The organism is Nonomuraea sp. NPDC050663 (genome assembly GCF_044456985.1).
In the GTDB taxonomy this organism is placed as follows: Bacteria; Actinomycetota; Actinomycetes; order Streptosporangiales; family Streptosporangiaceae; genus Nonomuraea.
This window is the reverse complement of record NZ_JBITGL010000006.1, coordinates 166316-525043: the sequence shown is the minus strand read 5'-3', so window position 1 is coordinate 525043 and position 358728 is coordinate 166316. Positions and strand designations below refer to the sequence as shown.

The 358728-nt window shown below is 71.8% G+C and carries 310 protein-coding genes, 5 tRNA genes, 3 pseudogenes and 1 riboswitch (1 of these 319 running past the window's edge); of the genes and pseudogenes, 180 read left to right on the top strand and 138 right to left on the bottom strand.

Translation table 11 applies throughout. The annotated features are described in order from the left end of the window. The first annotated feature begins 171 nt into the window (after positions 1–171). The 3 genes from ACIBH1_RS22635 to ACIBH1_RS22625 all read left to right on the top strand — a co-directional run bounded on the left by ACIBH1_RS22635 (position 172) and on the right by ACIBH1_RS22625 (position 3525). A complete protein-coding gene (locus ACIBH1_RS22635) occupies positions 172–1263 on the top strand; it encodes a calcium:proton antiporter (protein WP_397315822.1) in 1092 nt (363 codons plus the stop codon). A 110-nt stretch (positions 1264–1373) separates the two neighbouring features. Continuing rightward, positions 1374–2393 carry a glutamine synthetase gene (glnII, locus tag ACIBH1_RS22630; protein WP_397315821.1) on the top strand — a complete coding sequence of 340 codons (1020 nt, stop codon included), beginning with the start codon at positions 1374–1376 and terminating at the stop codon, positions 2391–2393. Between the two features lie 64 nt (positions 2394–2457). Further along, a complete protein-coding gene (locus tag ACIBH1_RS22625; RefSeq protein ID WP_397315820.1) occupies positions 2458–3525 on the top strand; it encodes a J domain-containing protein in 1068 nt (355 codons plus the stop codon). On the opposite strand, the gene ACIBH1_RS22620 is transcribed toward ACIBH1_RS22625, so the two are convergent. From ACIBH1_RS22620 to ACIBH1_RS22610, 3 genes are all read right to left on the bottom strand, one after another. Further along, entirely contained in the window at positions 3522–4814 is a 1293-nt protein-coding gene (locus ACIBH1_RS22620; protein WP_397315819.1) for a CehA/McbA family metallohydrolase, read from the bottom strand. The two genes, ACIBH1_RS22625 and ACIBH1_RS22620, sit on opposite strands and share 4 nt — an antisense overlap. Before the next feature lie 111 nt (positions 4815–4925). Next, positions 4926–6458, bottom strand: coding sequence for an aldehyde dehydrogenase family protein (locus ACIBH1_RS22615; protein WP_397315818.1), 1533 nt, complete (start codon positions 6456–6458; stop codon positions 4926–4928). A 12-nt stretch (positions 6459–6470) separates the two neighbouring features. After that, positions 6471–6869 (bottom strand): cupin domain-containing protein, encoded by a 399-nt coding sequence (locus ACIBH1_RS22610; protein ID WP_397315817.1) that lies wholly within the window; start codon positions 6867–6869, stop codon positions 6471–6473. A gap of 85 nt (positions 6870–6954) precedes the next feature. Between ACIBH1_RS22610 and ACIBH1_RS22605 the strand changes: the two genes are divergently transcribed. Genes ACIBH1_RS22605 through ACIBH1_RS22585 form a run of 5 tightly spaced genes read left to right on the top strand, consistent with a single transcriptional unit; the run spans position 6955 to position 14563 of the window. Then, complete coding sequence (locus tag ACIBH1_RS22605; RefSeq protein ID WP_397315816.1) at positions 6955–8310, top strand: SWIM zinc finger family protein; 1356 nt, start codon at positions 6955–6957, stop codon at positions 8308–8310. Continuing rightward, positions 8307–9629, top strand: coding sequence for a DUF5691 domain-containing protein (locus ACIBH1_RS22600; RefSeq protein ID WP_397315815.1), 1323 nt, complete (start codon positions 8307–8309; stop codon positions 9627–9629). The genes ACIBH1_RS22605 and ACIBH1_RS22600 overlap by 4 nt, the downstream gene beginning before the upstream one ends. Next, a complete protein-coding gene (locus tag ACIBH1_RS22595) occupies positions 9626–10693 on the top strand; it encodes an AAA family ATPase (RefSeq protein WP_397315814.1) in 1068 nt (355 codons plus the stop codon). The genes ACIBH1_RS22600 and ACIBH1_RS22595 overlap by 4 nt, the downstream gene beginning before the upstream one ends. Positions 10694–10718: 25 nt before the next feature. Then, positions 10719–13436 carry a DUF5682 family protein gene (locus ACIBH1_RS22590; RefSeq protein WP_397315813.1) on the top strand — a complete coding sequence of 906 codons (2718 nt, stop codon included), beginning with the start codon at positions 10719–10721 and terminating at the stop codon, positions 13434–13436. Beyond that, complete coding sequence (locus tag ACIBH1_RS22585) at positions 13436–14563, top strand: VWA domain-containing protein (RefSeq protein ID WP_397315812.1); 1128 nt, start codon at positions 13436–13438, stop codon at positions 14561–14563. Before ACIBH1_RS22590 ends, ACIBH1_RS22585 begins: the two co-directional genes overlap by 1 nt. On the opposite strand, the gene ACIBH1_RS22580 is transcribed toward ACIBH1_RS22585, so the two are convergent. Beyond that, a complete protein-coding gene (locus ACIBH1_RS22580; RefSeq protein ID WP_397315811.1) occupies positions 14545–15675 on the bottom strand; it encodes a class I SAM-dependent methyltransferase in 1131 nt (376 codons plus the stop codon). The two genes, ACIBH1_RS22585 and ACIBH1_RS22580, sit on opposite strands and share 19 nt — an antisense overlap. 122 nt (positions 15676–15797) lie before the next feature. After that, the gene (locus ACIBH1_RS22575) at positions 15798–17219 is read right to left on the bottom strand and encodes an MFS transporter (RefSeq protein WP_397315809.1); all 1422 of its coding nucleotides are present in this window, start codon (positions 17217–17219) and stop codon (positions 15798–15800) included. A gap of 99 nt (positions 17220–17318) precedes the next feature. Here ACIBH1_RS22575 and ACIBH1_RS22570 point away from each other — a divergent pair, with 99 nt between their 5' ends. Genes ACIBH1_RS22570 through ACIBH1_RS22555 form a run of 4 tightly spaced genes read left to right on the top strand, consistent with a single transcriptional unit; the run spans position 17319 to position 21696 of the window. Then, positions 17319–18026, top strand: coding sequence for a TetR/AcrR family transcriptional regulator (locus ACIBH1_RS22570; protein ID WP_397315808.1), 708 nt, complete (start codon positions 17319–17321; stop codon positions 18024–18026). A gap of 48 nt (positions 18027–18074) precedes the next feature. Next, on the top strand, positions 18075–19424 hold the full coding sequence (locus tag ACIBH1_RS22565) for an MFS transporter (protein ID WP_397315807.1): 1350 nt from the start codon (positions 18075–18077) through the stop codon (positions 19422–19424). 13 nt (positions 19425–19437) lie between these two features. Beyond that, complete coding sequence (locus ACIBH1_RS22560) at positions 19438–20418, top strand: enolase C-terminal domain-like protein (RefSeq protein ID WP_397315806.1); 981 nt, start codon at positions 19438–19440, stop codon at positions 20416–20418. 24 nt (positions 20419–20442) lie between these two features. Further along, the gene (locus tag ACIBH1_RS22555; protein ID WP_397315805.1) at positions 20443–21696 is read left to right on the top strand and encodes a hypothetical protein; all 1254 of its coding nucleotides are present in this window, start codon (positions 20443–20445) and stop codon (positions 21694–21696) included. Here the strand turns inward: ACIBH1_RS22555 and ACIBH1_RS22550 are convergent. Continuing rightward, positions 21693–23132 (bottom strand): LCP family protein, encoded by a 1440-nt coding sequence (locus tag ACIBH1_RS22550; protein ID WP_397315804.1) that lies wholly within the window; start codon positions 23130–23132, stop codon positions 21693–21695. The genes ACIBH1_RS22555 and ACIBH1_RS22550 overlap by 4 nt on opposite strands. 183 nt (positions 23133–23315) lie before the next feature. Between ACIBH1_RS22550 and ACIBH1_RS22545 the strand changes: the two genes are divergently transcribed. Beyond that, positions 23316–24242, top strand: coding sequence for an alpha/beta hydrolase (locus ACIBH1_RS22545; protein WP_397315803.1), 927 nt, complete (start codon positions 23316–23318; stop codon positions 24240–24242). Here ACIBH1_RS22545 and ACIBH1_RS22540 read toward each other — a convergent pair. Then, positions 24215–25705: an alpha/beta hydrolase family protein gene (locus ACIBH1_RS22540; protein WP_397315802.1), complete on the bottom strand. Its 1491-nt coding sequence runs from the start codon at positions 25703–25705 to the stop codon at positions 24215–24217. The genes ACIBH1_RS22545 and ACIBH1_RS22540 overlap by 28 nt on opposite strands. Positions 25706–25811: 106 nt before the next feature. On the opposite strand from ACIBH1_RS22540, the gene ACIBH1_RS22535 reads away from it, so the two are divergent. The 4 genes from ACIBH1_RS22535 to ACIBH1_RS22520 are packed head-to-tail and all read left to right on the top strand — an operon-like array spanning position 25812 to position 33510. Beyond that, entirely contained in the window at positions 25812–26936 is a 1125-nt protein-coding gene (locus tag ACIBH1_RS22535; protein ID WP_397315801.1) for an exonuclease SbcCD subunit D, read from the top strand. Next, positions 26936–30859 carry an AAA family ATPase gene (locus ACIBH1_RS22530; RefSeq protein WP_397315800.1) on the top strand — a complete coding sequence of 1308 codons (3924 nt, stop codon included), beginning with the start codon at positions 26936–26938 and terminating at the stop codon, positions 30857–30859. Before ACIBH1_RS22535 ends, ACIBH1_RS22530 begins: the two co-directional genes overlap by 1 nt. Before the next feature lie 42 nt (positions 30860–30901). Then, positions 30902–32161 (top strand): MFS transporter, encoded by a 1260-nt coding sequence (locus ACIBH1_RS22525; RefSeq protein ID WP_397315799.1) that lies wholly within the window; start codon positions 30902–30904, stop codon positions 32159–32161. Between the two features lie 35 nt (positions 32162–32196). Beyond that, complete coding sequence (locus ACIBH1_RS22520; protein WP_397315798.1) at positions 32197–33510, top strand: NAD(P)/FAD-dependent oxidoreductase; 1314 nt, start codon at positions 32197–32199, stop codon at positions 33508–33510. On the opposite strand, the gene ACIBH1_RS22515 is transcribed toward ACIBH1_RS22520, so the two are convergent. Continuing rightward, positions 33458–34675 (bottom strand): LeuA family protein, encoded by a 1218-nt coding sequence (locus ACIBH1_RS22515; protein ID WP_397315797.1) that lies wholly within the window; start codon positions 34673–34675, stop codon positions 33458–33460. The two genes, ACIBH1_RS22520 and ACIBH1_RS22515, sit on opposite strands and share 53 nt — an antisense overlap. A gap of 59 nt (positions 34676–34734) precedes the next feature. On the opposite strand from ACIBH1_RS22515, the gene ACIBH1_RS22510 reads away from it, so the two are divergent. Continuing rightward, positions 34735–36051: a citrate synthase gene (locus ACIBH1_RS22510; protein WP_397315796.1), complete on the top strand. Its 1317-nt coding sequence runs from the start codon at positions 34735–34737 to the stop codon at positions 36049–36051. Positions 36052–36100: 49 nt separating this feature from the next. On the opposite strand, the gene ACIBH1_RS22505 is transcribed toward ACIBH1_RS22510, so the two are convergent. The 4 genes from ACIBH1_RS22505 to ACIBH1_RS22490 form a co-directional block, all read right to left on the bottom strand. Beyond that, positions 36101–37393, bottom strand: coding sequence for a threonine/serine exporter ThrE family protein (locus tag ACIBH1_RS22505; protein WP_397315795.1), 1293 nt, complete (start codon positions 37391–37393; stop codon positions 36101–36103). 79 nt (positions 37394–37472) lie between these two features. Next, positions 37473–40649, bottom strand: a complete 3177-nt coding sequence (locus tag ACIBH1_RS22500; protein ID WP_397315794.1) for a chromosome partitioning protein ParA — start codon at positions 40647–40649, stop codon at positions 37473–37475. Between the two features lie 310 nt (positions 40650–40959). Continuing rightward, a complete protein-coding gene (locus tag ACIBH1_RS22495; protein WP_397315793.1) occupies positions 40960–42672 on the bottom strand; it encodes a PT domain-containing protein in 1713 nt (570 codons plus the stop codon). Continuing rightward, positions 42669–43865 (bottom strand): hypothetical protein, encoded by a 1197-nt coding sequence (locus ACIBH1_RS22490; RefSeq protein WP_397315792.1) that lies wholly within the window; start codon positions 43863–43865, stop codon positions 42669–42671. Before ACIBH1_RS22490 ends, ACIBH1_RS22495 begins: the two co-directional genes overlap by 4 nt. Positions 43866–44010: 145 nt before the next feature. On the opposite strand from ACIBH1_RS22490, the gene ACIBH1_RS22485 reads away from it, so the two are divergent. Genes ACIBH1_RS22485 through ACIBH1_RS22465 form a run of 5 tightly spaced genes read left to right on the top strand, consistent with a single transcriptional unit; the run spans position 44011 to position 51244 of the window. Next, on the top strand, positions 44011–46191 hold the full coding sequence (locus ACIBH1_RS22485) for a hypothetical protein (protein ID WP_397315791.1): 2181 nt from the start codon (positions 44011–44013) through the stop codon (positions 46189–46191). Between the two features lie 7 nt (positions 46192–46198). Then, positions 46199–47194, top strand: a complete 996-nt coding sequence (locus tag ACIBH1_RS22480; RefSeq protein ID WP_397315790.1) for an AAA family ATPase — start codon at positions 46199–46201, stop codon at positions 47192–47194. Next, the gene (locus ACIBH1_RS22475) at positions 47195–48274 is read left to right on the top strand and encodes a DUF58 domain-containing protein (RefSeq protein WP_397315789.1); all 1080 of its coding nucleotides are present in this window, start codon (positions 47195–47197) and stop codon (positions 48272–48274) included. After that, on the top strand, positions 48271–50286 hold the full coding sequence (locus ACIBH1_RS22470; protein WP_397315787.1) for a DUF3488 and transglutaminase-like domain-containing protein: 2016 nt from the start codon (positions 48271–48273) through the stop codon (positions 50284–50286). The genes ACIBH1_RS22475 and ACIBH1_RS22470 overlap by 4 nt, the downstream gene beginning before the upstream one ends. A gap of 7 nt (positions 50287–50293) precedes the next feature. Further along, positions 50294–51244, top strand: coding sequence for a winged helix DNA-binding domain-containing protein (locus ACIBH1_RS22465; protein WP_397315786.1), 951 nt, complete (start codon positions 50294–50296; stop codon positions 51242–51244). Here the strand turns inward: ACIBH1_RS22465 and ACIBH1_RS22460 are convergent. Next, complete coding sequence (locus ACIBH1_RS22460; protein WP_397315785.1) at positions 51216–52589, bottom strand: aldehyde dehydrogenase family protein; 1374 nt, start codon at positions 52587–52589, stop codon at positions 51216–51218. The genes ACIBH1_RS22465 and ACIBH1_RS22460 overlap by 29 nt on opposite strands. 78 nt (positions 52590–52667) lie before the next feature. On the opposite strand from ACIBH1_RS22460, the gene ACIBH1_RS22455 reads away from it, so the two are divergent. Next, positions 52668–54056: an MFS transporter gene (locus ACIBH1_RS22455; protein WP_397315784.1), complete on the top strand. Its 1389-nt coding sequence runs from the start codon at positions 52668–52670 to the stop codon at positions 54054–54056. A 4-nt stretch (positions 54057–54060) separates the two neighbouring features. Here the strand turns inward: ACIBH1_RS22455 and ACIBH1_RS22450 are convergent, their stop codons facing one another. Next, entirely contained in the window at positions 54061–55773 is a 1713-nt protein-coding gene (locus ACIBH1_RS22450; RefSeq protein ID WP_397315783.1) for a serine/threonine-protein kinase, read from the bottom strand. 106 nt (positions 55774–55879) lie between these two features. Here ACIBH1_RS22450 and ACIBH1_RS22445 point away from each other — a divergent pair, with 106 nt between their 5' ends. Beyond that, complete coding sequence (locus ACIBH1_RS22445; protein WP_397315782.1) at positions 55880–56341, top strand: hypothetical protein; 462 nt, start codon at positions 55880–55882, stop codon at positions 56339–56341. Here ACIBH1_RS22445 and ACIBH1_RS22440 read toward each other — a convergent pair. After that, on the bottom strand, positions 56304–57023 hold the full coding sequence (locus ACIBH1_RS22440; protein WP_397315781.1) for a M50 family metallopeptidase: 720 nt from the start codon (positions 57021–57023) through the stop codon (positions 56304–56306). The two genes, ACIBH1_RS22445 and ACIBH1_RS22440, sit on opposite strands and share 38 nt — an antisense overlap. Positions 57024–57081: 58 nt before the next feature. Between ACIBH1_RS22440 and ACIBH1_RS22435 the strand changes: the two genes are divergently transcribed. From ACIBH1_RS22435 to ACIBH1_RS22425, 3 genes are read left to right on the top strand one after another with little or no spacing between them, the layout of a single operon-like run. Beyond that, a complete protein-coding gene (locus ACIBH1_RS22435) occupies positions 57082–57936 on the top strand; it encodes an amidohydrolase family protein (RefSeq protein ID WP_397315780.1) in 855 nt (284 codons plus the stop codon). 7 nt (positions 57937–57943) lie between these two features. After that, positions 57944–58420 (top strand): nuclear transport factor 2 family protein, encoded by a 477-nt coding sequence (locus ACIBH1_RS22430; RefSeq protein WP_397315779.1) that lies wholly within the window; start codon positions 57944–57946, stop codon positions 58418–58420. Next, on the top strand, positions 58408–59526 hold the full coding sequence (locus ACIBH1_RS22425; RefSeq protein WP_397315778.1) for a magnesium and cobalt transport protein CorA: 1119 nt from the start codon (positions 58408–58410) through the stop codon (positions 59524–59526). The genes ACIBH1_RS22430 and ACIBH1_RS22425 overlap by 13 nt, the downstream gene beginning before the upstream one ends. Here ACIBH1_RS22425 and ACIBH1_RS22420 read toward each other — a convergent pair. Further along, positions 59493–61220, bottom strand: a complete 1728-nt coding sequence (locus ACIBH1_RS22420) for an ABC transporter ATP-binding protein (RefSeq protein ID WP_397315777.1) — start codon at positions 61218–61220, stop codon at positions 59493–59495. The two genes, ACIBH1_RS22425 and ACIBH1_RS22420, sit on opposite strands and share 34 nt — an antisense overlap. After that, a complete protein-coding gene (locus ACIBH1_RS22415; RefSeq protein ID WP_397315776.1) occupies positions 61217–62842 on the bottom strand; it encodes an ABC transporter transmembrane domain-containing protein in 1626 nt (541 codons plus the stop codon). The genes ACIBH1_RS22420 and ACIBH1_RS22415 overlap by 4 nt, the downstream gene beginning before the upstream one ends. Positions 62843–62910: 68 nt before the next feature. Between ACIBH1_RS22415 and ACIBH1_RS22410 the strand changes: the two genes are divergently transcribed. Together ACIBH1_RS22410 and ACIBH1_RS22405 are read left to right on the top strand one after the other, a co-directional pair. Then, complete coding sequence (locus ACIBH1_RS22410; protein ID WP_397315775.1) at positions 62911–63567, top strand: hypothetical protein; 657 nt, start codon at positions 62911–62913, stop codon at positions 63565–63567. Beyond that, positions 63567–64124 (top strand): helix-turn-helix domain-containing protein, encoded by a 558-nt coding sequence (locus ACIBH1_RS22405; RefSeq protein ID WP_397315774.1) that lies wholly within the window; start codon positions 63567–63569, stop codon positions 64122–64124. The genes ACIBH1_RS22410 and ACIBH1_RS22405 overlap by 1 nt, the downstream gene beginning before the upstream one ends. Before the next feature lie 20 nt (positions 64125–64144). On the opposite strand, the gene ACIBH1_RS22400 is transcribed toward ACIBH1_RS22405, so the two are convergent. Further along, positions 64145–65362, bottom strand: coding sequence for an MFS transporter (locus ACIBH1_RS22400; protein WP_397315773.1), 1218 nt, complete (start codon positions 65360–65362; stop codon positions 64145–64147). A 155-nt stretch (positions 65363–65517) separates the two neighbouring features. Here ACIBH1_RS22400 and ACIBH1_RS22395 point away from each other — a divergent pair, with 155 nt between their 5' ends. Continuing rightward, positions 65518–67179, top strand: a complete 1662-nt coding sequence (locus ACIBH1_RS22395) for an LLM class flavin-dependent oxidoreductase (protein WP_397315772.1) — start codon at positions 65518–65520, stop codon at positions 67177–67179. A gap of 3 nt (positions 67180–67182) precedes the next feature. Here ACIBH1_RS22395 and ACIBH1_RS22390 read toward each other — a convergent pair whose 3' ends face one another. Further along, on the bottom strand, positions 67183–69402 hold the full coding sequence (locus ACIBH1_RS22390; protein WP_397315771.1) for a thiamine pyrophosphate-dependent enzyme: 2220 nt from the start codon (positions 69400–69402) through the stop codon (positions 67183–67185). A 194-nt stretch (positions 69403–69596) separates the two neighbouring features. On the opposite strand from ACIBH1_RS22390, the gene ACIBH1_RS22385 reads away from it, so the two are divergent. After that, positions 69597–70967, top strand: a complete 1371-nt coding sequence (locus tag ACIBH1_RS22385) for a hypothetical protein (RefSeq protein WP_397315770.1) — start codon at positions 69597–69599, stop codon at positions 70965–70967. Positions 70968–71283: 316 nt separating this feature from the next. On the opposite strand, the gene ACIBH1_RS22380 is transcribed toward ACIBH1_RS22385, so the two are convergent. The 9 genes from ACIBH1_RS22380 to ACIBH1_RS22340 all read right to left on the bottom strand — a co-directional run bounded on the left by ACIBH1_RS22380 (position 71284) and on the right by ACIBH1_RS22340 (position 78447). Next, positions 71284–71877, bottom strand: a complete 594-nt coding sequence (locus tag ACIBH1_RS22380) for a response regulator (protein ID WP_397315836.1) — start codon at positions 71875–71877, stop codon at positions 71284–71286. A gap of 121 nt (positions 71878–71998) precedes the next feature. Continuing rightward, on the bottom strand, positions 71999–73300 hold the full coding sequence (locus ACIBH1_RS22375; RefSeq protein ID WP_397315769.1) for a sensor histidine kinase: 1302 nt from the start codon (positions 73298–73300) through the stop codon (positions 71999–72001). Next, positions 73291–73989 carry an ABC transporter permease gene (locus ACIBH1_RS22370; protein WP_397315768.1) on the bottom strand — a complete coding sequence of 233 codons (699 nt, stop codon included), beginning with the start codon at positions 73987–73989 and terminating at the stop codon, positions 73291–73293. The genes ACIBH1_RS22375 and ACIBH1_RS22370 overlap by 10 nt, the downstream gene beginning before the upstream one ends. Beyond that, entirely contained in the window at positions 73986–74693 is a 708-nt protein-coding gene (locus ACIBH1_RS22365) for an ABC transporter ATP-binding protein (RefSeq protein WP_397315767.1), read from the bottom strand. Before ACIBH1_RS22365 ends, ACIBH1_RS22370 begins: the two co-directional genes overlap by 4 nt. Positions 74694–74836: 143 nt before the next feature. Continuing rightward, a complete protein-coding gene (locus ACIBH1_RS22360) occupies positions 74837–75316 on the bottom strand; it encodes a hypothetical protein (RefSeq protein WP_397315765.1) in 480 nt (159 codons plus the stop codon). Between the two features lie 114 nt (positions 75317–75430). After that, on the bottom strand, positions 75431–76285 hold the full coding sequence (locus tag ACIBH1_RS22355; protein ID WP_397315764.1) for an ABC transporter permease: 855 nt from the start codon (positions 76283–76285) through the stop codon (positions 75431–75433). A 61-nt stretch (positions 76286–76346) separates the two neighbouring features. Next, on the bottom strand, positions 76347–77321 hold the full coding sequence (locus tag ACIBH1_RS22350) for an ATP-binding cassette domain-containing protein (RefSeq protein WP_397315763.1): 975 nt from the start codon (positions 77319–77321) through the stop codon (positions 76347–76349). Next, entirely contained in the window at positions 77322–77774 is a 453-nt protein-coding gene (locus tag ACIBH1_RS22345; protein ID WP_397315762.1) for a PadR family transcriptional regulator, read from the bottom strand. Positions 77775–77850: 76 nt separating this feature from the next. After that, positions 77851–78447, bottom strand: a complete 597-nt coding sequence (locus ACIBH1_RS22340) for a TetR/AcrR family transcriptional regulator (RefSeq protein ID WP_397315761.1) — start codon at positions 78445–78447, stop codon at positions 77851–77853. Positions 78448–78494: 47 nt separating this feature from the next. Here ACIBH1_RS22340 and ACIBH1_RS22335 point away from each other — a divergent pair, with 47 nt between their 5' ends. The 6 genes from ACIBH1_RS22335 to ACIBH1_RS22310 all read left to right on the top strand — a co-directional run bounded on the left by ACIBH1_RS22335 (position 78495) and on the right by ACIBH1_RS22310 (position 87681). Next, a complete protein-coding gene (locus ACIBH1_RS22335; protein ID WP_397315760.1) occupies positions 78495–80048 on the top strand; it encodes a carboxyl transferase domain-containing protein in 1554 nt (517 codons plus the stop codon). After that, a complete protein-coding gene (locus tag ACIBH1_RS22330) occupies positions 80048–81958 on the top strand; it encodes an acetyl/propionyl/methylcrotonyl-CoA carboxylase subunit alpha (RefSeq protein WP_397315835.1) in 1911 nt (636 codons plus the stop codon). The genes ACIBH1_RS22335 and ACIBH1_RS22330 overlap by 1 nt, the downstream gene beginning before the upstream one ends. Then, the gene (locus ACIBH1_RS22325; RefSeq protein ID WP_397315759.1) at positions 81955–82866 is read left to right on the top strand and encodes a hydroxymethylglutaryl-CoA lyase; all 912 of its coding nucleotides are present in this window, start codon (positions 81955–81957) and stop codon (positions 82864–82866) included. Before ACIBH1_RS22330 ends, ACIBH1_RS22325 begins: the two co-directional genes overlap by 4 nt. Further along, the gene (locus ACIBH1_RS22320) at positions 82853–83989 is read left to right on the top strand and encodes an acyl-CoA dehydrogenase family protein (RefSeq protein WP_397315758.1); all 1137 of its coding nucleotides are present in this window, start codon (positions 82853–82855) and stop codon (positions 83987–83989) included. The genes ACIBH1_RS22325 and ACIBH1_RS22320 overlap by 14 nt, the downstream gene beginning before the upstream one ends. Before the next feature lie 22 nt (positions 83990–84011). After that, positions 84012–84446 carry a GNAT family N-acetyltransferase gene (locus ACIBH1_RS22315; protein ID WP_397315757.1) on the top strand — a complete coding sequence of 145 codons (435 nt, stop codon included), beginning with the start codon at positions 84012–84014 and terminating at the stop codon, positions 84444–84446. A gap of 61 nt (positions 84447–84507) precedes the next feature. Next, positions 84508–87681, top strand: a complete 3174-nt coding sequence (locus ACIBH1_RS22310) for an AAA family ATPase (RefSeq protein ID WP_397315756.1) — start codon at positions 84508–84510, stop codon at positions 87679–87681. Between the two features lie 115 nt (positions 87682–87796). Here ACIBH1_RS22310 and ACIBH1_RS22305 read toward each other — a convergent pair whose 3' ends face one another. The 4 genes from ACIBH1_RS22305 to ACIBH1_RS22290 all read right to left on the bottom strand — a co-directional run bounded on the left by ACIBH1_RS22305 (position 87797) and on the right by ACIBH1_RS22290 (position 92803). Next, entirely contained in the window at positions 87797–89671 is a 1875-nt protein-coding gene (locus ACIBH1_RS22305; protein ID WP_397315754.1) for a hypothetical protein, read from the bottom strand. 63 nt (positions 89672–89734) lie between these two features. Continuing rightward, on the bottom strand, positions 89735–90661 hold the full coding sequence (locus ACIBH1_RS22300; protein WP_397315753.1) for a carbohydrate kinase family protein: 927 nt from the start codon (positions 90659–90661) through the stop codon (positions 89735–89737). A 133-nt stretch (positions 90662–90794) separates the two neighbouring features. Next, entirely contained in the window at positions 90795–91715 is a 921-nt protein-coding gene (locus ACIBH1_RS22295) for a pseudouridine-5'-phosphate glycosidase (protein ID WP_397315752.1), read from the bottom strand. Positions 91716–91789: 74 nt separating this feature from the next. Beyond that, on the bottom strand, positions 91790–92803 hold the full coding sequence (locus ACIBH1_RS22290; RefSeq protein ID WP_397315751.1) for a YeiH family protein: 1014 nt from the start codon (positions 92801–92803) through the stop codon (positions 91790–91792). Positions 92804–92873: 70 nt separating this feature from the next. Here ACIBH1_RS22290 and ACIBH1_RS22285 point away from each other — a divergent pair, with 70 nt between their 5' ends. The 6 genes from ACIBH1_RS22285 to ACIBH1_RS22260 all read left to right on the top strand — a co-directional run bounded on the left by ACIBH1_RS22285 (position 92874) and on the right by ACIBH1_RS22260 (position 99351). Then, the gene (locus ACIBH1_RS22285) at positions 92874–93764 is read left to right on the top strand and encodes a LysR family transcriptional regulator (protein ID WP_397315750.1); all 891 of its coding nucleotides are present in this window, start codon (positions 92874–92876) and stop codon (positions 93762–93764) included. 55 nt (positions 93765–93819) lie between these two features. After that, a complete protein-coding gene (locus ACIBH1_RS22280) occupies positions 93820–95301 on the top strand; it encodes a phytoene desaturase family protein (RefSeq protein WP_397315749.1) in 1482 nt (493 codons plus the stop codon). Between the two features lie 41 nt (positions 95302–95342). Continuing rightward, on the top strand, positions 95343–96038 hold the full coding sequence (locus ACIBH1_RS22275; protein ID WP_397315748.1) for a response regulator transcription factor: 696 nt from the start codon (positions 95343–95345) through the stop codon (positions 96036–96038). Further along, a complete protein-coding gene (locus ACIBH1_RS22270) occupies positions 96035–97408 on the top strand; it encodes an ATP-binding protein (protein WP_397315747.1) in 1374 nt (457 codons plus the stop codon). The genes ACIBH1_RS22275 and ACIBH1_RS22270 overlap by 4 nt, the downstream gene beginning before the upstream one ends. 91 nt (positions 97409–97499) lie before the next feature. Further along, the gene (locus ACIBH1_RS22265) at positions 97500–98684 is read left to right on the top strand and encodes a glycosyltransferase (RefSeq protein ID WP_397315746.1); all 1185 of its coding nucleotides are present in this window, start codon (positions 97500–97502) and stop codon (positions 98682–98684) included. A 28-nt stretch (positions 98685–98712) separates the two neighbouring features. After that, the gene (locus tag ACIBH1_RS22260) at positions 98713–99351 is read left to right on the top strand and encodes a TetR/AcrR family transcriptional regulator (RefSeq protein ID WP_397315745.1); all 639 of its coding nucleotides are present in this window, start codon (positions 98713–98715) and stop codon (positions 99349–99351) included. Here the strand turns inward: ACIBH1_RS22260 and ACIBH1_RS22255 are convergent. From ACIBH1_RS22255 to ACIBH1_RS22230, 6 genes are all read right to left on the bottom strand, one after another. After that, entirely contained in the window at positions 99324–99587 is a 264-nt protein-coding gene (locus ACIBH1_RS22255; RefSeq protein ID WP_397315744.1) for a hypothetical protein, read from the bottom strand. The genes ACIBH1_RS22260 and ACIBH1_RS22255 overlap by 28 nt on opposite strands. A 77-nt stretch (positions 99588–99664) precedes the next feature. Beyond that, entirely contained in the window at positions 99665–100516 is an 852-nt protein-coding gene (locus ACIBH1_RS22250; RefSeq protein WP_397315743.1) for a helix-turn-helix domain-containing protein, read from the bottom strand. Positions 100517–100578: 62 nt separating this feature from the next. Further along, the gene (locus tag ACIBH1_RS22245) at positions 100579–100782 is read right to left on the bottom strand and encodes a hypothetical protein (RefSeq protein ID WP_181613542.1); all 204 of its coding nucleotides are present in this window, start codon (positions 100780–100782) and stop codon (positions 100579–100581) included. Between the two features lie 54 nt (positions 100783–100836). Beyond that, complete coding sequence (locus ACIBH1_RS22240) at positions 100837–101838, bottom strand: phosphotransferase family protein (protein ID WP_397315742.1); 1002 nt, start codon at positions 101836–101838, stop codon at positions 100837–100839. 68 nt (positions 101839–101906) lie between these two features. After that, positions 101907–102704 (bottom strand): GNAT family N-acetyltransferase, encoded by a 798-nt coding sequence (locus ACIBH1_RS22235; RefSeq protein ID WP_397315741.1) that lies wholly within the window; start codon positions 102702–102704, stop codon positions 101907–101909. A gap of 42 nt (positions 102705–102746) precedes the next feature. Beyond that, the gene (locus ACIBH1_RS22230) at positions 102747–103625 is read right to left on the bottom strand and encodes a S41 family peptidase (RefSeq protein WP_397315740.1); all 879 of its coding nucleotides are present in this window, start codon (positions 103623–103625) and stop codon (positions 102747–102749) included. Between the two features lie 56 nt (positions 103626–103681). Between ACIBH1_RS22230 and ACIBH1_RS22225 the strand changes: the two genes are divergently transcribed. The 3 genes from ACIBH1_RS22225 to ACIBH1_RS22215 all read left to right on the top strand — a co-directional run bounded on the left by ACIBH1_RS22225 (position 103682) and on the right by ACIBH1_RS22215 (position 105776). After that, the gene (locus ACIBH1_RS22225) at positions 103682–104176 is read left to right on the top strand and encodes an ArsR/SmtB family transcription factor (protein WP_397315739.1); all 495 of its coding nucleotides are present in this window, start codon (positions 103682–103684) and stop codon (positions 104174–104176) included. Continuing rightward, complete coding sequence (locus tag ACIBH1_RS22220) at positions 104173–105048, top strand: ROK family protein (RefSeq protein ID WP_397315737.1); 876 nt, start codon at positions 104173–104175, stop codon at positions 105046–105048. The genes ACIBH1_RS22225 and ACIBH1_RS22220 overlap by 4 nt, the downstream gene beginning before the upstream one ends. 74 nt (positions 105049–105122) lie before the next feature. Next, positions 105123–105776, top strand: a complete 654-nt coding sequence (locus ACIBH1_RS22215; RefSeq protein ID WP_397315736.1) for a lamin tail domain-containing protein — start codon at positions 105123–105125, stop codon at positions 105774–105776. A gap of 11 nt (positions 105777–105787) precedes the next feature. On the opposite strand, the gene ACIBH1_RS22210 is transcribed toward ACIBH1_RS22215, so the two are convergent. The 7 genes from ACIBH1_RS22210 to ACIBH1_RS22180 form a co-directional block, all read right to left on the bottom strand. After that, the gene (locus ACIBH1_RS22210; protein ID WP_397315735.1) at positions 105788–107443 is read right to left on the bottom strand and encodes an acyclic terpene utilization AtuA family protein; all 1656 of its coding nucleotides are present in this window, start codon (positions 107441–107443) and stop codon (positions 105788–105790) included. Then, positions 107431–108207 carry an enoyl-CoA hydratase-related protein gene (locus tag ACIBH1_RS22205; RefSeq protein WP_397315734.1) on the bottom strand — a complete coding sequence of 259 codons (777 nt, stop codon included), beginning with the start codon at positions 108205–108207 and terminating at the stop codon, positions 107431–107433. Before ACIBH1_RS22205 ends, ACIBH1_RS22210 begins: the two co-directional genes overlap by 13 nt. Continuing rightward, a complete protein-coding gene (locus ACIBH1_RS22200; RefSeq protein WP_397315733.1) occupies positions 108204–110054 on the bottom strand; it encodes a biotin carboxylase N-terminal domain-containing protein in 1851 nt (616 codons plus the stop codon). The genes ACIBH1_RS22205 and ACIBH1_RS22200 overlap by 4 nt, the downstream gene beginning before the upstream one ends. Continuing rightward, positions 110051–111583: an acyl-CoA carboxylase subunit beta gene (locus ACIBH1_RS22195; RefSeq protein WP_397315834.1), complete on the bottom strand. Its 1533-nt coding sequence runs from the start codon at positions 111581–111583 to the stop codon at positions 110051–110053. The genes ACIBH1_RS22200 and ACIBH1_RS22195 overlap by 4 nt, the downstream gene beginning before the upstream one ends. 14 nt (positions 111584–111597) lie before the next feature. Beyond that, the gene (locus tag ACIBH1_RS22190) at positions 111598–112233 is read right to left on the bottom strand and encodes a TetR/AcrR family transcriptional regulator (protein ID WP_397315732.1); all 636 of its coding nucleotides are present in this window, start codon (positions 112231–112233) and stop codon (positions 111598–111600) included. A gap of 36 nt (positions 112234–112269) precedes the next feature. Next, complete coding sequence (locus ACIBH1_RS22185; RefSeq protein WP_397315731.1) at positions 112270–114108, bottom strand: serine/threonine-protein kinase; 1839 nt, start codon at positions 114106–114108, stop codon at positions 112270–112272. A gap of 77 nt (positions 114109–114185) precedes the next feature. Next, positions 114186–114422, bottom strand: coding sequence for a DUF6343 family protein (locus tag ACIBH1_RS22180; protein ID WP_397315730.1), 237 nt, complete (start codon positions 114420–114422; stop codon positions 114186–114188). Between the two features lie 155 nt (positions 114423–114577). On the opposite strand from ACIBH1_RS22180, the gene ACIBH1_RS22175 reads away from it, so the two are divergent. Further along, a complete protein-coding gene (locus ACIBH1_RS22175) occupies positions 114578–114844 on the top strand; it encodes a hypothetical protein (protein WP_397315728.1) in 267 nt (88 codons plus the stop codon). Here ACIBH1_RS22175 and ACIBH1_RS22170 read toward each other — a convergent pair. Further along, positions 114816–116966 carry a protein kinase gene (locus ACIBH1_RS22170; protein ID WP_397315727.1) on the bottom strand — a complete coding sequence of 717 codons (2151 nt, stop codon included), beginning with the start codon at positions 116964–116966 and terminating at the stop codon, positions 114816–114818. The two genes, ACIBH1_RS22175 and ACIBH1_RS22170, sit on opposite strands and share 29 nt — an antisense overlap. Positions 116967–117014: 48 nt before the next feature. Continuing rightward, positions 117015–118376, bottom strand: coding sequence for an FAD-binding oxidoreductase (locus ACIBH1_RS22165; protein WP_397315726.1), 1362 nt, complete (start codon positions 118374–118376; stop codon positions 117015–117017). A 101-nt stretch (positions 118377–118477) separates the two neighbouring features. Here ACIBH1_RS22165 and ACIBH1_RS22160 point away from each other — a divergent pair, with 101 nt between their 5' ends. Together ACIBH1_RS22160 and ACIBH1_RS22155 are read left to right on the top strand one after the other, a co-directional pair. Continuing rightward, the gene (locus ACIBH1_RS22160) at positions 118478–118987 is read left to right on the top strand and encodes a hypothetical protein (protein ID WP_397315725.1); all 510 of its coding nucleotides are present in this window, start codon (positions 118478–118480) and stop codon (positions 118985–118987) included. 80 nt (positions 118988–119067) lie between these two features. After that, positions 119068–119484: a hypothetical protein gene (locus ACIBH1_RS22155; RefSeq protein ID WP_181613557.1), complete on the top strand. Its 417-nt coding sequence runs from the start codon at positions 119068–119070 to the stop codon at positions 119482–119484. A gap of 35 nt (positions 119485–119519) precedes the next feature. Here the strand turns inward: ACIBH1_RS22155 and ACIBH1_RS22150 are convergent, their stop codons facing one another. Further along, complete coding sequence (locus ACIBH1_RS22150; protein WP_397315724.1) at positions 119520–120713, bottom strand: aminotransferase class I/II-fold pyridoxal phosphate-dependent enzyme; 1194 nt, start codon at positions 120711–120713, stop codon at positions 119520–119522. A 132-nt stretch (positions 120714–120845) separates the two neighbouring features. On the opposite strand from ACIBH1_RS22150, the gene ACIBH1_RS22145 reads away from it, so the two are divergent. The 3 genes from ACIBH1_RS22145 to ACIBH1_RS22135 are packed head-to-tail and all read left to right on the top strand — an operon-like array spanning position 120846 to position 123201. Beyond that, the gene (locus ACIBH1_RS22145) at positions 120846–121469 is read left to right on the top strand and encodes a LuxR C-terminal-related transcriptional regulator (RefSeq protein WP_397315723.1); all 624 of its coding nucleotides are present in this window, start codon (positions 120846–120848) and stop codon (positions 121467–121469) included. Positions 121470–121498: 29 nt separating this feature from the next. Beyond that, entirely contained in the window at positions 121499–122662 is a 1164-nt protein-coding gene (locus ACIBH1_RS22140; RefSeq protein ID WP_397315722.1) for a sensor histidine kinase, read from the top strand. 56 nt (positions 122663–122718) lie between these two features. Beyond that, positions 122719–123201 (top strand): hypothetical protein, encoded by a 483-nt coding sequence (locus ACIBH1_RS22135; protein WP_397315721.1) that lies wholly within the window; start codon positions 122719–122721, stop codon positions 123199–123201. A 23-nt stretch (positions 123202–123224) separates the two neighbouring features. Here ACIBH1_RS22135 and ACIBH1_RS22130 read toward each other — a convergent pair whose 3' ends face one another. Then, positions 123225–124085 (bottom strand): alpha/beta fold hydrolase, encoded by an 861-nt coding sequence (locus tag ACIBH1_RS22130; RefSeq protein WP_397315720.1) that lies wholly within the window; start codon positions 124083–124085, stop codon positions 123225–123227. Positions 124086–124134: 49 nt separating this feature from the next. Here ACIBH1_RS22130 and ACIBH1_RS22125 point away from each other — a divergent pair, with 49 nt between their 5' ends. After that, positions 124135–125022, top strand: a complete 888-nt coding sequence (locus tag ACIBH1_RS22125; RefSeq protein ID WP_397315719.1) for a TIGR01777 family oxidoreductase — start codon at positions 124135–124137, stop codon at positions 125020–125022. Here ACIBH1_RS22125 and ACIBH1_RS22120 read toward each other — a convergent pair. Next, positions 125009–125836 carry a hypothetical protein gene (locus ACIBH1_RS22120; protein ID WP_397315718.1) on the bottom strand — a complete coding sequence of 276 codons (828 nt, stop codon included), beginning with the start codon at positions 125834–125836 and terminating at the stop codon, positions 125009–125011. The genes ACIBH1_RS22125 and ACIBH1_RS22120 overlap by 14 nt on opposite strands. A 170-nt stretch (positions 125837–126006) precedes the next feature. Between ACIBH1_RS22120 and ctaD the strand changes: the two genes are divergently transcribed. From ctaD to frdD, 6 genes are read left to right on the top strand one after another with little or no spacing between them, the layout of a single operon-like run. Continuing rightward, on the top strand, positions 126007–127713 hold the full coding sequence (ctaD, locus tag ACIBH1_RS22115) for a cytochrome c oxidase subunit I (RefSeq protein WP_397315717.1): 1707 nt from the start codon (positions 126007–126009) through the stop codon (positions 127711–127713). Between the two features lie 12 nt (positions 127714–127725). Then, complete coding sequence (locus tag ACIBH1_RS22110) at positions 127726–127962, top strand: hypothetical protein (protein ID WP_397315715.1); 237 nt, start codon at positions 127726–127728, stop codon at positions 127960–127962. A gap of 3 nt (positions 127963–127965) precedes the next feature. After that, entirely contained in the window at positions 127966–129696 is a 1731-nt protein-coding gene (gene frdA, locus ACIBH1_RS22105; protein ID WP_397315714.1) for a fumarate reductase (quinol) flavoprotein subunit, read from the top strand. Then, the gene (gene sdhB, locus ACIBH1_RS22100) at positions 129693–130454 is read left to right on the top strand and encodes a succinate dehydrogenase iron-sulfur subunit (RefSeq protein ID WP_397315712.1); all 762 of its coding nucleotides are present in this window, start codon (positions 129693–129695) and stop codon (positions 130452–130454) included. The genes frdA and sdhB overlap by 4 nt, the downstream gene beginning before the upstream one ends. After that, complete coding sequence (locus ACIBH1_RS22095) at positions 130451–130813, top strand: hypothetical protein (RefSeq protein WP_397315711.1); 363 nt, start codon at positions 130451–130453, stop codon at positions 130811–130813. The genes sdhB and ACIBH1_RS22095 overlap by 4 nt, the downstream gene beginning before the upstream one ends. Further along, positions 130813–131151 carry a fumarate reductase subunit FrdD gene (gene frdD, locus ACIBH1_RS22090; RefSeq protein ID WP_397315710.1) on the top strand — a complete coding sequence of 113 codons (339 nt, stop codon included), beginning with the start codon at positions 130813–130815 and terminating at the stop codon, positions 131149–131151. Before ACIBH1_RS22095 ends, frdD begins: the two co-directional genes overlap by 1 nt. Positions 131152–131161: 10 nt before the next feature. Here the strand turns inward: frdD and ACIBH1_RS22085 are convergent. Beyond that, positions 131162–132126 (bottom strand): annotated as a pseudogene (locus tag ACIBH1_RS22085) (IS481 family transposase). A gap of 265 nt (positions 132127–132391) precedes the next feature. Between ACIBH1_RS22085 and ACIBH1_RS22080 the strand changes: the two are divergent. From ACIBH1_RS22080 to ACIBH1_RS22070, 3 genes are all read left to right on the top strand, one after another. Beyond that, positions 132392–134770 carry an immune inhibitor A domain-containing protein gene (locus ACIBH1_RS22080; protein ID WP_397315709.1) on the top strand — a complete coding sequence of 793 codons (2379 nt, stop codon included), beginning with the start codon at positions 132392–132394 and terminating at the stop codon, positions 134768–134770. An 87-nt stretch (positions 134771–134857) separates the two neighbouring features. Continuing rightward, entirely contained in the window at positions 134858–137602 is a 2745-nt protein-coding gene (locus tag ACIBH1_RS22075; RefSeq protein WP_397315707.1) for an immune inhibitor A domain-containing protein, read from the top strand. Positions 137603–137661: 59 nt separating this feature from the next. Beyond that, positions 137662–138591, top strand: a complete 930-nt coding sequence (locus ACIBH1_RS22070) for a diacylglycerol/lipid kinase family protein (RefSeq protein WP_397315706.1) — start codon at positions 137662–137664, stop codon at positions 138589–138591. Positions 138592–138633: 42 nt separating this feature from the next. On the opposite strand, the gene ACIBH1_RS22065 is transcribed toward ACIBH1_RS22070, so the two are convergent. Then, the gene (locus ACIBH1_RS22065; RefSeq protein ID WP_397315705.1) at positions 138634–139074 is read right to left on the bottom strand and encodes a DUF2690 domain-containing protein; all 441 of its coding nucleotides are present in this window, start codon (positions 139072–139074) and stop codon (positions 138634–138636) included. Positions 139075–139180: 106 nt separating this feature from the next. Here ACIBH1_RS22065 and ACIBH1_RS22060 point away from each other — a divergent pair, with 106 nt between their 5' ends. The 3 genes from ACIBH1_RS22060 to ACIBH1_RS22050 are packed head-to-tail and all read left to right on the top strand — an operon-like array spanning position 139181 to position 143945. After that, complete coding sequence (locus ACIBH1_RS22060) at positions 139181–142027, top strand: BTAD domain-containing putative transcriptional regulator (RefSeq protein ID WP_397315704.1); 2847 nt, start codon at positions 139181–139183, stop codon at positions 142025–142027. Further along, positions 141997–143550 carry a hypothetical protein gene (locus ACIBH1_RS22055; protein ID WP_397315703.1) on the top strand — a complete coding sequence of 518 codons (1554 nt, stop codon included), beginning with the start codon at positions 141997–141999 and terminating at the stop codon, positions 143548–143550. The genes ACIBH1_RS22060 and ACIBH1_RS22055 overlap by 31 nt, the downstream gene beginning before the upstream one ends. After that, a complete protein-coding gene (locus ACIBH1_RS22050) occupies positions 143547–143945 on the top strand; it encodes a VOC family protein (protein ID WP_397315702.1) in 399 nt (132 codons plus the stop codon). The genes ACIBH1_RS22055 and ACIBH1_RS22050 overlap by 4 nt, the downstream gene beginning before the upstream one ends. Before the next feature lie 4 nt (positions 143946–143949). On the opposite strand, the gene ACIBH1_RS22045 is transcribed toward ACIBH1_RS22050, so the two are convergent. From ACIBH1_RS22045 to ACIBH1_RS22035, 3 genes are all read right to left on the bottom strand, one after another. Continuing rightward, positions 143950–144828: a phosphotransferase enzyme family protein gene (locus tag ACIBH1_RS22045; RefSeq protein WP_397315701.1), complete on the bottom strand. Its 879-nt coding sequence runs from the start codon at positions 144826–144828 to the stop codon at positions 143950–143952. 69 nt (positions 144829–144897) lie between these two features. Further along, positions 144898–145695: an SWIM zinc finger family protein gene (locus ACIBH1_RS22040; RefSeq protein ID WP_397315700.1), complete on the bottom strand. Its 798-nt coding sequence runs from the start codon at positions 145693–145695 to the stop codon at positions 144898–144900. Between the two features lie 108 nt (positions 145696–145803). Next, on the bottom strand, positions 145804–149004 hold the full coding sequence (locus tag ACIBH1_RS22035) for an SNF2-related protein (protein WP_397315699.1): 3201 nt from the start codon (positions 149002–149004) through the stop codon (positions 145804–145806). Positions 149005–149123: 119 nt separating this feature from the next. On the opposite strand from ACIBH1_RS22035, the gene ACIBH1_RS22030 reads away from it, so the two are divergent. The 12 genes from ACIBH1_RS22030 to ACIBH1_RS21975 all read left to right on the top strand — a co-directional run bounded on the left by ACIBH1_RS22030 (position 149124) and on the right by ACIBH1_RS21975 (position 158258). Next, positions 149124–149870 (top strand): class I SAM-dependent methyltransferase, encoded by a 747-nt coding sequence (locus ACIBH1_RS22030; RefSeq protein ID WP_397315698.1) that lies wholly within the window; start codon positions 149124–149126, stop codon positions 149868–149870. Positions 149871–150157: 287 nt separating this feature from the next. After that, the gene (locus ACIBH1_RS22025) at positions 150158–150487 is read left to right on the top strand and encodes a hypothetical protein (RefSeq protein ID WP_397315697.1); all 330 of its coding nucleotides are present in this window, start codon (positions 150158–150160) and stop codon (positions 150485–150487) included. Positions 150488–150531: 44 nt separating this feature from the next. Next, entirely contained in the window at positions 150532–150924 is a 393-nt protein-coding gene (locus tag ACIBH1_RS22020) for a phage holin family protein (protein WP_181613577.1), read from the top strand. Beyond that, on the top strand, positions 150921–151523 hold the full coding sequence (locus tag ACIBH1_RS22015) for a hypothetical protein (RefSeq protein ID WP_397315696.1): 603 nt from the start codon (positions 150921–150923) through the stop codon (positions 151521–151523). Before ACIBH1_RS22020 ends, ACIBH1_RS22015 begins: the two co-directional genes overlap by 4 nt. 5 nt (positions 151524–151528) lie before the next feature. After that, positions 151529–152464, top strand: coding sequence for a YihY/virulence factor BrkB family protein (locus ACIBH1_RS22010; protein WP_397315695.1), 936 nt, complete (start codon positions 151529–151531; stop codon positions 152462–152464). After that, entirely contained in the window at positions 152461–152871 is a 411-nt protein-coding gene (locus ACIBH1_RS22005; protein WP_397315694.1) for a protease inhibitor I42 family protein, read from the top strand. Before ACIBH1_RS22010 ends, ACIBH1_RS22005 begins: the two co-directional genes overlap by 4 nt. A gap of 9 nt (positions 152872–152880) precedes the next feature. Continuing rightward, complete coding sequence (locus tag ACIBH1_RS22000) at positions 152881–154041, top strand: acyl-CoA dehydrogenase family protein (RefSeq protein ID WP_397315693.1); 1161 nt, start codon at positions 152881–152883, stop codon at positions 154039–154041. Next, positions 154038–154439, top strand: a complete 402-nt coding sequence (locus tag ACIBH1_RS21995; protein ID WP_397315692.1) for an HIT family protein — start codon at positions 154038–154040, stop codon at positions 154437–154439. The genes ACIBH1_RS22000 and ACIBH1_RS21995 overlap by 4 nt, the downstream gene beginning before the upstream one ends. Continuing rightward, on the top strand, positions 154439–155611 hold the full coding sequence (locus ACIBH1_RS21990; protein ID WP_397315691.1) for a sensor histidine kinase: 1173 nt from the start codon (positions 154439–154441) through the stop codon (positions 155609–155611). The genes ACIBH1_RS21995 and ACIBH1_RS21990 overlap by 1 nt, the downstream gene beginning before the upstream one ends. A gap of 33 nt (positions 155612–155644) precedes the next feature. After that, on the top strand, positions 155645–156382 hold the full coding sequence (locus ACIBH1_RS21985; protein ID WP_181613582.1) for a LytTR family DNA-binding domain-containing protein: 738 nt from the start codon (positions 155645–155647) through the stop codon (positions 156380–156382). Then, positions 156379–156786, top strand: coding sequence for a hypothetical protein (locus tag ACIBH1_RS21980; protein WP_397315690.1), 408 nt, complete (start codon positions 156379–156381; stop codon positions 156784–156786). The genes ACIBH1_RS21985 and ACIBH1_RS21980 overlap by 4 nt, the downstream gene beginning before the upstream one ends. Continuing rightward, positions 156783–158258, top strand: coding sequence for a cation acetate symporter (locus tag ACIBH1_RS21975; protein WP_397315689.1), 1476 nt, complete (start codon positions 156783–156785; stop codon positions 158256–158258). The genes ACIBH1_RS21980 and ACIBH1_RS21975 overlap by 4 nt, the downstream gene beginning before the upstream one ends. Here ACIBH1_RS21975 and ACIBH1_RS21970 read toward each other — a convergent pair. Then, the gene (locus ACIBH1_RS21970; RefSeq protein WP_397315688.1) at positions 158221–159228 is read right to left on the bottom strand and encodes a LacI family DNA-binding transcriptional regulator; all 1008 of its coding nucleotides are present in this window, start codon (positions 159226–159228) and stop codon (positions 158221–158223) included. The genes ACIBH1_RS21975 and ACIBH1_RS21970 overlap by 38 nt on opposite strands. A gap of 11 nt (positions 159229–159239) precedes the next feature. On the opposite strand from ACIBH1_RS21970, the gene ACIBH1_RS21965 reads away from it, so the two are divergent. From ACIBH1_RS21965 to ACIBH1_RS21955, 3 genes are all read left to right on the top strand, one after another. Next, positions 159240–160397 (top strand): trans-sulfuration enzyme family protein, encoded by a 1158-nt coding sequence (locus ACIBH1_RS21965; protein WP_397315687.1) that lies wholly within the window; start codon positions 159240–159242, stop codon positions 160395–160397. 251 nt (positions 160398–160648) lie between these two features. After that, entirely contained in the window at positions 160649–160978 is a 330-nt protein-coding gene (locus tag ACIBH1_RS21960) for a DUF485 domain-containing protein (RefSeq protein ID WP_397315686.1), read from the top strand. After that, on the top strand, positions 160975–162576 hold the full coding sequence (locus ACIBH1_RS21955; protein WP_397315685.1) for a cation acetate symporter: 1602 nt from the start codon (positions 160975–160977) through the stop codon (positions 162574–162576). Before ACIBH1_RS21960 ends, ACIBH1_RS21955 begins: the two co-directional genes overlap by 4 nt. A gap of 237 nt (positions 162577–162813) precedes the next feature. Here the strand turns inward: ACIBH1_RS21955 and ACIBH1_RS21950 are convergent, their stop codons facing one another. Beyond that, positions 162814–163734, bottom strand: a complete 921-nt coding sequence (locus tag ACIBH1_RS21950; RefSeq protein ID WP_397315684.1) for an aldo/keto reductase — start codon at positions 163732–163734, stop codon at positions 162814–162816. A 92-nt stretch (positions 163735–163826) separates the two neighbouring features. Between ACIBH1_RS21950 and ACIBH1_RS21945 the strand changes: the two genes are divergently transcribed. Together ACIBH1_RS21945 and ACIBH1_RS21940 are read left to right on the top strand one after the other, a co-directional pair. Beyond that, a complete protein-coding gene (locus ACIBH1_RS21945; RefSeq protein WP_397315683.1) occupies positions 163827–165914 on the top strand; it encodes an alpha-galactosidase in 2088 nt (695 codons plus the stop codon). 9 nt (positions 165915–165923) lie between these two features. Next, positions 165924–166871, top strand: coding sequence for an alpha/beta hydrolase (locus tag ACIBH1_RS21940; protein ID WP_397315682.1), 948 nt, complete (start codon positions 165924–165926; stop codon positions 166869–166871). Here the strand turns inward: ACIBH1_RS21940 and ACIBH1_RS21935 are convergent. Both ACIBH1_RS21935 and ACIBH1_RS21930 read right to left on the bottom strand, forming a co-directional pair. Further along, positions 166868–168364: an MFS transporter gene (locus ACIBH1_RS21935; RefSeq protein WP_397315681.1), complete on the bottom strand. Its 1497-nt coding sequence runs from the start codon at positions 168362–168364 to the stop codon at positions 166868–166870. The two genes, ACIBH1_RS21940 and ACIBH1_RS21935, sit on opposite strands and share 4 nt — an antisense overlap. Beyond that, the gene (locus ACIBH1_RS21930) at positions 168361–168924 is read right to left on the bottom strand and encodes a TetR/AcrR family transcriptional regulator (protein ID WP_397315679.1); all 564 of its coding nucleotides are present in this window, start codon (positions 168922–168924) and stop codon (positions 168361–168363) included. Before ACIBH1_RS21930 ends, ACIBH1_RS21935 begins: the two co-directional genes overlap by 4 nt. An 87-nt stretch (positions 168925–169011) precedes the next feature. On the opposite strand from ACIBH1_RS21930, the gene ACIBH1_RS21925 reads away from it, so the two are divergent. Next, complete coding sequence (locus tag ACIBH1_RS21925; protein WP_397315677.1) at positions 169012–169557, top strand: TetR/AcrR family transcriptional regulator; 546 nt, start codon at positions 169012–169014, stop codon at positions 169555–169557. Here the strand turns inward: ACIBH1_RS21925 and ACIBH1_RS21920 are convergent. From ACIBH1_RS21920 to polX, 3 genes are all read right to left on the bottom strand, one after another. Then, positions 169495–170976 (bottom strand): wax ester/triacylglycerol synthase family O-acyltransferase, encoded by a 1482-nt coding sequence (locus tag ACIBH1_RS21920; RefSeq protein WP_397315675.1) that lies wholly within the window; start codon positions 170974–170976, stop codon positions 169495–169497. The two genes, ACIBH1_RS21925 and ACIBH1_RS21920, sit on opposite strands and share 63 nt — an antisense overlap. 130 nt (positions 170977–171106) lie before the next feature. Continuing rightward, the gene (locus ACIBH1_RS21915; RefSeq protein WP_397315674.1) at positions 171107–172153 is read right to left on the bottom strand and encodes a sulfite oxidase; all 1047 of its coding nucleotides are present in this window, start codon (positions 172151–172153) and stop codon (positions 171107–171109) included. A 37-nt stretch (positions 172154–172190) separates the two neighbouring features. Further along, the gene (polX, locus tag ACIBH1_RS21910; RefSeq protein WP_397315673.1) at positions 172191–173876 is read right to left on the bottom strand and encodes a DNA polymerase/3'-5' exonuclease PolX; all 1686 of its coding nucleotides are present in this window, start codon (positions 173874–173876) and stop codon (positions 172191–172193) included. 66 nt (positions 173877–173942) lie between these two features. Here polX and ACIBH1_RS21905 point away from each other — a divergent pair, with 66 nt between their 5' ends. Continuing rightward, a complete protein-coding gene (locus ACIBH1_RS21905; RefSeq protein ID WP_397315672.1) occupies positions 173943–174929 on the top strand; it encodes a sulfotransferase family protein in 987 nt (328 codons plus the stop codon). A 41-nt stretch (positions 174930–174970) separates the two neighbouring features. Here ACIBH1_RS21905 and ACIBH1_RS21900 read toward each other — a convergent pair whose 3' ends face one another. Beyond that, positions 174971–175864 carry a hypothetical protein gene (locus tag ACIBH1_RS21900; RefSeq protein WP_397315670.1) on the bottom strand — a complete coding sequence of 298 codons (894 nt, stop codon included), beginning with the start codon at positions 175862–175864 and terminating at the stop codon, positions 174971–174973. 117 nt (positions 175865–175981) lie between these two features. Between ACIBH1_RS21900 and ACIBH1_RS21895 the strand changes: the two genes are divergently transcribed. Further along, complete coding sequence (locus tag ACIBH1_RS21895; protein WP_397315669.1) at positions 175982–178477, top strand: M14 family zinc carboxypeptidase; 2496 nt, start codon at positions 175982–175984, stop codon at positions 178475–178477. Between the two features lie 80 nt (positions 178478–178557). Continuing rightward, entirely contained in the window at positions 178558–179790 is a 1233-nt protein-coding gene (locus tag ACIBH1_RS21890) for a hypothetical protein (protein WP_397315668.1), read from the top strand. Here ACIBH1_RS21890 and ACIBH1_RS21885 read toward each other — a convergent pair. Beyond that, positions 179787–180764, bottom strand: coding sequence for an aldo/keto reductase (locus ACIBH1_RS21885; protein WP_397315666.1), 978 nt, complete (start codon positions 180762–180764; stop codon positions 179787–179789). The genes ACIBH1_RS21890 and ACIBH1_RS21885 overlap by 4 nt on opposite strands. Before the next feature lie 92 nt (positions 180765–180856). On the opposite strand from ACIBH1_RS21885, the gene ACIBH1_RS21880 reads away from it, so the two are divergent. The 6 genes from ACIBH1_RS21880 to ACIBH1_RS21855 all read left to right on the top strand — a co-directional run bounded on the left by ACIBH1_RS21880 (position 180857) and on the right by ACIBH1_RS21855 (position 190189). Further along, on the top strand, positions 180857–182002 hold the full coding sequence (locus ACIBH1_RS21880) for a sensor histidine kinase (RefSeq protein ID WP_397315664.1): 1146 nt from the start codon (positions 180857–180859) through the stop codon (positions 182000–182002). Positions 182003–182070: 68 nt separating this feature from the next. Beyond that, on the top strand, positions 182071–184581 hold the full coding sequence (gene lanKC / locus ACIBH1_RS21875; RefSeq protein ID WP_397315662.1) for a class III lanthionine synthetase LanKC: 2511 nt from the start codon (positions 182071–182073) through the stop codon (positions 184579–184581). Then, the gene (locus tag ACIBH1_RS21870) at positions 184553–184684 is read left to right on the top strand and encodes a SapB/AmfS family lanthipeptide (protein WP_181613605.1); all 132 of its coding nucleotides are present in this window, start codon (positions 184553–184555) and stop codon (positions 184682–184684) included. Before lanKC ends, ACIBH1_RS21870 begins: the two co-directional genes overlap by 29 nt. A 107-nt stretch (positions 184685–184791) precedes the next feature. After that, on the top strand, positions 184792–186408 hold the full coding sequence (locus tag ACIBH1_RS21865; RefSeq protein ID WP_397315659.1) for an ABC transporter ATP-binding protein: 1617 nt from the start codon (positions 184792–184794) through the stop codon (positions 186406–186408). Continuing rightward, positions 186405–188180: an ATP-binding cassette domain-containing protein gene (locus ACIBH1_RS21860; RefSeq protein ID WP_397315658.1), complete on the top strand. Its 1776-nt coding sequence runs from the start codon at positions 186405–186407 to the stop codon at positions 188178–188180. Before ACIBH1_RS21865 ends, ACIBH1_RS21860 begins: the two co-directional genes overlap by 4 nt. Further along, positions 188177–190189: a prolyl oligopeptidase family protein gene (locus tag ACIBH1_RS21855; protein ID WP_397315657.1), complete on the top strand. Its 2013-nt coding sequence runs from the start codon at positions 188177–188179 to the stop codon at positions 190187–190189. The genes ACIBH1_RS21860 and ACIBH1_RS21855 overlap by 4 nt, the downstream gene beginning before the upstream one ends. On the opposite strand, the gene ACIBH1_RS21850 is transcribed toward ACIBH1_RS21855, so the two are convergent. Beyond that, positions 190130–190735 (bottom strand): DNA-binding response regulator, encoded by a 606-nt coding sequence (locus ACIBH1_RS21850; RefSeq protein ID WP_397315656.1) that lies wholly within the window; start codon positions 190733–190735, stop codon positions 190130–190132. The genes ACIBH1_RS21855 and ACIBH1_RS21850 overlap by 60 nt on opposite strands. A 267-nt stretch (positions 190736–191002) precedes the next feature. On the opposite strand from ACIBH1_RS21850, the gene ACIBH1_RS21845 reads away from it, so the two are divergent. Further along, a complete protein-coding gene (locus ACIBH1_RS21845) occupies positions 191003–192073 on the top strand; it encodes a class I SAM-dependent methyltransferase (protein ID WP_397315655.1) in 1071 nt (356 codons plus the stop codon). On the opposite strand, the gene ACIBH1_RS21840 is transcribed toward ACIBH1_RS21845, so the two are convergent. Next, on the bottom strand, positions 192070–192831 hold the full coding sequence (locus tag ACIBH1_RS21840) for an SDR family NAD(P)-dependent oxidoreductase (RefSeq protein ID WP_397315654.1): 762 nt from the start codon (positions 192829–192831) through the stop codon (positions 192070–192072). The two genes, ACIBH1_RS21845 and ACIBH1_RS21840, sit on opposite strands and share 4 nt — an antisense overlap. Before the next feature lie 19 nt (positions 192832–192850). Between ACIBH1_RS21840 and ACIBH1_RS21835 the strand changes: the two genes are divergently transcribed. Both ACIBH1_RS21835 and ACIBH1_RS21830 read left to right on the top strand, forming a co-directional pair. Further along, complete coding sequence (locus ACIBH1_RS21835; RefSeq protein WP_397315653.1) at positions 192851–193339, top strand: carboxymuconolactone decarboxylase family protein; 489 nt, start codon at positions 192851–192853, stop codon at positions 193337–193339. Positions 193340–193498: 159 nt separating this feature from the next. Beyond that, complete coding sequence (locus tag ACIBH1_RS21830) at positions 193499–196366, top strand: AfsR/SARP family transcriptional regulator (RefSeq protein ID WP_397315652.1); 2868 nt, start codon at positions 193499–193501, stop codon at positions 196364–196366. Positions 196367–196374: 8 nt separating this feature from the next. Here ACIBH1_RS21830 and ACIBH1_RS21825 read toward each other — a convergent pair whose 3' ends face one another. Both ACIBH1_RS21825 and ACIBH1_RS21820 read right to left on the bottom strand, forming a co-directional pair. Continuing rightward, positions 196375–197394, bottom strand: a complete 1020-nt coding sequence (locus tag ACIBH1_RS21825; RefSeq protein ID WP_397315651.1) for a zinc-dependent alcohol dehydrogenase family protein — start codon at positions 197392–197394, stop codon at positions 196375–196377. Further along, positions 197375–198223, bottom strand: a complete 849-nt coding sequence (locus tag ACIBH1_RS21820) for a helix-turn-helix transcriptional regulator (protein ID WP_397315650.1) — start codon at positions 198221–198223, stop codon at positions 197375–197377. Before ACIBH1_RS21820 ends, ACIBH1_RS21825 begins: the two co-directional genes overlap by 20 nt. A 102-nt stretch (positions 198224–198325) precedes the next feature. Between ACIBH1_RS21820 and ACIBH1_RS21815 the strand changes: the two genes are divergently transcribed. From ACIBH1_RS21815 to ACIBH1_RS21805, 3 genes are read left to right on the top strand one after another with little or no spacing between them, the layout of a single operon-like run. Continuing rightward, positions 198326–199033, top strand: a complete 708-nt coding sequence (locus ACIBH1_RS21815) for an SDR family oxidoreductase (protein ID WP_397315649.1) — start codon at positions 198326–198328, stop codon at positions 199031–199033. A 35-nt stretch (positions 199034–199068) separates the two neighbouring features. Then, on the top strand, positions 199069–200457 hold the full coding sequence (locus tag ACIBH1_RS21810; RefSeq protein ID WP_397315648.1) for a glutamate--cysteine ligase: 1389 nt from the start codon (positions 199069–199071) through the stop codon (positions 200455–200457). Between the two features lie 54 nt (positions 200458–200511). Continuing rightward, positions 200512–201558, top strand: a complete 1047-nt coding sequence (locus ACIBH1_RS21805) for a hypothetical protein (protein ID WP_397315647.1) — start codon at positions 200512–200514, stop codon at positions 201556–201558. Here ACIBH1_RS21805 and ACIBH1_RS21800 read toward each other — a convergent pair. After that, a complete protein-coding gene (locus ACIBH1_RS21800) occupies positions 201548–202336 on the bottom strand; it encodes a PaaX domain-containing protein, C- domain protein (RefSeq protein WP_397315646.1) in 789 nt (262 codons plus the stop codon). The two genes, ACIBH1_RS21805 and ACIBH1_RS21800, sit on opposite strands and share 11 nt — an antisense overlap. Positions 202337–202366: 30 nt before the next feature. Between ACIBH1_RS21800 and ACIBH1_RS21795 the strand changes: the two genes are divergently transcribed. Next, positions 202367–204037, top strand: a complete 1671-nt coding sequence (locus ACIBH1_RS21795; RefSeq protein WP_397315645.1) for an acyl-CoA dehydrogenase family protein — start codon at positions 202367–202369, stop codon at positions 204035–204037. Between the two features lie 120 nt (positions 204038–204157). After that, a complete protein-coding gene (locus ACIBH1_RS21790; RefSeq protein ID WP_397315644.1) occupies positions 204158–205378 on the top strand; it encodes an NADP-dependent malic enzyme in 1221 nt (406 codons plus the stop codon). 58 nt (positions 205379–205436) lie between these two features. Here ACIBH1_RS21790 and ACIBH1_RS21785 read toward each other — a convergent pair whose 3' ends face one another. The 7 genes from ACIBH1_RS21785 to ACIBH1_RS21755 form a co-directional block, all read right to left on the bottom strand. Continuing rightward, positions 205437–206663 carry an alpha-amylase family glycosyl hydrolase gene (locus ACIBH1_RS21785; protein WP_397315643.1) on the bottom strand — a complete coding sequence of 409 codons (1227 nt, stop codon included), beginning with the start codon at positions 206661–206663 and terminating at the stop codon, positions 205437–205439. Positions 206664–206681: 18 nt separating this feature from the next. After that, the gene (locus ACIBH1_RS21780; protein WP_397315642.1) at positions 206682–207506 is read right to left on the bottom strand and encodes an alpha-amylase family glycosyl hydrolase; all 825 of its coding nucleotides are present in this window, start codon (positions 207504–207506) and stop codon (positions 206682–206684) included. Between the two features lie 69 nt (positions 207507–207575). Continuing rightward, the gene (locus tag ACIBH1_RS21775; protein WP_397315641.1) at positions 207576–208592 is read right to left on the bottom strand and encodes a LacI family DNA-binding transcriptional regulator; all 1017 of its coding nucleotides are present in this window, start codon (positions 208590–208592) and stop codon (positions 207576–207578) included. A 7-nt stretch (positions 208593–208599) separates the two neighbouring features. Continuing rightward, on the bottom strand, positions 208600–209916 hold the full coding sequence (locus ACIBH1_RS21770; protein WP_397315640.1) for a glycoside hydrolase family 13 protein: 1317 nt from the start codon (positions 209914–209916) through the stop codon (positions 208600–208602). A 5-nt stretch (positions 209917–209921) separates the two neighbouring features. Continuing rightward, positions 209922–210716, bottom strand: coding sequence for a carbohydrate ABC transporter permease (locus ACIBH1_RS21765; protein ID WP_397315639.1), 795 nt, complete (start codon positions 210714–210716; stop codon positions 209922–209924). Continuing rightward, positions 210707–211612, bottom strand: a complete 906-nt coding sequence (locus tag ACIBH1_RS21760; protein ID WP_397315638.1) for a carbohydrate ABC transporter permease — start codon at positions 211610–211612, stop codon at positions 210707–210709. Before ACIBH1_RS21760 ends, ACIBH1_RS21765 begins: the two co-directional genes overlap by 10 nt. Further along, positions 211609–212859 carry an ABC transporter substrate-binding protein gene (locus ACIBH1_RS21755; protein ID WP_397315637.1) on the bottom strand — a complete coding sequence of 417 codons (1251 nt, stop codon included), beginning with the start codon at positions 212857–212859 and terminating at the stop codon, positions 211609–211611. Before ACIBH1_RS21755 ends, ACIBH1_RS21760 begins: the two co-directional genes overlap by 4 nt. A 125-nt stretch (positions 212860–212984) precedes the next feature. Here ACIBH1_RS21755 and ACIBH1_RS21750 point away from each other — a divergent pair, with 125 nt between their 5' ends. Genes ACIBH1_RS21750 through ACIBH1_RS21740 form a run of 3 tightly spaced genes read left to right on the top strand, consistent with a single transcriptional unit; the run spans position 212985 to position 217238 of the window. After that, entirely contained in the window at positions 212985–214046 is a 1062-nt protein-coding gene (locus ACIBH1_RS21750; protein ID WP_397315636.1) for an AAA family ATPase, read from the top strand. Continuing rightward, a complete protein-coding gene (locus ACIBH1_RS21745; RefSeq protein ID WP_397315635.1) occupies positions 214046–215821 on the top strand; it encodes a hypothetical protein in 1776 nt (591 codons plus the stop codon). Before ACIBH1_RS21750 ends, ACIBH1_RS21745 begins: the two co-directional genes overlap by 1 nt. Positions 215822–215837: 16 nt before the next feature. After that, the gene (locus ACIBH1_RS21740; RefSeq protein WP_397315634.1) at positions 215838–217238 is read left to right on the top strand and encodes a chlorohydrolase family protein; all 1401 of its coding nucleotides are present in this window, start codon (positions 215838–215840) and stop codon (positions 217236–217238) included. On the opposite strand, the gene ACIBH1_RS21735 is transcribed toward ACIBH1_RS21740, so the two are convergent. Together ACIBH1_RS21735 and ACIBH1_RS21730 are read right to left on the bottom strand one after the other, a co-directional pair. Next, entirely contained in the window at positions 217219–218091 is an 873-nt protein-coding gene (locus tag ACIBH1_RS21735; RefSeq protein ID WP_397315633.1) for an SRPBCC family protein, read from the bottom strand. The two genes, ACIBH1_RS21740 and ACIBH1_RS21735, sit on opposite strands and share 20 nt — an antisense overlap. Before the next feature lie 2 nt (positions 218092–218093). Continuing rightward, positions 218094–218396: an ArsR/SmtB family transcription factor gene (locus ACIBH1_RS21730; RefSeq protein ID WP_397315632.1), complete on the bottom strand. Its 303-nt coding sequence runs from the start codon at positions 218394–218396 to the stop codon at positions 218094–218096. A 226-nt stretch (positions 218397–218622) separates the two neighbouring features. Between ACIBH1_RS21730 and ACIBH1_RS21725 the strand changes: the two genes are divergently transcribed. After that, on the top strand, positions 218623–219777 hold the full coding sequence (locus tag ACIBH1_RS21725; protein ID WP_397315630.1) for a hypothetical protein: 1155 nt from the start codon (positions 218623–218625) through the stop codon (positions 219775–219777). 26 nt (positions 219778–219803) lie between these two features. On the opposite strand, the gene ACIBH1_RS21720 is transcribed toward ACIBH1_RS21725, so the two are convergent. Genes ACIBH1_RS21720 through ACIBH1_RS21710 form a run of 3 tightly spaced genes read right to left on the bottom strand, consistent with a single transcriptional unit; the run spans position 219804 to position 222696 of the window. Next, the gene (locus ACIBH1_RS21720) at positions 219804–221441 is read right to left on the bottom strand and encodes an FAD-binding dehydrogenase (protein WP_397315629.1); all 1638 of its coding nucleotides are present in this window, start codon (positions 221439–221441) and stop codon (positions 219804–219806) included. 11 nt (positions 221442–221452) lie between these two features. Then, entirely contained in the window at positions 221453–221677 is a 225-nt protein-coding gene (locus tag ACIBH1_RS21715) for a LuxR C-terminal-related transcriptional regulator (RefSeq protein WP_181613628.1), read from the bottom strand. An 8-nt stretch (positions 221678–221685) separates the two neighbouring features. Next, on the bottom strand, positions 221686–222696 hold the full coding sequence (locus ACIBH1_RS21710; protein ID WP_397315628.1) for a RimK family alpha-L-glutamate ligase: 1011 nt from the start codon (positions 222694–222696) through the stop codon (positions 221686–221688). A gap of 170 nt (positions 222697–222866) precedes the next feature. Here ACIBH1_RS21710 and ACIBH1_RS21705 point away from each other — a divergent pair, with 170 nt between their 5' ends. From ACIBH1_RS21705 to ACIBH1_RS21675, 7 genes are all read left to right on the top strand, one after another. Then, positions 222867–223793: an ABC transporter ATP-binding protein gene (locus tag ACIBH1_RS21705; protein ID WP_397315627.1), complete on the top strand. Its 927-nt coding sequence runs from the start codon at positions 222867–222869 to the stop codon at positions 223791–223793. A gap of 1 nt (position 223794) precedes the next feature. Next, positions 223795–224607, top strand: coding sequence for an ABC transporter permease (locus tag ACIBH1_RS21700; RefSeq protein WP_397315626.1), 813 nt, complete (start codon positions 223795–223797; stop codon positions 224605–224607). Continuing rightward, positions 224607–225737 (top strand): YcaO-like family protein, encoded by a 1131-nt coding sequence (locus ACIBH1_RS21695; protein ID WP_397315625.1) that lies wholly within the window; start codon positions 224607–224609, stop codon positions 225735–225737. Before ACIBH1_RS21700 ends, ACIBH1_RS21695 begins: the two co-directional genes overlap by 1 nt. Continuing rightward, the gene (locus tag ACIBH1_RS21690; RefSeq protein WP_397315624.1) at positions 225737–227014 is read left to right on the top strand and encodes a TfuA-like protein; all 1278 of its coding nucleotides are present in this window, start codon (positions 225737–225739) and stop codon (positions 227012–227014) included. Before ACIBH1_RS21695 ends, ACIBH1_RS21690 begins: the two co-directional genes overlap by 1 nt. Next, entirely contained in the window at positions 227011–228159 is a 1149-nt protein-coding gene (locus ACIBH1_RS21685) for a cytochrome P450 (RefSeq protein WP_397315623.1), read from the top strand. The genes ACIBH1_RS21690 and ACIBH1_RS21685 overlap by 4 nt, the downstream gene beginning before the upstream one ends. Further along, positions 228156–229142: a methyltransferase gene (locus ACIBH1_RS21680; RefSeq protein WP_397315622.1), complete on the top strand. Its 987-nt coding sequence runs from the start codon at positions 228156–228158 to the stop codon at positions 229140–229142. The genes ACIBH1_RS21685 and ACIBH1_RS21680 overlap by 4 nt, the downstream gene beginning before the upstream one ends. A gap of 102 nt (positions 229143–229244) precedes the next feature. Beyond that, entirely contained in the window at positions 229245–229955 is a 711-nt protein-coding gene (locus tag ACIBH1_RS21675; RefSeq protein ID WP_397315621.1) for a LuxR C-terminal-related transcriptional regulator, read from the top strand. Here the strand turns inward: ACIBH1_RS21675 and ACIBH1_RS21670 are convergent. The 4 genes from ACIBH1_RS21670 to ACIBH1_RS21655 all read right to left on the bottom strand — a co-directional run bounded on the left by ACIBH1_RS21670 (position 229912) and on the right by ACIBH1_RS21655 (position 233458). Beyond that, positions 229912–231279, bottom strand: coding sequence for an NAD(P)/FAD-dependent oxidoreductase (locus ACIBH1_RS21670; RefSeq protein ID WP_397315619.1), 1368 nt, complete (start codon positions 231277–231279; stop codon positions 229912–229914). The genes ACIBH1_RS21675 and ACIBH1_RS21670 overlap by 44 nt on opposite strands. Positions 231280–231304: 25 nt before the next feature. Beyond that, positions 231305–231586 (bottom strand): PqqD family protein, encoded by a 282-nt coding sequence (locus tag ACIBH1_RS21665; RefSeq protein ID WP_397315618.1) that lies wholly within the window; start codon positions 231584–231586, stop codon positions 231305–231307. Between the two features lie 18 nt (positions 231587–231604). Then, on the bottom strand, positions 231605–233047 hold the full coding sequence (stsB, locus tag ACIBH1_RS21660) for a StsB family radical SAM/SPASM domain sactipeptide maturase (protein ID WP_397315617.1): 1443 nt from the start codon (positions 233045–233047) through the stop codon (positions 231605–231607). Positions 233048–233200: 153 nt separating this feature from the next. Next, positions 233201–233458, bottom strand: a complete 258-nt coding sequence (locus ACIBH1_RS21655; protein ID WP_181613640.1) for a StsA-related sactipeptide RiPP — start codon at positions 233456–233458, stop codon at positions 233201–233203. A gap of 154 nt (positions 233459–233612) precedes the next feature. On the opposite strand from ACIBH1_RS21655, the gene ACIBH1_RS21650 reads away from it, so the two are divergent. The 7 genes from ACIBH1_RS21650 to ACIBH1_RS21620 all read left to right on the top strand — a co-directional run bounded on the left by ACIBH1_RS21650 (position 233613) and on the right by ACIBH1_RS21620 (position 244097). Then, positions 233613–233807 carry an aroma-sacti cluster domain-containing protein gene (locus ACIBH1_RS21650; RefSeq protein ID WP_397315616.1) on the top strand — a complete coding sequence of 65 codons (195 nt, stop codon included), beginning with the start codon at positions 233613–233615 and terminating at the stop codon, positions 233805–233807. A 35-nt stretch (positions 233808–233842) separates the two neighbouring features. Beyond that, positions 233843–236701: an AAA family ATPase gene (locus tag ACIBH1_RS21645; RefSeq protein ID WP_397315615.1), complete on the top strand. Its 2859-nt coding sequence runs from the start codon at positions 233843–233845 to the stop codon at positions 236699–236701. After that, on the top strand, positions 236698–237549 hold the full coding sequence (locus ACIBH1_RS21640) for a S8 family serine peptidase (protein ID WP_397315613.1): 852 nt from the start codon (positions 236698–236700) through the stop codon (positions 237547–237549). Before ACIBH1_RS21645 ends, ACIBH1_RS21640 begins: the two co-directional genes overlap by 4 nt. Continuing rightward, positions 237539–238129 (top strand): GAF domain-containing protein, encoded by a 591-nt coding sequence (locus ACIBH1_RS21635; protein ID WP_397315612.1) that lies wholly within the window; start codon positions 237539–237541, stop codon positions 238127–238129. The genes ACIBH1_RS21640 and ACIBH1_RS21635 overlap by 11 nt, the downstream gene beginning before the upstream one ends. Positions 238130–238167: 38 nt before the next feature. Beyond that, on the top strand, positions 238168–241272 hold the full coding sequence (locus ACIBH1_RS21630) for a LuxR C-terminal-related transcriptional regulator (protein WP_397315611.1): 3105 nt from the start codon (positions 238168–238170) through the stop codon (positions 241270–241272). Positions 241273–241335: 63 nt separating this feature from the next. Beyond that, on the top strand, positions 241336–242085 hold the full coding sequence (locus tag ACIBH1_RS21625; RefSeq protein ID WP_397315610.1) for a crotonase/enoyl-CoA hydratase family protein: 750 nt from the start codon (positions 241336–241338) through the stop codon (positions 242083–242085). A 38-nt stretch (positions 242086–242123) separates the two neighbouring features. After that, complete coding sequence (locus ACIBH1_RS21620; protein ID WP_397315609.1) at positions 242124–244097, top strand: histidine kinase; 1974 nt, start codon at positions 242124–242126, stop codon at positions 244095–244097. Here ACIBH1_RS21620 and ACIBH1_RS21615 read toward each other — a convergent pair. Continuing rightward, the gene (locus ACIBH1_RS21615) at positions 244075–245478 is read right to left on the bottom strand and encodes an LVIVD repeat-containing protein (RefSeq protein WP_397315608.1); all 1404 of its coding nucleotides are present in this window, start codon (positions 245476–245478) and stop codon (positions 244075–244077) included. The genes ACIBH1_RS21620 and ACIBH1_RS21615 overlap by 23 nt on opposite strands. Positions 245479–245510: 32 nt before the next feature. Here ACIBH1_RS21615 and ACIBH1_RS21610 point away from each other — a divergent pair, with 32 nt between their 5' ends. Then, positions 245511–246155, top strand: coding sequence for a DUF305 domain-containing protein (locus ACIBH1_RS21610; protein WP_397315607.1), 645 nt, complete (start codon positions 245511–245513; stop codon positions 246153–246155). Here the strand turns inward: ACIBH1_RS21610 and ACIBH1_RS21605 are convergent. Beyond that, the gene (locus ACIBH1_RS21605) at positions 246103–247266 is read right to left on the bottom strand and encodes an esterase-like activity of phytase family protein (RefSeq protein ID WP_397315606.1); all 1164 of its coding nucleotides are present in this window, start codon (positions 247264–247266) and stop codon (positions 246103–246105) included. The genes ACIBH1_RS21610 and ACIBH1_RS21605 overlap by 53 nt on opposite strands. A 92-nt stretch (positions 247267–247358) precedes the next feature. On the opposite strand from ACIBH1_RS21605, the gene ACIBH1_RS21600 reads away from it, so the two are divergent. After that, positions 247359–248177: an SAM-dependent methyltransferase gene (locus ACIBH1_RS21600; protein WP_397315605.1), complete on the top strand. Its 819-nt coding sequence runs from the start codon at positions 247359–247361 to the stop codon at positions 248175–248177. Between the two features lie 40 nt (positions 248178–248217). On the opposite strand, the gene ACIBH1_RS21595 is transcribed toward ACIBH1_RS21600, so the two are convergent. Further along, positions 248218–249387 (bottom strand): cytochrome P450, encoded by a 1170-nt coding sequence (locus ACIBH1_RS21595; RefSeq protein WP_397315604.1) that lies wholly within the window; start codon positions 249385–249387, stop codon positions 248218–248220. A gap of 23 nt (positions 249388–249410) precedes the next feature. Between ACIBH1_RS21595 and ligD the strand changes: the two genes are divergently transcribed. Beyond that, a complete protein-coding gene (ligD, locus tag ACIBH1_RS21590; protein WP_397315603.1) occupies positions 249411–250613 on the top strand; it encodes a non-homologous end-joining DNA ligase in 1203 nt (400 codons plus the stop codon). A 42-nt stretch (positions 250614–250655) separates the two neighbouring features. Then, positions 250656–251426, top strand: coding sequence for an SAM-dependent methyltransferase (locus ACIBH1_RS21585; RefSeq protein ID WP_397315602.1), 771 nt, complete (start codon positions 250656–250658; stop codon positions 251424–251426). Between the two features lie 239 nt (positions 251427–251665). Here ACIBH1_RS21585 and ACIBH1_RS21580 read toward each other — a convergent pair whose 3' ends face one another. Then, positions 251666–252277: an SDR family oxidoreductase gene (locus tag ACIBH1_RS21580; RefSeq protein WP_397315601.1), complete on the bottom strand. Its 612-nt coding sequence runs from the start codon at positions 252275–252277 to the stop codon at positions 251666–251668. After that, a complete protein-coding gene (locus ACIBH1_RS21575) occupies positions 252274–252750 on the bottom strand; it encodes a GbsR/MarR family transcriptional regulator (RefSeq protein WP_397315600.1) in 477 nt (158 codons plus the stop codon). Before ACIBH1_RS21575 ends, ACIBH1_RS21580 begins: the two co-directional genes overlap by 4 nt. Before the next feature lie 82 nt (positions 252751–252832). Here ACIBH1_RS21575 and ACIBH1_RS21570 point away from each other — a divergent pair, with 82 nt between their 5' ends. Together ACIBH1_RS21570 and ACIBH1_RS21565 are read left to right on the top strand one after the other, a co-directional pair. Further along, a complete protein-coding gene (locus ACIBH1_RS21570) occupies positions 252833–253714 on the top strand; it encodes an ATP-binding cassette domain-containing protein (RefSeq protein WP_397315599.1) in 882 nt (293 codons plus the stop codon). Beyond that, positions 253711–255288, top strand: coding sequence for an ABC transporter permease (locus ACIBH1_RS21565; protein ID WP_397315598.1), 1578 nt, complete (start codon positions 253711–253713; stop codon positions 255286–255288). Before ACIBH1_RS21570 ends, ACIBH1_RS21565 begins: the two co-directional genes overlap by 4 nt. On the opposite strand, the gene ACIBH1_RS21560 is transcribed toward ACIBH1_RS21565, so the two are convergent. Genes ACIBH1_RS21560 through ACIBH1_RS21530 form a run of 7 tightly spaced genes read right to left on the bottom strand, consistent with a single transcriptional unit; the run spans position 255285 to position 262860 of the window. Next, positions 255285–256700: a pyridoxal phosphate-dependent decarboxylase family protein gene (locus ACIBH1_RS21560; protein WP_397315597.1), complete on the bottom strand. Its 1416-nt coding sequence runs from the start codon at positions 256698–256700 to the stop codon at positions 255285–255287. The two genes, ACIBH1_RS21565 and ACIBH1_RS21560, sit on opposite strands and share 4 nt — an antisense overlap. Further along, positions 256697–257995: an MFS transporter gene (locus ACIBH1_RS21555; RefSeq protein ID WP_397315596.1), complete on the bottom strand. Its 1299-nt coding sequence runs from the start codon at positions 257993–257995 to the stop codon at positions 256697–256699. The genes ACIBH1_RS21560 and ACIBH1_RS21555 overlap by 4 nt, the downstream gene beginning before the upstream one ends. Beyond that, positions 257983–258588 (bottom strand): TetR/AcrR family transcriptional regulator, encoded by a 606-nt coding sequence (locus tag ACIBH1_RS21550; protein ID WP_397315595.1) that lies wholly within the window; start codon positions 258586–258588, stop codon positions 257983–257985. The genes ACIBH1_RS21555 and ACIBH1_RS21550 overlap by 13 nt, the downstream gene beginning before the upstream one ends. A 30-nt stretch (positions 258589–258618) precedes the next feature. Further along, positions 258619–259380 (bottom strand): DNA polymerase beta superfamily protein, encoded by a 762-nt coding sequence (locus tag ACIBH1_RS21545; protein WP_397315594.1) that lies wholly within the window; start codon positions 259378–259380, stop codon positions 258619–258621. Then, positions 259377–260021 (bottom strand): DNA polymerase beta superfamily protein, encoded by a 645-nt coding sequence (locus ACIBH1_RS21540; protein WP_397315593.1) that lies wholly within the window; start codon positions 260019–260021, stop codon positions 259377–259379. The genes ACIBH1_RS21545 and ACIBH1_RS21540 overlap by 4 nt, the downstream gene beginning before the upstream one ends. Before the next feature lie 19 nt (positions 260022–260040). Next, positions 260041–261456 carry an FGGY-family carbohydrate kinase gene (locus ACIBH1_RS21535; RefSeq protein WP_397315592.1) on the bottom strand — a complete coding sequence of 472 codons (1416 nt, stop codon included), beginning with the start codon at positions 261454–261456 and terminating at the stop codon, positions 260041–260043. After that, positions 261457–262860 carry an L-fucose/L-arabinose isomerase family protein gene (locus tag ACIBH1_RS21530; RefSeq protein ID WP_397315591.1) on the bottom strand — a complete coding sequence of 468 codons (1404 nt, stop codon included), beginning with the start codon at positions 262858–262860 and terminating at the stop codon, positions 261457–261459. It lies immediately after the preceding gene. 88 nt (positions 262861–262948) lie between these two features. On the opposite strand from ACIBH1_RS21530, the gene ACIBH1_RS21525 reads away from it, so the two are divergent. From ACIBH1_RS21525 to ACIBH1_RS21490, 8 genes are all read left to right on the top strand, one after another. Then, positions 262949–263932: a LacI family DNA-binding transcriptional regulator gene (locus ACIBH1_RS21525; RefSeq protein WP_397315590.1), complete on the top strand. Its 984-nt coding sequence runs from the start codon at positions 262949–262951 to the stop codon at positions 263930–263932. A gap of 113 nt (positions 263933–264045) precedes the next feature. Next, positions 264046–265503 carry a DUF4185 domain-containing protein gene (locus ACIBH1_RS21520; protein ID WP_397315589.1) on the top strand — a complete coding sequence of 486 codons (1458 nt, stop codon included), beginning with the start codon at positions 264046–264048 and terminating at the stop codon, positions 265501–265503. Positions 265504–265565: 62 nt separating this feature from the next. Beyond that, entirely contained in the window at positions 265566–266639 is a 1074-nt protein-coding gene (locus ACIBH1_RS21515; RefSeq protein ID WP_397315588.1) for a glycoside hydrolase family 172 protein, read from the top strand. A 10-nt stretch (positions 266640–266649) separates the two neighbouring features. Further along, positions 266650–267948, top strand: coding sequence for an ABC transporter substrate-binding protein (locus tag ACIBH1_RS21510; RefSeq protein ID WP_397315587.1), 1299 nt, complete (start codon positions 266650–266652; stop codon positions 267946–267948). Further along, a complete protein-coding gene (locus tag ACIBH1_RS21505; protein ID WP_397315586.1) occupies positions 267945–268826 on the top strand; it encodes a carbohydrate ABC transporter permease in 882 nt (293 codons plus the stop codon). Before ACIBH1_RS21510 ends, ACIBH1_RS21505 begins: the two co-directional genes overlap by 4 nt. Next, positions 268826–269623 (top strand): carbohydrate ABC transporter permease, encoded by a 798-nt coding sequence (locus tag ACIBH1_RS21500; protein WP_397315585.1) that lies wholly within the window; start codon positions 268826–268828, stop codon positions 269621–269623. Before ACIBH1_RS21505 ends, ACIBH1_RS21500 begins: the two co-directional genes overlap by 1 nt. Beyond that, on the top strand, positions 269620–271689 hold the full coding sequence (locus ACIBH1_RS21495; RefSeq protein ID WP_397315584.1) for a GH116 family glycosyl-hydrolase: 2070 nt from the start codon (positions 269620–269622) through the stop codon (positions 271687–271689). The genes ACIBH1_RS21500 and ACIBH1_RS21495 overlap by 4 nt, the downstream gene beginning before the upstream one ends. A gap of 69 nt (positions 271690–271758) precedes the next feature. After that, positions 271759–272007, top strand: a complete 249-nt coding sequence (locus tag ACIBH1_RS21490; RefSeq protein ID WP_397315583.1) for a hypothetical protein — start codon at positions 271759–271761, stop codon at positions 272005–272007. On the opposite strand, the gene ACIBH1_RS21485 is transcribed toward ACIBH1_RS21490, so the two are convergent. Continuing rightward, the gene (locus ACIBH1_RS21485; RefSeq protein WP_397315582.1) at positions 271988–272590 is read right to left on the bottom strand and encodes a TetR/AcrR family transcriptional regulator; all 603 of its coding nucleotides are present in this window, start codon (positions 272588–272590) and stop codon (positions 271988–271990) included. The two genes, ACIBH1_RS21490 and ACIBH1_RS21485, sit on opposite strands and share 20 nt — an antisense overlap. A 47-nt stretch (positions 272591–272637) precedes the next feature. Here ACIBH1_RS21485 and ACIBH1_RS21480 point away from each other — a divergent pair, with 47 nt between their 5' ends. Then, a complete protein-coding gene (locus tag ACIBH1_RS21480) occupies positions 272638–273846 on the top strand; it encodes a cytochrome P450 (RefSeq protein ID WP_397315580.1) in 1209 nt (402 codons plus the stop codon). Here ACIBH1_RS21480 and ACIBH1_RS21475 read toward each other — a convergent pair. The 4 genes and pseudogenes from ACIBH1_RS21475 to ACIBH1_RS21460 all read right to left on the bottom strand — a co-directional run. Further along, the gene (locus ACIBH1_RS21475; protein ID WP_397315579.1) at positions 273806–274660 is read right to left on the bottom strand and encodes a protein kinase family protein; all 855 of its coding nucleotides are present in this window, start codon (positions 274658–274660) and stop codon (positions 273806–273808) included. The genes ACIBH1_RS21480 and ACIBH1_RS21475 overlap by 41 nt on opposite strands. Positions 274661–274728: 68 nt before the next feature. Further along, complete coding sequence (locus ACIBH1_RS21470; protein WP_397315578.1) at positions 274729–275625, bottom strand: RNA polymerase sigma-70 factor; 897 nt, start codon at positions 275623–275625, stop codon at positions 274729–274731. Continuing rightward, complete coding sequence (locus ACIBH1_RS21465) at positions 275618–276253, bottom strand: BBE domain-containing protein (protein WP_397315577.1); 636 nt, start codon at positions 276251–276253, stop codon at positions 275618–275620. The genes ACIBH1_RS21470 and ACIBH1_RS21465 overlap by 8 nt, the downstream gene beginning before the upstream one ends. Positions 276254–276518: 265 nt before the next feature. Beyond that, positions 276519–276878, bottom strand: a pseudogene (locus ACIBH1_RS21460) (FAD-binding oxidoreductase); the annotation flags it as partial. Between the two features lie 361 nt (positions 276879–277239). Here ACIBH1_RS21460 and ACIBH1_RS21455 point away from each other — a divergent pair. The 3 genes from ACIBH1_RS21455 to ACIBH1_RS21445 are packed head-to-tail and all read left to right on the top strand — an operon-like array spanning position 277240 to position 279404. Next, positions 277240–277962, top strand: a complete 723-nt coding sequence (locus ACIBH1_RS21455) for a helix-turn-helix domain-containing protein (protein WP_397315576.1) — start codon at positions 277240–277242, stop codon at positions 277960–277962. Between the two features lie 52 nt (positions 277963–278014). After that, positions 278015–278830 carry an alpha/beta fold hydrolase gene (locus ACIBH1_RS21450; protein ID WP_397315575.1) on the top strand — a complete coding sequence of 272 codons (816 nt, stop codon included), beginning with the start codon at positions 278015–278017 and terminating at the stop codon, positions 278828–278830. A 1-nt stretch (position 278831) separates the two neighbouring features. Then, positions 278832–279404 carry a dihydrofolate reductase family protein gene (locus ACIBH1_RS21445; RefSeq protein WP_397315574.1) on the top strand — a complete coding sequence of 191 codons (573 nt, stop codon included), beginning with the start codon at positions 278832–278834 and terminating at the stop codon, positions 279402–279404. A 147-nt stretch (positions 279405–279551) separates the two neighbouring features. On the opposite strand, the gene ACIBH1_RS21440 is transcribed toward ACIBH1_RS21445, so the two are convergent. From ACIBH1_RS21440 to ACIBH1_RS21410, 7 genes are all read right to left on the bottom strand, one after another. Continuing rightward, a complete protein-coding gene (locus ACIBH1_RS21440; RefSeq protein WP_397315573.1) occupies positions 279552–279995 on the bottom strand; it encodes a hypothetical protein in 444 nt (147 codons plus the stop codon). A gap of 322 nt (positions 279996–280317) precedes the next feature. Continuing rightward, positions 280318–280392: transfer RNA gene (locus tag ACIBH1_RS21435), tRNA-Val, on the bottom strand. Between the two features lie 22 nt (positions 280393–280414). Then, positions 280415–280486: transfer RNA gene (locus tag ACIBH1_RS21430), tRNA-Gly, on the bottom strand. 52 nt (positions 280487–280538) lie between these two features. Next, positions 280539–280609: transfer RNA gene (locus ACIBH1_RS21425), tRNA-Cys, on the bottom strand. Between the two features lie 19 nt (positions 280610–280628). Then, positions 280629–280700, bottom strand: a tRNA-Gly gene (locus tag ACIBH1_RS21420). Between the two features lie 104 nt (positions 280701–280804). Then, the gene (locus tag ACIBH1_RS21415; RefSeq protein ID WP_397315572.1) at positions 280805–282712 is read right to left on the bottom strand and encodes an N-acetylmuramoyl-L-alanine amidase; all 1908 of its coding nucleotides are present in this window, start codon (positions 282710–282712) and stop codon (positions 280805–280807) included. A 58-nt stretch (positions 282713–282770) separates the two neighbouring features. Further along, positions 282771–283376 (bottom strand): TetR/AcrR family transcriptional regulator, encoded by a 606-nt coding sequence (locus ACIBH1_RS21410; protein ID WP_397315571.1) that lies wholly within the window; start codon positions 283374–283376, stop codon positions 282771–282773. A 56-nt stretch (positions 283377–283432) separates the two neighbouring features. Between ACIBH1_RS21410 and ACIBH1_RS21405 the strand changes: the two genes are divergently transcribed. The 4 genes from ACIBH1_RS21405 (at position 283433) to glmS (ending at position 287096) form a co-directional block, all read left to right on the top strand. Beyond that, positions 283433–284254: an ABC transporter ATP-binding protein gene (locus ACIBH1_RS21405; protein WP_397315570.1), complete on the top strand. Its 822-nt coding sequence runs from the start codon at positions 283433–283435 to the stop codon at positions 284252–284254. Continuing rightward, positions 284229–284933: an ABC transporter permease gene (locus ACIBH1_RS21400; RefSeq protein WP_397315569.1), complete on the top strand. Its 705-nt coding sequence runs from the start codon at positions 284229–284231 to the stop codon at positions 284931–284933. Before ACIBH1_RS21405 ends, ACIBH1_RS21400 begins: the two co-directional genes overlap by 26 nt. A 62-nt stretch (positions 284934–284995) precedes the next feature. Further along, on the top strand, positions 284996–285259 hold the full coding sequence (locus ACIBH1_RS21395) for a hypothetical protein (RefSeq protein ID WP_397315568.1): 264 nt from the start codon (positions 284996–284998) through the stop codon (positions 285257–285259). 16 nt (positions 285260–285275) lie between these two features. Beyond that, positions 285276–287096, top strand: a complete 1821-nt coding sequence (glmS, locus tag ACIBH1_RS21390) for a glutamine--fructose-6-phosphate transaminase (isomerizing) (protein WP_397315567.1) — start codon at positions 285276–285278, stop codon at positions 287094–287096. On the opposite strand, the gene ACIBH1_RS21385 is transcribed toward glmS, so the two are convergent. Continuing rightward, entirely contained in the window at positions 287083–288465 is a 1383-nt protein-coding gene (locus tag ACIBH1_RS21385) for an alpha/beta hydrolase (RefSeq protein WP_397315566.1), read from the bottom strand. The two genes, glmS and ACIBH1_RS21385, sit on opposite strands and share 14 nt — an antisense overlap. A gap of 82 nt (positions 288466–288547) precedes the next feature. Between ACIBH1_RS21385 and ACIBH1_RS21380 the strand changes: the two genes are divergently transcribed. After that, complete coding sequence (locus ACIBH1_RS21380) at positions 288548–289090, top strand: ArsR/SmtB family transcription factor (RefSeq protein WP_397315565.1); 543 nt, start codon at positions 288548–288550, stop codon at positions 289088–289090. Here ACIBH1_RS21380 and ACIBH1_RS21375 read toward each other — a convergent pair whose 3' ends face one another. Then, a complete protein-coding gene (locus ACIBH1_RS21375) occupies positions 289091–289786 on the bottom strand; it encodes a hemerythrin domain-containing protein (protein WP_397315564.1) in 696 nt (231 codons plus the stop codon). 131 nt (positions 289787–289917) lie between these two features. Between ACIBH1_RS21375 and ACIBH1_RS21370 the strand changes: the two genes are divergently transcribed. The 4 genes from ACIBH1_RS21370 (at position 289918) to ACIBH1_RS21355 (ending at position 295429) form a co-directional block, all read left to right on the top strand. After that, positions 289918–290862 (top strand): tripartite tricarboxylate transporter substrate-binding protein, encoded by a 945-nt coding sequence (locus ACIBH1_RS21370; protein WP_397315563.1) that lies wholly within the window; start codon positions 289918–289920, stop codon positions 290860–290862. A gap of 23 nt (positions 290863–290885) precedes the next feature. Beyond that, a riboswitch (cobalamin riboswitch) is annotated at positions 290886–291095 on the top strand. Positions 291096–291173: 78 nt separating this feature from the next. Then, positions 291174–293327, top strand: a complete 2154-nt coding sequence (locus ACIBH1_RS21365) for a ribonucleoside-diphosphate reductase subunit alpha (protein ID WP_397315562.1) — start codon at positions 291174–291176, stop codon at positions 293325–293327. Further along, positions 293327–294322 carry a ribonucleotide-diphosphate reductase subunit beta gene (locus ACIBH1_RS21360; protein WP_397315832.1) on the top strand — a complete coding sequence of 332 codons (996 nt, stop codon included), beginning with the start codon at positions 293327–293329 and terminating at the stop codon, positions 294320–294322. Before ACIBH1_RS21365 ends, ACIBH1_RS21360 begins: the two co-directional genes overlap by 1 nt. Before the next feature lie 12 nt (positions 294323–294334). Beyond that, the gene (locus tag ACIBH1_RS21355; RefSeq protein ID WP_397315561.1) at positions 294335–295429 is read left to right on the top strand and encodes a mechanosensitive ion channel family protein; all 1095 of its coding nucleotides are present in this window, start codon (positions 294335–294337) and stop codon (positions 295427–295429) included. Here the strand turns inward: ACIBH1_RS21355 and ACIBH1_RS21350 are convergent. Beyond that, positions 295364–296905 carry a hypothetical protein gene (locus ACIBH1_RS21350; RefSeq protein WP_397315560.1) on the bottom strand — a complete coding sequence of 514 codons (1542 nt, stop codon included), beginning with the start codon at positions 296903–296905 and terminating at the stop codon, positions 295364–295366. The two genes, ACIBH1_RS21355 and ACIBH1_RS21350, sit on opposite strands and share 66 nt — an antisense overlap. Positions 296906–297072: 167 nt before the next feature. Here ACIBH1_RS21350 and ACIBH1_RS21345 point away from each other — a divergent pair, with 167 nt between their 5' ends. Next, complete coding sequence (locus tag ACIBH1_RS21345; RefSeq protein ID WP_397315558.1) at positions 297073–298764, top strand: thiamine pyrophosphate-dependent enzyme; 1692 nt, start codon at positions 297073–297075, stop codon at positions 298762–298764. 46 nt (positions 298765–298810) lie between these two features. Continuing rightward, entirely contained in the window at positions 298811–299587 is a 777-nt protein-coding gene (locus ACIBH1_RS21340; protein ID WP_397315556.1) for an acetoacetate decarboxylase family protein, read from the top strand. On the opposite strand, the gene ACIBH1_RS21335 is transcribed toward ACIBH1_RS21340, so the two are convergent. Then, positions 299582–301024: an aldehyde dehydrogenase family protein gene (locus tag ACIBH1_RS21335; RefSeq protein ID WP_397315555.1), complete on the bottom strand. Its 1443-nt coding sequence runs from the start codon at positions 301022–301024 to the stop codon at positions 299582–299584. The genes ACIBH1_RS21340 and ACIBH1_RS21335 overlap by 6 nt on opposite strands. Positions 301025–301123: 99 nt before the next feature. Between ACIBH1_RS21335 and ACIBH1_RS21330 the strand changes: the two genes are divergently transcribed. From ACIBH1_RS21330 to ACIBH1_RS21315, 4 genes are read left to right on the top strand one after another with little or no spacing between them, the layout of a single operon-like run. Next, positions 301124–302572 (top strand): aldehyde dehydrogenase, encoded by a 1449-nt coding sequence (locus ACIBH1_RS21330; RefSeq protein WP_397315554.1) that lies wholly within the window; start codon positions 301124–301126, stop codon positions 302570–302572. Then, a complete protein-coding gene (locus ACIBH1_RS21325; RefSeq protein WP_397315553.1) occupies positions 302560–303462 on the top strand; it encodes a catechol 1,2-dioxygenase in 903 nt (300 codons plus the stop codon). The genes ACIBH1_RS21330 and ACIBH1_RS21325 overlap by 13 nt, the downstream gene beginning before the upstream one ends. Next, complete coding sequence (locus tag ACIBH1_RS21320) at positions 303455–304303, top strand: fumarylacetoacetate hydrolase family protein (RefSeq protein ID WP_397315552.1); 849 nt, start codon at positions 303455–303457, stop codon at positions 304301–304303. Before ACIBH1_RS21325 ends, ACIBH1_RS21320 begins: the two co-directional genes overlap by 8 nt. Positions 304304–304306: 3 nt before the next feature. Further along, the gene (locus ACIBH1_RS21315) at positions 304307–305650 is read left to right on the top strand and encodes a pyridoxal phosphate-dependent decarboxylase family protein (RefSeq protein WP_397315551.1); all 1344 of its coding nucleotides are present in this window, start codon (positions 304307–304309) and stop codon (positions 305648–305650) included. On the opposite strand, the gene ACIBH1_RS21310 is transcribed toward ACIBH1_RS21315, so the two are convergent. Beyond that, positions 305632–307374 (bottom strand): gamma-glutamyltransferase family protein, encoded by a 1743-nt coding sequence (locus ACIBH1_RS21310; protein WP_397315549.1) that lies wholly within the window; start codon positions 307372–307374, stop codon positions 305632–305634. The two genes, ACIBH1_RS21315 and ACIBH1_RS21310, sit on opposite strands and share 19 nt — an antisense overlap. 101 nt (positions 307375–307475) lie before the next feature. On the opposite strand from ACIBH1_RS21310, the gene ACIBH1_RS21305 reads away from it, so the two are divergent. Both ACIBH1_RS21305 and ACIBH1_RS21300 read left to right on the top strand, forming a co-directional pair. Further along, positions 307476–308207, top strand: a complete 732-nt coding sequence (locus ACIBH1_RS21305) for an enoyl-CoA hydratase/isomerase family protein (RefSeq protein ID WP_397315548.1) — start codon at positions 307476–307478, stop codon at positions 308205–308207. 145 nt (positions 308208–308352) lie between these two features. Beyond that, a tRNA-Pro gene (locus tag ACIBH1_RS21300) sits at positions 308353–308427 on the top strand. Positions 308428–308830: 403 nt separating this feature from the next. Here ACIBH1_RS21300 and ACIBH1_RS21295 read toward each other — a convergent pair. Beyond that, complete coding sequence (locus tag ACIBH1_RS21295; RefSeq protein WP_397315547.1) at positions 308831–309910, bottom strand: GNAT family N-acetyltransferase; 1080 nt, start codon at positions 309908–309910, stop codon at positions 308831–308833. A 14-nt stretch (positions 309911–309924) separates the two neighbouring features. Beyond that, positions 309925–311196: a lipopolysaccharide biosynthesis protein gene (locus tag ACIBH1_RS21290; RefSeq protein WP_397315545.1), complete on the bottom strand. Its 1272-nt coding sequence runs from the start codon at positions 311194–311196 to the stop codon at positions 309925–309927. Between the two features lie 60 nt (positions 311197–311256). Here ACIBH1_RS21290 and ACIBH1_RS21285 point away from each other — a divergent pair, with 60 nt between their 5' ends. Then, positions 311257–312210, top strand: a complete 954-nt coding sequence (locus tag ACIBH1_RS21285; RefSeq protein ID WP_397315544.1) for a Gfo/Idh/MocA family protein — start codon at positions 311257–311259, stop codon at positions 312208–312210. Between the two features lies 1 nt (position 312211). Here ACIBH1_RS21285 and glgC read toward each other — a convergent pair whose 3' ends face one another. Next, entirely contained in the window at positions 312212–313447 is a 1236-nt protein-coding gene (gene glgC / locus ACIBH1_RS21280) for a glucose-1-phosphate adenylyltransferase (protein WP_397315543.1), read from the bottom strand. Positions 313448–313504: 57 nt separating this feature from the next. Here glgC and ACIBH1_RS21275 point away from each other — a divergent pair, with 57 nt between their 5' ends. Then, positions 313505–314026, top strand: a complete 522-nt coding sequence (locus tag ACIBH1_RS21275; RefSeq protein ID WP_397315542.1) for an isochorismatase family protein — start codon at positions 313505–313507, stop codon at positions 314024–314026. 9 nt (positions 314027–314035) lie between these two features. Next, on the top strand, positions 314036–315205 hold the full coding sequence (gene glgA / locus ACIBH1_RS21270; RefSeq protein ID WP_397315541.1) for a glycogen synthase: 1170 nt from the start codon (positions 314036–314038) through the stop codon (positions 315203–315205). Here the strand turns inward: glgA and ACIBH1_RS21265 are convergent. Beyond that, positions 315187–315555, bottom strand: a complete 369-nt coding sequence (locus ACIBH1_RS21265) for a PH domain-containing protein (protein WP_181613701.1) — start codon at positions 315553–315555, stop codon at positions 315187–315189. The two genes, glgA and ACIBH1_RS21265, sit on opposite strands and share 19 nt — an antisense overlap. 107 nt (positions 315556–315662) lie before the next feature. Here ACIBH1_RS21265 and ACIBH1_RS21260 point away from each other — a divergent pair, with 107 nt between their 5' ends. Continuing rightward, entirely contained in the window at positions 315663–317141 is a 1479-nt protein-coding gene (locus tag ACIBH1_RS21260; protein WP_397315540.1) for an Nramp family divalent metal transporter, read from the top strand. Here ACIBH1_RS21260 and ACIBH1_RS21255 read toward each other — a convergent pair. Beyond that, the gene (locus ACIBH1_RS21255; protein ID WP_397315539.1) at positions 317131–317535 is read right to left on the bottom strand and encodes a nitroreductase family deazaflavin-dependent oxidoreductase; all 405 of its coding nucleotides are present in this window, start codon (positions 317533–317535) and stop codon (positions 317131–317133) included. The genes ACIBH1_RS21260 and ACIBH1_RS21255 overlap by 11 nt on opposite strands. Positions 317536–317595: 60 nt before the next feature. Here ACIBH1_RS21255 and ACIBH1_RS21250 point away from each other — a divergent pair, with 60 nt between their 5' ends. Next, positions 317596–318054: a hypothetical protein gene (locus ACIBH1_RS21250; protein WP_397315538.1), complete on the top strand. Its 459-nt coding sequence runs from the start codon at positions 317596–317598 to the stop codon at positions 318052–318054. Between the two features lie 234 nt (positions 318055–318288). Here ACIBH1_RS21250 and ACIBH1_RS21245 read toward each other — a convergent pair whose 3' ends face one another. Both ACIBH1_RS21245 and ACIBH1_RS21240 read right to left on the bottom strand, forming a co-directional pair. After that, entirely contained in the window at positions 318289–318849 is a 561-nt protein-coding gene (locus tag ACIBH1_RS21245; RefSeq protein WP_397315537.1) for a GNAT family N-acetyltransferase, read from the bottom strand. A 42-nt stretch (positions 318850–318891) separates the two neighbouring features. Continuing rightward, positions 318892–319698 (bottom strand): sirohydrochlorin chelatase, encoded by an 807-nt coding sequence (locus ACIBH1_RS21240; RefSeq protein ID WP_397315536.1) that lies wholly within the window; start codon positions 319696–319698, stop codon positions 318892–318894. Positions 319699–319856: 158 nt separating this feature from the next. Here ACIBH1_RS21240 and ACIBH1_RS21235 point away from each other — a divergent pair, with 158 nt between their 5' ends. Further along, on the top strand, positions 319857–321143 hold the full coding sequence (locus ACIBH1_RS21235) for an MFS transporter (RefSeq protein ID WP_397315535.1): 1287 nt from the start codon (positions 319857–319859) through the stop codon (positions 321141–321143). 62 nt (positions 321144–321205) lie between these two features. Here the strand turns inward: ACIBH1_RS21235 and ACIBH1_RS21230 are convergent, their stop codons facing one another. Next, the gene (locus ACIBH1_RS21230) at positions 321206–322498 is read right to left on the bottom strand and encodes an MFS transporter (protein WP_397315534.1); all 1293 of its coding nucleotides are present in this window, start codon (positions 322496–322498) and stop codon (positions 321206–321208) included. An 85-nt stretch (positions 322499–322583) separates the two neighbouring features. Here ACIBH1_RS21230 and ACIBH1_RS21225 point away from each other — a divergent pair, with 85 nt between their 5' ends. The 5 genes from ACIBH1_RS21225 to ACIBH1_RS21205 all read left to right on the top strand — a co-directional run bounded on the left by ACIBH1_RS21225 (position 322584) and on the right by ACIBH1_RS21205 (position 326264). Next, positions 322584–323279 carry a GntR family transcriptional regulator gene (locus ACIBH1_RS21225; RefSeq protein ID WP_397315533.1) on the top strand — a complete coding sequence of 232 codons (696 nt, stop codon included), beginning with the start codon at positions 322584–322586 and terminating at the stop codon, positions 323277–323279. A gap of 10 nt (positions 323280–323289) precedes the next feature. After that, the gene (locus ACIBH1_RS21220) at positions 323290–323649 is read left to right on the top strand and encodes a DUF2203 domain-containing protein (RefSeq protein ID WP_397315532.1); all 360 of its coding nucleotides are present in this window, start codon (positions 323290–323292) and stop codon (positions 323647–323649) included. A gap of 88 nt (positions 323650–323737) precedes the next feature. Further along, a complete protein-coding gene (locus ACIBH1_RS21215) occupies positions 323738–324730 on the top strand; it encodes a TolB family protein (protein WP_397315531.1) in 993 nt (330 codons plus the stop codon). Between the two features lies 1 nt (position 324731). Then, positions 324732–325721, top strand: coding sequence for a hypothetical protein (locus ACIBH1_RS21210; protein ID WP_397315530.1), 990 nt, complete (start codon positions 324732–324734; stop codon positions 325719–325721). 39 nt (positions 325722–325760) lie between these two features. Further along, positions 325761–326264, top strand: coding sequence for a CGNR zinc finger domain-containing protein (locus ACIBH1_RS21205; protein WP_397315529.1), 504 nt, complete (start codon positions 325761–325763; stop codon positions 326262–326264). On the opposite strand, the gene ACIBH1_RS21200 is transcribed toward ACIBH1_RS21205, so the two are convergent. Together ACIBH1_RS21200 and ACIBH1_RS21195 are read right to left on the bottom strand one after the other, a co-directional pair. Then, a complete protein-coding gene (locus ACIBH1_RS21200; protein ID WP_397315528.1) occupies positions 326253–327515 on the bottom strand; it encodes an MFS transporter in 1263 nt (420 codons plus the stop codon). The genes ACIBH1_RS21205 and ACIBH1_RS21200 overlap by 12 nt on opposite strands. A 30-nt stretch (positions 327516–327545) precedes the next feature. Then, positions 327546–328310, bottom strand: a complete 765-nt coding sequence (locus ACIBH1_RS21195; RefSeq protein ID WP_397315527.1) for a VOC family protein — start codon at positions 328308–328310, stop codon at positions 327546–327548. 114 nt (positions 328311–328424) lie between these two features. On the opposite strand from ACIBH1_RS21195, the gene ACIBH1_RS21190 reads away from it, so the two are divergent. The 5 genes from ACIBH1_RS21190 to ACIBH1_RS21170 all read left to right on the top strand — a co-directional run bounded on the left by ACIBH1_RS21190 (position 328425) and on the right by ACIBH1_RS21170 (position 333278). Beyond that, on the top strand, positions 328425–329045 hold the full coding sequence (locus tag ACIBH1_RS21190) for an alpha-ketoglutarate-dependent dioxygenase AlkB (protein WP_397315526.1): 621 nt from the start codon (positions 328425–328427) through the stop codon (positions 329043–329045). Positions 329046–329085: 40 nt separating this feature from the next. Then, positions 329086–329823: a class I SAM-dependent methyltransferase gene (locus tag ACIBH1_RS21185; RefSeq protein WP_397315525.1), complete on the top strand. Its 738-nt coding sequence runs from the start codon at positions 329086–329088 to the stop codon at positions 329821–329823. A gap of 46 nt (positions 329824–329869) precedes the next feature. Beyond that, positions 329870–330292 carry a Fur family transcriptional regulator gene (locus ACIBH1_RS21180; RefSeq protein WP_397315524.1) on the top strand — a complete coding sequence of 141 codons (423 nt, stop codon included), beginning with the start codon at positions 329870–329872 and terminating at the stop codon, positions 330290–330292. 21 nt (positions 330293–330313) lie between these two features. Then, the gene (gene katG, locus ACIBH1_RS21175; protein ID WP_397315523.1) at positions 330314–332503 is read left to right on the top strand and encodes a catalase/peroxidase HPI; all 2190 of its coding nucleotides are present in this window, start codon (positions 330314–330316) and stop codon (positions 332501–332503) included. A 445-nt stretch (positions 332504–332948) separates the two neighbouring features. Beyond that, complete coding sequence (locus ACIBH1_RS21170; RefSeq protein WP_397315522.1) at positions 332949–333278, top strand: nucleoside triphosphate pyrophosphohydrolase family protein; 330 nt, start codon at positions 332949–332951, stop codon at positions 333276–333278. A gap of 143 nt (positions 333279–333421) precedes the next feature. Here the strand turns inward: ACIBH1_RS21170 and ACIBH1_RS21165 are convergent, their stop codons facing one another. The 8 genes from ACIBH1_RS21165 to ACIBH1_RS21130 form a co-directional block, all read right to left on the bottom strand. Then, the gene (locus ACIBH1_RS21165) at positions 333422–333679 is read right to left on the bottom strand and encodes an acyl carrier protein (protein WP_397315521.1); all 258 of its coding nucleotides are present in this window, start codon (positions 333677–333679) and stop codon (positions 333422–333424) included. After that, entirely contained in the window at positions 333676–335556 is a 1881-nt protein-coding gene (locus ACIBH1_RS21160) for an HAD-IIIC family phosphatase (RefSeq protein ID WP_397315520.1), read from the bottom strand. The genes ACIBH1_RS21165 and ACIBH1_RS21160 overlap by 4 nt, the downstream gene beginning before the upstream one ends. 17 nt (positions 335557–335573) lie before the next feature. After that, positions 335574–336590: a 3-oxoacyl-ACP synthase III family protein gene (locus ACIBH1_RS21155; RefSeq protein ID WP_397315519.1), complete on the bottom strand. Its 1017-nt coding sequence runs from the start codon at positions 336588–336590 to the stop codon at positions 335574–335576. A gap of 215 nt (positions 336591–336805) precedes the next feature. Then, positions 336806–337771: a hypothetical protein gene (locus ACIBH1_RS21150; protein WP_397315518.1), complete on the bottom strand. Its 966-nt coding sequence runs from the start codon at positions 337769–337771 to the stop codon at positions 336806–336808. A 47-nt stretch (positions 337772–337818) separates the two neighbouring features. Next, on the bottom strand, positions 337819–338448 hold the full coding sequence (locus ACIBH1_RS21145) for a response regulator (RefSeq protein ID WP_397315517.1): 630 nt from the start codon (positions 338446–338448) through the stop codon (positions 337819–337821). Continuing rightward, a complete protein-coding gene (locus tag ACIBH1_RS21140) occupies positions 338445–339503 on the bottom strand; it encodes a sensor histidine kinase (protein ID WP_397315516.1) in 1059 nt (352 codons plus the stop codon). Before ACIBH1_RS21140 ends, ACIBH1_RS21145 begins: the two co-directional genes overlap by 4 nt. 45 nt (positions 339504–339548) lie before the next feature. Next, on the bottom strand, positions 339549–340943 hold the full coding sequence (locus ACIBH1_RS21135; RefSeq protein WP_397315515.1) for an MFS transporter: 1395 nt from the start codon (positions 340941–340943) through the stop codon (positions 339549–339551). A gap of 94 nt (positions 340944–341037) precedes the next feature. After that, positions 341038–342627 carry a beta-1,3-glucanase family protein gene (locus tag ACIBH1_RS21130; RefSeq protein WP_397315514.1) on the bottom strand — a complete coding sequence of 530 codons (1590 nt, stop codon included), beginning with the start codon at positions 342625–342627 and terminating at the stop codon, positions 341038–341040. Between the two features lie 307 nt (positions 342628–342934). Here ACIBH1_RS21130 and ACIBH1_RS21125 point away from each other — a divergent pair, with 307 nt between their 5' ends. The 3 genes from ACIBH1_RS21125 to ACIBH1_RS21115 all read left to right on the top strand — a co-directional run bounded on the left by ACIBH1_RS21125 (position 342935) and on the right by ACIBH1_RS21115 (position 344888). Beyond that, the gene (locus ACIBH1_RS21125; protein WP_397315512.1) at positions 342935–343342 is read left to right on the top strand and encodes a hypothetical protein; all 408 of its coding nucleotides are present in this window, start codon (positions 342935–342937) and stop codon (positions 343340–343342) included. A 113-nt stretch (positions 343343–343455) separates the two neighbouring features. Continuing rightward, the gene (locus ACIBH1_RS21120; RefSeq protein WP_397315511.1) at positions 343456–344313 is read left to right on the top strand and encodes an SDR family oxidoreductase; all 858 of its coding nucleotides are present in this window, start codon (positions 343456–343458) and stop codon (positions 344311–344313) included. Between the two features lie 29 nt (positions 344314–344342). After that, positions 344343–344888, top strand: a complete 546-nt coding sequence (locus tag ACIBH1_RS21115) for a dihydrofolate reductase family protein (RefSeq protein WP_397315509.1) — start codon at positions 344343–344345, stop codon at positions 344886–344888. Here the strand turns inward: ACIBH1_RS21115 and ACIBH1_RS21110 are convergent. Continuing rightward, positions 344885–346300: a rhamnulokinase family protein gene (locus ACIBH1_RS21110; RefSeq protein WP_397315508.1), complete on the bottom strand. Its 1416-nt coding sequence runs from the start codon at positions 346298–346300 to the stop codon at positions 344885–344887. The genes ACIBH1_RS21115 and ACIBH1_RS21110 overlap by 4 nt on opposite strands. Then, positions 346297–347280: a LacI family DNA-binding transcriptional regulator gene (locus ACIBH1_RS21105; RefSeq protein ID WP_397315507.1), complete on the bottom strand. Its 984-nt coding sequence runs from the start codon at positions 347278–347280 to the stop codon at positions 346297–346299. The genes ACIBH1_RS21110 and ACIBH1_RS21105 overlap by 4 nt, the downstream gene beginning before the upstream one ends. A gap of 105 nt (positions 347281–347385) precedes the next feature. Here ACIBH1_RS21105 and ACIBH1_RS21100 point away from each other — a divergent pair, with 105 nt between their 5' ends. Genes ACIBH1_RS21100 through ACIBH1_RS21085 form a run of 4 tightly spaced genes read left to right on the top strand, consistent with a single transcriptional unit; the run spans position 347386 to position 352041 of the window. Continuing rightward, complete coding sequence (locus ACIBH1_RS21100) at positions 347386–347697, top strand: L-rhamnose mutarotase (RefSeq protein WP_397315506.1); 312 nt, start codon at positions 347386–347388, stop codon at positions 347695–347697. 13 nt (positions 347698–347710) lie between these two features. Further along, positions 347711–348859: an L-rhamnose isomerase gene (gene rhaI, locus ACIBH1_RS21095; protein WP_397315505.1), complete on the top strand. Its 1149-nt coding sequence runs from the start codon at positions 347711–347713 to the stop codon at positions 348857–348859. A gap of 8 nt (positions 348860–348867) precedes the next feature. Beyond that, positions 348868–350874: a bifunctional aldolase/short-chain dehydrogenase gene (locus ACIBH1_RS21090; protein ID WP_397315504.1), complete on the top strand. Its 2007-nt coding sequence runs from the start codon at positions 348868–348870 to the stop codon at positions 350872–350874. A gap of 12 nt (positions 350875–350886) precedes the next feature. Further along, positions 350887–352041: a cytochrome P450 gene (locus tag ACIBH1_RS21085; protein ID WP_397315503.1), complete on the top strand. Its 1155-nt coding sequence runs from the start codon at positions 350887–350889 to the stop codon at positions 352039–352041. Here the strand turns inward: ACIBH1_RS21085 and ACIBH1_RS21080 are convergent. Continuing rightward, positions 352031–354376, bottom strand: a complete 2346-nt coding sequence (locus tag ACIBH1_RS21080) for an FAD-dependent oxidoreductase (RefSeq protein ID WP_397315502.1) — start codon at positions 354374–354376, stop codon at positions 352031–352033. The genes ACIBH1_RS21085 and ACIBH1_RS21080 overlap by 11 nt on opposite strands. A 43-nt stretch (positions 354377–354419) precedes the next feature. On the opposite strand from ACIBH1_RS21080, the gene ACIBH1_RS21075 reads away from it, so the two are divergent. Continuing rightward, the gene (locus tag ACIBH1_RS21075; protein WP_397315501.1) at positions 354420–355334 is read left to right on the top strand and encodes a carbohydrate kinase; all 915 of its coding nucleotides are present in this window, start codon (positions 354420–354422) and stop codon (positions 355332–355334) included. On the opposite strand, the pseudogene ACIBH1_RS21070 reads toward ACIBH1_RS21075, so the two are convergent. The 3 genes and pseudogenes from ACIBH1_RS21070 to ACIBH1_RS21060 all read right to left on the bottom strand — a co-directional run bounded on the left by ACIBH1_RS21070 (position 355267) and on the right by ACIBH1_RS21060 (position 357566). Further along, positions 355267–355883, bottom strand: a pseudogene (locus ACIBH1_RS21070) (DUF4291 domain-containing protein). The gene ACIBH1_RS21075 and the pseudogene ACIBH1_RS21070 sit on opposite strands and share 68 nt — an antisense overlap. Positions 355884–356126: 243 nt before the next feature. Continuing rightward, on the bottom strand, positions 356127–356273 hold the full coding sequence (locus ACIBH1_RS21065) for a hypothetical protein (protein ID WP_397315500.1): 147 nt from the start codon (positions 356271–356273) through the stop codon (positions 356127–356129). A 57-nt stretch (positions 356274–356330) separates the two neighbouring features. Further along, complete coding sequence (locus ACIBH1_RS21060; protein WP_397315499.1) at positions 356331–357566, bottom strand: MFS transporter; 1236 nt, start codon at positions 357564–357566, stop codon at positions 356331–356333. 611 nt (positions 357567–358177) lie between these two features. On the opposite strand from ACIBH1_RS21060, the gene ACIBH1_RS21055 reads away from it, so the two are divergent. Both ACIBH1_RS21055 and ACIBH1_RS21050 read left to right on the top strand, forming a co-directional pair. After that, positions 358178–358636, top strand: coding sequence for an excisionase family DNA-binding protein (locus tag ACIBH1_RS21055; protein WP_397315498.1), 459 nt, complete (start codon positions 358178–358180; stop codon positions 358634–358636). After that, on the top strand, positions 358636–358728 hold the beginning of the coding sequence (locus ACIBH1_RS21050) for a PIN domain-containing protein (RefSeq protein ID WP_397315497.1). The gene runs 459 nt beyond the window's last position; 93 of the gene's 552 nt are visible here — the first part of the coding sequence; it begins with the start codon at positions 358636–358638; its stop codon lies beyond the right edge, outside the window. The genes ACIBH1_RS21055 and ACIBH1_RS21050 overlap by 1 nt, the downstream gene beginning before the upstream one ends.

The following is a 358728-nucleotide window of genomic DNA, read 5'->3' as shown; positions in this document are numbered from 1 at the left end:
GGCCCGGGGGGGGGGCGGGGGCGTGGGCGGGGGGGGGGGGGGGGCGCCCCCCCGGCCCGGGGGGGGCCCCCCCCCCCGACGCCCCCCCCCGCCCCCCCCCCCCCCCCGCGGGGGGGCGCCCCCCGTCCGTCTTGCCAGGGCTCGTTCAGGTCACACCGATAAGGTGGCGGCATGATCGATACGCTCCGTAGCCGCTGGTTGCGCTGGGAAGTCATCGTTCCTCCACTGGCTCTGCTGGTGCTGGCCCTGACATACGGCGCCGAGCAGAACGGAGTGCTGACGACGATCGACGCGGTGGCGCTCATCGCCGCCGTGGTGGTGGCCGTGCACCACGCCGAGGTGGTGGCGCACCGGGTGGGCGAGCCGTTCGGCACGCTGATCCTGGCCATCGCGGTGACGGTCATCGAGGTCGGGCTGATCCTGATGCTGATGACCAGCGGCGGCGGCGACACCAGCGCGCTGGCGCGCGACACGGTCTTCGCCGCCTTCATGATCGTCTGCAACGGCGTGGTCGGCCTGTGCCTGCTGGTCGGCGGATTGCGCCACCGGGTGGTCGAGTTCAAGGTCGAGGGCGTGACCGCGACGCTGGCCACCCTGTCGGCGGTGGCCACGCTGTCCCTGGTGCTGCCCGCCTTCACCACCAGCTCGCCCGGCCCCACCTTCTCCGGGCCGCAGCTCGCCTTCGCCGGCGTCGCCTCGCTGGTGTTGTACGGCGTGTTCGTGGTCATGCAGACCGTACGGCACCGCGACTACTTCTTGCCGCCCGGCCACGGGGAGGCGGAGGAGGACCACGCCGAGCCCCCGTCGGCGCGGCGCGCCTGGGGCAGCCTGGCGCTGCTGCTGGTCAGCCTCGTCTGCGTGGTCGGCCTGGCCAAGACCGTCTCCCCGGCGATCGAGGGCGCGGTGGCCGCCATCGGCGCGCCCGCCTCGGTGGTCGGCGTGGTGATCGCCCTCCTGGTGTTGTCGCCCGAGACCGTGGCGGCCGTGCGCGCCGCCAAGCGCAACCGCGTGCAGACCAGCTTCAACCTGGCGCTCGGCTCGGCGCTGGCCAGCATCGGGCTGACCATCCCGGCGATCGCGGTGGCCTCGATCTGGCTGGACGGGCCGCTCACCCTGGGCCTGGGCGGCAAGGAGATGGTGATGCTCGCGCTGACGGTCGTGGTGACCACGCTGACCGTGGCTCCCGGCCGGGCCACGCTCATGCAGGGAACGGTCCATCTGACCATTTTCGGAGCGTTCCTGTTCCTCGCCCTCACACCGTGAGGTCGGTCACACAGGTCACGATTAACACCGCGTTCACATTCGGGCAAAACCCGGGAAACGGCACGCTGGTTGTCTTCGGCGTGGCACGTAACACGCTGAAGGAGAGCTCCGTGAGCTACAAGGCTGAATACATCTGGATTGACGGCACCGAGCCCACGGCGCTGCTCCGGTCGAAGACGAAGATCGTGGCCGACGGCGAGCAGCCGCCGGTGTGGGGCTTCGACGGTTCCAGCACCAACCAGGCCGAGGGCCACGCCTCCGACCGCGTGCTCCGCCCCGCCTTCGTCTGCCCCGACCCGATCCGCGGCGGCGACAACGTGCTGGTGCTGTGCGAGGTCGAGGAGATCGACGGCAACCCGCACCCCAGCAACACCCGCGCCCTGGCCCGCGAGGTCGCCGAGCGCTACGCCGAGCAGGAGTCCTGGTTCGGCATCGAGCAGGAGTACACCTTCTTCAAGGGCTCGCGCCCGCTGGGCTTCCCCGAGGGCGGCTTCCCCGCCCCGCAGGGCCCGTACTACTGCGGCGTCGGCGCCGACGTCATCTTCGGCCGTGAGATCGTCGAGCTGCACATGGACCGCTGCCTGGCCGCCGGCCTGAAGCTGTCCGGCATCAACGCCGAGGTCATGCCCGGCCAGTGGGAGTTCCAGATCGGCCCGGCCACCACCCTCGAGGTCGCCGACCACCTGTGGGTGGCCCGCTGGCTCCTCTACCGCACCGCCGAGGAGTTCGGCGTGGAGGCCACCCTCGACGCCAAGCCCGCCCGTGGCGACTGGAACGGCGCCGGCGCGCACACCAACTTCTCCACCAAGGCGATGCGCGAGAACTACGACGCCATCATCGTGGCCTGCGAGTCGCTGGGCGAGAACGACAAGCCGATCGAGCACGTCACGCAGTACGGCGCCGGCATCGAGTCCCGCCTCACCGGCCACCACGAGACCGCCCCGTGGAACAAGTACTCCTACGGCGTCTCCAACCGCGGCGCCTCGGTCCGCATCCCGTGGCAGGTCGAGGTCGACCGCAAGGGCTACATCGAGGACCGTCGCCCGAACGCCAACGTCGACCCGTACGTGGTGACCCGCCTCCTGGTCGACACCTGCTGCGCGGCCCTGGAGAAGGCCGGCCTGGTCTAGAACCGTTCTCGGTCTGAAACGCCCTCACCTTCCGGTGGGGGCGTTTTCTGCGTTAGCGTGCCTCATGGCGAACCCTCTGTTCCGTGACTTACAGGGGCAGGACGCCTATGCGGTCCTCGACGTCGCGACCGACAGCGACGTCGCCGCCATCAAGCAGGCGCACCGCCGCCTCATCCTGGCCTGGCATCCCGACAAGCACCGCGACAGCGAGCGGCTGGAGCAGGCCGAGCAGATCACCCGGCTGGCCAATCTGGCCCTGCGGATCCTGCTGAACTTCCGCGACGACTACAACCGCCACCTCGGCCTCGAACGCCGCCCTCACATCCCGCCCGAGTGGCGCTCGCCCTGGGACAACCCGCCCCCTCCCCGCTCCGGGCCCTCCAAGCCGCCGCCTCCCGCCGACCCGCCGCAACCTCCGCCGCAGCCCCGGCAAGAACCCCGGCCGGAGCCGGAGACGTGGTGGCAGCAGCCCCCGCCGGCCCGGCGGCGTTACAGCGACCTGGTGCGCGGCCTGCGCGTGCTGGCCGCCTTCGGCTTCGTGGCCGCCCTGATCTTCCTGGCCCCGCATGCCGGCCGGCTGATCCTGCGCATCACCACCCAGGTCGGCGCGCCCATCCCCGAGTCCATGGGCGGCCAGTGGATCGGCGCCGGCGTGACCTCCTCGGGCGAGCAGTACGTGGTGCGCCTGTCGCTGACCCCGGGCTACTCCAGCGGGAGCGCCACCTACCCGCTGCGGTCGTGCACCGCCGTCCTGACCCCGGTCTCGGCCGAGGGGCAGACCGTGACCGTCGAACAGCAGGCGCCCAGCGGATGCACCACCGCGACCGCCCTGCTGCGCCCCGGCGCCGGCGGTCTCGACCTCGTCACCGGCGACCAGGTCACCGCGTTGCGCCCCGACCGGCCCGTCACCGCGCGCGGCTGGTGGGTCGGTCACACGCTCGACATCCACGTCGACAACCGCGTCGTACGGCGGGGCGGAACGGTCTGCCCGATGACGCCCATCGGGCCCGACACCTTCGCCGTGGGCGGCACCACCTGCCCCGACAACGGCGTCTGGCAGGTCGGCTCCGACCGCGCCACCTTCCGCGACACCCGCGGCCAGACCCTCAGCGAACCGTTGTGGCCCGCCTAGACCAGCCGTGACTCGTACACCCGCCTGGCCTCCGACAACGTCGCCAGCCTGCCAGGGGCGACGCGGTCCCTGATCAGCTCCTCCAGCAGGTCCAGCCACTGCAGGCAGAAGGTGACGTCCTCCTCGCGCGCCACCCGGCGGTGCTCCACGTCGAGGTAGACCGGGCTGGTGTGGGCGCGCACGAGGCCCTCGCCCTCCGCCACCGCCACCACGTAGGTGGGCCAGACGACCGGCATGTCGGCGCTCACCTCGTGGCCGGAGCCCGAGACCAGCTCGCCGTCGGCCGTCAGGACGCGGATGCGCTCGGCCTGCGGGCCGATCAGGCGGGCGGTCACCCGCACGGGTTCGCCGGGTGTCAGGTCGAGCGTGGAGCCCGGTCCGCGGCCGTTGACCTCCAGCTCCAGGAAGGGGCCGGTGGTGGCGAACGTGCGGCCGCGCCGTACCGCCTCCGCGTACGACTCGGCGGTCAGCGGCCCGTCGACGTGCGCGTAGGTGCGCTCGCGGCCGATCGGACCCAGCCGGTGGGCGGTGCCCGCGACCGCGGCGATGCGGTTGCCCGCGCCCACCAGCCGCCGGTAGGCCCGCGCCGAGGCGATCACCGAGGAGAAGCTGTCGACCAGGCCGAGCGCGGCGTCGACGACAGCCATGCGCGAATCGTGGCCGGGATCGCCCGACCTGAGCAGCTGCTGCGGCGTCTCGACCGGACCGCCGAAGGCGTTGGCGTAGCCGATCAGGGCGCCGCGCTCGCGCAGCCGCCGCAGGGCGTCGGTCGTCGGCGGCCAGTCGTCGAACTCCTGCGTGCTGGTCGCCAGGCCCACCCGCGCCACATGCGTCTCGTCGGACCAGGGCAGGTTGCGTCCCGCCCAGTCGCCGCTCTCGGCGTCCTGCGGGAGCAGGTTGACGACGTGCAGGTCCTCGCCGTGCTGTGAGGCGGCCACCCACTGGGTGGGCCGGTTGAAGCAGACGTTCAGGTCACCGCCGTACCAGCCCATGGCCGCGGCGTCGTAGAGCCTCGCGGGGGAGAGCTCCACCAGCGTCTCCCCGTCGCCGGGGACGAGCGTGGTCTGCGCGAAGCCGTACTCCATGCCCCGCGCCGCCCGCACGGTCAGCCGCCGCGCCGGGACCCGCAGGACGACGTCGTCGCCGTGGAAGTACGGCAGGCCGTCGAGATCGCGCGCCGGTGACGCGCCCGATGGATACCAGCCCTTGCCGTCGTCGGTCCACACACTCCAGCGGCAGGGGAAGCCGGCCCTGAGACGGATGGTCGCTAACGAGACATCAGTGCGCATCGGTATCTCCCCGTAGTCGACGGTGCGCACATAGTGACACGCGCGTCACCCGCCGGGAAGCCCCGTGCTTCCCGGCGGGGTGGAGATTCTTACCATCCGGGTGTCGTTTTGTTAGATCCGGAACTCCAGATCGGGCGTGATGTCGGCGACGTCCATCTGCGCCTTCTGCAGGCGGCCCGAATGATCCCAGTTCATCGCCTGCCAGCGGGTGAACTGGTCGAGCACCCAGATGCCCGACTGGCGGCTGCCGTTGCCCGACTTGCCGTTGCCGCCGAACGGCAGGTGCGCCTCGGCGCCGCTGGTGGAGTTGTTGACGCTGACCATGCCCGCCGAGACACCCTCGCGGAAGCGGAAGGCGGCCTGCGGGTCGGTGGTGTAGATGGAGCTGGACAGGCCGTAACCGGGCCGGTTGGCCAGCTCGATCGCCTCGTCGAGCGTGGTGAACGTCGTCACACCGACGATCGGGCCGAACGTCTCCTCCAGGAAGATGCGGTCGTCGGGCCTGACGTTGTCGACCACGACCGGGTGGTAGTACAGGCCGTGCGCGCCGTCGAACTCGTGGCGCGGGTTGTCGGCCGTGATCCGCCCCGTCGGCCCCGAGACCTCGTGGTGGGGCTGGATCCAGGTGAGGAACTCCTCGTAGCGGTCGGCGAACTTCTGGTCGAGCAGCGGGCCCGCCAGCACGTCCTTGGCCGGGTCGCCGATCTTGGCGTTCTGCACGGCACGCGAGAACCGCTCGGCGAACTCCTCGTGCACGTCCTTGTGCACGATCAGCGTGCCCAGGCTCGTGCAGCGCTGCCCGGCCGTACCGAAGCCGGAGAACAGCGCGCCCTCCACCGCCAGGTCCAGATCGGCGTCCGGCATGATCACCATCGGGTTCTTGCCGCCGAGCTCCAGGCACGGCGACTGCAGGTGACGCCCGCACAGCTCGCCGATCTTGCGCCCCACCTCGGAGGAACCCGTGAACCCGACCTTCTGCACGGTGCCCTCGGTCAGGGCCCTCTCGAGCCCCTCGAAGGTCTCCTTGCCGTCGGCAAAGACGATGTTGAGCACGCCCTCGGGCAGCCCCGCCTTCACGAACAGCTGGTACATCGCGAACGCGCTGGCCGCGGAGTACTCGGCGGGCTTCCACACGATCGCGTTGCCGGTGACCAGCGCCGGGACCAGGTACCAGCTCGGCACCGCCACGGGGAAGTTGCCCGCCGTGATGACCGCCGCCACGCCGACCGGGTTGCGGAAGGTGAACAGGTTCTTGTCGGGCATCTCGCTCGGCACCGTCTGGCCGTAGAGCCTGCGGCCCTCGCCCAGGAAGAAGTCGCAGGTGTCGACGATCTCGCGCACCTCGCCCAGCGCCTCGGCGTACGGCTTGCCGATCTCCTTGGTGACGAGCCTGGCCAGGGCCTCGGCGTTCGCCTCGACCAGCCGGCCGATGCTCGCGATCACCCGGCCCCTGACCGGTGCGGGAACCCTGGCCCACTCCCGCTGGGCCTCCTTCGCCGTACGGCAGGCGGCGGCGAAGGTGTCGGCGTCGGCCAGGCCCACCTGGGCGACGGTCTCGCTGAGCTGGGCCGGATTGGTCGAGGCGTAGGTGCCTGTGCTGGGGGCGTCCTTGCCCCCGACGACGGAGACGATGTGCCGAGTCATGGACCTATGACATCACTCCAACGAAAAGTCTGCGAAGTCGAATCCCGGTGAGACGACACAACTCGCGAGAACCTCCTGGTTCGCCGCAGGTTTTGCGGATTGGGTGACTCCGGCGGGGACGAGCGCCTGGGGGCTGTTCCCGTCCAGGGTGACGGTCCGGTCGCCGATGGTCAGGTGCAGGGGGCCGCCCCTGTGCCAGAGCCAGAGCTCGTCGGAGCGCACGGTGTGGGGGGCCGACCGTTCGCCGGGCATGAGGAGGAAGTAGATGGCGGTGGCGCTCGACCGCTTGCCGCCGTGGGCCTCGACGGTGTGGCTGGAGCGGTAGGTCTCGCGGTACCAGCCGCCTTCGGGATGGGGGAGCAGGTCGAGGGCTTCGGCGAGGGGTGGACGAGTCGTCCCGATATCCGACATATCAGGAATGATCCCATTCGGATTCGCCGATCTGGGCGGCGTTCGCGGGGGTCAGGTTGTCGGTCGGCGTGGATAGTGTTTCCCAGTGATCCAACGGTGGAGCCGTGATCAGGTCCTCGCTCTCGCCCCCGACGCCTCGTCCCGCACGGCCGCCCAGGGGGTGGCCTCGCCTGCCAAGTGGATGTTGCGTGGCGTCAGCGACGACATCGTCTTCGGCACCTGCCGGGGGAGCGGCGCGCGGCCTTACCACACGTGCGTCGATCTCGACGAGCCCGCCTACCTGTGCAGCTGCCCCAGCAGGAAGGTGCCGTGCAAGCACGTGCTCGGGCTGTTGCTGCTGTGGTCGGGCGAGGGGCTGCCCGAGGTGCCGTTACCCGCGTGGGCGGCCGAGTGGGTGGGGCAGCGCTTCGCGCGTGCCGAGGCCCGTGCGGCGCGCCTCGACTTCGGATCCGGCGTGGAGGTCTCCGGCTCCGGGGGCGCCGACGTCGTGGCGCCCGTCGCTTCCGGGGGCCGGGGTCCCGGCCCGGCGGGCGTCGTCGAGAGCGCGCGGCAGGCGCGGGTGGCCATCGGGCTCACCGACCTGGAGCGGTGGCTGGCCGACCAGGTGCGCCAGGGGCTGGCGGCCGCCGATCCCGACGACTGGCACGGGCTGTCCAAGCGCCTCGTCGACGCCCAGGCGCCCGGAGCGGCCGGCATCGCGGGGCGGCTCGCCCACGTGCTCGGCCGCGACGGCTGGCCCTCGCGGCTGCTGGCCGAATACGCCCTGCTCCACCTGCTCGTCGTGGCCTACCGGCGCCGCGACGAGCTGCCCGCCGACCTGGCCAGGACCGTCATGCAGCGAGTGGGCTTCACCGTCAACCGCGACGTGGTGCTGGCAGGTCCGAGGGTGCGCGACGTGTGGGACGTGCTCGGGCGGCGCGACGAGGAGCTCGACCGGGTGTCGGCGCGCCGGGTGTGGCTGCGCGGGCGCGACACCGGGCGTGCGGCGATGGTCCTGACCTTCGCGCCGCCCGGGCAGGCGCCCGACGCGTCGTTCGTGCCGGGCACGGCCATCGACGCCGAGCTGGCCTTCTACCCCGGCGCCTCCCCGGTGCGCGCCATCCTCGCCCACCGGCACAGCCCGCTGGGAGGCCTGCCCGTGGAGGTGGGCCAGGCGCTGTCAGCCGTGCCTCCCGCCCTCACCGCTGACGAGGCGCTGGCCGAGGTGGCAGGGGCGCTGGCGGGCGATCCGTGGATCGACTCCTGGCCGCTGGTGCTCGCCGGCGTCGTCCCGGAGGCCGGCCACGTCTCCGGGCTGCCGTGGCATCCGGCCGAGCCGGTCCCCTGGCGGCTGATCGCCGTCTCGGGCGGCCATCCGGTGACCGTGGCCGTGGAATGGACTCCCGACGGGCTGCGGCCCCTGTCGGCCTGGGACGACGACGGGCGGGTGGTGTTGCTGTGACCCCATGGGAGGAGCTCGTGTCGGCCGCGCTCGTCGGCACCGACCGCCGGCCGTACTCCGGAGACCTGCTGGCCGACGCGGCCGTCGAGGTCGTACGGCAACGCGCGGGCCGCAGACCCGGCCCACGTCCGGAAGGCCGGGCGGCGCCGCAGGAGAGCCAGGAGAAGGTCGGCCGGGCGGCGGCCGACCGGCTGGCGGCGATCCTGGCGGGCGAGCACCCCAGGCTGCTGCCCGAGTGGCTGGAGCTGGCCGCGGCCGGCGGCCGGCGGGTCCCGCCGCACCAGCTGCCCGAGCTGCTCGACAAGGGCCAGCGCGACCGCTCGATCCGCGAGCACCTCGGCGTCCTGGCCGGACAGCGCGGCCGGTGGCTGGCCGGGCGCAACCCCGCCTGGGCCTACCTGCTCGAAGAGCCCACCGGGGAGGCCTGGGAGCTGGGCGGCAGCGCCGACCGCCGGGCCCATCTGAAGGCGCTGCGCGCGGCCGACCCCGGCGAGGCCAGGCGACTCCTGGAGAGCACCTGGGAGCAGGAGACGCCCGACGACAGGGCGGCCTTCCTTGAGCTGTTCGACACCGGGCTGTCGCTCGCCGACGAGCCGTTCCTGGAGGCGGCGCTCGACGACCGCAGGCGCGAGGTGCGCCAGCAGGCCGCCAACCTCCTGGCGAAGCTGCCCGGCTCGGCGCTGGCCGCCCGCATGGCCGAGCGGGTGCGGCAGTGCGTGACCGTGGGCCGCAGCGAGATCGTCGTGATCCCGCCGCTGGAGTGCGACCGGGTGATGGAGCGCGACGGCGTGCGCGCCAAGCCGCCCGCGGGCACCGGCGAGCGGGCGTGGTGGATGCAGCAGCTCATCGCCAGGGCGCCGCTGTCGATCTGGACCCACCCGCCCGAGGAGATCGTCGCCAAGAGGATCTCCGACTGGGAGACGGAGGTGCGGCTCGGCTGGGTGCGCGCGGCGATCCTGCAGCGCGACCCGGCCTGGGCGCGGGCGATGTTCGCGTGGGACCCGATCGCCGACCTGCTCGTCGCGCTGCCGCCGCTGGAGCAGCAGGCCCTGGCGGCCGCCTTCGCCGAGCGCCACGATCTCGACAACCAGCTGATCATGGTTCTGGGCGGGGTCGCGCCGCCCTGGCAGGCCGGGCTGGCGGTAGCCGTACTGAACAAGATCGTCAAAACCGCGACGCTGCAACCGTGGAACCTGGGCGAGCTGTCCAGGATCGCCGCCGAGCGCATCGACCCCGCCCTGCACGAGGTGGCGGCGGGAGTCCCCGAGGTCGCGGGCGTGCTGCGCTTCCGCGCGAAGATGAGGGAGGAGCTGTCATGAGCACCGTGTTGCGTCCGCACGCGGAGGATCTGTACTCCGAGGAGCTGGCGCTGCTGGCCAAGGACGACGACCGGGTGCGGCCTCCCGGATGGCGCCTGTCGCCGTGGGCCGTCACGACCTACCTCCTGGGCGACGGTGAGCGCATCACGCCGAAGTACGTGGGCGCGCGCCGCATCGTGGAGGTGGCCGTCGCCACGCTGGCCACCGACCGGGCGCTGCTGCTGCTCGGCGTGCCCGGCACGGCCAAGACGTGGTTGTCGGAGCACCTGGCCGCCGCGATCAGCGGCGACTCGACGCTGCTGGTGCAGGGCACGGCGGGCACCCCTGAGGAGGCGATCCGCTACGGCTGGAACTACGCCCGCCTGCTGGCCGAGGGGCCCTCGCGCGAGGCGATGACGCCGAGTCCGGTCATGCGCGCCATGGCCGAGGGGCGCATCGCGCGCGTGGAGGAGCTGACGCGCATGCCCTCCGACGTGCAGGACGCGCTCATCACCGTGCTGTCGGAGAAGACGCTGCCCGTGCCCGAGCTCGGGCTGGAGGTGCAGGCGCAGCGCGGCTTCAACCTCATCGCCACGGCCAACGACCGCGACCGCGGCGTCAACGAGCTGTCGTCCGCGCTGCGGCGGCGGTTCAACACCGTCGTGCTGCCCGTGCCCGCGAGCGCCGAGGAGGAGGTCGCCATCGTCGCGCGGCGCGTGGGCGAGCTCGGCGCCGCCCTGCAGCTGCCCGAGACCTCCACCGGGCTGGCCGAGATCCGGCGCGTGGTGACGGTCTTCCGCGAGCTGCGCAACGGGCTGACCGAAGACGGGCGCACCAAGCTCAAGTCGCCCAGCGCCACCCTGTCGACGGCCGAGGCGATCTCCGTGGTGACCAGCGGCATCGCGCTCGCCGCGCACTTCGGCGACGGCGTGCTGCGGGCCTCCGACGTGGCCGCCGGGATCGTGGGCGCGGTCGTGCAGGAGCCGGTCTCCGACCGGGTGGCGTGGAGGGAGTACGTGGAGACGGTCGTGCGCGAGCGGGCCGAATGGCGCGACTTCTACCGGGCGTGCCGGGAGATCTCGTGAACCACCGGGCGCCGGGGGAGGCGCCATGAGCGTGCACGTGCTCGGGGTGCGCCACCACGGGCCCGGCTCGGCGCGTGCCGTACGAACCGAGCTGGAGCGGCTGCGGCCCGACGTGATCCTCATCGAGGGCCCGCCGGAGGCCGACCCGCTCGTCCCCCTGCTGCCCGCGCTGGAACCGCCCGTGGCCCTGCTGGCGCACGTGCCGGGCGACGCGGCCCGCGCCGCCTTCTGGCCGTTCGCGGCGTTCTCGCCGGAGTGGCAGGCCATGGCGTACGGCACGGCGAACGGCGTCCCCGTGCGCTTCTGCGACCTGCCCGCCGCCCACACGCTGGCGGCCCCCGCCGAACGCGCCGACGAGCTCAGCGTCGACCCGATCGGCACCCTGGCGGCCGCGGCGGGCTACGACGACCCGGAACGATGGTGGGAGGACGTCGTCGAGCACCGGGGCGACACCCCCTTCGCCGTGGTCGCCGAGGCGATGGCCGCCGTGCGCGAAGGCCACGAACCCGGCGAGCGGGAAGCGCGGCGCGAGGCGTACATGCGGCGTACCCTGCGCGCCGCCACGAAGGAGGGCCACGAGCGGATCGCCGTCGTGTGCGGCGCCTGGCACGTGCCCGCGCTGACCGGGCCGCTGCCCTCCGCCCAGTCCGACAACGCCCTCCTGCGCGGCATGGCCAAGGTCAAGGTCGAGCTGACCTGGGTGCCGTGGACCTACGGGCGCCTGGCGTCGTGGAGCGGCTACGGGGCCGGGATCACCTCGCCCGGCTGGTACCACCACCTGTTCACCGTCCCCGACCGGCCCGTCGAACGCTGGCTCGCCGGGGTCGCCGAGCTCCTGCGCGCCGAAGGGCTGGGAGTCTCCTCCGCCCACGTCATCGAGGGCGTACGGCTCGCCCACGGCCTCGCCGCCCTGCGCGGACGGCCGCTGGCGGGGCTCGGAGAGGTGACCGAGGCGGCGCGCGCCGTGTTGTGCGAGGGCGACGAGCTGCCGCTGGAACTCGTCCGCGAACGGCTCGTGGTGGGCGACAGGATCGGGGTCGTGGGCGACGGGGTGCCCATGGTTCCGCTCCAGCGCGACCTGCGCGAGCAGCAGCGGCGGCTGCGGTTGCGGGCCGAGGCCGGCGAACGCGAGATCGACCTGGATCTGCGGAAGGCGCTCGATCTGGGACGCAGCCGGTTGCTGCACCGGCTGGGGCTGCTCGAGGTGGAGTGGGGGGTGCAGCGGGAGGCCCGGGGGAGGGGGACCTTCCGCGAGACGTGGGCGCTGGCGTGGCGGCCGGAGTTCGACCTGCGGCTGATCGAGGCGGCGGCGCTCGGGGTGACCGTGGAGGCGGCGGCCACCCAGCGCGTGCGCGACCTCGCCTCGGGCGCGCGGGGGCTCGACGGACGGCCAGGCGGGTCTCCAGCGGGGCCTGCCGTGGGGTCTCCAGGGGGGTCTCCAACAGGGCCGGGTGCGGGGCCGGGTGCGGGGCCGGGTGCGGGGCCGGGTGTGGGGCCGGGTGCGGGGCCGGGTGCGGGGCCGGGTGTGGGGCCGGGTGTGGGGCCGGGTGTGGGGCCGGGTGTGGGGCCGGGAGTCGGGCCGGGAGTCGGGCCGGTCGCCGGGGTCGTCCCGGCCGGTGGGCCGTCGCTGGCCGAGCTCGCCGGGCTGGTCGAGGCGTGCCTGGTGGCCGAGCTGCCGGGCGCGCTGCCCGAGGTGCTCGCGGCGCTGTCGGCCAGATCGGCGCTCGACACCGACGTCACGCACCTGATGGCGGCACTGCCGGCCATGGTCAGGGCCCAGCGCTACGGCGACGTGCGCGGCACCTCGGCCGAAGGGCTCGCGGGCATCGTGCGGTCGATGCTGGAGCGGATCTGCGTGGGGCTGCCGGTGGCGGCGGGCGGGCTCGACGACGACGCGGCGACGGCGTTGCTGCGGCACGTCGACCGCGTCCACGCCGCCGTCGCCCTCCTCACCGACACCACCCGCCCCCCGACGCCCTCCCCAGCCGCGACACCGGACGGCGCGCCGGACGCTGCTTCCGACGCTGCTCCGTGCCCCGCTCCGGACGTGATGCCGGAATTGGTGCCGGACGCCGCTCCCGACGCCGCTCCCGACGCCGCTCCCGACGCCGCGCCCGACGTGCCGCTCGACGCCGCGCTCGACGTGCCGCCCGACGTGCCGCTCGACGTGCCGCCCGACGTGCCGTCTGAGGGGGCGTCCGAGGGGGCGCCAGCCGAGGCCCTGGACGCTGGGCCCAGCCCCGTGCATGGCGACCCGTCCGACCGCGGGCGCGTGGTGACGCCCGGGAGCCGGTGGCTGGTGACGTTGCGCGGCATGTGCGACCGTCGCGACCTCCACGGCCTGATCGAAGGCCGCCTCACCCGCATCCTCCTCGACGCCGGCGAGCTCGACGACGTCGAGGCCCGGATGGCGCGGGCGACCTCCCAGGGCCACGCCCCCGCCAGGGTGGCGGCCTGGGTGGAGGGCTTCCTCGCCGGCGGCGGCCTGCTGCTGGTGCACGACCCCAAGCTCCTGGCCCTGCTCGACGCCTGGCTGGCCGCCCTCGGCGCCGACCAGTTCGTCGAGGTCCTGCCGCTGCTGCGCCGTACCTTCGGCACGTTCGCCGCCCCCGAGCGCCGGGCGATCGGCGAGCGGGTCAAGGGCGAGCGCCACCAGGGCGCCGACGCCGAGGAGCTCGACGACGACCGGGCCGCGCCGGCCGTACGGACGGTCCGGATGATCCTGGGAAGGGGCGAGGCCTGATGGACGAGCGTGTACGGCGATGGCGGCTGGTCCTGGGCGGCGGCGAGGCCGACGGCACCGGGATGTCGCTGCGCGGCGACGACGCCCAGATGGACGGCGCCCTGAGCGCGGTCTACGAGGGCAGGGGAGGCCTGGGGTCGTCGGCGCCGAAGGTGGCGCGGTGGCTGGGCGACATCAGGGGCTATTTCCCGGCGAGCGTCGTCCAGGTGATGCAGAAGGACGCGATCGAGCGGCTCGAGCTGACCCGCCTGCTGCTGGAGCCGGAGATGCTCGACGCGGTGGAGCCCGACGTGCACCTGGTCGGCACCCTCCTGGCGCTCAACGCCGTCATGCCCGACGAGGCCCGCGAGTCGGCCAGGCGGGTGGTGCGCCAGGTGGTGGGCGAGCTGGAGCGCCGCCTGGAGCAGCGCACCAGGGCGGCGGTCGGAGGCGCGCTCGATCGCGCGGCCAGGACGCACCGGCCCAGGCGCCACGCCGACATCGACTGGGACCGCACGATCCGCGCCAACCTGCGCAACTACCTGCCCGAGCACCGGACCGTCGTCCCGGCGAGGCTGACCGGGTACGCCAGGCGGCAGCGCGGGGTGCAGCGCGAGGTGGTGCTCTGCCTCGACCAGAGCGGTTCGATGGCCGCCTCGGTGGTCTACTCCGGGGTGTTCGGTGCGGTGCTGGCGTCGATGCGGTCGCTGAAGACGTCGCTCGTGGTGTTCGACACGGCGGTCGTCGACCTCACCGATCAGCTGCACGACCCGGTCGAGCTGCTGTTCGGCACGCAGCTGGGCGGCGGCACCGACATCAACCGGGCGATCGCGTACGGCCAGGGGCTGATCACCAGGCCGGCGGATTCGATCTTCATCCTGGTGAGCGACCTGTTCGAGGGCGGGATCCGGGAGGAGATGCTGCGCAGGGTGGCGGCGATGACGCAGGCGGGGGTGCAGGTCGTCGTGCTGCTGGCGCTGTCCGACGAGGGTGCGCCCGCCTACGACCACGAGAACGCCGCGGCCCTGGCGGCCTTGGGGGTGCCGGCCTTCGCCTGCACCCCTGACGCGTTCCCCGACCTGATGGCGGCGGCCATCGAGCGGCGTGACCTGAACCGGTGGGCCGAGCTTCAGGCGAGCAGGCGGTAGAAGCGCCAGAAGCCGAAATTCTCGATCGGGAGGACCTCGATGTCGCCGAAGCCCGCCTCCTGGGCGTACTCCCGCAGCCGGGAGGGGCGCATGACGGTGCCGGTGCCCGCTGACGGCTGGTGGGCCAGGCCGTCGGGCAGGCAGATGAGGAGGCTGAAGCCGTACATCAGCCTGTCGACCTCGTCGGCGGGGCCGGTGAAGGCGTCGGCGACGGCCTCGTCCATGATGATGAGCTGCCCGCCGGGCGCGAGCGCGCGCCGCGCGGCGGCCAGGGTCTCGACGGGGCGTGACAGGTCGTGCAGGCACTCGAAGGCGAAGACCGCGTCGTAGCGGCCGGATTCGAGGGTGGTGGCGTCGGCCAGGCGGAAGGAGAGCCCGCCGGTGGGGGAGGAAACGGCTCGCGCGGCCGGGCGGCGCGGTTCGACGGTCGCGGCCTCGTCGCGGCGGGCGGTGTTGCTAAGGGCGGCGTTGCTCCGGGCGGCGTTGCTCCGGGCCAGGTCGATCGAGGGCGCGTCCACGTCGAACCCGGTCACCTGCGCCTCCGGGTAGGCCCCGGACAGCGCGATGGTCGACCATCCGGCCCCGCATCCCACGTCGGCGATCCGCGCCCCCGGCCGGCTGAGCAGAGCGTGCAGGTCGGCGACGCCCGCCAGCGCCGCGGGCAGCGCGTGCTCGAACCACGGCCGGTTCATGTCGGCCTGCGACTCCCGCATGTCGGTCCCGTAGGCCGACCACGGCACCCCGCCACCCGTGCGATAGGCCTCCAGCAGGGCGGGCATCTGGACGGCGGCGGCAGCGATCATGCGTGCCAGCGGGGCGAGATAGGCGAGGCTCGAAGGATCCGTGAGCACCTCGGCCGCCCCCTCGGGCAGCACGAACCTGCCGTCGGGCCGCACGACCAGGATTCCGGTGGCGGCCTGCTGCTCCAGCCACTCCGTGGCGTACCTCCCGGCCCCGCCCGCCCTGGCCACGAGCTCGGCCGGGGTCGCGGGCCCGTCCTCGGCGAGGGCGCGGTACCAGCCCATGCGGTCGCCCAGGTGGACGGAGAGCACGTCGATGGCGCCGAGCGCGGCCGTGAACAGCCGGTCGGCGAATGCCTGTGAGTTCGTCATCCGGCTCACAGTAAGACGCTCCGGAGACGGTGACTGTGCAGAAACACTCGCCTTGCATTAATGCACACAAACCCCGGCCCGCGAGGGGACCGGGGCCGTGCGCGCGGGGCTCAGCGCGGGGCTCAGTGGCCGATCTCGGCGCGGGCCTTGCGCGGGAGCAGGAAGGAGACCAGGCCGGTCAGCACGAGCAGCCCGATCTCGACGCCGATGACCACCTGGAGGGCGTCGGTGAAGTTCCAGGAGTCCTTCAGCAGGTTGAACAGGATCGTCAGCAGCACCGCGGCGCCCAGGGCGCTGCCGAGCTGCTGGACCGCGGTGAGTGTGCCCGAGGCGGAACCCGACTCGTGCTCGTCGACCCCGGCCAGGATGATGTCGAAGAAGGGCGCCATGGTGATGCCCATGCCGATGCCGACGAGGGCCAGGGCGGGGGCCAGCTGCCAGGGGCTGACGTCGAGGCCGGCCAGGTGCACGGTGAGGCCGAGGGTGACGGCGCCGAGGGCGGAGACGACGGTGCCGATCTGCAGGAGCGTACGGCCAAGCCGGGCCTGCAGCGACATGGCGATGCCGAAGCCGGCCAGCGAGCCGATGGCCTGCGGCAGTCCGGTGAGGCCGGCCTTGAAGGCGCTGTAGCCGAGGCCTTCCTGCATGTAGAGCATGAAGACGAGGCTGAGGCCGATCATGCCGGTGAAGAAGGCCAGCCCGGCGATCAGGCCGCCGGTGAAGGCACGCTTGCGGAACAGGCTGGGGGTGATGAGCGGGTCGCTCTTCTTGCGGGAGACGTAGCGGCCGAAGATCCAGAAGACGAGCGCGGAGGCGGCCAGCGAGACCCAGGTCCAGGCGGGCCAGCCATGCTCGCGGCCCTGGATGAGCGGGAAGATCAGCAGGAAGGCGGCGGCGGAGACCAGGAGCATGCCGAGGACGTCCAGCTTGGAGGCGTCGTCGGCGCGGTGCTCGGGCAGGTACTTGATCGCGGCGACGACGGCGGCGAGGCCTAGCGGCAGGTTGATCAGGAAGATCATGCGCCAGCCGAGGCCGAACACGTCGGCGGTGACGAGCCAGCCGGCCAGGATGGGGCCGCCGACGCTGGAGATCATCATGACCGGGCCGAAGGCGCCGAAGGCCTTGCCGACCTCGTCAGGCGGGAACATGGCCTTGATCATGCCCAGGCCCTGCGGCAACATCGCGGCGCCGAACAGGCCCTGCATGACGCGGGCGGCGACGAGCATCTCGGGGCCGACGGCGATGCCGCACAGCAGCGAGCCGATCGTGAAGCCGGCGGCGCCGATGACGAACATGCGCTTGCGGCCGTACAGGTCGCCGAGGCGGCCACCGGTGATCAGGCCGACGGCCATGGCCAGCGTGTATCCGGCGACCAGCCACTGCAGCATGCCCGCGTCGCCGCCGAGGTCCTTCTGGATGGCGGGGCCGGCGATCTGGGTGATCAGCGCGTCGAGCAGGTCCATGACCTCGCCGGCGAGGATCACGAAGAGGGCGACCCAGCGCCAGCGGTAGGCCGGTGGTGAGGAGGTGTCGAGAAGAGTCACGGGGGGCTCCTTGTGGAACGATGTTCTTTAGGCGAACGGTGTTCGTTACGAACACTGTTTTATTAGCGAACAGTGTTCGTGTCAAGTACAGTGTTCGCCATGGAGACGCCCACCCCGCCCTGGCGCACCACCCGCAAGCCCAGGCGCCGTCAGCTCACCCAGGACGCGATCGTGGGCGCCGGCCTGCGCATCGTCGTCGAGGAAGGCCTCGACCAGGTGAGCATGCGAGCCGTCGCCCAGGCGCTCGACACCGGGCCCGCCTCGCTCTACGCCCACGTGGCCAACAAGGACGAGCTGCTGGAGCTGATGCTGGAGCGGGTCCTGGGGGAGCTGGAGCTGCCCGAGCTCGACGCCTCACGCTGGCAGGAGCAGATCAGGCAGGTGATGCGGGAGTCGCGGCGCGTGATGACGAAGTACTCCGACATCGCCAAGGTGGCGCTCATCAACATCCCGACCGGGCCCAACGGGCTGCGCATCGCCGAGTTCATGTTCCGGTTGCTGCTCGAGGCGGGGTTCTCGCCGCAGGAGGCCTCGCTCGGGCTGGACAGGTTCTCCCTCTACGTGGCCGGAGACGCCTACGAGGGCTCGCTCCACCACGGGCGGCAGCGGGCCGGCGGGCTGAGTCAGGAGGAGTACTTCCAGCAGTTCTTCGGCATGATCCAGGCCTACTACCGCCAGCTGTCGCCCGAGCAGTACCCCGCCATGACGGCGCACATCGACACCCTCATGTCCGACGGCGACGAGGAACGCTTCGAGTTCGGCCTGGATCTGCTCATCGCCGGGATGGAGGCCCGCCTGAGGTCCTAGGACCACGGCCCGATGTGCCGGCCGGTGCCCGTGCGTAGGTTCTTGCGCATGACAGCAGTGATGGAAACGCCGGTTGAAGCCCAGGACAGCGTGATAGGCCGGAAATACCGGGCGGTGAGCGTCGCGCTCGTCGCCCTCGTGACCCTCGTCGCCTTCGAGGCCATGGCGGTCGCCGCCGCCATGCCGAAGATCGGCGAGGACCTGGGCGGCATGCACCTGTACAACCTCGCCTTCAGCGGCGCCCTGGCCGCCGGAGTGATCGCCACCGTGCTCGGCGGACGATGGAGCGACACACGCGGCCCGCTCGCCCCCATGTGGACCGGACTGGCCGCCTTCGTCGCCGGATTGCTGATCGCGGGCTTCGCGCCCACGATGGAGTTGTTCGTCGCGGGCCGTTTCGTGCAGGGCTTCGGCGGAGGCCTGTTCAACGTCGCCATCTACGTTCTTGTCGCCAGGGTCTACCCGGGCGCGCTGCATCCCAAGGTGTTCTCCCTGTTCTCCACCGCCTGGGTGGTGCCCTCGCTGGTCGGCCCGGCCATCGCCGGAGTGGTCGCCGCCGAGCTCGACTGGCGCTACATCTTCCTCGGCGTCCCGGTGCTGGCCGCGCCCGCGGCGCTGGCCCTGTGGCGCGGCACCGCCGACCCCGCCCTGCGCGGCGGCATGGCCGAGCCCTCGCCCGGCCTCGGCCGCCAGCTCGTGTGGGCCGTCGTGGCCGCCGTCGCCGCCGCGGTCATCCAGTACGGCGCGGCGGCCAACCTGATCGTGCTGCTCGGCGGTCTGGTCCTGCTCGCCGTCGCGCTGCCCCGCCTGCTGCCGCCCGGCACCCTGCGCGCCGCGCGAGGCCTGCCCACCGCGGTCATCCTGCGCGGCCTGGCCGCCGGATCCATGTTCGCCGCCGAGGTCCTCGTCCCCCTGATGCTGCGCGACCAGCGCGGCATGAGCCTGGCGGGCGCCGGCGTCGTGCTCACCGTCGGCGCGCTCGGCTGGGCCGCCGGCTCCTGGATCAAGGGCAAGGGCTGGATCAGCCACGCCATGGCGCTGCGCGGCGGCATCGCGATGATCGGCGTCGGCATCGCCCTCATGTCGCTCGTCCTGATCTCCCAGATCCCGATCGCCGTGGCCTACCTCGCCTGGATCGTCACCGGCCTCGGCATCGGCGCCCTGTACCCGACCGTCTCCATCCTCGTCCTCGAACTGTCGAAGCCCGGCGAGGAAGGCAAGAACAGCGGCGCGCTCGGCGTCGGCGAATCGGTGTTCGTCGTGGTCGCCGTCGCCCTCACCGGAGCGCTGTTCACCGCCAGCGGCGGCCTCTACATCGTCGGCTACGCCCTCGCCTTCGCGATGACCGTCGTGGGCTTCCTCGTCGCGCCACGCTTTACCCTGGACAGGAGCCAGTGACCTAGGGGGATGCATGCCGCGAGTCCGGGAGCTTGAGCTGTTCCGTGTCGTCCTGCCGTACGGCAGGCGGGTGGAGAGCCTGCTCGTCAAGCTCACCGAGCACGGGGGGATGACCGGCTGGGGCGAGCTGGTCGACGCGCCCGACGAACCGATCGACGACGCCAAGGCCCTGCTCGACGTGGACTGGGAACACCCCGACTCCGCGCCGAGCGGGCACCCGGCGATCGACATGGCCTGCTGGGACCTGTGGACCCGCATGCGCGGCGTCCCCCTCGCCCACGCGCTGGGCGGCAGCCGCACCTCCCTCACCGCCACCGTCCGCCTCGGGCTCAACCCCACGCCCGAACACCTGGTCACCCAGGTCAACCAGCAGGTCTGCGGCGGCTACACGCACGTGACGCTCGACATCCGGCCCGGCTGGGACATCGAACCCGTCCGAGCCGTACGGCACGCCTTCCCCGCCCTCACCCTGGCCGTCGACTGCAACTCCAGCTACACCACCGACGAGCAGCTGGTCGCCCTCGACTCCTACGGCATCGAGGTCATCGAGCGGCCCTTCCCCCTGGAGGACGTCGGCTCCCACGCCGCCCTCCAGGACCAGGTGGCCGCCAAGGTCGCGGTCGAGGGGCCGCTCCTGGAGGACTACCTCACCCTGCGCGCCGCCCGAGCCCTCATCCTGCGCCCGGCCGCCTACCCCACCCTCAGCGACGCCCGCCGCGCCCACGACAGGGCGGCGGCCAACGGCTGGGACATCGTCTGCGCCGGCGGCCGCGGCACCGGCCTCGCCCGCGCCGCCGCCGTCGCCATCGGCAGCCTGCCGGGGTGCACCCTGCCGTGCGACGTGACACAACCGCCCAAGCAGGCGCAGATCGTGGACCCCGCGGTGGGCGCCGCGGGCGGCGTGGTCGCGGTGCCGTTCACGCAGCCGGGGCTGGGACATGACATCGACGAGGTGAAGGCCCGGAAACTGGCCCGGGAGGCTTTCCGGGTTTGATCTGTTTGTGCCATGGTGTGCCGCGTGTCGCGATGGCAGATATTGAAGATCATCCTGCGGGTCAAGCCCAGCGTGTTGTTGCCGGATTGGCTGCTCCGGTCGGCAGCGTTGCTGGTGATCGTCCCGGTCGGGGCCGCGGGTTTGCTGGTCGTGGAGCCGGTCGGCGGCGTTCTCATGGGGCTGATGGGCCTGGCCGCTCTCGGCCTGATCGCGAACGTGTGGCGAACCGGGTATCGGTGGCGCTACCCGGTCCTGATTCCCGCCGAGCACCCCGAACTGGCTGCCGTGGTCTCGGAGGCCGCAGCGCTGGCCGGAGTGAGCGCGGTGCGGGAGATGAGGTTGTCCGGCCTGTCGATGCTGAGCGCGTCGAGGGGGTGGGTCATCCTCGGGATGCCCCTCCTGGTGGGGCTGTCGCGCGACGATCTCCGCACGCTGCTCGTCATGGAGTTCTTGTGGGGGCGGCGTGGCTGGCTCGACATGTGCCTGACGCACGTATGGCTGGTCACACAGGACGAGCGGGCCGCTCACGCCGTCCAGCGCCTGCGGCGGCCGCACTGGCAGGCCGCGGCGGAGATCGTCGGCGGTGACAATCTCGGTGTGAGCCTGCGACGGCGCTGGCAGGTCGAGGCGGCGTTCGTATGGTGCCTGTCGCGATTCGGCGCCCATGATTCCTATCCGACGGATCTGTTCAGGCTCTTTCGCTGGAAGGTCGAGCATGACCGGTTGCTGGACCGGGTCGGGGAGCCGAGCCGCTCACCGGCCGCCTATGGCCTGATGCGCGAGCTGGGATGGCCGGAGGGTCCGATTGTGAGCACACCGGGTCCGACGGTGTTCTTCCGGCTCACTGAGAAGGTCGAGAACCGGGTGATCCGATCCGCCGTCCACTGGGCGCAAGATCCGGATCTGAAGGGCCGGCCGCCGTCGTATGCCTATCGCCTCGATGAGGAGGGGCAGCCCGACGCGAGTCATATGGCCGCCCAGGTGACCCAGGCCGCCACCGAATTGCTCGGTAGAGAGGCCACCCCCCAGGACGTGCTCGACCTCGTCGCCGCTGGGCGGGGCGGCGACCTGGCCTGGCCGTACCGCGATGTCGTCTGCCCTCATCCGACCCCCGGCGTCTGCGTCCTGGTCCCCCTCCTGGACCACTCCCTCCGTAAGCGCGGCTACACCTCACCCCACCCCTACAGGCTCCGCGAGCTCGTCGGCCCCGGCGGCGACACGATCGACCTCCACGAGCTGGCCGTCAAGATCGAGAACGGCCTGCCGTACGAGCTCTAGATCCCCCCGCACCCCTCGGTCAGGTCCGTGGCCGGGTTCGTCCGTGTGGGCGTGGCCGTCGGGCTCGGCTTGCCGGTGCTCTTCGACGGGGACGCGGAAGGGGTCGGCGACGGGCTGCCCATGGCGGCGACCGGGCGTGGCGTGGCGGACTCCTTGAGGGCCTTCGCCGCGATCGTCCGGATCTTCTCCCAGTCGGGCGAGTACGTCTTGATCAGCGGCGGCACGAACTGCACGCTGCGCACCTTCGCTCCCTTGACCTTCAATGCCAGCGGCACCAGGTGCTCCAGCCAGGCGCGCGGGATGTCGGTCCTGATGAGCTGCTTGGTGGCCTTGGCGACGGCGGTGAAGCGGGACAGGACGGTGGCGGGGTCGGCCTGGCCGAGGAGGGCGCCGATGACGCAGCGCTGGCGGCGCATGCGGGTGTAGTCGTCGCTGTTGGTGCGCGAGCGGGCGTACCACATGGCGTCGGCGCCCTTGAGCTTGCGCGTGCCGGCCTTGACCAGGCCCTCGTTGTAGCGGCCGAACACGACGTCGGTCTCGACGGTGAGGGTGACGCCGCCGATGGCGTCGATGAGGCGGGCGAAGCCCCACATGTTGGCCAGGACGTACCAGTCGATGTCGACGCCGAGGATGTGGCCGATGGTCTCCTTGAGGACCTGCGGGCCCATGTGCTTGCGCCCGCCGAAGATCTCGGGGTGGGCGTCGGAGTACTCCCACACGCTGTTGAGCAGGTCGTCGGTGGCGCGGCTGGCGCCGGGGAGCTGGAAGCCGTCGGGGAACTGCTCGGCCATGGGGGTGCCGGGCTTGAAGGGCACGAACTCGAGGTTGCGCGGCAGGCTGAACAGCACCGTGTTGCCGGTCTTCACGTCGATGCTGGCCAGGTGCATGCTGTCGGTGCGCACGCCGGAGCGGTGGTCGTCGGCGTCGCCGCCGAGGACGAGGATGTTGACGCGGGTGCGGCCCGCCCACGGGTCCTCGCGTCTGACAGGGGCGGCCTCCTGGCCGCTGGAGGAGCCGGGGCCGGTGAAGATGTCGTTCAGCGTGTCGTTGCCCACCCACAACGACTGGGCGGTCAGCCCGAAGGGGGCGATGACGAGGACGGCCATCAGCCCGGCGACGGTTCCGGCGAGGATCTGGCCGTTCTGGGGCAGCTTGCTGGGCTTCAGGACGATGAAGGAGTGCACGACGAGCGCGAACCAGGCCATGCCGAGGATGGCGGCGCCCACCGTGACGGCGATGAGCAGCGAGCTGCTGGCGGCGATGCTCCCGGCGAGGTCGACGCCCTGGAAGAGGGCGAGGGCCAGCAGGGCGAGGATTCCGGCGAAGTAGATGGAGAGCAGGGTGAGCCCGGTCTTGCGCCATCCCGCCCGCAGGTGCGCGGCTCCGGGCGCGACGATCGAGAGCAGTGTCCACCCCAGAACTGCCCCAGAGGTCATCATCACGCCTTCCCTGCTGCCCCGTACGTTTTACCGTAGGCCCGTTTTCCGTCCAGGAGCATACGGAAATACCCTCAAATGTGAGCTAAGGGGAGAGTTAACATCCGGCGAACGCCGGTCCCCAGTATTGAAGCGCCTCCCCCTCCATCATGCGCCCAGCTTCCGTGGAATAGCGTGTGTCCCATGTACGAGATCACCGTTTTGCGCATGCCCGCGGATTTCGAGGGTGAGGTCGTCGCCACCCTCATCTCCCGGCGGACCGGGTCGCGGCGGGCGGTTCTGTACATCCACGGCTTCACCGACTACTTCTTCCAAGACCACCTGGCCGAGCACTATCTCGCCCAAGGTATCGACTTCTACGCGCTCGACCTGCGCAAGTACGGCCGCTCGCTGCTGCCGCACCAGACCCGCGGGCTGATCAAGAGCATCACGGACTACTTCCCGGAGATCGACGAGGCGGTCCGGATCATCCGGCAGGACCACGACGAGCTGACCGTCAACGCCCACTCCACCGGCGGCCTGACCGCCGCCCTGTGGGCCGACCGGGTGCGCGGCAGGGGGCTCGTCGACGGCCTGGTGCTCAACAGCCCCTTCTTCGACCTCAACGTGCCCGTGCCGCTGCGGCTGGCCGCCGACGTGCTCAGGGGGCCGCTGTCGTACTCCGTCAGGGCGCTGCCCCTCGGCGTCAGCATGGCGTACGGCTACAGCCTGCACCGCGACCACGGCGGCGAATGGGACTACGACCTGGAGATGAAGCCCCACGGCGGCTTCGCCGTGCACGCCATGTGGCTGGCGGCGATCCGACGGGCGCAGCGGCGGCTGCACGGCGGCCTGGCGATCGACGTGCCGGTCCTGGTGCTCAGCTCCTCGACGGGGCTGCGGGTGCGCGACTTCGTGCCCGAGGCGCGCAGCGCCGACATCGTGCTCGACCCGCGCCAGATCGCCCGCTGGGCGCCCTGCCTCGGCCCGCACGTGACGTGCGTGCGCGTCCAGGACGGCGTGCACGACCTGGTCCTGTCGGCCGAGCCGGTGCGCAAGCAGGTCTTCGCCGAGGTCGACCGCTGGATGTCGGCCTACATCTCCTACCAGGGGAACGAGAACAGCCCGTAGTAGGCGGCCGCGACCAGCAGCAGGCCGGTGCCGCCCAGCACGCCGGCGATCGCGACGTGCTGGCCGCGCGTGGGCCGCATGCCGTCACGCAGGGCCGACACGACCGTCGCCACCGCCGTGACCTCCTGCAGGAGCATCAGTACGGCGAGCACGCGCACGATCAGCCACCCCGACAGCACCGCCGGCCAGGCGCCCGCCTGGTTGACCGAGAACATCACCAGCAGCGTGATGAACGCGATGACCGAGGCGAGCAGCCCCAGCCCGGTCCAGGCCATGCGGCGCAGCCTGCGCCGGATCGGCGCCCACAACTCCGCGTTGTGCACCGCCGCCGTCAGGGGGCGGCCGCGCAGCCGTACGACCAGCTCGGCGAACGGCCCCGCTACGTAGCCGACGGCGGCCAGGCAGATCGTCAGCCCCAGCATGGTGCCGCCGGCGTACCAGGGGGCGGCGGGCACGTCGCTGGCCTGGAAACGTTGCGTGGGGGTGGCCCCGGCGATGGGCAGCGTGGGCTTGGCGGCGCCGGGCAGGGCCTTGATCCAGTTGGCGAGCGTCTCCAGGTAGCCCGGGGCGAACGGGCCTCCGGCGATGCGCATGGCGTGGTCGGCCTGGTCGAGGAAGCGGATGGTGAACTTGTCGTTGCCCGTCTCGGTGAGGGCCTTGGTGAGCGCCTGGGTGCTCTCGACGAAGGGGATCGACGGGTCCGTCGTGCCGTACAGGGCCAGGACCGGCTGGCGCATCTGCCGCAGCGCGGGCACCGCGTCGTGGCGCAGGAAGTCGAAGCCGAAGTTGCCCATCGCCCTGGTCAGCAGGTCGCGCACGCCCGCAGGCGCCCGCAGGCGCAGCAGCTGCTCGTTGAGCGCCCAGGCGACCTGGCTCAGCGGCGAGACGTTGGGCGAGGAGATCAGGACCACGAAGCCCACGTCGGGGTCGGCGGCGGCGATCGGGGCCACCCAGCCGCCTTCACTGACGGCCCAGATCCCGGCCAGGTTCGGGTCGACGTCGGGACGGCTGCGCAGATACTTGATCATGCGCAGGGCGTCGTCGGCGAGGAGCGAGAAGTCGCGGTCGCGGAAGTTGTAGCCGACCGTGCGCTTGTCGAAGGCCAGCGTCACCACCCCGGCGGCGGCGAGGAACTCGGCCTGCGGCACGAACTCCTCCTGCGAGCCGTTGCCCGAGCCGGAGATGAAGACCATGGCCGGATGGCGTCCCGGCGTCGCGGGCGCGCGCACGGTCGCCTGGAGCTGCTGGCCGACGGCCGGTATCGTGATCTTCTCGGTGCGGTAGGGATCGGCCGCCACCACCGGCCTGCGTTCGTACTCCGGCTGCGCGGGCAGAGACTGGAAAGCCGCGTCCACCTGGAGGGGAGGCGGGTCGAAGGCAGGAGGCAAGGCGTAACCCAGAGTCGCCAGAGCCAGGAGTACCAGTCCGGCGGCCACGCCCAAGGTGCCACGACCGGCGCCCATCGGCCTCCCCATGTGTATTGTTTTGCCCGCTGATCTTCAAGGCTACTCCCGCGTGGCGTGTCGCTGGGACCACCTTTGTCAGTGGGACCTGTTAGCTTCCTGGGACATGCGCGTGCTGCATACCTCCGACTGGCACCTCGGACGCTCCTTCCATCGGGAGAGCCTCCTCGAGGCGCAGGCCGCCTTCGTCGACCACCTGGTCGAGACGGTAAGGGCCGAGCGGGTCGAGGTGGTGGCGATCTCCGGAGACGTCTACGACCGGGCCCTGCCGCCCGTCGACGCGGTCGCCCTGTGCAACGAGGCCCTGCGGCGCCTGGTCGCCGAGCGCGTCCGCGTCGTGATCATCAGCGGCAACCACGACTCCGCCCGTCGCCTCGGCTTCGGCTCCGACCTGATCGACGCGGCAGGGGTGCACCTGCGCACCGACCCGTCACGCTCCTGGGAGCCGATCGACATCGACGGCGTCGCCTTCTACGGCATCCCCTACCTCGAACCCGAGCTGGTGCGCGGCCCGTGGGAGCTCGAGTCACGCACCCACACCGCCGCGCTCGGCCACGCCATGGACAAGGTCAGGGCCGACCTCGTACGGCACGGCGGACCCTCCGTGGTGCTCGCCCACGCCTTCGTCACCGGGGGCGAGGCCAGCGACAGCGAACGCGACATCAGCGTCGGCGGCGTCGCCCACGTGCCGCTGACGGCCTTCGACGGCGTCTCCTACGTGGCGCTGGGCCACCTGCACGGGCGGCAGCAGATGTCGACGTCCGTGCGCTACTCCGGCTCGCCCCTGGCCTACTCCTTCTCGGAGGCCAACCAGGTCAAGGGCTGCTGGCTGGTCGACATCGACTCCTCCGGATTCGCCTCGGCCGGCTTCGTCGCCGCGCCCGTGCCCCGCCCCGTCGGGCGGCTGCGCGGCATGCTCGACGACCTGCTCACCTCGTCCCGCTATTCCGACCACGAAAGCCACTGGCTGCAGGTGACCCTCACCGACCCGGTCCGCCCCAAGGCGGCGATGGACCGCCTGCGCGCTCGCTTCCCGCACACCCTCGCGCTCTCCTTCGACCCGGTCGGGGCCTCCCCGGCCGTCCCGCTGCCCCGCCTCGCCGGGCGGCCGGAGAGCGAGGTCGCCCTCGACTTCGTGCGAGAGGTGCGCGGCGAGGCCGCCTCGCCCGACGAGGAGGCGCTGCTGCGTGCGGCCATCGAGGCTTCCCGGCTCAAGGAGGCAAACTCCTAGTGCGGCCCCACCTGCTCACCCTGACCGCCTTCGGCTCCTTCCCCGGCACCGAGCGGGTCGACTTCGACGCCCTGGCCGAAGCCGGGCTCTTCCTCGTCCACGGACCCACCGGGGCGGGCAAGACCACCATCCTCGACGCCCTGTGCTACGCCCTCTACGGGCAGGTGCCGGGGCAGCGCAACAGCGCCCGCTCGCTGCGCTGCGACCACGCGCCCGCCGGCGTCGGACCCTCGGTCGTGCTCGACGTCACCATCAGGGGACGCCGCCTGCGCATCGAGCGCTCACCCGCCTGGCAGCGCCCCAAACTGCGGGGGAGCGGATTCACCGAGGAGAAAGCCAAGGTCGTCGTCTCCGAGCGGGCGGGGGAGACCTCGTGGAACGGCCTCACCACCCGGGCCGACGAGGCCGGCGACCTGGTCGGCGGGCTGCTCGGGATGAACTGCGACCAGTTCTGCCAGGTCGCCATGCTGCCGCAGGGCGACTTCGCGCGGTTCCTGCGGGCCGACGGCGACGAACGGCGGCGGCTGCTGGAGCGGCTGTTCACGGTGAAGGTGTTCACGCAGGCGGAGGCGTGGCTGGCGGAGCAGCGCAAGCTCACCTGGCGGGGGCAGCAGGAGCTGCGGCAGCAGGTCGACTTCGCGGTGCACCGGATCGAGGAGGCAGCGGGGGAGGCTCTTCTCACGGCGGTGTCTTCGGCTGCTGCGGTGTCCTCTGCTGCGGTGTCCTCTGCGTCGGTCTCCTCTGCGTCGGTCTCCTCTGCGTCGGCCTCCTCTGCGTCGGCCCTCTCCGCTTCGGCCTCCGCCGTCCCCGGTTCCGCGCCCGCCGGACCGCGTGCCTCCGCCGGTACGGCAGGCGCGCCCGGTGAAGAGCTGCCCTGGTCCCGAGCCGTCCACGCCGAGGCCGGAGCCGCCGCCACCCGAGCGACCGAGGCCGCCACCGCCGCCGAGGGCGCCCTGCGCGCCGCCAGGCTCTCCTTCGACCAAGCCACCACCCTCGCCGACCGCCAGCGCAGGCACGCCGAGGCGCTCACCCTGCGCCGCACCCTCGACGAGCGCGCCGACGAACGCGCCGACCTGGTCGCCATCCTCGACGACGCGGCCAGAGCCGACCGGGTGCTCCCGTTGATCGCCGGAGCCCGCCAGCGCGCGGAGGCGGTGCGCAAGACCCGCACCCTCGCCGCCGACGCCGTCGCCAGAGCCCGCCAACTCCTGCCACGCCACCCGGACGGCCAGGCCCCCCAGCCGCGCCCCGACTCCGGGCACCACGCCGACCACGGAGCCGCCCATCCGGCCGGGCATCAAACCGAGCACGCCGCCGAGGATCTCGCACAGCAGCTGGCCCAGCTCGAGCGTGAACGGCAGCGCGAGATGGCCAGGCTCTCCGAGCTCCTCACCGAGGAAGCCAGACTCCTCGTGGTCCGCCGCGACCTGGGCCGCACCGAAGCCGAGCTCGCCGAGCTCACCACCGCCGACGAGACCATCGCCACCCGCCTGGCAGCCCTCCCGCAACGCCTGCGCGAGGTCGAGACCGCCCTCGCCGAGGCCAGGCTCGACGCCGCCCGCATCCCCGCCGTCGAAGCCGTCGTCGCCGCCGCCCGCGACCTGATCGCCGTCGAGCGAGACCTGCTCCACCTGGCCGCCGAACTGGAAACCCTCTCCGAGCGCGAGGCCGAGGTGTCCGCGCTCGACGCCGAACTGCCCGACCGGATGGCAGACATCACCGCCCGCCTGGCCGAGGTCCGCGCCCAGGCCGCCGCCGTACCCTCCGCCCGCGCCGCAGTGGACTCGGCGACGTCCGCCCTCGAGTCGGCCAGGCGCAGAGAGATCCTGACCGCCGAACTGGAGTCGGCGTCCGGCGCGCTGCAGGAGCTGGTCGACCGCGCCCAGGAGTCGCGCGAACGCTGGCTCGACATCCGCCAGGCCCGCATCGAGGGCATGGCCGCCGAGCTGGCCCGCGACCTGGCCGAGGGCGACCCGTGCGCGGTGTGCGGCTCGGAGGACCACCCGAGCCCCGCCGCCCCCGCCCCCAGCGCGCCGTCGGCCGACGACGAGCACGCGGCCGAGTCGGCCCACGAGGAGGCGCACGCCGAACGCGAGGCCGCCGAGGTGGCGGTGGCCGCCCTGCGCTCACGCCTGGCCGAGGCGGCGGGCGACCTCGACCCGGAGGAGGCCGAGCAGGCGCTCATCCTGGCGCAGGAGGAGCTCGACCGGCTGGAGTCCGTGGCCGACCAGGAGCCGTCGCTGCTCGGGGAGCTGGATCGGGTGGAGGCGGAGCGGGAGCGCGTGCGCGAGCAGGCCCGCGCCGTCGGCGAGGCCCTGGCCGCCCATCGCACCCACCGCACCCAGCTCCAGGCCGAACGCTCCCGCCTCCTGACCCGCCTCACGACTCCACCACCCGCCACGACGCAGCCGCCGCACGTCGTGGAGCCGCCCCACGGCACGGACTCGCTGAACGGCACGGACTCGTCGCACTGCACGGACTCGCCGAACGGCATCGCGTCGTCGCCCGTCGCGTCGTCGCGCGTCGCGCCGTCCGCTGAGCCGTCCCCCGACGCTGAGCCTGGTGAGTCCAGCGCGCCGTCGCCCGACCCGGCTCGCGGAAAGGAGACGCCCGACCCGGCCCGGACGACGACCGTCGAGGGGCCGCACCAAGCCGATGGCGAAGGGCGCCGGTTGCTGGCCGATGCCGAGCAGGACCTGGCGCGTCTCCGCCACTCGGCCGCGCGCCTCGACGCCCTGGCCGCCGAGGCCGAGCGGCTGCGCACGCAGCAGCTCCACCTCGACGACGACTCCAAGCGCGTCACCGCCCGCCTGGCCGCCTGCCGTACCCGCCGTGAAGAGCTGAGCGCCGACGCCGGGCGCCTGACGGCCCGTCTCGACAGCGCCAGGGGCGACGACCCCACGCTGACCGCGCGCCTGTCCCGGCTGGGCGACGAGGCCGAGCTGCTTCGCGAGGCGCTCGACGCGATCCAGGACGCGAGCGCGGCCGTGGCCGAGCACCTCAAGGCCGTCGAGGAGGCCGAGACCGCAGCCACCGAGGCGGGCTTCGACAGCGCGGCCGACGCGCAGGACGCCGCGCGTACCCCGGCCGAGCGGGAGGCGAGGGCCGGGCGGCTGCGCGAGCTCGACGCCCAGCACGCCGCGGTCACCAGCACGCTGGCCGACCCCCAGCTGGTGGCGGCCGCCGCGCAGCCGGTGCCCGACCTGCGGGCGCTGCACGCCGAGCTGGAGGAGCGCGAGCGCGACCACACCGCCCGCGCCTCGGCCCGCGACCGCGCGGTGAGCCGGGAGCGCCGCCTGGCGACGCTGCACGACGAGCTGGCCGCCTGCCTGGCCGCCTGGGCTCCGGCGGCCGAGCGCCACCGGCTGGCCGAGCGGCTGGCGGCGCTGGCGAGCGGCACCAGCGGCGACAACCAGTGGAGCATGAGCCTGTCGTCGTTCGTGCTGGGCGAGCGCCTGCGGCAGGTGGTCGAGGCGGCCAACGAGCGGCTCGACCACATGTCGGGCAGCCGCTACCAGCTGCAGCACGACCTGCGGAAGACGGCGGGGGCCCGCGGCAGGGCGGGCGGCGGCCTGGGGTTGCGGGTGGCCGACGGCTGGACGGGCGTCGACCGTGACCCGGCGACGTTGTCGGGCGGCGAGAGCTTCATCACCTCTCTCGCCCTGGCGCTCGGACTGGCCGACGTGGTCGCCGCCGAGTCGGGCGGCGCCGAGATCGGCACCCTGTTCGTCGACGAGGGTTTCGGCACGCTCGACGAAGACACGCTCGACGGGGTGCTCGACATCCTCGACGGCCTGCGTGACGGCGGCAGGGCGGTGGGGATCGTCAGCCACGTGGCCGAGCTGCGCACGCGCATCCCGGCCCAGTTGAGGGTCTCCAAGACCCGCAGCGGCTCGACGGTGTCGGTGACCACTCCGGGGTGAACAGAGGGTGCCTGGGCGAATGCATAGGGTAATGATGGGGGCATGATCCAAGCCCCCGCCGCAGCCCGCCCCAGCACCGCCAGGATCGCGATCGCCAGCCTGGCCGGCACGGCGATCGAGTTCTACGACTTCTTCATCTACGGCACCGCCGCTGCCCTGGTGTTCAACGAGGCCTTCTTCCCCCAGTTGGACCCGCTGACCGGCACGCTGGCCGCGTTCTCGACGTTCGCGGTGGCCTTCGTCGCCCGCCCCCTCGGCTCGGCGATCTTCGGCCACTGGGGCGACCGGGTCGGCCGCACCTCGGTGCTGGTCGTCTCGCTGCTGCTGATGGGGCTGTCGACGGTGGCGATCGGCCTGCTGCCCGACTACGCGGCGATCGGGGTGGCCGCGCCGGCGCTGCTGGTGGCGCTGCGGTTCCTGCAGGGCATCGGCCTGGGCGGCGAGTGGGGCGGGGCGGCGCTGCTGGCCACCGAGCACGCGCCGCCCGGCGAGCGCGGCCGCTATGCGATCTTCCCGCAGCTCGGCCCGTCGGTGGGTTTCGTCGGCGCGACCGTGGCGTTCATGCTGGCGGGCACCGAGCACTGGCGCGTGCCGTTCGTCGCGAGCCTGCTGCTGGTGGTCGTCGGCCTCTACATCCGGGTGCGGATCGCCGAGACGCCGGTCTTCCGCGAGGCCGTCGAGCAGGGCCGCATCGCGAGGGTGCCGGTCGCCGCGCTGCTGCGCGCCCAGGGCGGGCGGGTGCTGCTCGGCGCGGGCGCGATGGTGATCGGCTACACCCTGTTCTACACCTCCACGACGTACGGCCTGGCCTACGGCACCAGGACGCTGGGCATCGAGCGCGACACCATGCTGGCGGTCTTGTTGTTCGGCGTGGTGTTCATGGGTGCGGGCACCGTCATGTCCGCCCTGATCTCCGACAGGATCGGGCGTCGCCGTACGCTCATCGCCGGCTCGCTGGCCGCGGTGGTGTGGGGGCCGGTGATGTTCCCGCTGATGGACACCAGGTCGACGGCGGCGGTCGCGATGGCGATGGCGGGCGCGCTGTTCGTCATGGGACTGGTGTACGGCCCGATGGGCGCCTACCTGCCCGAGTTGTTCCGCACGGAGTACCGCTACAGCGGCGCCTCCCTCGCCTACAGCCTCGGCGGCGTGGTCGGCGGGGCGGTGCCGCCGCTGGTGGCCACCCAGATGCAGGCGAGCGGTCTCGGCTCGCTCGCGATCGGCGGTTACGTGTCGGCGATGGCGGCGTTGAGCCTGGGTAGCGTGCTGATGCTGCCGGAGACGAGAAAAGTGCGCCTGTGATGTCACAAAGCCGGACGCTGCCCCGTCTACCTGGCATGAAGAACATTTTGATCGTCGGTGGCGGATACGTCGGCATGTACACGGCACTCGGACTGCGCCGGCTGGTGCGCAGGGGCGAGGCCACGGTCACGGTGATCGACCCCCGTGGCTACATGACCTACCAGCCCTTCCTCGCGGAGGCGGCGGGCGGCGCGATCGAGCCGCGCCACGTCGCCGCCCCGCTGGAGCGGGTGCTCAAGCACGCCAGGGTGCTGACCGGCCGGGTGACCCGCGTCGACCACTTCACCCGCAGCGTGGAGTTCCAGCCCGCGCAGGGCCCGGCCAGGGTGGTCGGCTACGACATCCTGGTGATGGCGGCCGGTTCGGTCAGCCGGCCGATGCCGATCCCCGGACTGGCCGAGCACGCGGTGGCCTTCAAGACCCTGGGCGAGGCGGTGCACCTGCGCAACCACGTGCTGGAGCGGATCGCGCTGGCCGCCTCGACCGACGACCCGGCCGTGCGCGACGAGGCGCTCTCGTTCGTCGTGGTCGGCGGCGGGTTCGCCGGGGTGGAGGCGCTCGCCGAGCTGCAGGCCATGGCCGACGACGCGGTGCGCCGTCACCCGGAGCTGAAGCCGCGCTGGCTGCTCGTCGAGGCGACCGGCAGGATCCTGCCCGAGCTCGACGGCACGCTGGGCGAGTGGACCGTCGAGGCGCTCACCAGGCGCGGCGTCGAGGTGCACCTCAACACCACGCTCACCTCGGCGGAGGGCGGCCTGGTCGTCCTGGCCGACGGCACCCGCCTGCAGGCCGGGACCCTGGTGTGGGCGGCGGGCGTCAAGCCCAACCCCCTCGCCCAGGCCAGCGACCTGCCTCTCGACCGCGCGGGGCGCATCAAGGCCACGGAGTACCTGACCGTCGAGGGCGTGCCCGACGCGTTCACCGCCGGTGACGGGGCCGCCGTGCCCGACCTGACCAAGCCCGGCCAGTTCACCGCCCCCAACGCCCAGCATGCCGTACGGCAGGCCAAGCACCTGGCCAGGAACCTGGCCGCCTACGTCAGGGGCAGGGAGCTCAAGCCGTACCGGCACGCCTACCTCGGCTCGGTCGCCGGCCTCGGCCACCACCAGGGCGTCGCCCAGGTCTACGGCGTCAAGCTCACCGGCTTCCTCGGCTGGCTGGCGCACCGCGCCTACCACCTCGGCTGGGTGCCCACCTTCAGCCACAAGGCCAAGGTGCTGGGCAACTGGACCCTGGCGATGCTCTTCCGCCGCGAGGCCGTCCAGCTGAGCGGCATCGAGCACGCGGGCGACGACTTCAGAGCTGCCCTGGAAACAGCAGCGCCAGCTCCCGCGGGTACGCCGCGATGAGGCGCAGCTCGTCGTCGGTGAGGGGCCGGCCGGTCATCGCATTGCACAGCTGCACCAGCTGGAAGGCCAGTTCCTCGTCGGCGACCTCGGCACCGAGCCCCTCCATGACGTGCCGGAACCCGGCCTTGCCGCCGTACTCCCCGGTCAGCACCACCCGCCCCTCCCGGCCGTGCCAGTCGGCCGGGAACGGCCCGAGCGCCGCCTCGTCGAACAGCTCGTAGTTGCCGTGATCCTTCAGCGCCCCGTCGGCGTGGATGCCCGACTCGTGGGCGAAGGCGTTGCGCCCCACCCCGACCTGGTTGTACGGCAGAGGCTGGCCGAAGGCGTAGCTCGCCCACAACGCGAACCTGCGCGCCCACGACAGGTCGAGCGCGTCGCCGATCTCGGTCTTCTCCAGGCCGAAGCCGTGCTGGAAGGCCAGGATCGTCGAGAGCAGGTCGGCGTTGCCCGCCCGTTCGCCGATCCCGTTGACACAGGTGTTGATCCACGCGTCCTGACCCGCCTCGAGATCGCCCAGCGCGCCGGCGACGGAGTTGGCCACGGCCATGCCCAGGTCGTTGTGGCAGTGCGTCTCGATGGGCAGGCCGGTGGCGCTGGCCAGCCTGGCGAACCGCTCGCGGATGTGGCCGGGGCTCTCGCCGCCGATGGTGTCGCAGTAGCGCACCCGGTCGGCGCCCGCCTCCCTGGCGGCCAGCGCGAACTCCAGCAGGAATCCCTCGTCGGTGCGTGAGCCGTCCTCGGCGTTGACACCCACCGTCTCGGCGCCGCCGTCCTTGGCCGCGCGGACCGCCGCGGTCATCTCGGCGATGATCGCCTTGCGGTCGAGCCTGCCCTTGAACTTGTTCTGGATCATGTAATCGGACGTCGAGATGGACAGGTTGTAGTGCTTCAGGCCCAAGGGGAGGGCCTTGCCGACGTCCTCCCGCACCCCCCGGCACCACCCGGACAACCGCAGATCGCCCAGCGCGCCCGCCTGCGCCAGCGCCACCTGGGCGCGCACGTAGGGCTGCTCGTGGAACAGGAAGGGAAAGCCGATCTCCGACTGGGCGACGCCGAGCCTGGCCAGGTAGACGTTGACCATCGTCTTGCCGAACTTGGACAGGCCCGTCCTGGCGGTCTGCACGCCGTCGCGGTTGGTGACGTCAAGGAAATGGATACGTGGCATGCCTTCCACGTTGACAGCACTTCTCAATGTGGATCAATGTTGATTATAATCAATGTCTTGTGGAGTGGATCGATGCCGCCGCGGCGGCGGAGCGGCTCGGGGTGAAGCAGGCGACCCTGTACGCCTATGTCAGCCGGGGAGTGCTCAGGCGGCGGCGCGACGACGACGGCAAGCGGAGCCTGTTCGATCCCGCCGAGGTCGAGGAGCTGGCCAGGAAGGGGCGTCCCCGGCGGCCGCCCAGCCCGTCGGAGCTGGTCATCGAGTCGTCGATCACGCTGCTGGGGGAGGACCGGCCCTACTATCGCGGTCGCGACGCCCTGGAGCTGGCCCGGGAGTGCACCTTCGAGGAGGTTGCCGGCTGGTTGTGGGGGGCGCCGGGGACGTGGGAGAGCGTGCCGGAGGCGGTCGCGGCCGCGCGGCAGGCGGTGCCCGAGCATCTGCTGCCGATCGAGCGGCTCCAGGTGATCACCACCGTGCTGGGGGCCACCGACTCGCTGCGCTTCCACCTCGACCCGGCCTCGGTCGCCGCCACCGGCCACCGCCTCATCGCCGGCCTCGTCGACGCCCTCGGCCCAGCACACGCCGCCGGCCCGTCATCCGCTCCCGCCGACGTCCCGCCCAGGTCCGAGGGCGGCGATCCGCCGGGGTTCGAGGGCGGCGATTCGCCTGGGTTCGAAGACAGCGTCCCGCCCGGGTTCGAGGATGGCGATTCGCCCGGGTGTGCCGGGACGGCGTCCGTCGCCGGGCGGCTCTGGCGGGGCCTGGGCCCGTGGCCCGCCGAGCCCCGCCTGCTGACCGCCCTCCAGGCGGCCCTCGTCCTGCTCGCCGATCACGAACTGGCCGCCTCCACCCTCGCCGCCCGCGTGGCCGCCTCCGCCAGGGCCGATCCCTACGCCGTCGTCCTCACCGGCCTCGGCGTGCTCAGCGGCCCCCTGCACGGCGGCGCCTCCTACGCCGCCGAACGCCTGCTCGCCGAGGTCGACCACCCCGGCCGCGCCGCCCGCGTGATCGCCGAGCGGGTACGGCGGGGCGAGCGCATCCCCGGCTTCGGCCACACCGTCTACAAGCACGGCGACGCCCGCGCGAGCGTGCTCATGGAACTCATCGAGCAGGCCGCCCCCGGCCACGAGCGCCTGCTGTGCGCCCGGGCCGTGATGGACGAGCTGCGCCGCAGGCGCCTGCCCGCTCCCAACGTCGACTTCGCCCTGGCGACGCTGGTCGCGGTCGGCGGCATGACACCGGGATCCGGTGAAGCGATCTTCGCCGTCGCCAGGACCGCGGGCTGGCTGGCTCACGCCATGGAGGAGTACGCCGGCCGTACGCTCCTGAGACCGCGCGCCGTCTACACCGGCCGGCACCCGGGCGCGGCTCAGTAACCGCGGCTCACCAACCGCAGCTCAGTAGCCGCAGCTCACCAACCGCGGTTCAGTAACCGCGGGTGCGGCGCGATGCGGGCCGGATGCGCCTGGCCAGGTCGCGCCCGCGGAAGGCCCGCAGGATCTCCGCGCCCAGGATCACCCCCGCGCCGAGCGACAACGCGATCGACAGCGCCTCGATCAGGTGCAGCGTGCCGTTCGACAGCTCGCCCAGGCTCATCTCCAGCATGCCCCGGTACAACATGCTTCCCGGCAGCAGCGGGCCGATGGCCGGGATCACGAACACCATCGACGGCACGTTCACCCGCCGCGCGTAGGCGGTGCCGATCACGCCGACCAGCGCCGACGAGATCGTCGTGGACACCAGCGACGGGAATCCGTGGTGGGACAGAAAGACGAAACCCACCCAGATCAGGAGCCCGCCCAGCGCGCCGCCCAGCAGGTGGCGCGGCGGCACCAGCAACGCGACCGCGAACGTCAGGCTCACCCCGAGCGCACCCGCCAGCTGCGGGAAGGCCGCCGAGAGCGGCGCCGTGGGCACGTTGTCGATCGTGATCGGCACGCCCAGCTTCACCGCCACCACGAGCGTCGTGCTGATCCCGGAGATCACCGCCGCCACGATGAACACGATCTCGGACAGCCGCGCCGTCGCGGTCACGTACTCGCCCGCGATGCCGTCCTGCACGCACGCCACCAGCGGACGGCCCGGCAGCAGGGCGATCACCGCGCCGACCACGACAGCCGAGGCCTGCACGTTGACCTCCTGCCAGATCAGCAGCACCGCGACCAGCGCGCCGAGCGCGGCCGCGGTCGCCAGGCCGAAGAACTCGGCCACGCCGCGGCGCGACAGCCACGCACTCGCCCGGTCGCCCAGCACGGTCGCGACGAACGCCGCCATCGCCACCACCACGCCGCCGCCGATCAGCACCGCCGCCGAGGCCGAGATGAGCGCCAGGGAGACGGTGACCGCCCAGCCCGGGTAGACCGGCGTGCGGCGGGTGATCTCCCTGAGCCGCTCGTGGGTCTCGGCCAGCGTCAGCTGCCTCGAGACGATCTCGCCGACCAGGTCGTGGACCGCGATCAGGCGGTCGTAGTCGGGCTGGCGCCGCCTGACCCGCCGCTCGGCCGTCGTGGCAGCGCGCCCGTCCTCCGGGACCTGCGACAGCGTGAGCGCCGAGAGGTTGACGTCGACCTCGACGTTGCGCAGGCCGTACGTCTCGGTGATGCGGCGCATCGCGTCGCCCACCCGCTCCGTCGCCTCGCCGCTGCCCAGCAGCAGCTCGCCGACCTTCAGCGCCAGGGCCATGGCGCGATGCCCCTCGGCTTCCGAAGCGGCGTACACGCGTCCAGCCTCGCGGCAACATCCCGGTCGCTATGGGTGCAACGCGGGCGTTTGGCGAAGAATTGGAGCTTCGGCCCGGCTACGCGCTCCTGTCCACGTACGCCGCCAGCGCCTTCACCCGCTCGGCGTGCTGATCGTGCCCGACGATGATCGGCGGCTCGTTGTACGGCATGGCGTCGCTGGAACGGCGCAGCTTGATGTACTGCCCGCACGCGTCGATCGCGTACGGCTCCATGTCGTCCTGCAGCGCCCCGATCACGGTGATGCCGTAAGTCTCGCCGATGCGCCTGAACAGCGCCACCGCCTCCCGCCGGTGCTCCTTGCCGAGGTTGCGGCCGAGCTCGTCGAGGACCAGGCACAGATGCCCGCCGCCCGACGAGGCGATCGCCGCCGCGCACACCAGCTTGACCGCCTTCTCGTCCATGAGAGCCGTGTTGGCGCGCCGGTTGTACGGCACGAAGCCCTGGCCCTCGCCGCGCTTCCACTTCGGCGTGACCCGCCACTGCCAGCGCTGCTCGGGATCGGCGGGCGCGGGCGGCACCGGGAACTCCAGGGTCGCGCCGTAGCCGCCGTACGAGGTGTCGAGCTTCTCGAACTCCTCCGCCACCCGCACCAGCCTGGCCTTGATCGCCGCCGTCAGCGCCGCCCGGTGCACGGCCGTCGACTGCGCCGCCTCCTCCGCGCCCTTCGTCGCCGCCGCCAGGTCACGCTGCCTGGTCGACAGCTGCGTCTCGATCTGGCGGCGCTGATGCTTTTCGTACTCCTCCTGACCGCGAAGGTACGACGCCAGCGCCCCGCAGACCGCCGCGAACGTCGCCTGCTCGCGCGAGGTGCGCCCGGCCCGCTCCGACATCAGGAACGCCAGCTCCTCCGGCACCTCGTCGTCGCCGCCGAACGTGTCGCGGAAGGCCTGGTCGAAGTGCCGTTCGGCGATGCGCCACCACTCGTCGGAGGTGCGCGGGCGCTCCTCCTCCGGCAGCGCCGCGATCCACTCCCTGGCGCCCTCGACGGAGCCGTTCCAGTCGTGGACCAGCTCCTCCAGCTTCAGCCCCTCGCGCTCCCTGCCCACCTGCGCGGCCTGGTCGCGGGCCTGGTTGCGCTCGCCCTCGTGACGGTGGCGGCGGCCCTCCAGGCGCTCGATCTCCATGTCGCGGGTGCGGGCGCGGAAGTCGAGCGTGCTCGTCTCCTGCTCGGCCGTCGCCACCTGTGGGACCAGCTCGTTGAGCGCCTCGGTCAGCTCGGCCAGCTTGGCGCGCCGCTCGGCCAGCCTGCCCTCGAGCTCCGCCAGCCGCACCCCGGCCTTGGCGCCCTCCAGCCGCTGCTGGCCCTCCGCGACCGACTCCTCCGCCTGCCGTACGGCTTGCGCGGCCTCCTCCTGGGTGTCCTTGGCGCGGTGGAGGCGGAGCTCGGCCGCCTTGATGCGCGCCTCCCGGCCGGTGGCCACGCCGTCGAACGCCCCGACGACGCTCACCCCGGCCGAGCTCACCAGGACGGAACCGGGCAACCCGGCCAGAGCCTTGGCCGCCCCCTCGAGATCGGAGGCGTCGACGATGACGGCATGCTCGGTCGGCCAGCCGCGCAGCCCCTTGAGATCAAGGCCCGCGAAGCCGTCACCGACGATCGTGCCTGAGGTGCCGGTGGCGCCACCAGCCGCGGTCGCACCTGACTCGCCGGCCCCATCACCGGCGGCGGTCCTGCCACCGCCTGCGCCTGACTCGCGGGCGTCGTCGCGGGCATGCTCGGCCACGTCCAGCGCGTCGAGCAGCCCCGTCGCGGAGAGCCCCGCCGCCACCAAAGCGTTGAGCTGGGCCGCCGCCGGACCACCCTCGGCGTCGTCGAGCGCCGCCTGAGCCGAGGCCACCTCACGATCGGCGACCCCCAGCGCCTTCAACGCGTCGTTCAGCCGCCGCCGCGCCTCACCCAGCTCACGCTCGGCCGCCGGCACATCGCGGCCGTCGGCCAGCCGCCGCGTCTCCTCCAGCCCGGGGATCAGGCCGCGCAGCTCGTCGGCGGAGTTCTCCGCCACCGCCCGATCCGACTCCATCTTCGCCACCCGCGCCTGCGACGCCGCCAGCTCCCGGCGCGCGTCGACCAGCCGCCGGTCCATGGTGTCGTCCTTCAGCGTCGCGATCTCCGCCTTGACCAGGGCGATCGCCTCGACCGCCCGCTCCTCGGCGGCACGATGCCCCTCCAGCTGCGCGGCCAGGTGCTCGTCACGGTCGGCCGCGTCGGCCAGCCGCCGCGTCTGACGGCCCCGCCAGCACCGCAACGCCTCCGCCAGCCGTACGCGCGCCTGGTCACGCCGGTCGAACGTCGCCACCAGCGCCCGCGACTCCGCCTCGAACTCCGCCAGCCGATCGCCCGCCTCCGCGGCCTTGACCCGCCTGGCATGCTCGTCGCGCCGGGCCTCGCGCTCCAGCTCCAGCTCCGAGTCGAGCCCCGTCAGCGCCGCGATCGCCTCGAACACCCGCTCGGGGGAGATCTCGTTGAGCGGCTGCGACAGCAGGTTCGTGGCCACCTTGCTGCGCACCGACGTCGACAGGAACGACACGCAGCGCACGCGGTCGCCGTACAGGACCTTCGTCAGATCGCGCGCCACCACGTCGCGCCGCCCCGCCGAGCGCGGCAACGACGCCCACAACTCGTCGGCCCGCGCCACCCGCTCCGCCTCGGAATGCGCCGCGGCCAGGTGCACCCCGTCCCTCCACCGGATCTCCAGGTGCGGCGCCTCCTGGCTGACCTTCAACCACACCGTGACCGCCTCGGCGGACTCCTGCTCGAACAGCACCCCACCCTCGCCGGTCGCCTCGCCCTCGTCCGGCACCGCCCCGGCCACCCGCTCGACCCCCTGCGGCACCGGCCCAGCCACCTGCTCGGCCCCCTGCGGCACCGGCCCAGCCTCCTGAGACACCGGGACGCCGTGCTGCGGATGGCCGAACACGCCGACGATGTAGCCGTGGTTCGCGCTCGCCCACTGCCTGCCGCCCGCGCCGCTCGCCAGCTCGGCGTTGAACAGCAGCTCCGACACCGCCTTCGCACCCGACGCGAACCGCCACTGCTCGTCGCCCAGCAGCGCCGTGATCGACGCGATGAAGGACGACTTGCCCGCGCCGTTGGAGTCCTTCGGCCCGGCCCCGGCGACCACGATGAGAGTGCCGGGCACGGTGGGGACGGGGTGCGTGGACAGACGCGAGATGTTGACCGCCTGCACGGCGATCAGCACCCTGTCACCGACGATGTTCTCCGTCTGCGTCACCGCTTACCCCCGTTGCCTTTCCACCCGTCACACCGGCGTCTCGCAGCCGGCCAAGTCGTCATCGCCCGGCCACACCGGACCACCGCCGTCTGCCCGGCCACCTGGTCGTGCCGGGAGCCCGTCGTGTGTCCGGTCACCTGGTCGTGCCGGGAGGCCGCTGGCTGTCCGGTCACCTGGCCGCGCAAGGCCGCCATCTCCGCCCATGCACTCGGCAGCACCGGGCCGCCGCCATGTGCCCGGTCGCCCGGCCGCGCCGGGAGGCCGTCGCCGGTCTGGTCGCCTGGCCGCGCCGGGCCGACGTGGTGTCCGGTCACCTGGCCGCCGCCCGTCTCGCCCGTACTGCCGCGGCCAGCGGGGTCTGCGGTCCCGCGGCCAGGATCAGCTCCTCCTGCAGCCGCCGCCGCGCGGCCGGGGTGAGGCGGTGGAACTGCGGTCCTGGCACGTAACCGCCCGCCTCCTCGCCGGACTTCACCGTGGCGAGCAGACCGGCATGCCGCAGCGTGCGCAGGGCCGACTCCAGCTCGCCGATCGGGACCTGCGTGTGGCGGCGCAGTTCCTCGGCCGGGGTGGGGTGAGGGGAGAGCCAGGTGTCCTCCGGCAGCACCCCTTCGGCACGCGGGATGGCCACCGAGTGCACGAGCACCAGCGTCAGGACGGCACGCTCGCTCTCGCCCAGCGTGGTCGCGCTCCAGCGGTCGTCGTAGCCGGTGGTCCAGCGTTCGCGCTGCGGGATGAGGACGCGGCCCCGGCGGGCGAGCATGTCGGAGAGCGCCTTACGGAGCGCCGGGTCGCGCAGGGCGGCGAAGCGGGCTTCCTGGACGGGTTCCGCGGCGTTCTCGACGGCCATGAAGGCGGCGACGAGTTCGGCGCGGCTGCGCTCGTCGTAGGAGTCGAGGATGTCGTCGAAGGCCGCCGACTCGCCACCCTCGACTCGGCCGCCGATGAAGGAAGTGGGGGGCGGGGAGGGGGCTGCCTCGGCGGGCTCAGCGGTGGGTTCAGCGGTGGGTTCAGCGGTGGGTTCAGCGGTGGGTTCAGCGGTGGGTTCAGCGGTGGGTTCAGCGGTGGGTTGGGCGGCGTTATGGGCGCCGGGCTCCGCCGTGTCACGACTCGCCGACGCGGCGCCAGGTGGGGGCGAAGGCAGGTGGGTGGGCTCCCCCGAGGGCTCAGCGACGATGGTGGGCTCGGCGGCAGGCCCAGTGGGGGCGGCGGGCCCGGTGACGATGGTGGGCTCGGTGGCGGGCCCGGTGACGATGGTGGGTTCGGTGGGCCCGGTGGGCCCGGTGGCCCCGGTGACGGTGGCGGGCTCGGTGGGCTCGGTGACGGTGGCGGGCTCGGTGGGCTCGGTGGGCTCGGTGGCGGTAGGGAGTGCGGGATCGGCCGTGCCCGTCGGTTCGGTGGCCGGCGCGGCGGTGGCCGCCGGGGGTTCCGTCGCCGGCGGCGGCTCCTCGGCCGCGGAGTACGGCAGGGCGCCCGCCAGAGGCTGGGGTTCCGGTAGGCGGCGGACGAGTTCCTTCAGCTGCGCATGCGACTCCACCGGCCACGTCGCGCAGCGCGGCCCCAGCATGACCACCCCGTCCGCGAACACCACCCACGCCGAATCGTGCAATCGCCGCAGCGCGCCGATCGCCCAGTTGCGCATCAGGTCGTCGGATCGCCCGATCAGGGCCCGGTAGGTGTCGAGCACGAGCTCGGCCGGTGCGGGCAGGCCCGGCCACGGGTCGACGGACAGGTCGCCCCAGCAGCACTTGAGGCAGGCCGCCAGCACCCGCCGGGTCTCGCCCGAGCGTTCGACGGGCATGGCGGGGATCTGGTGCTCCTCCAGCACGGAGGGGGTCGCGCCGTCGGGCCACACGCTGAGGGCCAGGCCCGTGGAGTCGGGGTGCGACAGCCGCAGGGTGCCCGCGGGGGCGGGGGTGCCGGCGGCGAGGCGCAGGGGGCCGCCGGAGCGGATCAGGACGTGCGCGTGCGTGACGTCATCGGCACCTGAGGGGCGGCGGCCCGGCGGGGGAACGTCGGTGGTCATGAGGCCTCCCTCTCGAGGAAGCCGTGCGACAACCACGTGGGTTCGCCTTCGGGCCGCACCGACAGCGTGTCGGTCCACACCAGCCGGTAGGGCAGCTCGGGCCGCAGGTCGATCGTGGTCAGGTCGGCGAGCAGCCGTCGGACAGACGGCCAGTCGGCGCCGATGACGTCGGCCAGCGCCACCTTCGGCGACGATCCCAGCAGCGTCTCGGCCAGGGTGATGAGCCGTTCGTTGCCCGGCGGATCGGCCAGGTCCGAGGAGGGGCCCGGGTCGGGCAGGGCGGAGCGCGGGGGAGTGGGCTGGGCGGGTGCGGGGCGCGGGGCCTCGTCGACGGCGCGGGCGATGGCCGCTGGATCGTGCCAAGGCGCCGGGGCGTCGAACACGAACCCGTCGAGCACGCCCGCGAGCGCGGAACGGGACGCGGTCTGGGCGAAGGTGCGCCAGGTCTCGGTGGGCAGCAGCGTGAGGTTGCGGGTGGTGCCCGCGGAGTCAGCCAGGCGTCCGGCGGCGCGGCGGGAGGCGTCGCTGTAGGAGTAGATCGCGGCGCGCAGTTCGGTGCAGACGCGGTCGAGCGCGGGCCATCGGGTGAGGATGGTGCCGTGGAGCCCCTGGGCGCGCTGGGCGATCTCTTCGGTGCCCCAGAGCTTGGGCGCCTGCTCGCGCAGCTCCTCGATGGTGCCCGTGGTCAGGGTGATGAGCTCCAGCGCCCACAGCCGGAAGGCGCGGGTGAGGTTGGCGGCCGACTGCCGCGCTTCCTCCATGGTGGTGCGGGGATCGGCAACGTTGAGGTCTTCGAGGGCCAGCAGCCGGTGCATCTCGGACTGGCCGCCGTCGTCCATCATGCGCCTGATGAACATCAGCCCGACGACGCTGGTGAAGGAGGCGCGGTAGCGCAGCTGGTTGGGCTTGGGGAAGACCTCGCGGATGGCGCCGAGCGAGCGCAGCACGCGCAGGCGGTTCTCGAACTGCTCGGAGGGGTAGGCGCGGCACACGGCGCGCATCTGCTCGTGGGTCAGCCACTCCTCGCCGGCCTCGGCGAACGCCGCGAACAGGGTCTCGGCGATGTCGACCAGGGCGGGGTCGTCGACGACGGCGCCGCTGTCGCGGGCCAGCGCGGCGAACATGCGGCGATAGGTCGACAGGACCGCCTCGTCGGACAGGGCGGCGTCGAGGGTCAGCAGCTCCTCAGGCACGGGCTCTAAGGTACGGCCTGCGTCCGACAATCTCAGACGCCGTTGACCCGATAGGGAAAACATAGCGGCCTGCACTACAACTGACCGCTATCGTTTCCTCCGTTGTTTGGGGGACAAATCGGCATATTGACGGGGTGGGTGACGGATGGGGATCCGTGCGCTCCGCGGGGACAGAGCGACGGCCACGATCGCCGCCGTAGTCGTCGCGGGCTTGGTCGTCGCAGCAGCGATCTTCGGTGTGGGCGTCTCCAGCGCCAACCCCAAGCTCGCCGACGTGGGCGCCTGGTTATGGACGCAGCTGCGCGGCAAGGTCGTGCACGTCAACGGCCTGTCCGGTGAGGTCGACGGCTACATCGACCACAAGGCGGGCAAACAGCTCAAGGTCGTCCAGGACGGCGGCAACGTGCTGCTCGTCGACGAGTCCACCGGGTTCGTCAGCCGCATCGAGCCCAGCCAGCTCAACGTCGCCCAGACCCGCAACTTCGGCGCGGCGGGACTGCAGCTCGTGCTGTCAGGGCCGAGCGCCTACGCGGTCAACCCGTCGGGCACGGTCCAGCAGATCGACCCGCTGACGCTCAACTCCGTCGGCACGCCGGTCGCGTTGCCGGGGCCGCTGGGAGCCGCCCGCATCGACGGCGGCGGACGCCTGTGGGTGCCCGTCACGGCCAAGGGCGAGGCCGTACCGGTGAGCGCGGGCGTGGCCGAGCGCCCGGTCAAGGTCGGCGAGCCGGGCGAGGAGCTGTCGATCACGATCGCCGGCGGCCTGCCCGTGATCGTCAACACCCGCGCCGCGACGGCGGTCGTCATCGGCGCCGACGGCGGAGCGGGCGAAATCGCCCTGCCCAAGGAAGTCGCCCAGGCGGCCAAGGGCGGCGTGCTGGCCCCCGCCACCACCGAGGGCAGCCTGGTGCCGCTCCTGTCGCCAGGGCCCGACGGCCTGCTGGTCGTCATCGACACCATGTCGAACGCGGTGCTGACCACCAAGCTCCCCGCCGCGGACCCGCTGGAGCTGGGCGTGCCGCAGGTGCTCGGCAGCCGCATCTACGTGCCCGACTCCAGCACCGGCGGGCTCATCGTGTGGGACAGCGCCGCCAAGGGCGCGCCCACCACGCTGCAGGTGGCCGACCAGCCGGGTCCCCTGGACGTCTTCGTCAAGGACGGCCTGTTGTGGGCCAACGACCAGGGCGGCGACCGGGCCGTCGTGATCGACCCCGAGGGGCGCAAGCACGCCATCGACAAGGATGACACCGACGTCCCGGGGCCCACGAACACCCCCAAGCCGACGCCGACGCCCAAGCCGGAACCGACGCGCGACAACCACGACCAGAACCCGACCGGCCGCCCCGACCCGATCAAGAAGGCCGAGGACGACGAGGGCGAGCCGTCGAAGAAGCCCAAGAAGCCGACGCCCACGGCCACGCCGACCCCGACGGAGTCGCCGACCCCCACTCCCACGCCCACCGAGTCGCCCACCCCGACGCAGAGCCCGTCACCGAGCCCCAGCCCCACACCCACGCCGCCGGGGAAACCGGGTTCGGTGAGCGCCAGGTCGGGACCGGGCAGGATCGATGTGAACTTCAGCCCGTCGACCGGCGGCAAGGTCACCAAGTACACGCTCAAGGGAGCGGGCGGCGACGTCACGCCCTCGTCGGTCGACGCCGACGGGCCGTTCCAGTTCGAGGTCAAGGGCGGCGACTGCGCCAAGGAGTACACGTTCGTCGTGGTCGCCCACTGGGAGGGCGGCGAGATCGAGTCCGACCCGAGCGCGGGCGCGCGTCCCTGCGTCGCGCCCGGCGCGCCGTCGGGCTTCAAGGCGACGGCCAAGAACCGGGGGGCGGACCTGAGCTGGTCGGCTCCGGCGAACGCGGGCAACGACGTGACCTACGTGCTGTCGGGGGCGGCGTCCAAGGAGCTGAAGGAGACCTCGTTCAGCGTGGGGGAGCTGGCCAACAACAAGCAGTACGAGTTCAAGCTGAAGGCCAGGAACGAGGCGGGGGAGAGCCCCGAGGCGGCCACGGCGACAGCCGACCTCGCCTATCCACGCAACGCCTACTCCAACGCGTACAACGACCAGACGAACTCGCTGATCAGGTGCAGCCCGTCGGGATCGGGCGACTGCGGCAGCATCCCCGTGGGCACCTACCTGTCGATCACCGTCATCTGCCAGGCCCGGGGCAAGTCCGTGAGCGAGAGCCAGTCCGGTGAGACCAGCGACATCTGGGACCGCATCGAGTGGAACGGCGGCACGGCGTACATCAGCGACACCCTGATGCGCACGCCCAGAGGCGGCTTCCCCGCCGCCCCGCTGTTCGAGTGCACCGACTAGGAGAGCCTTGTCCATCCAGTACGGCGAGCAGACCAGCCATGCCTACCAGCAGCAGGAGCTGGCGGCCCATTTCGCCCAGCGTTTCCAGCACCTGGCGCAGAACATCGAGCGTGTCATCCGAGGCAAGCACGAGGCCGTCGAACTCGCCCTGACCTGCCTGTTCGCCGAGGGGCACCTGCTCATCGAGGACGTGCCGGGCACCGGCAAGACGACGCTCGCCAGGAGCCTGGCCGCCAGTGTGGACGCCCTCTACCGCCGCATCCAGTTCACTCCCGACCTGCTGCCCAGCGACATCACCGGAGTGTCGATCTTCAACCAGGCGCACCAGAAGTTCGAGTTCCACCAGGGCCCGGTCTTCGCCAACATCGTGCTCGGCGACGAGATCAACCGGGCCTCGCCGAAGACGCAGGCGGCGCTGCTGGAGGTCATGGAGGAGCGCCGGGTGACGGTCGACGCCGAGCCGCATGCCGTACCCCGGCCGTTCCTGGTGGTCGCGACGCAGAACCCGGTCGACATGGACGGCACCTATCCGCTGCCCGAGGCGCAGCTCGACCGGTTCCTGATGAAGATCTCGGTCGGTTACCCCGATCACCAGCACGAGGTCGAGGTGCTCAAGGGCATGCCGTCGGGGCCGCCCGTGGAGCAGTTGCCGGTGGTGGCCAGGGCGGCCGACGTGGCCGGGATGATCGACTTCGCGACCCGGATCTTCGTGGCCGACCCGGTCTACGACTACATCGTGGCGATCGTGGCCGCGACCCGGCACAGCCCGCACACCAAGCTCGGCGCGAGCCCTCGCGCCAGCCTGGCGCTGCTGCGGGCGGCCAGGGTGAAGGCGGCCGCGGCGGGGCGCCACTTCGTCATCCCCGAGGACATCAAGGCGCTGGCGGTCCCGGTGATCGCCCATCGCCTCCTGCTGACCCCCGACGCGGAGCTGAACGACCGCACGGCTCCTGACGTGCTGGGGGAGATCCTCGCCGGGGTGCCGGTGCCGCAGGCGGCCTAGATGCTGACCCCGCTCGGCTGGGGCACGCTGGCCGCCTCCGCCCTCCTCTACACGCTGGCCGCGGCGCTCGGCTACCCCGAGTTGTCGGTCCTGGCCACCGGCGGCCTGCTCGCGCTGGCCGGGGCGCTGGTCTGGAGCGCGCCCAGGCCCCGGCTGGAGGTGCGCCGCGAGGTCACCCCGCTGAAGGTGCCGCGCGGGGAGGCGGCGGTGGCGGTGCTGCACGTGCGCAACGTGGGCAGGTTCGCGCTGAGCGGCCTGCGCGCCCACGACCGTTTCGGCGACGTCGAGCACGGCGTGGACCTGCCGCGCCTGCCGCGCAACACGCCCAAGGTGATCACTTATCCGCTGCCCACCGACCGGCGCGGCGAGATCCCGGTCGGGCCGCTGCGCCTGGTGCGCGCCGACCCGTTCGGCCTGACCAGGCGGGTGCGTGAGTACGGCACGGCGGCCACGCTGCTGGTGCGCCCCCGCACGGTCGCCCTGCCCGTCGCCCCCTCGGGCCGCGCCCACCACCTGGAGGGCCCGACCAGTGACAACGCCCCTGCGGGCACGGTCACCTTCCACACGCTGCGTGAATACGTCGTAGGCGACGACCTGCGGCACATCCACTGGCGGTCGAGCGCCCGCACCGGCACGCTGATGGTCCGCCAGCTCATCGACGCGAGCCTGCCGACGACCACCGTCGTGCTCGACACCCGCTCCCTGCAGGAGACGGCCGTCGACGTGGCGGCCTCGGTCGCGCTGGCGGCGGCGCGCGCGGGTTTCCCCGTGCGCCTGCTGACGGGCGAGGGACCGCTCGCCGAGACCAAGACCGACGCCGACCTGGTGCTGGACCGGCTCGCGCTGGTGACGGCGGGGGACAAGGCGGTGGCCGAGACCGTACGGCTGGCGCGCGGCGGAGGCTCGCTCGTGCTCGTCACCGCCGATCCCGCCGAGGCCGCGCGCCTGGCCGGGGTGCGCCGCCGTTTCGACCGGGTGATCTGCGTCGTCCTCGGCGCGGAGCGGGTGAGCGCGCCAGGCGTGACGACGATGCCGCTGACCTCCCTTGAGGAGCTGCCCGGCCTGTGGAGGCAGCGATGAGGACACCGCTGGGCCTGCTGGTCGTCACCCTGCTGTCGGCGGCGGCGGGATGGGCCTTCCATCGGGTCTTCCCCGCCCCCGACCTGCTCCTCGTGGTCGCGCCCGCCGCCGTGGTGCCGCCGCTCCTGGCGTTGCTGCTCAGGAGCCGCCCGCTGTGGTTGTCGCTGCTCGGCGGCGTGGTCCTGTGGTTCGCCGCGACGGTCCCGCTCTATCGCGCCCTGCCGCTCGGCCTGCCGGGCGACCTGGCCGACTCCTGGCAGGCGCTGCTGACCACGCTGCTGCCCGCCCAGCCGGAGCCCCGGCTGCTGGTGCTGGTGCACACCCTGGTCTGGGTAGCCTCCACGATCGCGGCCGAGATCCTCGTCCGCACCCGCGCCAGGCTCGTCCCGGCCGTCCCCGCTGTCGTCGTGTACGGCGTCGCGGTGCTGCTGGGCGTCGACGGCGAGGGCGAGAACCTGACGACGGGCGCGGCCCTGCTGGTGCTCTGCGCGCTGCTGGCCACGATCCGCGACGAGCGCCCGGTGAGCTGGCTCCTGGCCCTCATCCCGGTGATCGCGCTGGCCGCCTACGCGACCGGCCCGCTGCTGCCCATCGCCGCCGAGCCGTACAACCCCAGGACGCACGCCGAGTTGCCGCCGCCGAAACGCGTCGACGGCGTCAGCCCGCTCGACCGCGTCTCGGCCTGGCTCCAGGTGCCCACCAGGCCGCTGTTCACCGTCAAGGCCGACCGGCCGCAGAACTGGCGCCTGGCCGTGCTCGACAGGTACGACGGCGTGCGCTGGACCTCGGGCGCCCGCTTCCAGCCGACCGGTGGCAGGGTGCCGCAGGGCGAGTGGGGCGGGGCGACGGAGACGGTGCGCCAGGAGATCGTCTTCGACGGGCTGCCCGGCGCCTGGCTGCCCGCCGTGGAACGCCCCAGCGAGGTCGACGGGGTGCCCGGCCTGATCGTGGACCCGGACAGCGGGGCCCTGCTGGCCTCGGAGCAGCCCGCCAGGGGCTTCACCTACCGCGTCACCTCGCGCCTGGCCAAGCCGGGCAGGCAGGACCTGCTCGACGCCCGCCCGGCCGCCGAGCCCGAGCTGCTGCTGTTCCCGCCGGGGCCGCAGGAGCAGCTCTTCCGCCGGCTGGCCCAGCGCGCCACCGAGGGCGCCGACGCGCCCATCAAGCAGGCCTACCGGCTGCAGAAGTACCTCAGGGAGAACGCCAAGAACGACCTGACCGCGCCGCCGGGACACTCGCTCAAGGGCCTGGAGTTCTTCCTGGAGACCACCCATCGCGGCACCTCCGAGCAGTTCGCGTCGGTGTTCGCGCTGATGGCCAGGACGCTGGGACTGCCTTCGCGGGTGGTGGTCGGCTTCCGCCCCGGCGAGCTGCGCGACGGCAGGTTTCACGTGATGTCGGGAGACGTCGTCGCCTGGGCGGAGATCAAGTTCGAGGGCCTGGGCTGGCGCCCGTTCTACCCCACACCCGGCAAGAGCGGCGCCAAGGACGACCACGACGTGGTCTCCCAGGCGATCGAGGAGAGCCAGCAACTGGAGGGGGAGTTCACTCAGGGCACGACAGACAAGCCCAAGCAGAGCAAGGGCGGCGCCGACAGCACCGAGACCACGCCGGGAGACGGCGGCCCGTGGTGGGTGCCGGTCCCGGTCGCCCTGGCGGCGCTCTACGGGCTGGTCGCGCTGGCGCTGCCCCGGTGGCGCAGGCGGCGGCGCAGGGCCGCCGCCGACGCCGAGGGCAGGGTGCTCGGCGCCTGGCAGCAGACCTGCGACGACCTGGGCGTACGGCAGCAGCGCGCGCTGACGGCCGAGGAGGTCGTCGCCCGGCAGCCCGGCCAGATCTCCCGCCACCTCAAGCCGCTGGCGGACCTGTCGAACGTGGCGCGCTACGCTCCCGACGACATGGCGGGCGCGGCGGCCGACGAGGCCTGGCGTCACAGCGACGCGGTGCGCCGTGCCGTACGCAGGAGCACCCCGCTCAAGGCCCGGCTGAAACGTCGGCTGCTCCTGAAATGATGGCCGCGTGAGACAACGCACGGCAGCGCAGCTCCTGCATCGCCCCGACGGCCTGGGCGCCGGCGAGATCGTGCGCCACCTGCTGGCCGTCCAGGCGCAGGACCTCCCCTCGGCCCACCTGGCCTTCCGCGCCCGCTCGGCCACGGTGACGGTCGCCGACGTCGATCGGGCGGTGGAGCGCCGCGAGATCGTGCGCGCCTGGGGCCCGCGCGGCACCCTCCACTACATTCACCGTGACGACCTGCCCTGGCTGCTGTCCCTGACCACGACCCGCCGCGCCTCCACGATGCGGCGGCTGGGCCAGGAGGGCGTCACCGGCGACGACCTGCTGCCGCTCATCGAGCGCGCGCTCGAAGGCCAGGGCCCGCTGACCAAGGCCGAGCTGGAGACGCGGCTCGGCGGGCGGGCCACCGGTCAGGGCATCGTGCACCTCGTGGGCCTGGCCGCCTCCCACGGCCTGGCCGTGCACGGGCCGCCGCGCGACGGCAAGCCCACCTATGTGCACGCCGCCGACTGGCTGGGCGCGCCCATCGCCTTCGAGCCCGACCGCGACCGCGCGCTGGCCGAGCTGGGCGTGCGCTACCGCCGCGCCCACGTGCCCGCCGAGCCGCACGACCTGGCGGCCTGGGCGGGCCTGCCGCTGGGCCAGGCGCGCAAGGCGTGGCCGCCCTCCGGCGAGCCGGCGGAAGGCCCCGAGGTCCCCGTGCGCCTCGCGCCCGCCTTCGACGAATACCTGATGGGCTGGCGCGACCGCGACAGCATCCTGGCCCCGCAGCACGTCAAGCAGGTCTTCCCCGGCGGCGGCATGCTCCGCGCGGTGATCCTCGTCGGCGGCGTCATCCAGGGCACCTGGACCAGGTCGGGCGAGGTCAACGCCTTCACCGAGCTGCCGCCGCTCGACGACGAGCTGGCCGACGTGCGGCGCTTCCTCACAGGAAGCGCAGCATCCGCTCCTTGAGGTGACCCATGGGCGGGTAGGCCAGCCGCCAGGTGTCGGGGCTGAGCGGCTTGTCGAGCACGGCCTTGGCGTGGGTGAAGGTGTCGATCGAGTACTTCCCGTGGTAGGCGCCCTGCCCGCTGGCGCCGACCCCGCCGAACGGCAGGCCCGGCACGGCCAGGTGCGCGGCGGGCAGGCCGAAGCCCACCGAGCCCGACGAGGTCTCGGCCAGCAGCCTGCGGCGCGACTGCTCGGAATCGGTGAAGGCGTACAACGACAGCGGCTTGTCGCGCTCGTTGACGAACGCGATGGCCGAGCTCAGGTCGGGCACCGCGACGATCGGCAGCACCGGCCCGAAGATCTCCTCCCGCATGACCGGCGCGCCGGGATCGACCTCGGCCAGCACGGTCGGCGCGATGTAGCGGCTCCCCCTGTCGGCCTGGCCCCCGGTGACCACGCGGCCGTCGCGCAGGAAAGCGGCGACGCGGTCGAAGTGACGCTCGTTGACGATCCTGCCGTAGTCGGGGCTGGCCGCCGGGTCGGGACCGTACATCTCCCTGATGGCGCCCGCCAGGTGGGATTCCAGTCCGGTGGCGGCCTCGCCGACGGCCAGCAGGTAGTCGGGCGCGACGCAGGTCTGGCCGGCGTTGAGGAACTTGCCCCACACGATGCGCCGGGCCGCGACGGCCAGGTCGACGCCGGGCTCGACGATGCACGGGTTCTTGCCGCCCAGCTCCAGCGTCACCGGCGTCAGGTGCTTGGCGGCGGCGGTCATCACGATCACGCCGACGGGCGCGCTCCCGGTGAAGAAGATGTGGTCGAAACGCTGCTCCAGCAGCGCGGTGGTCTCCGGCACGCCGCCCTCGACGACCTTGACCGCCTCGGGGTCCAGGTACTTCGGCAGCAGGCGGGCCAGCGCCGCCGAGGTCTGCTCCGACAACTCGCTCGGCTTGACGACCGCGCAGTTGCCGCCCGCCAGCGCGCCGACCAGCGGCGCGAGCGTCAGCTGGACCGGGTAGTTCCACGCGCCGATGATCAGCGTCACGCCCAGCGGCTCGCGGACCACGCGGGCCTTGGCGGGCAGCATGAAGGCCGGCACGCCCGAGCGCTCGGGCCTGAGCCACGTGTTGAGGTTCCTGAGCGCGTGGCCGATCTCGTTGGCCACGAAGCCGGTCTCGGTCGTGGAGATCTCGGCGGCACTCTTGCCCAGATCGGCCCTGAGGGCGCGCTCCAGCGCCGCCGATTCCTGTTTGAGCAGCCGGTTCAGCGCCCTGAGCTGCTCCACGCGCCAGGTCACCGGCTTGGTGCGCCCGCGGTTGAAGGTGGTGCGCAGATCGGCGACCAGCACGTCGGCATTCACGACCAAGCCGTACCCGATGTCATGAAACGGGCGGCTTCGGATATGAGATCTTGGTGGTGTCGCGGGAAGGAATTGACGATACGGATGACCACCAGGCGGGGGCCGGTCGCGGCCGGGCTCATGCTGTCCATGGCGCTGGCCGCCATCGACGGCACGATCGTGGCCACCGCGGTGCCCTCGATCGTCCGCGACCTCGGCCAGTTCTCCCTCTTCCCGTGGGTCATCGCCGGCTACATGCTCGCCCAGGCCGTCTGCACGCCGATCTACGGCGGGCTCGCCGACCAGTTCGGGCGCAAACCCATGATCGCCACCGGGATGGTCATCTTCCTCGTCGGCTCCCTGCTGGCCGGCCTCGCCTGGAGCATGCCCGTCCTGATCGTCGCCCGGGTGGTCCAGGGCGTGGGCGCCGGAGCCATCCAGTCGATCGTCCAGACCATCGCCGCCGACCTCTACCCCCTGGAGGAGCGCGGCAAGATCAGCGGGCTGCTCTCCTCGGTGTGGGGCGTCAGCGCCCTCGTCGGCCCCGCCGTCGGGGGCGTGCTGGCCGAACTGGCCTCCTGGCGCTGGATCTTCCTGGCCAACCTGCCCGTCGGCGCCGCCGCCATCGCCGCGATCGTCGTCTTCCTCACCGAGGACTTCGAACGCCGCCCCGCCCGCATCGACGTCACCGGAGCCCTGCTGCTGGCCGCCGGGGTGGTCGCGCTCATGCTCGGGCTGCAGGACGGCGCCTGGTGGCTGGTCGCGGCGGGCGTGGCCGTCCTGGCCGGGTTCGGCTGGTGGGAACGGCACGCCAAGGAACCGCTCATCCCGCTCTGGGTCTGGCGCGACAGGGGCCTGCTCGGCTCCTTCCTCGGCAGCGCCGTCGTCGGCATGGTGCTCGTCGGGCCCACCATCTACCTGCCGACCTACGCGCAGGGCGTGCTCGGCGCCGGCGTCATCGCCGCCGGCTTCGCGCTGGCCGTGCAGTCGATCGGCTGGCCGATCTCGGTGGCCCTGTCGAGCAGGCTCTACATGCGCATCGGCTTCCGCGACACCGCCTTGTGCGGGCTGGCGCTGATCCTCATCTCCGCGATCATGTTCGTCTTCATGCGGCCCAGCGTGCTCTACGCCGGCGTGTGCTCCTTCGTCAACGGCGCGGGGCTCGGCCTGCTGTCGGTCTCGATGCTGCTCGGCGCGCAGAACCAGGTCGGCTGGGAACGGCGCGGCGTCGTCACCGGCAGCGTGATCTTCTTCCGCATCGGCGGCGGCGCGCTCGGCACCGCCGTCCTGGCCGGCGTCGCCAACTCCACCCTGGCCGGCCACGGCTCGGTCGACGAGGCCGCCCGCGCGCTGCAACGCGGCGGCGAGGGCCTGGAGCAGGTACGGCAGGCGCTGGCCGAGGCGGTGCACAACGTCTTCTTGGGCATGCTCGTGATCGTGCTGCTCGGCGTGATGGCGGTGCTCGTCCTGCCCAGGCGGGTGCCCGGGCGGTGAGGCGTCACTGCGGGATGGCGCCCCTGATGCAGGCCGGCTTGGACCAGGCGACCTTGCTCTCCTCGGAGATCTGCAGCGCCACGCCCACCTGGAAGCAGTAGCCCACGTCCTTGGTCAGGCCCGACAGCCGGGTGCTCGTGGCGCCCTGCTCCAGCGCGGTCAGCGCGGGACCGTCCTCGGCGGGAGCGCGCTGCACCACGACGGGGTAGGAGCGGGCGTTGGCCGGCAGCGTCCACCTGAGCTGGACCGCCACGCCGTTGTCGGCGACGACCGCCACCCGGCGGGGGCGCAGGGCGTCGAGGGCCTTGGCGTCGACCGTCGGGTCCGGCTTCGTGGTCGCGGCGGGCGTGGTGGGGGCGGTCTGGTGCTGCCTGGGCGGGGCCTCGGGGTCTCGGGTGAGGAGGAAGGCCAGGGCCGCGCCGCCGACGACCGTGACGGTCAGGGTGGCGCCGATGATCACCTTCAGTCTGGAGCCGGGAGCGCTCGGGCTGCCGGCGGCCGCCCTGCTCAGGGAGGAACGCGGGGGCACGGTCGGCGGGACCGGGGCGTGCGGCAGGGGAGCACGGATGGGATCGAGGACCGGGGCAGGAGCGGGCGCGGGACCCTGGGCCGCCGGGCTCGCCGACACCGGAGGGCTCACCGGGGCCGGGAAGGGCGCGGGGGCGGCGGGCGCTGCGGGGGGCGGGCTGGACGTGCCGCGTGCCTGGGACGCCTCCGGGGACCACGCCGAGGCCGCCCCGAAGGAACGCGGCGGCGCGCCCGGCACCGGACCGCCCAACGGTTCGGGCGCCGGTTCGGGCGCCGGTTCGGGCGCCGGGGCAGGGGCGGCCGGGCGGGGGACGGTGGCGCTGCCCGGCATGGGCTCGGACCCGATGAGGTCCGTCACCGGCAGCCCCAGCTCCGCCTGGACCTCCTGCAGCCGCCGCGCGAACGCGCGCGCCGTGCCGTACCTCTCGTGCGGCTTCTTGGCCATCGCCCGCACCACCGCCTGCACGGCCGCCGCGGGCACGTCGGCCCTGGCGATCGGCGGCGGCTCGTTGCTGAGCACCCTGAACATCAGCGGCGCGATCGACCCGTCCGTCGGGTTGTGGAAGGCGGGCTGCCCGGCGAGCAGGTGGTAGAGGGTCGAGCCGAGGGAGTACAGGTCGGTGGAGGCGGTGTGCGGCTGCCCGCTGAGCACCTCGGGCGCGGCGTGCAGCGGCGTGAAGGCGTTGCCCGACGCGGTGACCTCGGAGGAGTCGACGACCCTGGCGACGCCGAAGTCCGCGATCGCCGGCTCGCCGTAGCGCGAGATGAGGATGTTCTGCGGCTTGATGTCGCCGTGGAGCACGCCCGCCTCGTGCACGGCGGCCAGCGCCCCGGCCAGCTTCACCCCGGCCCGCAGCACGTCGGCGACCGGTAACGCGCCCTCGCGTGAGACCCGGTCGCGCAGCGAGCCGTTCTCGAAGTAGTCCATCGCGATGTACGGCTTGCCCGAGCGGGTCATGCCGGTGTCGAAGACCGTGACGACGTTCGGGTGGCCGGTCAGCCGTCCCGTGAGCTGCAGCTCGCGCTGGAACCTGCGCATGGTGCGCTGGTCGACCCGGTCGACCGACAGCACTTTGAGCGCGACGACCCGGTCGAGGCTCTCCTGGTAGGCCCGGTAGACGACGGCGAATCCGCCGCGCCCGGCCTCGTCGAGCACCCGGTATCCGGGCGCGTGGTCGACTGGCTGCACTCGATGTTCCCCCTGTGCTCCCCCTGCCCCTGGGGGATTTTAGTGGGAAACGAGGGGGCATAGGTGTTTTTGGGATCTGACCAGCGGTTATTCGGGGGGATAACTCATGCGCAAGACGTTCGTGCTGTCGCTGGCCGTCGCCGGGCTCCTGTCCGCGGCGTGCACGGCCGGGCAGCAGCAGGGGATCGAGGCCAGGGCCAGTCAGGGGGCCAGCGCTCTGCCGTCGGCCCTCGACAGCCTCACCGCCAGGGCCTCCGAGCTCAGGTCGCAGGGCGCCGACGTGGCCGCCTCCGCGTCGGCCCGTGCCTCCGAACTGCGCGCGTCGGCCACCGCCGCGGCCAGTCAGGCGGTCGAGAACCTGAAGATCAAGCTCACCGAGAGCCGCGACCAGGCCCAGCAGGAGCTGCAGCGCCTGCGCCAGTCAGGCGTCTACGACCCGGACAAGGTGGAGTACTCCGACGACCCGGTCACCGCGCTCAAGCAGCTCAAGGAGCGCCTGGAGCAGGGTCTGGTCGACCTTCAGGGCAACCTCACGGAGAAGGGACGCCAAGTGCTGGGAGGATCATGAGCCAGGCGCCCGCCGCGACGGAGGCGGTGGAGACCAGCAGGAAGAAGAAGACGTAGAAGGCGCCCGGCAGGATCGTCAGCCGGGCGAGCTGGTCGGCGTCGGAGTCGGGCGCCTGCCTGCGGCGTCGTTTGCGCTGCAGCTCGATGATCGGCCGCACCCCGCCGAACAGCAGGAACCAGACGGCCAGGTGCGCCGCGAACTGCTGGCCGTTCTCGGGGAGGTAGGTCGCCAGGGCGAAGACCGCGCCCCCGGTCACCAGCAGGATCAGCCCGCCGTACAGGTTCCTGATCAGCAGCAGCATGCAGAACAGGAACAGCAGGATCGCCCAGAACAGCAGGGTGATCCTGCCGTCGGCGACGAGCCAGGCGGCGGCCAGGCCGAGCAGCGACGGTGCGACGTAGCCGGCCAGGGCGGTCAGGACCATGCCGGGGCCGTTGGGCCTGCCCCTGGTCAGGGTGACGCCCGAGGTGTCGGAGTGCAGCCTGATGCCCTGCAGCTTGCGCCGCGTCAGAAGGGCCGCCAGGGCGTGACCGCCCTCGTGGGCGATCGTGATCAGCCCGCGCGACAGCGGCCAGGTGATCCGCAGGCCCACGATCAGCAGCGCGGCCAGGGCCGCGACGAGCCCGACCCAGGCGGCGGGCGGGTCTTGTGTCGCGGTGAGGTGGCCCCAGAGCTCGTCCATCGAGAAATGACCTTATCCCGGTAAAGTCCGTGTCGTGGCCCTAGAACATGATTCTGATGTGCCGGCCTGGTGGCGTTCGCTCGGCCTGCCGGGACTGATCGACCTGCACACCCATTTCCTCCCCGAGCGGATGGAACGCCGCGTCTGGCATCACTTCCACCATGGCGGACCGCTCATGGGGAACGGCTGGAAGGTGACATACCAGTGGCCGGTCGAGGAGCGGGTCGCGCTGCTGCGCTCGATGGGGGTGCGCCACTTCACCGCCCTGCCGTACGCCCACAAGCCCGGCATGGCCGCCGACCTCAACGCCTGGAGCCTCGCCTTCGCCCGTGAGGTGCCGGAGTGCCTGCCGTCGGCGACTTTCTATCCCGAGCCGGGCGTGCTGTCCTATGTACGGCAGGCGCTCGACGAGGGCGCGCGCGTCTGGAAGATCCATCTGCAGGTGGGCGCCTTCGACCCCGCCCTGCCCGAGCTCGACCCCGTCTGGGGGCTCCTGTCCGACCTCGGCCATCCGGTGGTCGTGCACGCCAGCTCGGTGCCGGTGCCGGGGGGATTCGTCGGCCTGTCGCCCATCGCCGCCGTCCTGGAGCGGCACCCCCGCCTGCGCGTGGTCATCGCCCATCTCGGCATGCCCGAGTACGCCGAGTTCTTCGACCTCGCCGGGCGCTTCGACCGGGTCGCCCTCGACACGACCATGGCCTTCACCGACTTCGCCCAGCTCGGCATGCCCTTCCCGGCCGCGCTCCGCCCGCGACTGCTTGAGCTCGGCCTGGCGGGGAAGGTGGTGCTCGGCAGCGATTTCCCGAACATTCCTCACCCGTATGCCCACCAGTTGCACGCCCTTGACCGGCTCGACCTCGGAGAGGCTTGGGTGAGGGCCGTGTGCTGGGACAATGGTGCGGACATGATCTGATAGGAACGTGAACGACCGGCATGTGGCGCTCGTACGCGCTTTCTTCGACGCACTCAGCCGTGGCGACCTCGACGCCATGGCAGCCCTGTACCACCCCGAGGTCAGCTTCGGCGACCCGATCTTCCAGGAGGTCGAGGGGCGCGACAAGGTGATGGCGATGTGGCGGCTCCAGCTCGGGGGCCGCGGCGGGCTGCGCGCCGAGTTCGACGACGTGACGGCCGACGACCGCTCCGCCACCGCGCGCTGGCGTGCCCACTACACCTTCACCGGCACCGGCCGCGAGGTCGACAACCCCATCGAGACCTTCTTCCGCTTCGAGGACGAGCAGATCATCCGCCACCACGACGACTTCGACTTCAAGCACTGGTCGCGCAGCGCCCTGGGCAAGCCGGCGGGGCTGATCCTCGGCTGGACCCCCGGCTTCCGCAAGACCATCCGTGACAGGGCCAGGCAGGCTCTGGAGGAGGTGGCATGGCAAGGGTGAGCCGCTTCCTCCGTGGCAGCCAGCGCGAGCAGGCCCCCGAGGAGTCGATGGACCCCCGCGGCGAGGAGGACGAGCTCCCGTACCGCCCCAGCGTGATCGACAACGCCCTCTACGTCGACGGCTACCGCATCGACACGCCCGGCTCCCTCGCCGACGCCTTCGCCGCGCTCAAGAACACCCCCGGCAGCATGGCCTGGATCGGCCTCTACCGCCCCAAGGACTGGGAGCTGGCCAAGGTCGCCGAGGAGTTCGACCTGCACGAGCTGGCGCTCGAAGACGCCATCGTGGGCCACCAGCGGCCCAAGGCCGACCGCTACGGCGACACCCTCTTCGTCGTGCTGCGCGCCGCCCGCTACATCGACGAGGAGGAGGAGGTCGCGTTCGGCGAGGTCCACGCCTTCGTCGGCCCCAACTACGTGATCACCGTACGGCACGCCGAGTCGCCCGACCTCGGCGTGGTCCGCCGCCGCATGGAGTCCGACCCCGAGCTGCTGCGACAGGGCGCCCAGGCGGTGCTGTACGCCATCCTCGACGCCGTCGTCGACGGCTACGCGCCCGTCGTCGCCGGTCTGCAGAAGGACATCGACGAGATCGAGGTCCAGGTGTTCGGCGGCGACCCCGCGGTCTCCCGGCGCGTGTACGAGCTGTCGCAGGAGGTCATCGAGTTCCAGCGGGCCACCCGCCCCCTGGTCCCCATGATCGAGGGACTCATCGCGGGCGCGGGCAAGTACGGCGCGGAAGAAGACCTGCGCTCCTACCTGCGCGACGTGAGCGACCACGCGATCACCGTCTCCGAGCGCGTGGCCGACTTCCGCCAGAACCTCAACGACATCCTCACCGTCAACGCCACCCTCGTCACCCAGGCGCAGAACGCCGAGATGGCCAAGATGACCGAGGCCAGCATCTCGCAGGGCGAGGAGGTCAAGAAGATCTCCGCCTGGGCGGCCATCCTCTTCGCGCCGACCCTCGTCGGCACCATCTACGGCATGAACTTCGACTTCATGCCCGAGACCCACTGGGTCCTGGGCTATCCCTTCGCGGTCATGCTCATGGGGGCCGTCTGCGTGATCCTCTACTTCGTCTTCAAACGCCGCGACTGGCTCTGACCACCCTCCCAGGAGGTCCACAACCGCTCGTAGACGCCGCCCGCCGTGACCAGTTCGTCGTGGGTGCCCACCTCCACCAGGCGGCCCGCGTCCATCACCGCGACCCGGTCGGCGTCGCGGGCGGTGTGCAGGCGGTGGGCGATGGCGATGACGGTCCTGCCCTCCAGCACCGCGGCGAGCGCCTGCTCGGCGCGCCGTGCCGTACCGGGGTCGAGCAGGGCGGTCGCCTCGTCGAGGATCACCGTGTGCGGGTCGGCCAGCACGACGCGGGCCAGCGCCAGCTGCTGCAGCCTGGCCCCCTCCAGCGGGCCCGCCTGCGCGTCGAGCGACTCCACCCAGTCGGCCCCGACGGTCGCCAGCGCCTTGTCCAGGCGGGCGTCGTCGGCCGCCGGGTCGGCCAGCAGCAGGTTGTCGCGGATGCTGCCCAGGAACAGGTGCTGCTCCTGAGTGACCAGGACGACCTGCTCGCGCAGCACGTCGGGCGGCAGGTCCGCCACCGGCACCGAGCCGACCGTGACCGTGCCCAGGCGGGGGCGGTCGATACCCGCCAGGAGCTTGCCCAGCGTGGTCTTGCCCGCGCCTGAAGGGCCCACGATCGCCAGGTGCTCGCCCGGCCGTACCGTCAGGTCCACCCCGGCCACCACGTCGTCGCCGTCGTAGGCGTAGTGCGCGTCGCGCACGACGATCCGGTCGTCCTGCGGCAGCCGCGCGCCGACCGTCGCGGGTGAGCGTACGGCCACGCCCTCGACGCGGGCGAACGCGGCGCCGCTGCTCTGCAGCTGCTCCATCCAGATGAGGATCGTCTCCAGCGGCTGGCTGAGCTGGAGCAGGTAGAGCGCGCACGACACGACCGCGCCCAGGCTCACCTGCCCGCCCGACAGCAGCAGCCCGCCCAGGAGCAGGACCAGCACCACCGGGAGCACCTGCGACACGTCCACCGCGGGGAAGAGCACGTTGCGCAGGAACAGCGTGCGGTGCTGGGTACGCCTGCTGTGCTCCACCGCCTGCGCGGCGCCGGCGGCCCGCCGCTCCTGCAGGCCGAGCGCCTCGATCGTGCGGGCGCCCGCGGCGTTGGCCGCCAGCTGCTCGGCCAGGGCCGATCGGGCGGCGCCCTCCTCCAGATAGGCGGCTCTGGCCCGGCGCAGATACCAGCGCGAGGCCAGCACCATCCCGGCCATCCCCGCCAGGCCGCAGGCGCCCAGCAGGGGGTTGACGAGGAAGACCGCCGCCACCAGGAAGAGCGCCTGCAACGACGAGACGAGCACGGCCGGGGCGGCGTCGCGCAGCGTCCGTCCGACCAGGGCCACGTCGGCGGTGCCGCGGGCCGCCAGGTCGCCGGTGCGCACGTGCTCCACGGTCGCGTACGGCAGGGCGAGCACGCGGTCGAGGAACTGCCCGCGCACCCGCTCCTGCACCCGCTCGCTGAAGCGGGTGCCCGCCAGCTCGGCCCAGCGCGACAGCAGCAGCCGGGCCAGCGCCGCCGCCACGATGCAGGCCGCCAGCGCGTCGACAGGCTGCCCGGCGCGCACGTGGTCGACGATCCGGCCCAGCAGCCACGGGCTGACCAGCGCCGCCCCGGCCGCCAGGGCGTTGAGCACCAGCGTGGTGAGGAAGCCGCGCAGGTCCTGCCTGACCAGGCGCACCGCTGCGCGCCTGACCTGCTCGCGCCCGGCGACGGGCAGGCTCTCGCTCATGCCAGCACCGCCCGGTAGGCGGGGCTGGAGCCGAGCAGGTCGTCGTGGGTGCCGGTCTCGGCCACACGCCCGTCGCGCAGCAGGCACACGGTGTCGGCCTGGGCGAGCAGGAGCCGGGAGGTGGTGGCGACGACCGTGGTGCGTCCGGCGCGTGCCGTACGGAGCCTTTCTGCCACCAGGGCCTCGGTGGTGGCGTCCAGCGCGGAGGTGGGCTCGGCGGCCAGCAGGACGTCGGGGCCGGACAGCAGCGCCCGCGCCAGCCGTACACGCTGGCGCTGGCCTCCCGACAGGTTGCGCCCGCCCGCCTCGATCACCGAGTCGAGCCCGTGGTGGGCGACGTCCTGCGCGGCGGCGGCGTGCAGGGCCGCGCGCAGGCTCTCGTCGTCGTGATCGTCACGGCCGCTGAGCACCTCGCGCAACGTTCCCGTGAAGATGGCGGCGTCGTGGTCGGCGACCAGGACGCGGGCGCGCACCCCGGCGATGTCGCCGACCGGCGTGCCGTCCCAGGTGGCGGCGGGCTCGAACCCGCCGAGGCGTTCCAGCACCGCGGCCGACTCCTCGGGACGGGCGCTGACCAGGCCGGTCAACCGTCCCGGCGCGACCCGCAGGCCCGAGAGCGGGTCGTGCAGGGAGGCGGGCTGCGCCGGGGCGGGCGCGGTGCCCGGCGCGGCCGGTTCGAGGGCGAGGAAACGGGTCACCTGGCGGGCGGACACCAGGCCGTGGGAGATCTGGTAGCCGCCCTCGATGAAGAACGACAGCGGGACGATCAGCATGGCGATGTAGCCGTAGACGGCGACCAGCTCGCCGACGGTGATCGTGCCCTCGGCGGCGAGCCTGGCCGCCATCCAGGTGACCGCCGCCAGGAACAGCGCGGGGAGCCCGGTGCCCAGCGCGCTGATCCAGCTGGTCAGCGCCGCCACTCGGTAGCCCTGCTCGCGCAGCCCAGCCGAGTCGTGACGGAAACGTTCCGCGTAGGCCTGCTTGCCGCCGAAGGCGTTGAGCACGCGCAGCCCCTCGATCACGTCGACCAGGCGGCCGGCCAGCGCGCCCTGGCTGTCGCGGTAGTCGCCCTGCACCCGCAGGTGCCCCCTGAGCAGCGGGCCGACGGTGACGACCAGCACCGGCACCCCGACCAGCACCACCACGGCCAGCGGCACCGAGACCTGCAGGAGCAGGATCGCCACGACCACGCAGCTGATCACCGCGCCGACGCCGGGACCGGTGACGGTCAGCGACGCCGCGATGGTGATGACGTCGCCGATCCCGATCGTCACGACCTCCCCGGCCGACAGCCGTCCCGGCAACGTGGCCCCCAGGCGGTTCACCTGCTCGACCAGGCGGCCGACGGTGCGGAAGTTGGCGTCCATCCGGATCTTCGTCATCGTGCGGTGCCGCATGCCCGCCAGCCAGGCGGTGGCCACGCCGGTGGCCAGCAGCGCCCCGGTCCACGCGGTCAGCGCGCTCGCGTCGCCCGCGGCCAGGCCGTCGTCGATGGCCCGCGAGAGGAGGTACGGAGGGAGGGTCAGCCCGACCATCCAGAGCGAGCCCAGTGTCGCCCCGAGCGCGACACGGCCCTTCTGGGACCAGGCCAGCCAGCACAGATACCGGAAGGCCGCCTTCATGCGGATCACGCTAGGCCATGGCATGACCCGCTCTTGGGCGAGGGGTGACCGTTCGTTATAGTGAACGTATGGTTCAGCACAATCTGTATCTCGATGACACCTACCTCACGGAGCTGGACACCGAGATCGTCGCCTCCGACGGCCGCACCTGGGCGGCCACGCGCGACAACATCTTCCACCCCCAGGGCGGCGGCCAGCCCGCAGACCGCGCCTGGCTGGGCGAGCAGGAGGTGCGACCCGTCAAAGACCACGACAGCGGCCTGGTCGTCGTCGACGGGGCCTTCGCCGTCGGACGGCGGGTGCGCGCCCGCGTCGACCGCGACCTGCGCCTCCTGCACGCCGCCCTGCACACCGCCGGTCACCTCGTCGAGGCGGCGGGCCGCGCCGAAGGCTGGACCATGGCCGCAAGCAACCACTTCCCCGGCCAGGCCAAGGTCGAGTTCGCCCTCGTCGAAGCCGCCGCCCCCGAGAGCCTGCAGGAGTTCGTCGACCGGGCGATCGCCGACGACCTCAAGGTCGCGGCCGACCTGTCCGGCGACGGGCACCGCATCGTACGGCTCGGCGACCTGCACGCCGCGCCCTGCGGCGGCACCCACGTCGGCAGCCTGGGCGACTTGGCCGGGGTGCGCATCACCGCCGTCAAGGCCAGGAAGGGCCGCACCCGGGTCTCCTACACCGCCGCGCACGCCTACACCGCCGCGCACGCCTCGCCCGAGACGTCGTGATGACGAACCGCAGCAGCGCCGCCGCCGCGGCCGGGGCCCAGGTACGGCAGCGCAGGCAGCAGCGCGGCATGAGCCAGGCCGAACTGGCCAGGCGCACCGGGCTGAGCAAGGCCACCCTCTCCCAGCTCGAAGCGGGCACGGCCAACCCCACGATCGACACGCTCGACTCGATCGCCGTCGCCCTCGCCATCCCCCTGGCCGACCTGCTCACCCGCGACGGCCCGCCGGGCACCGTCCACCTGCGCGCCACCCCCGCCGCGCCCGACGAGCCGACGCGCGAGCTGCTGCGGCGCATCAGCGGCGGCCACAGCCTCGAACTGTGGCGCCTGCGCCTGCCCGCGGATACGACCGTCGAAGGCGTGCCCCACGCGCCGGGGACGGTCGAGCACCTGCTGGTCGCCTCGGGCACGCTGCGGGCCGGACCGGCGCAGGATCTGCGAGACCTGGAGGCGGGGGACATGCTGGCGTTCGCGGGCGACGCACCCCACGCCTACCGCACCGCCGCCTGGGCCGCCGACGTGACGGTGGTAATCGCCTCTCCGGCCGACCTCGGCTGACGGGCCTGTCGTCGCCGTGCCTAACCCGTGGCGGCGTCGTCCACCCGCTGCCCGAGACTGCGCAGGCCCCTGCCGAGACTCGCGACGGCGGAGAGCGCCACCACCCATCCGGCGAACACGAGCGAGGTCGTCATCGGGGTGAGCCGATCGAGCAGCCAGCCCGCCAGGACGGTGCCGATCGGCGTGGCGCCCCAGATCAGCATGCTGAAGGCGGTGCCCACCCGCCCGAGGAGATGGTCGGGGGTGACCTCGAGCCGGTAACTGAGGACGGCGATGCCGAACAGCGGCATGGAGACCGTGAAGAGCCCGAGAATCACCGCGATCACCACGAGATGGGTGGAGAAGGCCATGAGGACCCACAACGCGGCCTGCGCCCACAGAACCGACAGCAACATCCCGCCGAGGCCCAGGCGCTTCTTCACCCAGGGTGCGACGACGGCGCCGGCCACGCCGCCGACGCCGATGGCGGTGAACATCACCCCGATCGCCGCCGGAGAGGCCCCGGCCTGCCGGGCCGAGACGATCACCACGAGGCCGATGCCGGAGATGGCGACCTGCAGGCCCGCGCCCGTGACCGCGATCAGGCGCAGCGCGGAGTGGTTCCACAACCAGCGCAGGCCGTCGAGGATCTCCGCGCGCAGGTCGCCGCCCGCGGCCGGGGGCGCGTCGTCGCGCCGGAACGGGGCGCGCACGAACGACAGGCACAGGGCCGAGGCCAGGTAGGACAGCGCGTCGGCGACGAACGGCAACCCGCGCCCGAGCGCGAACAAGGCGCCCCCGAGCGTGGGCGCGACCACGTTCACCGTGGAGGAGGCGGTCTCGCGAGCGGAGACCGCCGCGGTGAGCTGCTCCTTGCCGACGACGTTCGGCAGGCAGCTCTCCTCGGCCGCGCTGAAGAACACGTAGAAGACGCCGCCCAGGAAGGCCGTGAGCACCAGGTGCGCGACCCCCAGCTCGCCCAGCCACAACGCCAGCGGGATCGTGGCGATGTTGACCGCGCGGCACAGGTCGCAGACGATCATCACCCGCTTGCGGTCCCAGCGATCCACGAGCGCACCCGCGATCAGCCCCAGGAGCAGGTACGGCATTGCACGCGCGGCCCCCACCAGGCCCGCGACGACGGGGGAGCCGGTCAGTGCCAGCGCAAGAAGCGGGAAGGCCAGCTGGGAGACGCCGCTGCCGAAGTCGGAGAGCGTGTGCCCGACCCAGACCAGCCGGAAGTCGCGGTTACGCCACACGGGTGCCTCTTTTGCGATTGGATGTCAGGGGATGCCTGACGAGACTAGCGGCGTAAGGTGCCGCCTGACAACCCTCTGGTGGCGGTCTATTGACGTCGAATCCAGTTCGGGAGACGGTCGAGCCGTGGACCTTGACCTAGTCCGGGAGGCCTGAGGTGCGGTTCGGAATCTTCTACGAGCACCAGTTACCGCGCCCCTGGGATGGCGGCACCGAGCAGCGGCTCTACGCCGACGCGCTCGACCAGGTCGAGCTGGCCGACCGGATGGGGTTCGACTACGTCTGGGAGGTCGAGCACCACTTCCTGGAGGAGTACTCCCACTCCTCGGCGCCCGAGGTCTTCCTGGCCGCCGCCTCCCAGCGCACCAGCAACATCCGCCTCGGCCACGGCATCGTGCAGATCCCGCCGCCGGTCAACCATCCCGCGAGGGTGGCCGAGCGGGTGGCGACGCTCGATCTGGTCTCCGGTGGGCGCGTCGACTTCGGGACGGGGGAGGGCAGCGCCGCGGCCGAGCTGGGCGGGTTCGGGGTGCCTCGTGACCGCAAGCGGGAGATGTGGCACGACGCGCTCGACGCGATCACCCGCATGTTCGTGGAGGAGCCCTTCGCGGGCTGGGACTCGCCGCATCTGAAGATGCCGCCGCGCAACGTGATCCCGAAGACGGTGCAGAAGCCGCACCCTCCGCTCTGGGTGGCGTGTTCGCGGCGCGAGACCATCCTGCTGGCCGCCCGCAACGGGATCGGGGCGTTGTCGTTCGCCTTCGTGCACCCCGAGGAGGCGCGGCAGTGGTCGCAGGAGTACTACCGGCTGCTCGAATCCGAGGAGTGCGTGCCCGCGGGCTTCGCGGTCAACCCCAATCTGGCCTGCGTGCTGCCGATGATGTGCCACGAGGACCCCGCGGTCGCCCGCGAGCGAGGCGGGCTCGGCGCCGGGTTCTTCGCCTACGCCCTGGCCCACTACTACGGGCAGGGTGAGCACGCGCCCGGACACGGGAGCATCTGGGACGACTTCTCCCGGGACCGGCCCCATCTCGGGGCGCGCGGCACCGACCCCCTCGCCGGGGCGCTCGGCAGCCCCGCCCAGCTCGTGGAGCTGATCAGGCGCTACGAGGAAGCCGGCGTCGACCAGATGATCTTCGTGCTGCAGGCGGGACCCAACCGGCACGAGCACATCTGCGAGAGCCTGGAGCTGTTCGGCAAGAAGGTGCTGCCCGTCTTCGCCGAGGAGCGTGAGGCGAAGGAGCGGGCCAAGGCCGAGCGGCTCGCCCCGGCGATCGAGGCGGCCATGGCCAGGCGCTCACCGGCCAGGACGCTCGCCTCGCCGTACCTGATCGACGAGACGGCCGAGACGGCGCGCATCCGACACCGGGGGGCGCCGCATCCGCGCGAGGTGTGGTCGGGCGCCCGCAAGCGGGCCAGGCGCGGCGGGCAGAACGCGCTGGCCAGGCTCGTGTCGGGGCGGGAGGACACCGACCTGGAGCGGTGGTTCGGGCCGCGCCAGCAGCGGGTGATGTTCGCGCTGATGGCCAGGTCCTTCGACGAGTCGAGGTCGGCGGGCTTCCAGGGGGCGATCGAGTTCGCGCTGCAGCCCGCCGAGACGTGGACCCTGATGGTCAGGGGCTCGCGGGCGCGGGCCTTCCGCGGCGCCACCCGGTCGCCGGCCTTGCGGTTGGAGTTGCGGGCCGCTGACTTCCTGCGGATCATCGCCGGGACGACGAACCCCGCCGGCCTCCTCATGTCGGGAAAAATCAGGATCAAGGGGGACATGACGCTGGCGTCCCGCGTCACCGAGATGTTCGGCGCGGCCAGCCCCTACTGATCCCTACGTCAACAGCTTGCGCGCGGCCCGCTCGATCTCCTCCTCCGACAGCAGCACGTGCGCGGCGGCGTCGCCCAGCGGGATGAAGCTGTCGGACGAGGTCACCCGCGCGATCGCACCCGTGAAGCCGGCGTCGAGCATCTCGGCCACGATGCCCTCGGCCACGCCGCCGCTGCGCCGCGTCTCGTCGGCGATGAGCACCTTGCCGGTGAGCTCGGCCGAACGCATCAGGTCCTCGATCGGGAGCGGCGCCAGCCAGCGCAGGTCGAGCACGCGGCAGCTGTAACCCTCCTGCGTCAGCCGTACGGCAGCGCGCAGGCTCATGCGCAGCCCGTTGCCGTAGGTCACGATGGTCAGGTCGCGCCCGTCGCCGTAGGAGCGCGCCCGCCCGATCGGCACGTGGGTCTCGGCCCACCGGTTCGGCGGCACGTACGGCGCGAGCCAGCCGCCGTCGCCCTCGTCGAAGAGATCGCGGGTGTGGTAGAGCGCGATCGGCTCCAGGAAGACGCAGACCGAGCCCGCGGTGCGCGCGGCGGCCAGGCAGGTGCGCAGCATGGCCGCGGCGTCGTCGGGACGGGCGGGCGCCGCGATCACGACGCCCGGGATGTCGCGCAGTGCCCCGATGGCGTTGTCGTTGTGGAAGTGCCCGCCGAATCCCTTCTGGTAGGCGAGCCCGGCCACCCGGACGACCATCGGGTTGACGTACGCGCCGTTCGAGAAGAACGACAACGTGGCCGCCTCGCCGCGGATCTGGTCGAGCGCGTTGTGCAGGTAGGCCAGGTACTGGATCTCCGGGACCGGCAGCAGCCCCGCCACCCCGGCGCCGAGCCCCAGGCCGAGGATGGCCTGCTCGTCGAGGTGGGTGTCGAAGACCCGGCCGGGGCCGAAACGTTTCTGCAGCCCGCGGGTGATGCCGTAGACGCCGCCCTTCTTGGCGACGTCCTCCCCGAAGATCATCATCTCGGGATAGACCGACAGGGTGTCGGCCAGCGTGTGGTTGATCGCCTGCGCGAGCGTCACGGACTTGCCGCGCTCGGGCAGCGCCCCGCCGAACGTGCGCTCGCGCGCCGCCGGCTCCGCCGACACCGGCGCGATCTTGGCGATGAGATCGGCCTTGCGCGGCGCGAGCGGCTCCATCACCTCGCGGGCCGAACCCAGCCGCGGGCTGCGAGCGGCCTCGAGCGCCATGCGCAGCACCAGCTCGCGCTCCGACTCGTACAACTTGACCAGCTCGTCGGCGGTCGCCTGCCCCGACTCGACGAGGAGCCTGGCCGTCGCCACCAGCGGGTCGCGCTCCAGATCGGAACGGATCTCGCGAGCCGTACGGTAGGCCGACTCCACGTCCGAGCCCGCGTGACCCATCAGCCGGACCGTCGACAAGTGCAGGAAGACCGGCGCGCGCTGCTCACGCACGTGTCGTACGGCACGCCGGGCGGCGTCGTAGGCGGCGGCCAGATCGCAGCCGTCGGCCTGGATGTAGGTGATCCCCGGCCGTTGGGCGGCGGCCTCCACCCAGCCCCTGGGCGTCTTGACGCTGATGCCGATGCCGTTGTCCTCGCAGACGAACAGGATCGGCACCGCCTGACCCTGATAGGTCGCGTAGGAAGCGGTGTTCAGCCCCGTCTGGGCGGTCGCGTGGTTGAGCGAGGCGTCGCCGAAGCTGCACGCCGCGATGGCGTCGGCCGGCCACGGCGACTGCAGGCCGAGCGCGCGGGCCCGCTCGATGGCGAAGGCGACACCCACCGCCCGGGGCAGATGGCTGGCGATGGTCGAGGTCTGCGGGATGACCGCCAGATCGGGATGCCCGAAAACCTTGTGCCTGCCGCCGGAGACAGGCTCCTTGGACGAGGCCACCATTCCCAGCAGCACATCGCGCAACCCCTGCTCGGGCAGGCGGTCGGCCATCGCCGAACGGGTCAGGTAGAAGGCCCCCGACCGGTAGTGCAGCAGGGCGGGATCGCTCACCCGCAGGGCCGCGGCCACCGCCGCGTTGCCCTCGTGCCCGGAGGAGCCGATGGTGTAGAAGCCCTCGTTCTGCTCGCGCAACCACCGCGCCGCCACATCGAGCAGCCGGCTGCCGAGCTGGAACTGGAAGAGTCTGCGGGCCTCCTCGCCGGTGAGCGTCGTGCCTTCGCGGACCGGCTCACGGGCGCCACGGGACACGCCCGCGCTCAGCGCCTCAACCGCCTGGATGAACTGAGTCTCAACAGTGTCGCGCGCCACATGCCCGATTATGCATGCCCTGAGGGTACTTGCGAGGTGACATGTTGTGCCCGGCTTGGTTTGACAGGAATTAATAACAGGTTGTCAGACCTTTCAACCAATCCGGCTTCTCAGGCGTCTACTGAAGATAAGCGTGGCACCCTCAATGCCGCGTTCAACCCACGGGATCATCCCTAGGGAAGGACGGAACCCGAATGTTTCACCGCATCCGGGCCGTAGTTGTGGCAGCCGCCATGGCCGCCGGGGCCTTAGCCCTGGCACCAGCCGCGAACGCCACCACCACGGCACCACCCGACATGTCCAAGCTGGCCGTCAGCCCCGCCTCACCGATCGACGTCACGGCGGCGCCGGTCAAGGTCACGGTCAACTTCGACACGACCGGAGCGAAGGGCACCCCCTCACTCAAGCTCACCGGACCCGGCAGCCCGTCCGACGTGCGCGGGCCGTACAAGGTCAACGAGAGCGGCGGCAAGGAGTTCTGGCGCGCCACCGCGGTCTTCGACGCCGACAACGCCGGCAACTGGACCGTCGCGGCCACCGCCGCCAACTCCGACGGCAACAACACCAACACCGCGACCTTCACGATCGCGCTGAAGTCGAAGCTCGACACGAAGATCGTCGACTTCGACGCCGACCCCGACGTGGTCGCCAAGGGCGCCACCCTCACCGTGACCGGCCAGTTGCTGCGCGAGCGCAGCGGCTGGAAGGGCTACGAGGGCCAGCCCGTGAAGATCCAGTTCCGCGCCAAGGGCACCGACGCCTACGCCGACGTGACCACGGCCACCACCGGCGGCAACGGCCACTTCAAGGCCGCCGTCAAGGCCGAGGCCACCGGCTACTGGCGTGCCCACTTCGCGGGCAACTCCGGCGCCAACGCCTCGACCAGCGACAGCGACGGCGTGGCCGTCAAGGAAGCCGACGCCCCGAGCCGGCTGAGCTTCGACGCCTACCCCGAGCCTGTCGACAAGGGTGACCGGCTCAACTTCAAGGGCGCCCTGCAGATCTTCGGCAAGGGCGGCTGGGACGGCGACTCCGGCCACCGCGTCGCCATCCAGTTCAAGCGCTCGGGCTCCGACCGCTGGGAGCACGTGACCACCGCGGTCACCGGCCGTGACGGGCGCTACTGGGCCCGCGCGACCGCCGTGGCCTCCGGCTGGTGGCGTGCCGTCTTCGCCGGCGCCTCCGGTGTCGAGGGCTCGGCCAGCGCACCCGACTGGGTGACGGTCAAGCGCCCGACGCCTCCGCCGCCTCCCTCGAAGATGAGCAGCTCGATCGTCAGCTTCAACGCCTACCCCGAGCCCGTCAAGAAGGGCAAGTGGCTGCACTTCAAGGGCCGCCTGCTCGTCCACGACGGTCGCTGGGAGGGCTACGAGGCCCAGGTCGGCCTGTACTACTGGTCGAAGGGCAAGTGGCGCTTCGTCAAGACCACCTGGTCCAACGACAACGGCTACCTGCACACCAAGGTCAAGGCCGTGAAGTCGGGTTACTGGAAGTTCTACTTCCGCGGTGACGCGGAGGCCAAGAGCGACAGCAGCCGCAAGGACTACGTGAAGGTCAAGCGGTAACTCCTGCTCGACCGAGGGCCCTCTCCCGTTCGCGGGGGAGGGCCCTTCCGCGTGGTATTCGCCCCGTGCGCGGTCAGGCGTGCGTGGTCGGGCGTGCGTGGTCGGGCGTGCGTGGTCGGGCGTGCGTGGTCGGGCGTGCGTGGTCGGGCGTGCGTGGTCGGGCGTGCGTGGTCGGGCGTGTGCGGTCGGGCGTGTGCGGTCGGACGAGCCTCCGCTGCCGTGGGCGGCCTCGCACGTCTGCCTCCTGCGCGCGAGACCCTGGGCCGGGCTCACGCGTCAGGCCCTGACGGCGCCTGGAGTCAGACCGCCGAGTCGACTACAGCAGCCCACGCTCCAGTGCCACTGCCACGGCCGCCGCTCTCGTGTCGACGCCCAGCTTGGCGAAGACATGCTTCAGATGCGTCTTCACAGTCGTCTCGCTGATCAGCAGACAGCGGGCGATCTCCTTGTTGGCCAGCCCCTTGGCGACCAGCCGCAGCACCTCCATCTCCCGTCCGCTCGGGCCCGCCCGCTCGAGGTTGATCAACGCCGCCGCCACCGACGGGGCCAGCACCGCCCCGCCCTGCGCCGCCGTACGGACCGCGCGGTGCAGCTCCTCTCGCGGGGCGTCCTTAAGCAGGTAGCCCGAGACCCCGGCAGCCATTGCCCGGGCGATGTGGCTGTCGGTGTCGTACGTGGTCAGCACGATCACCCGGATGTCGGGGTGATGCTCGCGCAGCCGGACGATGGCGCCCACCCCGTCGAGGTTGGGCATGCGCAGATCCATCAGCACCACGTCAGGTCGGCATGCCCGCGCCTGCGCGAGTGCTTCCAGGCCGTCGCCCGCCTCGGCGACCACCTCGATGTCGCTCACGCCGGCGAACATCCCACGCAGGCCGTCGCGAACCACTGGATGATCGTCGACGATCATCAGTCTCAGGCGCGCGGATTGCTCAGACACTCTGTCCTCCCGGTGACACAGTCCTTCTCGAGCGTGGACCATGACCAGGCACCAGCCCGTCTCCTCATCCGCGTCATCCGCGTCATCCGCGTCATCCGCGCGGGATGCTCAGGCACAACGCCGTCCCCTCGCCTGGGGCCGACTCCACCGTCACGCTGCCACCGACCGCCGCCGCTCGCTCCCGCATCCCGGCCAGCCCGACGCCCTGCCTGCTGGCCTGATCGAAGCCGCGGCCGTCGTCCACCACGTCCAAGGTCACCCCCTCGCCCATGTACGACAGCGTGACCACCGCCCGCCCCGCTCGCGCATGCCGGGCCACGTTGGCCAGGCCCTCCTGTACGGCCCGCAGCACGGTCATCTCGACGTCGGGGCTCAGCGGTCGCGGTGGCCCGTTGACCATTGCGGTGACCGGCACCCCGCTCCGTCGTGACCATCGCTCGGCTTCGGCTCGCACCGCCTCGTCGAGACGATCGGAGTCGAGAGGGCCCGGGCGCAGCGCGTGCACGGAACGGCGTGCTTCAGCCAGGCTTGCTCTGGCCAGGGACTTGGCCGTCGTTATGCGCTCGCGGACGTCGCGTTCGGTCCGCTCGTGCGCATCGCCTTTTGCGCGTTTGCTCGCGACGCTACCGGTGGGCTCGTGCACATTGACGACGGCGTGTTGGCTCACGACGGCTTCGGGGGTCTGACGTGTCGGGTCTTCGTCGGTGGGGTGGGCGCTACCCCGCGCCTCGCCACCGCCGGTGCCGGTGCTCCTAACACCGCTGTCGTCACTCGTGGCGAGCGCGTCCAGGGCCTGTTCGGCCGCCTCCAGTTGGGTGATGACGCCGCTGAAGCCCTGGGCGAGGGTGTCGTGGATCTCCCTGGCCAGGCGCGCACGCTCCTCCAGCACGCCCAGCGCCCGGTTCTGTTCGCCCATTCTGACCAGGTAGTTCACGAAGAGCCCGACGAGCACCAACATGCCGAGGTTGGCCACGGCGGCGCCCAGGAGGCGCGGTTCGGTGCCGATCTGCTGGAGCCATCCGGCGCCGGCGAACAGGCTGAGGCCCATCGTGACCGCCATGCCGTACGCCCACTTGCCCGGAAGCATGAGGTAAGGCAGGGGGCACATGCCGAACATCACCGTCTGGTAGGAGATGTCGCGGCTCATGAGCACGACGGCCAGTGAGCACAGCACGATGAAGTGCCAGAGCATCGGGTGCACCCGCTCCAGCAGGTCGGGGCGGCGGTAGACGAAGGCGTAGTGCCAGGCCGCCGCCGCGCCCGCCGTGGCCAGCGCCAGGGGGTCGAAGCCCCCGAGGACGTCGATGGTCACGCCGAGCGCCAGGCATCCGTAGTAGAGGCCGTGGAAGGCGACGATCCAGCGGTCGGGGGAGGGGCGCGGGGTCAGTCCCATCGGAACAGCGCGCCCGCGATCGCCATGCACACTGCGATTATCCCGGCCATCACGAGGAGCGGGAACGCTTCGGGTGTGCCGAACCAGCCATCGCGTAGTGCCTGGACTCCCTGGGTGAGGGGGAGCCAGTCGCCGATGCGGCGCAGGGTGGAGTTGAGGGCTTCGGGTGGGACGGCGGCGCCGCTCAGGAAGATCATGGGGAACATGACGACCATGCCGATCAGGTTGGCTGCCCGGTCGTTCGGGGCGAATGAGGCGATGACGAAGCCGATCGAGCAGGTCATGAGGGAGCAGGCGACGAAGGCCAGGGCGAGCGGCAGGGGGTGGGCGGGAAGGTCGACGTCGAAGGCGACCAGGCCGACGGTGAACAGGAGGACCGATCCGATCAGGCCCATCAGGACCTGGGCGCCGACCTGGGCCAGCAGCAGGGTGACGGGGGAGACCGGGGTGATCGCCAGCCTGCGCAGCACCTTGCGCTCGCGGTAGGAGGCCAGGATGCCGGGCAGGGCGGCGATGCCGCCGATGGCCAGGATCATCGCCAGGTAGCTGGGGAAGAGGATCTCCAGGCTGTCGTTGCCGCTGTTGAGGACCAGGAGCATGATCGGGAAGGCGAGCATGAAGAAGAGGCTGCCGGGGTCGCGCGCCAGGAGCACGATCTCGCTGGCCGACAGTCTGGCCAGGGCCTTCATCGTTCGACCTCGCTCAGGTAGGCCTCCTCCAGGGACGCGGCGCCCGCGCGGGAGATCAGTTCGGTGGGGGTCCCCATCGCGGCGATGCGGCCTCCGCGGAGCATCGCCACCCGATCGCACAGGTGCTCGGCCTCGTCCATGAAGTGGCTGACCAGGACCGCGGTCACGCCTGACGCCTTGAGCTCTCCGATCAGTGCCCACGTCTCCCGTCTGGCCAGAGGGTCGAGGCCGGTGGTCAGTTCGTCGAGCACGACCACCTCCGGGTCGCCCACCAGGGCCAGTGCCAGGAGCAGGCGCTGGCGTTGGCCGCCCGACAGATCGCCGAACGCCTTGCCTCGCAGTGGCTCCAGGCCCCAGCGCTGGAGCACCTGCCGCCAGTCGGCCGGGCGGGAGTAGAAGGCGGCGAACAGGCGCATCGCCTCGCCCACCTTCATACGGTCGGGCAGGGCGCTCTCCTGCAGCTGCGCCCCCACGCGTTGGGCGAGCGCGCGGCGTTTGCGGCTCGGGTCGAGGCCGAGCACGCGCACGGAGCCGCCGCTGGGGGAGCGCAGGCCGAGGATGCACTCCACGGTTGTCGTCTTGCCGGCGCCGTTGGGGCCTATCAGGCCGAAGATCTCGCCGGGGGTCACGGTGAACGTGACTCCGTCTACGGCGACCATCTCGCCGTAGGACTTGGTGAGGTCGTTGACCTCGATTGCTGCCATGCCCCAAGGGTGGCGGTGCGGCTTGCCGTACGGCATCGCCCGTTGCGGCCGATGGGCATCCTCCATTTGGAGGATCGGGGGACGGGTTGGGCATTGGGCGTAGGGAAAGAGGCCCTCCCAGGGAGGGCCTCTTCAGGGTTGGGTCACCGCTTGCCGGCGACCAGGGCGACGAGGAGGGATTTGATCTCCGTCAGGTCGCCGTCGATCTTCTCGAATCGGGCATCGATCTTCTCAAATCGCGCGTCGACCTGCGCGAATCGGGCGTCGATTCCGTCGAACCGCTCGTCGATCTGCGCGAACCGCTCGTCGATCTGCGCGAAGCGGGCATCGATTTGCGCGAAGCGGGCATCGATCTGCGCGAACTGCGCGTCGATCCCCTCGAATCGCGCGTCGACCGTGGTGCGCCACGCATCGATCTGGCCGAAGCGACGATCCATCGCCGCCTCGAGTCGGTTCACCTCGGACGTGACATGGTCGCGCAGGTTCTGCGCGACGTTGTCGACCCGCAGGTGGACGAGATCGAATCGCTCCGCAAGGCTCACTCCCGGCACACCACTGATGGTAACTGCTTCGAGCACGGTCACCCGGCCCTTCAGGTTGTCGATCTCCGCTTTCACATTCATGAGCGCTCCTCGGAGGGAAGGAACTGGGAACGATCAGGAAAGTTACCCTCCGCGAACGCTCTGCGTCGGAGAATCACCAAAGATCCACCCCTGCCCGGCGAAAGCCGATAAGCCTCAGTCGGCTCTCCTGAACTGCGCGATCGCCACCCCCAGCAGCGCCGCCCCGATCGCCGCCACCAGTCCGAGCTCGACCGGGATCGGCACCTGCCAGCCGAACCACTGCACGCCCGGGTTGAGCATCGCGTCCACCTCCGGTGGCACGGACACGGAGGCGAAGACCGCCTGCCGCATCGGGTCCACCGCGTATGTCAGCGGGTTGACCGTGGTCAGCGCGTGCAGCCATGACGGCAGGTTGGCCAGGGGGAACATGGCGCCCGACAGGAAGATCATCGGCATGATCGCCATCTGCATGAGCCCGAAGAACGTCTGCATGTTCTTCATGCGCGCCGCGAGGGTGACGCCGAAGGCGGTGATCGTGAAGGCGGCGAGGAACATCTCGAACAGGAGGGTGAGCATCAGCGACGGGGAGTACGGCACGCCGACGAGGCCGGCCATGGCGAGGATGACGATGCCCTGGCCGACGGCGACGACGGCGCCGCCGAGGCATTTGCCGATGACGATGGCGCCGCGTGACACGGGGGCGACGAGCATCTCGCGCAGGAAGCCGAACTCGCGGTCCCAGACGATGGAACCGGCGGAGAACATGCCCGTCATGATCACGGTCATGGAGATCATGCCGGGGTACATGAAGGTGCGGTAGTCGATGCCGGGGATGGCGCCCTGGACCAGGCTTCCCAGGCCGGTGCCCATGACGAAGAGCCACAGCACGGGCTGCAGGAGCATCGACAGCATGCGGGTGCGGTCGTTGACGAACCGCAGCAGCTCGCGGTGCAGCACCACCTTGACGGCGCGCAGGTCGTGGCCGAAGGAGCGGCCGGGCACGCGTACGGCGATCGCTTCTGCGGTCATCGGCTGGCCTCCGCTTCCGTGAGGGTGGCCGCCGCGTGGCGGTCTTCGGCGCATCGGGCAGTCATCGGCGGGCCATCGCTTTCATCCACTGGTTCCCCGCCCCGGACTCCTCGGCGTCGCGGATGGTCGACCCGGTGTAGCTCATGAACACGTCGTCCAGCGAGGGCCGTGACACGCTGACCGACTGGATCGGCAGCCCGAGCTCGGCGAACAGCCGTGGAACGAACTCCTCCCCGGAGGCGACCGCGAAGGTCACCGCTCCCTCGTGCACGGCCGCCTCGAGCCCGAAGCGCTCGCGCAGGGCGAGGATGGCCGCCCCTTCGTCGGGCGTGTGGATCTGCACCCGGTCCTTGCCCACGCTGGCCTTGAGTGCCTCGGGCGAGTCGACCACCACGATCTCGCCGTGGTCCATGATGGCGATGCGGTCGCAGTACTCGGCCTCGTCCATGTAGTGCGTCGTCATGAAGATCGTGATGTCCTCGCGGTGACGCAGTTTGTTGATGTATCCCCAGATGGCCGAGCGGGTCTGCGGGTCGAGCCCGACGGTGGGCTCGTCGAGGAAGAGCACGCGTGGGGAGTGCAGCAGCCCTCGCGCGATCTCCAGGCGCCGTTTCATGCCGCCGGAGAAGGTCATCACCTTGGCGTCCTTGCGGTCCCACAGCGCGACCATCTCCATGACCTGGCGCAGGCGCTCGCCGACGAGGCTCTTGGGCACACCGTACAGCTCGGCGTGGAAGCGCAGGTTCTGCTCGGCGGTCAGGTAGCTGTCGAGTGTCGGGTCCTGGAAGACTAAGCCGATGTTGGCGCGGACCTGGTCGCGCTCTCCGACGATGTCGTGGCCGGCCACCCGGGCCTGGCCGCCGGTGGGGTGGACCAGCGTGCACAGCATGCTGATCGTGGTGGTCTTGCCGGCGCCGTTGGGCCCGAGGAAGCCGAAGACCTCGCCGGGCGCCACCTCGAAACTGACGCCTTTGACCGCTTCGACCTTGCCGTAGGTCTTCTTCAGACCCTGTACGGCCACAGCTGGGGTCGTCATCTAGTCCTCCGCCAGAATCTTGAACATCGATCGGCGCGTCGACCTGAGGAGTTCCTTGGCCTCGGCGACCTGCCGGTCGTTGGCCGAGCGGGTCAGGTGCAGGAACGCCTCGCCGAGCTGGCCCCACAGCAGCCGTAGCTCGTGCCGGTCTTCTGGCACGGTGCTGGCCACTTCGTCCCAGGGGGCGCTCTGGCCGGCGCGGCGCTGGTGCTCGGCCCGGCCCTTGTCGGTGAGCCGGTAGGTACGGCTGCCACCGTACTCCTCGGCGACGACGAGTTCCTCGTCCTCCAGCTGCTGGAGCGCCGGGTAAACGGATCCGGGGCTGGGGCGCCAGATCCCGCGGCTGCGTGCGGCGATGTCCTGGATCATCTGGTAGCCGTTCTTCGGCTCCTCGGCCAGGAGGGACAGCAGTGCGGCGCGCACGTCGCCGCGCCGCACATTCGGTGCGTGCATGGCATGCTCTCCTCAACTATCGAGATATCGCAAAGATATATCTAGAAGTGTCGGACAACAACGGCCGTTCAGAAAGTTAAGCGATATTAACCAGCGCCGACAGCGCCATCCCGCGCAGCAGCCCCCGCATGGCCTCGGGCTCCAGCTCGCCCGCGCTGTGCGGTGTGGAGTTGAGCAGCCCGAACAGGGCGTGCGTCGCCGCTCGCAGCCGGGGCGGCGGGCATCCGGGATGCAGCTCGGCGAGCACCGTCACCCACTCCTCGACGTAGAGCCGCTGCAGGCGCCTGATCTGCCGCCGCGCCGGCTCCGGCACGTTGTCGAGCTCCCTGTCGTGCACGGTGATCAGCGCCGGTTGTTCGAGCGCGAAGGTGATCTGGGTGTCGAGCAGCCGGTCGAGGGCGTCCTGCGGCCCTGAGGCGGCGGTGACGACGGTGACCGCGGCTTCACGCAGGTCGGAGCTGATGGCCAGCAGCATCTCGGCCAGCAGCGCCTCCTTGCCGGGAAAGTGCCGGTAGATCGCCGGGCCCGAGACGCCGACGGCGCCGCCGATGTCCTCGAGGGAGGCTCCGTGGAAGCCGCGTGCCGCGAACAGCTCCGCGGCGGCGTGCAGGATCTCCATCCGCCGATTGCGGGTAGGGGTGCTCACGCGGGTGGTGTCCGGCTGCTCGCGCATGTCTCACATAGTAGACGCCCGAGTTAATGATGACTAACATCTCGAACATGAGTGACTGGCCCGTCCTGAAAGCCGGCGGGGGTTCGGACAGCTACGCCGAGGTCAACGAGCGCCTGGCGCGGGAGCTGCGCGAGAAGCTGACCGCCGCGGCGCTCGGCGGTCCCGAGCGTTCCCGCCAGCGGCACGTCGAGCGCGGCAAGCTGCTGCCCCGCGAGCGCGTCGACAGCCTCCTCGACCCCGGCTCGCCCTTCCTGGAGCTCTCGCCGCTCGCGGCCACCGGCCTGTACGACGACCAGGCGCCCGCCGCCGGCATCATCACCGGCGTCGGCCGCGTGTCGGGCAGGGAGTGCGTGATCGTCGCCAACGACGCGACGGTCAAGGGCGGCACGTACTACCCGATGACGGTCAAGAAGCACCTGCGCGCCCAGGAGGTGGCGCTGCACAACCGCCTGCCGTGCATCTACCTCGTCGACTCGGGCGGGGCGTTCCTGCCCAAGCAGGACGAGGTCTTCCCCGACCGCGAGCACTTCGGGCGCATCTTCTACAACCAGGCCACCATGTCCGCGCGCGGCATCCCGCAGATCGCGGCGGTCCTGGGCTCCTGCACGGCGGGCGGCGCCTACGTGCCGGCGATGAGCGACGAGGCCGTGATCGTGCGCGGCCAGGGCACGATCTTCCTCGGCGGGCCGCCCCTGGTGAAGGCGGCCACCGGCGAGGAGGTCACCGCGGAGGAGCTCGGCGGCGGCGACCTGCACTCGCGCGTCAGCGGGGTGACCGACCACCTGGCCGAGGACGACGCCCACGCGCTGGCCATCGTGCGCGACATCGTCTCCACCCTCGCGCCGCGCCCGGACAGCCCGTGGACGCGTGCCGTACCGCAAGAGCCCCTGCACGACCCGCGCGACCTGTACGGCATCGTGCCGCCCGACACGCGCACCCCCTACGACGTGCGGCAGGTCATCGCGCACGTCGTCGACGGCTCGCGCTTCCTGGAGTTCAAGGCGGAGTACGGCATGACACTCGTGACCGGATTCGCCCACATCCACGGGCACCCGGTCGGGATCATCGCCAACAACGGCATCCTGTTCAGCGAGTCGGCGCTCAAGGGCGCCCACTTCATCGAGCTGTGCGACCGCCGCCAGATCCCGCTGGTGTTCCTGCAGAACATCTCCGGCTTCATGGTCGGCAAGGCCTACGAGGCGGGCGGCATCGCCAAGCACGGCGCGAAGATGGTCACCGCGGTGTCGTGCGCCAGGGTCCCCAAGTTCACCGTCGTGATCGGCGGCTCGTTCGGCGCGGGCAACTACGCCATGGCCGGGCGCGCGTATTCGCCGCGTTTCCTGTGGATGTGGCCCAACGCCCGCATCTCGGTCATGGGCGGTGAGCAGGCGGCCAACGTGCTCACCACGGTCGGCAACGCCGACGCCGACGCGATCCGGGCGCAGTACGAACACCAGGGCAACCCGTACTACTCCACCGCCAGGCTCTGGGACGACGGCGTGATCGACCCGATCGACACGCGCAAGGTCCTGGGTCTGGCGCTCTCGGCGGCCGCCAACGCGCCGCTCGACCCCATCGGCTACGGCGTCTTCCGGATGTGATGATCGTGTTCCGCACTGTTCTGGTCGCCAACCGGGGTGAGATCGCCATCCGCGTGATGGAGACCCTCGACGAGCTCGGCATCGCCGCCGTCGCCGTGTACACCCAGGGTGACCTCGCGCACGTCGCGGGGGCCGACCGCGCCTACCAGATACCGAAATATCTGGACATGGATGCGATCTTGGCCGCCGCCCGCGACTCCGGCGCCCAGGCCGTCCACCCCGGCTACGGCTTCCTCGCCGAGAACGCCGAGTTCGCCCGGCGCTGCGCCGACGAGGGCATCGTCTTCATCGGCCCGCCCCCCGCCGCCATCGAGGCGATGGGCGACAAGATCCGCGCCAAGGCCACCGTCGCCGCCGCGGGCGTCCCCGTCGTGCCGGGGGCCGCCGAACCCGGCGACGACCTGCTCACGTGGTCGGAGTTCCCCGCGCTCATCAAGCCGTCCGCCGGTGGCGGCGGCAAGGGCATGGTCGTGGTGCGCTCCGCCGGCGAGCTGCCCGCCGCCCTGGAGTCCGCCCGCCGTACGGCGCAGGCGGCCTTCGGCGACGGCACCCTGCTGATCGAGCGCTACATCGACAGCCCCCGGCACATCGAGATCCAGGTCATGGCCGACACCCACGGCGACGTCGTGCACCTGGGCGAACGCGAGTGCAGCCTGCAGCGCCGCCACCAGAAGATCATCGAAGAGGCCCCCTCGCCCTTCGTCACGCCCGAGATGCGCGAGGAGATGGGCAGAGCGGCCGTCGAGGCCGCCAGGTCGGTCGGCTACGTGGGCGCGGGCACCATCGAGTTCATCGTCGACGGCCGCACCGGCTCCTTCCACTTCATGGAGATGAACACCCGCCTGCAGGTCGAGCACCCGGTCACCGAGGAGGTCACCCGCCTCGACCTGGTCAAGCTCCAGCTCCTGGCGGCGGCGGGCGAGCCGCTCGGCCTCACCCAGGACTCCGTGCGGCTGAAGGGGCACTCCGTCGAGGCCCGCGTGTACGCCGAGGATCCCGCGCGCGGTTTCCTGCCCACCGGTGGCCGGGTCCTGCTGCTGCGCGAGCCCTTCGAGGCCCGGGTCGACTCGGGCATCGAGGAGGGCGTCGTGGTCGGCAGCAGCTTCGACCCGATGTTGTCGAAGGTGATCGTGTGGGACGAGACGCGTGAGGGCGCGCTCCAGGCACTCGACAGGGCGCTGGCCGAGACGACGATCCTCGGCCTGACGACGAACATCCCCTTCCTGCGCGCCCTGACCACGCACCCGCAGGTGCGGGCGGGCGAGCTCGACACGGGACTGGTCGAGCGCCTGCTGCCGGAGCTCACCGAGTCAGAGGGCGCCCAGGAGGCGCTCGTAGCGGCCGCCCTGTACTTCCAGGCGGAGGCGGTCGGCGACGGGGATCCCTGGGCGTCGGGCGACGGCTGGCGGCTGGGCGAGGCGGCCTGGACGACCTGGCGGCTGGAGTCGCGTCAGGGCGTGCACCGGGTCCTGGTGCGCGGCTCTGTCGTGACGGTCGACGGCGGCGCCGAACTGACCGCGTCCGCCCGCCGTACCGGCACCGAGCTCGTCCTCACCGTCGACGGCCGCGCCACGCGCTTCGAGACGGCCCGCGACGGCGACACCCTGTGGCTGGGCAGGAAGGGCGCCGCCTGGCAGGTCAGGCGCCACCGCATCGGCGACCCGGGCGACCGGCCGGGCGCGGGCCAGGCCGCCGACGGCGTGGTCCGCAGCCCCATGCCCGGCACGGTGCTGCTGGTGAAGGCGCAGCCGGGTGACGAGGTCGACGCGGGCCAGGCGCTCGTGATCGTGGAGGCGATGAAGATGGAGCACACCGTGACCGCCCCGCACGCGGGAACGGTCAAGGACATCCCGGTCAAGGCGGGCCAGTCGGTCGACATGGACGCCGTGCTGGCGGTGGTCGAGCCGTGAAGCTGCCGGAGCGCGTGACGGTCTACGAGGTGGGACCCAGGGACGGCCTGCAGAACGAGAAGGCGATCGTCCCGGTCGAGGTCAAGGCGGAGTTCATCGAGCGGCTGGAGGACGCCGGCCACCGGGTGATCGAGGCGACGAGCTTCGTGCACCCGAAGTGGGTGCCGCAGCTCGCCGACGCCGAGCAGCTCCTGACGGCGATCACCAGGAAGCCGGGCATCCGCTACCCGGTGCTCGTCCCGAACGATCGCGGGCTCGACCGCGCCCTGGCCAACGGGGTCGACGAGATCGCGATCTTCGCGAGCGCCACCGAGACGTTCGCGAACAGGAACCTCAACCGCACCCTGGACGGCCAGTTCGAGATGTTCGAGCCGGTCGTGGCCAGGGCGCTGGAGCACGACGTCAAGGTCAGGGCCTATGTCTCGATGATCTTCGGCGACCCCTGGGAGGGCCGCACGCCGGTCGAGCAGGTGGTGCGCGTCGGCACGAGGCTGCTCGACCTGGGCTGCCACGAGCTGTCGCTCGGCGACACGATCGGCGTGGGCACGCCAGGACAGGCCGCCGACCTGATAGGCGCCTTCCCCGACCCGGCCCGGCTGGCCGTGCACTTCCACGACACCTACGGCCAGGCGCTGGCCAACACCCTGGCCGCGCTCCAGGCGGGTGTCACCGTGATCGACGCCTCGACAGGAGGCATCGGAGGCTGCCCCTACGCCGAGTCGGCCACGGGCAACCTCGCCACCGAGGACCTGGTCTGGATGCTCCACGGCTTGGGCATCGAGACCGGCCTCGACCTGGACAAGCTGGTCGCCACGAGCGTCTGGCTGGCCGAGCGGCTGGGCCGACCGAGCCCGTCGCGCGTCGTGCAAGCTCTCGCAGACAAGGACATCCCCGATGCTGAACGATGAGTACGAGGAGCTGCGCAAGACCGTCGAGGCCTTCGCCCGCGAGGTGGTGGCGCCAGTGATCGGCGACTACTACGAGCGCGAGGAGTTCCCCTACGACATCGTGCGCCAGATGGCCGCCATGGGCCTGTTCGGCCTGCCCATCCCCGAGGAGCACGGCGGCATGGGCGGCGACTACTTCGCCCTGTGCCTGGCCCTGGAGGAGCTCGCGCGGGTCGACTCGAGCGTGTCGATCACGCTGGAGGCCGCCGTCTCCCTGGGCGCCATGCCGATCTACCGTTTCGGTACGGCGGAGCAGAAGGCCCACTGGCTGCCGAAGCTCGCCGCCGGGGAGATGCTGGGCGCCTTCGGCCTGACCGAGCCCGGCGGCGGCACGGACGTGCCGGGCGGCATGCGCACCACGGCCGTGCTCGACGGCGACGAGTGGGTGATCAACGGCACCAAGGCGTTCATCACCAACTCCGGCACCGACATCACCGGCGTGGTGGGCGTGGCGGCCCTGACGGGCGAGCGGGAGATCTCGACCATCCTGGTGCCCAGCGGCACGCCGGGCTTCACCGTGTCGAAGAAGTACTCCAAGGTCGGGTGGAACGCCTCCGACACCCGCGAGCTGTCCTTCGCGGACGTGCGGGTGCCGAGGGAGAACCTCCTGGGCGAGCGCGGTCGCGGCTACGCGCAGTTCCTGCAGACGCTCGACGAGGGCCGCGTGGCGATCGCGGCGCTGAGCGTCGGCCTGGCGCAGGGCTGCGTCGACGAGTGCCTGAAGTACGTGCGCGAGCGCCGGGCCTTCGGCCACCCCATCGGCCACTACCAGGCGATGCAGTTCAAGATCGCCGACATGGAGGTCAGGGCGCACACCGCCCGCCTGGCCTACTACCACGCCGCCGAGCGCCTGCTCAAGGGCATGCCGTTCAAGAAGGAGGCGGCCATCGCCAAGCTGGTGGCCTCCAACGCCGCGATGGACAACGCGCGTGACGCCACGCAGATCTTCGGCGGCTACGGCTTCATGAACGAGTTCCCCGTGGGGCGTTTCTACCGCGACGCGAAGATTCTGGAGATCGGCGAGGGCACGAGCGAGGTGCAGCGCATGCTCATCGCCCGCCAGCTGGGGCTCGGTGACCTCTGAAACACCGGTTAAGGTCGTCTCCATGACCACCGAGACCCTGCACATCAGGAGGGCCGTCAAGGGCGACGCCGACGAGATCTTCGCTCTGGCGCGCGAGTTCGGGCTGACCTTCCGTCCCGAACGGGAGGCGTTCGACGTCGCGCTGCCCCAGCTGCTCGACAATCCCGACGCCCTCCTGCTGGCGGCCGTGGTCGACGGCAGGGTGCACGGATACCTGCTCGGGTTCGTGCACCTGACGTTGTTCGCCAACGGCCCGGTGGCCTGGGTGGAGGAGGCCATGGTGCAGTCGGGCGCGCGCCGCCAGGGCATCGGGCGGTCGTTGCTGGTGGACTTCGAGGAGTGGGCACGCTCGCGTCAGGCCGGCTACGTGGCCATGGCGACCCGTCGTGCGCCCGAGTTCTACCGGGCGCTCGGCTATGAGGATTCGGCGACGTTCTACCGAAAAGTGCTTCGGTAGGAAATGTCCGCCATGTGAACGGTGCGCAAGGCTGTCGGTGGGCGATGGCATGCTGTGAGGCGTGAGCGTGCATACAGTGAGCCCCCGCTTCGTGGGGCGCGTGAAAGAGCTGGCCGCCCTGGAGCGGGCGCTCGCTGACGCACGCGCGGGGGCTGCTGCCACGGTTTTGGTGGGCGGTGAGGCGGGAGTCGGCAAGACCCGGCTGATCAAGGAGTTCACCCGGCGGGCCGAGCCCGCGCGCGTGCTAATCGGCGGCTGCCTCGAGCTCGGCACCGAAGGCCTGCCGTACGCCCCCTTCACCGCGGTCGTGCGCAGCCTGGTCAGGGAGATGGGCCGCGACGCGGTGGCGGCGCTGGTCCCCGGCGGCGACACCGGCGGGCTGGCCCGGCTGCTGCCCGAGTTCGGCGAGCCTGACTCCGGCGGCGCGGAGGCCAGGGCCCGGCTGTTCGAGCAGGTCCTCGGCGTGCTCGAGCGGCTGGCCGACCGCGGGCCCGTCGTCCTGATCATCGAGGACGCCCACTGGGCCGACCGCTCCACCCGCGACCTGCTGTCGTTCCTGGTGCGCTACCAGCGTTCCGACGTGCCGCTGCTGATCGTGGTGACCTACCGCTCCGACGAGCTGCACCGCACCCACCCCCTGCGGCCCCTGCTGGCCGAGCTGGGCAGGGTCGCCTGGGTGCGACGCGTGGAGCTGCACCGCCTCAGCCGCCGCGAGGTGGTCGAGCAGGCCACCGGCATCCTGGAGCGCCGGCCGTCGGCGGCCGACCTGGAGCTGATCTACACCCGCAGCGAGGGCAACCCGCTGTTCGTCGAGGCGCTCATCAGCGAGGCAGGCGAGGGGGAGGCGATCCCCGAATCCCTGCGCGACCTGCTCCTGGCCTCCGTGCAGCGGCTGCCGGAGGAGACCCAGGAGCTGCTGCGGGTGGCCTGCGCGGGCGGCGCGCGCATCGAGCACGACCTGTTCTCCGCGGTCGCCGGGCTCGACGACACCACCTTCTCCGGCGCGCTGCGCCCGGCCGTCGCTGGCAACGTCCTCGTCGTCGACGGCGAGGAGTACGCCTTCCGCCACGCCCTCATCCGCGAGGCGCTCCACGAAGACCTGCTGCCCGGCGAGCGCTCGCGCCTGCACACCCGCTTCGCCGAGGCGCTGGAGGCCGACCTGACGATCCTGCCCGCCCCGCGCGGCGCGATCGAGCTCGCCCACCACTGGCACGCCGCCCACAACAGCACCTGGGCGCTGATCAGCGCCTGGCGCGCCGCTGCCGTGGCCCGCACCGCCGTCGCCTACGACGAGCAGCTCGGCATGCTCTCCCGCGTCCTGGAGTTGTGGGACCAGGTGCCCGACGCCGCCGAGCGCATCGGCGCCGACCAGATCGACGTGCTCCAGCAGGCCGTCATCGTGGCGCGCATCGTCGGCGAGAACGACCGGGGCATCGCCTTCGCCACCGAGGCGCTCTCCCTCGACCCCGACCCCGAGCGGGCCGCCCGCCTGCTGATGTATCGCGGCATGCTGCGCTACAGCCAGGGCAGGAACGGCGCCACGGAAGACATGCGCCGCGCCGCCGCGCTGGTGCCGCCCGACGGCTCGCTGTCGCTGCGCGCCCAGGTCCACCACAACCTCGCCTCGGCGCTCAACAGCCGCGACGTGTGGCAGGAGAAGGTCGCCGTGGCCCGCGAGGCCCTGGAGCTGGCCAGGAAGGCCGGAGACAAGCGCACCGAGGCGCACGCCCTGGCCACCCTCACCTGGTCGACCGCCTTCTACACCGACGTCGAGCGCCACCTCGACGGCTTCCAGCAGGCCAGCGAGCTGGCCGCGGAGGTCGGCGCGTTCTACGCCATGATGCGCAGCGCCATCTCCGAGTCCGACGTCCTGGAGGGCGCCGGACGCCACGAGCAGGCCGCCAAGGTCGCGCGCCGCAACATGTCGGCCGCCGAGGCCCACGGCCTGGCCCGCGCCACCGGCACCTTCCTGGCGATGAACCTCGCCGAGCCGCTCGTCTCGCTGGGCCGCTGGGACGAAGCGTCCGAAGTGATCGAGCACGCCCTCGACCTCATGCCGCCCGCGCTCACCCGCTCCAGCCTGCAGGGCTGGCTGGGCGACATCGCCCTGGCCCGCGGCGACGTCGCGCAGGCCGAGGCACAGGTGAAGGCCTCCACCCGGGCGCTGTCCAACGGCAGCTTCCGCGACCAGATCGTGCTGCCGCACGCCCGCAGGGAGGTGGCGCTGCTCACCGCCCAGGGACGCACCGACCTGGCCAGGGCGCGCGCCGTGTGGGCGCTGCGCGAGCTGGCCCCCGAGGACAGCCCGCGATACGCCTGGCCGCTGCTGGTGGCCGTCGCGCGCATCGGCGGCGAGCCGCCGCCCGAGGCGCTGGAAGTGGCCAGGCGCATGCCGGTCGACGGTGATCTGCAGGAGGCGCTCCGGCTCACCTTCGTGGCGATCACGGGGGAGCGGGCGGCGGGCTCCGGGGTCGGCTCCGGCGTGTGGGGCGTCGTGCCCGACGGCCCGTCGGGGTCGTCGGAGGCCCCGCGGAACCCGGAGGGCGCGGGCCTGTTCAGGTGGCGGGTCCTCGGCGACGAGCCGTCGGCCTTCGAGCCGTCCTCCCGCGGCGTGACAGACGGGGCCGCGGGTAGGGCAGGCGGGCCCGGTACGGCACGCGGCTCCGGCACGGGCGGCTCCGGTTCCGCGGGCGCGACCAGCTCGGCAGGCGCCCCTGGCGTCTCCGGCCGACCTGCTGAAGCCGGTGGCCCCCCGATCGGCCTGGACGACTGGGATGCCGCCGCGGAGGCCTGGAAGGCTCTGGGCCAGCCGTACGGTGAGGCGCGCTGCCGGGTCGGCGGCGCGCACGTGGCGGTCGGCGTGGGAGCCCGTCAGGAGGCGGCCGAGCGCCTGAGCCGCGCCCGCGAGCTGGCCGAGCGCCTGGGCGCCGCCCCGCTGCTCGCGGAGATCGACACCTTGGCCAGGAGGGCCAGGCTGGCGGTCGGCGGCCAGGAGCAGGTGACGGCGTCCGCCCACGACCCGCGGGCAGGCCTGACCGCACGCGAGCTGGAGGTGCTGCAGCTCCTGACGACCGGCCGCAGCAACCGCGAGATCGGCGCCGAGCTGTTCATCTCGGTGAAGACGGTCAGCGTGCACGTCTCGAACATCCTGGCCAAGCTGGGCGCCGCCTCACGCGGCGAGGCGGCGGCGACGGCCCACCGCCTGGGTCTGTTCGAGGAGAGCGACGCCCGCTGAAGGCCCCAAGCGGCCGCACGCGGAGCCTGGGTAGCGGCTGGGCCGGTATCCGCTGAGCCGAGCAGTGCTGAGCTGGGCAGCGGGTGAGCTGGGCAGCGGATGAGCCAGTACTACCTCAGCCGGTGAGCTGGGCCTCCAGGCGGTAGCCGTCGACCGTGACGTACACCTGGTCGCCGGGGCGCGCGTTGAGCTTCATCAGCACCGGCTGCAGCGAGTCGAACACCGGCTGCCGGTCGCCCGGCCACACGAGCACGACCGCGTTGTTGCCCGGCCCGGTCACCGACAGCAGGGTGCCGGGACGCATGCCGAGCTGGGCGGCGTAGCCCTCGGGCACGGTCACGGGGCCGCCGCGCAGGTGCTCGGTGGTGACGTCGATGCGCTGCCAGCGGCGCGGGTCGGAGGTCGGGCTGGGCGGCGGGGTGCTGGGCCCGCCCGACATGCCGGGCAGACCCGCGAGCGCGCTCGACATGCCGCCGAACCCGCCGAGTCCGCCGCCGTTCGAGGCCCCGTTGGACGCACCGCTGGGCATGCCGTTGGGGACACCATTGGGCGCGCCGTTGGCGGGGCCGCCGTAGCCGTTGTAGCCGTTCCCGTTGGCGCCGGGCCGACGCTCGGGCAGGCCGTTGGCAGGCATCCCGTTGGCGGGCATGCCGTTCTCGCCCGAGCCGTTGCGTCCGCCGCCGGACAGGGCCGACAGCGCGGCCAGCGCGGCCGACGGGTCGATCGCGGGCGCCTGCGGGATGGGCTGGCCGCCGCGGTGGTGGTGACCGTTGGCCCCGGGAGTACGGCGGGGCAGCGAGCCGAGGGCTTCGGCGGAGGGAGCCTGGGCGAAGCCGGAGCCGGACGAGCTTTCGGGCGGCAGCGCCTCGAGCCAGGCCTTGGCGGAGTGGAGCCGGACGCCGAGTTCGCCGAGGAGCTCGGCGTAGTCGGCGTCACGCGGCGCGGAGGCGAGCAGCTGGCGGGTGCGCTGCTGCAGCCCGCGCAGGTCGCCGACGACGAGCCAGCCGTCCTGCAGCCGCCGGTCGGGCATGAGGGTGACCAGGACACGCCAGAGCGGGGTGCGCAGCGAGGGCACCATCACCGGGTGTTCGGGGTCGGCGCCGACGAGCTGTTCTTCGGTGGCGGCCGCGCCGAGCCATTCGGTCAGGCGGAACATGTGGCCGGTGACGGGGGCGGACTCCGAGGAGCGCAGCCAGAGCAGCACGCGCTCTTCGGCGGTGCGCTGGGCGATGGAGAGGGCGTCGCGGTCGACGAGCAGCCGGTGGGCCAGCTCGCGAAGACTCACGGGGTCCTCGGCGAAGAGGCGGTGGACCGCGACGGCCAGCTCCAGGCGGTCGAACGACTGGAAGAGCCCGTCGACGACGCGCGTCATGATGTGCTCGGGTCCGAGGACGACGGGCTCGTCGGCGGCCGGCTGGGCAGCGGGCTGCTGGGCAGCGGCCGACTGGGCAGCGGGCTGCTGGGAGGTGGGGTGCGGCGTCCCCTGCGGGGCGGGCACCGAGGCCGCGGCGGGCGCGGCGGCGGACGAAGCGACTTGCGGCTGGGCCTGCGCGTGCGGCTGGGCCTGGGCGGCCGGGGAGGCCGCGGGCACCCGGTTGAGCACCTCGCGGAACAGCGAGCCGATGACCTGCTCGGATCCGGCCAGGTCGGCGGCGCTGAGGCGTTTGAGCCGGTTCCAGCCGCCGAGCCCGGTGATGGCCGTGCGCACCGGTTCCGGCCATCCGGTCAGCGCCGGGTCCACGTGGTGGACCTGCAGCGCGGGCAGGACGTCAGCGAGCGGCAGGTGGTCCCAGCGCGAGGCGGCCAGCCTGGCCAGCCGCTCGCAGATCCAGTCCATGCCGGTCGTGCCCAGCGCGCGGGACAACGCCAGTGAGCTCCACCAGCCGGCGGGCAGTCGTGGGTCGGTGAGGGCCTCGGCCACCTGTTGCGGGCGGCTCCAGCGCAGGGCCGGAACCAGATCGCTCAGGCAGATCGATGACTCGACGTCCATTGCGGACCGTACCCTCCCCAGTGGTGCACGTGTGGCTAGTGGTGCAACTTATGACGCAAGCTATCAATCGGTGTGAATAGGGTAAAGGTGCTTGGTGGTCAAACCGTACCGTGGCCGGCCACCAACCAGCGCCACGCACTCGGCTCCCGCGGCCACTCCTGACTCGACCGCCCGCTGGTCGCCGGCACCTTTCAGGCGCGCGGTGAGGTATCCGGCGGCGAACGCGTCACCCGCGCCCGTGGAATCCACGACTTCGCCTGCCATACCCGCGGCTCGCGCGACTACACGCCCGGCCGACGCCACGAGGGCGCCGCGGGCGCCGAGCTTGACCACCGCCGTGCCGTACCTCTCGCTCAGCTCCAGGGCCGCGTGCTCGGGGTCGTCGGAACCGGTCAGGAGCCGCGCCTCGTCCTGATTGGGGATGATCAGGCCCGCGGGCGAACTCTCCGACAGGAACCGGTCGATGCCGAAGCTCTCCAGGGGTCCGGTCGAGGCAGGGTCGACGCTGACGGTGATGCCGCGCTCGACGGCGTCGGCCATCGCGCGCCTGGCCAGCATCAGGCCGGGCTCGGCGAAGAAGGTGTAGGCCGACAGGTGCAGGTGGGCGACGCCGTCGAGGATCTCGGGCGACCAGTCGTCGGGCGACAGGCGCCCGCCCGCGCCGCGGTTGGTGAGCATGGAGCGCTCGCCGGTCAGGTCGACCATCGCGATCACCACGGCGGTGGGATGGTCGGCGTCGACCGTGACCAGCGGGTGCACGCCCGTCTTGACCAGCTCGGAGATGTGCCAGCCGCTGCTGTCGTAGCCGGCCCGCGCCAGCAGCCGCACGTCGGCGCCGAAGTGGGCGGCCCACGCGGCCGTGTTGGCCCCCGACCCGCCAGGACGCAGCGAGATGTCGGCGTCGGTGTCGGTGCCGGAGGCGACCGGCCCGCTGTGCAGGGCGACGACGTCGGTGACGATGTCGCCGACCACCAGCAGACCGGCGCTCATCGCCGCGCCCCCGCGACCGAGGACGGACGGCTCAGCACAAGGCCCCGGCCACGGCTGCCCGCGCGGCTCATGACCTGGCCCGGGCGACGGCGGTCCGCGCCGACCCGGCCCGGGCGACGGCTGCCCGCGCGGCTCACGACTTGGCCCAGGCGACGGCGATCTGGGCGGCCAGCGCGGTGTTGCCCCGGACGGCGGCCAGGTTGGCCTCCAGGGACGCGCCGCCGGTGCCGTTGACCAGGTAACCGAGCAGGAACGGCGTGATGGCCTGTCCCTTGACGCCGTCGCGGTCGGCGGCGGCCAGCGCCTCGGCCAGCACCCGGTCGTGCAGGGCGGGGTCGAGCTGCTGGTCGACGGGGACCGGGTTGGCGACCACCAGCGCGGTCTCGGGTCCGCCGAGCGCGTCCTGGCCGCGCATGATCGTGGCGATCTCCTCGGGCGTCTCCACCCGCCAGTCGATCGGCAGGCCGGAGGAGTTCAGGTAGAAGCCCGGGAAGGTGTCGGTGCGGTAGCCGGCCACGGTGACCTCGCGGGTCTCCAGGCGCTGCAGGGTGGCGGGCACGTCGAGGATCGACTTGACGCCGGCGCAGACGATGGTCAGCCGGGTGTTGGCCAGCGTGTCGAGGTCGGCGGACTCGTCCTGGTCGACGGTCCAGCCGCGGTGCACGCCGCCCAGGCCGCCGGTGGCGAAGACGCGCACGCCCGCACGGGCGGCCAGGAAGCTCGTCGCGCTGACCGTGGTGGCGCCGCTGGCCTTGAGGGCGGCGGCGACCGGCAGATCGCGCTGGCCGAGCTTGCGCAGCCCGTCCTCCATCGCGATGCGCTCCAGCTCGGTCTCGGTGAGGCCGACCTTGGCGACGCCGTCGAGGACCGCGATCGTGGCCGGTACGGCTCCCGCGGCGCGGACGACGCCCTCCAACTCCCGTGCGACTTCGAGGTTGCGCGGCCGGGGCAGGCCGTGCGAGATGATCGTGGACTCCAGGGCCACGACCGGCTCGCCCGCGGCCAGTGCGGCGGCAACCTCGTCAGACGGCTGGAGAATGCTGTGGTGCGTCACGTATGTCTCGTTTCTCGCTAGCTGGTCTCGCACTTCGAGAACGAGCATTTTGACATGATTTGTTCCCTGTTTGTCTACGCGGCCAGGGTCACCCCGACCAGGGATATCGCCATGATGAGCGCCGTGGAGATCGCGCCCAGCAGGAGCAGTGGCCGGCCGCCGGTGGCCAGGCGGCGCAGGTCGATGCCCGCGCCCAGGCCGAACAACGACGCCGCCAGCAGCAGTGCGGTGACCTGCGGGGCCGCCTCGACCACCGGGGCGGGCACCCAGCCGAGGCTGCGCAGCGCCACCATCGCCAGGAACCCCACCACGAACAGGGGCATGACCGGCGGCGCCTGGCGCGTGCCCCCCGGGCCTTCCTGGGCCGCCTGACGGCCCAGGGCGAGCCGGAACGAGGTGATCGCGACCATCGGCGCCAGCAGCACCACCCGCGCGAGCTTGACCGTCACCGCGATCGTCAGCACGGAGGCCCCCGAGGCCGCCCCGATCGCGGCCACTTGCGCCACCTCGTGGACCGACGCCCCCGTCCACACGCCGAGCTGCTGCGCCGACAACCCCAGCCAGCCCGCCAGCAGCGGGACGACGACGATCGCCGCGCTGCCGTACAGGACCACCACGCTGAGCGCCCCCGCCGCCTCGTCGTCGTCGGTGTCGGTCGCCGACCGCATGGCCGCGATCGCGGCGGCCCCGCAGATCGACACGCCGGTCCCGACGAGCAGACCGGTGCCGGGCGACAGGCCCAGGCGGCGGGCGATCAGCGGGGTGAGCACGAACGTCGTCCCGGTCGCCGCCGCGACGATCCCCAGCGTGCCCGCTCCCAGGCGGAGCACCTCCGGCAGCGCGATCTGTAGCCCGAGCAGCACGATCGCGATCCGCAAAACCCGCTTGGCGACGAACTGCAGACCCGGGCGCACCGCGCCGGGCAGCCATCCCAGGTTGGACAGCGTGGCCCCCGCGGTCACCGCGATCACCGCCGGGCTGAGCGCGGGCACCAGCCGGCTGAGCGCCGTCGCCAGGATCACCGCCGCACCCGCCGCCACGATTCCTGGCAGGTGGATGCGGGTACGGCTGAGCGCGATGGAGGCCATGATCCGAGTCTCGGGCGGAAAGTGACCGGTCAGTAGCCATGCACTGCCTGGCAGGTCATAGCCTCTGGCTATGAGTGAATGGCCGGACCTCGACTCTCTGAAGCTCCTGGTCGACGTCGGCGAGCTCGGCAGCCTGGGCCAGGCGGCGCGGGCCGCGGGCATCGCCCAGCCGTCGGCGAGCAAGCGCCTGGCCCGGCTGGAACGGCGGCTCGGCCTGCCCCTGCTGGAGCGCACCCCGCGCGGCTCCACGCTGACCGCCGAAGGGCGCATGGTCGCGGGCTGGGCCTCCTCGGTGCTGGCGGCGGCCCGCGAGCTCATGCGCGGCGCGGCGGCCGTACGGCACGGCGAGGCCGCCCACCTGCGGGTGGCGGCCAGCATGACGGTCGCGGAGTATCTGGTGCCCCGGTGGCTGGCCGAGTTCCAGGAGCGGGAACCCGACGTGCAGGTCGGGCTCGACGTGGCCAACTCGGCCGAGGTGATCGCCAGGGTGCTGGCCGGCGAGGTCGAGCTGGGCTTCGTGGAGGGTCCGAGCGTGCCCGAGGGGCTGACCAGCCGGGTCGTGGGCACCGACCGGCTGGCGGTGGTCGTGGCCGAGGGGCATCCGTGGACGCGCCGCCGTACGGCGCTGCGCGGCGTCGAGCTGGCGGCCACGCCGCTGGTCGTGCGCGAGCGGGGCTCCGGCACGAGGGACACCCTGGACCGGGCGTTCAATGGCTTCCACCAGGCCAGCCCGCGGCTCGAACTGGGCTCCAACTCGGCGGTCAAGGGCGCCGCCCAGGCGGGGGCGGCCCCCGCGGTGCTGAGCACCTACGCGGTGGAGGCGGAGCTGGCGACAGGGCGGCTGGTGGAGGTGCCGCTGACGGGGGTGAACCTGGTGCGCGCCCTGCGGGCCGTGTGGCGGCGCGGACGCGCGCTCACCGGCCCGGCGGCGACCCTCCTGGCCATCGCCTCCCGCCCCTGACGACCTTGTCTCCCCCTCCTCGCACATCTCAACCAGTTCGGGGTATTTTTCCGTAATGTCATATGACGCCGTCATCGCCGGAGCCGGTCACAACGGTCTCGTCGCCGCCGCCTACCTGGCCGGCGCGGGCCGCCGGGTGCTCGTCCTGGAGCGCCAGGACCACGTCGGCGGCCTGGCCATCTCGGCCCAGGCCTTCCCCGGCGTCGACGCCCGCCTCTCGCGCTACTCCTACCTGGTCAGCCTCCTCCCCACGAAGATCGTCGACGACCTGGGCCTGGACATCACCCTGCGCCGCCGCCGCTACGCCTCCTACACCCCGGTCGGCGACACCGGCCTCCTCGTCGACAACGACGACGAGGAGCGCACCGCCGCCTCCTTCCGCGAGGTCACCGGCGGCGATCACGACCACCGCGCCTGGCGCGAGTTCTACGCCATGACCGCCCACGTCGCCGAGAAGGTCGCGCCGACCCTGCTGGAGCCGCTGCCCGGCCGCGAGGAGCTGCGCGCGCTGGTGGGCGGGCAGGCCTGGCGCGAGCTGTTCGAGACCCCCATCGGCGAGGTCGTCGCCGCCCGGTTCGCCGACGACACGGTCCGCGGCGTCGTGCTCACCGACGCGCTCATCGGCACCTTCGCCGACCCCGACACCGACCTGCTGGCCAACCGCTGCTTCCTCTACCACGTGATCGGCAACGGCACCGGCGAGTGGAACGTGCCGGTGGGCGGCATGGGAGCCGTCTCCGGAGCCCTGGAGCGGGCCGCCAGGCGGGCGGGCGCCGAGATCAGGACAGGCGCCGAGATCGTCGCCATCGACCCCTCGGGCGAGGTCACCTTCCGCGACGAGTCGGGCGAGCACGCGGTCACCGGGAGGCACGTCCTGGTGAACCTGCCGCCCGCCGTACTGGACCGGCTCACCGGCCGCGAGCCGCAGCGGCCGGAAGGCGCCCAGCTCAAGGTCAACATGGTCCTGTCGAGGCTGCCCAGGCTCAAGGACCCCCGCGTCGACCCGCGCGCGGCCTTCAGCGGGACCTTCCACATCAACGAGGGACGCGACCAGCTGGCCAAGGCATACGGCGAGGCGGCCCGGGGGCGCATCCCCGAGCTGCCGCCCGCGGAGGTGTACTGCCACTCGCTCACCGACCGCTCCATCCTCGGCGTCGAGGGCGAGACGATGACGCTCTTCGGCCTGCACATGCCCGCCAGGCTCTTCAGGGACGATCCGGTCAAGGCCAGGCAGGCCGCGCTGGAGGCGACGCTGCGTTCGGTCGACTCGGTGCTGGCGGAACCGATCGAGGACTGCCTGCTGCGGGGCCCCGAGGGACGGTGCGTCGAGGCGAAGTCCCCGGTCGACCTGGAGAACGAGGCGGGACTGCCCGGCGGGCACATCTTCCACCGCGACCTGGCCTGGCCGTACGGCGCCGGATGGGGCGTGGAGACCGAGCACGAGCGCATCCTGCTGTGCGGCGCCGGGGCGCCGCGCGGAGGCGGCGTGAGCGGCATCCCGGGCCACAACGCCGCCATGAAGCTTCTCAGAGGCTAGGTTCATGGCCTTCTCATGAAGTGCGCCTAACGTGTGATGTCATGAGCGCACGTTTGCTGGTGGTGGACGACGAGCCCGCACTCCGCGAGGCCCTGCAGTCCAGCCTGGAGTTCGAGGGGTACCAGGTCACGACCGCGAGCGACGGCCAGGCGGCGCTCGACGAGCTGGGCCGGCAAAGTTACGACGCGGTGCTGCTCGACGTGATGATGCCGCGTCTCGACGGGCTCACCGCCTGCCGCAGGCTGCGGGCGGGCGGCAACCACGTGCCGGTCCTCATGCTCACCGCGCGCGACGCGGTCGGCGACCGCGTCTCCGGCCTCGACGCGGGCGCCGACGACTACCTGGTCAAGCCGTTCGAGCTCGACGAGCTGCTGGCCAGGGTGCGGGCGCTGCTGCGGCGCAGCGCGCTCGGCTCCGGCCCCGGCGCCGACACCGACGCGCTCACCTTCGACAACCTCCGCATGGACCCGGTCACCCGCGAGGTCACCCGCGCCGACCAGGTGCTCGACCTGACGCGCACCGAGTATCTCCTGCTGGAGCTGTTCCTCATGCACCCGCGCCAGGTGCTCACCCGCGAGCAGATCCTCGGGCACGTGTGGGGCTTCGACTTCGAGCCCACCTCCAACTCGCTCGACGTCTACGTCATGTACCTGCGGCGCAAGACCGAGATCGACGGCCAGCCGCGCCTCATCCACACCGTGCGAGGCGTCGGGTACGCCCTGAAGGCGCCCCGGTGAAACGCCGCAGTCTGCGTTCGCGGCTGACGCTGCTGGTGGCGGCGGCGGTCGCCCTGGCCATCGCGGCGAGCGCCGCGGCGGCCTGGCTGCTGGTGCGACGCGAGCTCAACGAGCAGCTCGACCGCCAGCTCGACGGCTTCATGCCGCGCAAGTACGAGATCAACGCCGTCGGCGAGCACTGCCAGGCCGACCCGGTGCCCTACACGGGCGGCGAGAAGCCCGGCCCGCACTCCGTGCCCGTCGTCTGGGAACTGGTCCTCGACAACGGCACCCGCTGCGTGGCCGGCGGGCAGGCCATCAAGGCGGACCCGGCCGACGTCGCCGTGGCCAAGCAGCCCATGGGCGCGCAGGGGCCCTACCGCGACGGCAGGACCGACAACGGCATGCCGCTCAAGGTGATGGCCACCAGCATCGGCAAGAGCGAGCAGGGCGTGGGCGCGGCGGTGGTCGTGGGCATGCCCACCGGCGAGATCTACGGCACCCTGCGCCAGCTGGCCCTGATCCTCGGGCTGGTGGCCCTGGTCGGCGTGGGCGGCGCCACCACCGTGGGCCTGCTCATCTCCCGTACGGCCCTGCGTCCGGTCGGCCGCCTCACGGAGGCGGTCGAGCACATCGCCGAGACGCAGGACCTCGACACCACCATCCCCGTCCAGGGCGACGACGAGATCGCCCGCCTGAGCCGTTCCTTCAACGCCATGACCGCCGCCCTGGCGGGCTCGCGCGACCGCCAGCGCCAGCTGGTCGCCGACGCGGGCCACGAGCTGCGCACTCCGCTGACGACCCTGCGCACCAACATCGACCTGCTGCTGCGCAGCGAGCAGACCGGCAGGGCGCTGGATCCCGGAGCCAAGCAGCGCCTGCTCGTCAACGTCAAGGCGCAGTTCGCCGAGCTGTCCACGCTCGTCGGCGACCTGCTGATGCTCTCTCGCGGTGAGACCGACCACGAGCCGCACGTCAAGCTGGCCTTCCACGACGTGGTCGAGGCGGCCATCGAGCGGGCCAGGCTGCGTGGCGCCGAGATCGAGGCTGACCTGCGGCCGTGGCAGGTCGTGGGCAACGCGGCGTCGTTGGAGCGAGCGGTGGTCAACCTGCTCGACAACGCCGCCAAGTTCAGCCCCGGCGGCCGGGTCGAGGTGGCCCTGCGCGACGGGGTGCTGACCGTTCGCGATCACGGTCCCGGCATCCCCGAGGAGGACCTGCCGCACGTCTTCGAGCGGTTCTGGCGCTCGCCCGCCGCTCGCGGCCTGCCCGGCTCGGGCCTCGGCCTGGCGATCGTGGCCCAGGCGGTGGAGGAGGCAGGGGGGCAGGTGAGCCTCGGAAACGCCGACGGCGGCGGGGCCATCGCGACGATCAAGTTGCCAGGGTCCTAAACACCGGTCAGGATCGGGCAAAATGGCCCACAGAGCCCGCCCGAATGTGGTTGAACTCTGTTCTGCCGCTGTTCACGACCGGGGAGCACCGTTGGATCCCACGCAGACCGTCACCACGACGCGGCTGGTCGAGGTGGTCGTCCCGGTCTACAACGAGGAACGGGCGCTGCCCGGCAGCATCCGGCGCCTGCACGCCTACCTGTCCGATCGTTTCCCGTACGGCTTCCGCATCACGATCGCCGACAACGCCAGCACCGACGGCACCTGGGAGCTGGCCACCCAGCTCTCGCGCGAGCTGCCGCACGTGCACGCCGTCCACCTCGACGAGAAGGGCCGCGGCCGGGCCCTGCGGCGCGTCTGGGCGGCCAGCGACGCCGACGTCGTCAGCTACATGGACGTCGACCTGTCGACCGACCTCGACGCCTTCCTGCCTCTCGTGGCCCCGCTGCTGTCGGGCCACAGCGACCTGGCGATCGGCACCCGGCTGGCCAGGAGCTCGCGGGTGGTGCGCGGCCCCAAGCGCGAGTTCGTCTCCCGCTCCTACAACCTGCTGCTGCACCTGCTCGGCGCCGGCTTCTCCGACGCGCAGTGCGGCTTCAAGGCGGTGCGCACCGAGGTCGCCAAGGCGCTGCTGCCCGCGGTCGAGGACGAGGAGTGGTTCTTCGACACCGAGTTGCTCCTGCTGGCCGAGCGCAACGGCCTGCGCATCCACGAGGTGCCGGTCGACTGGATCGACGACCCCGACAGCCGGGTCGACATCGTCAGAACCGCCCGCGACGACCTGCGCGGCCTGCTGCGGGTGATCCGCAGGACCTTCTCCGACGCGACCGGCCTGCCCATCCCGGCCTCCGTACGGCAGGCGCAACTGCCCGAGGGCATGGCCTACCAGCTGCCCCGCTTCGCCCTGGTGGGGATCTGCAGCGCCCTGAGCTACTCCCTGCTCTACTGGGTGCTGCGCGGCGCGATGACGCCGTTCGCGGCCAACGCCCTGTGCCTGGTGATCACGGCGATCGGCAACACCGCCGCCAACCGGCGCTTCACCTTCCGCGTGACCGGCTCGGCGGGCGCCCTGCGCCACCAGCTGGAGGGCGCCATCGCCTTCCTGGTGGGGCTGACGCTGAGCACGGTCAGCCTGGCGCTCATCCCCGCGGGCACGTCGCTGGCGGTCGAGCTGGCCGCGGTGGTGGGCGCGAACGCGACCGCGACGGCGGTCCGATTCATGTTGCTTCGGGTATGGGTTTTCAACCCCAAGCGGAACCGCCGCCCGAAAGCTTGATGAGGTTCGTCCGAGATAGTCTTTGCCCGTGCGAAACAGCCGGGCCGATCAGGCCGACAACCGCCGGGCAGAGCTTCTGGAGGCCACCCGTCGTATCGTCCTCGAACGGGGACTGGCCAACACCCGTGTGGCCGACATCGCCAAAGCCGTCAACGTGAGCGGTGGGCTGATCCACTACCATTTCGCCACCAAGGACGAGCTGATCACCGCCATGCTGCGGGCGACGCTCGACATCGAGAACGCCGCCCTCGACGATGTGGTCAACGCCCCCACCGCCGCGGTCGCGCGGCTCGACCGGGTGCTCCACTACTACATCCCCGAGTCACGCTCCGACCAGAGCTGGCTGCTCTGGCTCGACGTGTGGAACACCGCCCTGCGCGAGCCCGCCGTGCGGGAGATCGCCTCGCAGGTGGAGCAGACCTGGCTGTACGCCCTGGAACGTGTCATTCGCGACGGGGTGGCGGCCGAGGAGTTCGTCTGCCCCGATCCCGCCGGGGCGGCCGAGCGGATCGACGCGATGCTCGACGGCCTGGTGATCCGCTACACGTTGCACCCGAACGTGTTGTCGCAGGAGCGGTTGCTGGAGCACGCGCGTATGGCGGCGGCCCGTGAGGTGGGGGTCGACCCCGAGGCGCTGAGTCAGGCGGGCAGCGCGGCGAGCAGGTAGGCCAGGCGGGCGGCGGCGGACTCGACGTCGCCCGTGTCGCCCAGCCGGTATCCCCACGAGGTGACGAAGTTGCCCTCGGGCGAGCAGGTCACCGTCTCGGCGAGGGTCGTCGAGAAGCGGTTGCGCACCGACACGTAGGCGGGCTCGCTCGCCAGGGCAAGGCTCTGAATCCGCAGGTCGGCGTGCCGGCTAGCGTGCCACGCGAACCGCTCGAGGCAGATCGTGGTGTCCAGCATCGTGCGTCACCTCCGCAACATCTCGCGGTTCAGAGAATTGCACGATCTTGCTGGGTAGGGCAAGCAATTGCGGGGCGTTAATTTGTGGATTGTTTGGCGTAGGCGTGATTCACGCGCATGATGACAGAACGTGCTTCTTCTCCGAAGACGGCGGCCTTGTGGTACTCCTCGAAGACCTTGCCGTAGAAGTCCAGGTCGGCGCGCTCGGTGGAGCTGATCTCCTTGGAGCGGGTGGGCACCATGATCATGCGCTCGTCGAAGATCCAGAACCCGGTCAGCGGCACCGAGGGAAGCTGGTTCTCGAACGGGATGATGCCCAGCTCCATGGTCGGCAGCGTGCTGACGGCCAGCAGCCGGTCCATCTGGGCCTGCATCACGTCGGCGGGGGCGAGCTTGGTGCGCAGCGCCGCCTCCGGCATGACGAAGCGGAAGGAGCGCGAGCGGTCGTAGAGGATCTCCTGCCGTTGCATACGCACCCTCACCGCGGCGTCGATCTCGCCGGTGGCGCCGAACTCCCGCTTGACGCTCATGAAGATGTGGCGGGCGTATTCGGCCGCCTGGAGCAGGCCGATGACCACGCCGGGCTCGAAGACGCGGAAGACCTGGGTCCTGGCCTCGCGTTCGCGCACGTCCTCCTGGGTCGCGGCCATGCCGCCGGTGGACCAGTGGCGCCAGTCGGCCCGTTTCGACTCGACCTCGCCCGCCCGGCGGCGCAGTTCGGTCAGCGTCTCGGGCGCGGCGCCCACGGCGCCGGTCCACGCGAGCACGTCGACCTCGGTCGCGCTCTGGCGGCCGTTCTCGAGTCTGGAGATCTTCGAGGGTTGCCAGCCGAGCCTCTCGGCGAGCTCCTTGCCGGACATTCCGGCAGCCTCGCGCAATTGCCGCAACTGGGCGCCCAGCTCGAGCCGGGCCTGCTGGAAGGAGCTCACGAGCCAAGAGGCTAAACCCCCTGGCGACGATCATGCCAGGGGTGTTCGCGCAATTGTGATCCTTACAGCACCCTGCGTGCTATATCCACGAGGAGTTCGCGGGGGACTTCGACGGCGACCTCGCCCTCAAGCACGTCACGCAGGTCCGCGAGCGCCTCGGGATCGGTGACGTGCAAGCCCTGCACGACGATCGTCCCGCGGTCGGTCTCATAGAGGGTGGGACAGGCTCCGGCTTCGGAAGTGGAGCCGAGAAATTTCATACGCATGGGGGACCTCCCCGACAAGTGTCCGCAATTGCTCGCAATTGTAGGGAGGGATGATCAGTTTTGCCATGCTTTCGCCCGGGCGAACAGGTCGAGGGTGGTCTGATGGAGCAGGTCGCCGATGTCCTTGGGCGCCTTGCCCGCGAACGCTCGGGCGTGGGTGCCCTCCAGGACGATCCCGAGCTTGAAGCAGGCCATCACGACGTACCAGGCGATGCTCGAGTGGTCGCGGTCGGACAGGGAGGTGTAGCAGGCGATCAGCTCCTCCGCCTCCGGCAGGCCGGGGATCTGCAGCTGCGAGGAGGGCCAGGTGGCCACCAGCCAGCCCAGGTCGAGCAGGGGGTCGCCGATGGTGCACATCTCCCAGTCGACGATCGCCGCCACCCTCGGGCCGTCGTGGGCGAACATCAGGTTCGCCAGGTGGTAGTCGCCGTGCATGATCCCGGGAGTGAAGCTCCTGGGCCGGTTGGCCTCCAGCCATCGTGCGGTCTCGTGCAGGTGCGGGATGTCGGGGCCCGGATAGCCGTCGAGCCTGCCGTACGACTCCAGCTCGCCCATCCACCGCGGCACCTGCCGCTCGAGGAACCCTTCAGGCCGGCCGAAGCCGGGCAGTCGCTCGGGATCGACCCGCCCCAGGCTCGCCAGCGCCGAGGTGGCCTCCAGGCCCATGCGGTAGCGGATGGCCGGATCGTCGCGGTGGCGCTCGGGCAGGCCGGTCGAGGCGTTGAAGCCGTCGACCGGTTCCATGAGGTAGAAGACCGGTTCCGTATCGGTCTGCGCGGCGATCAGCCGGGGCGCGGGCACCCCGGTGCCCTCCAGGGCGGCCAGGATCCGCGTCTCGCGGCGCAGCACCTCGTTGCTCTTGGCCCGCACGTGCAGCGGCGGCCGCCGGAGAATGTACGGCACGCCGGCCCGTTCGAAGCGCACCATGACGTTCTGGGTGCCGCCGAGCACGGGCTCGGCCTTCTCGATGGGGCCTCTGGGCAGGCCCTGCCCGTCCATCCAGGTGCCCAGGGCGGCGAGGTCGATCGCCTCGACGTCGATGTGCTGCGCGGTCATGGCCTGCTCTCGCGTTCCAGAACGATGTTCTGTTCGGGACAGAATCTAGGGCGACGCCGGGCTTCCGGTCAACCCAGCGCCACGTTGGCGGAGGTCACCAGCCGGCCGCGGTCGCCGGGCAGCGGACCGCCGCGCACCATCAGCTTGGTCGCGAAGAACGGCGTGACCCCGTGGGCCGCCGCCCACCGCGACATCTCCTCCTGCCGGGTGTCGAGGTCGAGCCGCACCCGTTTGCCCTGGGCCAGATCGGCGATCAGCGTCTGGGCGTGCCCGGGGGAGTGGGCGACGATCGGCCCGCCGACCCAGCTGTCGCCGGTGTCCCACGCGGTGCCGTAGGCGGCGATCTCCCCGTCGTCCTCGATCACGCGCATGCCCGGCAGCTTCGCGAGCAGGACGGAGCGGTCGGCCTCGAAGAGCTTGGCGTCGAGCGCCAGGACACGCTCCAGATCGCGCGGGGTGGCCGGACGCGACCGGCCGCTGGGCTCACCGGTGAACTCGCCGGCGTGGGAACCCACCTCGCCGACGGTCTCGAAGCCCAGCTGTTCGTAGAGCGGCCTGCCGTTGGGCGTGGCCGTGAGCGACAGCACCCGCTCGCCCGCCTGCTCCAGCACGTGCTGGGTCAGGGCTCTGGCCAGGCCCTTTCTGGCCTGGTCCGGGGCGGTCAGTACCATGCTGATCACCCCGTAGCGGTCGCCGTAGTTCGTCAGGACCACCGTGGAGACCAGGCGCCCGCCGATGCGCAGGCCGTACACCTCGCCCACCTCGAACAGCAACTCCCACTTGAGCCGCTCGGGCGACCAGTCGCGGCTCTTGGCCAGGCTCACGCACTCGTCGAGGTCGGAGGAGGTCAGGCGGTCCATCTGCATGGGTCCCATGGTGGTTGCTCGCGGCGGCGAAAGCCAAATCGTTTATGCACGTCGCAGTGCTTCGAGCGCGACCTGCAGCGCCTGGCCGGCGGGGGCGGCGACGTGCGGCTCGACGCCGGTGCCCTCCCAGTTGCCGCCGGTGACCGGGTTTACCGAGGCGCCGACGGGGATGGTCGCCTCCAGGTGGTCGCCGACCCTGAAGGAGTCGCGCGGGTTGGCGCCGCCGCGCGTCGTCTCGCCCACCAGGGTCGCCCTCCCCGAGTGCTTGAGGTCGTAGGCGGTCGCCTCGCCGCCGGAGAAGGTCTTGGAACTGGTCAGCACGTAGACCGGGACGCCGGGGGCGATCTTGCGGCCGGCGACGTGGGACAGCGTCCACGCCTGCCTGATCCTGTCGGTCTTGCGCTCGTAGATGCCGCTGACCTCGACGGGCTCGTCGCCGAACAGGTAGCTCAGGAACAACGTCACCATCCCCGGCTCGCCGCCCAGGCACTCGCGCAGGTCGATGATCAGGGAGTCGGCATCGGAGAGCAGCGTCATCGCGGCGGCGTAGGCGTCGCCCGCGATGAAGGCGGGGAAGATCACCGGCTTGATCGCGAGCAGGCCGATGTTGCCGTCGAGGCGCTCGACCGTGGCGATGCCGTTGGCGGTGGTGCGGGCCCAGGCCCGCATCTGTGCGGCCTGGACGTCCTCGTCGTCGTGCCTGTCCTCCAGCGGCTCGGCGTGGTGCACGAGCCGCAGGTGCTTGTCGCCGTTGACCGATTGCAGGTCGAGGGTGACCAGGCCGGCCAGTTCCTCGTCGTCCAACCCGGCGTAGGCGCCCTCGGCCTCGCGCTTGGCGAGCGTGGCGCAGATCTGGGAGGCGATCTCGGGGAAGACGTAGTGCTCGGTGAGGAGCTCGCTCAGGCGCGTGATCGGTGTCATGGGAGCAGTAGAGCATCAGGCTGGATTAAGCGTCAAGAGTCGTTTACTCTTTACTCATGGATGAGGAGCTGGAGATCGCCGACGCGGTGCAGTACCACGCCTTCGGGCACCCACTCAGGCAGAAGATCCTGTTCGCGCTCGGGCAGGACCCGGCGACCATCAGCCAGCTGGCCGGCGCCCTGGACTGCCAGAAGGGCAGCGTCGCCCACCACCTGAAGGTCCTGCGGGAAGCCGGGCTGGTGCGCCCGGGCCAGACCCGGCGCGTGCGCGGCGGCACCGAGCAGTACTTCGAGCGCGCCGCCCGGCGTTTCCACTTCACCGGCCCCGCGGCCACCGGCCAGATCGTCAAGACCCTGCAGGTCCTGGCCGACGGGGCGGCCGCCTCCCCGTCCGACCCCTTCGTCGTGATGAGGCACGTGCGGCTGAGCGCCGCCCAGCTGGAGCGGCTGACCGAGACGATCAAGGAGGTGGTCGCCCTGGAGGAGACCGAGCCCTCCGCCCCCCGCCACGCGATCGTCGTCGGCGTCTACGAGCTACCCTCGACCGGATGAAGAGCGTGATCGCCATCGACGTGGGTGGCACGACGATGAAGGGCGGCCTCGTCGCCGAGGACGGGCGGCTCCTGCACGAGGAACGACGGCCCACCCCGCGCGCCGACGGCCCGGAGCGGGTCGTCGCCGAGATCTCCCGGTTCGCCGCCGACCTCCAGGCGCTCGCCGCCTCACCCGTCGCCGTCGGCCTGGCCGTGCCCGGCCTGGTCACCGCCACGCACGCGGTCTACTCCGCGGCCATCGGCTGGCGCGACGTGCCGAAGGCCGCCTTCACCGACACGGAGCTGCCCGTGGCGCTGGGCCACGACGTGCGCGCGGCGGGGGACGCGGAGCTGACCTTCGGCGGCGGCGACGGCGAGGTGCTGTACCTTCCGATCGGCACGGGCATCGCGGGCGCGGTGGTCCTGGGCGGCGTGCCGTACGGCGGAGCGGGCGGCTGGGCGGGGCAGATCGGCCACATCCCGGTCTGGCCGGACGGGCTGCCCTGCTCCTGCGGCCAGCGGGGATGCCTGGGCGCCTACGCCTCCGCGTCGGCCGTCGCGCGGGCCTACGGGGTGGAGTCGGCCGCACAGGTCGTCGATGCGGCGGCGCAGGGCGAGCCGCGTGCCGTACGCGTCTGGGAACAGGCCGTCGAGGCGCTGGCCGTCGCCCTGGCCACCTACACGCTGATGCTCGACCCGCGCAGGATCGTGATCGGCGGCGGCCTGTCGCTGGCCGGCGAACACCTGCTCGCCCCGCTGCGCGAGCGGCTCGCCGCGCGCCTGGCCTTCCGCGCCGCGCCCGAGCTGGCGGCCTCCGCCCTCGGCACCCGCGCGGGGCTGCTCGGCGCCGGGCTCCTGGGCTGGCGTTACACCTCCGCCGTGACCACATGAGGACACCCCGTCACCGTTGACACCACCTGCCCCAGGGCGCGACGTTGGGCCATTCCCCATCGAAAGGAACCCCCGTGCGCGTCATCTTGATGTCCCTGGTCGTGGCCGCCGGCCTGTTATGCGTCCCCGCGGCCTCCAGCGCCGCGGCGGCGCCCACGGTGATCTTCACCAAGGTCTTCTACGACAGCCCCGGCCCCGACCGGCGCGACAACAAGACGCTCAACGCCGAGTACGCCGTCATCAAGAACGTCTCCAAGGAGCCGTTGGAGCTGACGGGCTGGATCCTGCGCGACAAGGCGGGCTACAAGTACCGCTTCGCCGACGGCACAGTCCTGCGCGCCGGCGCCAGCCTGCGGATCAACAGCGGGCAGGGCACCGACAAGGGCACCACCCGCTACTGGGGACGCAAGTGGTACGTCTGGAACAACGACACCGACGTCGCCTCGCTGCGCGACGCCGCGGGCAGAACGGTCGCCGGTTGCTCGTGGTCGGTCAGGCCCGACGGGCGCAGCCCGTGGACCGACTGCAAGGCCAAGCCGAAGCCCACCCCGACGCCGACGCAGGACCCGGGTGCGGCGCCCCTGGGCAGCATCGACAACCCCTACTCCGACGTGCACCCCGGCGCGTTCTGCAAGCCGGAGGGCGCGTACGGCAAGACGGCCAAGGGCACGCTGATGCGCTGCACGCTCAAGGCCGGTGAGGACCAGCCGCGGTGGCGGGCCGTCTGAAACCGGCGCCGTCAGGGGGCCGGCACGTCGGCGACCTGGGCGCGCAGTTCCTCGCCCAGGGCCTTGGCCTGCGGATCGAGGCGCGGGCTGGCGGCCACGCCGCGGCCGAGCAGGCCGTGGACGACGAAGTTGACGGCAAGCAGGTTGGGCAGCTCGTAGCGGTCGATGCGGTACGGCTCCAGGTGGGGGAGCAGCCGCTTGAGGCCCTCCACGGTGAGGGCCTGCGCCAGCCAGCCGTAATGGGCGGGCCGCCGCACCCACACGCCGAGGTTGGCGTTGCCGCCCTTGTCGCCGGAGCGGGCGCCGATCACGGTGCCGAGCGCGGCCCTGACCGTCGGCGGAGCGCCGCCGGGCACGGGCGCGGGCACGGGGCCCCGCGCTTCGCCGGAGGGCGGCCGCGCGGGCTGCTCGTAGGGGACCGCGACGCCGTCGAGGTGGATCACCGGCCGCACCTCGGCGGCCGGGACCAGCACCGGCCAGTAGATCCCGTACGGCGAGGCGTCGCCCGGCGGCGTGAGGCCGTAGAAGCCCGGGAAGGAGGCCAGGCCGGTCTCGACGACCGCGCTGGAGAAGCGCCGCCCCGCCACCGCCTTGTCCGGCGACATCACCGTGATGCGCAGCAGCGGCGGATCGAACGAGACGTCCACCCGCTCGAACGACTCGCGCGGCACCCGCGCCCAGATCGCCTCCTCGGCCAGCCGGGCCTTGGCCTCCTGATCGAGCCCGGTGACCATGAGCGTCATGGTGTTGCGGTAGCCGCCCAGGTGGTTGACGGCGACCTTCAGCGTGTCGGGCGGGGCCTCGCCGCGCACGCCGGAGACGCGCACCCGGTCGGGCCCCTCCTCGGCGAGCTCGATGGTGTCGAAGCGGGCGACCACGTCGGGGCCGAGGTAGCGGGGCGAGCCGATCTCGTACAGGAGCTGGGCGGTGACGGTGCCGACGGAGACGCGGCCCCCGGTGCCGGGGTGCTTGGTGATCACGCTCGACCCGTCGGCGTGCAGCTCGGCGATGGGGAAGCCGCAGTGCGCCAGGTCGGGGACCTCGGTGAAGAACGAGTAGTTGCCGCCGGTCGCCTGGCAGCCGCACTCGAGGATGTGCCCGGCGACCACCGATCCGGCCAGCGCGTCGAGATCGCCGGGCTGCCAGCCGTACCGCCAGATGCCCGGCCCGGTGACCAGGGCGGCGTCGGTGACGCGGCCGGTGATGACGACGTCGGCGCCCGCCTCCAGCGCCGCCGCGATGGGACGGCCGCTGAGGTAGGCGTTGGCGGTCAGGGGGGCGGCGTCGAGCGGCTCGCCGGTGTCGGCGTTGGTGAGGTCGAGGTCGCGCCCCGTCAGGTCGTCGCCCGTGACGCAGGCGATCCTGGCGCCGAGGCCCAGCTTGGCGACCGCCTCGGCGCAGCCCGCCGGGTCGAGGCCGCCCGCGTTGGAGACGACCTTGATGCCGCGCTCCAGGCAGGTGCCGAGCACCTGCTCCATCTGCTTGACGAACGTGGGCGCGTAGCCGGGACGGCCCTTCAGCCGGTTGCCCGCCAGGATCAGCATGGTCAGCTCGGCCAGCCAGTCGCCGGTCAGCACGTCGATGGGGCCGCCCTCGACCATCTCGCGGGCGGCCGACAGGCGGTCGCCGTAGAAGCCGCTGCAGTTGGCGATGATCAGAGGGTCCATTTCGGCGGCCTCTTCTCCATGAAGGCGGCGATGCCCTCCTGGCCTTCGTCGGAGGTGAACCGCTGCGCCGACAACGCGGCCATCTGCCTCATGCCCTCGTCGAAGGAGACCGACGGGAGCTCGCGCAGCAGCCGCTTGGTGATCGCCAGCGCCTCGGGACCGCCCTTGACCAGCATCTCGGCGTAGTGCTGCACGGTGGCGTCGAGCTCCTCCTCGGGGACGGCCCGGTTGATCAGCCCGATCTCCTGGGCGCGCGAGGCGTCGAAGACCTCGCCGGTCATCAGGTATTCGGAGGCGGACCTGGCGTCCAGGCGGCGCAGCACGGGGACGGAGATCATCGCGGGCACGACGCCGAGCCGTACCTCGGAGAAGGCGAACGAGGCGGTCAGCGGGGCGATCGCGAAGTCGCAGGAGGCCACCAGCCCCAGGCCGCCCGCGCGGGCGGTGCCGTTCATCCGGCAGATGACCGGCTTGGGCGACTCCCAGATCAGCGACATGATCTCCGGGAAGGACGCGGTGACCGGCGCGTCCGCGGCGCCGCGCGCCGGCTCGACCCGCTGCTCCTTCAGGTCGGCGCCTGAGCAGAACACCCGGCCCGTGCCGGTCAGGATGATCACGCGGACGGCGGGCTCGGCCAGCGCCCAGTTCAGCCGGTCCTCGAGGTCGGTGAGCAGCCGCACCGACAGCGCGTTGCGGTTGGGGGGCGAGTCGAGGGTGATCGTGGCGATCCCGCCGTCGAGCTGCTTGTGAACCAGGCGTGTCATGCCCTCTCCCCTTCGGAGACGCTTGGGGAGATGACGGCCAGCACGGCTCCCGCCTCGACCTGCCGGCCCTTCTCCACCGCTACCTCGGACACCACGCCGGAGGCGGGGGCCACGATCTGATGCTCCATCTTCATCGCCTCGAGCACGACCACCACCTGACCCGCGTTCACGTGATCGCCCGGCCCGACGTCGACGCGCAGCACGCTACCGGGCATCGGGGCCAGCAGGGAGCCGGGGGCCACCTCGACGACCGGCCGCGGCAGCCGGGGCAGGGCGGTGAGCCGCACGGATCCCAGCGACGAGTCGACGTGCACGGTGTCGCCGTAGGTGGCCACGTGGAAAGTGTGCCGCAGGCTCCCGCTTTCCAAGGTCACCCGGGTCGGCGTGGCGCTGATCACCGTGACGCCCTCGGGCAGCGGGTCGTAGACCGCCTCCGCCTCGGCGAAGCGGGCCGTGCGCGGCTGGGAGCGCACGTTGCGCCAGCCCGCCGGGACGCTCCGCAGGACCGTCGCCCCCGCGCGGTTGGCCGCCGCCCCCGCCAGCGCCGCGGCCAGGGCGGACAGCTCGGTGGGCGGGTCCTTCGGAGGCAGGTGCTGATCGAGGAAGCCGGTGTGGGTGTCGCCCGCGAGGAACGCCTCGCTCTCCAGGACATCGACCAGGAGGTCGCGGTTCGTCGTGATCCCGTGCAGCCTGGCGTCCCTGAGGGCCCTGGCGAGCCTTCTCACGGCCGCCGTACGGCTGGAGCCGTGGGCGATGACCTTGGCGAGCATCGGGTCGTAGAACGTCGTCACCACCGAGCCAGACTCGACGCCCGCGTCGACCCGCACGTCACCCGGGATCTCGAAACGGTGCAGCGGCCCGCTCTGCGGCAGGAAGTCGCGGTCCTCGGCGTACAGGCGCACCTCGACGGCGTGCCCGGAGGGGGACGGCGCGGCCTCCGGCAGGTGCGCGCCCTCGGCGATCTCGAGCTGGAGCGCGACCAGGTCCACCCCGTAGACCAGCTCGGTCACCGGGTGCTCCACCTGCAGGCGGGTGTTCATCTCCAGGAAGGCGATCGTGTCGTCCTTCACCAGGAACTCCACCGTGCCCGCGCCCACGTAGCCGATCTTCCTCGCGGCCCGGTCCGCCGCCTCGAACAACCGCTCCCTGACGGCGTCGGTGATGCCGGGGGAGGGCGCCTCCTCGACGACCTTCTGGTGGCGGCGCTGGATCGAGCACTCCCGCTCGCCCAGGGTCCACACCGTGCCGTGCCCGTCGGCCAGGACCTGCACCTCGATGTGCCTGGCGCGCTCCAGGAGCGGCTCGGCGAAGACCGCGCCGTCGCCGAAGGCCGCCTGCGCCTCCCGCGACGCGGCGGCCATCGCCTCGTCGAGCTCCCGCGCCTCGCGCACGATCCGCATGCCCCGGCCGCCGCCGCCCTTGGCCGCCTTGACCAGCAGGGGGAAGGTCCGCCCGTCGGCGGTCAGCACCGGGACGCCCGCCTCCTGCATGAGCCGCTTGGCCGCCACCTTGTCGCCCATCGCGGCGATGGCCTCGGGCGACGGCCCGACCCAGGTGAGCCCGGCGTCGATGACCGCCTGCGCGAAGGCCGCGTTCTCCGACAGGAACCCGTATCCCGGGTGCACGGCGTCGCATCCGGAATCGCGGCAGGCCCGCAGGATCTCCTCGATCGACAGGTAGGGGGAGGGGCCGCCGAGCCGTACGGCATGGCCGGCCTCGGCCACGTGCGGCGCGTCCGCGTCGGCGTCGGAGAAGACCGCCACCGTCTCGACGCCGAGCGAACGGCAGGTGCGGAAGACACGCCGGGCGATCTCGCCCCGGTTGGCGACCAGCAAACGGGTGATCATGGCCGGAACACTCCAAACCCGGAAGGCGCGGGAAGCGGGGCGCTGTTGACCGCCGACAGGCAGATCCCGAGCACGGTCCGCGTGTCGCGCGGGTCGATGACGCCATCGTCGTAGAGGCGTCCCGACAGGAAGAACGGCAGCGACTCGGCCTCGATCTGCGCCTCGACCATGGCCCGCATCGCCGCGTCGGCCTCCTCGTCGTAGACCTGCCCGCGCGCCTCGGCGGCGGCGCGGCCCACGATCGACAACACCCCGGCCAGCTGGGCGGGCCCCATGACCGCCGACTTGGCGCTGGGCCACGAGAACAGGAAACGCGGATCGTAGGCGCGCCCGCACATGCCGTAGTTGCCCGCGCCGTACGACGCCCCCATCACCACGGTCAGATGCGGCACGGTCGAGTTCGACACCGCGTTGATCATCATCGCGCCGTGCTTGATGATGCCGCGCTGCTCGTAGTCCTTGCCGACCATGTAGCCGGTGGTGTTCTGCAGGAACAGCAGCGGGGTGCGGGTCTGGTTGGCCAGCTGGATGAACTGGGTGGCCTTCTGCGACTCCTCGCTGAACAGCACGCCGCGCGCGTTGGCCAGGATGCCGACCGGGAAACCGTGGATCGACGCCCACCCGGTCACCAGGCTGCTGCCGTACAGCGGCTTGAACTCCTCGAACTCGCTGCCGTCGGTGATGCACAGGATCACCTCGCGCGGGTCGAACGGCCGTCGCAGGTCCTCGGGCACGATGTCGAGCAGGTCGTCGACGGGCAGTACCGGCTCGCGTACGGCACGCGGCCGCGAGCCCAGCTTGCGCCAGTTGAGCGACCTGACGATGGAGCGCCCGATGCGCAGCGCGTCGTGCTCGTCGGCGGCCAGGTGGTCGGCCAGGCCGCTCACCCGCGCGTGCATCTCCGCCCCGCCCAGCGACTCGTCGTCGGACTCCTCGCCCGTGGCCATCTTGACCAGCGGCGGCCCGCCGAGGAACACCTTCGCGCGCTCCTTGACCATCACGACGTGATCGCTCATGCCGGGCACGTAGGCGCCGCCCGCCGTCGAGTTGCCGAAGACGAGGGCGATCGTCGGGATGCCCGCCGCGCTGAGCCTGGTCAGATCGCGGAAGATCCGGCCGCCCGGGATGAAGATCTCCTTCTGGGTGGGCAGGTCCGCGCCGCCCGACTCGACCAGGTTCACGTACGGCAGGCGGTTCTGCAGGGCGATGTCGGCGGCGCGCAGGGTCTTCTTGAGCGTCCACGGATTCGACGCGCCGCCGCGCACGGTCGGGTCGTTGGCGGTGATGAGGCACTCGACGCCCTCGATCACGCCGATGCCCGTCACGACGCTGGCTCCCACCGGGAAGTCACTGCCCCAGGCCGCCAGCGGCGACAACTCCAGGAACGGGGAGTCGGGGTCGATCAGCAGCTCGATGCGCTCGCGCGCGAGCAGCTTGCCGCGCTTGCGGTGCCGTTCGACGTACTTCGGCCCGCCGCCCTGCGTGGCCTTGGCCAGCTCGTCCGAGAGCTCGGCCAGCTTGGCGAGCATCGCCTCCCGATTGCTCACGGCGTCACCTCCGTACTTGACGTGGGCGTCAACCCGATGGCCCGCGCCCAGAGCTTCGTCAGCAACGCCACCGCGGTCTCCTCATCGGCCTGCTCGCCCAGATCCAGCCAGACATGAGCGAAATGCTCCACCATGCCGCCCAGCATGATCGCGGTCAGCCTCGGGTCCAGCGACGGATCGGCCAGACCCTGCTCCTGCAGCCGCCGCAGCCCGTCCGCGCCGCGCCGCACGAACACCTCGCGCACCTCCAGCAGCAGCGCACGAAACCTGTCGTCGCCCGCGGCCGCCTGCTCCAGCATCCGCACCATGCGCGAATTGGCCGCCCAGGCGCGCAGATAGAGGCGGTTGGCCGCCTCGATGCGCGCCTGCGGATCACCCGGCGCCAGCGAACCGACGACGTTCGCGGCGAACATCTCCCCCATCACGGCGCTCGTCACCTCGGTGAACAGCGCCTCCTTGCCGGAGAAGTAGGTGTAGAACGTGCCATGCGACACCCCCGCCCGCGCGCACACGTCATCGACGCGCACGGCGTCGAAACCCTGCTCCTCGAAGGCCGCCCGGCCCGCCTGGATGAGCGCCGACCTGGTCCGCCTGCCGCGGGCGGTCAGCGCCTCCTCCGATCTGACGATCACGTCAACAATCTAGCCCCGGGGCGGCGCCCGGGGAAGTCACCTCTTGGTGGTGCTCGGGCTGGGACTCGGGCTCGGACTCGGCGACCCCGTCGGGCCGGAATCCGGGTCGATCATGTCCTTCTTTTTCTTCTTCGTCGGCGTGGGCGACGGCTTGGCCGTGGTCGGCTTCTGCGTCGGCCGGGGGCGGTAGGTGGGCGCCACCGTGACCGTCGGCGTCTTCGTCGGCTTCTTGGTCTTGGTCGGGCGGATGACGATCGTCTTGGTGGGCGTCGGCGTGGGCGTCGGCTCCTCCTCGGCCACCGGCTCGGCCGACGCCGTGTTCTGCGAGGCCACCAGGCGGGCCGTGGTGTCGGGGGCGTTCAGGCGGAGGAACACCAGCGTGCCCGCCGTCGCCAGGACCACGGTGGCGGCCACGGCGGACAGCGTCAGGACGAGGGTGCGGCGGGGTTTCCCGGCCCGCGAGCGGGCGGTTGCGGCCCGCGTCAGGCCCCGGCTCGGCACGGGCGGCGGGACGGGGGCGGCGTCCTGGGGGTTCAGGGGGGTGGGGCGGGAGGCTTCGGGGGAGAAGGGATTGGCCGCCTGCGGCCCACCGCCGTGGGGTCCGCCGCCGTGCGGTCCGGCGCCGTGGGGGCCCGTCATCGGCTGGGGCGCGGAGAACGGCTGCGGCCCAGCCCACGGCGACGGGCCCGAACCCTGGCCGTGCCCTTGCGCTGGCCCGCCTCCCTGCCCGTGTCCCTGGCCGTGTCCCTGCCCCGGCCCTGGCCCGTACCCATGCCCTGGCATCTGCCCGAACCCCGGCATCTGCCCATGCTCCGGCCCGTGCGAGGGGCCCTGCCCGTGCCCCGGCATCTGCCCGTGCCCCGGCCCCTGGGCAGCTCCCTGGCCGTGTCCCTGTCCCTGGCCAGGGCCCTGGGCCGCGGTGGGCGGCGGCGGTGTGGCCGAGGACGCCACGGGCGGGACCGGGCGCAACACCGGCGCCGGGTCGCTGAGCCTGAACGGCGCCGGCGCGCCGCTCCCCAGCCCCGACGACGGCGGCGCCACCGGCTCGATGGCGGCGGCCGGGATCGGCTGCCCCGTCAACCTCAACACCAGCTGATCAGCCGTAGGCCGCTGCGACGGGTCCTTCGACAGGCACACCGCCACGAGCTCCCGCAGCGCCCCCTCCATCCCCTCCAGCGCGGGCTCCTGATGCAGGATCCGGTTCATCACCGCAGGAATGCTGTCCGATCCGAACGCCGCCTGCCCCGTGGCGGCGAACGTCATCGTCACGCCCCACGCGAACACGTCGGCGACCTCGGAGACCGGCGCCCCGGTGAGCTGCTCGGGGGCGAGGTAGGCGGGCGTGCCCATGGCCAGCCCGGTGGCGGTGCCGCCCGGCGAGTCGAGCTGCCGCGCCACCCCGAAGTCGATCACGACGGGCCCTTCGGGGCCCATGAGCACGTTGGCGGGCTTGAAGTCGCGGTGCAGGATTCCGGCCCGGTGGATGGCGGCCAGCGCAGTAGCCGTACTGATCGCGATCCGTTCGAGTGCCGCGCCACGGCGCGGCCCCTCGTTCTGCACCAGCTCCCGCAGCGAGGGCCCTGGCACGTATTCGCTCACGATGTACGGCCGCGAGCCGTCGAGGTCGGCGTGCAGCACCGGGGCCGTGGAGAATCGCGCCACCCGCTGGGCGACGGCGACCTCGCGCAGGAAGCGTGTACGGGCCTCGGGGTCGGCGACGAGCGCCTGGTGGAGGAGCTTGATCGCCACCTGCTCACCGGAGACGCCGCGGCCGAGGTAGACGACACCCTGCCCGCCCTCGCCCAACCGGGCGACCACGTCGTAGGCGCCCAGGCGCCGCGGATCGCCGGCCGACAACGGCTGGAACTGACTCACCGGTACCCCCTGACCCCGCACACAGTTGGGGCAAAACGGTACCAGTGTGACTGTTGACCCGTCTCAGGCTTGTCGTGTCAAAGCCGTTCTGATCGCCTACGGCGGAGCACGACGACCAGGTCAACCGCCGCCACCAGCGCCAGCACCACGGAAAGAATCGCCGCCGCCACCCAGCCGTTGCTCGCCGCGATCACCGCGCACACGCCGGTGATCACCAGGCCGAACGCCGCCAGCACCAGGCGCAACCCCAGCGCGCTACGCGGGCGCTCCCCGGTCGGGGACAGCCACCCCCACATCCGGTCGGATCGGTTCACGGTCGCTCACCTCTCCGGATTCCTACCCGGCCTCCACCGGGCAAACGGCCACTCGGTCTGCTGCCCGCAGCCCCGGGTAGGCGGCCCCGATCGCGGACCAGGACCAGAAGGAGGCGCTCAGGCCGCTGGTCGACCGCGAGTGTGTACGGCGGCTGATGGAATCGTCCGACCCCGACGCGACCCTGGTGTTCGTACGCGGAGAGTGCCTGGTCCTCCCGGCGGGCGAGATCGACGAGGCCCATCGCGGCCTGATCGTGGGAAGCCGGGAGGAGCTCGCCCGCCTGATGCCCGCGGGCGACCTCACCGACGAGCGCCTGGACCTCCTGGCCCACCGCCTCGACAACGTGGTGCGCGACCTCGGGGCTGAGCCGGGCCCGCCACGGCCTCGGCCGGTCAGCCGCAGTGGCTCCAGCCGCTCTTGAAGCTCTTGCCTGCCCAGGAGCCGCCCCAGATGACGCACGTCTTGGCCGCCGCGAGCCGTACCGGGCCCGCGTAGACCGTGAACGAGCCCGAGTCGGTGGCGGTGGCGCCGCCCTTGACCTGCAGCGTGGCGCTGGCCGACACCTTGGTCGTCGAGACGTACTTCGACAGCGTCACCACGCAGTTCTTGGTGCCGTTGTACAGCAGGTAGACGGTCGCGACGGTGCCCAGAGCGCGTGAGTCGACCACCCGGAATCCGGAGCCGCACACCCCCGTCGCCGTGTGGGGGTTCGGCTTGGGGGCGGCCGTGGTCTTGGTGGGGGTGGGAGTCGGCTTGACCGTCGGCGTCTTGGACGGCGTGGGCGTAGAGCTCTTGGTCGGCGACTTGGAGGGCGTCGGGCTGGGGGACTTGGAGGGGGACTTCGAGGGCGTCTTGGAAGGTGTCCTGGACGGCGTCGGCTTGCGGGTCGGCGTCGGCTTGGTACTCGGCTTGGCGGTCGGGCGGGCGGTGGGCCTGGCGCTGGGCGGGGTGACGGCTCGCTTGGTGGGCTTCGGCGGGGCCAGGGTGATGGTTCCCGACGGCTCGGGGGAGACCGCGGCGGAGTTCGGGTCCGTGGGGTCGGCGGAGCCGTTGGGGCCGCTGGGGTCGGTGCCGTTGGGGTCGCCGGGGTGCTGGCCGCCGGGGTTGCCTCCGGCGGCGCCGCCCTCCGCAGTGGGGCCTCCGGCGGCGACGAGGCCCGCCGCCTGGGAGGTCTGGCCCGCCTGGGTGATCACGATCCCGGCCCCGACGGCGATGGCCAGAGCCGCCGCGCTGGACAGAGCGACCATGAGGCCCCGGCGCTGGGGCTGGGCCTGGCGCCGGCGGGAGGACGCGCGGGTGAGCCCGCCGCGCACCTGGTCACGGTCGGGAACCGCGGGAGGGACGGGGCTGGACGGGGGGACGGGGCCCGGTGCCTGGGGGCCGGGTGATGGGACACCCGATGCCTGGACGCCCGGTGCCTCGGCGCCCGGTGATGGGACGCCGGGCGGGGGGACGTGGCCGTGTTGCGCGCCGTGACGGGCGCCGGGCTCCGTGGCGCCGCTTCCCACCGACCCGGCGCCACGGGAGGCGGGCGCCGAGGGCCCCTGCCGACCGGCCGACGGCGCGGAGGTTGGTTGCGCGGAGGCTGGTTGCGCGGAGGCTGGTTGCGCGGAGGCTGGTTGCGCCGGGGAGTCCGATGGCAAGGGGAACGGCGGCGCGGGGGACGCCGGCGGCACAGACGACGCCGCGGGGGCCGATGGCGCCGCCACCGGCTCGATGGCCGAGGCTGGGATGGGCTGGCCCGTGAGCCGCAGTACCAGCCGGTCCGCCGTGGGTCGCTGGGCGGGATCCTTGGACAGGCACTCGGCCACCAGCCCCAGCAGCGCCCCGTCGAGCCCCTCCAGCGCGGGCTCCTGGTGCAGGATCCGGTTCATCACCGCCGGAATGGTGTCCGACCCGAACGCGGGTTTCCCCGTCGCCGCGAACACCATCGTGATGCCCCACGCGAACACGTCCGCCGCCTCGGAGACGGGGTGCCCGCTGAGCTGCTCGGGGGCGAGGTAGGCGGGGGTGCCGACGCTCATCCCGGTGGCGGTCGTCCCCGGCGAGTCCAGGGCCCGCGCGACCCCGAAGTCGATGACGACGGGTCCTTCGGGGCCCATGAGCACGTTGGCGGGCTTGAAGTCGCGGTGCAGGATCCCGGCCCGGTGGATGGCGGCGAGCGCGGTGGCGGTGCTGATCGCGATGCGCTCCAGGGAGGCGCCGCGCCGTGGCCCCTCGTTCTGCACCAGCTCCCGCAGGGAGGGTCCTGGCACGTATTCGCTCACGATGTACGGCCGGGAGCCGTCGAGGTCGGCGTGCAGCACCGGGGCCGTGGAGAAGCGTGCCACCCGCTGGGCGACGGCGACCTCGCGCAGGAATCGCCCGCGTGCCTCGGGGTCGGCGACCAGGGCCCGGTGCAGCAGCTTGATCGCCACCTGTTCGCCGGTGGCTCCCCGGCCGAGGTAGACGACGCCCTGTCCGCCCTCGCCCAGGCGGGCGACGACGTCGTAGGCGCCCAGCCGCCGTGGATCGTCCGCCGACAGCGGCTGGTACTGCGTCACCCCTGACCCCTCTCGTAAAAGTGGGGCAAAACGCTACCAGAGTGACGATCAGATGGCTTTGCCCGGATTGAGAATGCCGAGCGGATCGAACACCGCCTTGATGCCTTGCTGCACGTCAGCGGCCACGGGACCGGATTCAAGAGAAAGCCAGCGACGCTTCAGCACGCCCACCCCGTGCTCGCCGGTGAGGGTGCCGCCGAATTCGAGCGCCTTGGTGAACACCTCGTCAGCCGCCGCCCACACCTGGGCGGGCGGCTCGGCCGTACCGTGGTCGAAGACGAAGACGGGGTGCAGGTTGCCGTCGCCGGCGTGCGCGACGGTGCAGATCATCACGCCGTGGCGGGCGGCGGCGGCCTCGATGGCCGAGATCATGTCGGGCAGCGCCGAGCGCGGCACGCAGACGTCCTCGACGAGGCAGGCGCCCAGGCGCTCCTTGGCCTGGTAGGCCATGCGGCGCACGGCGATGAGCTCCTCGGCCTCGGCGGGCGTCGACGACACGGCGACGAAGGAGGCGCCGCCGGCCCCGCACAGCTGCCCCATCCTGGTGATCGCCGCCTGGCTGTCGGCGGCGTCGGACTGGCCGATCAGCATCGCCTGGGTGGAGTCCTCCAGGCCGATGTTGCGCCAGTCGTCGATGGCCTTCAGCGTGGCACGGTCCAGCATCTCCATCAGCGACGGCTGGCATCCGGCCGCCATGATCGCCGAGACGGCGGCGGCGGCGTCGCGCAGGGAGCCGAACTCGGCCGCGAACGTCGCGGGAGGCGCCGCGGGCGCGCGGCGCAGCCGTACGGTCGCCGACGTGATCACGCCGAGCGTGCCTTCCGAGCCGACGAACAGGCCGGTCAGGTCGTAGCCGGTCACGCCCTTCATGGTGCGGCGCCCGGTGTTGAGCACCCGCCCGTCGGCCAGGACGACCTCCAGGCCGAGCGCGGAGTCGCGGGTCACGCCGTACTTCACGCAGCGCAGGCCCCCGGCGTTGGTCGCCAGATTTCCGCCGATGGTGGAAATCTCATAGGAGGAGGGATCCGGGGCATACATCAGCCCATGCTCACGCGCGGCCCTGTCCAGATCAGCGGTGATCACTCCGGGTTCCACGACGGCGATCTCGTCGGCGGGCGACAGTTCCGTGATCGCGGTCATCCGGGCCAGCGACAGGATGACCGAGCCCTCGGAGGCCGTCGCGCCCCCGGCCAGCCCGGTGCCCGCGCCGCGCGGCACCACCGGCACCCGGTGCTCGCTCGCCCACCGCATCGTGGTCACCACGTCGTCGCGGGTGCGAGCCAGCACGACGGCCAGAGCCTTGCCGGGTTCCAGGAACGTCCTGTCACGGGCGTAGGAATCGATCACATCGGGATCGGTCAGCAACCGTCCCTCTGGAAGATTTTCGGCAAGTGCGTCAAGTGAGCTCACGGGAGCAACTTTACGGTTTGCGTGGACAGTCCGATCAGACCAGACTTGCCCGGGTGGATACGAGCTGCCCGGTGTGTAAGGGGGACGACCAGGTAGCAGCCGTGCCTGGCGTCGTCGCCGCGGGGACCACGTTCAAGATCGGTCGTGTCCGCATGCCACGCGACCGCGAGGTCGCCGACCTGCCCGCCGTACCCGTCACGCGCAAACACGTGATGAGCCGCACGCAGCTGGCGATCTGGCTGTCGTTCCCGCAACGCCACTACACGCCGTGGGCGCGCAACCAGGGCTACATCATGCTCGGCGTCGCCGCCCTCGTGCACCTGGTCACCTCGCTGGTGCTGGCCATGGCGCGCGAGTCGAGCTGGGGCGAGGTGCTCCTGGCCCCCTTCTGCCTGACCGGCGTCTTCTGGGGCCTCGGGCTGCTGTTCGTGATCGGCTCGTACGGCGCGCAAAAGCGTGACCTGGCCGAGGCGCCCGCCCGCGAGAGGGCCATCGAGGTCTGGGAGAGCCTGCACTACTGCCGCCGCGACAACCTCGTCTACGAACCGGGCGTGGGGGTGACCTTCCACCCCAGCGAGACGCGGCAGTACATCTTCGGCTTCCGCCGGTGAATTGAGCACCCACCTACTCATGCGCACGCCCGGGACGCGACTCATCGTGAGGACGCAGGCGCAATCCCGGAGGAGTGAGCATGAGACAGTCGATCAAGCGCTACGTCCTGGCCCCGGCGGCCGCCGCGGCCCTGCTGACCGTGGCCGTCCCCTCGGCGACAGCGGGCGCGGGCTCGGAGTCGGTGGCCAAGCCCGGCGCGGCGGTGACCACCTTCAACGACCCCAGCTGCTGGAAGAACGTCGTCAACGACGTCAAGGGCGCGGCGACCAAGGCGGGACTGAACGAGTGGTGGCGCACGAAGTACACCTTCGCCGCCTCCAACAGCAGCGTCCAGGTGTTCGTCACCTTCTTCCCGACGGGTGACACCAGCAGCCTGGGCTTCCGCCCGACCGCCTACGCCGTGTACGCCAGCGCGGACACCTCGGACTCGGCCAAGTACTACCGCGACCGGGTCAAGGCCAACATCCTGGCCATTCAGTACATCGACTACTGCTGACGGCGCCGGTGGCCCGGCGCCGCACAGCCGGGCCGTCAGGCGTTGGCCGCCCGCACGCACACGGTCAGTCCGTAGATCGCCTGCTCCAGCTCCTCCAGGTCGGGGAAGGTGGGGGCGATGCGGATGAACCGGTCGTCGGGGTCCTGGCCGTAGGGGTGGGTCGCCCCCGCCGGGGTCAGCGCGATGCCCGCCGCCTTGGCCCTGGCCACCACGTCGGCGGCGTTGGGCACCTCCAGCGTGATGAAGTAGCCGCCGTTGGGCGCGGTCCAGGTGGCCAGGTCGCCCAGCTCCTTGCGCAGGATCTGGTCGACCAGCTCGAACTTGGGCGCCACGATCGCGGCGTGGCCGCGCATGTGGGCCGCGATGCCGTCGGCGTCGCGCAGGAACTCCACGTGGCGCAGCTGGTTGAGCTTGTCGGGCCCGATGGACTGCTTGACCGTGTGCGACAGGAACCACTCCACGTTGGCGGGCGAGGAGCCGAAGAAGGAGATGCCGCTGCCGGCGAGCGTCACCTTCGAGGTGGAGCCGAAGACGAAGGCACGGTCGGCGTTGCCGTACTCCTCGCAGAGCGCGAGCAGGTCGGCGAGCTGGTCGTGCTGGTCGCTCAGGTGGTGGACGGCGTAGGCGTTGTCCCAGAAGACGCGGAAGTCGGCCGCGGCGGCCGGCATGGCGGCCAGGCGGCGCACCACGTCGTCGCTGTAGGTGATGCCCGACGGGTTGCTGTACTTCGGCACGCACCAGATGCCCTTGACGGCCGGGTCGTCGGCGGCCAGGCGCTCGACCACGTCCATGTCGGGGCCCTCGGCGGTCATCGGGACGGCGACCATCTTGATGCCGTAGCGCTCGCAGATGGCGAAGTGCCGGTCGTAGCCGGGCACCGGGCACAGGAACGTGACCTCCTGCTCGGCCCACCGCCTCTCGGCGCCGGGCACCGTGCCGAGCAGCGCGAAGACGATCGTGTCGTGCATGACGGCCAGGCTGGAGTTGCCGCCCACGACCAGCTGGCCGGCGGGCACCTGCAGCGCCGCGGAGAACAGCTCCCTGGTCTCCTTCAGTCCCTGGAGGTCGCCGTAGTTGCGGGCGTCGATCCCGGCGCCCGTCGTGGTGGTCGTGGGGAGTTCGAGCATCGCGTTCGACAGGTCGAGCTGCTGGGCCGAGGGCTTGCCACGGGTCAGGTCGAGCTTCAGGCCACGCTGGACGAGGGCCTCGTAGTCACGCGATGCAGTCATGCAGCAGAGGATAGGAGATTAAGCGCATCGCCTCAGACCATTCCGGAGTGTGGACACCAGCTGTGTCCCCATAAAAGGGGACTAGTCATGAGATCATCTAGCGGGTCAGGCTGGCTCATGCGGGAGTGGGACATGATCAAGATCGCGGTCGTCGACGATCACGATCTCATCCGGCACGGCCTGGAGCACATCCTGCGCGGCACCGGCGAGTTCGAGGTGGTCGCCAGCGGGCGCGACGTGAGCGTGCTGGACGGCAGGGCCGAGCCCGACGTGCTCATCCTCGATCTCTACCTCGGCGTCGACGAGCCGTGCCTGACCGCCATCGCCGAACTGTCGCCGTTGTGCAACGTGCTGGTGATCTCCGCCTCCGCCAAGCCCGACGACCTGGTCAGGGCGATTAGGGCGGGGGCGCGCGGCTACGTGACCAAGAGCGACCCCGCCGAGCTCATGGCCACCGCGCTGCGCACGGTGGCCGCGCGTGGCTTCTACCTGTCGGCGGGACTGGCCGACATCCTGCACGCCCGGCTGGCCGTCCCGGCGCCGGACCCCGGCCCAGAGGTACGGCTCGCGCCCCGCGAGGAGGAGACGCTCGCCTACATCGCGCAGGGTTTCACCTACGACCAGATCGCGCGTCGGATGGGGATCAAGAAGTCGACCGTCGACACCCACATCGAGCGCATCCGGCGCAAGCTCCAGGTCGACAACAAGGCCCAGCTGATCGCCGCCGCCCTGCGGCGGATCGAGCGCGGCAGGTGAACCAGGCGGGCCCAAGCGGACACCGGCAGGTGAACCAGGGGGCCGCGCTGACGAACCGGCAGGACGGTGAGGCGCGCGGGCGCATCGAAACGGCGCTCGCCTGGACCGTCATCCTCTTCCGCGCCGGCGCCTTCGCCGAGGTCATCGCCCTGAACTACGTCGGCGACAGCGGCCTGCGACGGCAGGTGCCCGGCTTCGCTCCGGCTCTGGCCGTGCTCGGCGTCGAGAGCGCGATCGTGGTCGCGCTCGCGTGGCGCCGCAGGAGGGTCCCACCGGCCTGGCTGATCACCGCCGACGCGCTGCTGACCGCGGCGACGGCGATGGCCATGACGCTGATCGCGGGCACGGCGATCAAGGACTCCGGCCCCGACTTCATGCTGCCCTACATGCTGCTGGTCTCCATCGGCATCGGCATGGCCTTCCGCACCCTGCCCGCCGCCCTGGTGGCCACTCTCCCGCTCGTCGTCGCCTACCTGTACATGCAGGCCTGGAGCGGCTTCTCCTGGCTGGGCGCCGTGCCGCACAGCATCGGCTTCTGGGTCGACTCGGGCATCGCCTGGTTCATCGCCGCGCTGCTGCGCCGCAACGCCACCGAGCTCGACGAGACCCGCGAGCAGGTCGCCCGCCTGGCCGCCGAGCAGGAGCGCACCCGCAACGGGCGCATCCTGCACGACCGGGTGCTGCAGACGATGGAGGCGCTGGTCCGCGACGGCTGGCTGGCCGACGAGCGGGTGCGCGGCCACGTCGCCGCGGAGGCGCGGTGGTTGCGCGGCTACGTGCGCGGTGACCACGACAGCTCGGGCAGCAACCTCACGGCCGCGCTGGAGGAGGTCGTCGAGCAGGCCATCCGCGCGGGCCTGACGGTCGACCTCAACGCGGCGGGGCTGCGCGCCGCCGGAGCCGTGCTGCCGGTGGAGACGGTCGAGGCGGTGTCGGGGGCGGTGCGCGAGGCGCTGACGAACGTGCGTAAGCACGCGGGCACCGGGCACGCGGTCGTCAGGGCGCGGGTGCACGACGGTCACGCGGTGGTCGGGGTGCTGGATCACGGCGTCGGGTTCGACCCGGCGGGCCTGAGGCGGGGGGTGGGGCTGAGCGGCTCCATCGAGGGCCGCGTCGCCGACGCGGGCGGCAGCGCCTGCGTCGAGTCGGGTCCCGGCGAGGGCACGCTGGTGGAGCTCCGTGTCCCGCTTTGAATCCCCCTCTATTTCCCGACTGTCACCCGCCTGGCCGTCCGCCGACACTGATCGGCATGAAACGATCTCTCGCTCGCACCGCGGCGATCCTGGTGGCCGCCGCCGGGCTCACGTCCATCGCCCCGTCGTCCGCCGCGGCGGCCTCCGCCCTCTGCTCCGGGTACTCCTGCGACGGCACCTACGCTTCGAGGACCGGCTGCTACGCCGGCTCCTACACCCCCACCAAGTCCGGCACCGCCGTCGTGCGGACCTCGCGCGGCACGCTGCGCATGTTCTACGGCCCCGCGTGCAAGACCAACTGGGCCAGATTCACCCCCAGCAGGCCCGGCGGCTATCGGGTGACGATCGTCCGCGAGCCGGTCGACGACTACGAGGAGACCGGTTACGTCGAGGAGCGCACCGTGAGCGAGGAGGCGATCCCGGCCCTGCGCATCCGCACCCCGCAGGTCTACGCGCCCGTCGCCGAGGCGCTTGCCTGTGTCGAGCATCAGACGGTCAAGGGCAACTGGGTCAGGCTGGGCTGCACGGACTGGATCTGACCTCCGGCGGCACGGGCGGGGGCTCACGACACGTTCCTGTCGAGGAAGTCGCGGGTCAGCCCGACGATCTCGGTGAGGTTCGTCTCCAGGGCCCAGTGGCCTCCGTCCAGCAGGTGCAGTTCGGCCTTGGGCAGGTCGCGCAGGTAGGCGCGGGCGGCGCCCTCGGGCATGTAGCCGTCCTGCGGCCCCCACACGATCAGCGCCGGCGGCTGGTGTTCGCGCAGGTAGGCCTGGTAGCGGGGGAACCACTCCAGGTTCTCCTTCAGCCCTTCCATCAGGCCCACCATCACCTGCCTGCGCACGGGCCGGTCGATCAGCGGCCACGACAGCTTCCACAGGTCGGGGCTGATCAGTTCCACCAGGCGCTCGTCGACCTCGCCCACGAACTCGTGGCGGAAGCCCTCCTCGCTGACCGCGTCGGCCAGCGCCCGCCTGCTGTCGGGTGTGGGGTGCTTCCAGTGTTCGCGCAGCGTGCCGTACTTGGGTCCGAGCTGGTCCTCGTAGATGTCGCCGTTCTGGATGATCAGGGCCGTGATGCGCCCCGGGTCCTTCATGGCCAGCCGCAATCCGATCTGGGAGCCGTAGTCGTGCAGGTAGAGGGCGAACGACGAAAGGCCGAGCCGGGCGGCGAAACGGTCGAGGAAGTCGGCGTATCCCGCGAAGGAGTAGGCGAAGTCGTCCGGGTCCGGAGTGCCGCTGTAGCCGAATCCCGGCAGGTCGGGCGCGATCGTGCGCCAGCGGTCGGCCAGGGCGGGCATGAAGTGGCGGAACTGGAAGGACGAGCTCGGGTAGCCGTGGGGGAGCAGCAGGACGGGCGCGTCGGCCGGCCCTTCCTCGCGGTAGAAGGTGTCGATGCCGTCGATGTCGATGGTGTGGTGCCTCATCCCGCCCGCCTGCCCAGCCTGGAACGCGTGTCACCTAGACTTGACCGATGTGAAGATCGTTCTCGCCGGGGGCTCGGGGGCGCTCGGGCGCAGTCTCGCGGCGGACCTGACCGCGCACGGCCACGAGATCGTGGTGTTGTCGAGGCGCCCGTCGGCGGGCGCCCTACTGTGGGACGGCCGCACGGCCGGAGACTGGGCGCCGGAGCTGCGGGGATCTGTGCTGGTCAACCTCGCGGGCGAGATCGTCGACCGGCCGCCCACCCCGGCCAACGTGGAGCTGCTGACCCGCTCGCGGGTCGAGCCGACCCGCGCGCTGGCCGAGGCCGCCGCCGCGCATCCGCCCGCGTTGTGGCTGCAGCTCAGCACCCTGGCCCTGTACGGCGACGCGGGCGAGCCGGTGCTCGACGAGAGCGCGAAGCCCGCCGACGGGCCGCCTCAGATGGCGGGAGTGGCCGGTGCGTGGGAGCGGGCGGCCCGGGGCGCGCCCTGCGAGAGGCAGGTGATCCTGCGCACGGCGGTCGTGTTCGAGCCCGGCACGCCCGCTCTGCAGCGGCTGGTGAGCCTGACCCGCTGGGGTCTCGGCGGCCGGGTGGGTTCCGGGCGGCAGTGGGTGAGCTGGCTGCACGTCGCCGACTTCCTGGCCGCGGTGCGCTTCCTCATCGACGCGCAGGACCTGTCGGGCGTCGTCCATCTCACCAGCCCGCACCCGGTGCGCAACGCCGAGCTGATGGCGACGTTCCGGCGGGTGCTCGGCAGGCCGCCGTCGCCGCCGACCCCGGAGTTCCTGGTGAAGCTGGGCGCCCGGGTGCTGCGCACCGATCCGGCTCTCGGGCTGACCGGGCGCCGCTGCGTGCCGGGCAGGCTGCTGGAGGCGGGCTTCGAGTTCCGGCACCCGCGGCTGGAGGAGGCCCTGCGCGACCTGCTCACTCGAGGCTGAGCGTGCGTCCCGCCTCGACGGCCTCCTTGACGCTGGCCGCCAGCACGTCCGCGGCGGAGGCGGCCTGGAGGCGGAGCGCGGCCAGGCCGTCGGCGTCGTCGGTCTGGGCCAGCAACGCCAGGTACTTGTCGTTGTTGCGCAGGGCGTCGCGAGCCCGCAGCGCCGCGTCGGCCTCCTCGACCTTGCGCGCGTAGCCCTCCATCGCCCGCACCCGCTCCGCCACGCTGCCGATCGAGCGCTGGAGCGCCTCCTGCTGCGGTCCGAGCACGGCTTCGAGCTCCTGCGTCACCACGCCGCGCCTGGCCTGCCGCTGCTCGGCCTCCAGCTCCGCCTGCGTGCGCACGAGCCTGGCGATCTCCCAGATCTGCTGGGGCAGGACGAGTTCGTTGGCCAGCGGGTCGAGCAGCCCCATCCCGTTGACGCGGGACCCGGTCACGGTCTCGCAGGCCGCGCGGGCCCGCGTCACGTAGGCGCGCGACTCCGTCGGCAGCTTCGCGGCCAGGACGAACCGGTGGGCCGCGGGTGACCTGCCGCGGCCGAGCGCGTCGAGGATCCGCGTCCGGTCGCGCTCGGGAAGCGCGGGGTCGAAGACGACGTCGAGCGCCTCCATGACCAGCGCCCTGGCGCGCGCGAGCCGTTCGTGGTGCTCGCGGTGCACCTTCCCGGCCTTGAAAGCGAACAACGGCGCGCCGACCGCTATGGAAAGGAGCGCGAACATCGGGGACCCGAACGCCGCCGCGATGTTGCCGATGACCACGAGAACCACAAGAAGGGCGACCAGCTGAGCACAGCCGCCTGCTGTGGTCCTGGCCATGGGCGCCCCCGTGCTCGCTCGGCGAAACGGTCAAAGCCTAGTAAACAGCTCCTAGGGGTGGGCAGATCCAGAGATTTCCCGCGATACGGGTTTTCAGCGCGAACCGGTTGGCGTCAAATGGGGAGATCGGGGCGTACTCCAGCACATCGGCGAGCATGGAGGGAGCAGCCGTGACGACGGTTCGTGACACCTCGTTCGACCAGCTCAGGCGGCGGCGCACGGGCACGGTGATCGCCTCCTGGCTGTCGACCACGGATCACAAGGTCATCGGCTACCTCTACCTGATCACGAGCTTCGGCTTCTTCCTCGTGGCAGGGCTGATGGCGATGTTCATCAGGCTCGAACTGGCCCAGCCGGGCATGCAGGTGGTCAGCCAGCAGCAGTACAACGCGCTGTTCACCATGCACGGCACGATCATGCTGCTGCTGTTCGCGACGCCGCTGTTCGCCGGCTTCGCCAACGTCGTGATGCCGCTGCAGATCGGCGCGCCCGACGTGGCCTTCCCCCGGCTCAACGCGGTGGCCTACTGGCTGTTCCTGTTCGGCGGCCTGATGGTGCTGGCGGGCTTCATCACGCCGGGAGGCGCCGCCGACTTCGGCTGGTTCGCCTACACGCCCCTGTCGTCGCAGGTCTACTCGCCCGGCGTCGGCGGCGATCTATGGATCATGGGCCTGGCCATGAGCGGACTGGGCACGATCCTGGGCGCCGTCAACTTCATCACCACGATCATCGGCATGCGCTGCCCGGGCATGACGATGTTCCGCATGCCGCTGTTCACCTGGAACGTCCTGCTCACCAGCATGCTGGTGCTGATGGCCTTCCCGGTGCTGGCCGCCGCGCTGCTGGTGCTGGAGTCGGACCGCAAGCTCGGCACGCAGGTGTTCGCCTCGGAGAACGGCGGGGCGATGCTCTGGCAGCACCTGTTCTGGTTCTTCGGCCATCCCGAGGTCTACATCATCGCTCTGCCGTTCTTCGGCATCATCACCGAGGTCATCCCCGTCTTCAGCCGGAAGCCCATCTTCGGCTACATCGGCCTGGTCGGCGCGACCATCGCGATCGCGGGCCTGTCGATGACGGTGTGGGCGCACCACATGTTCGCCACCGGCCAGGTGCTGCTGCCGTTCTTCGCGTTCATGACGTTCCTCATCGCGGTGCCGACGGGGGTGAAGTTCTTCAACTGGATCGGCACGATGTGGCGAGGCCATCTGAGCTTCGAGACGCCGATGCTGTTCTGCGTCGGCTTCCTCATCACCTTCCTGCTCGGCGGCCTGACCGGCATCATCCTGGCCAGCCCCCCGCTCGACTTCCACCTCAGCGACACCTACTTCGTCGTCGCCCACTTCCACTACGTGGTGTTCGGCACCGTGGTCTTCGCGATGTTCGCCGGCTTCTACTTCTGGTGGCCCAAGATGACCGGCCGCATGCTCGACGACCGGCTCGGCAAGGTGCACTTCTGGACGCTGTTCATCGGCTTCCACACCACCTTCCTCGTGCAGCACTGGCTGGGCAACGCCGGCTTCCCGCGGCGCTACGCCGACTTCAGCGCCGCCGACGGCTTCTCCACGCTCAACCTGGTCTCCTCGATCGGGGCCTTCCTGCTCGGCGCCTCGACGCTGCCCTTCCTCTACAACGTCTGGAGGACGGCCAAGCGCGCGCCCAAGGTGACCCTCGACGACCCGTGGGGCTACGCCAACTCGCTGGAGTGGGCGACCTCCTGCCCGCCGCCGCGCCACAACTTCACCAGCATCCCGCCGATCCGCTCGGAGCGTCCCGCCTTCGACCTGCACTATCCGCGGGAGGCGAGCCAGGCGCAGCCCCGCCAGGTCGACGCGCCCGACGACGACACCAAGGGCCCGGTACCCGACAAAAGCACGTAGTGGAGGCGGTACATGACAGGCACAAAAACGCCCTTCAGCCCGGAGACCGCCCCCTGCGGCAAGAAGTTCGGCGGTGAACGCCTGCTCGACGACGACGGGTACGGCCTGCTGATCCGCGACCAGTTCTTCGAGTGCGGCTGCCGCCGCATCCGCCACGAGTACCACGACGGCAGCATCCACATCGCCGCGATCCGGCACGACGGCAAACGGGTCAAGGACAGCCACTCCGAAGCCGACCACGGGAGCTGACACATGATCGACGTGCTCATCGTCGGGGGCGGTGGCGCCGGGCTGCGTGCCGCCATCGCCGTCGCCGAGTGCGATCCCACCCTGGAGGTGGCGGTCGTCTCGAAGGTCTACCCCATGCGCAGCCACACCGTCTCGGCGGAAGGCGGAGCGGCCGGCGTGATCGGCATCGACGACACCCTCGACGAGCACTGCTACGACACCATCTCCGGCGGCGACTGGCTGTGCGACCAGGACGCGGTGGAGATGTTCATCGCCGAGGCGCCCAAGGAGCTCATCCAGCTGGAGCACTGGGGCTGCCCGTGGTCGCGCGAGCCGGACGGCCGGGTGGCGGTGCGCCCGTTCGGCGGCATGAAGAAGGAACGCACCTGGTACGCGGCCGACAAGACCGGCTTCCACCTGCTGCACACGCTCTTCCAGACGACGCTGAAGTACGGCGAGATCAAGCGGTACGACGAGTGGTACGTCACCCAGCTCGTCGTGGACGACGGCCGGGTGTACGGCGCGGTCGCCGTCGAGATCAGGACCGGCCGCATCGAGACCATCCCCGCCCGCACGGTCATCCTGGCCACCGGCGGCTGCGGCAAGGTCTTCCCCTTCACGACCAACGCCTCGATCAAGACCGGCGACGGCATGGCGCTGGCCTACCGGGCGGGCGCGCCGCTGAAGGACATGGAGTTCGTGCAGTACCACCCCACGGGCCTGCCGTTCACCGGCATCCTGATCACCGAGGCCGCCAGGGCCGAGGGCGGCTGGCTGATCAACAAGGACGGCTACCGCTACCTGCAGGACTACGACCTCGGCACGCCCACTCCGACGCCGCAGCTGCGCAGCATGGAGCTCGGCCCGCGCGACCGCCTCTCGCAGGCGTTCGTGCACGAGCAGCGGCGGGGCCGCACCGTCGAGACCCCGTACGGCCCGGTCGTCTACCTCGATCTGCGGCACCTGGGCGAGGCCAGGATCGACGCCAGGATCCCGTTCGTGCGCGAGCTGTGCCGCAGCTACCAGAACCTCGATCCGGCCACCGACCTCATCCCGGTCCGGCCGGTGGTGCACTACATGATGGGCGGCATCCACACCGACCTCGACGGCGCGACGCCGATCGCCGGGCTGTACGCGGCGGGGGAGACCGCCTGCGTCAGCATCAACGGCGCCAACCGGCTGGGCTCCAACTCGCTGCCGGAGATCCTCGTCTTCGGCAGGCGGGCGGGCGCGGCGGCCGCCGAGTTCGCCAGGAGCCACCGGGAGGCCGAGGCGCCTGCCGTACGGGCGCAGGGCCGTGACGAGGAGCGGCGGCTGACCCACCTGCGCGGCGGCACGAAGAAGGGCGAGCGGATCGCCGACCTGCGCGAGGAGATGCAGCACACCCTGGAGGGCGCGGCCGGGATCTACCGCACCGGCGACGTGCTGGCCAAGGCCGTCGACAGCCTCGCCGAGCTCAGGCAGCGCGCGTCGGAGGCCAGGCTCGACGACTCCAGCACCGCCTTCAACACCGAGTTGCTGAACTGGCTGGAGCTCGGCTGCATGCTCGACATCGCCGAGACCGTCGTGGCCTGCGCGCTCAACCGCACCGAGTCGCGCGGCGCCCACCAGCGCACCGACTTCGAGCAGCGCGACGACTCCGGGTTCCTGGCCCACTCCCTGGTGCACCGCGCGCCCGACGGCTCGCCATCGGTCGGCCTGCTCCCCGTGACGATCACCCGCTGGCCTCCTGGCGAAAGGGTTTACGGACGATGACGGACACCGCGGAGACGATACGGCAGCAGGCCGCCGCCAGGACGATCAGGCTGGAGGTGGCCAGGTACCGGCCGGAGCAGGACGGCGAGCCGGTCTTCCAGAGCTACGACGTGCCCCTCATGGACGACTGGGCGGTACTCGACGGGCTCAACTACGTCAAGGACCGCCTCGACGGCACGCTGTCGTTCCGGTGGTCGTGCCGGATGGGCATCTGCGGCTCGTGCGGCATGAACGTCAACGGCGAGCCGAGGCTGACCTGCGGCACGTTCTTCACGGAGTACGGCGAGGGCCCGATCAGGATCGAGCCGCTGAAGGGCTTCCCCGTCATCCGCGACCTGGTGGTCGACATCGACGACTTCCTGGTCAAGCTCCAGCACGTCAAGCCATGGCTGATCCGCGAGGGCGAGGAGCTGCCGCTGACCGCGGAGTACGCCCAGACGCCTGAGCAGCTGGAGGCCTACAAGCAGTACTCCATGTGCATCAACTGCCTGCTGTGCTATTCGGCCTGCCCGGTCTACGTGCTGGATCCCGACTTCCTCGGCCCGGCGGCGATCGCGCTGGCCCAGCGCTACAACCTCGACTCGCGTGACCAGGGCGACCGCTTCGACCTGCTCAACCTGGACGAGGCGGTGTGGGGCTGCACGTTCGTGGGGGAGTGCACCAAGGTCTGCCCCAAGCACGTCGATCCGGCCGAGGCGATCCAGCGGTACAAGCTGACCGCGGCCATCCGCTCCATCCTGCCGTGGAGCAGGGGATGACGACCTACCACGCCAAGCGCGACCACCTGTGGTTCCTGCGCAACCGCAACTACACCGTCTTCGTCGCCCGCGAGCTGACGAGCGTCTTCGTGGCCTGGACGATCGTCTACCTGATGCTCGTGATCGACGCGGGAGGCCCGCCGTCGTTCGCCGGCGAGCCCTGGATGATCGCGATCAACGTCGTCGCCTTCGCCGCGACCGCCTTCCACGCGATCACCTTCCTCAACCTCGCGCCCAAGGCCACGGTCGTCCGGCTGGACGGCTGGCGGGTGCCCGCCTTCATGATCCAGGGCGGCAACCACTCGGCGTGGCTGGTGGTCTCGGGGATCATCGCCTTCCTCGTCCTCAAGGGGGTGTGATGCAGCGCAAGCGCACCGCCGAGCCGTACCTGTGGCTGTTGTTCAGCGGGGGAGGGGTCGCCGCCGCGTTCTTCCTGCCGGTGCTGATCCTGCTGTTCGGGGTGCTCATGCCCCTGGGCGTGGTCGGCCGGCCCGACGTGGCGGCGCTGACGGGGAACGTGGTCGTACGGCTCGCCATCGTGGTGATCTTCACCCTGTGCCTCTTCCACGCCGCGCACCGCATCCGTTTCACCAGCGAGGAACTGCTCAACCTCGCCAGGATCGACCTGCTGCTCGCGGTCGTCTGTTACGGCGGAGCGCTGGCGGGAGGGGTGTTGACGGCCGTGCTGCTCTTCTAGGTGTACTTGGTCATGGACTTGGTGTCAGTCGGCTGATGGGTGGCTGGCCGGCGAGGGCTGAGTGGGGTCGCTGGGTGTTGTAGTAGGTCACCAGGGGCCGAGGGCGTCGGTGCGGTGCTGGTTGCTGTCATACGGCTGGCGGTAGGCCCATTCGGTGGTCAGGGTGCGGTTGAGGCGTTCGGCTTTGCCGTTGGTCCATGGGCAGTGTGGGCGGGTGAACTTCTGGCGGGCGCCGAGGGCGGCGCAGGCTTGCTGGAAGGCGTGGCTGATGCGGTAGTTCTTGGCGTTGTCGGTCAGGATCCGTTCGATCCGGGTGATGCCGTGGGCGTGGAAGAAGGCGGCGGCGCGGGTGAGGAAGGCGGCGCAGGTCTGGCCTTTCTCGTCGGTCAGAATCTCGATGTAGGCCAGGCGGGTGTGGTCGTCGATGGCGGTGTGCAGGTAGTCGTAGCCGATGCCGCGGCCGCGGGCGGCTTGGTCGCGGCCGTGCGCGCGGTGGCCGCCGCCGTCGGGGATGCGGCCGAGTTTCTTGACGTCCAGGTGGATCAGGTCGCCTGGTGCGGGGTGTTCGTAGCGGTTGGCGCTGTGGCGTACGGCGCGGATCGGGGTGCCGGTCAGCGGGTCGCAGGCGGCCAGCACGGGCACGCCGTGGCGGCGCAGGATGCGGGTGATGGTGCGGGCCGGCACGCCGGTCACGGCTGCGAGCCGGTCAGGTCCGGCGCGCAGGTCGGCGCGGGCGGCCAGCACCCGCTGCTCGGTTTCGGGTGGGGTACGGCGGGGCGAGGAGCGCGGGCCGCTGCGCCGTTCTCGCAGGCCTTCCCAGCCTTCCTGGCGAAATCGAGCGACCCAGCGGTGTCCGCACTGTCGTGATACGCCCAGCTCGGCGGCGACATGGGCGACGGGGCGGCCTTCCTGCACGACACGGCGGACCAGCAGGCATCGGCCGTGGAACGTCAGTCGGGCGTTAGCGTGTGCCATGAAGACCTCCGTGTGTTTGGTGAAGCGGCTAACTCCACTAAGCCCGGAGGTCTTCTATGTGATCAGCTAGCTGCGGCCATGTGTCACCAAGACCTCGGCCAAATACATCTAGGCCACGACGCCTAACCCACCGCTCAGGTGCGCACAAGAGCGGGCTTCATAGCGAACGGGTCTTATACCGGCACGGCATGGGATCAGCCGCTTAGTGTCCGATCTTGTGCGCCTTTTTCTACTCTTATCCCTCATTGCGGCATTTGTCGTTCCGGTGCAGCAGGCGGCCGCCGCGGACTACCGGCCCGCCGCCTCGGACCACTACCTGAACTACTCGCCGCCGCGAGACGAGCCGAAGACGACGGACAAACCCGTGCCCCAGCGGGAGGACTCCTCCCCGTCGACCGGGAGCCCGGCGGCGGCCAGGGTGCTCGCCGCGCACGAGCAGGAGGCGCTGCGCACCGGGCGCGACCCCGCCCAGCTCAAGGTGAAGCGCCCCCAACGCGGCAAGCTGCTCACGATCCTGGTCGAGTTCAATCAGAGCGCCCAGGACGACTTCTCGGGGTTCGAGCGACCGCGCTCCGCCGGCTCCGAGCCCTGGGACTGCGTCACCGAGCCCGCGGGCACCGTCAAGAACGGCCCCCTGCACAACCGCATCCCCGACCCGGCCGCCACCGGCAGGGACAACAACTCCTTCTGGGTGAAGGACTTCAGCCCCCAGCACTACCGCCAGCAGCTGTTCAGCACCACGGGACTGACCCAGCGCGTGCGCCCCGACCTGCGCGACCCGCGCGACGGGCGCAAGGGCATCGACGTGCGCGGCAGCCTGCGGCGCTACTACGAGGACGTGTCGGGCGGCGCCTACTCCATCACCGGCGACGTGGCCGGCTGGGTCAGGGCCCCGCACTCGGAGGCCTGGTACGGCGCCGGCGCCTGCGGCCGCCCCGCCCAGGACAACGCCGGCCACCCCGACAACCCGCGCGGCCCCGCCCAGCTCGTCATCGACGCCATCACCGCGCTCGGCCCGACCTTCCCCTGGAAGAACTACGACCTGGAGGACGTCACCGACGCCGACGGCGACCAGAACTTCGCCGAGCCCGACGGCGTGATCGACCACCTGACGATCGTGCACGCGGGCCGCGACAAGTCCACCGGCGGGGGAGCCGAGGGCACCTACGCGCTGTGGGCGCACTCCAGCACCGTCGCGGGCGGCTTCGAGATCCCCGGCGCGGGCAAGCGCGTCTCGACCTACATGATGGTGCCCGAGGACGCCGGAGTCGGCCTGTTCGCCCATGAGTACGGCCACGACCTCGGGCTGCCCGACCTGTACGACACCACCAACACCACCACCGCGTCCGTGGAGTTCTGGGACCTGATGGCCAGCGGCTCCCACACCGGGCCGCTCTACCAGTCGATGCCCACCCGGCTCAGCCTGTGGTGCCGGTGGGTGCTGGGCTGGGCCAGGCCCAAGACCTTCGAGCCGGGCGTCAGGCAGGGCCTGCACGTGCTCGGCCGCCAGGGCATGCGGATCGACCTGCCCGCCGAGAAGCAGGCCATGGTCACCCCGCACAGCGGCAAGAGGACCTGGTGGTCAGGGCAGGGCCAGGACTGGGCCGAGGCCACGCTCACCCGCCAGATCTCGGTGCCCGCCCAGGCGCCGCGATTGTGGATGTGGAACAACTACGAGATCGACTTCGGGCGCGACCACGGCTACGTCGAGGTCTCCACCGACGGCGGGGCGAGCTGGACCCGCCAGCGCGTGTTCGACTCCGAGGGCGAGGAGGTCACCTACGACCTGGCGCTGACCGGGCAGAGCTTCGACTGGCAGCACCACTACGTCGACCTGGCCCCCTACGCCGGCCGTACGGTCAAGGTCCGCCTGGTCTACGTCACCGACGGCGCCGACACCCAGCGCGGCTGGCACGTCGACGACTTCAGCGTCACCTCCGGCCAGAGCACGGTCTGGAGCGACGACGTCGAGTCCGGCTCCACCTGGACCCCCGCGGGCCGTGGCCGATGGAGCCTCAACGACGGCACCCGCGAGATCCAGCGCATGTACCTGGCCGAATGGCGCACCGACCCCGGCCTGCGCTACGCCTACACCACCAAGGACTCCGCCGGCTGGCAGGTGGAGCGCTTCCGCTACAACGCCCCCGGCCTGCTGGTGTGGCTGCGCGACTCCGCCCACACCGGCAACGTGCTCATCCCCACGCTCGACCGCCTGCCCAGCATCGGGCCCAAGGGCGCGCTGCTGCTGGTCGACTCCCACTTCGAGCCCCTGCGCGGCGCCGACGGCGCCAACCTGCCGGGGCGCGTGCAGGTCGGCAACGCGGCCTTCACCACCGGCAAGAACGGCGTCACCACCTTCACCGACGCCAAGACCTGGTATCCCGGCTTCGAGGCCCGCGACGGGCTGCTCCACTACCGCGACCTCGACGCCTCGGTCGTGCTCCCCGCCCGCGGGCAGTACGGCACGCGGGTGGTCAAGCCCGACGGCAGCCCCGCCAAGGAGTTCTACGGCACCGACCTGGGCAACGGTCACAAGCTCGGCACGGGCGATCCCGGCTCGCTCGCCTTCGGGGTGCGGGTTCAGCTGCTGGGGCCGCTCCTGGCGAACACGGCCCTGGTGAGAATCACCCCATCGGGGAAATAGTCACAGTTTCGTACCGTGCTTCTCTTTTATAACGAGTTTAACTTACGGTCTCTCCTGACTCATGTCACATGCTGAAAGAGAGGCGCTTTGTCCAGGAGAGGAACGCTCCTCCTCGCGATCGGGTTAACCGCCGCCGGGCTGACCGTGCCAGGCACCGGTGCGCACGCCGACACCACCGTCGCGCGCTACATCCCGTCGGCGGATGACCACTACATCAACTACGTCGAGCCGAAGGTCGCGGCCGAGGACGACAAGTCGGCACTGGCCAACCCCCAGGCCCGCCTGCGTGCCGAACAGGTGGACAACAAGCACCGCGACGGCAACCCCGTCGCGGCCCGCATCCTGGCCGCGCGCGAGGCCGAGGCGCTGCGCACCGGCAAGAACCCCTTCGAGTTCATCTACAAGAAGCGTCCCCAGAAGCAGGAAGCCCGCCTGCTGACGCTGCTGGTGGAGTTCAGCGACACGGCCAACGACGACTTCTCCGGCGTGCAGCGCCAGGACTTCCTCGACCCGGCCACGTGCGTCACCGAGCCGGCCGGCACGCTGCTCAACGGTCCGCTGCACAACCAGCTGCCCAACCCGGCGGCCAGCGGCAAGGACAACTTCTCGATGTGGGTGCCGGACTTCTCGCCCAAGCACTACAACGACATGTTGTACTCGGACAAGGGCATCACCACCCGCGTGCGCCCCGACCTGAAGGACCCGCGCGACGGCAAGCCGGGCGTGGACATCTCCGGCCACTCCATGAAGAAGATGTACGAGGAGATGTCCAAGGGCGCCTACACCGTCACCGGCGAGGCCGTCGGCTGGATCAAGGTCCCGCACTCCGAGGGCTACTACGGCGCCGCCCGCTGCGGCGAGCGCGTGCAGGACATGTCGGGACACCCGAGCAACCCGCGCTTCCCCAACGGCAACGAGCAGCTGCCCATCGACGCGGTCGCCACCCTCGCCCAGCAGCAGCCGGACTTCCCGTGGGCCGACTACGACGTCGAGGACATCACCGACGCCGACGGCGACGGCAACTACAACGAGCCCGACGGCGTCATCGACCACCTCGTGCTGGTCCACGCCGGCGCCGACAAGTCGGGCGGCGGCGGCGCGCAGGGCAGCTACGCCCTGTGGGCGCACTCCTCCGACGTCGCCGGCGGCTCGACCATCCCCGGCAGCGACAAGCGCATCTCCAACTACATCCTCCAGGGCGAGGACGCGGGCGTGGGCGTGTTCGCCCATGAGTACGGCCACGACCTCGGGCTGCCCGACCTCTACGACAACTCGGGCTCCGGCGGCGACTCCGACATCGCCTTCTGGGACCTCATGGCCAACGGCTCGCACAGCGGCCCGATCTTCCAGTCCATGCCCACCCACATGGGCCTGTGGGACAAGTGGATCCTCGGCTGGGCCAACCCCAAGGTGATCGACCCCGGCGACCGCAGGCAACTGGTCACCGTCGGCCAGGCCTCGCGCACCCCGAGGCTGACCGAGGACGGCATCCGGGTCAACCTGCCCGGCCTCAGCCGCCCCCAGACCACCCCGCACAGCGGCGCCAAGGTCTGGCAGTCGGGCAACGACCAGCCCAACGCCGACGTGCGCATCACCCGCACGATCCAGGTGCCCGCCGAGGCGAAATTCTGGATGTGGAACAGCTACGCGATCGAGGCCGAGTGGGACTTCGGCTTCGTCGAGGTCTCCACGGACAACGGCGCCACCTGGGCCGAGCAGAAGATCTACACCGAGGGCGGCGCGCTCGTCTCCACCGACGACGGCTACGCCGACCCCAACGGCTCGCTGGCCCGCCTCGGCGGCAAGAAGTACGGCCTGACCGGCTCCCAGCAGGCCTGGCGTCACGACTACGTCGACCTGGCCGCCTTCGCAGGCAAGACCGTCCAGCTGCGCCTGCGCTACATGACCGACGAGCTGTTCATGGAGAACGGCTGGTTCGTCGACGACCTCTCGCTCACCTCCGGCGCCACGACCGTGTGGAGCGACGACGTCGAGCAGGGGCTCAACGGCTGGACCCCGCTGGTCACCAGCCACAGCGAGCGCACCACCGGCAAGGGCTGGCAGCAGGGTGACGGCGTCGCCCACGTCCAGCAGTACTACCTGGCCGAGTGGCGCACCGCCGACGGCTTCGACAAGGGCCTGCACTGGGCCTACGACACCAACTGGTTCACCGACAACGCCTGGAACGTCGAGCGGGTGCGCTACAACGCCCCCGGCCTGCTGATCACGCTGCGCAACCACGTCTACGACGTCAACGACGTCGACGCCTCGCAGTTCGATCAGCCCTCGATCGGCTCCAAGGGCTCGCTGCTGGCCGTCGACTCGCACTTCGAGCCGCTGCGCTACTCCGGCGAGGCCGCCGACCACCACCCGACGTTGCAGAAGAACCTCAACGCGTGGCTGCAGCCGTCGAACGCCGCCTTCGGGTTCGCCAAGACGCTGCCGCTGAAGTCGTGCACCAACGGCGCCGACGTCTTCACGCTCTACTGCAACACCTTCGCGGCCCAGCGCGGCGTCCAGCAGTTCACCGACGCCAAGACCTGGTACCCGGGCATCGAGGTGCGCGACGGCTCGCTGTACTTCCGCGACCGCGACGCCTCGGTGGCCGTGCCCTCGCGCGACCACCTGCCCTACACCACCCGCGTGGTCAACGCCGACGGCAGCCCGGCCACCGAGCAGTACGGCAGGCAGCTGTCCGGCGGTCACGTCCTGGGCACCGGCAACCCCGGTGACGCGGGCGTGCAGAACGGCGTCCAGATCAAGCTCGTGGCGCCGCTCCCCGGCAACCTCGGCGTGATCGTCGACGTCACCCCGGCCGCCGCCCCGCAGTAAGGATCTTCGGCCGCCGCCGCTCGATGTGCAGGGCGGCGGCGGCCCTACGATGGGTTTTCATGAGAACCAAGGCCGAGCACACCGAGGCCATCCACCGCGACCGCCGGGTCGCGGTGGTCATCAACACGCGCTCGCGCCGCGGTCGAAAGCACTACTTCGAGGTGCTCGACCAGATCCACGGCCTGGGCTTCGAACCACTGGCCGAATACTCGGTCGTCAACCCCAAACGACTGCGCGCCCACCTCGACAAGGCTCTCGACCTCCAGCCCGACCTGCTGATCGTCGGCGGCGGCGACGGCACCCTGTCGTCGGCCGTGCGCCACGTCGCCCACCGCGACGTCGCCCTCGGCGTGCTGCCCCTCGGCACCACCAACAACTTCGCCCGCAGCCTGGGCCTGCCCCTCGACCTCGCCGGAGCCATCAAGGTCTTCGCCGAGGGCAAGGTCGCCGACATCGACCTGGGCATGGCGGGCGACCGGCCCTTCGCCAACCTCGCCTCCTTCGGCGTCTCCGTCGAGGTCGCCGGCAAGGTCAAGCCGTGGCTCAAGCGCATCATCGGCCGCCCCGCCTACCCCCTGACCGCGCTGACGATCCTGCCGGGCCACACACCCTTCCGCGCCTACATCACCGTCGACGGCAAGCGCCACGAGCTGCTCACCCACCAGCTCAACATCGCCAACGGGCGCTTCCACGGCGGCTGGCAGGTGGCCAAGGACATCAGTATCGACAACGGCAAGCTGGTGGCCTACCAGCTCGGCTCGGGCAAGAAGCTGCGGCTGCTGGGCGAGACCCTGGCCCGCGCCACCACCGGGCGCTGGCGCAGCCTCGCCGGCGGGCCGTTCGTGACGGGGCGCGAGATGCTGCTGGAGACCGACCCGCCGATGGCGGCCGACGTCGACGGCGAGGTACGGCTGCGCACCCCGCTGACCCTGCGCGTGGTGCCCAACGGGGTGCGGGTCATGGTGCCGTCGACGTTCGAGGACAACTGAGAAGGGGGTCCACCGGTGACGGTGAACCCCCTTCTCGTGGTGCTAGCCGCAGGCCTTGCTCGTGGTGCCCGTGCCCTGGTTGGCGGAGCCCGAGCCCTGGTTGACCGTGGCCTGTCCCCAGGCGCAGACGCTCGGTGCGTAGATCATGTTGCCCCAGTGGTAGCCGTTGTTGCCGGCGCTGTAGCTGAAGGAGTCGTCCGCGCCGTCGGTGTAGAGACGGATCGTGCCATGGGCACGCGTCGACACCTTGATCTGCGTCCAGTTGGTCTTGCACTTCGACGACCAGTACAGGTAGATCGTCCCCAGCACATCGCCGCCGGAGTTCTTGATGGAGGCCGTGCGGGACACGGTCGCTCCCTCGTCGCAGTTCGTCGCGTAGGGGTCCTTGTGATCGTAAGCGTGCGCGTGGGCCGGACCGGCCAGCAGGGCGAGGACTCCCAGAGCCGCGCCCGCCGTCAACGTCGCACGTGAGAACTTCCGCATGTGAACCTCCCGAGTCAGGTGACAGCCAGGAGGCTAGGCAGACCCGGCCATACAGACGCCATATTTCGATCACTCTGACGCCCGGCTTGCCCTAGAGTCAGAACAGATGCGCCATACGTTTGGAGTGCTGGGCCCTGTCCTGGTGCGCCTGGACGACGGGGGATACGCGCGGCTCAGCGGCAGGCAGCGAGCCGTGCTCGCGATGTTGTCGCTCCAGGCGGGCGCCGTCGTTCCCCGCGACCGACTGGAAGCCGCCGTGTGGGACGATCCTCCGCCCTCGGCCGTGGCCAACCTGCAGACCTACATCGCGCAGCTGCGCAGGATCGCCCCGGTGGCCGCACGCCTGGTCACCGTGGGATCGGGCTACCAGCTGAAGGCCGGAGCCGACGAGGTCGACCTGCTGGCCTTCCGCGAGCGGATCGGCCAGGCACGCGACGAGGCCGACCCGGCCGCCAGGGCCGAGCGATTACGTCAGGCGATCGACCTGTGGCGCGGCCGCCCCGCCGAGGACGCCCCGCTGTCCGCAACGATGACGGCGCACCTGGCCGAGCTTGAGGAGCAGCTGGCCGAGGCCCGGTTCGACTGGGCCCAGGCCAGGCTCGCCCTGGGCCTGCACGCCGAGGTGGTCGGCGAGTTACGCGCGTTCGTCGCCGAGCACCCGATGCGGGAGCGGGCGTGGGAGCTGCTCATCATGGCGCTCTCGCAGGCGGGCCGCCGGGCCGAGGCCCTGGCCGCCTACCGCGAGGCCCGCACCACGCTCGTCGCGGAGCTGGGCGTCGAGCCGGGTCCGGCGCTGCGGGCGCTGCACTCGGCCGTGCTCTCCGGAGGCCTGGAGCCGCCGCCGTCCCGCCGCCCGATCCGCCAGCTCCCCGCGGCGATCGCCGACTTCATCGGCCGCGAGAACGAGCTGGAGCGGATCGTCGCCCTGTGCTCCACGGGCGAGCACGCGCCGCCCGTCGTCATCCTGACCGGGCCTCCGGGGGTGGGCAAGAGCACCCTGGCCGTCACCGCGGCGCACCGGCAGCACGACGCCTTCCCCGACGGCCAGCTCTACCTGCAGCTCGGCGGCGCGACTCCACGGGATCCCGCAGCGCTCCTGGCCGAACTGCTGCGGGCGCTCGGCGCCCCCTCCATTCCCGACTCCGCCGGGGAGCGTGCCACGCTCTACCGCTCGCTCGTGGCCGACCGGGCGATGCTGGTCGTGCTCGACGACGCCGCCGACGAGCGCCAGGTCATCCCGCTCGTGCCGGGCACTCCGCGCTGCGCCGTCCTGGTGACCAGCCGCGGGCCGCTGCCCGCCCTGCCGGGCGCCCGGGTCGTACGGCTGGCCGTACCCTCGCCCGACGAGGCGATGGCCCTGCTGGAGCGCATCGCGGGCCCGGAACGGGTCCGCGCCGAGCCCGGGGCCGCGGCGGAGATCGTGGGCTCGTGCGGCGCGCTCCCGCTGGCGATCAGGGTCGCGGGGGCGCGCCTGGCCACGCGGCCCGCCTGGCCGCTGGCCACCCTGGCCGACCGCCTGACCTCGACCCGCACCCTCGACGAGCTCGCCCTGGGCGGCCACGACGTCAGGGCGCACTTCGCCGTCAGCTACGAGGCGCTGCCCGAGAACGCGCGCCGGGCCTTCAGGCTGCTGGGCCTCAGCGGGCTGCGCGGCACCGCCGAGTGGGCGGTCGCGGCGCTGATGGACTGCCCCGACACGGAGGCCGAGCAGGCGCTGGAGACCCTCACCCTGGCCGGCCTGGTCTCCGCCGAGGACAACGGCCGCTACCGCGTGCACGACCTGCTCCTGGCCTACGCCCGCGAACGCGCCCACGCCGAGGAAGACCGGGCACGGCAGGCCGAGGCGGTGGAGCGTTTCGTCCGCACGAGCCTGTCCAGGCTGCGCGACGCCGCCCAGGACCACCCGCCCGCCATGATCCCGCCCGCCTCCTCGACCCCCACCGGAAGGGCCGACGCCGCCTGGCTGCACGCGGAGCGGGAGACCCTGATGGTCGCGGCCACGGTCGCCCGGCCCCCGGTCGCCGCCGAGCTCGCGCACCACCTGTCGCCGTTCCTGGTCGTGAGCGGCTTCGCCGACGAGGCCGTCGCCCTGCTCGACGACGTGGCCCGCCGCGCCCCCGCCCAGCGGCAGTCGACCGGGCTGCTGCTGGCCGACATCGCCCTGGAGCACCGCCGGACCGACGAGGCCAGGACGATCGCCCAGGCGATCCTCACCGATCCCGGCAGCACGCACCACGCCCTCTACGCCATGACCGTGCTGGCCGGCTGCCACCTCATCGACGGCGACCTGGAGCACACCCGCCCCCTGCTCGGCCGGGCCATCGCGGGCTTCGAGGCGGCCGGCGACATCCACGGGCTGGTCAACGCCCTCAACACCGCCGCGAGCGTGCACGTCGCCGCGGCCGAGCACCGCCAGGCCATCGCCACCTGCCGGCGCGGCCTGGCCGCCGCCACCACGCGCGGCCTCGGCGACTACGCCGCCCGCCTCCACCGCAACCTCGGCATCTCCCTCTACACGATGGGGCAGGTCGAAGAGGCGATCGGCCACTACGAGGACAGCATCGCCCTCAGCCGGGAACTGGGCTGGGGACCCGGCGTGCAGATCACCATGCGCAGGCTCGGCGAGGCCTACGCCGTCCTCGGGCGGCACGAGGAGGCCTGGGTGATGCTGGACCACTGCCAGGACCTGTTCGCCAGGGCGGGCGACGGCTACGGCCAGGCGCTGACCGCCTGCACGCTCGGCGACCTGTGCCTGGCGCAGGGCCGGGTCGAGGAGGCGCGGGAACACTTCATGCGCAGCCGGCAGCTGACCTCCGACACCGAGCTGCGCGCCCGCGCCCTGCGGCGCGCGCAGGAGTGCCTCGCCCATCACCAGGAGAAGTCTTGGGCTAACGATCACCGTTTGGCGGGCAGCCCCAGCATGTGCCGATCCGCCTGGCCGTACTGGCCCTGATGCTCACCCTGACCCCCGTGCCCGGCCAGGACACGCCGGTCCGCACGGCCGTCACCGCCGGCGCCGCCCAGGCCGTACCCGGCACGAGCACCACCTTCTCCATCGAGGTCTCCACCGGCGACGGCGCGACCGGCGTGGTGGCCGCCGGGGCCCTGCCCGACGGCACCCACTTCGCCGGTAGCGACATCTGCCAGGAGCAGAGCCCCGGCCTGGTCTGCGATTTCGGCGACCTCGACCCAGGCCAGAACGCCGCCGCGGTCGTCGAGCTGGACCTCGCACCCTCCTTCTCCGCCGACGGGCTCTCCCTGACCATGATCACGAGCTGTGACGAGTGCGGCTCGCCGCTGCCCGCCACCGGGCAGCTGCCGGTCGCCCCGCGGGCCGACCTCGCCCTCGACCTCGACGGACCCGCCGTCATCGACGCCGGCGGGCGGGCGACCTACACGCTGACCGTCGCCAACAACGGGCCCTCCGACAGCCGCGACGTGCGCGTCCAGGAACGCATCCCCGCGCCGCTGCGGGCGCTCTCTCCGTGCGCATGCCGCCTTCCGGTGCTCGCGGCGGGCGGGCAGCACACCTTCCAGCTGGTCGTCACCGCGCCCGACGACGTCGGCGCCACCCGCGAGGTGACGGTCTCCGCCACCGCCGTGGCCGCCACGCCCGACCCCGACCCGGCGGGCGCCTCCACCTTCGTCGAGTCCGAGATCCGCGACGACGCCCGGCTGTCGCTCCAGGTCACCACCGGAGCCGCCACGATCACGCCGGGCGAGCCGTTCCACTACGTCATCGAGGTGAGCAACCAGGGGCCCTCGCCCGCGCGCGAGGTGTGGGTGCGCGACCTGCTGCCGCGCGGGCTCCGCGGCGACGACGCCGAGGACCGCCGACTCGGCACCCTCCAAGCGGGCGAGAGCAGGACACTCCGGCTCACCGCCTCCGCCGACCCCGCCCTGCCCGCCGGGAGCGTCGCCGACACCGTCCACGCCGGCTGCGCCGACTGCGGCAAGCCCGTGCGCGTCACCTCACGCACCCGTGTACGACCCGAGGCCCACGTGGTCGTCGCGGTCTCCGCCCGGCCCGCCCGGCTGGGTCCAGGCCAGCAGGTCATCCGCACCATCACCGTCACCAACCACGGGCCCTCCGCCGCCACCGGGCTCACCCTCACCGATCTCGCGCCCGCCCAGCTCGTCCTCACGCCCGCCAACGGCTGCGAGCTCGCGGCCCACCTGCTCACCTGCCCCATCCACAACCTGTCCGTACGGCAGAGCCGCACCTGGACACTCGCCGCCACCGCGCCCGCGAGAATCGACCACCCGGCGACGCTCGTCGAACACGTCAGGGTCATCCTGCCGGCGACGCTGTTCGACCCCGACCCGGGCACCGAGTCGGCCACCGCCACCACCCTGCTCCAGCCCGCCCCGAGCCGCTGGCCGTGGATCCTGGGCGGGATCGCGGCGCTGCTGGTCGCGGGAACCGCGGTAATGATCGTCATGCGGAGGCGGAGATCGGGGAGAATGCGGGCATGATCGACGAAGACGCGGAAGCCGTGGGCCGCTTGCAGACCATCGTCCTCGACGGCCCCGACCCCCTGGCCCTGGCCCGCTTCTACCGCGCACTGCTCGGCGGCGAGGTCAACCGCCCCGACCGTCGCTGGTCGCTCAGCGACGGCTGGGCCACCCTGCACACCGGCACCGGCCTCGTCCTGTGCTTCCAGGGTGTGCCCGACCACCGCCCGCCCCAGTGGGGCGACCCCGGCCGCCCCCAGCAACTGCACCTCGACATCGGGGTCACCGACCTGGACCACGCCCACGAACGAGCCCTGGCCGCCGGCGCCGCCCTCCTCGACGACGGCGACGGCGAGCGGAGCTGGCGCATCTACGCCGACCCCGCGGGACACCCCTTCTGCCTCGTGCGCGACTGACCGCTCAGAGGATCTCGCGCAGGATGCCCATCGCCTGGTCGGCGTCGTGGCCGCGCATCACCTGGCGGGCGAAGAGCAGGATGTCCTCCAGATGGCGCACGATCCGGTAGTAGGCCATCCGCTCCAGATCGAGCTCGACCTCGGCCGCGTAACCGTCGAGGAACCAGGCACGCTCCCGCTCGGTGACGCCGAAGAAGCCCAGGTCCAGGACCAGCATCAGATCCCACTCGCGCGGCGCGCGCATGGCGTCGTCCCAGTCGATGAGCCAGACGCCCTCCGCGTCGTCGAGCAGGACGTTGCCCAGGTGAGGGTCGCCATGGGAGACGACCAGCGGAGCGGGCGGCAGCACCGCGGCCAGTCTGCCCGCCTCGCCCAGCAACTCGCCGACCTTCGCGGCGGCGTCGCGCCGCCGCCAGAGGTCGAGCAGCGGCCCGTCGACGGGCCGCACCTCACCGGCCAGCTCCGTCACCACGGCCAGACCGTCACCGATGCACGGCAGCTCGACGGCCACCGGCTCCTGCGCGGCATGCACGGCGGCGAGCAGGCGCCCATAAGCCCGCCACCGCCCGGCCGTCATCAGCCCCGACCGGAAAGCCGGCCGGTCGGACACCCACGGCACCACCGACAGCCGCCGCCCCTCCCGCACACTCCACGGCCGGCCGTCACGCGCGAGCAGCGGCCGCGGCACACCGGGCACCCCCAACCGGCTGGTGAGCACCAGCCCAGCGATGCCCTCCGCCCGCGACAGCTTGACGGCATGAACCCGCCCATCACCCGCCACAACGCGCCACAACAGGGCGTTCTCATCGGCGCCCGTTTCGACGGGAACGGCATCCTCGACCTCGACCCCGAAGTCGTCCAGGAGCCACTCGGAGTCCACCACGATCTCAGCAACTCCTCGCTCGGTCCACGAGCGGCAGCGGCGCCCCCGCGGCCGCCGCCACGTCAAGCATTAGACCAGCTCCGCCGCCTCGTCCTCACCTGCTTTTCCACCCAGCGCCTCGTACGCGGGCCGCAGCCGGTGCGCCAGATCACCGGGCGGCGGATGCACCCGCAACAGCAGGCCGGCCGGCGGCGCGGGCCGGAGCTCGGGCCGGGGCACCCCCGCACCCGGCGAGAAGAAGTCGGCCAGCCGGTCGCCGAACGGCACGTCCTCGACCACGGGCGCGCCCGGCTCCTCCAGCGACCCCAGCAACTCCTCCCTGCTGCGGCCCCGCCACGCCAGCACCAGGAACGGATCGTCGTCGAACGACTCCGCCAGGAGGTACAGCACCGCCGACACGTGCTTGCACGGCCTGCTCCAGTCGGGGCACGAGCAGTCGAGGTCGAGATCGCGGGGGAACAGGTCGATGCCGTGAGCGGCGAACAGCTCCTCGATCTCGGTGGGCATCTCTCCCGCCAGCAGCCGCGCCCGGTGCACCGCCTGCTCGGCGATCACCCGCTCCAGCATGCTCCAGACCGCCTCGCCGTACACCTCGACCCTGATCTCGACCAGGTACGGCTCACGCCGCGAACCCTGCACCCTCGCGGTCACCAGACCGGGGGCGAGATCGAGGTCGAGCACCTGCCCGGCGCGGGCGTAGGCGCGCCCGCGCGACAGGCGGCCCTTGTCGCAGACCCGCTCCAGGATGTCGATGAAGCGCCGCGACCACCAGGTGGAGCCGATGCTGCCGCGCTGCGTGCGAGCCCTCAGCCCGTCGGCCTTCAGCGGCTTGCCCGCCTCGAACCACCCGTCCTTACCGACCGGCACCCCGACCACCCCCACCCGCCATCACGCCACCGCCTGCCATCAGGCCACCGCCTGCCACCGCGGCACCGCCTCGGCTCACTGCCACGACAACAGCGCGCCCGCCTTTCATCACGTCACCGCCCCGGCGCCCAGGCGGAACACTTCGCGCAGTTCCGCCGTCGACAGGTCGGTCAGCCAGTCTTCCCCGGTGCCGACCACGCGCTCCGCCAGGGCCTTCTTCCGCTCGATCATCTCGTCGATCCGCTCCTCCAGCGTGCCGGCGCAGATCAGCTTGCGCACCTGGACGTTCTTGCGCTGCCCGATGCGGAAGGCCCGGTCGGTGGCCTGGTCCTCCACGGCGGGATTCCACCACCGGTCGAGGTGGATCACATGGTTGGCCGCCGTCAGGTTGAGCCCCACGCCCGCCGCCTTCAACGACAGCAGGAACAACATCGGCTCGTCGTCACGCTGGAAGCGCTCGACCAGCCGGTCACGCGTCTTCTTCGGCAGCCCGCCGTGCAGCCACAACACCGGCCGGTCCAGGCGCTGCGCCAGGTACGGCTGGAGCATGGAGCCGTACTCGGAGTACTGCGTGAACAGCAGCCCCTTCTCCCCTTCCGCGAGGATCTCGGCGGCCAGCTCCTCGGTTCGCGCCAGCTTGCCCGAGCGGCCCGCCAGCCGCGAGCCGTCCTTCAGCAGGTGCGCCGGATGGTTGCAGACCTGCTTCAGCTTGGCCATCGCCGCCAGCACCAGCCCGCGCCGTTCGATGCCCTCGCTGCCGTCGATCTTCCCCATCATGTCGTCGACCACCGCCTGGTAGAGCGAGGCCTGCTCGGGCGTGAGCGTGCACCACTCCTTGACCTCCAGCTTCTCCGGCAGATCCGAGATGATCGACTTGTCGGTCTTCAGCCGCCGCAGCACGAACGGCCCCGTCGCCCGCTTCAACGCCTGCTCCGCCTGCGCGTCCTGCCGTGCCTCGATCGGCTCCTGGAACCGGGTGCGGAACCGCTGCTTCGAGCCCAGCAGGCCGGGATTGCAGAACTCCATGATCGACCACAGCTCGGCCAGGTGGTTCTCCACCGGGGTGCCGGTCAGCGCCAGGCGCGTCTCGGCGGTGATGCTCCTGACCGCCTGGGCCTGGAGCGTGCCCGAGTTCTTGATCGCCTGCGCCTCGTCGCACACCACCCGCCGCCACGCCACCTGCTTCAGCGTGTCGAGATCACGCTGCGCCGTGCCGTACGTGGTGATCACCAGATCGGCACCGGTCAGCTTGGCCGGGTCGCGGGAGGCGCCGTGGTGCACGTGGACCCGCAACCCTGGGGCGAACCTGGCGGCTTCTCGCTGCCAGTTGCCGATCAACGACATCGGGCACACCAGCAGCGTCGGCCTGCCGGACTTCTCGTGAACAAGGAGCGAAAGGGTGGATATCGTCTTGCCAAGGCCCATATCGTCGGCGAGTACGCCGCCCAGGCCCAGCTCCGACAGGAAGCTGAGCCAGGCCAGGCCGCGCTCCTGGTAGGGGCGCAGGACGGCGTCGATGCCCGGCGGGGTGGGGATCGGGGTCAGGCGGCGGTCGGCGGTGCCGGAGAGCAGGTCGCCGAGGACGCCGTCGGCGTCGACCTCGACCAGCGGGAGCTCGCCCTCGTCGCCCTGGATGACGTGCTGGAGGATCTCGGCTGCGGTCAGCTCGCCCTCGCGGCGGGTCTCGACGGCGCGCAGGGCCGCCTTGAGCTGGCGTTCGTCGAGCTCGACCCACTGGCCGCGCACGCGCACCAGGGGGACCTTGAGGCGGGCCAGCTCGGTGAGCTCGGCCTCGGTGATGGTGGCGTCGCCGACGGCCAGTTCGACCTTGAAGTCGACGAGTTGCTGGAGGCCGAAGCCCTGGCTGGTGGCGGCCTGCTGCTTCTTGGTGCGGGTGGTGAGCTTGAGCCCGAGCTTGGTGCGGCCCGCCCAGCGGGGGAGCTGGACGACGAAACCGGCGGCGTGGAGCAAGGGGGCCGCCTGGCGCAGGAAGGTGAAGGCACCCGCGGTGTCGAGGAGCAGCTCGGTGGGGTGGGCGGTGCGGAGGGCCGGGTCGAGGGCGGGGTAGAGCCTCAGGGCCCGGCCCAGGCCGGCGAGGAGCTCGTGGTCGGCACGCGGGGGGAGGCCGGGGATGGGGGAGCCCGACCAGATCTGGTCGGCGGGGACGCGGAGGCTGGGGTCGTCGAGCGGCTGGAGAGCCAGCTCGACACGCCACCAGGGCTCCGGGCCGGCGTCCGCGTGCGAGGTGGGATCCGAGGCGGCGCCCGTGGTGGTGGCCGCTTGTGGGGTGGGATCCGGGGCGGCGCCCGTGGTGGTGTCGGCGTGTAGGGCGGGATCCGGGGTGGCAGGCTGGGTGGGTGTCGGGGGTTCGCTGAGGCGGAAGCAGACCTGGGTGGCGCCCTCGGCGCCCGCGGCCTCGCGCCAGGCGGTCAGCGATCGGCGGAGCTCGGGGATGTCGGGGCAGGCGGCGTCGGGGCCCGTGAGGGCGGCCAGCCAGCGGTCTTCCAGGGTCCTGGGGCGCGCGACCAGCGGTTCGGTGAGGCGGGCGCGGACGGCGGCGTCGGTGAGGGCGGCCAGGGCGGCGGTGAGGACCGTGGACGAGGGGTGCTCCTCGGCTCCGGTACGGCAGGCGGGGGGCATGGCCGTGGCCAGGTCGCGGAAGTGGGTCGCGTCGGCGCCGGTCAGCACGGGGAACCAGCGGGCCTCGGCGGTGGGCTCGGGGATGGACCACATGTCTGGCTGCTGGGCGGGCTCGCCGGTGAGCTGGGGGATCACGCGGCCGCGCCGTACGAGGTCGTGGGCGAAGGCGGCGACGGCCCGCCAGTGGCGCAGGGTGGCCGTGGAGGCGGGCGGGTGGAGTGTCTCGGTGAGGAGGCGGAGCGTCTCGGCGGGGTGAGGGAGGAGCGCGGGCACCTGCCACCGGCGCAGGGTGGGGCGGGAGGTGGTGGGCAGCAGGCCGGTCTCGGGGGAGGGCGACGGGCCGCGCGCGGTGCCGGGCAGGAGGAGCGTGAGGTGCTCGGCGGTGGAGCTGGCGGAGTCGGCGAGGCCGAGGGCGAGGCGGAGGTCCTCGGAGGAGGCGGCGAACGGGTGGGCGGGAGCGGCGTCGAGGCCGGAGAGGGAGCGGGTGGGGATGGCGTCAGGACTGGCGAAGGGGTGGGCGGCCGGGACGGTGACGGGGTGGGTGGAGATGGCGTCGGTGCCCGTGACGGGGTGGGTCGGGGTGGTGGTGGGTGCCTGGGGTGCGGTGGTGGGGGATTCGCCCCAGAAGGCGAGCCCCGTCGTGGTCCAGACCCCATGCACAACCAGCACCCCGGCAGGCTACCGGGCTCGACCGACAGCCTCCGACCGCTCCGCCACCCCGCTGACCTGATCGTTCGCCCGCCCCGGCAGGATGGCCCGGACACCGGATCGGGCGGAGGGCGGGCGCGGTGGGTTTCGCGGCGGGCGAGGAGCAGTGGATCGGCAAGCTGGGCAGGCTGCGCGACGTGGTCAGGCAGGAGCTGGTGACCAGGCAGCTGGCGGCGCATCTGCCGCCGGGTCCGGCGCGGGTGCTGGACGTCGGTTGCGGCCAGGGCACCCAGGCGCTCAGGGTGGCGCGGGCGGGGCACGACGTCACGGCGTTCGACTCGTCGAGGAGGCTGCTCGACCTGTTGGAGGCGGCGGTGGAGCCGGGGATGAGGGTGACCACGGTCCAAGGGGACGCGGGGGAGCTGGCCGGGCTGGTGGAGGCGGGTGGATTCGATGTGGTGCTGTGTCATGGGGTGCTCATGTACTTCGACGACCCCGGCCCGCTGATCGAGGCCATGGCGGGGGCGCTCAGGCCGGGCGGGCTGCTGTCGTTGCTGGTGCGCAACGGTGACGCGCTGGCCATGCGTCCTGGGCTCCTGCACGACTGGGGTGCGGCGAGGCGGGGCTTCTCCGGTGAGGGCTATCTCAACCGCCTGGGTGTGACCGCCAGGGCGGACCGGCGTGAGGAGCTCACCGAGCGCCTTGCCGTACGGGGTCTGAAGGTGGGGCAGTGGTACGGGGTGCGGGTGTTCACGGATGTGACGGACGCGGCGGAGCCGCCCGAGGATTTCGATGAGCTCCTGGCCTGCGAAGAGCTGGCCGGACGGACAGATCCTTACAGATCGGTCGCCGCGTTGACGCATCTGCTGGCTACATTGGAGGTATGAGCAGCCGACCGACAGACGGATGGTGCAGCCAGCGGCCGTTGCCGACGCAGCCGTCGTGTGAGCTGCCCTCGCCGTTCAAGAGTCCGAAGAAGCCTGACGAGTGGTGCGAGGTGCCCGATTCGTCGCTGACGAAGGTCCTCGGGTTCCTCCTGCGTAGTTCACGACGCTGACCTGCCCCTCGCTTTGCTGGCCCTTTATCGCGAAAAAGCTAGACATAGAGGGCTAGGCAAATCGAGGGGGCACCGATGGCCGAGTCCGAACAGACCGGAATGTCCGAGCGGCCTGGAATGTCTGGGCGGTCCGAGCAGTCCGAGCACTTCGAGTTCGTCAACGAGCTGGCCGGTTATGTGGGCGCGCACGAGGCGATCGTGGGGTCCGACACCGACTACGGCTCGCTGAACGTTCCGTACACCGTGTTTCCGGGCGCCGAGGCGAACGCGATGGACGCCCAGCGCGCCCGCACCCCCGAGGACGTCTTCGTGCCCGCCCAGGAGGGCGGCGATGTGACGGACGTGCTCTGGGCCGACGAGGAGGCCGCCGCCAGGAAGCACGCGGTCGAGAACGACCCGGCGCTGGCCGCCGAGGCCGCCGTGCAGTCCGACCTCACCGGCGAGTGACGCCCCGCGTGATAGAGGCGGCGTCCTCCGGGTAGTCGGGGTGCGTGAATGACAAGGCCAAGACCACTGCCGACCTGATCGGCGATCTGTCGCAGCAGCTGACGCAGCTGGTGCGCGACGAGATGCGGCTGGCCACGCTCGAACTGGCCAGGAAGGGCAGGCGCGCCGGCTTCGGCGCCGGGCTCTTCGGCGCGGCCGGGCTCGCCGCCTTCTTCGGCGGCGCCACCCTGATCGCCGCGCTGGTGCTGGCGCTCGCCCTGGTGATGCCCGCGTGGGCCGCCGCGTGCCTGGTGGCGGGCGTGCTGTTCGTCGTGGCCGCGATCCTCGGGCTGACGGGCAAGCGGCAGGTCGAGCGCGCGACGCCGCTCAAGCCGGAGCAGACGATCGAGAGTGTCAAGGCCGACGTCGACGAGGTGAAGGCGAGGGCACGGCGATGAGCGAGACCAGTGGTTCCCAGGCCGGAGGCACGCATGCGGGCGATGTCGGCGCCCATCGCGCCACCGTGGGGGAACCGACCGACGAGATGTCCGTGAACGTCCCGCCGACCAGGCCGGAGGCGCTGGAGAACGCCCGTGAGGCGCAGGCCGCGCGCACGGGCGAGGAGAGGTTCGTCCCCGAGCCGCCCAGCCCCGACGAGCGCATCCCCGCGGATGACGAGGGTGTCAAAGCGACGGACGAGGACGTCCGGGTGGCACCCCGGAGCGTGAGCTCGACGAACGACGACGTCCGCATGGACGAGCCACCCCCTTCCCACGCCGTTTCCCAGGAGGAGAGCATGAGCACCGGTCCCACTTCCGATCCCGCGGTCACGCCCGAGGAGCGCCTGGCCAGGGAGCAGGTCCAGCAGACGCGCGAGCAGGTCGGCACCACCGTCTCGGCGCTCGCCGACAAGACCGACATCAAGCACCGCCTGCAGGAGGTCACTCCCGAGAAGGTCGTCGAGGAGGCCAAGAAGCGGCCCAAGCTGCTGATCGCCGCCGCGGGCGTGGTGGCGATGGTCGTCCTGCGCCGGATGATGCGGCGAGGGAAGAAGTAACGCTCATGGCCCCGCGCCGTCCCTCCGACTTACCGCGTGGCGCGTGGTGGGGAGTCATCAAGCGCACCTTCGCGGAACTGGGCAACGACAAGATCCAGGACTGGGCCGCCGCACTGACCTACTACGGCGTGCTGTCGATCTTCCCCGCGCTGATCGTGCTGGTCTCGCTCCTGGGCCTGCTGGGCCAGGACGACATCTCGAACCTGGTGGGCCAGCTGTCGATCATCGCCCCGAAGGAGGTCCAGGATCTGCTGACGGGGACGGTGCGGGGCATCGAGCAGGCCTCCGGCTCGCTCAGCGTGTTCGCGATCGTCGGTCTGCTGGTGGCTCTGTGGTCGGCCTCCGGCTACATCGCCGCCTTCGTGCGCGCGTCCAACGCGATCTACGACATCGACGAGGGCCGCCCGATCTGGAAGCTCACCCCGCTCAGGCTCGGGCTGACCCTGCTGGTGATGATCCTGCTGGCGGTCTGCGTGATCGCGGTGACGCTCACGGGCGATCTGGCCGACGTGGCCGGAGATATGCTGGGCCTGTCCGACGGGCTGGTCCTGGTGTGGAACATCGTCAAGTGGCCGGTGATCGCCCTCATCGCCGCCGGGCTGATCATGGTGCTGTACTGGGCGGCGCCGAACGTGCGCCAGCCGGGCGTGCGCTGGATCACCCCGGGAAGCATCCTGGCGGTGCTGCTGTTCGTGCTCGTCTCGGTCGGCTTCGCCCTCTACGTCGCCAACTTCGGCTCCTACAACAAGACGTACGGCACGCTGGCCACGGTCGTGGTCTTCCTGGTGTGGCTGTGGTTGTCGAACCTCGCGGTCCTGTTCGGCGCCGAGCTCGACGCCGAGCTGGCCAGGGCGCGCAACATGGCGATGGGCAACCCCGTCGACCACGAGCCGTACGCGGTGCCGCGCGACCCGCCCAAGCCGGATACGCTGCCGGAGTGAAACGTGCGCTCCTCGCCCTGCTCATCTGCCTGACGGGATGCGGCGCGGGCTCGGCGGTCAGCGACTACGGCACGGTCATCGAGGGCGCCCTCGGCACCACGACGCGGGTCGAGGTGACCAAGGGGCAGCGGTTCTCGCTGGCCGTGCCCGACAACGCCTCGGTGGGCGACAACTGGGAGCTCGTGGAGCTGCCCGACCCCAAGGTCGCCTCGTACATCAGCGAGGAGTACGAAAGCGAGGGCGAGGCGCCCGGCTCCGGCGGCACCGGCTACTTCGTCTTCAACGCCAAGTGGCCGGGCACGACCGAGGTGCGCCTGTTCAACTGCTGGCGCTGCAAGGACAGGGCGCAGGCCACCCCCGAATCCGGGGAGGCGATCTTCGCTGTCACGGTGAAGGATACCGAGTAATGTTCTGGTATGGACTTCGAGCTGAACGACGATCAGCAACTGTTCCGCCGCACGGTAAGGGAGTTCGTCGACAAGGAGATCGTCCCTGTCGCCGCGGAATGGGAACGTGAGGGCCGCTACCCCACCGAGATCGTCGAGCGCTTCAAGGAGATGGGGCTGTTCGGCATGACCGTGCCCGCCTCCTACGGCGGGCTCGAGCTCGACCGGGTCTCCTTCGCGCTGGTCTTCGAGGAGATCGCGCGCGGCTGGATGGGCGTGGCGGGCGTGCTCGGCTCGCACTCCCTGTCGGCGTGGATGATCGCCCAGCACGGCACCGAGGAGCAGAAGGACAGGTATCTTGCCGACCTGGCCGCCGGGGTCCGCCGCACCGGCATCGCCCTGACCGAGCCGGGAGCGGGCACCGACCTGCAGGGCATCCAGACGCGTGCCGTACTGGACGGCGACCACTACGTGATCAACGGCACCAAGACCTGGATCACCAACGCCCGGCACGCCGACCCGATGCCGGTCCTGGTCAAGACCTCCCAGGAGACGCCCGCCCACCGCGGCATGTCGATCATCCTGGTGGAGGCCGGAACGCCCGGCTACGTGGTCAGCCGCGACCTGCCCAAGCTCGGCTACAAGGGCACGGAGACGTGCGAGATCTCCCTGCAGGACGTGCGGGTGCACCGGTCGCAGCTGCTCGGCGGCGTCGAGGGCCGCGGCATGCAACAGGCCCTGTCGGCGCTGGAGCTGGGCCGGGTCAACATCGCCGCGCGGGCGGTCGGGGTCGCGCAGTGCGCCTTCGACGCCGCCCTGGGCTACGCGCGCGAGCGCCAGGCCTTCGGGCGGCCGATCGGCGACTTCCAGGCGATCCAGCTCAAGCTCGCCGACATGGCCACCGAGATCCAGGCGGCCAGGCTCATGACCTACTGGGCCGCGTCGCGCAGCGAGACGGGCGCGGTCAACGCCGAGGCCGCCATGGCCAAGTACTTCGCCTCGGAGGTGGCGCTGAAGACCACCATGGAGGCGATGCGGGTGCACGGCGGCTACGGCTACTCGCAGGAGTTCGTGGTCGAGCGCCTCTACCGTGACGCGCCGCTCATGGCGATCGGCGAGGGCACCAACGACGTCCAGCGCATGGTCATCGCTCGGGAACTGCTCAAGGGAGCGGTTAAGGTCGGCTGGTGAGCTGTCTGTTCTGTGAGATCGTCGCCGGGGAGCGCGAGGCCCACGTGGTCCACGCCGACGAGGTGTCGTTCTCCTTCCTCGACACCCGGCCCGTCTTCAAGGGCCACGTGCTCGTGGTGCCGCGCGAGCACGTGGAGACCCTGACCGACCTGCCGGAGGTCGGCCCGTTCTTCGAGCGGGTCCAGGCGATGGCGAGCGCCGTGGAGGAGGGCCTGGAGGCGGGCGGCACCTTCGTGGCGATGAACAACCGCATCAGCCAGAGCGTGCCTCACCTGCACGTGCACGTCGTGCCCCGCAACAAGAAGGACGGCCTGCGCGGCTTCTTCTGGCCGCGCACGAAGTACGTCTCCACCGAGGAGGCCGAGACCTACGCCGCCGCCATCCGCAAGGCGCGGTAATGGAGCCGGTGGTCGTCGCGCTCCTGCTCGCCCTCCTCGTCGGCGGGCCGGCGCTGGTGTGGTGGCGGGTGTTGCGCGGCAGGCGCGAACTGGGCGCCGGACCGGCCGAGCGGGCGACCTTCGAGACGCTCCACACCGCCTCCCTGGCCGCGCCGCCCCTGCGCGCAGGCCTCACCCACGACGGCGCGCTCAAGGCCTCGCGGCACCTGCGCGAGCTGCTCGGCACCGCCGCCGTGGCGATCACCGACTCCGAGCGCCTGCTCGTCTACGACGGCGAGGGCGAGCACCACGCGAAGGACGCCTTCGAGCACGCCGAGTCGACGCTGAAGGACGGCCGTACCCAGGTCCTGGCCGTCGACTGCGAGCTGCTGGAGTGCCCGATCCGTCACGTGGTCGTCGTGCCGCTGAGCACCGACGAGCGGGTCGTGGGCGCGCTGGCCGCTTACGGCCCGCACTCCTCCGCGGGCCTGGTCAGGGCGGCCGAGGAGGTCGCCCGGTGGGTCGACTCCCAGCTGGAGCTGGCCGAGCTCGACCGCTCGCGCACCCTGCTCATGGAGGCCGAGGTGCGGGCGCTCAGGGCGCAGATCTCGCCGCACTTCATCTACAACTCGCTCACCACCATCGCCTCGTTCGTGCGCACCGACCCCGAACGAGCCCGCGAGCTGCTGCTGGAGTTCGCCGACTTCACCCGCTACAGCTTCCGCCGCCACGGCGACTTCACCACGCTGGCCGAGGAGCTGCGCTCGATCGACCGCTACCTGATCCTGGAGCGCGCCCGCTTCGGCGACCAGCTCCAGGTGACGCTGCGCATCGCCCCCGAGGTGCTGCCGGTCGCGGTGCCGTTCCTGTGCCTGCAGCCACTGGTGGAGAACGCCGTACGGCACGGCTTGGAGAGCAAGAACGGCATCGGCCGCATCACCATCGTCGCGGAGGACGCCGGCTCGGAGTGCGGCATCAGCGTGGAGGACGACGGCATCGGCATGGATCCGGAGCGGCTGCGGCGCATCCTGGCGGGCGAGCCGGGCGAGGGCGTGGGCCTGGCCAACGTCGACGAGCGCCTGCGTCAGGTGTACGGCGACGAGTACGGCCTGGTCATCGAGACGGCCGAGCACGCCGGGATGAAAGTCAACGTGAGGTTGCCGAAGTATCACCCAGGGGTCTCGGCCCGTTGACCGGGGCGGATAATGTCGCTTTCATCCATGTCTATGGCCCTGCGTGTTCTCGCGGTGGACGATGAGCTTCCCGCTCTGGAAGACCTGTCGTACCTCCTGCGCGCCGACCCCCGCATCGACGAGGTGCTCACCGCCCGCGACGGCGCGGCGGCGCTGCGCCTGCTCGACCGGGGCATCGCCGAGGGCCGCCCGGTCGACGCCGTCTTCCTCGACATCCGCATGCGCGGCCTCGACGGCGTGGTCCTGGGCCGGCTGCTGTCGCAGTTCGCCAACCCGCCCCGCGTCGTGTTCGTCACCGCCTACGAGGAGCACGCCGTCGACGCCTTCGAGCTGAAGGCGGAGGACTACCTGCTCAAGCCGGTGCGTCCCGAGCGGCTGCGCGAGGCGATCAGGCGCGTGTGCGTCTCGGCCGACGTGCCCGCCGAGGACTCCCAGGAGACCGACACCATCCCGGTCGAGCTGGGCGGGGTGACCCGGTTCGTGGCCAGCAGCGACGTGATCTACGTGGAGGCGCAGGGCGACTACGCCCGCCTGCACACCGCGCAGGGCAGCCACCTGGTGCGCATCCCGCTGGCCACGCTGGAGGAACGCTGGGCGAACGCCGGGTTCATCCGGGTGCACCGCAGCCACCTGGTGGCCGTCCGGCACATCGAGGAGCTGCACATCGACTCGGGCCGCTGCACGGTCCGGGTGGGCGACACGGAGCTGCCCGTCAGCCGCCGCCACACCCGCGAGCTGCGCGACCTGCTGGTGCGGCGGGCCCGCCGATGAAGGGGCAGGCGGCGAGGGGCGCCGCAGCCAGGAGCGCGGGCGCGAAGGCCAGGGTCACGGTGACCAGCCCGCGCACGGCCGCCGCCCGCCGGCGCCGCTATCCCGTCACGCGCGAGATCGACGAGCAGACCCGCGTGGGCGAGATCTACATGCGCTCGCTGCTGCGCACCCAGTTCCGGCTGGCGATGTTCGTCTGCACGGTGCTGGCCTGCGTGGTGGGCGGGCTGCCGCTGCTGTTCCTGCTCCTGCCCGACCTGCGCGAGGTCAGCCTGGGCGCGATCCCGCTGCCGTGGCTGCTGCTCGCCGGGCTGATCTATCCCGCCCTCGTCATCGGGGCCTGGCTCTACGTAAGGCAGGCGGAACGCAACGAGCGGCACTTCGCCGAGCTGGTCGAGCGCCGATGAACCTGACCGCCGTCGTGCTGGTGATCGTGGCGGCGATCCTGATCGGCGCCTTCGGCCTGCGGCTGAGCCGTACGACCTCCGACTTCTACGTGGCCTCGCGCTCGGTCAGCCCGCTGTGGAACGCCTCGGCGATCGGCGGGGAGTACCTGTCGGGCGCCTCGTTCCTGGGCATCGCCGGGCTGATCCTCACCCACGGCGCCGACATGTTGTGGCTGCCGGTCGGCTGGACCGGCGGCTACCTGGTGCTGCTGGTGCTGGTCTCGGCGCCGCTGCGGCGCTCGGGCGCCTACACGCTGCCCGACTTCGCCGAGGCCAGGCTGGAGTCGATGTCGGTACGGCGCAGCGCCAGCGTGCTGGTGGTGCTGATCGGCTGGCTGTACCTGATGCCGCAGTTCCAGAGCGCGGGGCTGGTGCTGCGCACGATCACCGGGGCGCCCGTCTGGGTGGGCGGGCTGGTCGTGGCGCTGGTGGTGGCGGTCAACGTGCTGTCGGGCGGCATGCGGTCCATCACGTTCGTCCAGGCCTTCCAGTACTGGCTGAAGCTGACCGCGCTGGCCGTGCCGGTCTTCTTCCTGCTGGCCGCCTGGCAGGGCGGCGGCGCTCCGGCGGAGCTCGACCCGGCGTGGGCCCAGCCGCTGACCGGCGACGACGAGTACGGGCTGTATTCGACCTATTCGCTGATCCTGGCGACGTTCCTGGGCACCATGGGGCTGCCGCACGTGCTGGTGCGGTTCTACACCAACCCCGACGGCCGGGCGGCCCGCCGTACCACGCTGATGGTGCTGGGGCTGCTGGGCGCGTTCTACCTGCTCCCGTCGGTGTACGGCTGGCTGGGCCGGCTGTACACGCCCGGACTCGACCGGCCCGACACGGTGGTGCTCACGCTGCCCGGCGAGATGATCGGCGGCACGCTCGGCGACCTGCTCACCGCCCTGGTGACGGCGGGGGCGTTCGCGGCGTTCCTGTCGACGTCGTCGGGGCTGACCGTCTCGGTGGCGGGGGTCATCGCCCAGGACCTGCTCAAGGGCGGGGTCAGGGAGTTCAGGATCGCGACGCTGATGGCGGTGTCGGTGCCGCTCGCGCTGGCGTTGTGGGCGCGGGCGCTGGCGATCGCGGACGTGGTGGGCCTGGCGTTCGCGGTCGCCGCCTCGTCGTTCTGCCCGCTGCTCGTGCTGGGCATCTGGTGGCGGCGGCTCACCTCGACGGGCGCGCTGGCCGGCCTGTTCGCCGGGGGCGGGCTCGCGAGCGCGGCGGTGCTGGCCCAGATCCTCGGCGGGCCGTACGGCGGGCTGCTGGGCGCGCTGGTCAGCCAGCCGGCGGCGTGGACGGTGCCGATCGCCTTCCTGGTGATGGTGCTGGTGTCGCTGGCCACGCCCGGCAGGGTGCCCAAGGGCGTTGCCACGATCATGGTGCGCCTGCACACGCCGGAGAACCTCAGGCTGGATCGCGGAGACTGGCGTCCGCGGGGCTGAGCTCGCCGGACCCGCGCGCCACGAGCTCGACGGGGACCTTGATCAGGCGTCCCGCGTCGGCGCCCGACAGCAGCAGGTCGACCGCCGACCTGGCCAGCTTGGCGAAGTCGTAGCGGATCACGCTCACCCCGGGGCTGAAGACCTCGGCCAGGGCGAAGTCGTCGAACCCGACGAGCGCGGGCCGGCGCGGCAGGTCGCGGCCGGCCATGAGCACGCCCACGGCGGCGCGGTTGTTGGTGGCGAAGAAGGCGGTGGGCGGATCGTCGCCGCCGAGCAGCCGCGCGGCCTCGTGGCAGGCCCGCCAAGGGTCGAACACGCCGTGCACCACCAGCGACTCGTCGAGGTGGGAGCCGAGCGCCTGCCGGTATCCGGTGGCGCGCTCGTGCACGGCGCTGACCTCGCGCTGGTCCGACAGCAGCGCGATGCGCCGGTGGCCGCGGGCCAGGAGGTGCTCGGTGGCCATGCGCCCGCCGGTCAGGTTGTCGATCACCACGACGTCGGGGTCGGGCACCCCGAGGGGAGCCCGGTCGACGAAGACCGTGCGCAGTCCCGGATGTTCGGCCAGCCAGCCGTGGTCGGCGCTGGAGGGCACCACGATCAGGGAGTCGACGCCGCGCGCCGACATGGCCTCGACCAGCAGCCGCTCGCGCTCGACCCGCTCGGTGTAGGAGCCGAACACCACCAGCGCGTCGTGCTCGGCCGCCGCCGACTCCACGGCCTTGGCCAGGTGGGAGTAGAACTCGTTGGAGATGTTCTCCATGATCAGCCCGATGGTCAGCATGCCCGAGCCCCGCGCCAGCCGGGCGGCGGCCTCGTTGCGCCGGAAGCCGAGGGCGTTGATGGAGTCGTGGACGCGCTGCCGGATCTCGGCGCTGACGTGCGGCTCGGAGTTGACCACGCGCGAGACCGTCTTGAGGCTCACGTTCGCATGGCGTGCCACGTCGGACATGGTCGACTTGCGGGCTGTCATACTGTGCCCCTGTGAACGACGACTGGATCTGCGGCCGCCTCGGTGAGGACGAGCCGTGGCTGATGGGGGCGGTCAACCCGCCCGTCTTCGAGAACTCGATCTTCTCCTTCGAGACCGTGGGCGACCTGGCCGGTGCGCTGAGGGACGAAGACGAGAACTATATCTACTGGCGCGGCACCAACCCCACGGTCGATCTGGCCCAGCGCAAGCTGGCCGCGCTGGAGCGGGCCGAGCGGGCCAAGTGCTTCGGCTCGGGGATGGGGGCGATCTCGGCGACGATCTCGTCGCTGGTCTCCGCGGGCGACCACGTGCTGGTGCTCGGCGCGATCTACGGGCCGACCACCCAGTTCCTGCGATACCTGGAGAAGTACGGCGTGACGCACACGCACGTGGCCGACCTCGCCGCTGCTGACAGCGCTGTCATGCCGAGCACGCGCCTGCTCTACTTCGAGTCACCGTCGTACATGGCCTACGAGCTCTTCGACATCCCCGCCGTGACTAGCTGGGCACGCTCGCGCGGCATCGTCACGGTCATGGACAACACGTGGTCCACGCCGCTGTTCCAGAAGCCGCTGACCATGGGCGTGGACCTGGTGCTGCACTCGTTGTCGAAGTACATCGGCGGGCACAGCGACCTGGTCGGCGGCGTGGTGTGCGGCTCGGCCGGCCTGGTGCGGCCGATCGCCCGCACGGAGTTCATGCTGTACGGCGCCGCGATGTCGCCGCACGACGCGGCCAAGGTGATCAAGGGGCTGCGCACACTGCCCGTGCGGATGGCCGCCCACCAGGAGCGAGGGCTGGCGGTGGCGAGGTTCCTGGAGGGGCACCCCGCGGTGCGCTCGGTCAACCATCCTGGCCTGCCCGCGCACCCGGGCCACGACCTGGCGGCCAAGCAGCTGTCGGGGTACTCCAGCCTGTTCAGTTTCGTCCTGGACACCGACGATCGCGACCAGGTCTCGAAATTTCTCGACAACCTGCGGCATTTCAGGATCGCGGTCTCCTGGGGCGGCTTCGAGAGCCTGGCCATCGGCCCGGCGCTCAGCATCGAGGAGAGCGTGCGCACCACCATGGGCATCCCGATCGGCCTGGTGCGCCTGGCGGTGGGCCTGGAGCCCGCCGACACGCTGGTGGACGACCTGACGCGGGCGCTGGAGATCTTCATCGCTTAGCGTGACGACAGCGCTGTCGATCGCGCAGCGTGACCTCGGGGGGCCGTATCGGGCTGAAACGGACGGTCACAGACCGTTGATGTGGTCGGCCCGCCGTTGGTCGCACAATTCCGACCATTTATCGCATCTCCTCCCCAACTGACCGCCATTTGGTGGCGACTCGCCGAAGAGCCGGACTCTTCCCCTCCACGGAGGGTAGCTTGCGCTCTTACCTTGTGCGTGACCTGCATCACATATAGCGGGAGGAACCGGTGACAACCCGAGAACACGACACGTCTGTCTACGAACGTGTCCAGGAAAGCAGCGAGTTTCAGGAACTGAAGCAGCGCTTCCGCAAGTGGACCTTCCCCATGACCGTCGCCTTCCTGGTCTGGTACCTGCTGTACGTGGTGCTCTCCGGCTGGGCCCGTGACTTCATGGCGATCGACGTCATCGGCGAGATCAACGTCGGCATCATCCTGGGGCTGCTCCAGTTCGTCTCGACCTTCTGGATCGCGTGGGCCTACTCCAGGCACGCCGAGAAGAAGCTCGACCCGATTGCCGACAAGATCCGTCACGAGGTGGAGGAAGAGTCCAAGTGAGCGGCCACACCCTGGCGACCGTCCTGTTTCTGGCCTTCGTGGCGCTCACGCTGGGCATCACGTTCTGGGCGAGCCGCAACACCAAGACCGCCGCCGACTACTACGCGGGCGGCCGCTCGTTCACCGGCGTGCAGAACGGCCTGGCGATCGGCGGCGACTACATGTCTGCCGCGTCGTTCCTGGGCATCGCGGGCATGATCGCGCTGTCGGGCTACGACGGGTTCCTGTACTCCATCGGCTTCCTCGTGGCCTGGCTGGTGGCGCTGCTGCTGGTCGCCGAGCTGATGCGGAACTCCGGCAAGTTCACCATGGCCGACGTGCTGGCCTTCCGCATGAGCCCCCGCCCGGTCCGCACCGCCGCGGGCGTCTCGACCATCACCGTGTCGATCTTCTACCTGATCGCCCAGATGGTCGGCGCGGGCGCGCTGGTCGGCCTGCTGCTCGGCATCACCGACACCGCGGGCAAGAACTGGGTGCTCGTCGGCGTGGGCGTGCTGATGATCATCTACGTGGTCTTCGGCGGCATGAAGGGCACCACCTGGGTCCAGATCGTCAAGGCCGTGCTGCTCATGAGCGGCGCCGGTCTGATCACGATCCTGGTGCTGGCCAAGTACGGCTTCAACCTGTCGGCGCTGCTCGAGGCGGCCGGCACGGCCACCGGCAAGGGCGACGCGCTCTCGGTGCCCGGCCTGAAGTACGGCACCGACGCCCAGGGGCTCATCGGCAAGATCGACCTCATCAGCCTCGGACTCGCACTCGTCCTGGGCACGGCCGGTCTGCCGCACATCCTCATCCGCTTCTACACCGTGCCCACCGCGAAGGACGCCAGGAAGTCGGTTCTGTGGGGCATCGGCATCATCGGCACCTTCTACCTGTTCACCCTGATCCTGGGCTTCGGCGCCGCGGCCCTGGTGAAGATCCCCGCCACCGACACCTCGGGCAACACGGCCGCACCACAGCTGGCCGAGGCGATCGGCGCAGACTTCCTCGGTGAGACCGGCGGCATCATCCTGCTCGCCCTCATCGGCGCGGTCGCCTTCGCCACGATCCTGGCGGTGGTCGCGGGCCTGACGCTCGCCTCCTCCTCCAGCTTCGCCCACGACCTGTACGCCCACGTCTTCAAGCGCGGCAACACCACCGAGCGTGAAGAGGTGCTGGTGGCCAGGATCTCGGCCTTCGTGATCGGCGCGGTCGCGATCGCCCTCGGCATCCTCGCGCAGGGCCAGAACGTGGCCTTCCTGGTGGCCCTCGCCTTCGCGGTGGCGGCCTCGGGCAACCTGCCCGCGATCCTCTACAGCCTGTTCTGGAAGAGGTTCAACACCGCGGGCGCCGTGTCGGCCATCTACGGCGGCCTGGTCTCCTGCCTGATCATGGTGATCTTCTCGCCGGTCGTCTCCGGCAGCAAGACGGCGCTGTTCAAGGACGCCGACTTCGTCCTGTGGAACCTGTCGAACCCGGGCATCATCTCGATCCCGCTCGGATTCTTCTTCGGCTGGCTCGGCACCGTGCTCAGCAAGGAGTACAACTCCGGCAAGTGGGCCGAGATCGAGGTCCGCTCCCTGACCGGCATCGGCGCGGAGCAGGCGACCAAGCACTGATCGAGTCCGCACCAACGGAAGGCCCGGCCCCCACCCGCCGGGCCTTCCGCGTGTCCGGGCTCACGGCCCGTCCTGCTGTCCTGCCGTACGGCCAGGCCGGCCGCCCAGGAAGTCGGAGGCCCCGTACGCCAGGGCGCAAAGGGTGGCCAGAAGCAGCGGGATCACGCTTCAGATGGTCGTGCCGCATGAGAAAGGAGACCTGAGTAGCACGTTACTCAGGTCTCCCGGCGGTGTTGCTCAGGCGGAGGCCTCGTCGAGCAGGGCGAGCTCGTCGGCGCCGAGCGTGAGGTCGGCGGCGGCCAGGATCGGGCCGAGCTGCTCCAGGTTGCGGGCGCTGGCGATGGGGGCGGCCACGGTGGGCTGCGCGGCGAGCCAGGCCAGGGCGACGGTGGCGGGTCGGGTCTCGTGCGAGGCGGCGACCTTGGCCAGGGCTTCGAGGACGCGGGGGCCGCGCGGGGTGTCGAGGTAGGCGGCGGCCTTGCCGGCGCGCGGGCTGTCGACGGTCACGCCGGGGGCGTACTTGCCGGTCAGGAAGCCGCGGGCCAGGCCGAAGTACGGCGTGCTGGCCAGGCCGTGGGCGGAGACGACGTCGCGCAGGGCGCCTTCGTAGCCGCGCTCGACGAGGTTGTACTCCTGCTGCAGGGCGGCGTAGGAGACCAGGCCCTCCGCGGCGGAGATCCGCAGGGCCTCGGCGAGCCGCTCCGGCCCGTGGTTGGAGGCGCCGATCTGGCGCACCTTGCCCTCGCGCACCAGCTCGTCGAAGGTGGCCAGGCTCTCCACCAGCGGGATGTCGTGGTCGTCGACGTGCGCCCAGTAGAGGTCGATGTGGTCGGTGCGCAGGCGGCGCAGGGAGTTCTCCACGGCGGTGCGGATGACCGCGGGAGCCAGGCCCTGCAGTCCTTCCAGCATCCCGACCTTGGTGGCCAGCACGATGGAGTCGCGGTTGCCGCGCGACGCCATCCACTCGCCGATGATCTTCTCCGAGGTCGACTCGCCCGTCGCCCACACGGGGTAGACGTCGGCGGTGTCGATGAAGGTGCCGCCCGCGCCCACGAAGGCGTCCAGGACCGCGAAGGAGGTCTCGCGGTCGGCGGTCCAGCCGAAGACGTTGGTGCCCAGGCACAGGGGAGAGACCGAAAGGTCACCGATCATAGTCATCCGATCAGGCTAGACACCCTCGCCTCTTGCGACCGACAGGGGGGCTGTGCCTAGGATTTATTAACGCTGTCAATAAATTAAGGATTCCCTGGATGAGCGTGTTCCACGACGCCGAGCGACGGCTCTGGCTGCTGCGCACTCCCCACTCGTCCTACGCGCTGCGCCTCGACGACGGCGACTGCCCGCGCGCGGTGCACTGGGGCGCCCCGCTGACCCTGGAGCAGGCGGCGGAGATCGTCGCGCCCGCGCCGCGAGACATCAGCAGCTTCCACGGCGGCCCCAGCGACCCCGAGCTGCCGGCCCAGACGGGAGCGTCGTTCGGCCCCGCCTCGTTGCAGGTGCGCTTCGCCGACGGCGCCGGCGGCGTCGAGTGGCGCTTCGACGGTCATGAGATCGATGGCGGCCACCTGCGGCTCAGGCTCGCCGACCGCCACTACCCCCTGGCGATCACCCTGCACTACCGCGTGCGCGAGGACAGCGACGTGATCGAGCGCTGGACCGAGCTGAGCCACACCGGCCAGGGCGAGCCGATCGAGGTGCAGCGCTGCGACTCGGCCTCCTGGAGCCCGCCGCGCGGCACCCGCCTCAGCCACGTCGTGGGCGCGTGGTCGGCGGAGAACCAGCTCGTACGCGAGGAACTGCCGGTCGGCGAGACCGTCCTGACCAGCCGCCGCGGCGCCACCAGCCACCAGGCCAACCCGTGGCTGATGCTCGACGACGGCACCGCCACCGAGGAGCAGGGCGAGGTCTGGAGCGCGGCGCTGGCCTGGAGCGGCAGCTGGCGCATCACCGTGCAGCGCACCCCCTTCGACGGCGTCGTCTTCACCGGCGGAGCGGGCCACGAGGGCCTGCGCACCCACCTCGGGCCCGGCGAGACCTGGACGAGCCCGGTCTTCTCCGGCCTGTACGGCACGGCAGGATTCGGCGGCGTCAGCCACGCCTGGCACGCCCACGTCCTGGAGCACGTCCTGCCGCATCCGCAGGAGCTGCGCCCGATCGTCTACAACTCCTGGGAGGCGACCTGGTTCGACGTCAACGTCGACGGCCAGCTGGCCCTGGCCAAGCTGGCCGCCTCGGCCGGAGCCGAGCTGTTCGTGCTCGACGACGGCTGGTTCGGCGCCCGCGTCAACGACTGGGCCGGGCTCGGCGACTGGACCGTCAACCGCGACCGTTTCCCGCAGGGCCTGGGCCAGCTGATCGAGGGCGTGCACGCGTACGGCATGCGCTTCGGCCTGTGGGTGGAGCCCGAGATGGTCAACCCCGACAGCGACCTGTACCGCGCCCACCCGGACTGGGTGATCCACATGCCCAACCGCACCCGCACCACCATGCGCAACCAGCTGGTGCTGAACTTCGGCCGCCCCGACGTGGCCGCCTGGGCGCACGAGTGGCTCGACCGGCTGGTCTCCGAGCACGAGATCGACTTCCTCAAGTGGGACTTCAACCGCTCGTTCACCGAGGGCGGCTGGCCGGACTCCGGCGACCCCGACCGGCTCTGGGACGCGCACGTGCGCAACCTGTACGCGCTGCTCGACCGCCTGCGCGCCGACCATCCGCACCTGCGCATCGAGGGCTGCTCGGGCGGCGGCGGCCGCGTCGACCTGGGCATGCTGGCCAGGGTCGACGAGGTGTGGACCTCCGACAACACCGACGCGGTCGACCGCGTCTCCATCCAGCACGGCTTCACGCAGGTGTATCCGGTCAGGGCCATGGCCGCGTGGGTGACCGACAGCCCCAACCCGCTGACCCGCCGCCTGGTGCCGCTGCGTTTCCGCTTCCACGTGGCCATGGCGGGTGTGCTCGCCCTGGGCGGCAACCTGACCAGGTGGAGCCAGGAGGAGCTGGCCGAGGCGGCCGATCTGGTGGCGCAGTACAGGCTGATCCGCCCGGTCGTCCAGCACGGCGTGGTGCACCGGCTCACCCCGCCCGACGCTCCCGTGGTGGGCGTGCAGTACTCCCTGGGGGAGCAGGTGGTGGTCTTCGCCTACCGGGTGAACACCCGGTTCGGCCACGCGCCCTGGCCGCTGCGCCTTCGGGGGCTCGATCCCGAGGCCCGCTACCGCGACGACGACACCGGCGCCGAGCACTCGGGCGCCGTGCTCCTGGCCCACGGGCTGCCGCTGGACCGGCTGCCGCGCGGTGACTACGCGAGTCTGGTGGTGCGGCTGACGCGTATGTAATTATACGCCGTGTCAACAAGGCGGGCGGCGAGGCTGCGCGGGTGTCTGCTCGGCGGCCTGGCCGCCGTGCTCCTGTTCGCCCTGGTGCTGTTCCTGTGGCCCGGCGGTGCTTCCGAGCGCCACGATCCTCCGAGGTCCGCAGGGCTGGAGGTGCTGGAGGAGAAGCGGCTCGACGAGCGGCGCATGGAGCTGCGGCTGAGGTCGCCCGCGCTCGGCGCGGAGACCGGCGTGCGGCTCCTGCTCCCGAAAGGGTGGTCGCCCGGCGCCGAGCGCACCTGGCCCTCGCTCTGGCTCCTGCACGGCGGCCTCGACGGCTACACCTCCTGGACCGCCAAGACCGACGTCGCCGCCCTGACGCGGGACGACGACGTCATCGTGGTGATGCCCGACGGCGGCAGGTGCGGCAGCTACTCCGACTGGCGCGACGGCCCCGCGTGGGAGACCTACCACCTGACGGAACTGCTGCCCCTGCTGGAACGGCGCTACCGGGCCTCGGACAGGCGGGCGGTCGCCGGATACTCGATGGGCGGCCAGGGCGCCATGCTCTACGCCGCCCGGGGCCACTTCCGCGCCGCCGCCTCCTTCAGCGGGGCGCTGCACATCCTGCGGCCGGGAGTGCCCCAGACGGTCATGCTCGCGACGAGCCTGGCCTGCCCCGGCACCGACTGGAAGCGCATCTGGGGCGACCCCGACGACCAGCGGGAGGTCTGGGCCGCCCACAATCCCTACGACCAGGCCGGCCGGCTCAGGGGCGTCGTGCTCTACGTCGCCGCGGGCGAGGGTGACCTGGTCGAGAACCTGGCGCGCGAGGCGGCGCGTGACTTCGTGGGCAGGCTGCGCGAGCTGGACATCCCGGTGCGCACCCACTTCGGGCGGGGCGGGCACGACCACGCGACCTGGCAGGCCGAGTTGCGCCGTGCCCGCCCGATGCTGCTGGAGGCTCTGCGGCGGGGTTAGTGCTCGGCCTCGGCCAGGTCGAGGTCCTTGGGGGTGAGCCACCAGATCACGGCGGCGGCCACCAGCATGAGTGCTCCGCCGTACGCCGAGGTCAGCACGAGGGAGTCGTTGAAGGCCTGCTGCGCCTGCTGGGCGAGCGCCGCGCCGGAGGGGCCCATGGCGCCGGCCGTCTCCAGCGCGCCGCCGAGCGACTCGCGCGCGGCCTGCGCGGTGCCGGCGGGCAGTTCCGAGCGGTAGGCGGTGGCGGCGATGCTGCCCAGGACGGCCACGCCGAGGGTGCCCCCGACCTCGTAGCTGGTCTCCTCGATGGCCGCCGCGCTGCCCGCCTTCTCGGCGGGCGTGCCCGACATGATGACCGCGGAGGCGATGGCCAGCGAGCCCATGCCCGAGCCGATGAGCAGCAGCGACACCGCCACGCTCGGGTAGCCGAGCGGCAGCACCCACAACGTCAGGAAGCCCAGGCCGGCCACGACCAGGCCCCCCGCCAGCACCGTGCGCGCGCCGATGCGTTCGGCGATGGCCGGGGCCAGCGGTGAGAAGATGCCGGCGCCGACGGCCATCGGCAGCAGGCGCACGCCGGTCTCCAGCGGCGAGTAGCCCATGACGAGCTGCATCCACTGGGCCAGGAGCAGCATCATCGCGGCCATGGCGATGGAGGTGGTCAGCGCTGCGATGGTGCCGGAGGTGAACGAGCCGCTGCGGAACAGGCGCAGTTCCAGGAGCGGGTCGGGCCGGTTCAGGCAGCGCCTGATGAACCAGGTCAGCGTGACGATGGCGACGGCCGCGGTGACCAGCGCGGGCGGGAAGGTCAGGCCCTCCTTGGCGAAGTGCTTGATCGCGTAGACGAGGGTCACCATGCCGACGATCGACAACACCGTGCCCAGGGCGTCCCAGCGGCCGGGGTTGGGGTTGCGCGACTCGGGCAGCAGGATCAGCCCGGCGATGATCGCGATGGCCATCACCGGCACGTTGACCAGGAACGCGGCGTGCCAGCTGAAGTGCTCCAGCAGCAGGCCGCCGACGATGGGGCCGAGCGCGCCGCCGAGGGCCGCCATGGTCGCCCAGACTCCGAGCGCCGTGGCACGTTCCCGGGCGTCGGTGAACAGGTTGCGGATCATCGACAGCGTGGACGGCATGATCATCGCACCGCCGACGCCGAGCAGCGCCCGCACCGCGATCACCGCCGCCGGGGTCGTGGCCCACAACACCGCCACCGAGGCGACGCCGAACACGGCGAAGCCGGTCAGCAGCATGCGTTTGCGCCCCCACCGGTCGCCCAGGCTGCTCGCGGTGACCAGCAGTCCGGCCACCACCAGCGAATACACGTCGACCATCCACAGCAGCTCGATCGAGCCGGGTTTCAGGTCGGCGGAGATCTCCGGCAGCGCGACGTTCAGGATGGTCATGTCCATGACCACCAGGAGCAGGCTGGCGGAGAGCACCGCCAGGGCCGCCCATCTCCTGGCGTGCGGTGGCGCGACTACAACTTTCATGACTGATCCCCCTTGTTAGATGCTCCACGAAGGAAGCTCTCGACCATCAGCCGGGTCGCCTCCCGCGGGGCGATCTCGCCCCGGCGCAGGCTCTCGCGCAGGGCCACCAGCAGGCCGTAGACGGTGCTGCTGACCCAGACGGCGGGCAGGTCGGAGCGGAGCACGCCGGCCCGCTGGCAGGCCTCGATCAGCGCCAGCTCGCGCCGTTCCAGCTCCATGGACCGGGCGACCAGCTCCTCGCTCGTGGTCTCCACGGTCAGGGTGAACCCGTGTTCCTCCGCCACGCCCACCTCGCCCTCGATCAGGGCCATCAGCGTCTCTCGCAGGTGGGCTGGGTCGTCGTCGGCCCCGTCGATGCCCGCCTCGTCCTGTGCGCGCTCCCAGCGGTCCAGGGCCCGCCGGCCGAGCTCGATCACAAGGTCGTCGCGGCTGCTGAAGTGGCGGTGCAGGGTGGCCCTGCTGATCCCGGCGGCCTCGGCGATCTGCGCCATCGAGGCCGTCGGCGAGGCGTTGAGATGCCTGATCGCGGCGTCGAGGATCTGCTCACGGCTCACGGCCATCGCGGGCCTCCTAAGACAAATACGTCTAATTTGCGACAATATTGTCTCACACTATACGACGGGGACGCGCGCGGCTATCGTCGAGCTGTGGCAATCGGGGACGCCCGCACGCGCATCCTCGACGCGGCCGAGGAGTTGTTTGCGGGCAGGGGGTACGAAGCGACGCCGACCTCGGTGATCGCCAGAATGGCCCAGGTGCCGAAGGGGCTGGTCTTCCACTACTTCCCGCGCAAGATCGACGTCCTGGTGGCGCTGGTCGACGAGCGCACGCTGGTCGAGGAGGACACCCGCGTCGACGCGGTGCCCGGAGACCCCGCGGGCACGCTCTCGCGCCTGGCCAGGCGCATGCCCCTGCGCGCCTCCCCGGCGATGCGGCGCATCCTGTTCCGCGAGGCCGACACCCACGTCTCGGTGAAGGAGCGCCTCGGGCGCCTCAACGGCGAGCTGATCCGGCGCTCACGCTTCGCGCTGGAGCTGGCGCTGCCGACGGCGCGCGGGGAGAGCGCACGGCTGGAGGTGGCCGCCGCCACCTTCGCCGCCGTGCTGCTGTATCAGGAGACGCTCACCCAGCTAACCGGACACCAGATCGATCCCGACGCGGTGGCGGAACTCATCGCCGGTGGTCTCCTCTAGGCGCGTCAGCTCCTTCATGGCACTCTGCAGGTGGCCCAGCAGCCCCCACACGTCGGGCACCTTCGACGGGCAGGCCACCAGGCCGAAGTCGAGCATGCCGTCGTAGGAGAAGCAGGTGATGTTGACGCCGCCGCTCAGGTCGGTCAGCACCGAGACGGGGAAGTACGACAACACCCGGCCGCCGCACAGGTAGAGCGGGAACTGCGGCCCGGGCACGTTGCTGATCAGGATGTTGATCGGCGGGAAGGCGCCGGAGACGGCGCGGGAGACGGCGGGGGTGGCCAGTTCCGCGAGCGGCGCCGGCAGCACCTCGCACAACTCGGCCAGCCAGTTGGCCGACGACATCGCCAGCCTCCGCTTGGCCGCGCCGGTCGCCTTCCTGACCTCGGCCAGGCGCTCCAGCGGGTCGGCGACGTCGGTGGCCAGCGGCACGGCCATCATGGCCAGCTGGTTGCCCGCCTGCTCCATGGCGCTGGCCGTACGGACCGCCACCGGCACGGCCGCCACCAGCGGACGGCCGGGCAGCGCGCCGCGCTCCTCCAGCCACGAGCGCAGCGCGCCCGCGCACAGTGCCATGACGACGTCGTTGACGCTGCCGCCGAACGCCTGCGCGGCCCGCTTGACGTCCTTGAGCGGGACGGAGCCGAAGGCGAGCCTCCTGCTGCCGGTGATCGGGCCGTTGAGCATCGTGCGGGGCGCCGACAGGGCGGGCAGCTCCGGATGGGAGCGCCGGTCGCCGCCCAGCCACCGGGCGGTCCTCGACAGCAGGCCGGAGCCGGGCAGCGACGACACCAGCGGCATGGCGTCGAGCTCGCCGGCCGTCCTGACCAGCGAGCGCACCGTGCGCGCTCCCTGCGTGGCCGTACGGCCCAGCGCGCCCGTCAGCATGTCCGCCAGCGAGGGTTCGTCCGCCTGCGCGCGCTCCACCGGCTCCACGGTGCGCGGTTCCGGCGTCAGGTCGAGCAGGGCGGCCAGGGTCTCGGCGCCGGAGACGCCGTCGATGGCGGCGTGGTGCACCTTGGTGTAGACGGCGACCCGGCCGCGGGACAGCCCCGTGATCAGGTGCATCTCCCACAGCGGCCGCTCGCGGTCGAGGTGGCGCTCGTGGATGGCCGACAGGTGCTCGGCCAGGCGCAGCTCGTCGCCGGGCGCGGGCAGGCGGCTCTCGAACACGTGGTGGTCGAGGTCGATGCCGGGGTCGTCCACCCAGTACGGGTGGTCGAGGCCGAAGGGCGGGTACTTCAGGCGCCGGGTCAGGGCGGGCGACAGGTGCATGCGGTCGCGGAGCAGGTCCGCGAGGGCGTCCCTGGTGACCGTGCCGCCCTCCGGGTCGAGGATCGCGACCCCCGCCACGTGCGCTGCGGTGGTGGCGGACTCGAAATGGAGGAACTGGGCGTCGAGCGCGGTCAGCTGGGGCATCGCCTCTCCTTCTGGTGGGCTTGCCGACATCGTCACACCGTGCGGTTTCGCCGGCGTATCCGCGCAATTCTTACAGGTGAATTCCCATGGTCAGGAAAAGGGCGCAGGTCAGCGGAGTGGTGAGACTTGTCTATCCTTCGGTCACACGAATCGGGTGACGGATCACCGCGTCGAAGTGATAACCGAAAGCGTTCACCGCGCTGACGGCCGGCTGGGTCCTGCCGGTCTCGTCGGTGGCCCTGGCCATCAGGACGTGGGCGCCCGCCCGCTCGGGCAGCCACGTGATGTGCCACGGCAACCAGGCTCCCGCCAGGTGGCGGCCCCGGTGCTCGGCCGGCCGCCAGGTCCGGCCGCCGTCGGTGCTCACCTCGACCCGGACGATCCGGCCCGCACCCGACCAGGATCGGCCGTGCAGGATGTGCGCCCGTCCGGCGGGGAGAATGGCATCCCAGGCCAGCTCGAAGGCGCTCTTGACCGGCATTTCCGTGATATCCGGGTAAAAGATTGTATTCCAAGGTGTGTCGACCTTTTTGGTGCTCACCCGGAGCTCGCCCAGCCATTTGATCGACGCGATTCCCGCCCAACCCGGCACCACCAGCCGGACGGGGAAACCGTGGTCGGGGGGCAGCGGGCGGCCGTTCATCTCGTAGGCGACCAGCACGTCGTCGAGCGCCTTGCCGACCGGCAGCGGCCGTCGTACGTGCCCGTACTGCTCGAACGGCTCGTCCAGCCCGGCCGCCACCACGTCGACGGCCTCCGGGCGCAGGCCCGCCGCGCGGAGCAGGTCGCGCAGCGGCACGCCGCGCCACCGGGCCACGCCGATGGCGCCGAGCCCCCACTGCGCTCCCGGCCTGCGGTCGTGCTGTTGGGCGGCGTAGAACCGCCGCCCGTTGCCCGCGCACTCGATGGCGGCGTCGATGGTGCGCGGGGCCATGGCCAGGATCTGGCCGTAGGTCAGCCGCAGCGGCCTGCTCACCCCGTCGCCGTGCAGGTGCAGCCGCCACGTCGAGGCGTCGATCAGCGGCGTGGAGGTGTGGTTGCGCACGAAGAAGCGTTCGGCCGGGGTGTGGTAACCCTGGCCGGCCATCGCTTCCCAGCGCATCTCCGCACCGGTCTCGTTGAGCCGGAACAGGTGCTCGGGCAGGGGCTTGACGGCGGTGCGCACAACGGTGGTCATGTACCACCTATTCCCTACCTGAGAACCATGTAATCCTCTAGGAACGGCCAAGGAAAGCGAGCAGGCGCTCCAGCGGCCAGGTGTTGATCACGTCGTCGCCGGTCAGCCAAGCACGCTGCGCGATGCCGATGCCGTAGCGCTGGTGGGCCAGGTGGGGCACGGCGTGCGAGTCGCTGTCGATCGAGAACTTGACCCCGTGGTGCTTGGCCAGCCTGACCAGGTCGGAGGGCAGGTCGGAGCGGTCGGGGTAGGAGTCGATCTCCAGGGCGGTGCCCGTGCGGGCGGCGGCCTTGAACACCGCCTCCCAGTCGGCGTCGACCATGGGGCGCTTGCCGATCTTGCGGGTGGTCGGGTGGCCGATGATGTGCACGTTCGGGTTTTCGCAGGCGGCGATGAAGCGGCGGGTCATCTCGTCGCGTGACTGGGTGAAGTGGGAGTGCACGCTGGCCACGCAGACGTCGAAGCCCGTCAGGATCGGGGCGGGCCAGTCGACGGAGCCGTCGGGGGCGATGTTGAGCTCCGAGCCGTGCAGCAGCCTCATGTCCGGATATTTGGCCTGAAGGTCGGCGAGCTTGGCCCGCTGGTCCAGCGCCTTGTCGAGCGTCATGCGCTGCATGGTCAGGTCGGGCGCGTGGTCGGTGACCGCGTAGTAGGAGTAACCGAGGGCGTGGGCGGCGGCGACCATGTCCTCGAGCGAGGCCACGCCGTCGGTCAGGTCGGTGTGGGTGTGCAGGTCGCCCTTCAGGTCCTCCAGGGTGACCAGCACCGGGAGCTCGCCCTTCAGCGCCGCCTGCACCTCGCCGCCGTCCTCGCGCATGGGCGGCGGCACGAACTGCATGCCGAGCGCGGCGTAGATCTCCTCCTCCGACTCCGCCGCGAGCACCCGCTCGCCCTCGAACAGGCCGTACTCCGAGAGCTTCCAGCCCTTCTTGACCGCCATCTCGCGGATGGTGACGTTGTGCTCCTTGGAGCCGGTGAAGTACTGCATCGCCGCGCCCCACGAGCCGGCGGGCACCACGCGCAGGTCCACCTGGACCCCGGCGGTGGTGCGGATCGAGGTCTTCTTGTCGCCCGCCGCGATCACCTCCGCGACGTACGGCTGGGCGCGGAACTGCTCCATGATCCCCGGATCGGCGACGGCCAGGATGTCGATGTCGCCGATCGTGTCCTTCATGCGCCGCAGCGACCCGGCGAAGCCGATGCGCTCGGCGTCGAGCGAGGCCATGACCTGCTCGGCCAGCTTCATCGCGACGCCGATGTGCACGCGCCTGCCCGACTGCTCCAGCTGCTCGACGCCCTTGGCCAGGTTGGCCAGCGTCTTGGGCCCGAGCCCCTTGACGCCGTCGAGCCGCCCGGCGGTGATCGCCTCGGCCAGGGCGGTGGGGGAGTCGATGCCGAAGTCCTGGAAGAGCATGATCGCCGTCTTCGGCCCCAGCGTGGGCACCTTGGTGAGGCTCAGCACCCCGGCGGGCACCTTCTCGCGCAGCGCGTCGAGCTGGCGGAAGCTGCCGCGCTCGAGGAACTCCTCGATCTTCAGCGCGATCGCCTCGCCCACACCGGGGACGGTGCGCACGTTGACGGTGGCGATGTCTTCGGGGAAGCCGGCGATCGCCTTGACCGCCTTCTGGTAGCTGCGCACCCGGAAGGCGTCGCCTCCGTTGATCGCGAACAGCTCGGAATACTCCTGCAGCGCCGCCGCAGCCTCTTCGTTAGCCCGTGCCATGGGGCAAGCTTAGGCGTCTTCATATTGCCTAGTTAATCTGTAGGAATATGGGGGTATTGAGATCGCATGCCCCTGCCGAACTTTCTGGTGATCGGCGCCCCCAAGTCGGGGACGACCGCCCTCCACGCGGCCCTCAGCAGGCACCCCGCGCTCCACCTGTCACCGGTCAAGGAACCCAAGCACTTCCTCACCGACGGGCCCCCGCCCGTGCGCGGCGGGCCGGGAGACGCCCAGACCTACCGCGAGCACGTCTGGCGGCGCGCCGACTACGAGGCCCTCTTCGACGACGCGCCGCCCGGAGCGCTGACCGGGGAGGCCACCCCCTTCTACCTCTACGACCTCGACGCCCAGCGACGCATCCACGCCGCCGTCCCCGGAGCCAGGCTCATCGCCGTGCTGCGCGACCCCGTCGAGCGGGCGCACTCCAACTGGACCCACCTGTGGTCGGCCGGGCTGGAGCCGATCGGCGACGTGGTCAAGGCCTGCGCCGCCGAACCCCAGCGGGTGGCCGAGGGATGGTCGCACTTCTGGCACTACGTCGGCCTCGGACGGTACGGCGCGCAGCTCCGGCACCTGTTCACCCTCTTCCCGCGCGAGCAGGTGCTGGTCTTCCGCTACCGCGACCTGATCGACCGGCCCGCCGAGACGCTGGACCGCATCTGCGCCTTCCTCGGGGTCGAGCAAGGGCTCCTGGAGGGGGTGCCGAGGGAGAACGTGACCGCGCATCCCGTCGCGGGCGGGCGGCACCGGGTGCTGTCGGCGCTCCTGCGCTCGGGGGTGCGGGTGCTGCCCGAGAGCGCGGGCGGGCGGCTGGCCGAGCGGATCGAGACGCTGCTGCAGCGGAGCGGCCCGGCGCGGCGTCCGCTGACATGGGAGCAGCGGAGGGCGCTGATCCCGTACTTCGCGGCCGACATCGAGGTGCTGCAGGAGGTGACGGGGGAGGAGTTCGGCGACTGGGTGCGGCCCAGGCCCCGCTCCGGCGGCCTGGTCGGCGCCCGCCCGCCGGGCCAGCGCCAGGCCCGCAACGGCCGCCTGGGGGAGGAGACGACCTGAAGCTCTGGGCGGCGCGACCCGGCCCCGGTGCCGTCGGTGTGTCAGGCGCGGAGTTCCGTGCGCAGTTCGTGGGCCCCGTCGGGCCGCGTGAACTCGTAGTACAACCGCACCCCGCCATCGGCCAGGTCCACGATGTCCAGATACCGCAACCCGCCCCCCGCGTGCGGCGAGGCGGCGGCGGGGGAGTCGCCGACCGGGGTGAGCGAGGCCGGGTCGGTGCCCAGCGCGACCCCCGTGCGCTCCTCGTAGTTCTCCGCCGCGCTGGCCCGCCCGTCGTAGAAGGCGAGCACGCCGTCCTCCGTGAAGCGCACCGCGCTGACCCGGGCGCCGCGCGAGTCCCACGTGGCGGGCCGTCCGCTGAGGGCGGTGCCGTGCCAGGTCCAGGCGAGCCCGTCCGTGCTGGTCGCGTAGTCGGAGACCATCTGGTCGGCCTCCTCGGGGTCGGTCAGCGGGTGGCAGGAGGCCCACAGGTGCCACGTGCCGCCCCGCCGTACGATCACCGGGTCCTTGACGCCGGTCTTGGGGTCGCCGGGCAGCACGGTCCGGCGGCGGGCGGGGTCGAAGGCGTCGGGCGAGCCGGCCTCCAGCACCTCCACCCGCCAGTGCTTGGTGCCGAACGTGGCGCAGCTCAGGTAGAGCCGCCACCGGCCCTCGGGGGTGCGCAGCAACCAGGGGCGCTCCAGCGACTCGGTGTCCATCTGGTCGCTGGTGACGGTCAGGATCGGCTCGAAGCGCACGCCGTCGGCGGAGCGGGCGACGACGACGGCGTGCCCGCGTCCCTGGGAGATCGGGCGGCGCAGGCGGTAGGCGAGGTAGATCGCCTCGTCGGTGGCGACGGCACTGGGCGCGCCCGCCCAGTGCCCCGGCTCGGCCACGGCGGGGGCGACCGCCACGGTGGAGCGTTCTGGCGACGGCAGATATCTCGAGATCGGCATGGCGTGAGAGTAGGCCTTCCCGCTCGACTTGTTTCCTTTATTTCCTATTGATTTTACAGGAAATTTGATCGGCAGGCGGCCGATGGACGCGGCGGACGATGCGTGCGATTCTCGACCATGCGTCGCATCTTCACCACCCTGTTATCCGCCGCATTGCTGCTGACACCCGCGACCGCCGCCTCCGCCGACCCCGCGCCCAAGCACCGCGAGCCCGGCAACGGCCCGGAACGCAACGAGATCGCCGCGCTGATCGAGGAGCCCGCGTCCGCGCTCGCCGCGACCGAGAGGGCCGCATCGCAGGGAGCGGTCACCCTCCGGCACGACCGCGGGTACCCGCGCAGGACCACGCTGCCCATCCCGCCGGAGAACCCCGGCGACGCCGCCATCAAGCTCGGCCTGACGCCCTACCACGCCATCGCCGGCAAGCTCAACGCCCTGCAGGCGCTCGGCGACCGCGTCAGCGCCGAGGTCATCGGGCGCAGCGCCGGGGGCCGCGACCTCTACCTGGTGACCGTGACCGCGCCGGAGAGCGCCGCCGACGACTGGAAGCAGGAGCTCGGCCGCCGCCTCATCGAGGAGGGCCACCGCCCGCCGCGCGGCTACAAGGCCCCGGTCTTCTACAACTCCAGCATCCACGGCAACGAGTTCGAGGGCGTCGACGGCGCCCTGCGGGTCATCGAGGAGCTGGCCACCAGCACCGACCCCGCCGTCGTGAAGCTGCTGAAGTCGGCGCGCCTGTACTTCAACGTCGTGGCCAACCCCGACGGGCGCATCGCCAACACGCGCGCCAACGCCAACGGCTTCGACATGAACCGCGACCTCGTCACCGTCTCGCAGCCCGAGGTGCGCGCGATGCGGCAGATCATGATCGACGTCCAGCCGGTGGCCATGCTGGACCTGCACGGCTACGTCAACGGCACCCTGGTCGAGCCGACCACGCCGCCGCACGGCGCCAACTACGAGTACGACCTGTTCATCACCAACACCTGGGCCAACGGCCTGAACCTGGAGTCGGCGATCAACGGGCTCGGCTACACGCCCGCCGCCGACGGCGTGAACCCCGTCGAGATCCCCTTCCGCGACTACGTCGACGGCTGGGACGACTGGCCGCCCATCTTCACCCCGCAGTACGCGCCCTTCCACGGAGCGGTCATCGCCCAGACGATCGAGGTGCCGCTGCAGGTCAACAACAACGCCTACAACACCCTGCCGGTGGCCGAGCTGCAGCGCAGGGCGCGGATCAACACCGACATCCACGCCACCGCCGTCCGCGGCACCAACCGGCACGTGGCCGCCAACGCGGACAAGCTGATCAAGGACCAGGTCGAGTGGTTCCGCCGCGGCGCCGCGGGCGAGCCGCACAGGACGGTCCCGCTGGGCATCGTGCCCGGCTTCGGCCCCGAGGACGTCTACGGCACCACCTTCCCGCGCGCCTACGTCATCCCCAACTCCGGGCCCGCGGCCGCGCGGCTCGTCGACTTCCTGGTCGCCAACGACGTGCGGGTCGGCCGGGCGCTGCTGCCCTTCCGCGCGGGCGGCGCCAACCACCCGGCGGGCACCTACGTGGTCGACATGCGCCAGCCCAAGCGCGGCCTGGCCAACGTCATCCTGGAGGCCGGCCAGGACATCAGCCCCCGCGTCGGGGCCATGTACGACATCTCCGGCTGGAGCCACGGCCTGCTGTGGGGCGCCGCCGTCCAGCCGGTGACCGACAGCCGCCTGCGGGTGGTCTCCACGCCGGTCGCCGCCGCCCCGCCGACCGGTTCTGTGCCCTCGGGCAGCGGCCCGCTGGCGCTCGAACTCGCCGACGGCAAGGACGTCCAGGCGCTGAACGACCTGCTCCGGCAGGGCGTCGCCGTCACCTGGAAGGACGGCTCGGCCGTACTGCCGTCCTCCGCGCGCCCGGCCGCCCGCACGGTCGCCGACCGCTACGGCGTGCGCTTCACGCGAGGTACGGCCGGCGGGACGGCACTGGCGCCGGTCCGCATCACCGCGGCCGGCTCGGCCGACGACCTGTTCACCCTGCGCGAGCTGGGATTCCAGGTCACCCCGGTGAACGCGGCCCTGCTCAACGCGGGCTACGACTGGAGCTCGACGGACGTGTTCTACGTCGGCTCCGGCCTGACCTACGCCCAGCTCAACCCGGCCGCCCGCGCCGCGCTCGACGCCTACCTCGCCACCGGCGGCGTCGTGACACGCGGTTCGACCGGCACCCGCTTCAACACCGACGCCGGGCTGCTGCAGGCGACGGCGGTCACGGGCAACACCGACGGCAACGGCGTGGTCCGCATGGCCGACGGCTCCTTCTCGTTCGTGTACGCCCCGCACTGGTTCACCGGGCTGGGCGCGGGTGTGGAGGCCGAGCAGTCGTACGCCACCGAGGGGCCGCTGGTCTCCGGGCACTGGCGGGCCGACGAGGACGGCAGCGGCGGCCCCGAGGCGGCTCGGGGGCAGGCCGCGGTGATCAGCGGGCTCGACGAGCGCGGCGCCGCGGTCGTGGCGTTCGGCACCGAGCCGATGTTCCGCAACCACCCCAAGGGCCTGTTCGCGCAGGTCGCGAGCGCGTTGTACTGGAGCGCCGTCACCTCGGGGCAGACGGCCGCCACGCCGTGACGGCGGATCCCGGGCGGTTCGCGCGCAACGGGGCCGCCCGGGATCTGGTCAAGCGCTTGGTTCTACGGTAGGGACGACCTATGAGCTCACGTGCCTCCGCGCCCGTGGCGCTGGCCATCCTGTCGGCCGGCGCCGGAGCCGTGCACTTCGCGGTGCTGGCCGACCACTTCGCCATGAGCGTCGCCCACGGCGCCTTCTTCGCCGCCGTCGGGTGGGCGCAACTGATGTGGGCGCTCGCGGTGCTGCTGCGGCCCGGCCGCGCCCTGCTCCTGGCGGGACTGGCGGGCAACGCGGCGGTGGCCGTGGTGTGGGCGCTCAGCCGCACGATCGGGCTGCCGCCGGGGCAGAGCGAGCCGCTCGGCGTGCCCGACGTGCTCGCCACGCTGCTGGAACTGGCCGTGATCAGCGGCTGCGCCTACCTGGCGGACCGCGCCCCCGCCGCCACTCAGCCCTCGGCCGCCGCCACGCCGGGTGCCGCAGCGCCGGCCGTCACCTCGGCCGCCGCGAGCGGGGCCGGGCCGCGGCGGTTGGCGGGGGCCGGGTTGTTGTCGGGTGTGGTGGCGCTCGCCGTGGGGGCCGCCTTCCTGCCCGCCTTCGCCGGACACAGCCACGCCGGACATGCGGCCCCCGCCGCGGCGGGCGCGGGCGACGCGCAGGCTCATGCCGTACCGGCCCACCAGCACGACCCGGCCGCCGACGGCCAGCCCGGCGCCGGTCAACCGGCCGACGGCCAGGCGGCCGACGGCCAGGCGGAGCCGGGGGGCGGGCACCATCACGACACCCCCACCGGCCCGCCGCCGACCGCGGCAGAGCGGGCCGCCGCGGACGACCTGGTGGCCCGTACGGCACGCGAGGTGCCCGCCCGCTGGCCCACCCTGGCCGCGGCCCGCAAGGCCGGCTTCCAGCTGTCCATCGACACCAGCGGCGTGCTCCACATGACCAAGCCCGCCTGGATCATCGACGACCGCGAGCTCGACCCCACCCGCCCCGAGTCGCTCGTCTTCTACCGCAAGCCGGGCGGCGGCGACATCCTGCTGGGCGCGATGTTCATCATGCCGCCCGGCAAGCCGGGGCCGCAGGTCGGCGGCTCGCTGACCCGGTGGCACGCCCACGACAACCTGTGCTCCAAGCCGGCGGGAGGCGTCGCGGTGGTCGACGCCTCCGGCGGCTGCCCGGCGGGCACCACCAAGATGCCGAGCACCCCCGAGATGCTCCACGTCTGGGTGGTGGACTACCCGTCGGGCCCGTTCGGCGACGCCACGGCGCCGTCGCTGCGCACCGCGATCGGCGCGCTGCTGGCCAAGGGGAACTAGTCGCGCACCTCGCGCGGCGTGTACGGCTCGGCCAGGAACGCCAGTTCCTTGTCCGACAGGGAGACGCCCACCGCGGCGACGGCGTCGTCGATGTGGCGGTCCTTGGTCGCGCCGATGATCGGGGCGCTGAGGCCCGGCTGGTGCAGGAGCCAGGCCAGGGCGACCTGGGCGGCGGGCAGCTCCCGCTCGCGGGCCACCTGCGCCACACGGTCGAGGATCGGCTGGTCGGCGTCCTTGCCGTACAGGTACTCGATGCGCCCGGCGTCCTTGCTGGTGGCGCGTGTCGTACCGGAGTCGGAGGAGCCGGCGCGCGCGAGCACGCCGCGGGCCAGCGGCGACCACGGGATCACGCCGACGCCCTGGTCGAGGCAGAGCGGCAGCATCTCGCGCTCCTCCTCGCGGTAGAGCAGGTTGTAGTGGTTCTGCATGGAGACGAAGCGGGTCCAGCCGTTGGCGGAGGCGGTGTACTGCGCCTTGGAGAACTGCCACGCGGCCATGGAGGAGGCGCCGATGTAGCGGGCCTTGCCCGAACGGACCACGTCGTGCAGGGCCTCCATCGTCTCCTCGACGGGGGTCTCGGAGTCCCAGCGGTGGATCTGGTAGAGGTCGACGTAGTCGGTGCCCAGGCGCTCGAGTGAGGCGTCGATGGCGGCCATGATGTGCTTGCGCGACAGCCCGCCCTCGTTGACGCCCTTGCGCACGGGGAAGAAGACCTTGGTGGCCAGCACGTAGTCGTCGCGGCGCGGCAGCAGGCGGCGCAGCACGTTGCCGGTGATCACCTCGCTGGCGCCGGCGCTGTAGACGTCGGCGGTGTCGAAGAAGGTGACGCCGGCGTCGATCGCCCGCTTGACCAGCGGCTCGGCCTGCTCTTCCGGGAGGGACCATTCGAGTTTGGCGGGGTCGCCGTAACTCATCATGCCAAGGCAGATCTTGGAAACTTTCAGACCGGTGCTACCAAGTCGCGTGTATTCCATGCGATTCATCCTAGGTGGGATGGTTGTGGCGATTGATTGCGGGAGTGTGGGGGATGAGCATGCGGGATTCACGCTGACGAAGGGCGCAGGTTATGCGACGTGTCCGGCTCTGCTCAGTGGTCGCGTCGTTGTCACCGTTGCGATTATGCGCCCTGGCGATCGTCAGCGGCTGCGTGGCGCTCGGCGGGCTGGTGCTGCTGGAGGCCCCCGCCTCCAGGGTGGGGATCGTGGTCGCGGCCCTGGCGGCCCTGATCGGCCTGCACGCGGGAACGGTCCTACAGGGGGTCAGGCGCAGCGGGGTCGCCTGGTGGCCGGTGGCCGGCCAGCTCGCGGTGACGGCCGCCGCGATCGTGCTGCTGGGCGGCGCGTGGATCTCGGTGGTGAGCCTGATGGCCGTCAGCCTGCTGCTGCTGGCCGAGTCGCGGCGCAGCGGGCCGCTGTGGGTGGCGGCCGTGGCGGCGGGCCCTGCCATGGTGGCGCTGACCCCCTGGTCGGAGGGTGACCGGGTCGCGGTGTGGGCGGTCTGCGTCCCCGCCCTGGTGGTCGCCGAGTACGTGGTCGTCTGCCTCGCCGCGCGTGCCCACTTCCTGGCCCTGGTACGCGCCGACGAGGTCGGCAGGGCGGTCGAGGACGAGCGCAGGCGGCTCAACCGCGACCTGCACGACCTGGTCGGGCATCGCCTGGCGGTGCTGGTGCTCAAGATCGACCTGGTGCAGCGGCTGGTGGAGACGGGCGACCCCAAGGCGCAGCTGGAGCTGGACGAGGCCCTCGACCTCGTCAGAGGCGTGACGGCCGAGGTCAGATCGGTGGCGCACGGCCGCACCAGGGTCCGCCTGGAGGCCGAGCTCAGCTCCGCGCGCTCGATCCTGGAGGCGAGCGGCGCCCGCTGCGTGGTCGAGGCGGCGGCCTGCGACGCGGTGCCGGAGGAGATCTCCTGGGTGCTGGCCGACGTGCTGCGCGAAGGGGTGACCAACATCCTGCGCCACGCCTCCGCCCGGGCCTGCGAGATCCGCGTCGCCGAGTGCGACGACGTGATCCGGCTGACCCTGGTCAACGACCGGCTGCGGGCCTCCGGCGACGGAACCGGCCAGGGACTGCGCAACCTCCGCGAAAGAATGGCGGAAATAGGCGGCTCCCTTGAGGCGTACAGAACGGCCGAAGGCCTTTTCCTGCTGCGTGCCACGGTCGACACAAAAGCGCGCCCAAATGCTTTTGGGTGGATGCACGAAACGCCGTGAACATCTCTCCGGCGGAGCGTGAAATTCGTAACTAGCGGCGCGGTGGAGATATTTGTCATTCTTCTGGCGTGACAGATCAGTACGAGCTCTACTGCCTGGCGGACGCGCACTTCTACGACGTGCCGCGCGGTGACGTCGAGGAGGCCGTCTTCGCCGCCGCACGGCGGCCGCTGCCGGAGGGCTGGAACCGCTTCGAGACCGACACCTGGGTGTACTTCGCGCCCGAGTCCGGCCGGCCGCTCCCGCCCCAGGGCTGGAAGATCCACGTCTCGGCCCGTGCCGACGACGCGGAGCAGGCCCTGGCCGCGGTATGGGAGTACTGCGTCACCCGGGGCGTCGCCTTCAAATTCCTGCGCGGCCTCCCGGTGCTGGTCATGCTCGGCTCGAAGGCCGCATCACGCGCCTCCAGCGGAAAACTCGTCACCATTTACCCGGCCGACGATGCGCAGCTCGAACTCGTCCTGAAAGACCTCGACGAATTGCTCCGCGGAATTCGCGGACCCTACATCCTGTCCGATCTGCGTTATGGCGACGGGCCCCTGTACGTGCGTTATGGAGGCTTCGCCGAGCGCCACTGCCTGTCCGACAGCGGTGCGCGGGTGCTGGCCGTCGAGGACGGCGAGGGCCGCTTGGTGCCCGACGTGCGGCAGGCGGTCTTCACCGTGCCGCCGTGGACGACGCTGCCCGCCTTCCTCGCGCCCCACCTGGAGGCCAGGAACTCCGTCACCATGGAGGGCCTGCCGTACACGATCGAGCAGGTCCTGCACTTCTCCAACGGCGGCGGCGTCTACCTGGGCAGGGACGGGCGCACCGGGCGGCAGGTGGTCCTGAAGGAGGCCAGGCCGCACGCCGGGCTCGACGCCGCGGGGCGTGACGCCGTGGCGCGCCTGGCCCACGAACGCGACATCCTCGAGCGCCTGGCGGGCCTGCCGGTCGTGCCCGAACTGATCGACCACTTCACCGTCGGCGAGCACGGCTTCCTGGTCATGGAGTTCGTCGACGGCGTCACCCTGCAGCGCCGCCTGGTCCGCCGCTTCCCACTGACGTGGGCCACCTGCACCGAGGCCGAACGGGCCGACTACGCCGCCTGGGCGATGGAGGTCTCCGGCCAGGTCGAGGCGGCCGTCGCGATGCTCCACGAGCGCGGCGTCGTCTTCGGCGACCTGCACCCCGACAACGTCCTGCTCACCGAGGACGGGCGCGTGGTGCTGATCGACTACGAGGTCGCCACGCTGGAGAGCGACGGCGCCAGGGCCGCCCTGGCGCACCCCGCCTACGTCGCCCCGCAGGGCCACGAGGGCGCCGACGTCGACAGGTACGCCATGGCCTGCCTGCGCCTGGGACTGTTCGCCCCGCAGTGCACGATCATGCAGCCGCTCCACCGCGGCAAGGCCGCGCACCTGGGACAGATCGTCAGCGACGTCTTCCCCGGCGCCCGCGTCGAGAGTGACGTCGCGATCATCGCCGGGGAGCACCCCTGGCAGCCGCCGGCCCTGCCCGGCCAGGACCCCTGGCCGCAGGTGCGGGAGGCACTCCAGCGCGCCATCGCCGCCAGCGCCACCCCCGGGCGCGACGACCGGCTCTTCCCCGGCGACATCGCCCAGTTCCAGCCGGGAAGGGGGCTCAGCTTGGCGAACGGAGCCGCCGGGGTGTTCTACGCCCAGCTCCGCGCCGGCTGCCGGCCCGACCACCAGGAATGGCTGCTCGATCGCGCCCGCGCCCCGAAACCGGGCTGGAGCCTCGGACTCTACGACGGCCTGTACGGCGTGGCCTACGTGCTGGACCTGCTCGGGCACCGCGGCGAGGCCCTCGACCTCCTCGGCATCTGCCTGAAGGAGAAATGGGAGCGCCTGGAGAGCGCCCTGTTCTCCGGGCTGTCCGGCATCGGCCTCGTCCTGTACCACTTCGGGCAGGACGACGCGGCCTCCCGCGCCGTCGAGCTCTGCGCGGAAAGACTCGGCGGCCCCGGCGACGTGCCCGAGACCAGCGGCGGCGGAAAACCCCGCGCCGGGCTCATGTACGGCTCCGCCGGACCGGCGCTGCTGTTCCTGCACGCCTACGAGCGGACCGGCGAGCGGCACCTGCTCGACCTGGCCGCCACGGCACTGCGCCAGGACCTGCGGCGCTGCAAGGCGGCCGACGACGGCTCGCTCCAGGTCAACCAGGGCTGGCGGCTGCTGCCCTACCTCGACGAGGGCTCCGCCGGCATCGCGCTCGTCCTGGAGCGCTACCTCGCGCACCGGCACGACGACGAGCTCGCCACCGCGCTTGAGCGGCTGCGCCTCGTCGCCCGGTCCGGCTACTTCGTCCAGCCCGGCCTGTTCACCGGACGGGCCGGCATCATCGCCGCCTTCGGCGCCGGAGAGGCAGGGCTGCGCTGGCACGCCCTGCCGTACGCGGGAGGCCTCGCCTTCCCCGGTGACCAGCTGTTGCGGCTGTCCATGGACCTCGCCACAGGTACGGCGGGGGTCCTGCTCGCGCTGGCGTCACTGCACGCCGCGCCCCGGGCGGGACTGCCCTTCCTCGACCACGGAAAGGAGGTGTCGAACGATGGTTCTCCTCGACCTGCAGGGCCTTGAGGCTCCTACGAGCACTGACGTCGCCAGTGGCGGCAGCACGCTCACCGCTCTCACGTGCAACTCCGGCAAGCCGAGCAACCTCAGTGTCGCTCTGTGCCACTGATGCGTCGCCGATGAACGAACGACCTGAGGGCGCCGGGACCCGGGTCCCGGCGCCCCGGGAGAGGACCACCATGCATGACGGGGACCACCAGAGCGACGGGGACCACCGTGCGTGACGGGGATCGCCTGATGGCGGGAGCCGCGCGGCACAGCGGGCCGTGGCCGTTCCTCCTGGCCCTGGCCGCCGTCTCGGGAGCAGCCGCTGAACTGGCCATGCCGTACCTGATCGGCCGCTCCATCGACACCGGCGGAGCACCCGGCTGGCTGATCGCGGCGGTCGCCGTCGTCATCGGCTGCGAATGCCTGGCGGTGCTGGCCAGAGGCCTCACCGGCGCGCGGGCCGCCGCTTGGATCAGGCGGGCGGTCGTCCGCCACGTCCTGGGCGCGGGCACCCTCATGCGAGCCCACGCCCCCGGCGAGCTGACCCTGCGGGCCGGGCTCAACGCCGACGAGGCGGGCCGCGCCCCCGAGGCCGTGGTGAGCGCCGTGGCGCTCGTCGTGCCCACCGCGGGAGCCCTGATCGCCCTGACCCTGATCGACCCGCGGCTCACCCTCGCGCTCGGCGCGGGGATCGTGGCCATCGTGCTCATCCTGCGCGCCTTCCTGCGGACCGGGGGCGCGCTGTCGGGCGCCTACCAGGAGGTCCAGGGACGGATCGCCGCCCGGCTGGCCGAGGCGCTGACCGGCGCTCGCACCATCGCCGCCGCCGGGACGGCGGAACGCGAAGCCGGACGCGTGCTCGCGCCGCTGCCGGAACTGCGCGCCCACGGACTGGCCCTGTGGCGGGCCACCGCCGCCGCCGGAGTGCGCGCGGGAGTGATGACGCCCGTGCTGGAGGTGGCGGTGCTGGCCGCCGGAGGGTGGCTGCTGGCCGCGGGACAGCTCACGGTGGGGGAGCTGTACGCGGCCGCGCGCTACGCCGTCCTCGGCTCCGCGCTCGGCGGGGCACTCGGATACGTCGGGCAGCTCGCCAGGGCCAGGTCGGCGGCCTCCCGCGTCGCCGAGGTGCTGGCCGTGCCCCCGATGACCTACGGGACCCGCGAGCTGCCGCCCGGACCCGGGACACTCGAGTTCCGCGACGTCCCCGCCGGTGACCTGGTGGTCGCCGGAGGGACCTGCGTGGCGCTGGTCGGCCGCTCGGGCGCGGGCAAGACGATGCTGGCCGAGCTCGCCGGACGGCTGCGCGACCCGGAACACGGCACCGTGCTGATCGACGGCGTGCCGCTGCCCGAACTGAGCAGGCGGAGCCTGCGGGCGGCCGTGGCCTACGCCTTCGAACGGCCCGCCCTCCTGGGGGAGACGGTGGGCGCGGCCATCGGCATGGGCGGCGCCGACATCGGCGGCGCCGCCCGCGCCGCGCAGGCCGACTCGTTCGTCAGGCTGCTGCCCGACGGGTTCGCCACGCCCCTGGCCGCGGCACCCATGTCCGGCGGCGAGCGGCAGCGGCTCGGGCTGGCCCGCGCCCTGGCCGCGCCCCGGCGGCTGCTCGTCCTCGACGACGCCACCTCCAGCCTGGACACGGTGACGGAGCGGCGGGTGAGCGACGCGCTGTTCGGTCAGTACGGCGGGCGCACCCGGCTCGTGGTCGCCCACCGCGCCACGACGGCCGCGCGGGCGGACCGGGTGGTCTGGGTGGAGGAGGGGCGCATCCGGGCGGCGGGGACGCACGGGGAGTTGTGGCGGGAGCCGGGCTACCGGGCGGTGTTCGCGGAGGGAGCCCTGTGACGGGCGAGCCGGGGATCCACAGCCCCACCGTCGTCGCGGGCCCGCCCGGCAGCGGCGGAGGTTCCCGGAAAAAGGCCGCCCAAGGCGTGCCTGTCACCGGCGGGCCTTCTGACGGCGGGCGGTGGGGGCTGGTCCGGACGGCGCTGAGGCGGCGGCCCTCGGCGCTGGGGCGGGTCGCCGCCTGGTCCGTCGTCGAGACGGCGCCCGCGTTCCTCATCGGCCACGCCGTCGCCGGTGCGATCGACCAGGGGTTCCTGGCCGGCAAGCCGATGACCGGCCTGGGCTGGCTGGCCGTGCTCGCCGTCGCGTGGCTCGCGGCGGCGGTGGCGGCGCGCCAGGTGATCCTGGCCGTGGCGGACATCGCCGAACCGTTCCGTGACGACCTGCTGCACCGCGTGGTCGGCGGCGTGCTCGGCGAGGCGACCAGGGCCTTCCACGGCCCTCCGCCCGACAGCGCCGCCCTGGCCCGCGCCACGCTGCAGGTGGAGCTGGCCAGGGACGCCTTCGCCGCGCTGGTCACCGTGCTCAGGGGGTTCGCGTTCACGCTGGTGAGCGCGGGCGCCGGGCTCGTGACGCTGGCGCCGTCGCTGGCCCCCGCCGTGCTGCTGCCGTTCGCGGCCGGGGTGGCGGTGTTCGCCCTGTCGCTGCCGGCTCTGGCGCGGCGGCAGGGGCGGTACCTGCTGGCCGACGAGGCGAACGCCGAGACGATCACCTCGCTCTGTCACGGCCTGCGTGACATCACCGCCTGCGGGGCGGAGAGCGCCATGGAGGCGGAGGCGGGGCGGCGGATCGGAGCCCAGGCGGAGGCGGCACAGGGGGTGGCCAGGGTGCTGGCCGCCAGGACGGCGGCGCTCGCCCTGGGCGGCTGGCTTCCCGTGGTGCTGGTGCTGGCCGTCGCGCGTGACGTGGAGGCGGGCGTGGTGGTGGGGGCGCTGGCCTACCTGACCCAGTCGCTCGCCCCGGCGCTCGGCGGGCTGATGGAGGGCGTCGGCGTGAGCGGCGTCCGCCTGCACGCCGCCCTCGGCCGAATCACACACTCCACCCCCGCGCCGCCGTCCCCCGCCCCGATGGCTCGCCATCAACTCCAGGGGACCGGTCTCGCCCTGCGAGGAGTCACCTTCGCGTACGGCCCGCATGCCGAGCCCGTGATCCGCGACCTCACCCTCGACCTGCCGGAAGGCGAGCACCTGGCCGTCGTCGGGCCGAGCGGAACCGGCAAGTCCACGCTCGCCGCCCTCATCGCCGGCCTGCTCACCCCCGGCGAGGGCACGGTCGAGCTCGGTGGCGTGCCGGCCGCCCGGGTACATCCTCGGCACCGGGTGCTCATCCCCCAGGAGGCCTACGTCTTCACCGCCTCCCTGGAGGAGAACCTCACCTACCTCGCCCCGGACGCCACCGAGCGGGAGATCCGGCACGCCCTGGCCGAGCTGGGCGCCTCCGATCTCCCCCGCACCGACCTGGACCCGAGGACCCTGTCCGCCGGGGAGCGTCAGCTGGTCGCCCTGGCCAGGGCCTACCTGTCACCCGCCCGCCTGGTGATCCTGGACGAGGCCTGCTGCCACCTCGACCAGGCCGCGGAGGCCCGCGTGGAGGCGGCCTTCGCCCGGCGCGGCGGCACGCTCATCGTCATCGCCCACCGCATCAGCTCGGCCAGGCGTGCCGGCCGGGTCCTGCTCCTCGACGGAGGCGCCTGGATCGGGCGGCACGAGGAGCTCGTCCGCTCGGCCGCCGGCTACGCGGAACTCGTCGCACACTGGGAGCCATCCTCATGACCTATCCGGACGCCGAGCGCCTGCCGATCGTGGACGACCTCCACGGCCACCTCGTCCACGACCCCTACCGCTGGCTGGAGGAGCACGACAGCCCGCCGACGCGGGCGTGGCTGGACGCCCAGGAGGCGCTGTGGAAGGCGCGGGCCGCCGAGCTGCCCTGGCGGGAGCGTTTCCGTGAGCGGCTGGGCGAGCTGGGCAGGGTCGGGGAGGTGAGCCCGCCGCTGTGGCGCGGCGGGCACTGCTTCACCACACGGCGCATGCCGTACGAGGAACATCCGGTTCTCCTGCGCGACGACCGGGTGCTGCTGGACCCGATGCGGCTCGACCCGTCCGGGGTGACCACGCTCGACGAGTGGCAGCCCGACCACGACGGCGTCCTGGTCGCCTACCAGCTGTCGCGGCGCGGCGACGAGCGCTCCGAGCTGTACGTCATGGACGCCGAAACGGGTGCCACCGTCGAAGGCCCGATCGGCGGCTGCCGGTACTCCCCGGTGGCCTGGCTGCCGGGACGGCGGGCCTTCTGCTACGTGCGCTTCCGCGAGGGCGTCTACCTGCACACGGTCGGCGACGGCCGGGACACGCCGCTGTTCGGCATCGGGGAGGGTGCCGGCTACGGCCTGGGCGTCAGCCCGGCGGGCGACTGGCTGACGGTCTCGGCCGCCCCGGGACCCGCCGCGCCGAACGAGCTGTGGCTGATCAACATGGCGACCGGCGAGCAGCGGCTCGTCCAGAAGGCCGGCCTGGCCAAGAGCGCGGCGGTGGTCGGCCTGGACGGCCTGGTGTACGTGGCGACCGACCACGAGGCGCCGAGGGGCCGCCTGTGCGTCGCCGACCTGGAGGCGCCGGAGCGGTGGCGCGAGCTCGTCGCCGAAGAGTCCGACTCGGTGCTGCGCGGCTTCACCATCCTGTCGGGCGGACGGCTGCTGGTCTCGCGGGTACGGCACGCGGTGGCGGAGATCGGCGTGCACGACCTGGCCACGGGCGAGCTGCTCGGCCAGGTCACCCTGCCGGGCCGTGGCGCGGTCGGACCCCTGACCGTGCGCCCCGAGGGCGGGCACGAGGCCTGGTTCACCTACACCGACGCGGTCTCACCGCCGGCCGTGTGGAGTTACGACGCGCGTACGGGGCGCGCCGGCCTGTGGGCCGCGCCGCCGGGCGCGACGCGGCCTTCCCGGGTGGAGAGCCGCCAGCTCACCTGCGTGTCGGCCGACGGCACCCAGGTCAGGATGATCGTCGTGGCGGGGCCGTCGGACGGCGGGCCTCGCCCGACCCTGCTGGCCGGATACGGAGGTTTCGGCCTGACGCTGCTGCCCGGCTACGCGGCCGACTCCCTGGCGTGGGTGGAGGCGGGAGGCGTGCTGGCGGTGGCCGGCATCAGGGGCGGAGGCGACGAGGGCGAGGAGTGGCACCGCCAGGGCATGCGCGAGTGCAAGCAGAACAGCTTCGACGACTTCGCCGCGGCGGCGGGCAAGCTCGTCGCCGACGGCTGGACCACCCCCGACCGGCTGGTGTTGTGGGGGGAGTCGAACGGCGGCCTGCTGGTGGGCGCCATGCTCACCCAGCACCCCGAGCTCTTCGCCGCAGCCGTGTGCGCCGCGCCGGTCCTCGACATGGCGCGCTACGAGCGTTCGGGCCTGGGCGCGGCCTGGCGCCGGGAGTACGGCTCGGCGCAGATCCCCGAAGAGCTGGCCTGGCTGATGGGCTACTCGCCGTATCACCGGGTCGAGCGGGGCGTGCCGTACCCTCCGGTGTTGTTCACCGTCTCCGGCGGCGACACCCGCGTGGACCCCCTGCACGCCAGGAAGATGTGCGCCGCCCTGCAGTGGTCGGGCGCCCGCGAGGTCCTGCTGCGCCACGAGCCGGACGTGGGGCACGGCGCCCGCGCCGTCAGCCGGTCGGTCGAGCTGGCCGCGGACGCGCTCGCCTTCCTGGCGCACCACACCGGGTTGTCAGATCCATCCGGCCTCGCGGGCGATGCGGACGGCGTCGACGCTGCTGCGGGCGCCTAGCTTCATGCGCGTGCGGCTGAGGTGGTTGCGGACCGTGCCGTGGGCCAGGAAGAGCTGCCTGGCGATCTCGCCGACGGACGAGCCCTTGGCCGAGGCGGCGAGCACGTCGAGCTCGCGCGGGGACAGCGGCGCCTGAGGCGTCGTCATGGCGGCGATGGCCAGGGTGGAGTCGACCACCCGGCCGCCGCCGGCGACCTTGCGGATGGAGTCGGCCAGCTGGCCAGGCGGGGCGTCCTTGGCCATGAACCCGCCCACGTTGGCGTCGAGGGCGCGCTTGAGCATGCCGGGCGTGCCGATTCCGGTGAGGATCAGCACCCCGCAGCCGGGCAGCTCCTCGTGGAGCTCCCTGGCGGCCTCGAGCCCGTCCCTGCCGGGCATGGACAGGTCCAGCACGGCGACGTCGGGTTTGCAGGCGCGGGCCGCCGCCAGGACGCGGTCGCCCCTGTCCACCTCGGCGACCACCTCGATGTCGTCCTCGAACGACAGGAGGGCGACGAGGGCGCCACGGACGAGTTCCATGTCCTCTGCGAGCAACGTGCGGATCACTGGGGTCCTCTGGTTTCGCCGAGTACTGATGGGCTAACTCCTGACTAGCCTGTCAAGTATTGAAAAGCCAGTGATTACCGTCAATACGTCTATAAATGGCTAATTGGGCAATAGGGGGTGGAGTTGTGGAGTCGACAAATCCATGCGAAACCGAAATTCGGGCGACCGGAAAGAACGGTACAGGGGTCGTCTCGGGCCGGGATCTGGCATAGTCTCCGCGAAACCGGGCATATCGGGGGCCCCTCCTTCCCATGTGAGGTGCTGCGCATGATCTCTCCGCGTCGGACCGTTTATCGGCTGCTCTACGGCACGCGCTACGACAAGGTCCCGTGGGGCCAGCGCGTCTACGTGCGGCCGGGCGAACGCCAGGTCCGCGAGTTCCAGTGGCGGCTCCTGCTGCGCAGGGCGCCGGTGATCTCGCTGGACGACTACAGAAAACGACTTCCCCTCGGCGAGATCGAGGAGTTCCTGAGCTGCATGATGTGCGGAGAATCGCGCCAGCAGCCGCTGTTCGAGCCGACCGGCGGCAAGGGCTGGCGTTACCACGTCGTGCGCTGCCCCTCCTGCGGATTCCTCTACCGCAATCCGAACGTGCGCCCTGAACGCCTGGGCGACCTGTACGCCAACAGCTACAGCAAGTTCCTCACCGGCGATTACGCCGAGAACCGCCAGCGCCGCTACCGCCTGGTCATGGAGAGCTTCACCCCGGTCTTCGACGACGGCACCGGCCGCCGCCTGCTCGACTTCGGCTGCGGCGCCGGCCTGTTCCTGGAACTGGCCGAGCGGCGCGGCTTCGACGCGGTCGGGGTGGACCTGTCGCCCGACTCGGTCCATCAGGCCAACGAGCGCCTGCAGAAGGCCAAGGCCTACTTCGGCGCCCCCGACGACGTGCCGGAGATCGCCGCGGGCGGCTTCGACGTCATCACCCTGTGGTCGGTCCTGGCCCACCTGCCCAGGCCGCTGGAGGACTTCGCCACCTTCCGCCGCCTGCTCGCCCCCGGCGGCGTGCTGATGATCCTCACCGTCAACGCCCGGTCACTGTTGCTGAAGGCCTACGGCTCCAAGTGGAGCGGCTTCACCAAGAACCACCTGATGTTCTACTCCAGCAAGACTCTTCCGGCCCTGCTGCGCCAGTCGGGGTTCGCGGGCGTCGCCTACGCCCCGCACTACGGCGACACCGTCGAGGCGGGCACCACGCGCCTGTCGCCGGAGCTGAAGGGGCGCCTGGAGCGCAACGTGCGCCGCGCCGACGGCGGCAACATGATGCGCGCCATCGCCTTCGCCGACGAGGAGGCCGTCGCCAGGTGGGGCGACAAACTCAAGATCCACAAGCTCTAGACGAGGGTGAGGCCCCCGTCGACGGCCAGCACCTGGCCGGTGATGTACGAAGCCTCCCGCGACAGCAGGAAGACCGCCGCGCTCGCCACCTCCCAGGCGCTGCCGTGACGGCCCATCGGGACGCGCACCCTGCCCCGGTGCTTCCAGTGGCGGGAGGCCTCGCGGCCGAGCGGGGTGTCGATCAGGCCCGGCGCGATCAGGTTCGAGCGCACGCCCAGGCCCGCGCCCTCCAGCGCCACGTGCCTGGTCAGCCCGACGAGCCCGGCCTTCGAGGCGTCGTAGGCCGGGATCAGGCTCCCGGGACGCAGGCCCGCCACCGAGCCGATGAAGACGATCGAGGCGCCCTCGCCCAGCCGCGGCAGCGCCGCCTTGCAGATCAGGAAGTGCGCCCTGAGGTTGACCGCGAAGACCCGGTCCCACTCCTCGGCGCTCGTCCCGGCCAGCGCGAACCCGGCGCCGATCCCCGCGTTCAGCACGATCCCGTCGATCGCCCCCGCCCGTCCGGGCAGCGCCTCGCACTGCCCGGCGTCGGCCAGGTCGACCGTGATCACCTCGGCGGTGCCACCCTCCTTGCGGGCCAGCTCGGCGCTCTGCTCGGCCGCCGCCTCGTCGACGTCGGCGCAGACCACGTGGGCGCCCTCGCGCGCCGCCGCCACCGCGATCGCCCTGCCGTTGCCGATGGGGGGCTCGGGTTCGTCGCTCGGCCGGGTGCCCGCGCCGACGACCAGGATCCGTCTGTCTACCAAGCGACCGCTCATGTGCGCGACGATAGCGACCATGGAACCCCGTGTGGAGCCCCTCCCTCCGGCGGAACGCACCGGATTCGCCGCCAAGAACCCGCTCAACGTCTTCACCACCCTGGCCAGGCACCCCAAGCTGTTCGAGGCCTGGCTCGGCTTCGGCGGGGCGCTGCTGTACGGCACGCTGCCCGCCCGCGACCGCGAGCTGGCCATCCTGCGCACCGCCCGCAACCGGGCCTGCGCCTACGAATGGGCCCATCACCTGCGGCTCGCGCGCGAAGCCGGGCTGAGCGAGGAGGAGATCTCCGCCGTACGGCACGACGGATCCGGGCTCACCCCCGGCGACCTGCTGATCCTGCGTGCCGCCGACGAGCTGCACGCCGACGGCGACCTGACCGACGAGACCTGGTCCGCGCTGTGCGAGCGCTACGACGAGACCGGCCGCATCGAGCTGGTCATGCTCATCGCCCACTACGACATGCTCTCGCGCGTACTGACCACCTTCCGCGTGCAGCTGGAGCGATAACCCGCCGGTAACCCGCGCCGCCTACCGTGCTGGTGGCGGGCGCACCCGCGTGGTGACCTCACAGGGGCCGGCCACCACGGGCGTGAGCCTGCCGCCAACCTTGACAAAAGCTGCTCCACGCCACTTTCCTGGGCATTCCGGGTCCGGGGAGCAGCCACGATGGAGTTCCGCTTACTGGGCGACCTGCGCGTCACCGACGATGCCGGTCGCACCGTCGTGCTGCCCGCCCGCCAGCGGCTCTTCCTGGCGATCCTGCTCTGCCACGCGGGCACGCCCGTGTCGGCCGACCGGCTGATCGCCGAGGTGTGGTCGGGCGAGCCGCCGCGCACCGCCGCCAAGAGCGTGCACGTGGCGGTCCACCGGCTGCGCCGGGGGCTCGGGGAGGGGCGCCTGACCAGCTCGGCGGCGGGTTACACGCTGCACGTGCGGCCGGAGGAGGTCGACGCGGCGCGGTTCGAGCGCCTGGCCGCCGAGGCGCGGGCGTCCGGGGGCATCGAGCTCTACCGGCGGGCGCTGGAGACGTGGCGGGGGCGGCCCTTCGACGGGGTCGGCCACGCACCCTGCGTGGCGGCCGAGGCGGGCAGGCTGGAGGAGCGGCGCCTGGCCGTACTGCAAGCCCGGCTGGAGGCGGAGCTGGCCGCGGGAGGGCACGCCGATCTCGTGGGCGAGCTGGCGCGGCTGGCCGCCGAGCACCCGCTGCGCGAACGGTTCCACGCCCTGCTCATGCTCGCCCTCCACCGGGCGGGCCGGCCTGCCGAGGCGCTGGCCGCCTACCGCGAGGCCAGGCGCGGGCTCGTCGCCGAACTGGGCGTCGAGCCCGGCGAGGAGCTCAGCACGCTGCACGACCGCATCCTCCACGCCGACCCGGCGCTCGCCCTGCCGCGCGAGCGCATCCTCCACGCCGACCCGGCGCTCGCCTTGCCGCGCGAGCGCACGCTCGGCGGCGACCCGGCGCTCGGGGCCGAAGCCGGCGGGGCGTTCACGCTGCCGACCGACATCTCCGACTTCGCCGGGCGGGCGGAGCTCGTCGAGCGGGCCTGTGCGGCGCTGCGGCGGCGCGGGAGCGCGGTGCCGGTCGTGGCGATCTCGGGCCCCGGCGGCGCGGGCAAGACCACGCTCGCCGTCCACGTCGCCCACCGCATGCGCGAGCACTACCCCGACGGCCGCCTCTACCTGCGCCTGACCGCCGACGCCGAGCCGGGCGCGACCCTGGCCAGGGTGCTGCGCGGGCTGGGCGTGTTCGGCCAGGAGCTGCCGGAGACCTTCGAGGAACGCGCCGAGCTGTACCGCCGCAGGCTGGCCGGCCGCCGGGTCCTGGTCGTCGTGGACAACGCCGCCACCGAGGCGCAGGTCGTCCCGCTCCTGCCCGGCGAGCCCGGGTGCGGGGTGATCGTCACCAGCCGCGCCCGCCTCGGCGCCCTGGCCGGGGCCGAGCCGGTCGAGGTCGGGGAGCTGACCGAGGAGCAGTCTCTGGGCCTGCTCGCCCGCATCGCCGGCAGCACCCGCGTCGACGCCGAGCCGGGGGCCGCGCGGGAGCTGACCCGCCTGTGCGGGCGCCTGCCGCTGGCGCTGCGCATCTGCGGCGCCCGGCTGGCCGCCCGGCCCCACTGGAGCGTCGAGCTGCTGGTCGGACGCCTGCGGGACGAGCGGCGCCGCCTCGACGAGCTCACCTACGGCGACCTGGCGGTGCGGGCCGTCCTGACCTTCAGCCACCAGCGCCTGGGCCCTGACGAGGCCCGGTTGCTGCGGCTGCTCTCGCTGCTGGAAGCGCCCGACTTCCCCGCCTGGGCCGCCGCCGCGCTCATGGACCGGCCGGTCGCCGCGGCCGAGCCGCTGGTCGAGGAGCTCGTGGACGCGCGGCTGCTGGAGGTGGCGGGGACCGACGCGGCCGGGCAGCTCCGCTACCGCTTCCACGACCTCGTACGGCTCTGCGCGCGCGAGTTCGCCGAGCGGGAGGAGAGCCCGGAGGAGCGCGCGGCGGCGGTGGAACGGGCCATGGGCGCCTGGCTCGCGATCGTCAACGCCGCCGACCGCGGCCAGTTCGGCCAGGGCACGGAGCGGCGCAGCGGAGCGGTGCCGTGGAGCCCCGGCGAGGAGTTCGAGCGGCGGGTCGCCGATCATTCGCACGCCTGGCTGGAGGCGGAGCGGACCGCCATCCTCGCCGCCGTGCGCCAGTCGGCCGGGGCCGGGCTCGCCGGGCACTGCTGGGAGCTGGCCACCTATGCCCGCTGCCTGTGGAAGTGCTGCGGCTACCGCGAGGAGATGCGCGAGGCGCACGGCACCGCCCTGCTCGCGGCGGAGCGCGCCGGTGACGGGCGAGGCCAGGCCATGGCCCACCACGGTCTGGCCGAGTGGGCGCGGCTCGTCGGGCGGCCGGAGGCGGGACGCGAACACCTGGAGGCGGCCACGCTGCTGTTCGAGCGGCTGGGTGACACCAGGGGGCTGGCCGTGACGCTGCACCACCGGGGCATCTACCTGCACCGGACCGGGCGGCCCGCGGGGCCGACGCTCCTGCGGGCGCTGGAGCTGGCGAGGGAGAGCGGCGACGGCCGTTCGCAGGCGCTGATCCTGCGCAGCCTGACGAGCCTGCGGCTGGCGGAAGGCGACCCGGCGGGCGCCGAGCCCTACGCGCTGGAGGCGCTGCGGGTGTGCAGGGACAGGCCGCTGGGGCGGCTGGAGACGGAGATGGTCTTCAACCGCGGGGTCGTCCGCATGGCCCTGGGCGAGCTCGACGCGGCCGAGGCCGACCTCGGCCAGGCGTACGAGCGGGTGCGGGGGACCGACCCCGACGGGGAGGCCCAGGTGGGCTACAACCTCGCCGGGCTGCTGCACAGGCGCGGGCGTCACGGGGAGGCGCTGGGACTGCTCGACGGGGCCGAGGTGTTCGCCAGGCGGGCGCGCGACGGGGGCATGCTGGCCAGGCTGCTGCGGGCGCGCGCCCTGAACTGCCGGGCGCTGGGCAGGGAGGCGGACGCCGTCGCCGCCGAGGCGGAGGCCGACGAGATCGACGCCCGCCTTCCCGCGTGAGGTCCGGTTCAGGGCTCGATCATCGTCACCCCGGGCACCGAGCCCAGCTCGGCCAGCGCCTTGCCCGCCTCCTCCAGCCCGATCGTCCGCGTGATGAGCCGGTCCGGCCGCAGCGTGCCCGCCAGGATGAGCTCCAGCATCGCCGGATAGGCGTGCGCGGCCATGCCGTGGCTGCCGAGGATCTCCAGCTCCCAGCTCAGCACCCGCCCCATCGGCAGTGCGGTCGGGCCGCCGGTCAGCACCCCGACCTGCACGTGGCGGCCGCGGCGGCGCAGGCTCTCGATCGAGGCGGAGGCGGTGGTCGCGCTGCCCAGGGCGTCGAGCGACAGGTGGGCGCCGCCCCCGGTCAGCTCCATCACCCGGGCGGGCGCGTCACCCGCGTCGACCAGGTGGACCGCCCCTGCCTCCCCGGCCAGGCGCAGCGCCTCGGCGCTGACGTCGACCGCCACCACCCGCGCTCCGGCCGCCGCCGCGATCATCACCGCCGACAGGCCCACCCCGCCGCAGCCGTACACGGCCACCCACTCGCCGGGACGGACCCGTCCCACCTGCGTCACCGCGCGGAAGGCGGTGGCGAAGCGGCAGCCCACCGAGGCCGCCGTGCCGTACGAGATCTCGTCGGGCAGCGCGACCAGGTTGAGGTCGGCGTGGTCGACGGCGACCAGCTCGGCGAAGGAACCCCAGTGGTGGAAACCCGGCTGGGTCTGGCGCTCGCACACCTGCTGCTCGCCCATGGCGCATGACGCGCAGGAGCCGCAGGCGCAGATGAACGGGACCGTCACCCGCGCTCCCGGCCGCCAGCCGCGCACCCCGGAGCCGACCTCCTCGACCACCCCGGCCAGCTCGTGGCCGGGCACGTGGGGCAGGGAGGTGATGTCGGAGTCGTGGCCGTGCCAGCCGTGCCAGTCGCTGCGGCACAGCCCCGTCGCCTTGACCCGGATCACCGCTCCGTGCGGGGCGGGGGAGGGGTCGGGAACCTGGCGCAATTCCAGGTCGCCGCCGAACCGGTCATAGATCAGTGCGCGCATCCTGTGAGCTTAGGGTCAGCTCCCTCAGCCTGCGCAAGGCCAGGTGGGAGGGCGATCCCGGCTCGGCCGTGTAGAGCACCAGGCGCAGGTCGTCGCGGTCGGGCACCGGCATCATCTGGCAGATCACCTTGATCTCGCCCACCTTGGGGTGGATGAGCCGCTTGTGCTGGTTGCGGCGCAGCTCGACCTCGTGCTCGGCCCAGAGCCTGGCGAACGCCGGGCTCAGCGCGATCATCTCGGTGACCAGCCCGTTGATTTCCGGGTCGTCCGGGTAGCGCCCGTGCGCGGCCCGCAGGTCGGCGACGGAGGCGCGGGCGAAGGCGAGCTGGTCGTCGTTCTCGAAATGGTCGGTGTGGGCGTAGAGGAAACACCAGCGGATGACGTTCAGGTCGGTGCCCGGCGACATCTCCAGATCGCCCAGCAGGGCGCTGCCCAGCGGGTTGAAGGCGACGATGTTGTAGGCGGCGTCGAGCACGTAGGCGGGCACCTCCTCCAGGAACGACAGCAGGTGCAGCATGCTCGCCGGCACCTCGTTGCTGCGCCTGGACGGCCCCACGGGGTGCCCGCCCAGCAGGAACAGGTGCGCGCGCTCGTCCTGCGACAACATCAGCGCCCTGGCCAGCGCGTTCAGCACCTGACGCGAGGGGTGCGGCCCGCGGGCCTGCTCCAGGCGGATGTAGTAGTCGATCGACATGCCCGCCAGCTGCGCGACCTCCTGGCGGCGCAGCCCGGGGGTGCGGCGGCGCTCGCCTCCCGGGAGCCCGGCCTCCTGGGGGGTGAGGCGCTCGCGCCTGCTGCGGAGGAATGCTGCGAGCTCGTCCCGTTTCATTCCTCCATCTTCCGCCTTTTCCGCCGGACGAGGGTGGTACTGCCGGTCCCAGTCTCGGCAGGTCTCTCCCGCCCTGGTCCGCGTGACAGCAGCGTGGGCCCCATGACTACAGCACTCATCACAGGCGCCAACAAGGGCATCGGATTCGAGATCGCGCGGCTGCTGGCCGAGCAGGGCATCACCGCCATCGTCGGCGCGCGTGACGCGGAACGCGGCAAGGCGGCCGCCGATCGCCTCGGCCAGCCGCACGTCAGGATCGACGTCACCGACCCGGCCAGCGTCCAGGCGGCGGCCAAGTGGATCGAGGAGGAGCACGGCACGCTCGACATCCTCGTCAACAACGCCGGGATCCTCGTCTGGCAGGACGACTTCCGGCCCAGCGCCACCCCGGCGGAGACGCTGCGGCAGACCTACGAGACCAACGTGTTCGGCGTGATCACCGTCACCAACGCCATGCTGCCGCTGCTGCTCAAGGCGCAGGCGCCGCGCATCGTCAACGTCTCCAGCGGCCTGGGTTCCCTGACCCTCGCCCAGGATCCCGAGGCACCGACCTACCTGAGCAACTTCATCGCCTACAACTCCTCCAAGGCCGCGCTCAACATGGTCACCGTGTCGTACGCCAAGGAGCTGGCCGAGACGGCCGTCAAGGTCAACGCCGCCGACCCCGGCTACTGCGCCACCGACCTGAACCACCACTCGGGACCGCGCAGCGCCGAGCAGGGGGCCGCGACAGCCGTACGGCTGGCGACCCTCGACGCGGACGGGCCAACAGGTTCATACCAGTCGGACGAGGGAGCTTTGCCCTGGTGAGGTGTTGAAGCCTCCTGTGCGGTCAGAGAGGAGGCATGGGCGAGCAACTGGATAAAGAGCGATTTTCCGAGCAGGACTACGCGGCCTTCGCGGAACGGGTGGAACACCAGCTGACGGTGTTGCGCGAGGTGCTGGATCGGCCGGGCTTCGGCAAGGGTCCGACCACGATCGGCGCCGAGCTGGAGTTCTTCCTGATCGATCAGCAGGGCGACCCGCTGCCGCGCAACGCCGAGCTGCTCGAAGCGGCCGCGGACGATCGGCTGACGCTGGAGCTGGGCCGGTTCAACGTGGAGGCGAACCTGACCCCCGTGCCGCTGGAGGGCAGGCCCTTCCGCGCGCTCGGCGACGAGCTGCAGGAGATGATCACCCTGGTGGACGGCACCGCGGCCGGGCTCGGCGGCGGCGCCGTACCCATCGGCATCCTGCCGACCCTGGGCACCGGCGACTTCACCCCGCACGCGATCACCGGCGAGAGCCGCTACCGGGCGCTGGCACGCGGCATGCGCAGGGTGCGGCTGGAGCCGTTCATCGTGCGCGTCGACGACCTGGAACTGGTCGTCGAGGACATCATCCTGGAGGCCGCCAACACCTCCTGGCAGCTGCACCTGCGGGTCGACCCCGAGAACTTCGCGGCCACCTTCAACGCCGCGCAGCTGGCCATCGGCCCGGTGCTGGCGTGCGCGGGCAACTCGCCGCTGTTCCTGGGCAGGCAGCTGTGGGAGGAGACCCGCATCGCGCTCATGGAGGAGGCGGCCGACGACCGCGACGTTTCGCGCGCCTACCGCCGCGACGGCCGGGTCACCTTCGGCTCCGACTGGGTGCACTCGCCGATGGAGCTGTTCGAGCGCTCGGTGCGCGACTACGAGCCGGTGCTGCCGCAGGTGACGCCGGACGCCGCCCCCGAGGACCTGGCCGAGCTGCGGATGCACATGGGCACGATCTGGCAGTGGAACCGGCCGGTGTACGACCCGGCCGACGGCGGGCACCTGCGGGTCGAGATGCGAGCCCTGCCCGCCGGGCCGACCTGCGCCGACATGGCGGCCAACGCCGCCTTCCTGCTCGGGCTGACACTGGCCTGGTCCAAGCGCGACCTGACCGCCTACAAGTTCGCCGAGGCCTACCAGAACTTCTACCGGGCCGCGATGCACGGCCTGTCGGCCAAGCTGTCGTGGCCCGACATGCCCGGCGAGACGCTGGCCTCCGACCTGATCCTGCGACTGCTGCCGGAGGCCAGGGCGGCGCTGCTCGAAGCCGGGGTGGTCCCGTCGGACGTGGACGGCGCGCTGGGCGTCATCGAGCAGAGAGTACGGCTGGGCAGGACCGGGGCGTCGTGGCAGCGCGACTTCGAGGGCGACGCCGGACAACTGGTCCGGAAGTATCGAGAGCTGGTGCTGTCGGGAGTCCCGGTTCACATGTGGCGCTAGGCGCAACTTATCGTGCCCCTCGCCCGTCCAACCAACGACACCATGGGAGGACCGATGACGGCGACGGGGATCACGGCGACCGACAAGGCGCCGTTCACCTTAGGGCGGGCGACGGGGACGCTCGCCGAAGGTGCGGCCAAGCTGGCCGGGGAGATCGGGGCGACGGCGGTCGAGGCGGTGCTGGCCCGGGGCAACCGCGCGGCGATGCGCAAGGGGGCGCCGGGCTTCATCGGCACCATGACGCCCAAGCCCCTCGACTGGTACGCCTTCGACCCCAAGGACGAGGACACCGCCGACTGGTACCCCCAGGGCCTGACCGGCAGCGACGACTCGGGCAGCGTGGGCGTGCCCTGCTTCGCGGTGACCTGGTACTTCAAGCCCCCGGTGACGGTGGGCGAGCGGGGGGTGCGCGTCACCTTCCTCAACCCGCGCACCCTGCGCTACCAGCACTGCCTGCTCGTCGAGGCGCTGCCCGACGGGTCGTACGGGCCGATCGACATCCACGCGGGCGGCTGCGGATGGGTCGGCGACCTGCTCTACGTCGCCGACACCACGCGCGGGCTGCGGGTCTTCGACCTGAACAACCTGCTCGACCTGCGCACGGCGCAGAACGACCTGGGCGACGCCACCCGCGTCGGACGCCACCTGGGCAAATTCCACGCCTTCGGCTACCGGTACGTGATCCCGCAGACCGACTCCTGGAAGCTGGTGACGAAGCGGGCGGCGGTCTTCTCCTTCGTCGGCGTCGACCGCGGGAACGGCACGCTGGCCTCGGGGGAGTACAAGGACGGCGAGACGACCGGCAGGGTCGCCCGCTGGCAGCTCACCTCCTCGGGGCAGCTCGCCTCCGGGGTGCCGCTCGACGCGTACACCATGGGCGTCGAGATGGTGCAGGGCGCGGTGTCGCACAACGACACGTGGTACCTCAGCCAGGCGATGCGCAACCAGAAGAACGGCAGGCTGGTGGTCGGCAAGGCGGGCAGCCCGTCGAAGGCCCGCCCCTGGGTGATCGGGCCCGAGGACCTGACCGTCCAGGACGGGCGGTTGTGGAGCGTCACCGAGTTCCGCAACCGGCGGGCGATCTTCGCGGTCAGCCTGTGAGGTGCCTGAGCAGGACCTCGCGGTAGGCGCGGTCGAACGCGTCGTAGCGGGCACGCAGCTCGCCGCCTGGCCAGGTGGGGGCCAGGAGCTCCGGCGGCAGCAGCGGGTCGGCCAGGAGGTGCCGCAGCACCCTGGCCGACAGCACGAAACCCCCGGCCAGCGCGCCGGGCCGTACGGAGGCGTGTCGTCCGGCGGGGCGCTCGTCGCCTGCCGTAACCTCGGCCAGCAGCCCGGCCGCCCGCTCGAGCTCCTGCTCCAGCTCGCGTGCCCGGTCGGCCCACCCGTCGAGGTCCCACAACATCGGGGTCGGGTCATCGTCCGGCCTGCCCGTCAGCAGGGTGCACTGCGTCCTGACCACCGCCGGGATCTCGCGCCGCAGGTTCGCCGGCCGCATCCACGCGCCCTCGCGCAGCTCGCCCATGCGCAGCCGGTTCATCGTGTCGCGCAGCGCCGCCCGGTCGGCGGGCGCGCGGCGCTCGGCGGTGACGATCGCGATCTCCCATGAGCCGTCCCACGGCCTGACGTGCGGCTCGCGGCTCTCGTCCTGCCTGGCCTGCCGTTCCAGGAGCCGCTCCGCCAGGGTGTACTGCCCGTCGGCCTGCACCAGGTCTCCCGCCGCGACCATGCGCGACAACGCCACGCGCACGGTGCCCTCGGCGATGCCGAACAGCTCGCCCAGCCTGACCAGCTGGCGCGCGGGCAGCCGCGGCGGATGGCAGCCCAGCAGCGCGCTCAGCACGGCCGACCGGGCGCTCAGTGAGGTATTACGCTCTTCCATCGCGTGTCGAGTATATGTAACACTCGCTTCATGGGACGGTATCTCGTCGAACCTTTCGACCACAGCGATCGCTACGCCACCGAGCACTACCAGGGGGCCACCGGGCGCAACTGGTGGCAGGGCGACCCCTCCCTGCAACTGCTCATGCGCCGCTACCTGGGCGACGGCTACGAGTGGGCCGCCGGGCACCTCGACCGGCTCGGGGCGCTCATGGGCGGCCTCATCGCCGAATGCGCCGAGGAGACCGACCGCAACCCGCCGCGCCTCGACAAGTACGACAAGTGGGGGCGCGACATCTCGCAGGTCGTCATGCCGCCCTCCTTCGAGACCGCGCGCTCGGCCCTCATGGCCGACAACTTCACCTCGCCCGCCTTCGCCGCCGAGGCCTCCGCGCACGGCGCCGACCCGCGCGCGATGGGCGCCGCCTGGACCTACCTGCTCGACCAGGCCGACATCGGCATGGGCTGCGCCCTGGGCACCGGCGGCGACATGGTCGTCTCGCTCGCCGAGAAGCACGCGCCCGCCGACGTCCGCGACCGCGTCAGGGAGATCTTCGCCAACGGCTACTACTCCGGCGAAGCCGCCCAGATGTTCACCGAGCGCACCGGCGGCTCCGACCTGGCCGCCCTGGAGGCCGCCGCCGAACCCTCCGGCGACTCCTGGTCGCTGACGGGCTTCAAGTGGTTCGCCTCCAACGCCAACGGCTCCGCCTTCGTCGTGCTCGCCCGGCTGCCCTCCGGCGACATCAAGCCCTTCCTCGTGCTCTGGGACCGCCGCGACGGCACCCGCAACGCCGTACGCATCCGCCGCCTGAAGGACAAGCTCGGCACCCGCTCGGTCGCCTCCGCCGAGGTCGAGTTCACCGGCGCCGAGGCGTTCCTGCTGGCCGGGGAGGGCTCGGGCTCGGGTCTGGGCACGATGATGCAGCTCACCAACGCCTCCCGCCTCGGGGTGGCCATGATGGGCGCCGGAGCCGCCCGCCGCGCCCTCGTGGAGTCGCTGTGCTACGCCTCCGCCCGCGAGGCCTTCGGCAGGCGGCTGATCGACCAGCCGCTCATGCGGCGCAAGCTCGCCGAGCTGATCGTCGAGGTCGAGGCCGCCCAGGCGCTCGTCTTCGACGGCCTGTGCGGCCCCCGCCTGCGCCTGGGCCCCGCCATCATCAAGCTGCGCGCCGCCCGCCTCGGCGTCACCGCCGCCAGCGACGCCATCGAGGTGCACGGCGGCAACGGCTACATCGAGCAGTGGCCGGTGGCGCGCATCCTGCGCGACGCCCAGGTCAACCCCATCTGGGAGGGCGGCGACAACATCCTCTGCCTCGACGTGCGGCGGGCCATGCTGCGCGAGAACGCCCACGAGCCGTTCCTGGAGCGCCTGGAGCGGGCGGCGCCCGACGGCCTCGTCCGCGAGCGCGTCGAGGACCTGCGCAAGGCGATCACCGTCTGGTCGGGCCTCGACCCCGTGACCGCCGAGGCGAAGCTCTTCCCGCTGGCGCAGTTCATGGCCGACGTGTACGCGGCGGCGCTGCTGCTGGAGCAGGCGCGGTGGGAGGAGCGGGCCGGGTACGGCACGCGCAAGGCGCTGGTGGCGCGGCTGTACGCGGAGGAGCACCTGGCCGAGCGCGGTCCGCTGCGGGGGATCGACCGGGCCGAGGAGGCGCTCGACCACTTCGACGAACTCGTGGGGGGCGCGTTCGCGGGGTGACTAGGGGTTGTCTGGTGCGGGTTACAGCTTCCTACGATGGCATGAGCTGATATCTCCGCTAGCGGTGTCAGGTGCGATTTCTCTGAATGCGGCCCCACCAGACCATCCCCAGGAGACCCCATGTCCGCAGACCTGCACGTCGACGCCGGCCCGTTAGCGGCGCTCGACGACGACCCCGCCTTCCGCCTCCACCGCGGCGGCAAGCTCGAGACCCGCGCGTCCGTCCCCGTCCGCGACACCGCCGACCTGTCCCTGGCCTACACCCCCGGTGTGGCCAGGGTCTGCACCGCGATCGCCGAGCGCCCCGAGCTCGTCCACGACTACACGTGGGTGCCCAACGTGGTGGCCGTGGTCACCGACGGCACCGCCGTCCTGGGCCTGGGCGACATCGGGCCGTCGGCCGCGATGCCCGTCATGGAGGGCAAGTCGCTGCTGTTCAAGGAGTTCGGCGGCGTCGACTCCGTCCCGATCTGCCTGGACTGCACCGGCGTCGAGGAGATCGTCGAGACGGTCGTACGGCTGGCGCCCTCCTTCGGTGGCATCAACCTGGAGGACATCAGCGCCCCCCGCTGCTTCGAGATCGAGGAGCGGCTGCGCGGCCTGCTCGACATCCCCGTCTTCCACGACGACCAGCACGGCACCGCCATCGTCGTGCTCGCGGCCCTGCGCAACGCGGCCAGGCTCAGGGGCAGGCCGCTGGGCGAACTGCGCGTGGTGGTCGCCGGGGCGGGAGCCTCGGGCATCGCCGTCAGCCGCATGCTGATCAACGCGGGCGCCGCCGACGTGACCGTGTGCGACAGCAAGGGGATCGTGCACACCGGCCGCACCGACCTCAACCCCTACAAGGCGCAGCTGGCCGAGGTCACCAACCGCCGCGGCCACACCGGGCCCATCGAGAACGCCCTGGCCGGCGCCGACGTGTTCATCGGCCTGTCCGGCGCGACCGTCTCGGAGGAGGCGATCGCCTCGATGGCGCGGGAGGCCATCGTGTTCGCGCTGTCCAACCCGACGCCGGAGATCCACCCCGACGTCGCGCGGCGCCACGCTCTCGTCGTCGCCACCGGGCGCAGCGACTTCCCCAACCAGATCAACAACGTGCTGGCCTTTCCCGGCCTGTTCCGCGGCGCGCTGGCGGCGCGGGCGTCGGCCATCACCGAGGGCATGAAGCTCGCCGCCGCCGACGCGCTGGCCGCCGTCGTCGGGCAGGACCTGTCGGCGGACTACATCATCCCCGGGCCGTTCGACCCGCGTGTCGTCCCCGCCGTCTCCGCCGCCGTCGCCGACCGGGCCCGGATCGACGGCGTGGCCCGATTCCCCTGCACGGAGGCGCCGCCGGCATGACCGGCCGCACGGCCGCACCAGGGGTACGGCACGCGTGCCGTACCCCTGGCCGGATCCGCTAGAAGGTCGGGTAGACGTCCACGGTCGAGCCGCCCGTGGTGGTGTAGTTGCCGCCCTGCGACCACGTGGTGTCGTTCAGCAGCGGCTTGTACTGCAGCGAGGTGCCGGAGGCGATGCCGACGACGGTGCACAGCCACAGGTCGGCGGCCTTGTTGGCGCAGTCCTGGCCGGTGCTCCACGACAGCGGCGCCACCGAGCCGCGAATGGTGATCTTGTTACCGTAGCCCGCGTCCTTGTGCACGCGGACGGTGGTCAGCGTCGGGAAGGTCGGGTAGACGTCGATGGTCTGCCCGCCGACGCCGCTGTAGTCGGCCCCGTTCGAGGCGTAGGCGTCGTCGATGTACGGCTTGAACGTGAAGCTCTGCCCGGCGGGGACGCGCTCGAACTCGTACTCCCACACCCCGGCCGAGACCTGGCGGGCGGGACGGCCGCGGTCGGTGCGGAACGGCGAGGCGGCGCCGCGGATGGCGATGGTGCGGTCGGCGCCGGGGTTGTGGTGGACGCGGATCTTGGTGATCGTGCGCGCGGGCGGGGTGTAGGCCGAGACCGGCGAGCCTGGGGCGTAGACCTTGGCCTCGTGCTCGCCGAGGCTGACGGTGATCTGCCTGCCGGTGACGCCTCCGGCCTGCACGGTGACGGTGTCGCCGGTGTTCATCAGGTTCGTCAGCACCGTGCCGACCGCGATCGGGCTCTCGGCGCGCAGCGGGATGGTCCTGCTCTGGGTGCTCCAGCTGTTGGTGGCGGCGGTGATGGTCTCCTGGGTGCCGGCGATGCGGGAGAAGGCGTAGACGCCGGCGTCCTTCCACATCTCGCGCTGGGTGCCGGTGCGCAGTGAGGCGTAGTTCTTCTTCAGCGTGGTCAGGCGCTGGATGTGCTTGTAGACGGTGTGGTTCTCGTCCCAGGACGTCATGTCCTTGCGGTTGTCCTTGTTGGCGATCGGGTCCTCCCACGGGTTGAAGTTGCCGTCGTCGGCCTGCTCGGTGCCGTAGTAGATGACCGGGACGCCGCGGGCGGTCAGCATGAAGGTGAGCGCGCTGCGCAGCCGCTGGTAGCTGTCGCCCGCGCGGGCCAGGAAGCGGGCGCGGTCGTGGTTGTCGAGGAAGGTCGTCAGCCGGTTGGCGTTGGTGTACTTGTAGTCTTGGGCGAACAGGGTGCCCAGGGCGTTCATGTCGGCGTCGGCGGCGAAGGCCTCGCGCATCGGGAAGAAGAGCGGGAAGTCGAGCATGCCCCACTCGTAGTCCTGCTAGTCGGAGACGAAGTCGACGTCGCCGACGAAGGCCTCACCGAAGGTCGGCACGCCCATGGCCTGCTCGAAGGTGGCCAGCCACGGCTTGGCGATGTGCTTGGCGGCGTCGACGCGGATGCCGTCGAAGCCCATGTCGACCCAGTCCTTGTAGGTGTCGATCAGGTACTGCGAGACGGTCGGGTTCGACTGGTCGAGGTCGTCGAGTCCGCCCAGGTCGCAGACCTCCAGCTGGGCCTGCGTCATGCTGCCGTCGAAGAGGCAGTCGCCGGTGTGGTGGAAGTAGCCGGAGTTGTCGAGCGGCGCGGCGGGCTTGTAGGTGGCCGGGTTGTAGGTCGTGGAGGTGCCGGCCAGGTAGTCGGTGGTGTGGTTGGGCACCACGTCCAGGATCATCTTCATGCCCTTGTCGTGGGCGGTGTCGATGAGGGTCTGGAGTTCGGCGGTGGAGCCGAAGTGCGTGTTCGGGGTGGCGAAGTTCTTGGTGAAGTAGCCGTGGTAGCTGCCCTCGCCCTGGTCGCGGCTGAGCGGCTCCTGCTCGGAGACCGGCGAGATCCAGATCGCGGTGGCGCCGAGGTTCTTGATGTAGTCGAGCTTGGCGGTCAGCCCCGCCCAGTCGCCCCCGTGGTACATGCCGAGGTCGGCGGGGTCGTATTCACCGTTGCCCGAGTCGTCGTTGGTGGTGTCGCCGTTGTGGAAGCGGTCGACGACGACGTGGTAGATGACGTCGCCCTCGGCCAGCGGCCCGGGGGAGACCGTGGCGTGCGCCTGCGGCACGGCGACGAGGAGCGGGATGGCGAGGAGCAGGGCGGTTAACAGCCGTTTCATGGCATGACTCCATGGCGGGATGGACCCGCGGCGGTCCGCGGGCCTGGCAAGGGGTGATGAGGGTGATGGTTATCGGATCGGGCCGGTGGATTCCCGGACGATCAGGGCGGTGTGCAGGACCTGGTGGGGGTGCTGGGCCTCGCCGCGGATGGCGGAGACCAGGAAGTCGCCGGCCACCCGGCCCTTGGCGATGATGGGCTGGCGGACGGTGGTCAGGCGGGGCCGTACCCAGGCGGCTTCCGGCTGGTCGTCGAAGCCGGTGATGGAGACCTCGCCGGGGATGGAGACGCCGAGGTCGTGCATGGCGTCGATGGCTCCCACCGCCAGGATGTCGGAGAGCGTGATGATGGCGGTGGGCGGGTCGTCGAGCAGCATGAGCTGCTTGGCGGCGTGGTAGCCGTCGGAGCGGGTGCAGGGCACCTCGCGCAGCAGCAGGTCGTCGAAGGACAGGCCGGCGGTCTGCATCGCCTCGCGGATGCCGGCCATGCGGCGGGCCAGCGGCCCGCGGTATCCGTATTCCTCCTTGTCGGGTCCGGGGTCGAAGGACAGCAGCGCCATGCGGCGATGCCCGAGCGCGAGCAGGTGCTCGGTCACCTCGCGGGCGCCGGACTGGTCGTCGACCTCGACGGTGGGCGCGCCCTCCGACGGGTCGCTGTCGACCAGGACGAAGGGGATGCCGCGCCGTTCGAGCTCGGCCACCTCGCCGCGGTCGACCTCGAGTCCGCACACGACGAAGCCGTCGACGGCGGCGTAGGGGATGGCCTTCAGCATCGAGTTGCGCAGCGGCGGCGTCATGAGCAGGGTCAGGCCCTCGCGGTGGCAGACCTGGCCGAGCCCGACGAAGAACTGCGCGTAGTAGGGGTTCTCCATGATCGAGGGGAGGTCCTGGGGCAGGAGCACGCCGAGTGAGCGGGTGCGGCCCTGCTGGAGCATGCGGGCCACGGGGTTGGGGGTGTAGCCGAGCTCGCTCGCCACCGCCAGGATCCGCTGCCGGGTGGCGTCGGAGATCTTGGCGGGGTCGTTGAAGGCGAAGGAGACCGCCGAGCGTGAGACGCCGGCGGCGGCGGCCACGTCCTTGGATGTCACGCGCGAATCAGTCGGGCCGGACAAATCGGACCTCCCAGGGATGGACGGCTACCGCCCCCAGCTTGACCTGTTCCCCGGTGATCAGGTCACGTCCGGTGCCGGTGCCCACGGCGAGCCGCTCGGCGGCGTTGCCGCGATTGGCCAGCACGAGCACGGTCTCCTCAGGATGGCTGCGGGCGCGGACTATGACATTCTCGCTGGCGGTCACAGTGCTCTCGTCGCCCCGGCGCAGCGCCACGTGCTCGCGGCGCAGGCGGGTGAGCCGCTTCAGCCAGGTCAGCGTGTCGTGGTCCCACCGGTCCTGGTCCCACACCATGGCGCGGCGGCAGTCGGGGTCGTTGAAGCCCCGCATGCCGATCTCGTCGCCGTAGTAGATCATCGGCGCCCCCTGCGCCGCCATGAGCAGGCCGAGCGCGAACCGCGCGGCGTGCGGCTCGCCGCCGCACCGGGTCAGCAGGCGCTCGGTGTCGTGGCTGCCCAGCAGGTTGAGCATGAGTCCCCCGGCGGCGCCGATCTCGCCGGAGATCGTCTCCAGCTCGCGGGCCAGCCACTCGCCGCCGAGCCGGTGGTCGGTGACGAAGCCCAGGATCGCGTCGCGCAGCCGGTAGTTCATCGCGCCGTCGCTGGTGTCGCCGCGGGTCCAGTCCGTGGCGGCCTCCCACACCTCTGCCACCACGTACAGGTCGGGGTCGATGGCCTTGACGTGCTGCTGGAACCGCCGCCAGAAGGGCAGGTTGTCCATCATGTACGGCACGTCGAGCCGCCAGCCGTCGATGCCCAGGCCCGTCCACTTGTCGACCGCGGCGAACAGGTGGTCGCGCACCTCGGGGTTGGTGACGTTGAGCTTGGGCAGGTACTGGCACCCGCTGCACGTCAGGTAGACCGGCTCGGGCTCGAACTGCTGGAAGTGGAACCAGTTCACGTACGGCGAGGCCGGCCCGTGGGCGAGCACGTCCTGGAAGGCCGGGTGCCCGTCGCCGCAGTGGTGGAAGACCGCGTCGAGCACCACCTTGATCCCGTGCGCGTGCGCGTGCTCCACCAGCAGCGCGAACGTGCGCTCGTCGCCCAGCATCGGGTCGATCGACAGGTAGTCGATGGTGTCGTAGCGGTGGTTGGTGCGGGCGGCGAAGATCGGCGTGAGGTAGAGCGCCGTGATCCCCAGCTCGCGCAGGTGGCCGAGGTGGGCGCCGATGCCGTCGAGGTCGCCGCCGAGGAAGTTGTCGCGGGTGGGCGCCTCGGCGTCGACGGGCCCGTCGCCGCGGGCGAAACGGTCGGGGAAGATCTGGTAGAAGACGGCGTCGCGCACCCAGTCGGGTCCGGTCACGGCATTCACTCCTTCGATCCGGTGCCCGCGAGTCCGCGGACCAGGGCCTTCTGCAGGAACAGGAAGATCACGACGGCGGGGACGGCGGCGGTCACGGTGCCGGCCATCAGCAGATGCGGGTAGGGGCCGTACTTACTGGTGAAGACCGACAGGCCCAGCTGGACGGTGCGGGTGGCGTCGTCGGCGGTCACCAGCAGGGGCCACAGAAAGTCGTTCCAGCCGAACAGGAAGCTGAAGACCGCCACCGTGGCCAGCGCGGGCCTGCACAGCGGGACCACGATCCGCCACAGGATGCGCAGTCTGCCTGCGCCGTCGACCAGGGCCGCCTCGTCGAGCTCGCGCGGCAGCGTCTGCATGTAGGTGCGCAGCACCACGATGCCGAACACGTCGGCGAGCCTGGGCACGATCAGCGCCGCCCACGTGTCGTACCAGCCGAACCGCACCACCAGGTCGAAGGCGGGCAGCATGGTCAGGAAGGTCGGCACCAGCATGGTCGCCACCAGCAGCGCGAAGATCGTGTTGCGCAGCGGGAAGCGCAGCCGGGCGAAGGCGTAGGCGGCCAGGGTGTCGAGGATCAGGTGACCGGCGACGATCCCCAGCGTCATCACCGCGGTGTTGAGGTAGTAGCGGGCGAACGGCGCCGCCGCCATCGCCTCGCCGTAGTTGCCCCACTCGAACTCCAGCGGCCACAGCCTGTAGACGTTGGGGAACTGCTTGAGCGAGGTCACGACCATCCACGCGAACGGGGCGATCGTCACGACGGCGGCGGCCAGAAGGATCAGGTGGCGTCTCACGACCATCGGGAGCCTCCTCCCTGCAGCCGCCAGTTCATCCATGCCAGCGCCACCACCAGCGCGAACCCGGCGTAGGCGACGGTCGCCGCGTAGCCGAACTCGCCCGAGGCGAAGGCCGTGCGGTACACCAGGAAGCCCAGCACCTCCGTACCGCCGAGCGGCCCGCCCTGCGTCAGCGCGTAGACCAGGTCGAAGCCCTGGAAGGTCGCGATGAGCCCTTCGAGGACGACGAAGAAGGTCATCGGCGCCAGCAGCGGAACGGTGACGAGCCGCAACTGCTGCCATCGGCCCGCGCCGTCGAGCGAGGCCGCCTCGTACAGCTGCGCGGGGATCGCCTGCAGCGCGGTCAGGTAGAGCACCACGTTGAGCCCGAGCTGCTTCCACGCGGTCAGCAGCGTGAGCGACAACAGCGCCAGGCCGGGCTCGCCCAGCCAGTTGAGCCCGAAGGCGAACGGTCCGTCCGCCTCGAACAGGTACTTCCAGACCGTGGCCACCGCGATCGAGGAGGTGACCACCGGCAGGAAGAAGATCCCCCGGTAGAGCGACAACCCCTTGATCGGGGCGTTGAGCAGCACCGCCAGGCCCAGTCCCGAGGCCACCCCCAGGACCGTGACGCCCAGGCCGTACAGGATGGTGACCAGCAGGGAGTTGCCGAACTCCGGGTCGGAGGCCATCTCGACGTAGTTGGCCAGGCCCGCGAAGGGCAGCTCAGGCGTGGCTCCGTTCCACGAGGTGAGGCTGATCCGGCCGGTGGCGACGATCGGGTAGACCACGAAGGTGCCGATCACCGCCAGCGCCGGGCTCAGGCACAACAGCGCGACGCGGATGTCGCCGCCCCGCCGCCGCCGGGCCGGGACGGCGCGCCTGCGGGCAGGCGCGCCGGCCAGGGGCCGGGTGGTCACTGACCGGCCGCCAGGATCTCGTTGACCTCGCGCTCGGCGTCGGCCAGGGCGGCCTCCACGCTCTTCCTGCCGTGCAGCGCCTGTTCCACCTGCTTGGCGAAGGCCAGCGACACCTTGGGGTAGACCGGGCTGGCCGGACGGGCCCGCGCGGTGGGCAGGGCGTCGACAAAGGGCTTGGTCAGCGGGTCGAGCGACGACAGGTAGTCGCCGCTTTCGGCGATCGACCTGCGGGTGGGCAGGAACCCGGTCGTCTTGCTCCACTCCAGGTTCTGGTCGGCGAACCAGCCCAGGAAGGCGGAGGCCGCCTTGACGTCCTTGGAGGTGTCGAAGACGACCGCCTGCTCGCCGCCCATGTTGGTGGCGGGCTTGCCGTCGGCCGGGTGCGGGATCGCGGCGGTGGCGAAGGGGAAGGGCGGCTTGTCCTTCCAGATGCCCACCATCCAGGAGCCCTCCTGGGCGGAGGCGGCGGCGCCCTTCTCGAAGGCGCCCCAGGGGCCGAGCGGGCTGGAGCCGTCCTTGACGAGGTCGCTCCAGAAGGTCAGCGCCTTGCGCCCGGCGTGGGAGTTGAAGGCCGCCTTGGTGTTGTCGGCGGTCAGGAACTCGCCTCCGGCCTGCCAGAGGGTGACCTGGAAGTTCCAGGTGACGCCCTCGCCGTTGTCGCCTGGCTGGGTGAACAGCTCGAAGCCGGGCTTGCCGGTCTTGTCGAGGATGGTCTTGGCGGCCTGCCGCAGCTCCTCCCACGTCCTGGGCGGGCGGGCGGGGTCGAGTCCGGCCTGCTTGACCAGGTCGGTGTTGTACATCATGGCCAGGGTGTTGGCCGAGACCGGGATGGACAGCTGCCTGCCCTGCGCGGAGCCGAACGTCAGCATCTCCGGGTAGATGTCGGACCAGACGGCGGCGGGGATGTGCGGCTTGAGGTCGGCCAGGCGGCCGGTCTGGGCCAGGCGCGGCACCCAGACCAGGTCGCCGATCGCGACGTCGGGCAGGGTGCGGCTGGTGGCCGCGGTCTGGAGCTTGGTGAGCAGCTCGGCGCCGGGGACGTTGACGAGCTTGAGCTTGACGCCCTGGTGCTGCTGCTCGTAGCGCTGCGCCAGGGTCTGGAAGGTCTGCGCGTTGGCGCCGTCCCAGTAGTGCCACACGGTCAGTTCCGTGGGGCCGGCGGGGGTGGCGGCGGGCTGGGACGAGCCGCAGGCGGTGGCCGCCAGCAGTGCGGACGCCAGCAGCGCGGTAACACGTAACGGCCTCATCGTGAGCTCCGTGGGGGACTGGGAAACGTGTTTCTAACACGTGTTAATAGTGCGATTACCTGGCATGCGTCAAGAGGCGAAAAACGGGATGCGCATCAACCTGGTGATTCGTCACTCTTGACCACATGCAGGCAACCGTCACCGTGACCCCGGCGCAGCTGCCCGGCGTGCTCCTCCACGTCGCGGTGGTGCGTCCGGTGTTCCTGTGGGGCGCGCCCGGCATCGGCAAGAGCTCGCTGGTGCGCGACTTCGCCGCCTCGCTCGGCCTGGAGTGCGTCACCCTGCTCGGCACGCAGCTGGCGCCCGAGGACCTCATCGGCGTGCCCGAGCTGATCGACGGGCGCAGCAGGTTCGCCCCGCCCGAGTCGATCGCCCGCGCCGAGCCGTACTGCCTGTTCCTCGACGAGCTCAACGCCTCGGCCCCCGAGGTGCAGAAGGCCTTCTACTCCCTGATCCTCGACCGCCGCATCGGCACCTACGAGCTGCCCGAGGGCTCGGTCGTGATCGGCGCGGGCAACCGCGCGACCGACAACGCGCTGGCCAGGCCGATGGCCTCGGCGCTGGTCAACCGCCTGGTCCACGTGCACCTGCGCGCCTCGGCGAGCGACTGGCTGACCTGGGCCGTCGACAACGGCATCCACCCGTGGATCGTGGAGTACCTGGTGCAGCGCCCCGACCACCTGTGGAGCGCGCCGCCCAAGACCGAGGAGCCCTTCTCCTCGCCCCGCGCCTGGCACATGCTCTCCGACGTCATGCACTCCTACGGCGAGGGCATCGACGACGAGACCCTGGCCATGCTGGCCTTCGGCACGCTCACCACCGGCCACGCCTCGGCCTTCCGCGCCTACGTCAAGACCGTGCGGCACGCCTACGACCTCGACGCCGTCCTCAAGGGCGAGGCGCCATGGCCGCGCCGTCCCGAGGACCGCGACCTGCTCTACTTCCTGGCCGAGACGCTGCGCGCCCGCCTGATGAAGGAACTGCCCGCCGACAAGCGCGGCGGCTCGCAGCGCGGCCGCGACCTGGCCTTCCGCGCCAAGACGCTGCTGGTGGAGCTGGCGGAGATCTCGCTGGAGTGCGCGCAGCTGGTCATCAGGAACGACGACAACGGCGCCCCTGCGCTGCCCACCTGGTTCCTGGTCGAGGTCGGCCGCGACCTGCCCCGCCTGATCGCGGCCAGGTCATAGTGAGCAGGGCCAAGGCCAAGGTCGACCCCTGGCAGGCCGAGCTGCGCAAGGGCTGGGGCATGGTCACCACCCACCCCCTGCTGTCGGCCATCCGCGCCTGCCTGCGGCCGGCCGCCGACGGCGAGCTCGACAAGGACACCTGGGCCGTCGTCGAGGCCGACGGCGACGTCAAGTACCACCCCAAGCGCCGGGCACAGGCCGAGGAGTGGGCGTGGGTCTTCGCCCACCTCCTGCTCCACCTCGGGTTCGGGCACGCCGACCCGCGCACCTGCCTGCCCGGCGACCTGGGCCCCGACCCCGCCTACCGGGCCGCCTGCTGCCTGGCCGTCGACCGGTTCCTGCGCACGCTGAAGCTGGGCCGCTGCCCCGCGCCGCTGCCGGTCGAGCTGCCGCCGGAGGACGAGACCACGCTGTCGGAGCGCTGGCGCCGCCTCGGCCTGCCCGCCGAGTTCACCCCGATCGGGCGGCCGGACTTCGAGATCGGCACCGAGGAGGCCGCGAAGTACCTCAAGTACCAGGCCTCCTTCGCCCGCGGGGTGGCCAGAGCCGCGACGGCCGCGCTCGACAAGGCGGGCACGCCGCGCGTGTCCGCAGAAGGCCACGTGGACGGTCCGTGGGATCTGGCGCTGCGCTGGTTCGTCTCCTCCTACCCGCTGCTCGGCGCGCTGGCCGCGGGCATGACCCTGGTGGCCGACGTCGAGCTGGCGCGCGGCTGGGACATCTCCGTCGCCGCGGTCAACGCCGAGGCCGCCGAGATCTACGTCAACCCGCTGACGCACCTGTCGATGGAGGAGTGGCGGTTCGTCCTGGCGCACGAGATGCTGCACGCCGCGCTGCGGCACGGCGAGCGGGTGGGCGGGCGCGACCCGTACTACTGGAACATCGCCTGCGACTACGTGATCAACGGCTGGCTGGTCGAGATGGGCGTGGGGGAGATGCCCGAGGGCCTGCTCCACGACAAGGCGCTGGCGGCCCAGTCGGCCGAGGCCGTCTACGACCTGATCACCGTCGACCTGCGGCGGCTGCGCAAGCTCGCCACGCTGCGCGGGCGCGGCCTGGGCGACGTGCTGGGCCACCCGCTGCCGCACACCGGGGCGCCGGGTCGGTACGTCGACCTGGACGAGTTCTACCGCCGCGCCCTGGGCACGGGCCTGTCCTACCACCACTCCACCGGCCGGGGCCTGCTGCCCTCCGGGCTGGAGCAGGAGATCCGCGCCCTGGACCAGCCGCCGCTGCCGTGGGACGCGCGGCTGGCGCGCTGGTTCGACGAGCACGTGCCCTCGCCGGAGCGCCGCCGCTCCTACGCGCGGGCGTCGCGCCGGCAGTCGGCCACGCCGGACATCCCGCGTCCCGGCTGGGTGCGCCCCGAGGAGCTCGTGCGCCAGGCCACGTTCGGCGTGGTGCTCGACACCTCCGGCTCCATGAACGCCAGGCTCCTGGGCAAGGCGCTGGGCGCCATCGCCTCCTACGCGGTCGCCCGCGACGTGCCGCGTGCGCGCGTGGTCTTCTGCGACGCGGCCGCCTACGACGCGGGCTACCTGCCGGTCGAGGAGATCGCCTCGAAGGTGCGGGTGCGCGGCAGGGGAGGCACCGTCCTTCAGCCGGGCATCCACCTGCTGGAGCACGCGGACGACTTCCCGGCGGCGGGCCCCATCCTGGTCATCACCGACGGGGAGTGCGACGTGCTGAGGATCAGGCGCGAGCACGCGTTCCTCGTCCCCGAGGGGGCGAGGCTGCCCTTCCGGCCGATGGGACCGGTCTTCCGCATGAAGTAGTGGTATACCACTATGCATGCGGATTCTCCTGAAGGCCTCCTTCGTCGTCGGCCACGACGGCGACGATCACGTCATCCACCGCGACGGCTGCGTCGTCCTGGAGGGCGACGAGATCGTCCACGCCGGCGGGCCGTACGACGGCGAGGCCGACGAGGTGATCGACGCCGGGCACGCCCTGATCGGCCCCGGCTTCATCGACCTGGACGCGCTGGCCGACATCGACCACGCCATCCTCGACACCTGGCACGCCGACTCCAGCGGCCTGGCCTGGTCCGACGACTACGCCCTGCACCGCAGGCAGGCCGTCTTCCCGCTGGAGGAGACGCTGTTCATGCGCGAATACGCGCTGACCCAGCTGATCCGCAACGGCATCACCACCGCGATGCCGATCGCCGCCGAGACCCACAGCGCCTGGGCGGAGTCGTACGAGGAGTTCGCCGGGGTCGCCGAGATCGCCGGACGGCTGGGCCTGCGCATGTACCTGGGCCCCAGCTACCGCTCCGGCGTGCCGATGACCGGCGGGCGCGTGCACTGGGAGCCGGAGAACGGCGAACGCGGCCTGGCCGACGCCGTGCGCTTCGTCAAGGACTTCGACGGCGCGTACGGCGGGCGGCTGCGCGGCGCGCTGCTGCCGTGCCGGATCGAGACGCTCACCCCCGAACTCCTGCGCGCCACCGCGCGGGCCGCCGAGGAACTCGACTGCCTGGTGCGCCTGCACTGTATGCAGAGCCCCAGGGAGGCCGGGCTGCTCGGCAGGCAGCCGATCGAGGTGCTGGAGGACAGCGGCCTGCTGAACCACCGGCTGATCGTGCCGCACGCCCGCTACATCGAACCGCACGACGTGCCCAGGCTCGCCGCGATCGCCGGGATCGCGCACTGCCCGCTGACCTCGGTCAGGTACGGCGACGCGCTGCACGACTTCGACTCCTACCGGGCGGCGGGCGTCACCGTGGCGCTGGGCACCGACTCCTTCCCGCCCGACATGATCCGCAACATGGACTACGGCAACAACCTGGCCAAGCTGGTCACCGGACGGCTCGACGCCGGGGCGGCGGCCGACTACTACCGGGCGGCCACCCTCGGCGGCGCCAGGGCGCTGGGCCGCGACGACCTGGGCCGGCTGGCGCCCGGCGCCAAGGCCGACCTGATCATCGTGGACCTGTCTGGCCCCCGCACCGGACCCGTCGACGACCCCATCCGCACCCTGCTGATGAACTGCTCGGGCGCGGACGTGACGACGGTCGTTATCGACGGCCGCGTGGTCATGCGCGACCGGGTCGTCCCCGGCGCCGAGGGCCTGCGCGAGCGGGCCCAGGCCTACTTCGACCGCATGAAGGCCGCCTACTCCGCGCGCGACCACCTGCGCAGGGAACCGGACACACTCTTCCCGCCGTCGTTCAGGACGAGTACTGCTTGACCAGCCGCTCGTAGCGTTCCCCCGGCCACGGGCGGCCGGGCTCGCCCATGACCGCGGCGAACAGCAGCTCCTGACTGACCTGGCCCTCGGCCAGCAGGGCGGGCACCAGCGACGCGAGCGAGCCGGGCACCGTGTGGGTGCGCTCGACGCGCACGCCCAGCTCGGGATCGGAGACGATCTCCCAGCGCACGGTCCCGGCGGGCCGGCCGTCGTGCGTCAGGGCGCACACCAGCAGGCGTGGTTCGTCGCTCTCCAGGGCCTCGCCGGGCGCCTGCCGGACGACCTGGGTCCAGATGTGCTCGGCGGAGCGCCACACCATGTCGTGGGCGAAGGCCAGCTCGAAGCCGTCGCCGGTGCGGGTGACCGTGCCCACGGCCAGCCCGAACACCTCGACGTAGTGCTCCATCGGCCCGAGCGGGTCGCGCTCCTCCGGGGCGTCGCGGCCGTCGAGGCGGGCGAGCATGGCGGCCAGGCAGGAGTCCCAGCCCGCCGCCGTACGGCCCGCGCCGAGCCTGCCGACGGCGCCCCCGCCCAGCGTGTGGGTGAAGACCAGCAGGCAGCCCTCGCCGTCGGGGATCAGCTCGAAGCGCAGCACGTCGTGGCCCCAGCGGAACATGTAGACCCTGGGCGGGTCGACCTCCATCACCTCGCCGTGGGTGACGTCGTCCTCGCCGGGGAAGCTGAAGCGCATCGCGGCGCCCGGCCGCTGCTCGGCCTCGACGGAGGCGGGGAACCAGTGGGCCAGCTCGGCCGGATCGGTCACCGCCCGCCACACCTTGGCGGGCGGATGGGCCAGCCGGCGCTCCAGGCGCAGCACCGGATCGCCGTTGACGGTGTTCAGGGTCGCTTCCATGATCAACTCCTGTCCAGGTGGCGTTCGAGCGCGTCGAGGCTCGACGACCACAACCGGCGGTAGGGCTCCAGCCACCGGTCGATCTCGGCCAGCGGCTCGGGACGCAGCCGGTACCAGCGCCGCTGTGCGTCGTGGCGCACCTCGACCAGCCCTGCCTCGCGCAGCGCCTTCAGGTGCTTGGAGACGGTCGGCTGGGCGAGCGAGAGGTGGACGGCCAGCTCGCCGACCAGCCGCTCGCGGCCGCGCAGCAGGTCGAGGATCTCCCTGCGCCGCGGTTCCGCCAGCACCTCGAACGTAGATGCCATATGAGCAATATAGCCGATGTTGCATATAAGTGTCGTGGGCTATAGTCGAGCCGTGGCCGTAGCGATCAGTCGCCGATTTACCGGCCCCCTGGCTCCCGAAGGGCGCCGCAGGGGTCGGATCTCGCCACGTCTCCAGAGCTGAGCGGGCCGGCCCTTCGAGCGGTCAGGCCCAGGGGCTTGGGGGTTTCACGACACCCCGCCAACCCTTTACGGCCAGGAGGCCGCCATGCTCGCTCGCCTTTCCCCCGACCAGCTCGCCCGTGACCTTTCCGTCCGCGACCTCACCGACCCTTCCGCGGGCCCGCACGCCCTGCAGCTCGTCGTCGACCACGCGGTCGGCGCGCTGGCGAGCCGATGGGGCTGCCAGGTGCGATGGTGCCGCGGCGGCCGCGCCGTCACCGTCGAGGACAACTACGACAACCTCGGCTATCGCCGCGACGACGTCACCCGCGACGCCCGCTACACGCGCTACGTCGACGACCGCACCATGCTGCGCAGCCACTCCAGCGCGCTCATCCCGGCGGCCCTGCGCGCCCTGGCCGCCTCCGCCGCCTCCGCCGCCTCCGCCGACTCCGCCGACTCCGCCGACGACGTGCTCCTCGTGTGCCCCGGGCTGGTCTACCGTCGTGACAGCATCGACCGCCTGCACACCGGCACGCCCCACCAGCTCGACCTGTGGCGCGTCACCCGCCGTCCCGCCCCCATGACCACCGCGGACCTGGACGAGATGGTCACGACCCTCGTGTCGGCCCTCCTGCCGGGCGCCGAGCACCGCCACGAGGACCGCGTCCACCCCTACACCCTCGCCGGCCGCCAGATCGACGTGGAGCACGGCGGCGAATGGATCGAGGTGGCCGAATGCGGCCTGGCGCACCCGGAGGTGCTCAGGCGCGCCGGGCTCGACGCCTCGTGGAGCGGCCTCGCGCTGGGCATGGGGCTCGACCGCGTGCTGATGCTGATCAAGGGCATCCCCGACATCCGCATCCTGCGCTCGGCCCTGCCCGCCGTCTCAGGGCAGATGGCGGACCTGGCCCCCTACCGGCCGGTTTCCGCCATGCCCGCCGTCCGCCGCGACCTGTCCGTCGCCGTCGACCGCGACGACCTGGCTGAAGACCTCGGCGACCGGGTGCGCGACGCCCTCGGAGCCGACGCCGACCAGGTCGAGGCCGTGGAGATCCTCAGCCAGACACCCTGCTCCGAGCTGCCGCCGCGGGCCCTGGAGCGGCTCGGCGCCCGGCCCGGCCAGAAGAACGTGCTGCTCAAGGTGGTCCTGCGCCACCTGGACCGCACTCTCACCGACCAGGAGGCCAACCAGCTCCGTGACCGGGTCTACGCCGCCGTCCACCAGGGCGACGCCCACCAGTGGGCGGCAACCCGCTGACGGGTCGCCGACGGGTCACCGACAGGTCACTGGCGGGCCGCGGCGCGGCCCGCCTGGCGCCCGGAGAACAGGCACCCGCCGAGGAAGGTGCCCTCCAGGGCGTTGTACCCGTGCACCCCGCCGCCACCGAACCCGGCGACCTCGCCCGCCGCGAACAGCCCGTCGATCGCCTGGCCCGACGCGTCGAGCACCCGGGAGTCGAGGTCGGTCTGGATGCCGCCGAGCGTCTTGCGGGTCAGCACCCTCAGCTGCACGCCGATCAGCGGTCCCGCCTCGGGATCCAGGATCCGGTGCGGCGTGGCCGTACGCCCCAGCTTGTCACCGAGGTAACGCCGCGAGTTGTGGATGCCCTGGACCTGGGAGTCCTTGCTGAAGGGGTTGGCGATCTGCAGGTCGCGCGCCACGATCTGCCGTCGCAGGCGCTCGGCGTCGAGCAGGGGCGTGTCGGTGAGCTTGTTCATGCCCTCGACCAGCTCCTCCAGCGTGGCGGCGACCACGAAGTCGGCGCCGCGCCGCTTGAAGGCCTCCACCGGCGCGGGGGCGCCCTTGCCCAGCAGGCGCGAGCGCAGGAACGCCTGGCGGTCCTTGGAGGTGATGTCGGGGTTCTGCTCCGAGCCCGACAGGGCGAACTCCTTGGCGATGATGCGCTCGGTCAGCACGAACCACGAGTGGTCGTGGCCGGTCGTGCGCAGGTGGCGCAGCGTGCCGAGGGTGTCGTAGCCGGGCAGGCAGGGGTCGGGCAGGCGGTTGCCGAGCGCGTCGAACCACATCGACGAGGGCCCCGGCAGGATGCGGATGCCGTGGCCGGGCCAGATCGGGTCCCAGTTGCGCAGGCCCTCGGTGTAGTGCCACATGCGGTCGCGGTTGACCAGGCGGGCTCCGGCCCGCGCGGCGATGTCGAGCATGCGGCCGTCGACGTAGGCGGGCACGCCGGTGATCATGTCGTCCGGGGGAGTGCCCAGCCGGGAGGGCCAGTACGCGCGCACGAGGTCGTGGTTGGCGCCGATGCCGCCCGTCGTCACGATGACCGCAGGGGCCTCCAGCGTGAACTCGCCGACGGCCTCGCGGCTGGTGGCCGCCCCGCGCGGCGCGTGGTCCTCGGCCAGCACGGTGCCGCGCACGCCCTGGACCGCTCCACCGCTGACGATCAGCTCGTCGACGCGGTGACGGTGGTGGAAGGTCACGAGCTCGTCGAAGCGCAGGAACGGCTCCAGCACGCCGGGACCGGTGCCCCAGGTGACGTGGAATCGCGGCACCGAGTTGCCGTGGCCGTCGGCCCGCAGGTCGCCGCGCTCGGCCCAGCCCACCGTCGGCAGCCAGCGCAGGCCCAGGCCCTGCAGCCACGAGCGTTTCTCCCCGGCGGCGAACTCGACGTAGGCGCGCGCCCACCGCACCGCCCAGGAGTCCTCGTCGTCGAGCCGGTCGAATCCGGCGCTGCCCTGCCAGTCGTTCCAGGCCAGCTCGACCGAGTCCTTCACGCCCATGCGGCGCTGCTCGGGCGAGCCGACGAAGAACAGCCCGCCGAAGGACCAGTGGGCCTGTCCGCCCAGGTTGGCGGGGCCCTCCTGGTCGACGAGGGCGACGCGCTTGCCGCGCCGGGTGAGTTCGTGGGTCGCCACCAGGCCGGCCAGGCCGGCCCCGACGACAATGACGTCCGCGTGCACAAATGCGCACGTTACACGCTTGGCGGCCAGATCCCCACGTGCAACAGCCGGTGCGCGTAGAAGTAGGCCACCAGCTGGCTGCGGTTGCTGCAGGCGAACTGCTCCAGCAGCTTGCTGATCCGCTCGGCCACCGTGTACCTGCTCAGATGCAGCTCCCGGGCGATCCGCGTGGTGGTGTATCCCCTGGCCAGCATGACGATCAAGAGGAAGTCCCGCTCGTTGAGCTCGTGATCCATCTGCAGCCCTACTCCCCTCCACGGAAGGTTCTCAGTGCCAGGAAGCCCGTCAGGTCGAGCGCGGACGACCGGTCGTGCAGGTCGCGGAGCATGGACGCGGCGGCGAGGGAGACGCTCTCGCATCCGGCCCTAGCCTCGAACCAGCGCCAGTCACCGTCGGCGTTGGCCTCCAGGAAGACCGGGCCCGCCCTGGTGAGCAGGAAGTCGAGGGCGGCGTAGCGCAGCCCCCAGTCCGCGGCGAGCACGCGGGCGGCCGTGGCGACGTCCGGGGGGACACGCGCGAGGCGCACCGTCACGGACGCCTCGTCGCGCCAGATCGCCTCGGGCGCGGGCTTGCCGACGAGGAAGGCTCGCAGTTCCCCGCCGAGGTGGTAGACCCTCAGCTCCTCCTGGTGTTCGACGTACTCCTGCACCATCACCGGCCGGTCCGCGGGCGCCAGGTCGCCGGGGGCGGCGATCCGCGGGAAGGCCGCTTCCAGCACGCCGGGCGAGACCTCCGCGAAGTGTTCGCCGAGCGCCTTGACCATGACCCGCTCGCAGCCCAGTTTCCGCGCCGCGCCGGGGGGATCAGTGGTGACGATCGTGCGCGGCACCCGCACGCCCCGCCGCGCCGCCCCGGCCAGCTGCGTCAGCCGTCCTGGAGCTCCGCCCGGCAGGTGGACGGCGGGCAGCTGGCCGATCCACGCGCACCAGGATTCCCCTCCCACGGGGATCGCCGCCGGGGTGAAGTGGCGCACCCACACCACCGTGGGCACGATGCTGCGCCCGTCGACGTCGATCACGTCGCCGGGCACCCGGCCCGACACCCGCGATTCGCCCGCCGAGCCCGCGTCGATGCGCACGCTCGGCACGCCCACGACGCGCAACGCGCGCTGGAGCACGGCGAACTCGGAGAAGCCCGCCCGGTCGGCCAGGACGACGCAGGGTAACGCAGCCGTGTCACGGACCCCCTGGGGCAGGGACCAGCTGACGCCGGGAGGACCGGCGGGCAGGTACACGGTGTACGGAGAGCTGCTCAAGCGCCGACCTCATCCATGTGCCGATGGTCATCGTCGCGGACCGGACAGACAATCGCTTCTCTGTCATTCGGCATATAGAGGACATGTAGCTAGATCTCGGGAGCCCCACGTTTGTGGGGTTGTCGGCCCCCGACACGAGCGGCACATACTCGACCATGAGTGGTGACGTGGTGACCGCAACGGAGCTGACCAAACGTTACCGGCGCAGCGAGCGGCCCGCGGTGGACGGGATCTCCTTCGAGATCGCCGAGGGCGAGACCATCGGCCTGCTGGGACCCAACGGCGCGGGCAAGACCACCCTGATCAAGATGATCTGCGGCGTCACCGCGCCCACCTCCGGCCAGGTCAGGGTCTTCGGCGCCGACCCGGTGCGCCAGCCGGTCGTCGCCAAGAGCGGCGTCGGCGCCATGCACCAGTCCGGGCCCTTCGACATGATGCTGCCCGCACTCGACAACCTGCGCATCGCCGCGCGATTCCGGGGCCTGCGATGGCGCGACGTGCGCCCCTGGGCCATGGAGATCGCCGACTATCTCGGCCTCACCGAGCACCTGCAGACCTTCTGCTTCCAGCTGTCGGGCGGCCAGCGCCAGCGGCTGCAGCTCGTACGGGCGCTGCTGACGATCCCGCAGCTGCTCATCCTCGACGAGCCGTCGGCCGGGCTCGACGTGCCGGGCCGCCGCCAGGTCGAGAGGTTCGTGCGGTGGCTGCGCGAGGAGTACGGCGTGACCGTGTTGTGGACCAGCCACCACATCGACGAGGTGGAACGCAACAGCCAGCGCGTGATGGTCATCAACCGCGGCAAGGTGGTGCGCTTCGCCAAACCGCGCGAGCTGGTCGAGGAGTTCGGCAGCACCCACCTGCTGGTCACCGTCGAGCACCCCGACGCGGTCAGGGCGGTGGCCGCCTGGGCCGCGGCGGCCGGCCTGGCGGCCACCACCGAGGACTCGCTGGTGCGCATCGACGGAGTCAGGGCCCCCGACGTGCTGGCCGGGCTGTCGCGGCACTGCCAGGACCACGCGGTGGCGATCTCCGGCGTCTCGACCGCCTCCGACTCGCTGGAGCAGGTCTTCCTCCGCATGACCGACAACGAGGGGTGACATGGCCGCCAGGCTGACCTTCCAGAACACGCCCCCGGCCAGGACCGCCAAGGCCGCCGACCTGACCGCGGTGTTGTACCGGGAGTACTCCCTGCTCGCCCGCAACCGCGTCTACCTCGTGCTCGGCCTCGCCCCGATGCTCATCTACCTGCTGCTGGTCAACACCTCGCTCAGCAACCTCGTCCAGGAGGTCACCTACAAGGGCGTGGAGCTGGGGTTCGCGGCGTTCCTGCTGCCGATGACGCTCGCCATGTCGGTGGTCAGCGCGGCAGGCACCTCCAGCATGGCGCTGTTCCAGGAGGAGATGAGCGGCGTGGCCACGCAGCTGTGGTCCTATCCGCTGCGCCGCTCGCGTTTCCTGCTCGGCAAGGTGATCGCCGGGGTGTCGCTGGTGCTGGCGCAGACCCTGCTCGCCCTCGGCGTGGCGATCGCGCTGTTCTCCTTCCCGTTCACCACCGAGGGCTGGCTGGGCATGCTGGCCGCCCTGGTCGTCTCCGCCCTGGCCTTCAACGGCCTCTACCTGGCGGTGGCCATCGTGATCACCGACTACCAGGCGTTCATGGTGCTGTCGAACCTGTCCATCCCCGTGCTGGTCTTCAGCGCCCCCTCGCTCTACACGATGGAGAGCATGCCGACCGTGATCCAGTGGGTGGCGACGATCAACCCGCTCACCTACGCGATCAACGGCATGCGCGACGCCGCGCTGTTCGGCCTCGGCGCCGCCTGGCGGGACCTGGCCGTCCTGGCCGCGATCGCCGCCGTCGCGTACACCATCGGGGGCCGCGGCCTGCTCAACCGGGCGCGCAACATCTGATGCGCGCCCTGACCCCCGACCGGTCGAAGGTCCGCCTTCCCGGCACCGACCGCGCCAGCGACGCCGCCGCGACCCTGGCCATGGCCCGCGCCGCCGCCCCCCATGTCGGCATCACCCGCGTCGCCGACATCACCCGCCTGGACACCATCGGCATCCCGACCTTCCAGGCGATCAGGCCCGCCTCCCGCACCCTGGCCGTATCGCAGGGCAAGGGCGTCACCGCCGACCTGGCACGGCTGTCGGCCATGATGGAGGCCATCGAGCTGTGGCACGCCGAGCAGCCCATGGCCCCCGCCGCGATCGCCCCGCCGTGCGCGGTCGCCCCCGGCTACGACGTGCGCAGCCTGCCGTCGCTCACCCCGAACCTCCTGCACGACCGGCTGCCGATGGAGTGGGCGCGGGCCACGTCCCTGACCGACGGCTCCTCGACGCTGGTGCCGCTGGAGACGGTCCAGTTCACGCTCGTGCGGCGAAGCGGCTGGAGCGCGCCCGCCCTGATGTCGTCGACCAACGGCCTGGCCAGCGGCAACACGGTCGTCGAGGCCACCCTGCACGCCCTGTACGAGATCATCGAGCGCGACGCCGTCACCACGATGATCACCGAGGGCGGGCGCGGGACCCGGGTCGATCCGGCCACGCTCGGCTCGCCCGTCGTCGACGAGCTGTGCGAGCTGATCGCGCGCGCCGCCGTACGCCTGGAGGTCAGGTGGCTGCGCTCGTCCACCGGCCTGCCGTGCCTGCTGGCGCGGGTCTCCTGCGACGACTACCCGACCTCGTTCATGGGATACGGCTGCCACCTCAGCTCCGAGATCGCCCTCACCCGCGCCGTCACCGAGGCCGCGCAGGCCCGCCTGGCCTACATCTCGGGCGCCCGCGACGACCTGCACGCCGACGCCCACCAGGACGCGGGCGCGCGACGACGCGAAACCCCGGCGGACGAGGCCGCCGAGCCGATCGCCGCCATGACCGCCCGGCCCAGCCTCGCCGAGGACCTGGACGAGGTCGTGCGGCGCGCCGCCGCGGCCTTCCGCCACGATCCGCTCGCCGTCGACCTGACCAGGCCGGAGATCGGCGTGCCCGTCGTCAGGGTCGTGGCGCCCGGCAGCCGCGTCCGCCCGGAGGTGTTCTAGTGACCACCGTCGTCTACACGGGACCCACCCTGTCGGCGGGGGAGGTGCGCGAGGTCGTGCCCGCGGCCGTGGTGCGCCCGCCGGTGGCCAGGGGCGACCTGCTCGCCCACCCCTGGGAGCCAGGCGACAGCGCGATCATCGTCGACGGCTACTACCGTGAGCGCCTGTCGGTCGGCCACAAGGAGATCCTGTGGCTGATCGGCCAGGGCGTGCACGTCGTCGGCACGGCCAGCATGGGCGCGCTGCGCGCCGCCGAGCTGGGCCCGTACGGCATGGCGGGGGCGGGCGAGGTCCACCGCATGTACACCGACGGGGAGATCGACGGCGACGACGAGGTCGCGGTCCTGCACGGCCCCGCCGAGCGTGGCTACCCGCCGAGCACGATCGCGCTGGTCAACCTCAGGTACGGCTGCCGCGAAGGCGTCGCGCGCGGCCTCATCGCGCCCGAGGTCGCCGAGCGCGTCGTGGCCGTCGCCAAGGAGCTGCCCTTCAGCCACCGCACCTGGCCCGAGCTGCGCGAACGACTCGGGCGCCAGGCGCACGACGGCCTGACGACGCTGGAGAAGACCATCGGCACCGGCGAGTGGGACCTCAAGCGGCTCGACGCCGTCCAGGCGCTGCGCGGTGCGGGAGCCGGGGCCGCCGGGCGCGCCCCGGTCGACGCGATGACCGGGATCACCCACTACGAGGTGCTCAAGTGGCGCTCCATGCGGGAGTACGCGCCCGGGCGGTGGATGGGCGACCTCGACGTGCTCAACGCGGCCAGGCTCTTCGACCCGGACTACGCGCACCTGCACGAGGAGGTGCTCACCGGGCTCCTGGAGGGCTTCGCGGGCGCCGGCGGACTCGACGCCTTCGCCAGGGCCCGGCTCGGCCTCGACGGCGGCCCGCTGCCAGAGGAACTGACCGCCTGGCTCACGCCGATAGAGCTCGGCGGGCTGCCTCCCGCGGAGCAGGCCCGGCTCGTCATGGTGCGCGTCTGGCCCGTCTGGCAGTCGTCCGACTGGCGCCCCGCCGGCCTCGACCGGGTGCGCGCCTCGCCGCAGTGGCCGCGCTGGTGCGAGCTGGTCGAACGGGCCGACGAGCTGACCGAGCAGACCCGCGGACGCCTGGCCGTGCCCCCGCCGCAGGTGTGCGGGAAACTCTTCCTGCGCCACTGGCAGCGCCCCGGCGCGTCGGTGGAGATCGAGCTGGCCAGACGCGGCTTCTACGGCCTGGAGGAGCTCGGGCGCACCGCGCGCCGCTTCTTCGCCCTCGACGTGCGGACCCGCCGGTGACCTCACCCGCGGGGTTCGACCCGGCCGATCCGCACGCCCACTTCCGCCGCGTGCGGGAGCGGACGCCCGTGCAGCGCCACGTCACCCCCGCGGGCCGGGTCACCTGGTACCTGACCCGTTACGCCGACGTGCGCCACGCCCTGCAGGAGCCCGCCCTGGGACGCCAGGTGGAGCCGCCGGGCGGCGACCCGCTGGCGATGGTGCGGCGCAACGTGTTCAACCTCGACCCGCCCGACCACACCCGGCTGCGGCGGCTCATGGCGCCCGGCTTCGGCGCCAGAACCGTCGCGGTGCTCGGCCGGCTCGTCAGGCAGCGCGTGAGCGACCTGCTCGACGCGATGACCACGGGGGAGGCGGACGTGATCGCCGACCTGGCGCTTCCCCTCCCGCTGCTGGTCGTCGCCGAGCTGCTGGGCCTGCCGGAGGAGGACCGCGCCAGGCTGCGCCGCTGGAGCGACGAGATGCTCCGCACCGGCGACCCGGCCAGGGTACGGCGCGCGGGGGTGGCCTTCCTCGCTCACCTGGGCGAACGCATCCGCGAGCGCGGCGACAGGACCGGCAACGACCTGCTGTCGCGGCTGCTGCGGGCCGAGCGCGCGGGGCGGCTCACCCGCCACGAACTGCTGTCGTCGGTGTTCCAGCTGCTGTTCGCCGGCGACGAGACCACGGTCAACCTCATCGGCAACGGCGTGCTGGAACTCCTGCGCCATCCCGGCCAGCTGCGCCGCCTGCGCGAGCGGCCCGAGCTCATCGCCACCGCCGTCGAGGAGATGCTGCGCTTCAACGGCCCCGTCGGCCACTCCCGGCCGCTGCACGCGATGGCCGACCTCAAACTCGGCGGCGAGACCATCGCGCGGGGCGACGTCGTGATCCCCGTGCTGCTGGCCGCCAACCGCGACCCCGCCGCCTTCGCCGATCCCGACGTCTTCGACATCGGCCGCGACCCCAACCGCCACCTGGGCTTCGGCCACGGCACCCACTTCTGCCTCGGCGCCGCCCTGGCCCGCCTCCAGGCCCAGGCGGCCATCGGCGAACTGCTCGCGCGCTTCCCCCGGATCAGCCAGGCCACCGAGGAGCTGGAATGGACACCCGACCTGTTCCTGCACGGAGTACGCCGCCTCCCGGTGCTGCTGGAACCGGCATGAGCGGATACGCCGAGCTGTCACGGATGGCGTTCGGCGCCGTCACCACGCAGATCCTGCACGCCGCCGTACGGCTCGGCCTGCCCGAGGCCCTGCGCTGCGCCCCCGCGCCGCTCGACAGGCTCGCCCGCGACCTCGGCGCCGACCCGGGGACGCTCGCCCGCCTCCTGGCCGCCCTCACCGCGCTCGGCGTCACCGCGCAGCCGCTGCCCGGCCACTACACCCTCACCGACCTGGGCCAGCCCCTGCGCGCCGACCACCCGCGCTCGATGCGCTCCGGCCTGCTCCTGCTCGGCGACGGCGCCGTGTGGCAGGCCTGGGGCACGCTCGCCGACAGCGTCCGCACCGGGGCGACCGCCTTCGACCAGGTGCACGGCAGGCCCCTCTTCGACCACCTCGCCGAGCATCCCGCCCTGGCGCGCACCTTCAACACGGCGATGCGCGAGGGCACCGGGCCCGTCGCCGCCGACCTGCCCGAGGCGGTCGACCTGACCGGCGCGCGCACCGTCGTCGACGTCGGCGGCGGCGACGGCACGCTCCTGGCCGCCGTGCTCGCCGCCCTCCCGCAGGCACGCGGCATCCTCCTCGACACCGCCTCCGGCTCGGCCGAATCTGCCGTGACCCTGCGCGGCGTCGCCGGCCGGTGCACCGTCGAGGCCGGCGACTTCTTCACCGCCGTGCCCACCGGCGACCTGATGACGCTCAAGGGCATCCTGCACGACTGGGACGACGAACGCTGCGCGCTCATCCTGCGCGCCTGCCGTACCGCGATCGAACCCGGCGGGCGCCTGCTCGTGCTGGAGCCGGTCCTGCCCTCGCGCCAGGCCGTCATGAGCGACATCGCCATGCTCGTCTACACCGGCGGCCGCGAGCGCGACGGGCAGGAGTACCGGCGGCTGCTGTCCAAGGCCGGGTTCGAGCTGTGCGGCGTCAGCAGGCCCCTGGGCGGCACCCAGGTCCGAGCCCTGATCGCCAAGCCCGCCTGAGTACGGCCCGGCGAGGAGGTCAGGCCTGAGTACCCCACCTACTCTGGCAGCCGGGCACCGAGGCGGTCATAGTGTCCGGGTCGAGCGAACTCGGGTGGTCAGGTGGCGCAACCGGATGAGTCGGGCGAGGCGATGCCCGCGCTGCGGATCGTCGTCGGCGAACCCGACAGGATGACGCGGGCCAGGCTCAGAGGAGTCCTGCACATGGGCAACGGCGTCTACGTCGTCGGCGAGGCGGGCGCCACCCACGGGCTGCACGACCTGATCGTCAGGCACCGCCCCAGGATCGCCGTCGTGAGCGCCGGGCTGCGGCGCCCCGACGGCGCCGAATGCGCGCTCGCCGTCGCCGGCCACGCCCGCCACCGGCTGCGGGTGCTGCTCATCTCCGAGACCCTCGACGAGGAACTGCTCGGCCGGGCGCTGCGCATGGGCGTGGGCGGCTTCGTGCACCGCGAGACGCTGATGGAGGAGATCGTGCAGGCCGTCCGGCTGGTCGCGGCCGGGCACACCTACATCTCCACCTCGATGATCACCCGGCTGCGCGACCGCATCGCCCACACGGTCTGCGGCCTCGACCGGCGGCCCGAGGCGCTGACCAGGCGCGAGGCCGAGGTGCTCGCCCTGGTCGCCACCGGCCTGTCCAACGCCGGCATCGCCGACCGGCTCGGCATCGGGGCTGGAACGGTCCGCTCCCACCTGGCGCGCATCCTGGCCAAACTCTCGGCGGCCAACCGCGCGCACGCGGTCGGCATCGCCTACGAGTCGGGCTTCATCTCCCCGGCCACCAGCCGGACAGCCGGGGAAACTGCCTGATCGCCTCGCCGGTCGTCATCGGGGCGCCGGGAGGCTCGCTCATGACCCGCAGCAACCACGAACGGTCCCGCGAAGCCGCCCCATCGGGCAGCAGCGTCTGCCGGCCGAACATCTCGCCGGCCAGCTCCGCGCTGGCCAGCGCCGCCCTCGTACGGCGGAGCCTGACCTGACGCTGGAACGGCGTGGCGGGATCGGGGCCGCGCTCCTGCTCCACCGCCATGCGCCACGACGTCTCCGCCGCCTCCGCCACGGCGGCGCGCAGCGTCTGCGCGCAGTCGAGTCCGCTTCTGGCCAGGGCGCTGCGTATGGCCAGGGCGCTGAGTACGGCCACCGACATGCCGTGTGAGTAGATCGGGTTCACCGCGACCACCGCGTCGCCGACCGCCACGAACCCGGCGGGCACGCCCGCCCGCTCGAAGAACCGCCGGCGGTTGGCGGTGTCGTGGTACGGCCGCACCCGGCCCAGCGGGGTGGCGGCGGCCATCAGCTCCGCCACGATCGGGTCGTGCAGCGCACGGGCGAACTCCTCGAAACCCCGCTCGTCAGCGGGCGGGCGGCCGCCCTCGGTGCCGGTCAGGGTGACGATCCAGCGTCCGCCCTCGATCGGGTAGACCGTCGCGCCCCTGCCCGGTTCGCCGGGGGAGGGACGGGGGTGGAGCATGACGGCGGGCATCTCGGCGTCCAGCCCGTCGGGGGCGCGGTAGACGCGGGTGGCGTAGGCCAGGCCGGAGGAGACGCTCTGCTCGGGGATCTCGCCCATGCCCAGCTCGGCCAGCCATCGCGGCGCGCCCGAACGGCGGCCGGTGGCATCGACGACGAGATCGGCACGGATGACCTCCTCCCGCCCACACTCCTCCACGCGGACGCCGGTGACCCGGTGCGCGTCGCCCGTGAGCCCTGTGACCGTGACGCCCTGCCGTACCGTGATCGTCCCCGACGCCAGCGCCCGCGGCCGGATCACGTGGTCGAGCAGCCCCCGGCTGCACGACACCAGATACGCGGCCGTGTCGAGCCGCCGGAACCATCCCTCGGCGGTGAGGATGAGCGCGTCGCCCGGCAGCCCGATGCGGCGCGCCCCGAGCGCGGCCAGCTCCTCCAGGGCGCCGGGCAACAGCTCCGCCAGAGCCCGCGCGCCCCCGGCCACGAGCACGTGGCTGTGGTGGGCCTGCGGCAACCCACGCCGAGGGCCGGGAGCGGCGGGATAGCGGTCCCCCTCGATGACGACGACCTCGTCGGCGGCCCCCGGCGCCCCGGGGAGCCCGGCGAGCGCGGCCGCGGCCAGCACGCCCGCGAACCCGCCGCCCAGGACGACGGCGCGGGTCACGTGCGGCGTCCGTCGGGCGGGCACGTCACGCGGCCGGGTGCTCTTCGATCAGGCCGTCGGCGATCATGGCGCCCAGGAAGTGCCGCACGTCCAGCAGGATCTGCCCGCTGATCGCGATGCTGCCCCCGCTGAACTCGGCCGCCAGCCTCTCCACGATCGGCTCGCGCTCGCCCTCGCTGGCCACCAGCGTCCAGATCCGCGACGCGCTCTCGTTGAGCGTGCGGAAGTCGCCGCTTTCCAGGTGGTAGAGCGAGATGCCCTCCGCGCTCTCCTGCCAGATGACCGACTCGCTGATCCGCAGTGACACGGCAGACCTCCGCTGAAGCTAGACCGGGGTGATGGGCAGCAGCTCGCCCACCCGCACGGCGGCGGGAGAGGGCGGCACGTACGTCTTCCAGTCGTCGAAGACCGGATGGATCTCGTCGGTGGACACCATCCTGGGCGTGGTCATGTCCTCGTCGCCCGCGAGCGCCGAGGCGGGCGTGCCCGTCTCCAGCCACAGCTGGGTGGCCACCCCGTGGCGCAGGATGCGGCACTGGTGGCGGCTGTTGCGCCGCAGGTCCAGCGACTCGGCCATGTGCGAGGCACGGCAGCCGCCGCCGCAGGAGGCCTTGATGTAGCAGCGGGCGCAGTCGGCGTGGTAGTCGCCGCCGAAGACGGAGCTGTTGCGCATGCCGTACAGGACGGGCGCGGCGAAGATCTCCGAGAGCGGCTGCCTGCGCAGGTTGCCCGCCAGGTGCGAGCGGCCGGTGACGAGCTTGCACGGGTACACGTCGCCGAGGGAGTTGATGTAGATCTCGTTGCCGCCCATGCCGCAGTTGGCCCGCACCGCGCACGCGCCGACCGGCTTGGGCCCGTCGGGCAGCAGCTTGCCCGCCACCGGGGAGGTCCAGGCCAGGCGCTGGATCTTCAGGTGGTCCTCCCAGCCGAAGTCGAACTCGTCGGTGACGCCCCTGCCCAGGTTGTTGTGGTACATCAGCCGGATGCTGTGCACCTCCAGGCCCTCGATGAAGAGGGCGAAGTCCTCGAGCCCGTCGACGTTCTCCGAGGTGACGATGTGGTTGATCTTCGGCTTGACGCCCGCGGCGTTGAGCAGCTTGAGCGCGCGGTGGGTGCGGGCGAACGCGCCGGCGCCGCGGGTGCGGTCATGGGTCTCGGCGGTCCCGCCGTCGACGCTGATGGTCACGTCGCCGAACAGCTCGGCGAACCGCTCCGCCTGCGCGCGGGTGCGGATCATCGTGGCGTTGGTGACGATGTTCGACTTCAGCCCGCTGCGGTTGGAGTGCTCCACGATCTGGAACAGGTCCTTGCGCAGCATCGGCTCGCCGCCGGTGAAGACCAGCAGCCGGGCGCCGGCGGCGGCCACCTGGTCGACCAGGTCGAGCGACTCGGCCGTGGTCAGCTCGCCGGGCAGGCACTTCTCCGACGAGGCGTAGCAGTAGGGGCAGCGCAGATTGCAGCCGTCGGTGATGGCGTAGTAGACCTGCCGCAGCGCCGGCTCGGAGAAGGCGACGCTGGGGCGGTTCCTGGCGTAGTAGACGATCCAGTTGAGGATCAGCTTGGCCAGGGCGCGCTCGGTGCCCTCGCCCTCCGGCAGGGGCTCGGCGGGGCGGCTGAGGGCGCGCAACACGGCGAACTCCTGCGCCGACAGCAGGCACCGGCCGCCGACCTGCGGATTGACCACCAGGTAGGTGTCACCGTGCACGAAGTAGGTGAGGTCTTCGGGCACGTCGAACAGCCCGCGGCTGCGGGCGAGCTTGCCAGGCATGGGCTCCCCTTGATGGCTGCCTCTGGACGGCTTGCTGCGGAGGGCTTCCTGCAGACGGCTTGATGCGGGCGGCCTACCGCTGGGTTGGGCTTGGTGCGGGCGGCTGCTGCGGCCCCGGCCGACGCGGCCGGGGCCGCACCAACGGGCCGGGGTCTAGTCGGCGCCGGAACCCGAACCCGACCACGCTCCGCACATGCACTTGGCCTCGGCCTCGGCGCTGTGCACCTCGACCTCGGGGGCGCTCCAGCTGTGCGCCAGGACCTCGGGGATGGCCGGGATCCGGTTCTTGAGCGAGATGAGCAGGTCCACTTCCTCCCTGGTCAAGCCGGCGAACGCCTGCTCGACCTCGGCCGCCAGCGGGCTGTTCAGCACGCCGGCTTCTCGCAGTGCTTCCCTCGGATCGAAGGACATGCCTTCCACCTCTCTGTGTCTTGGGACGCGTTGCAGGTTGAGTATGGGCTGGCGCTCGCCGTACCGGACAACCCCACAAAAGTGGGGTAGAAGCACACGAATGTGGGTTTCGTCCACTCTTGTCATCGGCCAGGGAGCGTTCCAGGCTGCGTCTATGACTCCAACGGGCCCGTTCGACGCCCTGGACCGGTTACGCGCGGCCGGGCACCCCATCGACCTGCTCAACGAGGGTCAGCGACGGGTGTTCGCCGCCCTCACCGAGCCCGAGGTGGACCTGCTGAACTCGATCAAGGCCCGGCTGGACGACGCCTCAGGCGAGGTCGAAGGACAGGAACTCAAGATCGTATGAGTGGCCGGGGCCCGCGGCACACCCGTCGGAACGTCGTGGTCCTGTTCATCGACATCGTCGGATCCACGGAACTGGCCGAGCGCCTGGACCCCGAGCTGCTCCTGCGGATCCTGGAGCGCTACTACGACGCCTGCCGCGGCGCGATCCTGGACAGGGGCGGCGTCGTCGAGAAGTACATCGGCGACGCGATCATGGCCGTCTTCGGCGTCCCCGCGGCCCGCGAGGACGACGCCCTGCGCGCCGCGCTCGCCGCGGCAGAGGCCATGGACTCGGTGCACCGGCTGAGCGAGGAGATCGGGGCCAGCATCGGAGTCAGGCTCGACGCCCACTGCGGCATCGCCTACGGAGCCGTCATGGTCGTCTCCGAACCCGGCTCCGACGTGCGCGTGGTCGGCGACACCGTCAACACCGCCGCCCGCCTGCAGTCGGCCGCCGGCGACGGCGAGATCCTGCTCGGCGAGGGCGCCGCCCGGCTGGTACGCCGGCACGCCGTGACGGACGAGGTGCCGCCGCTGCGGCTGAAGGGCAAGCGCGACCCGGTGCGCGCCTGGCGCCTGGTCGCCGTCGAACCCGACCGCGACCAGCCCGAGAGCGACGCGATCCCGCTCATCGGGCGCGAAACCGACCTCGACCGGCTCACGCTCCTGCACGAGCAGGTCGCGCGCGAGCGGCGCTGCCGGGTGGCGACCGTCCTGGGCGCGCCGGGCATCGGCAAGTCGCGGCTGGTCCGCGAGTTCCTGCGCGGCCTGCCCGCGCAGGTGACCGTCCTGACCGGCCGCTGCTCCTCGTACGGCATCGGCGCCACCTACCGGCCCATCACCGAGATGATCGAACCGCTCGACGTCGACGACCCCGCCCTGCGCGCCCTGGCCGGCCGGCAGGAGACGCCGGGCACCGCCGAGATCGCGAGAGCCGTACGCGCCCTGTTCGAGCGCCTCGCCCCGGTCGTCGTCGTCCTCGACAACCTGCAGTGGGCCGAGCCGACCCTGCTCGACCTCGTCGAGGAGTGCGCGCGCGACTTGACCGGCGCCCCGGTCCTGCTGCTGTGCGTGGCCAGGCCCGAGCTGCCCGCCCGCTGCGACGGCTCCACCACGCTGGAGCTCGGCCCGCTGCCGCCCGCGGCGATGGAACGCCTGGTCGCCGAGCTGTGCGCCGCCCGTGCCGACGTGACCGCCCACGACCTCGACACCCTGCACGGGGGCGTCGCGGCCAGAGCCGACGGCAACCCGCTGTTCGCCGAGCTCATGCTGGAGACGGCCGGCGAGGGCGGCGCCGACCTGCCGCCCACCATCCAGGCCCTCCTCGGCGCCCGCCTGGACCTGCTCGGCAGGGCCGAGCGCGAGGTGCTCGAACGGGCGGCGACCATCGGCCAGACCTTCACCGCCGGGCAGGTGCGCGCCCTGCTCGGCGACGACCCGGCGCCAGCCGTGGGCGACCTGCTGCGCGAACGCCTGATCCGCCGGGTGCCCGGCGGCTTCGAGTTCACCCAGACCCTCACCAGGGAGATCGTCTACAGCCTGACCCGCAAGGAGTCACGGGCCGACTGGCACCGCGCGCTCGCCGGCGGGCTCACCCAGGAGGCCGGCATGCACCTGCTGGCCGCCTGCCGGCTGACGAGGGAGGTACGGCCAGGCGACCCGCTGCTGCCCGAGCTCACCGACCGGGCGGCCGCCTCCCTCATCCGCGACGGCGGGCAGGCACTGCACAGGAAGGACCTGCCCGCCGCCCTCGCGCTCCTGGAACAGGGACGCGAGACCCTCCCGCCCGGCCGCGACGAACACCGCTCGCTGGCCGTACGCATCAGCGACGCCCGCATGCTGCGCGGCGAGGCGCCACGAGCCCTCTCGGCGCTCGACCGGGCCGAGGAGCTGCTGCCCGGCGATCCACGCAACGCGCTGACCTGCGCGATCCAGCGGGAGATCCTCACGCTGCGCTCCAGCGCCAGGGCGCCGCTGCTCGTGGAGCTGCGCGAGCGCCTCGATCACGACCCAGGCGACGACCTGAGCTGGTGCCGCTTCCACCAGCTCGAAGCGCTCGTGCGGATCGAGGCGGGCGGGCTCGGCGCCGCCGAGCGGGCGCTGCGCGACGGGCTGGAGCGCGCCCGCGCCATGGGCGACCGCTACGAGGAGGACCGGCTGCTCATCGGGCTGTGCGAGCTGGTCCAGTGGTCGCCCACGCCGGTGGCGGAGGGGCTGGAGATCGCGCGGGAGCTGATGGAGCGCTTCGCCGGCGACCGCGCCCTGCTCGTGCCCGTGCTGGTGACCAGGGCCAGGCTGCTCGCGCTCCGCGGCTCGCTGGACGCCGCCGAGGAGGCCCTGCGCGTGGCCGACGGGCACGCGCAGGAGCTGCGGCTCGGGCTGGCGGCGATCACCGTCACCCAGGTGCGCGGGCTGGTGGAGGCCCTCGGCGGGCGGCACGAGCAGGCCGAGCTGCGGTTCACCGAGGCGGCCCGCGCGCTGCGCGCCGCCGGGCACGCCGCCCCGGCCGCGACGCTGGAGCTGTACGCGGCCCGCGAGGCCTTCCACCAGGGCGAGGCACGGCGGGCGGCGGCGGCGCTGGAGCAGGCGCCCGAGGGACCACGGCAGCTCAGGGCCGAACTGGTGGCACTCACACTCGAGGCGGCGATCACGGCGGCCGGCACCCCACGCACCGGGGAGGACGCGATTGTGGGACGCACCGAGGAGGCCCGCCGCCTCCTTGACCGGGCCGTCGACCTGCTGGCCTCCACCGACGACCCCTGCCTGCGCGGCGACGTGCTCTTCGAGGCGGCCCGCATCGACCGGGCCGCCGGGCGCGACCCGTCCCCCGCCGCGCACGCCGCCCGCGCTGCCTACCTGAGCAAGGGCGCCGCGCTCCCGGTGCGCGCCGTCGACGAGTGGATGGGAGAACCGTGACCATCACCCCACCCTGGCGGCGGGAGGGACGCACCCACTTCCCCGGCGTGCCCGCCTGGAGCCTGGCCACCACCCGGCAGGCGCCCGAGCTGTTCGAGGTCTGCCCTCTCGGCGAGGTGAACAGGGACTGGGCGCTCGGCGGCGCCGACGGCACCGGCGTACGCGTGTGCGTGGTCGACACCGGCGTCGAGGGCGGCCACCCCAGGGTCGGCGGCCTCGACGCCGCCTACGTGGTCACCGACTCCCTCACGGTCAGCGCGTGCGAACCCGTCGACCCGGCCGGCCACGGCACGGCCTGCGCGGGCGTCATCAGGTCGGTGGCGCCCGGCGTGTCGCTGTCGTCGGTCCGCGTCCTGACCGACGGCAAGTCGGGCACCGGCGACGCCCTCATGGCCGGCCTGCGCTGGGCCATCGACGAGGGCTTCGACCTGGTCAACCTGAGCCTGTCGACCACCCGCTCCCACTTCAGGGAGGCGCTGCACGAGCTGGCCGACCGCGCCTACTTCCGGCGCTGCCTGCTGGTCGCCGCCGCCCACAACATGCCCGTCCTGAGCTTCCCGTGGACCTTCTCCTCCGTGGTCTCGGTCGCCAGCCACGACGAGCCCGACTCCATGCGCTACTACTACAACCCCGCACCACCCGCCGAGTTCTACGCGCGCGGCGTCAAGGTGCCGGTCGCCTGGCCAGGGGGCAGGGAGATCCGCAGCACCGGCAACAGCTTCGCCGCCCCGCACATCACCGGCATCTGCGCGCTCATCCTGAGCAAGCACCCGTGGCTGACGCCGTTCCAGCTCAAGACCGTCCTTTTCCTGGCAGCGGACAACACCGGAGAGGCCCATGCCCCCTGACGCCATCGAACGCAGGCTCCTGCAGTCCATCGTGGAAGTGGCCCGCCACATGTTCGGCGCCGCCGCCTCCTCGATCTTCCTCGTCGACCCCGAGACAGGCGAGCTCGTCTTCGAGGCCGTCTCCGGCAAGGGCGAGCAGGAACTCGTCGGCACCCGCTTCCCTCCCGGCACCGGCATCGCCGGCTGGGTCGCCGCCAGCGGCCAGCCCATGGTCGCCGACGACCTGGCGGGCACCACCCCGTTCGCCCACGACGCCGCCGCCTCCACCGGCTACGTGCCCGCGACCATCATGGCCGCGCCGCTGTTCCGCTTCGAGGAGTGCGTCGGCGTGCTGGAGGTGCTCGACCGCACCGCCTCCCGCAGCGAGCTCGACGACATGGAGCTGCTCGGCCTGTTCGCCACCCAGGCCGCCTGCGGGCTGGAGTTCCTGCTGCGCGAACGGCAGAGCCGGGGCCTGGAGCCACCCGACGACCCGTACGTGCTGCTGCAGCGCATCGGGTCCCGGCTGGCCGCCACCCGGCCCGCCGAGGCGACGGCCGTACGCCTGCTCGCCATCGCCGACGAGTTGCTCGCACGCTGAGGTTCCGACCATCCGGGGGCAGATCATGAAAGGGAGACATGACCCCGCGCTGGGAACGCTCCGCCTGGCCGTTCGCAGGGCGCGGCTCCGCGCTGCGCGACGTGACCGAAGCCCTGCTCCGACCCGACCTCGGCGGCGCCGTCGTCCTGGGCGCGCCAGGTGCGGGCAGGAGCCGCCTGGCCGTTGAGGCGCACCAGCGGCTGGCCTCAGGCGGCCACGCCGTCTTCTGGGCCACCGGCACCCGCTCCGCCTCCGCCGTACCCCTCGGCGCGCTGCTCCACCTCGGGCGCGACCACGGCGAGATCGTCGCCAGGCTCTGCGAGCCGTCCGCCGCCCGCGCCGTCCTCGTCGTGGACGACGCCCACCTGCTCGACAGCGCCTCGGCCGCCCTGCTCCTCCAGCTCGCCGTCCACACCCCCGCCGCCGTCCTGGCCACCGTACGGCGGGGCGTCGCGGTGCCCGACGCGGTGACCGCGCTGTGGAAGGAACGGGTGGCGCGCAGGGTCGAGCTCGGGCCCCTGGCCGACGGGGAGGTGCGCGCCCTCCTGGAACGCGGGCTCGCCGGGCCCCTCGACTCCGTCACCTCCCGGACCCTGCGCGCGCTCGCCGCCGGGAACCCGCTGTTCCTGCGCGAACTCGTGCAGGCGGGCCTGGAGAGCGGGACGCTGCGCCGAGTCCACGGGCTGTGGCACCTCGCGGGCGAACCACGGGTGACCGGACGGCTGGGGGACCTGGTGGAGGTGGGGGATCCGGGAGTGCTCGACGTGCTCGAGGTCCTCGCGTGCGCCGTCCCGGCGGGCGCGCCGCTGTGCCAGACGGCGGTGGAGGCCCTCACGGGCCCGGACGCCCTGGTCCGGGCGGAACGGTCAGGGCTGGTGGCGGTGCGCGGGGGAGGCGTCGGTTTCGCGGGTCGGGAGCGCGCGGCGCTCGTCGGGTTCGTGGTGCCGGGGCACGCGGCGGTCATCCGGGAGCGCATGCCCCGCTCCCGGCTGCGCGCCATCCACGCGGGACTGGCCGCGACGGGCTGCCACCTCGCGAGCGACCCGCTCGTGGGCGCCGCGTGGAGGGAACACGCGGGGCTCGGGTCCTCGGCGCCGCACCTGCTCGCCGCCGCCCAGTGCGCGGCGTCCCGCCTGGACGCGGTGACGGCCGAGCAGCTCGCCCGCGCCGCCCGCGAGCTGTACGGCCAGCAGGCCCCGGCACACCGCTCACACCTGTCGCGCTGGCTGGAGGGCTCGGACGGCGACGCCTGGCCCACCGGGTCGTCGGAGGGCGGCGAGGACAGGCAGGGCGAGGCCGCTGGGTCGATGGCGGGCGGCGAGGGCAGGGAGGGCGAGGCCGCTGGGTCGTCGGAGGGCGGCGAGGCGAAGGGGCGCGAGGCCGCCGCGGCGACGTTGGTGGGCGGCGAAGGCAGGTCGCGCGAGGTCCCTGGGATGTCGGCGGGCCTCGAGGCGAAGTGGCGCGAGGGCGTCGCGGCGTCGGTGGGCACGGGTCGCGAGGCGGCCGGGGCGTCGGTGGCCGGTGAGGGCGGGCGGCGTGAGGTGGCCGGGGGGCTGGAGGCCGAGCTGGCGCTCGCGGAGGCGCTGGCCGCGCAGGGGCGCCATGCCGAGGCGGCGGCCGTGCTGCCGTCCGAGCGGCTGCCGGGCGAGGCGGAGGGCCGCCGGGTGATGCTGGCCGAGCGTCTCGACTACTGGTGGCGCGGCGTCGTGCCCGTCCACCCCGACGGGCCGGCGGCGGCGCAGGTCGTGCGCACGTGGGCGATCCTGCTCGAAGGCCGGGTGCCTCAAACCCTCGGGAGCGGCCCGGGCCTGCTGATGGGCGCGCTGCCCGCCTCGGCGCGCGCGTGGGCCGCCTCCGCGGTGACGATCGCGGCGGGCCTGGCCGGTGACACCGCGCTGGTCGACCGCGCCTCGACCGCACCGCATCCTGCCGAGGCCGGTGACGCCGCGTTGGTCGACCGCGCCTCGACCGGACCACATCCCGCGGAGGCCGAGAGCACCGCGCTGGTCGACCGCGCCTCGGCGCCGCCACATCCCGCCCCGGCCGGTGACAGCGCCTCGCCCTGGGCGAAGGTGCAGGTGGGTGGGGCGCGGTGTCTGGCGTTGCTCCTGGCCGGTGCGCTCGACGAGGCGGGCGCGCTCGCCGAGGCGGCCTCCCTTCACGCCGCCGACCACGAGCCGCCGCAGGTGGTCGGCGCCTGGGCGGCCGTCTGGGGCATCGTCGCCAAGCACCAGGGCCGTCTCCACGTCGCCCAGCACGCCCTGCGCGAGGCCGTCGTCCTGCTCGACGGCCCCGACCCGCTTCGGCTGCGCCGGGTCCTGCTCGCCGAGCTCGCGGGGGCGTACGCGATGACGGGCGACACGCTCCAGGCCGAGCGCTGGATGCGCCGCGCCGACGCCTGCCCGCCGCCTCCCGGCGTGTTGTTCGACGCGTGGATCGAGCGCGACCGCGCCTGGACCGCGTCCCTGCTCGACCTGCCGACGGCGGCGACTCACGCGCTGGCCGCGGCGAAGGCGGCGCGTACGATCGGAGCCCCGATGCTGGAGGTGCTGGCCTTGACGGACGCGGCCCGCTTCGGGGCCGCCGGGCAGGTCCGCGACCGCTTCACCGAGCTGGCCGCCGGCCGTACCGTCCTGGACCAGGTCGTCCCCGAGGGTCGTGCCGGTTCGGCGTCCGACACCCCGGGGCGCCGTCAGACCGGTCCGGTCGTGGAAGCCCTGGCCGGTGCGGTGGCCGCGCTGGCCGAGCAGGACGCCGCCCGTCTGGCCCGTGCCGCCGAGCGGTTGCGGGCGCTGGGTCACCTGTTGCCCGCCGCCGAGTGCGCCGCCACCGCCTACCGCCTCCACACCGCCGCGAGTCGCCCGGTGGACGCCAAGCCGGCTCTGGCCCTGGCCCGCGAGCTGCTGACCGAGTGCGACGGCGCCCGCACTCCGCTGACGGACCTGAGCGGCAGCCGCAGCACCCTGACCCCCCGCGAGCTGCAGGTCGCCAAGCTGATCGCGGCGGGCATGCCGGGCAGGTCGGTCGCCGTCCGCCTCGGCCTGTCGTTGCGCACGGTCAACAACCACCTGGGACGCGTGTACGTCAAGCTGGGCATCTCCGGCCGTGACGCGCTGACCGCGGTGCTCGACGACACGGGGTGAGCCCCCTTGTGTTCATCCTGGCCTCCGGAGATGCTCGACTTCGGCGTCCACGGAGGAAACGACATGAGCGTGAGGATCGAACGCGACGGCGAGGTCATGACCGTCGTGCTCTCCCGGCCGGAGGTGCGCAACGCCGTCGACCGCAAGACGGCCGACGCGCTGGTCGACGCGTTCACGGCGTTCGAGGAGTCGTCCGCGTCGGTCGCGGTGTTGTGGGGTGAGGGCGGCTCCTTCTGCGCGGGGGCCGATCTGAAGGCTCTCGACAACCACGTCGGCGAGGAGGGCGCGGGTCCGATGGGGCCCACGCGGATGCGACTGTCGAAGCCGGTCGTCGCCGCCGTCTCGGGTCACGCGGTCGCGGGTGGGCTGGAGCTGGCGCTCTGGTGCGATCTGCGGGTGGCGGAGGAGTCGGCCGTGTTCGGCGTCTTCTGCCGCCGCTGGGGCGTGCCTCTGATCGACGGCGGCACGGTACGGCTGCCGCGCCTGATCGGGTTGTCGCGCGCGATGGACATGATCCTCACCGGCCGCCCCGTCGCGGGTCCCGAGGCGCTGGCGATGGGGCTGGCCAACCGCCTGGTGCCCGACGGCACGGCCAGGGCGGCGGCCGAGTCCCTGGCCAGGGAGCTGGCCCGCTTCCCGCAGTTGTGCATGCGCGGCGACCGGTTGTCGGCGCTGGAGCAGGACGGCATGGCCGAGCACGAGGCCATGGTCAACGAGTTGCGGCACGGCATGACCGCGCTGGGGGAGGCCGTCGACGGCGCCGCCCGTTTCGCGTCGGGCGCGGGCCGCCACGGATCCTTCGGCGACCTCTAGCGCTTGATGGCGGCGAAAACGGCATAATCGCCTCCATCATGGACAGAAGACCTCCCCTCGTCGCCGGTGCCATGGCGGTCACCGCCGTCGCCGCCGTCCTTCTGGCCGCGTACCTGCAGATCCGCCTGCCCGCCGCGTGGGCGCCGGATCCGCCGCTGTCGCCGGACCATCCGGCAGGGCTCGCCTTCCCGGCGGTCGGCGCCCTGCTCATCCACCGCCGTCCCGACCTCAACCTCGGCTGGCTCATGTGCTGGGGAGGGCTGCTGGCGGCCTTCTCGATGCTCACCCAGGCGTTCATGCTCCACCTGGCCACCGACGGGGCGATGGACGCGGCAGGGGTGGTGCGCTGGATCAGCGTCTGCTGCTGGTCGGTCGGCGGCGGCCTGATGGCGATCATCCTGCCCGTCTACGCGCCGACCGGCAGGCTGCCCTCGGCCCGCTGGCGGTGGCTGGTGGCGGTGGCCCTGACCGTCTCGGCGGCCCAGGCGATCGTGCGGGTGGTCCGCCCCGACCCCCCGCTGGAGGGATACGCCTTCCCCGAGGTCATCCCCAACGCCCTGGCGATCCGGTCGTTCACCGCCGTCGGGCTCGTCGGCGACATCCTGATCTGGGTGGTCAACGCCTGCGTCGTGGCGGCGCTGGTCTCCCTGGCGCTGCGCCTGCGCGGGGCCGACCCCGTCACGCGCCGCCAGATCGCCTGGCCGCTGGCCGCCTTCGCGCTCTACGTGGTCTTCCTGCTTCTGGGCGAGGACTTCTGGTTGTTCGCCACGATCTGGACGGGCCTGATCCCGGTGGCGATCGTCTTCTCGGTGCTGCGCTACCGGCTGTTCGGCATCGACACGGTGATCAGCCGCGCGGTGGTCGTCACCGGCCTGCTGGCGATCATCAGCGCGGTCTACTTCGGCGTGGGGGCGCTGGCCGGGCTCATCGTGGCCGAGCAGCACCAGATCGCCGGACTGGTGGCGGCGCTGTTCGCCGGGGCCTTCTTCCAGCCGCTGCGCCGGTCCCTGCAGCGGGCGGTCGACCGGGTCATGTACGGCCCGGTCGGCGATCCGCGACTGCTGGCCCAGCGGCTGACGCACGAGGTGCGCCGCGCCGACCCGGCCGACGCGCTGGCCGCCGTCGTGTCGGTCGTGCGCGACGGCCTGGCGGTCGACGGGGTGGCGGTGAACGTTCCCGAGGGGCTGCCCGCCCACGTCCAGAGCGGCGATCCCGGACCGGAAGCGAGGGTCATCCCGCTCGTCTGGCACGGCGAGCCGGTGGGCAGCCTGCACATCGGCAGGCCGGGGGCGCGCAGGTTCGCCGCCGCGCACGACGAGCGGGTGGTGCGCACGCTGCTGCCGTACGTGGCCGACGTGGCGCATGCCGTACGGATGGCCGCCGACCTGCAGCGGTCGCGCGAGCGCATCCTGGCCGCCCGCGAGGAGGAGCGCCGCCGCCTGCGGCGCGACCTGCACGACGGGCTCGGCCAGACGCTCTCGGGCATGGCCATGACGATCAACATCGCCCGCATCAACCTGCACCGCTCGCCCGACGACGCCGACGTGCTCCTGGCCGACCTGCGTACGGGCATGGACGCGGTCACCGGCGGCCTCAGGGAGCTGGTGTACGGCCTGCGCCCGCCCGCGCTCGACGAGCTGGGCCTGGCGGGAGCGATCGGCGAGCTGGCGGGGGCGGACCCGGCGACCACCGTCACCGTCGACGGCGAGCTGGCCGATCTGCCGGCCGCGGTCGAGGTCGCCGCCTACCGCATCGCCCAGGAGGCTCTCACCAACGCCCGACGGCACGCGGGAGCGGAGTCCATCGCCATCCACCTGGCCCGCGACGCGGGCCTGCGCCTGACGATCACTGACGACGGCCGGGGCATCGCGCCGGAGCACCGTCCGGGCGTGGGCCTGGCCTCCATGCGCGAGCGGGCGGCGGAGCTGGGCGGGGCGTGCGTCATCTCCTCCGGCGGCCGGGGCACGGTCGTCGAGGCGAGGCTGCCCGTCATGGCTGCGTCTGCGGGTTGAACTCGGTCAGCGTCGCGCCGTCGAGCGGCAGGCCCTCGACGCGGAGCACGTCGAGGCCCTTGAACATGTCGCTGGAGTAGACGTAGCCGTTGTAGAAGTAGGCCGACCAGGAGCCGCCCGACATCCCCGGGTCGCGGTAGGGTGCGCCGCCGCGCTGGTGGAAGCCGATCTCCTGGGGCCGGGCGGGGTCGGTGAAGTCGATGAGCGAGACCCCGCCCTCGTACCAGCCCTGGACCATGACGTCGCGCCCGGTCACGGGCACCAGCGAGCCGTTGTGCGCGCTGCAGGTCAGGGGCGCCAGGACCGCCCGCGGGATCTTGAAGTACCCGCGGAAGGAGAGCTTGCGCTCGGCCGAGACGCCGTAGACGCCGTTGGCTCCCCACACCCCGCCGGTCTTGGGGTCGCACACGATCGACTGGCCGCCGCCGAACTCGTCGGAGAAGACGATCGTGTCGCCGTCGGCGCTGAAGACCGCCGAGTGCCAGTAGCCGAAGTGCTGCGGGTCCTGGACCCGGTCCAGCACGCGCGGCTTGAGCGGGTCGGAGACGTCGAGCAGCACCCCGTCGCCGATGCACGAGGCGGCGGCCAGCCGGGTCGGCGCGTGCACGGTCACGTCGTGGCAGCCGCCGACCTTGAGATCCTCGTTGGCGATCTTGGACGCGCCGCCCTCCAGGATCGTCGGGCTGGCGGCGATCCGCGCGGAGGCGGGATCGTTCACCGGCACCTCCACCACCACGATCATGCCGTGGGCGGCCTCGCACTCCGACGAGCCGGTCATGCTCGGCGAGGAGGTGGCGAACAGGTAGACCTTCTCGGGCGTCGGCGAGGGGATGAGGGTGGCGGTGTGCGATCCGCACGGGGTGGCCACCGCGCCCACGTAGCGGGGCGCGGCCTTGTCGGCGATGTCGAAGATCCGCACCCCCTCCCATCCGCCGGGGGTGTACTGGCCGGAGTTCTGGCAGCTCTCGTCGGGCACGGGCAGGTCGACGGAGAGGAACAGCAGGTGGCCGCTGACGGTCACGTCGTTCTGCGGTCCCGGGCACACCACCTGGCTGACCACGCGTGGCTGCTCGGGCCGGGCGATGTCGTAGACGGTGAAGCCGAGGTAGTTGCCCGCGATCGCGTGGGTGCCGGTGAAGGCCAGGTCGGAGCCGATCGCCTCCTCGACGTCCAGCGGCGCCTGCCGCGCCAGGCTCGTCACCGGCTTCAGGTGGCCGCCGCTCGTCGCGCTCTCGTCGTACTCCCGCAGCGCCGAGGCCTCGATTGTGGTGCCGGAGGAGCCGGTCGCCCGGGGAGTGCCCCCGTAGGTGGCGGCGCCTCGCGGCGGCTCGGCCGTGCAGGCCGTCAGCACCAGCAGCAGGCAGAGCAGACCCCGTCGCACAATGACTCCCGCGCGCCATAGATTCGTGGGAAATGAACCGTAACGCGTGGCTTGCCGCCGCGACAGTGGCGACGCTGCTGGGAACCACCGGCTGTACGGCGGAGCGGCCCGCCGGGGGAGTGGTGCCCACGGGCGCGGCCCCGGTGATCGTCCCCGGCCGCCCCGGAGAGCCCGCCGCGACCGCCACCCCGGGCCGGACCCTGCTGCGCGCCGCCCAGCCGAACGCGGCCGACGTGCGCTTCGCCGAGGCGATGATCGGCCACCACCGGGCGGCCCTGGCGATGGCCGCCCTCGTGCCCGGTCGTACCGGCACCCCGCCGATCGTGGCGGCGGCGGCTCGCGTGCGCGTCTCGCAGGAGGCCGAGATCGGCTGGCTCACCCGGTGGCTGGCGCGCCTGAGCCGGCGGGCGCCGCACGGGCACGACCACGACCTGGCCGCGTTGCGCGGGCTCAGGGCGGCCGCGTTCGACCGCGCCTACCTGGTCCAGATGATCGAGCACCACGAGGGCGCGGTGCGCATGGCCGCCGACGTGCTGCAGAAGGGGTCCGATCCGGGGATCAGGCGTCTGGCCGCCGACATCGACAGCGGCCAGACGGCCGAGATCGTCAGGATGCGGGAGCTGCTCAGAGGTACACGCGCGGGTCGGCGTGCAGCCGCTGCGGCAGCCGTACCTTGATGAACTCGTTGGGGTCGGGCCTTCCGGCCGTGCGCCCGGAGGAGAACGGGAAGTTGTTGTCGTCGAGGACGCCGAGCGTGCGGTCGTCCAGGATGATCACGTCCTCGATCGTCTGGAACGGGAAGCGGAAGGGCGTCGAGGGGTCGCGCGGGTCGTGGAGGTCGAGCAGGTCGGCCACGAGGGTCTTGACCAGCTCGGTGCCGCGCCGCTCCGCCAGGTAGATCTTCTTCACCTTGGCCGCGTCGCCCTGCAGGTTGTCGCGCTCGATGATGAGGAACCGGTCGCGGTCGACGGCGATGGCGTCGCCGATGGCGTGCGAGGGGTCGTCCAGCTTGTAGGTCCAGTGCTGGGCACTGTAGCGCCGCTTGCGCAGGTCGTACTCGTACATGCGCAGCGTGCCCGGCTCGTCGCCGGTGACGGTGCCCTCCAGCAGCGGGTAGAGGCGGCGCTGGTCGACCGAGCGGGCCAGCCCCTCGAAGCCCTTGCTGCGCCCCAGGTTGGGCTGCTCGGAACCGAGGTAGGGGTTCTCCGGCGCCTTGACGCCGGGCAGCTGGATCGGCGCGTCGAGCAGCTCGCCGCGGCCGGAGAAGTGCAGCAGGAAGGGGCCGAACTCGTCGCCGATCCAGTAGGTGCCGTCGACGGCGCGCTGGATCGACTCCACGTCGAAGTCGGCGCCGGTCAGCACCCGGTCGGCGCGGGTGAGCGCGAAGGGCACCAGGCCGCGCGGGTCGCGCAGGTTCACCCCGCCCAGCACGTCGATCGTGCCGCGCCGGAAGTCGGGCCGGATGCGGTGGATGCGCAGCAGGAAGTCGGCGCTGTTGTTCTTGGCGCCGAAGCCGTTGTCGGACAGCACGTCGAAGCTGCCGTCGTGGCGGCGGGCGATGCCGCTGAAGCCCTGGATCGGCTGTCCGGGCAGGGGGAGGGTGACGCCGTTGACGGGCGCGGTGCCGAGCTGGGAACCCGACGGCTCGCTGCCCGGGACGTAGGTCTCGGCGGGCAGGGAGGCGAACCCCGCCAGGGAGGCACGATCGCGGTCGGCCGCGGCGGCGTGGGCGGGCATCGCGGCCAGGCCCGCCGCCAGGGCGAGCACCGCGATGGAGAGACGTTTCATGATGTCGCACCGTACGGAGCCGGAGTGAACAGGGTTTGAACTCCGTTCGGATTTTGGCCCCGTCATGATCGAGAATATGGTCATATAGAGGGGTGAGTGAGGAAAGCGTCCCAGCCGGTATCGACCCCACCGTGCCGAGCGCGGCCCGGATCTACGACTACTTCCTGGGCGGCAAGGACAACTTCGCCTCCGATCGCGCCGCGGCCGAGCACATCCTGGCGCTGGCCCGTGCGCGGGGATACGACATCCGCGAGGCGGCCTGGTCCAACCGCGCCTTCCTCGGCAGGGTGGTGCGCGAACTGGCCGCGGCGGGCGTGCGCCAGTTCCTCGACATCGGCACCGGCCTGCCCACCCGCGAGAACGTGCACCAGATCGTGCGCGAGGCCGCCCCCGACGCGAAGGTCGTCTACGTCGACAACGACCCCATCGTGCTCGTCCACGCCCGCGCGCTGCTGGAGGACAACTCCCAGACCATCGTGGTCCACGGCGACCTGCGCGAGCCCGCCAAGATCCTGGCCGACCCCCAGGTGCGCGCCCATCTCGACTTCGACCGGCCGGTCGCCGTGCTCGTGCTGGCGCTGCTGCACTTCTTCCCCGAGGACGACTATGTGGACGGCCTGGTCGGCCACCTGATCGACGGCCTGCCCGCCGGGGGCTACCTGGCCGTCTCCCACGGCTACGCGGCCCTGCGCGACGCCGAGGGGGAGCAGGAGGCGCGCGACGTCTACAGCAAGACCTCCGTCGGCGACATCGTGCAGCGCCCCCCGGCCAAGGTCGCGGCGATGATGGCGCGGCTGGAGATGCTGGAGCCCGGCGTCGTCCCCGTCGAGACCTGGCGCCCGCATCCCGACCAGTACGCGGGCAACCCCGAGACCAGCGGCTACATCGGCGGCGTGGGCCGCAAGGTCTGACTGGGCGGGACAGCGGCCTCGCGCCGCCCCGCCGTACGGCTCAGCCGACCCGGACCGGCACCCGCGCGGGCCGGAAGATCTGGCTGCCGTCCGTCCACGGCACCTCGCCCGCCACGGCGAGCCCGGGAGCCCGCTCCGTCAGCACGGCCAGCGCCTCCTGCAGCTCCATCCGGGCCAGGTTGGCGCCCAGGCAGTAGTGGATGCCGCGGCTGAAGGCCAGGTGCTGCACCGGCCCCTCCCGGTCGAAGCGCATCAGTTCCGGCTCGTCGAAGACCGCCGGGTCGTTGTTGGCCCCGAGGTAGGAGACGATCACGCCCTCGCCCTTGGCGACCACCCCGCCCGAGGGCAGCTCGACGTCCTCCAGCGCCACCCGGATCGGCGTGCTGTCGCCGGGGAACTCCACGCGCAGCAGTTCCTCCACCGCCGCCGGGATCAGCCCGGGCCGTTCCACCAGCCGCTCCCAGCCGTCGTCGAGGAGGCGCACGATGGCCCGGCAGAGCAGCGAGCCGGTGGTCTCGTATCCGGCCAGCAGCAGTCCCATCGCCTGCTGGACCAACTCCTCCTCCGACAGCCTGTCGTCCTCGTCGCGAGCCAGGATGAGCGAGGCGAGCACCCCGTCGCCCGGGTCGTCGCGGTGCCGGGCGACGAGGTCGGCGACGTAGACGTGGAACTCCATGCCGGCCAGGAGCTTGTCGTCGACGCTGAGGCCCGACGACGACAGCAGCGCGTTGGACCAGTGCGCCACGCGCTCGATGTCGACCTCGACGCCGAGGATGTCGCAGATGACGCGGACGGGCAGCGGGAAGGCGAAGGAGGAGACGAAGTCGAACTCGTCACCGGCCGCCTCCAGCAGCCCGGTGGCGATGGCCCGCACCCGGGGACGCCACAGCTCGATCTTGCGCGGCGTGAACGTGCCCGCCAGCAGCTTGCGCAGGCGCGTGTGGGCGGGCGGGTCGGTGCTGATGAGCAGGCCGGGCACGTCGGTGAAGCTGAAGCCCTCGTACATGCGGGGCGCGCCCTCGTAGAACAGCTCGCGGCTGAAGCGCGGGTCGCTCAGCACGGCGACGGCGTCGTCGTGGCGGGTGGTGAGCACCACGACGTCGCCGCTGGGTAAGCGCACCCGGCCGGTGGGCTCGGTGGTGCGGCGGCGGTCGTAGGCCTCGTGCGGCCGTCCCATCGGGCAGGTGGGGAAGGGGAAATTCTCGATCATGGCGGGAAATGTAACCTGTTCTTATGCCGGACATCGAGGTATCCGGGCGGCAGGTCGCGGTCACCAGTCCCGACAAGGTCGTCTTTCCCGACAGCGGGCACACCAAGCTCGACCTGATCCGCTACTACCAGGCGGTCGGCGACGGCGCGCTGCGCGGGGTCAGCGGCAGGCCGATGATCCTCAAGCGCTACGTGCACGGCATCCAGGAGGAGGCCTTCTTCCAGAAACGCGCGCCCAAGAAGCGCCCCGACTGGATCGAGGTCGCCGAGCTGAAGTACCGCTCCGGGCTGTCGGCCGAGGAGGTCGTCGTCACCGACCTGGCCCAGCTGCTGTGGGTGGTCAACCTGGGCTGCGTGGATCTCAACCCGCACCCGATCCGCTCCGACGACCTGGCCCGTCCCGACGAGCTGCGCATCGACCTCGACCCGATGCCGGGCGTGCCCTGGCCCGCCATCCTGGCCACCGCCCAGTGCGCCCGCGAGGTGCTGGAGGAGCACGGCCTGACGCCGTGGCCGAAGACCTCGGGTTCGCGCGGCTTCCACGTCTACGCCCGCATCGAGCGGCGCTGGCCGTTCGCCCAGGTGCGCAAGGCCGCCGAGGCGGTCGCCCGCGAGGTCGAGCGGCGCATCCCCGACATCGCGACCGCCCGCTGGTGGAAGGAGGAGCGTCACGGCGTCTTCGTCGACTTCAACCAGAACGCCTACGACAGGACCGTGGTCAGCGCCTACTCCGTGCGCGCCGTCGCCGACGCCCGGGTCTCGACGCCGCTGACCTGGGACGAGGTGCCCGGCGTCGATCCGGCGGCGTTCACGATCGACACGGTGCCCAAGCGGCTGGCCGAGCGCGGCGACCCGTGGGAGGACATGGACCTGCACGCCGGCTCCCTCGACGGGCTGCTGGAGTTGTCGGAGAGCCTCGGTCCCGCGCCGAAGCCGCCCAAGGGCAGCATCCCGCTGATCGAGATCGCCAGGGCCCAGCACAAGGAGGAGGCGCTGGAGGCGCTCGAACGCTGGAAGGGCCGCCATCCCGGCGTGGTCGAGCACCTGCAGCCCGCCGACGTGCTGGTCGACGGCATGCGCGGGCGCTCCAGCGTCTGGTATCGCATCCGCGTCAACCTGCAGCACGTGCCGGAGGGGCACAGGCCGCCGCAGGAGCCGCTGGAGGTCGACTACAACCCCTTCGAGGGCGTCGACTGGGAGGCGGTCGCCCGGCGAAGGGAACGCTGAAAACCCTCTCAAAACGGGACATGATCGAATAACATTCGGCCCATGCAGATCGATACGTCCAAGCCGAGCGTGGCGCGCATCTACGACTACTGGCTGGGCGGCAAGGACAACTTCGAGATCGACCGCATCGCCGCCGACCAGCTGACCAAGCTGGTCCCCGACGCCGTCGAGATGTGCCGCGACAACCGTGCCTTCCTCAAGCGCACGGTCACCCTGCTGGCCGAGGCCGGCATCCGTCAGTTCCTCGACATCGGCAGCGGCCTGCCCACCCAGGAGAACGTGCACGAGGTGGCCCTGGGCGCCGCGCCCGACTCCAGCATCGTCTACGTCGACAACGACCCGATGGTGCTCGTCCACGGCAGGGCGCTGCTCAGCGACGCCGGGCACGCCTGGGTGGTGGAAGGCGACATCTACGACCCCGGCGGCATCGTCGCCAAGGCCTGCGAGCGGCTCGACTTCGACAGGCCCGTCGCCGTGCTGATGCTGGCGATCGCGCACTTCGTCACCGACGACGCCGAGCTGGCCCGCATCATCACGGAGCTGCGGGCCCGCCTGGCGCCCGGCAGCTACATCGTCATGTCGCACGCCTTCGCGGGCGAGCGCACCGGTGACGACACCGTCCAGGGCGTTCAGGAGGTCTACGCCAAGTCGGCGGCGGGCGGGCTCACCCCGCGCTCGCGCGAGCAGATCGGCGGCCTATTCGCGGGCATGGAGCTGCTGGAGCCCGAGCTGGTGCCGGTCAAGTCCTGGCGGACGGGAGTGGCTCCCGACTACACCAAGCCCACGACCATCGGGGTCGTCGCCAAGCTCTAGACCCGCGTCGGCGGTTCGTAGCCCTCGTCGCCGCGGCGGTCGGGCATCTCGATCGACGGCCCGGCGTACTCTCCGGCGATGTCGGGCTCCTCGGTGCTCGCGCCGAGGGGCGACAGGTAGCGGGTCCAGGTGATGCGTCCGCGGGCGGGGCCGTTGAGCAGGCCCGCCCGCTGGGCCGCCGCCGTCCGGCCCGGCCAGCGCGCGGGCGGCAGCGGCAGGCGTCTGCCTCGGGCCCTGCGCTACTGCCTGGCCAGCTCGTCGGTGGCCAGCACCTCGGGCCCCGCGAAGTTCTCGATCGTCTTGCGCGGCCCGCCGGTCAGCAGGTCCACCAGGAAGGCGGCCACGTCGCGGGCGTCGACCGGCTGCCACGGGACCGTGCGGTCGACCGGCAGGAACGGCGCCCTGGCGAGCAGGCCGTCGAGCCACTGGTGGAACGGGGTGGCGCGCAGGATGGTCCAGCCCAGTCCGCTGTCGGTCACGATCCTCTCGGCGCGCAGCTTGTGGGCGAAGTAGCCGACGGGCGCCTTGCCGACGCCGACGATCGAGGGGAAGACGACGTGGCCGACCCCGGCGGAGCGGGCGCACTCCAGCAGGCCGCGCGTGCCGTACACGTCGACCGTGGCGGTCCTGCGCCCGCGGTGGGCGAGGGTGGCCATGTGCACGACCGCCTCGACCCCGTCGAACGCCTCGCGCACGCCGCGGCCGGTGGCCAGGTCGGCCCGCCGCCAGTCGACCGCCGGATCGGTGCGGGGCTCGCGGCTGAGCGCGCGCACCTCGAAGCCGCTCGAGACCAGGTGAGGGGTGACGACCCGGCCCATCGTGCCGGTCGCTCCGGTTAACAGGACTCTCATTCGGTGGCCTCTACCCGATGTCGCTCCCGCCATTTCTCGTGGAGCTGAGGCATCTGCTCGTACATGAACAGGTAGAAGTCGCGCAGCTCGGTCATGGTCCGCCCGCCGTGCGTCTCCTGGCCGCCGAGCACCTCGATACCCTCGTCGACCATGTCGGCCAGCACCTTGTAGAGCCTGACCTTGGTGAGGGCGACCTCCCACCAGCTGTTCTCGACCACCCGGTACAGGTCGCGGCGCGAGCCCGGCACCGGTTCGCGCGTGACCATGCCCAGCTGGATGAGGTAGCGCACCGCGCCCGAGATCGCCGCCGGGCTCACGCTCAGCCGTTCGGCCAGGTCGGCGGCGCTGAGCGAGTCTTCGTCCGACACCGACAACGTCACCAGCACCCGCCCGGCCATGGGCGGGAAGCCCCAGTCGCTGAGCATCCGGCTCAGCTTCTCCACGAAGATCCGAACGCCTTCTTCGTCCCGCATCAACACCCCCAGCGTCAAGAACGCGTAGTTTACCGTATTTACAACTTTCAGAAGTTTGTGAAACTTGTGTACAGTCTAAAACATGAACAACGTCATCTCCATGTCCGGCGTGACGAAGACCTTCGGCCGGACCCGGGCTCTCGACGGTCTGGACCTCCAGGTCAGCGCCGGCGAGGTGCACGGCTTCCTGGGCCCGAACGGCGCCGGGAAGTCCACCACGATCCGCGTGCTGCTCGGCCTGCTGCGGGCCGACGCCGGCACCGTGCGGATGCTCGATGGCGACCCCTGGAAGGACGCCGTGTCGCTCCACCGCCGCCTCGCCTACGTGCCCGGCGACGTCACCCTCTGGCCGAACCTGTCGGGCGGCGAGGTCATCGACCTGCTCGGCCGCCTGCGCGGAGGGCTCGACAAGAGCCGCAAGGCCGACCTGATCGAGCGCTTCGAGCTCGACCCGCGCAAGAAGGGCCGCGCCTACTCCAAGGGCAACAGGCAGAAGGTCGCGCTGATCGCCGCGCTCGCCTCCGACGTCGAGCTCTACCTCTTCGACGAGCCCACCTCGGGCCTGGACCCGCTGATGGAGGCGGTCTTCACCGACTGCGTCGGCGAGCTGCGCGCGCAGGGCCGCACCGTCCTGCTCTCCAGCCACATCCTGGCCGAGGTCGAGAAGCTCTGCGACCGGGTGAGCATCATCCGCGACGGCCGCGTCGTCGAGACCGGCACCCTGGCCGAGCTGCGGCACCTGACCCGCACGACCATCACGGCCGAGCTCATCGGCGCCCCCAACGGCCTGTCGGGCGTGCACGGCCTGAAGGTCGACGGCAACCGCGTCACCTTCCAGGTCGACTCCGGCGACCTCGACGAGGCGCTGCGCCAGCTGACCGCCTCGGGCGTGCGGACGCTGACCAGCCAGCCGCCGACCCTCGAAGAGCTCTTCATGCGCCACTACACGGGAGCCGCGCGATGACCGGCACCGCCTCCCTCATCCGGCTCATCCTGCGCCGGGACCGGATCGTGCTGCCGCTCTGGGTGATCATCCTGGGCGTGCTGCCGATCAGCCAGACCTCCGGCATCGCCGGGCTCTACCCCACCACGCAGGAGCTGGAGGCCTTCGCCGCCTCGATGCGCGCGACCCCCGCCTTCTCGGCGCTGTACGGCCCGCTGCTCGACTCCACCGCCCCCGCCCTGGGCATCTGGCGCGCCGGGTTCATCCCCGTGATCATCGCACTGGCGAGCATCCTCATGGTGATCAGGCACACCCGGGTCGAGGAGGAGAGCGGCCGCCGCGAACTGCTCGGCTCGACCGTGCTCAGCCGCAACGCCGCCCTCACCGCCGCCCTGATCGTGACCTCGGGCGCCTCCGCCGTGCTCGGCCTCATCGTCTTCGCGACCTTCGCCGGCACCTACCCGGTGGCGGGCGCCGCGGCCGCGGGTCTGGGCTACTTCCTGGTCGGGGCGGTCTTCGCGGCCGTCGGCGCGGTGGCGGCCCAGCTCACCGAGAGCGCCTCGGCCGCGCGGGCGATCGGCCTGTCGGCGCTGGGCGTCTTCTTCCTGGTGCGCATGGCGGCCACCGTCAGCGAGTCCGCCTGGCTTTCCTGGGTGTCGCCGCTGTCGTGGGGTCAGAAGCTGCGGCCCTTCGCGGGCGAGGAATGGTGGCCCGTGCTGCTGCTCGTGGCCGGGTTCGCGGTTCTCGCCTACGCCGCCTACACGCTGTCGGCCCGTCGCGACGTGGGCGCGGGCCTGCTGCCGCCCTCGCTCGGTCCCGCCGAGGCCGCCCCCGGCCTGAACAGCCCGCTGGCGCTGGCCTGGCGCATGCACCGCGGACCGCTGATCGGCTGGAGCGCCGGCATGGCCTTCGCCGGCCTGGTGATCGGCAGCGCGGCCCAGGCCGCCTCCGACGCCCTGGCGGGCAACGAGACCGTGATGCGGATGCTCACCGCGATGGGCGCGGCGGGCTCGGTCGGCGACCTGTTCATCGCCATGCTCGTCAGCGTCTTCGGCCTCGGCGTGGCGGGCTACGCCATCCAGGCGGCGCTCAAGGCGCGCGGCGAGGAGTCGCTGGGCCGGGCCGAGCCGCTGCTGGCCGCGGCGGTCGGCCGCGTCGGCTGGGCCGGCAGCCACGTGTTCTTCGCCTTCGCAGGTCCCGCGATCGCGCTGCTCGTCGCGGGCGCGGGCGTCGGTCTGTCGTACGGCCTGGCCAGCGGCGACGTCGGCACCCAGCTCCCGCGCACGATCGGCGCGGCCCTGTCCCAGCTGCCCGCCGCCTGGACCCTGGCGGGGCTGGCCCTGGCCCTGTTCGGGCTGCTGCCGAGGCTGACCGCGGCAGCCTGGGGCGTGCTCCTGCTCTTCCTGCTGTTCGGGCAGGTCGGAGCGGTGCTGGAGCTGCCGCGGGCGCTGCTGGACCTGTCGCCGTTCACCCACTCGCCCCGGCTGCCGGGCGGTGACGTGAGCGCGGCGCCCCTGCTGATCATGGCGGGGATCGCCGCGGCCCTGACAGCGGCGGGCCTGTACGGCTTCCGCCGCCGCGACGTCCAGGTCTAGGAGTAGATCACCGAGAGGAACCTGAGCAGGACGGCCTCCCGCTTGTCGGCGGGCAGGCCGTCCAGCACGGCGTTGACCACCGCCATCTCCGGCTGGGCCTGGCTGGTCAGGTCGACGCCGACGGAGGCGGCGAGCTCGGCGAAGGTGGCGTCGTCGAGCGCGTCGAGGTCGAGCCCGGCGATCAGGTCGATCAGCCCGTCGGGAAGCGTGGCCGGCCCCCGCCGGCGGGCGGCCTCGGCCGACTTGGCGATCACCTCCAGCATCGCCTCCACCCCGGCCAGCGTGGCCCCGGTGACGGTGATGTGGATGTTGGCCGGGATGCCCGCGTACGACAGCTGCGGCTGCAGGAACCAGCCGAGCTTGCGCGCCTCGTCGGCCAGGACGAACACGTCGATCTCGGTGGAGCCGAAGGCCACCAGCGTCGAATCCGGCTCGCCCAGCACGCTCAAGCCGTCGATCGCGGCGATGCCCTCGCGCAGCCGGCGGGCCGCCTCCAGCGACCTGCGGCCCAGCTCGACGTAGCCGTCGCGGCCCAGCGCCTGCATGGTCGCCCAGGCCCCGCCCAGCGGACCGGCGGACCGCGAGCTCTGCACGGTGGCGTTGATGATCGTGTAGCCGGGCCAGGCGGCCGAGGCGAAGTAGGCCTTGCGGCGCAGCGCCGGGTCGCGGAAGAGCACCACGGAGGCGCCCTTGGGCGCGTAGCCGAACTTGTGCAGGTCGCACGAGATCGAGGTGACGCCGGGCACCGACAGGTCGAAGGGCGGCACCTCGGCCCCCGCCTCCCTCAGCCACGGCAGCAGCCACCCGCCCACGCAGGCGTCGACGTGGCAGAGCACGCCGCGCTCCGCGCAGATCGCCGCGACCCGCTCGACCGGGTCGACCACGCCCTGCGGGTAGGAGGGCGCCGAGACGACCACCAGGACGGTGTCGCCGGTGATCGCCGCCTCGACCGCCGACGGCTCGACCCGGTAGGTCTCCAGGTCCACCGGCACGGCGACGACCTTCACCCCGAGGTAGTGGGCGGCCTTGTGGAAGGCCGGGTGGGCGGTGACGGGCACCACCATCTCCGGAGCCTTCGTGGCGGCAGCGTCGCGCGCGGCCTTGACCGCCAGCATGATCGACTCGGTGCCGCCGCTGGTGAAGATGCCGTGCCCGCCGCCCAGCAGCTCCGCCACCGCGCCGACCACCTGCTTCTCCATCTCCACGATGCTCGGGAAGGCCGTCGGGTCGAGGGAGTTGACCTCCAGCATCTCGAAGTAGCCGCTCGCGGCGGCCTCGTGCACCTCGGGACGGCCGGTGTCGTAGACGTAGGCGGTCACCTTGCCGCCGCGCACGGGCAGGTCCGCGCCCTTCAGACGGGCGATCTCGGCGAGCAGGTCCTCGGTGGAGCGTCCGTGCTCGGGCAGGGTCATGCGGGAGTCAACTCCTTGGTGGCCAGGCGGCGGTAGGCGACGACGAACGGGAGGCTGGCCAGCATCAGGGCGGCGGGCAGCGCGGTGAAGCCGAGCGTCAGCCCGGTCAGGGCGGAGTCGGGCTGGGCGGCGGGGGAGTCGAAGGGCGCCGAGGTGAACGAGGTGAACGCCAGCACCGCGGCGTACAGGCCGGGGCCCAGCGCCATCCCGGCGGTCTCGCCCGCGGTCCACAACCCGGTGAACGCTCCCGCCTGGGCGTGCCCGGTCCTGGCGGTGTCGGCGTGCACGGTCTCGGGCAGCAGCGACAGCGGCAGCAGCTGCAGGGCGGCGTAGCAGACGCCGACGAGCGCCGTGATCGCCAGGGTGAGCGGCACCGAGGTGATGGCGGGGATCAGGGCCAGCGCCGCGACCGTGAACCCTCCGGTCGCCGCCAGGTAGCAGGTGACCATGCCGAAGCGCCGCGCCGCCCACGACCACATGGGCACGGCCGCCGCGCTCAGCCCGACCATGCAGACGAACATCATCGAGGTCAGGCCGTAGTTCCCGAGCCGGTAGGCGGCCACGTAGGGCGCTCCGGCGAGCATCACCGACACGCCGAGGGCCTGGATCACGAAGGCGGCCAGGAGGGCGAAGAAGGGCCGGTTGCCGCGTGCCGTACGGAAGGAGGCGACCAGCCCGAGAGGCGCGGGGCCGGGGCTCGAGCGCACCCAGCGCACCGAGCGGGTCGAGATCAGCAGCACCACCGCCATGACCAGGCCGACCGCCACGCCCATCGCGGCGTAGCCGGCGCGGCCGTTGCCCGCCGCCTCGACGATGGCCGGGGCCAGGCCGCCCGCGACGAGGATGCCGGCGGTCAGGCAGACGATGCGCCAGGCCATGATCCGGGTGCGTTCGGCCGTGCTGCCGGACATCTCCGCGGGCAGCGCCACGTACGGCACCTGGAAGCAGGCGAACGCCGAGGCCGCCGCGACGAAGGCCAGCGCCACCCACCACGCGCCCGGGGCGGCGAACATGGCGGCGAAGGCGATCGGCAGCGTGACGGCGCCGATCGCCAGGAGCCTGGTCCGCCGGCCGGTGCGGATCGCCTCACGGTCGCTGGCCGCGCCCACGATCGGGTTGAGCAGCACGTCCCAGGCCTTCGGCACGACCAGGACGGCCCCGGCCAGCGCCGCCGAGACGCCCAGCACGTCGGTCAGGTAGTAGAGCAGCAGCAGTCCGGGGACGGCCGAGAAGACGCCGGTGCCGACCGAGCCCAGCCCGTAGCCGAGCAGCCGGCCCCTGCCTAGCGAGGCCACTCGCCCGCCAGTCCCAGCGTCATGTGCGCCTGGCGGTGCAGGTGGCGGCGGAACCGTTGCAGCGCCGCGCGGTCCTCGCCCGCGCGCCGCCTGCCCGTGTCGCCCATCTGGCCGCCCATGATGTAGCCGTTGACGCACCAGATCACGGTCCACAGGGCCGACTCGAGGTCGCCCTCCAGCCTGCCCTCGAAGCCCTCCATGACCATCGCCAGCAGCGGGCGCACGTACTGCAGCTCCAGCTCGGCGATGTCGTCGGCGTCCGACAGCCAGCGGTGCATCCACAACGCCGACACCTCGGGCCGGTCGAGCAGGAAGTCCAGGTAGCGGTCGATCAGCAGGTGGATGGCGCGGACCGGGTCGTCGGCGGGCGGCGCGTCGGCCAGCGCGCCCGCGAGCGCGGCCCGCTCGGCCAGGTGCGCCCGCTCCATGACGGCCAGGTAGAGCTCGCGCTTGGCCCCGACGTGGTAGTTCACGGTCGCGATGTTGAACCCGGCGGCCTCGGCGATCTGCCTGGTCGAGGTGCCGTCGTAGCCGAGCGCCGCGAACAGGCGCGTGGCGGAGGCGACGATCGCCTCCACTTGGCTGGATGTCATAAGCGCCCACGTTATGTCCGCTTTGTCGGATCAGTCAATCGTTTGATGGAATCCCAGCCGGGCCTTGACCACCACCTCATGGAGCACCTGGTGCGCCGAGGCGGACTCCGGCAGGACCGAGCGCCCGCACTCCTGCTCCAGCAGCGCCGACAGGCGCATCACGTCGGCCTCCAGCCGGCCGCGGTCCGGCGCCCCGCCCGGCAGCGGCCCGTGCTCGGCCGCGCGCTTGGCCTCCACCAGCTCGGGCACGTACGGCGGGACCAGGTGGTAGAGCCTGGTCAGATCGGCCTGGACCTCGCCCGTGCGCATCAGGTGCACCCCGGTGGCCAGCACCCTGAAGGTGTACAGCAGCGGCTTGAGCTCGCCGTTCCTGTCGAACAGCCGCCACTGCGTGCGCGAGAAGCCCAGGTAGTGGTGGGCGTGATGACGCGTCAGGCACCCCGCCGCCGCCCGCCGCAGCTCCTCGTGCACCGGCGAGGACGACACCACCAGCGGCGAGAGCAGCTGCTCCAGCACGTAGCCGTTGCGGTTGAGCAGCAACCGGCAGAACTTGGCCAGGTCGTGGGTGACCAGGTCGACCTCCACGCCCTCGCGGTCCCACGTGCGGTCGATCGTCTCGGGACCGTGGCGCAGCCCCACCACCTCCTCGGCCGGGAGCAGGTGCACGCCGCGCAGGTCGACGTCGGAGTCGGCCGAGGGGAAGCCGTACAGGTGCGCGCCGCTCACGGTCGCGAACACCAGGGGGTAGCGCTCGCCGCGCGCCACCTCGGGCAGCCATCCGGGCAGGTTCACAGGCTCGCCTTCCGCACCCGCACCAGGAACTCCTCGACCGCGCCCCGGTCGGGCTGCTCGGGCAGCACGTCCGGCAGGGCGGCGAGCCCGTCGGCCAGCTCCCGCCGCCACGCGACCACCTCGGCGAACGGCAGCTCGCCCCGCCGTACGGCCAGCAGCCGCTCGCGGTGGGCGCCCACCTCGACCAGCGGCTCGCCGTGCTCCAGCAGGTGGCGGCCGGACAGCAGCAGGCGGATCATGTGCATGGCCTGCTTGTGGTTGGGCCGCTCCGGCTTCAGGCGGCGGAACTGCGCCTCGGCGTACTCCACGAACGTCTCCCTGGCCCGGCGGGAGACGAACGCCCCGCGCAGCGCGCGCAACTCCTGGCCGACCGGCGTGGCCAGCTCCACGATAGGCGACCACAGGCACTCCAGCACCGTGGGATTGGCCTGCAGGGCCAGCACGCAGAACCGCTCCAGCTCCCACGAGAACTGCTCGGGCCTGGGCCCGTCGAGATGGGTGGGCGGCTTGTCCAGGCGCCAGAACAGCGCGGCGGGCACGGCGAACACGCCGCGCCTGTCGGTGTCGGACGCTTCGGTCTCCAGGCCGTAGGCACGCGAGCCGACGACCACGGAGAGCACGGTGTGCTCGGGGTAGTCCACCGTGCCCACGATAGAGGCGTCAGGAACGCGCCAGCGCGTGGGCGATCTCCGCGGTCGCCTCGTAGAGCCGCCGGTAGAGCCGGTAACGCTCGTCGTAGGAGGCCGCCGGGTCCGGGTGGACCGTGGAGGCGACCGGGTTCCACCCGCCGGTGTCGATGCCGAGGGCCTGGCCGGCCAGCATGGCGTCGCCGTACGCCGCCCCGATCGTCTGGGCGGGCAGGTCCTGGGGCAGCCCGAGCACGTCGGAGACGATCTGCGTCCACAATCCGCCCCGAGTGCCGCCGCCCACCGCGACGAGCCGGCGCGGCGCGGGCATGACCTCCAGGTTGTGGCGGACGGCGAACGCGGTGGCCTCCAGGGCGGCGCGGTAGAGGTGGCCGCGCCCGTGACGCAGGGTCAGGCCGATCAGGGCGCCGCGCGCGTCGGGGTCGAACAGGGGAGTGCGCTCGCCCGCGAAGTAGGGCAGCATCAGCAGCCCCTCGCAGCCGGGCGCGACGGCGGCGGCCTCGGCGGTGAGCTCGGCGAACCCCGCGCCCGTCAGGTCGCCCAGCCACGAGGTGATCGCGCCGGAGGTGGCGGTGCCCGCGGCCAGGTTGAAGGTGCCGGGCGACAGGCCCACCGTGCCCCACAGGTGCGGGCTCGTGGCGCGGGAGGCGAGCACCTGCACGATGAACATCGTCGTGCCGTACATCAGCATGACGTCGCCCGGCTCGCGCACGCCCGCGCTGTGCGCCTCGGCCCAGGCGTCGATGGTCCCGGCCAGCACCGGCAGGCCCTGCGGGAGGCCGGTCCTGGCGGCGGCGCCGGCCGTGACCGTGCCCGCGACCTCGCCGCTCCACAGCAGCCGCGGAAGGTCGAGCCCGGGAGCGATCTCGGCCGCCCAGTCCTCGATCCACCGGTGCGGCTCGTAGAGCGGCGCGCACTGGCTGGCCGAGTGGTGATCGAGCACGTAGGCGCCGGTCAGCTCGTGCACGATCCACGAGTGCGCCATGAACAGCCGCCTGGTGCGCGCCCACGTCCCGGGCTCGTGCTCACGCAGCCACTCCAGCTTGGGCCCGACCGCCTGCGAGGTCAGCGGCGAGCCGCAGCGCTCCAGGATCGCGGGGTAGCGGCGGTTCTGCGCCTCGATCTGCGCGGCGGCGCGCGTGTCGACGCCGTACAGGATGGCCGGCCGCAGCGGCGTGCCGTCGGCGGCGGCCGGCAGCACGCACGGCCCGATACCGCTGACGGCGACCCCGGCGATGCCGGGACGGCCCAGCTCGGCGACGATGTGCGCGAAGTCGTGCCACCAGACCTGCTCCGCGTCGTGCTCGAACCAGCCGGGCCTGGGCGTGGAGGTGCGGTGCTCGCGGGTGGCCGTGGCCAGCACGTCACCGTCGGGGGAGAGCAGGACCCCCTTGGAGCTGGAGGTGCCGATGTCGACGCCGAGCAGCATCTACAGCGCCTCGAAGTCCACGTCGAGCTGGAGGCAGACCGCCTGCAGCTCGGCCAGGTAGTCGCCGGGCACGGCGTGGATGTGGTTGGCGCCGAAACGCTCCAGGAAGGTGGTCGCCGGGGTGTGCAGCCGGGTGAAGGCGTGCGGCCACTCGAAGGTGGACTGGCGGGCCATGGCCTCGTTGGTGGCGTCGTCGTAGAGCTCGAAGGCGCCGCGTGCCACGTGCATGCGGTAGCGGCCCTCCCTGCGGGTCAGCCGGGCGAAGGTGGCCTCGCCGGGCGCCGCGAGGTGGTGGACGCTTGCCCCACCGGCGGGGAAGAAGAAGACCTCGGGGTAGAAGTGGGTCCTGGCCAGGTTCTCGGCGGGGTCGTCCGAGCGGGCCGCGTACCAGGTGGCGTGCTGGCCGGAGTTGCACAGGTCCCACACGTCACGGTCGGCGTGGTAGTGACGCACGTCGGCGAAGAGCACCGGGTCGCCGCTGAGCAGCTTGAGGATCTGCATGGTCAGCGCGCCGTCCATGTCGGCCTCGGTGGCGCAGACGTGCGTCTCCTTCGGGCCCTCCCAGTCGTAGGGGTCGTTGAGGAACGCCTCGGCCACGTCCATAGTGCAGAAGTGGGTGGTCAGCTCGGGCTGGCCCTTGATGCCGGAGAAGTCGAGGTTCCACTCGTCGATGAGCTCGCGCATCGCGTAGTAGGCGCGGATCTGCCGCTCGAACAGCTCGGGGGTGAGCTGCCTGCCGTCGTAGTGCACGTTGCCGTGCCGCTCCAGCCACTCGCGGGCCTGCTTGACCCTGGTCGAGTCGGCGTTGTCGCTGCGCCGGACGATCTCCCACTGGTCGATCTCCTCGACGTCGACCCCGAACTGGCGCATCCACTGGTCGGTGTTGGCGACGGCGGTGTTCATGCCCATCGGCCTGCCGCCGATGCGGCCGAAGGTGGAACCGCGCAGGCCCTGGACGGCACGCGCCGCGCGGACCTGGGTGAGCACCCGGTCCAGCACCGCCGGGTCGGTGATGTCGCCCCAGGCGCGCGAATGGCGGCGGCCGACCTGGTCGAGCGCGCCGCCCCCGGCGAGCATGCCCACCATGCCGGGCTGGGCCGGGTCGATGTTGGCCATCAGCAGCAGCGGGCCCCTGGTGGCCTCCGCGGCGAGCATCGTGAAGTGCGGGAAGGCCCAGACGGCGTAGTTGAAGACGGTGAGGTCGGGCCGCTGGTCGGCCACCCAGCGGGCCTGGCTGGTGGCCAGCTCGTTGGTCCAGACGATCTCGGGGGCGACGACGACCTCGTGGCCGGCGCGGCGTAACTCCTCCGCGAGCGTGGCGGTCGCCTGATCGATGTGCTCCACCAGGTCCCGGGCGACGTAGTCGCGCCCGTCCGACATGTTCAGCAGTCCGATTCGTGCCACGAGAGCTCCTTGAGAAATCGGTTGCTAGAAATCGATTTCCGATAAAGTAGGCTCCCGGTGGCATGGTGTCAATGGCACGCTTGGAGGCGTGGTGTCGAGAATCACGATCAAGGATGTGGCCGAGCTGGCGGACGTCTCGCCCGCCACGGTCTCCCGGGTTCTCAACCACGGCCCCACCGTCGCCGAGGACCTGCGCGACCGGGTCATGGCCGCGATCCGCCAGCTCGGCTACCGTCCCAACAGCCAGGCCCGCTTCCTGCGCACCCGCGCGACCACCGTGCTCGGACTGGTCATCTCCGACATCACCAACCCGTTCTTCACCTCGATGGTGCGCGGCGCCGAGGACGCCGCGAGCAAGGCGGGCTACTCCGTCGTGCTCGCCAACACCGACGAGGACCTCGACAAGGAGCAGCGCTACATCGAGGTGGCCGCCGCCGAGAACATGGCCGGCGTCATCCTGTCGCCCGCCTCGGCCACCCGCACCTCCATCGAGCTGCTGCTCGAACGCGGCATCCCGGTGGTCACCGTCGACCGCCGCCTGCAGACCGCCAAGGTCGACCGGGTCGGCGTCAACAACGTGCGCGCCGCCCAGGAGGCCGTCATCCGCCTGGTCGACCAGGGCTGCCGCCGCATCGGCTTCATCGCCGGTCCCGCCGAGGTCACCACCGCCGCCGACCGCCTGTCCGGATACAAGCACGGGCTGCGCGCCTCGGGGCTGCCCTTCTCCCGCGAGCTGGTCGTGCGAGGCGACTACCGCATCGAGGGCGGCCGTGCCGCCGCCGCGACCCTGATGCGGCTCGCCCCCCGGCCCGACGCGCTGTTCGTCTCCAACAACCTGATGACGCTCGGGGCCGTCATGACCCTGCGCGACCTCGGGCTGAGCTATCCCTCCGACATCAAGCTCGCCGCCTTCGACGACATGAGCTGGACCCTCGGGCTGAGCGACACCATGACGCTCATCTCGCAGCCGACCTACGAGATCGGCCGCCAGGCCTGCGAACTCCTGCTGCGCAGGATCGCGGGCGAACGTTTCCCGCCCCGCCACGTCGTCCTGGGCGCCACTCTCGACTGAGCCCGCTTCCGTCTTGACGGGAGTCGCGAGTACTCCGAGAATGCGGAGAAATCGATTTCCGGAAGAGGTGCCGGACGATGAAAGCCGCAGCGCGCTTATCTGGAGCGCTTCTCATGACCACCGCCCTGCTGACCGTCACCTACGACGCGGGCGCCTCCACCGCCAGATCCCCGGCGGTGGTGGTGAGCAAGATGACCGGCCCCGACTCCGTGAGCTCCACCGCCGCCCGATGGAAGGTGAAGGCGACGGACCTGGGCATCATGTGGGACAACGGGGCGGGCGAGATCCTCGCCGCCTTCGGCGACACCTTCGGTGACACCTGGGCCCCGCCCGGGGCCAACGGCGACGACTGGCGCAGCCAGGTGCTGCTCAGGAGCCGCGACCGCACCCTGTCCGACGGCATGTCGTTCGACAGCGCCGCCACCGACGCGCCCGGCCATGCCAAGGAGCTCATCCCCAGCAGGAAGATCGACGGCGACGAGATCACCGTGATCCCCACGGCCGGCGTCTCCGTCGGATCCCGGCAGTACCTGGCCTACATGTCGGTCAGGCACTGGGGACCGCCCGGTCAGTGGGACACCAACCACGCGGGCATCGCCTACTCCGACGACAACGGCCAGAACTGGACGACCGCCGGGACCCCGCGATGGGACAACCCCGCGGGGGCCGATCACTTCCAGATGGCCGCCATGGTCAGGCGTGACGGCTTCGTCTACCTGTACGGCACGCCGAACGGCCGCAACGGCGCCGCCTACCTGGCCAGGGTGCCCGAGGACCAGATCCTGGTGAAGTCCGCCTACCGCTACTGGACGGGAAGCGCCTGGCAGCAGGGCCAGGACACGCTGGCCGTCCCCATCGTGCCGGCCCCGGTCGCCGAGCTGTCGGTGCAGTTCAACGCCTACGCCGGCAAGTGGCTGATGACCTACCTCATGGGCGAGGACCTGGTCCTGCGCTCGGCCGCGGCGCCCACCGGGCCGTGGAGCGCGCCGCGGGTCGTGGCGAGCTTCGCCGACTTCCCGGGTCTGTACGGCGGCTTCATGCATCCCTGGTCGAGCGGCCCCGACCTGTATCTGGCGCTGTCGGAGTGGACGCCGTACAACGTCTACCTGATCAGGATCCAGCTCGACCGCAACGCGGCGATCGTCAACCCGAACCTGGTCACCGACCCGAGCTTCGAGCGTGACCAGGGCGCGTGGACGTGCACGGGCAACTGCGGCGTCGACAACGCCACCTGGAGCTTCACCGCCGACCACAACGGCTTCGTGCGCTACAACCGCGGCTGGCACGACCTGCACCAGACCGTCACCGTCAGCCCGAACACCGACTACGTGCTGACCGGCTTCCTGCGCACCTCGGCCAACAACGACAACGGCTTCTTCGGCGTGCGCAACCCGGGCGGCGCGCCGATCCGGGAGGTCAACTTCCGCGCGGTCGGTTCCTGGACCCGGTTCACGGTCGCCTTCAACAGCGGGAACCGCAGCTCGGTGCAGGTGTTCGCGGGGATCTGGACCGACAACGGCGACCTGTGGCTGCAGGCCGACGACATCGCGGTCGTCCGCGCCGTCCCTTGACGCCGCTGCCGGGCAGGAGTAGGACCCGTGTTCAGTAATCGATTTCTCACTGGAGGATCTCCGTGACCTATGGCCCGTTCGGCAGCAGCCTGCGCGACCTGCCCCGGCTCCGCACCCACCGCCGGCGCCGCGAATCCAGCTGGGACCGCACCGGCGGCAACGACGACCGCGTCACCGTCGAACCCGGGCAGACCGTCACCCTGGCCGACATCAGCGGAGCCGGATCGGTCAACCACATCTGGATGACGGTGGCCCCGCGCGACCCCGGCACGCCGGAGACGGCCGACCGCGACTTCCTGCGCAAACTGGTGCTGCGCGTCTACTGGGATGACAACGAGCACCCGAGCGTGCTGGTGCCGCTGGGCGACTTCTTCGGCGTCGGCCACGGCCGTACGGCCAACTTCGTCTCCGCCCCGCTGCAGATGAGCCCCCAGGACGGCAAGGCGTTCAACTGCTTCTTCCACATGCCCTTCGCCAGCCGAGCCCGCTTCGAGCTGACCAGCGAGTGCGAGAGCGAGGTGCTGTGGTTCTACTACTACATCGACTACGACCAGTTCGACACGCTGGGCGAGGGACTGGGCCGATTCCACGCCCAGTGGCGGCGGCAGAACCCCGCCGACGGCCTGCCGCAGGCGCAGATGTCGAATGCGGAGTGGCTGTTCGGGGGAGCCAACCGCGACGGTGACGGCAACTACGTCATCCTCGAGGCCGAGGGGCGCGGCCACTACGTCGGCTGCGTGCTCAACGTGACGAACCTGCGCCGGACCAGCGACTGGAACTGGTACGGCGAGGGCGACGACATGATCTTCATCGACGGCGAGGCCTTCCCGCCGAGCCTGCACGGCACCGGGACCGAGGACTACTTCAACACCGCCTGGTGCCCCAGCCAGCCGTACCACGCGCCGTACCACGGGCTCACCCTGCCCGGCGGCGAGAACTGGAGCGGGCAGATCTCCATGTACCGCTTCCACGTCGAGGACCCCGTGCCCTTCACCACCTCGATCAAGGTGAGCATCGAGCACGGCCACGCCAACCGCCGCAGCGACGACCTGTCCTCGGTGGCCTATTGGTACCAGGAGCTGCCGCACCGGCCCTTCGGCCTGCCCGAGGTCAGCGCCCGGTTACCGATCTTCTGAAGGAGCTCACGTGAAGACCTGGCCCATAGTCCTGACCCTCGCCCTGCTGGCGGGCTGCGGAGGCACCCCCACCCAGAAACCGGCCGGCAAGGCCGAGATCCAGCTGTGGCAGCAGAAGTTCACCGACCAGGAGGATGCCTGGTACAAGAAGGCCGTCTCGGCCTTCAACGCCTCGCAGGACAAGGTCGTGCTCAAGCACACGATCGTCCCCGCCGACGCGTGGGAGCAGAAGATGAAGGCCGCCCAGGCCGCGGGCAAGGCGCCCGACGTCTACACGCTCAACTACAACAAGGTGCCCGGCTTCGCCCGCACCGGCCAGATCCAGGCCCTCGACAAGCTCATCGCCGCCGACAAGTGGGCGGGGCTGCAGGAGGAGGTGCTCGGCTCGGTGGAGTACAAGGGCGCCAGGTACGCCTACCCCATGCTGGTCGAGCCGTCGGCGGTGCTCTTCTACCGCAAGGACCTGTTCGCCAAGGCCGGACTCGACCCGAACCGGCCGCCCGCCACCTGGGACGAGCTCATCCAGTACGGCAAGCGGCTGACCACCAAGGACGTGTCGGGCCTGGTGACCGCCGGGGTCGCCGTGGACATGGCGTGGTCGACCTGGGGGCTGCAGTGGAACGCCGCCGGCCACCTGCCGATCAGTGACGACTGGTCGTCGTCCCAGGCCGCCGATCCCCAGTACAAGCGGCTGCTGCAGGCCTACCAGACCCTCTACAAGGAGGGCATCATGCCCAAGCAGCCGCTCGCTCCCTACGCCGACGCCAACCCCATGGGCCAGGGCAAGGCCGCGATGATGGTCTGCGGCTCCTGGGCGGCCAGCGTCCTGCTGTCGGACTACCCGAAGATGGTCGGCGACATCGCCGCCGCCCCGCTGCCCTCCTTCGACGGCGACGCCACCAAGCCGACCGCCACGCTGGGCGGCTGGACGCTGGTGGTCGACGCCAAGTCCAAGAGCCCGCAGCCCGCCGCCGACTTCGTCTCCTGGCTGCTGGCCGGTGACACCACGCTCCTGGTCGACTTCTTCAAGACCACGAAGTTCTCCAAGTACTCCCCGCGCGAGGTGGTGGCGCAGGCGGTCAAGAACGACCCGGCCGCCGCCGAGAACGTGTGGGCCAAGACCATCGAGGACAAGATCGTCGCCTACGCCAAGCCGGAGCCGGCCTACGACTTCGCCATCAGCCTGGCCTTCGGCAAGGCCATGGAGAAGGCGCTGCAGGGCAAGGACATCGACACCGCGCTGAGCGAGGCCGACGCCGAGATCAAGTCGGTCATCACCAAGAACAACCTGGCGGGGCAGGGCTCGTGAGGAGAAGACGTGACACGGGGGTCGCGCTGCTCATGCTCGGCCCCCTGCTCGTCCTGCTCGGCGTCTTCGTCCTGTGGCCGCTGCTGCACGCCGTCTGGATCAGCTTCTCCACCTGGAGCTTCTACGAGGCGCCCGTCTTCGTCGGGCTGGAGAACTACGTCAACGTCCTGACCGACGAGGAGTTCTCCGCCTCGGTCATGCGCGGCCTGGCCTTCTCGGCGATGGTGGTGCCGGCGCAGGTGGTCATCGCGTTCGTCTTCGCCAACCTGGTCAAGTCGGTCAGCAGGCGGATGGCCACGGTGCTGAAGGTGACCATCTACATCCCGGTCGTGGTCTCCGAGGTGATCGCGGCGATCGTCTTCAGCCTCATCTACGCCTACAAGGGCGGGCTGCTCAACTGGTTCCTCGGACTGCTCGGGGCGGGGGAGGACACCGCCTGGCTGGGCGAGACGACCACGGCCCTGCCGGCCGTGGCCGTGCCCGCCATCTGGATCGGGACCGGCCTGGCCTCGCTGATCATGCTGGCCGGGCTGCTCGACATCCCCGAGGTCTACTACGAGTGCGCCTCCCTCGACGGGGCGGGCGGCTGGACGAAGATGACGAGGATCACGCTGCCGCTGATGAAGAACATCATCCTGTTCCTGCTGGTCACCGGGTTCGCCGCGTCGCTGCAGTTCCTCGTCGTGCCGCTGGTGATGACCCAGGGCGGGCCGCTCGACTCCACGATGCTGCCCAACCTGTTCATCTTCCGCCACTTCACCAACGACCTGTACGTGGGCTACTCGATCGCCGCCGCGCTGCTGCTCTTCGTGGTGCTGGGGACGATCTCGGCGATCATCTTCCGGCTGGTGCGATCGGAGAAGGCGGTGGACGGCTGATGCTCAGATACCCGCTGGCCGCGCTGTTCGTGGTGGCCGCGCTCTTCCCGCTGGCCTGGACGGCGGTGGCCGGGTTCAAGTCCAAGACCGAGGTCGTGGCCACGCCCTTCCAGTTCTTCCCCGAGGTCTGGTTGTGGGACAACTACGCGCAGATGCTCGCCGACGAGGCGTTCCTGCGCTCGCTGGGCGTGACGTTCGTGGGCGCGGTGCTGTTCGCCGCGCTCAGCCTGGTTGTCAACTCGCTGGGCGCCTACGTCTTCGCCCGGCTGGAGTTCGCCTTCAAGCGCACCCTGTGGGTGATCGTGCTGACGACGATGTTCGTCCCGGCCATCGCGATCATGCTGACCTCCTTCATCGTCGTCACCCAGCTCGGCATGCTCGACTCCCTCACGGTCCTGGTCATCCCCGGCGCCGCCTCGGGCGCGCAGGTGTTCTTCCTGCGGCAGTACTACCTGGGACTGCCCACCGCGCTGGAGGAGGCCGCGCAGCTCGACGGCGCGGGACCGTGGAAGATCTTCACGAGCATCTTCGTGCCGCTGTCGAAAGGAGCCTTCGTCGTGGTCGGCGCCACGTCGTTCCTGGCCTTCTGGAACTCCTACATCTGGCCAGTGCTCACCATCACCGACCCCTCGCTCTACCAGGTGCAGCAGTACCTGGCCACCTTCCGATCCGACCGGACCTCGGAGATGGCGATGCTCATGGCGGGCTCGACACTGGCCGCGCTGCCGGTCATCGTGCTCTTCCTGGTCTTCCAGCGGCAGATCATCGCCGGCGTGCGCCTGTCGGGACTGAAATGACGGCCCACCTCGCGATGCCCGTGGGCGGCATCGGCACGGGCAACTTCGCCGTCTGCGCCGACGGCGGGCTGCGGCAGTGGCAGCTGGCCAACACCGGCGACCACCGCGGCGAGCTGCCCGGCACCTTCTTCGCCGTGCGCGCCGCGCAGTGGGAACCGCCGTCGAACACCACCCGCGTCCTGCAGGGACCGCCCGCCGAGCCGACCGGGACGCCGCTGGTCAACGACGACCACGTGCCCGGCTGGCAGCGCGAGCTGCTCCGGCGATTCCCCGGCGTCGCAGGGACCCGGTTCCGCGGCCGCTACCCCTTCGCCGAGCTCGACTTCCTCGATCCAGGGCTGCCGGTCGAGGTCGGCATGGAGGTGTTCAACCCGCTGGTCCCGCTCGACGTGGAGCGCAGCTCGCTGCCAGCCGCCCTGTTCACCTTCACCCTGCGCAATCCCGGCCCCTTCCCGGTGCACGCGTGGCTGGCGGCCGCCGTACGCAACCCCGTCGGCGGCCGCAACCTGGTCCGCAGGCGGCACGGGTGGACGTCGCTGGTCATGGACGAGCCGGGGCTCGACCCGGCCGCCGCCGGGAACGGCCAGGCGGTGCTCGCCGCCGACTCGCCGCTGACCTCGGTGTTCCCGTCGTGGAGCGAGCCCGCGCAGTTCCTGCGCTTCCTCGACAGCCGCGCGGTCTTCGTCGGCGCTCCCGGCTCGGCGGGCTGGGTCGCCGACCACCAGCCCTCGGGTACGGCCCCGCCCGGCGGCCCGTGCGGCGGCCTGGCCGTACCCGCCATGCTGGAGCCGGGCGAGAGCGTCACGATCAGGCTCTGCCTGGCCTGGTACTTCCCCAACCGCTACGCCGACTTCGTGCAGTTCGGCCCGCCCGACCCGCGGTGGGGCCCGACGAGGTTCTGGCTCGGCAACGCCTACGCCACCCGCTTCGCCGACGCGCTCGACGTCGCCGACACCGTGCGCACCGGCTGGCACGAGCTGCGCTCCGCCAGCCTGGACTGGGTCGGCACGCTGCACGACAGCAGCCTGCCCGCGCACGCGGCCGAACACCTGGCCGCGCAGGCCTCCATCCTGCGCAGCCCTTCCTGCTTCCAGAGCGCCGACGGCGCCTTCTTCGGCTTCGAGGGGGTGCTCGGCGCCTCCACCACCATGTGGTCGGGCGACCACGGCGGCTCCTGCCCGCTGAACTGCACCCACGTGTGGAACTACGCCCAGGCCGTGGCCAGGCTCTTCCCGTCGCTCGAACGGAGCATGCGGGCGACCGAGTTCGAGGTCATGCAGGCGCCGCAGGGCTACCTCCCGCACCGCGTGATCGTCCCCACGTACCTGCGCCAGCTCTGGGACGTGCCGATCGGCGGCCCCGGCGAGCCCGCGCTCGACGGCATGCTCGGCGCCATCCTGAAGACCTACAGGGAGGTACGGCACGGCAGCGACCGCTCCTACCTGCCGCAGCTCGAACGCATGCTCACCCACATCCGCCGCACCTGGGACCCCGACGGCACCGGCGTGCTGCGCGGCGTCCAGCCCTCCACCCACGACATCGACCTGACGGGCGTCAACCCCTTCATGGGCACCCTGTGGCTGGCGGCCCTGCGGGCCGCGGGCGAGCTGACCGGCTCGGACGAGCTGCGCGAGCTGTTCGAGCGGGGGAGCGCCGCCTACGACGAGGCGATGTTCAACGGGGAGTACTTCGTCCAGGTGCTCGACGAGCCGGTCGACTTCCAGTGGGGCGAGGGCTGCCTGTCGGACCAGCTCATCGGCCAGTGGTGGGCGCACCAGCTCGACCTGGGGCACGTGCTGCCCGCCGGGCACGTGCGCTCGGCCCTGCGCGCGATCGTGCGGCACAACCTGCGCAAGGGTTTCCACGGCTTCGAGCATCCGTACCGGGTGTTCGCCGACGGCGACGACACCGGGCTGCTGATGTGCACCTGGCCGCGCGGTGGCCGCCCCGCCGTACCCACGCGCTACTGCGACGAGGTGTGGACGGGCAGCGAATACCAGGTCGCGGCCCACTGCCTGTGGGAAGGGCTGGAGGAGGAGGCCTGGCAGATCCTCGACGGCCTCTAGGCCCGCTACGACGGCAGCCGGCGCAACCCCTACAACCAGATCGAGTGCGGCGACCACTACGTGCGCGCGATGGCCGGATGGTCGGTGGTCGAGGCGCTCGGCGGCCTGTCGTGGGACGCGCGTTCCGGCGCGCTGACCGTGCGCCGCCCCGGCCGCTGGCCGCTGCTGCTGCCGTCGGGCTGGGGCCAGGTCGTGCGCGACGCCGGCGCCGTGCACGTGGTCTGCACGGCGGGCGCCATGGACATCCGCAGGGTCAACGGCAGGCGGGTCGCGGCCACGCTCACGGCGGGGGAGACGTTCAGCGCCGCGCTCCCCTGAGCAGGTGGGCGATCGTCTCCGCGTATTCCGCCCGCACCCGGAACCGGTCCTGCTCGGGCACCTCGGAGATGGCCATGCCCGCCGCGCCCAGCATGTGGAAGGTGATGCGCGTCATCGGCTCCAGGGGCAGCGGCGGCATCTCCCCGGCGTCGATGAGCAGCTGGATGAACTGCTCGATCAGGCCGCAGGAGTACTCCTTCTCGAGCTCCTTCCACCGCACCCAGCCCAGCGCCAGCGGCGCCTCCTGCCACACCACGCGGCTGTAGACCGGATCGCAGCACCAGTCGAGGAACTTCTCGGTGGCGGCGACCGCCGCGCTCCACGGATCGCGCGCGCCCTCCGCGGCCTGGGCCACCTCCCGCATGACCCGGCTCTCCAGCGCCTCGGCCACCGCCTCGAAGAGGGCCGGTTTGCTGCCGAAGTGGTGGTAGACCGCGCCGCGCGTGGCCTGGATGTCGGCCGCCACGTCCTCGAGCGAGGTGCCGGCGAAGCCGCGTTCGGCGAACCGCCGGGTCGCGGCTTCCAGCAGCGCGGCCCTGGTCGCGTCGGAGTACTGCTCTCGCCGGCTCTTGACATGGGGCATGCGCGGAGCATACGACATACACAGCGTATGTTTCCAACACTGAGTAGGTGAGCGTTGTGGAGCTGTTGTTCAATCCGCTCGAGCCGGGGTTCGCGGACGACCCCTATCCGGCCTACGAGCGCATGCGGGAGCTCGATCCCGTGCACGAGCACCCGTTCGGCTTCTGGCTGCTCACCCGCCACGGCGACGTGTCGGAGATCCTGCGCGCCAGCCTGTCGGTCGACGACAGCCTGGTCTCCGGAGGCCTGGTCCGCGACCAGCAGGAGCAGATGGACCAGCTGGGCAGCAGGGTGCTGCGCCTGTCCATGCTCGACCGCGATCCGCCCGACCACACCCGGCTGCGCTCCCTGGTGGCCAAGGTCTTCACCCCGCGCAAGGTCGCCGCGCTCGAACCCGAGGTCACCGCGCTCGTCGACGCCGCCCTGGACGAGATCGCCCAGGGCGGGCGCGTCGACCTGGTCGAGACCCTCGCCTTCCCGCTGCCGTTCGCCGTCATCTCCCAGATGCTCGGCATGCCGCCCACCGACCACGCCCGCATCCGCGAGCTCAGCGGGCTGCTCGTGCGCTCGCTGGAGATCGTCGCCGACGACGAGACCCTCAGCGCCATCGCCAAGGCGGGCGCCGAGCTGGCCGCCCTCACCCGCGAGCTGATCGACTGGAAGCGCGACCATCCCGCCGACGACCTGCTCACCGCCCTGATCGCGGCCGAGAACGACGGCGACAGGCTCACCGACGAGGAGCTCGTCGCCCAGGTCGTGCTGCTGTACGTCGCCGGGCACGAGACCACGGTCAACCTGATCGGCAACGGCGTCGTCGCCCTGCTGCGCAACCCCGCCCAGCTCGCCCTGCTGCGCTCGGACCCCTCTCTGGCGGGCAACGCGATCGAGGAGTTCCTGCGCTACGACAGCCCCGTGCAGCAGACGCGCCGCATCACCCGCGAGCCGTACGCCGCCGGGGGGCGCGAGATCCCGGCCGGCGCGTTCGTCATCGCCTCCCTGGCCTCGGCCAACCGCGACGAGCGTGTCTTCGGCCCCGACGCCGACCGGCTGCGCATCGACCGGCCCGAGGCCAGGAGCCAGCTGTCGTTCGGCGCAGGACCCCACCACTGCCTGGGCGCCGCCCTGGCCCGGCTGGAGGGCCGGGTCGCCATCGGGCGGCTCGTCGAGCGGTTCCCCGCGCTGGCACTCGACGGCGAGGTCACGTGGAACGGCCGCATCAACCTTCGCGGCCCCGACCGGCTTCCGGTGGCGGTGTGAAGGGTGTGCGCTTGCTCTGCCTGATGAGCCTGCGATGGAAGTCCTGCATGAACAGCGCCGTGTCGCCCTGCTCGTCGACCTGGGCGACGACGGTCAGCCGGTCGTAGTCCCAGTGACGGCCGAGGAAGTCACGCTCCTCGGGTGACAGGTCGAAACGGTCGCTGAGCGCCAGCCCGAAGTCGGTGAAGTAGACCTGCTCGCCGTCGGTCATGATGTTGTGGAAGTGGGCGTCGAAGTGCACCAGCCCCCGGCTGCGCATGAACGCCGCCCCTTCCAGCAACTGCCGCTCCGCCGTCCGGTCCGCCAGGGCGGGGAAGTGCTCCAGGAAGATCACCAGGCTCGTGTCCGACGCCTCGATCGCCTGGAGCCTGCGGCGGATGCGTTCGTCGCCGTCCCAGTAGGCGACGGTCTCGTCGATGTCCTCGTAGTCACCGCCCGCCGGGCCCGGCAGCACGCGCCAGTGGTAGGCCAGAGGGAAGCCCGGGTGGTCGCCCGCCAGGACCCAGTTGGTGGTCATCACGTGCGCGGCCAGCTCACGCCAGGCGCCGAAGCCCGTGGAGCCGAGGCCGTACTGGTAGAAGGTAGGCAGGCCGAAGAGGTTGGCGGTGCTCCTCGGATGGGCCAGCTCCAGGTCGGTGAGCGGGATCTTCTTGACGAAGACCTCCGCCGCGCCGGCGTCGAGGACGAACGTGGCGCCGCCGATGCCCCGGCCGTTGACGGGAGCCGTGGCCAGGGCCTTGGCGAGGCGGTCGTCGCTCATGAGCTGCAGAGTGGTGGAGATCTCGGAGAAGCGGCCGGGCCGCGCTCGATCCATGGGCGGGATTCTGCGTCGGCCGCGGCGCCCGGCTCAACTGGATTTCCGCGGACCCCTCCGGCGAGGCGTCACCCGCGGCTCACCGTCGTCTCGCGATCCACGCGTGACAACTTCGCGGGATTGCGCACCGCGTACAGCCCCGTGATGAGCCCGCCCTCCACCCTGGCCGCGAACACGGTGTCGACCTCGCCGCCGACCCGCAGCACCAGCGCCGGATGCCCGTTGATCTGCGCGGGCTGCAAGGCCGCGACGCCGTACCTGGACAACCGCGCCGCCAGCCAGGCGACGTGGCCGGCGCCCACGAGAGGAGTGAGGGCCGCCTGGACGGCCCCGCCGCCGTCGCCCAGGAAGACGACGTCGGGCGCGAGGATGCTGAGCAGCCCCTGCAGGTCGCCCGTCTCCGCCGCCCGCTGGAAGGCCGCGAGCGCGCCGCGGATCTCGTCCTGGGAGACCCCCGCGCGCGGCCGGCGCGCCGTGACGTGCGACCGCGCCCGGTGCGCGATCTGGCGCACCGCCGCCGCGCTCTTGCCGACCGCCTCGGCGATCTCGGCGTACGGCAGGTCGAACACGTCACGCAGCACGAACACCGCCCGCTCGGTCGGCGTCAGCGTCTCCAGCACCAGCAGCATCGCCATCGAGACGCTGTCGGCCAGCTCCACGTCCTCGGCCACGTCGGGCGAGGTCAGCAGCGGTTCCGGCAGCCACGGCCCGACGTACGACTCCTTGCGCCTGCCGAGCGTGCGCAGCCGCATCAGCGCCTGGCGCGTGACCATGCGCACCAGGTAGGCGCGCTGGTCCTGCACCACGCCGAGATCGACGCCCACCCACTTCAGCCACGTCTCCTGCAGCACGTCCTCGGCGTCGGCGGCCGAGCCGAGCATCTCGTAGGCGACGGTGAACAGCAGGTTGCGGTGGGCGACGAAGCCCCGGGTGGCCGCGTCCATCCGGCCGGCGTCGTCACTCATGGTCGGCTCCCGCCGGTCGCACGTTGTGGTTCTGGGAGAACAGGTTGGCGGGGTCGTACCTGCGCTTGACCGCCGCCAGCCGCCGGTAGGTGCGCGGCGGGTAGACGGCGGCGACGTCGTCCTCGTCCGCCGTGGCGAGGAAGTTGGCGTAGGCGCCGTTGACCTGGGGGGCGAGCCGGGCCCAGAGCGCCTCCAGGCCGGGACGCGCCGCCTCGACGACCGGCTCGGGGCCCGCGGTGGTGGTCACCACCATCAGCTCCGCCCGCCGGTGCGCGTAGGCCGTGGCGTCGCCGGGCACCCGCGAGACCGCGCCGCCGACGCTGCGCACCGCGATGAACGGCGACCCCTGCGACCCGCCGACCTCGGCCAGGACGCTCAGGACCTCGCGCACCGATCCGCTCTCGACGAAGGCGTTGCGGGTGAGCAGCCGGATGCCGGGAGGCGCCGCGCCGCCCTCGACGAGGATGTCCGCGTACGGCCGGAGCGCGACGGTGTCGCCCACCACCGTGCCCAGGGCGCGGATCGGGTCGACGGCCTTGGCCGCGAGTTCCGGGTCGTCGCCGTCGAAGGCGACCTGGACCTCCACCGGCGCCCCCGGCCCGCCCGCGAACGGGTTGGCGAAGCTCACGATCGAGGTCAGCTCCTCCGGCGCGCCGCGCAGGTGTTTCCGCCCACCCTTGCAGCACCCCGGCCAGTTCGGCCGCCGGGAAGGAGATCGTGCCGAAGAACACCTCGGTCGTCCGGTGCGCCCTGAACTCGAAGGCGGTCACGACACCGGCGTTGCCCCCGCCGCCGCGCAGCGCCCAGAACAGCTCCGGGTGCTCCTGCGCATCGGCACGCAGCACCTCGCCCGAGGCGACGACGACCTCCGCGGCCACCAGGTTGTCCAGGGCCAGGCCGTACTTCCTGACCTTCCACCCGATGCCGCCGCTCAACGTCAGCCCGCCCACGCCGACGCTCCTGGTATCGCCCGACGAGATCGCCAGCCCGTGCGGGGCCAGGGCGTCCGCGACCTGACCCCAGGTGGCGCCGCCGCCGATCCGCACGACGCCGCCGTCGAGGACCTCCACGCCGTCGAGCCGTCCCAGGTCGATCACCACGCCGCCGTCGTTGGTGCCGAAGCCGGCGAACGCGTGCCCGCCGCCGCGCACCGACAACACCAGCCCTGCCTCGGCGGCGTACCGCACGGCGGCCCGCACGTCCGCCACATCGGCGGGCCGCAGGACGCGGGCGGGGCTGCCCGCCACCAGCATCGTACGGCCGGCGTCGGCGTAGCCGTCGGCTCCGGGCTCGACGATCTCGCCGCCGAAGTCACGGCGAAGGGTGTCCAAGGGTGCGTTCATGAGGTGTTCCTCCAGCGATCCGCGTTCGTGTCCGGTCGACCATGAGATGCCGGTGACCGGGCGCCTGTGACACGGGGCGCGTGTGAGCTGGACCACATGCGCCTGAACGCGTGGTGCTCCGGCACCGCCTCACCCAGGACCCCGACAGGCAGACCCACGACCCTCGCGCACACCACATGAGGCAGAATCGACCTCGTACGGCCAGGCACGAGGCGTCCCGTCTCGACGTGGTGGCCGTAATGCTCGGCTGTGACCAGTCAGGGGGTGGACCATGCCGATCGAGAGCGACCACCGCGGCTCGGACTCGCCCTACGTGGCACGGGTCTGGCGCGGCCGTACCTCCGGCGTCGACCAGATGACCTCCATCGCCACCTCGACCTGGGAACTGGTCTTCTGGGAGCAGCAAGGCGTCATGCACGCCGCCGTGCGCGGCCCCGAGACGACGGCGTCGAGCGCCGAGTCGATGGGCGACTCGGAGTCGTTCGGGATCACCTTCGCCCACGGCGCCTCGATGCCCCACCTCCCGATCGGCGCAATCGTCGACGGCGGCCAGGACAGCCCGCACGTCACAGAACGCACGTTCCTCCTGCGCGGCGAGGAATGGCGGATCCCCGACTTCGACGACGCCGAATCGCTCGTGGACCAGCTCGTGCGCGCCGGCGTCCTGGTGCGCGACCCCCTCGTGGACGAGGTGGTGCGGGGCGGCGCCGCGCAGGTCGGGTCGCGGGCGGTGCAGCGCCGCGTGGCCGCGGCCACCGGACTCACCCAGGGCGCGATCCGCCAGATCGAACGGGCGCGAGAGGCGGCGGTGCTGCTCAGCGCGGGCGTCCCCGCCCTGGACGTGGTGCACCGGCTCGGCTACTACGACCAGCCGCACCTGGCCCGCTCCCTGCAACGGTTCATCGGCAGGACCGCCACGCAACTGCGGCAGCCCGATCCCGCCGCCGACCCCCTGTCGCTTCTGTACAAGCCCGAGAACCCGGCCGGCTCATAACGTCGTGTGCGAGCGGTGAACGTCACCGCGCACACCCTGAGAGGCCATTCCCATGCGAGAAGGCATTGTCACCTCTGCCGACGGCACCGCCATCGCCTACACGGCGTGGGGCTCCGGCGACCCGATCGTCATCATCGACGGCGCGACCGCCTACCGCGCCGTGAACCCCTTGAACCAGGAGACGGCGGAACTGCTCGCCGACGAGTTCCTGGTCGTCAACTACGACCGGCGTGGTCGCGGCGAGAGCGGCGACACCCCGCCCTACGTCGTCGAGCGCGAGTTCGAGGACCTGGAGGCGATCATCGAGCAGGTCGGCCAGGGGCGCCCGGCGACCGTGCTCGGCTGGTCCTCCGGCGGCAACCTCGCGCTCAACGCCGCCCAGGACGGCGTGCCGATCGCGCGCCTGGCCCTGTTCGAGCCGAACGCCGCCATCGACGACACCCGCCCCCCGCTGCCCGGCGACTACGTCGAGCGCCTCGACGCCGCCATCGCCGCCGGCCGTCCCGGCGACGCGGTCGCCCTGTTCCTGACCGCCGCGGCCATGATGCCCGAAGAGGCGGTCGCCGGAATGCGAGGACAGGACTTCTGGGCAGGACTCGAAGCCATCGCCCCCACGATCGCCTACGACGGCCGCCAGGTCGGCGACACCCTCTCCGGCAAGCCGCTGCGTCCCGAGCTGTGGAAGCACATCGACATCCCGGTCCTGGTGATGCACGGGATCGACACCTGGCCCGCCCTGGCCGCCGGCTCCCGCGCCATCGCCGCCCACCTGCCCACCTCGACCCTCGCCCCCGTCCCCGGCGAGGATCACTCGACCACCCCCGACGTCCTGGTCGCCGCCCTGCGCGCCTTCATCAAGGAGAACTGACATGGGGAAGATCGTGCTCACCGAGTTCACCTCCATCGACGGCGTCGTGGAAGCGCCCGGCGGAGAGGACTTCAAGTACCCGAACTGGACCTTCGAGTTCGACCGCGGGCCCGAGGGCGAACGCTACAAGGAGATCGAATCGCTCCAGGCCGCCGCGCTCCTCCTGGGGCGCAAGACCTACGAGGGCTTCGCCGCGGCCTGGCCGCAGTACGAGGGCGAGCTCGCGGACAAGTACAACACGATGCCCAAATACGTCGTCTCCCGGACCCTCACCGACCCGAAGTGGGCCAACACGACTGTGCTGAGTGGCGACCTGGCGCAGGAGGTGACTCGGCTCAAGGAAGCGGTCGACGGGGAGATCTCCGTGGCCGGAAGCATCCAACTGGCCCACGGCCTGCTCGCCCTGGACCTCGTCGACGAGATTCACCTGATGGCGTCGCCCCTCATCCTCGGCCACGGCCGCCGGCTCTGGGCCCAGACACCGGACAAGAGCGCGTGGACGCTCACCGAGGCGACCGTGTACGGCGACAGCACCCTGCTCACCGTCTACCAGCGCCGAACCGCGCAGGGCTGAGGCCGCGCCTGTCGCTCCGACGTCCGGAACGGACCGAGCACGCTCCTGCACACCGCCGGCGGTGCGCAGGGGGCCCGCCTCGCTCCACACTCCGTTGCGGGTGCACCTGTCGGGACAGGCCTCGTCTTCCCTCGGGGTGCTCTCGGCTCAGCTCGGCTCGTGCGGCGGTGGTGTCCAGAGTCCTTGCTGTTTCAGGAGGCGCTTCGCCGCGTGCTGGGTTTGTTGGGAGGCGGCGGCGGTCTGAGCTGTGGCGATCTTGTGGAGTTGATCCGAGAACAGCTCGGCTTCCTGAGCTGTCACCCAGCGGAGCGTGTGTGAGATCCAGTAGTCGGACCATGCGCTCAACCCGGCGCTGATGACGAACCGGACGGGGTGGGCCAGATCAGGGTCACGGGGGCCGAGTCGTGCCAGGGCCTCGGATTCGACCTCGTGGCGTGGCCGTTCGACCAGGGGCAGCAGCCGGGTGGAGGCCTTGTCGAGCGGTGCCGCGAGGTGGTCGGGTGGCCGGTCGTAGGCCCACTGCCCATCGGCGATGACCAGCCAAGTCTGACCCGGCTTGATCTCCAGGATCTTGCGTGTCTTGGCTGTCATGCTCAGAAGTATTCAACACATGGCCGCGTAAGGAGATCGCGCATATTCGTCGCAGCTCCTTACTCCGCTCTGCGACCTTCATGCGAATGAACGCCCGGATGCGAAATAGCGCTAAGTCCGGGAGCCCCACATCGTGTCACTGCGAAAACCCGTAATACCTGCGTGCCCGAAGCAGGCGCTCGAAGCGGGCAACCATGCGGGGTCCGGGGCGGCAGCCCCGGCTGGGGTTTGGGGGCTCGGCCCCCAATAAGAGCAGCCTGACCCGCCAGGCGCGAAGCGCCCGACCTGGGAAGCCCATCCCCGTGGAAAGGGGGAGAGTGGATGGTGGACGATACTGGGATTGAACCAGTGACCTCTTCCGTGTCAGGGAAGCGCTCTCCCGCTGAGCTAATCGTCCAAAAATCTCCGAAGAGACTCCGAGCGGAAGACGGGATTCGAACCCGCGACCCTCACCTTGGCAAGGTGATGCTCTACCCCTGAGCCACTTCCGCATGGCGCTTGCACTACTGTAGCGGATCCCGGGAAGCCCGTGATCCATCACCGAGGTGGAGACGGGATTTGAACCCGTGTAGACGGCTTTGCAGGCCGCTGCCTCGCCTCTCGGCCACTCCACCAGGAGTTTCAACCACTCCGAGCGGAAGACGGGATTCGAACCCGCGACCCTCACCTTGGCAAGGTGATGCTCTACCCCTGAGCCACTTCCGCGTGTGGCCGGCGGTTGCTGGCCACGTGAAAACCTTATCGTCTCTGGGGAGTGCGTGTGCGCATCGAGCGCCGCAAGCGCGGAAGCCGTCCAAAATGTCCGTATTTTAGTCGATCACCCTCACATCTCTGGCCTTCACGAACATCACGCGGTGACCGAGCTGGATCTGGTGGTAGCGGATCTTTCCCCGGACGAGCACGTGGCGGCGCGGGTCGAAGGAGTTGGCCGCGTAGTACGACCCGGCGAGGGTCTGGCCCAGGCTGTAGCTCTGGCCGGAGCGCAGGGTGTACGGCAGGCGCAGGTGCTTCTGGTAGCTGGCCTTGGCGGCGTAGGCCGACTTCTCCGGGTAGGCGCGGCCGAACACCGGGATCGAGTCGCGCAGCGGGGTGACCAGGGCGCCCGAGGCCGGGATGGCGGTGGGCCGGGTCGCGGGGTTGTGGAACCAGGCTTTGCGTCCCAGGTACCAGATGGCCGTCCAGTCGCCGCTCCGCTCCGCCACGGCGTAGCGCTGGCCGGTGGAGGCGCGGGCGCTGTGGTCGTAGACGCTGTAGGTGCCGGGGTTGCGCTTGCCGGGATCGCCCACGAGTGGAGCGTCGGCGCGGGGCGCGGTGCGCAGCCACACGGTCGACGAGCCCTGCGGCGCGCACGCGGGCTTCTTGCGCGCGCAGCCGGTGAAGGTCTGGTGGTTGGTGGCGAAGTCCGGCCGGATGATCACCGAGGTTCCCGGCTGCGCGGCGAAGGGCGCGCGCATCAGGGCGAAGTAGCGCGCCCAGTCCCAGAAGGGCCCGGGATCCTCGTGCATGCCGCGCAGGGTCTTGGCGTTGGTGCCCGGCACGTTGTCGTGGCCGATGATGTGGGCGCGGTCGAGCGGCACGTCGTACTTGGCCGCCAGCCACCGCACCAGCCGCGCCGAGGAGCGGTACATCGCCTCGGTGTACCAGGTGCCTCCCTTGGCCAGGAAACCCTCGTGCTCGATGCCGATGGCGCGGCTGTTGATGTCCCAGTTGCCCGCGTGCCAGGCGATGTCGGAGGTCGGCACGTGCTGGGCGACATGTCCGTCGTGGGAGCGGATGGAGTAGTGCCAGCTGACGTACTTGGGGTCGCGCACCATTGTCGGGATGCCCCGGTATGACCCCTCGGTGTCGTGCACCACGATGTAGTCGACCCGCCGTGCCGTACCGCGCACCCGGTCGTGGTTGCCGTAGTCGTGCCGGCCCACCTTGGCGTAGGCGGCGGGCATCCACTCGCAGGCGAGCGACTCGGGGCACTCCGCGCGACCCGCGGCCTGGGCCGAGGCCTGGGCCGGGGTCCGGCCTGAGGCCTGCGCCGCGGCCTGGCCCGCCCCCTGCCCCGACTCCTGACCAGATGCCTCACCAGATGCCTGGCCCGCCCCCCGGCCCGACCCCTGGCCCGGTGCGGCGCGTTGGGGGTCACGGGCGGGTGGGGGCGGCACCGTGTGCGTGGGCTCCAGCCGTACCCGGTGCCCGTCGTCGGTGACCCGCTCGGCCCCGGAGCGCATGACCGAGAACACCTCGTCGGCGAACGCCCGCGACCCCCCGTACCGGACGACGGCCTCGTACCAGTCGATCGGAACGTTCCAAACCCGCCCGCCCCGGTAGGAGGCCAGCACCGCGGCGCCGCCGCGGATGTTGGCCGCCGGGTCGTCGCGCAGCCGCGACACCGGGAGCCCGGTGAGCGCGGCGGCCTCGCGAAGGGTGGCGCCCGCCACCGGCGTGAGCGGTGCGGGCATGGGCCGGGAGGTGTCGCCGCGGCGGTCCTCCTCGTGGCCTTCCGGCGCGGCGCCGATGAGGTGCATGGGCCCGTAGCCGCCGGCGGTGCTGGGCAGTCCGGCGTTGCCGTCCCAGCGCGATTCCAGGTATGACAGCGCCATCAGCACGTTGCGCGGCACGTCGTACTCCCGCGCCGCTGACTCGAAGTCGCCCTGGCGTCCCGGTTGCTGGCCGGGGAGGGCGATGGTGCCGGCGAGGACCAAGGGGACGATCCAAAGGGGCATGGTCACTCCATCGTGTCGGAAGTGCTACATAGAGTAATCATGCCCTGTTGAAGGTGGTTCACCCGGGTCGGATGATACGCATGAGGTCTGCGAGGTCGGCGGCGAATTCCTGGTCGAGGTCCTGCTCCGGGTCGAGGTGATCGGCCAGCCGCCGGTGCCCTGGCAGGTCCTTGCCGCGCGCGGCCCGTTTGGCGGTGGATTCGGGGGAGAAGCGGCCGTTGGCCTCCGACAGCGCGAAGCCGAGGACGAACGTGCTGGCCAGGCGCTCCAGCCGGGGCACGTCGGCCTCGGGCACGCCGGCGTCGAGCAGCGCCTGGTAGACGGCGTCGACGACGCGGGTGGCGTCGAGCGTGAGCGAGGGCCGGGAGAACATCAGCGTGAACGCGGCGGGATGGCGCCTGGCCACCTGCCGGTAGCCCCAGGCCAGCGCGCGCAGCCGCTCCTCCCAGCCGCCTTCGGCCTGGGGGATCTCCGCCAGGAGCCGTTCGACGAGGCCGTCGAGCAGTTCGTCCTTGTTGCGGAAGTAGCCGTAGAGCGCCATCGGGGTCACGCCGAGCGCGGCGGCGACGGCGCGCATGGAGACCGCTTCCAGCCCGCGCTCGTCGGCGATGGCGAGGGCCGCGTCGAGGATCTCCGGCCGCCTGGAGGTCTTGAGCTTGCGCACGCCGGGAGTCTACAGTGTAGACCAGTCTACGGTGTAGACCGACGGAGGAGGCGCCGATGCTGAGAGCGTCGGATCTGGTCAAGCACTACCGGGGCGTCACCGCCCTGGACGGCTTCACCCTCACCGTCGAGCCGGGCGAGATCGCCGGGCTGGTGGGGCACAACGGGGCGGGCAAGACGACGTTCTTCGAGATCGCAGCGGGGTTGCGCGCGCCCGATTCGGGCCGCGTGGGGACCGGGGGAGCGGTACGGCTGGCGCCGCAGCAACTGGCGCTCTACCCGGCGCTGACGGTCAGGGAGACCGTCAGGCTGTTCGGCCGGCTGGCGGGCGTGCGCAGGCCGCCCGTCGAGGAGGTCGCCGCCGACCTGCACCTGACGGAGGTGCTCGGCCGCCGCGTCGGTGTCCTGTCGGGCGGCCAGCAACGCCGGGTCCAGGCGGCCACGGCCCTGGTCGCGGCGCCCCCCGACGCCGTGCTCCTGCTCGACGAGCCCACGGTCGGCGCCGACCCGGAGACCCGGCAGGCCCTGCTCGCCGCCGTGCGCCGCCGTGCCGACGAGGGCGCCACGGTGGTCTACTGCACCCACTACCTGCCCGAGCTGGCCGAGCTGGAGGCCACGATCGCGGTCGCCGCCTCGGGCCGCGTGATCGCCCGAGGTGAGGGCCGTGAGCTGCTCAAACAGCTTCCAGGCGAGGTGCGTGTCAGCACCCGCGACCGGGAGCTGCGCGTCTCCACCCGCGATCCGGCGCGTGAGCTCGCCGCCCTCCTCGCCCACCTGGCCGGACTCGACGAGCCCGTGGAGAGCATCGACATCCGCCGGCCCTCGCTCGACGACCTCTACCGGGAGCTCAGCCATGGTCCGCATCGCCGCGCTGGTTAGCCACAACGTCCGGCTCCGCCTGCGCGATCCCGCGCACCTGGTGAGCTACCTGGTCATGCCGATGGTGCTCATCCCGCTGTTCAGGCCCCTGTACGGCGAGGCGGCCCAGCCGGTGACCGGCCTGCTGGTGATGTTCTCCGTGCTGCTCATGGCCGACGTCGCCATGGCGACGCTGAGCGAGCGCCTGTGGCACACCTGGGACCGGCTGCGCGCCAGCGGCGCCGGCCTGGCCGAGCTCGTCGCGGGCAAGGCGCTGCCGGTCCTGGCGATGGTGCTCGCGCAGCAGGTCGTGCTGATCCTGTACGGCATGGCCGTCCTGGGCCTGGAGGTCAGGAGCGCGTTGTGGATCCCCGCGGTGGCCGCCTGGTCCTTCGCCCTGCTCGGCGTGGGCACCGCGCTGGGCACGCTGGTGCGCTCGCCCGGCGAGCTCAGCGCGGTCTGCAACATCGCCGCGCTGGCCGTCAGCGGCCTGGGCGGCGCGCTGGTGCCGGTCGCGATGCTGCCCGGCTGGGCGCAGGCGCTCGCGCCTTTGTCGCCCGGCTACTGGGCCACCACCGGTCTCAAGGCCGCTCTGCGCGGTGATCCGGCCGGTACGGCGGGGCCGGTCGGCGTGCTGCTGGCCGTCGGCGCGGCGGCCTGGATCGTCGCTTGGTGGCGATTCAAGCGCGGCTTGGCCTAATTCTTGCCCGATTCCGGGCAGGATGTTGGAGAAAGTGCGTCGGCGTGGGTACGGTCCAGGACGTGCATCCCTACGAGGACCTCATCGCGCACCTCACCAGGACCAGCCCGCTGGGCCAGGGAGAGGCGGCGCGCGTGGTCGCCGATGTGCTGGCGTACTTCTCAGAACCCGCCGAGGAGTTCGTCCGCCGCCGGCACCGCGAGCTGAAAGCCCGCGGCCTGACCAACGATGAGATCTTCCCCAGGATCGCCGCAGAACTGCCGGCGCGCCGCGTGTCGGCCCCGGAGCTGTCGCTCAGGCAGCTGCGCCGGATCGTCTACGGATAGAGGGAGATTTCAAGGAATGTGCGGAATCGTCGCCTACGTGGGACCGAAGGACGCCGCCCCCATCCTGCTGGAGGGCATGCAACGCCTGGAGTACCGGGGCTATGACTCGGCCGGGATCGTGGTCTCCAACAAGGGCCTGAAGGTCCGCAAGGCCAAGGGCCGGGTCGCCGACCTGGCCAAGCTCGTGCCCGCCAGCTTCAAGGGCAAGACCGGCATCGGCCACACCCGCTGGGCCACGCACGGCGTGCCGAGCGACGTGAACGCGCACCCGCACCTCTCGTCCGACGAGCGCATCGCCGTGGTGCACAACGGCATCATCGAGAACGCCACCGAGCTGCGCAACAAGCTCCAGGCCGACGGCGTCGTCTTCGTCTCCGAGACCGACACCGAGGTGCTCGCCCACCTCCTGGCCGCCACCGTCGACGAGACCTCCACCCTGGAGGAGGCCGTACGGCTGGCGCTCAAGCGGGTCGTCGGCACCTACGGCATCGCCGTCGTCGACTCCCAGCGCCCCGGCGAGGTCGTGGTCGCCCGCAACGGCAGCCCGATCGTCCTGGGCATCGGCGAGAAGGAGATGTTCGCCGCCTCCGACGTGGCCGCCCTGGTCCGCTACACCCGCCAGGTGGTGCACCTGGAGGACGGCGAGCTGGCCGTGCTGAAGGCCGACGGCTTCCACACCTTCGCCTCCGAGGGACTGGAGACGGCCAAGGAGCCGCTGACGGTCGACTGGGACGCCGGTCACTACGACACCGGCGGCTACGAGCACTACCTGCTCAAGGAGATCTCCGAGCAGCCCGAGACCGTCGCGCGCACCATGAGCGGCCGCATCGACGAACGTTTCCACGTCTCCCACCTGGGCGGGCTCAACATGGACCCGCGCGAGACCCGCTCCTTCCGCCGCGTGAAGATCATCGGCTGTGGCAGCGCCTACTACTCCGGCCAGATCGGCGCCCAGCTCATCGAGGAGCTCGCCCGCATCCCCGCCGACGCCGAGCCCGCCTCGGAGTTCCGCTACCGCAATCCCGTCGTCGACCCCGACACCCTCTACGTCGCGATCAGCCAGTCGGGCGAGACCTACGACACCCTGGCCGCCGTGCAGGAGCTCAAGCGCAAGGGCGGCCGGGTCATCGGCATCGTCAACGCGGTCGGCAGCGCCATCGCCCGCGAGGTCGACGGCGGCGTCTACCTGCACGCGGGCCCCGAGGTCTCCGTCGCCAGCACCAAGGCCTTCACCTCGACCGCCGTCGCCTTCGCGCTGATCGCGCTGCACTTCGGCCGCGTGCACGACCTGTCGCCCGCCGACGGCCGCCGCATCTGCGCGGGCTTGCGCAAGCTGCCCGAGCAGATCGAGGAGATCCTCAAGCAGGGCGACAGGATCAAGGAGCTGGCGGAGAAGTACGCCCACCACCCGTCGATGATGTTCGTCGGCCGGGTGCGCGGCTACCCGGTGGCCCGCGAGGGCGCCCAGAAGCTCAAGGAGATCTCCTACATCCACGCCGAGGCCTACCCGGCCAGCGAACTCAAGCACGGGCCCCTCGCGCTGATCAACCCCGAGCTGCCGACCGTGGCGATCGTCCCCGACGACGAGCTGCTCGACAAGAACCTCACCACCCTGGGCGAGATCCGCGCCCGCGGCGGCAAGGTGCTCATGGTCGGTCACCGCGAGCCCGAGGCTGACCTGGCCGACGACGTGATCGTGGTGCCCAAGAACGAGATCGAGCTCGACCCGATCCTGCTCACCATCCCGCTGCAGCTTCTGGCCTATCACGCGGCCGTGGCGCTGGAGCGTGACGTGGACAAGCCTCGCAACCTCGCCAAGAGCGTCACAGTGGAGTGAGCAGGCCCCAGTAGAGGGCCCACGGCAGGAACAGCGCTCCACCGGTGAGCAGGACGCCCAGCCGTACCCTCTCCGAGCCCCGGGCCCGCCGCCAGGCGGGCACGGTCAGCGCGGCGGCCACCAGCGCCGCCACCGCCAGCAGCTGCAGCCCCAGCCACGGCAGCGGGCGGCCGAACAGCAGCGGACCCGGCGTGGCCAGCTCGGCGCCGGTGATCACCAGGTACATCAGGTAGGCCTGCGCGCCGAAGGCGGTCAGCGGGGCCAGCAGGGCGAGCACCCGTGCCGCCCGGCCGCCCCGCACGACCGCTCCCCGCACGCCGACGCCCCGGTTTCGCACGCGGCGCGCCAGTGCCCAGAGCGGGTAGCCCGCGAGGATCACCGCGAACAGCGCGAGCGCCGCGAGCTGCGCCGCCGCCGACTCCCACCAGGCCATCGGCGGCACCGGCACCGTCAGCGACGTCTGGCGGGGGAGCGTGCCCACCTGCTCCCCGCGGGGCAGCCGTCCCGACGTGACCTCGCCCACCCAGCGGCCGACGCTCTCGGCGTACCCGGGCGCCAGCTCCTCCGAGCGGGTGACGCCGCCGTCGTGGGTGACGTGCGCGGCGTGCTCGGCCCCTGCGAAGAAGCGCAGCGTGTAGTGGTCGTGGGAGAGCGCGCGGGCCATCAGCCCCGGCGTCTCCTGCGGCGGGGTGAGCAGGTCGCCGTCGCCCCAGACGCCCAGTACGGGCTGACGCACGCGGCCGAGCACGCCCGCCGCGTCGTGGTGGGCCTCGGCGAACATGCCGCCGTCGGCCAGCAGCCGGTAGAAGGAGGGCACGGCGTGGCCGGGCAGCGAGCCGGAGACCCCGGCCCGGCGCAGCGAGTCGGCGACGGCCCAGCTCTGCTGACGCAGCGGCTCCATCGCGTTGCCGCCCACGGTCACCACGAACGCCACCTGCTCCGAGCGGGAGGCGGCCAGCGGGGCGACCCATCCGCCCTCGCTGATCCCCAGGACGCCCACCTTGCCGGGGTCGACGCCGGGCCGGCCGCGCAGGGCGCCCACCGCGCCGAGCGCGTCGGTGGCCAGCTCCTGGTAGCTGCGCCGGGTGAGCGAGTAGCCGGCCGAACGTTTGTCGTAGACCAGGACGGACAGGCCCTGCCGGGCGAAGGCCACCGCCTCGGTCATGAGCGTCGTGCGCTTGTTGCCGCTGCCCGAGCCGTGGATCAGGACGATGCCCGGACGGCCGGGCGGGGCCTCGGCGGGGGAGACGACGGTGCCGTGCAGCGTGATCCCGTGGCCGGGGAAGCTGACCTCCGTCGTGGTCAGGTCCGCCGGTACGGCAGGCGGCGTCGTGCTCAGGACGAGCGCTAAGAGGAGAGATTTCACCATATTGCCGACGGTACTCTGCCGAGACTTCTCTGCAAACAAGTGTCTGCAGAATTCGTTCGGCGGAAGGAGTAAGGTCATCCCCATGGAGGAGCCGTGGATGCTCGACGACCCGGCCAGGCTCAAGGCCCTGGCCCATCCGATGCGCCAGCAGATGCTGCGCCACCTCGAGGTGCACGGCCCCGCCACCTCGACGACGCTCGGCGACCTGCTCGGCGCCAAGACCGGCACGACGAGCTACCACCTGCGCCAGCTGGAGAAGTACGGCTTCATCGAGGAGATCCCCGAACGTTCGGCGGGGCGTGAGCGCTGGTGGCGCAGGAGCGGTCCCGGCGACATCCGCCTGCCCACGCCCGACCAGCTCCCCCCGGAAGGCCGCGACGCGCTCATGGCCTTCCACCGCGTGGCGCTGGAGGAGGACCGGCAGCTGCTCGACAGCCTGCCGGCCGCCTACGCCGCCGACCCCGACTGGGTGCTGGCCTCGCGCGGGCTCGCCTGGCTGACCAAGGCCGAGGTGCGCGAGTTCTTCGACGACTACATGCGGCTGCTGCGTGCCTACCAGGAGCGCCGCACGGAGGGGTCCAGGCCGGTCCAGCTGCGTTTCTTCACCGTCCCGGCCGACGACTGATCATCGCCCGAAGGCCTCCTTCTCGCCGCGCTCGAACGAGCGTCGCCACCACCACGACCACAGCAGCTCCAGCGGCTTGCTGTCGATCTTGGCGAGCACCTCGCGCAGTTGCTCGCCGCGCAGGCCGTACAGCGCCCACGAGGCCATGAACGGCAGCTCGCGCATGCCGTACGCGGACTGGAACTCCTTGTCGAGCCGCTCCCAGTCGGCCTGCGACAGCAGGCGCTGCACCAGGGCCATCGCCTCGCTCTCCTCGTGCTCCAGGTGCCGGTGCAGGCGCTGGGCCAGCGTGCGCAGGCGTCCGAGGAGCGCGTCGCGCGCCTCCTCGTCGGCGTGCTCGCCCAGCCGGCCGAACCCGGCGTCGCAGCCCACCAGCAGCGGGTCGATCTCGGCGTGCTCGCTCTCCATGCCGTCGAGGGTGGCCAGCGCGAGCACGTCGCCCGCGGCCCGCTCGCGCAGTAACGGCCACAGGGCGCTGTCCTCGCCGGTGTGGTGCTTGTGCAGGATCAGGTGGAAGCGGTCCCACCGCCGGGCCAGGGCCCGCCAGGTGGCGCGCTCGGCGATCGGGACGCGGGCGACGGCCTCGCAGAAGGCGGTCAGGTCGCGGCGGAAGGCGTGGTGCACCAGGTACATGGCGCTCAGGTCGACCGGCCCCGCGGGCGCGGCGGCCTGGCCGGGGAGCATCAGTTGAGTCATGCCGTCAGGGTGCGGCACCCCACTTGGAAGTGACTCCAATCCTGATTTGTCGCCATCTCGGACCGATGTGTAACTCGCCGTGATCTGTGCATAACCTCTGGTAACAGATAGATCGTCGGGGGAGGGCGTCCATGCGGCGTCGGCAGTTCTTCGCGCTCGGGCTGGGGGTGGCCGCCAGCACCGCCGCCCTGGCCGCCTGCGGTTCCGGGCCGGGAACGGCGTCGCGGCTGGGTCCCGTCTCGGTCGTGGCCGCCGCCGCGCCGTGGACGCCGATGGCCCAGGCGTACGGCAGGGCGCTGGAGCAGCGGGGCTTCCCCCTCGCCGGACGCGACACCACCGGGCCGATCACCACGATCACCGTCACCGGCCTGCCCGCCCTGGCCGCCGCCGAGCTCAACCACGGCCGCCCGATCCTGGAGGTGGCCACCCCGCTGGCCCGCCTGGCCGGCGAGCCCGTCGTCGTCGTGGTCCCCGGGGGTTCGCGCTACACCCACTTCGACGCCTTCGCCGCGCAACTGGTCGCCGACCCCGCCCGCACCTTCCTGGCCGGAGGCCCCACGGGGGAGACCGACCACGTGCTGTTCGGGCTGATCGCCCGCGGTGTGGGCGCCGACTCGCGCCTGGTCGACTACTCCGGCTACGCCGCCAGCGCCGACTCCGTGCCGGCCCTGCTCAACGGCGCCGCGGCCGCCGCCGCGGGAACCCTCGACGCCTGGCGGCCGCACATCGCCCAGCGCCGCGTCCGGGTGCTCGCCGTCTCGACCGACGAGCGGGTCCCGGAGGTCGACGCGCCGACACTGAAGGAGTGCGGCGTCCGGGTCGACTTCGCCGAGTGGTGCGCCGCCTTCGGCCCGAAGGACATGGCCGACCCCGCCCGGCAGGCCGCGATGGCCGCCTGCGACGAGGCCGCCTACTCCGACCAGTGGCTCGACGCCTGCCGCAGCCGGGGCTGGACGCCGATGCCGCTCAGCGGCGAGGACTTCCGCGTCTGGCTGACCTCGGAGGTCGACCGTACCAGGGACGTGCTCATCGATCTCGGACTGCTCGACACGCCCGCCACAACATACCGGGGGTAGTTGCGGTCTGCGCCACTAGATGTAGGATCCTGCCCGTTGCTGGTTCGCCGCCCACACCAGGGTGGCGGAGCAAAAGGGAACCCCGTGCGAATCGGGGACTGCCCCGCAGCGGTGAGTGGGAACGACCGCCGTCATCGAGCACTGGGCGCATCACGCGCCTGGGAAGCGACGGCCAGTAGGAAGCATTGACGAGCCCACGAGTCCGAAGACCTGCCAGCGACGTGTCCATCCATGGGCCTCGAGGGCGGCTCCAGGGAGCTCCGTGCTCGCCTGCCTGCCCTCATACGGGGAAGAGCTCGCGAGGAGAGAGCGTGACACAGATCGTTTCCGCCGACCGCCGGCTGGCCATCGAGGAAGCCGCGGCACGGGTGATCGCCGACCCGGCCAACTCCAGGATCGCCGCCCGCCTGCTGGCCGAGGAGATCGCCGACGAGGCGGCCACGCACGGGGTGCGGTCGTTCTCCGAGTCGATCGCCGCCACCCACGCGGAAGGACTCGTCCAGGACTCCCTGGCCGCCTTCGTCGCGGCGCACGCCGGCGCGCTGGACGCCCTCGTCGACGACGACGCCGACGGGCGCTTCGAGTACTTCGGCCTGCGCACCGTCTACGACCGTTACCTGCTGCGCCACCCCGCCACCCGCGCGGTGCTGGAGCGCCCGCAGCACTTCTTCCTGCGGGTGGCCTGCGGCCTGTCCGACAGCGTCGAGGAGGCCGCCGAGCTCTACCGGCTCATGTCCGGCCTGGCCTACCTGCCGTCGTCGCCCACGCTGTTCAACTCCGGCGCCAGGCGTCCGCAGCTGTCGTCGTGCTTCCTGCTCGACTCGCCGCGCGACGAGCTCGAGGGCATCTACGACCGCTACGCCCAGGTCGCGCGGCTGTCGAAGTACGCCGGGGGCATCGGCATCGCCTGGACCCGGGTGCGCTCGCGCGGCTCGCTCATCCGCGGCACCAACGGCCACTCCAACGGCATCGTGCCCTGGCTGCGCACCCTCGACTCCAGCGTCGCCGCCGTCAACCAGGGCGGGCGCCGCAAGGGAGCCGCCTGCGTCTACCTCGAGTCCTGGCACGCCGACATCGAGGAGTTCCTGGAGCTGCGCGACAACACCGGCGAGGAGGCCCGCCGCACGCACAACCTCAACCTGGCCAACTGGATCCCCGACGAGTTCATGCGCAGGGTCGAGGCCGACGCCGACTGGTCGCTGTTCGACCCCAAGGCCGTCCCGCACCTGACCGACCTGTACGGCGACGCCTTCGACGAGGCCTACCGCCGGGCCGAGGCCGAGGGCCTGGCCACCAGGACCATCCCGGCCCGCACCCTCTACGGCCGCATGATGCGCACCCTGGCCCAGACCGGCAACGGCTGGATGACCTTCAAGGACGCCGCCAACCGCACCTCCAACCAGACCGCGCGGCCCGAGAACGTCATCCACCTGTCGAACCTGTGCACCGAGATCCTCGAGGTCACCAGCGACGCCGAGACCGCCGTCTGCAACCTCGGCTCGATCAACCTGGCCGCCCACGTGGCCGGCGGCGACGTCGACTTCGTGCGGCTGCGCGCGACCGTCCGCACCGCCGTACGGTTCCTCGACAAGACCATCGACCTGGGCTTCTACCCGACGCCCGAGGCCGAGCGCGCCAACCGGAAGTGGCGGCCGATCGGGCTGGGCGTGATGGGCCTGGCCGACGTCTTCTTCGCCCTGCGCCTGCCCTTCGACTCCCCGCAGGCCAGGGAGCTGTCCACGCGGATCGCCGAGGAGATCGCGCTGGCCGCCTACGACACCTCCGCCGACCTCGCGGTCGAGCGCGGGCGGCACCCCTCGTACGGCGACACGCGGGCCTTCCGGGGCGTGCTGCATCCCGACCACTACGGCGCGGCGACGAGCGTCGCGTGGGCCGCGCTGCGCTCCAAGATCGCCAAGACGGGTCTGCGCAACTCGCTGATGATCGCGATCGCGCCCACCGCGACGATCGCCTCCATCGCCGGATGCTACGAGTGCATCGAGCCGCAGGTCTCCAACGTCTTCAAGCGCGAGACCCTGTCGGGGGAGTTCCTCCAGGTCAACCGCTACCTCGTGCGCGACCTGCAGGAGCGCGGGCTGTGGACCCAGGAGATGCGCGACGCGATCAAGCGCGCCGACGGGTCCGTGCAGGACATCCCCGGCATCCCCGCCGACCTGCGGCAGCTCTACCGCACCGCCTGGGAGCTGCCCCAGAAGGCGCTGATCGACCTGGCGGCCGCGCGCATGCCGTACATCGACCAGTCGCAGTCGCTCAACCTCTTCATGGCCAGCCCCACCATCGGCAAGCTCTCGTCGATGTACGCCTACGCCTGGAAGAGCGGCCTGAAGACCACCTACTACCTGCGCTCGCGCCCCGCGACGCGCATCGCCCAGACGACGGTCACCGCCCAGGAGGCCGTGGCCTGCTCCCTTGAGAACCCCGAGTACTGCGAGGCGTGCCAGTGATGTTGCTCGACCCCGGAATGGACCTGACCCTGCGCCCGATGCGCTACCCGGACTTCTACGAGCGTTACCGGGCCGCCATCCGCAACACCTGGACGGTCGAGGAGATCGACCTCCACACCGACCTGGCCGACCTGCCCAGGATGACCGCCCAGGAGCGCCACCTGATCAACCGGCTGGTGGCCTTCTTCGCCACCGGCGACTCGATCGTCGCCAACAACCTGGTGCTCAACCTCTACCAGCACGTCAACGCCCCCGAGGCGCGCCTCTACCTCAGCAGGCAACTGTTCGAAGAGGCCGTGCACGTGCAGTTCTACCTGACGCTGCTCGACACCTACCTGCCCGACCTGGACGAGCGGATCAAGGCCTTCGCCGCCGTCGAGAACATCCCCTCGATCCGCGACAAGGCGGACTTCTGCTTCAAGTGGATCGACTCCCTGGGCGACCTGCGCGAGCTGCGTTCCCGCGAGGACCGCCGGGCCTTCCTGCTCAACCTGATCTGCTTCGCCGCCTGCATCGAGGGACTGTTCTTCTACGGCGCGTTCGCCTACGTCTACTGGTTCCGCTCCCGCGGCCTGCTCCAGGGCCTGGCCACCGGGACGAACTGGGTCTTCCGCGACGAGTCCATGCACATGGAGTTCGCCTTCAGCGTCGTCGACACCGTGCGCGCGGAGGAGCCCGGCCTGTTCGACGCCGACCTGGACAAGCAGGTCGTGGAGATGCTGGAGGAGGCGGTCGCCGCCGAGCTCGCCTTCGCCCGCGACCTGTGCGGCGACGGCATGCCCGGCATGAGCGCCGAGCAGATGCGCCAATACCTGGAATACGTCGCCGACCAGCGCCTGGTCCGCCTCGGCTTCGGCCGCAGGTACGGCACGGCCAACCCGTTCGCGTTCATGGAGCTGCAGGACGTCCAGGAACTCGCGAACTTCTTCGAACGGCGTGTCTCCGCCTACCAGGTGGCCGTGGAGGGCAATGTGACCTTTGACGAGGCTTTCTGATGTGATTGGACCATGAGTTTGTCCCAGAATTTGCTCAACCTGGCGGGCGGCGTTCTCGGAGCCGTCATCGTGGTCGAGCTGATCCGGAGACTCCTCATCCGAGCCACCACCAAGTGGTCGGCGGCCGAGCCGTTCCTGCGCCGTTGTGTCTGGCCGGGCTTCGCGGTCGCCGTCCTGGTGGCCTTCAACATCGGCTTCCTGCCCAACATGTTCGGCACCGACACGCAGGAGCAGGAGGTCGCCGCCCAGGTCGACCACGTGCTGGGCCTGCTCACCATCGTCGCCGCCACCTGGCTGGTCATCCAGGCCACCTACGCCGTCACCGACGTGGTGCTCAACCAGTTGGAACGCATCGACGGCGAGAGGGACCGCCGCGCCCGCCGCATCAGGACCCAGATCACCCTCGTGCGGCGGGTGGCCGCCGCCGTCATCGTGGTCATCGCCCTGGGCGCGATCCTGTTCAGCTTCCCCCAGGTGCGCGCGCTCGGCACCGGCCTGCTCGCCTCAGCCGGCATCGCGGGCGCCATCGTCGGCATCGCCGCCCAGTCCACGATCGGCAACATGCTGGCCGGGCTGCAGCTGGCCTTCAGCGACGCGCTGCGCCTCGACGACGTGGTCGTGGTCAACAACGAGTGGGGGCGCATCGAGGAGCTCACCCTCACCTACGTCGTGGTCCGCTCGTGGGACGAGCGGCGGCTGGTCTTCCCGGTGTCGTACTTCACCCAGAACCCGTTCGAGAACTGGACCAGGCACGGCAGCCGCGTCATCGGCCACGTCTACCTGCGCGTCGACTGGTCGGTGCCCGTTCCCGAGCTGCGGGAGGAGCTGCACGCCTTCGTCAAGGAGCACCCGCTCTGGGACCAGAAGGACTGGACCCTGCAGATCACCGACATCCTGCCCAACGGCCTCGTCGAGCTGCGGGCGCTGATGAGCGCGGCCGACTCGGCCTCGGTGTGGGACCTGAAGTGCGACGCGCGCGAGCACCTGGTGGAGTTCATCCGCACCCGTTACCCGCACACGCTGCCCAGCTTCCGTATCGAGCTAGGCCCCCGGGCGCAGAATGCGGGTGGCGCCCGCGATGAGGGCGGTGGCCAGGACCCAGCCTGAGACGATCAGCGTCCACGCCACCCACACCGTCCACCCCACCGGCTCCCACGCGCCGCGCGCCTCGAAGACGCTCACCGGCACGAGCAGATCCAAGGTGTACACGAACGGGTAGAAGGTGCGCATCTCGTCGGGGTCGACCTTGGTGGGCCGCCAGGTGGAGAAGACCAGGGTGCCGGCGGTGAGCAGCAGCGCCGCCCACACGCCCGCCAGCCAGCTGCGGTAGCCGTACCCGACCGTGACGTCGAGGAGGGCTCCCGCCATGCGGGCGCGGGGCCGGCGGGTGCCGGTCTGCCTGCGGCGTTTGGCCAGCAGCACCCGGCGCGCGTCGCTCTCGTGGCCGATGCGCCGGTACCAGGCGGCCAGCTGCTCGTAGGGGTGCGGCCGGTAGCCGCGCGTGTCGCGGGCCAGCCAGGCGATGCGGTCGTCGACGCTCCAGGTGCCGCGCATCGACTCGTACGTCAGGCCGTCGAGCAGCACCCGGGAGGGGTAGGATCCGGGGCGGTCGGAGAGCACGCCGATGCGCGAGTAGCGCAGGTTGACCTCGCCCTCGATGTGGCGGGGGAGTAGCACCAGCTCGTCGATCTGCATGTGGGTGACGTGCAGGCTGCGGTCCTCGGCGATGAGAGTGGCGTCGGAGATGAAGAGCGTGCCGGTGATCGTGCCGCTGCGCATGCGCACGGTGCCGCGCGCGGTGAAGCCGTCGTCGAGCTCGACCGCTCCGGCCGTGCAGTAGTCGAGGTTGATCGCGATCGGGCCCAGGGCGGTGATCTGCGCGCCGCGCAGGTACAGGCCGCCGGGGAAGGCGCCGCCGATCATGCGGATGCCGCCGGTGGCGGTCAGCTCGCGCAGGAACACCGCGCCGGTGACGGCGACGCCGCCCGCCCAGATCGCCCATTCGTGCTGTGAGCGTCCGACGAGGGGCGATTCCGGCTCGCGCACGTCGTAGTGGCCCGATTCGGAGGAGGCGCCGGGCGGCGGAGGGGAGCCGACGGTGGCGTGGCTGATGCGCAGCTGGCCCTCGATGCGCGCGTTGTCGATGCGCACCCCGTGGGCGATCGTCGAGCCGTTGAGGTCGAACACCCCGCTGACCTGCGCCCTGCTGGCGATCACGCGGTCGAGTTCGCAGCCGCGCAGCCGTACGCTCCTGGTCGTGGCGTCGGTCAGGTCGACGCCGCCGGCGTGGCAGTTGAGCAGGTGGAGCGTGGTCTCCAGCGCCGACTCCGACAGGTTGAGGTCGCCGACGACGCGCGCCCCGGCCAGCCGCAGCGCGGGCACCCGGCCGGGCTGTCGCTCGGCGGCGCCCAGGAGCAGCTCGGTGATGACCTCGGCGCGGATCTGGCGCTCGCGGCCCCAGGTGTGCGCCCGCGCCGGGTCGTCGTGTTCGCGCTCGCCGTTGCGCAGATCGACCCAGTCACCCGAGGGGAAGGCGGACCATAACGCGCGCTCGGCCGCGGTCAGACGTTTCGATCTTCGCACCCCAGCAGACTACCCGGCCGCATGGTTACCTCAAGGAAACCATAGAGCGTATGGTCGTTCGACATGCGAACTCGGTGGTCGCCGGTTGACGTGGCCTCCATCAGCGCCTACGTTCGCGGAACGCAGAGCATGTGATTCTCGATTCGTTCTCCGAACAATTTTGGACGATGATGCTGACGGTTCGAGACGTGACCTTCGACGTGTTGCGGCGCCACGGCATGACCACCCTGTTCGCCAACCCCGGTTCCACCGAGGTGCCCCTGCTGTGCGGGCTTCCCGACGACCTCTCCTTCGTCCTGGCCCTGCACGAGGGGTCGGTGGTGGGCATGGCGACCGGCGTGGCGATCGCCACCCGGCGCCCGGCCCTGGCCCTCCTGCACACCACGGCCGGGCTGGGCAACGCCGTGGGCGCGATCGCCACGGCCCGCGTCAACCGGGCCCCGCTCGTGGTGATCGTCGGGCAGCAGGACCGGCGGCACCTGGCCCTGGAGCCCTTCCTCGCCGGACGGCTCGCGGGGCTGGCCGGCGACTACCCGGTCTGGTTCGACCAGCCGCCGCGCGCCCAGGACGTGCCGGGCGCCATCGCGCGCGCCTGGCACGAGGCGCAGACCTGGCGCGGGCCGGCCCTGGTCGTCGTGCCCATGGACGACTGGCTGGCCGAGATGGACCCGCAGGAGGTGATCGCCGCGCCCCGGCAGCTCATCCGCGCCGGACGGCCGCCCGAGCTGCGCGACACGCTCGGCACCTCGGCCGCGCCCGACATGCGCGACGTTCTCGCCATCGACCTGCACTCCTCCGCCGACGTGGTGCCCGAGCTGGCCGCCATGGTCGCCGAGGCGTGCACGCCCGTCATCGTCGCCGGGTCCGGCGCCGACTCCTCGCGCACCTGGGCGGCGCTCGTGGCGCTGGCCGAGCACCTGGGGTGCCCGGTGTGGCAGGAGTCGTTCGGGGCGCGGGCCGGATTCCCGCAGGACCACAACCTCCACGCGGGGGTGCTGCCCGCCGGCCGGGCCCAGCAGCGGGCGGCGCTCGGCGGGCACGACCTGGTGCTGGTGGTGGGCGCCGCGGCGCTGCGGCACTACCCGTACCAGCCGGGGCCCCTGGTGGAGGCGGGCACCCGGATCGCCGTGGTGACCGACGACCCGGCCGAGGCCCACCGCAGCCCGGCCGACCTGGCGGTGCTCGGCCCGCCCGCCACGGTCTGCGAGGGCCTGCTGGCCGAGCTCGGCGTCCCGGCCGAGGCCGGAAGGACGTGGCGGACGGGCGAGCGGGACCCCGGCGTGACGGGCCCCGGGCCGGGCGAGCCGATGCGGGCGTCTCACGTGCTGGCCGCGCTGGCCGTACGGCTCGCGCCCGACACCGTCGTCGTCGAGGAGACCCCCTCCTCCCGCCCCGACCTGCACCGGATCCTGCCCGCCCGCCGCCCACTCGGGTTCGTCTCGGCGGCGATGGGCGGCCTGGGATTCGCCCTGCCCGCCGCGGTGGGCCTGCGCATGGCCGCACCCGAGCGCCCGATGGTCGCCGTGGTCGGCGACGGCTCGGCGATCTACGGAGTCCAGGCCCTGTGGAGCGCCGTCCGCTACCAGGTGGGCGCCCTCTTCGTGGTCCTGGCCAACGGCCGCTACGCCGTCATGGACCGCCTGGCCGACCTGCACGAGGGCGGCAAGGCGCCGTGGCCGTCGTTCGAGGAGGTCAGCCTGAGCGGCCTGGCCCGCTCGTTCGGCTGCCCGGCGATCCGCGTCGACGACCACGACCACCTGCTGGCCGTCCTGGACGAGGTCGTGCCCACCCTGCCCACCCGCACCGAGCCGCTGCTGCTCGATGTGGCGGTCGTGCCCGACACGGTGTTCCGCCCATGAGGACTCTGGCGCCGCAGGCGGCGGGAAGGATACTGTACGGATCCAAATGAAAGGCTTCCTGTATCCGCGGACGGCGACGGGACGCGCCTCGCTCGTCCCCGCGCCGCCCTGGCACTACTCCGGCGACCTGATCACCGTGGAGTACCGCACCGACCCGGCCCGCGTGGCCGAGCTGCTGCCCGCCCCGCTCCTTCCGGCGCCCGACGACCCCGGCGCGGTCGCGCTGATCTGGGCCGACTGGCAGTCGTGCGGCACCACGGGCGAGGAGCTCCTGGACCCCGTGCGCGCGCAGTACAAGGAGTGCTTCGCCGTGGTGCGCTGCTCCTTCGAGGGACGCACCTACTCCCGGTGCGTCTACATCTGGGTCGACAAGGACTTCGCCCTGGCCAGAGGGCTGCACCAGGGCTATCCGAAGAAGCTCGGCTCCATCCACCAGACCAGGCCGCACCCCTACGGTCCCGCCCCGCGCATCGAGGCGGGCGCCAGGTTCGGCGCCACCCTGGCCGCCGCCGACCGCCGCCTGGCCGAGGCGGTGATCACCCTGACCGGGCCGTCGGAGTCGAACGGCTTCGTCAACGCCCACCCCATGGCCCACCACCGCTGGATGCCCAGCATCGAACCCGGCGGTCAGGCGCCACTCGACGAGCTCATCGAGTCGGGCGCCGCCGCCTTCGAGGCGGGCACCGCGTGGGCGGCCGAGGCCACGCTGGCGCTGTTCGAGTCGCCGACCGAGGAGCTGGCCCGGCTGGAGGTGCACGAGATCATCGGCGCCTACCACCGCCAGGTCGGGGTGACGTGGAACGGCGGGAGGGTGTTGTCATAGCTGGATCCAGGTGGTCTTCAGCTCGGTGTACTTCTCCAGGGCGTGCACGCTCTTGTCGCGGCCGTTGCCCGACTGCTTGTAGCCGCCGAAGGGCACGTTGAGCCCGCCCTCCTCGTAGCAGTTGACCCAGACCGTGCCGGCGCGCAGCGAACGGCTGACGGTGATCGCGGTGCCCAGATCGGCGGTCCACAGGCCCGCCGCCAGGCCGTACGGGCTGTCGTTGGCCAGCCGGACGGCCTCCTGGACGGAGGTGAAGGTGAGCACGGAGAGCACGGGGCCGAAGATCTCCTCGCGGGCGACGGTCATCCCCGGCGTCACCCGGTCGAAGACGGTCGGCTCGTGGAAGAGCCCGTCGTGACCGCCGCCGGCCCGCAGCCTGGCGCCCTCGCGCCGGCCCGCGTCGACGTAGCCGCGCACCCGCTCCAGGTGGGTGCGGCCGGCCAGCGGGCCCATCTCGGTGGCCGGGTCGAGGGGGTCGCCGAGCCGCAGCGCCCGCGCCTTCTCGACGACGGCGTCGACGACCTGGTCGGCGACGTCGGCGTGGACCAGCAGGCGCGAGGGCGCGGTGCACATCTCGCCGGCGTTGAAGAAGACGCCCCACGCGGCCGTGGCGGCGGCCCGCTCCAGGTCGGGCGCGTCGGGGCAGATGATGTTCGGCGACTTGCCGCCGAGCTCCAGCCAGACGCGCTTGAGGTTGGAGTCGGCGCTGTAGCGCAGGAAGTGGCGCCCCGTCTCGGTGCTGCCGGTGAAGGCCAGCACGTCGACGCCGGGATGCAGGCCGAGGGCGCGGCCGGTGGCGGGTCCGTCGCCGGTGACGACGTTGAGCACGCCGCCGGGCAGCCCGGCCTCCCGGGCGAGCGCCGCCAGGCGCAGTGCCGACAGCGGGGAGCGCTCCGACGGCTTGAGCACCACGGTGCAGCCCGCCGCCAGGGCCGGGGCGATCTTCCATCCGGCCAGGGTCAGCGGGAAGTTCCACGGCACGACCGCCGCGACCACGCCGGAGGGCTCGCGCGTGACCATCGCCAGGGCGTCGGGGCCGGTGTGCGGGAGCTCGTCGGCGCCCTTGCCGGCCAGCTCGCCGTAGAAACGCAGCGTCGAGATCAGGGCGCGCAGCTCGATGGCGTGCGCGTCGGTGATCGGCTTGCCCATCTCCAGCGAGACGAGCAGGGCCAGCTCGTCGCGGTGACGCTCGGCCAGCTCGGCCAGGGCCAGCAGGGCCCGGCCGCGCTCGGCCGGCGCCAGGCGCGGCCACGGACCCTCGTCGAAGGCCCGCCGCGCGGCAGCGACGGCGGCGTCCACCTCGGCCTGGCCGCCGTCGGGCACCTGCGCGACGACCGTGCCGTCGCGCGGGGAGACGACGGGGAAGGCGGGACCGGCTCCCGAGCGGGGCAGGTCGAGCGTCGCGGCCAGATCCAGCCAGCCGGGCACGTCCATCATCGGGCCCTCCCGTGGGACTGTTCGGCCCCAAACAATAGTGCCTTGACCGGGCATTTCGGGAGTGGTTAGTTTGTTCGGAACCAAACGGTGGAGGTCGTGATGACGCGGATCGCCGGAGTGGAGGTGGACACCCGGCACTGGATCGGCGGTGAGCGGGTGGCCTCCCCGCAGACGTTCGCCGATGTGTCGCCCATCGACGGGCAGGTGATCGCCCACGTCGCCCGCGGAGGAGCCGCCGAGGCCTCGGCCGCCGTCGCCGCCGCCGCGGACGCCTTCCCCGGATGGGCGGCCACCGGCCGGGAGGAACGGGCGGCGCTGCTGCACGCGATCGCCGACGGCGTCGACAAACGCCTCGAAGAGCTGGCCGTCGTCGAGACCACCGACAACGGCGCCCTGCTGCGCTCCCACCGGCGAGGCGTCATGCCGCGCGTGGCGCACAACTTCCGCTTCTTCGCCGACTGGCTGCTGGAGCTGGGCAGGGAGGACTTCGACACCCGCGGCCACCGCAACCACGTCAGCTGGGACCCGGCCGGACCCTGCGCCCTCATCACCCCCTGGAACGCGCCGCTCATGCTGGCCACCTGGAAGATCGCCCCGGCCCTCGCGGCGGGCAACACCGTCGTGCTCAAACCGGCCGAATGGTCGCCGCTGACCGCCTCGCTGCTGGCCGACATCGCCCACGCCGCCGGGCTGCCGCCCGGCGTGCTCAACGTCGTGCAGGGTCACGGCGCCGAGGTGGGAGAGCCGCTGATCGCCGACCCCCGGGTGCGGCGGATCAGCTTCACCGGCTCCGTGCCGACCGCGCGCAGGATCGCCGGGCTCGCCTCCGCCAACCTCACCCCGCTCAGCCTGGAACTCGGCGGCAAGTCGCCGCTCGTCGTCTTCGCCGACGCCGACCTCGACCAGGCCGCCGACCTCGCGGTGGAGCAGTACGACAACGCCGGGCAGGTATGCCTGGCCGGGACCCGGCTGCTGGTCGAGTCGGCGGTCGCCGAGGAGTTCACCGCCAGGTTCCTCGAACGCGCGCGTGCCCTGGTGCAGGGCGATCCCCGCGACGAGGAGACCGACGTCGGACCCTCGATCCACCCGCGCCACGTCGAACGCGTCGACGGCTTCGTGCGCCGCGCCCTGGCCGGCGGCGCCCGCGCGCTCATCGGCGGCGGCCGCCCCAGGACCGAGAACGGCTTCTACTACCCGCCCACGCTCCTGACCGACGTCGAGCCGGGCTCGGAGATCGTCACCGAGGAGGTCTTCGGCCCGGTGCTGACCCTCCAGACCTTCGACGACGAGGAACAGGCCCTCGCCATGGCCAACGACACGAAGTACGGCCTGGCCGCTGTCGTCGTGACGGGCGACCCCGAGCGCGCGGACCGGGTCACCCGCCGCCTGGTCGCCGGCACGGTCTGGGTGAACTGCTTCTTCGTCCGCGACTTACGCGCCCCCTTCGGCGGCTCGCGCCAGTCGGGCGTCGGACGCGAGGGCGGCGACTGGAGCTTCGACTTCTACTGCGACGTCAAGAACACGGTGAGCGCGCCATGGGTGAGATAGCCGCGGCCGGCCTGCTGTCGCACGTCCCCACGATCGTGCTGCCCGAGGTCACCAGGCGCGAGCTCAACGAGGGCCGCGAGATCAGCCTGGTGCCGGGGCTGCGGCGGCTGCGGGCGGAGGTGTTCGACACGCTCGACTACGACACCGTCGTGGTGCTCGACTCCCACTGGGCCACCACCGTCGAGTTCGTCGTCACCGCGCAACAGCGCAGGGCGGGGCTCTACACCTCCGAGGAGCTGCCGCGCGGCATGTGCCGCGTGCCGTACGACATCCCCGGCGATCCCGAGCTGGCGCACGCCGTCGCCGCCCGGGCCGGGGCGCACGGCACCTGGATCACCGCCGTCGACGACCCCTACCTGCCGATCTACTACGCCACCGTCAACCTCTGGCGCTACCTGGGCGTGCCCGACGACCCCTACCTGGGCGCCGAAGGAAAACGCTGGATCTCCATCGGCGTCTGCCAGACCGCCGACACCGAGGACTTCCTGCGGCTGGGCAGGGCGCTCGGCGCCGCCATCCAGGCGAGCGACCGCAAGGTCGTGCTGATCGCCTCCGGCGCGCTGAGCCACACCTTCTGGCCGCTGCGCGAGATCCGCGACCACGAGCCGAGCGACCCGGCCCACATCCGTACGGCGGCCGCCCGCGAGGCCGACCTGGAGCGCATCGCCTGGTTCGAGGCGGGCGAGCACGCCAAGGTGCTCGGCACGATGCCGCACTTCCTCACCGTCAAGCCCGAGGCCCGCTTCGGCCACTACCTGATGATGATCGGCGCGCTCGGCGAAGCGGCCTGCACGGCCCCGGCCAGGCGCTACAGCGACTACGAGAACTCGGTCGGCACCGGGCAGGTGCACCTGTGGTTCGACCGGCCGGAAGGCGGCTGGCATGCCTGAACACCGCAGGATCCTCCTCGACGGCGCGGTCACGGAGGTCACCCGGGAGGGGGAGGAACTGGTCGCGGGCGACGGGCGCAGGGTGAAGGCCGGCGAGGCCGTGCACCTGCCTCCCGTCACCCCGTCGAAGATCATCGCCGTGCATCTCAACCACCGCAGCCGGGTCGAGGAGTTCCAGGTCAAGCTGGCCGCCACCCCCACCTACTTCCACAAGCCGACCTCCTCGCTCAACGCCCACAACGGCGCCGTGGTCAGGCCGGAGGGCTGCCGCTACCTCAACTACGAGGGCGAGGTGGCCATCGTCATCGGCCGCACCTGCCGCAACGTCCCGCCGGAGCGGGCGGCGGAGCACATCGCCGGCTACACCATCGCCAACGACTTCGGCCTGCACGACTTCCGCGACACCGACGCCGGATCGATGCTCAGGGTCAAGGGCTCCGACACGCTCTGCCCGCTCGGCCCCGGCCTGGTCACCGGCTGGGACTTCCGCGGCAGGCGCCTGACCACCCGCGTCAACGGCGCCGTCGTCCAGGACGGCAGCACCGACGAGATGGCCTGGGACATGCACTACCTCGTCGCCGACATCGCCAGGACCATCACCCTCCACCCGGGCGACGTGCTCCTGTCGGGCACCCCGGCGGGTTCACGGCCCGTGCAGCCCGGCGACCTGGTCGAAGTGTCCGTCGACGGGCTGGGTACGTTGGCCAGCAGGATCGTCGCAGGACCGGCGGCCATCCGCGCCGACGTCGGCGCGCAGCCGACCGCCTCGGAGGAGGTGCTCTCCACCGCGCTCGGCGGCGACTGGGAGTTCCGCGGCATCAGGGCGCCTCGAAAGGACTGAACGATGGACCTGCGGCACTGGCTGGAGCGCGCCGTCGGCGCGATCGAGGAGTGGGAGGCCGGATACGGGCCCTTCGAACGCCACCCCTCGCTCGACGTCAAGGACGTCGAGCCCGCCTTCGACGCCCTCGTGGCCAGGCTGCGCGACAACTACCCCTTCTTCCACCCCCGCTACGCCGGCCAGATGCTCAAGCCGCCGCACCCCGCGGCCGTCGTCGGCTACCTGACAGCCATGCTGATCAACCCCAACAACCACGCCCTCGACGGCGGCCCCGCCACCGCCGCGATGGAGCGCGAGGCCGTCGCCCAGCTGGCCGCCATGTTCGGCTTCGGCACCCACCTGGGCCACCTGACCAGCAGCGGCACCATCGCCAACCTGGAGGCGCTGTTCGTCGCCCGCGAACTGCACCCCGATCTCGGCATCGCCTACGGGGCCGAGGCGCACTACACCCACGCCCGCATGTGCCGGGTGCTCGGCGTCGAAGGCCACGCCGTGCCCGCCGACGACCGCGGCCGCATGGACCTCGACGCCCTGGAGGACCTGCTGCGCACCGGCCGGATCGGCACCGTCGTGCTGACCACCGGGACCACCGGGCTCGGGGCGATCGACCCCGTGCACGAGGCGCTGCCGCTCGCCCGCAGGTACGGCGCCCGCGTGCACGTCGACGCCGCCTACGGCGGGTTCTTCACGCTGCTGGCCGGGACCGGCCTCGACGCCGGGCCGTGGCGGGCGATCGCCGGATGCGACTCCGTCGTGGTCGACCCGCACAAGCACGGGCTGCAGCCGTACGGGTGCGGAGCCGTGCTCTTCCGCGACCCGGCCGTGGGCCGCTTCTACGTGCACGACTCGCCCTACACCTACTTCACCTCCGACGAGCTGCACCTGGGCGAGATCAGCCTGGAATGCTCACGCGCCGGGGCCTCGGCCGCCGCGTTCTGGTTCACGCTGCGGCTGCTCCCGCTCACCAGGGAGGGCCTGGGCGAGGTGCTGGCGGCCGGTCGCCGCGCCGCCGTGCGCTGGGCCTCGCTGCTGGCCGAATCGCCCCTGCTGGAGCTCTACCAGTCGCCCGAGCTCGACATCGTGACCTACTTCCCGAAGGCCGCCACCCTCGGCGAGATCGACCGGCTCTCGGCCCGCCTGCTCGACGACGGCATGGCGGAAGACCTCCACCTGAGCACCTTCACCGTCGGGCGGCAGGCCATGGCCGCCCGCCACCCGTCGATCGGCCTCGACACCGCCCACGGGCGCGTCATGCGCAGCGTGCTCATGAAACCCGAATCCGAGCTGGTCGTGGACTCGCTGCACGCCGCCGTGGAGTCGCTGGCCGCTCAGCGGCCCACGGCGTAACCCTGCGCGCCGCGCGGGTTGGCCGCCGCCTTCAGGAAGCCGCCGTCACGCGCGACCGCGCTGAGCCGCCCGAGCGACCACGGGCCCAGCACCTCCACCTCGTGCCCGCGCCGCCGCAACTCGGCCACGACCGCCGGATCGAGCCGCTCCTCCACCTGCATCACGCCCGGCTGCGCCGTACGCGGGAAGAAGGAGCTGGGGAAGTGCTCGGAGTGGAACATCGGCGCGTCGATCGCCTCCTGCAGGTTGAGGCCGCCGTGGACCAGCGCCAGGAAGAAGTTCACGCTCCACTGGTCCTGCTGGTCGCCGCCCGGCGTGCCGAAGGCCAGCCACGGAGCGCCGTCGCGCAGCGCGAACGACGGCGACAACGTCGTGCGGGGCCGCACGCCCGGCCGCATCGACGCCGGCAGGCCCTCCTCCAGCCAGAACATCTGCGCCCTGGTGCCCAGGCAGAAACCCAGCGACGGGATGACCGGCGAGCTCTGCAGCCAGCCACCGCTCGGCGTGGCCGAGACCATGTTGCCCCACCGGTCGACCACGTCGACGTGGCAGGTGTCGCCCCGCACGCTCCCGTCGCGTCCGACCGTCGGCTCGCCCGTCCCAGCCTGCGCCGGCCGCCGTGCTCCCGGCAGGCGCGGCAGCCGCGGCGTCCGCCCGCCGGGGGAGCCCGGCCGCAGCTCGCGACTGGCACTCCCGTCCACCAGACCCCGCCGCTCCGCGTTGTACGGCACGCCGAGCAGGTCGTCCATGGGCACGTCCGCGTCGCCGTACCAGGCCTCCCGGTCGGCGAAGGCCAGCTTGGCGCACTCGATCACGGTGTGCACGTAGTCGGCCGACAGGAAGCCCGCGGCGTCCAGGTCGAACCCGTCGAGCAGCGCCAGCTGCTGCAGGAACACCGGGCCCTGACCCCACGGGCCGGTCTTGCACACCGTGTGCCCTCGGTAGCCGAAGGTCAGCGACTCCTCGACACCCGCCTCCCACGAGGCCATATCGTCGCCCGACAGCAGCCCGCCGTGCACGCCCCCCGAGCTGTCGCGCCAGGCGGTCTTCAGGCTGAACTCGGCGATCGCCTCGGCCACGAAGCCCCGGTACCAGGCGTCGCGGGCCGCGGCGATGCCCTGCTCGCGGGTGGCCGCGGCCGAGGCCCGCTCGGCCAGCTCGCGGTAGGTCCGCGCCAGCACCGGGTTGGCCAGCCGGTCGCCGTGGCCGAGCCACGTCGCCGCCGAAGTCGGCCAGTCGTCGCGGAAGAGCCGCTCCACGCGGGCGATCGTGTCGGCGATGCGCGGCAACATCGGCACGCCCCGCTCGGCGTAGAAGATCGCCGGAGCCAGCACGTCGGCCAGCGGCCAGGTGCCCCAGTGTTCCAGCATCAGCAGCCACCCGCCGAACGCCCCGGGCACCGTCGCCGCCAGCAGGCCGGTGCCCGGCACCACGTCGAGCCCGAGCCCGGTGTAGTGCTCCAGCGTCGCCGCCGCCGGAGTGACACCCTGGCCGCAGACCACCGACACGCGCTCCTCCCGCGCGTCCCACAGCAGGATCGGCACCTCGCCGCCCGGCCCGTTCAGATGCGGCTCGGCCACCTGCAACACGAAACCGGCGGCGACCGCGGCGTCGAAGGCGTTGCCGCCGCGCTCCAGCACGCTCATCCCGGTCGCGGAGGCCAGCCAGTGGGTGGAGGCGACCATCCCGAAATCGCCGGACAACTCGGGTCGGGTGGTGAACATCAGGGGACTCCCATCGCAGGCGATACAAGGACAGGAAAGCACGACCCCTGTTCGTCCATGCCGCCGCAACCCGCCGCCGCCCCCTGAGCCACAATCGGAAGGTGACACAACCGATCACGGTGACGATCGACGACGGCGTCGCCACCCTGACCCTCGACCGCCCCGGCAAACGCAACGCCCTCACCGCCGAGATGTGGCGGCTCATCCCCCAGCTGCTCGACAAGCTGGCCGGCGACCCCGGCGTCAAGGTCGCCGTCCTCACCGGCGCGGGAGGCACCTTCAGCGCCGGAGCCGACGTCTCCGAGATCTCCCGGCTCACCGAGGGCGGCGACGACACCGGCCTGACCGTCGCCGCGGAACAGGCGCTCATCGCCTTCCCCAAGCCCGTCATCGCCAAGATCGAGGGCTTCTGCGTCGGCGGCGGCTGCCAGCTCGCCCTCGCCTGCGACCTGCGCCTGGCCGACCCCGGCGCCCGCTTCGGCGTCACCCCCGCCAAGCTCGGCCTCGTCTACCCGCAGTCGTCCACCCGCCGCCTCGTCGACCAGATCGGGCCCGGAGCCGCCAAACTGCTGCTCTACTCGGCCGACCTCTACGACGCCGCGTGGGCGCTGCGCACCGGCCTCGTCGACGAGGTCCCCGACGACCTGCACGCCCGCGTCCACGCCCTGGCCGCCACCATCGCCTCCCGCTCGCCCGTCTCGCTGGCCGCCGCCAAGGAGATCGCCGACGGCCGCGCCGACGAGGCACGATTCCTGGAATGGCAACGCCGATCCCGCGAATCCGCCGCCGAAGGCGTCGCGGCCTTTCTCGAGAAGCGGCCGCCGCGCTTTTAATTCGGTGGCGCCTTATCGGGGCTGCGCTTTACCGTGGAAGCCATGAGAGAACTTCTTCTGCCGCCCGCCACGGCTTCCGGATAACCCCTGGCCACAGGGGATCCGCGAAGCCGCCAGGTGCTGCACCGGGCGGCTTTTGAATTTTCCGGGTGTAGGGCAGATTGGTCAGCCCGTCTCCCTTGGGAGGAGAAGGTCGCAGGTTCGAATCCTGCCACTCGGACCGGTGCCGGTCTGTCCGGAGGGAATGGCGAACCCCCGGCTGGATCCCGGCCCGACCGCCCCTGGCACGGCCCACGCCAACCGTGCTTTCGGGGCTCACATCGTGATAATCGAACAATGGGTGCTCTTCGAACGTGGACTGACGAAGACGTCGGCCCCAGAACGGGAAGTGGGTGGGCTCAAGCTGCGCCAAGACGAACGCGGAAGTGGCCGGAGACCTCCTGGCCATGCTCGATCAGCGGAAGGTCATCGCGCGCCTGCGTGATCGACTCGTGACGGCAGGGCTGAAGCTGGCCCGGTGCGATTCATGCGGTCTGACGGAGTGGATGGGCCGGAGACGACAAGGCAGCCGCCGTCGTGGCGGAGGCGCGCTTGCGCTCCCTGTTGAGTCGCGGCAGCAGGGACTACTGCGCTTGACCGCGGTTGCGAACCTTGGCCGCGGTCCGCATCAGCCTGTCCGCCGCGCCGTACAGGGCGGGGGTTTCCAGGATGAAGCGCCGCGTCCGCCTGACTGGTTCGGTGCGGACCCAGTGGGCGGCGGCGCCTGCCGTACGGCGGCGCACGATGCCCTCGCCCACGGGCATGCCGTGGCTGCGCAGCGAGTTCTTGTACTGCGAGCCCGTCCCCACGCTGAGGTCGAAGGAGCGCACCCCGTGCGCGGCCGCCGCCTCCGACAGGCGCAGGTGCATGATGAGCCCGGGGGAGTAGCGCGACAGCGCGGGGTCGTAGGCGGGGAACCAGTCGACCAGCACCGACGACGAGCGCGGCCCGAAGTGGCCGGCGACGGGCTTGCCGCCCGCGTACAGGATCGACAGCGGCGCCGCGAACGCCGGCGTGTCGATCGCCCACAGCCGCTCGGCCAGCTCGCGCACCCAGTGCTTGGCGAACCGGTCGGGCCGCCCCATCGCCCGGTACTGGCCGGACTTCCATTCCAGAAGTTGACGGAAGGTCGCCTCGTCGCGCACGTCGAAGTCGAAGGAGACCTCGCCCACCTCGCGTCCGAGCTTGCGCTCCTTGCGGAAGGTGTTGGAGACGAACTGCTTGCTCAGCCCTTCGAGATAGGCGGGGAAGCCGCCGGACACGTCGACGATGACGCTCTCCTGCGACAACGTCTCGAACGGCTGGAACCACGGCTGGTGGGGCACCAGCGTGCCGTACTCGTAGACGTGCAGTCCCGCGCCGGCGAGGAGCTCGTCGGCGGTGATCTCCAGGCCGGGCCGGTGCACGAGGCCCTGGCCGAGCGAGACCCAGGCGCCGATGGCGGCGCCGACCCCTCGGCCGTTCAGCTCGTAGGCGAGGAAGCCGGCCGGCTCGCCGTCGTCGAGGACGGCGACGCGCGCGTGCGGTGAGACCTCGCCCATGGCGACGGCGAACTCGGGGCTGAGGAACGGGTTGGCCAGGTGCGGCAGGGTGTCCTGCATGGCACGCCAGGCCGCGATCTCGGGGGCGCCCAGCTCGCCGGGCCGTACGACGTGGATCTTCATAGTGTGAGCTCACCCTATGCGTGGATGTCGAGTGCTTGGTCCTTCAGGACCCGGGGGAGGACCAGGGCCGCGACGAGCAGCTGGCTGCCGACGATGGCGTAGCCGACGCCCGCGATGCCCCAGACGGGGAAGGCCACGGCGACCGAGCCCAGCACCAGCACCGCCTGGCCGATCTGGACCACGGCCAGGCGTGCTGCCTCGCCCGTGGCACGCAGGGTGCCGAGGTGGACGTCGATGAGGACTCCGGGGAGTACGGCCAGCGCCATCAGCCTGAGCAACGGCGTTCCGTAGGCGGAAAGTTCCGCTCCGAAGAATCCGAGCATGGTGGGCGCGCCGACCAGCACGAACAGCACGACGGGCACGACCAGGGTGAAGGTGCGGCGCAGCGTCGCGCGCACGTTCCTGGCCAGTTCGTCGCGCCTGCCCGAGCTCTCGACGGTCAGCGAGACGGCCATGTTCGCGGTCAGCACGCACAGCATGCAGCCGAGCGAGTGGGCGACGGAGAAGTAGCCGAACAGCCGCGGGTCGCCCAGCCAGGCGGCCACCAGCACCGGCACCAGGAAGACGACCAGCAGCGCCGACAGCGCCCCGGGGAAGTCGCCGGCCAGGAAGCGGCCGACCTCGCGGGCGGTGGGCGGCGGCCCGTCGTGCCGGGCGGCGGGCGCCCAGCGGCGCAGGATCAGCCAGTTGATCGGGATGACCGCCATGGCGGTCGGCAGCACCCAGGAGACGAAGATGCCGTCACCCGGCATCGCGCCCGCCAGGCCCACCAGCATGCCCATCTTGACCAGGCCGTAGAGCATGCTGTTGACCGGCACCAGGACCGCGCGCCGCAGGCCCGTCAGGGCCACGTCCTGCAGCGTGAAGATCGTCCAGACGAGCACCGCGGCCAGGAAGAACAGGCCGGGACCGAAGCCGCCGAGCGCGGAGTAGGCCGGCCCCCAGATCGGCAGGGTGAGCAGGAATCCGAGCGCCGCCACCAGCCCGATGGCTCCCGCCACCATGTAGCCGCGCACGATCAGCTCGCCCGTGCGCCGGCCGGCCAGCGGGATGAACCTGGCCAGCACGCCGACGAACGCCAGGCCGGTCAGCGAGGCGAACAGGCGCATCGCGGCGATGAGCGCCTGTCCTTCGCCGAAGGCCTCGGCGGAGTACAGGCGGGTGGCCAGCATCCAGTAGCCCAGGCCCAGCACGGCGGTGATCCCCGTGTTGGCCATGAGCGCGTACCCCTGCAGGAACAGAGGGTTCCTCAGGTCGCTTCGCAACCGCGCGGCCAGGGTGGTCATGGTCACACTGTGCGGTGCGCCGGTTGCGGTGGCCTTGTCTCTGGCTTTCAATCGGTACTCATGACGAACTGGGGTATTGCCGCAACTGGTGGAATCGCTCGGACCGTGGGCACGGTGATCGCGGCCGAGCCCGGTATGAGGGTGGCCGCCGTCGGCTCGCGCGACGTGGGACGCGCCGCCGCTCTGGCCGCCGACCTGGGCGGTGCGAAGGCCTACGGCTCCTATGCCGAGCTGTGCGCCGACCCCGACGTGGAGGCCGTCTACGTCGCCACCCCGCACGCCCAGCACCTTCAGGTGGCGGAGCTGGCGATCGCGGCGGGCAAGGCGGTGTTGTGCGAGAAGCCGCTGACCGCGTCGCTGGCCGAGGCCGAGCGGCTGGTGAAGCTGGCGCGCGAGGCGGGCGTCTTCCTCATGGAGGCCATGTGGATGCGCTTCAACCCGCTCGTGCGCCGCCTGGCCACCGACGAGCGGTTCGGGCCGATCCGCTCGGTCCAGGCCACTTTCGGCTTCCCGCATCCCTTCGACGCGGCCCACCGGCTGTGGGACCCGGCGACCGGCGGCGGCACCGTGCTCGACCTCGGGGTCTACCCGATCGCGCTGGCCCACTTCCTGCTGGGCTCTCCCGAGGAGATCCACGTGACCGGCTCGCTGGCGCCGTCGGGCGTCGACGCCGAGGCCGGGATCATGCTGACCTATGCGGGCGGCGCCCGCGCACTGCTCGACACCTCGCTGCTCAGCCCGATGGCCAACGCCGCGACCGTCGTCGGCACGGGCCTGCGCGCCGACATCGACGCGCCCTTCTGGGCGCCGCGCCGCATGGTGCTCAGCGGGCCCGGCGTCGAGAAGGAGGAGCACCTGCTCGACCCGGCGCAGGGCGGCTACGAGGGCCAGGTGCGCGAGGTGGCCGCGGCGCTCGCCGAGGGCCGCACGGAGAGCGCGATCATGCCGCTCGACGACAGCCTGGCGGTCATGCGCGTGATGGAGGAGGTGCGTTCCCGCCTCGGAGCCCGCTAGGTCACCTCTCGACGATCTCGTTCTTGCCGATCACCACGATGCCGCCCCGCGTGACGGCGTAGCGGCTGCGGTCCTGCTCCAGGTCGAAGCCGATGCGCGCCCCGTCGGGGATGACCACGTTCTTGTCGATGATGGCGCGGCGCACGATCGCGCCCCTGCCGACCTTGACGTTGTCCATCAGCACCGAGTCCTCGACCAGCGAGTGGGAGTGCAGCACCACCCGCGGCGACAGGATCGAACGTTCCGCCGCGCCGCCCGAGATGATCACGCCGGGCGACACGAGCGAGTCGATCGCGCGGCCCACCCGGTCACCTTCGTTGTGCACGAACTTGGCCGGGGGGAGCGGGTCGTGGCCGGTGTAGATCGGCCAGCGGTCGTTGTAGAGGTTGAAGACGGGGTGCGCGGAGATCAGGTCCATGTGCGCCTCGTAGTAGGCGTCCAGGGTCCCCACGTCGCGCCAGTAGCCGCGGTCGCGCTCGTTGGATCCGGGCACGAGGTTGTCGGCGAAGTCGTAGACGTCCGCGCCGCCCGCCTTGACCAGCATCGGGATGATGTTGCCCCCGAGGTCGTGCTTGGAGGTGGGGTCGAGGGCGTCCTCGCGCAGCGCGTCGATCATCGCCTGGGTCTTGAAGACGTAGTTGCCCATCGAGGCGTAGATCTCGTCGGGCGAGTCGGGCAGGCCGACGGCGTCCTTGGGCTTCTCTCGAAAGGCCACGATCTTGTTGCCCGTGGGGTCGGTCTCGATCACGCCGAACTGGTCGGCCAGCGACAGCGGCTGCCTGATCGCCGCGACGGTGACGTCGGCGCCGGAGTCGACGTGCTGGGCGACCATCTGCCGCGGGTCCATGCGGTAGATGTGGTCGGCGCCGAACACGATCACGTGCTCGGGCTCCTCGTCGTAGATGAGGTTGAGGTTCTGGAAGAGCGCGTCGGCGCTGCCGGAGAACCAGCGGGGTCCCAGGCGCTGCTGGGCGGGGACGGGCGTCACGTAGTTGCCCAGCATCGCCGACAGCCGCCAGGTGCGCGAGACGTGCCGGTCGAGGCTGTGGTTCTTGTACTGGGTGAGCACCACGATCTTGAGGTAGTGACCGTTGGCGAGGTTGGACAGGACGAAATCGATCAATCGGTACATGCCGCCGAAGGGGACGGCCGGTTTGGCCCGGTCCGCCGTCAGCGGCATGAGCCGCTTTCCTTCTCCACCTGCCAGCACGACTGCGAGGACCCTGGGCGACGTCATAGGCAGAAGCTACCCCGAAACGGGCGCGAGAACAGTCAACGGACTATTGTGGCGCGCATGATCACCTTGGACCCCCGGACCAGCGCGCTGGTGCTGGTCGATCTGATGGAGCGCATCGTCGGCCAGGAACTGGCCCCCTACTCGGGCGGGGTCGTCGTCGCGCGGTGCGCGGCGCTGGCGACCGCCATGCGCAAGGCCGGCGGGCTCGTGGTCAACGTCAGGGTCGAGCGGCCGAACGTCGCCGCCCAGCCGCCCGGCAGCGGCTTCGTGGCCGAGGCGCGCCCCCAGGACGGCGACCTGGAGATCGTCAAGCGGACCTGGGGCGCCTTCCACAACACCGGCCTCGACGATGAGCTGCGCTCGCGCGGCATCACCACACTGGTCATCGCGGGGATCGCCACCAACTTCGGCGTCGAGCAGACGGCCCGCTTCGCCGACGAGTTCGGCTACGAGGTGATCGTGGTCGAGTGCGGCACCACGGGGCTCGACGGCAAGGCCCACGAGTTCGCCTTCGAGTACGTCTTCCCGCGCCTGGGCACCGTCGCCACCTCCGCCGAGCTCTTCGCCGCTCTTGGCTAAGGTTTGCGTATGCGCGTCGATCTGCTGAGCCGTGAGTATCCGCCCGAGGTGTACGGCGGGGCCGGGGTGCACATGGAGTATCTCGCCCGCGAGCTGCGGCGCCTGGCCGACGTCAGGGTGCGCTGCTTCGGCGCGGCCCGCGAGGAGCCGGGCGTGTCCGCCTACCGGGTCCCCGGCGGCCTGGAGACGGCCAACGCGGCCCTGCAGGTGCTCGGCGTCGACCTGGAGATGGCCGCCGCGTGCGAGGGCGCCGACGTGGTCCACAGCCACACGTGGTACGCCAACTTCGCCGGCCACGTCGCCAAGCTGCTGTACGGCACGCCGCACGTCGTCACCACGCACAGCCTCGAACCTCTGCGCCCCTGGAAGGCCGAGCAGCTCGGCGGCGGCTACACCGTCTCCTCGTGGGCCGAGCGCACCGCCCTGGCCTCGGCCGACGCGGTCATCGCCGTCTCGGAGGGCATGCGCAGAGACGTGCTGGCCGCCTACCCGGAGATCGCGCCCGAGCGGGTGAGCGTCATCCACAACGGCATCGACACCGTCGAGTACGCCCCCGACCGCGACACCGCGGTGCTGCGCAAGCACGGCATCGACCCGCACCGGCCGTACGTGATCTTCGTGGGCCGCATCACCCGGCAGAAGGGCCTGGCCCACCTGCTGCGCGCCGCCCGCTCCCTCGACCCGGGCGCCCAGCTCGTGCTGTGCGCGGGAGCGCCCGACACGCCCGAGATCGCCGCCGAGATCAAGGGGCTGGTCGAGGGGCTGGAGCGCGACGGCGTCTTCTGGATCTCCGAGATGCTGCCCAAGCCCGAGGTCATCCAGCTGCTGACGCACGCCAGTGTCTTCGTCTGCCCGTCGGTCTACGAGCCGATGGGCATCGTGAACCTGGAGGCGATGGCCTGCGAGACCGCGGTGGTCGCCACCGCGACGGGCGGCATCCCCGAGGTGGTGGCCGACGGCGAGACCGGGCTGCTGGTGCCGATCTCGGCCAAGGCCGACGGCGAGCCGCACGATCCCGACTTCTTCGCCGCCGACCTGGCCGAGCGGGTCAACGCCTTGCTGGGCGACCCGGCGCGCGCGGCCGCCCTGGGGGCGGCGGGACGGGCGCGGGCGGTGTCGCACTTCTCGTGGTCGAGGATCGCGGAGCGGACCCTGGAGCTCTACGCCGCGCTGATGTAGTGCAGGATCACGTTGTGCACGTGGTGGGCCTTGTCGTCGCCGCGGAACTCCACCTCGTAGGTGTGCGTGCCGACGTGGATGGCGATGGCGCCGGAGGAGAAGAACTGCCCGGCGAGCGACTTGTTGCTGACGACGCTGACCGCGGAGATCTTGTTGTAGGGAATGCTCGTGATGGCGATCTTCTTGCCGACGAACGACTTGTCCTGCACGATCACGCGGCGGTCGGTGAGGCCGAGGAAGCCGGTGCCTGCACCGATGGCGTCGTAGACGGCGATGATCTGCTCGCCGCGCAATAAGCCGCTCTCGATCTGCTTGAGTTGCTCTTTTCGGTCGTAAGGGATATCTGCCATATCTGGGCAACGCGTGGCGGCCGAGCCGGGGTTCCGATCCTCCATCAGAAATGGGTCTTGCTCCCTCATTTGCGGAGGATCACGCTGAAATCCGGAGGAGGCGTGCCATGGCCTACAAACTCGGAGTCAGCCGCCCAGATCTCGAAATCGTCGATCTGCCCACCCCTGAAGAGGTCTTCAAGGTCGCCAGGATCGGCCCCAAGGAACTGTTCAAGTACGCCGTCGGCCCGAGCCTGATCGCGCTGGGCATCTCGATCGGCAGCGGCGAATGGCTGATCGGCCCGCGCAGTGTCGGGGAGTTCGGATTCATCGGCGTCGGCTGGGTCATCCTGGTCTCGGCGCTGCTGCAGACCTTCTACAACGTCGAGTGCGCCCGCTACGTGCTGGCCACCGGCGAGACCCCGGTCGTCGGCTGGGGGCGGGTGCCGCCGGGCTGGAAGCTCTGGGTCCCGCTCTCGGTGGTGATCGTCCTGTTCGCCTTCATCGCGGGCGGCTGGGCCGCATCCGCGGGCCAGGGCGTCTACGCGCTGGTGCACGGCGTGGTGCCGCCGCGCGGGGCCGAGGAGCCGCGCCTTTGGGCCATCGCCCTGCTGGTGCTGGTCTTCCTCATCACCGCGCTCGCCCGACGGATCAGCCGGGCGCTGGAGCTGGCCAACTGGGTCATGGTCGGCACCATCCTGGTCGCGCTGCTGATCATCGACCTGTTCGTGGTCCCCTTCGACCTGTGGTGGGAGGGCATCAGGAGCTTCTTCACCCCGGCCATGCCACCGGCGGGCATCACCGCGACCCAGATCGGCGCCCTGGCCGGATTCACCGCCCTGGCCTCGGGGCTGAACTGGTACATCCTCGGCCACTACCGCGACAAGGGCTACGGCATGGGCTTCAGGGCCGGCTACCTGTCCGGCCTGCGCGGCGAGCGGCGCGAGCTCCTGGCCAGCGGCGTCACCTTCCCCGACGACCCCAAGAACCAGGCGCTGTGGAAACGCTGGTACCGGCTGCTCATGGTCGACATGTGGGGCGTCTTCTTCTTCGGCGCGATCTTCGGCATGCTGCTGCCGGTCATCCTGATGGCCCAGGCCGTACGGCTCAGCGGCGAGAAGCCCACCGACGCCAACGTGCCCACCTTCGTGGCCAGCGCCCTGGACGCGGAGTACGGCAGGCCGATGTTCTACCTGGCGCTCGTCATGGGCGTGCTGATCCTCTTCTCCACCCAGCTCGGCATCTTCGAGGCGATGGTGCGCGTCACCACCGACGCCTCGCACGCCACCAGCCCACGGCTGAGGAGGCTCATCGAGGGCGACCCGCGCAAGTTCTACTACCCGTTCATGCTGGTGCTGCTCGTGATCATCTCGATCGCGATCCACCTGACGCTGCCGCAGAACCTGGTCAACTGGTCGGCGAACATGTCGAACCTGGGCGCGCTGATCTATCCGTTCCTGCTCATCTACCTCAACCGCAAGCTGCCCAGACCGGCGCGGCCCAGGCCGTGGCACTACGTGGTGCTCGTGCTCAACTTCCTGTTCTTCGGCTTCTTCTTCGTCAACTTCGTCGCCGACCTGGTGGGCGATCCGCTGATCACCTTCTAGGCTCCAGCACGACCACGGGAATCTCCCGGTCGGTCTTGCCCTGGTAGGCGTCGTAGTCGGGCCAGATGCGCGTCATCAGGCCCCACAGCTGCGGCTTCTCCTCCGGCTCCGCCGTACGGGCGGTGACCCGGTGCCTGTCGGGGCCGACCTGGATCTCCGCGTCCGGGTCGGCCAGCAGGTTGAGATACCAGTCGGGATCCTTCGGCTCGCCGCCGTTGGAGGCGACCACCACGTGGACGTCGCCGTCGCGCTGGTAGATGACCGGAGTGGTGTACGGCTCGCCGGAACGGCGGCCGGTGGTGGTCAGGAGCAGGACCGTGGCGCCGTTCCAGTCGTGGCCTTCGGCGCCGCCGGTCTCCTGGTAACGCTTGACGTGTTCCTTTCCGTACAACATGCCGTTCCAGCTACCCACTCAGGCCGATAAATGTCGGTGGCCGCCCCTAACATGGCGCGCATGCTCGACTCGCTCATCGTGCCGCTGTTCGTCACCACCGACCTGCCGTCCCGGGCCGACCTGGCGGAGTTCGGGGAGATCGTCACGACCGCCGCCCGCTCGCTCGAGCGCGACGGCAGGCGCTACGACGGCTTCCTGGCGGGCAGGGTCTTCTGGCTCGACCGGCCCGTGCTGCCCGGCCAGCTGCCCGCCTCCGACACCGAGGCGCGCTTCGCCGCGATGCTCGGCTACGTGGTCGCCGCGGGGGAGGACCACAGCGTCCGGGAGGTGGTGGCCGACGTGCGGCGCGCCGTGGTGGCGGCGGTCACCGCGCGCTTCGGCGAGCTCGCCGGGCCCGCCCCGGCGGTCTTCGCCATCCGCGACCGCGACGTGCGGGAGCGCACCCCGGAGGGAGCGCTGTTCATCGACACCACCGACGCCCCGGCCGACCTGGTGACGGCGGCCCGGGCGTATCTGTAAGCGGGCGTCGCGACCTGGCCCCGTTAGGCCCGGGCCCGTGCCCGGCGGTCGAGGTGGCGGCCTGGCCTGGGCGAACCCGTGCCCGGCGGTCGAGGTGGCGGCCTGGCCTGGGCGAACCCGTGCCCGGCGCTCGTGGTGACGGGCTGGCCTGGGCGAGCCGGCGTCCGGCGGTCGTCGTGGCGGCCTGGTCTGGGCGAACCCGCGTCCGGCGGCCCGTCGCGTCAGGCGGCCGGGTCAGCGTTGGCCCTGCTCGCCCAGCCACTCGTCGGAGATCGCCGAGTGTACGATCGAGTCGCGGTACCCGGTCGGCGTGAGCACGTGGTGGCGCACCCGCCCTTCCTCCACCATGCCCGCCACCAGCATGGCCAGCTGCGCCGGCACGTTGGCGGGCGAGCGGGCGCCCCAGATCCGGTGCAGCCGCAGCTGCCGGAAGCCGAACCCGAGGATGAGCCGGACGAGGTCGGTCCCGAGCCCGCGCCCCCACAGGTCGGGCCGCAACCCGAGCCCGATCTCGGCGCTGTGCGGGTGGTCGGCCTCGATGTGCAGCCTGGCGACCCCGATCACCTTGTCGTCCTGCGGCTCGGTGACGGCCAGCAGGTAGAGGCGTCGCGGCTCGGCGTCGGCCTCCTTGCGGGCCTCGGCGATCATCGACGAGACCTCGTCGGGCGTGCGCGGGTTGAACGGCAGGTGCTCGGTGGCGGCCGGGTTGCCGTAGATCGCGTGCAGGTCGGCGACATCGGCCGGCGTGACCTCACGCAGGCCGAGCTGGGCGCCGGTGACCTGTACGCAACGCATGGGGCAAACGTAAACCTATCCATATGATCTTGACAATAGCTGTCAAGTCGCGAGTTGACTCCCGTAAGCTCGCGCGACAAGGTCCGCCAGCAGGCTGTGCGCGCCCAGCGGGGCGGCGCAGCCGGCCTCGACGGCCCCGGCCGCGTCGGCCAGTGCCACGGCCGACATCTCGTGTCCGATGATGCAGGGCGCGACGGCCAGCCGCTGCGCCCCCGCGGCGCGCAGCCGGGTGGCCGCGGCCTCCAGTCCCGGCTCGCCGTCCAGGCAGGCGGCGACGACCGGCAGGGTCAGGCGTGAGGCCAGCAGGACGGCGGTCGGCTGGGCGGCCTGCACGGCGGCGGCGCCGCCGCTGACGCCCACGATGATCGCGTCGACCGGGCTCGCGATGTTGATCAGGCGCACCCGGTCGGCGCGGGCCAGCCCGCGCTCGGCCAGGCGGATGTGCAGGGCCTCGGCCAGCAGCGGGTGCGGCCCGAGCGGCTCGGTGATCACGGCGTCGCCCCCGGTGGCGGCGACGGTCTTGCCGATCTCGCCGAGGACGGCGGGGTCCGGCCAGGTGAGCAGCGGGACGATCACCGCGGCCCGGTCCTCGGGCAGTGCCCCGGCCAGCGAGCCGGTGGAGGCCAGGCGCACTTCGATCTGGGGGTTGTCGACCTGCACGACGGAGGCGATCTCGGACGGCGCGCCGTCGGTCTGGCCCGACACCACCAGCACGAGGATCGGGGCGTCCGAAGGCAGGCTGGTGGGTACGGGAGCACGGTGCCTTCCGCCGCCGGGCCTGGGCGCTCTCTGGCGCGTGGGCAGGGCGGTGCGGTTCGGCAGGCTGGATCCCTCGACAAGCTCGCTCACAGGCCCGCATTTTATGACCATTTGGCACTCCCTGTGCTCGAAACCAATCACAAGCACAACACGGGTGTGATCGACATCACATCGTGATCAGACGCCCCGTTGACCTCGGAGGACCAGAACGGAATCGTGCTCTAGAAATGAGTTCTGGGGGAGGGCGGATGCGCAAGCCGTTCTATGTCCGTGAGCTGAGCGTCTACCCGGTCGGGCGGCGGCGCGTCTGGTTGCTCTCGATCGCCGTCCTGGCCAGCCTCGTGGCCAACTTCGAGACCACCCTGGCCACCATCCTCCCGCTGCTCATGACCGACCTGCAGATGTCGCTGGGCACCTACGGGCTCATCGCCGCCGCCTCGGTGCTCGTCGCCGGCATCTCGGCGGGCTTCGGCGGGGTCCTGTCGGACCGCTGGGGACGGGTGACCATCCTGGTCCCCACCCTGACCGTCACCGCCGGGTGCAACTTCCTGCTCGCCCTCGTCGAGACGACGGGGCAGCTGTTCGCGGTGCGGTGCCTGATGTTGTTCATCGAGGGCGCCGGCATCACCATCACCGCGAGCCTGGTGCGCGACTTCTCCCCGCGCATGGGCCGCGCCCAGGCCTTCGGCTTCTGGACCTGGGGCCCGGTCGGCGCCGGCTTCCTGGCCTCCGGCATCGCCGGGCTCACCCTGCCGCTCTTCGACAACGCCTGGCAGTCGCAGGCGATCATCATGGGCATCCTGTCGCTCATCATGTGCGCGGTCATCATCTGGCAGATCGCCGAGCCCAGCGCCGCCCTGCGCGCCCAGGTGCTCACCGCGGAGGCCGCCGTCAGCGCCGAGGAGAAGATCGACCCGGGCAAGGCCCGCGAGCTGCTGCGCCACCCGCACCTGTGGGCGCACGTGCTGGGCAACACCGGCTGGCAGATCCTCTACTGGACCTTCGCCATCTTCGGCCAGACCATCCTGACCACGGCCTTCGGGCTGAGTCCCGCCGAGGCCAACCTGGTGGTGGCCATCGGGCTCATCCTCAACGCCCTCGTGGTCGTCGTCGTGGGACGCGTCTCCGACCGGCTGCAGCTGCGCAAACCGTTCATCGCCGCGGGCACCGCCCTGACCATCGCGACGCTGGCCTACTTCATCAGCCTCGTCGGCGACCGCCCCGGCGCGGTGCACATCGCGTTCGTCTACGCGCTGCTCTTCGTCTTCCTGGGGCTGGCCTACGTGCCGTGGATGGCGGGCTTCTCCGAGGACGCCGAGGACGTCGACCCCCGGCTGCAGGGGGCGGCCCTGGGCATGTGGGGCATGGTCGTGCGGATCATGGTGGTGGTGCTGCTCGTCACCGCCACCCAGGTGGCCGAGACCTCGGGCTGGGCGACCTGGCTGTTCATCGCGATGGCGGGGCAGGTGGTCTTCCTGGTCTCCATCGCGGCCTTCCGCGGCAGGTGGCGGGCCGAGGCCAAGGTGCCCGTCTAGGGGGGTCCCGTGCGGGTGGGCGGCGGTGGCAGCCACCGCCCACCCCTTTCGCGGCGGTCTGGTTACGGCACGGGCTGCTTCGGGTCCGGCGTGGACAGGTCCAGGTCGCGTGTCTCCGGCGCGATGGCCAGGCCGAAGGCGGTGACGGCCAGCGCGGCCACCACGTAGATCGACACCGCCGTCGACGTGCCGTAGATGTCGAGCAGCTTCAGCGCGATGATCGGCGCCAGCGCGCCACCGGCGATGCCGGCCAGCTGGTAGCCCATCGAGGCTCCGCTGTAACGCAGCCGGGTGCTGAACAGCTCGGCGATGAAGGCGGCCTGCGGGCCGTACATGGCGGCATGGGTGGCCAGCGCCACCACCGAGGCCAGCGCGATGATCACGAACGATTTGCTGTCGAGCAGCGGGAAGAAGGCGAACACCCACACCGCCGCCGCGATGACGCCGCCCAGGTAGACCGGCCGCCTGCCGTACCGGTCGGACATCGCGCCGAACAGCGGGATCAGCGCGAGCTGGAAGGCCGAGCCGATCAGGACGGCGTTGAGGCCGAGTTGCCGCTCGAGCCCGAGGTTCTGGGTGATGTAGAGCAGCATGTACGTGGTGAAGGTGTAGAACGCCACGTCGACGCCGATGCGGGCGGTGAAGGCCGACAGCAGCGCGCGCGGGTGGGTGCGCAGCACCTCCAGCAGCGGCATCTGCGCCTTGGCGCCGCGCGCCTCGACCTCCTCGAACAGCGGAGACTCGGTGATCTTCAGGCGGATCCACAGGCCCACCACGACCAGCAGGCCGGACAGCAGGAACGGGATGCGCCAGCCCCAGCTGAGGAAGGCCTCGTCGGACAGCACCAGCGACATCAGGCCGAGCAGCCCCGCGGCCAGCAGGTTGCCCGCGGGCACCCCGACCTGCGGCCAGGAGGCGTTGAAGCCCCGCTTCTTGTCCGAGCCGTGCTCGATGGACATCAGCACCGCGCCGCCCCACTCGCCGCCCAGTCCGAGCCCCTGTACGAATCGGAGGGTGGCCAGCAGGATCGGCGCGGCGACGCCGATGGTGGCGTAGGTGGGCACCAAACCGATGAGGAAGGTCGCGATGCCCATCACCAGCAGGGTCACGACCAGGACGGTCTTGCGTCCGACCCGGTCGCCGAAGTGGCCGAAGACGATGCCGCCCAGCGGGCGGGCGACGAAGGCGACCGCGTTGGTGGTGAAGGCCAGCAGGGTGGCGTTGAGCGGGTCGAAGTTAGGGAAGAACACCTTGCCGAAGACCAGCGTCGCGGCGGTGCTGTAGAGGAAGAAGTCGTACCACTCCAGCGACGTGCCGATGAGGCTGGCGACGATCACGCGCCGCGTCTGGTGCATGAGCATGCTCCTAGGTGAGGGGGGTCACACAACCTCACGCTAAGGATTGTTGAACAACTCGACAAGGGGTTTGTTCACTGATTTCATGGCAGATGTGGACGACGTCGTCATCAGTCTTGCTCACGCCCGCACCCGCATCGGCCGCGTCAGCGTCGCGGAAGAGGTCGCCGACCTGCTGCGGGAACGCATCATCGAGGGCGTGGACGAGCCCGGCACGCAGCTGCTGGAAACCGAGATCGCCGACCAGCTCGCGATCTCGCGCAACACCCTCAGGGAGGCCTTCCGCCTCCTCGGCCACGAGCGGCTGCTGGAGCATCGCCGCAACCGGGGCGTCTTCGTGCGCGTGCTGTCGGCCGAGGACGTGGCCGACCTCTACCGCGTGCGCCGGGTGATCGAGGTGGCCGCGGTACGGCGCAGCAAGGAGGCGCCGCCCGCCGTGCTCGCCTCCATCAAGGAGGCGGTGGCCGACGCCGAGCGCGCCGCCGCGCAGGACGACTGGAAGGCCGTCGGCACCGCCAACAGCCGCTTCCATCAGGCGCTGGTGACGCTCAACCAGAGCCCGCGCCTCGACGAGTCGATGCGCCACCTGCTGGCCGAGCTGAGGCTCGTCTTCCACGTCATGAAGAACCCGCGCTCCTTCCACGAGCCCTTCGTCGCGCGTAACCGGGAGCTGATGGCGCTCATCGAGGCGGGCGAGGGCCAGGCCGCCGCCAGATACCTGGAGTCCTATCTGGACGAAGCGGAGCAGATGCTCCTGCGCGCCTACGAGCCGACCGGATAACGTTCTGTTCATGAGCAGGCTCTTCTCCGTCGACGAGGTGCGCGAGCTGCTGCCGGGGGTGCTGGCGCAGGCCGAGGCGCTGGTCGGCATGCGCGCCGACCTGGCGGAGATGACCTTCGACCGCGAGGCGCTCGGCGCCTCGCCGCTGGGCGGCCTGGCCGAGATCAAGGCGGTCGAGGCGCGCATCCAGGAGATCCTCAGCGACTGGACCGGCCAGGGCTTCGAGATCAAGGGCATCGCCCCGGTGCTGCTCGACTTCCCCGCCCTGATCGACGGCGTCTCGGTGCGGCTGTGCTGGATCGAGGGCGAGAACGAATTGGTCTGGTACCACAGAACCGAGCTGGGTTTCGCCGGTCGCCGCCTGCTGTGAAATGTCGTGATTGACCTGTGATCAACCGGTAGTGCCCCTGGGGTGTCCTACTTCGTGAAGAAGGCACCGAACAGGGGGAGACACACCGATGAGGCACACCTCATGGGCCGCCGCGGCACTGGCCGCCGCGGCGATCGGGTGGGTGGGGGCGGCGCCCGCTCACGCCGGAGCACAACCGACGGCCACGGCGGCCTGGATGAAGGGCTGCGAGGTCGGCGGCGGCGGCTACGCCGAGCCGTGCGGCAGGTGGCGGCTGATGCTCGGCGACGGCACCACGCGTGAGCTGACCGACGCCGCGCCCCGCGCCACCACCCAGAACGGCGGCAGGTCCGACTGGCAGTCGCGCCTGTCCATCAGCGCCGACGGCCGCTGGGTGCTCTACGAGCGCGACGGCGACCACCGGCTCATGGTGCGCAGGGCGGCCGGGGGAACCGCCCGCGCGCTGCCCGCCTCGCTCGTGCCCAAAGGCGTGGGCACCGAGAACGTGGGCGTGTGGTTGTCGCCCAAGGGCGACAGGGTCATGGTGAGCGTCGGCCTCGAAGGCGACCCCACCCCGACCAGGGTGCTCACGGTCGCCACGGGCAAGACCGTCGAACTCCCGGCCGACCAGGACCCCGAGGGCTTCAGCGCCGACGGCGACGAGGTGCTCGCCGGCCGCTACCGCAACGACAACGTCGTCAAGCTGTACGGTCACCGGCTCGGAGGGGGAGTGCTCGCCACGACCCCGCCCCAGGTGGTCGCCGGCGCCTACGCCCGCGCCCTGGCCGCCGACGGCCGCACCCTCGCGGTGGTCGTCGCCGGCAACGAGGACAAGAAGCTGCCGCCCCGGCTGCGCCTGTACGACCTGGTCGGCGAGCACCTGACGGCCCCGGTGAAGCTGCCGCTCCTGCCGTCGCAGACCCCGTCCCACGTGCACTGGACCGCCGACGGCAAGCTCGTCGCGCACGTGAGCGAGGGCGGCGAGGGAGCCCCGGTGAAGATCCGGGTGCTCACCCTCGACGTCGACTCGGGCGCCGTCGAAGGCAGCCGGCGCTTCACCATCAGCAAGCACTCCTACACGTGGGCACTTCCGGGGGAATGAGATGAACACCAAGACGATGGCCGTGGCCGTCCTGGGCCTGGCCCTGCTCGGCACGCCGGCCGCGGCGGCCGCGGTGGCCCAGCCCGCAGCGAACGACCACAGCTCCCACCACGCGATCCGCTACGCCTCGGTCAAGGCCTGCGCGGCCGCCGACGGCACGCGCAGGCCGTGTGGGTTCTGGCGGCTGGCCCTGCACGACGGCAGCGTCCAACTGCTCAAGGACGCCCAGGTCGTGGCGCTCACCGCCAAGGGCACGTCCTCGATCTACCAGGCCGCGCCGATCTCGGTGAGCGGCGACGGGAGCAAGGTCGCCTACTTCAACCGCCAGGGGCGCCTGGCGATCCGCACGCTCGGCGGCGGCGTCACCGTGCTGCCCAAGAACGCGCTGCCGCCGGTCGCGCAGTACAACATCACGCTCGTCCTGTCCGACGACGGCCGCAGGCTCGCGGCGATGCAGTCCGGCGGCGACCGCAGGCCCGTCCGCGTCTTCGACACCGCCACCGGCGCGCGTGTCGGCACCATCCCCGCCGCCGAGAACTTCGCCGACTTCAGCGGCGACGGCGACGAGGTGCTGACCACGAACGACGGCGACGAGGGCACCTTCGACCTGGGCGCCTACACCGACACCGGCGCCCTGATCGACCGCGCCACCCCGCCCCAGCTGGTCTCGGCCAACGGCCCCCACGCCCTGGCCGACGACGGCAAGACCGTCGCCAACCTGGTCGCGGGCGCCAAGCCCGAACTCGTGCTCTACGACATGCGCGTGGAGAAGATCACCAGCCGCGTCAAGGTCAAGCTCCCCGCCGGGGGCGTGCACATGATCGACTGGACCGGGCCCAGCCAGGTGACCCTCCACCTGGAGGAGTACCGCGAGACCAGGCCGACCCGGATGACGATCGTGCAGATCGACGTCGTCTCCGGCGCCGTCAAGATCCGTGACCGCTACGAGGTGCTCGCCGACAGCTACGTCTTCGCCGCCTGCGGGGGCTGAGCCTAGGCTGGCCGCGTGCAGGTTCACTCGACGAGAGTCATGGCATCCAGGGCCGCCGACCTGTGCCGGGCACTCCTGGGGGACGACGACCCGGCCCGGGTCGAGGAGACCCTGATCAGGTACGGCGAGGCGGCCCCGATCCTGATCACCCCGGGCGACCTGGCGGAGATGCGCGAGGCCGCCCGGCGGCTCCTGGCGATCTTCGCCGCCTCCCGGCTCGACGAGGCGGCGGAGCTGCTCAACGACCTGCTGGCAGGATGCGCCAGGCCGCCCCGCCTGACCGACCACGGCGGCACCAGCGGCTGGCACGTGCACGTCGACGCCGAGGACGCGGGATGGGGGCAGTGGTTCCTGTCGTCGTCGGCGATGGCGCTGGCGCTGCTGCTGTCCGAGCATCAGCGGCTGCCCGGCGGATTGTGCGCCTCGGCCGGGTGCCGCCTGCCGTACGTGGACCTGGGCGGCGGCAGCGCGCGGCGCTACTGCAGCAGCCGGTGCGCGACACGGGAGCGGGTCGCCGCGCACCGGGCGGCCTCACGGCCGTGACAGGAGCGCGTAGGCGAGCGCTGCCAGGACCATGATCCCCGCCCCGGCCAGCAGCGCCGTGCCCGGCGACACGTCGACCAGCGGGCCGGCCAGGGCCGAGCCGATGGCGAACGAGGTGATCTTCAGGCTGGCGCCGGTGGTGAAGATCTGGCTGCGCAACCGGCCGGGCGCCTCGCGGTGCCGTACGGCGAACAGGGCCGTCAGCTGCGGGCCCTCGCCCACGCCCGCCACGACGGCGGCCACGACTGCCACCCAGTAGGAGTCGGCCGCGGCGGCCAGCGCGAGCGACAGAGCGATCACCAGCGTGCTGCCCAGCAGCATGCGGTCGGGGTCGAAGGTGATCCTGGCCAGGACGGCGTTGGCGGCCAGGCCCGCTACCGCGACGACGGCCAGCAACATCGCGCCGTAGCCGACCTCGCCGGTCAGCTCCTCGCCCAGCAGCGGCGCGGCCACGACGAGCATCGCCACGCCGACCATGGTGATCATCGAGGTGACGGTCGCGCGGCGCAGGCTGCCCTTGCGGGCGATCGCCGCGAAACCGGCGGTCAGCTCGGCGCGCAGACTACGGGGCTGGGCCGCATCCGCCCTGTCGGCCGCCCCAGCGTCGGCGACCTCGGCGTCGATGGCCTCGGGGTCCCTTGCGCTCTCGGGGTCCTCTGCGCTCTCGGGGTCCTTTGTGTGCTTGGTGTCCTTTGACTGCTTGGTGTCCTTGCGTGGCAGCATCCAGGCGGCGCCGGTCGACGCCAGCACCAGCGCCACTGACGCGAGCGCCGCGGCGAGCGCGCCGGCGGCCATGGTGATCACCCCCACCACCGCGGGCCCGGCCAGCCCCGCGACGTTGTAGGTCATCGCGTCGAGGGCGTTGGAGCGCGGCAGTCGCTCGGGCGGTGACACCAGCGGCAGCTGCGCCGTCCACCCGCCCGCCAGCGCCGGACCCAGCAGCCCCGCCAGGACGGCCAGCGCCACCAGCAGGACGTGCGGCGCCCGCCCGACACCCGCGATGATCAGCGCCAGCCCCGCCGCGTACCCGCCGATGCTCGCGGCCAGTAGCAGCCCGGGCCGTCTGGCCCGGTCGAGCAGCACGCCCAGCAGGGGTCCGCCGACGGCGGCGGAGATCGTGAGGCCGGACAGGAGGGAGGAGGCGACCACCGCCGAGTCGGTCACCGCGAGGCCGAGGACGAGCAGGGCCGGTCCGGCCATCTCGTTACCCGTCCGCGCGGCGACCGCGCCGGCCATGTAACGTCCTAACACGGGTGAGACGTTACATGAACGAATGTTCTGCTACGCGGCGGGGGCCTCCTCGCTGGTGATCACCGCGAACCGGGCCCCGTGGGGATCACGGAGCATGGCGAAACGCCCGACCGTCTCGACGCTGGTCGCGGGCATGGTGATGGTGCCTCCCAGCTCCTGCGCCCTGGCCACGGTGGCGTCGCAGTCGACCACCTCGAAGTAGGCCTGCCAGTGCGCCCTGCCGCCGTCGGGCAGCGGGCCCAGACCGGCGATGGAGGCGTCGTCGCCGGTCGCGGTGCTGATGACCGTGTAGACGTCGTCGCCCATGAGCATGTCGTCGAACCGCCAGTCGAACACCGAGCGGTAGAACGGCCGGATCGCCCGCGGGTTGGCCACGTACAACTCCAGCCAGCTCAGCGCTCCCGGCTCGGAGACCGCCCCGAGCGCGCCCATCGGCCCGGGCTGCAGCACGGCGAACTCCGCCCCGCTCGGATCGGTGTAGTGCGCCATGAAGCCGTCCTGGATCGGGGTGCGCGGTACGCGCACGACCCCGCCCGCGTGCTCCACGGCCTTGGTGGTCGCCGCGACGTCCTGCGTGGCGAAGTGCGGCATCCACGCCGGACGCGCCGACGCCCCGGCGGGCGCCCCCACGGCGGCGACCATCGTGTCGCGGACGAGGAAGAGGCCGTAGGAGTCGTCGAGCGGCGTGAAGGTCCAGCCGAGCACGGCGGTGTAGAAGGCCGTCGAGGCCTGAAGATCGGGGCTCTCGAGGTCGATCCAGTTGGGCGCGCCCGGCACATATGCGGTGGTGAGCATGATGGTGCTCCTTTTAGGTGGGATGTCCCCGCTGGGTGCGGACAGGGAAACCCGGCAGGTCACAGCCTTGCACACGGCTGGCCCCGGGAGCCATATCGAACGTATAATCGAGTCATGTTCCAGGCTTCGCTGCTCGATCTCGACTCGCCGACCGCGCCGGGGCCGCTCGGCTCCGCCGTACGACGCACGGTCCTCGACCACGGGGCGTGGATCGACCTGTGCCCCGGCTGGATGTCGGGCGCCGACGCCCTGTTAGACCGGCTCGTCACCGGGGTCCCGTGGAAGGCCGAGCGCCGGCGCATGTACGACAAGGTCGTCGACGTGCCGCGCCTGCTGAAGTTCTACGACGAGCGCGAGACGCTGCCGCATCCCGCGCTGGAGGAGGCGCGGGCGCGGCTGACCCGCCACTACCTGCCCGAGCTGGGCGAGCCGTTCGCCACCGTCGGGCTGTGCTTCTACCGCGACGGGCGCGACAGCGTCGCCTGGCACGGCGACACCATCGGCCGGGGCGCCACCGACGACACCATGGTCGCCATCGTCTCCGTCGGCACGCCTCGCACCCTCGCCCTGCGCCCGCGCGGCGGCGGCGCCTCGCTGCGCTACGACCTCGGGCACGGCGACCTGATCGTCATGGGCGGCAGCTGCCAGCGCACCTGGGAACACGCCGTGCCGAAGGCCACGGGCACGGTCGGGCCCCGCATCAGCATCCAGTTCCGCCCGCGCGGGGTGCGATAACAGGTTGATTCGGCCCGATGCGGCTCGAATAATCCGCCGCATGATCTCTGACGCGGATGTCGCCGCCCTGTACGACGTGCTCAACCCGTGGGACACCGATCGTAGGGCCGACTCCGCCCACTACACCGCGATGGTCATGGACGCCCGCTCCGTGCTCGACGTCGGATGCGGAACCGGCGCCATGCTCCACGACGCCAGGCGGCGCGGCCACGCGGGGCGCCTCGTCGGCATCGACCCCGACCGGCACGCGATGGAGCTGGCCAGGCGGCGCGACGACATCGAGTGGGTCGACGGTGTCGCCGCCGAGGCCACCGCATGGCGCGGGGAGTTCGAGCTGGTGACGATGACCAGCAACGCCTTCATGTGCCTGATCGCCGACGACGAGGTGCGGGCCTCGCTGTCGGCGATCCACGGCGCGCTCGAGCCGGGCGGGCGCCTGGCCTTCGAGACCCGCCACATCCAGTCAGAGGAGTGGAAGGAGTGGCATTCGGGCAACGCCGAGGAGGTCGTCGACGGGACCGGGCGCAGGCTGCGTGTCTCCCACTCCGTGGAGTCGGCCGTCGACGGCGTGGTGACGATGACCGAGACGACCAGCGAGGCCGACGGTACGGCGGAGCGGGTCGATCGGGGCGTGCTGCGCTTCTTCGACGAGCCCGAGCTGCGGGAGTTCCTGGAAGGGGCCGGGTTCGAGGTCGAGCGGCTCCATGGTGACTTCAGGGGCGGGCCGGTGACGCCGGCCAGCCGCGTGATGGTCGTCGTCGCCCGCTCACAAACCTAGGTCCATCGTTAACTTAAACGAATCGTGTTTATGATACGTTCAGGCCATGAGCGCGACCCCGACCCCCGCAGAGGAACTGCGCGGCGCGGGCCTTCGGGTCACGGCGGCCCGAGTGGCGCTGCTGGAGACCGTCCGCGGCGGTGACCACCTCGGAGTCGAGATGATCGCCTCCCGGGTGCGAGACCGCGTCGGCCACATCTCCGTCCAGGCCGTCTACGAAGCTCTCAACGCGTTGACCGCCGCCGGGCTCGTCCGCCGCATCGAGCCCGCCGGCAGCCCCGCCCTCTACGAGGGGCGGGTGGGCGACAACCACCACCACGTGGTCTGCCGCTCCTGCGGCACCGTGGCCGACGTCGACTGCGCCGTCGGCCACGCGCCCTGCCTCGACGCCTCCGACGACCACGGCTTCCGCATCGACGAGGCCGAGGTCGTCTTCTGGGGGCTGTGCCCCGCCTGTTCACGTTCCTGAGCCCTGTCCGGAAGGATCCCCATGTCCGAGAACCACGACCCGATCGTCACCGAAGGCAAGTGCCCCGTCGCGCACGAGCGGGCGCCGCACCCGACCCAGGGCGGTGGCAACCGCCAGTGGTGGCCGGACCGGCTCAACCTGAAGATCCTCGCCAAGAACCCCGCGGTCGCCAACCCGCTCGGCGACGACTTCGACTACGCCGAGGCGTTCAACTCCCTCGACCTCGACGCCGTCAAGCGCGACATCCTCGACGTGATCACCACCTCACAGGACTGGTGGCCCGCCGACTTCGGCCACTACGGCCCGTTCATGATCCGCATGGCGTGGCACAGCGCCGGCACCTACCGCATCTGGGACGGCCGCGGCGGCGCCGGCGCCGGCCAGCAGCGCTTCGCCCCGCTCAACAGCTGGCCCGACAACGGCAACCTCGATAAGGCCCGCCGCCTGCTCTGGCCGGTCAAGAAGAAGTACGGCCAGCAGATCTCCTGGGCCGACCTCATGATCCTCACCGGCAACGTCGCCCTGGAGTCCATGGGCTTCAAGACCTTCGGCTTCGCCGGCGGCCGCGCCGACGTGTGGGAGGCCGACGAGGACGTCTACTGGGGCCCCGAGACCGCCTGGCTCGACGACCAGCGCTACACCGGCGACCGCGAGCTGGAGAACCCCCTCGCCGCCGTCCAGATGGGCCTCATCTACGTCAACCCCGAAGGCCCCAACGGCAACCCCGACCCGCTGGCCGCCGCCCGCGACATCCGCGAGACCTTCCGCCGCATGGCGATGAACGACGAGGAGACCGCCGCCCTCATCATCGGCGGCCACGCCTTCGGCAAGACCCACGGCGCCGGCCCCGCCTCCAACGTCGGCGCCGACCCCGAGGGCGCCCCCATCGAGGCCCAGGGCCTGGGCTGGGCCAACACGCACGGCACCGGCAAGGGCGCCGACACCATCACCTCCGGCCTCGAGGGCATCTGGACCGACACGCCCACCGCGTGGGACAACCGCTTCCTCGAGATCCTCTACGGCTACGAGTGGGAGCTCTTCCAGAGCCCCGCCGGAGCCAACCAGTGGCGCCCGAAGGACGGCGCCGCGGCCGATCTCGTGCCCGACGCGCACGACCCCGCCAAGCGCACCCACCCGACCATGCTCACCACCGACCTGTCGATGCGGTTCGACCCGGTCTACGAGCAGATCACCCGCCGCTGGCTGGAGCACCCCGAGGAGCTCACCGAGGCCTTCGCCAAGGCCTGGTTCAAGCTCACCCACCGCGACATGGGCCCCGTCGTGCGCTACCTCGGCCCCGAGGTCCCCGCCGAGGTCCAGCTCTGGCAGGACCCGCTGCCCGCCGCCACCGCGCCGGCGCTGTCCGACGGCGACATCGCCGCCCTCAAGGCCGCGATCCTGGAGACCGGCCTCACCGTCTCCCAGCTCGTCTCCACCGCCTGGGCCTCCGCCTCCACCTACCGCGACAGCGACAAGCGCGGCGGAGCCAACGGCGCCCGCATCCGCCTGCAGCCGCAGGCCGGCTGGGAGGTCAACGAGCCCGACCAGCTCGCCGTCGTCCTGCGCACCCTCGAAGGCGTCCGGCAGTCGTCCGGCATCCAGATCTCCCTCGCCGACCTCATCGTCCTCGCGGGCGCGGCCGGCGTCGAGCAGGCCGCCAGGAACGCCGGCCACACCATCGAGGTGCCCTTCACCCAGGGTCGCGTCGACGCCAGCCAGGAGCAGACCGACGCCGAGTCGTTCGCCGCCATGGAGCCGGTCGCCGACGGCTTCCGCAACTACCTCGGCAAGGGCAACCGCCTCCCGGCCGAGTACCTCCTGCTCGACAAGGCCAACCTGCTCGGGCTCAGCGCCCCCGAGATGACCGCCCTCCTCGGCGGCCTGCGCGTCCTCGGCGCCAACCCGCAGCAGTCCCGCGTGGGCGCGCTCACCGAGACGCCCGGGGCGCTGACGAACGACTTCTTCGTCAACCTGCTCGACCTCGGCACCACCTGGAAGTCGACCGGCGACGCCAACCTGTTCGAGGGCGTCGACTCGACCGGCACGGTCAAGTGGACCGGGAGCCGGGTGGACCTCGTCTTCGGGTCCAACTCGGAGCTGCGGGCACTGGCCGAGGTGTACGCCAGCGATGACGCCAAGGAGAAGTTCGTCAGGGACTTCGTGGCGGCTTGGAACAAGGTGATGAACGCAGACCGGTTCGACCTGGTCTGACGCTCTCCCCTCCGCACGGCATGGGCCTCGCGGGGTCGTGCGCCTTCGGCGCCGGCGGCTCGGGCTCCCCTCATCGGGGGGCCCAGCCCCCCAAGACCCCCAGCCGAGGGCCTTCCGGCCCCCGGACCCCCGGTTGTCGCCGTTGGCGACGGCGGTGGGTGGGGATCTCGGGGGCACCTCCACGGTCGCAGAGTCTGGACCGTGCGATGTGCTGCCCGCCGTCGCCTGCCGATGGCAACGGCGGTCAGCCTGAGCCGCGCCGGAGGAGGGCGGCCGCCAGATGCGGTGGCTCACTCCCCTGGGATCCAGGCGGCTCAGCTGCCGACGCTCCCCTCATAGGAGCTGGAGCCGGGAGACGGCGCGGCGACCGTGCGATACCGGCGCCGTCCGAGTCACGCGGCCAGCCGGAAGCCCGGCCAGGTGGAAGGGACGATACTGATCCGCCATGGACCTGGATGAGTATCAGCGCGCCGCCCTCCGTACCGCGGCTCCGCGCGACAAGAAGAACGAACTCCTCCACCTGGTGCTCGGCCTGGTGGGCGAGTCAGGTGAGATCGCCGAGAAGTTCAAGAAGTGGGTTCGTGACCTCGACAGCGACGAGTCGCGGATCGACCGGGCCGGTATCGCCAAGGAGCTGGGTGACGTGCTCTGGTACGTGGCGGTGCTTGCGGACTACCTCGACCTGTCGCTGGACGAGGTCGCGAAGACCAACCTGGCCAAGCTGGCCGGCCGGCAGGGCCGCGGTGTGCTGCGTGGCAGCGGTGACGACCGCTGAGTGGGTCCGCCGCCCATCCGCTCGGCGGATGAGGACACGTCGTCGTGTCCGTGATGTCGCGTGCCGTGAAGACAACCGGCCGCGCGCCCCGTTCCCCGTGATCGTGCAACCCCGTCCCCGTCCACTCCCCGTGTGCTGAGACGTCAGCAGTCGCGCGTCGCCCGTACCAGCTCGATGAGGTCGCCGGCGGTGTGCTGGTGGTGCAGGGCGCGCAGGTCGATCTCGATGCCGAACGCGCTCTCGAGGGCGACGAGCGCCTCCAGGGTGGCCACGCTGTCCCAGTTGTAGGTGCCCAGCAGCGGCTCCGCGGCGAGCTCGGTCGGTGTGGTGCCGAGGACGCCGCTGAGGATCTCGAGGACCGTGGTGGCCGTGGCGTCCATGTGGTCCGAGGTGATCGTCATGTGAGGTTCTCCTGTTCGTCGGAGGCGGGAAGGGGAGAGGTGACGACGATCCAGGCGGGCGTGACGGGCGGACGGCCGGCGAGGTCGACGGCGAAGGTCCGCGTGCCGTCCTCCTGCTCGGAGACCGGTGTCATGCCGGCCCGCTCCCATGTGTCGGCGGCGACGGTGTTCTTGGCCGACGGCACGAACGAGGCGGTGACGCGGGTGGCGCCGGCTTGCGCCGCGCGGTCGAACAGCCAGTCCGTGATCGCCAGTTCCACGCCGCGGCCCAGGACGCGGCAGCTGAGCACCAGGTTGAGCACCCGCCACTCGTGGGCTTCGCACCGCATCCAGGCGGCACCGACGACGCCCTCGTCGCCGAACCGGTCGGACACCGCGAACGAGGCGACCAGGTGGTCGGCGGAGTCGAGCATCTCGCCCGTCTCGTTGGCGTCGAATCGCACGTTGGTGAGGTTGAACTGGTTGGTGCGGGCGGCCAGCTGGGCGATGCGAGCCGTCGTGAACGGCGTGGCCAGGGCAGCGGTCAGGCTGATGTCCAGGGCCTGGAGGTAGTCCTCCGAGGAGCTGAACGCCTTCGAGTAGTCGTTTCTCAGGGCCCGTGACCTGTAGAGGTCGGCCCGCTGCTGGTCGGTGGCCGTCAGTTCCGGCACGTCGAACCAGCCCTGCTGCAGCAGCCGCTCCACCAGGTGGGCCGGGTCGCCGTCGGCGGAGACGACCGCCACCTGGGGGAGTTCGGCGGTGACGTGCTCCCGCTCGTACGGGGAGTCGTCCATGAAGACGAAGGAGTCGAGGCCCAGTCCCAGGGACTCGGCGGCCTGGCAGAGGTTGTCCGCCTTCGGGTTCCAGTTCGCGGCGAGCACGGAGAGCGTGTCCGGCCGCAGCACGGCGTCCGGGTGGCCGGAGAGCATCTCCTCGACCAGGGCGGCGTCGTTCTTGCTGGCCAGGACCAGCACCACGCCTTGCTCGCGCAGGCCGCCGGCCGCCTGCTGGAGCTCCTTGTACGCCTTGCCGGGGTAGAGTCCGCCGAGCTGCACGCCGTGGGCTCCGGCCTCGCCGAGGATCCCGCCCCACAGGGTGTTGTCCGCGTCCAGGGCCAGGACCTTCCTGGACAGCCCGCACTGTGCCTGCAGCACCCGGCGGGTCTCCTGGGCGAGAAGCAGCAGCGCGGCGTCGGTGTACGGCAGGTCGGCGTAGGAGTGCAGCCGCCGGTCCCGGGCGGGAGTCGCCTCCAGGGCGAGCAGTCCCGCCAGATCCACGATGGCCAGCTGCGGCTCCGTGGCGGCCAGCTCCAGCAGGTCGCCGTTGAGCCGGTGCCACGCCTGCGCCAGCAGGGCCCGGTCGCGGACCGCGATGAAGGAGTCCCGCACCGAGCGCGACAACGGCACGGTGTTCAGCACCAGGGTGGCGGAGGTGCGCCCGGCCGCTCCGGCGAGCAGTCCGCGCAGTTCGTCCAGCCTGGTCTCGATGTGGGCGACGACCTCCTTGACCGGCATGCCCTGGTGGACGGCGGGCAGGAAGAACTCCTGCGAGAGCATGCACAGCACGGCGTCTGGCTGGTCCTGCTGGAAGGCGCCGAGGGCCAGTTCCATCTCGAACCGGCCGTAGTCGCCGACCTGGATGCGCGGGGCGAGCCCGCAGGAGACCAGGGCGGCGCGCAGCAGGTCGGGCAGGGCGCCCAGGGTCCCGGTGCCCAGCACCGCGAGCCGTACCGGACGCAGGCCGTGGGCTTCGGGGTCCAGGGACCTCAGCGCCGCGCCGGCCCTGCGCATCAGGGTGGGGTCCCGTTCGACGGCGAGGGTGAGCCGTACGGCGGGCTCCGGCGCCCGGCCCTCGGCCACGGAGGCGCGGACCGCTTCGATCAGCTGGGTGGCGTTCATGGTGTCCTCGCCTCCCATCAGATCCGGACGAGGGAGCAGTGCCAGCGCATGCCGCTGGCGATGCCGCACAGAGCGACCAGGTCGCCCTTGCGGAGCTCGCCCCGCTCCAGGTGCTCGCCGAGCGAGATCAGCTGGTCGGCGACGCCCATGTGCCCGTGGAGGGTGGCCAGCGCGGCGTTGGTGCGCTCGACCGGGATCTGCAGGGCGTTGGCGATCGCCTGCATGGAGGACTGGTTGTCGTTGATGTAGATCACCCGGGCCAGGTCGCCGCGCTGCACCTTGGCCCGCCGGCAGGCGTCGTCGACGACCTGGACCACACGCTGCTCCAGGGTGCCCACGAACGCCACCAGCCGCCTGGGGTCGCGGCCGAAATGGTTCTGCACGCGCAGCAGGCCGTTCGGCGCGGTCATGCTGTCCCAGTCGGGTGGCGGGAGCGGGGCGATGCTTCCGCCGTAATCGCTGCGGAAGAAGTCGCACAGATCGGGATCGGTGATCTGGGACGTGGCCAGCCACCGGTTCTCCTGGTGGTCCCGCTTGAGAATGAGCGCCACGGCCGCGTCACTGTGCACGGAATCGTTGACGGTCATGCGATTGCGGTGGAATTCGCTGGTGCGGTGGACCGCGACGAAGAGAATGTTGTCCAGCTCCGGCTGAATGGCCAGCTGGCCGGCGATCAATCCCAGGCCGGTGACGCCCGATGCGCAGCCTTCGCTTAGCAGGAGCGTCTGGATCGGGGGAGTGCGCAGTTCACGGGCCAGCGCCGCGGAGGAGTCCCAGTGCGGATACTCCGGCTGGTCCGAGTAGGCGTACACGACCATGCCGAGCTCGTCCGCCGTCATGCCCGCCCGTTTGAGGACGTCCTCGGCGGCCTGGGCGGCGAGCTGGACGGCGTGAACATCCTTCGGCGCGCGGTGGAAGCTGGTGTAACCCCACCTCATGATGCGCGCCGGATCCGGCACGTAGTCGGCCGCGACCGTGGCGACCTCCTGCGTCTCGCCGAACGCGTAGCCGAATTCGGCTATTCCGAAACTCATTGGACTCTCCTCCTCAGAGACGAGCTGTAAGAATGGGCGACGGATGATCATTGCGCGGTTCGGTAATCAGGCGAATAAGGCCGACGAACTCCACGAGCCCGCTGTATTCAGTTCCTCATTCCAACCCACGGGAATGCGCGGCTGCTACTGCGATCACCCCCTAAATGCCGGACTCGGCCGCCCCTGACGCCCCCGGGTAGGGGCGGTGCGGGGGGCTACGCGGGTGAGGTGTTCCTCGCCCTGCCGAGCCGTACGGCGGCGAACACGAGCAGCCCCGCGGTCGCCGCCGCGAACAGCAGGTCGCCGGCCAGATCCGTGGCTGCCGGGGTGGGGACGGCGGGGGGCTGGGCGAAGCCGTGCCAGGCGTAGGTGAGCAGCCCGCCCGCGGCGGCGGCGAGCAGGTGGCGCCGGTCCCAGCCCGCGCCGGCCGACCAGCGCCGCAGGGTGAAGAGGGTGGCGCCGGCCAGCACGAGGTGGACGGCCACGGTGGGCCAGGCCAGCGCCGGGCCGGCGACGAGGGTGATGGCCCAGAAGAGCGAGCCGGTGGTGAGGGTGAAGGCGCCCACGGCCAGCGGGGCTGGGGTGTTACGGGGTGCGGGCGGGCTGGGACGGCGGCCGAGGAGCGCTGCGGCGCCGATGAGGACGGCGACGCTCGCCGCGGCGACGATCAGCTGGGTCGCGGAGGGCTGGTGGGGGGAGGCGGTGAAGGCGCGGGACATGACGATTCCGGCCGCGAAGAGGGCAGCCGCCGCGCCCAGCCCGGCGCGCCCGAGCCAGGGGTCGCGGGAACCCGACAGGGCCTCGATGACAGCGATCGGGGCGCAGACGCTCCACGCGCTGTGCAGGGTGAGGACGAACACCGTCCACCAGGCGCTGACCCCCAGCCCGGGGAGGTAGGCGTAGTCGGTCATGGGGATCGAGGCGTAGCCCGGGTCGAACAGCGAGCCGGTGACGAACGCCTCCTGGACGACCGCGAAGGCCAGGCCGAGCAGCGCGATGCCGGTCCAGCCGAGCCGCAGGCGCCTCGACAGCTCGCGGATCAGCAGGGCGCCGCCGCCGTACAGCGGCGCCAGGGAGATCAGGGCGATCAGCATCGTGACGGGCAGGTTGCCCAGGAGGAACTCGGCGACGAGCGGAGCCAGGAGGAACAGGCTGAGAACGGGAATCCATCGTTTGACCATGGCCCCAGCATCGTGATCAACCGCTGGGGCCAGTAGTGACGAACGTCCTAAAGCCAGCCGCGCTCCTCGGCGATGCGGCCCGCCTCCGCGCGGTTGCGGGCGCCGGTCTTGCCGATCGCCGACGACAGGTAGTTGCGGGCCGTGCCCTCCGACAGGAACAACCGGCGGGCGATGTCGGCGATCGTGCCGCCCTCGGCGGCGGCGCGCAGGACGTCGCACTCCCGGTCGGTGAGGGGGTTGTCGCCGAGCTCGCGGCTGGCGGCGGCCAGGCGGGGGTCGACGACGGTGCCTCCCGCGCGTACGCGGCGGATGGCGGCGGCCAGGTCCTCGGCGCGGGCGTTCTTGGCGACGAATCCGGCGGCTCCGGCCGACAGCGCCCTGCGCAGGTAGCCGGGGCGGCTGAAGGTGGTGAGGATCAGGACCCGGGCGGGGTGCTCCCTGAGATCGGCGGCCACGGTCAGGCCGTCGCGGCCGGGCATGTCGATGTCGAGGAGGACCACGTCGGGGTGGGTGCCGGCGACGGCGTCGAGGACGAGGTCGCCTCGGTCGACTTCGGCCACGACCTCGATGCCGGGCTCGAAGCTGAGCAGGGCGGCGATCGCCTGCCGTACGAGGTGCTGGTCGTCGGCGAGCAGGACGCGGATCGGAGGGGCGTCGCCGGGCGGGGCCGGCGTCATCGCGGTGCCCCCACCGGGAGCGCGGCTCTGAGCAGGAAGCCGCCCTCCGGGGCGCGGGCGCGCCGCATCGTGCCTCCGGCGGCTTCCAGGCGCTCGGCCAGCCCGCGGAGCCCGCTCCCGGGCGGCCCGCCGCCGTTGGCCCCGGCTTCTTCGGCGCCCGGACCGTCGTCGGAGACCTCCACGAAGGCGTGGCCGTCCTCCACGCCGAGGTGGATGCGGCACGACCGCGCGCTGCTGTGCCGTACGACGTTGGTGGTGCCCTCGCGCACCACCCAGGCCAGCAACGAGCCGGCGTCCGCCGGGATCGGGGCGGCGGCGACGTCCAGCGTCACCCCGGCCGCAGACAGCGTGCGCCGGGCGGTCGCGAGCTCGCCGTCCAGCGACAGCGCCCGGTAGCCCGCCACCGCGTCCCGCACGTCGTCGAGCGCCTGCCGCGACAGGTCCTCGACGTCGCCGATCTCGGCGCGCGCCCGCGCGGGGTCGGCGTCGACCAGGCGTCCGGCCAGCTGGCTCTTGAGTGTCATGGCCGACAGCGCGTGGCCGAGGATGTCGTGCAGGTCGCGCGAGAAGCGCAGCCGCTCGTTGTCGACGGCGAGCCGCTCGGTCTCGGCGTGCGCGGCCTTGAGCGCCCGGTTGGCGGCTTCGAGGCGGACGAACACGTCCATCGCGCCGGTGAAGACCACCGCCTGCAGGGGGATCCACCAGGCGGTGGCCAGGGGGAGTACGGCACAGGCGGCGGTGATCGTGAGGCCGCAGAGGACCAGGGCGGTCGTGCGGGGGAGGGTGCTGAACAGGGCGGCGATGAGGAAGAACAGCGTGGCGAAGGTCCACAGGTCGCCGAGGGCGGGGGTGAGGGCGGCGGCCACGCCGTAGAGAGCGGTCAGCGACCACCACCGGCTCCGCGCCGAGGTCGTGTGCACGTACAGCACGGCGAAGGCGATCATCCCCGCGAAGACGAACACCGCCACCGTTGGACCCGGCTCGCGCTCGAGGAACGCGGGAACCGGCCACAGCAGAAAGATCAAGCAGAGGTTCGTCCAGGAGCGGTCACGCATGTCCCCATTGTCGTCGTCCGCATGATCGACGCGGAGTGACAGATGTCAGCCGCCGCCCCTGCGGCGCAGCCCCACGGCGGCGATCGCCGCGCCCACCAGCACCATGACCACGGGTACGGCGAGCGCGGCCCGGTAGGCGTCGAGCAGCGCCCGCGGCGACCCGTCACCTCCGGCCAGCCCGTAGACGGCGGTCGCCGCCGAGATGCCCACCGCCGAACCGAACTGGGTGAACGTGTACAGCAGGCCCCCGGCCAGGCCCTGCTCCTCCGCGCCGACGGCCTCGGTGGCGGCGATGGTGAGCGGCCCGTAGGCGAGCGCGAAGGCCATGCCCGAGAGGAGCAGCGTCGGGAACATCGCCAGGTACGGCCAGCCCATCCCGACGGGCAGGAACAGCCCGTAGGCCACGATCGCCAGCACGAACCCGGCGAAGATCACCCGGGCGTGGCCGTACCGCCGGACGAGGCGAGGAGTGAGGAGGGGAGCCAGGACGGCGTCGCAGCCCATCACGATCAGCGCGATCGCCGTCTGCAGGGAGGACCAGCCGCGCAACTCCTGTAAGTACAGCGTGACGATGAACTGGAAGCCGAAGAACGCCCCCAGGAAGAGCATCGCGGCGACGTCGGCGCGCACCATCGCGGCCTTGCGGAAGATCTCCAGCCGGATGAGCGGCGTCCTGGCCCGCCGTTCGACGGCGATGAAGGCCGCCACCAGCGCCAGCCCGGCGGCCAGCGACCCGAGGGTGAGCGCGAGCCCGTCGCCGCCGTGTTCGAGGCGGACGATGCCGTAGGCGAGCAGCAGCATCGCGCCGGCGGCGCTGCCCGCTCCCGCCAGGTCGTAGCCGCCCGTCCCCGGCCGGGCGGGGCGGGGTTCGGCGGGGATCAGCCGCAGCGCCGCCGCCAGGATGACGCCGCCGAACACCACGGGGGCGAAGAACACCCAGCGCCAGCCGAGCTCGGTCAGCAGGCCGCCGATGACCAGGCCGAGGGAGAAGCCGCCGGCGCCGACCCCGGCGAAGACGAGCAGGGCCCTGTCGCGCTGTGGCCCCTCCCGGTAGGACGTGGTGATGATCGACATGGCGGCGGGCGTCATGAAGGCCGCCGCCACGCCGGTGACGAACCTGGCCACGACGAGCATCCAGCCGTCGGTGGCCAGACCGCCCAGCGCCGAGAAGGCCAGGAAGACGACCAGCCACGTCAGGAACATGCGCCGCCGGCCCAGCAGGTCGGCCGAGCGTCCGCCGAGCAGCGTGAAGCCCGCGTAGCCGAGGACGTAGCCGCTCATCACCCAGGCGGCGGTGCCCGTGGACAGGCCCAGGTCGGCGCGGATGGTCGGGAGGGCGACGGCGAGCATGGCCACGTCGCCGCCCTCGAGGAAGATCGTGCCGCACAGGACGAGGAGCAGCGCCCACGCTCGCCGGCTCATGCGGGTGGTGGTCGGCACCGGTGCTCCTCTCCCGCGCGCCTCCCGCGAGGGCGCTGGGACCCATCATGGTCATCCGCGGGCGGCACCGCGAGGAGAGGAGCACCGCGGGCCGTCAGGAGAGCGGGAACCTCTGCGCCCCCGTGCCGTTGCAGTCCCAGATCTGCAGGCGGGTGCCGTTGGCGGTGGCGCCGCCGGGGGAGTCGAGGCAGCGTCCCGACTGCGGGTTGCGCAGCGAGCCGTCGGCCTGCGGCGCCCACACCTGGGCCCCGGTCCCGTTGCAGTCCCACAACTGCACCTTCGTGCCGTTGGCCGTACCGCCCGAGACCACGTCCAGGCACCGGCCGAGCGTCCGCAGCGAGCCGTCGCCGTTGCGGGTCCAGCGCTGGTCGACCGCCCACGACTGGCAGTCCCACAGCTGTACGGCGGCGCCGTTGCCACCGTTGTCGTCGCCGGAGACGTCGACGCACTTGCCGCCGGGGCCGACGATCGTCCTGGCCGGGTTGCCGCCACCCCCGGTGAAGGGGGTGAGGATGATCCCGGCCGACCGGGGGTCGCCGTCGTGCACGAGCGACTCGAAGGCGCCCACGTCGTCGAACGGGAACGCGTACGCCTTGCCGTCCGTCATGTTCGCGTGGATGATCCGGGCGTAGTGGTTGGTGGGGTTGTTCCTGTAGAACTCGGCGGCGTTGAGGCTCGGCTGGGTGTCGACGGTGCCCAGCGTGCCCCGGTTGAGCGCGGCGCACAGGGTCCGGGCGATCGGCCCGACGACCAGGTCGTTGGGCGCGTGGAGGTTGCCCGCGCACCCCCACACGTCGGCGCTCGACGGCCGGTTGAACGACGCCACCTGGGCGCCCGAGCTGTTGGTGAACGTCATGACGCTGCCGCTGGTGCGCCCGAAGTACCTGGTGTTCGGCTGGTCGGTGAACGGGACGACGGTCAGCGTCTTGGCGGTGTAGGCGTTCCAGGCCGAGGCGATGTAGGAGTCGAGATAGGTCGGGGACAGCAGGCCCGCGTCGGCGGCCTTGCCGGGTGACAGGACCCGCAGCACCGTGCCGTCCGAGCGCGTGGTCACGGTGCCCGACCATCCGGCCTGGGCGCGGATGGCGTTGATGATCGCGTCACGGCCGTTGGCGACGAGGTCGCCGGTGCGCTTGGTGGCGCCGGACGCTCCCGTCACGGAGACCGCGTGCGGCACCGCGAACATGTCCACCTGCGAGCTGTTGAGCCATAAGCCGGCGTCGTTGTAGGTGAACTCGCTCCAGTCGAACAGGATGGTCCTGTTCGGGTCGCCGCCCGCCCAGGGAGCGGGCTGGACGAGCCCGTCGGGGGTGAGGAAGAACTGCAGCTTCTGGCCCAGGGAGAAGTAGACCCGGCCGGAGAAGCCGCGCGGGAATCGGATCGTCGAGCTGCCGCCGTTGCCCGGCCCGCCGATCGACACGTCGGGCGCCGGTGACGGCGGGAGCTGGCCGCCGCTCCACGGCGTGAACGTGCCCGCGGCGTTGACGTAGCCGAGGCGTCCGGTGGCGAGGTTGGTGCCGAGCACGTAGAGGTGTACGGCGTCGGCGCGGCCGCTGTTGTTGGTGACGGTGACGGGCAGGATGGCGGGTCCGACGGCCTGGGCGGGGGAGGCGCTCGCCACGGCGAGCGGGGCGGCCAGGAGGGTGGTGGCGAGGATGCGGGCGATGCGAGGGGGGATGCGCATGGCGCCTCTCAATCGGGGGGCGTGGCCGAATGTCCGCCGTGGGCGGCAGGCCCACGGCGGCGAGATCCTCGAGGATTGAGAGCGCTCTCTCTGACGCATGTCGCGACTGAGAGAGCGCTCTCACATTACGACCGCTTGACTCGTGAAGTCAATGGCGGCGGGCGCACGGGGGCGGTCACCGCGACCCCCTGACGTGCGCGCGGCCCGGATGTCAGCGGGCGCATCAGCCCGATGACAGCACGCCGTCAGAGCGGTCCGCGATCGTCAGGTCATCGAAGTTCGCCACCGACCCACAGGAGCAACCGCCATGTCCGTCACCTTCTCCGCCCAGGACAAGCTCACCCTCCGCAGCGCCGCCTACGGCGCCGTCGCCCTGCTGGCCGCCGCCGACGTGGCCGGCTCGGCGCACAAGGCCGCCACCGCCGGATCGCTCGCCCTGTACGCCGCGACCGGCCCGATCGGCCACGTGCTGGCCGAGAAGAAGCCGGGCGTCGACATCGACGGCAGGAACGCCGCCGAGATCGCCGACAGGGTGCTGCCCGCGCTGACCGCCTCCGTCGCGCTGCTCAAGCGGCAGGACCCCGCGCTCGCCGTGGAGTTCCGCGACACCGTCCTGGTGGCCCTCGACGCGGCCGCCCGGGCGTACAAGGGCGAGCCCAGCCCCACCGCCGCCGAGATGACCCGCAAGATCACCGCGGCGCTCGACGCCGCCTAGGCCGCCAATTAGCGAGACGCAGCGTCTTGCGTACGGCGCGCATCTCTTGTACAGTTCACCACACGAGACAAGACGAGCCGTCTTGTCTCGTGTGAGCCCTAGGAGTTTCTCGAATGCCTTCTTCCTCCGCACGCACCTGGTTCATCACCGGCGCCAGCCGCGGCCTGGGCCGAGCCTACGCCGTGGCCGCGCTGGAGCGGGGCGACCAGGTGGTCGCCGTCTCCCGGAGCGCCGCGCGCGGCGACTTCGACGAGGTCCACGGCGACCGCGTGCTGCCCCTGGCGGTCGACGTGACCGACCGGGCGGCGGTGTTCGCCGCGATGGCCACCGCGGCCGAGCACTTCGGGCGGCTCGACATCGTGATCAACAACGCCGGGACCATGTCGTCGGGCATGGTGGAGGAGTTCACGGAAGCCGAGGCCCGCGCCCAGCTGGAGGTCAACTTCTTCGGCGCGTTGTGGGTCAGCCAGGCGGCCATGGGGCTGATGCGCGAGCAGGGCTCCGGCCACATCGTGCAGATCTCCAGCATCGGCGGCCTGGGCGGCTTCCCGAGCACCGGCCTGTACAGCGCGAGCAAGTTCGCGCTGGAGGGCATGAGCGAGGCGCTGGCGATGGAGGCGGCCGCCTTCGGGGTGAAGGTCAGCATCGTCCAGCCGGGCGGCTACTGGACCGACCTGTACACCGCCATGGCCTCGACCACCCCCGCCGAGCCGTACGGCCCGCTGCGGGAGGAGCTGGCCAGGCAGTGGGCCGAAGGGTCGATCGACAGCGACCCGCGGCTCGCGGCCGAGGCCATGCTGAAGCTCGTCGACTCCGAGGAGCCGCCGCTGCGGCTGCTGCTCGGCAGCATGGTCTACGACCTGGCCTTCGACATCTCCCGCCGCCGGATGGAGGTCTGGGCGGGGTGGGAGGAGGCCAGCAGGGCCGCCGAGCACGCCATCCCCGCCCCCGGCGGCGAGGGCTCACGCTGAATTCCCGCTGATCTCTTGGAGCGACATATATGAGCAAGATCGTCTCACTGGTCTACATCTCGCTGGACGGTGTCGTCGAAGACCCGTCCTGGACCGGTCCGTACTGGAACGACGAGCACGCCGCGTACGCGAGCGAGCGGCTGTTCTCCAGCGACGCCCTGCTGTTCGGCCGGGTGACCTACCAGGGCTTCGCCGAGGTGTGGCCGCACATGGAGGAGACCGAGGGGGAGTTCGCGGTCCGGATGAACACCCTGCCGAAGTACGTGGTCTCGGCCACGCTCGACAAGGCCGAGTGGAACAACTCCACGATCATCACCGGCGACCTCGCCGGCGAGGTCGCCTCGCTCAAGGAGCGCCACGACGGCGACATCCTGACCTACGCGGGCGACCTGACCACCTCGCTGATCAAGCTGGGCCTCGTCGACGAGCTCAAGCTCTGGCTGCACCCGGTCGTCGTCGGCGCGGGCAAGCGCATGTTCCCCGACGGGGTCGACACCAGCGCCTGGCAACTGGCGGGGACGACCGCCTTCAGCTCCGGCGCCATCGTGCTGGACTACCGCCCGGCCGCCGTCTAGGGGCAGCGCTCCCCGAGGAGCCCGACGCGAGCCTCCGCCGCCTCCCAGGCCGCGCCGGAGCCCGACGGCTCGAATCGTTCCAACCGCTGCGTCGAGGCCACCAGGGCCCGCATCTCGGCCAGCGACCCGACCACGCCCGCCGTACGCGCCTGGACCAGCAGGTTGCCCAGCGCCGTGGCCTCCACGGGCCCGGCCACCACCGGCAGCCCGCACGCGTCGGCGGTCAGCTGGCACAGCAGCGTGTTGCGCGAGCCCCCGCCGACGAGGTGGACGACCTCGACCTCCTGCCCGCTCAGCGCCACCGCCTGGCGGATGGCGGCGCGGTGGCCGAGGGCCAGGCTCTCCAGGATGCACCGGACGAACGCCGCGGGCGCGGACGGCACCGGCTGCCCGGTCCTGGCGCACTCGGCGGCGATGCGGGCGGGCATGTCGCCGGGCGGCAGGAAGGCGGGCAGATCGGGGTCGACGACGGAGGCGAAGGCGGGTTCGGCGGAGGCGGCCCGCAGCAGGCCCGGCAGGTCGGCGTTGGTCAGCCCCCACACCCGCAGCGACTCCTGCAGCAGCCACAGGCCCATGACGTTGCGCAGGTAGCGGATGGTCCCGTCGATCCCGGCCTCGTTGGTGAAGTTGGCGGCGAGGCTCTCGGGCGACAGCACGGGCGAGGCGAGCTCGACCCCGGCCAGCGACCAGGTGCCGCAGGAGATGTAGGCGAAGCGCGAGCCGGGGGAGGCGGGGACGGCGGCGACGGCGGAGGCGGTGTCATGGGAGGCGACCGCGGTGACGGGGGCGCTCCACCCGAGCAGGCCGGGCTTCACCCGGCCCGCGGGCGCGCCGGGCTGCCGGATCTCGGGAAAGATCCCGGCGGGCAGCCCCAGCTCGGCGATCAGCGGCGACGACCACGTCCGCGTGCGCACGTCGAGCAGCCCGGTCGTGGAGGCGTTGGTGACCTCGGCGCCGATCGTCCCGGTCAGCCAGTAGGTGAGCAGGTCGGGCACGAGCAGCATCACCGACGCCGCGTCGAGGCGCCGCTCGGCCAGCAGCTGGTAGACGGTGTTGAAGGGCAGGAACTGCAGCCCGCTGACGCCGTACAGCAGCTCGCGCGGGACGCGGTCCATCACCCCGTCGGTACGGCTGTCGCGGTAGTGGAAGGGGTCGCCGAGCAGTTCCCCTGAGGAGTCGAGCAGCCCGTAGTCGACGGCCCAGGAGTCGATGCCGATCGAGTCGACGGGCCCGGCCTTGCGCAGGCCCTCGACGATCTCCCCGAACAGCCCGCGGATGTCCCAGTGCAGGGAGCCCGCCCGCTCGACGGGCCCGTTGGGGAAGCGGTGCACCTCGGTCAGCGTGAGCGAGGCGTCGGAGACGATCACCCGCCCGCTGGAGGCGCCCAGGTCGACGGCGGCGAACCGGGTCATCGGGTCGACTCCCGCACGATCAGCTCGGGCTGGAACATGATCTGCTGGTGCGCGTGGGTGACGGGGTTGTCGCACTCGTCGAGCAGCAGTTCCGTCGCCACCTTGCCGAGCTGGTAGGTCGGCTGCCTGATCGAGGTGAGCGACACGGCGGAGGCGGAGGCGAAGTCGATGTCGTCGTAGCCGACGAGCGAGACCTGCTCGGGCACCCGGACTCCGGCCTGCAGCAGCCCGCGCAACATGCCGAGGGCCAGCAGGTCGTTGGCGCAGAAGACGGCGTCGGGCAGTTCGCCGGAGGCCACGAGCTTGGCCGCGGCCTGCTCGCCCGCCCGCGCGTTCATCGCGCCCATCTCGACGACCTCGATCCCCGCGGGCAGCGCCAGCCGGGCGCCCGCGAGCCGGTCCTGGCACTGGCGGATGGTGAGCGGCCCGGTCACGTACGCGACGCGCTCGCTGCCCCGCCCGACGAGGTGCTCCACGGCGGCGCGGCCGCCGGCCAGGTCGTTGACGGCCACCGAGCACTGGTCGGGGCGGTGCGGCGGATGGTCGACCAGGACGACGTGGATGCCGCGCTCGCGCAGCCGGTCGAGCCTGGCCAGGTCCTCGTCGGAGGGGGTGATGAGCACGCCGCGCACCCGCTGCTCGGCCAGGACGAGCAGGTTGCGCTCCTCCTTGACGCGCGAGCCGGCCGAGTTGCCGAGGATGACGGCGTAGCCGAGCTCGCTGGCCACGTCCTCGACGCCGGCCGCCACGTCGGTGAAGAAGGGGTTGCCGATGTCGATCACGGACAGGCCGATGGTCCTGCTGTGCCCCGCGCGCAGGGTCGAAGCCGAGCCGTGCCGTACGAAACCCAGCTCGCGGATGGCCGCCTCGACCCGGCTGCGGGTGGCGGCGGCCACCTTGTCGGGCCGGTTCAGCACGTTGGACACCGTGCCCGGGGAGACGCCCGCGTGCTCGGCGACCTCCTTGATGCTCACCGTCATGGAGCATGATTAAAACGAAATAATCCAGAAACCGCAATTGACAGGGGATCTGGCGCGTCCTACCTTCCTGGCAGACATTAAAACGTTTTTCGTGGACGTGAGGTCATGCAGAGAGTCTGCTTCCTGCTCAGGGTCAAGCCGGAGCACCTGGAGGAGTACAAGAAGCGGCACGAGGCGGTGTGGCCGGACATGCTGGCGGCCCTCAGCGCGACGGGCTGGCGCAACTACAGCCTGTTCCTGCGCGACGACGGTCTCCTGGTCGGCTACCTGGAGACCGACGACTTCGAGGCGGCCCTCAAGGGCATGGACGCCACCGAGGTCAACGCGCGCTGGCAGGCGGAGATGGCGCCCTTCTTCGAGTCCGGGCGGCCGGACGAGCAGATGACGCCGCTGACCGAGATCTTCCATCTCAGCTGAATCGGGGACCCCCATGGACACAGCCTCCCGGCTACGCGAGCAGCACATCGAGACACCCTCGTGGGCGTACGGCAACTCCGGCACGCGTTTCAAGGTCTTCGCCCAGCAAGGCGTGCCGCGCGACCCCTACGAGAAGCTCGCCGACGCGGCCCAGGTGCACGCCTTCACCGGCGTCGCCCCCACCGTCGCCCTGCACATCCCCTGGGACAAGGTCGACGACTACGCCCACCTCGCCGCCCACGCCCGAGACCACGGCGTCGCCATCGGAGCGATCAACTCCAACGTCTTCCAGGACGACGACTACAAGCTCGGCAGCGTGACGCACCCCGACAGGGCCGTGCGGCGCAAGGCGACCGACCACCTGCTCGAGTGCGTCGACATCATGGACGCCACCGGCTCCGACACGCTCAAGCTGTGGTTCTCCGACGGCATCAACTACCCCGGCCAGGACGACCTGCGCGCCCGCCAGGACCGCCTGGCCGAGTCGCTCAAGGAGGTCTACGACCGCCTCGGCGAGGGCCAGCGGTTCCTGCTGGAGTACAAGCTCTTCGAGCCCGCCTTCTACGCCACCGACGTGCCCGACTGGGGCACCGCCTACGCGCACTGCCTCAAGCTCGGCCCCAAGGCGCAGGTCGTGGTCGACACCGGCCACCACGCGCCGGGCACCAACATCGAGTTCATCGTCGCGTTCCTGCTGCGCGAGGGCAAGCTCGGCGGATTCGACTTCAACTCCCGCTTCTACGCCGACGACGACCTGATGGTCGGCGCCGCCGACCCGTTCCAGCTGTTCCGCATCATGGTCGAGGTCATCGGCGGCGGAGGGTACGGCCCGCACGTGGCGTTCATGCTCGACCAGTGCCACAACATCGAGCCGAAGATCCCCGGCCAGATCCGCTCGGTCATGAACGTCCAGGAGGCCACCGCCAAGGCCCTGCTGCTCGACCGCGACGCGCTGGCCACCGCCCAGAGCGAGGGCGACGTGCTCGGCGCCAACGCCGTGCTCATGGACGCCTACAACACCGACGTGCGGCCGATGCTCGCCTCCCTGCGAGAGAGCATGGGCCTGGACCCCGACCCCATGGGCGCCTACGCCCGATCCGGTTACTTCGAGAAGATCTGCGCCGACCGTGTCGGCGGCGCGCAAGCAGGCTGGGGGGCCTGAGAACCACCATGAACCCCGTTGTGAACAACAGTGTCGAACAGCTGCTCAACCGGTGTCACACGCTCGGCGCCGACCCGCGCAACACCAACTACGCCGGCGGCAACGCCTCCGCCAAGGGCGCCGAGACCGACCCGGTGACCGGCTCCGAGATCGACGTGATGTGGGTCAAGGGCTCCGGCGGTGACCTGGGCACCCTGACCGAGCCCGGCCTGGCCGTCCTGCGGCTCGACCGCCTGCGCGCGCTGACGCAGGTGTACCCGGGCGTCGAGCGCGAGGACGAGATGGTCGCCGCCTTCGACTTCTGCCTGCACGGCAAGGGCGGCGCCGCCCCCTCGATCGACACCGCCATGCACGGCCTCGTCGAGGCGGTCCACGTCGACCACCTGCACCCAGACGCGGGCATCGCCATCGCCACCGCCGCCGACGGCGAGCGGCTGACCGGCCAGATCTTCGGCGACCGGGTGCTCTGGATGCCGTGGCGCCGGCCCGGCTTCCAGCTCGGCCTCGACATCGCCGCCGTCAAGGCGGCCAACCCGCAGGCCATCGGCGTCATCCTCGGCGGCCACGGCATCACCGCCTGGGGCGACACCTCCGACGAGTGCCAGGCCAACAGCCTGGAGATCATCCGTACGGCGGAGCGCTACATCGCCGAACACGGCCGCCCCGACCCCTTCGGCGCGCTCGTCCGCGAGCCCCTGCCGACCGAGGAACGCCTGGCCAGGGCCGCCGAGCTGTTCCCGCTGGTGCGCGGCCTAGCCTCCACCGACCGCCCCCAGGTCGGCCACTTCACCGACTCGCCCGAGGTGCTCGACTTCGTCTCCCGCGAGCGCCTGGAAGAACTGGCCGCGCTCGGCACCTCCTGCCCCGACCACTTCCTGCGCACCAAGGTCGCCCCGCTCGTCCTGGACCCCTCCGGAGACGTCCAGGCACAGTTCGCCGCCTACCGCGAGGAGTACGCGGCCTACTACGACCGCCACGCTGTCGAAGGCTCACCCGCGATGCGCGGCGCCGACCCGGCGATCGTGCTGGTCCCCGGCGTCGGCATGTACTCCTTCGGCAAGGACAAGCAGACCGCGCGCGTCGCCGGCGAGTTCTACGTCAACGCCATCAACGTGATGCGCGGCGCCGAGGCGATCTCCGCCTACGCGCCCATCGACGAGTCGGAGAAGTTCCGCATCGAATACTGGGAGCTGGAGGAGGCCAAGCTGCGGCGCATGCCCGCGCCCAAGCCCCTGGCCGGCCGCGTCGCCCTCGTGACCGGCGGCGGCAGCGGCATCGGCGCCGCCACCGCCCGCAGGCTCGCCGCCGAGGGCGCCTGCGTCGTCGTCGCCGACCGCGACCTCGGCTCGGCCGAGAAGGTCGCCGCCGAACTCGGCAACGCCGACGTGGCGCTGGCCGTCCAGGTCGACGTCACCAGCGAGGAGCAGATCGCCGACGCCGTACGGCAGGCGGTCCTGGCCTTCGGCGGCGTGGACCTCGTGGTCAACAACGCCGGGCTGTCGCTGTCGAGAAGCCTGCTGGAGACGAGCGTCGCCGACTGGGACCTGCAGCACGACGTCATGGCCCGCGGCTCCTTCCTGGTCGCCCGCGAGAGCGCCAAGGTGATGATCGCCCAGGGCCTCGGCGGCGACATCGTCTACATCTCCTCCAAGAACGCCGTCTTCGCCGGCCCGAACAACGTCGCCTACGGCGCGGCCAAGGCCGACCAGGCCCACCAAGTGCGCCTGCTGGCCGCCGAACTCGGCGCCCACGGCATCCGCGTCAACGGCGTCAACCCGGACGGCGTGGTGCGCGGCTCGGGCATCTTCGCCTCCGGCTGGGGCGCCAACCGGGCCGCCGTCTACGGGGTGGAGGAGGAGAAGCTGGGCGAGTACTACGCCCAGCGCACGCTGCTCAAGCGCGAGGTACTGCCCGAGCACATCGCCCAGGCGGTGTTCCTGCTCACCCAGCTCAGCCACACCACGGGCCTGCACATCCCGGTCGACGCGGGGGTGGCGGCGGCCTTCCTTCGATGATTTCTTGGGGGCATGACTCCACAGCTGCCGTTCCCGGCTGAGCATCCGCTGGAAGTCCCCCCACTCTTACGCGCGCTGGCCGCGCAGGGCCCCGTGCATCGCGTCCGCACCCGCGTCGGGCACGAGGCCCTGCTGGTCACCGGCTACGAGGAGGTCAAGAAGTACCTGTCGGACGAGCGACTGGGCCGCTCCCATCCCGATCCGGCGAACGCCGCGCGTACCGGTGAGTCGGCCCTGTTCGGCGGGCCCCGCGGCGGCTTCGAGACCGAGCTCGAAGAGCACGCCCGTATGCGCGACCGGCTCCAGCCGCACTTCTCGCCCAAACGTATGCGTGCCTTCACCCCTCGCGTGGAGGCCCTCACCGACCAGCTGATCGACGCGATGACCTCGCCCGCCGACCTGTGCGAAGCGCTCGCCCTGCCGCTGCCGATCCTGGTGATCTGTGAGTTGCTGGGCGTGCCCTACGAGGACCGGCCGCAGTTTCGCGAATGGAGCCAGCAGACCTCGGACGTCACCAACCGCGAGCTGTCGGAGCAGGGCTTGTTCGCCCTGTACGGCTACGGGCAGGAGCTGGTCCGGCGCAAGCGCAAGGAACCGGGTGACGACTTCATCTCCCGCATGATCGACACCGTTTCCGACGACGAGATCGCTATGCTCTCCATGGCGATGCTGTTCGCCGGGCACGAGACCACGGTCGTCGCCATCGAGCTCGGCGCGCTCTTCCTGCTGGAGAACCGGTCGCAGTGGGAGCTGCTGGTCGAGCGGCCGGAACTGATCCAGGGTGCGGTGGACGAGATGCTGCGCATGCCCGCCGACGCGATCGGCGTGATCCCGCGCTACGCCCGAACCGACCTGGACATCTGCGGCGCGGCCGTGAGAACCGGCGATCTGATCGTGCTCGACACCACGGCGGCCAACCACGACGCCGAGGCGTTCCCCGAGCCGGACCGCTTCGACATCACCAGGGAGAACGCCCACCACATCGCGTTCGGTCACGGGCTGCGCTACTGCATCGGCGCCCCGCTGGCCCGCATCGAGCTTCGGGTGGTCTTCAGCAAGCTCGTCGAACGTTGCCCGGGGTTGCGGCTGGCGATGCCGGCGGAGCAGATCGAACGCCAGCCGGACAAGCTCACCAGCGGGGTCGACCGGCTGCCCGTCACCTTCTGATCTTCTCGTTCTTCGGGTCGTACGGCGGGCGCAGGTGCAGCCTCGCCTGCCGTACGTCACCGCCGACGTTGACTTCGAACCGCCCCTCGGTCCCGTCGACGTACCCCAGCGCCACGCACGACCCGGTGGTCGCCGCCCACGCCGCCGACGTGATGCGGCCCGCCGGTTCCCCGTCGCGCAGCACCAGCTCGCCGCCCCAGAGCATCACCTCGGGGTCCTCCACCACGAACGACACCAGCCGCCGCTTCCTGGTCGCCTTCTCCACCGCCTCGCGCCCCAGGTACGGCCCGTCCTTGCAGGTGAACGTCAGCCCCGCCTCGACCGGGTTGTCGTCGGGCCCGATGTCGGCGCCGAACGCCCGGTAGCCCTTCTCCAGCCGCAGCGAGTTGATCGCGTAGTACCCGGCGCGCGTGGGGTTGCCCTCCAGGAGCAGCTCGTAGACGCCGACGGCGAACTCCACCGGCACGTACAGCTCCCAGCCGAGCTCGCCCACGTAGGTGATCCTGGTCGCCCGCACGGTGTAGGGCCCCAGGTCGATCTCGCGGCTGGTGCCGAACGGGAAGGCGGCATGGGACAGGTCCTGCCGGGTCAGCCTCTGCAGCAGCTCCCTGCTGCGCGGGCCCATGACGCCGAAGACCGCGTACATGGCGGTCACGTCGACCACCGCGACCGTGCCGGGCAGGTGGCGCCGCAGGTGGTCGAGGTCGCGGTAGACGCTGCCCGCGCTGGTCACCCACAGGTACTCGTCGGCCGCGAGCCTGGTCACGGTGACGTCGGCCTCGTAGCCGCCGCGCTCGTTGAGCACTCCCGTGTACACCGTGCGCCCGGGCTCCACCGCCACGTCGTTGGTGCACACCCACTGCAGCCCGCGCTCGGCGTCGGCGCCCTTGACCAGCAGCTTGCCGAAGGAGGTCTGGTCGAACAGCGCCACGTCCTCGCGGCAGGCCCGGTGCTCTGCGTCGGCGTACGGCTGCCAGTTCTGCCGCCCCCACGAGTAGACGACCGGCTCGGGGCAGAAGACGTTGACCCGCTCCCAGCCCATTTTCGACCCCATGAACGCGCCCTCGTGCAGGTGATGCACGGGCGAGCGGCGGAAGGGCCTGGCCGTGGCCAGCTCGCGGTTGGGCCACGGGATCTCGTAGTGCAGCCCCAGCACCTCGGACACCCGGGCGCGCAACCACTGGTTGTTGCCGTTGAACGGGCCGAACCGGCGGATGTCGACGCCGCCCAGGTCCATCGCCGGCTCGCCGCCGACGATCCACTCCGCCAGCGCCCTGCCCGCGCCGCCGGCGCTCGCGATGCCGACCGAGTTGAAGCCGGCGCCGACGAAGAAGTTCCTCGCCCCCTCGCCGAGGATGAACTGGTTGTCGGGCGTGAAACTCTCGGGGCCGTTGTAGAACTTCTTGATCCCCGTCTCGTTCAGCACCGGCAGCCGGTGCAGGGCGCTGTTCATGAGCACCTCGAAGTGTTCCCAGTCCTCCTCCAGGAGCTGGAACTCGAAGGGGTACGGCAGGCGATCGGGGGAGAGCCAGGGCTTGGCCTCGGGCTCGAACCCGCCCACCACCAGGCCTCCGACCTCCTCCTTGACGTAGGTGTAGCCGTCGGGGTCGCGCAGGATCGGATAGTCGGGCCGCACCCCCTCGATCCGCTCCGTCACCACGTAGAAGTGCTCGGCCGAGTGCAGCGGCACGTTCACCCCGGCCATCGCGCCCACCGCCTTGGCCCACTGCCCCGCGCAGTTGACGACGACCTCCGCCTCGATCACACCCTGGTCGGTGATCACCGTGTAGCCGGGCTCGATGCCGGTCACGCGGGTGCGCTCGAAGACGCGCGCGCCGCGCTGCCTGGCCCCCTTGGCCAGCGACTGGGTCAGATCGGTCGGATTGACCGTGCCGTCGCCCGGCAGCCAGATCGCGCCCTCCAGGTCGTCGGTGCGCAGGATCGGATAGATCTCCCCGGCCTGCCGGGGCGTGAGCAGCTCGCACTCCAGGTCGAACACGGCCGCCGTCGCGGCGGTGCGCTTCAGCTGGACCATGCGGTCCTTCGTGCGCGCCACGATCAGGCCGCCGCACGCCTTGTAGCCGGTGGCCAGGCCCGTCTCGGCCTCCAGGCGCTGGTAGAGCTCGGCGGAGTACTGCACCAGCCGGGTGCCGCTCTCGCTGGCCCGCAGCAGGCCCACCAGCCCGGCGGCGTGCCAGGTCGTGCCGGAGGAGAGCTTGCCCTGTTCGAGCAGGACCACATCGGTCCAGCCCAAGGAGGTCAGGTGGTAGGCGACGCTGGTGCCGACGGCTCCGCCGCCGATGATCACCACGTGGGCACGGCTGGGCAGGCTCATACCGATCACGCTACAGTCTTCCTCCCGAGCCAAGGGAAGAGCGATGACCGCGACCGTGACCGTGATCGGCGAGGCCGTCGCCGATGCCTTCGCCACTCCCGGAACCGGCCGTCTCGATCTGCGCGTACGGCCCGGCGGCGGGCCGGTCAACACCGCCGTCGCGCTGGCCAGGCTCGGCACCCCCACCCGCTACCTGGGCAGGCTCGCCGGGGGAGTGGTGGGCGACCTGCTGCGCGACCATCTCCTCGCCTCGGGCGTCGACCTGAGCCAGGTGGTGGAGGCCTCCGAGCAGGCCACCCTGGCCATCGCCGCCCTCGACGCCTGCGGCAGCGCCTCCTACTCCTTCTACGTCGACGGCACCGCCGACTGGGCGTGGAGCGCCGAGGAGCTCTCGGCGCGCGTGCCGTACGAAAGCCTGTGCCTGCACGGCGGCTCGCTCACCCTGGTGCTCGCCCCGCAGGTCGAGGAGCTGTTCACCGCGGCGCGCCCGCACGCCACGATCTCGCTGGACCCCAACGTGCGCCCGTCGATCGTGCCTCCGGCGCGGTATCTGGCGGCGCTGCCGCGATGGGCGGCCTTCGCCGACCTCATCAGGGTCAGCGACGAGGACCTGGAGCACCTGGGGCTGACGGAGCGGGAGGCGTGCGAGCGATGGCACGAACTCGGTGTCAGGCTCGTGGTGGTCACGCTCGGGGCGCGCGGGGCCAGGGCGTCGCTCGACGGCGCCGAGATCGAGGTGCCCGCCCCGGCGATCGACGTCGTCGACACGGTCGGCGCGGGCGACACCTTCACGGCCGGGCTGCTGCACGCGCTCGGCTCCGCCGGGATGCTCGGCGGCCGCCTCGACAGGCTCACCCCCGCGGTCGTGGAACGAGCGCTGGAACTGGGGGTCAGGGCTGCGGCGCGGACGTGCGCGGTGCCCGGCGCGGACCCGCCGTGGGCGGCCGGGCTGCGGTGATCCCGAGGGTGCTCTCCAGCTCCCGCGACAGCGGGTAGGGGCGTTCGTCCGGCAGGCGGGCGGTGAGGTCCTCGCCCCGGCGCAGGGCCCGGTGGAGGCCGGTGACGTGCTCCGTGACGTCGGTGATCGTCCTGATCCACCCGCCGACATAACGTTCCACGGCCTCGCCCGACAGCCCGATCTGGATCGACCGGTACGGCAAAGCCCGGTGATGGGCGTCGCGCTCGGGATCCCACTGGACCCGCACCGGGTGCGCCGCCTTGTCCGCCGCGCCGTGACTCAGGCAGGAACGCGCCAGGGCCCACTCGAAGCCGTCCCTGTCCAGCTCGACGGCCAGCACCCGTCCCTGGCCCGGCTTGGTGGCGTAGCCGCAGCGGTACATCATCCACAGGAAGGAGGCTTGATCCACGTCATGCGGTCGCGCTTGAACGGCGGCACGAAACTCTGGGCGGCCACGGCGAGGGAGGCGATCGCCGGGTCGTAGGCCTGGTAGACGGTGACGGCCTCCTCGTCGAACACGGCACGGATCTGCCGGTGCGGGATGTCCATGAGGATCAGCGTGGCCAACGCCGCCCCTTCGCCGCAACGCGATATCGCGCTTTCCGCAGCGCACAGACTGCTTCGCAGCGCACAGGCTGCCGATGGCTTGCGCTGGCCTTGCTGCCGAGCGCTGCCGAGCGCTGCCGAGCGCTGCCGAGGGCTGCTGCGACGGCTGTCGGGGGCTATCGAGCGCAGCCGAGGGCCACCGAGGGCCGCCGAGTACCACCGAGGGCTATCGACTGCCGCCGAGGGCTATCGAGTGTTGTCCGGCCTGACAGACACGACCACGGTCTGCGGTCCCTCCTCGGCAGCGCCGGCGGGCGCGGCCAGCACCTGACCCGCCATGACGGCCACCACGGCCGCCACGACGATGAGAAGAGCGCTGCGTAGCTTGCTCACTGATCTCCCTGCTTGGTGACGTGTCACCCAACACTATGCGACCTGCAGGAATGCTCGTTACCGAACCGTGACCCTCGCCTCCCTGGCGATCATCCCCCGCGCGGCCAGCAGCAGGAAGGCGCACACCGTCACCCCGATCGCCCCCACGGCCGCCTCCCACCCGAGCACCCCACTACCGAGAACCGCGCCACCCGTCGCCACGTCGCCCTCGGCCCCACCAGTCGTCCCGCCCAGAATCGCGCCACCCACCGCCGACCCACCCGCGACACCAGTACCGATCAACGTCACCAGCCAGGCGAACGCCTCGGTCGTCGTCCCCGCCGGAGCCAGCTGCCCCACCAACCCGAACGACACCGACAACAGCGGCGCGAAGAACACCCCGGTCGCCAGCGCGATCAAGCACATCCCCACGGCCCCCGGCACCAGCACCACGAGCCAGTACGTCCCCGCCATCCCCACCGCCAGCACCCAGGCCTTCACCCCGGCCGACGCCTTCCACCGGATCACCCCGAACCCCACCGCACCGATCAGCGCCCCCAGCGCCGACAACGCCAGCAACAGCCCCGCCCCTCCGGGCAGCGGATGCTTCTCCGCGTAGGCGACGGCGAACACGTTGAACGCCCCGAGCGCCCACCCCGACCCTGTCAGCGCCACCAGAAACACCAGCAGCGTCCGGCTACGCAGAGGCCCCAGCCAGTCCGCCGACCGCACGGTGGCGCGCCACCGGCGCGAAGGCGACGCGCTCGCCATCGCCAGCGACCCCACCAGCCCCAGCACGGCCGCCACCCACAGCGCCGGCCGCCCCGCCCCGAACGCCGCCATCCCGCCCACCAGCAGCGGCCCCGCCACGAACACGATCTCCTGCGCCCCCGCATCCATCGCGTACGCGGCGTCAAGCTCACCCTCGTCGACCAGCTCCGGCCACAAAGCCCGCAGACACGGCTCCAACGGCGGCGTCGCACCCCCCGCCAGCACCGCCCCAGCCACCGCCCAGAAGGCATCCCCGGGCGCCACCGCCACCATCGCGAACCCCACCGCCGACACCACAGCGGCCGCCACCAGCACCCTGGACTGCCCCACCCGATCGACCACCCGCCCCAGCAACGGCCCACCGACAGCCCCCGCCACGGCATACGCGCCCGTGGCCAGTCCGACGAGCCGATAATCCATCCCGGCCTCACGCAGGACCAGGGCAATCGCGAGCGCGGCCATGGCGGTGGGCAGCCGGCCGACGAGGGAACTGGAGAGGAGGCGGGTGACATGCGGGCGGCGAAGAAGAGTGAGGTAGGGCATGACCGTTCCAGGACTCGGGGATTCGAGAGAAACCTCGGGTGCTGACGGTTCTTTCCGCCCTGCTGGCCGCCCGCCGGCCTGCAGCCAAGGAATCATGGCGGGGGGTGCGGCGTCAAATGCGGTTGAGCATGCTGCCTGACGCGGGCGCTACCTCTGATTCTGAGGAGCCTCGCGAGTCACGGCGCCAACGTCGCGGTCGCTGATCGCTCGGATCATCGCGGCCTGGCCTTCGCGGGCGTTGATCGGCGCCTACGAGATGTTGATGGGGCAGACTCGACAAAACAAGCGCTGCCGTTCACCATCGTCCCCGGCGGGCGGCGATGACACAGCGGCCTTTGGGACGCTGACAGTCCTGAACGGAGTAGTTTCCCTCAGCGGATCGCTTGGCGGTGGGCGCTGGCCACCCAGCACCGGATGGCGCTCTCCCGCGGGCCGGGCAATCGCTGCGTAGTTCTGCCGGGAGTCCGCGGTGGGAGATGGGTAAAAGCTGGGAGTCATCGCAGAGCCTCGATTGCCGGCGGCTCTGTCTCGAAGCTCCCATAGGACTTGGGGGCCAAGATCCATGTTGCACTTATTTCATCTACTACACATAATGCATATAGGAGGTTGTGATGACGGTGCGAACCCCGAAGTCTCTCGACCCTGGCAAGGTGGATGCCCAGGATGCGGCCCGTGCCATGCGCCGGATCAAGGACTATCTGTCCGCCCATCCCGGCGCCGATCCCATCCGTGTGACTGGGGAACTGGCCGGTGATGAGGCGCTCGTCCTGCCTCGTGATGTGGTCACCATGCTCGCCTACATGCTCACCCAACTCGCCGAAGGGCGCGGGGTGACGGCGATGCCCAACCACGCGGAGCTGACCACCAACCAGGCTGCGGATCTGCTGAACGTATCCCGCCCTTACCTCATCGGTCTGCTGGAGGCGGGCAAGATTCCGTACCGGCTCGTCGGGCGCCACCGGCGGGTCAGGTTTGAACACCTCATGGCCTACAAGCAGCAGAGCGAGGCCAACAGCCGCCTGGCGGCCGACGACCTCATCGCTCTCAGCGAGGAACTGGATCTGTACTGATGGCGTTCGCTGCGGTGTACGACGCGAATGTGCTGTACGGCAACGAAGTCAGAGACCTCCTCCTCCGGATCGCCCTGTCCGGCCTGGTGCGG

What these genes read in the sequence shown, in the direction of transcription:
- ACIBH1_RS22635 (WP_397315822.1), top strand. Translation starts at nt 172, where the DNA reads ATGATCGATACGCTCCGTAGCCGCTGGTTGCGCTGGGAAGTCATCGTT.
- ACIBH1_RS22625 (WP_397315820.1), top strand. Translation starts at nt 2,458, where the DNA reads ATGGCGAACCCTCTGTTCCGTGACTTACAGGGGCAGGACGCCTATGCG.
- ACIBH1_RS22620 (WP_397315819.1), bottom strand. Translation starts at nt 4,814, where the DNA reads ATGCGCACTGATGTCTCGTTAGCGACCATCCGTCTCAGGGCCGGCTTC.
- ACIBH1_RS22615 (WP_397315818.1), bottom strand. Translation starts at nt 6,458, where the DNA reads ATGACTCGGCACATCGTCTCCGTCGTCGGGGGCAAGGACGCCCCCAGC.
- ACIBH1_RS22610 (WP_397315817.1), bottom strand. Translation starts at nt 6,869, where the DNA reads ATGTCGGATATCGGGACGACTCGTCCACCCCTCGCCGAAGCCCTCGAC.
- ACIBH1_RS22595 (WP_397315814.1), top strand. Translation starts at nt 9,626, where the DNA reads ATGAGCACCGTGTTGCGTCCGCACGCGGAGGATCTGTACTCCGAGGAG.
- ACIBH1_RS22590 (WP_397315813.1), top strand. Translation starts at nt 10,719, where the DNA reads ATGAGCGTGCACGTGCTCGGGGTGCGCCACCACGGGCCCGGCTCGGCG.
- ACIBH1_RS22585 (WP_397315812.1), top strand. Translation starts at nt 13,436, where the DNA reads ATGGACGAGCGTGTACGGCGATGGCGGCTGGTCCTGGGCGGCGGCGAG.
- ACIBH1_RS22580 (WP_397315811.1), bottom strand. Translation starts at nt 15,675, where the DNA reads ATGACGAACTCACAGGCATTCGCCGACCGGCTGTTCACGGCCGCGCTC.
- ACIBH1_RS22570 (WP_397315808.1), top strand. Translation starts at nt 17,319, where the DNA reads ATGGAGACGCCCACCCCGCCCTGGCGCACCACCCGCAAGCCCAGGCGC.
- ACIBH1_RS22565 (WP_397315807.1), top strand. Translation starts at nt 18,075, where the DNA reads ATGACAGCAGTGATGGAAACGCCGGTTGAAGCCCAGGACAGCGTGATA.
- ACIBH1_RS22560 (WP_397315806.1), top strand. Translation starts at nt 19,438, where the DNA reads ATGCCGCGAGTCCGGGAGCTTGAGCTGTTCCGTGTCGTCCTGCCGTAC.
- ACIBH1_RS22550 (WP_397315804.1), bottom strand. Translation starts at nt 23,132, where the DNA reads ATGACCTCTGGGGCAGTTCTGGGGTGGACACTGCTCTCGATCGTCGCG.
- ACIBH1_RS22545 (WP_397315803.1), top strand. Translation starts at nt 23,316, where the DNA reads ATGTACGAGATCACCGTTTTGCGCATGCCCGCGGATTTCGAGGGTGAG.
- ACIBH1_RS22540 (WP_397315802.1), bottom strand. Translation starts at nt 25,705, where the DNA reads ATGGGCGCCGGTCGTGGCACCTTGGGCGTGGCCGCCGGACTGGTACTC.
- ACIBH1_RS22535 (WP_397315801.1), top strand. Translation starts at nt 25,812, where the DNA reads ATGCGCGTGCTGCATACCTCCGACTGGCACCTCGGACGCTCCTTCCAT.
- ACIBH1_RS22525 (WP_397315799.1), top strand. Translation starts at nt 30,902, where the DNA reads ATGATCCAAGCCCCCGCCGCAGCCCGCCCCAGCACCGCCAGGATCGCG.
- ACIBH1_RS22520 (WP_397315798.1), top strand. Translation starts at nt 32,197, where the DNA reads ATGAAGAACATTTTGATCGTCGGTGGCGGATACGTCGGCATGTACACG.
- ACIBH1_RS22515 (WP_397315797.1), bottom strand. Translation starts at nt 34,675, where the DNA reads ATGCCACGTATCCATTTCCTTGACGTCACCAACCGCGACGGCGTGCAG.
- ACIBH1_RS22495 (WP_397315793.1), bottom strand. Translation starts at nt 42,672, where the DNA reads ATGACCACCGACGTTCCCCCGCCGGGCCGCCGCCCCTCAGGTGCCGAT.
- ACIBH1_RS22485 (WP_397315791.1), top strand. Translation starts at nt 44,011, where the DNA reads ATGGGGATCCGTGCGCTCCGCGGGGACAGAGCGACGGCCACGATCGCC.
- ACIBH1_RS22475 (WP_397315789.1), top strand. Translation starts at nt 47,195, where the DNA reads ATGCTGACCCCGCTCGGCTGGGGCACGCTGGCCGCCTCCGCCCTCCTC.
- ACIBH1_RS22470 (WP_397315787.1), top strand. Translation starts at nt 48,271, where the DNA reads ATGAGGACACCGCTGGGCCTGCTGGTCGTCACCCTGCTGTCGGCGGCG.
- ACIBH1_RS22455 (WP_397315784.1), top strand. Translation starts at nt 52,668, where the DNA reads ATGACCACCAGGCGGGGGCCGGTCGCGGCCGGGCTCATGCTGTCCATG.
- ACIBH1_RS22445 (WP_397315782.1), top strand. Translation starts at nt 55,880, where the DNA reads ATGCGCAAGACGTTCGTGCTGTCGCTGGCCGTCGCCGGGCTCCTGTCC.
- ACIBH1_RS22440 (WP_397315781.1), bottom strand. Translation starts at nt 57,023, where the DNA reads ATGGACGAGCTCTGGGGCCACCTCACCGCGACACAAGACCCGCCCGCC.
- ACIBH1_RS22425 (WP_397315778.1), top strand. Translation starts at nt 58,408, where the DNA reads ATGGCAAGGGTGAGCCGCTTCCTCCGTGGCAGCCAGCGCGAGCAGGCC.
- ACIBH1_RS22420 (WP_397315777.1), bottom strand. Translation starts at nt 61,220, where the DNA reads ATGAGCGAGAGCCTGCCCGTCGCCGGGCGCGAGCAGGTCAGGCGCGCA.
- ACIBH1_RS22415 (WP_397315776.1), bottom strand. Translation starts at nt 62,842, where the DNA reads ATGAAGGCGGCCTTCCGGTATCTGTGCTGGCTGGCCTGGTCCCAGAAG.
- ACIBH1_RS22410 (WP_397315775.1), top strand. Translation starts at nt 62,911, where the DNA reads ATGGTTCAGCACAATCTGTATCTCGATGACACCTACCTCACGGAGCTG.
- ACIBH1_RS22405 (WP_397315774.1), top strand. Translation starts at nt 63,567, where the DNA reads ATGACGAACCGCAGCAGCGCCGCCGCCGCGGCCGGGGCCCAGGTACGG.
- ACIBH1_RS22385 (WP_397315770.1), top strand. Translation starts at nt 69,597, where the DNA reads ATGTTTCACCGCATCCGGGCCGTAGTTGTGGCAGCCGCCATGGCCGCC.
- ACIBH1_RS22380 (WP_397315836.1), bottom strand. Translation starts at nt 71,877, where the DNA reads ATGATCGTCGACGATCATCCAGTGGTTCGCGACGGCCTGCGTGGGATG.
- ACIBH1_RS22375 (WP_397315769.1), bottom strand. Translation starts at nt 73,300, where the DNA reads ATGGGACTGACCCCGCGCCCCTCCCCCGACCGCTGGATCGTCGCCTTC.
- ACIBH1_RS22370 (WP_397315768.1), bottom strand. Translation starts at nt 73,989, where the DNA reads ATGAAGGCCCTGGCCAGACTGTCGGCCAGCGAGATCGTGCTCCTGGCG.
- ACIBH1_RS22365 (WP_397315767.1), bottom strand. Translation starts at nt 74,693, where the DNA reads ATGGCAGCAATCGAGGTCAACGACCTCACCAAGTCCTACGGCGAGATG.
- ACIBH1_RS22360 (WP_397315765.1), bottom strand. Translation starts at nt 75,316, where the DNA reads ATGAATGTGAAAGCGGAGATCGACAACCTGAAGGGCCGGGTGACCGTG.
- ACIBH1_RS22355 (WP_397315764.1), bottom strand. Translation starts at nt 76,285, where the DNA reads ATGACCGCAGAAGCGATCGCCGTACGCGTGCCCGGCCGCTCCTTCGGC.
- ACIBH1_RS22350 (WP_397315763.1), bottom strand. Translation starts at nt 77,321, where the DNA reads ATGACGACCCCAGCTGTGGCCGTACAGGGTCTGAAGAAGACCTACGGC.
- ACIBH1_RS22345 (WP_397315762.1), bottom strand. Translation starts at nt 77,774, where the DNA reads ATGCACGCACCGAATGTGCGGCGCGGCGACGTGCGCGCCGCACTGCTG.
- ACIBH1_RS22340 (WP_397315761.1), bottom strand. Translation starts at nt 78,447, where the DNA reads ATGCGCGAGCAGCCGGACACCACCCGCGTGAGCACCCCTACCCGCAAT.
- ACIBH1_RS22335 (WP_397315760.1), top strand. Translation starts at nt 78,495, where the DNA reads ATGAGTGACTGGCCCGTCCTGAAAGCCGGCGGGGGTTCGGACAGCTAC.
- ACIBH1_RS22330 (WP_397315835.1), top strand. Translation starts at nt 80,048, where the DNA reads ATGATCGTGTTCCGCACTGTTCTGGTCGCCAACCGGGGTGAGATCGCC.
- ACIBH1_RS22320 (WP_397315758.1), top strand. Translation starts at nt 82,853, where the DNA reads ATGCTGAACGATGAGTACGAGGAGCTGCGCAAGACCGTCGAGGCCTTC.
- ACIBH1_RS22315 (WP_397315757.1), top strand. Translation starts at nt 84,012, where the DNA reads ATGACCACCGAGACCCTGCACATCAGGAGGGCCGTCAAGGGCGACGCC.
- ACIBH1_RS22305 (WP_397315754.1), bottom strand. Translation starts at nt 89,671, where the DNA reads ATGGACGTCGAGTCATCGATCTGCCTGAGCGATCTGGTTCCGGCCCTG.
- ACIBH1_RS22300 (WP_397315753.1), bottom strand. Translation starts at nt 90,661, where the DNA reads ATGAGCGCCGGTCTGCTGGTGGTCGGCGACATCGTCACCGACGTCGTC.
- ACIBH1_RS22290 (WP_397315751.1), bottom strand. Translation starts at nt 92,803, where the DNA reads ATGGCCTCCATCGCGCTCAGCCGTACCCGCATCCACCTGCCAGGAATC.
- ACIBH1_RS22285 (WP_397315750.1), top strand. Translation starts at nt 92,874, where the DNA reads ATGAGTGAATGGCCGGACCTCGACTCTCTGAAGCTCCTGGTCGACGTC.
- ACIBH1_RS22280 (WP_397315749.1), top strand. Translation starts at nt 93,820, where the DNA reads ATGTCATATGACGCCGTCATCGCCGGAGCCGGTCACAACGGTCTCGTC.
- ACIBH1_RS22275 (WP_397315748.1), top strand. Translation starts at nt 95,343, where the DNA reads ATGAGCGCACGTTTGCTGGTGGTGGACGACGAGCCCGCACTCCGCGAG.
- ACIBH1_RS22255 (WP_397315744.1), bottom strand. Translation starts at nt 99,587, where the DNA reads ATGCTGGACACCACGATCTGCCTCGAGCGGTTCGCGTGGCACGCTAGC.
- ACIBH1_RS22245 (WP_181613542.1), bottom strand. Translation starts at nt 100,782, where the DNA reads ATGCGTATGAAATTTCTCGGCTCCACTTCCGAAGCCGGAGCCTGTCCC.
- ACIBH1_RS22240 (WP_397315742.1), bottom strand. Translation starts at nt 101,838, where the DNA reads ATGACCGCGCAGCACATCGACGTCGAGGCGATCGACCTCGCCGCCCTG.
- ACIBH1_RS22235 (WP_397315741.1), bottom strand. Translation starts at nt 102,704, where the DNA reads ATGCAGATGGACCGCCTGACCTCCTCCGACCTCGACGAGTGCGTGAGC.
- ACIBH1_RS22230 (WP_397315740.1), bottom strand. Translation starts at nt 103,625, where the DNA reads ATGACACCGATCACGCGCCTGAGCGAGCTCCTCACCGAGCACTACGTC.
- ACIBH1_RS22225 (WP_397315739.1), top strand. Translation starts at nt 103,682, where the DNA reads ATGGATGAGGAGCTGGAGATCGCCGACGCGGTGCAGTACCACGCCTTC.
- ACIBH1_RS22220 (WP_397315737.1), top strand. Translation starts at nt 104,173, where the DNA reads ATGAAGAGCGTGATCGCCATCGACGTGGGTGGCACGACGATGAAGGGC.
- ACIBH1_RS22210 (WP_397315735.1), bottom strand. Translation starts at nt 107,443, where the DNA reads ATGGACCCTCTGATCATCGCCAACTGCAGCGGCTTCTACGGCGACCGC.
- ACIBH1_RS22205 (WP_397315734.1), bottom strand. Translation starts at nt 108,207, where the DNA reads ATGACACGCCTGGTTCACAAGCAGCTCGACGGCGGGATCGCCACGATC.
- ACIBH1_RS22200 (WP_397315733.1), bottom strand. Translation starts at nt 110,054, where the DNA reads ATGATCACCCGTTTGCTGGTCGCCAACCGGGGCGAGATCGCCCGGCGT.
- ACIBH1_RS22195 (WP_397315834.1), bottom strand. Translation starts at nt 111,583, where the DNA reads ATGCTCGCCAAGCTGGCCGAGCTCTCGGACGAGCTGGCCAAGGCCACG.
- ACIBH1_RS22175 (WP_397315728.1), top strand. Translation starts at nt 114,578, where the DNA reads ATGGAATCGTCCGACCCCGACGCGACCCTGGTGTTCGTACGCGGAGAG.
- ACIBH1_RS22155 (WP_181613557.1), top strand. Translation starts at nt 119,068, where the DNA reads ATGAGACAGTCGATCAAGCGCTACGTCCTGGCCCCGGCGGCCGCCGCG.
- ACIBH1_RS22150 (WP_397315724.1), bottom strand. Translation starts at nt 120,713, where the DNA reads ATGACTGCATCGCGTGACTACGAGGCCCTCGTCCAGCGTGGCCTGAAG.
- ACIBH1_RS22145 (WP_397315723.1), top strand. Translation starts at nt 120,846, where the DNA reads ATGATCAAGATCGCGGTCGTCGACGATCACGATCTCATCCGGCACGGC.
- ACIBH1_RS22135 (WP_397315721.1), top strand. Translation starts at nt 122,719, where the DNA reads ATGAAACGATCTCTCGCTCGCACCGCGGCGATCCTGGTGGCCGCCGCC.
- ACIBH1_RS22130 (WP_397315720.1), bottom strand. Translation starts at nt 124,085, where the DNA reads ATGAGGCACCACACCATCGACATCGACGGCATCGACACCTTCTACCGC.
- ACIBH1_RS22120 (WP_397315718.1), bottom strand. Translation starts at nt 125,836, where the DNA reads ATGGCCAGGACCACAGCAGGCGGCTGTGCTCAGCTGGTCGCCCTTCTT.
- ACIBH1_RS22110 (WP_397315715.1), top strand. Translation starts at nt 127,726, where the DNA reads ATGACAGGCACAAAAACGCCCTTCAGCCCGGAGACCGCCCCCTGCGGC.
- frdA (WP_397315714.1), top strand. Translation starts at nt 127,966, where the DNA reads ATGATCGACGTGCTCATCGTCGGGGGCGGTGGCGCCGGGCTGCGTGCC.
- sdhB (WP_397315712.1), top strand. Translation starts at nt 129,693, where the DNA reads ATGACGGACACCGCGGAGACGATACGGCAGCAGGCCGCCGCCAGGACG.
- ACIBH1_RS22095 (WP_397315711.1), top strand. Translation starts at nt 130,451, where the DNA reads ATGACGACCTACCACGCCAAGCGCGACCACCTGTGGTTCCTGCGCAAC.
- frdD (WP_397315710.1), top strand. Translation starts at nt 130,813, where the DNA reads ATGCAGCGCAAGCGCACCGCCGAGCCGTACCTGTGGCTGTTGTTCAGC.
- ACIBH1_RS22070 (WP_397315706.1), top strand. Translation starts at nt 137,662, where the DNA reads ATGAGAACCAAGGCCGAGCACACCGAGGCCATCCACCGCGACCGCCGG.
- ACIBH1_RS22065 (WP_397315705.1), bottom strand. Translation starts at nt 139,074, where the DNA reads ATGCGGAAGTTCTCACGTGCGACGTTGACGGCGGGCGCGGCTCTGGGA.
- ACIBH1_RS22060 (WP_397315704.1), top strand. Translation starts at nt 139,181, where the DNA reads ATGCGCCATACGTTTGGAGTGCTGGGCCCTGTCCTGGTGCGCCTGGAC.
- ACIBH1_RS22050 (WP_397315702.1), top strand. Translation starts at nt 143,547, where the DNA reads ATGATCGACGAAGACGCGGAAGCCGTGGGCCGCTTGCAGACCATCGTC.
- ACIBH1_RS22025 (WP_397315697.1), top strand. Translation starts at nt 150,158, where the DNA reads ATGTCTGGGCGGTCCGAGCAGTCCGAGCACTTCGAGTTCGTCAACGAG.
- ACIBH1_RS22015 (WP_397315696.1), top strand. Translation starts at nt 150,921, where the DNA reads ATGAGCGAGACCAGTGGTTCCCAGGCCGGAGGCACGCATGCGGGCGAT.
- ACIBH1_RS22010 (WP_397315695.1), top strand. Translation starts at nt 151,529, where the DNA reads ATGGCCCCGCGCCGTCCCTCCGACTTACCGCGTGGCGCGTGGTGGGGA.
- ACIBH1_RS22000 (WP_397315693.1), top strand. Translation starts at nt 152,881, where the DNA reads ATGGACTTCGAGCTGAACGACGATCAGCAACTGTTCCGCCGCACGGTA.
- ACIBH1_RS21990 (WP_397315691.1), top strand. Translation starts at nt 154,439, where the DNA reads ATGGAGCCGGTGGTCGTCGCGCTCCTGCTCGCCCTCCTCGTCGGCGGG.
- ACIBH1_RS21985 (WP_181613582.1), top strand. Translation starts at nt 155,645, where the DNA reads ATGGCCCTGCGTGTTCTCGCGGTGGACGATGAGCTTCCCGCTCTGGAA.
- ACIBH1_RS21980 (WP_397315690.1), top strand. Translation starts at nt 156,379, where the DNA reads ATGAAGGGGCAGGCGGCGAGGGGCGCCGCAGCCAGGAGCGCGGGCGCG.
- ACIBH1_RS21975 (WP_397315689.1), top strand. Translation starts at nt 156,783, where the DNA reads ATGAACCTGACCGCCGTCGTGCTGGTGATCGTGGCGGCGATCCTGATC.
- ACIBH1_RS21970 (WP_397315688.1), bottom strand. Translation starts at nt 159,228, where the DNA reads ATGACAGCCCGCAAGTCGACCATGTCCGACGTGGCACGCCATGCGAAC.
- ACIBH1_RS21950 (WP_397315684.1), bottom strand. Translation starts at nt 163,734, where the DNA reads ATGACTATGATCGGTGACCTTTCGGTCTCTCCCCTGTGCCTGGGCACC.
- ACIBH1_RS21945 (WP_397315683.1), top strand. Translation starts at nt 163,827, where the DNA reads ATGAGCGTGTTCCACGACGCCGAGCGACGGCTCTGGCTGCTGCGCACT.
- ACIBH1_RS21935 (WP_397315681.1), bottom strand. Translation starts at nt 168,364, where the DNA reads ATGAAAGTTGTAGTCGCGCCACCGCACGCCAGGAGATGGGCGGCCCTG.
- ACIBH1_RS21930 (WP_397315679.1), bottom strand. Translation starts at nt 168,924, where the DNA reads ATGGCCGTGAGCCGTGAGCAGATCCTCGACGCCGCGATCAGGCATCTC.
- ACIBH1_RS21920 (WP_397315675.1), bottom strand. Translation starts at nt 170,976, where the DNA reads ATGCCCCAGCTGACCGCGCTCGACGCCCAGTTCCTCCATTTCGAGTCC.
- ACIBH1_RS21915 (WP_397315674.1), bottom strand. Translation starts at nt 172,153, where the DNA reads ATGACCACCGTTGTGCGCACCGCCGTCAAGCCCCTGCCCGAGCACCTG.
- polX (WP_397315673.1), bottom strand. Translation starts at nt 173,876, where the DNA reads ATGGCACGGGCTAACGAAGAGGCTGCGGCGGCGCTGCAGGAGTATTCC.
- ACIBH1_RS21905 (WP_397315672.1), top strand. Translation starts at nt 173,943, where the DNA reads ATGCCCCTGCCGAACTTTCTGGTGATCGGCGCCCCCAAGTCGGGGACG.
- ACIBH1_RS21900 (WP_397315670.1), bottom strand. Translation starts at nt 175,864, where the DNA reads ATGCCGATCTCGAGATATCTGCCGTCGCCAGAACGCTCCACCGTGGCG.
- ACIBH1_RS21895 (WP_397315669.1), top strand. Translation starts at nt 175,982, where the DNA reads ATGCGTCGCATCTTCACCACCCTGTTATCCGCCGCATTGCTGCTGACA.
- ACIBH1_RS21890 (WP_397315668.1), top strand. Translation starts at nt 178,558, where the DNA reads ATGAGCTCACGTGCCTCCGCGCCCGTGGCGCTGGCCATCCTGTCGGCC.
- ACIBH1_RS21885 (WP_397315666.1), bottom strand. Translation starts at nt 180,764, where the DNA reads ATGGAATACACGCGACTTGGTAGCACCGGTCTGAAAGTTTCCAAGATC.
- ACIBH1_RS21880 (WP_397315664.1), top strand. Translation starts at nt 180,857, where the DNA reads ATGCGACGTGTCCGGCTCTGCTCAGTGGTCGCGTCGTTGTCACCGTTG.
- ACIBH1_RS21870 (WP_181613605.1), top strand. Translation starts at nt 184,553, where the DNA reads ATGGTTCTCCTCGACCTGCAGGGCCTTGAGGCTCCTACGAGCACTGAC.
- ACIBH1_RS21855 (WP_397315657.1), top strand. Translation starts at nt 188,177, where the DNA reads ATGACCTATCCGGACGCCGAGCGCCTGCCGATCGTGGACGACCTCCAC.
- ACIBH1_RS21845 (WP_397315655.1), top strand. Translation starts at nt 191,003, where the DNA reads ATGATCTCTCCGCGTCGGACCGTTTATCGGCTGCTCTACGGCACGCGC.
- ACIBH1_RS21840 (WP_397315654.1), bottom strand. Translation starts at nt 192,831, where the DNA reads ATGAGCGGTCGCTTGGTAGACAGACGGATCCTGGTCGTCGGCGCGGGC.
- ACIBH1_RS21835 (WP_397315653.1), top strand. Translation starts at nt 192,851, where the DNA reads ATGGAACCCCGTGTGGAGCCCCTCCCTCCGGCGGAACGCACCGGATTC.
- ACIBH1_RS21830 (WP_397315652.1), top strand. Translation starts at nt 193,499, where the DNA reads ATGGAGTTCCGCTTACTGGGCGACCTGCGCGTCACCGACGATGCCGGT.
- ACIBH1_RS21825 (WP_397315651.1), bottom strand. Translation starts at nt 197,394, where the DNA reads ATGCGCGCACTGATCTATGACCGGTTCGGCGGCGACCTGGAATTGCGC.
- ACIBH1_RS21820 (WP_397315650.1), bottom strand. Translation starts at nt 198,223, where the DNA reads ATGAAACGGGACGAGCTCGCAGCATTCCTCCGCAGCAGGCGCGAGCGC.
- ACIBH1_RS21815 (WP_397315649.1), top strand. Translation starts at nt 198,326, where the DNA reads ATGACTACAGCACTCATCACAGGCGCCAACAAGGGCATCGGATTCGAG.
- ACIBH1_RS21810 (WP_397315648.1), top strand. Translation starts at nt 199,069, where the DNA reads ATGGGCGAGCAACTGGATAAAGAGCGATTTTCCGAGCAGGACTACGCG.
- ACIBH1_RS21805 (WP_397315647.1), top strand. Translation starts at nt 200,512, where the DNA reads ATGACGGCGACGGGGATCACGGCGACCGACAAGGCGCCGTTCACCTTA.
- ACIBH1_RS21800 (WP_397315646.1), bottom strand. Translation starts at nt 202,336, where the DNA reads ATGGAAGAGCGTAATACCTCACTGAGCGCCCGGTCGGCCGTGCTGAGC.
- ACIBH1_RS21795 (WP_397315645.1), top strand. Translation starts at nt 202,367, where the DNA reads ATGGGACGGTATCTCGTCGAACCTTTCGACCACAGCGATCGCTACGCC.
- ACIBH1_RS21790 (WP_397315644.1), top strand. Translation starts at nt 204,158, where the DNA reads ATGTCCGCAGACCTGCACGTCGACGCCGGCCCGTTAGCGGCGCTCGAC.
- ACIBH1_RS21785 (WP_397315643.1), bottom strand. Translation starts at nt 206,663, where the DNA reads ATGCTCGACTTCCCGCTCTTCTTCCCGATGCGCGAGGCCTTCGCCGCC.
- ACIBH1_RS21780 (WP_397315642.1), bottom strand. Translation starts at nt 207,506, where the DNA reads ATGAAACGGCTGTTAACCGCCCTGCTCCTCGCCATCCCGCTCCTCGTC.
- ACIBH1_RS21765 (WP_397315639.1), bottom strand. Translation starts at nt 210,716, where the DNA reads ATGGTCGTGAGACGCCACCTGATCCTTCTGGCCGCCGCCGTCGTGACG.
- ACIBH1_RS21755 (WP_397315637.1), bottom strand. Translation starts at nt 212,859, where the DNA reads ATGAGGCCGTTACGTGTTACCGCGCTGCTGGCGTCCGCACTGCTGGCG.
- ACIBH1_RS21750 (WP_397315636.1), top strand. Translation starts at nt 212,985, where the DNA reads ATGCAGGCAACCGTCACCGTGACCCCGGCGCAGCTGCCCGGCGTGCTC.
- ACIBH1_RS21740 (WP_397315634.1), top strand. Translation starts at nt 215,838, where the DNA reads ATGCGGATTCTCCTGAAGGCCTCCTTCGTCGTCGGCCACGACGGCGAC.
- ACIBH1_RS21735 (WP_397315633.1), bottom strand. Translation starts at nt 218,091, where the DNA reads ATGGAAGCGACCCTGAACACCGTCAACGGCGATCCGGTGCTGCGCCTG.
- ACIBH1_RS21730 (WP_397315632.1), bottom strand. Translation starts at nt 218,396, where the DNA reads ATGGCATCTACGTTCGAGGTGCTGGCGGAACCGCGGCGCAGGGAGATC.
- ACIBH1_RS21725 (WP_397315630.1), top strand. Translation starts at nt 218,623, where the DNA reads ATGCTCGCTCGCCTTTCCCCCGACCAGCTCGCCCGTGACCTTTCCGTC.
- ACIBH1_RS21715 (WP_181613628.1), bottom strand. Translation starts at nt 221,677, where the DNA reads ATGGATCACGAGCTCAACGAGCGGGACTTCCTCTTGATCGTCATGCTG.
- ACIBH1_RS21700 (WP_397315626.1), top strand. Translation starts at nt 223,795, where the DNA reads ATGGCCGCCAGGCTGACCTTCCAGAACACGCCCCCGGCCAGGACCGCC.
- ACIBH1_RS21695 (WP_397315625.1), top strand. Translation starts at nt 224,607, where the DNA reads ATGCGCGCCCTGACCCCCGACCGGTCGAAGGTCCGCCTTCCCGGCACC.
- ACIBH1_RS21680 (WP_397315622.1), top strand. Translation starts at nt 228,156, where the DNA reads ATGAGCGGATACGCCGAGCTGTCACGGATGGCGTTCGGCGCCGTCACC.
- stsB (WP_397315617.1), bottom strand. Translation starts at nt 233,047, where the DNA reads ATGCCTGGCAAGCTCGCCCGCAGCCGCGGGCTGTTCGACGTGCCCGAA.
- ACIBH1_RS21655 (WP_181613640.1), bottom strand. Translation starts at nt 233,458, where the DNA reads ATGTCCTTCGATCCGAGGGAAGCACTGCGAGAAGCCGGCGTGCTGAAC.
- ACIBH1_RS21650 (WP_397315616.1), top strand. Translation starts at nt 233,613, where the DNA reads ATGACTCCAACGGGCCCGTTCGACGCCCTGGACCGGTTACGCGCGGCC.
- ACIBH1_RS21635 (WP_397315612.1), top strand. Translation starts at nt 237,539, where the DNA reads ATGCCCCCTGACGCCATCGAACGCAGGCTCCTGCAGTCCATCGTGGAA.
- ACIBH1_RS21630 (WP_397315611.1), top strand. Translation starts at nt 238,168, where the DNA reads ATGACCCCGCGCTGGGAACGCTCCGCCTGGCCGTTCGCAGGGCGCGGC.
- ACIBH1_RS21625 (WP_397315610.1), top strand. Translation starts at nt 241,336, where the DNA reads ATGAGCGTGAGGATCGAACGCGACGGCGAGGTCATGACCGTCGTGCTC.
- ACIBH1_RS21620 (WP_397315609.1), top strand. Translation starts at nt 242,124, where the DNA reads ATGGACAGAAGACCTCCCCTCGTCGCCGGTGCCATGGCGGTCACCGCC.
- ACIBH1_RS21610 (WP_397315607.1), top strand. Translation starts at nt 245,511, where the DNA reads ATGAACCGTAACGCGTGGCTTGCCGCCGCGACAGTGGCGACGCTGCTG.
- ACIBH1_RS21605 (WP_397315606.1), bottom strand. Translation starts at nt 247,266, where the DNA reads ATGAAACGTCTCTCCATCGCGGTGCTCGCCCTGGCGGCGGGCCTGGCC.
- ACIBH1_RS21595 (WP_397315604.1), bottom strand. Translation starts at nt 249,387, where the DNA reads ATGATCGAGAATTTCCCCTTCCCCACCTGCCCGATGGGACGGCCGCAC.
- ligD (WP_397315603.1), top strand. Translation starts at nt 249,411, where the DNA reads ATGCCGGACATCGAGGTATCCGGGCGGCAGGTCGCGGTCACCAGTCCC.
- ACIBH1_RS21585 (WP_397315602.1), top strand. Translation starts at nt 250,656, where the DNA reads ATGCAGATCGATACGTCCAAGCCGAGCGTGGCGCGCATCTACGACTAC.
- ACIBH1_RS21580 (WP_397315601.1), bottom strand. Translation starts at nt 252,277, where the DNA reads ATGAGAGTCCTGTTAACCGGAGCGACCGGCACGATGGGCCGGGTCGTC.
- ACIBH1_RS21575 (WP_397315600.1), bottom strand. Translation starts at nt 252,750, where the DNA reads ATGCGGGACGAAGAAGGCGTTCGGATCTTCGTGGAGAAGCTGAGCCGG.
- ACIBH1_RS21570 (WP_397315599.1), top strand. Translation starts at nt 252,833, where the DNA reads ATGAACAACGTCATCTCCATGTCCGGCGTGACGAAGACCTTCGGCCGG.
- ACIBH1_RS21565 (WP_397315598.1), top strand. Translation starts at nt 253,711, where the DNA reads ATGACCGGCACCGCCTCCCTCATCCGGCTCATCCTGCGCCGGGACCGG.
- ACIBH1_RS21560 (WP_397315597.1), bottom strand. Translation starts at nt 256,700, where the DNA reads ATGACCCTGCCCGAGCACGGACGCTCCACCGAGGACCTGCTCGCCGAG.
- ACIBH1_RS21550 (WP_397315595.1), bottom strand. Translation starts at nt 258,588, where the DNA reads ATGACATCCAGCCAAGTGGAGGCGATCGTCGCCTCCGCCACGCGCCTG.
- ACIBH1_RS21535 (WP_397315592.1), bottom strand. Translation starts at nt 261,456, where the DNA reads ATGCTGCTCGGCGTCGACATCGGCACCTCCAGCTCCAAGGGGGTCCTG.
- ACIBH1_RS21520 (WP_397315589.1), top strand. Translation starts at nt 264,046, where the DNA reads ATGACCACCGCCCTGCTGACCGTCACCTACGACGCGGGCGCCTCCACC.
- ACIBH1_RS21500 (WP_397315585.1), top strand. Translation starts at nt 268,826, where the DNA reads ATGCTCAGATACCCGCTGGCCGCGCTGTTCGTGGTGGCCGCGCTCTTC.
- ACIBH1_RS21495 (WP_397315584.1), top strand. Translation starts at nt 269,620, where the DNA reads ATGACGGCCCACCTCGCGATGCCCGTGGGCGGCATCGGCACGGGCAAC.
- ACIBH1_RS21490 (WP_397315583.1), top strand. Translation starts at nt 271,759, where the DNA reads ATGGCCGGATGGTCGGTGGTCGAGGCGCTCGGCGGCCTGTCGTGGGAC.
- ACIBH1_RS21485 (WP_397315582.1), bottom strand. Translation starts at nt 272,590, where the DNA reads ATGCCCCATGTCAAGAGCCGGCGAGAGCAGTACTCCGACGCGACCAGG.
- ACIBH1_RS21475 (WP_397315579.1), bottom strand. Translation starts at nt 274,660, where the DNA reads ATGGATCGAGCGCGGCCCGGCCGCTTCTCCGAGATCTCCACCACTCTG.
- ACIBH1_RS21470 (WP_397315578.1), bottom strand. Translation starts at nt 275,625, where the DNA reads ATGAGTGACGACGCCGGCCGGATGGACGCGGCCACCCGGGGCTTCGTC.
- ACIBH1_RS21455 (WP_397315576.1), top strand. Translation starts at nt 277,240, where the DNA reads ATGCCGATCGAGAGCGACCACCGCGGCTCGGACTCGCCCTACGTGGCA.
- ACIBH1_RS21450 (WP_397315575.1), top strand. Translation starts at nt 278,015, where the DNA reads ATGCGAGAAGGCATTGTCACCTCTGCCGACGGCACCGCCATCGCCTAC.
- ACIBH1_RS21445 (WP_397315574.1), top strand. Translation starts at nt 278,832, where the DNA reads ATGGGGAAGATCGTGCTCACCGAGTTCACCTCCATCGACGGCGTCGTG.
- ACIBH1_RS21440 (WP_397315573.1), bottom strand. Translation starts at nt 279,995, where the DNA reads ATGACAGCCAAGACACGCAAGATCCTGGAGATCAAGCCGGGTCAGACT.
- ACIBH1_RS21415 (WP_397315572.1), bottom strand. Translation starts at nt 282,712, where the DNA reads ATGCCCCTTTGGATCGTCCCCTTGGTCCTCGCCGGCACCATCGCCCTC.
- ACIBH1_RS21405 (WP_397315570.1), top strand. Translation starts at nt 283,433, where the DNA reads ATGCTGAGAGCGTCGGATCTGGTCAAGCACTACCGGGGCGTCACCGCC.
- ACIBH1_RS21400 (WP_397315569.1), top strand. Translation starts at nt 284,229, where the DNA reads ATGGTCCGCATCGCCGCGCTGGTTAGCCACAACGTCCGGCTCCGCCTG.
- glmS (WP_397315567.1), top strand. Translation starts at nt 285,276, where the DNA reads ATGTGCGGAATCGTCGCCTACGTGGGACCGAAGGACGCCGCCCCCATC.
- ACIBH1_RS21385 (WP_397315566.1), bottom strand. Translation starts at nt 288,465, where the DNA reads ATGGTGAAATCTCTCCTCTTAGCGCTCGTCCTGAGCACGACGCCGCCT.
- ACIBH1_RS21380 (WP_397315565.1), top strand. Translation starts at nt 288,548, where the DNA reads ATGGAGGAGCCGTGGATGCTCGACGACCCGGCCAGGCTCAAGGCCCTG.
- ACIBH1_RS21375 (WP_397315564.1), bottom strand. Translation starts at nt 289,786, where the DNA reads ATGACTCAACTGATGCTCCCCGGCCAGGCCGCCGCGCCCGCGGGGCCG.
- ACIBH1_RS21370 (WP_397315563.1), top strand. Translation starts at nt 289,918, where the DNA reads ATGCGGCGTCGGCAGTTCTTCGCGCTCGGGCTGGGGGTGGCCGCCAGC.
- ACIBH1_RS21360 (WP_397315832.1), top strand. Translation starts at nt 293,327, where the DNA reads ATGTTGCTCGACCCCGGAATGGACCTGACCCTGCGCCCGATGCGCTAC.
- ACIBH1_RS21355 (WP_397315561.1), top strand. Translation starts at nt 294,335, where the DNA reads ATGAGTTTGTCCCAGAATTTGCTCAACCTGGCGGGCGGCGTTCTCGGA.
- ACIBH1_RS21345 (WP_397315558.1), top strand. Translation starts at nt 297,073, where the DNA reads ATGATGCTGACGGTTCGAGACGTGACCTTCGACGTGTTGCGGCGCCAC.
- ACIBH1_RS21340 (WP_397315556.1), top strand. Translation starts at nt 298,811, where the DNA reads ATGAAAGGCTTCCTGTATCCGCGGACGGCGACGGGACGCGCCTCGCTC.
- ACIBH1_RS21335 (WP_397315555.1), bottom strand. Translation starts at nt 301,024, where the DNA reads ATGATGGACGTGCCCGGCTGGCTGGATCTGGCCGCGACGCTCGACCTG.
- ACIBH1_RS21330 (WP_397315554.1), top strand. Translation starts at nt 301,124, where the DNA reads ATGACGCGGATCGCCGGAGTGGAGGTGGACACCCGGCACTGGATCGGC.
- ACIBH1_RS21325 (WP_397315553.1), top strand. Translation starts at nt 302,560, where the DNA reads ATGGGTGAGATAGCCGCGGCCGGCCTGCTGTCGCACGTCCCCACGATC.
- ACIBH1_RS21320 (WP_397315552.1), top strand. Translation starts at nt 303,455, where the DNA reads ATGCCTGAACACCGCAGGATCCTCCTCGACGGCGCGGTCACGGAGGTC.
- ACIBH1_RS21315 (WP_397315551.1), top strand. Translation starts at nt 304,307, where the DNA reads ATGGACCTGCGGCACTGGCTGGAGCGCGCCGTCGGCGCGATCGAGGAG.
- ACIBH1_RS21310 (WP_397315549.1), bottom strand. Translation starts at nt 307,374, where the DNA reads ATGTTCACCACCCGACCCGAGTTGTCCGGCGATTTCGGGATGGTCGCC.
- ACIBH1_RS21295 (WP_397315547.1), bottom strand. Translation starts at nt 309,910, where the DNA reads ATGAAGATCCACGTCGTACGGCCCGGCGAGCTGGGCGCCCCCGAGATC.
- ACIBH1_RS21290 (WP_397315545.1), bottom strand. Translation starts at nt 311,196, where the DNA reads ATGACCACCCTGGCCGCGCGGTTGCGAAGCGACCTGAGGAACCCTCTG.
- ACIBH1_RS21285 (WP_397315544.1), top strand. Translation starts at nt 311,257, where the DNA reads ATGACGAACTGGGGTATTGCCGCAACTGGTGGAATCGCTCGGACCGTG.
- glgC (WP_397315543.1), bottom strand. Translation starts at nt 313,447, where the DNA reads ATGACGTCGCCCAGGGTCCTCGCAGTCGTGCTGGCAGGTGGAGAAGGA.
- ACIBH1_RS21275 (WP_397315542.1), top strand. Translation starts at nt 313,505, where the DNA reads ATGATCACCTTGGACCCCCGGACCAGCGCGCTGGTGCTGGTCGATCTG.
- glgA (WP_397315541.1), top strand. Translation starts at nt 314,036, where the DNA reads ATGCGCGTCGATCTGCTGAGCCGTGAGTATCCGCCCGAGGTGTACGGC.
- ACIBH1_RS21265 (WP_181613701.1), bottom strand. Translation starts at nt 315,555, where the DNA reads ATGGCAGATATCCCTTACGACCGAAAAGAGCAACTCAAGCAGATCGAG.
- ACIBH1_RS21260 (WP_397315540.1), top strand. Translation starts at nt 315,663, where the DNA reads ATGGCCTACAAACTCGGAGTCAGCCGCCCAGATCTCGAAATCGTCGAT.
- ACIBH1_RS21255 (WP_397315539.1), bottom strand. Translation starts at nt 317,535, where the DNA reads ATGTTGTACGGAAAGGAACACGTCAAGCGTTACCAGGAGACCGGCGGC.
- ACIBH1_RS21250 (WP_397315538.1), top strand. Translation starts at nt 317,596, where the DNA reads ATGCTCGACTCGCTCATCGTGCCGCTGTTCGTCACCACCGACCTGCCG.
- ACIBH1_RS21245 (WP_397315537.1), bottom strand. Translation starts at nt 318,849, where the DNA reads ATGCGTTGCGTACAGGTCACCGGCGCCCAGCTCGGCCTGCGTGAGGTC.
- ACIBH1_RS21235 (WP_397315535.1), top strand. Translation starts at nt 319,857, where the DNA reads ATGCGCAAGCCGTTCTATGTCCGTGAGCTGAGCGTCTACCCGGTCGGG.
- ACIBH1_RS21230 (WP_397315534.1), bottom strand. Translation starts at nt 322,498, where the DNA reads ATGCACCAGACGCGGCGCGTGATCGTCGCCAGCCTCATCGGCACGTCG.
- ACIBH1_RS21225 (WP_397315533.1), top strand. Translation starts at nt 322,584, where the DNA reads ATGGCAGATGTGGACGACGTCGTCATCAGTCTTGCTCACGCCCGCACC.
- ACIBH1_RS21220 (WP_397315532.1), top strand. Translation starts at nt 323,290, where the DNA reads ATGAGCAGGCTCTTCTCCGTCGACGAGGTGCGCGAGCTGCTGCCGGGG.
- ACIBH1_RS21215 (WP_397315531.1), top strand. Translation starts at nt 323,738, where the DNA reads ATGAGGCACACCTCATGGGCCGCCGCGGCACTGGCCGCCGCGGCGATC.
- ACIBH1_RS21210 (WP_397315530.1), top strand. Translation starts at nt 324,732, where the DNA reads ATGAACACCAAGACGATGGCCGTGGCCGTCCTGGGCCTGGCCCTGCTC.
- ACIBH1_RS21205 (WP_397315529.1), top strand. Translation starts at nt 325,761, where the DNA reads ATGGCATCCAGGGCCGCCGACCTGTGCCGGGCACTCCTGGGGGACGAC.
- ACIBH1_RS21195 (WP_397315527.1), bottom strand. Translation starts at nt 328,310, where the DNA reads ATGCTCACCACCGCATATGTGCCGGGCGCGCCCAACTGGATCGACCTC.
- ACIBH1_RS21190 (WP_397315526.1), top strand. Translation starts at nt 328,425, where the DNA reads ATGTTCCAGGCTTCGCTGCTCGATCTCGACTCGCCGACCGCGCCGGGG.
- ACIBH1_RS21185 (WP_397315525.1), top strand. Translation starts at nt 329,086, where the DNA reads ATGATCTCTGACGCGGATGTCGCCGCCCTGTACGACGTGCTCAACCCG.
- ACIBH1_RS21180 (WP_397315524.1), top strand. Translation starts at nt 329,870, where the DNA reads ATGAGCGCGACCCCGACCCCCGCAGAGGAACTGCGCGGCGCGGGCCTT.
- katG (WP_397315523.1), top strand. Translation starts at nt 330,314, where the DNA reads ATGTCCGAGAACCACGACCCGATCGTCACCGAAGGCAAGTGCCCCGTC.
- ACIBH1_RS21170 (WP_397315522.1), top strand. Translation starts at nt 332,949, where the DNA reads ATGGACCTGGATGAGTATCAGCGCGCCGCCCTCCGTACCGCGGCTCCG.
- ACIBH1_RS21165 (WP_397315521.1), bottom strand. Translation starts at nt 333,679, where the DNA reads ATGACGATCACCTCGGACCACATGGACGCCACGGCCACCACGGTCCTC.
- ACIBH1_RS21160 (WP_397315520.1), bottom strand. Translation starts at nt 335,556, where the DNA reads ATGAACGCCACCCAGCTGATCGAAGCGGTCCGCGCCTCCGTGGCCGAG.
- ACIBH1_RS21155 (WP_397315519.1), bottom strand. Translation starts at nt 336,590, where the DNA reads ATGAGTTTCGGAATAGCCGAATTCGGCTACGCGTTCGGCGAGACGCAG.
- ACIBH1_RS21150 (WP_397315518.1), bottom strand. Translation starts at nt 337,771, where the DNA reads ATGGTCAAACGATGGATTCCCGTTCTCAGCCTGTTCCTCCTGGCTCCG.
- ACIBH1_RS21145 (WP_397315517.1), bottom strand. Translation starts at nt 338,448, where the DNA reads ATGACGCCGGCCCCGCCCGGCGACGCCCCTCCGATCCGCGTCCTGCTC.
- ACIBH1_RS21140 (WP_397315516.1), bottom strand. Translation starts at nt 339,503, where the DNA reads ATGCGTGACCGCTCCTGGACGAACCTCTGCTTGATCTTTCTGCTGTGG.
- ACIBH1_RS21130 (WP_397315514.1), bottom strand. Translation starts at nt 342,627, where the DNA reads ATGCGCATCCCCCCTCGCATCGCCCGCATCCTCGCCACCACCCTCCTG.
- ACIBH1_RS21125 (WP_397315512.1), top strand. Translation starts at nt 342,935, where the DNA reads ATGTCCGTCACCTTCTCCGCCCAGGACAAGCTCACCCTCCGCAGCGCC.
- ACIBH1_RS21120 (WP_397315511.1), top strand. Translation starts at nt 343,456, where the DNA reads ATGCCTTCTTCCTCCGCACGCACCTGGTTCATCACCGGCGCCAGCCGC.
- ACIBH1_RS21115 (WP_397315509.1), top strand. Translation starts at nt 344,343, where the DNA reads ATGAGCAAGATCGTCTCACTGGTCTACATCTCGCTGGACGGTGTCGTC.
- ACIBH1_RS21110 (WP_397315508.1), bottom strand. Translation starts at nt 346,300, where the DNA reads ATGACCCGGTTCGCCGCCGTCGACCTGGGCGCCTCCAGCGGGCGGGTG.
- ACIBH1_RS21105 (WP_397315507.1), bottom strand. Translation starts at nt 347,280, where the DNA reads ATGACGGTGAGCATCAAGGAGGTCGCCGAGCACGCGGGCGTCTCCCCG.
- ACIBH1_RS21100 (WP_397315506.1), top strand. Translation starts at nt 347,386, where the DNA reads ATGCAGAGAGTCTGCTTCCTGCTCAGGGTCAAGCCGGAGCACCTGGAG.
- rhaI (WP_397315505.1), top strand. Translation starts at nt 347,711, where the DNA reads ATGGACACAGCCTCCCGGCTACGCGAGCAGCACATCGAGACACCCTCG.
- ACIBH1_RS21090 (WP_397315504.1), top strand. Translation starts at nt 348,868, where the DNA reads ATGAACCCCGTTGTGAACAACAGTGTCGAACAGCTGCTCAACCGGTGT.
- ACIBH1_RS21085 (WP_397315503.1), top strand. Translation starts at nt 350,887, where the DNA reads ATGACTCCACAGCTGCCGTTCCCGGCTGAGCATCCGCTGGAAGTCCCC.
- ACIBH1_RS21080 (WP_397315502.1), bottom strand. Translation starts at nt 354,376, where the DNA reads ATGAGCCTGCCCAGCCGTGCCCACGTGGTGATCATCGGCGGCGGAGCC.
- ACIBH1_RS21075 (WP_397315501.1), top strand. Translation starts at nt 354,420, where the DNA reads ATGACCGCGACCGTGACCGTGATCGGCGAGGCCGTCGCCGATGCCTTC.
- ACIBH1_RS21060 (WP_397315499.1), bottom strand. Translation starts at nt 357,566, where the DNA reads ATGCCCTACCTCACTCTTCTTCGCCGCCCGCATGTCACCCGCCTCCTC.
- ACIBH1_RS21055 (WP_397315498.1), top strand. Translation starts at nt 358,178, where the DNA reads ATGACGGTGCGAACCCCGAAGTCTCTCGACCCTGGCAAGGTGGATGCC.